The 461,373-nt window shown below is 60.7% G+C and carries 387 protein-coding genes, 20 pseudogenes and 1 riboswitch (1 of these 408 only partly in view); of the genes and pseudogenes, 170 read left to right on the top strand and 237 right to left on the bottom strand.

Going from position 1 to position 461,373, the window contains the following annotated elements; genetic code table 11:
* Together XH93_RS12765 and XH93_RS12760 are read left to right on the top strand one after the other, a co-directional pair.
* Positions 1 to 192: the 3' end of an alpha-D-ribose 1-methylphosphonate 5-triphosphate diphosphatase gene (locus tag XH93_RS12765; RefSeq protein ID WP_194473766.1), read on the top strand. The gene continues 981 nt to the left of window position 1, outside the view; only the last 192 of its 1,173 coding nucleotides appear in the window; its start codon lies off the left edge, out of view; it ends in the stop codon at positions 190 to 192.
* 14 nt (positions 193 to 206) lie between these two features.
* Positions 207 to 899, top strand: a complete 693-nt coding sequence (locus tag XH93_RS12760) for a DUF1045 domain-containing protein (protein ID WP_194473765.1) — start codon at positions 207 to 209, stop codon at positions 897 to 899.
* Here the strand turns inward: XH93_RS12760 and XH93_RS12755 are convergent.
* Positions 896 to 1,846: a LysR substrate-binding domain-containing protein gene (locus tag XH93_RS12755; RefSeq protein WP_246799606.1), complete on the bottom strand. Its 951-nt coding sequence runs from the start codon at positions 1,844 to 1,846 to the stop codon at positions 896 to 898. The two genes, XH93_RS12760 and XH93_RS12755, sit on opposite strands and share 4 nt — an antisense overlap.
* Before the next feature lie 159 nt (positions 1,847 to 2,005).
* On the opposite strand from XH93_RS12755, the gene XH93_RS12750 reads away from it, so the two are divergent.
* Entirely contained in the window at positions 2,006 to 3,124 is a 1,119-nt protein-coding gene (locus XH93_RS12750; protein ID WP_246799605.1) for an aromatic ring-hydroxylating dioxygenase subunit alpha, read from the top strand.
* Positions 3,125 to 3,153: 29 nt separating this feature from the next.
* The gene (locus XH93_RS12745; RefSeq protein ID WP_194473763.1) at positions 3,154 to 3,939 is read left to right on the top strand and encodes a crotonase/enoyl-CoA hydratase family protein; all 786 of its coding nucleotides are present in this window, start codon (positions 3,154 to 3,156) and stop codon (positions 3,937 to 3,939) included.
* Between the two features lie 134 nt (positions 3,940 to 4,073).
* Here the strand turns inward: XH93_RS12745 and hemC are convergent, their stop codons facing one another.
* The 12 genes from hemC to XH93_RS12685 form a co-directional block, all read right to left on the bottom strand.
* Positions 4,074 to 5,021 carry a hydroxymethylbilane synthase gene (gene hemC, locus XH93_RS12740; RefSeq protein WP_371814990.1) on the bottom strand — a complete coding sequence of 316 codons (948 nt, stop codon included), beginning with the start codon at positions 5,019 to 5,021 and terminating at the stop codon, positions 4,074 to 4,076.
* A gap of 128 nt (positions 5,022 to 5,149) precedes the next feature.
* Positions 5,150 to 5,770 (bottom strand): bifunctional nicotinamidase/pyrazinamidase, encoded by a 621-nt coding sequence (pncA, locus tag XH93_RS12735; RefSeq protein ID WP_194473761.1) that lies wholly within the window; start codon positions 5,768 to 5,770, stop codon positions 5,150 to 5,152.
* A gap of 5 nt (positions 5,771 to 5,775) precedes the next feature.
* Complete coding sequence (locus XH93_RS12730) at positions 5,776 to 6,594, bottom strand: aspartate dehydrogenase (RefSeq protein WP_194473760.1); 819 nt, start codon at positions 6,592 to 6,594, stop codon at positions 5,776 to 5,778.
* The gene (locus XH93_RS12725; protein WP_194473759.1) at positions 6,594 to 8,012 is read right to left on the bottom strand and encodes a M20/M25/M40 family metallo-hydrolase; all 1,419 of its coding nucleotides are present in this window, start codon (positions 8,010 to 8,012) and stop codon (positions 6,594 to 6,596) included. Before XH93_RS12725 ends, XH93_RS12730 begins: the two co-directional genes overlap by 1 nt.
* A 128-nt stretch (positions 8,013 to 8,140) precedes the next feature.
* Positions 8,141 to 8,629, bottom strand: a complete 489-nt coding sequence (locus XH93_RS12720) for a RidA family protein (protein WP_194473758.1) — start codon at positions 8,627 to 8,629, stop codon at positions 8,141 to 8,143.
* 175 nt (positions 8,630 to 8,804) lie between these two features.
* Positions 8,805 to 9,212, bottom strand: coding sequence for a cytochrome c (locus XH93_RS12715; RefSeq protein WP_194475128.1), 408 nt, complete (start codon positions 9,210 to 9,212; stop codon positions 8,805 to 8,807).
* Positions 9,212 to 10,804, bottom strand: coding sequence for an NAD(P)/FAD-dependent oxidoreductase (locus XH93_RS12710; protein WP_210340480.1), 1,593 nt, complete (start codon positions 10,802 to 10,804; stop codon positions 9,212 to 9,214). The genes XH93_RS12715 and XH93_RS12710 overlap by 1 nt, the downstream gene beginning before the upstream one ends.
* A 106-nt stretch (positions 10,805 to 10,910) precedes the next feature.
* Positions 10,911 to 11,660 (bottom strand): hypothetical protein, encoded by a 750-nt coding sequence (locus XH93_RS12705; protein ID WP_194473757.1) that lies wholly within the window; start codon positions 11,658 to 11,660, stop codon positions 10,911 to 10,913.
* Between the two features lie 278 nt (positions 11,661 to 11,938).
* Positions 11,939 to 12,178 carry a hypothetical protein gene (locus XH93_RS12700; protein WP_194473756.1) on the bottom strand — a complete coding sequence of 80 codons (240 nt, stop codon included), beginning with the start codon at positions 12,176 to 12,178 and terminating at the stop codon, positions 11,939 to 11,941.
* A 33-nt stretch (positions 12,179 to 12,211) separates the two neighbouring features.
* Positions 12,212 to 13,486, bottom strand: a complete 1,275-nt coding sequence (gene ltrA, locus XH93_RS12695) for a group II intron reverse transcriptase/maturase (protein WP_194473304.1) — start codon at positions 13,484 to 13,486, stop codon at positions 12,212 to 12,214.
* A gap of 519 nt (positions 13,487 to 14,005) precedes the next feature.
* Positions 14,006 to 15,001 carry an acyltransferase gene (locus XH93_RS12690; protein ID WP_194473755.1) on the bottom strand — a complete coding sequence of 332 codons (996 nt, stop codon included), beginning with the start codon at positions 14,999 to 15,001 and terminating at the stop codon, positions 14,006 to 14,008.
* A gap of 141 nt (positions 15,002 to 15,142) precedes the next feature.
* Entirely contained in the window at positions 15,143 to 16,192 is a 1,050-nt protein-coding gene (locus XH93_RS12685; RefSeq protein ID WP_194473754.1) for a lytic transglycosylase domain-containing protein, read from the bottom strand.
* On the opposite strand from XH93_RS12685, the gene XH93_RS12680 reads away from it, so the two are divergent.
* On the top strand, positions 16,191 to 16,334 hold the full coding sequence (locus XH93_RS12680; protein ID WP_194473753.1) for a hypothetical protein: 144 nt from the start codon (positions 16,191 to 16,193) through the stop codon (positions 16,332 to 16,334). The genes XH93_RS12685 and XH93_RS12680 overlap by 2 nt on opposite strands.
* An 81-nt stretch (positions 16,335 to 16,415) precedes the next feature.
* On the opposite strand, the gene XH93_RS12675 is transcribed toward XH93_RS12680, so the two are convergent.
* From XH93_RS12675 to XH93_RS12665, 3 genes are all read right to left on the bottom strand, one after another.
* Positions 16,416 to 17,399, bottom strand: a complete 984-nt coding sequence (locus XH93_RS12675; RefSeq protein ID WP_194473752.1) for a methyltransferase — start codon at positions 17,397 to 17,399, stop codon at positions 16,416 to 16,418.
* A gap of 222 nt (positions 17,400 to 17,621) precedes the next feature.
* Entirely contained in the window at positions 17,622 to 18,743 is a 1,122-nt protein-coding gene (locus XH93_RS12670; protein ID WP_139487365.1) for an amino acid ABC transporter permease, read from the bottom strand.
* Between the two features lies 1 nt (position 18,744).
* Positions 18,745 to 19,932: an amino acid ABC transporter permease gene (locus tag XH93_RS12665; protein WP_194473751.1), complete on the bottom strand. Its 1,188-nt coding sequence runs from the start codon at positions 19,930 to 19,932 to the stop codon at positions 18,745 to 18,747.
* 154 nt (positions 19,933 to 20,086) lie between these two features.
* On the opposite strand from XH93_RS12665, the gene XH93_RS12660 reads away from it, so the two are divergent.
* The 6 genes from XH93_RS12660 to XH93_RS12635 all read left to right on the top strand — a co-directional run bounded on the left by XH93_RS12660 (position 20,087) and on the right by XH93_RS12635 (position 26,711).
* Positions 20,087 to 20,962: a MurR/RpiR family transcriptional regulator gene (locus tag XH93_RS12660; protein WP_194473750.1), complete on the top strand. Its 876-nt coding sequence runs from the start codon at positions 20,087 to 20,089 to the stop codon at positions 20,960 to 20,962.
* Positions 20,963 to 20,967: 5 nt separating this feature from the next.
* Positions 20,968 to 22,323, top strand: a complete 1,356-nt coding sequence (locus XH93_RS12655; protein ID WP_194473749.1) for an aspartate aminotransferase family protein — start codon at positions 20,968 to 20,970, stop codon at positions 22,321 to 22,323.
* A gap of 86 nt (positions 22,324 to 22,409) precedes the next feature.
* A complete protein-coding gene (locus XH93_RS12650; protein WP_194473748.1) occupies positions 22,410 to 23,420 on the top strand; it encodes an amino acid ABC transporter substrate-binding protein in 1,011 nt (336 codons plus the stop codon).
* A gap of 195 nt (positions 23,421 to 23,615) precedes the next feature.
* Positions 23,616 to 24,251: an aspartate/glutamate racemase family protein gene (locus XH93_RS12645; RefSeq protein ID WP_194473747.1), complete on the top strand. Its 636-nt coding sequence runs from the start codon at positions 23,616 to 23,618 to the stop codon at positions 24,249 to 24,251.
* A 103-nt stretch (positions 24,252 to 24,354) separates the two neighbouring features.
* Complete coding sequence (locus tag XH93_RS12640; protein ID WP_194473746.1) at positions 24,355 to 25,305, top strand: YiiG family protein; 951 nt, start codon at positions 24,355 to 24,357, stop codon at positions 25,303 to 25,305.
* Positions 25,306 to 25,463: 158 nt separating this feature from the next.
* Positions 25,464 to 26,711 (top strand): multidrug effflux MFS transporter, encoded by a 1,248-nt coding sequence (locus XH93_RS12635; protein ID WP_194473745.1) that lies wholly within the window; start codon positions 25,464 to 25,466, stop codon positions 26,709 to 26,711.
* A gap of 110 nt (positions 26,712 to 26,821) precedes the next feature.
* Here the strand turns inward: XH93_RS12635 and XH93_RS12630 are convergent, their stop codons facing one another.
* Entirely contained in the window at positions 26,822 to 27,235 is a 414-nt protein-coding gene (locus tag XH93_RS12630; RefSeq protein ID WP_246799604.1) for a DUF983 domain-containing protein, read from the bottom strand.
* 81 nt (positions 27,236 to 27,316) lie between these two features.
* Here XH93_RS12630 and XH93_RS12625 point away from each other — a divergent pair, with 81 nt between their 5' ends.
* Positions 27,317 to 28,693, top strand: a complete 1,377-nt coding sequence (locus XH93_RS12625) for a PLP-dependent aminotransferase family protein (RefSeq protein WP_194473743.1) — start codon at positions 27,317 to 27,319, stop codon at positions 28,691 to 28,693.
* A 152-nt stretch (positions 28,694 to 28,845) separates the two neighbouring features.
* Positions 28,846 to 30,093: a serine hydrolase domain-containing protein gene (locus XH93_RS12620; RefSeq protein ID WP_371814988.1), complete on the top strand. Its 1,248-nt coding sequence runs from the start codon at positions 28,846 to 28,848 to the stop codon at positions 30,091 to 30,093.
* A gap of 149 nt (positions 30,094 to 30,242) precedes the next feature.
* Here XH93_RS12620 and XH93_RS12615 read toward each other — a convergent pair whose 3' ends face one another.
* Positions 30,243 to 31,475, bottom strand: coding sequence for a rhodanese-like domain-containing protein (locus tag XH93_RS12615; protein ID WP_194473741.1), 1,233 nt, complete (start codon positions 31,473 to 31,475; stop codon positions 30,243 to 30,245).
* A gap of 245 nt (positions 31,476 to 31,720) precedes the next feature.
* Between XH93_RS12615 and glgC the strand changes: the two genes are divergently transcribed.
* Entirely contained in the window at positions 31,721 to 32,983 is a 1,263-nt protein-coding gene (gene glgC / locus XH93_RS12610; protein ID WP_139860656.1) for a glucose-1-phosphate adenylyltransferase, read from the top strand.
* The gene (gene glgA, locus XH93_RS12605) at positions 32,980 to 34,434 is read left to right on the top strand and encodes a glycogen synthase GlgA (protein WP_194473740.1); all 1,455 of its coding nucleotides are present in this window, start codon (positions 32,980 to 32,982) and stop codon (positions 34,432 to 34,434) included. Before glgC ends, glgA begins: the two co-directional genes overlap by 4 nt.
* Positions 34,435 to 34,446: 12 nt before the next feature.
* Here glgA and XH93_RS12600 read toward each other — a convergent pair whose 3' ends face one another.
* The 3 genes from XH93_RS12600 to XH93_RS12590 all read right to left on the bottom strand — a co-directional run bounded on the left by XH93_RS12600 (position 34,447) and on the right by XH93_RS12590 (position 36,975).
* Positions 34,447 to 34,761: a hypothetical protein gene (locus XH93_RS12600; protein ID WP_194473739.1), complete on the bottom strand. Its 315-nt coding sequence runs from the start codon at positions 34,759 to 34,761 to the stop codon at positions 34,447 to 34,449.
* Between the two features lie 105 nt (positions 34,762 to 34,866).
* Positions 34,867 to 35,964 carry a serine hydrolase gene (locus tag XH93_RS12595; protein ID WP_246799603.1) on the bottom strand — a complete coding sequence of 366 codons (1,098 nt, stop codon included), beginning with the start codon at positions 35,962 to 35,964 and terminating at the stop codon, positions 34,867 to 34,869.
* Positions 35,965 to 36,486: 522 nt separating this feature from the next.
* Complete coding sequence (locus XH93_RS12590) at positions 36,487 to 36,975, bottom strand: DUF417 family protein (RefSeq protein ID WP_194473738.1); 489 nt, start codon at positions 36,973 to 36,975, stop codon at positions 36,487 to 36,489.
* Between the two features lie 348 nt (positions 36,976 to 37,323).
* Here XH93_RS12590 and XH93_RS12585 point away from each other — a divergent pair, with 348 nt between their 5' ends.
* From XH93_RS12585 to XH93_RS12575, 3 genes are all read left to right on the top strand, one after another.
* Positions 37,324 to 37,557, top strand: a complete 234-nt coding sequence (locus XH93_RS12585; protein ID WP_172627215.1) for a hypothetical protein — start codon at positions 37,324 to 37,326, stop codon at positions 37,555 to 37,557.
* Between the two features lie 225 nt (positions 37,558 to 37,782).
* Complete coding sequence (locus XH93_RS12580; protein ID WP_194475125.1) at positions 37,783 to 40,113, top strand: TonB-dependent siderophore receptor; 2,331 nt, start codon at positions 37,783 to 37,785, stop codon at positions 40,111 to 40,113.
* Between the two features lie 801 nt (positions 40,114 to 40,914).
* The gene (locus tag XH93_RS12575) at positions 40,915 to 42,108 is read left to right on the top strand and encodes a PepSY domain-containing protein (protein ID WP_194473737.1); all 1,194 of its coding nucleotides are present in this window, start codon (positions 40,915 to 40,917) and stop codon (positions 42,106 to 42,108) included.
* A 7-nt stretch (positions 42,109 to 42,115) separates the two neighbouring features.
* On the opposite strand, the gene XH93_RS12570 is transcribed toward XH93_RS12575, so the two are convergent.
* Positions 42,116 to 43,288, bottom strand: coding sequence for an MFS transporter (locus XH93_RS12570; protein WP_194473736.1), 1,173 nt, complete (start codon positions 43,286 to 43,288; stop codon positions 42,116 to 42,118).
* The gene (locus XH93_RS12565) at positions 43,285 to 44,031 is read right to left on the bottom strand and encodes an SDR family NAD(P)-dependent oxidoreductase (RefSeq protein ID WP_194473735.1); all 747 of its coding nucleotides are present in this window, start codon (positions 44,029 to 44,031) and stop codon (positions 43,285 to 43,287) included. The genes XH93_RS12570 and XH93_RS12565 overlap by 4 nt, the downstream gene beginning before the upstream one ends.
* Before the next feature lie 107 nt (positions 44,032 to 44,138).
* On the opposite strand from XH93_RS12565, the gene XH93_RS12560 reads away from it, so the two are divergent.
* Complete coding sequence (locus XH93_RS12560; protein ID WP_194473734.1) at positions 44,139 to 44,765, top strand: TetR/AcrR family transcriptional regulator; 627 nt, start codon at positions 44,139 to 44,141, stop codon at positions 44,763 to 44,765.
* 21 nt (positions 44,766 to 44,786) lie between these two features.
* Here the strand turns inward: XH93_RS12560 and XH93_RS12555 are convergent, their stop codons facing one another.
* The 17 genes and pseudogenes from XH93_RS12555 to XH93_RS12475 form a co-directional block, all read right to left on the bottom strand.
* Positions 44,787 to 45,275, bottom strand: a complete 489-nt coding sequence (locus XH93_RS12555) for a hypothetical protein (protein ID WP_194473733.1) — start codon at positions 45,273 to 45,275, stop codon at positions 44,787 to 44,789.
* A 388-nt stretch (positions 45,276 to 45,663) separates the two neighbouring features.
* On the bottom strand, positions 45,664 to 46,359 hold the full coding sequence (locus XH93_RS12550) for a peroxiredoxin-like family protein (protein WP_194473732.1): 696 nt from the start codon (positions 46,357 to 46,359) through the stop codon (positions 45,664 to 45,666).
* Positions 46,360 to 46,529: 170 nt separating this feature from the next.
* A pseudogene (locus tag XH93_RS43080) lies at positions 46,530 to 47,081 on the bottom strand (transposase); the annotation flags it as partial.
* Between the two features lie 114 nt (positions 47,082 to 47,195).
* Entirely contained in the window at positions 47,196 to 48,212 is a 1,017-nt protein-coding gene (locus tag XH93_RS12540) for a zinc-binding dehydrogenase (protein ID WP_194473730.1), read from the bottom strand.
* Positions 48,213 to 48,358: 146 nt separating this feature from the next.
* A complete protein-coding gene (locus XH93_RS12535; protein ID WP_139487539.1) occupies positions 48,359 to 49,264 on the bottom strand; it encodes a sugar-binding transcriptional regulator in 906 nt (301 codons plus the stop codon).
* A gap of 77 nt (positions 49,265 to 49,341) precedes the next feature.
* Complete coding sequence (locus tag XH93_RS12530) at positions 49,342 to 50,880, bottom strand: alkaline phosphatase (protein WP_194473729.1); 1,539 nt, start codon at positions 50,878 to 50,880, stop codon at positions 49,342 to 49,344.
* The gene (locus XH93_RS12525; protein WP_139487338.1) at positions 50,877 to 51,638 is read right to left on the bottom strand and encodes a glycerophosphodiester phosphodiesterase family protein; all 762 of its coding nucleotides are present in this window, start codon (positions 51,636 to 51,638) and stop codon (positions 50,877 to 50,879) included. Before XH93_RS12525 ends, XH93_RS12530 begins: the two co-directional genes overlap by 4 nt.
* Positions 51,639 to 51,648: 10 nt before the next feature.
* The gene (locus tag XH93_RS12520) at positions 51,649 to 52,569 is read right to left on the bottom strand and encodes an ABC transporter permease subunit (RefSeq protein WP_194473728.1); all 921 of its coding nucleotides are present in this window, start codon (positions 52,567 to 52,569) and stop codon (positions 51,649 to 51,651) included.
* A 1-nt stretch (position 52,570) separates the two neighbouring features.
* Positions 52,571 to 53,470 (bottom strand): ABC transporter permease subunit, encoded by a 900-nt coding sequence (locus tag XH93_RS12515; RefSeq protein ID WP_244622568.1) that lies wholly within the window; start codon positions 53,468 to 53,470, stop codon positions 52,571 to 52,573.
* Between the two features lie 155 nt (positions 53,471 to 53,625).
* Positions 53,626 to 54,954: an extracellular solute-binding protein gene (locus XH93_RS12510; protein ID WP_194473726.1), complete on the bottom strand. Its 1,329-nt coding sequence runs from the start codon at positions 54,952 to 54,954 to the stop codon at positions 53,626 to 53,628.
* A 370-nt stretch (positions 54,955 to 55,324) separates the two neighbouring features.
* Entirely contained in the window at positions 55,325 to 56,173 is an 849-nt protein-coding gene (locus XH93_RS12505) for an urease accessory protein UreD (RefSeq protein ID WP_194473725.1), read from the bottom strand.
* Positions 56,139 to 56,792 (bottom strand): urease accessory protein UreG, encoded by a 654-nt coding sequence (ureG, locus tag XH93_RS12500; RefSeq protein ID WP_194473724.1) that lies wholly within the window; start codon positions 56,790 to 56,792, stop codon positions 56,139 to 56,141. The genes XH93_RS12505 and ureG overlap by 35 nt, the downstream gene beginning before the upstream one ends.
* A gap of 4 nt (positions 56,793 to 56,796) precedes the next feature.
* Positions 56,797 to 58,506, bottom strand: coding sequence for an urease subunit alpha (gene ureC, locus XH93_RS12495; protein WP_139860706.1), 1,710 nt, complete (start codon positions 58,504 to 58,506; stop codon positions 56,797 to 56,799).
* Positions 58,507 to 58,538: 32 nt separating this feature from the next.
* Entirely contained in the window at positions 58,539 to 59,234 is a 696-nt protein-coding gene (locus XH93_RS12490) for an urease subunit gamma (protein WP_139860709.1), read from the bottom strand.
* Positions 59,235 to 59,245: 11 nt separating this feature from the next.
* A complete protein-coding gene (locus tag XH93_RS12485) occupies positions 59,246 to 59,917 on the bottom strand; it encodes an urease accessory protein UreF (RefSeq protein ID WP_139487330.1) in 672 nt (223 codons plus the stop codon).
* Between the two features lie 2 nt (positions 59,918 to 59,919).
* Positions 59,920 to 60,444, bottom strand: coding sequence for an urease accessory protein UreE (ureE, locus tag XH93_RS12480; protein ID WP_194475124.1), 525 nt, complete (start codon positions 60,442 to 60,444; stop codon positions 59,920 to 59,922).
* A gap of 348 nt (positions 60,445 to 60,792) precedes the next feature.
* A complete protein-coding gene (locus tag XH93_RS12475; protein ID WP_175607158.1) occupies positions 60,793 to 61,731 on the bottom strand; it encodes a GlxA family transcriptional regulator in 939 nt (312 codons plus the stop codon).
* Between the two features lie 106 nt (positions 61,732 to 61,837).
* On the opposite strand from XH93_RS12475, the gene XH93_RS12470 reads away from it, so the two are divergent.
* The 6 genes from XH93_RS12470 to folD are packed head-to-tail and all read left to right on the top strand — an operon-like array spanning position 61,838 to position 68,718.
* Positions 61,838 to 63,088: a sarcosine oxidase subunit beta family protein gene (locus XH93_RS12470; protein WP_194473723.1), complete on the top strand. Its 1,251-nt coding sequence runs from the start codon at positions 61,838 to 61,840 to the stop codon at positions 63,086 to 63,088.
* Positions 63,089 to 63,109: 21 nt separating this feature from the next.
* Positions 63,110 to 63,364 (top strand): sarcosine oxidase subunit delta, encoded by a 255-nt coding sequence (locus XH93_RS12465; RefSeq protein WP_194473722.1) that lies wholly within the window; start codon positions 63,110 to 63,112, stop codon positions 63,362 to 63,364.
* Positions 63,365 to 63,366: 2 nt separating this feature from the next.
* Positions 63,367 to 66,351, top strand: coding sequence for a sarcosine oxidase subunit alpha family protein (locus XH93_RS12460; RefSeq protein ID WP_194473721.1), 2,985 nt, complete (start codon positions 63,367 to 63,369; stop codon positions 66,349 to 66,351).
* Positions 66,344 to 66,952, top strand: a complete 609-nt coding sequence (locus tag XH93_RS12455; protein WP_194473720.1) for a sarcosine oxidase subunit gamma — start codon at positions 66,344 to 66,346, stop codon at positions 66,950 to 66,952. The genes XH93_RS12460 and XH93_RS12455 overlap by 8 nt, the downstream gene beginning before the upstream one ends.
* A gap of 27 nt (positions 66,953 to 66,979) precedes the next feature.
* Positions 66,980 to 67,840 (top strand): formyltetrahydrofolate deformylase, encoded by an 861-nt coding sequence (purU, locus tag XH93_RS12450; RefSeq protein ID WP_194473719.1) that lies wholly within the window; start codon positions 66,980 to 66,982, stop codon positions 67,838 to 67,840.
* Between the two features lie 2 nt (positions 67,841 to 67,842).
* Positions 67,843 to 68,718 (top strand): bifunctional methylenetetrahydrofolate dehydrogenase/methenyltetrahydrofolate cyclohydrolase FolD, encoded by an 876-nt coding sequence (folD, locus tag XH93_RS12445; RefSeq protein WP_194473718.1) that lies wholly within the window; start codon positions 67,843 to 67,845, stop codon positions 68,716 to 68,718.
* A gap of 21 nt (positions 68,719 to 68,739) precedes the next feature.
* On the opposite strand, the gene XH93_RS12440 is transcribed toward folD, so the two are convergent.
* The 10 genes from XH93_RS12440 to XH93_RS12395 all read right to left on the bottom strand — a co-directional run bounded on the left by XH93_RS12440 (position 68,740) and on the right by XH93_RS12395 (position 78,592).
* On the bottom strand, positions 68,740 to 69,384 hold the full coding sequence (locus XH93_RS12440; protein WP_194473717.1) for a tetratricopeptide repeat protein: 645 nt from the start codon (positions 69,382 to 69,384) through the stop codon (positions 68,740 to 68,742).
* 10 nt (positions 69,385 to 69,394) lie between these two features.
* Positions 69,395 to 69,700 carry a hypothetical protein gene (locus tag XH93_RS12435; RefSeq protein ID WP_139487321.1) on the bottom strand — a complete coding sequence of 102 codons (306 nt, stop codon included), beginning with the start codon at positions 69,698 to 69,700 and terminating at the stop codon, positions 69,395 to 69,397.
* 12 nt (positions 69,701 to 69,712) lie between these two features.
* The gene (locus tag XH93_RS12430) at positions 69,713 to 70,747 is read right to left on the bottom strand and encodes a hypothetical protein (RefSeq protein WP_194473716.1); all 1,035 of its coding nucleotides are present in this window, start codon (positions 70,745 to 70,747) and stop codon (positions 69,713 to 69,715) included.
* A 63-nt stretch (positions 70,748 to 70,810) separates the two neighbouring features.
* Positions 70,811 to 73,210, bottom strand: a complete 2,400-nt coding sequence (locus XH93_RS12425; protein WP_194473715.1) for a N,N-dimethylformamidase beta subunit family domain-containing protein — start codon at positions 73,208 to 73,210, stop codon at positions 70,811 to 70,813.
* A 40-nt stretch (positions 73,211 to 73,250) separates the two neighbouring features.
* Entirely contained in the window at positions 73,251 to 73,691 is a 441-nt protein-coding gene (locus XH93_RS12420; protein WP_139487318.1) for a N,N-dimethylformamidase, small subunit, read from the bottom strand.
* A gap of 17 nt (positions 73,692 to 73,708) precedes the next feature.
* Entirely contained in the window at positions 73,709 to 74,407 is a 699-nt protein-coding gene (urtE, locus tag XH93_RS12415) for an urea ABC transporter ATP-binding subunit UrtE (protein WP_139487317.1), read from the bottom strand.
* 2 nt (positions 74,408 to 74,409) lie between these two features.
* Complete coding sequence (urtD, locus tag XH93_RS12410; protein ID WP_194473714.1) at positions 74,410 to 75,153, bottom strand: urea ABC transporter ATP-binding protein UrtD; 744 nt, start codon at positions 75,151 to 75,153, stop codon at positions 74,410 to 74,412.
* Between the two features lie 10 nt (positions 75,154 to 75,163).
* Positions 75,164 to 76,279 carry an urea ABC transporter permease subunit UrtC gene (gene urtC / locus XH93_RS12405; protein ID WP_194473713.1) on the bottom strand — a complete coding sequence of 372 codons (1,116 nt, stop codon included), beginning with the start codon at positions 76,277 to 76,279 and terminating at the stop codon, positions 75,164 to 75,166.
* A gap of 37 nt (positions 76,280 to 76,316) precedes the next feature.
* A complete protein-coding gene (gene urtB, locus XH93_RS12400) occupies positions 76,317 to 77,219 on the bottom strand; it encodes an urea ABC transporter permease subunit UrtB (RefSeq protein WP_194475123.1) in 903 nt (300 codons plus the stop codon).
* A gap of 83 nt (positions 77,220 to 77,302) precedes the next feature.
* A complete protein-coding gene (locus XH93_RS12395; RefSeq protein ID WP_371814987.1) occupies positions 77,303 to 78,592 on the bottom strand; it encodes a transporter substrate-binding domain-containing protein in 1,290 nt (429 codons plus the stop codon).
* Between the two features lie 318 nt (positions 78,593 to 78,910).
* Here XH93_RS12395 and XH93_RS12390 point away from each other — a divergent pair, with 318 nt between their 5' ends.
* From XH93_RS12390 to glnT, 5 genes are all read left to right on the top strand, one after another.
* Positions 78,911 to 79,573, top strand: a complete 663-nt coding sequence (locus XH93_RS12390; protein ID WP_139487312.1) for a cupin domain-containing protein — start codon at positions 78,911 to 78,913, stop codon at positions 79,571 to 79,573.
* 105 nt (positions 79,574 to 79,678) lie between these two features.
* Complete coding sequence (locus XH93_RS12385; RefSeq protein ID WP_139487311.1) at positions 79,679 to 80,575, top strand: glutamine amidotransferase family protein; 897 nt, start codon at positions 79,679 to 79,681, stop codon at positions 80,573 to 80,575.
* The gene (locus tag XH93_RS12380) at positions 80,575 to 81,261 is read left to right on the top strand and encodes a protein glxC (protein WP_139487310.1); all 687 of its coding nucleotides are present in this window, start codon (positions 80,575 to 80,577) and stop codon (positions 81,259 to 81,261) included. The genes XH93_RS12385 and XH93_RS12380 overlap by 1 nt, the downstream gene beginning before the upstream one ends.
* A gap of 9 nt (positions 81,262 to 81,270) precedes the next feature.
* Positions 81,271 to 82,596: an FMN-binding glutamate synthase family protein gene (locus XH93_RS12375; protein ID WP_139487309.1), complete on the top strand. Its 1,326-nt coding sequence runs from the start codon at positions 81,271 to 81,273 to the stop codon at positions 82,594 to 82,596.
* Between the two features lie 31 nt (positions 82,597 to 82,627).
* A complete protein-coding gene (gene glnT, locus XH93_RS12370; RefSeq protein WP_139487308.1) occupies positions 82,628 to 83,926 on the top strand; it encodes a type III glutamate--ammonia ligase in 1,299 nt (432 codons plus the stop codon).
* A 46-nt stretch (positions 83,927 to 83,972) separates the two neighbouring features.
* Here glnT and XH93_RS12365 read toward each other — a convergent pair.
* The 3 genes and pseudogenes from XH93_RS12365 to XH93_RS12355 form a co-directional block, all read right to left on the bottom strand.
* Positions 83,973 to 84,262, bottom strand: a pseudogene (locus XH93_RS12365) (ATP-binding cassette domain-containing protein); the annotation flags it as partial.
* Positions 84,259 to 84,438, bottom strand: a pseudogene (locus tag XH93_RS12360) (ABC transporter ATP-binding protein); the annotation flags it as partial. The pseudogenes XH93_RS12360 and XH93_RS12365, both read right to left, overlap by 4 nt.
* Positions 84,439 to 84,517: 79 nt before the next feature.
* A complete protein-coding gene (locus XH93_RS12355) occupies positions 84,518 to 85,300 on the bottom strand; it encodes a MetQ/NlpA family ABC transporter substrate-binding protein (protein ID WP_194473712.1) in 783 nt (260 codons plus the stop codon).
* A gap of 626 nt (positions 85,301 to 85,926) precedes the next feature.
* Here XH93_RS12355 and XH93_RS12350 point away from each other — a divergent pair.
* The gene (locus XH93_RS12350; RefSeq protein WP_194473711.1) at positions 85,927 to 87,324 is read left to right on the top strand and encodes an FAD/NAD(P)-binding protein; all 1,398 of its coding nucleotides are present in this window, start codon (positions 85,927 to 85,929) and stop codon (positions 87,322 to 87,324) included.
* Here the strand turns inward: XH93_RS12350 and XH93_RS12345 are convergent.
* Positions 87,321 to 88,118: a MetQ/NlpA family ABC transporter substrate-binding protein gene (locus XH93_RS12345; RefSeq protein ID WP_194473710.1), complete on the bottom strand. Its 798-nt coding sequence runs from the start codon at positions 88,116 to 88,118 to the stop codon at positions 87,321 to 87,323. The genes XH93_RS12350 and XH93_RS12345 overlap by 4 nt on opposite strands.
* Before the next feature lie 26 nt (positions 88,119 to 88,144).
* Positions 88,145 to 89,470 carry an O-acetylhomoserine aminocarboxypropyltransferase/cysteine synthase family protein gene (locus XH93_RS12340; protein WP_194473709.1) on the bottom strand — a complete coding sequence of 442 codons (1,326 nt, stop codon included), beginning with the start codon at positions 89,468 to 89,470 and terminating at the stop codon, positions 88,145 to 88,147.
* A gap of 392 nt (positions 89,471 to 89,862) precedes the next feature.
* On the opposite strand from XH93_RS12340, the gene XH93_RS12335 reads away from it, so the two are divergent.
* Both XH93_RS12335 and XH93_RS12330 read left to right on the top strand, forming a co-directional pair.
* Complete coding sequence (locus XH93_RS12335; RefSeq protein WP_194473708.1) at positions 89,863 to 91,266, top strand: LLM class flavin-dependent oxidoreductase; 1,404 nt, start codon at positions 89,863 to 89,865, stop codon at positions 91,264 to 91,266.
* Between the two features lie 139 nt (positions 91,267 to 91,405).
* On the top strand, positions 91,406 to 92,401 hold the full coding sequence (locus XH93_RS12330; protein ID WP_194473707.1) for an aliphatic sulfonate ABC transporter substrate-binding protein: 996 nt from the start codon (positions 91,406 to 91,408) through the stop codon (positions 92,399 to 92,401).
* A gap of 197 nt (positions 92,402 to 92,598) precedes the next feature.
* Here the strand turns inward: XH93_RS12330 and XH93_RS12325 are convergent, their stop codons facing one another.
* The 4 genes from XH93_RS12325 to XH93_RS12310 are packed head-to-tail and all read right to left on the bottom strand — an operon-like array spanning position 92,599 to position 96,374.
* On the bottom strand, positions 92,599 to 93,264 hold the full coding sequence (locus XH93_RS12325) for a methionine ABC transporter permease (RefSeq protein WP_194473706.1): 666 nt from the start codon (positions 93,262 to 93,264) through the stop codon (positions 92,599 to 92,601).
* Positions 93,254 to 94,378: a methionine ABC transporter ATP-binding protein gene (locus XH93_RS12320; RefSeq protein WP_194473705.1), complete on the bottom strand. Its 1,125-nt coding sequence runs from the start codon at positions 94,376 to 94,378 to the stop codon at positions 93,254 to 93,256. Before XH93_RS12320 ends, XH93_RS12325 begins: the two co-directional genes overlap by 11 nt.
* A 50-nt stretch (positions 94,379 to 94,428) precedes the next feature.
* Positions 94,429 to 94,749, bottom strand: a complete 321-nt coding sequence (locus tag XH93_RS12315) for a ferredoxin family protein (protein WP_194473704.1) — start codon at positions 94,747 to 94,749, stop codon at positions 94,429 to 94,431.
* The gene (locus XH93_RS12310) at positions 94,746 to 96,374 is read right to left on the bottom strand and encodes an FAD-dependent oxidoreductase (protein ID WP_194473703.1); all 1,629 of its coding nucleotides are present in this window, start codon (positions 96,372 to 96,374) and stop codon (positions 94,746 to 94,748) included. The genes XH93_RS12315 and XH93_RS12310 overlap by 4 nt, the downstream gene beginning before the upstream one ends.
* A 319-nt stretch (positions 96,375 to 96,693) precedes the next feature.
* Between XH93_RS12310 and XH93_RS12305 the strand changes: the two genes are divergently transcribed.
* Positions 96,694 to 98,034, top strand: a complete 1,341-nt coding sequence (locus tag XH93_RS12305; protein WP_194473702.1) for an LLM class flavin-dependent oxidoreductase — start codon at positions 96,694 to 96,696, stop codon at positions 98,032 to 98,034.
* A 5-nt stretch (positions 98,035 to 98,039) separates the two neighbouring features.
* Here XH93_RS12305 and XH93_RS12300 read toward each other — a convergent pair whose 3' ends face one another.
* The gene (locus XH93_RS12300) at positions 98,040 to 99,125 is read right to left on the bottom strand and encodes an LLM class flavin-dependent oxidoreductase (protein ID WP_194473701.1); all 1,086 of its coding nucleotides are present in this window, start codon (positions 99,123 to 99,125) and stop codon (positions 98,040 to 98,042) included.
* A gap of 404 nt (positions 99,126 to 99,529) precedes the next feature.
* On the opposite strand from XH93_RS12300, the gene XH93_RS12295 reads away from it, so the two are divergent.
* From XH93_RS12295 to epsC, 6 genes and pseudogenes are all read left to right on the top strand, one after another.
* Positions 99,530 to 100,300 carry an ABC transporter permease subunit gene (locus XH93_RS12295; RefSeq protein ID WP_194475122.1) on the top strand — a complete coding sequence of 257 codons (771 nt, stop codon included), beginning with the start codon at positions 99,530 to 99,532 and terminating at the stop codon, positions 100,298 to 100,300.
* A complete protein-coding gene (locus tag XH93_RS12290) occupies positions 100,297 to 101,022 on the top strand; it encodes an ABC transporter ATP-binding protein (RefSeq protein ID WP_194473700.1) in 726 nt (241 codons plus the stop codon). The genes XH93_RS12295 and XH93_RS12290 overlap by 4 nt, the downstream gene beginning before the upstream one ends.
* Positions 101,023 to 101,042: 20 nt before the next feature.
* Positions 101,043 to 102,047 (top strand): NrtA/SsuA/CpmA family ABC transporter substrate-binding protein, encoded by a 1,005-nt coding sequence (locus XH93_RS12285; protein ID WP_194473699.1) that lies wholly within the window; start codon positions 101,043 to 101,045, stop codon positions 102,045 to 102,047.
* Between the two features lie 38 nt (positions 102,048 to 102,085).
* Positions 102,086 to 103,315, top strand: coding sequence for an acyl-CoA dehydrogenase family protein (locus XH93_RS12280; RefSeq protein ID WP_194473698.1), 1,230 nt, complete (start codon positions 102,086 to 102,088; stop codon positions 103,313 to 103,315).
* A 38-nt stretch (positions 103,316 to 103,353) separates the two neighbouring features.
* Positions 103,354 to 103,926: a flavin reductase family protein gene (locus XH93_RS12275; RefSeq protein ID WP_194473697.1), complete on the top strand. Its 573-nt coding sequence runs from the start codon at positions 103,354 to 103,356 to the stop codon at positions 103,924 to 103,926.
* A gap of 12 nt (positions 103,927 to 103,938) precedes the next feature.
* Positions 103,939 to 104,894: pseudogene (gene epsC, locus XH93_RS42315) on the top strand (serine O-acetyltransferase EpsC).
* Between the two features lie 20 nt (positions 104,895 to 104,914).
* Here epsC and XH93_RS12265 read toward each other — a convergent pair.
* The 6 genes from XH93_RS12265 to XH93_RS42305 all read right to left on the bottom strand — a co-directional run bounded on the left by XH93_RS12265 (position 104,915) and on the right by XH93_RS42305 (position 110,698).
* Entirely contained in the window at positions 104,915 to 105,778 is an 864-nt protein-coding gene (locus XH93_RS12265; RefSeq protein WP_194473696.1) for an ABC transporter permease, read from the bottom strand.
* A complete protein-coding gene (locus XH93_RS12260; protein ID WP_194473695.1) occupies positions 105,771 to 106,628 on the bottom strand; it encodes an ABC transporter ATP-binding protein in 858 nt (285 codons plus the stop codon). The genes XH93_RS12265 and XH93_RS12260 overlap by 8 nt, the downstream gene beginning before the upstream one ends.
* Positions 106,625 to 107,680: an ABC transporter substrate-binding protein gene (locus XH93_RS12255; RefSeq protein ID WP_194473694.1), complete on the bottom strand. Its 1,056-nt coding sequence runs from the start codon at positions 107,678 to 107,680 to the stop codon at positions 106,625 to 106,627. Before XH93_RS12255 ends, XH93_RS12260 begins: the two co-directional genes overlap by 4 nt.
* A 26-nt stretch (positions 107,681 to 107,706) precedes the next feature.
* Positions 107,707 to 108,636, bottom strand: a complete 930-nt coding sequence (locus XH93_RS12250; protein WP_194473693.1) for a TauD/TfdA family dioxygenase — start codon at positions 108,634 to 108,636, stop codon at positions 107,707 to 107,709.
* A 99-nt stretch (positions 108,637 to 108,735) separates the two neighbouring features.
* Complete coding sequence (locus tag XH93_RS12245) at positions 108,736 to 110,172, bottom strand: FAD-dependent oxidoreductase (RefSeq protein WP_194473692.1); 1,437 nt, start codon at positions 110,170 to 110,172, stop codon at positions 108,736 to 108,738.
* A 304-nt stretch (positions 110,173 to 110,476) separates the two neighbouring features.
* A complete protein-coding gene (locus XH93_RS42305; RefSeq protein WP_246799598.1) occupies positions 110,477 to 110,698 on the bottom strand; it encodes a hypothetical protein in 222 nt (73 codons plus the stop codon).
* Here XH93_RS42305 and XH93_RS12240 point away from each other — a divergent pair, their 5' ends adjacent.
* From XH93_RS12240 to XH93_RS12220, 5 genes and pseudogenes are all read left to right on the top strand, one after another.
* Positions 110,699 to 111,385: a class I SAM-dependent methyltransferase gene (locus tag XH93_RS12240; protein ID WP_246799597.1), complete on the top strand. Its 687-nt coding sequence runs from the start codon at positions 110,699 to 110,701 to the stop codon at positions 111,383 to 111,385.
* Positions 111,386 to 111,412: 27 nt separating this feature from the next.
* Positions 111,413 to 112,753 (top strand): LLM class flavin-dependent oxidoreductase, encoded by a 1,341-nt coding sequence (locus XH93_RS12235; RefSeq protein ID WP_194473691.1) that lies wholly within the window; start codon positions 111,413 to 111,415, stop codon positions 112,751 to 112,753.
* 58 nt (positions 112,754 to 112,811) lie between these two features.
* On the top strand, positions 112,812 to 113,630 hold the full coding sequence (locus XH93_RS12230; protein ID WP_194473690.1) for a MetQ/NlpA family ABC transporter substrate-binding protein: 819 nt from the start codon (positions 112,812 to 112,814) through the stop codon (positions 113,628 to 113,630).
* 226 nt (positions 113,631 to 113,856) lie between these two features.
* Positions 113,857 to 114,366, top strand: coding sequence for an Lrp/AsnC family transcriptional regulator (locus tag XH93_RS12225; protein ID WP_139860793.1), 510 nt, complete (start codon positions 113,857 to 113,859; stop codon positions 114,364 to 114,366).
* An 81-nt stretch (positions 114,367 to 114,447) separates the two neighbouring features.
* Positions 114,448 to 115,035 (top strand): annotated as a pseudogene (locus XH93_RS12220) (nitrilase-related carbon-nitrogen hydrolase); the annotation flags it as partial.
* A 483-nt stretch (positions 115,036 to 115,518) separates the two neighbouring features.
* Here the strand turns inward: XH93_RS12220 and XH93_RS12215 are convergent.
* Entirely contained in the window at positions 115,519 to 116,721 is a 1,203-nt protein-coding gene (locus XH93_RS12215) for an aspartate kinase (RefSeq protein ID WP_194473689.1), read from the bottom strand.
* Positions 116,722 to 117,897 carry an N-acetylglucosamine-6-phosphate deacetylase gene (gene nagA, locus XH93_RS12210; RefSeq protein ID WP_194475119.1) on the bottom strand — a complete coding sequence of 392 codons (1,176 nt, stop codon included), beginning with the start codon at positions 117,895 to 117,897 and terminating at the stop codon, positions 116,722 to 116,724.
* 121 nt (positions 117,898 to 118,018) lie between these two features.
* Here nagA and XH93_RS12205 point away from each other — a divergent pair, with 121 nt between their 5' ends.
* The 4 genes from XH93_RS12205 to XH93_RS12190 all read left to right on the top strand — a co-directional run bounded on the left by XH93_RS12205 (position 118,019) and on the right by XH93_RS12190 (position 121,351).
* Positions 118,019 to 118,957 carry a BadF/BadG/BcrA/BcrD ATPase family protein gene (locus XH93_RS12205; RefSeq protein ID WP_194473688.1) on the top strand — a complete coding sequence of 313 codons (939 nt, stop codon included), beginning with the start codon at positions 118,019 to 118,021 and terminating at the stop codon, positions 118,955 to 118,957.
* Positions 118,958 to 118,976: 19 nt separating this feature from the next.
* Positions 118,977 to 119,933, top strand: coding sequence for an N-acetylmuramic acid 6-phosphate etherase (locus tag XH93_RS12200; RefSeq protein WP_194475118.1), 957 nt, complete (start codon positions 118,977 to 118,979; stop codon positions 119,931 to 119,933).
* Between the two features lie 164 nt (positions 119,934 to 120,097).
* Entirely contained in the window at positions 120,098 to 120,943 is an 846-nt protein-coding gene (locus XH93_RS12195; RefSeq protein WP_246799595.1) for an SIS domain-containing protein, read from the top strand.
* 204 nt (positions 120,944 to 121,147) lie between these two features.
* Positions 121,148 to 121,351 carry a hypothetical protein gene (locus tag XH93_RS12190; protein WP_194473686.1) on the top strand — a complete coding sequence of 68 codons (204 nt, stop codon included), beginning with the start codon at positions 121,148 to 121,150 and terminating at the stop codon, positions 121,349 to 121,351.
* Positions 121,352 to 121,509: 158 nt separating this feature from the next.
* Here XH93_RS12190 and XH93_RS12185 read toward each other — a convergent pair whose 3' ends face one another.
* From XH93_RS12185 to XH93_RS12160, 6 genes are read right to left on the bottom strand one after another with little or no spacing between them, the layout of a single operon-like run.
* A complete protein-coding gene (locus tag XH93_RS12185; protein WP_194473685.1) occupies positions 121,510 to 122,736 on the bottom strand; it encodes a Zn-dependent hydrolase in 1,227 nt (408 codons plus the stop codon).
* Positions 122,733 to 123,563, bottom strand: coding sequence for a type 1 glutamine amidotransferase (locus tag XH93_RS12180; protein WP_194473684.1), 831 nt, complete (start codon positions 123,561 to 123,563; stop codon positions 122,733 to 122,735). The genes XH93_RS12185 and XH93_RS12180 overlap by 4 nt, the downstream gene beginning before the upstream one ends.
* Positions 123,564 to 123,566: 3 nt before the next feature.
* Entirely contained in the window at positions 123,567 to 124,739 is a 1,173-nt protein-coding gene (locus XH93_RS12175) for an iron-containing alcohol dehydrogenase (protein WP_194473683.1), read from the bottom strand.
* 9 nt (positions 124,740 to 124,748) lie between these two features.
* Positions 124,749 to 126,134 (bottom strand): aldehyde dehydrogenase family protein, encoded by a 1,386-nt coding sequence (locus XH93_RS12170; RefSeq protein ID WP_194473682.1) that lies wholly within the window; start codon positions 126,132 to 126,134, stop codon positions 124,749 to 124,751.
* A 33-nt stretch (positions 126,135 to 126,167) separates the two neighbouring features.
* Complete coding sequence (locus XH93_RS12165) at positions 126,168 to 127,535, bottom strand: glutamine synthetase family protein (RefSeq protein WP_194473681.1); 1,368 nt, start codon at positions 127,533 to 127,535, stop codon at positions 126,168 to 126,170.
* 50 nt (positions 127,536 to 127,585) lie between these two features.
* The gene (locus XH93_RS12160) at positions 127,586 to 128,929 is read right to left on the bottom strand and encodes an aspartate aminotransferase family protein (protein WP_194473680.1); all 1,344 of its coding nucleotides are present in this window, start codon (positions 128,927 to 128,929) and stop codon (positions 127,586 to 127,588) included.
* A 351-nt stretch (positions 128,930 to 129,280) separates the two neighbouring features.
* Between XH93_RS12160 and XH93_RS12155 the strand changes: the two genes are divergently transcribed.
* From XH93_RS12155 to XH93_RS12145, 3 genes are all read left to right on the top strand, one after another.
* Positions 129,281 to 130,102: a DeoR/GlpR family DNA-binding transcription regulator gene (locus XH93_RS12155; protein ID WP_139487271.1), complete on the top strand. Its 822-nt coding sequence runs from the start codon at positions 129,281 to 129,283 to the stop codon at positions 130,100 to 130,102.
* A 13-nt stretch (positions 130,103 to 130,115) separates the two neighbouring features.
* Entirely contained in the window at positions 130,116 to 131,147 is a 1,032-nt protein-coding gene (locus tag XH93_RS12150) for a helix-turn-helix domain-containing protein (protein WP_139487270.1), read from the top strand.
* 67 nt (positions 131,148 to 131,214) lie between these two features.
* Positions 131,215 to 132,006, top strand: a complete 792-nt coding sequence (locus XH93_RS12145; protein WP_194473679.1) for an inositol monophosphatase family protein — start codon at positions 131,215 to 131,217, stop codon at positions 132,004 to 132,006.
* Between the two features lie 26 nt (positions 132,007 to 132,032).
* Here XH93_RS12145 and XH93_RS12140 read toward each other — a convergent pair whose 3' ends face one another.
* Both XH93_RS12140 and XH93_RS12135 read right to left on the bottom strand, forming a co-directional pair.
* A complete protein-coding gene (locus XH93_RS12140; protein WP_139487268.1) occupies positions 132,033 to 132,989 on the bottom strand; it encodes a choline/ethanolamine kinase family protein in 957 nt (318 codons plus the stop codon).
* Positions 132,986 to 133,864, bottom strand: a complete 879-nt coding sequence (locus tag XH93_RS12135) for a phosphotransferase family protein (RefSeq protein ID WP_194473678.1) — start codon at positions 133,862 to 133,864, stop codon at positions 132,986 to 132,988. Before XH93_RS12135 ends, XH93_RS12140 begins: the two co-directional genes overlap by 4 nt.
* A 294-nt stretch (positions 133,865 to 134,158) precedes the next feature.
* On the opposite strand from XH93_RS12135, the gene XH93_RS12130 reads away from it, so the two are divergent.
* Positions 134,159 to 135,565 (top strand): amidase, encoded by a 1,407-nt coding sequence (locus XH93_RS12130; RefSeq protein ID WP_194473677.1) that lies wholly within the window; start codon positions 134,159 to 134,161, stop codon positions 135,563 to 135,565.
* 4 nt (positions 135,566 to 135,569) lie between these two features.
* Here the strand turns inward: XH93_RS12130 and XH93_RS12125 are convergent, their stop codons facing one another.
* The 4 genes from XH93_RS12125 to XH93_RS12110 form a co-directional block, all read right to left on the bottom strand.
* Positions 135,570 to 137,390 (bottom strand): ABC transporter ATP-binding protein, encoded by a 1,821-nt coding sequence (locus XH93_RS12125; RefSeq protein ID WP_194473676.1) that lies wholly within the window; start codon positions 137,388 to 137,390, stop codon positions 135,570 to 135,572.
* A gap of 1 nt (position 137,391) precedes the next feature.
* A complete protein-coding gene (locus XH93_RS12120) occupies positions 137,392 to 138,309 on the bottom strand; it encodes an ABC transporter permease (protein WP_194473675.1) in 918 nt (305 codons plus the stop codon).
* Between the two features lie 2 nt (positions 138,310 to 138,311).
* The gene (locus XH93_RS12115; protein ID WP_139860815.1) at positions 138,312 to 139,292 is read right to left on the bottom strand and encodes an ABC transporter permease; all 981 of its coding nucleotides are present in this window, start codon (positions 139,290 to 139,292) and stop codon (positions 138,312 to 138,314) included.
* A gap of 101 nt (positions 139,293 to 139,393) precedes the next feature.
* Entirely contained in the window at positions 139,394 to 140,956 is a 1,563-nt protein-coding gene (locus XH93_RS12110) for an ABC transporter substrate-binding protein (RefSeq protein WP_139860816.1), read from the bottom strand.
* Positions 140,957 to 141,298: 342 nt separating this feature from the next.
* Here XH93_RS12110 and XH93_RS12105 point away from each other — a divergent pair, with 342 nt between their 5' ends.
* The 5 genes from XH93_RS12105 (at position 141,299) to XH93_RS12085 (ending at position 146,748) form a co-directional block, all read left to right on the top strand.
* Positions 141,299 to 142,108 carry an HAD-IIA family hydrolase gene (locus tag XH93_RS12105; RefSeq protein WP_246799594.1) on the top strand — a complete coding sequence of 270 codons (810 nt, stop codon included), beginning with the start codon at positions 141,299 to 141,301 and terminating at the stop codon, positions 142,106 to 142,108.
* On the top strand, positions 142,105 to 143,088 hold the full coding sequence (locus XH93_RS12100) for a phosphotransferase enzyme family protein (RefSeq protein ID WP_246799705.1): 984 nt from the start codon (positions 142,105 to 142,107) through the stop codon (positions 143,086 to 143,088). Before XH93_RS12105 ends, XH93_RS12100 begins: the two co-directional genes overlap by 4 nt.
* 165 nt (positions 143,089 to 143,253) lie before the next feature.
* Entirely contained in the window at positions 143,254 to 144,009 is a 756-nt protein-coding gene (locus tag XH93_RS12095; protein ID WP_371814986.1) for a tyrosine-type recombinase/integrase, read from the top strand.
* Between the two features lie 892 nt (positions 144,010 to 144,901).
* A complete protein-coding gene (locus XH93_RS12090) occupies positions 144,902 to 145,582 on the top strand; it encodes an HAD family hydrolase (RefSeq protein ID WP_194473672.1) in 681 nt (226 codons plus the stop codon).
* Positions 145,583 to 145,839: 257 nt separating this feature from the next.
* On the top strand, positions 145,840 to 146,748 hold the full coding sequence (locus tag XH93_RS12085; protein WP_194456078.1) for a TauD/TfdA family dioxygenase: 909 nt from the start codon (positions 145,840 to 145,842) through the stop codon (positions 146,746 to 146,748).
* Between the two features lie 191 nt (positions 146,749 to 146,939).
* Here XH93_RS12085 and XH93_RS12080 read toward each other — a convergent pair whose 3' ends face one another.
* The 16 genes from XH93_RS12080 to XH93_RS12005 all read right to left on the bottom strand — a co-directional run bounded on the left by XH93_RS12080 (position 146,940) and on the right by XH93_RS12005 (position 162,612).
* Complete coding sequence (locus XH93_RS12080; protein WP_194473671.1) at positions 146,940 to 147,179, bottom strand: DUF2274 domain-containing protein; 240 nt, start codon at positions 147,177 to 147,179, stop codon at positions 146,940 to 146,942.
* A 4-nt stretch (positions 147,180 to 147,183) separates the two neighbouring features.
* Positions 147,184 to 148,392 (bottom strand): TrbI/VirB10 family protein, encoded by a 1,209-nt coding sequence (locus XH93_RS12075; RefSeq protein ID WP_194473670.1) that lies wholly within the window; start codon positions 148,390 to 148,392, stop codon positions 147,184 to 147,186.
* Positions 148,389 to 149,423, bottom strand: coding sequence for a P-type conjugative transfer protein TrbG (gene trbG / locus XH93_RS12070; RefSeq protein WP_194473669.1), 1,035 nt, complete (start codon positions 149,421 to 149,423; stop codon positions 148,389 to 148,391). The genes XH93_RS12075 and trbG overlap by 4 nt, the downstream gene beginning before the upstream one ends.
* Positions 149,420 to 150,103, bottom strand: coding sequence for a conjugal transfer protein TrbF (gene trbF, locus XH93_RS12065; RefSeq protein WP_139487256.1), 684 nt, complete (start codon positions 150,101 to 150,103; stop codon positions 149,420 to 149,422). Before trbF ends, trbG begins: the two co-directional genes overlap by 4 nt.
* A 91-nt stretch (positions 150,104 to 150,194) precedes the next feature.
* Positions 150,195 to 151,421, bottom strand: coding sequence for a P-type conjugative transfer protein TrbL (trbL, locus tag XH93_RS12060; protein WP_194473668.1), 1,227 nt, complete (start codon positions 151,419 to 151,421; stop codon positions 150,195 to 150,197).
* On the bottom strand, positions 151,418 to 151,789 hold the full coding sequence (gene trbK-alt, locus XH93_RS12055; protein WP_194473667.1) for a putative entry exclusion protein TrbK-alt: 372 nt from the start codon (positions 151,787 to 151,789) through the stop codon (positions 151,418 to 151,420). The genes trbL and trbK-alt overlap by 4 nt, the downstream gene beginning before the upstream one ends.
* Positions 151,789 to 152,517, bottom strand: coding sequence for a P-type conjugative transfer protein TrbJ (gene trbJ, locus XH93_RS12050; RefSeq protein ID WP_194473666.1), 729 nt, complete (start codon positions 152,515 to 152,517; stop codon positions 151,789 to 151,791). Before trbJ ends, trbK-alt begins: the two co-directional genes overlap by 1 nt.
* A complete protein-coding gene (gene trbE, locus XH93_RS12045; RefSeq protein ID WP_194473665.1) occupies positions 152,514 to 154,955 on the bottom strand; it encodes a conjugal transfer protein TrbE in 2,442 nt (813 codons plus the stop codon). Before trbE ends, trbJ begins: the two co-directional genes overlap by 4 nt.
* A gap of 10 nt (positions 154,956 to 154,965) precedes the next feature.
* Positions 154,966 to 155,229, bottom strand: a complete 264-nt coding sequence (locus tag XH93_RS12040; protein ID WP_139487251.1) for a VirB3 family type IV secretion system protein — start codon at positions 155,227 to 155,229, stop codon at positions 154,966 to 154,968.
* Positions 155,229 to 155,510 carry a TrbC/VirB2 family protein gene (locus XH93_RS12035; RefSeq protein WP_244626578.1) on the bottom strand — a complete coding sequence of 94 codons (282 nt, stop codon included), beginning with the start codon at positions 155,508 to 155,510 and terminating at the stop codon, positions 155,229 to 155,231. The genes XH93_RS12040 and XH93_RS12035 overlap by 1 nt, the downstream gene beginning before the upstream one ends.
* 46 nt (positions 155,511 to 155,556) lie before the next feature.
* Positions 155,557 to 156,471 carry a P-type conjugative transfer ATPase TrbB gene (gene trbB / locus XH93_RS12030; protein WP_172627226.1) on the bottom strand — a complete coding sequence of 305 codons (915 nt, stop codon included), beginning with the start codon at positions 156,469 to 156,471 and terminating at the stop codon, positions 155,557 to 155,559.
* 229 nt (positions 156,472 to 156,700) lie between these two features.
* Entirely contained in the window at positions 156,701 to 158,029 is a 1,329-nt protein-coding gene (locus XH93_RS12025) for a nitrate/nitrite transporter (RefSeq protein WP_194473664.1), read from the bottom strand.
* Between the two features lie 132 nt (positions 158,030 to 158,161).
* Positions 158,162 to 158,587 (bottom strand): CopG family transcriptional regulator, encoded by a 426-nt coding sequence (locus XH93_RS12020; RefSeq protein ID WP_194473663.1) that lies wholly within the window; start codon positions 158,585 to 158,587, stop codon positions 158,162 to 158,164.
* Between the two features lie 6 nt (positions 158,588 to 158,593).
* Entirely contained in the window at positions 158,594 to 160,582 is a 1,989-nt protein-coding gene (locus tag XH93_RS12015) for a conjugal transfer protein TraG (protein ID WP_194473662.1), read from the bottom strand.
* A gap of 36 nt (positions 160,583 to 160,618) precedes the next feature.
* Positions 160,619 to 162,382 carry a DUF3363 domain-containing protein gene (locus XH93_RS12010; protein WP_194473661.1) on the bottom strand — a complete coding sequence of 588 codons (1,764 nt, stop codon included), beginning with the start codon at positions 162,380 to 162,382 and terminating at the stop codon, positions 160,619 to 160,621.
* Positions 162,379 to 162,612: a hypothetical protein gene (locus XH93_RS12005; RefSeq protein ID WP_194473660.1), complete on the bottom strand. Its 234-nt coding sequence runs from the start codon at positions 162,610 to 162,612 to the stop codon at positions 162,379 to 162,381. The genes XH93_RS12010 and XH93_RS12005 overlap by 4 nt, the downstream gene beginning before the upstream one ends.
* Here XH93_RS12005 and XH93_RS42300 point away from each other — a divergent pair.
* From XH93_RS42300 to XH93_RS11990, 3 genes and pseudogenes are all read left to right on the top strand, one after another.
* Positions 162,506 to 163,330 (top strand): annotated as a pseudogene (locus tag XH93_RS42300) (transposase); the annotation flags it as partial. The gene XH93_RS12005 and the pseudogene XH93_RS42300 sit on opposite strands and share 107 nt — an antisense overlap.
* A 6-nt stretch (positions 163,331 to 163,336) precedes the next feature.
* Entirely contained in the window at positions 163,337 to 163,540 is a 204-nt protein-coding gene (locus XH93_RS11995; RefSeq protein ID WP_194473658.1) for a transposase domain-containing protein, read from the top strand.
* A 115-nt stretch (positions 163,541 to 163,655) separates the two neighbouring features.
* Positions 163,656 to 163,880, top strand: a complete 225-nt coding sequence (locus XH93_RS11990) for a hypothetical protein (protein ID WP_194473657.1) — start codon at positions 163,656 to 163,658, stop codon at positions 163,878 to 163,880.
* A 163-nt stretch (positions 163,881 to 164,043) separates the two neighbouring features.
* On the opposite strand, the gene XH93_RS11985 is transcribed toward XH93_RS11990, so the two are convergent.
* The 15 genes from XH93_RS11985 to XH93_RS11915 form a co-directional block, all read right to left on the bottom strand.
* The gene (locus XH93_RS11985) at positions 164,044 to 164,733 is read right to left on the bottom strand and encodes a lytic transglycosylase domain-containing protein (RefSeq protein WP_194473656.1); all 690 of its coding nucleotides are present in this window, start codon (positions 164,731 to 164,733) and stop codon (positions 164,044 to 164,046) included.
* Between the two features lie 203 nt (positions 164,734 to 164,936).
* Positions 164,937 to 165,449 carry a S26 family signal peptidase gene (locus XH93_RS11980; protein ID WP_194473655.1) on the bottom strand — a complete coding sequence of 171 codons (513 nt, stop codon included), beginning with the start codon at positions 165,447 to 165,449 and terminating at the stop codon, positions 164,937 to 164,939.
* Complete coding sequence (locus tag XH93_RS11975; protein ID WP_139487239.1) at positions 165,446 to 165,910, bottom strand: DUF2840 domain-containing protein; 465 nt, start codon at positions 165,908 to 165,910, stop codon at positions 165,446 to 165,448. Before XH93_RS11975 ends, XH93_RS11980 begins: the two co-directional genes overlap by 4 nt.
* Positions 165,907 to 166,098 (bottom strand): hypothetical protein, encoded by a 192-nt coding sequence (locus XH93_RS42295; RefSeq protein ID WP_246799593.1) that lies wholly within the window; start codon positions 166,096 to 166,098, stop codon positions 165,907 to 165,909. The genes XH93_RS11975 and XH93_RS42295 overlap by 4 nt, the downstream gene beginning before the upstream one ends.
* 3 nt (positions 166,099 to 166,101) lie before the next feature.
* Entirely contained in the window at positions 166,102 to 166,380 is a 279-nt protein-coding gene (locus XH93_RS11965; RefSeq protein ID WP_075968518.1) for an AlpA family transcriptional regulator, read from the bottom strand.
* Between the two features lie 977 nt (positions 166,381 to 167,357).
* A complete protein-coding gene (locus tag XH93_RS11960; RefSeq protein WP_018270286.1) occupies positions 167,358 to 167,678 on the bottom strand; it encodes a DUF736 domain-containing protein in 321 nt (106 codons plus the stop codon).
* A gap of 605 nt (positions 167,679 to 168,283) precedes the next feature.
* Entirely contained in the window at positions 168,284 to 168,715 is a 432-nt protein-coding gene (locus tag XH93_RS11955; protein WP_194475117.1) for a hypothetical protein, read from the bottom strand.
* Between the two features lie 141 nt (positions 168,716 to 168,856).
* Positions 168,857 to 169,780: a DUF2493 domain-containing protein gene (locus tag XH93_RS11950; protein WP_194473654.1), complete on the bottom strand. Its 924-nt coding sequence runs from the start codon at positions 169,778 to 169,780 to the stop codon at positions 168,857 to 168,859.
* A 337-nt stretch (positions 169,781 to 170,117) separates the two neighbouring features.
* Complete coding sequence (locus tag XH93_RS11945; RefSeq protein ID WP_194473653.1) at positions 170,118 to 171,218, bottom strand: toprim domain-containing protein; 1,101 nt, start codon at positions 171,216 to 171,218, stop codon at positions 170,118 to 170,120.
* A complete protein-coding gene (locus XH93_RS11940) occupies positions 171,218 to 175,546 on the bottom strand; it encodes a strawberry notch-like NTP hydrolase domain-containing protein (RefSeq protein WP_194473652.1) in 4,329 nt (1,442 codons plus the stop codon). Before XH93_RS11940 ends, XH93_RS11945 begins: the two co-directional genes overlap by 1 nt.
* A gap of 195 nt (positions 175,547 to 175,741) precedes the next feature.
* Entirely contained in the window at positions 175,742 to 175,972 is a 231-nt protein-coding gene (locus XH93_RS11935) for a hypothetical protein (RefSeq protein ID WP_194473651.1), read from the bottom strand.
* Positions 175,969 to 178,095: a ParB/RepB/Spo0J family partition protein gene (locus XH93_RS11930; protein ID WP_194473650.1), complete on the bottom strand. Its 2,127-nt coding sequence runs from the start codon at positions 178,093 to 178,095 to the stop codon at positions 175,969 to 175,971. Before XH93_RS11930 ends, XH93_RS11935 begins: the two co-directional genes overlap by 4 nt.
* Before the next feature lie 455 nt (positions 178,096 to 178,550).
* Positions 178,551 to 179,744: a DUF932 domain-containing protein gene (locus tag XH93_RS11925; RefSeq protein ID WP_194473649.1), complete on the bottom strand. Its 1,194-nt coding sequence runs from the start codon at positions 179,742 to 179,744 to the stop codon at positions 178,551 to 178,553.
* 272 nt (positions 179,745 to 180,016) lie between these two features.
* Complete coding sequence (locus XH93_RS11920; RefSeq protein ID WP_194473648.1) at positions 180,017 to 181,552, bottom strand: Fic family protein; 1,536 nt, start codon at positions 181,550 to 181,552, stop codon at positions 180,017 to 180,019.
* A 606-nt stretch (positions 181,553 to 182,158) separates the two neighbouring features.
* Positions 182,159 to 182,479, bottom strand: a complete 321-nt coding sequence (locus tag XH93_RS11915; RefSeq protein ID WP_194473647.1) for a DUF736 domain-containing protein — start codon at positions 182,477 to 182,479, stop codon at positions 182,159 to 182,161.
* 1,206 nt (positions 182,480 to 183,685) lie between these two features.
* On the opposite strand from XH93_RS11915, the gene XH93_RS11910 reads away from it, so the two are divergent.
* The 4 genes from XH93_RS11910 to XH93_RS11895 all read left to right on the top strand — a co-directional run bounded on the left by XH93_RS11910 (position 183,686) and on the right by XH93_RS11895 (position 187,655).
* Positions 183,686 to 183,940: a hypothetical protein gene (locus tag XH93_RS11910; protein WP_194473646.1), complete on the top strand. Its 255-nt coding sequence runs from the start codon at positions 183,686 to 183,688 to the stop codon at positions 183,938 to 183,940.
* 920 nt (positions 183,941 to 184,860) lie between these two features.
* Positions 184,861 to 185,034 (top strand): hypothetical protein, encoded by a 174-nt coding sequence (locus tag XH93_RS11905; RefSeq protein ID WP_194473645.1) that lies wholly within the window; start codon positions 184,861 to 184,863, stop codon positions 185,032 to 185,034.
* A 23-nt stretch (positions 185,035 to 185,057) separates the two neighbouring features.
* A complete protein-coding gene (locus XH93_RS11900) occupies positions 185,058 to 185,843 on the top strand; it encodes a class I SAM-dependent methyltransferase (RefSeq protein ID WP_194473644.1) in 786 nt (261 codons plus the stop codon).
* Between the two features lie 1,638 nt (positions 185,844 to 187,481).
* Positions 187,482 to 187,655, top strand: coding sequence for a hypothetical protein (locus tag XH93_RS11895; RefSeq protein ID WP_194473643.1), 174 nt, complete (start codon positions 187,482 to 187,484; stop codon positions 187,653 to 187,655).
* 407 nt (positions 187,656 to 188,062) lie between these two features.
* On the opposite strand, the gene XH93_RS11890 is transcribed toward XH93_RS11895, so the two are convergent.
* From XH93_RS11890 to XH93_RS11845, 9 genes are all read right to left on the bottom strand, one after another.
* Positions 188,063 to 189,397 carry a glutamine synthetase family protein gene (locus XH93_RS11890; protein WP_194473642.1) on the bottom strand — a complete coding sequence of 445 codons (1,335 nt, stop codon included), beginning with the start codon at positions 189,395 to 189,397 and terminating at the stop codon, positions 188,063 to 188,065.
* Positions 189,394 to 190,683, bottom strand: a complete 1,290-nt coding sequence (locus XH93_RS11885) for an ATP-grasp domain-containing protein (RefSeq protein WP_194473641.1) — start codon at positions 190,681 to 190,683, stop codon at positions 189,394 to 189,396. The genes XH93_RS11890 and XH93_RS11885 overlap by 4 nt, the downstream gene beginning before the upstream one ends.
* Positions 190,680 to 191,549 (bottom strand): DMT family transporter, encoded by an 870-nt coding sequence (locus tag XH93_RS11880; protein WP_246799592.1) that lies wholly within the window; start codon positions 191,547 to 191,549, stop codon positions 190,680 to 190,682. The genes XH93_RS11885 and XH93_RS11880 overlap by 4 nt, the downstream gene beginning before the upstream one ends.
* 162 nt (positions 191,550 to 191,711) lie before the next feature.
* Positions 191,712 to 192,530 carry a gamma-glutamyl-gamma-aminobutyrate hydrolase family protein gene (locus tag XH93_RS11875; protein ID WP_194473640.1) on the bottom strand — a complete coding sequence of 273 codons (819 nt, stop codon included), beginning with the start codon at positions 192,528 to 192,530 and terminating at the stop codon, positions 191,712 to 191,714.
* Positions 192,527 to 193,579 carry a dhydrorhizobitoxine desaturase gene (gene rtxC / locus XH93_RS11870; protein WP_194473639.1) on the bottom strand — a complete coding sequence of 351 codons (1,053 nt, stop codon included), beginning with the start codon at positions 193,577 to 193,579 and terminating at the stop codon, positions 192,527 to 192,529. The genes XH93_RS11875 and rtxC overlap by 4 nt, the downstream gene beginning before the upstream one ends.
* 31 nt (positions 193,580 to 193,610) lie before the next feature.
* Complete coding sequence (locus XH93_RS41880) at positions 193,611 to 196,022, bottom strand: 2-aminoethylphosphonate--pyruvate transaminase (RefSeq protein ID WP_246799591.1); 2,412 nt, start codon at positions 196,020 to 196,022, stop codon at positions 193,611 to 193,613.
* 1,792 nt (positions 196,023 to 197,814) lie between these two features.
* On the bottom strand, positions 197,815 to 199,698 hold the full coding sequence (gene cysN, locus XH93_RS11855; RefSeq protein WP_194473638.1) for a sulfate adenylyltransferase subunit CysN: 1,884 nt from the start codon (positions 199,696 to 199,698) through the stop codon (positions 197,815 to 197,817).
* The gene (cysD, locus tag XH93_RS11850; protein ID WP_194475115.1) at positions 199,698 to 200,597 is read right to left on the bottom strand and encodes a sulfate adenylyltransferase subunit CysD; all 900 of its coding nucleotides are present in this window, start codon (positions 200,595 to 200,597) and stop codon (positions 199,698 to 199,700) included. Before cysD ends, cysN begins: the two co-directional genes overlap by 1 nt.
* Positions 200,598 to 200,868: 271 nt before the next feature.
* Positions 200,869 to 202,137: a sulfotransferase gene (locus XH93_RS11845; RefSeq protein WP_194473637.1), complete on the bottom strand. Its 1,269-nt coding sequence runs from the start codon at positions 202,135 to 202,137 to the stop codon at positions 200,869 to 200,871.
* A gap of 1,156 nt (positions 202,138 to 203,293) precedes the next feature.
* Between XH93_RS11845 and XH93_RS11840 the strand changes: the two genes are divergently transcribed.
* Positions 203,294 to 203,680, top strand: a complete 387-nt coding sequence (locus tag XH93_RS11840; RefSeq protein ID WP_246799590.1) for a MarR family transcriptional regulator — start codon at positions 203,294 to 203,296, stop codon at positions 203,678 to 203,680.
* A gap of 2,508 nt (positions 203,681 to 206,188) precedes the next feature.
* Here the strand turns inward: XH93_RS11840 and ccoS are convergent.
* The 10 genes from ccoS to XH93_RS11790 form a co-directional block, all read right to left on the bottom strand.
* Positions 206,189 to 206,407 (bottom strand): cbb3-type cytochrome oxidase assembly protein CcoS, encoded by a 219-nt coding sequence (ccoS, locus tag XH93_RS11835; RefSeq protein WP_194473635.1) that lies wholly within the window; start codon positions 206,405 to 206,407, stop codon positions 206,189 to 206,191.
* Positions 206,407 to 208,593 carry a heavy metal translocating P-type ATPase gene (locus XH93_RS11830; RefSeq protein WP_194473634.1) on the bottom strand — a complete coding sequence of 729 codons (2,187 nt, stop codon included), beginning with the start codon at positions 208,591 to 208,593 and terminating at the stop codon, positions 206,407 to 206,409. Before XH93_RS11830 ends, ccoS begins: the two co-directional genes overlap by 1 nt.
* A 12-nt stretch (positions 208,594 to 208,605) precedes the next feature.
* The gene (locus XH93_RS11825) at positions 208,606 to 209,106 is read right to left on the bottom strand and encodes a FixH family protein (RefSeq protein WP_194475114.1); all 501 of its coding nucleotides are present in this window, start codon (positions 209,104 to 209,106) and stop codon (positions 208,606 to 208,608) included.
* A 22-nt stretch (positions 209,107 to 209,128) separates the two neighbouring features.
* Positions 209,129 to 210,592: a cytochrome c oxidase accessory protein CcoG gene (gene ccoG, locus XH93_RS11820; protein WP_194475113.1), complete on the bottom strand. Its 1,464-nt coding sequence runs from the start codon at positions 210,590 to 210,592 to the stop codon at positions 209,129 to 209,131.
* Positions 210,593 to 210,669: 77 nt separating this feature from the next.
* Positions 210,670 to 211,542, bottom strand: a complete 873-nt coding sequence (gene ccoP, locus XH93_RS11815) for a cytochrome-c oxidase, cbb3-type subunit III (protein WP_194473633.1) — start codon at positions 211,540 to 211,542, stop codon at positions 210,670 to 210,672.
* Positions 211,543 to 211,548: 6 nt separating this feature from the next.
* A complete protein-coding gene (locus XH93_RS11810) occupies positions 211,549 to 211,713 on the bottom strand; it encodes a cbb3-type cytochrome c oxidase subunit 3 (RefSeq protein WP_194473632.1) in 165 nt (54 codons plus the stop codon).
* An 11-nt stretch (positions 211,714 to 211,724) separates the two neighbouring features.
* On the bottom strand, positions 211,725 to 212,459 hold the full coding sequence (gene ccoO, locus XH93_RS11805) for a cytochrome-c oxidase, cbb3-type subunit II (protein WP_194473631.1): 735 nt from the start codon (positions 212,457 to 212,459) through the stop codon (positions 211,725 to 211,727).
* Positions 212,460 to 212,467: 8 nt separating this feature from the next.
* Positions 212,468 to 214,120 carry a cytochrome-c oxidase, cbb3-type subunit I gene (ccoN, locus tag XH93_RS11800; RefSeq protein ID WP_194473630.1) on the bottom strand — a complete coding sequence of 551 codons (1,653 nt, stop codon included), beginning with the start codon at positions 214,118 to 214,120 and terminating at the stop codon, positions 212,468 to 212,470.
* Positions 214,121 to 214,187: 67 nt separating this feature from the next.
* Positions 214,188 to 214,619: a hypothetical protein gene (locus XH93_RS11795; RefSeq protein WP_194473629.1), complete on the bottom strand. Its 432-nt coding sequence runs from the start codon at positions 214,617 to 214,619 to the stop codon at positions 214,188 to 214,190.
* 339 nt (positions 214,620 to 214,958) lie between these two features.
* Positions 214,959 to 215,186 carry a hypothetical protein gene (locus XH93_RS11790; protein ID WP_139481474.1) on the bottom strand — a complete coding sequence of 76 codons (228 nt, stop codon included), beginning with the start codon at positions 215,184 to 215,186 and terminating at the stop codon, positions 214,959 to 214,961.
* 1,261 nt (positions 215,187 to 216,447) lie between these two features.
* Between XH93_RS11790 and XH93_RS11785 the strand changes: the two genes are divergently transcribed.
* The 7 genes from XH93_RS11785 (at position 216,448) to hemN (ending at position 224,027) form a co-directional block, all read left to right on the top strand.
* Positions 216,448 to 216,681 (top strand): hypothetical protein, encoded by a 234-nt coding sequence (locus tag XH93_RS11785; RefSeq protein WP_246799589.1) that lies wholly within the window; start codon positions 216,448 to 216,450, stop codon positions 216,679 to 216,681.
* A 44-nt stretch (positions 216,682 to 216,725) separates the two neighbouring features.
* Positions 216,726 to 218,156: a PAS domain S-box protein gene (locus XH93_RS11780; protein ID WP_194473628.1), complete on the top strand. Its 1,431-nt coding sequence runs from the start codon at positions 216,726 to 216,728 to the stop codon at positions 218,154 to 218,156.
* Complete coding sequence (gene fixJ, locus XH93_RS11775; RefSeq protein ID WP_194473627.1) at positions 218,153 to 218,758, top strand: response regulator FixJ; 606 nt, start codon at positions 218,153 to 218,155, stop codon at positions 218,756 to 218,758. The genes XH93_RS11780 and fixJ overlap by 4 nt, the downstream gene beginning before the upstream one ends.
* Positions 218,759 to 219,408: 650 nt before the next feature.
* Entirely contained in the window at positions 219,409 to 220,242 is an 834-nt protein-coding gene (locus XH93_RS11770) for a universal stress protein (protein ID WP_194473626.1), read from the top strand.
* Positions 220,243 to 220,737: 495 nt separating this feature from the next.
* On the top strand, positions 220,738 to 221,421 hold the full coding sequence (locus XH93_RS11765; protein ID WP_246799588.1) for a helix-turn-helix domain-containing protein: 684 nt from the start codon (positions 220,738 to 220,740) through the stop codon (positions 221,419 to 221,421).
* Between the two features lie 149 nt (positions 221,422 to 221,570).
* Positions 221,571 to 222,200, top strand: a complete 630-nt coding sequence (locus tag XH93_RS11760) for a hemerythrin domain-containing protein (protein WP_194473625.1) — start codon at positions 221,571 to 221,573, stop codon at positions 222,198 to 222,200.
* A 474-nt stretch (positions 222,201 to 222,674) separates the two neighbouring features.
* A complete protein-coding gene (gene hemN / locus XH93_RS11755) occupies positions 222,675 to 224,027 on the top strand; it encodes an oxygen-independent coproporphyrinogen III oxidase (protein ID WP_194473624.1) in 1,353 nt (450 codons plus the stop codon).
* 717 nt (positions 224,028 to 224,744) lie between these two features.
* Here the strand turns inward: hemN and metE are convergent.
* On the bottom strand, positions 224,745 to 227,090 hold the full coding sequence (gene metE, locus XH93_RS11750) for a 5-methyltetrahydropteroyltriglutamate--homocysteine S-methyltransferase (protein WP_194473623.1): 2,346 nt from the start codon (positions 227,088 to 227,090) through the stop codon (positions 224,745 to 224,747).
* A gap of 101 nt (positions 227,091 to 227,191) precedes the next feature.
* A riboswitch (cobalamin riboswitch) is annotated at positions 227,192 to 227,395 on the bottom strand.
* A 357-nt stretch (positions 227,396 to 227,752) separates the two neighbouring features.
* Between metE and XH93_RS11745 the strand changes: the two genes are divergently transcribed.
* The gene (locus XH93_RS11745) at positions 227,753 to 227,986 is read left to right on the top strand and encodes a hypothetical protein (protein ID WP_194473622.1); all 234 of its coding nucleotides are present in this window, start codon (positions 227,753 to 227,755) and stop codon (positions 227,984 to 227,986) included.
* Between the two features lie 766 nt (positions 227,987 to 228,752).
* A complete protein-coding gene (locus XH93_RS11740) occupies positions 228,753 to 229,607 on the top strand; it encodes a nodulate formation efficiency C protein (RefSeq protein WP_194473621.1) in 855 nt (284 codons plus the stop codon).
* A gap of 528 nt (positions 229,608 to 230,135) precedes the next feature.
* On the opposite strand, the gene XH93_RS11735 is transcribed toward XH93_RS11740, so the two are convergent.
* The 5 genes from XH93_RS11735 to XH93_RS11715 form a co-directional block, all read right to left on the bottom strand.
* Positions 230,136 to 230,318: a hypothetical protein gene (locus tag XH93_RS11735; protein ID WP_194473620.1), complete on the bottom strand. Its 183-nt coding sequence runs from the start codon at positions 230,316 to 230,318 to the stop codon at positions 230,136 to 230,138.
* A gap of 635 nt (positions 230,319 to 230,953) precedes the next feature.
* Entirely contained in the window at positions 230,954 to 232,132 is a 1,179-nt protein-coding gene (locus XH93_RS11730; protein ID WP_194473619.1) for a Wadjet anti-phage system protein JetD domain-containing protein, read from the bottom strand.
* A gap of 2 nt (positions 232,133 to 232,134) precedes the next feature.
* The gene (locus tag XH93_RS11725; protein WP_194473618.1) at positions 232,135 to 235,572 is read right to left on the bottom strand and encodes an SbcC/MukB-like Walker B domain-containing protein; all 3,438 of its coding nucleotides are present in this window, start codon (positions 235,570 to 235,572) and stop codon (positions 232,135 to 232,137) included.
* A complete protein-coding gene (locus XH93_RS11720; RefSeq protein WP_194473617.1) occupies positions 235,569 to 236,207 on the bottom strand; it encodes a DUF4194 domain-containing protein in 639 nt (212 codons plus the stop codon). The genes XH93_RS11725 and XH93_RS11720 overlap by 4 nt, the downstream gene beginning before the upstream one ends.
* Positions 236,200 to 237,726, bottom strand: a complete 1,527-nt coding sequence (locus XH93_RS11715; RefSeq protein WP_194473616.1) for a Wadjet anti-phage system protein JetA family protein — start codon at positions 237,724 to 237,726, stop codon at positions 236,200 to 236,202. Before XH93_RS11715 ends, XH93_RS11720 begins: the two co-directional genes overlap by 8 nt.
* Before the next feature lie 470 nt (positions 237,727 to 238,196).
* On the opposite strand from XH93_RS11715, the gene XH93_RS11710 reads away from it, so the two are divergent.
* Positions 238,197 to 238,436 carry a type II toxin-antitoxin system VapB family antitoxin gene (locus XH93_RS11710; protein ID WP_194473615.1) on the top strand — a complete coding sequence of 80 codons (240 nt, stop codon included), beginning with the start codon at positions 238,197 to 238,199 and terminating at the stop codon, positions 238,434 to 238,436.
* Complete coding sequence (locus XH93_RS11705) at positions 238,436 to 238,840, top strand: type II toxin-antitoxin system VapC family toxin (RefSeq protein ID WP_194473614.1); 405 nt, start codon at positions 238,436 to 238,438, stop codon at positions 238,838 to 238,840. The genes XH93_RS11710 and XH93_RS11705 overlap by 1 nt, the downstream gene beginning before the upstream one ends.
* A gap of 166 nt (positions 238,841 to 239,006) precedes the next feature.
* On the opposite strand, the gene XH93_RS11700 is transcribed toward XH93_RS11705, so the two are convergent.
* Complete coding sequence (locus XH93_RS11700; protein ID WP_246799587.1) at positions 239,007 to 239,342, bottom strand: aminotransferase class III-fold pyridoxal phosphate-dependent enzyme; 336 nt, start codon at positions 239,340 to 239,342, stop codon at positions 239,007 to 239,009.
* An 816-nt stretch (positions 239,343 to 240,158) separates the two neighbouring features.
* Between XH93_RS11700 and XH93_RS11695 the strand changes: the two genes are divergently transcribed.
* Both XH93_RS11695 and XH93_RS11690 read left to right on the top strand, forming a co-directional pair.
* A complete protein-coding gene (locus XH93_RS11695; RefSeq protein WP_194473613.1) occupies positions 240,159 to 240,878 on the top strand; it encodes a thermonuclease family protein in 720 nt (239 codons plus the stop codon).
* Positions 240,879 to 240,888: 10 nt separating this feature from the next.
* Complete coding sequence (locus tag XH93_RS11690) at positions 240,889 to 241,638, top strand: carbonic anhydrase (RefSeq protein ID WP_246799586.1); 750 nt, start codon at positions 240,889 to 240,891, stop codon at positions 241,636 to 241,638.
* Between the two features lie 872 nt (positions 241,639 to 242,510).
* Here the strand turns inward: XH93_RS11690 and XH93_RS11685 are convergent.
* Entirely contained in the window at positions 242,511 to 243,653 is a 1,143-nt protein-coding gene (locus XH93_RS11685; protein WP_194473612.1) for an 8-amino-7-oxononanoate synthase, read from the bottom strand.
* A gap of 741 nt (positions 243,654 to 244,394) precedes the next feature.
* On the opposite strand from XH93_RS11685, the gene XH93_RS11680 reads away from it, so the two are divergent.
* Complete coding sequence (locus tag XH93_RS11680; RefSeq protein WP_194473611.1) at positions 244,395 to 244,754, top strand: Dabb family protein; 360 nt, start codon at positions 244,395 to 244,397, stop codon at positions 244,752 to 244,754.
* Between the two features lie 423 nt (positions 244,755 to 245,177).
* On the opposite strand, the gene XH93_RS11675 is transcribed toward XH93_RS11680, so the two are convergent.
* The 5 genes from XH93_RS11675 to XH93_RS11655 form a co-directional block, all read right to left on the bottom strand.
* Positions 245,178 to 245,432, bottom strand: a complete 255-nt coding sequence (locus XH93_RS11675; protein WP_194473610.1) for a hypothetical protein — start codon at positions 245,430 to 245,432, stop codon at positions 245,178 to 245,180.
* 1,013 nt (positions 245,433 to 246,445) lie between these two features.
* Positions 246,446 to 247,072 (bottom strand): hypothetical protein, encoded by a 627-nt coding sequence (locus XH93_RS11670; protein ID WP_194473609.1) that lies wholly within the window; start codon positions 247,070 to 247,072, stop codon positions 246,446 to 246,448.
* 3 nt (positions 247,073 to 247,075) lie between these two features.
* Positions 247,076 to 247,660 (bottom strand): NYN domain-containing protein, encoded by a 585-nt coding sequence (locus XH93_RS11665; protein WP_194473608.1) that lies wholly within the window; start codon positions 247,658 to 247,660, stop codon positions 247,076 to 247,078.
* Between the two features lie 748 nt (positions 247,661 to 248,408).
* On the bottom strand, positions 248,409 to 250,880 hold the full coding sequence (locus tag XH93_RS11660; RefSeq protein ID WP_194473607.1) for an EAL domain-containing protein: 2,472 nt from the start codon (positions 250,878 to 250,880) through the stop codon (positions 248,409 to 248,411).
* A gap of 651 nt (positions 250,881 to 251,531) precedes the next feature.
* The gene (locus XH93_RS11655) at positions 251,532 to 254,405 is read right to left on the bottom strand and encodes an EAL domain-containing protein (RefSeq protein WP_194473606.1); all 2,874 of its coding nucleotides are present in this window, start codon (positions 254,403 to 254,405) and stop codon (positions 251,532 to 251,534) included.
* 788 nt (positions 254,406 to 255,193) lie between these two features.
* On the opposite strand from XH93_RS11655, the gene XH93_RS11650 reads away from it, so the two are divergent.
* Positions 255,194 to 255,505 (top strand): hypothetical protein, encoded by a 312-nt coding sequence (locus XH93_RS11650; RefSeq protein WP_194473605.1) that lies wholly within the window; start codon positions 255,194 to 255,196, stop codon positions 255,503 to 255,505.
* Between the two features lie 302 nt (positions 255,506 to 255,807).
* The gene (locus XH93_RS11645; protein WP_194473604.1) at positions 255,808 to 256,023 is read left to right on the top strand and encodes a hypothetical protein; all 216 of its coding nucleotides are present in this window, start codon (positions 255,808 to 255,810) and stop codon (positions 256,021 to 256,023) included.
* A gap of 220 nt (positions 256,024 to 256,243) precedes the next feature.
* Here the strand turns inward: XH93_RS11645 and XH93_RS11640 are convergent, their stop codons facing one another.
* The 4 genes from XH93_RS11640 to XH93_RS42280 all read right to left on the bottom strand — a co-directional run bounded on the left by XH93_RS11640 (position 256,244) and on the right by XH93_RS42280 (position 258,586).
* Positions 256,244 to 256,825, bottom strand: a complete 582-nt coding sequence (locus XH93_RS11640; RefSeq protein WP_194473603.1) for an NYN domain-containing protein — start codon at positions 256,823 to 256,825, stop codon at positions 256,244 to 256,246.
* Between the two features lie 165 nt (positions 256,826 to 256,990).
* Positions 256,991 to 257,254 carry a Flp family type IVb pilin gene (locus tag XH93_RS43075; protein WP_194473602.1) on the bottom strand — a complete coding sequence of 88 codons (264 nt, stop codon included), beginning with the start codon at positions 257,252 to 257,254 and terminating at the stop codon, positions 256,991 to 256,993.
* Positions 257,255 to 257,677: 423 nt separating this feature from the next.
* A complete protein-coding gene (locus XH93_RS42285; protein ID WP_246799704.1) occupies positions 257,678 to 257,998 on the bottom strand; it encodes a hypothetical protein in 321 nt (106 codons plus the stop codon).
* Positions 257,999 to 258,379: 381 nt separating this feature from the next.
* Positions 258,380 to 258,586 carry a hypothetical protein gene (locus tag XH93_RS42280; RefSeq protein WP_246799585.1) on the bottom strand — a complete coding sequence of 69 codons (207 nt, stop codon included), beginning with the start codon at positions 258,584 to 258,586 and terminating at the stop codon, positions 258,380 to 258,382.
* Positions 258,587 to 259,597: 1,011 nt separating this feature from the next.
* Here XH93_RS42280 and XH93_RS11625 point away from each other — a divergent pair.
* From XH93_RS11625 to XH93_RS11615, 3 genes are all read left to right on the top strand, one after another.
* Positions 259,598 to 261,313 carry an MFS transporter gene (locus tag XH93_RS11625; RefSeq protein ID WP_194473601.1) on the top strand — a complete coding sequence of 572 codons (1,716 nt, stop codon included), beginning with the start codon at positions 259,598 to 259,600 and terminating at the stop codon, positions 261,311 to 261,313.
* Positions 261,314 to 262,146: 833 nt separating this feature from the next.
* Positions 262,147 to 263,265: a branched-chain amino acid ABC transporter substrate-binding protein gene (locus XH93_RS11620; RefSeq protein ID WP_194473600.1), complete on the top strand. Its 1,119-nt coding sequence runs from the start codon at positions 262,147 to 262,149 to the stop codon at positions 263,263 to 263,265.
* 110 nt (positions 263,266 to 263,375) lie between these two features.
* Positions 263,376 to 263,558 carry a hypothetical protein gene (locus XH93_RS11615; RefSeq protein WP_194473599.1) on the top strand — a complete coding sequence of 61 codons (183 nt, stop codon included), beginning with the start codon at positions 263,376 to 263,378 and terminating at the stop codon, positions 263,556 to 263,558.
* Positions 263,559 to 264,323: 765 nt separating this feature from the next.
* On the opposite strand, the gene XH93_RS11610 is transcribed toward XH93_RS11615, so the two are convergent.
* On the bottom strand, positions 264,324 to 264,551 hold the full coding sequence (locus XH93_RS11610; RefSeq protein ID WP_194473598.1) for a hypothetical protein: 228 nt from the start codon (positions 264,549 to 264,551) through the stop codon (positions 264,324 to 264,326).
* A 1,172-nt stretch (positions 264,552 to 265,723) separates the two neighbouring features.
* Here XH93_RS11610 and XH93_RS11605 point away from each other — a divergent pair.
* From XH93_RS11605 to XH93_RS42275, 5 genes are all read left to right on the top strand, one after another.
* Complete coding sequence (locus XH93_RS11605) at positions 265,724 to 267,238, top strand: FAD-dependent oxidoreductase (protein ID WP_194475110.1); 1,515 nt, start codon at positions 265,724 to 265,726, stop codon at positions 267,236 to 267,238.
* Positions 267,239 to 267,266: 28 nt separating this feature from the next.
* Positions 267,267 to 268,577, top strand: a complete 1,311-nt coding sequence (locus XH93_RS11600) for an aminotransferase class III-fold pyridoxal phosphate-dependent enzyme (protein WP_194473597.1) — start codon at positions 267,267 to 267,269, stop codon at positions 268,575 to 268,577.
* Between the two features lie 29 nt (positions 268,578 to 268,606).
* Positions 268,607 to 269,548: a sulfotransferase gene (locus tag XH93_RS11595; protein WP_194473596.1), complete on the top strand. Its 942-nt coding sequence runs from the start codon at positions 268,607 to 268,609 to the stop codon at positions 269,546 to 269,548.
* 20 nt (positions 269,549 to 269,568) lie between these two features.
* Positions 269,569 to 270,792 (top strand): MFS transporter, encoded by a 1,224-nt coding sequence (locus XH93_RS11590; RefSeq protein ID WP_194473595.1) that lies wholly within the window; start codon positions 269,569 to 269,571, stop codon positions 270,790 to 270,792.
* A gap of 148 nt (positions 270,793 to 270,940) precedes the next feature.
* Complete coding sequence (locus tag XH93_RS42275) at positions 270,941 to 271,801, top strand: condensation domain-containing protein (RefSeq protein ID WP_246799584.1); 861 nt, start codon at positions 270,941 to 270,943, stop codon at positions 271,799 to 271,801.
* Between the two features lie 1,370 nt (positions 271,802 to 273,171).
* On the opposite strand, the gene XH93_RS11580 is transcribed toward XH93_RS42275, so the two are convergent.
* Positions 273,172 to 273,819: an FkbM family methyltransferase gene (locus XH93_RS11580; RefSeq protein ID WP_194475109.1), complete on the bottom strand. Its 648-nt coding sequence runs from the start codon at positions 273,817 to 273,819 to the stop codon at positions 273,172 to 273,174.
* Between the two features lie 227 nt (positions 273,820 to 274,046).
* Here XH93_RS11580 and XH93_RS43070 point away from each other — a divergent pair, with 227 nt between their 5' ends.
* From XH93_RS43070 to XH93_RS11560, 4 genes are read left to right on the top strand one after another with little or no spacing between them, the layout of a single operon-like run.
* The gene (locus tag XH93_RS43070) at positions 274,047 to 274,520 is read left to right on the top strand and encodes a transposase (protein WP_194470832.1); all 474 of its coding nucleotides are present in this window, start codon (positions 274,047 to 274,049) and stop codon (positions 274,518 to 274,520) included.
* Positions 274,517 to 274,870: an IS66 family insertion sequence element accessory protein TnpB gene (gene tnpB / locus XH93_RS11570; RefSeq protein WP_194470833.1), complete on the top strand. Its 354-nt coding sequence runs from the start codon at positions 274,517 to 274,519 to the stop codon at positions 274,868 to 274,870. The genes XH93_RS43070 and tnpB overlap by 4 nt, the downstream gene beginning before the upstream one ends.
* A 50-nt stretch (positions 274,871 to 274,920) precedes the next feature.
* Positions 274,921 to 276,480, top strand: coding sequence for an IS66 family transposase (locus XH93_RS11565; protein ID WP_194475108.1), 1,560 nt, complete (start codon positions 274,921 to 274,923; stop codon positions 276,478 to 276,480).
* Between the two features lie 53 nt (positions 276,481 to 276,533).
* The gene (locus XH93_RS11560; RefSeq protein WP_246799375.1) at positions 276,534 to 277,109 is read left to right on the top strand and encodes a UPF0149 family protein; all 576 of its coding nucleotides are present in this window, start codon (positions 276,534 to 276,536) and stop codon (positions 277,107 to 277,109) included.
* 186 nt (positions 277,110 to 277,295) lie between these two features.
* On the opposite strand, the gene XH93_RS11555 is transcribed toward XH93_RS11560, so the two are convergent.
* Positions 277,296 to 277,463 (bottom strand): hypothetical protein, encoded by a 168-nt coding sequence (locus XH93_RS11555; protein WP_194473594.1) that lies wholly within the window; start codon positions 277,461 to 277,463, stop codon positions 277,296 to 277,298.
* 440 nt (positions 277,464 to 277,903) lie between these two features.
* On the opposite strand from XH93_RS11555, the gene XH93_RS11550 reads away from it, so the two are divergent.
* From XH93_RS11550 to groL, 4 genes are all read left to right on the top strand, one after another.
* Positions 277,904 to 278,788 carry a hypothetical protein gene (locus XH93_RS11550; RefSeq protein WP_194473593.1) on the top strand — a complete coding sequence of 295 codons (885 nt, stop codon included), beginning with the start codon at positions 277,904 to 277,906 and terminating at the stop codon, positions 278,786 to 278,788.
* A gap of 838 nt (positions 278,789 to 279,626) precedes the next feature.
* Positions 279,627 to 281,999 carry an LPS-assembly protein LptD gene (locus XH93_RS11545; RefSeq protein WP_194473592.1) on the top strand — a complete coding sequence of 791 codons (2,373 nt, stop codon included), beginning with the start codon at positions 279,627 to 279,629 and terminating at the stop codon, positions 281,997 to 281,999.
* Between the two features lie 604 nt (positions 282,000 to 282,603).
* On the top strand, positions 282,604 to 282,918 hold the full coding sequence (groES, locus tag XH93_RS11540) for a co-chaperone GroES (RefSeq protein WP_194473591.1): 315 nt from the start codon (positions 282,604 to 282,606) through the stop codon (positions 282,916 to 282,918).
* Between the two features lie 81 nt (positions 282,919 to 282,999).
* On the top strand, positions 283,000 to 284,640 hold the full coding sequence (gene groL, locus XH93_RS11535; protein ID WP_194473590.1) for a chaperonin GroEL: 1,641 nt from the start codon (positions 283,000 to 283,002) through the stop codon (positions 284,638 to 284,640).
* Positions 284,641 to 285,293: 653 nt separating this feature from the next.
* Here the strand turns inward: groL and XH93_RS11530 are convergent.
* From XH93_RS11530 to XH93_RS11485, 10 genes are all read right to left on the bottom strand, one after another.
* The gene (locus XH93_RS11530; RefSeq protein WP_194473589.1) at positions 285,294 to 285,506 is read right to left on the bottom strand and encodes a hypothetical protein; all 213 of its coding nucleotides are present in this window, start codon (positions 285,504 to 285,506) and stop codon (positions 285,294 to 285,296) included.
* A 364-nt stretch (positions 285,507 to 285,870) separates the two neighbouring features.
* Entirely contained in the window at positions 285,871 to 286,581 is a 711-nt protein-coding gene (locus XH93_RS11525) for a hypothetical protein (RefSeq protein WP_246799583.1), read from the bottom strand.
* Positions 286,578 to 287,672, bottom strand: coding sequence for an alanine racemase (gene alr / locus XH93_RS11520; protein ID WP_246799582.1), 1,095 nt, complete (start codon positions 287,670 to 287,672; stop codon positions 286,578 to 286,580). Before alr ends, XH93_RS11525 begins: the two co-directional genes overlap by 4 nt.
* Before the next feature lie 103 nt (positions 287,673 to 287,775).
* Complete coding sequence (locus tag XH93_RS11515) at positions 287,776 to 288,843, bottom strand: FAD-binding oxidoreductase (RefSeq protein WP_194473587.1); 1,068 nt, start codon at positions 288,841 to 288,843, stop codon at positions 287,776 to 287,778.
* Positions 288,840 to 289,181, bottom strand: coding sequence for a cupin domain-containing protein (locus tag XH93_RS11510; RefSeq protein WP_194473586.1), 342 nt, complete (start codon positions 289,179 to 289,181; stop codon positions 288,840 to 288,842). The genes XH93_RS11515 and XH93_RS11510 overlap by 4 nt, the downstream gene beginning before the upstream one ends.
* A 49-nt stretch (positions 289,182 to 289,230) precedes the next feature.
* Positions 289,231 to 290,541: a lysine N(6)-hydroxylase/L-ornithine N(5)-oxygenase family protein gene (locus XH93_RS11505; protein ID WP_194473585.1), complete on the bottom strand. Its 1,311-nt coding sequence runs from the start codon at positions 290,539 to 290,541 to the stop codon at positions 289,231 to 289,233.
* Positions 290,542 to 290,565: 24 nt separating this feature from the next.
* On the bottom strand, positions 290,566 to 291,780 hold the full coding sequence (locus tag XH93_RS11500; RefSeq protein ID WP_246799581.1) for an MFS transporter: 1,215 nt from the start codon (positions 291,778 to 291,780) through the stop codon (positions 290,566 to 290,568).
* Complete coding sequence (locus tag XH93_RS11495; protein ID WP_246799580.1) at positions 291,777 to 293,303, bottom strand: class I tRNA ligase family protein; 1,527 nt, start codon at positions 293,301 to 293,303, stop codon at positions 291,777 to 291,779. Before XH93_RS11495 ends, XH93_RS11500 begins: the two co-directional genes overlap by 4 nt.
* 1,700 nt (positions 293,304 to 295,003) lie before the next feature.
* A complete protein-coding gene (locus XH93_RS42265) occupies positions 295,004 to 295,543 on the bottom strand; it encodes a YopT-type cysteine protease domain-containing protein (protein ID WP_246799579.1) in 540 nt (179 codons plus the stop codon).
* Positions 295,544 to 298,777: 3,234 nt separating this feature from the next.
* A complete protein-coding gene (locus XH93_RS11485) occupies positions 298,778 to 298,996 on the bottom strand; it encodes a hypothetical protein (protein ID WP_194473581.1) in 219 nt (72 codons plus the stop codon).
* Between the two features lie 849 nt (positions 298,997 to 299,845).
* Here XH93_RS11485 and XH93_RS11480 point away from each other — a divergent pair.
* The 9 genes from XH93_RS11480 (at position 299,846) to XH93_RS11440 (ending at position 311,975) form a co-directional block, all read left to right on the top strand.
* Entirely contained in the window at positions 299,846 to 301,315 is a 1,470-nt protein-coding gene (locus XH93_RS11480; protein ID WP_194473580.1) for an acetyl/propionyl/methylcrotonyl-CoA carboxylase subunit alpha, read from the top strand.
* Between the two features lies 1 nt (position 301,316).
* Positions 301,317 to 301,820, top strand: coding sequence for a biotin/lipoyl-containing protein (locus XH93_RS11475; RefSeq protein ID WP_172626760.1), 504 nt, complete (start codon positions 301,317 to 301,319; stop codon positions 301,818 to 301,820).
* 1 nt (position 301,821) lies between these two features.
* Positions 301,822 to 303,432, top strand: a complete 1,611-nt coding sequence (locus XH93_RS11470) for an acyl-CoA carboxylase subunit beta (protein WP_194473579.1) — start codon at positions 301,822 to 301,824, stop codon at positions 303,430 to 303,432.
* Positions 303,433 to 303,950: 518 nt separating this feature from the next.
* Positions 303,951 to 304,958, top strand: coding sequence for an anthranilate phosphoribosyltransferase (trpD, locus tag XH93_RS11465; protein WP_194473578.1), 1,008 nt, complete (start codon positions 303,951 to 303,953; stop codon positions 304,956 to 304,958).
* A 258-nt stretch (positions 304,959 to 305,216) separates the two neighbouring features.
* Positions 305,217 to 305,399, top strand: coding sequence for a hypothetical protein (locus XH93_RS11460; RefSeq protein WP_139481518.1), 183 nt, complete (start codon positions 305,217 to 305,219; stop codon positions 305,397 to 305,399).
* Positions 305,400 to 305,676: 277 nt separating this feature from the next.
* The gene (locus XH93_RS11455; protein WP_246799578.1) at positions 305,677 to 306,201 is read left to right on the top strand and encodes a flavin reductase family protein; all 525 of its coding nucleotides are present in this window, start codon (positions 305,677 to 305,679) and stop codon (positions 306,199 to 306,201) included.
* Positions 306,202 to 306,413: 212 nt separating this feature from the next.
* Complete coding sequence (locus XH93_RS11450) at positions 306,414 to 307,568, top strand: M20 family metallopeptidase (protein WP_246799577.1); 1,155 nt, start codon at positions 306,414 to 306,416, stop codon at positions 307,566 to 307,568.
* 1,385 nt (positions 307,569 to 308,953) lie between these two features.
* On the top strand, positions 308,954 to 310,489 hold the full coding sequence (locus XH93_RS11445; protein WP_194475104.1) for a class I adenylate-forming enzyme family protein: 1,536 nt from the start codon (positions 308,954 to 308,956) through the stop codon (positions 310,487 to 310,489).
* Positions 310,490 to 310,673: 184 nt separating this feature from the next.
* A complete protein-coding gene (locus XH93_RS11440) occupies positions 310,674 to 311,975 on the top strand; it encodes a peptide ligase PGM1-related protein (RefSeq protein ID WP_246799576.1) in 1,302 nt (433 codons plus the stop codon).
* 234 nt (positions 311,976 to 312,209) lie between these two features.
* On the opposite strand, the gene XH93_RS11435 is transcribed toward XH93_RS11440, so the two are convergent.
* A complete protein-coding gene (locus tag XH93_RS11435) occupies positions 312,210 to 312,887 on the bottom strand; it encodes a 2OG-Fe(II) oxygenase (RefSeq protein ID WP_194473576.1) in 678 nt (225 codons plus the stop codon).
* Between the two features lie 23 nt (positions 312,888 to 312,910).
* Positions 312,911 to 314,038 (bottom strand): GFA family protein, encoded by a 1,128-nt coding sequence (locus XH93_RS11430; protein ID WP_246799575.1) that lies wholly within the window; start codon positions 314,036 to 314,038, stop codon positions 312,911 to 312,913.
* A gap of 938 nt (positions 314,039 to 314,976) precedes the next feature.
* On the opposite strand from XH93_RS11430, the gene XH93_RS11425 reads away from it, so the two are divergent.
* The 3 genes from XH93_RS11425 to XH93_RS11415 all read left to right on the top strand — a co-directional run bounded on the left by XH93_RS11425 (position 314,977) and on the right by XH93_RS11415 (position 320,654).
* A protein-coding gene (locus XH93_RS11425; protein ID WP_371814982.1) for an IS630 family transposase occupies positions 314,977 to 315,928 on the top strand; the annotation gives its coding sequence in 2 pieces (ribosomal slippage) (positions 314,977 to 315,323 and positions 315,322 to 315,928; 954 coding nt in all).
* Positions 315,929 to 316,233: 305 nt separating this feature from the next.
* Entirely contained in the window at positions 316,234 to 317,586 is a 1,353-nt protein-coding gene (locus tag XH93_RS11420; RefSeq protein WP_194473574.1) for an MFS transporter, read from the top strand.
* A gap of 1,760 nt (positions 317,587 to 319,346) precedes the next feature.
* On the top strand, positions 319,347 to 320,654 hold the full coding sequence (locus XH93_RS11415; RefSeq protein ID WP_246799574.1) for a DUF3422 domain-containing protein: 1,308 nt from the start codon (positions 319,347 to 319,349) through the stop codon (positions 320,652 to 320,654).
* A gap of 315 nt (positions 320,655 to 320,969) precedes the next feature.
* Here the strand turns inward: XH93_RS11415 and XH93_RS11410 are convergent, their stop codons facing one another.
* The 5 genes from XH93_RS11410 to XH93_RS11390 all read right to left on the bottom strand — a co-directional run bounded on the left by XH93_RS11410 (position 320,970) and on the right by XH93_RS11390 (position 325,626).
* The gene (locus tag XH93_RS11410) at positions 320,970 to 321,812 is read right to left on the bottom strand and encodes an electron transfer flavoprotein subunit beta/FixA family protein (RefSeq protein WP_194473572.1); all 843 of its coding nucleotides are present in this window, start codon (positions 321,810 to 321,812) and stop codon (positions 320,970 to 320,972) included.
* Between the two features lie 657 nt (positions 321,813 to 322,469).
* Positions 322,470 to 322,715: a hypothetical protein gene (locus XH93_RS11405; RefSeq protein WP_194473571.1), complete on the bottom strand. Its 246-nt coding sequence runs from the start codon at positions 322,713 to 322,715 to the stop codon at positions 322,470 to 322,472.
* Between the two features lie 11 nt (positions 322,716 to 322,726).
* Positions 322,727 to 323,599: a nucleotidyl transferase AbiEii/AbiGii toxin family protein gene (locus XH93_RS11400; protein WP_194473570.1), complete on the bottom strand. Its 873-nt coding sequence runs from the start codon at positions 323,597 to 323,599 to the stop codon at positions 322,727 to 322,729.
* On the bottom strand, positions 323,592 to 324,236 hold the full coding sequence (locus XH93_RS11395) for a type IV toxin-antitoxin system AbiEi family antitoxin domain-containing protein (RefSeq protein ID WP_194473569.1): 645 nt from the start codon (positions 324,234 to 324,236) through the stop codon (positions 323,592 to 323,594). The genes XH93_RS11400 and XH93_RS11395 overlap by 8 nt, the downstream gene beginning before the upstream one ends.
* Before the next feature lie 472 nt (positions 324,237 to 324,708).
* The gene (locus XH93_RS11390; RefSeq protein ID WP_194473568.1) at positions 324,709 to 325,626 is read right to left on the bottom strand and encodes a P-loop NTPase fold protein; all 918 of its coding nucleotides are present in this window, start codon (positions 325,624 to 325,626) and stop codon (positions 324,709 to 324,711) included.
* Positions 325,627 to 325,958: 332 nt separating this feature from the next.
* Here XH93_RS11390 and XH93_RS11385 point away from each other — a divergent pair, with 332 nt between their 5' ends.
* On the top strand, positions 325,959 to 326,813 hold the full coding sequence (locus XH93_RS11385) for a hypothetical protein (protein WP_246799573.1): 855 nt from the start codon (positions 325,959 to 325,961) through the stop codon (positions 326,811 to 326,813).
* A 37-nt stretch (positions 326,814 to 326,850) separates the two neighbouring features.
* Here XH93_RS11385 and XH93_RS11380 read toward each other — a convergent pair whose 3' ends face one another.
* The 7 genes and pseudogenes from XH93_RS11380 to XH93_RS11350 all read right to left on the bottom strand — a co-directional run bounded on the left by XH93_RS11380 (position 326,851) and on the right by XH93_RS11350 (position 332,663).
* On the bottom strand, positions 326,851 to 327,102 hold the full coding sequence (locus XH93_RS11380) for a hypothetical protein (protein ID WP_194473566.1): 252 nt from the start codon (positions 327,100 to 327,102) through the stop codon (positions 326,851 to 326,853).
* Positions 327,103 to 327,197: 95 nt separating this feature from the next.
* Positions 327,198 to 327,680, bottom strand: a complete 483-nt coding sequence (locus XH93_RS11375) for an antitoxin Xre/MbcA/ParS toxin-binding domain-containing protein (protein WP_194473565.1) — start codon at positions 327,678 to 327,680, stop codon at positions 327,198 to 327,200.
* A gap of 1,273 nt (positions 327,681 to 328,953) precedes the next feature.
* Positions 328,954 to 329,556: a VOC family protein gene (locus XH93_RS11370; protein WP_194473564.1), complete on the bottom strand. Its 603-nt coding sequence runs from the start codon at positions 329,554 to 329,556 to the stop codon at positions 328,954 to 328,956.
* 155 nt (positions 329,557 to 329,711) lie between these two features.
* The gene (locus XH93_RS11365; RefSeq protein ID WP_194473563.1) at positions 329,712 to 330,569 is read right to left on the bottom strand and encodes an ATP-binding cassette domain-containing protein; all 858 of its coding nucleotides are present in this window, start codon (positions 330,567 to 330,569) and stop codon (positions 329,712 to 329,714) included.
* Positions 330,566 to 331,441, bottom strand: a complete 876-nt coding sequence (locus XH93_RS11360; RefSeq protein ID WP_194473562.1) for an ABC transporter ATP-binding protein — start codon at positions 331,439 to 331,441, stop codon at positions 330,566 to 330,568. The genes XH93_RS11365 and XH93_RS11360 overlap by 4 nt, the downstream gene beginning before the upstream one ends.
* A pseudogene (locus tag XH93_RS11355) lies at positions 331,438 to 332,157 on the bottom strand (ABC transporter permease); the annotation flags it as partial. The gene XH93_RS11360 and the pseudogene XH93_RS11355, both read right to left, overlap by 4 nt.
* Before the next feature lie 314 nt (positions 332,158 to 332,471).
* Positions 332,472 to 332,663, bottom strand: coding sequence for a hypothetical protein (locus XH93_RS11350; RefSeq protein ID WP_194473561.1), 192 nt, complete (start codon positions 332,661 to 332,663; stop codon positions 332,472 to 332,474).
* Positions 332,664 to 333,197: 534 nt separating this feature from the next.
* Here XH93_RS11350 and XH93_RS11345 point away from each other — a divergent pair.
* The 3 genes from XH93_RS11345 to XH93_RS11335 all read left to right on the top strand — a co-directional run bounded on the left by XH93_RS11345 (position 333,198) and on the right by XH93_RS11335 (position 336,920).
* Positions 333,198 to 334,223, top strand: coding sequence for a hypothetical protein (locus XH93_RS11345; protein ID WP_194473560.1), 1,026 nt, complete (start codon positions 333,198 to 333,200; stop codon positions 334,221 to 334,223).
* 116 nt (positions 334,224 to 334,339) lie between these two features.
* Complete coding sequence (locus XH93_RS11340) at positions 334,340 to 335,557, top strand: MFS transporter (protein WP_246799572.1); 1,218 nt, start codon at positions 334,340 to 334,342, stop codon at positions 335,555 to 335,557.
* 874 nt (positions 335,558 to 336,431) lie between these two features.
* Complete coding sequence (locus tag XH93_RS11335) at positions 336,432 to 336,920, top strand: hypothetical protein (RefSeq protein ID WP_194473559.1); 489 nt, start codon at positions 336,432 to 336,434, stop codon at positions 336,918 to 336,920.
* On the opposite strand, the gene XH93_RS11330 is transcribed toward XH93_RS11335, so the two are convergent.
* From XH93_RS11330 to XH93_RS11315, 4 genes are all read right to left on the bottom strand, one after another.
* On the bottom strand, positions 336,921 to 340,310 hold the full coding sequence (locus tag XH93_RS11330) for a hypothetical protein (RefSeq protein ID WP_194473558.1): 3,390 nt from the start codon (positions 340,308 to 340,310) through the stop codon (positions 336,921 to 336,923).
* A gap of 15 nt (positions 340,311 to 340,325) precedes the next feature.
* A complete protein-coding gene (locus XH93_RS11325; RefSeq protein ID WP_194473557.1) occupies positions 340,326 to 342,044 on the bottom strand; it encodes a serine protease in 1,719 nt (572 codons plus the stop codon).
* A gap of 198 nt (positions 342,045 to 342,242) precedes the next feature.
* Positions 342,243 to 342,803 carry an HdeA/HdeB family chaperone gene (locus XH93_RS11320; RefSeq protein WP_194473556.1) on the bottom strand — a complete coding sequence of 187 codons (561 nt, stop codon included), beginning with the start codon at positions 342,801 to 342,803 and terminating at the stop codon, positions 342,243 to 342,245.
* Positions 342,803 to 344,911, bottom strand: a complete 2,109-nt coding sequence (locus tag XH93_RS11315; protein ID WP_194473555.1) for a hypothetical protein — start codon at positions 344,909 to 344,911, stop codon at positions 342,803 to 342,805. Before XH93_RS11315 ends, XH93_RS11320 begins: the two co-directional genes overlap by 1 nt.
* A gap of 319 nt (positions 344,912 to 345,230) precedes the next feature.
* Here XH93_RS11315 and XH93_RS11310 point away from each other — a divergent pair, with 319 nt between their 5' ends.
* The gene (locus XH93_RS11310) at positions 345,231 to 345,536 is read left to right on the top strand and encodes a hypothetical protein (RefSeq protein ID WP_194473554.1); all 306 of its coding nucleotides are present in this window, start codon (positions 345,231 to 345,233) and stop codon (positions 345,534 to 345,536) included.
* Positions 345,537 to 345,786: 250 nt separating this feature from the next.
* Here the strand turns inward: XH93_RS11310 and XH93_RS11305 are convergent, their stop codons facing one another.
* Together XH93_RS11305 and XH93_RS11300 are read right to left on the bottom strand one after the other, a co-directional pair.
* Positions 345,787 to 346,011, bottom strand: a complete 225-nt coding sequence (locus XH93_RS11305) for a hypothetical protein (protein WP_194473553.1) — start codon at positions 346,009 to 346,011, stop codon at positions 345,787 to 345,789.
* A 54-nt stretch (positions 346,012 to 346,065) separates the two neighbouring features.
* Complete coding sequence (locus XH93_RS11300) at positions 346,066 to 346,335, bottom strand: hypothetical protein (protein WP_194473552.1); 270 nt, start codon at positions 346,333 to 346,335, stop codon at positions 346,066 to 346,068.
* A 64-nt stretch (positions 346,336 to 346,399) separates the two neighbouring features.
* On the opposite strand from XH93_RS11300, the gene ligD reads away from it, so the two are divergent.
* The gene (gene ligD, locus XH93_RS11295; protein ID WP_194473551.1) at positions 346,400 to 347,329 is read left to right on the top strand and encodes a non-homologous end-joining DNA ligase; all 930 of its coding nucleotides are present in this window, start codon (positions 346,400 to 346,402) and stop codon (positions 347,327 to 347,329) included.
* 308 nt (positions 347,330 to 347,637) lie between these two features.
* Here ligD and XH93_RS11290 read toward each other — a convergent pair whose 3' ends face one another.
* From XH93_RS11290 to rpmD, 6 genes and pseudogenes are all read right to left on the bottom strand, one after another.
* Positions 347,638 to 348,531 carry an ArdC family protein gene (locus tag XH93_RS11290; RefSeq protein ID WP_194473550.1) on the bottom strand — a complete coding sequence of 298 codons (894 nt, stop codon included), beginning with the start codon at positions 348,529 to 348,531 and terminating at the stop codon, positions 347,638 to 347,640.
* Between the two features lie 410 nt (positions 348,532 to 348,941).
* Positions 348,942 to 349,418 carry a hypothetical protein gene (locus XH93_RS11285; RefSeq protein WP_194473549.1) on the bottom strand — a complete coding sequence of 159 codons (477 nt, stop codon included), beginning with the start codon at positions 349,416 to 349,418 and terminating at the stop codon, positions 348,942 to 348,944.
* 1,211 nt (positions 349,419 to 350,629) lie between these two features.
* The gene (locus XH93_RS41875; protein WP_210340478.1) at positions 350,630 to 351,247 is read right to left on the bottom strand and encodes a hypothetical protein; all 618 of its coding nucleotides are present in this window, start codon (positions 351,245 to 351,247) and stop codon (positions 350,630 to 350,632) included.
* Between the two features lie 26 nt (positions 351,248 to 351,273).
* A complete protein-coding gene (locus tag XH93_RS11280; RefSeq protein WP_210340477.1) occupies positions 351,274 to 352,665 on the bottom strand; it encodes a DUF262 domain-containing protein in 1,392 nt (463 codons plus the stop codon).
* A gap of 540 nt (positions 352,666 to 353,205) precedes the next feature.
* Entirely contained in the window at positions 353,206 to 353,523 is a 318-nt protein-coding gene (locus XH93_RS11275) for a hypothetical protein (RefSeq protein WP_194473548.1), read from the bottom strand.
* A gap of 497 nt (positions 353,524 to 354,020) precedes the next feature.
* A pseudogene (rpmD, locus tag XH93_RS42260) lies at positions 354,021 to 354,197 on the bottom strand (50S ribosomal protein L30); the annotation flags it as partial.
* A 303-nt stretch (positions 354,198 to 354,500) separates the two neighbouring features.
* On the opposite strand from rpmD, the gene XH93_RS11265 reads away from it, so the two are divergent.
* Entirely contained in the window at positions 354,501 to 354,860 is a 360-nt protein-coding gene (locus tag XH93_RS11265; protein ID WP_194473546.1) for a hypothetical protein, read from the top strand.
* A 66-nt stretch (positions 354,861 to 354,926) separates the two neighbouring features.
* The gene (locus tag XH93_RS11260) at positions 354,927 to 357,209 is read left to right on the top strand and encodes a hypothetical protein (protein ID WP_194473545.1); all 2,283 of its coding nucleotides are present in this window, start codon (positions 354,927 to 354,929) and stop codon (positions 357,207 to 357,209) included.
* Between the two features lie 6 nt (positions 357,210 to 357,215).
* Here XH93_RS11260 and XH93_RS11255 read toward each other — a convergent pair whose 3' ends face one another.
* Positions 357,216 to 357,962: a hypothetical protein gene (locus tag XH93_RS11255; protein WP_194473544.1), complete on the bottom strand. Its 747-nt coding sequence runs from the start codon at positions 357,960 to 357,962 to the stop codon at positions 357,216 to 357,218.
* Between the two features lie 363 nt (positions 357,963 to 358,325).
* Here XH93_RS11255 and XH93_RS11250 point away from each other — a divergent pair, with 363 nt between their 5' ends.
* Together XH93_RS11250 and tcmP are read left to right on the top strand one after the other, a co-directional pair.
* Positions 358,326 to 359,075, top strand: a complete 750-nt coding sequence (locus XH93_RS11250) for a DUF5131 family protein (RefSeq protein ID WP_194473543.1) — start codon at positions 358,326 to 358,328, stop codon at positions 359,073 to 359,075.
* A 2-nt stretch (positions 359,076 to 359,077) separates the two neighbouring features.
* Positions 359,078 to 360,226 carry a three-Cys-motif partner protein TcmP gene (gene tcmP, locus XH93_RS11245; RefSeq protein ID WP_194473542.1) on the top strand — a complete coding sequence of 383 codons (1,149 nt, stop codon included), beginning with the start codon at positions 359,078 to 359,080 and terminating at the stop codon, positions 360,224 to 360,226.
* A gap of 12 nt (positions 360,227 to 360,238) precedes the next feature.
* Here tcmP and XH93_RS11240 read toward each other — a convergent pair whose 3' ends face one another.
* The 3 genes and pseudogenes from XH93_RS11240 to XH93_RS11230 form a co-directional block, all read right to left on the bottom strand.
* Positions 360,239 to 361,219 (bottom strand): TnsA endonuclease N-terminal domain-containing protein, encoded by a 981-nt coding sequence (locus tag XH93_RS11240; RefSeq protein WP_194473541.1) that lies wholly within the window; start codon positions 361,217 to 361,219, stop codon positions 360,239 to 360,241.
* Positions 361,220 to 361,226: 7 nt separating this feature from the next.
* Positions 361,227 to 361,583 (bottom strand): annotated as a pseudogene (locus XH93_RS11235) (nucleotidyl transferase AbiEii/AbiGii toxin family protein); the annotation flags it as partial.
* Positions 361,570 to 362,424, bottom strand: coding sequence for a type IV toxin-antitoxin system AbiEi family antitoxin domain-containing protein (locus tag XH93_RS11230; RefSeq protein WP_194473539.1), 855 nt, complete (start codon positions 362,422 to 362,424; stop codon positions 361,570 to 361,572). The gene XH93_RS11230 and the pseudogene XH93_RS11235, both read right to left, overlap by 14 nt.
* A gap of 393 nt (positions 362,425 to 362,817) precedes the next feature.
* On the opposite strand from XH93_RS11230, the gene XH93_RS11225 reads away from it, so the two are divergent.
* Positions 362,818 to 365,181 carry an SIR2 family protein gene (locus XH93_RS11225; RefSeq protein WP_194473538.1) on the top strand — a complete coding sequence of 788 codons (2,364 nt, stop codon included), beginning with the start codon at positions 362,818 to 362,820 and terminating at the stop codon, positions 365,179 to 365,181.
* 25 nt (positions 365,182 to 365,206) lie between these two features.
* Here the strand turns inward: XH93_RS11225 and XH93_RS11220 are convergent, their stop codons facing one another.
* Complete coding sequence (locus XH93_RS11220) at positions 365,207 to 365,587, bottom strand: hypothetical protein (RefSeq protein ID WP_194473537.1); 381 nt, start codon at positions 365,585 to 365,587, stop codon at positions 365,207 to 365,209.
* 888 nt (positions 365,588 to 366,475) lie between these two features.
* Between XH93_RS11220 and XH93_RS11215 the strand changes: the two are divergent.
* From XH93_RS11215 to XH93_RS11185, 7 genes and pseudogenes are all read left to right on the top strand, one after another.
* A pseudogene (locus XH93_RS11215) lies at positions 366,476 to 367,216 on the top strand (ATP-binding protein).
* Between the two features lie 529 nt (positions 367,217 to 367,745).
* Positions 367,746 to 367,940: a hypothetical protein gene (locus XH93_RS11210; protein ID WP_194473536.1), complete on the top strand. Its 195-nt coding sequence runs from the start codon at positions 367,746 to 367,748 to the stop codon at positions 367,938 to 367,940.
* A gap of 1 nt (position 367,941) precedes the next feature.
* On the top strand, positions 367,942 to 368,784 hold the full coding sequence (locus tag XH93_RS11205; protein WP_194473535.1) for a metallophosphoesterase: 843 nt from the start codon (positions 367,942 to 367,944) through the stop codon (positions 368,782 to 368,784).
* A 355-nt stretch (positions 368,785 to 369,139) separates the two neighbouring features.
* A complete protein-coding gene (locus XH93_RS11200; protein ID WP_194473534.1) occupies positions 369,140 to 369,787 on the top strand; it encodes a hypothetical protein in 648 nt (215 codons plus the stop codon).
* 15 nt (positions 369,788 to 369,802) lie between these two features.
* Positions 369,803 to 370,051, top strand: a complete 249-nt coding sequence (locus XH93_RS11195; protein ID WP_194473533.1) for a hypothetical protein — start codon at positions 369,803 to 369,805, stop codon at positions 370,049 to 370,051.
* A 108-nt stretch (positions 370,052 to 370,159) separates the two neighbouring features.
* A complete protein-coding gene (locus tag XH93_RS42255) occupies positions 370,160 to 371,515 on the top strand; it encodes an AAA family ATPase (protein ID WP_246799571.1) in 1,356 nt (451 codons plus the stop codon).
* Positions 371,516 to 371,698: 183 nt separating this feature from the next.
* The gene (locus tag XH93_RS11185) at positions 371,699 to 372,034 is read left to right on the top strand and encodes a DUF6634 family protein (RefSeq protein ID WP_194473532.1); all 336 of its coding nucleotides are present in this window, start codon (positions 371,699 to 371,701) and stop codon (positions 372,032 to 372,034) included.
* 218 nt (positions 372,035 to 372,252) lie between these two features.
* On the opposite strand, the gene XH93_RS11180 is transcribed toward XH93_RS11185, so the two are convergent.
* Entirely contained in the window at positions 372,253 to 372,453 is a 201-nt protein-coding gene (locus tag XH93_RS11180) for a hypothetical protein (protein ID WP_194473531.1), read from the bottom strand.
* A 518-nt stretch (positions 372,454 to 372,971) separates the two neighbouring features.
* On the opposite strand from XH93_RS11180, the gene XH93_RS11175 reads away from it, so the two are divergent.
* From XH93_RS11175 to XH93_RS11120, 13 genes are all read left to right on the top strand, one after another.
* Positions 372,972 to 373,484 carry a hypothetical protein gene (locus XH93_RS11175; RefSeq protein WP_194473530.1) on the top strand — a complete coding sequence of 171 codons (513 nt, stop codon included), beginning with the start codon at positions 372,972 to 372,974 and terminating at the stop codon, positions 373,482 to 373,484.
* A gap of 92 nt (positions 373,485 to 373,576) precedes the next feature.
* Positions 373,577 to 374,149 carry a hypothetical protein gene (locus XH93_RS11170; protein WP_194473529.1) on the top strand — a complete coding sequence of 191 codons (573 nt, stop codon included), beginning with the start codon at positions 373,577 to 373,579 and terminating at the stop codon, positions 374,147 to 374,149.
* A gap of 1,176 nt (positions 374,150 to 375,325) precedes the next feature.
* Positions 375,326 to 375,703 carry a hypothetical protein gene (locus tag XH93_RS11165; RefSeq protein ID WP_194473528.1) on the top strand — a complete coding sequence of 126 codons (378 nt, stop codon included), beginning with the start codon at positions 375,326 to 375,328 and terminating at the stop codon, positions 375,701 to 375,703.
* 784 nt (positions 375,704 to 376,487) lie between these two features.
* Complete coding sequence (locus XH93_RS11160; protein WP_194473527.1) at positions 376,488 to 376,877, top strand: hypothetical protein; 390 nt, start codon at positions 376,488 to 376,490, stop codon at positions 376,875 to 376,877.
* Between the two features lie 455 nt (positions 376,878 to 377,332).
* Complete coding sequence (locus tag XH93_RS11155) at positions 377,333 to 378,052, top strand: hypothetical protein (RefSeq protein WP_194473526.1); 720 nt, start codon at positions 377,333 to 377,335, stop codon at positions 378,050 to 378,052.
* Between the two features lie 137 nt (positions 378,053 to 378,189).
* Positions 378,190 to 380,328 (top strand): hypothetical protein, encoded by a 2,139-nt coding sequence (locus XH93_RS11150; RefSeq protein WP_194473525.1) that lies wholly within the window; start codon positions 378,190 to 378,192, stop codon positions 380,326 to 380,328.
* A complete protein-coding gene (locus XH93_RS11145; protein ID WP_194473524.1) occupies positions 380,318 to 381,331 on the top strand; it encodes a TniB family NTP-binding protein in 1,014 nt (337 codons plus the stop codon). Before XH93_RS11150 ends, XH93_RS11145 begins: the two co-directional genes overlap by 11 nt.
* A gap of 4 nt (positions 381,332 to 381,335) precedes the next feature.
* Positions 381,336 to 383,636, top strand: coding sequence for a TniQ family protein (locus tag XH93_RS11140; RefSeq protein ID WP_194473523.1), 2,301 nt, complete (start codon positions 381,336 to 381,338; stop codon positions 383,634 to 383,636).
* Positions 383,637 to 383,941: 305 nt separating this feature from the next.
* The gene (locus XH93_RS11135) at positions 383,942 to 384,400 is read left to right on the top strand and encodes a hypothetical protein (protein ID WP_194473522.1); all 459 of its coding nucleotides are present in this window, start codon (positions 383,942 to 383,944) and stop codon (positions 384,398 to 384,400) included.
* A 698-nt stretch (positions 384,401 to 385,098) separates the two neighbouring features.
* Positions 385,099 to 386,577 (top strand): hypothetical protein, encoded by a 1,479-nt coding sequence (locus XH93_RS11130; protein ID WP_194473521.1) that lies wholly within the window; start codon positions 385,099 to 385,101, stop codon positions 386,575 to 386,577.
* 341 nt (positions 386,578 to 386,918) lie between these two features.
* On the top strand, positions 386,919 to 387,128 hold the full coding sequence (locus XH93_RS11125; protein ID WP_194473520.1) for a hypothetical protein: 210 nt from the start codon (positions 386,919 to 386,921) through the stop codon (positions 387,126 to 387,128).
* On the top strand, positions 387,128 to 387,433 hold the full coding sequence (locus tag XH93_RS41870) for a hypothetical protein (RefSeq protein ID WP_210340476.1): 306 nt from the start codon (positions 387,128 to 387,130) through the stop codon (positions 387,431 to 387,433). The genes XH93_RS11125 and XH93_RS41870 overlap by 1 nt, the downstream gene beginning before the upstream one ends.
* 241 nt (positions 387,434 to 387,674) lie before the next feature.
* Positions 387,675 to 387,953 carry a hypothetical protein gene (locus XH93_RS11120; RefSeq protein WP_194473519.1) on the top strand — a complete coding sequence of 93 codons (279 nt, stop codon included), beginning with the start codon at positions 387,675 to 387,677 and terminating at the stop codon, positions 387,951 to 387,953.
* A gap of 67 nt (positions 387,954 to 388,020) precedes the next feature.
* Here XH93_RS11120 and XH93_RS11115 read toward each other — a convergent pair whose 3' ends face one another.
* From XH93_RS11115 to XH93_RS11100, 3 genes and pseudogenes are all read right to left on the bottom strand, one after another.
* Positions 388,021 to 388,233, bottom strand: a complete 213-nt coding sequence (locus tag XH93_RS11115) for a hypothetical protein (RefSeq protein WP_194473518.1) — start codon at positions 388,231 to 388,233, stop codon at positions 388,021 to 388,023.
* A pseudogene (locus tag XH93_RS42250) lies at positions 388,233 to 389,711 on the bottom strand (terminase large subunit domain-containing protein). Before XH93_RS42250 ends, XH93_RS11115 begins: the two are co-directional and overlap by 1 nt.
* Positions 389,596 to 389,982 carry a DUF5681 domain-containing protein gene (locus XH93_RS11100; RefSeq protein ID WP_371814979.1) on the bottom strand — a complete coding sequence of 129 codons (387 nt, stop codon included), beginning with the start codon at positions 389,980 to 389,982 and terminating at the stop codon, positions 389,596 to 389,598. The pseudogene XH93_RS42250 and the gene XH93_RS11100 overlap by 116 nt, the downstream one beginning before the upstream one ends.
* A gap of 54 nt (positions 389,983 to 390,036) precedes the next feature.
* Here XH93_RS11100 and XH93_RS11095 point away from each other — a divergent pair, with 54 nt between their 5' ends.
* Both XH93_RS11095 and XH93_RS11090 read left to right on the top strand, forming a co-directional pair.
* Complete coding sequence (locus tag XH93_RS11095) at positions 390,037 to 390,330, top strand: type II toxin-antitoxin system RelE/ParE family toxin (RefSeq protein WP_194473517.1); 294 nt, start codon at positions 390,037 to 390,039, stop codon at positions 390,328 to 390,330.
* 5 nt (positions 390,331 to 390,335) lie between these two features.
* Positions 390,336 to 390,620 carry an addiction module antidote protein gene (locus tag XH93_RS11090; protein WP_194473516.1) on the top strand — a complete coding sequence of 95 codons (285 nt, stop codon included), beginning with the start codon at positions 390,336 to 390,338 and terminating at the stop codon, positions 390,618 to 390,620.
* Between the two features lie 45 nt (positions 390,621 to 390,665).
* Here XH93_RS11090 and XH93_RS11085 read toward each other — a convergent pair whose 3' ends face one another.
* A complete protein-coding gene (locus XH93_RS11085) occupies positions 390,666 to 390,950 on the bottom strand; it encodes a hypothetical protein (RefSeq protein WP_194473515.1) in 285 nt (94 codons plus the stop codon).
* Positions 390,947 to 391,195: a hypothetical protein gene (locus XH93_RS11080; protein ID WP_194473514.1), complete on the bottom strand. Its 249-nt coding sequence runs from the start codon at positions 391,193 to 391,195 to the stop codon at positions 390,947 to 390,949. Before XH93_RS11080 ends, XH93_RS11085 begins: the two co-directional genes overlap by 4 nt.
* 16 nt (positions 391,196 to 391,211) lie before the next feature.
* Here XH93_RS11080 and XH93_RS11075 point away from each other — a divergent pair, with 16 nt between their 5' ends.
* Positions 391,212 to 392,114: a hypothetical protein gene (locus XH93_RS11075; RefSeq protein WP_194473513.1), complete on the top strand. Its 903-nt coding sequence runs from the start codon at positions 391,212 to 391,214 to the stop codon at positions 392,112 to 392,114.
* On the opposite strand, the gene XH93_RS11070 is transcribed toward XH93_RS11075, so the two are convergent.
* Positions 392,111 to 392,599: a hypothetical protein gene (locus XH93_RS11070; protein ID WP_194473512.1), complete on the bottom strand. Its 489-nt coding sequence runs from the start codon at positions 392,597 to 392,599 to the stop codon at positions 392,111 to 392,113. The genes XH93_RS11075 and XH93_RS11070 overlap by 4 nt on opposite strands.
* A 528-nt stretch (positions 392,600 to 393,127) precedes the next feature.
* On the opposite strand from XH93_RS11070, the gene XH93_RS42245 reads away from it, so the two are divergent.
* Positions 393,128 to 393,907 carry a hypothetical protein gene (locus tag XH93_RS42245; protein ID WP_246799570.1) on the top strand — a complete coding sequence of 260 codons (780 nt, stop codon included), beginning with the start codon at positions 393,128 to 393,130 and terminating at the stop codon, positions 393,905 to 393,907.
* Entirely contained in the window at positions 393,891 to 394,556 is a 666-nt protein-coding gene (locus XH93_RS11060; RefSeq protein ID WP_194473511.1) for a nucleotidyl transferase AbiEii/AbiGii toxin family protein, read from the top strand. Before XH93_RS42245 ends, XH93_RS11060 begins: the two co-directional genes overlap by 17 nt.
* 260 nt (positions 394,557 to 394,816) lie before the next feature.
* Here XH93_RS11060 and XH93_RS11055 read toward each other — a convergent pair whose 3' ends face one another.
* From XH93_RS11055 to XH93_RS11040, 4 genes and pseudogenes are all read right to left on the bottom strand, one after another.
* A complete protein-coding gene (locus XH93_RS11055) occupies positions 394,817 to 395,104 on the bottom strand; it encodes a hypothetical protein (protein WP_194473510.1) in 288 nt (95 codons plus the stop codon).
* 108 nt (positions 395,105 to 395,212) lie between these two features.
* Positions 395,213 to 395,461: a hypothetical protein gene (locus XH93_RS11050; RefSeq protein ID WP_194473509.1), complete on the bottom strand. Its 249-nt coding sequence runs from the start codon at positions 395,459 to 395,461 to the stop codon at positions 395,213 to 395,215.
* Between the two features lie 180 nt (positions 395,462 to 395,641).
* Positions 395,642 to 396,553, bottom strand: a pseudogene (locus XH93_RS11045) (nucleotidyl transferase AbiEii/AbiGii toxin family protein).
* Positions 396,540 to 397,389: pseudogene (locus tag XH93_RS11040) on the bottom strand (type IV toxin-antitoxin system AbiEi family antitoxin domain-containing protein). The pseudogenes XH93_RS11045 and XH93_RS11040 overlap by 14 nt, the downstream one beginning before the upstream one ends.
* 139 nt (positions 397,390 to 397,528) lie before the next feature.
* Between XH93_RS11040 and XH93_RS11035 the strand changes: the two are divergent.
* A pseudogene (locus XH93_RS11035) lies at positions 397,529 to 397,840 on the top strand (IS256 family transposase); the annotation flags it as partial.
* 54 nt (positions 397,841 to 397,894) lie between these two features.
* Here the strand turns inward: XH93_RS11035 and XH93_RS11030 are convergent.
* The 5 genes from XH93_RS11030 to XH93_RS11010 all read right to left on the bottom strand — a co-directional run bounded on the left by XH93_RS11030 (position 397,895) and on the right by XH93_RS11010 (position 402,697).
* Entirely contained in the window at positions 397,895 to 398,275 is a 381-nt protein-coding gene (locus tag XH93_RS11030) for a response regulator transcription factor (protein ID WP_194473508.1), read from the bottom strand.
* 91 nt (positions 398,276 to 398,366) lie between these two features.
* Positions 398,367 to 399,050, bottom strand: a complete 684-nt coding sequence (locus XH93_RS11025) for a response regulator transcription factor (RefSeq protein WP_194473507.1) — start codon at positions 399,048 to 399,050, stop codon at positions 398,367 to 398,369.
* Positions 399,047 to 401,719: a PAS domain S-box protein gene (locus tag XH93_RS11020; RefSeq protein ID WP_194473506.1), complete on the bottom strand. Its 2,673-nt coding sequence runs from the start codon at positions 401,717 to 401,719 to the stop codon at positions 399,047 to 399,049. Before XH93_RS11020 ends, XH93_RS11025 begins: the two co-directional genes overlap by 4 nt.
* 120 nt (positions 401,720 to 401,839) lie before the next feature.
* Positions 401,840 to 402,286, bottom strand: a complete 447-nt coding sequence (locus XH93_RS11015; protein ID WP_194473505.1) for a hypothetical protein — start codon at positions 402,284 to 402,286, stop codon at positions 401,840 to 401,842.
* Between the two features lie 30 nt (positions 402,287 to 402,316).
* Entirely contained in the window at positions 402,317 to 402,697 is a 381-nt protein-coding gene (locus XH93_RS11010) for an antibiotic biosynthesis monooxygenase (RefSeq protein ID WP_194473504.1), read from the bottom strand.
* A gap of 85 nt (positions 402,698 to 402,782) precedes the next feature.
* Between XH93_RS11010 and XH93_RS11005 the strand changes: the two genes are divergently transcribed.
* The gene (locus tag XH93_RS11005) at positions 402,783 to 403,256 is read left to right on the top strand and encodes a MarR family winged helix-turn-helix transcriptional regulator (RefSeq protein WP_194473503.1); all 474 of its coding nucleotides are present in this window, start codon (positions 402,783 to 402,785) and stop codon (positions 403,254 to 403,256) included.
* A 66-nt stretch (positions 403,257 to 403,322) separates the two neighbouring features.
* Positions 403,323 to 403,515, top strand: a pseudogene (locus XH93_RS11000) (transposase); the annotation flags it as partial.
* A 1,075-nt stretch (positions 403,516 to 404,590) separates the two neighbouring features.
* Here XH93_RS11000 and XH93_RS10995 read toward each other — a convergent pair.
* Genes XH93_RS10995 through XH93_RS10970 form a run of 6 tightly spaced genes read right to left on the bottom strand, consistent with a single transcriptional unit; the run spans position 404,591 to position 411,815 of the window.
* Positions 404,591 to 406,090: a CoA-acylating methylmalonate-semialdehyde dehydrogenase gene (locus tag XH93_RS10995; RefSeq protein ID WP_194473502.1), complete on the bottom strand. Its 1,500-nt coding sequence runs from the start codon at positions 406,088 to 406,090 to the stop codon at positions 404,591 to 404,593.
* A 43-nt stretch (positions 406,091 to 406,133) separates the two neighbouring features.
* On the bottom strand, positions 406,134 to 407,648 hold the full coding sequence (locus XH93_RS10990; RefSeq protein WP_194473501.1) for an ABC transporter ATP-binding protein: 1,515 nt from the start codon (positions 407,646 to 407,648) through the stop codon (positions 406,134 to 406,136).
* A 39-nt stretch (positions 407,649 to 407,687) separates the two neighbouring features.
* Positions 407,688 to 408,614, bottom strand: a complete 927-nt coding sequence (locus XH93_RS10985) for an ABC transporter permease (RefSeq protein ID WP_194473500.1) — start codon at positions 408,612 to 408,614, stop codon at positions 407,688 to 407,690.
* A 4-nt stretch (positions 408,615 to 408,618) separates the two neighbouring features.
* Positions 408,619 to 409,695, bottom strand: a complete 1,077-nt coding sequence (locus XH93_RS10980; RefSeq protein ID WP_194473499.1) for an ABC transporter permease — start codon at positions 409,693 to 409,695, stop codon at positions 408,619 to 408,621.
* A gap of 9 nt (positions 409,696 to 409,704) precedes the next feature.
* Positions 409,705 to 410,817 carry a BMP family ABC transporter substrate-binding protein gene (locus tag XH93_RS10975; RefSeq protein ID WP_210340474.1) on the bottom strand — a complete coding sequence of 371 codons (1,113 nt, stop codon included), beginning with the start codon at positions 410,815 to 410,817 and terminating at the stop codon, positions 409,705 to 409,707.
* 32 nt (positions 410,818 to 410,849) lie between these two features.
* Positions 410,850 to 411,815 (bottom strand): dihydrodipicolinate synthase family protein, encoded by a 966-nt coding sequence (locus XH93_RS10970; protein ID WP_194473498.1) that lies wholly within the window; start codon positions 411,813 to 411,815, stop codon positions 410,850 to 410,852.
* A gap of 174 nt (positions 411,816 to 411,989) precedes the next feature.
* Between XH93_RS10970 and XH93_RS10965 the strand changes: the two genes are divergently transcribed.
* From XH93_RS10965 to XH93_RS10940, 6 genes are all read left to right on the top strand, one after another.
* Positions 411,990 to 412,805 (top strand): FadR/GntR family transcriptional regulator, encoded by an 816-nt coding sequence (locus XH93_RS10965; RefSeq protein ID WP_194473497.1) that lies wholly within the window; start codon positions 411,990 to 411,992, stop codon positions 412,803 to 412,805.
* A gap of 482 nt (positions 412,806 to 413,287) precedes the next feature.
* Positions 413,288 to 414,724 (top strand): sugar ABC transporter substrate-binding protein, encoded by a 1,437-nt coding sequence (locus XH93_RS10960; protein ID WP_194473496.1) that lies wholly within the window; start codon positions 413,288 to 413,290, stop codon positions 414,722 to 414,724.
* A gap of 60 nt (positions 414,725 to 414,784) precedes the next feature.
* On the top strand, positions 414,785 to 415,708 hold the full coding sequence (locus tag XH93_RS10955; RefSeq protein WP_194473495.1) for a carbohydrate ABC transporter permease: 924 nt from the start codon (positions 414,785 to 414,787) through the stop codon (positions 415,706 to 415,708).
* The gene (locus XH93_RS10950) at positions 415,705 to 416,544 is read left to right on the top strand and encodes a carbohydrate ABC transporter permease (protein ID WP_194473494.1); all 840 of its coding nucleotides are present in this window, start codon (positions 415,705 to 415,707) and stop codon (positions 416,542 to 416,544) included. Before XH93_RS10955 ends, XH93_RS10950 begins: the two co-directional genes overlap by 4 nt.
* A 10-nt stretch (positions 416,545 to 416,554) precedes the next feature.
* Positions 416,555 to 417,655: an ABC transporter ATP-binding protein gene (locus XH93_RS10945; RefSeq protein ID WP_194473493.1), complete on the top strand. Its 1,101-nt coding sequence runs from the start codon at positions 416,555 to 416,557 to the stop codon at positions 417,653 to 417,655.
* Between the two features lie 30 nt (positions 417,656 to 417,685).
* A complete protein-coding gene (locus XH93_RS10940; protein ID WP_194473492.1) occupies positions 417,686 to 418,576 on the top strand; it encodes an SMP-30/gluconolactonase/LRE family protein in 891 nt (296 codons plus the stop codon).
* Between the two features lie 45 nt (positions 418,577 to 418,621).
* Here XH93_RS10940 and XH93_RS10935 read toward each other — a convergent pair whose 3' ends face one another.
* The 5 genes from XH93_RS10935 to XH93_RS10915 all read right to left on the bottom strand — a co-directional run bounded on the left by XH93_RS10935 (position 418,622) and on the right by XH93_RS10915 (position 424,335).
* The gene (locus XH93_RS10935; protein WP_194473491.1) at positions 418,622 to 420,514 is read right to left on the bottom strand and encodes a TRAP transporter large permease subunit; all 1,893 of its coding nucleotides are present in this window, start codon (positions 420,512 to 420,514) and stop codon (positions 418,622 to 418,624) included.
* Positions 420,511 to 421,536, bottom strand: a complete 1,026-nt coding sequence (locus XH93_RS10930; protein ID WP_194473490.1) for a TRAP transporter substrate-binding protein — start codon at positions 421,534 to 421,536, stop codon at positions 420,511 to 420,513. Before XH93_RS10930 ends, XH93_RS10935 begins: the two co-directional genes overlap by 4 nt.
* 178 nt (positions 421,537 to 421,714) lie before the next feature.
* Entirely contained in the window at positions 421,715 to 422,725 is a 1,011-nt protein-coding gene (locus tag XH93_RS10925) for a transketolase family protein (RefSeq protein ID WP_194473489.1), read from the bottom strand.
* Positions 422,722 to 423,561 carry a transketolase gene (locus XH93_RS10920; RefSeq protein WP_139486082.1) on the bottom strand — a complete coding sequence of 280 codons (840 nt, stop codon included), beginning with the start codon at positions 423,559 to 423,561 and terminating at the stop codon, positions 422,722 to 422,724. The genes XH93_RS10925 and XH93_RS10920 overlap by 4 nt, the downstream gene beginning before the upstream one ends.
* A gap of 24 nt (positions 423,562 to 423,585) precedes the next feature.
* Complete coding sequence (locus tag XH93_RS10915) at positions 423,586 to 424,335, bottom strand: SDR family NAD(P)-dependent oxidoreductase (RefSeq protein ID WP_194473488.1); 750 nt, start codon at positions 424,333 to 424,335, stop codon at positions 423,586 to 423,588.
* Positions 424,336 to 424,445: 110 nt separating this feature from the next.
* On the opposite strand from XH93_RS10915, the gene XH93_RS10910 reads away from it, so the two are divergent.
* The gene (locus tag XH93_RS10910; RefSeq protein ID WP_194473487.1) at positions 424,446 to 425,342 is read left to right on the top strand and encodes a LysR substrate-binding domain-containing protein; all 897 of its coding nucleotides are present in this window, start codon (positions 424,446 to 424,448) and stop codon (positions 425,340 to 425,342) included.
* Positions 425,343 to 425,427: 85 nt separating this feature from the next.
* On the opposite strand, the gene XH93_RS10905 is transcribed toward XH93_RS10910, so the two are convergent.
* Complete coding sequence (locus XH93_RS10905) at positions 425,428 to 425,655, bottom strand: hypothetical protein (RefSeq protein ID WP_194473486.1); 228 nt, start codon at positions 425,653 to 425,655, stop codon at positions 425,428 to 425,430.
* A gap of 431 nt (positions 425,656 to 426,086) precedes the next feature.
* On the opposite strand from XH93_RS10905, the gene XH93_RS10900 reads away from it, so the two are divergent.
* Both XH93_RS10900 and XH93_RS10895 read left to right on the top strand, forming a co-directional pair.
* Positions 426,087 to 426,734, top strand: coding sequence for a hypothetical protein (locus XH93_RS10900; RefSeq protein ID WP_194473485.1), 648 nt, complete (start codon positions 426,087 to 426,089; stop codon positions 426,732 to 426,734).
* Positions 426,709 to 426,960: a hypothetical protein gene (locus XH93_RS10895; RefSeq protein WP_194473484.1), complete on the top strand. Its 252-nt coding sequence runs from the start codon at positions 426,709 to 426,711 to the stop codon at positions 426,958 to 426,960. Before XH93_RS10900 ends, XH93_RS10895 begins: the two co-directional genes overlap by 26 nt.
* Positions 426,961 to 427,301: 341 nt before the next feature.
* Here XH93_RS10895 and XH93_RS10890 read toward each other — a convergent pair whose 3' ends face one another.
* Positions 427,302 to 427,472 (bottom strand): hypothetical protein, encoded by a 171-nt coding sequence (locus XH93_RS10890; protein WP_246799568.1) that lies wholly within the window; start codon positions 427,470 to 427,472, stop codon positions 427,302 to 427,304.
* A 111-nt stretch (positions 427,473 to 427,583) separates the two neighbouring features.
* On the opposite strand from XH93_RS10890, the pseudogene XH93_RS42240 reads away from it, so the two are divergent.
* From XH93_RS42240 to XH93_RS10880, 3 genes and pseudogenes are all read left to right on the top strand, one after another.
* Positions 427,584 to 427,754, top strand: a pseudogene (locus XH93_RS42240) (IS110 family transposase); the annotation flags it as partial.
* Positions 427,755 to 427,904: 150 nt separating this feature from the next.
* On the top strand, positions 427,905 to 428,576 hold the full coding sequence (locus XH93_RS10885; protein WP_194473482.1) for a hypothetical protein: 672 nt from the start codon (positions 427,905 to 427,907) through the stop codon (positions 428,574 to 428,576).
* A gap of 348 nt (positions 428,577 to 428,924) precedes the next feature.
* The gene (locus tag XH93_RS10880) at positions 428,925 to 429,941 is read left to right on the top strand and encodes a hypothetical protein (RefSeq protein WP_194473481.1); all 1,017 of its coding nucleotides are present in this window, start codon (positions 428,925 to 428,927) and stop codon (positions 429,939 to 429,941) included.
* Between the two features lie 379 nt (positions 429,942 to 430,320).
* Here the strand turns inward: XH93_RS10880 and XH93_RS10875 are convergent.
* Positions 430,321 to 430,575 (bottom strand): annotated as a pseudogene (locus tag XH93_RS10875) (hypothetical protein); the annotation flags it as partial.
* Here XH93_RS10875 and XH93_RS10870 point away from each other — a divergent pair.
* Positions 430,551 to 430,928 carry a hypothetical protein gene (locus XH93_RS10870; protein WP_194473480.1) on the top strand — a complete coding sequence of 126 codons (378 nt, stop codon included), beginning with the start codon at positions 430,551 to 430,553 and terminating at the stop codon, positions 430,926 to 430,928. The pseudogene XH93_RS10875 and the gene XH93_RS10870 overlap by 25 nt on opposite strands.
* 142 nt (positions 430,929 to 431,070) lie before the next feature.
* Here XH93_RS10870 and XH93_RS10865 read toward each other — a convergent pair whose 3' ends face one another.
* The 8 genes from XH93_RS10865 to XH93_RS10830 form a co-directional block, all read right to left on the bottom strand.
* On the bottom strand, positions 431,071 to 433,539 hold the full coding sequence (locus XH93_RS10865; RefSeq protein WP_194473479.1) for a S8 family peptidase: 2,469 nt from the start codon (positions 433,537 to 433,539) through the stop codon (positions 431,071 to 431,073).
* 17 nt (positions 433,540 to 433,556) lie between these two features.
* Entirely contained in the window at positions 433,557 to 434,543 is a 987-nt protein-coding gene (locus XH93_RS10860; protein ID WP_194473478.1) for an AAA family ATPase, read from the bottom strand.
* Between the two features lie 455 nt (positions 434,544 to 434,998).
* Positions 434,999 to 436,357: a hypothetical protein gene (locus XH93_RS10855; protein WP_194473477.1), complete on the bottom strand. Its 1,359-nt coding sequence runs from the start codon at positions 436,355 to 436,357 to the stop codon at positions 434,999 to 435,001.
* Between the two features lie 30 nt (positions 436,358 to 436,387).
* Positions 436,388 to 437,587, bottom strand: a complete 1,200-nt coding sequence (locus tag XH93_RS10850; protein ID WP_194473476.1) for a hypothetical protein — start codon at positions 437,585 to 437,587, stop codon at positions 436,388 to 436,390.
* A 701-nt stretch (positions 437,588 to 438,288) separates the two neighbouring features.
* Positions 438,289 to 441,807, bottom strand: coding sequence for a DEAD/DEAH box helicase (locus XH93_RS10845; RefSeq protein ID WP_194473475.1), 3,519 nt, complete (start codon positions 441,805 to 441,807; stop codon positions 438,289 to 438,291).
* On the bottom strand, positions 441,791 to 442,570 hold the full coding sequence (locus tag XH93_RS10840; RefSeq protein ID WP_194473474.1) for a Hachiman antiphage defense system protein HamA: 780 nt from the start codon (positions 442,568 to 442,570) through the stop codon (positions 441,791 to 441,793). The genes XH93_RS10845 and XH93_RS10840 overlap by 17 nt, the downstream gene beginning before the upstream one ends.
* A gap of 19 nt (positions 442,571 to 442,589) precedes the next feature.
* A complete protein-coding gene (locus XH93_RS10835) occupies positions 442,590 to 443,675 on the bottom strand; it encodes a nucleotidyl transferase AbiEii/AbiGii toxin family protein (RefSeq protein WP_194473473.1) in 1,086 nt (361 codons plus the stop codon).
* Positions 443,672 to 444,508 (bottom strand): DUF6088 family protein, encoded by an 837-nt coding sequence (locus tag XH93_RS10830; protein WP_194473472.1) that lies wholly within the window; start codon positions 444,506 to 444,508, stop codon positions 443,672 to 443,674. Before XH93_RS10830 ends, XH93_RS10835 begins: the two co-directional genes overlap by 4 nt.
* A gap of 363 nt (positions 444,509 to 444,871) precedes the next feature.
* Between XH93_RS10830 and XH93_RS10825 the strand changes: the two genes are divergently transcribed.
* The 7 genes and pseudogenes from XH93_RS10825 to XH93_RS10795 form a co-directional block, all read left to right on the top strand.
* Positions 444,872 to 445,258, top strand: coding sequence for a hypothetical protein (locus tag XH93_RS10825; RefSeq protein WP_246799567.1), 387 nt, complete (start codon positions 444,872 to 444,874; stop codon positions 445,256 to 445,258).
* Positions 445,258 to 445,608 carry a hypothetical protein gene (locus XH93_RS10820; protein WP_194473471.1) on the top strand — a complete coding sequence of 117 codons (351 nt, stop codon included), beginning with the start codon at positions 445,258 to 445,260 and terminating at the stop codon, positions 445,606 to 445,608. Before XH93_RS10825 ends, XH93_RS10820 begins: the two co-directional genes overlap by 1 nt.
* The gene (locus tag XH93_RS10815) at positions 445,605 to 446,876 is read left to right on the top strand and encodes a hypothetical protein (RefSeq protein WP_246799566.1); all 1,272 of its coding nucleotides are present in this window, start codon (positions 445,605 to 445,607) and stop codon (positions 446,874 to 446,876) included. Before XH93_RS10820 ends, XH93_RS10815 begins: the two co-directional genes overlap by 4 nt.
* Positions 446,877 to 447,802: 926 nt before the next feature.
* Complete coding sequence (locus XH93_RS10810) at positions 447,803 to 449,563, top strand: SIR2 family protein (protein WP_194473470.1); 1,761 nt, start codon at positions 447,803 to 447,805, stop codon at positions 449,561 to 449,563.
* Entirely contained in the window at positions 449,560 to 450,990 is a 1,431-nt protein-coding gene (locus XH93_RS10805) for a hypothetical protein (protein ID WP_210340473.1), read from the top strand. Before XH93_RS10810 ends, XH93_RS10805 begins: the two co-directional genes overlap by 4 nt.
* A gap of 647 nt (positions 450,991 to 451,637) precedes the next feature.
* A pseudogene (locus XH93_RS42235) lies at positions 451,638 to 452,408 on the top strand (type IV toxin-antitoxin system AbiEi family antitoxin).
* Between the two features lie 57 nt (positions 452,409 to 452,465).
* Positions 452,466 to 452,795: pseudogene (locus XH93_RS10795) on the top strand (nucleotidyl transferase AbiEii/AbiGii toxin family protein); the annotation flags it as partial.
* 142 nt (positions 452,796 to 452,937) lie between these two features.
* On the opposite strand, the pseudogene XH93_RS10790 reads toward XH93_RS10795, so the two are convergent.
* A pseudogene (locus tag XH93_RS10790) lies at positions 452,938 to 453,116 on the bottom strand (DUF1007 family protein); the annotation flags it as partial.
* Between the two features lie 309 nt (positions 453,117 to 453,425).
* Positions 453,426 to 453,737 carry a hypothetical protein gene (locus tag XH93_RS10785; protein ID WP_194473469.1) on the bottom strand — a complete coding sequence of 104 codons (312 nt, stop codon included), beginning with the start codon at positions 453,735 to 453,737 and terminating at the stop codon, positions 453,426 to 453,428.
* Between the two features lie 164 nt (positions 453,738 to 453,901).
* Here XH93_RS10785 and XH93_RS10780 point away from each other — a divergent pair, with 164 nt between their 5' ends.
* The gene (locus XH93_RS10780; protein WP_246799701.1) at positions 453,902 to 454,804 is read left to right on the top strand and encodes an alpha/beta fold hydrolase; all 903 of its coding nucleotides are present in this window, start codon (positions 453,902 to 453,904) and stop codon (positions 454,802 to 454,804) included.
* Here XH93_RS10780 and XH93_RS42230 read toward each other — a convergent pair.
* From XH93_RS42230 to XH93_RS10755, 6 genes are all read right to left on the bottom strand, one after another.
* Complete coding sequence (locus tag XH93_RS42230; protein WP_246799565.1) at positions 454,743 to 454,934, bottom strand: hypothetical protein; 192 nt, start codon at positions 454,932 to 454,934, stop codon at positions 454,743 to 454,745. The two genes, XH93_RS10780 and XH93_RS42230, sit on opposite strands and share 62 nt — an antisense overlap.
* An 11-nt stretch (positions 454,935 to 454,945) precedes the next feature.
* Positions 454,946 to 455,917: a GTP-binding protein gene (locus XH93_RS10775; RefSeq protein ID WP_194473467.1), complete on the bottom strand. Its 972-nt coding sequence runs from the start codon at positions 455,915 to 455,917 to the stop codon at positions 454,946 to 454,948.
* Positions 455,918 to 456,502: 585 nt separating this feature from the next.
* Positions 456,503 to 458,326: a nif-specific transcriptional activator NifA gene (nifA, locus tag XH93_RS10770; protein WP_194473466.1), complete on the bottom strand. Its 1,824-nt coding sequence runs from the start codon at positions 458,324 to 458,326 to the stop codon at positions 456,503 to 456,505.
* 182 nt (positions 458,327 to 458,508) lie between these two features.
* Entirely contained in the window at positions 458,509 to 459,345 is an 837-nt protein-coding gene (locus XH93_RS10765; RefSeq protein ID WP_194473465.1) for an SDR family NAD(P)-dependent oxidoreductase, read from the bottom strand.
* A gap of 606 nt (positions 459,346 to 459,951) precedes the next feature.
* Positions 459,952 to 460,158, bottom strand: coding sequence for a hypothetical protein (locus XH93_RS10760; protein WP_194473464.1), 207 nt, complete (start codon positions 460,156 to 460,158; stop codon positions 459,952 to 459,954).
* Positions 460,155 to 461,267, bottom strand: coding sequence for a nodulation protein NodZ (locus tag XH93_RS10755; RefSeq protein WP_305825964.1), 1,113 nt, complete (start codon positions 461,265 to 461,267; stop codon positions 460,155 to 460,157). The genes XH93_RS10760 and XH93_RS10755 overlap by 4 nt, the downstream gene beginning before the upstream one ends.
* Between the last annotated feature and the right edge of the window lie 106 nt (positions 461,268 to 461,373).

Genomic DNA, 461,373 nt, shown 5'->3' with positions numbered 1-461,373 from the left:
CGCGCCGCCGGCCTCGAGGACCGCGGCGTGCTGGCCGCGGGCCGCCGCGCCGACATCATCATCGTCGACGACAAGCTGCCACTACGGCCGCGCATCGTCGCCGTGATCGCCGCCGGACGGCTGGTGCACCTGACGGATGCGAGCTGCCTGGTTCATTCGCTCGCGCCGCGCAAGACGGTTGCGGCGGCGTAGGTCACTCTGCGATCATGGCCAATTTTCCGCGTTACGCGATCTACTATGCGCCGGCACAAGACAGCATGCTGCACCGTTTCGGCTCGGCGATGCTCGGCTACGATGCCGTTGATGGTGCCGACCTGCCGTTTCCCGGCGGTGTCGCCGCCGACTGGCGCGAGCTGACAGAAGACCCGCGCAAATACGGCTTTCACGCCACGCTGAAGGCGCCGTTCTCGCTCGCCGACGGCAAGCACGAGGCCGAACTCTGCGAGGCCTGCGCCACCTTCGCCGGCCGCGTGCGGCGCATTCCGGTGATCGAGCCGGTCGTCGATGCGATCAGCGGCTTCATTGCGGTGATTCCGGCCAAGCGCTCGGAGGACCTGCAGCAGCTCGCCGCCGACTGCGTCACCGAGTTCGACGGCTTGCGCGCGCCGCTGACGGCGGAAGACCGCGCCCGGCGCAACCCGGCAAAACTCACCGCGCGGCAGTGCGAGCATCTCGATCGCTGGGGCTATCCCTATGTGATGGAGGAATTCCGCTTCCACATGACGCTGACCGGACGTTTCAGCGACGAGCGGCGCGGCCCGATCGTTACGTGGCTGCGCGAACGGTTTGCCGCGACCGGCCTCACTACGCTCGCGGTCGACCGCATCGCGCTGTTCAAGCAGGCCGACAGCACCGCGCGCTTCCGCATGATCGGCAGCTGGCCGCTGCGGGCGAGCTAACTTTCCTTCGCGACTTCGGCCAGCAGCCACCTCTTGAACGCCTGCAGCGCGCGGCTGCGCTGCGCGCCCGGCGGATGAACCAGCCAGTAGCTGCCGGTCATGTGGCTCACCGGCAGGAGCCGGCGAATGGTGCCGCGCCGTTCACTTTCTCCAATGAACGGTTCGAGCGCGAGCGCAACCCCGGCGCCGCGTTCGGCGGCCTGCAGCGCAGCCACAAAACTGTCGACCGCGATCGCCCGCGCCGATGGCGGCACGGTCTCGCCGGCATGTTTGAACCAGAGCGGCCACGCGGCGGGAAATGTCGTCACCTCGATCAGGACGGCGCGGCCGAGATCGGCGGCCGAACGCAACTTCAACCGCCGCGCCAGCGCCGGAGTCCCGACCGGAACAGTCCTGACGTCCATCAGGCGATGCGCGACGACGCCCTCGGCCTTGTCGGGTCCAAAGCTGATGCCGACATCGAACGTCTCGGTGTCGAAATCGACATTGCGGTTCGAGGTCTCGATCACAAGATCGATTTCCGAATGCTGGGTGAGGAACGAGGAGAGCCGCGGGATCAGCCAGGCCGACGCGAACTGCGGCAGTACTTTCAGGCGCAGCCGGCGTCGGCCCGCCGCCTCGACCGCCGAGCCGGCCCGCACCAGCACCGCGAACGCCCGGCCGGTCGCGGCGGCGAGTTTTTCGCCGGCATGGGTCGGCCTGACCGCTCGATGGCTGCGGTGAAACAGCGCGACGCCAAGATGAGCTTCGAGATTGCGGATGCGATGGCTCACCGCCGACGCGCTCAGATTCAACACGCTCGCGGCCTCCTTGAAGCTGCCGAGCCGGACGGCGACATCGAACGCCTGCAGCGCCAACAGATGCGTCGGCCGCAGGCTCGATGCAGCGAGTTCGTCCTGACGCGACGCCGCTGCCGCGCGCGCCGGCCTTGAGTGGTTCCTCCTCATGGACCGATCCTAGCGGCCTTCACCACCCAATGTCGATCTCGGGTGAATGTCATTCATCCGAAACGTCGCGCTTTCGCTTGTCGCGCGGGCGGTAATGCGGGATTCTGCGCCGGCATAATGAGCCGGTCGACAAGCCGGCCGAACCAGCGGAGGACAGCGATGAAGGCGCAGCTCGCGGACGGAGCTTCCGTCGTCGACCGGATCCTGCAGCATATCGACGCGAAATCGACCGATCTCAGCGCCGGCGTCTGGCACGAACCGGTCGCGCACTATCTTTCGCCGGACCGCTTCGCGGCCGAGATTGCGCAGGTGTTCCGTCGCACGCTGACGCCGTTCTGTCCGTCCGCCGCGCTTGCCGAGACCGGCGCCTATGTCGCGCGCGACGCGGCGCTGACGCCTGTTGTCGCGATCCGCAGCGCGGACGGCGTCGCGCGCGCCTTCCGCAACGCGTGCCGCCACCGCGGCGTGCAGCTGGTCGACGGCATCGGCTGCAAGAAGGCGCTGACCTGCCGCTATCACGGCTGGACCTACGGCCTCGACGGCCGGCTGCGCGGCATCCCCGACGAGCACGGTTTTCCGGGTCTCGACAAGACCACGCACGGCCTCGTGCCGGTCCGTTGCATCGAGCGCGATGGTTTGGTGTTGGTCTCGCAGGATGATCCCGCCGCAACGTCAGATGCGAGCGACATGCCGAAATTGTTCGGCGAAGGCTGGAAGCTTTACTCGACCGCCTCGCAGGAGGTCGAGGCCAACTGGAAGGTCGTCGCCGAGGGATTCCTCGAGGGCTATCACATCCGATCGACGCATCAGGATACGTTCTATCCACTGCAATACGACAATCTCAATGTGGTCGAATCCTTCGGCCGCAACAGCCGGATCAGCTTTCCCTATCGGCGCATCGAGAAGCTGCGCAATGTGCCGGCAAGCGAGCGCCGCACGGACGGCATGCTCACGCATGTCTATCACCTATTCCCGAACGTGATGCTGTCGACCTTCCCGACCAACCGGCTGATGACGGTGCTGGAGCCGCTGGCGGTCGATCGCACCCGCCTCGTCACCTACACGCTGTCGAACCGGATCGCGGCGGAGGACGGCCGCGTCGCAGTTGCGCAGGGTCGCGACTTCGTCACCGCGGGCGCCGCCGAGGACCGCGAGATGGCCTGCGCCGCGCAGCGCGGCCTCGCAACGCGCGCCAATGATCATTTCACCTTCGGCCTGTTCGAAGGTGCGATCAGGCACTTTCATCAGAACCTCGCCGCGACCATTGACGCGGCATGAACCCGCGCTGATCCATCGAGGACCCGAGCATGGAGCATCCAACCGTCCGATACCAAACCGAGCAGGCTGTCGCGATCGTGACGATCGACCGCTATGACGAGGCGCGGAATGCGGTGAATCCGGAGACCGCGCAGGGGCTGGCACAGGCCTTTCGTACCTTCGATCGCGACCCCGCGCTATCGGTCGCGATCCTGACCGGCGCAGGCGGCGCGTTCTGCGCCGGGTTCGATCTGAAGCGCACCGCGGCCGGCCATCGCGGCCACCGCGTCGAGAACGGCGACGGCCCGATGGGTCCGACCCGGATGAAGTTGTCGAAGCCGGTGATTGCCGCGGTCGAGGGACCGGCGGCGGCGGGCGGGCTCGAGCTTGCGATCTGGTGTGACCTGCGCGTCGCGGCGCGCGACGCCACCTTCGGCGTCTATTGCCGGCGCTTCGGCGTGCCCTTGATGGATCTTGGCACCGTGCGTCTGCCGCGGCTGATCGGCCACAGCCGGGCGATGGACATGATCCTCACTGGGCGCGGCGTCTCGGGCGAGGAGGCCGGCGCGATCGGACTGGCCAACCGCGTCGTCGCGCCCGGCACCGCGCTGGCCGAGGCGCGGCGGCTCGCCCATGAGCTGTGCCGCCTGCCGCAGGCGGCGCTGCGCAGCGACCGGCTCTCCGCCATCGAGCAGTGGGAGCTCGGCTGGGAGCAGGCCACGCTGAACGAGTTCCGCCTTGGACTGGCGACGGTCGCGACCGGCGAGACCGAGGCCGGCGCCCGCCGTTTTGCCGGTGGCAAGGGCCGGCACGGCGATTTCGCCGACATCGCCTGAGGATTGCTAGAGCATGATCCGGAAAAGGGTGAAGCGGTTTTCCCTCGCGACAAACGCGGAGCGCGTTTGCGCGGAGATCATGCTCAAACAAAGAGCTAAAGCGCGATGATGATTCAACCTGATCTCATCGCGCTTTAGTTCTCGTCCGGCCGGGTGCGGGCGATGATCTCCGCGGCGCCCTTGTCGAGCAGCTCCATGCCGACGGCGCGGCCGAGTTCGCGCGGGCGATCCGCCGGTCCCCGCCTGACCACCTCGATGAAGCCGGCTCCGGCCTCGTCGAGCACCGAGGCGCGCAGTGTCATCTCACCTCCGGCGAGCGTGGCATGGCCGGCGATCGGCGAATTGCAGTGGCCGTTGAGCACCCACAGCACCTCGCGTTCGGCCTCGGCGCTAAGCCGCGACGCCACGTTGTCGATCTGCGCGAGCCGCACCCGCGTCGGCCAGTCGCTCTCGACGCATTCGACCGCGACGATGCCCTGGCCGACCGCCGGCAGCATCTCGTCGACCGAGAAATCATGCGCGATGCGCGCGGTCAGCCCGATGCGCTCGAGCCCAGAGCGCGCCATCACCAGCGCATCCGCCGGCCCGACCTCGCCGCCACCGGGCAGCCGCTGCTTGTCGCCGCGATCGAGCTTTGCGACCCGCGTGTCGGCGGCGCCGCGAAAATGGATCACGGTCGCTTCGGGAAACAGCCGGCGCAGATACGCGGCGCGGCGCACCGCGTTGGTGCCGATCATAAACCCCTTGCCGCGCGCGACGCGGAACGTCTCCAGCGACAGGCCGGGCCGCAGCACCAGCGAATCATTGGCGGCATCGCGCGCCAGCATCGCCGCAATGACAAGGCCCGGCGTTTCTTCGTTGCCCGGCACGTCCTTTAGCGAATGCATCGCGGCCTGCAGCGTGCCCGCGCGCATCGCAGCGCGGATCTCGGCGACGAAGGCGCCGCCCTTGCCGCCGTGACGGAGCAGCTTGCTGGTCTGGTCCTGATCGCCGCGGGTTTCGAACTTGACGACATCGACGGCAAGCTCCGGCGCCGCCGCGCGCAGCAGGCGCGCGACCTCGTCGGTCTGCGCCAGCGCCATCGCGCTCTTGCGGGTACCGATCCGTAAAACCTGTCCCGACCCGGGATTTTTGCTGCGAATGCTCATTGACCGCGGGATTAGAGCAAAAGGTCAGTCAAAACAACGGTTTTTGCCGCCACGGACCGCCCTCAGGCGATGTCGTCGACGAGCGTCACGCCGGCCTGCCTCATCGCTGCCGTGGCGGCGGCGAGCGAGCCCGCGAGATCGATGGCGCGGCAGCCGGACAGCACGACCGTGGTCTCGAAGCCGAGCCGCCGCGCGTCCAGCGCCGAATATTGCACGCAATAATCCGTGGCGAGGCCCGCCATCACAACGCGCTTGAGCCCGCGTTCGCGCAGATAGCCGGCGAGCCCGGTCGGCGTGGTGCGGTCATTCTCGAAGAACGCCGAATAGGAATCGATCGCCGCGCGGAATCCCTTGCGGATCACGAGTTCAGCCTTGTCGGTCGCAAGCTGCGGATGGAACGCGGCGCCATCGGTGCCCTGGATGCAGTGATCCGGCCACAGCGTCTGCGGTCCGTAGGGCATGGTGATGGAGGAGAACGGCGCCGCCCCCGGATGCGAGGTCGCAAACGAGCTGTGGCCGGCCGGGTGCCAGTCCTGGGTCAGCGCGACATGGTCGAACCGTTGCGCGAGCCGATTGACGACAGGCACCACCGCATCGCCGTCGGCGACGGCAAGCGCGCCACCGGGGCAGAAGTCGTTCTGCACGTCGATGACCAGAAGCAGATCGTCGGGCTGGATCTTCATCGCCGTCAGGTCCCGACCCGCAAGGAAGCGCGCAGCTTGCGCAGGCAGGCGATCACCGACAGCGCGGTGATGCGGCCGGTCTTCGGGTTCTCCGAGGGAATGTTCTCGATCGTCATCGAGAACCGCGCGGAATCGGAATCGACCTCGATGCGGTGGGTGTTGCGCGTCACCGTCGGGTCGGCCCAGATCTCGACCCGGGTGCGGTCGGGCCCGATGCCGGCGAGCGACAGCGCCACCGCGACGTTGAGATTGGCCGGAAATCCCTTCGCCGCGTTGCGCGCGCTGCCTTCGAAGACGCGCAGCGGTTCGGTGATGCCCTCGATCTTGATATCATTCTCGACCAGATGCGGCGCGCCGACGAGGCCCGCGACCGGCTTCCGCGTCACGAGCTTTGCCGAATGAATGGTGCCGACCGCGGCCGCCGTCACGGCATCGAGCCCGATCAGCGCGCCGGTCGGCACGATGATCTGGCCGCCATGCGCTTTGGCGAGATCGACCAGGTCCTCGTTCTGCAGCAGCGCGCCGACGCTGAGCACGACGGCGGTCTTGCCGCGTTCGACCACCGGCGCCACGATCGCGCGCACCACCTTGCTCGGTGCGCACTCGACCACGATGTCGGCGACCTCGGCGAGCTGTTCGATCGGCACCATCTCCGGCGCGGTCTTCAGCTCGGCGAGCCAGCCGCGGTGCTTCTCCGGGCTGCTCGCCGACACCGCGACCAGCATCAAGCCGTCGATGCCGCGATCGAGCGCCTTGACGACGTCGGCTCCGATCGCACCGAGGCCGGCCACCGCGACGCGCGTCTTCGCCTTGCTGTCCGCCATCACTTGCCGCCGGCGAGCATCTTGACCAGGCGATAGAGATATTCCTGGCCCTCGTAGAACGATTTCACCAGCACGCGCTCGTCCTTGCCGTGAATCCTGTTGTCGTCGACATCGGAGGCAAGCCCGGAGTGCCCGTAGGTCGGAATCCCCGCATTGCGCAGGTAGCTGCCGTCGGTGGCGCCGGTGCTCATGACCGGGACGACCGCGGCGTCCGGCCAAAACTCCTTCGACAGCTTCTCGATCGATCCCATGATCTCCTCGTTCAGCGGCGACGGCGGGCTCAGCACGGCCTGGCCCCCCACCACCTCGATTTGCTTGTCGGCGAGCACGCGCTCGATCTGGGCCTGGACGCCCTCGACCGGCTCGCCGGGCAGGATCCGGCAGTTCACCCCTGCGGTCGCAAGCTGCGGCAGCGCATTAATGGCGTGGCCGCCCTGCAGCATGGTGGCGACGCAGGTGGTGCGGAGCTGGGCGTTATAGCCGGGATTTTCCGACAGCCGCGTCAGTGCCGCCGGATCCGGCTGCGGCGCCAGGATGGCGCGGATATCGTCGGCGTTCTGCTTGCTCTCGGTCTCGGCCGTCTTGGCGAAATAGATCCGGGTGGTCTCGTTGAGATTGAGCGGGAAATCGTACTTGGAAAGGCGAACCAGGCCTTCCGCAAGGCGATAGATCGCGTTGTCCTTGCGCGGCAGCGAGGAGTGCCCGCCACGGTCCTTCACCGTGAGCTTGTAGCTGGTCGAGACCTTCTCGCTGGTCTGCACGCTGTTGCGGATCGCCTTGCCGTTCTTCAGGCCGACGCCGCCGCCTTCGTTGAGCGCGAACTCGGCGTCGATCAGGTCGCGGTGGTTCTTGATCAGCCACTGCATGCCGAGGGCGTTGGCGTCGAGGATCTCCTCGTCGGTCTCCAGCGCGATGATGATGTCGCGGTCGGGCTTATAGCCCTCCTTCTTGTAGCGGATCAAATTGGTGACGAAGGACGCCGCCATGTATTTGTCGTCGCTACTGCCGCGGCCATAGAAATAGCCGTCCTGCTCGGTGAGCTTGAACGGGTCGAACGACCAGTCCTCGCGCTTGGCGGGGACGACGTCGATATGGGCGACCAGCAGGATCGGCTTGCGCGCGCCGGAGCCGCGCAGCCGCGCCACCAGATTGCCCTTGCGCGGCGCCGGCGAGAGCACGTGGACGTCCTGCTCGGGGAAGCCGGCCGCGCGCAGCCGCGCCCCAAGCGCCTCCGCGGCCTTCTGGGTATCGCCGGTCGCGGTGGTGGTGTCGATCTCGACCAGTTCCTGGTAGATGCCGCGGGCGAACTGCTGCTGCTCGGTCAGTCCCTGCGCCGCAGCGCCGGTTGCCAGCAGCGCAGTGCCGAAAGCGGCGGACAACAGGAGCGACTGGGACACTTTTCGGATCTTTTGCGACATCGTGCTCTCCCCGGAATTGCACTGCCTCACCAGCCTGAATTCAGACAGGCGGCAGGTACTTTGGCAAGACGGCGAGCCCCTCAATTTCTGCGCGCGACCTCCGCGATTTCACGCCCCATTTGCAGTCCTTATTTCGCGTCCTTGACAGCGACCACCTCGATCTCGACCAGGAAGCCCGGATTGGCGAGCGCAGCGACGCCGACCACGGAGCGCGCCGGCAGGTTCGGCTGGCTGCCGCCGAAGAACTGGGTGTAGCCCTCCATGAAGGCCTTGAAGTCCATCGGCGCGGCGGCGTTGTGCACCAGAAACACCTGCATTTTGACGACGTCGCCCATGCCGAGCCCTTGGCCCTCCAAAATGCCCTTGATGCGGTTGAGCACGCCGACCGTCTGGGCCTTGGTGTCGCCATAGGCCTGCGGGCTCGCCGGATCGGCATCCTTGTTGATCGCGGGCGGCACCTGGCCGCTGACATAGATCGTCGTCGCATTGCCGGTCACGGTGACGGCCTGCGCAATCGGGAAGGTCGAGTTTGGAATCGGATGCCTGATCACATCGGCGCAGGCCGCGGTCGCGACCGCGGAAAATGCGACGCCAAGGACGACAGTTGCTAGTCTCATGATTCCCCCCATGACCTGATCGCAGGTCGTGCTGTGACACCGATATTTTGCTCGTCATTCCGGGGCGCGCGCAGCGCGAACCCGGAATCTCGAGGTTGTCGGACTCCGCACCATCACCTCTGGATTCCGGGTTCGCGGATTTTGCCCACGCCCCGGAATGACGGCGACGCCGCGGCTAGCGGCGGGCCTCCTGGACGTCCTTCGCCGTCACCGCGTCCTCAAAGTTGTTGCCGAAGTGCGTCCGCAGATAATTCACAACGGCGGCGACCTGACCATCGGTCATCATGTCGCCGAACGCCGGCATGCCGCGGCGGCCGTTGATGACCATGAAGATCGGATAGCTGCCGGATTCGAGGTTCTTGTTGGCCGCCAGCGACGGATAATTGCCGGCGCCGGTTGCGCCGGACGCATCCGGCATGTGGCAACCTTGGCAGACATTGGCGAACAGCTCCTCGCCGGTCATCTCGACGAAGCGGTAGCCGGAGGAGAAGGTGCGCCGGCTCGCGGCGCTGTCCTGCCCGGTCGCCGCGGTGGCCGAGAGCAGCGTCAGCGCGGCGACCGCCGATGTCCTGACCCGTATCATCATGTCCTCACCACCCGCTCGTGCAGCCGCACGATGGCATCGAGCGCCGAGAGGATCGCGCCCTCCTGCCAGGCCGGCAGGTCGGAGGCGTGCTCGCCGGCCAGCACGATGCGGCCGTCGATCTGGCAAAGAGTGCGGTAATGTTGCGCCCGGCCGGCGTCGGTCCATTCGCCGCTGCAGCCGAGCGTGAACGGCACGCGGTGCCAGGCGACCGCGACGCCGGTCTCGAACTCGGCCTTGTATTGGGGATGGATCTTGGAGCCGAACTCGACCGCGCTGGCGACGCGCTCGGCCGGCGTCATCGCGGTGAACTCGTAGGAATTGGCGCCCTCGAACAGGTAGGCGCCGAGCAGGATGCCGCGGCCGGCACGATTGAAGCCGTAGTTCGGATAGGCGATCTGCCGGATCGGCAGGTCGGTGAAGCTGATGCCGCCATAGATCGCCTCGTCCTCTTCCCAGAACCGCCGCTTGAACTGCAGCCCGATCTTCACCGAGCCGGCATAGGGCAAGGCGTCGATCGCATTCTTCATGGGAACGCTGACGTCGACCGGCAGCTGGCTCAGGATCGACAGCGGAATGGTACAGATGCACCAGTCGGCAGTCGCCTGCTGCACCACCGATGGTTTCGCCGCATCGACATAGCTCACGGTGACGCCGGAGCTGTTCTGCTGGATCTGCGTCACCTTGGCGTTATGCCGGATCAGATCGCCGACCTCGCGCGCGAACGCCTTGCCGATCATGTCCATGCCGCCGACCGGCTGGAACATCGTGGTCTGGAAATTGTAGCGCGCAAAGGCCTGCAGATAGCGCCACAGCCGCGAGCGCAGGATCTCCGAGAGCGCGATCGGCTCGCTCGGCAGCGGATCGGCGGTCAGGCCGCCGCCGGGGTCGCGCGCATAGCCGCGGAACTCGGCGGATACGAGATTGGCGCTGTACTTGTAGTCGCGATCGAGCGCGCCCCAGGCGCGCAGCGACTGCAGCAGGATCTCCTGATCTTCCTTGGTGACGGTCTCGTCGAGCTTGCCCTGCTGGGTGACCTTGGCGAGCAGCTCCGACACCTGGCCCTGGAAATCCGCCTTGATGCTGCGGATGCGTTGCGGCGTGCCGTTGAAGGCGCGCGTCGCATGCAAGTAAGCGTTGTGGTTGAGCTGGATGAAGGGTTCCAGCGCCACGTTGAGCCGCCGGCAGTAATCGAGCAGCGCGCGGTGGTGGTAGGGAATCCGCCACGGGCCCGGATTGATGTAGAGCCCCTGCTCGAACTCGCAGGTCTGCTTGAAGCCACCGAGCTCGACAAAGCTGTCGCCGCCGCGGATCGTCCAGTTGCGGCCGCCGGCGCGGTTGTTGAATTCGAGGATCTGGACCTTGTATCCGGCCTTGCGCAGTTCCAGCGCCGCCGTCATGCCCGCAAGCCCCGCGCCGAGGATCAGCACCGAGGCGCCCTTCACATCGCCGGCGAGCTTCAGCGGCCCCTTGTAGGCGGATTCCGACGCGAAGCCGAGGCTCGTCATCGCGTGATACATCGCCGAACTGCCAGCGATGGTCCCGATCAGCGCGAGCAGATCTCGCCGCTTGATCACAGATCCGTTCTGCACCGCGTTCACCCAGCCGCGTTGATCGTCAAGAGAAGGAAACGGTTGACGCGACCGCTGTCAAGAAAGGGCCCCACTTCGGCCCGCAGCAACACGCGCTTTTGATGCATCACACGACCCGCTCGAGATGCACGCGGCGGCAATCCATCTCGTAGTCGAGCCCAACCACCGGCGGCCGGTCGAAATGCCAGGTCAGCCCGTTGCGCAGCACGCCGCGGCGGCCGAGCTCGCTTTCGAGGACGGCATAGGCGTCGTACACGGTATAGAGCTGCACGGCGGTGGTATCCCGCCACGAACCGCCGAACGCGCGCATCCGCCGTTCCATCTCGTCCAGCACGAATTTCGCCTTGGCCAGCATGCCGGCCGGGCTGGTGTCGCCGGGCGCAACCGTGTGATCGCGATAATTGGCCTTGCCTTCGACGGATTCGCCGCTGCCGGCGACGACGAAGCTGGCGGGCGCATCAGTTGGCGCCGGCACCGTGTAAGAGAAGGCGTGGAAGCACGGTTCGGCCGGCGGATCGATCTTCGGACAAACATTGCTGCGCGCCACCGGATTGACGCCGTCTCGCATCACGCCCCAGTCGACCAGCGTCCTGATGTAGATCGCATTGAACGCCCTAAAGCCGTCCTCGGTGAACGGCGCCGGCGAGCGCAATTCGCAGCCGGCGAACGCCGTCAGCGGACGTTCGGCGGATGTGAGGATTTGCGCGATCCGCTCGAAGCCTGCGGCCAGCGGCACCGGCTCGGCGAACCTGATACGCTCGATGGCAAAGCCGGGCAGCGCGCCGATGCCGCAGGAATACTGGCTGACACCCGGCATGAACCGATAGCCGCCGGGAGCCTCGATGGTGCTGGTCATGGTGCCTCGTGGTGAAGTGGATGCGGTCGGCGTTGGAGTATCTTGTGAGGGAGAATACTCGGCACTGGCGCAGTGTCACCATCCACATACGCGCCCCTCTTCCCCCCGCTCCGCACGCGCAGCCGCCAATACCGTCATCCTGAGGTGCGAGCCTCTTCGGCGAGCCTCGAAGGATCGACGGCCACCAGCCGGGCCGATTCATCCTTCGAGGCTCGCTCAGCAGCGCAATTGCGCTGCTGAGCGAGCACCTCAGGATGACGGTGCTAGCAGAGTACGGCCTAGATCGATGCCGCGCTGGGCTCGCTTGCGCGCAAGGCGGTCGCGGCCACTGCCCTGCCGCGCGATCCGGTCAAGCGGCGGCCGAGATCCATCGCGGGTCGCTCGATCCAATAGTAGGTCAAGGCGGCGAGCGGCACCACCAGGACGACCGAGAGGATCAACGCCAGCACCAGCGCCACGCCGGGCGAGCCGAGCCGCAGCAGCTTGTCGTCCTGGTGAGTCGGCCCCGGGAGTTGCACCCGGAGCCGCTCTCCGAACCGTACGTGACGCTCTCACGTCATACGGCTCTCAACAAGTAACGAAGCAGAACTCAACCTCGCCCAATGAGCGAACAGCTTCGGCCTACGGCAGCGGATCAACCTGAGCCAGGTGGAGGCTCTGACCTTTCCATTCTTCAGCCCTTTGTACTTGCGTCGCGCCCAGCGGTTAAGAGATTCGTCGACGTATCGATACAGGTCGTGCATTTCTGACCGCCCATATCTGCCGTAGTACTGCATCCATCCACGAAGGACGGGGTTCAGTTCCAAAGCGATTGCGTCGACTTCCGTCTGCGAGCGAAGCCTGAGCCGGAGTTGCCGGATCGTCGTACGCATAGACTTCATCGCTACCCTGCTGGCCGCTGGCGAGAACGTGCAGAAGTTCTTATTCTTCTGATGGTTTCTTGCCCTGCGCGGTCGAAAGGTAAAGCCCAGAAAGTCGAATGACTGACTGTCATGGCTCCCCCGGCGATTGCTGTCTTTGCAATAGACGATCTTGGTCTTGTCGGGATGCATTTCGAGTTCGCACTCCTCGAACCTTGCTTGCAGCGCCGCCTTGATAGCTTCCGCTTCACCCTTGGTTCGGCAATGTACGAGCCCGTCGTCCGCGTATCGACACCACGGTGACCGCGGGAAGTTCCGCGCCATCCATGTATCGAACGCATAATGCAAGAACAAATTGGCAAGGACGGGACTGATCACGCCGCCTTGGGGTGTGCCCCGGTCGCGAGCGGTGGTCGCTCCGTCTTTGCCTTGCATCGGCGCTGTTAGCCAGCGTTCGATGTAGAGCAGAGCCCATTCGTCTTGCACATGCTTCCTGACGGCCTTCATAAGCAGTTCATGGCTGATATTGTCGAACAAGCCTTTGATGTCGAACTCCAGCACCCAGTCCATCTTCCAGCACCGTTGCCGGGTGACGCCAACGGCGTCCAGCGCGGATTTTCCAGGCCGGTAGCCGTAGGAATCGGGAAGGAAGATTTCCTCGAGTGCTTGTTCAATCTTTAGCTTGACGACCGTCTGCGCCACGCGATCTGCTACTGTCGGCACGCCTAGAATGCGTTGTCCGCCGTTCTTCTTGGGAATGGGGACGGCCCGAACGGCATGTGGAAAGTAGCTGCCGGAAGACATTCGATTCCAGATCTTGTAAAGGTTGCCCTTCAAGTCCTTCTCAAATGCTTCGAGCGACACCTTATCCACTCCAGCCGAGCCCGCATTGGCTTTGACCAATCGGTAGGCCTTCATCACTGTCTGCTTGTCGATATCGTACTGCTTGCGTCCGGTTACACTCATATGTCCTCCTGCTCATCACAGTTGCATGCGGGCGCAACCCACTTGTTTCGACCCCTTCGCTCCAGCACCATTACAGCACCTTCATCACTACTACGAGCCGATCCGCCCCAGTGTTGTGCTTCGGTACTCTCGTCTCGCGGTGTGCGCCGCTTGAACTTCTCCCTTGGCATCACAACGACTGGTTCCTGCAGTTCTCTACAAGAGCCTGTATCCAGATCGCGTCCCCTAAACGCCGGTCGCCATCCGCGCAGTAATCCAAGCGCCTCGCGGATTGATCTCAGGGATGGCACGCGCCCCTGATTTTGGCGACGTCTGAATAATTTTCGACGCGTCATCGGAAGATTCGCTTTCGCTCGCCTTCTGGATACTCACCTGCCCCGTAAACCCGGGACTTTTGCAACACTTGCTGATGACCGCGCCTTTTAAGCGAAGCCACAGTGTCGTGGTTTTGCATCTGCGCCTGGAACGCCGATGCAGGAGGGCCGTCCTCCATCTCTCATAAAGCTGTACGCATTAAATTCAGTTATTCACCTCCTTCATGCTCTGCAGCACACCGTACCAGATCATCATGTCGAGATGCAGCTTGTGGCTCAGATAGGAGCCGACCATCCGCATCAGCTGGAACAGGAAGGTATGGATCATGTAGATCGAATACGACCACAGGCCGAGCTTTTGTAGCGGCGTCGAGCGCATCAGCGCCGACAAGAACCCCTGGTCGAACGAGAAGACGTAAATCACGATCGCCGCGAGCAGCGGAAACGCATATTGAAAACTGCCCTTCGGGGTGGTCAGCAGAAACAGCACCAGGAGCAGGACGCTAAACACCTCCAGCGGATGCGGCGTTTCGAGCTTGCCGTTCGATTGCGCCCGCAGGTCGTAGACCAGGCAGCCCGCGAAGAAGCTGAACATTGCGCGCAGGATGCCCCAGTCGCTCGACACGAACAACGTGGTCGGCGACAGCGCGTACAGCATCGCACCTGCGGCGAGGCAGAGCCCGAGAAAGATCGGCCGCCGCCGACGCGGAAACACGATGACGATGGCCGCAAACAGCAGCGAGACGTAGAACTCGAGCGCGGCGCTCCAGGCCGGGCCGTTCCAGGTCAGCCCGGGATGCAGATTGAACGACTGCAGGAACAGGATGTTGGTGAGCGCTTCCCATGGCGTGCGCCCCTCGCCGAACGGCACGGAATCCAGGGCAAACGAGCCGCCGCCACGCACGAACACCAGCTTGACGATTTCGATCCCGGCCAGCAGCACCAGCACGGCCACGTGCAGCGGCCACAGCCGCGCGAACCGGGTAATGGCGAAGCGAACGCCGTCGGCGCCCTGCGTGAGGCGTTCACCATAGGCATGGCAGAGCACGAAGCCGGACAGCGCAAAGAACATGTCGACGCAGAATTGCAGGTTTGCGAACGGCTGCGTCCCCTTGAGCGCATGGTAAATCGGAATGTGGAAGAGCACGACGAGCAGCGCGCAAACGCCCCGCAGTGCATCAAGCGCCTCAAATCGAGCCACTCCGTTAACCCTGAACTGCCCCCGCATGAAACACCTCGACTGCTGCCTTGACCCAAACGGGCTATCCGACAGCGAGGTCAGCAAGTTGCAGGCCAGCGAACGCGAGATTGAAAAGGTATTTTCGCCCGCGGCCGGCGCCGTCTAGTTGCGAAACACGAGGCAGCTGCCGCCGATTTTCTCGAGCCGCGCGCAGAGCTGGTTGGCGCGCTCGCGGGTCGTCTCGGCGACCCGGACCAGATACCAGGACGCCGAGCCGGGTCCGGCCCGGTTGGTTCGCAGCACAAGAGGGGCGCGATCGCCGAGCACCGACGCGAACCGTTTCTGAAGCTGCTGGTAATCGGCGAGCACCCTGGATTGCGACGGTCCACCCGCCAGTTGAAGACCCCAGGGTCCCCACGCCGCTTGCTGGATGGATGTCACGGTCTCTCTTGGTCCCGCGGGAAGCGCCCTGATGAGCATGCCGCGCACGATGTCGCTGCAGGCCAGGGCGGCGTCGCTATGGACGCGATCCTCCGGCGACCCCTGCGCCCATTCCTCGGCGGACTTGCCGGTGATGATCCTGACATAGGCGCGGGTTTCGCCCGGCAGGTTGCCACGTCCCGCCAGCCAATCCTGAACCCGCCGCGGGCCACCATTGTAGGCCGCCGCGGCAAGACCGAGGTTGCCGAACTGCTCGCGCAGTTCGCGGAGCCAGCGCGCCGATTCCTGGATCGCAGGCAATGGCTCGAACGGATCGGCCAGACCGCGCCATCGCGCCGTGCCGGGCATGAACTGAGCGACGCCCTGCGCACCGGCAGAGCTGACGGAATTGGGATCGAAATTGCTTTCCTGCCAGATCAGCCGGACGAAGAAATCCGGCGGCAGGCCGTTCTTGAGCGCAGTCTCCTCCAGCACCTTGCAGTATTGCTGCGGCCCGTCGAGCTTTGGTGCTGCTTGTGCCGCCGATGGAGCGGATGAGGATTGACGGTCCTGCGCGGGCCGATCGGCCTCATTGTTGTTTTCTCCGACGTTCGGATTCGGACGCGAAGGTGCCGCCTGCGCCGGCTCCGCGCGTTGCGCGGTTGGCCCCACCTCGACATTGTCGACAGGTTCGGCGCGCGCCACGCCGACGAACAGCAGCAGGCAGACCGAGCCGATCGCCGCTCGTGGAATAGATCGATGAACCCGCCGCGGTTCGACAATCGACTGCATGAAACGGATCGTCAAAATAGTGGACGTGCCGGTCAAGGATATCATCGACGCCGCCGGACGGGCGGAAAATCTGGAGAACGGCAAGGCGCGGCGACCCACCCGGCAGGGATCGGCGGGCCGTTCTACGAAGGTTCTGGCTTGATCAGGCCTTCGGCGGCGCTGCCGCCGCCGAAAGCCTCGCGCGCGCAGCGCTTGCGCAATCGACCGCTGCGCGCCCGGCGAGCTACTTGAACCCGATCACCATCGAATCCGGGCCGACCAGCGGTTCGACCCGCGTTTTCGCAAATCCGGCTTCGCGCATCCAGCCCTGACAATCCGCCCCGGTATAGTCGAACCCGCCCGAGGTTTCGATCAGCATGTTCAAGCTCATCAACAGACCGAAGGCGTTGTTGCGGCGATCGTCATCGATGATGGCGTCATAGGCGATGACCACGCCGCCTTTCGGAAGCGCATCGAAGACCCTGCTGAGCAGCGCCTTTTTCTCGGCAAGGTCCCAATCATGGAGGATGTGCCCCATCACGATGACGTCGACGTTCGGCAGCGGATCCTCGAAGAAGTTGCCAGCCTGAAAGCGGACCCGGTCCTGCACCCCGCGCTGCGCGATGAATTCCTCGAACACCGGCTTGACTGGCGGAAGGTCGAAGCCGATGCCGGTGAGGTGGGGATGGGCGGCGGCAAGCGTGGCGGGCACCATGCCTTGCGCCGAACCAAGATCCATGAAGGTCGTGTAGTCCTTCCACGGGAAGCCGGCGGCGATGGCCTGGGCCGCGCCCGCGCTGACGCCACTCATCGCGCGCAGAAATCCCCGCAGCCGTTCCGGATCGGCATACAGCGCCGCAAAGAGGTTTTCGCCGCCGCCCTTGCCCTCGTTCTGCAACTCGCCGGTACGCAGCGCTTCGGTGAGCGAACCCCAGAAACCGTAGAGACGGGCATTCGCCATCTCCAGCAGTCCGCCGATATAGGACGGATTGGCGCGATCGAGAAACAGATCGGTCTCCGCGGTATTGCGATAGACGCCGCCGTCGCGCTCCAGAAGCTTCAGGGCCACCAGCGTGTCGAGGAAGTCGCGGGCGGCTCGCGGATGCAGCCCGAGCTTTCCCTGCAGCGTCGGCAGGTCGGCGGGTGCATTGGCCAAGGTGCTGAACACGCCGAGTTCGACCGCGCTCAGCAGCGTCTTGGATGCCCAGAAGCCGAACCCGACTTGCATGATATGTTCAGGTGTTGCGTTCACGCGTTGACCCTCCAATTGGGTTTCACTTGGGACGCGGGATCATTGCGGAGTCGTGCTACAGCGTCATTTCAAAATAACGGCAACGCGTGACCGGTGTCACATTCGGCTCGGTACATGTTGCCGGATCGCCGGCTTCGCCTATCTCTTTCTGAGCATGATCTTTTCGGAAAACCGCTTCGCACCTTGCCGGATCATGCTCTAATTCTGCGTGCGCTGCGCCTCGAGGCTGCGGCTGTAGCGCGACATCGCGAAGCAGAAGGCAAAATAGATCACGCCGACGAAGACATAAACCTCGACGCTGAAGGACTGCCAGGCCGGATCGATGATCGCGGTCTTCGCCGTGGTCAGCAAATCGAAGATGCCGATGATCAGCACCAGACTGGTATCCTTGAAGAAGGCGATGAAGGTGTTGACCAGCGGCGGGATGACGTGGCGGATCGCCTGCGGCAGCACGATCAGGAGGTTCTTCTTCCAATAGGACAGGCCGAGCGCATCCGCGGCCTCGGACTGTCCGCGCGGCACCGCCTGCAGGCCGCCGCGCACCACTTCGGCGAGGTAGGCGCCGGCGTAGAGGATGAAGGCGATCTGCGCGCGCAGCAGCTTGTCGATGTTGACGCCGTCGGGCATGAACAGCGGGAACATCACGCTCGCCATGAACAGCAGGCTGATCAGCGGCACGCCGCGGATCAGTTCGACGTAGAGCACGCAGAGCGAGCGGATCGCCGGCAGCTTTGAGCGGCGGCCGAGCGCCACCAGAATGCCGAGCGGGAAGCCGAAGGCGAGGCCGAACGTCGCCAGGATCAGCGTCACCGGCAGGCCGCCCCAGCGGTCCTGCGAGACGTAGGACATGCCGAGGAAGCCGCCCCACATCAGGCAGCCGATCACGACCAGCGCCGCGGCCCAGAGCAGGAACAGCTCCTTGCGCCAGAAACTGCGTCGGCTCGAGACTACGAACAGCGCGATGAAGATCACGACCACCAGCGCCGGCCGCCACTGCTCGTTGAACGGATAGGTGCCGAACAGGATGAAGCGGTATTTTTCCGGGATCACCGCCCAGCAGGCGCCGAGCCCGCGCAGCGCGCGGCAGGCGCTGGTGTCGTTGCCGGAGACGATCCAGATCGCGTTGGCGATGCCCCATTGCCACAGCGCGATGCAGGCCTTGCCGAGCACGGCGACCAGCAGCAGCGTGACGATGGTCGAGGTGATGGACGGAAACAAATTGGTGCGCAGCCAGACGGCGATCTGGCCGCCGAGCGTGCGCTGCACGCGCGGCCGGCCAATCGGCAGCGGATCCTGTGGGACGTGGGCGAGCGAGCTCATCTCAGCGCTCCACCAGCGCGATGCGCGCATTGTACCAGTTCATGAACAGGCTGATGCCGAGGCTGACGGTGAGGAACACCATCATGATCAGCGCGATCGATTCGATCGCCTGCCCGGTCTGGTTCAGCGTGGTGTTGGCGATCGAGACGATGTCCTGGTAGCCGACCGCGACCGCCAGCGAGGAATTCTTGGTCAAATTGAGGTACTGGCTGGTCATCGGCGGGATGATGACGCGCAGCGCCTGCGGCAGCACGATGTGCTGCAGGGCAAAACTCTTCTTCAGCCCGAGCGCCTTGGCGGCATCCCACTGCCCGCGCGGCACCGCCTGGATGCCGCTGCGCACGATCTCGGCGATAAAGGCGGAGGTGTATGTGACGAGCGCGATCAGCAGCGCAAAATATTCCGGCGCGACCGTCAGCCCGCCGACGAAGTTGAAGCCGCGCAGCTCCGGCAGCGTGATGCCCCAGCTCGCGCCCAGCAGCACCGACACCAGCACCGGCAGTGCGACCACGAGGCCGAGCACGTAAGGCCAGGCCGGCCGCGCTCTGCCGTCCAGCATCTGCTGCGCGATCAGGCGGCGGCGGACAATGAAGAAGATGACCAGGCCAACGATCAGCGCGAGCAGCGTCCACAGATTGGCCTCGTGCAACGGCACCGACGGCAGGATCAGCCCGCGGTTGGACAGGAACACGCCTTCGACCGGCTTCCAGGCCTGCCGCGCGGCGGGCAGGCCCTGCATCAGCACGTACCAGAACAAGAGCTGCAGCAAGAGCGGCAGGTCGCGCAGCACCTCGACATAAACGGCGGCAAGCCGCGACAGCAGCCAGTTGGTCGACAGCCGCGCGATGCCGACCAGCGTGCCGATTACGGTCGCCAGCACGATGCCGATCACGGCGACGCGCAGCGTGTTGACGAGGCCGACGATGAAGGCGCGCAGATAGGTGTTCTTCGGCGTGTAGTCGATCCACGAGTCCGATATCGGCATGCCGGCTTCGCGGCCGAGAAAGGCAAAGCCGGTCGAGATCCGCCGCACCGAGAGATTATGCACCGCGTTCGACCACAGCCAGGCGACGATCGCGATCGCGATGCCGACCACCAGGATTTGCCAGAACAGGCCGGCGACGCGCGGATCGTCCAGCGAGAGCCGCCAGGATCGGGAGGGAGGGCGTTTCGGCGTCGATGTCGTCACAGCACAAGGATCCTTTGAACGAAGCGATCTTCTGCCATGCGCAAGAGCGTTTTCGAGCGAAGTGGGTACCGGTTCGCGTGAAGAAAACGCGTCAAACTCAAACCTGCGCACTTCATATGTTGCACCAAATTCAGATTCATGCAACATATGTTTCATGGCCCAGGCTCAGCCGAAACCATCGCCCCTCAGCGAATTGTGCAGCGCACTGCCGTCGCTGCCGCTGCGCTTGCAGGAAGTCGGCCGTTTTGTCGCAGCCAATGATTACGACGCCACCACGCGCTCGATGCGCGACCTTGCCGCGGTTGCCGGCGCCGATCCCGCCTCCTTCACCCGCCTCGCCAAGGCGCTCGGCTATTCCGGCTGGGATGAATTGCGCGCCGCGCTGACCGAGGCGCGCCGGCCGGCACAAACCTCGCCGTTCTCCGGCCGCGCCAAAAGCCGCCGCGCCGGGCCGAATGCCGACGTCAAACTGGTGCACGACAAGCTGGAGGCGGAAGCCGCAGGCCTGGCGCGGATCTCTGCGAGCGCGATCGCCGAGGCGGCGCGTGCACTGCACACGGCGAACCGGATCTGGATCGCGGGCTTTCGCAGCTGCCGTAGCGTCGCGGAACTGCTCACCTATCAGCTCCGCCTGTTCCGCCCGGACGCGGTGCAACTGGTCGGCGGCTCCGGCCCGTTCGATCTCGACCACGGCGCCTTCCGCGCTGACGACGCGGTCATCGTGATCGGCTTTGCGCCCTACACCACGGTCAGCGTCGAGACCGCGCGCGCCGCGCACGATGCGCGCGCCACGCTGATCGCGATCGCCGACACGATCGCAGCGCCGATGGCCGAAGGCTGTGATCACCTGCTGCTGTTCGAGGCCGCCGCCTCGCCCGGCTTCTTCCCGAGCCTCACCGGCGCGATCGCGGTCGCGCAGTCGCTGGCCGCCGTCAGCTTCACGCTGGGCGGCGCGGGCGCCAAGCGCAAGCTGGAGGAGACCGAAGGCCGGCTTGCCGAGATGTCGCAATATTTTGTCGAGAAAGGATGACTGTCATGGCCGCCACCAAGAGCCGCGTGATGCATCGCAGCCTGCGCGAGACCCCGCCAAAGGCAATTGGCGGCGACGGCGTCTGGCTGATTGCCGAGGACGGCCGCCGCGTGCTGGATTCCTCCGGCGGCGCTGCGGTGTCCTGCCTCGGCCATCAGCATCCGCGCGTGCTCGCCGCAATCGCCAAGCAGGCCTCGACTCTGGCCTATGCCCACACCGCCTTCTTCTCGTCCGAGCCGGCGGAAGAGCTCGCCGAGCGGCTGGTCGGCCATGAGCCCGGCGGCCTCGCGTCGGTCTATTTCGTCAGCGGCGGCTCGGAAGCGGTCGAGGCCTCGATCAAGCTGGCGCGGCAATACCACATCGAGCGCGGCGAGCCGCAGCGCGCGCGTTTCATCGCCCGCAAGCAGAGCTATCACGGCAATACGCTGGGCGCGCTGTCGGCCGGCGGCAACGCCTGGCGCCGCGAGCCCTATGCGCCGCTGCTGTCGCCGTCGTTCTCGCACGTCACGCCGGCCTTCGCCTATCACGAGAAGCGCGACGACGAATCGGAGTCGGCGTTCGTCGGCCGCCTCGCCGCGGAGCTCGAAGCCGAATTCCAGCGGCTCGGCCCCGACACCGTCGCCGCCTTCATCGCTGAGCCCGTGGTCGGCGCCACCGCCGGCTGCGTGCCGGCGCCGGAGGGCTACTTCAAGGCGGTGCGCGAGATCTGCAACAAGCACGGCGCCCTCCTCATCCTCGACGAGGTGATGTGCGGCATGGGCCGCACCGGCACGCTGCATGCGTGGGAGCAGGAAGGCATCGCGCCCGACATCCAGGCGATCGCCAAGGGGCTCGGCGGCGGCTACCAGCCGATCGGCGCGATGCTGGCGAGCGGCACCATCGTCGAGACCGTGCGGAGCGGCTCCGGCGCGTTCCAGCACGGCCATACGTATCTGGCGCATCCGCTCGCCTGCGCCGCCGCGCTCGAGGTGCAGAAGATCATCGCCGAGGAAAAGCTGCTCGACCAGGTCAAGGAGCGCGGCAAGCTGCTCGAGCAGCGGCTCACCGAGCGCTTCGGCAATCACCGCCATGTCGGCGACATCAGGGGCCGCGGCCTGTTCTGGGCGATCGAGCTGGTCGCCGACCGCGGCACGCGGCAGTCGTTCGATCCCAAGCTGAAGCTGCATCAGCGGATCAAGGCAGCCGCGTTCGCCGGCGGGCTCGGCTGCTATCCGGCGGGCGGCACCGCCGACGGCAAGCACGGCGACCACGTGCTGCTCGCCCCGCCCTACATCGCAACTTCCGGCGACATCGACATGATCGTCGAAAGACTAGGCGCTGCGGTAGACAGCGCGTTGAAGGATATCGGTCACGGAGCCTGATCCGGACCCGGAGGGCCGCGTTAGCGCAAAGCGGGTTCCGGTTTTCCGGCAGGATCATGCTCAAAATGAAATGGAGGAGGAGTACAATGTACAGGGGATTGATTACTGCAACCGTTCTCGCCGCAAGCATCACGGGCGCAAGCGCGGCGACACTCGACACCGTCAAACAGCGCGGCACGCTGGTGTGCGGCGTCTCGACCGGCTTTGCCGGCTTCTCGGCGCCGGACTCGCAGGGCAACTTTAAGGGCCTCGACGTCGACTATTGCCGCGCGCTCGCTGCCGGCGTGCTCGGCGATCCCACAAAGGTGCGCTACGTCGCGCTGACCGCGCAGAACCGTTTTACCGCGCTGCAGTCCGGCGAGATCGACGTGCTCTACCGCAACTCGACGCAGACTTTTTTGCGCGGCACCACGCTCGGGCTGCGGCAGGGTCCGGTCAATTTCTACGACGGCCAGGGTTTTGTGGTGAAGAAGGACCTCGGCGTGAAGGAGCTGAAGGACCTCAAGGGCGCCACCGTCTGCGTCGCCCAGGGCACCACGCATGAGGTGACGCTCGGCGATTACGGCCGCGCCAACGGCATCGACTGGAAGCCGCTGGTGTTCGACCGCGTCGACACCATGTACCAGACCTTCTTCGGCGGCCGCTGCGATGCCATGACCCAGGACGCCTCGGCGCTCGCCGGCGCGGTCGCCACCGCCGCACCGAAGGCCGAGGACTACGTCGTGCTGCCGCAGACCATCAGCAAGGAGCCGCTCGGCCCGTTCACCCGCAACGGCGACGAGGCCTGGAGCGACATCATCACCTGGCTGCATTACGGACTGGTCGAAGCTGAGGAGCTCGGCGTGACGCAGGCTAATGCGGACGAGATGGCAAAGTCGCAGGTGCCGGCGGTTCAGCGCCTGCTCGGCGCCTCCGGCGATCTCGGCTCGCGGCTCGGACTCGATAACAAATGGCTGGTCGCGGCGATCAAGGCCGGCGGCAATTACGGCGAGATCTTTGAGCGCAATGTCGGCAAGGCCAGCCCGCTGAAACTCGAACGCGGCCTCAACGCCACCTGGAGCAAGGGCGGCCTGATGTACGCCATCCCGTTCAAGTAGGAAGTCACCTCTCCCCGCCCCTGTCCGCCGAAGCCTTGGCGAAGGCGGATGCGGGGAGAGGTCGGATTGCATCGCGAGATGCAATCCGGGTGAGGGGGAGTCTCCGCGAATTCTCTCTCACCTGTTGTGCCGATAGAGCCCCTCACCCCCGCCCTCTCCCCGTGAAGAACGGGGAGAGGGAGAAGAAAACCGACCATGCGCATCACCCTCATCCATGCCCTGAAGCATTCGATCGTGCCGATCGAGGCGTCGTTTGCACGCCTATGGCCGGAGGCCCGGCTGATGAACCTGCTCGACGATTCGCTCTCCGCCGACCTCGCGCGCGACGGCAAGCTCACCGAGCGGATGACCAAGCGCTTTCTCACCATGGGCCGTTATGCAGCGGATACCGGCGCCGACGGCATTCTGTTCACCTGCTCGGCATTCGGTCCCTGCATCGAGGCGGTGGCGCGCGCGCACGCGCCGATGCCGGTGTTGAAGCCGAACGAGGCGATGATCGAGCAGGCGGTCGCGCAAGGAAAAACGATTGGCCTGCTCTCGACCTTCCCGCCGACGCTGGTCTCGATGCCGCCGGAATTTCCCGCGTCTGTGACGCTGATGCCAAAGCTCGCCGAGGGCGCGTTGGCCGCGCTCGACCGCGGCGACCGCGCCGAACACGACCGCCTAGTGGTTGAGGCATCGAAAGACCTCGCCGACTGCGACTTGATCGCGCTCGCGCAGTACAGCATGGCGCCCGCCGCCGACCGCGTCGCGGAGGTCACCGGCAGGCCGGTGCTGACGACACCCGACAGCGCGGTGATGAAATTGAAGGCAATGCTCGGGGCTGATTAGGCCGGACCTTGTCGGCGTCGACCGCTTTTGACTCATAGCCGTCATCCAAGCCGATCGATACTGTGCTAAGCGGGATCCCGGCTGACATGAGGGCAAACTCCCGATGCGACGTACGGCTTTCCTTGCGATTGCAACCTTCGTTCTCGCGCTCGGTCCGGCTGCCGCCCAGCAGGACCAGCCTGCGTCATCGGCGAACGCCGCTTCCGCGCAACTGACGCAAAAGCTCAATGCCTATGTCGGCTGCATCAACCGGCTTTCGGCACGCTCGTTCGAATCGCGCGAGCGCTACTTCTCCTGGGTCGGCAAGAACGGCCCCACCGGCAAGGAGCGGATCATCTACGGCACTTACACGATCTACGACACGGCCGACTGCAACAAGGACGTCGCAGCCGCCAACGCCATGGAGCCGCATGATGCCGAGCTCGAAGCGGCCGCGAATGCCTATGTCACGGCGGTCACCGCGCTCGAGCCGCTGTTGAAGGAGGCGGACGACTACTACAGCCAGGAGAACTACAAGGACGACAAAATGGCCAAGGGCAAGGCTCTGCATCCGCGTCTGGTCGCGGCATGGGATGCCTTTGCCAATGCCGACAAAGCGCTGCGCGGCGGGGTCGATGTCATCAACGACAAGCGCGCCGCCGAGCGGCTCGCCGCGATCGAGGCGAGCGAGGGCCGCAAGTCGCACTACTATGTCGAGGCTCTGATGATCCAGGCCAAGCGCCTGCTCCGCGCGCAGCAGGCCGATAAGCCCGACCTCGATGTGATCACCCGGGCGCTCAACGACTACGAGGCTACGGTGAAAGCGGCGGAGGAGGCGTCCGGCAAGGACGGCGACGCCAAGCTCGGCTCGATGTTCATCGGCAGCGCCAAATCGTTCCTCACCACCGCGAAACAGCTGATGCGCCGCGTTCGCGACAAGGTGCCTTACAGCTCGGGTGAGAAGATGATCATGAGCAACGCCGGCGCCGGGTGGATGGTGGAGGGATCGCCGGCCCGTCTGATGCGCGATTACAATCAGCTCGTCGACGGCTACAACCGCGGCGCCCGGATCTGACGACGCTGGCAGCGCGGTGCCCAAATTGAAGGCGATGCTGTGCGCGACCCGAAACGCCGCCTGCCCAGCCCATCCCTCACCGACCACCACCCATCCCGAAACGGGCGTTGTGCACCGCAGCGAAGCGGCTAGATTTGGCGGCTTCCAAGAGGTCATAAGTGTCCGAAATCAATGCCGATGCCTGGGTTTCCTCAGGCCACCGCCCGATGGGCTTTCCCGAATTCGTCGTCGTTATCGCATCCATCATGGCGCTGAACCCGCTGGCGATGGACATGATGCTGCCGGCGCTGCCGAACATCCGCTCGGCGTTTGCGATCGCTGAGGCCAACCGGCCGCAGATGGTGCTGTCGATCTTCCTGGTCGGGTTCGGCGTCGGCCAGTTCGTGATGGGCCCGCTCTCGGACCGCTTCGGCCGCCGCCCGGTGCTGCTCGGCGGCATGACCGTCTACACCATCGCCGGCCTGCTCGCGGTGATGGCGCCCTCGTTCGAGACGCTGCTGCTGGCGCGCGCGCTGCAGGGGCTCGGCACCGCGGCGACCCGGGTGATCGCGACCTCAATCGTGCGCGACTGCTACGCCGGACGGCGGATGGCGAGCGTGATGTCGCTCGCCATGATGGTGTTCATCGCGGTCCCGGTGATCGCGCCGTCATTCGGCCAGGCGGTAATGCTGGTGACGCATTGGCGCGGCATCTTCGTCGTGCTGATGCTCTATGGCGTGATTGCGCTGGCCTGGAGCGCGCTGCGGATGCCGGAGACGCTGCCGAAGGAACTGCGCAAGTCGCTGGCGATCCCCGAGGTGCTCTCCGCGTTCCGCCAGACCCTCACCAACCGCCAGACGCTCGGCTATGCGCTCGCCGCCGGCGGCGTGACCGGCTCGCTGTTCGCCTTCGTGTTCTCGTCGCAGCAGGTGTTCACCGAGATCTTCAAGCTCGGGCACTATTTCCCGGTGGCGTTTGCGGCCTGCGCGATCGGCGTCGCCATCGCCGGCTTCCTCAATTCCCGCATCGTCGGCCGCATCGGCATGCGCGTGATCTCGCACGCTGCGATATCAGGCTTTGCGGTGGTCGCAGGCGCACTGCTGCTCGCCGTCAAGCTCGATATGCTGTCACTGCCGCTGTTCATGACGCTGTCGCTGCTGATGATGTTCGCGTTCGGGCTGATGATGGCGAATTTCACCGCGCTCGCGATGGAGCCGCAGGGCAAGATCGCCGGCACCGCATCCTCGCTCTACGGCACCATCACCACGCTGCTCGGGATCGGCATCGGCACCACGATCGGCCAGGACTATGACGGCACGCTGCTACCATTCGCGACCGGCTTCTTCCTGTGCACCTTGGCCTCACTCGCGGTCGTGCTGGTCACGGAAAAAGGCCGCATGTTCCGGCCGCATCACCATCCGATTTGATTTTCCGTAGCCCGGATGCAGCGTAGCGAAATCCGGGGCCGCTTTCACAACGGATAGACCAGCCCCCGGATTGCGCTTCGCTGCATCCGGGCTACAGGTGTGAGCTCGCTTCAGGCTTGCCGCGTCCGCCCGACGCGCACCGGGGCCGCCTGCCGCCGCGTCGCCGCAAACCCCTCCATGCCGAGCTGCCACTGCAACCCGACGATCGCGCCCTTGGTCGGCTGCAATAGCCCGAGCGCGCCGAACAGCGTCACCGGCAGCCAGATTGCGAGCTGCAACCAGGCCGGCGGCGCGTAGTTCATCTCCAGCCAGAGCAGCGCCGGCACCACGATGTGGCCGACCACCACGATGACGAGATAGGCCGGAAAATCGTCGGCGCGCTGCGGGGTGTAGTCCTCGTGACAGACCTCGCAGTGATCGACCACCTTGAGGAATCGGCCGAACAGATGGCCGCGCCCGCAATTCGGGCACTTCATCGTAAAGCCGCGCCACATCGCCTTGGGGAGGGAAACCGCTTCATTCATGGCCGTCATCCTTGACCTGATCTGATGATCCATACAATATGCTTCGTGAGACCTACAATCAAAGACAAAGCGCCAGATTGCATGGACTGGATCCCTACAGTTTCGGAATGGCAGGGCCCGATGTTCCTGCGCATCGTCGATGCGCTGGCCGCCGATATCGCCAGCGGCCGGCTGGTGCGCGGCCAGCGGCTGCCGACCCATCGCGCGCTCGCCACCGCGCTCGACATCGATCTCACCACGGTGACGCGCGCTTACGGCGAGGCGCGGCGGCGCGGCCTGCTCGATGCCCGGGTCGGGCAAGGCACCTTCGTCTCGGAGACCACGGCGCGCGCCGCCTCCGACCTGCCTGCGCCCGTCAACATCGACCTGTCGATGAACCTGCCGCCGCAGCCGGTCGAGGCCAATCTCGATCTGCGCATCGCGCAGGGGCTCGCCACCATCCGCGCCGAGGCCGGCTTCTCCGCCTATCTCGGCTATGCGCGACCCGGCGGCACCACCGAGGAGCGCGAGGCCGCCGCCGCGTGGCTGCAGCCGCGGCTGCCGCAGGCGTCAGCCGACCGCATCGTGATCTATCCGGGCTCGCAGGCGATCATCTTCAATGCCCTGCTCGCGCTGACGTCGCCCGGCGACGTCGTGGTGACGGAAGCGCTGACCTTTCCCGGCACCAAGGCCGCGGCGGCGCGGCGCGACATCCGCCTGGTCGGCGTTGCGATGGACGCCGAGGGCGCGCTGCCCGACGCGCTCGACGACGCCTGCCGCAAGCACAAGCCGAAGGCGGTCTATCTGGTGCCGACCCAGCACAATCCGACCACGGCGACGATGAGCGAGGCACGGCGCAAGGCGGTCGCCGAGGTCATCAGGAAGCGCGGCTGCGTTCTGATCGAGGACGACGTCTACGGCCCGCTCGAACCGCAGCTGGCGCCGATCGCGTCCCTGATCCCGGAGCGCACCTATTACGCCGCCAGCATCGCAAAATGCATCGCCCCGGCGCTGCGCGTCGCCTATCTGGTGGCGCCCGATGCAAGCGCCGAGCAGCGCATGCGCGCCGGCATGCAGGCGACGCTGCAGATGCCGCCGTCGCTGATGGTCGCACTCGTCACGCAATGGCTGCGCTCCGGCGTCGCCGCCGAGATCATCCGCGCCATCCGCAACGAGGCCGCGGCCCGCCAGCAGCTCGCGGCGCGCTTCCTCAAGGGCGTCAGCTACGCGGCACGGCCGGCCAGCCATCACCTCTGGATGCCGCTGCCCAGCCATTTCGGCGGCACTGACCTGCTGTCGCATCTGATGCGCAACGGCCTCGCGGTGGTCGGCGAGGACGCATTTGCCGTGAGCGAGGCCGCGCCGCGCGGGCTGCGCATCTCGCTCGGCGCCGCGCGCAACCGCGCCGAATTGAGCCAGGCGCTGCAGGTGCTGTCGCACGCGGTGAAGGCCCCGGCCGGGACGCGACAGATTGTGTAGGTTCGCGGGAATAATGCCGCAGGAAATTGACTAGGTTGCACGCGATGCCCGCGCTAATAATCCGGCGTTGAGGACATCAGGCAGGGCGGCACTTTCAAATGTCACGCAGATACCATCGGGCAATCGACGTTGCCGCACGAACGCTCCGCGCAGTGCCGCGTCTTGCACTCGCCTGTCTTGCATCCGTCACAATCGGTGCCGCGCGCGCCGCCGACATCGCTGCCCCGTCGCCGGAGAAGCTCGAGCGCATCACCGCGCTGTTCAACGACGAGGTCAACAGCGGCCGGTTGCCCGGCGCCGTCATCCTGATCCAGCAGCACGGCAAGCCGGTCTACCTGAAAACCTTCGGCTATCGCGACGTAACGACCAGGACGCCGATGACGGTGGACACGATCTTTGCGCTGCATTCGATGACCAAGCCGATCACCAGCGTCGCGGCGATGATGCTGATCGACGAGGGCAAACTGTCGCCGCAGGATCTGCTGTCAAAGTACATTCCGGCCTTCGCCGATGTGAAGGTCGGCATCGAGCCGCCCAATGATAACCAGCTCAGCGACCTCAAGCTGGAGATGCCGGACCGCCCGATCACGATCCAGGACATCATGCGGCACACGTCGGGCATCACCTACGAATATATCGGCGCCGACTGGATCCAGCGGCTGTACCATTCCGGCCACCTGTTCGACGGCACCTTCGACAACAAGGAATTCGTCGCGCGGCTGGCCAAACTGCCGCTGTCGCGGCAGCCCGGCACGCTGTGGCGCTACGGCCATTCCACCGACGTGCTCGGCCGCGTGATCGAGGTCATCACCGGCAAGACGCTCTATGAGTTCGAGAAGGAGCGGATCTTCGATCCGATGAAGCTGAAGGATACCAAATTCGTGCTCGATTCCGCCGACGAACGCGCGCGGATGGCGGAGCCGCTGCCGTCGGACAAGATCTTGGTCGCCGCCGAGCGCGACCGGCGCGCGCATCCGGAATGGCAATCCGGCGGCGGCGGGCTGGTGTCGACCGTGACGGACTACGCGCGCTTTGCACAGATGCTGCTGAACGGCGGCGAGCTCGACGGTATCAGGTACATCAGCCCCGCCGCCTTCAAGGACATGACGACGGACCATATCGGCCCCGGCTCCGGTGTCGGCCGCGACTACTGGTACTTTCCCGGCGACGGTTTTGGCTATGGCTACGGCATCGCCATGCGCACCGATCCCGGCAACGCAAAGCCGCCGCCGCCAGGCTTGATCGGCGAGTTGAAATGGGACAGCGGCAGCGGCACCTATTTCGGCGTCGATCCAACGCTCGACATGGTCTACATCATGCTGGAGCAGACCCAGAACGAGCGCCAGCGCATCTTGCCGGTGTTCAAGAAGCTGGTCTACGACGCGTTCGCGCCGGACTGAACGGTACTTCGTAGCCGTTTTCCGTCATTGCGAGGAGCGCCAGCGACGAAGCAATCCATCGTTCCGCATATGCGGTGAAATGGATTGCTTCGCTCCGCTCGCAATGACGGGGATAGTCCACAGCCCAAAGCTCCTGTCCTTACTGCGTTTCAAATCACGTAAAACCCGTGCGTGCCGTCGCGGCGAAGCTGCTCGACGAGGCCGTATTCCCAATCGAGATAGGCCTGCATCGCCTGCTCCTGCACGTCGGTGCCTTCATAGGGACGGCGGTAGCGGTGCGCAGCATCGGGCTTCGGTAGCACGGCCGGCGGGCCGATATCGAGCACGCCCTCATAGCCGCCGTCGAGCACGGTGACCTCCCAGCCCATTTGCGCAAGCCAGGACGCCGTCATGTCGGCGCGGATTCCCTTGTCGTCGGTCAGCACGATGCGCGCGCCGCGCACCGGCGCGGCCATGTCGATCTCCTGCACCAGTTGCCCGCCGGCATAGTGGCGAAAGCCGGCGAGATGGCCCGCCGCATATTCGTCGGCATCCCGGACGTCGAAGCGATACAGCGTGCGCTGCGTCTCGCGCTCCAGCGCGGTGAGTTCGCTCGCACCGATGCGGCGGACGCCGGCGCGATAGGCGACGTCGCGCGCGTTGCCGGCGGCACCGTCGAACGGTCCGATGCCGCCGCGCCGGTCCGCCCCGTGCTCGAGATCGTGTTTGGCGAGCGTCCAGCCGATGGTGCCGTTGCGCAGCGCCCGCACCTTGTTGGGCAGGCCGGCATTGATCAGCGACTGCGTGCCGATGATCGAGCGGGTGCGGCCGGCGCAGTTGACGATGATGGTGGTGGCCGGATCGGGCGCAGCCTGGCCCGCCCGCAGCACCAGCTCCGCGCCCGGCACGCTGACCGAGCCCGGGATGTTCATGGTGGCGTATTCGTCGAAGCGGCGGACGTCGAGGATCGCGATGTCGGCCTTGTCGGCGATCAGTTTTGCGACCTCGTCGGCGCTCAGCGACGGCGTGTGCCGCCGCGCCTCGACCAGTTCGCCGAACGCCTTGGCGTAGGAATTGACGTCCTGGAAGATTTCGTAACCGGCCGCGCGCCAGGCCTGCAGGCCGCCGTCGAGCGCGGCGATATCGCTATAGCCGAGCGCGCGCAATTGATCGGCCGCGGCCCCTACCAGCCCCTCGCCGTCATCATAGAGCACGATCGGCACATTTTTGCGCGGCAGCCGGATCGCGGCCTCGAGCGCAATCCGGTCGAAGGCCATGTTGGCGGCAAACAGCGGGTGACCGGTGGCGAACTCGGCCTCATGCCTGACATCGAGCAGCGCGATCTCATGCCGGAGCAGCAGCGCCGAGCGGATGTCCTGGGGCGTTAGGAGCGGAAGCGTCATGGAAGGCGGGCCTGAAGCAGGGACGGACCGGCTTGCTGTAGGCGGAAATGACGCGTCGTCAATAGCTTTAACCAAGGCGCAACCCCGACCCTCGGCGGCCGAAATCCCGGGAACGAAAACCGCCGATGCCGCTTTGCTCAATCGGGGCCGCTTGCTACGCTCGCGGGCGGCCTCGTGACGCCCGATCAGGCCTTCCGGACAAGAGAAGGTAGCGGGGCCGTGCCGAAAGTCCCGGGAGGATCACCATGATAACCGTCGGAAATGAACCATTGTCGCGTCACGCTCTCGCTTTCGTGCTGGCCGGCGGACGCGGCAGCAGACTACAGGAGCTCACCGACAAGCGCGCCAAGCCGGCGGTATATTTCGGCGGAAAGTCGCGCATCATCGATTTCGCGCTGTCCAACGCAGTCAACTCCGGCATCCGCCGCATCGCGGTGGCGACGCAGTACAAGGCGCACAGCCTGATCCGGCATCTGCAGGGCGGCTGGAACTTCTTCCGCCCCGAACGAAACGAGAGCTTTGACATCCTGCCCGCGAGCCAGCGCGTCTCCGAGACAATGTGGTATGTCGGCACGGCGGATGCGGTCTACCAGAACATCGACATCATCGAGGCGCACGGCACCAAGTACATCCTGGTGCTGGCCGGCGACCATGTCTACAAGATGGACTACGAGATCATGCTGAAGCAGCATGTCGAGAGCGGCGCCGACGTCACGGTCGGCTGCCTCGAAATGCCGCGGGCGGAATCCTCAGGCTTCGGCATCATGCATATCGACGAGACCGGCCTGATCAAGTCGTTCCTGGAGAAGCCGGCCGATCCGCCGCCGATGCCCGGCAAGCCGGACAAGTCGCTCGCCAGCATGGGCATCTATGTCTTCAACTCGGACTTCCTGTTCGACGAGCTGCGCCGCGATGCCGCCGACCAGAACTCGGCGCACGATTTCGGCAAGGACATCATTCCCTACATCGTCAAGCACGGCCGGGCGATCGCGCACCAGTTCAACGATTCCTGCGTCCGCTCCGGCGACGATCCCCGCGCCTATTGGCGCGATGCCGGCACCGTCGACGCTTATTGGGGCGCCAATATCGATCTCACCGATGTGGTGCCGGAGCTCGATCTCTACGATCGGTCATGGCCGATCTGGACCTATGCCGAGATCACCCCGCCGGCCAAATTCGTCCATGACGAGGACGGGCGGCGCGGCCAGGCGGTGACCTCGCTGGTCTCCGGCGGCTGCATCATCTCCGGCGCGGCGCTGCGCCGCTCGCTGCTGTTCACCGGCGTGCACGTCAATTCCTACGCCAGCATCGAGAACGCCGTGATCATGCCGTATGTCAATGTCGGCCGCGGCGCGCGATTGCGGAACGTCGTGATCGACCGCGGGGTGCGGATTCCGGAAGGCCTCGTGGTCGGCGAGGATCCGGAGTTCGACGGCAAGCGCTTCCGCACCACCGAACAGGGCATCACGCTGATCACGCAGTCGATGCTCGACAGGCTCGCGACATGACGCTACTGCGCGTCCTCGCGGTCGCCTCCGAGGTCTACCCGATCGTCAAGACCGGCGGGCTTGCCGACGTGGTCGGCGCGCTGCCGGCGGCGTTGCAGCAGCACGGCGTCGCGACGCGGACGCTGGTGCCGGGATATCCCGACGTGCTCAAGGCGCTGCGCTCCGCCGAGACGGTGCTGAACTGGCCGGAATTTTACGGCGGGCCGATCCGTGTGCTGGCGGCCGCGCATGACGGCCTCGATCTGCTGGTGCTCGATGCGCCGCATCTGTATGCGCGTCCCGGCAACCCCTATGTCGGCCCCGACGGCCGCGACTGGCCCGACAACGGCATCCGCTTTGCGGCGCTGTCGCGGATGGCGGCCGAGATCGGCCAGGGCGCGATCGTCTCCTTCGTCGCCGACATCGTGCATGCGCATGACTGGCAGGCCGGCCTCGTTCCCGCCTACCTGCACTACGGCGGAAGCCCGCGACCCGGCACCGTGATGACGGTGCACAACCTCGCCTATCAGGGGCAATTCTCGCCCGACATGCTCGCGACCTTCGGCCTGCCGGGCGAGTCCTACGCGCTGCACGGCGTCGAATATTACGGCACCATCAGCCTGTTGAAGGCCGGCCTGCAATTCGCCGACCGCATCACTACGGTGTCGCCGACCTATGCGCGGGAGATCCAGACCGACGAAGGCGGCATGGGGTTCGGCGGCCTGTTGCGCGAGCGCTCCGATGTGCTGAGCGGCATCCTCAACGGCATCGACGTCGACGTGTGGGATCCGGCCACCGATCGAAATATTGCCGCGCATTTCAGCGCGGAGCTGCCGGGCGGGCGCGCGCAGAACAAGGCGGCGCTGCAACTGCGCTTCGGTCTCGATCAGGCGCCGGATGCGATGCTGCTCGGCGTGATCAGCCGGCTGTCGTGGCAGAAGGGCCTCGATCTGCTGCTCGAGACCATTCCGACATTGCTCGGCGAAGGCATCCAGCTCGCGCTGCTCGGCAGCGGCGACCGCGACCTGCAGGATCGCTTCGCCGCGCTGGCGCAGGCCAATCCGGGGCGGATCGGCGTCGTGATCGGTTACGACGAGGCGCTGGCGCACTTGATTCAAGCCGGCTCGGATGCGCTTGCGGTGCCGTCGCGGTTCGAGCCCTGCGGCCTCACCCAGCTCTGCGCGCTGCGCTATGGCGCGGTCCCCGTCGTCGCCAATGTCGGCGGACTTGCCGACACCGTGCTCGATTTCGACGAAGCCGTGGTCAGCGGCGCGGCCGCGACCGGCGTCAAGTTCGCGCCTGTTACCGCAGATGCGCTCGCCCACGCCTTGCGCAAGGCCAACCTGTTGTTCAACGACCAGGTGACCTGGCGCCGGCTGCAGCAGGCCGGCATGGCCACCGACGTGTCCTGGCACGATCGCGCCGCGCGCTACGCCGCGCTGTACCGCGAGCTCGTCGCTGCGCGGCACTAGGCCAACGCGCGATCAGTTCAGCAGATTGCAGCTCGCGACGCGGTTGATGTCGGCGAGGCGTCGATCGGGATTTCCGTTCAGATCCAGGCTTGCGACGAGGTCGAGCAGCCGGCCATAGGCGCGGTCGGCGACCGCAACCGGCAGCGGCTCTTCATCGAAAGCCTCGACATAGCTGCCGACGAGACCGCTCAACAGCCGGCAAACGCCGCGTTGCTCGGGGTCGTCCTCGCTCAAAATCTCGAGTTTTTGCTGGAAGGTCCTGAAGGTTCGCAGGCCGTGCGGCTGCTGCGCGAGCCAGGAATGCAAATCAGGATGCAGATCGGTCATATCAGCCTCTTCAAATAGGAGAAGAAGCTACCGGCTTATACAGCCGAACATGGTGCCGCGCTATTGCGATTTTTGCATTCCCCGCCTCCGGATTGCGCAGCAATGTCATCGGATTGGCATCGGCGGCGGGTAAAGTTGCGCGATTGCAGGCAGAATCCTGTAGCGCGCGATCTCGTGCGGATATTCGCCGCGATTGGCGAGCAGCACGATGCCGAACCGGCGCGCCGGCACCAGCCCGATATAGGCCGAGGCGTTGTTGAGGCCGCCGGGCTTGTCGACGATGGTGACGCCGTCGAGCCGCACATCCTCCCATGCCATCGCCTGCCCGAATTTTTCGTCGATGCGAAAGCTTTCGCGCTCGGTCATCGCTAGCGCGGCGCGCAGCTCGGGATCGATCACCGCGCCGTCGAGACAGGCGCGGATGAAAATGCCGAGATCGCGCGCCGAGGAAAACATCTGCCCGGTGCCGGCAAAGTCGTAATAGCTCTCCTGATTGCCGGGCGGGCCGATCGGCGTGCCCTGATCGGAATAGCCCTGCACAACGCGCTGCATGATCGCAGGCGCCAGCGCCGCGCGATTGTCCTCGGTCCGCTCAGGCATGAAGGTCGAGGTCATGCCGAGCGGCTGCAGGATGCGGCGCTCGATCAGCGCGCCGATCGGCATTTCGTAGCGCCGCTCCAGCACGAGCTGCAGCAACACGTAGCCGGCATGGCTGTAGATGCGCTGCTTGCCGGGCGCTACGCCCGGCGGCGGCGTCCATGCATTGAGCATCGCGAGGAACTGATCACGGCTGAAGCGTTCATTTGGCCATGGCGGGTGATCGGTCGGCAGCAGCAGTCCCGACGTGTGCGTGACGAGCTCGCCGATGCTGACGCGGCTGATATAGTCGCCATGCAGCTCCGGCAGGTATTTGCCGACGGGATCGTCGAGCCGCAGCTCGCCGCGCGCGCTGCCGAGCGCGACCAGCGTCGCCTCGAACACCTTGCGCAGCGAGGCAAGATTGAACAGCGTGTCCGGGGTGATCGGACGCTTGCTGGCCGTGTCGGCAAAGCCGTAGTTGAAGAATGTGACCCGGCCGCCGGCATAGACCGCAGCCGCGAGCCCGCCCGGATCAGCGGCGGTCGCGGTCGGCGCGAGCTCCGTCGTGACGATGTCCCTGATCTGCGCATCCATGTCGGAATCCGCGCGGACGCCTGCAAGCATGCCAACAAGCATCGCAAGCGCGACGGCCGCGGGCCGGACCAGGGGCGATGGTTGCATGAAGGCGAAGTTCAGAACGATATCCGCGACGGCGCGCCAGCGGGATTGGCGAGCGATTCGAGAGGCGACCACTTCTAGAGCTTACCGCCCCGGTCCATTCGCCAAAACTCACGATTGCGCGCGCGTCATCCCCACGTGGAAGGGGCGGCGCGATGCCGTTGCGGCGAGCAGAACCGCAACGGCGAACGCAACCGCCCTCCCCACTCACCAGCCACGGTGCGGGAACCACAATCAAACTTGATGGTTGAAAATTCCCCGGGGATGGGAGTTGCCGGCCAAGCCAGGCGACATTGGCGCCTGCGGGGCCGGCCATCGATATTCCAGGGCTAGTCACATTCAACTCCCAACCGGGGATGTTTCTTACTAGCAACAATTCGTCAATCGATGGTTGCACAACTCGCTTGGATTCGAGCAACACGCGGGCGGGCAGCCGATTAACGTCCGGTTAACCATCGGCGCGCGCCCTTATTTCGCGCGCAACGGAACCAGCGATCGCGGCAGCGACGCCAGCAGCAGCACGACGCAGACGCAGAGCAGCACGATATCCTTGAACAGGAACTCGCCGGCAAGATTCCAGGCCATCGGGTCCCACGACACACTCCATTTCACCACACCGGGCGTCGTGAAGAAGAACGACCACGTGACCACGAAGGTGACCACACCCATGAATGAACCGATCGCCGACAGCAGCGGGCTGAACGCGCCGGCGGCGAGCAGCACGGCGATGCCGAGCTCGACCACGCCGAGCACATAGGCCTCGCCGCGCAGGCCGAACACCTGCAGCCAAAACACGAGCGGACTGTTGCTGATGAACTGGGCGATGCCCTGCGCCGACTGCGGCGTGAACTTTTGCATGCCGAACGACACGAAGATCACGACCATGACCCAGCGCAGGATCGCGAGCAGACGGTAGGAGCCATCGCCGCGTTCGGCGATGTTGAAAGACAGGTTCATGCGGACGTTGCTTCCCTCATTGTGGCGGCGCCGCTGTCGGGTCTTGCAGCGCTCATGCAACGTATTCGCGCGGGCGCGCTCGCCCGTTACGGGCGGAGCGGATTGCCCATTTCACGATGGCGTGCGGACAAGGTGATAAGCGTGGACGCCGCCGCATGTAGCGCCACCTGTAGCCGCCTTGGGCGAGTCCGGACGGGCAGCCGGGTTCCATCCGGTGTTGAATCCCTGCAACACAACGCAACAAAATGTGCGCTGGCGTCGATTGCGGCATGGTGAATCACGACTGTGCCGCATCACGGTCCAATGCTGCCGGCGGGTGGGCATAACAGCACTTTGGGGAAAGCCTTCATGCCGCAGGTACCGTCGGGCGCAGTGCGCGCGCAGTCGTCTGGATTCGTGCTTCACTTTCAGCTCGCCAGCAATGGCACCAGACGCGCGTGTAGCCTGACGATCCAGGCGGCCAGCGCCGGCGAGGCTGCGCGAATCTTCCGCGAGAACTGGAGTGCGATCGAGTCGATGGCGCGCGATGGCGTCAGCACCGGCGTGGTCGGCTCGGCACCGGTGTGCCTCGCGATGTCGTAACGCGCGCATCGCACGTCGCCTAGCGGCGCCTGCACGCTTGTATCGAAGGTCCGCAATCGCAGGACGCGGCTGCGGAGGCATGCGCGTGCGCGGCGACTCCTTGGAATGATTCGACATCGGTCCCGTTAGAGGGATTTCAAATTCGCTCCGGTTCTTTTCGCGCGCGGCCGCTGCTAGAGGCGCGGCGTTGTTCCATCCGCGTGACCGAAAGAATTCAGAGTGCCTGTGAAATCTGATGGCCGGCTTGTCGACGATCGTCGTCGTGCCGCCGACAACGGCCGCAACCATCTGCTGATCGGCGCGGCAATCCTGCTTGCCGATGTCTCCGCCGCGCTGACGCCGGCCGGCGCGCAATCGAGCGTGCCGCTGCCGCCGGTCACGGTGGAAGCGGCGGCGCCGAAGCGCAAGCCCGCGATAGCAGTGACCGGCCAGCCACAGCGACCGCGCGCGGCGGCGACCGGCCAGCGCAACCGCAATGCCCAGCCGGCGCCGCCGACTGCGTCGGAGCGCGCCGCGGCGGCCGCGGCCGCACTCAACGAGGCCAAGCTCGGCTATCGCGCGATGCCTGATACGACCACCTTGCGCAGCGGCGCCTCGCCGCTCGACACTTCGCAATCGGTCAACGTCGTGCCCGAGCAGGTGCTGAAGGACCAGCTGCCGCGCAATCTCGACGACGCGCTAGCCAACGTCTCCGGCGTCACCCAGGCCAACACGCTGGCCGGCACCCAGGACGCGGTAATGCGCCGCGGCTTCGGCGACAATCGCGACGGCTCGATCATGCGCAACGGCATGCCGCTGGTGCAGGGCCGCAGCCTCAATGCCGCGGTCGAGAGCGTCGAGGTGCTGAAGGGCCCGGCCTCGCTGCTCTACGGCATCATGGATCCCGGCGGCATCGTCAACACCATCAGCAAGCGGCCCGAGCTCTATCAGCACGGCTCGGTCACCCTGCTCGGCTCGACCTTCGCCAATTCGAAGACCGGCGCCGACGGCACGCTCGACATCACCGGCCCGATCGGCACCGACGACCTCGCCTACCGCTTCATCGGCTATGGGGTGAGCGAGGACTATTGGCGCAATTTCGGCCGCCACCGCGAGATGCTGATCGCGCCGTCGCTGGCGTGGTATGGACCGAACACCACGGTGCAGCTCAATTACGAGCACCGCGAATTCGTCACCCCGTTCGACCGCGGCACCGCCTTCGTCAACAACGCGCCGCTGGCGATCCCCGCGACGCGTCGGCTCGACGAGCCCTTCAACAACATGTGGGGCACCTCCGACCTGGTCCAGGCCTCGGTCGAGCACCGGTTGAACGAGAACTGGAAGCTGTTCGCCGCCTACAGCTACAACACCGAGACGTTCAGCGCCAACCAGCTCCGCATCACCAGCGTCGACGCCAAGACCGGCATCGAGAAGCGCAGCAATGACGGCACCTGGGGCTCGCTCAGCAATGCCAGCTACGGCACCTCCTATCTGCAAGGCAATGTCTGGCTCGGCAACATGCGCAACGAGGTGCTGTTCGGCGGCGACGGCCAGTATCGCACGATCTATCGCGACAATCTGATCCGGCAGGCGACGCCGAACTTCAACTTCTACAATCCGGTCTACGGCCTGATCACGCCGGGCACGACGATTTCCGCCGCCGACAGCGCCCAGACCGACAAGCTCGGCCAATGGTCGCTGTTCTTCCAGGACACGCTGCATATCACCGAGCGGTTCGCGCTGGTCGGCGGCGTGCGCTACATGGATTACGACCAGATCGCCGGCAAGGGCCGGCCGTTCGTCACCAACACCAATGTCTCCGCGGACAAGGTGCTGCCGCTCGGCGGCATAATCCTCAAGCTCACCGACGAGGTCTCGCTCTATGCGAGCTACACCCAGTCGGCGAAGCCGAATTCGACCATCGCGCCGCTCGCCAATGGCGGCGGCGTGGTGCTCGATTCCAACATCGCGCCGGAGGAAGGCACGCAATACGAGACCGGCTTGAAGTTCGATTTCAACAAGCGGCTGTCCGGCACGGTCGCGGTCTACGACATCGAAAAGCGCAACGTGCTGGTGGGCCAGCTCGATGCCGCGACCGGCCTCAACGTCTACACGACGGCCGGCAAGGTGCGCTCGCACGGTGCCGAATTCGACATCACCGGCCGGCTGAGCGACAATTGGAGCGTGATCGGCAGCTATGGCTACACCGATGCGCGGGTGACCGAGGATCCGACATTGGCCGGCAAGAAGCTGCAGAACGTCGCCCTCAACACCGCCTCGCTCTATCTGGTCTACGATTTCGGCACCGCTTTGCCCGGCCGGCTCCGGCTCGGCGGCGGCGCGCGCTATGTCGGCGACCGGCCCGGCGACGCCACCAACAGCTTCGTGCTGCCGTCCTACACCGTGGCGGACGTGTTTGCGACCTACGAGACCAAGATCGACACGCTGCCGGTGATCTACCAGTTCAACGTCAAGAACCTGTTCGACACCGTCTACTATCCCTCCGCCAACAGCATCCTGACGGTGGCGCTGGGCGACGCGCGGCGCTTCTCGCTGTCGGCGACGGTGAAGTTCTAGGGGCCCATCCACAAAATGCCGAAAAACAACCCCATGCAAAGTAGCCGGCGGCTGCCGGCGTTCGACACTTGACACGTCGGGCAAGTCAGCGGTACTATTCCATTATTCCGAATACCGTCAGCGCCCCCTCGCCCAAAGCCCGGGCATGACGAGCTATGGGGCGTGGCTGATAGCCATCTGCGATAGCCTTGCCGCAGGCGGGGCGAGGTAAAGCGGCGTACGCTGCTCGGCCCGAAGTAAAGTCATCCTGTTCCGGGAACGCCGGTAACCGCGGACGCTCGCGCAGGTGGCAAAATCCGCCATGAAAATCGGCCGTTGACAAAATTCGAAGGATATTCGAGTTTGTCGGCGGCTGCTTGCTGACCTGCCTGATCATCCCCTTGGGAGCGACATCATGGGCAACGTGCTGTGCGATCCGCGCGCCGAGACTGTGGTTGCGCGGCTGCGAGAGCTGTCGCATCAGGGCGGCATGGAGATGTCGGTGAAGCTGAGCTGAGCGGCGCTCGGTAGGGCCGTTGCGATTCCGAACTTCAAAGGGTCGTGAACGGTTGTCTCCCCGTCATTGCGAGGAGCGGTAGCGACGACGCAATCCATCCCTCCGCGCATGCGGTGCGATGGATTGCTTCGCTTCGCTCGCAATGACGTGGATGGAGCGCCGGTCCTCCAACAGCAGGCTGGATCGATTCCAAACTAGCCTTGTGGCATCGCCGCGCACTGTTCGGTAGGGTCCGGCGCGCTGTTGAATAGGCGGCGATTGCAACAAGTCCCGCTGGTTCCGGTGCGCCTCCCCACCCTGTCGTCATGAGCAAATCCTCGATCAAGGCCGCGCTGCTGCAGGTCCATTCCGTCATTGGCCTTGTGCTCGCGCTGCTCTGGGCCGTGGTCGGTGTATCAGGCGCGACGATGGCGTTCGAGGATGAGATCCAGGCCGCGCTGAACCGCGACATCATGCGCGTCGATGCCAGCGCCGCGCGGCGGCTGACGCCGGACGAGCTGGTGGCGCGGCTGCAGACGGCCGGCGACTTCGGCAAGGTGTCGGCGGTGACGATGGCGAGCGATCCGACCGCCGCGGTGCGCATCCGCTTCGCCCGCAGCGAAGGCGGCACGCGGCCGTCCTCGGTCTATGTCGATCCCTATGACGGCCACCTGCTCGGCTCGCCGCGCACTGAGGATTTTTTCGCCACCGTGCGCAAGCTGCATCGCTGGCTGCTGTTGCCCGGCGACGGCAACGGCTATGGCCGCAAGATCACCGGCGCGGCGGCGATCTGCCTGATCGTGATGCTGCTCTCCGGCCTCGTGCTGCGCTGGCCGCACCGCGCCCGCAGCGTCAGGACTTGGCTGAAGCCGAACCTTGCGCTGCGCGGCCGCGGCCTGCACCGCTCGCTGCACGCCGTGATCGGCACCTGGGTGCTGCCGGTCTACCTCGTGACGGCGCTGACCGGCCTGACCTATTCCTACGAGTGGTACAAGGCCGGCGCCAGCTGGCTGCTCGCGCGTCCCTCGGCCACCGCCGCGACGATGCAGCCCAAAGCGCCCCGACGCGCGGCCGATGCCGTCAAGGCAGACGCAAGCGCCGAGGCAAAGCCGCTCGGCTTCGACCGGGTCTGGTCGACGTTCCTCGAACAGCAAGGCGACCGCTACGGCAGGGCGCTGCTGACGCTCCCCGCCGGCACCGGCACGGTGGTGCGCGTCCGCTCATGGCCGCGCGGCTCCTCGCTCGACACCGCACGCGACGAGTTCCGCATCGACGCCGTGACCGGCCGCCTCGTCTCGGCCGACATCTACGCCGACAAGACATTCGGCGAGCGCATCCTCGCCAGCGTGCTCGATATCCACCGCGGCGCCATCCTCGGATGGCCGGGCAAGCTCGTCTTCATGCTGGCCGCGGCGCTGATGCCGTTGTTCACTGTCACCGGCCTCCTGCTCTATCTGTCCCGCCGCCGGCACCGCCGCCTCGCCCGGCCGCCGGTCGCGACCCTCGTTCCCGGCGAGTAAGCCGCGGCTAGCAACGCCGCGGGCCGATCGTGCGGATCGCCAGCGCAAGGCCGAGCAGCAGCGGTAGCATCGCAAGGGGCGGCCAGCCGATCGCGCTGATGCCCCAGCGCTCCACCGCCCAGCCGCCGGCGACCGCGCCGAACGCAATGCCGAGATTGGCCGCCGAGATGTTCATCGCCATCGCGAATGCCGGCGCCTCGCGGCCGGCAAAACTGACCCGCACCTGGCACAGCGCGACGCAGGCGGTATGGAAGACGCCCCACGCCACGAACAGCACGAGGCGCAGCACTGGCGTCGCGGCCAGCGACAGGCCGAGCACCGCGAGCACCAGCGCCGTGACCGCAACTGCTGTGGCGCGCAGCGGTCCGCGATCGGCGATCCAAGCAGCGGCGGTGTTGCCGAGCACGCCCGCCGCGCCGAAGCCGACCAACGCCAGCGCGATGCCGCCGGTGTCGAGGCCGGCGACCTCGGCAAGCCAGAGCGAGATGTAGGTGTAGGCGGAAAACATCGCGACGAAAACCGCGACCGACAGCGCGAGCTGCAGCTGGAAGGCCGGCGCGCGCAGCAGCGTTGCGGCGGCGGAGGCGCGCGGCGCCTCCGGCCTGTGCTCCGGAAACACCGCCAGCAGCAGCACCGCTGCGGCGAGCGAGACCGCGGCGAGCGCGACAAAGGACGGCGTCCACTGGCCGCGCTCGGCAAGCGCCACGCCGGCCGGCAGCGCCGCCACGATGCCGACGGCAAAGCCGGTATTGGCGAGCGCGAGCACGCGGCCTCTGCGCGCGGGCGGCGCCAGCGCGGTGACCGCCGCCGCGCCGACGCTGACAAAGACCGGCAGCGCGGCGCCCTGCACGATCCGCATCGTCAGCATCACCGAATAATCCGGCCACAGCACCGCGGCGAGATCGGTCGCGGCGTAGAGGCCGAGCGTTGCGGTCAGGATGGTGCGCGGCGCGATCGCGGCGGCAGCAATGGTCAGTGGCGGCCCGAGCAGCGATGCCGACAGCGCGAACGCGCCGACCAGATGGCCGGCGACCGCCGGCGAGATGGCGAGGTCGCGCGCCAGCACCGGCAGCAGGCCGACCACGATGAACTCGGTGGCGACGATGACCGCGGTCGCGGCTGCCAGTGCGGCGAGCGCGCGCGACAGCGCGCTTGCGGCGGTGCTCGACTGCAACGTCAAGCGTTGGCACCGCCGTCGATGGTCAGCCCGGCGCCGTTGACCGAGCCGGCCTCGGGGCCGGCGACGAAGGCGACCAGCGCCGCGACGTCATCCGCCTTGCCGTAGCGCTTGATCGCCATGCGACCGCGCTGCGCCTCGGCGCCCGGGCCATCGACCGGGTTCATGTCGGTGTTGGTCGAGCCGGGATGCACGATATTGACGGTGATGCCGCGGTCGCCGAGATCGCGCGCCAGGCCCTGCGTCCATGCGATCAGCGCCGACTTGCTCATCGAATAGAGGCTCATGCCGGCATCCGGCACCCGGGTTGCGAGGTTGCTGCCGATATTGATGATGCGGCCGCCCTCGCCCATATGCGCAGCCGCCGCCTGCGAGGCGACCACCACCGCGCGCACGTTCACCGCCAGCGTAGCGTCGATGTCCTCCAGCGTCAGGTTCTCGATCGGCCCGCCGCCACGGAAGATGCCGGCATTGTTGACGAGGATGTCGAGACCGCCGAACGCCTTGGCTGCCGCGTTCACCGCGCCGCGCACGGCGGCGGCATCGCCGCTGTCGGCCTTGAGGGCCAGCGCACGGCGGCCCTGCTGCTTGATTTGATCCGCGACGGCCTCAGCGCGATCGGCGGAACGTTCATAGGTGATGGCGACGTCGGCGCCCTCGGCGGCGAGGCGCCTCGCGATCGCGGCGCCAATGCCGCGGCTGCCGCCGGTGACGAGGGCGCGCTTTCCTTGCAACGACTGGGTCATGGGGAACTCCCTGGCTATATCTGTAACGATCGACACAGAAATAAGAACGGTTGCGCCGGAAGGTCAAGTGAATTATTTAGTGAACGGCACAGAAATGGCAGGAACCAATGGCCGAGCGTGGCCGCCCGCGAAGCTTTGACAAGGACGCCGCGCTGGCGCGCGCGATGGAAGTGTTCTGGCAGAAGGGCTATGAGGGCGCCTCGATGGCCGACCTCACTTCGGCGATGGGCATCGCCTCGCCCAGCCTCTACGCCGCCTTCGGCAGCAAGGAGAACCTGTTCCGTCGGGCCATCGACTATTACGCAGCGAGCGAAGGCGGACTGATCTGGGGTGCGGTGAGGCAAGCGCAAACCGCTTACGAAGCGGTCGAAACCTTCTTGATGCAGACCGCGCGCGTGTTTACCCGCCGCTCGCGTCCGGCCGGCTGCCTCGTGGTGCTATCGGCGCTGCATCCGAACGAGCATTCCGAAACTGTGCGCCGCGAACTGGTGAAGCTGCGCGCGCAAACGGTGACGGAGCTGCGCGAACGGCTGCGCCAGGGCGTCGCGCGCGGCGAAATATCACCCGCAGCCGACCTCGAAGCGATCGCCAAATACTATGTGACGGTGCAGCAGGGCATGTCGATCCAGGCCCGCGACGGCGCCAGCCGGCAACAGCTCGAGCTGATTGCGACCGCCGCGCTCGCCGCCTGGCGCCCGCTGACCGCACCGGCCGGGACGGCGGCCGCGTCCTGAGCAAGCCGCGAGCCCGAAGCTTCAGCGCGTCTCCTTGTTCAGCTCGATCGCGACCTGCGAGAGCCATGAGCCGGGCGCGTCCATCACGAACGACTGGTGGTTGCCCCGGGTTCGGATCGTGACCAGCGCGGCAACGGTCTGGCCTTCAATTCGCGCCTCGATCAGCCCGTCGTCGGTGGCGGTCCCGGAGATCTTGCCGCCCTGCCGGTACTCGCTCTCGAACCAGTTGCCCGAGAGCTGCGCGCCGTTCTGCTCGATGTTCGCCGATAGCGCCATCTTGTAGGCATCGCTGGCGCATCTGAGATCCAGGCTGAACGCCCTGCCCGGCTTGGTGACGCCGTAGGCGACCTTGCAGCGGACCTTCTCCCAGGCACCGTCCTTGGGCTTCATCGAGCCGGCGCCGGACCACGCGCCCGCGAGGCCGTCCAGGTTCGGCGCCGCATGCAACGGGTTCGCACTGATCAGCGCCCAACACACCGCAATGCACCGCCGGGTGAATTTCCACGACATAAAGCCAATCTCTCCGATTCACAGATCGAATCGACTCTATCCAAGATCGGGCGTCGGGATGAGGCGGCGATATAAAGAGATGTTGCAAAATATGACGGAGCTCGGCAGCGGGCTGCGCGCAGGCGGCAGCGCGGCGTGCGACAAAGTAACCCGACGAGCAGCGCGCAGGCCGGCCGTGCTGCGGACGCGAAGCTGTATCCCATCCACAGCTGTCATCGCCCGCTACCGACAAAATCAATGAAGCTTGCTCACGATTGACCACCGTTATCTCTGTCTGTCCACGGGGTTTCGGTGGTCAATCGGTGGTTGGCGGTTTTGGGCCAGAAGTGGCCAACTTTATTCCGACCGCCTCACCCGATCGCTCTGTCCCACTTCGATGCGATACTGGCTAGCGCCGTAGTGACCGACATATCGTGACGATCTCCTGCGGTTCAGGCCGATTGCGATAGTCTGCATCGACGTGGGCATAGGCAATATGGCCAGAACGGTCGATCACGAATGTCCCAGGTACGGGAAGAGTCCACCTGCCGTCAGCATTTCGTTTGTCGATATCGAAGCCGGAACTTTTCAAAATGCTTTTCGCGGCGTCATTCATTTCAAAGGTAAGACCGAACTGCTCGGCAACTTTCCCGCCCTGATCGATCAGGACCGGAAAGGTCGACCCGACGCCGGCATTGTCAATGGATTCCGGGGCGGCCTCTGGCGACACGGCGATCAGGGCAGCGTTGGCGTCGGACAGCGGCGATAGAATTGCTAGTAGCCCACGGAGGTAGATGTTGCAGTAACCACACCAGGTACCACGATAGAAAACCACAACCAGAGAAGAGAATTTGCCCTGGGCAAGATGTTCGGCCAGATTCCATGTCCGCCTTTCCGCCGTTGGCAACGAAAAGTCAGGTGCTACATCGCCGACACCAATGGAGTTCGTCCTCGCGCTCAACGCCTCTGTAGCTGGACCGATTTGGCCTCCAAATAGGACGTTGGCTTGCTCCACGCCTCGTCGTGCGATCAGCTTTTCGGTGAACTCAGCAAGGGAAGCAGCAATGGGAGTAGCGTAAGCCCGATGAGCACCTTCTTCGCTCATGTCTCTTTCTCCGTGGCTATCTTCTAGGCAGCCAGCATACCCGAGTTGGCCCAAACGAACCATTTCTGAGTTGCGAGTCTATCCGGGTCCCAAGTCCGCTATGGGTCTTGGCCGTGTAAGAACGGGCCTTGGGGATGTCCGGCCTGGCAGCCAGAACCTGGCGAATCTCGGGCCACGATCGCGACGATAAGCGGCCTGATCTCGACGATGTTCATGACCCGTGTCAGATTATAGGCCAGAACCGAGAGAGCCATCTCGGTAGCTACTTTTGGAAGCGTTTTGGTCAGGAAGTGCGTCGCTCCGATGCGGGCCTTCATCGTGCCGAACGGATGCTCGACTGTCTCTCGACGCTGGCTCATCGCTTCTGGGTTTGCATCAAGGCGCTGCTGCACGGCCTCGAGTAGATGCTCAGCTCCCACCGTGCACGTGACTGAATTTCGCAATGAACTCCCGCATACCGGCAATCGGCACGAGTGCCCGCCTGAAGCTGTCCAAAGTCCTCGCCTGAAATTGCGCAGCGAACGTTGGAGGCAGTGTTCGACCGACCGTTTTCTCGATTTCGGTGATGATTTCGCCAAATCGTTGCCCAGATAGCAGCGGTAAGAGTCCGCGACTGTCGTCGGTACGCGCAATTCGGTCACTATTTCGGCAAGAACGGTATTGGCCAAGACCTCGCTGTCTGCGACCACGCCATCGAAATCGAAGATAAGCGCTTTAGCCATTCGTTAAACTCGCAAGCGAACCAAATTCAGGGGAGAGACGACGGATCAAGTTCGCAGCTTGTGGATCTCCTTGTCTGGTAATGGCTCGTTGCTCAGCCAACGGCATTTGCTCACCTAAGGGTAGATCACCGCTTTGATGATCCCGTCACGACGCGCGACCTGCTGCTCGAACGCCGCGGGTGTTTGTTCGAGTGAGAATCGGTGCGTTGCAAGCGGCGCGAGCTTGACGCGACCGCTTTCCGCCAACGCGATTGCCCGTGGATAGACCTCGGGCATGCGGCGGGAGAATTTGACCGAGAGACCCTTGCGGCGAGATTCCGCGCCGCTCAGCGCGTATTGATTGTTCTCCGGGATTCCAACGATGACGAGGCGGCCGCCAATGCGGGCGCTACGCGCGGCATGCTCGAAACCGTGTGACGAGTCGGTCGCCTCGACGACGAGATCAGCCCCGCGTCCGTCAGTGCAGGCGGCGACGTCTTCGTGGCTGCCGCAACCGACGTCGGCCCCGAGGTCGCAAGCCAGCTCCGCGCGCGCCCTGACCGGATCAATCGCGATGATCTTGCTGGCGCCGGCCAACCGCGCCAGCTGAATCAGCAGCAATCCCACCGGGCCGCAGCCGAGCACCGCGACGGTCTCCATTAGCCGCGGACGTGCGAGGTCCATGGCATGGATCGCAACGCCGAGCGTTTCCAGGATGGCGGCTGCCGCCGGGTCAATGTTGTCCGGCACGATATGCACGGCGGATGCCGGCACACAGATGAACTCGGCCATCGCGCCATTGTTCGGAGCGTAGCCGAGAAACTGCACATTCGGGCACAGATTGGTGTGGCCGCGATGACACCATTCGCAACGGCCGCAGGAAATGGCCGGGTCCACCGCCATCAGCACGTCTGTCGGCAATCCCGCGCGGCGCGCGCTCTCCGGGGTCAGAGTGCCGGAGAACTCGTGGCCAAGCACGAACGGATTGATGCGGGTCGGGCCGGTCGTGCCGCCTTCCAGATACGAATGCAGATCGCTGCCGCACACGCCCACGGCCTTGACACGCACGACGACCTCGTCCGCCGCCGGGGTCGGTGTCGGGATTTCAGTGACGCGAATATCGCGAACATCGTGGAGAACCGCTGCGCGCATGTTCAAAGTTCCGCTTCCTGCATGTTTTCGGCGTCACCCTGCAGCGACACGACCAATATACATATGTATCTTTTAATTTACAAATGTTCTGACGGCTCCGGCATCGACGACGATCGCGTTCACGCGGTCGCGCCCCGGAAACGGGCTCATTGCCGCTTGCCGATCAGCTTGAGCGCTCCGGCAGCAGCCTTCTCGTCCGTAACCAGCACCTTGCCGATCCGGCCCTGCAGCGCCGCTGCGATCACAGGCGCCTTGTTGGTGCCTCCGGCAATCAGCATCACCGTCGGTGTCTTCGCGAGCTTTTCGATCGGCAAGGCGATCGCGCGCGAATTGATGCCGTGATTGATCTGACGGCCTGATTGATCGAGATACTGCCCCAGCACGTCGCCGACCGCCCCGGCCGCACGCAGATCGTCGATGGCGACATCCGGCGGCAAACCGTGCCGCACCAACAGAGAGCGCGGCGAGAGATCGCCCAGGCTCAGTAGCGCGAGATCGAGCCGACCGACCCGCTCCAGAACCTCCGCGTAGACCTCCTGCGCCATGAACGTGTCGCGCGAGCGCCTGCTGCTGGCGTAGATCGGGGCGGCCAGATAGCTGCATTTGGCATGTAGCCTGCGCGCCAATTCGCCCGCGATCTCGAACGTGTTGAGCTCGAGGCCGCGCGAGAGGCCTCCCATCATCGAAACAACCCAGAGCTCCGGGTACTCCGCCGGCGTGACGTGACGGATCGTTTCACGCAGGGTCGCACCCCAGCCGATGCCGACCGTGCGTGGTCGCTTCTCTTCCAGAAATTTCGACAGGTAGGCTCCGGCCGCCATACCGATCAGGCTTGCGACCAGTTCAGGGTTTTCCGGGCTCGGGATCACCACCGCGTCGTCCAACCCGCACCGTTCGCGCAGTTGGTGCTCCAGCTCGGTGCAACTCGCAAATTCCGAATTTAGCCGGATACTGACGATGCCGCTGTTGCGGGCCTCCGACAGCATACGATTGACGCGCGCCCGCGTCAGCCCGAGCCGCTCGCCAATCTCGGCCTGGGTCAAATTTTCCATGTAATAAAGCCACGCAATCCGCAAGCTAACCTGGTCACTCAAAGCGCAATCTCCTGGAGCACAGTCAGAAGCTCATACTAGATCACCTTCGGTCCTCGTACCCCGTCCTCGACAACAAAAGTCGCCAACCGCCGCACACCGCTATCGATCTCCTTGACGTTGTCGACGGCCTCGAACCCGACGGTACAGGTCTTCGCATCGAGCTCGACAGTGGCGAAGCCACGCTTGTCGCCGCGGGCGAACGTCAGATGCGGATTGTCGGCAATCGCTTTGCGCGTCGCGGCCTCGCCCGGACCATCCGACGTAATCGACGTGCCCACGAATTCCGTCGCGATGGCGGGCTCGTCCGGCTTCGTGAAATCGCGCTTCAGGCTGCCGGCAAAGAAGGCGTGGCGGTCGCCGCCGATCACGACCGGATTGCGCGTCCGGTGCGCGGCGAAAGCATCGAGCAGCCGCCGGCGCGCGCTGGGATAGCCGTCCCAGCCGTCCATCCAGTAGTGGTCGTCGTCGTCGGCGCCGCGCCGATCCTGCGCCATCAGGGTCTGCTGCGCGATGATCGTCCAGGGCGCGTGGCAGTTGCCGAGGCGCTCGTCGAACCAGTTTTCCTGCGCGCGGCCCAGCATGGTCCGCGCCTCCTCGGTCCGCTCCGCGCATGGAACGATCCAGGTCGGCCGCCCGCCATTCACGCATGCCGAGGCCGAACGATACTGCCGGTCATCGAGCAGCAGAACGTCCATCACGTCACCGAACCTGTAATGCTCGTAGATCGTCGCGTCCGGCCCGCGCGGCCGCGCCGACAGCGGCAGCGGCATGTGTTCGTAGTAGGCCTGGTAGGCGGCGGCCCGAATCTTCAGGAACTGGCCGGGGTCCCGCACCGTGTAGGACCGGTCATTGGCGTAATCGTCGGTGACCTCGTGATCGTCCCAGATCGACAGCCATGGAAAGGCGGCGTGCGCGGCTTGCAGATCGGTATCGCCCTTATAGAGCGCGTAGCGGTTCCGGTACTCGGCGAGCGTCGTCGGAACCCCGACACCGTGCTGGCGCACATGGCGCGATCCCCAGGATCGCTCGTAGATATAGTCACCGAGATGCACGACCAGATCGAGATCGCGCGTGGCCATGTCGCGATAGGCGCTGAAAAAGCCTTGCTCATATTGCTGGCAGGAGGCGAAGGCGAAGCGGACGCGCGCCCTGTGCCCGGCCGGCGCGGTTCGCGTGCGCCCGACCGGGCTCACGGCGCTACCCGCGCGGAAGCGGTACCAGTAGATGCGATCGGGCTGCAGCCCCCTCGCCTCGGCATGCACGGAATGCGCTAGATCGGCCGTCACGTGCTCAGTACCGCGCGCCACGACACGTGCAAACTTCTCGTCCTCGGCAACCTGCCATTCCACCTCGACCGGCGCATCAGGCATGCCGCCGTCTTCGAGCGGCCGCGGCGCTAGGCGCGTCCATAAGATCACACTGTCCGCGCGCGGGCAGCCGGAGGCGATGCCGAGCGTGTAGGGATCGGCGCTGAAACGAACGGGCGCTCCGCGCACGACGCCGAAGGGCGCGGCGAGCGCGGCACTCGCTAGTGATCCCGTCAACAAACGCCGTCGCGAAATCCCTGCGGTCATGTCGCTACCGGGACTGCCGCGCGCTTGCGCCTGATGTCGACAGCGCGATCGGGCCGGTCGGTCGTGATCTGCCGCACCGGCTGGGCCAACCAATAGTTGATGTCTTCCGGCGTGTTGGTGACCCAGGCGCCGAGCCGCGCCGTACCGAGGATGCCTAGCGCCAGTGGCAGCGCCGGCGCCAGCAGCGACTTTTCGATCGCCACGATGCAGTCGCGAATCTTGGCGAGCCGCTCCAGCGCCGGCCTGAACCCGCCCATCATTTCCGCCGAGCGACGATCGAGCGACACCAGCACTCGTGCATGCGGCGACAGGCGCCGCACCGTTTCGATTACCTCGGGGACAAAACAGGTGATGATCGCGCGTCGCTCCAGGTCGCGCCGCCTGATCTCCTCGATCAGCTTCGCCTCGAGTCCCTGATAGGCGTTGCCCAGGGCATCGGTCTTGATCTCGATATGCAGCTCGAGCCCGGTCGAGTCGAACACGTCGAGCACCGACGATAGCGTCGGAATGCACTCATCACCGGCATCGCGCAGTCGCGTCGAGGTCAGCCGGTTCAGGCTGCGCTCGCCGACCGGCCCGGCATCATGAGTGGTGCGGTCAAGCAAGGGATCGTGGATCACGACGATCCCGCCGTCCGAGCTCTGGTGCACGTCAAACTCGACTGCGTCGGCGCCAAGGCCGCATAGGTTCCGGAAGCCCAGCAGGCTGTTCTCGGCCCAAAGGTCGCGAGCGCCGCGGTGTCCGGCAATGAAGACCATTTGCTTCTCCTTACTTGCTGCTGTCGACGAGCCCCTTCAGGAACCAGCGCTGCAACAGCAGAATCACCAAGGTCGGCGGCAACATGGTCAGCAGCGCGCCGCTCATGGCGACGTTCCAGGCTGGTTCACTGTCCGAGCGGGGAATCAGGCTCTTCAGGGCAATGATCGCAGTCGCCATGTCCTTGTCGGTCGTGAACAGCAACGGCCAAAGATATTGATTCCAGCCGAACAGGAACAGGATGATCGCCAGCGCCACCATGTTCGGCACCGACAGCGGCAGCAGGATGCTCCAGAAGAAGCGCAGCGGCGAGGCGCCGTCGAGCCGCGCCGCCTCGCAGAGCTCGTCTGGCACGGTCAGGAAGAATTGGCGAAACAGGAAAGTCGCTGTCGCCGAGGCCATCAGCGGCAGGATCAAGCCGGGATAGGTGTTGACCATATTCCATTCGAGCGCGATCGTGATCTCGTGGCCGCTGATCCAGCTCCAGAGATCGGCAACATGCAGCGCATCAACAACCCATTGCAACGGCAGCGCTGCGTTGGCGACCGCCTCGAAGGTCGGCACGATCCGGACCTCGATCGGCAGCATCAGCGAGACGAAGATCAGCCAGAATGCCAGCATCCGGTAGCGAAAGCGGAAATAAGTGATGGCGAAGGCCGAGAGCAAGGATACCACGATCTTGCCGGCGGTGATGCCGAGCGCCACGACGACCGAATTGACAAAGGTGCGGCTGAAATTCGCTTTCGCCCAGGCCGCCTGCAAATTGGCGAAGAACTGATCGCCCGGAAGCCATGACAACGGCACCTTCTGCACGTCGCCGATCGTGAGCGAACCGGCGACAAAGGCGAAATAGAGCGGCACGCACACGATCAGCGCGCCCGCGATCAGAATGGCATGGCAGAAGAAGTTGAGAACAGGTGCGCGCTCGACCATCTCAAACTCCGTAATTGACCTTGCGGTCGAAATAGCGGAACTGCAGCAGCGTGCAGAGCAGCGCGAAGCTCATCAACAGCACCGACTGTGCGGCGGAGGAGCCGAGGTCGAGATTGACGAAACCGTCGACATAGACCTTGTAGACAAGAATGTTGGTGGCGCCGGCGGGTCCTCCCCTGGTGACGGCGTCGATGATCGCAAACGTCTCGAAGAAGCCGTAGATGAAATTCATCACGGCGAGGAAGAACACGGTCGGCCCCAGCATCGGCAGGCCGATCGAGACGAAGCGCCGGATCGGGCCGGCACCGTCGACCGCCGCCGCCTCCATCAGCGAGACCGGCACGGCGAGCAAGCCCACCACCAGGAAAATGTAATCGTAGCAGATATGCTTCCACGAGGCGGTCAGCACCACTAGAATCAGCGCGTGGTTCGGATTGAGGTTCGGATCCCAGCCAATTCCGAGCGCGTGCAGCATCTGGGCAAGCGGCCCGACCGCCGGGTTGAACAGAAAGGCCCAGAGAATGCCGGCGATCGCGGGCGCAATCGCATAGGGCAGGAGAATGATGGTGCGGTAGACCGAACGGCCGCGGACGATGTGGTCGGTGGCGAAGGCGAGCACCAGGGCGACCAGCAATGTCAGCACGTTCTGTCCGACCGTGAACTGCAACGTCACCCACATCGACTGGCGGTACTCGCCATTGGCGAACAACGCCTTGAAATTGTCGAGCCAGACGAACTGGACCGTCGTGCCAAAGGGATCGGACAGCAGCACCGACTGCGTCAGCGCCCGCAGCGAGGGGATGAAGAAGAAGAACAGCAGAATCAGAAATTGCGGCAGCAGCAGCAAGGTCGGCAGGCCCGGCCCCTCGCCGAAATTCGCCCGCTTCAGGCCCGCCTCCAGTGCCGGCCGCGCCCTCTTCCGCGACGACGCAACGGCCCGGCCGCCATCGGCCGCCGCGCCGCGCGAGACCTGCCCGGCAGGCAATGCAGCGGAACGCGATTGCGCGGACCCAGCCACGTCACGCCACGTCGCTGACGAACGCGCGGTCATGGCCGTTAGCGATCGCCGTCGAGGTTTTTCCCGGCATTGAGCTTCTCGAACTGCCGGAGGATCTCGTTGCCACGCTTGACCGCGTCATCCATAGCTTGCTGCGGCTGTTTCTGGCCCGCAAAGACCGCCTCCACCTCCTGGCGCTGCGCCAGCATGGTTTGCACGAAATTTCCGAAGCGGAAGCCGCGCGAATTTTCGTTCGGAGTCCCGCGCGACAATTGTAGCACGGCGATCTCCCGGGTCGGGTGATCCTTGTAATAGCCTCGCTCGCGCGCAAGCTCGTAAGCGCGATTGGTCGCCGGAACGTAGCCGGTGGCGCCGTGCCACCACACCTGGGTTTCCGGTTGGGCGATGAAGTTGAGGAAGGCCGCCACAGCCTCGTAGCGCTCCGGCGTGTGGCCTTTCATCACCCAGATCGCGCCGCCGCCGATCGTGCTGTTGAGCGGCGGATCGATGTCGCTTTCATGCGGCAGGAACGTGGCGCTCCAGTTGATGGTGGCGTTGCGCTCGATATTGCCGTGCGAGGCAGTCGAGTTGACGAAGGTCGAGCAGCGGCCCGAGGTGAACAACTGCTCCGGACTGAATCCCTGACCGGCAATCTGCATGATGCCGTCATCGAGCCATTTCTTCAGCCGCGCCACCTGCGAGACCACCTTGGTCTTGTTGTAGACGAACTCGGTGCCGAGACCGTCAAACCCGTTGGCCAGCGTGCCATAGGGTTGATTGTTGATGGCGCTGTAGTTCTCCAGCAGGCTCCAGTAAAAGTCGCCGGGCAGCACGGTGCCGCATTCGCTGATTCCCTTGGCCTTGATGGCGTAGAGCTGCTTTTCCAGTTCCTGCCAGGTGTCGGCCGGCTTGTCGAAGCCCGCTTTCTGGAAGTGATCCTTGTTGTACCAGAGGATCGGCGTCGATGAGTTGAACGGCAGCGCCGACATCCGCCCCTTGTAGCTCCAGAAGCTCGCAACAGGCTTGATGAAATCGGCGAAGTCGATCTTGTAGCCCTGCTTTTCCAGGAGATCCTGCACCGGCACCACGGCATCCGACAGCAGCATGGTCATGTAGCCGCGCTCGGCGATCTGCACCATCTCCGGCGGCCGTTTGGCGCGGTAGGCGGCGATGACCCCGTTGGTCACCTCGTCGTAATTGCCCTTGGCCACGGCAACGACGGTGTACTTGTCCTGGGACTTGTTGAATTTCTCGACGACCTCATTGAGCCGATCGCCCAGCACGCCGCTCATCGCGTGCCACCATTGCACCTCGATTCGCGCGGCCTTCGCCGGGGACACCAGCGCCAAAACCGTGAACAAAGCCGCCAAGAATGCTGCTCTCTTCATGGAAGGTCCTCCCTGTCAAAGCCCGGTTAGCTGGCCTGCTGGCCAGTTCGAGCATTTGTATTCTTACAATGACATATGTGTCGGCGTGATGAAAGGGGGCAGATTTGTTCCAGCGCGAGGGGCTAGCCAGAACCGGCCGTGTTCCGGGATGAGTCCGGTGTCACCCTTCAGGCAGTTCTGCCGCTCCAACGATCCGCCCGGCGCGCCAAGACGATCCGGAGCGGTCTCTTGCAAGGCGTCACGACGGCAAACGAACGAACAGGGGGAGGCGCTGTTTTCTCATCGGCGGGCATCCTAACTCGGAACGTTGTTCTCGACAGCAAACACCAGGCTTGACCTCGATCTATTTTTGGGGCCACCGCGATCCTTGTCACTTCCTCCGTCGCGCGGCTTCTATGCCCAGCGCCGCGCGGGCGGCGACTTGAAACACAGCTTCGATTCCGCGCGTCAGGACTCCGCCGTCGGGCGCAAGCATGCGCACCACAAGCCCGGCCTGGTTCGGTGCCTCCGATGCGCCCGCAAGACAGCCGCATTCGTCCGCAGCCTGGGTCAACGACAAGATGCCGGGCAGCTTGTCTCGTGGTGCCACGAGCAAGGCGCTTGCGGCTGCCGCCATGGTCCCCAACGCGCCGTTTCGCAGTTGCCCGCCCGCGAGACGCCCGCGATCCAGCAGCAGGAGTCTGCCGTCCGGCCGCATCACGCGCTGTTGGGTGACATATTCGGCAAAGCCATGTCCCGAGCATCGCGGATCGTGCACCGCGAGGCCATCGACCAGCACCAGCACGGCATCCTCCCCAACCACGGCGGTGGCGTCGAGCGCAAGGTTTGCGCCGGGAAACAGCACATAGGGGTCGCTTGATATGGCGCAGAACGCCCGCGGGCCCACACGGATGCGCAACTGCTGCATCGAGCGGCCCCCTCGTCCGTGATGTACGACGGTAGCGGCCTGTGTCGTGAGATGGAGCGCCGCTTCCGTGCCGACGTCGACATCCAGCGTCAAACGGTCGCCTGCATAGAGCCCGCCGGATGCCGATTGGATGTAGAGCGTCAGGACATCGGGCCGCGCAGCGTCGAGGTAGAAGCCCCGCGTCACATGCAGCGGATAACCGACATGCTGGCGGCGCAGGATAGTCCGGCCGCCGGCCCGCTCCGCCACAACATGAGCCTCCGCAGCGCGGCCGGTATCAAACGCGGAAGAGGACAGAGGCAGAGATTGCATCCGCGACCTCCTCGATTCCAAACCCGCCACGCACATTAGTCGGAATCACGGCGCGACCGCTGCGTACCGCTCTTGCCTCTTCCAGCATACGATCAATATTGACGCCGACATACGGCGCCAGATCGACCTTGTTGACGACGAGAAGGTCGCAGCGCAACAGGCCAGGCCCCTTCTTCCGCGGGATGTCGTCTCCTCCGGCCACGTCGATGACGAAGATCCACCAGTCGACCAGATCGAGCGAGAAGGTCGAGGCAAGATTATCGCCGCCCGATTCGAACAAGATCAGCTCAATACCGGGGAAGCGGGCTTCAAGATCATCGCCGGCAGCGATATTCAGGGTCGGGTCTTCACGAATCACGGTGTGCGGGCAAGCACCGGCCTCGACCGCGGTCACGCGCGCGGGATCGATCAATCCGGAGCGCCGCAGCCGCTCGGCATCCTCCTTGGTGACGAGATCGTTGGTGACGACGGCGAAATCGATGCCGCGCTGTTGCAGCACGGGGATCAACGCCTCGATCAGCGCGGTCTTGCCGGAGCCGACCGGGCCACCGATGCCGACGCGCGCAGCACCCGGGCCGGAACGGCCTGCCTGTAAATTGAAGGCGGCCTGAACACGCATCACCTCACCTCAACATGTAGCGTCGCGCCAAGGGCAACTCGCGCGCCGGTTCACAGGTCGCTAGCACGCCATCGACGAAGACCTCGAAGGTTTCAGGATCGACAGACACGTTGGGACAGGCGTCATTCCAGAGCATGTCGCGCTTGCTGAGCTTGCGCGTGTTGCCGACCGGCAGCAGCTGCTTCGAAAGTCCAAGTGCTCCTCCGAGATCGCGCTCAAGCGCCAGCGGGTGCACGAAGCAGGCGGACAGGGCGGCGGGCGCACGACCGAATGCGCCCCATTGCGGCCGCATCAGCATGGGCTCGCAGGTCATCAGCGACGCCGCGCTGTCGCCCATGGCGCCCCATGCGATGAACCCGCCCTTGATGACAAGCTCCGGCTTGATGCCGAAGAATGCAGGACGCCACACCACAATGTCGGCGAGCTTGCCGGCCTCCAGCGAGCCCACGTGGTCGGAAATGCCGAAGGTCCTTGCAGCATTGATGGTGTATTTGGCGATATAGCGGCGGATCCGGGCATTGTCGCCAAAACCCAGCCGTTCCTCGGGCAACGGGCCCCGCTGATCCTTCATCTTGGAAGCAAGCTGCCACGTCCGGCAGATCACCTCGTGGATACGGCCCATGCCCTGGCTGTCAGAACCCAGCATCGAGATCGCACCGATGTCATGCAACACGTCTTCGGCAGCAATGGTCTGCGCCCTGATCCTGCTCTCGGCGAAGGCGACATCCTCGGGAATGGACGGATTGAGGTGATGACAGACCATGGTCATGTCGAGATGTTCGTCGAACGTGTTGACCGTGTAGGGGTTGGTCGGATTGGTGGATGACGGCAGACAGTGCATCTCCCCGGCGACGCGAATAATATCGGGTGCGTGGCCACCGCCCGCACCTTCCGTGTGATACATGTGAATGGTGCGGCCGCCGATCGCTTCGAGCGTGTTCTCGACAAAGCCGGATTCATTAAGCGTATCGGTGTGGATCTGCACCTGAAAGTCGTAATCGTCGGCGACGCGCAGGCACGTATCGATCGCCGCCGGCATCGAACCCCAGTCCTCATGCAGCTTGAGACCCATGACGCCGGTCTCGAGCTGCTCCACCATCGGCGGCGCACGATGCGAATTGCCGCGGCCGAGAAAGCCGAAATTCATCGGCCAGGCTTCGGCTGCCTGCAGCATCTTCCCGGTGTTGAATGGACCCGAGGAGTCGATGCCGACGGTAATGGGGCCAAGTGATCCCCCGATCATCGTCGTGATGCCGCTGGCAAGCGCGTGCTCGACGAGGCCGGCGCTGTCGAAATGGACGTGAACGTCGATTGCACCGGGAGTCGCGATCAGCCCCTCGCAATCGCGGACGGTCGTGCCGGTCGAGACGATCAGATACGGATCGACGCCGTCCATGATGGCCGGATTGCCAGCCTTGCCGATACCCACGATTCGTCCGTTGCGGATACCGAGGTCTCCCTTCACGATGCCGATGACGGGATCGATGACGGTGACGTTGCACAGCAGGAAATCGAGCGCCCCCTCGGCGCTGGTGATGCCGGCCATGCCGATCCCGTCGCGCAGCGTCTTGCCGCCGCCATGCAGGCATTCGTCGCCATAGACGGCATGATCCTTCTCGACCACGGCGAAAAGTGAGGTGTCGCCGAGACGCACGGAATCGCCGGTAGTCGGTCCATAGAGGGCGGCGTAGTCCCGCCGGTCGATCCTGGTCACGTGAGTCCCCTCAATTTATTGGTGTTTGCCAACTACGCCCCGCGAAAATCGCGCGACCTGGCGCGCGCCAAAGCTGCATCGCGCACAGCCGGATCTCCGCCCTGGCCGTTGGTCAAGTTGTTAAGACCGGTGAGTTCCTTCTGCCCACCAAATTCCACCAGCGAGATTTCCTTGGATCCGCCGGGCTCGAACCGCACCGCCGTCCCGGCCGGAATGTCGAGGCGCATGTTGAACGCGGCGGAGCGGTCGAATTCGAGCGCCTTGTTGACCTCGAAGAAATGGAAATGCGAGCCGATCTGGATCGGCCGATCGCCGGTATTGACCGCGGTCAACGTGACCTTGCGCCGGCCGGCATTGAGCTCGATCGAGCCGTCCAGTGCCTGCACCTTGCCGGGATGCTCGGGATCGGCTTCAGCACCCGGCGCAGGACGAATCGGCTCGTGGACGGTCACAAGCTTGGTTCCGTCCGGAAAGACGCACTCGACCTGAATGATGTCCATCATCGAGGCGATGCCAGGCAGCACGTCTGCCGTGGTCAGAATCGTCGAGCCGAACCCGATCAAATCGGCCACCGAGCGGCCATCCCGCGCGCCTTCGAGTATCTCGTCGGTGATGATAGCTACCGCCTCCGGATAGTTGAGCTTCAGGCCACGCTCGCGGCGGCGCCGCGCCAGCCCGGCGGCGCTGAAGATCGTCAGTCGTTCAAGCTCGGTTGGGGTCAATAACATGCCGCATCACCTCAATTGGCAAACAGTCTGAGATCGGCCTGCTCGTGCCGCGCGGACGCGACGTCGAGGAACGGGAGAAAGCTTTCCATCTCGGCATCGATCGCCACCGGCTGCACCACGAACTGCTGGATCAGCGGCAGGCAATCTCGCAGGATCGTCTGCCCTTGCAGCACGCCGATTGCGCCGAGACGTATGGCGGCGGTGATGAGGCCGGAGACCGCCGCGTAGCCGCTGGTCAGCTGGACGAGTTCCTCGTCGAGCCCGACCGTAGACCAGACCGCTCCCTGCATGACGGCGATGTGACCGAGACATTCGCCGCGACGCACGGCGTCTCGCAGACTAACCGCAGACTCATTGCCGAGCCGCGCGTGCGTGGCGAGAAACGAGGCGCCGTTGCGCCGCGACCCCCGACGCAAGGCACTGAACAGCGTCGACGCCTCGACCTCGCGATCTATGCCGGCGATTGTCGCAAGGTCCGCGCCGGCCCGAAACGCGCGCACGAGCGCGATACGGTCAAACGTCGCCCAACGATGCCGGATGATTGCGTGCATCAGCTGCGCAAACTCTGCCTGCTGCATTCCCTCCCGCAGCGCGATCGCGCCCTCCAGTCCGTAGGAGAATGCGAACGATCCGCTGGGAAAGGCTCCGTCAGCCTGCCACATTGCGCGAAGCGTCGACAGCATGGCTAGTGGCCGTGACCAGGAGGGCGGGAGTGGGGGTGCCCGTGCTCCGCGAAAGGCGCAGCTTCATGATCGACGGCTTGCTCAATCACGCCGGCCCCGACGCGGCCGGACTCGATGAGGCCCTCGAGCCTGGCAAGGTAGTCTTCCGGACGTCCTTCGAGGGCCACCAGCAGAACCTCTCCCTCGAAGCGAACGCGCCAGTGGAGATTGCCCGCCTGGTAGCCGAGCTCAATCGCGTCGCTCAACGAGCGCGGCTCCAGCCGCAGCCAGCGCTCCGTGGCCGCCCGCACCACGATCGCCCGCTCTTTCTCCAGCAGAAGAACCGCGCCATCGAACAGTTTTTGATGCCGGGGCAGCGCGATAGCGAGTTCTTCGCCGCCGCTCGTGGTGATCAGCAGCCGACGTCGTGCCAAATCGACTACCGGGATGGTCACGATGTCGACCGCCCCCCGATGCTCGAGCCTGTGCAGTTGCTCGGAGAGTTCGGGCTCCACCCGGCTTCCCAATACGCACTCGATACGCAGCATCAACGTTGTTCTCCGAAGATTGCCCACTTCGCCATGATGGAGAGCGGTGAGTCTGATCGGATGCAGGGAAAGAGCATCGAACGCCTCTCCTTGTGCCAAGATCGTGCCAACGCACGCATCGCCGTTCAAGCCAACGCGCCAGCTACCCGAATTGTCATCCGAGACAGCCGTATTCAAGGCGCCGCGCTCGGTCCTTCAGCAGCAACGTTCAAAAGTCCAATCGATACGGATGGTCGTTGCGGCTCCGCGATTGCACAATGGAGCGGCAGCTCTGCCAGATATTTCGGCGGCAACATGGGCGCGAACCGTAGCAAATGCGATCTCGGGCTCAGAATGAACTCCACGCCATCATTCGACGAGACGCTCCTGGCGCGGAGAAAGTCCAAATTGCCCCCGGTACGCCCGTGAAAAATTTGCCGGCGTTCCGTAGCCGGTAGCCGCCGCGATTTCACCGATCGGCATCGACGTCTGTCTCAGCAGCAGCCGGGCGCGCTCAAGTCGCATTTGCGCATAGCGCCGCGTGATCGTCGTGCGCAGATATTTGGCGAACAGCCGCTCGAGCTGCCGCACCGAAACTCCGGCGTGCCGCGCCAGCCGACGAGGGGTCAGCGGGGCCTCGACGTTTCCCTCCATCCGGGACAGCGCGACGACCAGCTTTGGATGATGGACGCCGAAGCGCTCGGTGGGGGAAAGACGTTGCGCCACTTCGCCGCGGCGGACTTCGGTCTGCAGGAACCAGTCGCTGACAGCGGCCGCCACTCGCGCGCCGTGATCGATACGGATCAGCGCGTGCATCATGTCCAATGCCGCGATACCGCCCGCGCAGGTAAACCGGTCGCGATCGATCTCGAACAACGCCTGGCTGAGATGCAGGAAGGGGAATGTTTCGGTGAATGCCGGGATGTGCTCCCAGTGAAGCGTACATCGGTAGCCGTCCAGCACGCCTGCTCGGGCAAGCAGGAAGGGACCAGCCGACACTCCCCCCAACCGCACACCATGCCGGACAACCTTGCGCAGGAACGCCATCGTGCCCGGATGACGGAAACTTTGCGGATTTCCGCCGGCGCATACGATGATCGTATCCATCCGCCCGATGTCGGCGATACTCGCGTCCGCCTGAATCCGCACGCCATTGGAAGCGACGATCTCTTGTCCCTCAATCGAAATGTGGCGCCAACGATACAGGACCCGTCCGGTCAGAACGTTGGCCGCACGAAGCGGTTCGATCGCGGACGCGTAGGACATCAGCGGAAAGCCCGGGATGAGCAGGAAGCCGACCCGGCTCATCCGAGGTGTGTCGCTTTGAGATAAGTTTACGTCGTTTTTTGCCATGCTGCTACGTACTTATCAGTACATGCTCCCGCTCACAAGCTGGTCTCCGGTTTTGCGGCTCATGCGATACTCTTTCCTCACCCTTGCCCGCGCGGCGCTGCGCGGCCATCGCGACTGGCAGCCTGCATGGCGCGATGCCGAGCCGCGGCCGAGCTATGACATCGTCGTCGTCGGCGGCGGCGGCCACGGTCTCGCAACAGCCTATTATCTTGCAAAGAAGCACGGCCTGCGGAACGTCGCGGTGCTGGAAAGGGGCTGGATCGGCTCCGGCAACGCCGGACGCAACACCACCATCATCCGCTCCAACTACCTGCTTCCCGGAAACGAGCCGTTCTACGAATGGTCGATGAAGCTATGGGAGGGGCTTGAGCAGGAGCTCAACTACAACGCCATGGTGAGTCAGCGCGGCGTGCTCAACGTGTTTCATTCCGATGCACAACGCGATGCCTTCGCGCGCCGCGGCAACGCCATGCGGCTGGCCGGAGCGGACGCCGAGCTGATCGACACGGACGCCGTTCGCCGCATTCTGCCATTCGCCGATTTCGACAATGCCCGCTTTCCGATCAAGGGCGGCTTGCTGCAGCGTCGCGGCGGCACTGCCCGTCACGACGCCGTGGTGTGGGGTTACGCACGCGGTGCGAGCGATCTCGGTGTCGACATCGTGCAGAATTGCGAGGTTACCGGCTTCCTGCGTGAAGGCGATCGTGTGATCGCCGTCGAGACCACGCGTGGCACCATTCATGCCGGAAAGGTCGGACTGGCGGTCGCCGGCAGCAGCTCCAGGGTCGCGAAGTTGCTTGGTCTCAGGCTGCCGATCGAGAGCCATCTGATACAGGCCTTCGTGTCCGAGGCCGTCAAGCCGCTGATCCCCTGTGTCGTCACCTTCGGCGCCGGCCACTTCTACATCAGCCAGTCCGACAAGGGCGGCCTGGTGTTCGGCGGAGACATCGACGGCTACAACTCCTATGCGCAGCGCGGCAACCTGCCCGTCGTCGAGGACGTCTGCGAAGGCGGCATGGCATTGATGCCGATCATCGGACGCGTCCGCATCCTTCGTAATTGGGCCGGCCTGCTCGACATGTCGATGGACGGCTCGCCGATCATCGACCGCACGCCGCTCGACGGGCTCTATCTGAATTCGGGCTGGTGCTATGGCGGCTTCAAGGCGACGCCGGCTTCGGGCTGGTGCTTCGCGCACCTGCTCGCGCGCGACGAACATCATGAGGTCGCGTCCGACTACCGGTTGGACCGTTTCGAAACTGGCCATCTCATCGACGAAAAGGGCCAGGGCGCCCAACCCAACCTCCATTGAGATTGCGACGAGTGTCCCGAAATGCGTATCCGATGTCCTTATTGCGGTGAGCGCGACCTCAGCGAGTATATCTATCACGGCGACACTGCAGCGCGCCCCGATCCCGCGGCGCCCGACGCGCAGCGGCGATTCTATGAGGTGGTGTATCTCCGAGACAATCCCGCCGGCCCGCATGAGGAACTCTGGTACCACGCCAATGGCTGCCGGGGCTGGCTGCGCGTGCGGCGCGACACGCGGACGCACGAGATTCTCGATACCGCATTCGCGGGCTCCTGATCATGGTCAATCCCGCTGGACCACACAGGCTTGCAACCGGCGGACAGATCGATCGCACAACGCGCCTGCGATTCTTCTTTGATGGGGTGTCGTATTCAGGCTTCCCCGGCGACACCCTTGCCGCGGCGCTGCTCGCGAACGGAGTCAGGCTGGTCGGCCGCTCGTTCAAATATCACCGGCCGCGCGGCATCCTGACCGCCGGCTCGGAAGAGCCCAACGCACTCGTCGAACTGCGGCGCAATGCGCGACGCGAGCCGAACACGCGCGCCACCACGATCGAACTGTTCGATGGGCTCGAGGCGCGCAGCCAAAACCGCTGGCCGTCGCTGAAGGTTGATGTCGGCGCACTCAGCTCGGTGCTCTCACCCCTGTTTGTCGCAGGCTTCTACTACAAGACCTTCATGTGGCCGGCTTCCTTCTGGGAGAAGGTCTATGAGCCAGCGATCCGCCGTGCGGCGGGTCTCGGACGCGCCAGCGGCGAAGCCGACCCCGACGGCTACGAGAAGACACACGCCTTCTGCGACCTTCTCGTCGTCGGAAGTGGAGCCGCGGGTCTCGCGGCAGCCCTGGCAGCCGGCCGGGCCGGCGCGCGCGTCATTCTCTGCGAGGAAGACTTCGTGTTTGGCGGACGGCTCAATGCCGATACATGCGAGGTCGATTCCCTTGCCGGGGCGACCTGGGCCGAGCAGGCCGTCGCCGAGCTGCAGGCCTTGTCAAACGTCCGCATGCTGCTCCGGACCACCGTGTTTGGTGTCTACGATGGCGGCACCTACGGCGCAGTCGAGCGGGTGTCCGATCATCTGCTGGTGCCCGCACCGCACCAGCCGCGTCAGCGGCTTTGGAAGATCGTCGCCAGGCGCAGCGTGCTAGCCGCCGGCGCGATCGAGCGGCCGATCGTGTTCGGCGGCAACGACCGTCCCGGTGTCATGTTGGCGTCCGCCGTGCGGACCTATCTGAACCGGTTCGCGGTTGCGCCCGGCCGTCGTGCAGCCGTGTTCGCGAGTTGCGACGATGCGTGGTCCACCGCATTCGACCTGGCGCGACACCGGATTGAGGTCGCGGCCATTCTCGACGCACGGCCGCAGGTCGATCGGGCTCTCGCGGACCGTGCGAAAGAGTTGGGAATCGCGGTGATCGCAGGCGCGCAGGTCATCGATACGCGCGGCGGCCACGAGCTGAAGACCATCGTATTCCGGAACGGCAGCAATCGCACCGGCGAGCTGGAGGTGGACTTGCTGGCCGTCTCCGGTGGGTGGAATGCGAATCTGGCGCTGGCGACCCATCTGGGGAACCGTCCGGAATGGTCCGACAAGGTCGCAAGTTTCATTCCCGGCAAGGCGCCGCCTGGTATGGCGGTGGTCGGCGCCGCCGCCGGCCACTTCACACTGTCGAGCGCCCTGCGTGATGGCATCATGGCCGGAACGCAAGCGGCAGAAACCATGGGCTTCGCCGCAAAGGCGATGGCTGTTCCACAAGCCCGTGAGGAGTTCGACGGTGTCACGCCGCTCTGGCATGTCGCCGCCTCGCGTTCGAAGTCGTTCGTCGATTTTCAGAACGACGTCACCAGCGACGACGTCGCGCTCGCCGCGCGCGAAGGCTTCAGGTCCGTCGAGCTGCTCAAGCGTTACACCACGCTCGGCATGGCGACCGACCAGGGCAAGACCTCGAACCTGAACGGCCACGCCATGATGGCCGAGCTGACCGGCAAAGCCATCAGCGATGTCGGCACCACCATGTTGCGTCCGCCCTATACGCCGGTCGCAATCGCGGCGTTTGCCGGCCACCATCGCGGCAAAGAGTTTCGGCCGACCCGCCTGACGGCCGGACACGGCTGGGCCAACGAAAGCGGCGCCACCTTCGTCGAGGCCGGACAATGGCTGCGCGCGCAATGGTTCGCGCAACCCGGCGAGACGGACTGGCTGGCGACGGTGAGCCGTGAGGTGCGCGAGACACGCGAGCGGGTCGGTGTCTGCGACGTCTCGACGCTCGGCAAGATCGACGTCCAGGGCAGCGACGCCGGGGTATTTCTCGACCGCGTCTATGCCAACACGTTCTCGACGCTGCCGGTCGGCAAGGTGCGCTACGGCCTGATGTTGCGCGAAGACGGCATCGTGATGGATGACGGCACCAGCGCGCGATTTGCGCCCGATCACTACATGATGTCGACCACGACGGCGAACGCCAGCAAGGTCATGCAGCATCTCGAGCACTCCCGCCAGGTGCTGTGGCCGGAGCTCGACGTTCAGCTCGCGTCGGTCACGGAGCAGTGGTCGCAATATTCGATCGCCGGCCCACGCTCACGCAATCTCCTGGCACGCCTGCTCTGCGGCGCCTACGACGTGTCGGACGCGACGCTGCCCTATCTGGGTTGCGCCGAGTTCACCTGGCGCGGCGTATCGGCACGCATTTATCGCGTCTCGTTTTCCGGAGAGCTCGCCTACGAGCTCGCCGTGCCGGCGACGTTCGGCGACGCGGCGATCCGGGCAATCATGGATGCCGGAGCCGGATACGGCGCGGTCCCCTACGGCACCGAAGCGCTCGGCGTCATGCGCATCGAGAAGGGACATGTCGCCGGCAACGAGCTCAACGGCACAACCACCGCAGCGGATCTCGGCCTCGGCCGCATGATGTCGCCGAAGAAGGACTTCATTGGACGGGTTCTGGCACAGCGCCCCGGCTTGACCGCCGCCGACCGGCCGGCCCTGGTCGGCATCAGACCCGTCGATCGCGGCGAACGGCTCCGCGCCGGCGCGCACTTCCTCGCGCCGGGTGCCGCGGCGACCATGAAGCACGACGAAGGATACGTCACCTCCGTCGCCTTCTCTCCGATGCTCGGGCACTGGATCGGGCTCGGCTTGCTCAAGCATGGCCCCTCCCGCTACGGCCAGCATGTGCGCGCCTATGATCCGGTCCGGAACGGCGACACCCTGGTCGAGGTGGTGCCGCCGGTCTTCCTCGACCCCGAAGGAAAAAATCTCCATGGCTGAGCTGTCGCCGACATCCGCTTTGTCTTCAGTCCCGCGCGGCGCGCCAGGCGGCGGGGTGACGATCATGGAGCGTCGCGGTCTCGCGCTCATGACCATGCAGGCCCGCCGGGGACAGGAGCACGCCCTGCGCTCGCGCATTGCGCAGTCCTGCCAGGCGGATCTGCCCGAGCGCCCCGCCTTCGTGACAGGTCGCGACATCGCATTCGTCGGCCTCGGCCCGCAAACCTGGTTCGTCATGAGCGAGGCCGACACGCCGGCTTTCCATGCCTCTTTCAGGTCGCTGGTAGGCGGGACAGCGTCGATATCGGATCAGAGCGGCGGTTACGCGGTGTTTCGGGTCGGCGGCAGGGCGATCAGGGAGGCCCTCGCCAAGGGATTCCCGATCGATCTCGACGGACGCGCATTCAACAGCGGCGACGCCGCCACCACGATCGTGTCCCATATCGGCGCCACGATCTGGCGACGCGAGGACGCGCCTGACGGGAGTGCCTGCTTCGAGATCAGCCTGTTCCGCAGCCTCGCGCACAGCTTTTGGCACTGGTTCTCCGAAAGCGCCGCCGAATACGGTTTGACCTGGCAGGATCCGCCAGCCGATCTGTGAAATCCTTCAACACCGTCGATCCGCACCATGACCGCCAGCAGCTATATTTTGACGTTCTCCTGTCCGAACCGGCCCGGCATTGTCGCCGCGGTGGCACGAACGCTGTTCGACGTGGGCGGTAATATTCAGGAAGCCCATCAGTATGATGACGTCGAGACCAATCTCTTCTTCGCGCGCATCCGCTTCAACTTCGTCGCGGACGACAACTTGACTGCTTGCCGGGTCGCGCTGTCGGAACTGGCCGAGGGCCTGACCATGCAATGGAAGCTGCGCGCAACGTCGGACAAGGCGCGGGTCCTGATCCTGGTGTCACGTTTCGACCACTGCCTCGCCGACCTGCTCTACCGCTGGCGCATCGGCGAACTCGCGATCGACATCTCCGGCATTGTCTCCAATCATCCCCGCGAAACCTACGTCCACCACGATCTGAGCGGTATCGCCTTCGATCATCTCCCGGTTACACCGCAGACAAAGGAGCAGCAGGAAGCGAGGATCTGGCAAATCGTCGACGACCGGCAGATCGACCTCGTCGTGCTCGCGCGCTACATGCAGATCCTGTCCGACGACCTCTCGACCCGGCTCGCCGGGCGATGCATCAATATCCACCATTCATTCCTGCCGGGCTTCAAGGGTGCCAAGCCCTATCATCAGGCGCATGGTCGCGGGGTCAAGCTGATCGGCGCCACGGCGCACTATGTCACGGCCGACCTCGACGAGGGCCCGATCATCGAGCAGGACGTCGAGCGCATCTCCCATCAGGACCGGCCGGACGATCTCGTGCGCAAGGGCCGCGATATCGAGCGGCGCGTGCTGTCACGCGCCGTGTTCTGGCACATCGACGGCCGCGTGCTTCTCAACGGACGAAAGACGGTGGTTTTCAGGGATTGAAAATGCAGGCAAGCACCATCGACGGCAAGGCGATCGCGGACAAAGTGCGGGCGGAGCTCGCCATCGACGTCGCGCAGTGGGCTGCGCATGCCGGCCGCAGGCCGGGCCTCGCCGTCGTGCTGGTCGGCAACGATCCGGCTAGCGAGGTCTATGTCGGATCCAAAGCGCGCCAGACCGTCGCAGTCGGCATGCGATCCTTTGAGCACCGGCTGCCGGCCGAGACATCGCAGACGGATCTGCTTGCGCTGATCGCGCGACTGAATGCCGACGATACCGTCGACGGGATCTTGGTGCAGCTACCGCTCCCCGTCCATATCCGGTCCGACTTGGTGATCAGCACCATCGATCCCGCCAAGGACGTCGACGGCTTCCATCCCGAGAATGCCGGGCGGCTGACAAGCGGATTGACCGGCCTGGTTCCCTGCACGCCGCTCGGCTGCATGCTGCTGCTGCGATCGGTGGAGCCCACGCCCGTCGGATTGCACGCCGTGGTTATCGGCCGCTCGAATATCGTCGGCAGGCCGATCGCACAACTCCTTCTCCAGGCCGACTGCACGGTAACGACCGCGCATTCCCGAAGCCGCGAACTGCCGGAGCTATGCCGGATGGCCGACATCCTCATCGCGGCGGTCGGTCGCCCCGAACTGGTGCGCGGCGACTGGATCAAGCCCGGCGCGATCGTCATCGACGTCGGCATCAACCGGTTGCCCGCAGCGGGCGCGGCAAAGGGACGGCTGGTTGGAGATGTCGCGTTCGCCGAAGCCGTGACTGTCGCGCGGGCCATTACGCCCGTGCCGGGCGGGGTCGGCCCGATGACGATCGCCTGCCTGTTGCACAATACGCTTCAGGCAGCACGGGCCCGTCTACGGATTAGCTGAACCGCAGGCTCGCCATACCGGTCAGACCGTCAGCGCGGCCGTCTGCGGGCTGCTGCGCTCGCCAAGACGGCGGCGGCCTTCCCGCTTCTCGTCCTCGCTCATACTCCGCACGAGTTCTTCAAGCTCCGCCATGGCGAGGCCGACACCGTGCCTGGCAGCTGCGCTGAGCCAGACAAAAGCCTCGATACGGTCGACCGTGGTGCCTCGTCCCCTGGCACAGCAATAACCAAGCCGAGCCTGCGATGGATAATGCCCGGCCATCGCTGCGCGCCGATACCACTCGACAGCCCGCGGCATGTCGATCGCAACACCCTGTCCCTTGGTCAGCAACGCGGCGTAGTTGAACTGCCCGAGGACATCGCCCTGCTCGGCCGCCTGGCGAAACCAGGAGGCGGCCAGCGCCAGGTCCGCGACGATCCCCTGTCCCTTCGCATACATCGCTCCGACATTGTTGGCGGCGAGCGGATTGCCCTTCTCGGCGGCACGCAGGTACAGCCCAAAGGCATGCGAAGCGTCACGCTCGACACCCAACCCGTTGGCATAGAGAGACCCAAGCCATGCCTCGGCCTGGGCGTCTCCCGCTTGCGCCAACGGTTCCCAGATTTGTCGGGCCTTCCCGTAGTCGCGTTCCAGAAAAGCGGCTTCACCATCGCTCGCGGTCGGCATGGGACTCTCCTTACTGGCGGGTGTGGGGGGCCATCTTGAACAGATAGACGCAGTCAAACTCATTCGTCTCGCCTTCGGGCGGGACACCGGCCGTCTTCAGATGTTGGACGAAGTAGTCGTAGACCGTCCGCGCGGCCCTGTGCGTGAGCAATTGCTTGTATAGCCAGGGATCCTCGCCGGTGCGGACACCGTGCTTGTCGAACAGCGTCTCCTTGGGGGTGTCGGAAATGCCGACACACCAATGCGGGAACGACTGGTCGAACTCCTTGATGTAGGCGAGAAACTCGTACTTGACCTGTTGGACGCTGAAGACCATGTGTGGGCTCCGTCACGCATGCATCAATGGGGCATTCCAGTAGGAGACGTGACGCTCGGCGATACGCTGCATTAGCAACTGATTGAACTGCCAGCCGGCGCGGCTGCGCTCCGTCGTCTCCCCCGACAAACACAATTCGATATCGCCCTGTCGCGACGTCGCCTCCGCGGCAGCTTTCTCAAGCAGCCGCAGGAGCACGCCGCAGGCAGCGTCATGTTCGGCGTACGACAGATCGGGGCGACTGAAGAAGGAAAGCCGCCACAACGTCTGGTCCATCGCCGTGGGCTGAAGCACGATCGCGAGCGTGGCGTGCCGCGTCCTGATCAACACCAGATTCGGAAAGCACCACTCCGCCGCAACGTGGTTGACGGCTCCGCCTCCCGCCTCGTAGGAGCGCGCAACATCCACCAGGGCTGCGCCCGCCAGCTTCCAGTTGGACCGGTGCTCCTGCCAATGCCCGCTGAGCCTCACCAGATTCTGCGGCCAGACAGGCTGGTCGAATTGACGCTCGACGTCGGGAGTCGGATCGATATTGGCAAATATGAGCGGACCGGAGGTTTTCACCTTCGCCGGAATCAGCCGCTCCGGCACTGCGCCGAGATACTGCCCCATCTGCGGCGTCAGCTCCGTCAGGACGCCACCTTGAATGACGTCGCGGTCACGGCTGTAGCCGCAGGACGTGTACGAGCATTTGGTCTTCTTCCCGGTCCGGCACTGCGCTGGAATGGCGCGGCACCCGCCGTGCTGCGCCTTGTTGAAGCGTCCGATCAGCGAGCCATCCTCCTGCCTCTGCACGTGAATGGCATGCTGCCCGATCGTGTACGGCAGGAGATCGTGGGGCTCACCGATCTCCGGCGCGGAACCGACACAGACCCAGTCGCGGGTCCAGACTTTCTCATTCTCGAGCCGCTGAAACACCTCCGAAGTATAGGCCCGTCGCGGCAGCATGATCGCAAGGCCAAACGGTGCACGACAGGCGGAATAAAGCCGGGCGTCGAGAAAATCGACGCCCTCGTCGATATAGATGGTTTCGGGATGAGTAAGCATGCGGCGCCCCGTTGAGCGGGGGCGGCGCCGCAACGGCCCGCCCCGTTCTGCTGGCGATGAGTGCTATTTGCGCGCCTTGTTCATCGGCGGATCGTAGTCCGCGCGACCGCGATGAGCGATGGCGGCCGGATCCGGCATCGGCAGCGGACCATCCGCCATGAAGCGGTTGAGGACGTTGCCGACCAGCGTCGAGATATTGTTGTCGCCGTTGTTCCAGGGCAGTGCGCCGCAGAACGCGATCGACGAGAAAGCGAACGACGCGCCGCCATTCGGCGTCTCATGATAAGCAATGTCCGAGCGCACGCGCGGATGCTGGGTGCCGTCAAGCCCCTGCTGATTGAAGCCGTAGTCCTCCATGACCAGCAGGTATCCTTCGGTATGCCGACCGGCCGACGTCGCGACAACCAGTGTATGCGGCGGGCTGCCGAGCATGGTGTCGACGATGTCCAGCTCGGTGCCGGCGGCACCGCCGCCGACCAGACCGAAATTGCCGAGTTTCTCGTCGTAGTTGATGCCCTCGAATGCCCAAGCGACCCGCGCATCGTTGCTCTCCGGCGTTCGTGAATAGTACGAGGAGATGTCGAACCCTTCCGACGACATGCCGGTGCCGGCCACGGTGTGCAGGTAGCGGCCGCGGAAGCGCCACATGCCTCCGAGCTCGCCGGTGCCCTGATGGTAGTATTCGCCGGGATCGGCGCGCCAGGTGCGGATACCGCTCTCGCAACGTCGCATCTCCGTCATGACGCCGCGGCCGAGGCCATCATAGGCCGGATGGTAGGAATGGACCCAATACCAGCCGTCGGCGCCCATATACATGAAGCGTCCACCGCGCTGCATGTAGTTGTGCAGCGCGTCGAGCTGCGGGCCGCTGTTGTGCTCGGGATGCGAGCCCGTGATGATCACATTGTAGTTCTCGAGCCGCGCAAGGCCGTCATAGGTTACGTCCTCGTCGGTGATCACGTCGTACTCGTAACCCTTCTTCTCCAGCCAGTAGATCATGTGGAGATCGGCCGGATACTGCCATGGCGCCTGCGCGAGGAAATGATCGTATTTCGGCCGGATGCTCAGGATCGGGCGCAGCCGCGATGACAGGCAAAGCCCGCTGCCGTCAGTATGAGTATCGTAGATCGATCCGCCATATTCGCGGTGTTCCGAGAGGAACATGTTCTGCTGCTGCATGATCGGCACGCGATAGACCAGCAGTTCGGCGCCGCCGGCATTGTTCGCAAGGTGCTCGTTCGCGTAGGCCATGTAGCTGATGCTGGGCACCATGAAGGCGATCTTGGCGGTCTCCTCGCCGACACGCGGCACGACCCAGAACGGGATGTAGTCCTCAGCTCCGTCCTGCGAGGTCAGCTTCGCCGCATAGAACTTGCTGCTGGTACCCTTTGGCACCGACCATTCGAAGCTGACCTGCCATCGGGCGTTGTCGATGTCGTCGTCGTGGAAATGGATGGCGCCGTACTGTTCCGGCGCGGTCTTCCAGTCGAACACCTGGCCTTCCCAATTGTAGCCGGTCATCGCACGTGTCGGGCAATTCACGATGGTCGCATCGAACAGATACGGCCCCTTGTCCTTGCCGACCAGCGTGTTGATGCCGTCGGAGAAATCCCAGGATGCGACGATCGCCTCGGAGAGCTTGCCGGTCGGACCCGAGTTCCTCCGTTCCGTGAGGCCCGGCTGCGCACCGAGCTTCATGGTCTCGATCTCGAGCCGGCTGAGAGCGCGGTTGCAGACCCGCGGGCTGTCGATCTTGCCGTTGTAGTGCCCCTTGATGAGAATGCCGGACGGAACCGACGCCCTGGCCTGCGGCGCGTCGCTGAGTGCACCACAATAGCCGGCGATCACGGTCGGCGTGCCCGGCGTGTAGGCGAGCTTGGTCGACAGCTTCTTGCTGACGGGCGGGATCTCCGGATCGAGCGCGTACACGACCTGCGGCTCGTGGTAGAGCGCCACTTCGCCGGGCTTGCCGTCGAACGTCGCCGCGATGAAGTGCCAGGCGTGATCGCGCAGCGGAGCACCGGTCGTGATGACCTGGTCGTTGATGCGGAATTCGACGCAGCCCTCCTCGTTGATGAAGAGACCGTAGCCCTTGCCGTCAAGCCATTTCGTGACGAGGCCCTGGGCACCGTGCTTCCAGTACTTCGGATGGGTCTTCGGCGTGGTCGGCCAGATCCAGCATTGCAGCGTCACGCTCTCCAGGCAGAACTGCGGCTTGTCCACGACGAAGCCGTAGGAGCCGCTGTAGATCTCCTGTTTCAGGCCCTTGTAGGTGCCGTTGCAGGCGGCTTCGATCTTCTCCTCGATGAATCCGGGCCCGCGTGGATTGGTGTCCGCATGGATCATCTTGACGATCTCGGCCTTGTATTCGGCCGGACCGTCGCAGTTCACATAGAACTTGATCGTGTCTCCCGGGTGCACGCTGAATTTGTCCGCGTACCCCGTGATCTTCATCCAACTCATCTTCGTGCCCTCAATCGTAGACGTTTCGCTTCGATACCAATCAGGTCACAGTCCACATGTCGTCGCGGCGCTTCCATCCTTCGCGGAAGTGTTCCGGAAATCCGTCCTGTTCCGGATATTCTTCGAGCCGCATCAGGAAGATGTCGTGTTGCGGGTCCTGTTCGTTGTCGTAGACCTTGTCATTCACGAACTCGGGCGGAACGCCGCGGATTCCCGACAGCCGCGCGATACGCCATTCCTTCTCGACCTTGGTGCAGACGACGACGAGCTTGCCCTTGGCCGGAGCGGCGCGCATCCGCAGCAAGACGCGATTGAGCTGGAAGTCTTCGTGGATTCCACCGGTGACCGTCGTGGTGTCGCCGGGCGTCGCACATTTGAGCACGCTGTTGCCAGCCACGCCCTTCATCGAGTCGATGCACTCCTTGTGCTCCTTGATCATGCGCTGCGCATCGGGCGTTGACGGTCGCGGTATCGGAATCATCGGTCTGCTCCGGTTGGCTAAATGGTGAGGTAATGATGAATGACATCGTCGGTCAGTTGGGCCATCGGCCCGCTTGCGACCACGCGGCCGTTGTCGACCATCAGGAACGCGTCTCCCAGCCGCCGGGCGACCCGAATATGCTGTTCGGTAAGGAGAAGCGTGATTCCGAGTTTGCGATTGAGAGTCATGAGGGTCTCGCCGATCTCGTGAACGATGTTCGGCTGAATGCCTTCGGTCGGCTCGTCGAGCAGCAGGATCTTCGGGTCGACGGCCAACGCGCGCGCAATCGCGAGCTGCTGTTTTTGACCGCCGGACAGCAGCCCTGCCCGGCGGTCCAGGTTCGCCTTTAGATAGGGGAACATCTGAAGGCAAACCTCGGGGATATCCGGACGACCGTCATGGCGTGCGAAGGTGCCCAGCAGGATATTTTCCCGGACGGTGAACTCCGAGAGAATTCCACGCCCCTGGGGGACGTAGCCGATACCGAGCTTGGCCCGGACATGAGTCGGCGACGAGCCGATCTCGGTACCCTTGATCGTGATGTCGCCGATTGATCGGTCGGTCAGCCCCATGATGGTGCGCATCAGTGTCGTCTTGCCCACGCCGTTGCGGCCGAGCACGCACAGACACTTGCCTTCCTCGATGCCGAACGAGAAGTCCTTCAGGATCGCCGTCTTGCCGTAGTAGGAAGTGACCCGGTCCATCGCGAGCAGCATGGCTACGCTTCCCCCGTTTCGCCGAGATAGACCTCACGAACGCGCTCGTTGGCTTCGATTTCGCTGATCGGCCCTTGCGCGAGCAGGCTTCCCATGTGCATCACGGTGACCACGTCGGCGATCTGGCGAACGAAGGCCATGTCGTGCTCGACCACCACAAGGGAGTTGGTGCGCTTGAGATTGTTGAAGATCTCCGCGGTCTTATCGATCTCCGACTCGGTCATGCCGGCAACCGGCTCGTCGAGCAGAAGCAGACGCGGGTTCTGCATCAGCACCATGCCGATCTCTAGCCACTGGGTCTCGCCATGCGAGAGAATGCCGGCCTCGATGTTCAGCCGGCCGCCGAGCCCGGTGACCGACAGCACCTCGTGCAGCTTGTCCGCGAAGCCCGGTGCCCGGAAGCGGAACAGGTTCTTCAGCGGATGCGTACTGCGGCTATAGGCGACCTCGAGGTTCTGCCGCACCGTCAGGTCGCGGAACACGGCCGGCACCTGGAATTTGCGACCGATGCCGCGACGGGCGATTTCGTGCTCGTCAAGACCTGTGATGTCGTCGTCGCAGAAGATGATCTGACCTGAGGTCGGCTTCTGCCGCCCGGTGACGAGGTCCATCGTCGTGGTCTTGCCCGCCCCGTTCGGTCCGACCAGGCAACACAAAGTCTGCTCGACCAGCTCAATGCTGAAATCATTGATGACCGAGACGGTGTCGAAGCTTTTGCAGAGATTGCGGATCTCGAGAAAACTCATGGCCGTCTCCTCACTCGCCCGGCTGCTGCAAAAGGCGGCTGCGGATGGAGGACACGCCATTGCCGTCCGTCTTGCCGCCCGTCGACGAGGACAGTCTTCCCAGCGCGCTTTCGACCAGGCCGATCAGCCCCTTGGGCAGGAAGCGCACGACGAGGATGAAGAAGCCGCCGAGGATCAGCAGCCAGGTGTTGAGGAAGGCGTCTCCGAGATAGCTCTGCGCGCCCTGGATCAGGAACGCGCCGAGGATCGCCCCCATCAGAGACATGCGGCCGCCGATGCCGGCCCAGATCACCATCGACAGGCTGAAGGTGGTGTCGAACTGGGCGGGCGAGACGTACTGCGTCAGCATCACCCAGCAGCAGCCCGCCACCGCGGCAAAGAAGCCCGAGATGGTGTAGATCGCGGTCTCGTAGCCCGCGACATTGTAGCCGAGGAAGCGAACGCGCTCGGCGTCGTTGCGTACGGACTGCACGACCAGGCCGAACCGGCTCAGCGTCATGAGCTTCGCGACGACAGTCGCCAGCACAAGCAGCGCAAGCACCGTCCAGTAGGCAGCCGGGCTGTAGGGATCGACGACGATCTCCCCAAGTTTCAACGGAGCTGGCGGAGTGATGCCGTTGACCCCGTTGGTGTAGGGCTGAATGTCAAGGATCAGCGTGCCCCAGGCGCTGAGCATGGCAAGCGTCATGATCGCGAAGAACGGTCCCGAGACGCGGGCGCGAAACATCAGCCAGCCGAAGATGGCGCAAAACAGCGTCGGCACGACCAAGGCCAGGGTGATCCCAACACTGGTGTTCCAGAACGGCACCCAGAACAGCGGCAGACGATCAAGGCTGTTGTTCAGCATGAAGGGCGGCATCGGGTTGGACGCGTCCTGCGACTGCATCTGCATGGTCATTGCCATACCATAGGCGCCGAGACCGAAAGGAATGCCCTGGCCGAGGTTCAAAATGCCGCCGAAACCCCAGCAGAGGCTGATCGACAGCGCGAGCATGGCAAACACGCCATAGGTTGATAACTGATTCAGCAGGAAGTTGTCGCTGACCACGAACGGCACGGCCGCAAGCACGACGTAGAAGACGAGATAAGCCAGCCATTGCGCGCCCGGCCTGTGATAGAGATTCATTTCCGCATTCCTCTTCCCGAGCGCACCGCCAACCTCCTCAGCGTCGCTTCGCAGAGGGGGCGAACAGCCCTTGCGGACGAATCCGCAGGAACACCACGATCAGCACGAACAACAGGAAGCGGGCGAACGTGTCGTTGGTGAAATAGGCGAAAATCGACTGCAACTCGCCGGTGGCACCGCCCGCGGCGACGCTGCCGGCCAGTGTGCCGCCCCCGACCACCACCACCAGGAACGCCTGCACCACATAGGACGCGCCCATGGTGGGAAGAACGATGTTGAGAACACCGAATAGCGAGCCCGCGACGCCGGCCAGCCCGGCTCCGAGCGCGAAAGTCAGCATGTAGACTCGGTCGGCGTTGACGCCGAAGGAGGCGGCCATCTCCTTGTCCTGCATCACCGCGCGAACCTGGACGCCAAACCGCGTCCGGTAGAACAGCGCCCAGAGCCCGGCGACGATCCCCAGCGTCACCAGCAACACGACGACACGGAATACGGAGATGTTGATGAAGGAAAACTGGATGTTGCTCGAAAAGATCGGTGGCACCGCGAGGTACTTTGGATCACTACCGAAGATCAGCCGGACACCCTGCATCAGCACCAGCGATACACCGAAGGTGGCGAGCAGCGTATCGAGAGGACGTTTGTAGAGGTAGCGGATCAATCCCCGCTCCAGCACCAGCCCGACCAGGGCGACGATCAGGAATGAGGCGGGCACGCACAGGACGAACGGGAATCCCAGAAAGCTCTGCAGCATGTAGGAGCTGTAGGCGCCGAGCATGATGAACTCGCCATGCGCCATGTTGATCACGCCCGCCGCACCATAGATGATCGTCAATCCGAGTGCGGCGATCAGCCAGATGCTGGCGATGCTGATACCCAGGATCAGCGCGTTGATGAACGCACTCAGATCGAACGACGTAAAAAAGGATCCGACCGCCATGCCTAACTCCGCCGTGAGTTCGATGGCTGGCCCGTGGCGCCATTCGCTTGGCGCCATGGGACGGCCCGTCGTGCGAGGATGCGTCAGATCACGCCCTTGCGGACCTTGCCGTCAGCGGCCTTGAGGCCATCAGCGGTGCATTTGCCGAGATCCGGATAGATCGAGTAGGGATCGGGCGCGACGTGTTCTGCGGATGACTTCACGATCTTGAAGCTGCCGTCGGCCTGGCACTGTCCGATCTTCGGCTTGAGCCATGTGTTGAAGTTCTGGTCGTCGATCCAGATCAGCCCTTCGGGCGACACCGCGTCTTCGACCTTGATGCCGCCGGTGTTGTCGCGGATCGCGCGCGGCGTCACTTCCTCGACACCAACTTTGGCAATCGCCTTCTCCAGCCCGTATTTGAACACATAGGCGGAGAGATAGGTCTCCTCCATGTTGTAGTGCGTGACGCCGTTCTTGCCGTACTTGCTCTTGAGGAAGCTTTCGACAAACTTGTGGTTGGTCGGATTGTCCAGGCCCTGGAAGTACGGGGCCGACAGGAAGTGACCGGCGCCGTACTCGTTGCCCATGGCGCGGGTCTCGATTTCGCCCGTCGTGAGCGAGGCGATCGGCATCGAATCCACCTTGAAGCCCTCCTGTTTGAACTGCTTGTGGAAGGCGATATCGGATGCGCCGACCACGGTCGAGAAGATGAAGTTCGGCTTGGCTTCGCGGATCTTGTTGAGCACCGGACCGAACTCGGAGCTGCCGAGCGGAATATACTCCTCGCCGAGCAGTTCGCCGCCGGCCTGCTGCAGCCAGACCTTGGCGTTCTTGTTGGACTCCTTCGGCCACACATAATTCGATCCGACGAAAAAGACCTTCTTGCCGAATTGCTGGACCATGAACGGGATCAGGTCCTTGGAATGCTGGTTCGCGAGCGGACCGGTGCAGATCGTATTCTGTGTGCACTCCGCGCCCTCATAGCAGGTCGGGTAATACAGCAGGTGGTTCTGCGCCATGACCGTGGGCAGAATGGCCTTGCGGCTCGCCGAGGTGTAGCAGCCGAAGATCGCAACGACGCGATTGCGAAGGATCAGTTCCTTGGTCTTCTCGGAGTAGACATTGAAGTCCGACTTCGCGTCGACGATCACCGGCTCGATTGGCTGGCCGGCGATACCGCCGCTTTTGTTGATCTCGTCGATCGCATACTGCATCACGAGCGTGGAATCTTCTTCCGGCACCGCGAGGCCGCCGGTGAGTGAGAACAGCAGACCGACCTTGATCGGCTCGCCTTTCTTGATCCAGGACTGCGCGCCCCAGGCTTGATTGATGCTTTTTACAAATCCGTAGGGCGCAGCAGCCGCGGCGGCGGCGCCCAGGGTGGCCTTCATGAAATTCCGACGATCCGTCCGCATAACGACCTCTCCGCTGGCTTTCTTGCTGCGAAATGTATTTTCTAGACGATACAAATGGTCGGAACTTTCTCAAGAATAAATTTTGTGCACTGTGAGTTATAATCGCTTCGATGGCTGATTTACCGAAATTTGCACGAGCGCCACCACGGGGAAGGCACCATCTGGAAAATAGACAGGCTTCACGCCGAAAAGTTTGCGCGGGACAAGCGACAATCGACCCGCTCCGGTTGCAGAAATCATTATCGGCCCGCCCCGCCGACATGTTACGAGGGGCGACGCGAGAGGGACCAACACATGAGACGAAAGACTGCAGTGCGATCGACGGACGCGACCGACGCGAACTCCACCTACCATACCGGGTCGAGCGCTCCGGTCGCCAGTGACCGGAGTCTCGAGCGCGCGCTCGGCGCCAAGATCAGGGATACGCGCCGCGAGCAGGATCTCTCTGTCAACGATCTTGCAAATGCCGCCAACATCTCCGGCGGCATGCTATCGAAGATCGAAAACGGCCAGATTTCCCCGTCGCTTTCTACGCTGCAGTCGATCGCGCAGGCGCTGACGGTACCGCTCAGCCGGTTGTTTGCGGCGTCCGAGGAGCGTCGCGACTGCTCGTTCGTTCGCGCCAAGCAGGGCGTCGTGATCGAACGCCGCGGCACCAAGGTCGGACACGTCTATCAGCTGCTCGGGCACGTCAACGACGACGACGTCGTCGTCGAGCCGTATCTCATCACGCTGAAGGAAGGAGCCGAGGCCTACACCGAATTCCAGCATGCCGGAACCGAGTTCATCTACATGCTGAGTGGCGAGGTGCTCTATCGGCACGGCAGCAAGAGCTATCGGTTGCGCCCGGGCGATTCCCTTATGTTCGATTCCGGCGCGCTGCACGGCCCCGAGGTCCTGGTCAAGCGGCCCATGACCTACCTGTCGATCATCGTGTATCCGCGGCGCCCCGCCTAATCTGGTTGCAGAGCCTTGCTCAATTTCTTATCAGGAAATTTTTATTCCTGACAGTTGACCGACAGGTTCGGGCTGCTACATTGTTCCCCAGCGAAGGAGCAGTGCATGTGCGGCATCGTCGGATTGTTTCTCAAGAACGAGCGGCTTCAACCGGAGCTTGGGGGGCACCTGTCGCGCATGCTCGCGACCATGTCGGCGCGCGGTCCCGACAGCGCCGGCATCGCCGTCTATGGATCGGGCGCCGACGATCTGATCAAGCTGACGCTCCGCGCAGCTGATCCGGCGGCGGATGGCGATCTCGCGGGAAAGCTTGCCGCCGCGATCGAGGCAGGCGTCGATCTCATCCGGCGCTCCAACCATGTCGTCTTGACAATTCCGAAGCACCGGCGCGCGCAGGCGTTGACCTGGCTGGCTCAACATGCGCCCGACATCGATGTCGTGAGCGCGGGGTCGCGCATGGAGATATACAAGGAAGTCGGGCTTCCCGAACGCGTGGCGAACCGTTTCTCCATATCCGCGATGCGCGGGACGCACGGCATCGGCCACACCCGCATGGCGACGGAGTCGGCGGTGACCACGGAAGGCGCTCACCCGTTCTCGACCGGAGACGACCAGTGCCTGGTCCACAACGGCTCGCTCTCGAACCACAACGCCGTACGGCGCAATCTTCGACGCGAGGGACTCGTGTTCGAGACCGAGAACGACTCGGAGGTTGCCGCGGGGTATTTGACCTGGCGGATGCGCGAAGGCGACAGCCTCAAGGAGGCACTGACGTCCAGCCTTGATGCGCTCGACGGCTTTTTTACCTTTGTGGTCGGCACCCGCGACGGCTTTGCCGTGCTGCGCGATCCCGTTGCGTGCAAACCGGCGGTGCTGGCCGAGTCCGACGACTATGTCGCCTTCGGCTCGGAATTTCGCGCGCTCGCCGTGCTGCCCGGAATAGATAAGGCGCGCGTCTTCGAGCCCGAGCCCGCCACCGTTTATGCCTGGGAACGTCGGTGATGCACGTGGTCGATCTTGAACAGCAATCCGTCCGGGATTTGAACGCTGCGCTCCATCGCCTGACGCCAGACACCAACGAGACCCTTTGGCAGGTGACCAATTCGGGCGGCAAGCACGCCATTGGCGCCGGCGTGGATGCCCCCATCGACATCGTGATCAAAGGCAATGTCGGCTATTACTGCGCGGGCATGAACAAGCAGGCCTCGATCACGATTCACGGCAACGCCGGACAGGGCGTCGCCGAGAACATGATGTCGGGCCGGGTTCACGTCATGGGAGACGCGAGCCAATCCGCCGGTGCCACCGGCCGGGGCGGGCTTCTGATCGTCGAAGGCGATGCCGCCGCACGCTGCGGGATCTCGATGAAAGGCATCGACATCATCGTCAAAGGTTCGATCGGCGCCATGAGCGCGTTCATGGCGCAGGCCGGCAATCTCGTCGTGCTCGGCGACGCCGGCGAGGCGCTCGGAGATTCAATCTACGAGGCTACCGTCTTCGTCCGCGGCAGGGTCAAGAGCCTCGGTGCCGACTGCATCGAAAAGCCCATGTCGGCAGACGACAAGACCCGGCTTTCCGGCATTCTCGCCGGCGCCGGCGTGGAAACCGTCAGTCCGGAGGATTTCCGCATGTATGCGTCGGCCCGTCGTCTCTACAACTTCCACATCGACAATCTTTCTTCCTACTGAAGGCCGACGATGTCATCTGCAAAGCCAATCCGCACCGAACCGCGTTTCTCGGCGACCTTCGACCGATACACCATCTCGGAAATCCAACGCGCAGCGGCGACGGGCATCTACGATATCCGCGGCGGTGGCGCGAAGCGGCGCGTGCCGCATTTCGACGACTTGCTGTTTCTCGGCGCCTCCGTGTCGCGCTACCCTCTGGAGGGCTATCGCGAGAAATGCGGGACGGACGTCGTGCTCGGTTCGCGATTTGCCAAGAGGCCGATTCATCTCAAGACTCCCGTGACGATCGCCGGGATGAGTTTCGGCGCCCTATCGGCTCCTGCCAAGGAGGCGCTGGGCCGCGGCGCGACGGCCGTCGGCACCAGCACGACGACCGGCGACGGCGGCATGACGAACGAGGAGCGCGAGCACTCCTCGATTCTGGTCTACCAACTGCTTCCCTCTCGCTACGGCATGAACCCGGACGATCTGCGTCGTGCCGATGCGATCGAGATCGTGGTCGGACAGGGCGCCAAGCCGGGCGGCGGCGGCATGTTGCTGGGCCAGAAAATCTCCGAACGCGTCGCCGAAATGCGGACCTTGCCGGCAGGCATCGACCAGCGCTCGGCCTCGCGGCATCCGGACTGGACAGGCCCGGATGATCTAGAAATCAAGATCGAGGAGATCCGCGAGATCACGGACTGGCAGAAGCCGATCTATGTGAAGGTCGGCGCGAGCCGCCCCTACTACGACACGGCGCTGGCGGTGAAATCCGGCGCCGACGTCGTCGTTATCGACGGCATGCAGGGTGGCACGGCCGCGACGCAAGAGGTCTTCATCGAGAATGTCGGCATTCCGACGCTCGCGGCGATCCGTCCTGCCGTTGAAGCGCTTCAGGAGCTCGGCATGCATCGCAAGGTGCAGCTCATCGTCTCCGGCGGAATTCGAAATGGCGCCGACGTCGCCAAGGCACTTGCGCTCGGGGCCGATGCGGTCGCGATCGGGACTGCCGCCCTGATCGCCATGGGTGATAATAGCCCGGCGCTCGAGAGCGAATATCAGAAACTGGGTAGCACGGCCGGCGCCTATGATGATTGGCACGAAGGTCTCGATCCTGCAGGCATCACGACCCAGGATCCCGAACTGGCCAAGCGGCTCGACCCGGCCGTGGCGGGCCGACGCCTGGCCAACTACCTCTCAGTTCTCACCCTCGAGGCGCAGACCATCGCGCGCGCCTGCGGCAAGAGCCACATACACAATCTCGAACCCGAAGATCTCGTCGCACTCACCGTCGAGGCGGCCGCCATCACGCGCGTGCCGCTTGTGGGCACAAGCTGGATTCCTGGCCGGGACTGATTCTGACACTCATCTTGAGTAAAGAGGCACCATGTCAATCGACCTTGCTGAAGTCGCCAAAGAACGGAAGATCAAGTACTTCCTGATTTCCTATACGGATCTGGTGGGAACACAGCGCGCCAAGCTGGTCCCTGCCGAAGCGATCGGCGGAATGGCCAAGAACGGGGCGGGCTTCGCCGGCTTTGCGACGTGGCTCGACATGACGCCGGCGGATCCCGACATGCTCGCGATCCCCGATCCGGCCAGCCTCATCCAGTTGCCGTGGAAACCGGAAGTGGGCTGGCTGGCAGCCGATCTCTGGATGAGCGGCAAGCCGGTCGAACAGGGACCGCGGAATGTGTTGAAGCGCCTGATCGGCAAAGCGGCTGAGCGCGGTTTCCAGCTCAAGAGTGGCGTCGAGTGCGAATTCTTCCTGATCTCACCGGACGGCGAGAGCATTGGCGACGGATCCGATCGTCAAGCCAAGCCGTGCTACGATCAATCCGCCTTGATGCGGCGCTATGACGTCATCAGCGAGATCTGCGACAGTATGCTCGCGCTGGGCTGGAAGCCCTATCAGAACGATCATGAGGATGCGAACGGCCAGTTCGAGATGAACTGGGACTACAGCGACGCCCTGACCACCGCCGACCGGCACGCTTTCTTCAAGTATATGGTGAAGTCGATCGCCGAAAGGCACCAGTTGCGCGCGACGTTCATGCCAAAGCCGTTTTCGGGTCTGACGGGCAATGGTTGCCACGTCCACGTCTCGCTATGGAACGGCAACCGGAACGTCTTCGAGGACGACAAGGGAGAGCTTGGAATCTCCGCCACCGGCTACGCCTTCATCGGCGGGATTATTCATTCCGCCGACGCTCTCGCAGCCATCCTGAACCCCACGGTCAATTCCTACAAGCGCATCAACGCGCCGCGCACCATCTCCGGCGCGACCTGGAGCCCAAACACGGTGACGTTCTCGGGCAACAACCGTACCCACATGATTCGCATTCCCGAGGCGGGACGGTTCGAACTGCGGCTGGCCGATGGCGCCGCCAACCCCTACGCCATGCAGGCGGCGATCTTGGCCGCAGGCCTCGACGGCATCCAGAGCAATCGCGACCCCGGCAAGCGTCTCGATATCAACATGTATACCGACGGTCACCTCGTGAAGGACGTGAAGAAGCTGCCGCTCAATCTACTCGACGCATTGCGCGCACTGGAAGGCTCCAAGCTGCTCTGCGAGAGCCTCGGCGCCTACGTTCCCGCCTTTCTAAAGCTGAAGCATCAAGAGTGGAGCGATTTTTCACGTCATCTGACCCGGTGGGAGCGAGAGACGACCCTGGACTGCTAAGCGCGCCGCAAAGTCGATCCGCTTGTCGGCCAGCCTCTCATAGTCATTCCTTCACGGTCAGATCGGCGAAGATGCCCATATGTTCGGGCACGTAAGCGACTCCCATTGCGGAGATCGACGGCGTCGGCAGCGCCCCAATCTCCTTTCCATCAAATCGGATGTTGCCGCGCGAGGCGCGCCATAGTCCCATGATGGTCCGCAGCGTCGTGGTCTTGCCCGCGCTATTGCGTCCAGCAACATAGTCACTTTTCCCTTCGGGACGACCGGATGCACGCCGTGCAGGATGTGATAGGCCCCGATATGCGCGTGCACGCCTTCCAGCGAAAGCGCGTTCATTGTAAGCCCTCCGGGCCAGGGAGGCCCAGATTGGCCTCCTGGACAATCGGCATCGCGATCACGTCAGCCGGCTTGCCGTCGGCCACAAGTGTCCCGTTGTGCAGCACGATGATCCTGTCGGCCAGCTCGCGCACGACATCCATCTTGTGCTCAACCAGAAGAATGATCTTGGATCGCTCCGCATAGGTTTGCGCCAAGTAATCAATCCAGACGAAAAGTTGACCTCCAGTGGCGCGCGCCGACCGACGGCACTGATCACCAGCTCGGCAGCACTGCACCCTTGAACTTGGTCAGGACGAACTCCTTGACCTCGGGCGTGTGATAGCTGTCGACCAGGATCTTGACCCACGGCTTGTCCTTGTCGGCCGCGCGAACCGCGATCAGATTGACGTACGGTCCCTTCGGGTCTTCGCGCAGGATCGGATCCTTGACCGGATCGAGCCCAGCTTGCGTCGCGTAGTTAGTGTTGATCGCCGCAGCGTCGACATCGTCGAGCGCGCGTGGAGCTTGCGCTGCGTCGACCTCGACGAATTTCAGCTTTTTGGGATTCTCCACGATGTCCAGCACCGTCGGCTTGAAGCCCGTGCCGTCCTTCAGCTTGATCACGCCCTTGTCGCGCAGCAGAAGCAGCACGCGTCCGCCATTCGTCGGGTCGTTCGGAATCGAGAGCTTCCCGCCGTCAAGGATATCGGCCCAATTCTTGTGCTTCTTGGAATAGACGCCGATCGGGAAGTTGACGGTCAGGCCCACCACTTCGATCTTGTAGCCGCGATCGGCCTTCTGGTTGTCGAGATAGGGCTGGTTCTGAAACGAGTTGGCCTGGATGTCGCCGGCATCCAGCGCGGCATTCGGCACGACATAGTCGGAGAACTCGATCAGCTGAATGTCGAGCCCGCCCTTCGCCGCGATCGGCTTCACCGCTTCGAGAATCTGGGCATGCGGTCCCGGCGTGACGCCGACCTTGATCGTCTCGGCCGTGGCGTCAGCCGACCAGGCGGCGAGCATGGTGGCGAGGATCAGGACGGGACGAAACGACATTCTACTCTCCGTGGAATTTGCGTTGCAGGTCATCGCCTGCTCGGACGTCGAAATCAATGAAATGGAAATCCAAAATTGTCGATACGGCGGAACATCGGTTCTGCGGCGGAGGCTGCACGAGAAATGGAACCGACTGAATGGCCCCGGCGAGTCATCGCGGTCAACACGTCAGGGGAATGACTTTTCTTTGCTACGCTTGAGGACGAAATGACTTGTCTGCACGCGGCGTCACGACATGCTGTCGATTTCAAAGTTATCATTGCTATCAACATTCGCATTCGACCAGAGAAAAGCCATGCTATCGTGAGGATCTCGAACGCTCAGGAGGTTTGATGCAAACGGCCTCTTCTTGGCTTTCCACGCTCGGCCGGATCACGCGGCGAGTGCGACGCTGGCAACGACGATTGGCGCGGGCCACGTCTGTCGATGGACGAGACAACTTTCACGAGATATTCCTGTTCGGGCCGCACGGCTGATTGCTGGCTCCTCTGGCGCTGCGCCGACCCGATTGCGGTGTGACACGTGTGAACATGCGACCTCCTCGTCGAGGCCGCGCGTGAGTTTGCGTGCGAAACCTTATCCCTGGCGCCGCTCGTTGTGCGGCCAGCCGATCGGTGGGCAACAGCATGACAGGTTTCAACGGACGTCGCATCATCATCATCGGCGGAGGCGCCAGCGGCGTGCTGCTCGCCTATCAATTGCTGCAGCAGCCGACGCGCAATCTTCGCGTCACGCTGATCGAGCAGCGGCCGGACATCGGCCGCGGCATCGCCTATCATACCGGAAACCCCGATCATCTCCTGAACGTACGCGTCGCCAATATGAGCGCGCTGCCCGACCAGCCGGATCATTTCTGGCGCTGGTTGACCTCGCATGACCGCGAAGCGCCTCTCTGCCCGGATCCCTATTGCTTCGTACCGCGACGCATCTATGGCGACTACATCGCGAGCCTGCTCGAGCAGCGCACATCCGAACCGGCGGATGTCGAGCGACTGTCGATCGTGCGCGGCACCTGCGTCGATATCCATGCGAGCGAGACCGGCGTGACGGCGGTGCTGGACGACGGCCAGTCGCTGGTAGGCGATACCGTCGTTCTCGCAACCGGGCATGACATGAGAGCCAGTCGCGCGGGTTATGCCGATCCATGGGCGCCTCCCTCGGCCGCCCCGATCGATGCCGATGCAGCCGTCCTGCTCCTCGGTACGGGATTGACGATGGTCGACTATGTCCTGTCGCTGCTGCGCGATGGGCACCGCGGGCCGATCATCGCGATGTCACGGCGCGGCCTGCTCGCGAAAGCGCACCGTCGCGTCGATGCTCAGCGCATTGACGAGGCCGATGTTCCGTTCGGCGCTGGCATCGCCGCGCTGCTCCGCTGGCTTCGCGGTCACATTGAACGAAACGCAGCCGACGGCGGTGACTGGCGCAGCGTGATCGACGGCCTGCGGCCCTATACCCAACGGCTGTGGCACGAGCTTCCGCAGGCATCCAAACGCCGCTTCCTCGAGCACGCCCGTGCCTGGTGGGACGTACACCGGCATCGGATGGCGCCGGAGGTCGAAGCTCGCGTCACGCAGGCGATGTATGCAGGGCAACTCACCTTAATGGCCGCCAAGGTGGTCAGCATCGCCTCGAACGACAGTGGATCACTGATCAACTATCGCCGGCGCGGCGATACACGGATCCGCAACATGCAGGTCGGCGCCGTCGTCGACTGCACCGGCATCGTCAAGGATCCACACGCGACGCCCAATCCGGCGGTGCGCAGATTGTTCGAACGCGGCCTTGCCCGCGTCGACCCGCTCTGCATCGGCATCGAGACCGCCTCCGACTGCGCGCTCATCGAGCGCGACGGCACGATCTCGCGCCGCCTGTTCGCAGTCGGTCCGCTCACGCGTGCCACGTTCTGGGAAATCATCGCCATTCCCGACATCCGCAACCAATGTGCTGCCCTCGCCACCCGGCTCGCCAGCACAGGCAACGAGGGACAGCTGGAGCCGCCTCGGCAACTCGTCCGCGTCTAGCTGTTGAAGCCGGCCGGAATGAACGCCGGAATCTTCTCCTCGATGAACTGCTTGACCTCGGGCGAGTTGAACACCTGGATGAAGGCCTTGAGGCGCGGATCGTCCTGCTTGTCCGGCCGCGCCGTGAACCGAAGCACCAGGCCATCATCCACCGTGCGGTCAATGATCAGCGCCGATTTCGGATCGCCGCCGGCCGGAATCAGATAGGTGATGTTGACCAGCGCGAGAGTGACGTCATCGAGCGAGCGATAGGTCTGTGCAGGATCGAGCTCCACGATCTTCAAGTTCTTGGGGTTGTCGATGATATCGAACCGGCTCACCGAAAAGCCCTTGCCCGGCGCCAGCTTGATCAGCCCGGCGCGCTCGAGCAGGATCAATCCGCGTGCGCCGTTGAGCGGCTCGTTCGGGATTGCGACGCTGTCGCCCGACTTGATCTCCTCGAGCGACTTGATCTTCTTCGAGAACAGCCCGACCGGCGCGATCACGCCGACCTTGTCGACCTGGACGAGATTGAAGCCGCGCTGCTTGTTCTGGAGCGCCAGATAGGTCGCGTGCTGGAACAGGTTGGCGTCGACGTCGCCGCTGTTGACCACCTCATTCAACGCGACCCAGTCGGACAGCTCGACGATCTTGACGTCCTGCCCCTTGTTCTTCGCGAGCTTCGCCGCGAACGCCGCCAGCTGGCCGACCGGGCCCGCGCTGGTCGCGATCTTCAATGGTTCGCCGGCCCATGCAGAACCGATCAAAGCCAGCGACAAGCCAGCGGCCTGCGCCAAACGCAAGAGAGTCTTCATTGTCGTGAATCCGTTTCTCGTTTTGATCACGCCGCCTTGCGGGCACTACCGCCGACCTCGGCCTGCGCGAGCGCCTGGGTGAGATCGGCGAGGATATCATCGGGATGCTCGATCCCGACCGAGAGCCTGACATAGCCGGGCGTAACGCCGGCCGCGAGCTGTTCGGCGCTAGAGAGCTGCTGATGGGTGGTCGATGCCGGATGGATCGCGAGCGACCGCGCATCGCCGATATTGGCGACGTGATAGAACAGCTTCAGCGCGTCGATGAAGCGGCGACCGGCCTCGACACCGCCTTTCAGCTCGAAGCCGACCAGGGCGCCATAGCCGCCCTTCAGGTAGGCGTCCGCACGCCGGCGGCTCTCGCCGCTCTGCAATCCCGGGAAGATCACATGCGAGACCGCTGGATGCTTGGCCAGGAAGTCCGCAACCTTGATCGCGTTCTCATTGTGCTGGCGCAGCCGCAGCGGCAGCGTCTCGAGCCCCTGGATGAACTGGAATGCGTTCTGCGGTGCGATCGCCGCGCCGAGATCGCGCAGCAGCTTCACCCGGGCGCGCAAGATGTAGGCAATCGGGCCGAGCGGCTTGGCCGCCTCGGTCCAGATCGCGCCGTGATAGGCGTCGTCCGGCTGCGTCAGCAGCGGAAACCGCTCCGCATGCGCCGCCCAGTCGAAATTGCCGCCGTCGATGATCGCGCCGCCGATCGAGGTGCCGTGGCCGCCGATATATTTCGTCGTCGAGTAGACCACGATCGCGGCGCCGTGCTCGAACGGGCGCGCGATGATCGGCGTCGCGGTATTGTCGAGGATCAGCGGGACGCCGAGCGAACGGCCGATATCCGCGACCTCCCGGATCGGAAACACGTTGAGCTTGGGGTTCGGCAAGGTCTCGGCGAAATAGGCGCGAGTCCTGGCGTCGGTGGCGCGACGGAAATTCTCCGGGTCGGCCGGATCGACGAAACGGACCTCGATGCCGAACTGCTTCAGCGTCTGCGACAGCAGCGTCCAGGTGCCGCCATAGAGATCGGTCGAGGAAACGATGTTGTCGCCGGCCTGCGCGATATTGAAGATGGCGAACGCCGAGGCGGTCTGGCCGGACGCGACGGCAAGCGCCGCGACGCCACCCTCCAGCGCCGCCAGCCGCTCCTCGAAGGCGTCGGCCGTCGGGTTCTTGATCCGGGTGTAGATCTGCCCGAGCGCCTCCAGCGCGAACAGACGCGATGCGTGATCCGTGCTCTCGAACTGAAATGACGTCGTCTGATAGGTCGGAACGGCGACGGCCCCCGTTGCCGGATCCGACCGGTAGGAGCCGCCATGCAAGGCGAGCGTCTCGACGTTCTTGGTTTCGACCGGCATCTCGATATCTCCTGGAGTCCGCGAGTTCAGTGTTACGGATCGACAAATGATGCGCAGCTTTTTTGCGCTGTCGAGACATCCGGAAAAATAGCGATGCGCGTACTGTCGTAGTGAGATGGAACACCGCGAATGTTTCAGCAGACGCGGCCAACACAAATGGTTTGTTTTGCCCGGGCCACGCACATGGTGAGCCGACGCACGATGGACATCGATCGGATTTGCGTGCGGCTTCGACATGACGCTTCTGTGCGATGCGGAAGCGTCGATCAAAAACGTTCCTGCATTCGATTGCCGCGCAGCAGGATTTTCACTCCCGACATCCGAATAGAAAACAATGCATCGTCGATCAGATGATAAGTTGCGCCAAAACTACTCATTGTCGGGACAGATCGATGGCGCGACCGCGAGAACTTCGGTTCAATGCTTTCAACATGATGGCGCCGAGCCACAACTGGGCCGGCCTGTGGTCGCATCCGCGCGACAATTCGCTCAACTACAATTCGTTGGATTACTGGGTCGACTATGCGCGGACCGCCGAGCGCGGCCTGCTCGACGGCATCTTCCTGGCCGACGTCTTCGGTGTCTACGACGTCTATGGCAGCAATCCGGATACAGCCCTGAGCCAAGCCGTCCAATTGCCCAATGCGGAACCGACCCTGCTCGTCTCCGCCATGGCGCTTGTGACGAAGCATCTCGGCTTCGGCATCACCTCCAACCTCACCTACGAGCATCCGTACCAGTTCGCCCGCCGCTTCTCGACGCTCGATCATCTGACCGGCGGGCGGATCGGCTGGAACATCGTCACCGGCTATCTCGACAGCGGTGCCCGCGGGATGGGCCTCGATGCAAATCGCGCACACGATGACCGCTATGAAGCGGCCGAGGAGTTTCTCGCTGCAACCTACAAATTATGGGAAGGCAGTTGGGAGGACGGTGCGGTCCGTCGCGACCGCGCATCTCGCATCTTCACGGATCCCGCGAAGATCCATCGCATCCGGCACGAGGGGCGCCATTACAAGGTGGACGGCATCCATCTTGCGGAACCTTCTCCCCAACGTACGCCGCTGCTGTACCAGGCCGGGACTTCGAAGCGTGGCCGCGCCTTTGCCGCAAGGCATGCGGAGGCGATCTTCCTCAACGGCCAGACCAAGCCGATCCTCGCTCGCGCCGTTCGCGACATCCGCGATGCCGCCAAGGAATTCGGGCGCGATCCCTATGATATCCGCCTGTTTGCGGGTGCGACGGTGATCGTTGCCCCAACACGTGCGGAAGCCAACGATCTGCTCGCGGAATATGCCGAGCATGTCGACCAGGCCGGCCAGCTCACCCTGCTCTCCGGCTGGACCGGCATCGATTTCTCCACCTATCGCCCCGACCAGGCGGTGCAATATGTCGAGAGCAACGCGATCCAATCGATGGTCGAGAATTTCACGCTGCGCAGCGATCGCCCCGTCCGTATCGGCGATCTCGCAACGCTCAGCCGCGCCGGCGCGCGCTCACCTTTCGTCGTCGGCTCGCCGCAGGATGTCGCGGACGAGCTCATCGCCTGGGCGGAGGAGACCGACGTCGACGGCTTCAACCTGTTCCGCCTGGTCGCGCCGGAATCGCTGAACGCCTTTGTCGACCTCATCGTGCCGGAATTGCAGTCGCGCGGCATCTACAAGACCGCCTATCGGGACGGCACGCTGCGCGAAAAGCTGTTTCCTGGACGCGGGCCGCGCCTGCATGTCACGCATCCCGGCGCCAGCCACCGCCACGCACCCTCCGCGACGCCGCATCCCGACGCCGCCGAATAGAATGGCGCGCAAAACGTCCTTCTCTAGCAGCAGCCGAATGGAGAAAAATGCACCAGCTTCGGTGAATTCTCCGCAATTGCCAGCAGCCCGCGATTGAATCCAAATGGCGGGAACTCAGACCGCTTCAGGACGTCTTGCCATGCCGATCTTCGCCCACCTTCCCTCGCCAACGCCCACCGCATCGATCACGCGACGCCTTGCCGTCGGCGCGCTTGGATTGCTGATGATGACCGCGGCGGTTCGGCCCGCCGCGGCTGAGGAGATCCGGATCGGCTACCAGAAATCATCGACGCTGACCGCGGTCCTTAAGACCAACGGCGCGCTGGAGAAGGCGGTGGCGCCGCTGGGCATCACCGTCTCCTGGCACGAATTCACCAGCGGGCTTCCTCTGCTCGAAGCCATCAACGTCGGCAGCGTCGATTTCGGCGCCGATGTCGCCGACACCGTGCCGATCTTTGCGCAGGCCGCCGGCGCCAAGCTCGCCTATGTCGCCGAGGAAGCAGCATCGCCCTCGGCGCAAGCGATCCTCGTGCCGAAAGACTCTACGATCAAAACGGCTGCCGATCTCAAGGGCCGGAAGATCGCGGTGACCAAGGGCGCCGGCAGCCACTTCCTGTTGCTTGCGGTGCTGGCCAAGGCCGGCTTGACCTTCAAGGACATCACGCCGGCCTATCTGACGCCGGCCGACGGCCGCGCCGCCTTTGTCAGCGGCAATGTCGATGCCTGGGTCGCCTGGGACCCCTTCCTCACCAGCGCGCAGCGCCAGTCCGGCGCTCGCATCCTGACCGACGGCAGCAATGGGCTTGCCAGCTACAAGCGCTACTATCTTTCATCCGCGGCGTTCGCGGAGAAGCGTAGCGATGCGCTGAACGTGATCTTCGCCAAGCTTGTCGAGACCGGAACCTGGGTCAAAGCCAATCCTAAGGAGGCCGCGACGCTGCTCGCCGGGCTCTGGGGCATCGACGCTGCCACCGTCGAGGAAGCCAACAGCCACCGCTCCTGCAAGGTCGGCGCCGTCACGTCCGCCGGCCTGTCAGAACAGCAGCGCATTGCCGACACGTTTACGGCCGAGGGCCTGCTGCCGCGAAAGGTCGACACCACGGACGTCAAGATCTGGGCGCTGAAGGGATCGTAGGGGAGTTCCGTGGGAGGCGGACTGCCAAAACCCGAAAAACAACCCCATGCAAAGTAGCCGGCGGCCGCCGACGTTCGACACCGCCAGCGTTCGACGCTTGACACGTCGGGCAACTCAGGGGTATTATTCCATTATCCAGAAATTGTGCAGCGCCGCCCTCTGCCTCTGGGCTTATCGCATGATGCGATTGTCCCGCGTCAGCGGTGGCGCAGGCGGCGATTGACGCGGCGGGCGAGATAATCGCCCGCGGTCTGCACCGTCTGCACCAGCGCGATCAACACCACGACGACGGCCAGCATCATCTCCGGCATGAATCGCTGGTAGCCGTAACGGATGCCGAGATCGCCGAGGCCGCCGCCGCCGACGGCGCCGACCATCGCGGAATAACCGAGCAGGCTGACGACGGCGAGCGTCAAGGCGAGCACCAGCCCCGGCAGCGCCTCCGGGATCAGCACCTTGAACACGATCTGCAACGGGCTGGCGCCGAATGATGACGCGGTCTCGATCAACCCGCCGTCGACTTCCCGGATCGCCGCCTCGACCAGGCGGGCAATGAATGGGGTTGCCGCGATGGTCAGCGGCACGATCGCCGCGCCCGAGCCGATCGACGTGCCGGAAATCAGCCGCGTGAAGGGTATAATGGCCACGACCAGGATGATGAAGGGCGTCGAGCGGGCAGCATTGACGATCACACCCAGCACGCCATTGACGGCCGGTGCCGCGAACAACTCTCCCTTCCGGCTGGTCGCGAGGAAGACGCCGAGCGGAAGCCCGAACGAGGTCGCAACGAGGGCTGCGACCGACACCATGAACAGGCTCTCGCCGGTGGCCTGAATGATCAGGTTGATGAGTTCACGCGACATAGCCGAGGCGCTCCACCAGGAATTGGTTCTGCGACAGATAGCCGACGGCCTGCTTGGTCGCAGCGTCGCCGCCGGGAATACCGATGGTCAGCGAGCCCACATGCTGGCCGCCGATCTCGTCGATGCGCGCCGACAGCAGCGCCACGTCGATCGCGAGCTCGCGGGCGAGCCGCGCCACGATCGTGTCGCCGGCGTCGGTGCCGCGCACCTGCACGCGGACGACGGCCTGCCCGCCTGCAATCGGCTGCGGCAGCAGGCGGCTCGTCAGCGACACCGGAAGGCTGTCGCCGACCGCCTCGGACAGGAAGGCCTGCGTCACCGGATGCCGGGGATGGGTGAAGATATCGGCGACATGGTCGCGTTCGACGATCCGGCCGCCGTCAATCACGACGACCTCCTTGGCGAGCTGGCGGACCACCGACATCTCGTGGGTGATCAGCACGATCGTGACGCCAAGCTCGCAATTGATGTTGGCGAGCAAATCCAGGATCGCCCGCGTGGTCTGCGGATCGAGCGCGGAGGTCGCCTCGTCGGACAGCAGGACATTCGGCCGTGTGGCGAGCGCGCGGGCAATGCCGATGCGCTGCTTCTGACCGCCGGACAGTTCGGACGGATAGCGATCGAATTTGTCGGCAATGCCGACGAGCTCGAGCAGTTCCTCCACCCGGACCGCGATGTCGGCCCGCGACCAGCCTGCGATCTCAAGCGGCAGCGCGATATTGTCCGCAGCAGTGCGCGACGACAGCAGGTTGAAGTGCTGGAAGATCATGCCGATCGATCGCTGCGCCAGGCGCAATTCCCGGCCCGCCAGCGCGGAGATATCGCGGCCGTCGACGACGACACGCCCCGTCGACGGCTTCTCCAGGCCATTGATCAACCGCACCAGGCTCGACTTGCCGGCACCGGAACGGCCGATCACGCCGGTGATGGAGCCGCGCGGAATCGCAAAATCGATCTCCTGCAGCGCCTGCACGCTCGGCTTGTCACGGTAGGCGGGGTAGGCCTTCGAGACCGTCTCGAACCGGACCATGGCTTCGCTTGCAGCCGACGCCGGCACGAGCGATGGAAAGGGTTCGGCCGGCCGCGCCGTCGTCAGGGATTGATGTACGTTCATTCAGTCAGTCCAATAAGTGTCGCTCCGGTCGCCCCAGGGTCGCCCCGAGCTCAATGACCAAAGAGCAGGTAGCTGCGGTCGACGGCGCGGCGGTCCCGCGTTCCGTTGGTCCAGCCCACGGCGCGGCGATAGCTGCCCATCGCTTCGGTTTGCTTGAGGGCGATCACGTCGACCGGCTGCGCCTCGTCAGCGAAGGGAGACACATAGAGCGCATCCTCGGGACAGTAAAGCTCGCAAAGGAAGCAGGTCTGGCAGTCGTTTTGGCGGGCGATGACCGGAATTCCGTCCGTTTTATCAAACACGTTGGTCGGGCACACGTTCACGCAGATGTCGCAGGACGTGCAGCGCTCGGCATCGATGACCTCGATCATTCCGCAGCCTCCGCATAGGCGGTCTCGGCATGCGGCCGCACCGAGGTCCAGACCTCATCAAGGCCGCCGGCCGTCACGTAATGGCGCTGCCGTTCGTCCTGATCGGGGAAGTCGTCGCGGCGATGCATGCCGCGGCTCTCCTGCCGTACCAGCGCGCTGCGGTACATCCACCGCGCGGTCGCCAGCATCGCTGCGCTTTCACGGGCGCGCAGAATATCGGTCGCGCCGGCGGCGTCGGCATCGGACACGTCAAGCCAGGCCGTGTCGAGGCGCGCCAGCGCGCCATGCAGCCTAGTCGCGTCACGGAAATAGTTCAGCTCATAGGGGAAGACCTCGGCCTGCACGGCCTTCGCCAGGACTGACGGGGCGAACGCACGCTGCGGGCGGCTCCGAAACGCGACGGTGCCCGCAGATGAGAACTTTCTGCTGGCCGCCGCGCCAAATTGCTTTGCGTACTCCGCGGCGCCCTGCCCCGCCCATGTTCCCGACGAGATCGCCCAGGCCGCATTATGGCTGCCGCCGCCGGTGAAGCCGCCGCAAATCAACTCGCGCGTTGCGGCATCGCCGGCGGCATACAGGCCGGCAACGCTGGTCGCACAATGATCGTCGACGATGCGCAGGCCGCCGGTGCCGCGGACCGTGCCTTCGAGCCGCAAGGTGACGGGAAAGCGATCGTTGAACGGATCGATTCCGGTGCGATCGAACGGCAGGAAGAAGTTGGGCTGCGAGACGCGCATCTGCGCCTGCACATCCTCATCGGCTTTGTCGAGCCGGGCATAGACCGCCCCCTGCAGCAGTGCGCGCGCAATCGCCGATCGCCCGCCCTTGGAGGCCGCGCCGGGCACCACGCTGCCGTCCTCATAGGTGAAGGTCGCCCAACCGTAGAACAGCGTCTTGGTCACCGAGCCGAAGGCCGGCGAGATCGCGTAGGGGTTGGAGAACTCCATGCTGCTGAAATCGGCGCCGACCTCGGCCGCCATCAGATAGCCGTCACCGGTCAGCACGTTCGAGCCCAACGTCTTGCTCAGGAATGCGCAGCCGCCGGTCGCGATCACCACGGCCTTGGCGCGCACTGTCCAGCGATCATGCTTCTGCCGGCGCACGCCGCTGGCACCGGCGACTGCACCGCCGTCATCCACCAGCAATTCGAGCGCCGGGCTGTGATCGAGGATGGTGACGCCGGCCTGCTTGGTGCGCTTGCGCATCAGGCGCATGTATTCCGGCCCCTGCAGTGAATTGCGCTGCGACCTGCCGCGGTCATCGACGGGATAGGGATAGCCCCAATCGGCCAGCCGATTGCTCTGTTGGTAGGTCCGATCAAGGACGCGTGCCATCCAGCGACGATCCTGCAGATGGCCACCCAGCTTCTCGCGATTGGCCATCGCGGCCTCGCGCTGCGCCGGCTCGGGATCGACATACCAGACGCCGGTACCGGCCGCGGCCGTCGCCCCCGACGTGCCGCAAAATCCCTTGTCGGCGAGCACCACGCGCGCGCCGCGTTCCGCTGCGCTGACGGCAGCCCAGGTGCCCGCCGGTCCGCCGCCGAGCACCAGCACGTCGGCGTCGAACTCAACGGATCCCGTCGGCGCGGACACGCGCTCGGCGCGATGGGCTTGACTTGTCATGGGGTCGCGTCTCCGGACGGAATCGACTGCGGCCGCAAATTGCGTCGCAACGATATCGTCGCGCGGCGGAGGATCGGAGGCAATTTCAGATATTTGCGGAGAGTTGGATGAAGCTTTCTCCGTCGCGACCGAGCGAAGAAGATTCCTGTTGTCGCATATCGGATGTTCCGTTGTCCGAGGACGCCGCGATATGGATCATACGCAAGGAGCGTGAGCGGAGACGGATATTTCTTTTTTGCCTCGAGCGCCCGCGCCTCGTTTTCTTGCAGGCATCACGGCGATATCTCGTAAGAGCACGCATTCAGCACACGTGGCCGTCATGTCTCATCGTCAGTTTCATCTCAACGTCAACCTGCTGCACTCCGGCGTCTATGCATCGGCCTGGCGGTTGCCGGAGAGCGATCCGCGCGCCTGCTTTGACGTCGGCCATTACGTGCGCGTGGCGCAGATTGCCGAGCGCGGCAAGCTCGACGCGATCTTTCTCGCCGACACGCCGGCGATTACCGACCGCATCGACTATCGATCGTTCATGTCGATGGAGCCGACCATCGTACTGGCAAGCGTCGCAGCCGCGACCAGCCACATCGGACTGATCGCGACCGCGTCGACGACCTACAACGAGCCCTACAATATCGCCCGTCGCTTCGCGACGCTGGATCTGGCGAGCGGCGGCCGCGCCGGCTGGAATGCCGTCACCACGGCCGATGCGGCCGCGAGCCGCAATTTCGGTCTCTCCAATGTGCTCGAGCACAAGGCGCGCTACGACCGCGCCAAGGAGTTCGCCGAGGTCGTGCACGCGCTGTGGGACAGTTGGGAAGACGATGCCTTTGTCGGCGACAAGGCGACCGCACGCTTTGTGGATACGTCGAAGGTGCATCCGATCGCGCATCGGGGCACTCACTACACCGTGGCCGGACCGCTCAATGTTCCGCGTTCGCCGCAAGGCCGACCAGTCACTGTACAAGCCGGCGGATCGAGTGACGGCCGCGATCTTGCGGCAGCCCAGGCCGAAGCGGTGTTCACGCTCGCGCAAACGATCGATGAAGGCGTCGCCTACGCCCGCGATCTGCGCACCCGCGCCGCGGCCTATGGCCGTTCCGGCGACTCCATCGTCATTCTGCCGGGGCTTGCCACTGTGATCGGCAGTACCGAAGCCGAGGCGAAGCGGCGGCAGGACGATCTCTGGGAGCTGGTTCCGATCCAGTACAGCCTCGCCCGCCTCGCCAGCACGCTTCAGGTCGATCCTGACATCCTCGACCTCGACAAGCCCCTGCCCGATCCGTTGCCGCTGCCGGCCAACGCCAACCACACCATGTTCCAGGGAACGGTGAACCTCGCCCGCCGCGGCAATCTCACGGTAAGGCAGCTGCTGCGCGCGCTTGGCGGCGGCGTCGGACACCGGATCATCGTCGGCACGCCCGAGCAGATCGCCGACGATATCGAAGCCTGGTTCAGCGCGGGCGCCGCTGACGGCTTCAACCTGATGCCGGACGTACTGCCGACCGGGCTCGAGGTCTTCGTCGATACGGTGGTGCCGATCCTGCAGCGGCGCGGTCTGTTCCGAAAGGATTATGCCGGGACCACCTTGCGCGATCATCTCGGCCTGCCGCGGCCGACCAGCCGCTTTGCGCGACAACCGACGGCGGCAGCAAGCGCCTGATTTGGTCAGCGCGCGCCGGCCAGCAGCGGCTGCTCGTTAGCCACCGATGCCGCGCGCACGCGAGGGATGATCTCCTTCGCAAAGCGCTCCATCTCCGCCTCGAATGGCTGAAACTGCAGCATGAACAGCTCGATGCCCGCTTCATGGAATGCCTGAATCCGGGCCGCCACCTGGTCGTAGCTGCCGACGAGGCCCGCCGCCGTGCCCCCGTTGCTGCCGACCCGCGCCGATTTCTGCATCGTCTGCATCATCACGACCTTCGGATCGGTGTTCTGCTTCTGGATCGCCTTGATCGGCGCATCCTTCTTGGACAATTCCAACAGCCGTTCGTAGGCAGCCTCGGCTTCAGCCTGCGTCTCGCGCGCAATCACGAACGCCGACAGCCCGAAGCGGAGCGGCGTCGCTGTCCGTGGGCGGACCGCGACGTCGGCGATCAGGCCTGAGACATCCTCCAGCGGCTGCCCGTTGATGAACCAGACGTCGCCATGATCGGCAACCAATGCACGCGCCGGCTCGGACTCACCGCCGACATAGATCAACGGACGGTCCCGGTAGAGGCTGGTCGGCCGCAGCAAATAGTCGCGGACATCGAAATGCTCGCCCTTGTAGGTCAACCGCTCGCCCTGCATCAGCCGCGACACCACGGTGATCCATTCACGACCATAGGCATAACGGGCGTCATGCTCGGCAAAACCGATGCCTGCCTTGTCGAGCTCCGGCCGGTTCCACGCATTCACTAGATTGATGGCAAACCGACCGCGGCTGATGTTCTCGATTCCGAGCGCCAGCTTGGCGAGCACGACCGGATGATAGAGATAGGGCTTGATCGCGGCGATGATCTCGATCCGGCTGGTCAGGGCAGCGATCGCGGCCGCTGCGCTCCAGGCTTCGAGCTGATCGAGGTCCTCCTGATGCGGATTGATCGTGTGCTGCGCGATCAGCGTGGAGTCATAGCCGAGCGCTTCTGCCTTGAGCACGAGATCGCGATTGCGCTCCCACGACGCATCGTAGGGCTCTTCCGGGTCCTGGTAGGCGGCGCGCGAGCCGTGCACCAGCGCCCAGATGCCGAAGCGGAGCGGTCGTGTCGTCATGGCTGTCTCCGATTTCCTTGCGTCACATGCGAGACGTTTCACGCGAAGTGCGGCGCAAGATCAAGCAACGGCGCATCAAAAGATTTTCCTTGCCGTGCCACGCGCGCGGAGAAATCAGAACACTCCGGAACCAGCGACAATTGGAAAACCGCTCTATTTCTGTCGGTTGAAAATCGTGGGACAGTTTGCGGCGTGTGAACGACACCGTCTCGCGCGATCGCAACACAATGCCGATCGCGTGATCGACGACCTGTACCACGCGTGATCAACGACGCTCATCACGCCGACAAGCGAGGACGGACTTTCTCTTGAGCAACCTCGAACAGACTGCCGCATCTGATGCCTTCGACGTCACGGAGCGCAGCGACCAGGCGGCCTCACCGTCCCGAAGCAAGCCGTTCGAGATCGGCCGGCGCGGCCTGCAACTGCTGTCGTGGCTCGCGCCGGTCGTGCTTGTCATCGTCTGGGAGTTGTTGGCACAGGCCGGCTGGCTGTCGCCGCAGGTGTTGCCGGCTCCGAGCAAGGTCGTCAGGACAGCATTCAAGCTGATAGCCTCCGGAAGCCTGCTGAACGACCTCGGCGTCAGCCTGCTGCGCGCGGCCGTCGGCTTCGCGATCGGCGGCAGCATCGGCTTCCTGCTCGGCATTCTCGTTGGCTTTTCGCGGATCGCCGAGGCGATGATTGATCGCAGCATCCAGATGATCCGCGCGATCCCGTTCCTCGCGGGCGTGCCGCTGGTGATCGTCTGGCTCGGCGTCGGCGAGGCTGAGAAGATCTTCCTCGTCGCGCTCGGCGTAACCTTTCCGATCTACATCAACACCACGCTCGGGATCCGGCAGGTCGACCCAAAGCTCCTCGAGCTCGGCCGCGTTCAGGGCCTCGGCACGTTCGAACTGATCCGGCGCATCATCCTGCCGGGCGCGCTGCCTTCGATCCTGACCGGCGTCCGCTATGCGCTGGCGACCGCGTGGCTGGCGCTGGTGGTCGCCGAGACGATCGGCGCGCAATCCGGCATCGGCTTCCTCGCCATGGACGCGCGCGAGTTCCTGCGTACCGACGTGATCGTGCTGACCATCGTGATCTACGCCCTGATCGGCGTCGCTGCCGACGGCATCGCGCGCTTCCTGGAGCGACGGCTGCTGGCCTGGCATCCGAACTATGGAATTGCCCGATGACCCTGCACGTCGTGCCCTCCTCGACCGTGGCCACGCCGGCCGTCGTGGTGACGAACCTGCGCCGCGCCTATGGCGACCGTGTCGTGATCGAGAACCTCAACCTGCGCATCCAGCGCGGCGAGTTCGTGGCGCTGCTCGGCGAGAGCGGCTGCGGCAAGACCACGCTGCTTCGCGCGCTCGCCGGCCTCGACCCGATCGACGGCGGACGCATCGCGGCGCCGCGGCGGCCTGCCGTCGTGTTCCAGGAACACCGGCTGCTGCCGTGGGACAGCCTGTGGCGCAACGTCTCGCTCGGCTTGCAAGCAACTGACGCCCGAGCGCGCGCCGCCGCCGCGCTGGCCGAAGTCGGGCTCGGCGACCGGCTCGATGATTGGCCGCGGAATCTATCCGGCGGACAGGCGCAGCGTGTGGCCCTGGCGCGTGCACTGGTGCAGGAGCCCGAGCTGTTGCTGCTCGATGAGCCCTTTGCCGCGCTCGATGCCCTGACCCGCATCCGTATGCATGAGCTCGTGCGCGAACTGGTGACCACACACCGGCCCGGCGTGCTGCTCGTCACCCACGACGTCGACGAGGCGATCGCGCTCGCCGACCGCATCCTGGTGATGCGCGACGGCCGGATCGCCTTCGAGCATCGCACCAAGGGCGGCGGCAGAACCTCGATCGCACGCACCGAGCTGCTGGCCGAGCTCGGCGTGGTCGCCTCTCATCCCATCTCCGCGTGAATTTCCGAAAGGACCGCCCCATGCCCAAATTCCCGTTTGCAAATCCCTCCCGCCGCGGCTTCCTGGGCGGCGCCGCTTTCGGGATCGGCGCCCTGGCCGGCTTCGACTTCTCACAGCCCGCGCATGCGGCGACCGGACGCGTCACCGACACCGTTCGCCTGACCTGGGGCCTCAGCGGGCTCAACCTGATCGCCAAGGAGCGCGGCGAGTTCGAGAAGCTGCTGGCCAAGGACGGCATCAAGGTCGAATGGCTGGGCCCGTTTCCAAACCACGCCCCGACGCTGCAGGCCGTGACCGGCGGCAGCGCCGATTTCAGCTTCGGCGGCAGCACGACGCCAGCGCTGGCCGCGATCATCGCGGGATCGCCGTTGGTCTTCACCCAGTTCGTGGTCTACGAGCCCCGCACCACCGCAATCATCGCGCGGGATGATTCCGGCATCAACAAGGTCGAGGATCTCGTCGGCAAGTCGGTCGCGGTGAACCGCTCCGGCCTCGGCGAGTTCCTGCTGGTGGCCGCGCTCGAGAAGCACAAGGTCGATCGCTCTGCGGTCAAGTTCGTCTACCTCAATCCACCGGACGCAGCACCCGCGCTCGCCTCGGGCAAGGTCGACGCCTGGTCGATGTGGAGCCCCGGCGTCGATATCGCCCGACTCGACTACAAGGCGCACGACATCTTCCTCGAAGGCCGCGATCTGGATTTCCAGATCGACTACACGTCCTACCTCACCACCAGGAAGTTCGCGACCGAGAACCCGGCGCTGGTCCGCGCCGTCAACGACGCCTTCCGCGCCGAGGGCAAGTGGATCTCGGAGAACAGCAGGGACGCCGAATACATCGCGCAGAAGGCCAGGAAATACAGCGATCAGGTCCGCGACCAGTTCATCGCGCTGAACCGGAAATATCGCTACTTCCCCGTCAACGACGAGAAGTTTCTCTCCGAGCTGCAGAAAGCCGCAGATTGGCTGGTCGCGCGCAAGGTGCTGCCCGAGCCGGTCAAGATCACCGATCACCTCGCGCAACTCTGAACAAGCCACCTCCTCAACGGCCATACCGGGTTACACCAATGAACAAGCCTGTGTCCGCTACCTCGCTGCAACCGTCCGACCGCCTGCACAGCCATTCACCCGATATCGATGCACTGCTGAGCCGCATTGCCGAGGGCGCGAGCGATCGTGAGCGCGAGCGCGTGCTGCCATTCCCCGAGATCGATCTCATTCGCAACGCCCGCCTCGGCGCGCTGCGGCTTCCGGCCGACGCCGGCGGCGCAGATACATCGATCCGTACTCTCTTCGAGTTCGTAATCCGGCTCGGAGAGGCCGACGCCAATGTCGCGCACATCCTGCGCAACCATTTCAGCGTGGTCGAGCGCCTGGTGCGACGGCCGACGAATGACCAGCACCGGCAGTGGCAGAAGGCGGTTGCCGACGGCGCGATCATCGGGCTTGCCGCGACCGAGTTGGATACGCCGAAGGTCGGCAACGTCACGCCGAACACGATCTTGACGGCCGATGGCGACGACTATCTGCTCAACGGCACCAAGTACTACAGCACGGGCACGCTGTATTCCGACTACGTCCTGGTCCGGACCGCCGATGCGTCCGGCGCCAATGCGGCGGTCCTCATCCCGGTCAAGCGCGAAGGCATCGAGCTGATCGACGATTGGGACGGACTCGGGCAGCGTCTGACCGCGACGGGTACCACGCATTTCCGCAATGTGCGGGTCAAGCGCGACGAGGCCGTGTTCGATGCGCCCGATACCGGCTACGGCATCCCCTATTCCAACACGTTTGCGCAGCTGTTCCTGACCGCGATCAATGCCGGCATCGCGCGGGCGATCCTCAACGACGCCAGCGCGCTGGTGCGGTCCCGCAAGCGGACATTCTATTATGCGCCGAGCGAGATCCCCTCGGATGATCCGCTGCTGCAACAGACCGTCGGCCAGATCGCGAGCGGCGCGTTCGCCGCCGAGACCGTGGTACTGGCGGCTGCCGAGGCGCTGGACGCCGCCACCGACGCGTTCGATGCCGGTGATGCCGATGCGGTCGAGGCCGCGCACAAGGCAGCGCTGCTGTCCGCGAAGGCAAAAATCGTCGCGGATGAATTCGCGATCCGCAGCGGCAGCCTGCTGTTCGACGTCGGCGGTGCGTCCGCCACCAAGAAGGCGACCAATTTCGACCGTCACTGGCGCAACGCGCGGACGCTGGCGTCACATAATCCCAACACCTTCAAGGCGCGCTCGATCGGGCAATACGAGATCAGCGGCACGCCGCTCCCCGCCAAGGGCTTCTTCTAGACAAGGTCCGGTCCGGCGAGGCAAGACAAGGAGACCCGATGAGCAAGCCGGATATCCATCTCGTCGACGCCGAGCATGAGATCGAGCAGCAGTTTCGTCTTGTGATGCGCCGCCTCGCCGGCGGCGTCTGCGTCATCACCGCGGGACAGGGCGAGGATATTACCGGCATGACGGTAACCTCGCTGACCGCGCTCAGCGCCACGCCGCCGCGGCTCCTCGTCAGCATCAACCGCAAGGCCTCGTCGTTTGCCCCGATCGCCCGGCACCGGGTGTTCGGCGTCAACATCCTGGGCTCCGACCAGCAGGCGCTGGCCGAACGCTTCAGCAATGGCCGCCTGAGGGGCAAGCAGCGCTTCGAGGGGACCGCGTGGACACATGGTGCGTCCGGCGTGCCGCTGCTCGCGCATTCGCTGGCGATGGTCGAATGCCAGGTCGAGGAGATCATCGAGCGGCATTCGCACGGCATCATCGTCGGCCGCCTCTCCAGCATGGAATTGTCGCATCGCCTGTCCGGCCTCACCTACTGGAACGGACAGTACATCCAGATCGATCACGAAGCCGATCTCGACCTGCTGGCCGAAGTCAGCATTCCCCTCGCTCACGTCAGATAGGATGAGGTCGCCATGAAGCGCGAAACCCTTCCGCGGTCAGCGCCATCAGCCTCGGGCGTGGCCGGCAGCCCGCCCGGCCGCTGGCAGCTCGATCGCATCGTCGCCGAGCTGCGCGTCTCCCGGGAGGAGACCCACAGCATCCGGCGCGACGGCGAAGCGCGACGCGCCCCCTCGCGCGATGCGCTGGAGGCGATCCTCAACGGCCTCACCGAGGCGCTGTTTCCGCGTCACTACGGCCAGTCGGACCTCGATGGCGAGAACATCGACTATTTCGTCGGCAACACGCTGAGCATCGCGCTGGATTCACTCAGTGCGCAAATCCATCATGGGGCGCTGTTCGTTGGCGACGAGCTCGAACCGGGCTTTCGGCGCGAGGAGGCCGTCGAGCTGACGCGGGCATTTGCCGCGCAGCTGCCGGATGTGCGCGGTCTCCTGATCAACGACCTGCGCGCGGCTTTCGTCGGCGATCCCGCGGCGCGCAACTTTCCGGAGATATTGATCGGCTATCCCGGCATGACCGCGATCATCCACCATCGCCTCGCCCATCTGCTGTACCGGCTTGGCGTACGGCTGGTGGCGCGCCTGATGGCCGAGATCGCCCATGCCCGGACCGGAATCGACATTCATCCCGGCGCCAGCATCGGCTCCGGCTTCTTCATCGACCACGGCACCGGCGTCGTGATCGGTGAGACCGCGATCATCGGCACAGCGTGCGCATCTACCAGGCCGTCACGCTCGGCGCGCGGCACTTTCCGACCGACGACGAGGGCAGCGTGATCAAGGGCGACGCGCGTCATCCGATCGTGGAGGACGACGTCGTGATCTACGCCGGCGCGACTATCCTCGGCCGGATCACGATCGGCCGCGGCTCGACCATCGGCGGCAATGTCTGGCTGACCCGCGACGTCGCGCCGAACAGTGTCGTCACCCAGGCGACCGCCAGGAACAGTCCCGGCGGCGGCGCCTGATCTCGAAGCGACTTACGCCGTCACACCGGCGCCTTCCAGCGCATGAACCGCCGCTCGAGCGCCTCAAGGACAGCGTTGAACGTCAGTCCGATGACGGTGATGCCGAGGATGCCGAAATACATCTGCGGGATCAGGAAGCTGTACTGGCTGTTGATGACGAGGTAGCCGAGGCCCGCCTTGGCACCGACCATCTCGGACGCGACCAGCACCAGCATGGCCGAAGCGCTGGCCAATCGAATGCCGACAAAGATGGTCGGCAGCGCGGCCGGCAGGATCACCTTGCGGAACAGCTGCTGCGGGCTCGCCCCCATGGTCCGCGCCGACTTGATCAGCAGCGGATCGACCTGCTTCACTCCGGCGATCGTGTTGAGCAGCAGCGGCCAGGCGCAGCTATAGACCACCATCGTGATCTTCGAGAGCTCGCCGATCCCGAGCAGCAGGATGAACACCGGCAGCAGCGCCAGCGGGGCGGTATTGCGGCAGATCTCGATGAACTGATTCAGGAGATCGCCGAGCCGGGCGTACCAGCCGACCGCAAGGCCGAGCGGCACGATCAGCGCAACCGAGATCAGGAAGCCGCTCAGCGCCCGCAGCAGGCTGGCGGAGACGTCATCATAGAGCTCACCAGTTTGCGCCAGCTGCCAGCCGGCGGCAATCACCTCGGAGAATGGCGGCAGGAACACGGCGTCGATCAACCCGAGCCGCGGCGCCGCCTCCCACGCCGCGAGCAAGGCAATCAGCAACAGCGAGCGGCGTCCCACATTGGCAAGCCCGCGGATCACAGCGCGAACCCGGGCCGCCGCCACGAATGCCCGGGCATCCGCCCCCGTCTCGCGACGCCCATGCGCGAGCTCAAGCAGCGTCAGCATTTCCAGACTAGACATGGGCAACTTCCTCCACTTCGCGACGCGCGGCGCCGCCGCCCGCGAGCTGTCCCTGCTGCGCCTTCTGCACTTCCTCGCGCAGCAGGCTCCAGACCTCGTGCCTGACGTGACCGAACTCCGGCAATGAGCGTACGTCCTCCGCCTCGCTGCGCAGCGCGTCGGGAATCTCGATGACCTGCTTGATCCGGCCCGGGCGTGACGTCATCACCGCGACGCGCTGGCCGAGCACGACGGCCTCGTCGATGCCGTGGGTGATGAAAACGATGGTTTTGCCGGTGGCGCGCCAGATCCGTAGCAGTTCGCCCTGCAACGTCTCGCGGGTCTGGGCGTCGAGGGCTGCGAACGGCTCGTCCATCAGCAGCACCTCGGGATCGTAGGCGAGGCTGCGCGCGATCGCGACCCGCTGCTTCATGCCGCCCGAAAGTTCGTGCGGATAGCGATCGGCAAAGCCGGACAGCCCGACGAGGTCGAGGAAGTGCCGCGCGACCTCCTGTCGCTGCTTCGGCTTGAGGCCGGCGATATCGAGCCCGAACTCGATGTTCTGAGCCGCGGTGCGCCAGGGAAACAGCGCGTATTGCTGGAACACGATGCCCCGGTCGCGGCCGGGGCCGGCAATTGGCCGGCCGTCGAGCAGGATGCGACCGCTGCTCGGCGTCGTCAGGCCGCCGAGCAGATCGAGCAAAGTGGACTTGCCGCAACCGCTCGGCCCGACCAAAGCGAGGAATTCGCCGGCGTGAACGTCGAGCGTGATGTCCTCCAGCGCGGTGAAACGGCCTGCCGGGCGGCCGCCTTCACCTCGCGTGACGAATTCCTTGCGGACCTGCTCGAAGCGGATCTTCACCGAGGTCATCGCGCCTCCGCCGTCTTGCCGGGACGGAAATAGTTGAACTCGTTAGTGTAGGTGTCGGAGGCCTTGAGCTGGCCCGGCTTGAACAGGCCGTCCTTCTCCAGCCAGTCGATCCAGACCTGGATTTCAGCGTCCGAGATCACGCCGCCCTTGCTCGCGACACCGGTGCTCTTCCAGTACTTGATCGAGGATGCGTCCTCGTTGCGCTTGCGCTCGGCGATGATCCGGCCGAACCGGGCCTTGACTTCGTCCGGAGGCGTCGTCTGCGCCCATTGGATCGCGCGCGAGATACCCTCGACCAGCTTGCGCGAGGCATTGGGATTATCCTTGATGAATTTGTCGCGCAGCACATAGGCGCCGCCGGTAAACTGGCCGAACAGATCGATGTCGTTGAACAGCGAACGGATGCCGCCCCGCTCCAACGCCTTGTCGCGCAGCACGCCGTTGAGCGCGCTGACCTCGACCTGCCCCTGGCGCAGCGCCTGCTCACCGCTGACCGGCGGGATCGCCACCAGCGTCACCTGCTTGGCTTCACCAGCGCTCAGCCCGTTCCGCGCCAGATATTCCCGCAGCACGAACTCCAGATGGGCGCCCAGCGTGTTGACCGCGACCTTCTTGCCGATCAGGTCGCGCGCCGACTTGATCGGGCTGTCGTCCTTGACGAAGTAGCCGTAATAAGTGTTGGCATCGGAGCCGTAATAGCCGACCACTGCCTTGATCGGCGCCTTCGCCGCAATCAGCTTGAGGATTGCGCCATAAAAGGCGCCGCCGATGTCGATGTCGCCGGTGACGACGGTCTGGATGTCCTGCGGGCCGCTGATGGTGTTGCCGACCCATTTGAGCTTGAGTGGCGCGAGATAGCCGAGATCTTCGGCGAGTTCGGTGAACGTCACCTGCCCGGCCCAGCCCTGGTAGCGGATCTCGGTCTTCTCGAGCGGCGGCTCGGCGAAGGCCGGCGCCACAAAGCCCAGCACCACCGCGCCGGCCAGCAGGATCCGCGCGGCCTTGCGGGCGGCAAGACGCCGCGCGCGAAGAATTCGAAGCAAAGCATTCATGTTCATAATGTCCTTGTTGGGCTCGATCAGGCCGCTTTCGCGGTCTGCGGCTTCGGCGTCTTGATGCGCGTCACGCTGTGGCGGCCGTCGATCGAAACCGGAACTTCGCCATCGATCGTGGCGCGGCGCACCACGCGATGCTGATCGCCGTAATCGTTCACCGCGTAATGCTGGGTCGCGCGATTGTCCCAGATCGCGACGTCGCCGGTCTTCCAGCTCCACCGCACCGTGTTCTCGGGCGCCGTGATATGGGACTGGAACAGGTCGAACAGCTTCTGGCCGTCATATTTGGGCAAGCCGACGAAACGCTGCACGAAATTGCCGAGCACCAGCGTTCGCTCGCCGGTCTCTGGATGGACCCGCACCACCGGATGCTCGGTCTCGTAGACCGTGCCGGTGAACACTTCGTCGAAGTGCTTGCGGTCCGCCTCGGTGGCGCGCGCCTTGACAGCGTAGTCGTAGGCGTTGCTGTGAACCGCCCAGAGCTCGTCGGCGAGCCGCCGCAGCGGCGCCGGCAGATCGAGATAAGCGGCCGCCGTGTTGGACCAGACGGTGTCGCCGCCGTAAGGCGGGATCACCACGCCACGCAGCACCGAAATCTTCGGGTAGGCGTCGACGAATGTCACATCGGTGTGCCACTGGTCGGCGCGGCCGCCGCCGCGGCCCGAATCCAGCTCCAGGATCGACGAGGTGCCCTTGATCGCGCCCACCGTCGGATGCGGCACGAGCTTGCCGAGCCGCACCGCAAAGCGCTCCTGCTCGGCATCGTCGAGATGATCCTGGTCGCGGAAGAAGATCACCTTGTGCTCGAGCAGCACCTGATTGATGGCGCGAACGACGTCGTCGGACAGATCACCCGACAGCTTGACGTTCCTGATCTCGGCGCCCAGGCGGGCGGCGCGCTTGACGATGTCGGCGCGCGGAATGACGTTATCGATGCTGATCGTGTTGCTCATATGCGTGGTCTCATCACCGCGATCTCAAGGACAAGGCTCCGCCATGCGCCGGTCGCGGGAGCGACGGCGGAGACAAATGAAGTGGTTTTGGGCTTGGCTCTATTCGGCTGCGGCGTGTTCCGGTGGACGCCAGATCGCCGGCGCGTAAAGCTCAGGCGCAAAATCCTCTGCGATTTCCCCGTTGATCCGTGCCTCATGCGACGAGAGATCGGCCAGAAACAGATCGCGGCTGATGCGCGCAACAATCGCGGGAATGTCGCGCTTGAAACTCGGGACATCGCCGACCGGCAAGCCGAAGCTGACGAAGGCCGCGGGATTAAAGACGTGAATATCCTTCAGATGCGGCGCACGGCCCGGCACCTTCTCCAGGTACTCATGTCCCGCGCCGAGATAGGGATAGGCGGCCAGCGTCTCGTCCCTCTCGCCTTCGGGCGGCGTGAAGCGATCGCGCCACAGCCGGATTTCATCCGCGAAGTCGCGCAGCTCGGCCTGCGCACCGAGATCCACCGAATAGCCGGTGGCGACGATCGCAAAGTCGAACGCGAACTCGCCCTGGGGCGTGACCGCGACGGCCCGCGTTCCTCTCACCCGCGCCGCGCTCCATGGCGCTCCGAGATGCAGATGAAAATTGGGATAGACCACCGCGCGCGAGATCGCGTCCGGTGGCGGGGTCGAGCCGGCGCGGCGGAACCGGATGGCCTGCTGCCACCGCACAGCATCCGGAAGCGCCCCGTAATTGTCATAGGCGCCGGGATAGCCGCGAATCCGAATCACCGGCAGCGACGCCAGGGTTTCGCGCCGCGCGAACAGGTGCACGTCGTGCGCGCCGGCCTCCAGCGCCACGGCGGCGGCATCGAAGGCCGACGCGGCACTGCCGATCACGGCGACCGACCGGCCGCGCAGGGTCTTGAAGTCGATCGCCTCCGACGTATGCGCGTAGAACCGCTTCGGCAGGTTCTGCAGCGCCTCCGGAACGTGAGCGCCGCCACTCCCCGCAAATCCGGTCGCGAGCACCAGCTTTCGCGCGGTCTCGACGGTGGCATGACCGTCACGCTCCAGATGCAATCGCAGATGATCCACGGCCGGTTCGATGCGGGTCAGCCGCGTGCCGTAGCGGACCGCAACGCCTGTCACCTTGCGATACCAGTTCAGATAGGCCGCCCAGTCGAAACGCAGAATGCGGTCGAGCGCATCATAGGTCGCCGCGCCATAACGCGCTTCATACCACGCCTGGAAGCCGAGCCCGGGCAGGCCGAGTTCCGGCCCCAGCAACGTCTTTGGCGTGCGCAGCTTGTGCATGCGAGCGCTCGTCAGCCACACGCCGGCTTGCGTATGGTCGGCCGCCGCATCGATTACCGAGACTTTCCCGATTCCCGCCCGGCGCAGCGCAAAAGCAAAGGCCGAGCCGGACTGCCCGCCACCGACCACGACGACGTTGTGATCGATGCCGTCGCGATCCGGAACCCAGTTCTGCGGGTCGGGTCCGATCAGGCGAAGGGCTTCGCGGGCGACGCTGTCGGGATCGAATTGCGGCATGGAGAACGACCTCGCTTTGACGTTGCAAATCGTAAAAGCGAACGAGGCTCAGTCAATGAAACGAAACCAGCTTTGTTTTCGACGGCGCGCAATGATCGCTTCGTCGGCGGTGCATGCGCTGAAAAATTTACGGCGACTGCTCGTTGAGCAATCGCCTCCCGGCCGGTGCAACGGGCAAAACTGCTGCAATCGACGCGGAAAGCATCCGCAGTTGCTGCCTGACTTCGTCAGCGCAAGCGCGCTCGTCTCCGATCGGCGACCAACTCATAAGGTTCATGCTCGCGCGCCCGACAACAACGCAAATTCATTTCAGCGGCATCGACATAGAGTTCGGCATGACGAACGCGCTGCGTCCAAGGCGCCGGCGCAGGACAATGGACCCTGAAAAACGTCGCAAACTGGCAGTGTCATCAGCCTCGAGCACGATACGCCGGAGCTCGCCCGCTCCTACGACGAAGCGGGTCTTGTTCAATTCCGTCACGGCAAGTTCCTGATCGGGCCGCTGGCGATCAAGTCCGGCGAACATGTGCTCGACATCGGAACCGGCACCGGGCGGCTTGCGGAATTCGTCACCGGGCTGGTCGGCCCGAACGGCCGGGTGACCGGCATCGATCCGCTCGCCGGCCGCATCGAGATCGCGCGGCTCCGGCAGTCGGACAATTTGCAGTTCGATACCGGCAGGGCCGAAGACCTTTCCCGCTTCGCGGACGGTCAGTTCGACGCGGTCTACCTCAACAGCGTCTTCCACTGGATCGCCGACAAGGATCGCGCCTTGCGGGAAATCCGCCGCGTGCTGAAGCCGGGCGGCCGTCTCGGGTTGAACGTGCAGGACCCATCGCGGCCACATCAATCTCGTGTGTTGCTCCGCCAGGCCATCGCCGAGGCTGGTCTCGCGGATCGCCGACAGGATTCCAATCCGGTCCTCGGATCGACCGACGAGGAGCTGAAGGCGCTCTTCGCCGCCAACGGCTTCACCGGTTATCGCAGCGAGCTCCGCGCACTTGTCGACATCCATGACGACGCCGCTTCGCTGCTGCGCTGGTCGGAAGCGAGCGCCTTCGGCAACTTCCTCGAAGCCTTCTCGCCGACCGAGCGTAATCTGGTGCACCAGGCGTTCGCCAAGCTTGTCGAGGACAGGCGCACGCCCGAGGGCCTGTCGCTCGAGCGCTATCTTCGCTTCGCGTTCGCGCGCAAGGCGCCAGCCTCCAACTGACACGATCTTCCTTCGCGGGTTCCAACCATGAGCAAACGACAGCTTTCCCTCAACTTCTTCATCTATCCGGACGGCCACCATGAGGCGGCCTGGCGTTACAAGGACTCGGCGCCCGACCGCCTCCTCGACGCCACCTACTATCAGGAACTGGCGCAGCGCGCCGAAGCCCACAAGTTCGACGCCGTGTTCTTCGCCGACGGCCCGGCGCTGGCGGACAATGTACGCCACGCGGCACGGTTCCGCCTCGAGCCGATCACACTGCTCACCGCAATTGCATCCGCCACTCAACGCATCGGCCTGATCGCGACGGCATCGACGACCTACACCGAACCCTACAACCTCGCCCGCCTGTTCGCCTCGCTCGACCATTTGAGCCGAGGCCGCGCCGGCTGGAACATCGTGACGACGAGTTCAGCTCAGGCCGCACAGAATTTTGGGCTGCCCGAGCATCCTCCGCATCATGAACGCTATGAGCGGGCGCGGGAATATCTCGATGTCATCACCGCCCTGTGGGACAGCTGGGAAGACGACGCGCTGGTCAATGATCCCGTCTCCGGCGTTTTCGCCGACACCGACAAGATTCACGCCATCAATCACGTCGGAAAGCACTTTCGCGTTCGCGGCCCCCTCAATATCTCGCGAACGCCGCAGGGTCGGCCGGTCTATGTGCAGGCCGGCTCGTCCGACGACGGTCGCGCCTTTGCCGCACGCTTTGCCGAGGCCATCTTCACCGCGCATCAAACGCTGGCGAGCGCGCAGGAGTTCTATGCCGACATCAAACGGCAGGCACGCGCCTTCGATCGCAGTCCCGATCAGATCAAGGTCCTGCCCGGCATCAGCCCCTTCATCGCCAGCACGCAAGTCGAGGCTGATCGGCTGCAGGACGAGTTCAACGAGCTGATCCAGCCGGAATATTCGCTGATCCAGCTGCGCCAGATGATTGGCCTCGACCTCTCCGGCTTCGATCTCGACGGCCCCTTCCCCCGGCATCTGATCGACACCGATGGCGCGCGGGGTGTCGCCAGCCGCTTCAAGCTGGTGGTCGACATCGTCGACCGCGAGAAGCCGACCATCCGGCAACTGGTGCAACGGCTGGCTGGCGCACGCGGCCATTGGGTGGTCGCCGGCCCACCGGAAAAGATCGCCGACAACATCCAGACCTGGTTCGAGAACGGCGCGGCCGACGGGTTCAACGTCATGCCGCCCTGGCTGCCCGGCGGGTTCGAGATCTTCGCCGAGCAGGTCGTGCCGATCCTGCGCAAGCGCGGACTATTCCGGCACGATTACGAGGGCACGACGCTGCGCGATCACTATGGCTTGAACCGGCCGGCAAGCGTGTTTTCCAACGCGATCCAGGCGATCGCGTGATCGTCCGGCCCGCCCCTCAGTCCTGTCCGTCCTCATCATCCGGGATTCAAAGATTGTCATGCTGACTGCGCGTTCCTCGTTGCTTTCGACCCTTCTCATCCTGGGCGCTCTCTGCGGCGCCACCGTGCGTGCCGAAACACCCGCCAAACCCGAGCTGAAGGTCGGCTTCGTCCCGGGCCCCTACATCGACGAGTTCAAGGTGGGCGTCGCGCCTGAACTGCAGAACAGGGGCTATCGGATCCGCTATGTCGAGTTCTCGACCGGGCTGGAAGCCAACAATGCCGTGTTCAAGGGCGAGATCGATGCCAATGTGATGCAGCATACGATCTTCCTGCACTCGTACAACGAGCGCCAGAAGACCGATCTCGTCGGGATCGTCCACGTCCCGACCCCGCCGATGGGGCTCTATTCCAAGAAGCATGCCCTGGGCACGCCGATCAAACCTGGCTCAACTGTCGCAGTACCAAACGATCCCGTGAATCTACAGCGCGCACTGTGGATCCTGCGCGACCTCGGCCTCGTCGAAATCCGCGACTCCAAGCCGGTCGACGTCAGTGAGCTCGACGTCATCAAGAATCCCGGCGGCATCAAGATCGTGCCTTTGGAAGCCGCGCAGGCACCACGCGCGCTCGACGACGTCGACTTCGCGGCCATCCAGGGCAATTTCGCAATCTACAGCGGGCTGAAGCTGACCAACGCTTTCGCGCTGGAAAAGATGACGACGCCCTATATCAACGTCGTCGCGGTCAAGCAGGCCAACGCCGGGGCGATCTGGGCGCAGGATATCGTCGACGGATACAAGTCGCAGACGTTCAAGACGGCAATTCTGTCCGACAGGTTCTATGACGGGTTCACCCTGCCGGACTATCTCAAGTGAGAGACAAACGACTGAGGTCCGCGCGTGCGAATGCAAGCTCTTCTGCCTGGCGCCGGACGGCTCGCGCATCGCAGGCTGCGGCAACCGGATGGATGCGCTACGGAAAACCACAGCCGTGGAATGCGCTTCTCCGGCCAATGCATTTTTAGAAATGCCCGCGCCTTGCGCAGAATATTCTTTCAATTAGCATCGGACATGACCAGCCATTTGAAAGAAAATTCTCAGCATGTCCGAAATTCACGCGCTTCCGTCTGCGACGGCTCGCCGTCTGGATGCGATCGATCGCAAGATCCTGAGGGTGCTCCAGGAAGACGCGTCGCTATCGGTCGCCGAGATCGGTGAACGTGTCGGCCTGTCCTCGACGCCCTGCTGGAAGCGCGTCCAGCGCCTCGAGAACGAAGGGATCATCACCGGCAAGGTCGCCCTCGTCGACCAGAACAAGATCGGTCTGGGTCTGTCGGTCTTCGTGTCTGTCGAGAGCGACGATCACTCCGACACGTGGCTGCGGAAATTTGCATCCACCGTCAGCGCGATGCCCGAAGTGATCGAATTCTATCGCATGGCGGGCGACGTCGACTATGTGCTGCGCGTGGTCGTCGCCGACATGCACAGCTACGACCTGTTCTACAAAAAGCTGATCGGCGCGATCGCACTGAAGAACGTGACGTCACGTTTTGCGATGGAGAAGATCAAGTCGGTGACGGCCCTGCCGGTCCCGGCGCTCGAGCCGTCGTAGTCGATCGAGCGGATCATCGCCTGACGAAGTCGGCGATCCCCAGCAGCGCCTCGGTCGCTTCGGGAAACAATCCGAGGAACGCGTGCCGGTGACGCGCTCTACAACAGTGCTGCAATCGCTGGGCCCGACGGCTACGTCGGCACCTATCGCAAGGTACACCTGTGGGGCTCGGAAAACCTGTTCTTCGAACCCGGCGATCTCGGCGTTCCCGTCTGGAAGACCAAATTCGGCCGCATGGCCGTGGCGATCTGCTACGATGGTTGGTTTCCGGAAACCTACCGTCTCGCCGCGCTGCAGGGCGCCGACATCCTTTGCGTGCCGACCAACTGGGTGCCGATGCCGGACCAGCCCGCGAACACGATGGTCATGGCGAATATCCTCGCCATGAGCGGCGCCCATTCCAACAGCATGTATGTCGCCGCCGCCGACCGTGTCGGCGTCGAGCGCAACCAGCCGTTTCTGGGATCGAGCCTGATCGTAAGCCACACCGGCTTCCCCTTAGCCGGCCCCGCCAGCAAGTCCGACGAAGACATCATCTATGCGGAGCTGAACTTGTCGGACGCCCGCAGCAAGCGCGTGCTGAACAGCTTCAATCAGCCCCTGCGCGATCGCCGCATCGATCTCTACGACGAGATGCTCGGCACCGACATCAAGCGTGGCTGGTATTGATCATGATCTTCCGCCTTAGCAAAGCTAAGGGACCGGGGCTCCCTCGCACATGTCGTCCCTTGTGGATGAGCCGGTGCTGACAGTACTTCAGAACAGGCTCGGACGGCATGTCGCAGCCATTGTGGTGATAATGCCATGGCCGTCGTCGTAAGCAAAATTGCTCTATCCGATGTTTCATGCCGTCCGTGGCTTTCGCGAGACGAAGCCCGATGCTCGCCCAGTGTGAAGCCGGTTGCGGCGAGCATCTCCGCTTTGGGTTTATGGTGCGCTCGGAGGGCGTTCACATTTGCTGCGATTGCAACAGCTTACTTGGAAGGATGAAGGGACAAGGTGCATTTCCCCGGTCAGAGGTGCCTTTCGCAGTGCTCAGAAATAAGTTCGGTCGGATCACATCTTGCTAAGAGCCCTTCGCTGTGTAGCGGACTCGGCGCCTAACGGAATCAAGTCTCCCAGATAGCGAAAGCGGTCCTTGACTTCTCGAAGCTATGTTTGCTGAACAAGCGAATGCAACGCCTCGACCGCGGCCTCCCGCTTCTCCACAGGGACAAACAAACTGACCGAATGCGGCGACAACACGTAGTTGTCGGGGACAATCCCGTGATGTCCGAGAACCTGCAACGCCCTGAACGGCAATTCCGACGAGACACCACCGAAGCAGGTGAGACTCACCGAGCTTGAAGCCTCGCGCTGCTTGCGCAGATCCTTAGCGTGGTCCAGCGTGCGCAACAGGGCGTCGAGCCACTCCGTATCGCACGCCACGGTCATGCTGGTTTTTCCTGCGGCGAAGTGCGATGCAAGGAGCTGCGGCCAGACCAGACTGTTTTGCTTGAGATGCTGCGCGAATTTCTCGAAACCTTGATTGAGATCCCCGGAATCGATTTCCACATGCTCAATGCGACCTATCGAGTTGACGGCCAAGACTTTCCCGTTTTCCATGCCTGAAACCTCTTTCATCACTTGCGTGCTGTGCTCGACGCCACCCCACTGCTTGAGGACCAGAGGCACATCCTGACTTTGCGCCAGCTCTACGCTGCGAAAATGCAGGATTCTTGCACCCCAGAAGCACATCTCCGACAGGGATGCGAAGTCTACGTGCCGCAGAGACCTCGCAGTCGGCACGATGCGCGGATCGGCCGAACAAATTCCGTCGACGTCCTTGATGATTTCACAGCGTTCGGCTTTCAGCGCAGCGGCCATCGCGACGGCAGTGGTGTCGCTGCCGCCACGGCCGAGCGTGGTGATTTCCCTGGTCGCCGGGTTCACGCCCTGAAATCCTGCCAACACGACAACGCGTCCGCGATCAAGTTCCTCAAGCACGCGAATGGGCCGCACATCCAGAATGCGTGCGGAGGAATGGGAGTCGTCGGTCATCACGCCAGCCTGGCTGCCAGTGAAGCTGATCGCTGGCACGCCGAGATCGGAAAGCGCCATGCTCATCAGGGACATGCTGATGCGTTCACCAGTCGTCAGCAGCATATCGAGCTCGCGGCGGTTGGGAGTCGAGCTGACCTGATGAGCCATCTGGATCAACTGGTCGGTGGTCTTGCCCATGGCGGAGACGATCGCCACGACACGATGACCGCGGCCGTACAGGTCGGCGAGACTGCGCGCAACCGCGCGAATCTTCGCCGGCGTTTCAAGGCAGACGCCACCATATTTCTGCACGACGATGGGCTGGTTGCGCATCTAACCTCGCTCGGAAGCCTTGTTCGCCTCGCCCATCGAACCGACACCGCCTATCCATGTGCCGACGACCTCAAAGTTCGGATTAAAGGCGACAAGATCCGCGCGGTATCCGGGCGCGATCCGTCCAAGCTCGGACCCAAGGCCCAGAAATGCCGCGGGCGTCCGGGAAGCCATGATAAGAGCATCGGCAAGGGAGATTCCGATGAGCGCAACAGCGTTGCGCACCGCCTCGATCATGGTGAGGTGAGCGCCCGCGAGCGTGCCATCCCGGTCAGTCAGGCGATTGTCGTGCAACGTGATCTCCCTTCCCTGGAGCAGGAATTGCCGGTCGTTCGTGCCCGCCAATGGCATGGCATCGGTAACCAGCATCAATCGATCGCGTCCCTTGCAGCGCAAGGCAACACGCAAGCCGGCGCGGTCAACGTGGATGCCGTCGCAGATGATCCCTGCAAACAACCGGTCATCTCCCAGCGCGGCGCCCACCAAGCCCGGCTCTCGGGCGTTCAACTGCGACATGGCATTGAACAGATGGGTCACTCCCGAGACACCGCGATCGACCGCCTGCCCGATTTCGGCTGCGGTGGCGTCGCTGTGGCCGGCCGCGATACGCAATCCGGCGCCGATCAATTCATCGATCATGGACGCGGGCACGCATTCCGGGGCTAAGGTCACCATGGAGCGACCGCGGTCCCCGAAGCTTTTGATGGCGGCGAGATCGCGCCGATCGGGCACGCGTATCTCGGCTTCCGGATGAATGCCCTTGCGAGACCTGTTGAGGGCCGGACCTTCCAGATGAAAGCCGAGCACGCCAGGAATTTCGAGGCACGCCTGAGCTGCTACAGCCAATCGCTCGATGATCTCGCTTCGATCGGTGATGAGGGTTGGCAAACAGCCCGTGGTGCCGGCCTTGCGGTGCGCCTCGACGATGCGGCGAACGCCGGCCTCCGTTGGCTGGTCGTTGAGAAGAACGCCGCCGCCTCCGTTCACCTGAACATCGACGAATCCGGGCGCAAGGATCGCGTCTCGGGGAAGGTGGATCGAGGCGCGCGCCTCCTCGGTGATGCCTTCGATCCGGCCCCGCGAGATCCTGACCAACCCCGGCCCGCGCATGTCGGCACCATCAAAGATGTGCTGCGCAGCAATCGAGAGAACCACGGAAGACCCAGCTTGGCCCATAAGTGCTGATCCGAGAATGGCAATCACGGACTCGTGAGGCGAGTCCCGCGCTGTAGAGGTCCTTATATATGTAGACAACGGGCTTCGAGGACCCGGAGCTAAATCCTCGCGTTAACTTCTCATGGAAACAAAAGGTACCACCTATCTCGGCATCGATGGGGGCGGAACCCGCTGCCGCGCCCGGATCGAGGACGAAAACGGCAGGGTACTCGGTGAAGCGAGCTCGGGGCCTGCCACGACCCGGATTGGCTTCGACAAGGCCTGGCGGTCCATCATGGAGGCCACCGAAGCGGCGGCCGCACAGTCCGAACTTACGCACGAGGATTTCGCGCGGATGCGCGCCGGAATTGGCCTCGCCGGTATTGGTCGCCGGGGCGCGGAAGCGGCGCTCAAACAGATCCCGCATCCCTTTGCGTCCGTTATCTTCATCAGCGATGGCCTAGCTGCCTGTCTCGGCGCCCATAGCGGCGCGGACGGGGCCATCGTGGTGGCCGGCACGGGCTCGGTGGGTGTCGGCCTGATTGGAGGCCGCGAGATCCGTATTGCCGGTTACGGCTTCCCAGTTTCGGACGAAGGCAGCGGCGCCGACATTGGCCTGCAGGTCGTTCGACTGGCGCTGCGGGCCGCGGATCGCCGCGGCGAGCTGACACCATTGCTTGCAGAGGTGCTGGGCGCATTCGATCAAGATCCTTATCAGGCCGTGGCGTGGTCTGAAGAAGCCAGAGCCACTGACTACGCCGCGTTCGCGCCGATCGTGATGCGGCACGCCAATCAGGGCGATCCGGTCGGCCGTCGCATTGTCGAACGCGCGGCCGATGCCATTGGCGATCTGCTTGATCTGTTCCTGGCTAAAGGAATTGACCGGCTCGCGCTGGTGGGCGGGCTCGCGGATGCGATTACGCCCTGGCTAACGCCGGATCTGCGCGCCCGCCTGAGGCGTCCTGACGCCGACGCAGCGGCCGGCGCGCTGCTTGTGGCGCGAAGGCGGCTCGACCTGCCCAAGCTGGATCCGCCCAAGAGAGAAACTGACCATGAACAGGCTTCGAAGTTCCGCGTTTGATGGTGCTTGGATCACCAATATGGCCACCGAAGAAGTCGATCCCAGATTTGCCGACCTTGATGCATGGTCGCTGACGTCAGCGATGGAAGCGATGTGGGAGGGCCAGCTTGCGGCGGTCGCCGCGATTGGCCATGCCCTTCCCGCGATCACTGCGGCAGCCGAAGCGGCCAAGACGGTGCTGGGCGACCGCGGTCGCATTGTATATGTCGGCGCCGGCACGTCAGGCCGCGTGGCGGTCCAGGACGGCGCCGAGCTGACGCCGACCTTCGCTTGGCCCCGCGAGCGCGTCCGCTTCGTCGTTGCCGGCGGTGACAGCGCGTTCGTCACCAGCATCGAGGGCGCGGAGGACGATGTCGATGATGCAGTCACGCAGATCAGCGCCGCACGGCTCACGCCGCACGACGTGGTGATTGCGGTAGCCGCCAGCGGCACAACACCGTTCACGGTCGCGGCGCTGCAGCAGGCAGGGTCTTTCGATGCAGTAACGATTGGTGTCGCCAACAATCCCGGCACCGCATTGCTGGTATCGGCAAAGTTTCCGATCCTGATCGAGACCGGCCGAGAGCTGATCGCCGGGTCCACGAGGATGAAGGCCGGCACCGCGCAGAAGGTCGTGCTTAACCTGATCTCCTCAGGGATCATGCTGCGCCTTGGCCGGGTATATCGCGGCATGATGGTGAACATGCCGCCGACCAATGCCAAGCTGAAGCGGCGCGCCGAAGCCATGGTGGCGCAAATTGCGCGCTGCGATCCGTCGCACGCGGCACGCTCGCTCGAGCAGGCCGAGGGAGACATCAAGATTGCAGTCCTTCTGGCGCTCGGTGTCGACAGGGTTGATGCGGAGACCGTCCTGAAGAACTGTGACGGCAACCTTCGGCAAGTGTTTGTCGAGCTCGCCAAGAATCGTGACTCGCATCGTGACCGACTCCCAAAGGGAGCGGCGGGACGCGGCCGAGGCGGAGTGGTTGAGCCGTGACGACATCCGCGATGGCGAGCGAAATCGGGGAAAGCGCGGATGTTGTCGCTAACATTGTTCGCAGCCGACCCGCCACGCGCGACATCGCACAACGGATTGGGATTGACTCCGCCCCTTTGTGCGTCGTGTGTGGTCGGGGAAGCTCCGGGCATGCCGGGGTTTTCTTGAGATATCTTGTCGAGACGCGGCTTCGCCTTCCCGTTTCAGCAAGTGCTCCCTCGGTGATCACGGCATTTCGCACACCCTTGATGCTGCGCGATGCGCTATTCATCGTGATCTCGCAATCCGGGCGCAGCCCGGATCTCGTCGCAGCGACCAGGTCGGCACGAGTCTCGGGCGCACGCACGATTGCCATCGTCAATGCGACGTCGTCGCCGGTGGCTGACGAAGCCGAATTCGTCGTTCCCATCGAAGCCGGCCAAGAACACTCCGTAGCGGCGACGAAGACCGTGATCGGCTCGATGGCCGCCAGTGCCGGGCTGGTTGCCGAACTGGCGCAAGATCGTGCGCTGCGGTCGGCCCTCGACCGGCTGCCCGAGCGCCTGCACCGCGCGCTGGCGCTCGACTGGTCGGAGATTGCCGATGATCTCGTCAAGGCATCAGCTGTGTTTGTAGCGGCTCGGGGCCTAGCCCTGGGCTCGGCGCGGGAGATCGCGCTCAAGCTTTCGGAAATCATGCGCCTGCCCTCCATCGGACTGAGCGCCGCCGAGTTGCAGCATGGGCCACGTGCCGCGTTATCGTCGCGCACGCCAGTTGTCATGATGCGTGTCATGGATGAAACGGCGGCCACGGTGGACGCACTGGCAGAGGAATTGCTTGAGCAAAAGATCGCGCTGCATGTCTGCGGCGGACCGCATGGCTCGCTGCCTTGGTTGGTCGAGGATGACCCCGCCACCGACCCGATCACCATGCTCGTTCCGGCCTACCGGATGATCGAGCAGGCGGCATGCGCGCGCGGACTTGACCCGGATCGTCCCCCTCGCCTGAGCAAGGTTACCGAGACGTTTTGACTGATCGCTGGCTGGCGACCAAAGCGGGAGCGACATCGTCAATACGTAACAAGCGCGAGCAGAAGCGACCGAATGCGAGGCAAAAGGCGACGAAGCTGATCGCTACTCTGCCGCTCATAACGGTCTGGTTGCAGTTCGAGTCCTGCCGGGCCCGCTAAGAGTGCCGCTAAGACAATAGAGCAGATTTTTGCGATTGAAGTCCTGTTGAACTGGTCGCTCAGCGCGGGCGCCATTCGCGATCCGCTTTTGGGCATTTTTTTGAAAGTTGCTGCAAAGGATTTTCCAACTGAGGTCGATTTCAACTTTAAATATGTCATTCGCGCAAGGACGCGGAGGCTTGAAGAAGTCACGCGCGACAATCTCCTTGCGCCAATCTTTAGCAACTCGAGTTGGGACTCTATCGCTTAAATCGTTGGGGCTACCTTACGCGAAAGGCCTCAAGAGCCAAACTCGCGAGATCTTGTCCGACGAGCGATTGCACGCTTTGGTGCCAGGCATCTCTTCGATTTGGCCCGTCGAGGATGGTGTTTCTTGCTCGCCCACGGGATCATCGCACCCGAAACGCCTTACGCCGTCGCGGTGACCATTCTCCACAGCACCTCGGTCAGCACGGCGTAGCCCTTGTCGAGGGCCGCTGGCGCCGTGAACTCGCGCGGATTGTGGCTGAGCCCGCCCTGGCTCGGGACGAAGATCAACGAGGACGGAACAGATTTCTGAATCGCCAGCGCGTCGTGGCCGGTGATGGTCTTGAACGTCATGGCCTTGAAACCGAGATCCGCGGCGGCAGAAAGAACCAGTGCCACGCCGCCGGGATCGAGCACAGTCCCCGCTCGCCTCTCGTCGGCAGCGATCGAGAGACCAATGCCAATCTCGCCCGACTCACACTCGATTCGCTTCAGAAAGCGGTCGCTGATCGCCGAGACCACGGCTTCGGCCTCATGCCGGATCTCGAACCAGACCCGAACACGGCCCGCCACGACATTCGGCGAGTTGGGGTAAACGCTAATGCGCGCCGCGGAGGCATGGGCGCCCGCGTTCTCGCTCGCGACCTCCTGGTAGAGCGCCTCGATCGCCCGGGCCGCTGCGCGCAGGGCGTCGCGGCGGAGCGCCATCGGCATCGGTCCCGTGTGCGAGTAGTCGCCTTCGAACATCACCGATATCTTGCGCGTCATCCATGCGCCGGACACTGCGGCAATGTCGGCAGCCGCCTGCTCCAGGCGATCGCCCTGCTCCACATGCAGCTCGACATAACGCACCGGATCGTGTTCGAGCGGCGTCGTCCCGCAATAGCCGATCGCGGACAGCGCCTCGCCCAGGGTGACGCCCTCTGCGTCGCTGCATGCGTATGCATCCTGCAAGCTCAGGGCGCCGGCGAAAACCGAGCTGCCCGTTAGGCTGGGCTGGAAACGGGCGCCCTCCTCATTGGTCCAATTTACGACGGCGAGGTTGCGCCGCGCCGCCCCGGGATTGGCACGGCAACGCTCCCTGACTGCAGCGACCGCGAGGATCCCGGCGAGCACGCCGAAGGCCCCGTCATACCGTCCTCCCGTCGGCTGGGAATCGAGATGCGAGCCGGTCATGACAATTTCGGTGGACCCCGGCGCCAGCATCGCCACGCCGAACAGATTGCCGATCGCATCGATCCTCGGAACAAGGCCGCGATCGACGATCTCGCGCAGGAAGAGGTCCCTCGCCTCCTTGTCGAGCGCCGTTCCGGCCAACCGGCATACGCCGCCGTCGTCGGTCGCACCGATCCTGGCAAAGCGCGCGATGAAGTCATGCAATGCGGTCACGTCTGCTCCAGCGATGCGATCCAGTTCCTCAGCTCGGTCTGCCGGCAATCATGGCTCAGAATGTCGCGGTGAAGTGCGAATTTCCAAGCGAGATCGCCTCGCCGCTCGTCCGCGTCGAGCGCCGAGAGATCGGCCGCATATTTCGCGAGCGCGTCCAGATCGGCAAAGAACCCCTCGTCAACCAGGAGCTGCCCATAGCGCCGGATGACGGCCGCGACATCGTGCAGGCGATATTCGGGATGATATTGCACGCCCCAAAATAGCCCGCGACCAAAACGGATCTCCGCCGCCTGAACCTCGCTCATGGCATTCCAGGCGGTGACAGTTGCGGACTGCGGAAGGCGGGTGACGATATCGCTGTGGATGGCCGGCGCATCGAACACCGCCGCACGACCAACATGCATGGCGTGCGCGCGGCCTTCAGGCGTCAGCGTGATCCTGCGCGCGAATCCGACCTCGCGTCCGGCCGGGTTGAGACCGACCTCGCCACCGGCCGCGACCGTCGCGAGCTGCAGGCCCCAGCACGAGCCGAACATCGGCACGCCACGAACGAAGATCTCGCGCACGAGGTCGATCTGCCGCAGCGTCTCGACCTCCCGCTGGTAGATATTGAGGGCCGATCCCGTGATCGCGATGCCGTGGTAAGATTCGAGCGGCTGCGGCAGCGCGAAGTTCGCATCCGCCGGCGCCGCGATGTCGACGACGACGCGAGGTGCGAGCGACCGCAGGACCGCCGCATAGCTCTCCGCAGGCATTGCGCCCGCGGCCTCGGCGATCCGTCGCCGGCCGGCCAGCGTGTTGCCCTCGAGAACGAGCAGCCTCAGCACGGCTCAGCTTCCAAGATCGCCTCGAATGGCGGCCAGCGTGAGCTGCTTGAACTCGGGCTCGGTCAACGGCCGCGGATTGGCACCCGCCGTCGGATCCTTGACGGCATCGGCCGCGATCGTTCCGGCATCGGCCTCCTTGACGCCGAGCTCGGCAAGCGTATGCGGCACGCCGAGCCTCTTGCGGAAGGCCAGCAGCCAGGACAGCACGGCATCGAAGTCTTGGCCCGGCAGGTTGAGCGCGCGGGCAATGTGCGGAATCTTGTCGGCGATCGCAGCCTTGTTGCAGACCAGGACGTAAGGGAAGACTACAGCATTGGTCAGCCCGTGATGCGTATCGTACCGGGCTCCGACCGGATGGGATACCGAGTGGATCGCCCCCAACCCCTTCTGGAATGCGGTGGCTCCCATTGAGGCCGCGGCGAACATGTAGGCGCGGGCTTCGAGGTCGCGACCGTTCTTGACCGCGCGCGGCAGATAGCTATCGACGATCTTCATCCCCTCCAGCGCGACGCCATCGGCGAGCGGGTGAAACGCCTTGACGCAGTAGGCCTCGAAGCAGTGCGACAGCGCATCCATGCCGGTTGCCATGGTGAGAAACGGCGAGAGACCGACCGCGAGCTCGGGATCCTCGATTGCGATCCTGGGCATCATCATGGGGTGGAAGATGATCTTCTTCTCATGGGTATCCTCACGGGTGATCACGCCGGCGCGGCCGACCTCGGACCCCGTGCCAGCCGTGGTCGGCACCGCAATGATCGGCGCGATGCCGGTCGTGTTGGCGCGCGTCCACCAGTCGCCGATGTCCTCAAAATCCCAGACCGGCCGCGACTGCGCCACCATGAACGCCACGCATTTGCCGACGTCCAGCGCTGAACCTCCGCCCACCGCAATCACGCCGTCATGGCCGCCGGCTTTGAAGGCTTCGACGCCAGCGGTCAGGTTCGCTTCGGTCGGATTGGTCTTCACGTCGGAAAACACGGCGAGCGGAATGCCCGCCTCGCGCACGCGGTTGACGATGCCGGCGATAAGGTCGGTCTTGGCAAGCCCCTGATCGGTCACCAGCAATGGCCTGCTGAGGCCGTTGGTCCGGCACGCCTCGGGAAGCTCGGCAATGCGGCCCGCGCCGGTGACGACGCGCGTCGGAAAATTCCAGGCGCCGGTGATCTGAACGTCCATGTGCTGCTCTCAGTGCTCGATGCGAAGGTGGAATGATTTGGGGCGGGTGAGCGCCTCGAAGCCGAGGCGCGACATGCCGACACCACGTCCGGTGTCCTTGACGCCGGTCCACGCCAAAGCGGGATCGACATAATCGCAGCGGTTCATGAACACGGTACCTGTCGCGATGCCGTCGCCGATGCGTTCGGCTGCGGCAGCGTCCTCGGTCCAGACCGATGCGGTCAGGCCATACGGACTGTCGTTCATCAAGGCAACCGCCTCCTGATCCGAGGCGACCTTCATGAGGCCGACCGCGGGCCCGAAGCTCTCCTCCATCATCAGCTGCATGGAGTGATCGACGCCGACCAGGACCTGAGGCATCAGATAGGCTGTACCGATCTTGTCCGCCGGGAAGCGGGCCGGATCGATCAGAGGCCGCGCGCCCTTTGCCACGGCCTCGCCGATATGGGCGCGGACGGTATCGGCAAAGCGCGTCGCCGCCATCGGCCCGAGCGTCGTGTCCTGCGACAGCGGGTTGCCGAGCCGGTAGCGCGCGGTCAGGCCGGCAAAGGCCTCCACAAAGGAGTCATAGATCCGCTCATGCACGTAAACCCGCTCGATGCCGCAGCAACACTGGCCGGAATTGTAGAACGCGCCGTCCACGAGCTGCTCGACCGCGAAATCGAAATCGGCATCCGGCCGCACATAGGCCGGATCCTTGCCGCCGAGCTCCAGCCCAAGGCTGATGAATGTCCCGGCGGCCGCTCGCTCGACCGCCCGGCCGCCGGCGACCGAGCCGGTGAAGGTCACATGGTCGACCGAGCGCGATGCGATCAGCTCCCTGGTCACGACATGGTCGAGCGTGAGCGTCCTGAACAACCCCTCGGGCAGGCCGACCCGGTCCAGTGCCGCCTGGAAGCGCTCGCCGACCAGCAGTGTCTGCGCGGCGTGCTTCAGAATCACGGCGTTACCGGCCAGCAGCGCCGGCACGATGGTGTTGGCCGCCGTGAGATAGGGATAGTTCCAGGGCGCGATCACCAGCACGATGCCCGCAGGGACACGCTTGATCATGCGGCGGAAGCCGGGGCGCTCGGTCGGCACGACCGGCGCCAGCGCCTCATCGCTGAGCTCGACCAGCGCGCGGACCCGCTCCTCCAGGCTGCGCAGTTCGCCGCCATAGCGCACCGGCCGGCCCATCTGCATCGCGAGCTCCGGAACGATCTCGTCGTTCTGCGCCCGCATCTCGTGCAGGAACGCGAGCATCATGGCCTTGCGCTCGGCGAGCGGCACCCTCGACCATTCCTGCTGCGCCTTCCGCGCCTGCGCGAGAGCCGCTGCGACCTCGGCACCCGTTGCGACCGGCCGCCGGGCAACCTCGCTGCCGTCGACCGGCGAAATGCAGACGATATCGTTCACGTGATGTCACTCGTTTTCGAAGGAGGGTCGGTCTCAGATGATCTCGAAGTAGCGTGCGAGCTCCCAGTCGGTGATGGCCTTGCGGAACTCGCGCTCCTCCCACTGCCGCGTCATCGCGTAGTGATCGACGAAGACGTCGCCGAACAGGTTGCGCGCCGCCTGGGAGGCGACCAGCCGATCGGCCGCTTCCGACAGCGTGCGCGGAAACGCGCGCTCCGGCGGATGCTTGCGCTCATAGGCATTGCCGGTGATCGGTTCGTCCGGTTCGATCCGGTGCTCGATTCCCCAGAGGCCCGACCCGAGCGCAGCCGCGATCGCCAGATACGGATTGATGTCGGCGGCAGCGACGCGGTACTCGACGCGCTGGCTCGACGGCTTGCCGGGAATCACGCGCAGCGCGCAGGTGCGGTTTTCGATTCCCCAGGTCGCGTCGGTCGGCGCCCAGAAGCCGGGGATCAGGCGCGAGTAGCTGTTCACGGTCGAGGCGACCATCGCGAGCAGCTCCGGAAGCAGCGCCTGCTGGCCGCCGACGAACCAGCGCATGATGTCGGACATGTCGCCGGGCCTGCCGCCCTGGTAAAACACCGGCTTGCCGTCCCGGTCGCGCAGCGACAGATGCAGATGCCCGGATTGTCCGGGATAGGCGTTCGACCATTTGGCCATGAAGGTGAGCATCTTGCCCTGACGCTCGGCCCAGACCTTGGAGAAGGTCTTGAACAGGACTGCGCGGTCGGCGGCGGCAAGCGCATCGGTGTATTGGATTGCGGCCTCCAGCACGCCGGGTCCGGTCTCGGTGTGCAGGCCTTCGACCGGCATGTCCATCTCGTTGCAGAGCTTGAGCAGCGAGCGATGAAATTCGGACTCGACGGAGGCGCGTAGCATGGAATAGCCGAACCAGCCCGGCGTGAGATTCCTCAGGCCGCGAAAGCCCTTCTCGCGCACGCTGTGCGGCGTCTCGTCGAATACGAAGAACTCGAACTCTGCGGCCACGGACGGCGAAAACCCCATTCCCTCGGCGCGATCGATGACGCGGCGCAGCAGCCGGCGCGGACACAGCGCAGCCGCGGTGCCCTCGAACTCGCCGAGGAAGAACAGCATGTTCCCTTCGGTCGACACATTGCGGCAGGTCGAAGGATCGATGCGCGCGGTCGCGTCGGGAAAGGCCGTATGCCAGCCGGTGAACGCACCATTGTCGTACATCTGGTCGTTGGAGTCCCAGCCGAACACGATGTCGCAGAAGCTGAAGCCGGCCTCCAGCGCACCGACGAACTTGTCGCGCGCGAGATATTTTCCGCGAATGACGCCGTCGAGATCGACGATGCCGAGCTTGACGTGGGACAGGTCCCGCTGCTCGACAAGAGCCTTGGCCTCGGCGGCGGTTCTTACGCTTCTTGCATCCATGATCTTCAAATCTTCGGCTTCCGTGGCATCGCGAGCTATCGGCGATCGCGTCACGACGCGGCGATCGCGCGCAACTCCTCGTCGCAAGCGGTGATGAACATGTCGGCGTGGTCCTTGCCGAAGCACAGCGGCGGACGAATCTTGAGCGTACTGCCGAACGGACCCGCTGCACCGACCAGGATGCCGCGCTGGCGCAGGCGGTTGATCAGCAGGCTCGCGAGCTCGGCAGCGGGCTCCTTGCTGTCGCGGTCGCGCACCAGCTCGAGCCCGATGAACAGGCCGGCGCCGCGAACGTCTCCGATCGTCACGTGGCGATTGCCGATCTCGCGCAATCCATCCAACAGATGACGTCCGGCCTCGCGCGCATTCTGCAGCAGGCTCTCTTCCGCGATGACCTCGAGCACGGCAAGGCCTGCGGCCGCGGCCACCGGGTTGCCACCGAACGTATTGAAGTATTTCACCTCCGCGGCAAAGCGATCGAGCAGCGCGGCGCGCATGGCAACGCCACCCATCGGAAAGCCGTTGCCCATGGGCTTGCCCATCGTGACGATGTCGGGGACGACGCGATGACGCGCGAAGCCCCACATCGCCGCCCCGGTTCGTCCGAAGCCTGGCTGCACCTCGTCGGCGATGAACAGTCCCTGACGTTCGTGGACGAGCTTCACGGTGGGCGCCAGGAAGCCGGCAGGGTCGGCATAGATGCCGTCGCTCGAAAAGATCGTGTCCACCAGCAGCGCGGCAAAGCCGAAGCCGCTTCGCTCGAGATCGGTGATCGCTGCGGCAACGCTGTCGGCGAAGCGCTGGCCAGGATCGCCGACGGGATTGCGGTACATCTCTGGTGCCGGAACGGCCCGCACGTGGGGCGGCAGCAGCTGACCGGGACGCGAGGACGGCGAGACATCGGTCACGGCGGCGCTGTTGCCGTGATAGGCGGTCTCCGTGACGATGAAGCCCGTCCGCCCGGTTGCCACTTTCGCAACCCGCAGCGCAAGGTCATTCGCCTCGCTGCCGGTGCACGTCAGCACCAGATGATCGATCCCGCGCGGAAACGTCGCCAGCAGACGCTCGGCGTAGCCATCGACGACATCGTTGAGATAGCGTGTGTGCGTGCTGAGCAGGCCGGCCTGACGGCTGATCGCTTCGACGACGCGCGGATGCGAATGTCCGACCGACGGGACGTTGTTGTAGAGGTCAAGATAGCGCCGGCCATCGACGTCGAACATATAGACGCCTTCGGCGCGCGCCATCCGGATCGGCTCCTGATAGAACAGCACCGAGGCCTTTCCGAACGAACGCAGGCGCCGTTGCACCGCCTCACCGAGATCTGGGTCGATTGACGACACCCGGCTCTGATCGAAGGCGTTCAACGCCAGAATCTCTTTTTCCTGCTGCATCGCCCGCCTTCCCTTTGGCCCGCGGCCTGCGCGGACCAAAGCCGTCCTCTGCAGCGATCATGCCCCAGCCGTTCCGCTACGACCTTGGATCCATGTGCGAATTCCCACAATTGAAAAGCGGCTTGCAGGCACAAGACATCAGAACGTCAGGCATGCGCCCCGATTCCAAAAATATATTCCATATGTTTCAGTATCTTATGCGATCGACGCGATCCCTTTGCGAAAAGCATAGGCAGCGCGGCGCCCAAAAAATGGGGAATATGCCACATGATTGGTGTGGACTCACAACATCGCTTGGGGAACGATCATGACGCGGACGCTGGAGAGGTTTGCAGCCGGAGAGACAGCGGAATGACGAGTGACGCCCCTGCTGCGGCCGACAAGCGGCCACGAAAGGCCGACGGCGACCGCCTCTCGAAGCTCGCGCGCCACAAGCACATCATCTCGCAACTCACCGCCGCGCCGACGCTGCGGGCTTCCGAGCTCGCCGCCGTGCTCGGCGTGTCCGGCGAGACCATCCGGCGCGATCTGATGGAGCTTCAGGAGCAGAAGCTCATCAACCGCACCTATGGCGGGGCGTCCCGTCCCTTCGCGCTCGAGCCGGCGCTGACCGATCGCAAGGCGATCATGATCGCCGAGCGCGAGGCGATGGCCGCGGTGATCGCCGACCTCATCCTGCCGAACGAGGTGCTGATGCTCGGCGCCGGCGCGACCACGTTTCACATTGCAAGACGGCTGGCTTCGCGCGCGCACGATATCACCGTGATCACCCATGATTACGCGATCGCGGCGGCGCTGGCCGTCAATCCGTCGATCCGCGTGCTCTGCTGTCCCGGCCGCTATCACCCCAACGAAGGCTATGTGTTCGGCACGCAGACGATCGCGAACATCAACAGCTATGAGGCCAACCGCGCCATCGTGAGCGCAACCGGCATCAGCGCGCGCGGTGCGAACGATGCCGACGACGAGGCCGGCGCCATCTATGGCGCGATGGCCAAGCGCGCCGCGGAGGCCATTCTGGTGGCCGATCACAGCAAGTTCGACCAGCGTGCGCTTACCGTCTTCGCACATTGGACTGATATCGATCGTCTGGTTACCGATCGGCAACCAGAGGGAGCACTGGCAACCGCTCTCCGTGCGGCCGGAACGGAGATCATCGTTGCGCAACTCTGAGAAAGGCCCAGCCATGGCACGCCTGACATCTGTTGCTTCCCGCGAGGACCACACCGGCCTTCACGCCGGCAATGAGAAGGGCCCTGGTCCCACGCAGGATTGGCGGACCCGGATCGGACGCCTCGATCTCGAGCTGATCGGGCCGGATCACGCCTTTGCCCGTAACTGGGAGCGCGTCGCCTGCATCCACGATGCCGCCTATGTGCTGGTGTTTCCCCTGACCGGATGCGTCGCATTCAGCCAGGACAGCCGCATCGGGATCGCCCGTCCCGGCGAATATGTCCTGCTCAGCGAGCTCGCCTTCTACGAGTTGTCGTCCGACAAGACCGCGCGCTTCCTGATGCTGCGCATTCCGGCCGCCGAGCTGCGCGGCCGGCTGGTCTCGGTTGAAGATCACATCAGCCGGCGCTTCAAGCCGAACGAACAGATGACGCACCTGCTCGCGGGCATGATCCGCAGCGTGGCCGAGCTGTTCGTCGCCTCGCCGCCGCCGAACCCCCAGGCGCTCGCGACCGAAATGATCAGCTTCGTCGCGCTGACGATCGGATCGGAGGATCGCGGCGCGGCAACCGATGTACGCAACGCGCGCTATCACCTGCGCCGCCGCATCGTCGACTTCATCGAGAGCCATCTCGGCGACCAGTCGCTCTCGCCAAAGAAGATCGCGGCTTCGAGCCGCATCTCGCTCAGCTATCTCTACAGCCTGTTCAACGACAACGAGACCACCGTCAGCCAGTTCGTCCAGACCAAGCGGCTGCAGCGGGCGTATGAAATCCTGGTCGCCGACCCGAAGGGCCGGCGGACCGTCTCGGAGGTCGCCTACGAGGTCGGCTTCAAGAACGTGTCGCATTTCTCGCGCTGCTTCAGCCGGCACTTCAAGGTGGCGCCGCGCGACGTTCGCCAGGCGCCGGTGGCGGCGCCGCAGCCGGCCGCGAGCGCGCGCTCGCCGCAGCCGAAGAGCCCTGCTGCCCGGGTGGCGCCGCGCAACGGATACGGCTCCCGTTATTGGGAGATCGACAAGCAGCCGGTCCACGAGACGGCGTAGCGCCCCATCCCTACGCAAGGCGTCGAGCGTCTCGCGACGTAGGCGCGCCTCCCGCCCGGAGCGATCATTGGACGACATTCAAGACAGGTTATCCGCAAGCGAGCTCGCTTCGTTCTTCAACGAACTTGCCAACGTCGCCGGCAGGATCGCCGTGACGCACTTCCGCTCCAGCGTCGATTTCGAACGCAAGCAGGACCTGACGCCGGTCACCATCGCCGATCGTGCGATCGAGATGGAGCTGCGGCGACTGATCGGCGCGCGCTTCCCCGATCACGGCATCCTCGGCGAGGAGATGGGATCGACTGCCGGGGACCGCTACACCTGGTATCTCGATCCGATCGACGGAACCAAGAGCTTCATCTCCGGCATGCCGCTGTTCGGCACGCTCGTCGCGCTCGCCGACGAGAAAGACGGCTCGGTCGCCGCCGGCATGATCGATATGCCCGCGCTGGCGGAGCGGTGGTACGGCACCCGGCAAGGCACCACCTTCAACGGCAAGCAGGCAAAAGTAAGCCGCACGACGCGACTGGAAGACGCGCAGATCTACACGTCATCGCCGGACTTCTTCACGCCGGGCGACTGGGCCCGCTACGACGCGCTGAGCCAGAAAGCCATGTTCCGGCGATTTGGCGGCGACTGCTACCAATATGGTCTGCTTGCATCCGGCCACTGCGATCTCGTGGTCGAAACCTCCCTCAAGGCGTTCGACTTCATGGCGCTGATTCCGGTGGTCGAGGGCGCCGGCGGCGTCGTTCGCGACTGGCAGGGGCGACCGCTGTCGCCGGACTCCGATGGCCGGGTCATCGCGGCCGCGAACAACAGCCTGCTCGAGCAGGCGCTCACGATCCTCAATCAATAACTGCGGAAGCCGTCCTGCAGCGCGGCTCAGACGAGCCGCAACCAGCCATCCCAGCGGGGATCGTACATCACGTCACGGGCGCGCATGTATTTCCAGACCCCGTACTTCTGATAGTCGAAGTCCCAGTCCTTGAGCTTCCGATTCACGACCGCCCATGACGCCCATTTCATGTCGGCGAGCGCCCGGTTGAGGATGACGCGCGCGACCATCTGCGGCCGCACCTCGCCCAGATATTGCTCGATCAGGGCCTCCGTCAGATGCTCGTCGAAGAACATCTCGGCGAACAGGACGCCCAGCTCATAGCTGCGTTCGTTGTTGGATGCGAACTCGTAGTCGATCAGCTTCATCGGCTTTGGGGCGCCTGATTCCGCAGAGATCAGGAAATTGCCTGGCATCGGATCGTTGAAGCACGGCACGAGATCGAGACCCGACGCCAGGAACGCCGACTTTGCCTGATTGTAGCGATGCATCAGCCATGACATGTCCTGCGGGAAATGCGCGCCGAGCTCCCTGGCCTGCTCGATATGTTCCTCGATCATGTCGAAGATGGTCTTGGTCTGGCCGAGCTTCGGGCCGGCATGCAGGCGGCGGTAAAGATCGAGAACGTCGGCCTGGATGGCGGCATCGCCGAAATCGGCATTGGTGCAGGCGCGATAGCCCTCGAGGAACTCGCTGATCTCGAGCCCGTCCGCGGCGTCGAAAAAGATCACCTCGGGCGCAACGCCCATGGCGTGGGCATTGCGCGCAGCCTCGTTGGCGGTCACGCGATCGATAAACATCTCCGAGCCCTCGCCGGGCACCTTGATGAAGTAGCGCCGTCCATCGCCGGATATCTCGACCAGCCAGTTCTGATTCATGAGGCCGCCGACCAGCGGGGTATAGGCCGCCCCCTTGCCGTGCCATTGTGGCACGCGGGCGATCGCCGCCTCGACATTGCGCTCATGGACTGTCGCTCCCTCGCCGAGCTTCCTGCGGACAGTCATGCGATCCTCCGAAGCATCTCGCCAAAGCGCGCCTCCCGGACCGTCATGCGGCAACGCACGAAGCGCCAGCAGGCGAACTTGTAGAACTCAAAGGTGTTACGCGCCGACCGCGCGGCGAGTACGGCGCCGATCAGGCCCCAGCGCAGATCATCCGCCACGCCGTAGATGCGGGCGCGGCTGAATGCGCGCTCGTCGAATCCGCCGACGTTGCGGCTGAAGGCGTCGCGCGCCTCCGGCTCCTGCGCGAAGGCTTCGACGAGGAAGCTGCCGAGATCCTCCAGCGGGTCGGCCGTTGTGGCGCGGTCCCAATCGATCAGGCGAACCTCGCCGGTGTCGCTGATCAGGATGTTCGAGACATTGCCGTCGCCATGGATCGGCACCGGCTTGATGTCGAGGTTCCGGAAGGCATCGGCCGCAAAGCGCAGCTCCTTGACCAGCCATTCCGCATCCGAGGGCAATTGCGCCTTCGCCGCCTTCGCCGCCTCGTAGAAGTGCTCGATCTCGTCGAACACTCCCACGCGCCGCGGCAGTGGAGTCCCTGTCTGGAACAAACGCCGCGCCGCGATGACCGCGTCGACGATCTTCGGCTCCAGCATCCGCTCCAAGGTGCCGACCCGCCAGCCCCGGTTGAGGTCCTCCATGACCAGAAGTCCCGCGTCCGGGTCCGCCGCAAGCACCTTGGGACCGATGCCGAGATCGGATGCGCGCCGGGCCGCCTCGAAGGCGCAGGCAACGTCGATATAGAGCTTGGCATCCACATCCATGCTCTTGATGAAGATGCTTTCGCCGCTTCCGGTCCTGGTGGCACGCCAGGGCGAGCCATCGACCCCGCGCCAGCTTGGCGAGGCGAGGACCGGAATGGCTGGCTCAATCACGATATCGCCCGTCCCCCATCCCGGGAGCCCGGCGATGTAGCTCCGGACCGTGGCGGCTTGCGTTCCAGATTGGCTCATGACGACGCCTGATCTCTCGCGGGTGTCGTTCGGCCCGCTGGTCGCGGGCCTCCCGGTTTGATGACAAATTCGATCAAGACAAATTCGATCAAGACAGATGCAAAGGGGATGCCTCGCACTCCACCAAATCGTGCCCTTGCGGCAGCGGCACTACCCCAACGGGGGTTACTTTCGCTATCCGGACACTGATCCAGAACGCGATTTGTCGAGGCCAAGATGTCTGCTGCGGAACTGATCGGGATGAGCCTTGCGGGGCTGACGGAGGCCTACGCATCGCGCGCATTGTCGCCGGTGGAGGTGCTGCGAACCGTGCTCGGCCATGCCGAGGCGATCAATCCCGCGATCAATGCCCTGTTCTGCTTCCGTCCGGAGCAAGCCATGGCAAGCGCGCAAGGCTCGGAAGCCCGATGGAAGGCGGGAGCCGCGCTGGGTCCGCTCGACGGCGTCCCCATGACGGTCAAGGACAGCGTCGCCATGATCGGCTGGCCCTATTTTCACGGCATCGGCGCCAACCGCGCGCTGCCGCCCACAAACTATGATTCGCCACCGGCGATTGCGCTTCGCGAGGCCGGCGCGGTGATCTTTGCCAAGACCACGATGCCGGATTGCGGCCTGATGGCGTCGGGCATCAGCTCTCTGCACGGCGTTACCCGCAACCCCTGGGGGCTCGCATGGAACACCGGCGGCTCGTCGGCCGGCGCGGGCGCCTCCGTCGCCGCCGGCGCCGGCTATGTTTCCGTCGGCACCGATATCGCGGGCTCGGTCCGCCTTCCGGCCGCCCATTGCGGACTGGCCGGACTGAAGCCCACCCATGGCCGTGTGCCGCATTTGCCGGCCGACACTATGCGCATGGCAGGCCCGATGGGCCGCAGCGTGGATGATATCGCGCGCCTCCTGACCGTGCTGACGCGGCAGGACGAGCGCGACACCTGGAGCCTGCCCGCCGATGGCGTGCGCTATCAGGAGCATCTGAAGCGCGACGTGAAGGGACTGAAGATCGGCCTCCTCACCGACATGGGCTTCGGCATGAAGGCAGAGCCTGCGGTTCGCAGCGCAGTCGAAGCCGCCGGAAAGCTGCTTGCCAGCGCCGGCGCGACCGTCGAGCCGTTCACCTCTCCGCTCATCGACGACGCCTACGCGCCGATCGACCTGTTCCTCCAGGTGCGCGGCTATCTCGAATATGCATCGCTGCCGCCGCATGGCGACACCGCACGCGACATCAATCCCTACGTTCGCGCATGGTGCCTCGGCGGGGCGAAACATTCGGGCGCCGACCTCTACCGGTCGCTGGGCCAGATCGCCAAGATGAAGGCGGCGCTGCTCGCGGCCTTCGTGGGCTGGGACTATGTCATCGCCCCGACGCTGCCGGTGGTGAATTTCCCGGCCGAGGAGCCCGGCGTGTCGCGTGAGATGCCGCTCGCGCACACCTTGTTCACCGCCATGTTCAACCAGACCTGCCAGCCCGCCTCCACCGTCTGCATGGCATTCGATTCCCGCCATCTGCCGATCGGCGTCCAGGTGATCGGGCACCGCTTCGACGATCTCGGCGTGCTGCAGGTGACCAAGGCGCTGGAAGACATGCGCTCGTTCGCGATGGATTGGCCGTTCAAGCCACGGCCCTGAGCGCTCAGGCCGCAGCCTGCGCCTCTTCGCCGTCGAGCAGGTGGCAGGCGGCGAAGCGCCCCGGCGTGTGTTCGACCAGCTTTGGCGTCTCCAGCCGGCAGCGGCCGAACGCCTTCGGGCAGCGCGAGGCAAAGCTGCATCCCGCCGGGATATCGATCGGGCTCGGCGGCTCGCCCTCCAGCAGGAAGTCTGCCGGGTTGAACGGCTTCTCCTCCAGCGTCGGGGCGGCCGAGAGCAATGCCTTGGTGTAGGGATGCTGGGGATCGAAGAACAGCTCGCGGTTGTCGGCGATCTCGACCATCTCACCGAGATACATCACGGCAATGCGCGTGCAGACCCTGCGTACCATTGCGAGATCATGGGAGATGAAGACATAGGTGAGGTCGTTCTTCTCCTGCAGCCTCGAGAACAGGTCGATCAGCCTTGACTGCTCGCGTTGATCCAGCGCGGACAAGGTTTCGTCGAGGATCAGCAGCTTGGGATCAAGGATCAGCGCCCGTGCGATCGAGATGCGCTGGCGCTCGCCGGTGGAGAGTGCGTTCGGGAGCTGGTCATAGAGCTCAGCGGCAAGACCGACCTCGGCCATCGCCGCCATGACCCGGCTGCGCAGGTCCGCGCGGGCGACATTGCCGCGGATCAGCAGGCTCTCCTCGATCATGCGGCCGACGGTGGTGCGCGGCGGCAGCGCGTTGTACGGATCCTGCAGCAGCAGCTGGAATTCGCTGCGGGTGCGGATCAGCTCGCGCGGCGACAACGTCCCGAGCGACGTGCCGTTGAGGACGATGCTGCCGTTGTCGGGAACCTCCAGCCAGGCCAGCAGGCGCGTGAGGGTCGACTTGCCGCAGCCGGATTCCCCGACGATGCCGAAATTCTCGCACGGCATGATGTCGAGCGTTACGCCGCGCACCGCCTGCACGTTGCTGTAGGTATTGAACGTCCCCCGCTTGCGCGCGCGATAAGTCCGGACAACGTCCTCGACCTTCATCAGGGGCACTTCATCTTGCGCCTTGCGGCGGGCCGGCGGCCCCTCCGTGGTCGCCCACATGCGCGGCACGCTGGCAATGGCCTTGCGCGTGTAGTCGGTCTGCGGCGAGGCGAGCAGATCGGCAAACGCCTGCTGCTCGACGAACCGGCCCTGATGGAGCACCGCCGTGCGGTCGCCGAACTGGCCGAGCGTGGGCAAGGAAGACGACAGGTAGATCGTCGCCATCCTGTGGCGCAGGCACAGATCGTGCAGCAGCGCCACGATCTGTGCCGCGATGGTGACATCGAGCGGCTGGGTAACGTTGTCGGCAATCAAAACGGCGGGCTCGGCGCAGATCGCGTCCACGATCATCGCGCGCTGCATCATGCCGCCGGAGAATTTTGCGGGGTAATCCCAATAGCGCTCTTTCGGCGATGGAATTCGGACCTCGCCGAGCAGCTGCACCACCCGCTCGCGGCATTCGCGCGGATTCCATTCGGGCCTGACGCTGTGCAGCTTTTCCGCGATCTGGGTCCCGACCGGTACCGTCGGATCGAGCGAGCTTTGCGGCTTGGAGCCGATATAGGCGATGTCGCGGCCGATCCGCACCTCGTGCGCCCCGGCGCCGAGAATGTCGTGGCCGGCGAACGTGACCCGTCCGGAGCGATACGCCAGACTTTCCGGCAGCCAGTTCGCCAATGCGCGGCTGAGCACGGTCTTTCCGGCGCCGCTTTCGCCATAGATGCCGAAGATCTCCGACGTGTTGAGGCGGAAGGAGACGCGATCGAGTATCGGCGCGGCGCCCGGCGCCGCAGCACCGACCGTGAGGTCGTCGACCTCCAGAATGAGCGAGAGATCCATCTCAGAGACCTCCATAGATCCGGTTGCGCGCCTTCTCGAGCGCCGACCCCATCAGGTTGATCGAGGTGAGGGCGATGGCCAGGAACACGCCCGGCGTGGTCGCGATCCACCAGGCATTGATCAGATATTTGCGGGAGTCGGCGATGATGCTGCCGAAGCTCGGCGTCGGCGGCTGGATGCCGAGCCCCAGGAAGCCGAGGATCGCCTCGAAGATCATCATGCGGGCGACGTCGAGCACGGCGACGAATGCGATCGGCGGCAGGATGTTCGGCGCAGCGAACAGAAACAGGATCCGCCAGTCCCCGGCGCCGAGCACGCGCAGGCCGCGGACATATTCCTTACCGCGCTCGGTGACGGCTGCACTGCGCGCCACGCGCGCATAGAGCGGCCAGCCGGACAGCGCCAGCACGATGATGATGGTCGGCACCGTCGGCCGCGACACGCCGAGAATGGTGATCGCCAGGATGATCATCGGGATCGACAACTGTGCATCTGTGATCCGCATGATGACGGTGTCCCACCATTTGCCCTTGAAGCCTGCGAACAGGCCCAGACCGCAGCCGATGACGAAGATGAGCAGGACGGTGACGACGCCGACCAGCAGCGAATAGCGCAGGCCGATCAGGCTGCGCATCAGCATGTCGCGGCCGAGCTGGTCGGTGCCCAGCAGATGATCCCAGGTCCATTTGTCGCCCAGAAAGACCGGCGACATGAACTTGTCCTTCACCACCATCTTGGTCGCACTGACCGAGGACACCTCGGGATAGATGGCCGAGGCCAGCAGCAGCGCCATGAAGATGAAGAAGCCGATCCTGAAGCTCGGCATGCGCCAGGCCGCGGCCATGATGCGGCGGTTGACCGAACGGATCCGGGCCGCCGGCAAGGCGGGCTCCTCGGCGATGATCGTGGTGGCCGTCATGATCAGATCTCCACGCGGGGATCGATCAGATAGGCGACCAAATCCACAATGATATTGATGAAGACAAAGACGGCGCTGGTCGTGATGGCGATGCCCTGGATGACCGGAAAGTCGCGCCCGACGACGGAGACGACGGTCAGATTGCCGAGGCCCGGATAATCGAAAATGTACTCGATGACGAGCACGCCGCCGATCAGCGTCGAAAGCTGGATCCCGAGCAGGTTGACCAGCGGCACCGCCGCGTTGCGCAGGGCGTGCGAATAGACGATGCGGCGGCGCGACAGGCCGCGCACCCGCGCCTCATCGATGAACGGCGCTTGCATGACCTCGCCGAGCGAGGTCGTCAGCGTGCGGATGATGAAGGGGGCGATCTCCACCGCCAGCACGAAGGCCGGCAGGATGACATAGGAAAACCCCTGATAGCCGAGTGCCGGCAGCAGCTTCAGCTTCACCGACAGGAACAGGATCAGAACGATCGCGAGCCAGAAATTCGGAATCGAGACGAACAGCGACTGCACCCCGAACGCCAGCGCGTTCTGCCAGCGATGCTGGTGCAGTCCGCCTGCGATGCCGATCGGGAACGACAGCAGCAGCGCGAACACGAGCGCCATGCCGCCCAGTTGCAGCGTGAACGGCAGGCGTTCGAGGATGAGATCGATCACCGGCGCCATGTCCGACTTGGTCGGGTCGATATACTGCCCGCCGGTCGCGATCATGCCGCTGCGCGGCCGCAAATAGGATTGCCCGAGATCGCCCTGTACCAGCCCGCGCATGTAGCGACCATACTGCACGATGATGGGGTCGCGCAGCCCCATCTTGGTCGCGACCTTCTCGACCACGTCGGCCGGCGCCATGCCGCCGACGATCAGGCGCACGGGATCGCCCGGCACCACGCGCAGCAGCGTGAAGATGATCAACGACGTGATGAAGACGATCAGGATGCCCTGCGCGATCCGCTTGACCAGAAATTCCAGGATCAACATCGAGAAGAGCTACCCCTTCGATTCATGAGACAAGGCCCGACCAGCCCGGCCTGCGTTCGCGAACCGGCAGGCTGGGGCGTACCCGGCCTGCCGAGCAATCGTCATGCCAGTGTTGCCTTGGTCATGTCCTGCATGCCGTTCGGATAGATGTACAGACCATCCAACTTCTTGCTGTAGGCATGGATGAAAACCGAGGTGAACAACGCGAGCGCCGGGGCCTTCTTGGCGATGGTCGGCAGCGTCTCAGTCTGCAGGATCTTCTTGCGCTCCTCGATTGTCGTGGCGTTGCGCTCTTTGTCCAGCACCGCGTCGATGTCCTTGTCGACGATGCCAGTGATGCGCTTGGAGGAGGAGTGGAAGTGGGTGCGCAGGACGAGATCCGGCTCGGGCGAACCGGTGCACCAGCCGCAGTCGATCATATTGCCCTCACCGCCGCCGGGCTTGTCGTAAAGCAAATTACCCCACGCCGCGACTTCGAGCGTCTGCAGATTGACCTTGAACCCTTGCTCCTGGAGCATGCCGGTAATCAACTCGGCATATTCCTTCGTCTTCGGATAGAAGCCGACCGACGTGTAATAGGTGAGCTCGGGCAGGCCCTGGCCTTTGGGGAAGCCGGCCTCCGCGAGCAGCTTCTGCGCCTTGTCCGGATCGAATTCAGGATAGTCGGCCACCTCGGCGTAGCCGAACTTGACCGGCGAGATGTGCGCCTTTGAGTAGGTGCCGGAGACGCCGAGCACGTCGAGCACCTGCTTGCGGTCGATCGAATAGCATGCGGCGAGGCGAATGCGCGGATCGTCGAACGGCTTCTTCGAGCAGCGGAAGAACAGGTATTTGTTCTCGACCGAAACCGCCTTGTGGATGCTGAAGCGGGCATCCTTCGAGATGGTCTCGACCTGCTCCTGTTCGAGCCGCTCGATGATGTCGGCCTCGCCGTTCAACAGCGACAGCGTGCGCGTCGTGGTGTCACCGACGAAGTGATACTCGACGCCCGGGATCTTCGCTGCGCCGAGGAAGAAGTCGGGATTGGCGGCGAGAACGGTGGTGTCGCCTTTCTGCTCAACATATTTGTAGGGGCCCGTACCGTTCATGCGCGCCGACAGCTGCGCCTTGTTGGCAACGTCCTTGGCCGACATGATCGGCAAGAAGGACGACAGGTAGTAGTAGAGCGTCGCCGGATAGCCCTGCGCCTTTGTGTTGATGTGGCAGGTATAGTCGTCGACGACGTCGACGGTGACGAGACCGGGGTACCACTGCGCCGGACGATCGGGCTGGCAGCCATATTCATAGGTCGCCTTGACGTCGGCGGCCGTGAACGGGGTGCCGTCATGAAATTTGACGCCCTTCCTGAGCTTCACTTCCATCGTGTAGCTGTCGATGGGTTTCATCGATTCAGCCAGCTCGAAGATCAGTTCATCCGGCTTGTCCGGTCGCATCGGCGCCCGCGTCAGATAGCCGAACACGAAGCCCTCGACGATGAGCTGGCCGAGATTGGTATGGGTGGTCGGGTCCCAGTTGCCGGTCAGCGCTTCCGCGCCCAGAAAGCGCAGTGTCTTGCCTTCGGCGGCAAAGGCGGAATTCACAAGAAAGTCGGGATTGACCCGCCCGAAACCGAATGCCGCGGTTCCGGCCAGTCCCCCTAACATCAAGTCTCTGCGGTTGATCATATGGTAATCCCTCGATGATTTCGGCAACGCTGAAACTGCTCTCGAGGCCGCAAGGCACTCAGCCGTTTCGATCGTCTTGCACAAATCGTGGCTTTCCACGCCTGCAAAGCCTAGACCAAAGGCCGCAATCGCCCGATTCCTGCTGCTCCACGATTCCGTTGCTGACACTCCCGGGGCGCCGCAGTCGCGCATGGAGATTTTCCGCTCCCGGAAGCATGGCGCACAACGGCAAGGCAAGGACGCCTCTCCAGTGCGCAGCACACAAATCATGGACGCACAGAGCAGCAAGGCCATGCCGGCAACCATATGATCACGCTCGCGGAACTGAACGGAATCCCAGCATTGGAACAGCGTGTTGCTCCGGCCGACCATCCCATTCGCGGCATCATCTCGGATCTCGACGGCGTCGCCTATCGCGGCGACACCCCGATCGAAGACTCCGTCAAGGCATTTCGCGGATGGAGCGAGCGGGGCCTGCCCTATGCGTTCGTCACCAACAATTCGACGAAATCCGCCGCGCAATTTGCGGCCAAGCTGAGCCGCATCGGCATTCCGGCCGAGCCGTCACAGGTCTTCACGACGATTTCGGCGGTCACGTCCCTGCTCGAACGGCGCTGGCCGCGCGCCACGCCCGTGTTTGCGATCGGCGAGCGACCGCTGCTCGAGGCGATCGAGGACGGCGGCTATCATCTGACCGCCGTCAAGCCCACGATTGTAGTGCTCGGATTTGATGCCGCGCTCGACTATGCCAAGCTGCGCACCGCGGTCAGGGCCGCACTCGCCGGCGCAACCGTCATCGCCACCAATCCCGATGTCCTGACGCCGGTTCATGACGGCTACGATCCCTGCGTCGGCGTGATCACGGCCGCGGTTGCGGCGGCCGTGCCCAATACCAGGCCGATCGTGCTAGGCAAGCCGCAACCGTTCCTGATCGAACAGGCGCTGGCGCATCTCGGTACCGCCCGGCATGAGACCGTCATGGTCGGCGACCAGGTCGGCACCGATATCGCAGCAGGAAAGGCCGCCGGCATGCGGTCGATCCTGCTCGCCAGCGATGTCCCTTTCAATGCGGTTGCGGACGTCGTTCCCGATCGCGTCATCGCGAGCCTTCTTGACCTCGCGCGCCCCGAGACGGTCGGTTGGCGGCGATGATGACTCCCGGCCTCATCGAGAGCATGCAGGCCTCTCTTGCCGCGAACCTGCCGCGCTGGGGACTATCATCGCAATCGACGCTCGCCTTTCTCAGCCATTCCGAGAACACCACCTTTCTCGCGCAGGATCCGGTCGCTCGGCAAAAACTCGTGTTGCGCGTGCAGCGGCCCGGCTATCACTCGCCGGACGAGATTGCGTCCGAGCTCGCCTGGATCGACGCCGTAATCGCAGACGACGTGGTGGTGACGCCGCGCCCGGTCGCCGATCGGGAGGGACACCTGTTGTGCCCCATTCCCCTGAGTGGCGCGACACGACACGTCGTTGCATTCGAATTCCTCAGCGGCAAGGAGCCTGACGCCTCGGACGATCTGGCCACCTGGTTCGGCAAGCTCGGCGCGACCAGCGCACGGCTTCACGCGCACAGCCGCCGATGGACAATGCCATCGACGTTCCAGCGCAAGGTGTGGGATTTCGATGCCATGCTGGGCCGCCAGCCATTATGGGGTGACTGGCGCGCCGGTCTTGGCCCGCGCGACGATGGCCGCGGGCTGCTTCAGAGGGTCGCCGACGAACTTGAACGGCGCGTCGAGGCTTACGGACGGAGCGAGGAGCGGTTTGGCCTCATTCACGCCGATCTCCGCCTCGCCAACCTGCTCGTCGAAGGCGACCGGCTCGGCGTCATCGACTTCGACGATTGCGGCTTCTCGTGGTTCTTCTATGACTTCGCCGCAGCGGTCAGCTTCATCGAGCACGAGCCGGTGATGGACCTGCTCCAGGAGGCGTGGCTTGCGGGATACCGGACCGTCGCACCGGTCTCGCGCGACGACGAGGCCATGCTGCCTGCGTTCGTGATGCTCAGGCGCATGCTGCTGACGGCCTGGCTGGCTTCGCATTCGGACACCGAAGCCGCACGACGCCTGGGTACGGGCTACACCGACGGAACGGTCGCGCTCGGCGACCGGTTCCTACGCGGATTGTGACGCGGACTTTCGGGACCAGCCGCGGCGCGCCTGCCCTCTTCTGTTGTTGCTCCCGGAGTCCAGAATGCCGCACAGATGTTTCCCGCCGGCTTTGATCTGCGAATGATGGGCGCACCGTGGCACGGTTCGCGTATCCCTCCCGCCGAAAGGCGAGGCACGCGACCGGTGGCTGACACGTCCGGAAGCGGCAGCCTTGATTTGGCAATGTTGGCGCTATCGCGAAAGCAGACGATCGACACTGGCAGCTCAATAGGCGACCCGGTACGAACGGACCGTCGACCGTTGCGGCACGTGGCCAGATTTATCCTGATCGGCCTCTACCCCGGCACGAGAGCCGGCGCGATCGCGGCGGCATCGCCATACCGCGAGCTTGGGCACTCGTACGTTGACCTCGAGCGTGGTATCTTCTACCGCAGGCCGATCGGGAAGCGAGCCACCAAGAAGCGTCAGACGCCAGCCCCGCTTCCACCCCGGCTACTGGCTCATATGCGTCGTTGGAAAGACCGGAAGCTGATCAGCACCTGCTTCGTCGAATTCAATGGCAAGCCGGTCGCTTCCGTCAAAAAAGGCTTCAAATCTGCCGTGGATCTGGCCAAGCTGTCCGGGAAAGTCATTCCGCACACGTTGCGCCACACGGCGGCGACCTGGCTGATGCAGCACGGCGTGCCGATTTGGGAGGCGGCCGGGTTCCTCGGCATGTCGCCGGAGGTCCTGCAGGATACCTATGGCCATCACCATCCCGATCATTGCACGGGGCGGCAGCAGCCATTGGCCACAAAGCGCGATATGTTTCGGTGGTCAAATCGGTGGTTGACTCGGGAACAGCCACCGATGAGAACAAAAAACGTAAGGAAATCTGGTCGGAGTGGCAGGATTCGAACCTGCGACCCCTGCGTCCCGAACGCAGTGAGCATCTTCTAACCCATTGATCTTTCTTAGTGTGGTGGCCACTCCCGTCCCGTTTTGTTCACGGTCGTTTCACCCAATTCATTGCGATTTCGTTGCGGCATTTCCCGACGAGAACGGCGCTCGCTGAGATGTCGAGCCGGCGAGCTGCAATGTGACCTGACCAAGTTCAAAATCAGCACCACCAGATCTGGTCGGAAGGAGACGCATTCGTAGCGATTTCCGAGCGCTCCTCTGCTGCATGAACACTGGTTTTTACGTAACAAGCTCAGTTCTTTCAGAAGATCGACCCTGATGACGTCTCGGGAAAAAGTGGTCTAACGGCGACCATGATCGGCACCGATTGCAGCCCGGCCACCGACCGGACCTGCCGCTCCCCAACTTCCTTGACTGCGTCGGTGACGAGTCACTCCACGACTGCTGCCAAAGCGCCACCCTCGGACTTTGTCCGGGTAGTCAGCTAAAACAGAAACGCCCAGTCTCTTCACTGCTCATGCATTTTATTGCTGGGGCGGGAGGGATCCAACCGCCGAATGACGAAAATCAAGATCCGCCGGCGCTCGCCAGCTCTATGCTGCGGCTGGTAAAAATCTTGGTCCGTTTTCTGACAGCGATGTAAGGTCATGTCAGGATCGGCACACCGCGCGTCGGGTTCAGATTTTCCAAAGCACAGTTTGCTGCTTACTGCGCGCTTGCGGCGTTGGCACGACCATTGCTCCAGCAAAGATCAGCTTCAAAGATACAGAGGAAAACCGGGTCATGCTCTTCTTGCCTAGTCCGCGCGTCCTACACAGAACAGCGATCCGCGCGTTTACCTGACCGGGCGCAATACTAGACATACGGATCCGCAATTGTCCGATCGCAAACGCATTTACCGCCGCAGTACTTGCCTTAGGTTCGTTCGCCCATGAAATCCGCGATTGCGTTCGACTGGAATGGCACGCTGCTCGATGATGCCAATGCGGTGCTTCAAACCATCAATGCAATTTTGAGCCGCTTCGGTCGCGCAGCCGTAGATATGCACAGGCTTCGAGAGGAATTCGAACTCCCTCTTTCGGTTCTCTTCCGCAACCTAGACATGTCGAAAGATGAAATCGACGTCGTGGAGAGAAATGACAGCGCCATTTTTCACGACACCTACGAATTCTTGGCGCGCAATGCTGCCTTACGCAAAGGGGCACGAAATGTTTTGCTCGCCGCTGATCACAGAGCCGTTCACACCGTTATTGTCAGCAATCACATTGTTGAACCAATTCGCGCGCAAGTGCGAAGACTTGGAATCAAGACTCACGTCACGGACATTTTGGCATTTGAGAGCCGCGCAACCCAGTTTAAGAGCACGAACAAGGAAGAACGTCTGCGCTTGTATATGCAGGCCAATGATATATCCCCACAAAGAACCGTCATCGTGGGTGACATGCCAGTTGAGACGGAGATTGCCCGCAATCTCGGTCTTATCAACGTATCAATCATGGGGGGATTTGTTTCCGAAGCGCGCTTGCGCGCCGCAGGGCCCGACTACATGATTCATGACCATCACGAATTATTACCTATCTTGCAGAAGCATTGCATTCTTCCGAGCGGTTGAGTCATCACAAGAGTTGGCTCGCTCCTGCTGTCCGGCTTGGTCTTCACCATTCGACGAGAGTGATCGGCGATCAAGTTCCATCGTCACTCGGGCGAACTATCGGTTCAGTCCGATAGCTTGCGCCAAATATCGCGATCCGTTTAGCGCCCATGTGAGTCTACATGTTCGGTCTGGGTCCGTCGCATGGCACGATGCTTGCTGGAATCATTCGCTACCGAGAGGCGAGGAATACACTCCGAGGGGCTTGGAAAAACAACATGAGCACAACGGCTTTGATCGGTGACGTCATTTCAGGCACCGATGTTGTGAAGCGCGCAGCGCGCATCGGTGCCGAAGTCAAAAATATCAAGCTATCGGGCGATCTACCGGACCACACGATCGCCGCGATTAACAGCTTGTTGCTCGAGCACAAGGTGATCTTCTTCCGCAATCAAGGACATCTCAATGACGCCGAGCAGGAGCGCTTTGCCGCTCGCCTTGGAAAGCTAGTTCCCCATCCGATGCTCGGTCCTACCAAGGGGATGGCGTCGCTCCTCGAACTGGACTCCAGTCGCGGCGGCGGTCGCGCCGATGTTTGGCATGCGGATGGGACCTTCGCCGACGCCTATCCTAAAACTTTGGTCCTACGAGCCGTTGTAATGCCAACGTTCGGAGGCGACACCGTGTGGTCGAACACAGCGGCCGCTTATCTTGATCTACCGGCACCGCTACAGCGGCTTGCAGAGGAACTATGGGCCGTTCACAGCAACGTTTTCGATTACGCCGGGATCGCGCGCGTCCGCGAGGTCGACAAGAGACACTTTGACGAGGTGTTCACCAGAACGGTTTTTGAGACCGAGCATCCCGTCGTGCGCGTCCACCCCGAAACAGGCGAGCGGGCGCTGGTGCTCGGCGCCTTGGTGAAGCACTTTATTGGGGTACCCAAGTACGACGGACAAAAGCTGTTCGATCTGTTCCAGTCTCACGTCACCGCGCCCGAAAACACTGTGCGCTGGAACTGGCTAGAGGGAGATATCGCGATATGGGACAATCGCGCAACACAGCATTACGCGGTCAACGATTACGGCGACCAGCATCGTGTCGTACGTCGGGCCACGATCGATGGTGACGTACCCATCAGCGTAGATGGCCGGAGTAGTGTAACGCGCTTGAAGGTGACCGAATAGCTGCGCATCAACGCCCAGCGCTCTCGTACTTGAGAACGGAGAAACCTGGTTTCGCCGGAGTTCTTTCGGGCAGACGTGGGAACACACTTTCCGACACGATATGTCTGCTGTTGGGGCCAAACTCGGCGGCGCCTAGGTTTATGCACCGCAACTATTCAGCTTCGAGCGACAGCTTCGAGAAACCTTGGGCATCACCGTCCTTCGCCAGCGACCGGTACGTCGCCTCGACGTTTCAGTTTAGAAAACTCTCGATCCGTGGCCATAAAGCGCGCTAACATGGGGGCGATAAGCTTAGTCGGTTCGACGACTTGACCACCTTGAAGCGAAAGGACCTCTGCATATGCAATGAGATCACGATGCACGGCCGCCGGCAGCTCCGTACTCACTTTGACCGGCTTGTCGTCTGGAAGTGCTATTTTGAGTTTTGGCATGTTGTCACCCTCTATACGGCGTAACTATAAGGTCACGATTGACAAGAACACGAACCGGGAAACCAGGCCGCACGGTCAAAGTGGGCTGGATATTGAGACTGCGTCGAACCACCTGCTGTCCGGTTTGGTTTAGTGAGTCGGAGGCGCCATGTCGCAACGCCTGGATGATGCCGCTGTCGTTGCTATTGGTGTCCGAGCCAGCCCCTAGTTCGGTCCCGACCGCCAGAAACGTCGATAGTGCCGCAGCCTTGAATAGCTCTGCCCAGTGATTGTCGACTTGGTCTTCCAGACCCGCATACCCAGCGCTATCAGCGCCAGGCTGCCGCTCGAGAACGATAGAATGTCCATTCGGCATAATCAGCCGCGTCCAGACCAGTAGGACACGGGACTGGCCAAAAGTAACCTGACTATCGTACGTGCCGATCAGACGTGCTCCCTGAGGCACAAGCAGAAAGCGGCCGGTCGGCGTGTCAAAAACATTCTCGGTGACCTGCGCGGTAATTTGGCCTGGCAGGTCCGATCGGATCCCGGTAATCAGGGCTGCCGGAATGACCGTCCCAGCCTGCACGATATATGGTGAAGCCGGCTTGGTGATGCGGTCAGGGCTGACCGTGCGACGGTCTACAGAAGCGTTCACGAAGGCAAGCTTTCGGTCTTGACGGTTCTGCGCAAATCCGTCGTCGCCAGCGCTCGTTAAGTTCGGCGACGCGACGCGGTCACCTCCAACAGCCGCAGCGGCAGGCGGACGTCCTTCTCCCTTGGTCGCAGCGAATAAATGGCTAATGCGGGCTTCCTCGGTCTCCTGGTCCCGGCGCTGCTGTTCCGCATCAGCCCCGATCGCCGGCGACTGGCCTTGGGCAGCAAGGATTGGCCGACCGAGGTCGCCAGGGAGTGGCGGACCAAGCTGCGGGATTGGCTGGCGTGGAACACCAGCATAGTCCTTCGGCAACGTCGTAAGGCCGTCGGCAACATTGTGATGGTCAGTGCTGTAGAGTTCATCGGCCGCCTGGTTTCGTGGACGATTGTTCTGCAGCGACCACAACACTGCTCCGCCGATGACAAGCAGGGCAACCGCGCTCCCTCCAGCCAAAACCTTCCTCGACAACCGTGTCACGCGCGGATGCTCCGCTCTCAGTCGGAAGCTTTTGGACTGCTCCTCTTGTGTCTCCGGGGGATCTGCTTGCTCGTGATCGTTTCCACTCCGGCTGTTCATGACGACGGCCTCCCGTCGGTCCTGACAATCCTGACCTTTTGCTGGCGCTCGCCGCCGAGCCGCAGCTCAGCTGCTGCAAACAGCCGATCGACGATCAACACGTTACCGTAGGCGCGATAGTTGACGAGCTCGGTCTTCCCGTCAGGGCCGATGACAAAGAGCGGTGGCATCTCTCCCTGGACGATACCTTTAGGGAATTCGACGTAGACCTTGCGGCCATCGTCGTATGCGGCGAGCGGCCGCCAGGATGGACTGTCCCCTTCAATGGCATAGCGGGAGATACGCTGCGCTGGATCCGGAAGAACGGGTCTCAGAGCGACTGAACGTGATCGTTCGCGCGCTGTTTCGGGATAGTACCAGGCAATAGACGGCATATATGGCCGCTCGCGGGAGCGGAGCTCAATCAGGTAGGTGCGCCGGTCGGTATTGACAATGAGGTTGGTCTCGATCGATGCGCGGGTCGGCTTGACCAGAATATGGACGCGTCGCGTATCGCCGCTCCCGCTCTCAGTATCGCCTACGACCCAGCGTACAGTATCTCCGGCCGCGATGGGCCCTGATCCCGTCAGTTGCTCTCCCTCCTCGAGCGCGATGTCCGTGATCTGCCCCGGCGCGGCATAGATCTGATAGAGCGCCCCGGGACTGTAGGCGTAGATCTGCGCTGCATTGAAATATCCCCGCTTGCGCGGTTCGACCCGGGCTGCGCTGTTTGCCGTCTCAACCCGGCTCACAGGTTCGGGCTCTTCCTTCCCTCCTGACTTGCCGCCGAGAGCCGGCTTCCAGAGCGGCGGAACGTGAAGCGGTCGCGACTTGTCGTCCAGAGGCGCTGGCGGCGCCGGCATCGGAAGGATTTCCGCGTCATAGCTGATCTGTGGCGGTATGTAGGTCGCGCACCCACCGAGCGCCGACGAACAAAGCAGAAGAGCAGATAGAAATGCTCGCTTCGATGTCACGAACTTGTACCAAGTCGCATTGAACTTACTGTGTACGATAGGACGCTTCGAATAAGCGTCAGACGGGGTCTTGGTCACTGACTCAACTCCTTTGACCAGTTGATGGCACGGACATAGACGCCAAGGGGATTCTTGCGCAGGCGTTCGGCATCGCGCGGCATCTCGATCACGATGGTGAGAATTGCAGTCCAGCGCTCGGTCGAACTCAGCGAGCCGTTATCGTAGGTGCGTTGGATCCATGCGATCCGAAAGCTTTCTGAAGACGCGCGAATGACGCTCGACACGTCGACGGAGATTTGCGCCTTACCCAGTTTGGCAAAAGGGTCATTGTTACGCGCGTAGTCGTTGAGCGCAGCGGCGCCGCGATCAGTTGTAAAATCGTATGCCCGGAGCCAGTTTTGGCGCAGAACAATGCCGTCGGCCGGAAGGCCCCTGACATCCTCGATAAAGCGCGCCAGATGGTAGGCAATCTGCGCATCAGTGGGTTGATAGTCAATGTTGGCCGGCGCGACCCTTTGGGCCTGGCCAAGATGGTCGACTTCGACCACCCAGGGTGTGATCGAGCCTTGATTCGACTGCCAGACAAGCTCACCAGCGAGACCGGCTGACAGCATCAAGCAGCCAAATGCCATCAGGCGCCAGTTCTTGGCTTGCACGCGCGCTGATCCAATGCGTTCGTCCCAAACCTGAGCTGCTTTCTGATACGGTGTGACCGCTGCGGGCATGCGCCCGTAATGAACGGAAGTTCGTTTGAACATCGATGTGCCCCTGGTATCGAGTGATCGGTTTCAAGTCGTGCGATGGAAGGGTTTGAGGCGCTGCTGTGCGGCGTAGGTGCAGTGGTGCGCCTCAGCGCTCTCCTTCGGACAAATCGACGGAGGAGCCGCTGCCACCGTGATCGCCCGAGCGGACGGCGTGGCCGGCAGCCGAAGCACCATGCCGAATGGTCTGAGCACGCTTCATCCGGCGCGCCCAATCAGGCTGCCCTTCGGCCGAGGTGGTCGCGGCCTGTTCGCCCGCTTGCTCACCTCGGAAGGCAACTGCTGCGCGACGCAAAGGACTCATGGCGGCCGAAGCGCCAGCTTCTGCGACGCCAACAAGGCCGCCGCTTCGATAGGCGGCTGATGCTCCGCTTAGGACAGCGCCGCCACCGCGCGCGGCGCCTGCAATCGCGCCACTAGTGAGACCAGCACCACCGGCCGCGACACCAGCACCTGCCGCAACAAGCCCGCCAGCAGCCAGCCCCGTTCCAATCGCCGCACCGGCGCCGAGCTGCGGTCCGCCGGATACCAGGCCGTTTGCAATACCCGGACCGAAGATACCGAGGCCCAGCAGGGAGAGCGCCGCGAGCACTAGCGTCATTGCGTCTTCAATGGTCGGCTGAGCGCCTCGGAAACCGGAGGTGAACTGCGAGAACAGGGTCGAACCGATGCCGACGATGACAGCTAGGACCAGAACCTTTATCCCCGAAGATATTACGTTGCCCAGGACCCGCTCAGCGGCAAAAGCGGTCTTGCCAAACAGACCAAATGGAATGAGCACGAAGCCGGCCAGCGTCGTAAGCTTGAACTCGATCAGGGTTACGAAAAGTTGGATCGCCAAAATGAAGAAGGCGAGCAGCACCACGACCCATGCGAATAAGAGAACGATGATCTGAACGAAATTCTCGAAAAAGCTGATGTAACCCATCAGGTTCGAGATCGAATCGAGCAGCGGTCGGCCGGCATCGAGTCCGACTTGTGCGACCTTTCCCGGCCTCAGGAGATCGGATGCGGACAGGCTTGCACCCGACGCTTTCAGCCCAAGGCCGGCAAAGCTCTCGAAAACGATGCGCGCCAGGCTGTTCCAGTTGCCGATGAGGTAGGCAAAGACGCCCACGAAGAGGGTCTTCTTGACGAGCCGCGCGATGATGTCCTCGTCAGTTCCCCAACTCCAGAACAACGCAGCGAGAGTGATGTCGATCGCGGCGAGTGTCGTCGCGAGATATCCAACGTCACTGCCCAGCAACCCGAATCCGTTATCGATATAACGCGTGAACGTTTCCAAGAACTGGTCGATGATCCCGGTACCCGTCATGGCTTGCTCGCCTCGGGTGTTGCCGGTTGCGGATATGCTTGCGGGATCCGGCTCTGATCTTTTGGGGCGGGCGCCAGCCTTCTGGCGGAATCATTCTGGCCAGGGTCTGCTGGGCCGGTTCTTTTGCCAAAGAAGCGACGCCGGTTTTCGTCCCAAATCTGCTTGCAATGCCGAAAACCCGCTGTTTCCTCTAGCGTGACGCCGCGGCAGCGTGCGAGGTCGAAGCTCGCTGCATCGGTCCCCTGCTCCGCCTTCGGTGCCGACCGAGACTCGTCTAGTCCGCGTAGCTGAATCGTGCAGGCAGCGACGGCCACTAGGCCGATTGTCGTAAGCAGCGATAGCGCCTTGAATGCCTTTACGTCGGTCATCAGTGAAACATCTGTACATTGGAGGATTGATAGCCCTGTCCTGGTGTCAGGAAGCGCTTGAGCTGCTCTCGACCCTGATCCTGGGCCGCAGCGCGCTGCGCCGCTTCGAGGCTCTGCGCCCTGCCCTGCGCCGCCACGGCCGCCGTGAGATCGGCAAGTTGATGCGCTTGAAGCGCGAGAATCTGATTGCCAGCCTGCGTTGCCTGCAGGGCGCCAGTGGCACCCTGGCTTGACGTCACGAGCGCGGATGTCTGGATGCGATTGGTGTCGAGGTTACCAACGATGCCGGCTTGGACGCGAAGCGCGTCTTGCGTTGCGGCATAGGAATTTTGCCATCGCGCTTGAGCGTTGGCGACCAGCAACTGGTTCGACTGGTTGCTGGTGGCTGGCGCGTAGCTGGTCGAGAAGGCGCGATCGATTTCCTGGACGTCGTAGGCGATGCGCTGGGCCTGCGCCAGCAACTGTTGGGTCCGCTGAATCGAGGATATCAATTGCTGCAGCGACGAATAGGGAAGGTTCGCCAGATTCTTCGCCTGATTGATCAGCATCTGCGCCTCGTTCTGCAACGAGCTGATCTGGTTGTTGATCTGCTGGAGCTCCCTCGCAGCGGTCAGGACATTCTGAACGTAGTTGTTGGGATCGAAAACGATCAGCGCCCGTGCGGGGATCGCAACGCCAACCGCCAGCGCAGTGGCGCCGGCTGCGGCCAATAGGGCAAGACGCCTCATGGCGATTTCTCCAGATTGACGAGATTGGGAATCAGATCTGTGGCCCAGGCGACGCCACAGTGCTGGAGCCAGGCCGGCACGAAGCCGTCAGGTCCATGTTCGGCGAGGAGCTGCGCAATGGCAGCTTGGTCTGTCTTGGAAGAGGCCGTGGTGAATGCGAGCGCAACCTCACCAAGCCCGAGTTCGAACATCCGGTTGCCGCGGCGGGACTGGCAGTAATAGTCGCGTTTTGGCGTTGCCCGACTCAATAACTCGATCTGGCGGTCATTGAGGCCGAAGCGGCGGTAGATGGCGGTGATTTGCGGTTCGATCGCCCGTTCGTTCGGCAGCAACAAGCGAGTTGGGCAGCTTTCGATGATCGCCGGCGCGATCGCGGAGCCGTCGATATCCGAGAGCGACTGGGTGGCGAAGATGACGGATGCGTTCTTCTTCCGAAGCGTCTTCAGCCATTCCCGGAGTTGGCCGGCAAAATCCTCATCATCGAGCGCAAGCCAACCTTCATCAACAATCAGAAGTGTCGGACGGCCGTCGAGACGGTCCCCGATGCGATGGAACAGGTAGGCCAGCACGGCCGGGGCTGCGCTCGTTCCGATCAACCCTTCGGTTTCAAATGCCTGGACCGACGCTTCGCCAAGGCGCTCGAATTCGGCATCGAGCAGGCGCCCTGAGGGACCACCCAGGCAATAGGGTTGCAGGGCACGTTTCAGGGAGTTGGATTGGATGAGGACTGACAGGCCCGTCAGGGTGCGTTCCTGCATCGGCGCCGAGGCGAGAGACGTCAGCGCCGACCACAGATGATCCTTGACCTCCGGGGTGATCTCGATCTTTTCCCGTGCCAGGATCGCGCAGATCCATTCGGTGGCCCATCCGCGCTCTGAAGGATCATCGATCCAAGCCAGCGGCTGCAGCGCGACGGGCCGATCACTTCCGTCAGACAAAGCGCCGCCCAAATCATGCCAGTCGCCGCCCATGCCGAGCGCGGCCGCCCGGATCGAACCACCGAAATCGAACGCAAAGACCTGAGAGTTCGGGTAACGGCGGAATTGCAGTGCCATCAGAGCGAGCAGTACCGACTTGCCGGCCCCCGTCGGTCCGACCACAAGGGTATGGCCGACGTCACCGACGTGGAGGGAGAATCGGAACGGGGTCGATCCCTCGGTCTTGCCGAACAGGAGAGGCGGACCCTTGAAGTGCAGATCCCTCGCCTCGCCGGCCCATATGGCGGAAATCGGAATCATATGGGCGAGGTTGAGGGTCGAAACCGGCGGCTGACGCACGTTGGCGTAGACGTGCCCGGGCAGACTTCCGAGCCAGGCTTCGACAGCGTTCACCGTTTCGATCATGCAGGTGAAATCGCGGCCCTGGACGACCTTCTCGACCAGCCGCAGCTTTTCATCGGCAGCACTAGGATCGCCGTCCCAGACCGTGATAGTCGCCGTGACAAAGGCTTGTCCGATCTGATCGGACCCCAATTCCTGCAACGCAGCATCGGCATCAAGCGCCTTGTTGTGGGCGTCGGTATCGAGCAACGCCGACGCCTCGTTCGTCATGACCTCCTTGAGAATGGCGCCAATCGACTTTCGCTTGGCGAACCACTGCCGCCGAATCTTGGTCAGCAGCTTGGTGGCGTCGGTCTTGTCGAGCATGATCGCTCGGGTCGACCACCGATAAGAGAATGGCAGACGATTCAGATCGTCTAGGATTCCCGGAGTCGTGGCACCCGGAAAGCCGACAATCGTTAGGACCCGAAGATTGGCTGAGCCCAACATCGGCTCCAGCCCGCCGGTCAACGGCTGGTCGGCCAAGAGCGCATCGATGTACATGGGAATTTCGGGCACCCGAACCCGATGACGCTTGGTCGAGATCGTCGAGTGCAGGTAGGTCAGCGTGTATTGATCATCGAGCCAGGCGCATTCGGGCATGAATCCTTCAACGAGTTGAAGCACGCGGTTGGTTTGATCGATAAAACCACGGAGTACCTCGCGAGCAGCGGCCCCAACCGCGCGGTCGCGACCCTCGTAAAGCAGTCGCTCTGCCTTGGCGGCTCCTTCCTCGGGGGGCAGATAGAGAAAGGTGAGGAAATAACTGGACTCATAGTGGGCGCCCGCCTCTTCAAACTGAGCTCTGCGCTCGGCGTCGACCAGTGCGGATACGACATCCGGAAATGTGCTCGGAGGATAGGCCCCGGCAAAATGGCGCTGCGCCTCGACGAATACGGCCCAGCCTGTTCCGAGGCGGCGCAGGGCGTTGTTCAGACGGCCGGCGACGGCGACAAGTTCAGCCGGCACCGCACTGTCGAGGTCAGGCCCCCGGAACTTTGCTGTCCGTTGAAACGAGCCGTCCTTGTTCAGGATGATTCCCTCGTCGACTAGGGCGGCCCACGGCAAGAAGTCCGCAAGACGCGCGTTGGAATGGCGGTATTCGGCAAGGTTCATCATGGTAGAGAGCTCAGGCGTTGAGATGGCCGGGAATGCGAAGGTGTCGGCGCACGACGTCGACAAAGGCAGGATCGCGCTTGGCTGCCCAGACGGCGGCCATATGGCCGATGAACAAGAGGACAAGGCCCGCGATCCAGAGCCGAAGTCCGAGCCCCAGGGCTGCGGCAAGCGTGCCGTTGACGATCGCGACCGACCGTGGCGCGCCGCCCATTAGGATTGGCTCAGTGAGCGCGCGATGAACGAGCACGACAAAGCCTGTGACCGGTTCATCCATCAGATCACCACGCCGCCGCCGAAGGAGAAGAACGAAAGGAAGAAACTCGAGGCGGCAAACGCGATCGACAGACCGAACACGATCTGGATCAGCCTGCGGAACCCACCCGACGAGTCTCCGAACGCGAGCGTGAGCCCAGTTACGACGATGATGATGACGGCAATAATCTTGGCGACAGGCCCCTCGACCGACTGCAGGATCTGATTGAGTGGCTGTTCCCACGGCATGTTCGATCCGGCAGCCCATGCCGGTGCTGACGCCAAAAGAAGCGTCCCGGACATGGCCAGTGAAGCGGCATCTCGACGAAAACGAAATTGCGGACGCATGTCAGTCTCCTGCTGATGAAAGGTCGTAGTCGCCGGCGGCCCCTAGCCCGGTAACGCGGGCAAGCTCAGCGAGGCGACGGTCAGCGCCGCGCCCCGCAAGCACAGCAACGAGGTTGATGGTCTCAGCGATCAGGGCGCGCGGAACCGTGATGACGGCTTCCTGGATGAGTTGCTCGAGCCGCCGCAGGGCACCGAGCGCGGTGCCCGCATGAATAGTGCCGATGCCGCCGGGGTGGCCGGTGCCCCAGGCCTTGAGCAGATCGAGTGCTTCGGCACCGCGAACTTCGCCGACTGGAATCCGGTCAGGACGCAGTCGCAGCGACGAGCGAACGAGGTCCGATAGCGTGGCCACGCCATCTTTGGTACGCAAAGCGACGAGATTGGGCGCTTTGCACTGAAGTTCGCGGGTATCTTCGATCAGCACGACCCGATCAGACGTCTTTGCCACCTCGGCCAAGAGCGCATTCGTCAATGTTGTCTTGCCGGTCGATGTCCCGCCGGTGACGAGGATGTTCTGGCGTGAGGCGACTGCGCTTTTCAGGATGTTGGCCTGTTCCGGGGTCATGATCTCTTTGGCGACGTAGTCATCCAGCGTAAACACGGCGACGGCGGGCTTGCGGATAGCAAAGGCCGGTGCCGCAACGACCGGGGGCAAGAGCCCCTCGAAGCGTTCGCCGGTCCCAGGCAATTCGGCCGAGACCCGTGGCGCGCCGGCATGCACCTCGGCGCCTACGTGGTGCGCAACCAGACGAACAATGCGCTCGCCATCCGCTGCGGACAGAGTTTCGCCTGTATCGGTCAGGCCATGCGACAACCGGTCGATCCACAGCCGTCCATCTGGGTTGAGCATTACCTCGATGATCGATTCATCCTCGAGGTATCCGGCGATCGCTGGGCCAAGCGCACTACGCAGCATTCGCGCACCGCGCGAATTCGCCTCCGATTGAAAGGAATGGATTGCCACCGTTGCCCTCACCGAATGAGGGCGTCCACAGAGGGCCCCTCAGATGGGGACGATTAGAAAAGGCACCAATGGACTTGGCGCAACAAGCGCTTTCGGCGATCGAAGACTGGCGTAGAAAAAGAAAGATTGAGAGGCGATATTTGACGCCCACTCAATCGTATCGTTCCCTGCGAGTTGCTGCTCACCACTCCGCATCGTCATCCGGAGGCAGGAGGATGGCCGAATTCTCGTACAAGCCAACTGACTCGACAGGTTCGAAGGCGCTAGCCGACATCGCGAGAGAGATTGAACCCACCCATGACGCAAAGGACCGGAACCAAGGCAGCGCGAACCAGAGCAACGTCGCGATCTGCAGCGCTACGTTGAGACCGAACGCTACTTGATAGGCTTGGACGGGCCTATGGCCATCATTCGCAGACCATTGCTCCAGGATAAGACCTGTCGCGTATTGTGCCAGAAACGCCCAACCAAAGTGCAAGACGTTCAAGGCACCGTTGGCACGACCGGCAAGCTCCGGCGGAAAGTAATCTGCTATCACCGCGAAGCTGACTACAGTTGCCGTTCCGACAATTGCGACAACAGACCATGGCAAGATAGATGGCAGAGACGCTCGCAGAATCAAGGCAAACTCGGCTGCGATAAATAGTACCGCAACCATCGCCAATATTGTCTCCGCCCCGATTCCCCTTCGTTTGACGCAATGGACTGTCATACCGAACAACCAGGCACCAGCGCTAAGTACGATCGACATAATGAAAAGCTGTCTCACGAGACTTGCGCGATCAAACCCCTCTACGTCAGTCAGCCATGGCGATGCCCACAATCCCTGCAGAGACCAAGCCGATCCAATGCAAGTCGCCGACAACGGGGCCATTCGCCAAAAGCGCCGATCACTGAAAACGGAGCTCAGGGTGGCGGAAGCCATTGATGGGGCTACGCTTCGTTCAGGCACCACGAGATAGATGAGAATGGCCGTCGTACCGGTCGCGATTGCCAGAATCTCGAAGAGCTGCCGCCAGCCCATCAAAGTCAGCAGGTATTCGACGGGAGCCGTCGCAGTTACCGCTCCTAGCGACCCCAGCATGATCATATAGCCGTTCAGCAAGGCAACTCGTTCCCTAGGGAACCAAAGGATGATCGACTTCAGTCCTGCGGTCAGTGCCGCCGCTACGCCAAGCCCGATCATTGCGCGCGCGATCAAAAGCGACAGGAAGCCAGTCGATACCGCAAACAGTCCGCCGCCCACTGCTGCGAGCAAGAGCAGAACGCTCTGGACGCGCCGCGGACCAAAGTGGTCCAACAATAAGCCGACGGGGATCTGGGCCGCCGCGAGAACAAGAAAATAGACTGACGTAAGCAACCCGAGGTCGGCAGTTCCAAGCCCGGTGTCCGAGCTGAGATGGCTGGCGATCAGAGCGTTGATCGTTCGAAACAGATATGAGAGATAGTACCCAGCTGCAAAAGGAAGAAAAACGCGCGCGATTCGACGCCATGCCGTTGAGATTTGCATGCTGGCCCCTTTGCTCTCAGCTCACCCGAGCCGATAGCGCGTCCAGCTTTTGTCAGTTCGGTTAACTCGCGGTGGTAGTAGGCTGGCGTAGAAAAAGAAAGAGCGGCGAAATGGTCCATCGACATGGTTCAATCAGCCTTCTTCGGCCGATTTCTGACGGCGGATATCTTCTGGAATCTCGCGCAGAAAGCTTTGCCCCTTTTGCAAGCGACGCCCGAGCGCCTCGACAAATCCCTCAAAGCGCTCCCTTCCCTTTGCTTGGGCGGCCGATTGCGCATCGTTGGGCAACGGTGGCGTGATCGTTAGCCAAAAACGAATGAAGAGGGCCAAGGTCTCGGCCGTCAAACCAACGTCACGTTCCAGCCTCTGCATCTGACGGGAAAGCCGATCCAGACGACGGGTAAATGCTGCCTCCCGCCTGTCCTCTCCATCCGGTGACAGAAACGAAGCGACGGCCGCTTCCACGATCGCAGACCGCGAAAGCTTTTTGCGATCGGCGAGATCAGAAATCTGCCTCAGAAGCTCGGGCGGGAAATAGACGTTCATCCGGTCGCGCATATTGCCTCAGAGCTCCATACCGTCATTCGGGTCCAGGGCGACTTGACGGGCGACACCGCGCATCTGTTGGCGTATGAGCCGGGACTGACGGACCGCATCCTCGTCATCGTCAAGAACGGCGGCAAATTCTTCTGCCGGTGTCGGTTCGGTCGTCTCCTTGGCGATCGCGATGTGATCGGGGAGTTCCGGCTCACGACGGAGCCCGCTGTTCGCCGTGTCTTCGTCGGCCTCCGCGGCCTTGTCGGTTGGACCTCCCGTCGGCTTCGGCGCTCCGAGCGCTGACCATCCGTCCGTTCGCGATGATCGGCCGGCCCTTGCCGGATCGGGCGGCGGCAGAACCCGCTCGGTGAAGCGCTGATCCTCGTAGTAGCGGACCTTCTTCGCCCGGATCGGCGGCGTGCCCGCCACCATGACGATCTCGTCCATCGGCGGAAGCTGCATGACCTCGCCCGGGGTCAAGAGCGGCCTTGCCGTCTCCTGGCGCGAGACCATGAGGTGACCGAGCCAAGGGTTCAACCTGTGACCAGCATAGTTCTTCATGGCCCGCATCTCGGTCGCTGTGCCCAAGGCGTCGGACACCCGCTTGGCAGTCCGCTCGTCGTTAGTCGCGAAGCTGACGCGGACGTGGCAGTTGTCGAGGATGGCGTTGTTGGGCCCATAGGCCTTCTCGATCTGATTGAGCGACTGCGCGATCAAGAAACTCTTGATGCCGTACCCCGCCATGAAGGCGAGCGCGGATTCGAAGAAATCAAGCCGCCCCAGCGCCGGGAACTCGTCAAGCATCATCAGGACTCGATGCCGGCGATCGCGAGTGTGCAAATCCTCGGTCAGGCGCCGCCCAATCTGATTCAGCACCAAGCGGATCAATGGTTTGGTTCGTGAGATATCCGAGGGCGGCACCACCAGGTACAGCGTTGTGGGGCGGCCATCTGCGATCAGGTCGGCGATCCTCCAGTCGCAGCGGCAGGTCACCTGCGCCACCACGGGATCGCGGTAGAGCCCGAGAAACGACATTGCGGTAGACAGAACGCCGGAACGTTCATTCTCCGATTTGTTGAGAAGTTCGCGCGCGGTCGAGGCGACCACGGGATGAGCGCCCTGCTCGCCGAGGTGCCGAGCGGTCATCATCGCCTTTAGAGTGGCTTCGATCGGCCGCTTCGGGTCGGAAAGAAAAGCTGCGACGCCGGCCAAGGTCTTGTCTGCCTCGCTATAGAGGACATGGAGTATGGCGCCGACCAGAAGCGAATGACTGGTTTTCTCCCAATGGTTCCGCTTGTCGAGCGAGCCTTCGGGGTCGACCAGGACGTCGGCGACGTTCTGGACGTCGCGAACCTCCCATTCCCCGCGCCGGACTTCGAGGAGCGGGTTGTAGGTCGAGGACCTTGGATTGGTGGGGTCGAACAACAGGACGCGGCCATGCCGCGAGCGAAAGCCCGCGGTCAGTTGCCAGTTCTCGCCTTTGATGTCGTGGACGATAGCCGAGCCCGACCATGCCAGCAATGAGGGGACGACGAGGCCGACACCTTTGCCCGACCGGGTAGGTGCAAAACACAGTATGTGCTCCGGTCCGTCATGGCGGAGGTAGTCGCGGTCGAGTTTGCCAAGCACAACGCCATCCGGACCGAGAAGTCCGGCCGCTCGAACCTCTTCGGCATCAGCCCAGCGCGCCGAACCATAGGTTTCGACGTTCTTGGCTTCACGCGCGCGCCACACCGACATGCCGATCGCCACCGCGATCGAAACGAAGGTCCCTGACGCCGCGATGAAGGCCCCCTCGACAAAGATTTGAGGCGCGTAGGCGTCGTAGACGAACCACCACCAGAAGAAGACTGGCGGGTAATAGATCTTGAAGCCCAATAGTTCGAACCAGGGCCGCCCAAGCTCCGGTTGCCAAGCGAGCCGCCAGGCTGTCCACTCGGTGGCTCCCCAGATGGCCAGCAAGACGATCAGGCCGACAACGATTACCTGTCCCCAGAGGATTTTGGTTCCGGACATCCCGAACGCCCTTCCGCAACTGAATTGGAGAGATTGCTAGAGACCGAGGTCGCGCTTGCGGCCAAGGCCCCATTCGATGCCGCCGCCGTCCTTCACGACGCCGGTGACGTGCTGGCCGAGCCTCTTTTCGAGTTCACGCGACCAGGGCACGAGCTGGAAGCCGAGCCCATTATCGATCATGACGAATCGTCCCGAGGTCAGCGTCAGCCGCTGGCGATACGTGCCCGCCACCTGCGCCCCGGACGCGGCCTTCATGTGAGGTAGACCGGTGTCGGCCGAGATTTTTGTTGCCACCTCCTCGAGTTCGCGTCGGCGTAATGTGTTCAGGAGGTCTCGCTGCAAGATGACGCGTTGGCCTTGCCGCCGAGCCAGGCCCTCCTGAACCAGATGTTCGGTCCGGGCTTCCATGGCATCGCTGGTCTCACGGCCGAATCCGCCCATGGCGAGCGGCATCGGATCGCGTTCGACGAGCCGGTGGTCGAGCCAGGTCGCGCCCTTGGCGGTGACCTGCGCCCCAAGATCGATATCGGAACGGGGCGCGAGCACCAGGGTGGGACGCGGATCGCCGGCTTGACCGAAGCGTCGGACTTCGACGATGCCGCCGACCGGTGGCGCATGTTCGAAGGCCTCAAGCCCTCGAAAGCGCACGTGGTGAGCGCGTCCGTCTGTTCCATCGATCGTGGCATAAGCCTCGCCGGTCAATTCGTCGTGCAATCCACGATCGACCAGTCGTCCGATAATCTGGGATGTCGGCTGTCCGCCGTCGATGACGAAGTCGGCAACGCCGCGCGCTTCCCCGCGCTCGGTAAAGGCACGGTGCATGGTCTTGATGATATCGCCGCGCATGCCGAGGTCGCGCAAGCTACGCTCGGCCTCGAGCCCTACCATCCATTCCCCTGGTGCGGCGGATGCGGCCAGGCCCATCTTCTCCAGTTGTTGAAGGCGACCGACCATCAGGCGCCGGATCCCGGGATCGGAGCTGCCGGGATTCTCTGGGCGAAGATCGATAGTGCCGGTCTCGTCTGCCGTCAGCCGGATCTCTCGATCGAGCCGCGTCCATCGTTCCGCCGTGACTTCCCTCTCCAGCGAATTGCGGATCTCATGCTCCGGTTTTGGCCCCAGTTCGATGGCGACCAGTTCCTCGGCGCGTGAGCGCAGTCCCCTGCTGATGTAGTCGCGGGAGATCACGAGATCCGCCCCTTCCTCATCTACTCCGCGAACGAGAAGATGGACGTGAGGGTTATCGGTGTTCCAATGGTCGACAGCCACCCAATAGAGCCGCGTGCCGAGATCGACCTCCATCTGCGTGGCAAGATCGCGGGTGAAGGCCTTAAGGTCCGTCATGGCGCCCGCATCCTCGGGTGAGACGATGAACCTGAAATGATGCCGGTCGTCCTTGCACCGCTCTGCAAAAGCCGCGCTATCGGCGCGGTCGCCACCCGCATCAAACATCTCGGCCCGCTCACCACCCCGAGTCACGCCGTCGCGCTTCAGATATGAGAGGTGGGCGGTCAGTGGTGCTGAACGGAAGGCTCGCCCCTTATGCTGAACCACGCGCGCCTTCACCACAACGCGCCGCGTCGGGCTGAACAATCTGGCGCGGCTGAAGGCGAGGCGCCCGCGGCCAAACGTCGAGCGCCCATAGGCCGCCGAACGCCTGCCGGCCACAGCCTGCCCAGAGGTGTGCCCTGCTTTCTTCGCCGCCCGCAGCACCTGGTTGATGAAGCTCTTCGGCTTCGGCGCGCGCGTGCTGCGAATGCGCCCAGGCCGAATACGCAGGTCGCTATCGGCTGCGGTCACAGGCGGCCCTCCAGGCGGGCGAAAGCACCTGTAGTGCCGAAATTGTCCTTGATTGCATTGTTAAAAATGCAAGGCGCGGCACGCGCCGCGACCGACCGGCACGCCAGAACCCAAGCCAAGTCAATGGCTTGCGGTTCGACCGGCGAGCCCCTTTTATCTCGCCCTCTCAATCGGGCGTTCAAAGTCAACTCATTCCTACGCTTTTCTTTGACTCTTCGCACTTCAGCCATGACAGCGCTCCCTGCATCGACAACGGACAGACGTCACCAGACCGCGCTTGTGATCGCATTCACTGGCCGAGGTCCATGCGTTCCTTCGCGTTCAGCACTTGGACCGTCGCATGCTCTCAGGTTGGTAACCAGGGCTGTCCAAGGAGTCCGGCGCTCTCGTCCTCGAGCCTGGGGTGCACCAAGCCCGAACGGCTGGGTGTATGCCCGCGATCAACGGAGCTGGGCTGGGCCTGAGCCGCCGCCTGCAGTTTATGTGTTCGCGCCCGACCCAAAGGCGGAGCGCCCGACGGCGCATCTGACGCACGTCAACGGCGTTCTGCACATCGACGGATACGCGGGATTCGATCGGCTGATTGACACCGGAAACATCACCCTCGCCGCGTGTTGGGTGCACACCGGGCGCAAGTTCTACGAGGTTGCGCAGTCCGAGGACACGCAAGTCGCGCACGAGGCCCTGCGGCGTATCGCTAGCCTCTATGCCGTCGAAGTGCAGCTGCGTGGTCAATCGCCGGCGCGTCGGCTGGCGCCGCGGCGCGCATTCGCCAAGCCGGTCGTTGACAGCCTTCGCTTCTGGCTGGAGGTGCAGCTTCCTCAACTGCCCGGCCGCGGCAATCTCGGCGAAGCGATCGGTTATGCACTGTCGCGCTGGGATGGATAGACCCGCTTCCTCCACGAGTGCTGCATCGAACTTGACACGAATCCCGTCGACCGGGCGATCCGACCCGTGGTGTTCGGACGCAAAAACAATCTCTTCGGCGGGAGCGATGGCGGTGGGGAACGATGGGCGATCCTCTGCTTGCTCATTGAAACGTGCAAGCTCAACGACGTCGAGCCTTACGCATACCTGCGCGACATGCTGCAGCGCATGGTCGACGGGCTTCTGCCGTGGAAGGGGAGCCCCGCGGGACTCGCCGCAGGCACCGCCTGAGCAAAGCCAGACTATCGCTAAATGACGAACAAGAGACCGCGGGTGATTGCAATCGTCGTGCGTGGTAACGATATTATAGGACGTTCCAAAATTGCGGTGTGATGGGGTTAGAGAGATGACGCAGTCGTCCCGAAACGGGGCAGATACCAAGCTGCTCTCCGAGGCCATTGCGGCTCTTCGTGAGTTGGTTTCACGCACGCAACACGCCATAGACGAGTCGTTCGACGACGACCATTCGGTTGATGTTTGGAAGAGCGAGGAACTCCGTGCCACGATAGATCGGGCCGAAGCAGTGATCGCGAAGGCGGAAGCTGCCATGGCTGCGTCCCGCACAGAGTAGGAGTTATGTGACTCGGAGTATTGCCACGTAAGGCCGTTAGGTACGTCAAGACCCGACGTCATGTGCGGCCCCCCGGACGCATACCGTCGTGTTGCAACCAGTCCCGCTCTCAGACCGTTTTCCTGGCTGAACCACGCGATCGCTTCCCAAGCTGCACAGCTGATCATCGCCCCGCTCCCGAGTTCGACCGGGCGACAAACACGTCAGTGGCCTTGGGGACCATCTGCAAAACATCTCGCGACGAGATTGCAGTTGTTGCGCCGCTCCAGGACAGGAACGCCGGCTTCCGGTCGCCCGCCTTGACCAGGTCAGTCCGCCCGACGAACAGCGTCGCAGTTGCTGATGGCTGCTGGATCGCGGCCCGGGTCGCCGGCAGTTCGATGCCAAGCAGATTTGCAAGCTTTGCCACATATACTCGCGTCTCGTCTGACAAAGGACCGCCCGCGAGATGCCTGTCGTAGCAAGTTGGCCCCGCGTTGTACGCGGCAAAGGCCCCGGGCGAACCATAGCGGTCCAGCAGTTCGCGGAGATATGCCGTGCCGGCCAGAATGTTGTTGCGCGGATCGTAGGGATCGCTGCCGAGCTGATAGCGTTCGCGAAGTTCCGCCCAGGTCGCCGGCATGATCTGCATCAGGCCGATTGCGCCCTTTCGCGACTTCGCGTGTACGTCACCAGCACTTTCGATGCTAATGACCGAACTGATCAAGTTCACCGGAACTGCAAAGCGCTTTGACGCTTCGTAGACGAAAGCTGCAAACGGGTTGCTCGTCTGAGAGACCGCTCGAACCGCAGTCGATCCATTCACGCTCTGACCAACACTATGCGAAGCAGTCAACATGAGCAGCAGTGGCACGACAGCCCAAACACGCATGCCTGGTCGAACCAAAGATGCCGTGCTCACGCCCGTCCAGCGTAAAGCTGCTTCACGTCGGCCATTCGGCCGCCTTGGACCGCCGCCGCACGCCTCGGCTTTGCAGACAATGATCGGAACGGAGGAATGGTCCCCCAATCGATCGCACAGAGGAATGGCGTGGCGCCCACATGAAACCCGCACGGTCAGTCCTCCCATGTCCACAGCGGGATGGCACGGCCGATCACGGCCGAGGCCGGAAGAAGTCCAAAATATCGGCCGTCAAGGGAATCGTCCGACTGCCAATTCATGATAAACAGCTCGCCGTCTCCGACGATGCGGCAACCCTGCCATTTCGGCAGCGGCCGGCCGTGTCCGTCGCGATCCCGCGCCTCGCCCATTGCAATGTCGTCGACCGAAATCGCGAGTCCGCTTCTGCAGACCGTCTGCCCGGGCAGCGCCAAGATTCGCTTGAGCATGGGGACGCCAAGCGGCAGATAGCCGTTGAAGTCGAGAAAGGTCGCAAGGGGTTCCGGCGGCTGAACGACGACCAGCTCCGTAACAAAGAAGCGCTTCGCTGGTCGTAAGCCATAGAGACCGATCGGCACGCTTGCCGATGCATTCCAAATGTAGAGCGGCAGCGGCTCCAGAGCGATCGTCGCGACGAGAGCGGCAGCAACGGCAAACGTCATGGTCAGCGTCAACAGGCGGCTCGTCATCGCATCACCCTTTGACGATGGAGCCAAGCCTGATGGCGGCCCTTCGTGTAGGGACGCGGGTTTTCGTTGACGGACAGGCGATTGTGAACGTGATGCCAATGATCGGGCGCTACATCAGCCGGATCGATGCCCAGCGCATCGATCGCGTCGATCATCTGCAGCACCCGTTCGACCTTTGGCCAGCCGGAGAGCCGCAGCAAAATCTCTCCGCCCGGCGTCACATAGGGCACGGTCGAGCAGCGCTGTCCCGCTGCGACTGCGCGCAAGATGTCGATCCGCGAAATGACCGTACCAAAGTCATTGGAGGTCCAACGGACAAAGGCAAAGATGCCGCCAGCTGCAAATGACAAGATACGCCGGTGGCGATCGAGCTTCCGTTCCTTGACAATGCGACCGAAACGAACGCGGTTTTCAATACGCTTTTCGAGCCACAGCACTTCCACTTCGGTGAGATCGCTCATGCCGCCGCTCCCTGAAGCTCGAACTGGGAACTTTGTACTTTGGGCTTGGTGAAGCGGATGTGCCGCGTCTGAAGGTCAGCAGGACTGGCGATCCGGCGCGGCGCGAGATCGCCAGGAAGCGCACGAAACAAGTCAAGCTGCTCACGCTCGGAGCGGCGGTGGTGTGCTGGGAATTTGCTGACGGACATGGCTTAGCGCCGCTCTTTACCCGCATAGGGGATTGGCGCATGCCGCTTTGCGGGCAGTACGGTGCCGGCACCGGGATCGGAGGTCGATTTCTTCCTGCCCAGTTTGGCCCAGGCTGTCAGGTCGGCTACTGAGTAGACTACACGCCCGCCGATCTTGTGGTATTCCGGACCGGTTCCGTACGTTCGATGTTTTTCCAACGTGCGGCCGGACAAACTCAAAAAGCGGGCGGCTTCGGACGTGCGAAGGTACCGCGGCGGCTTATCTGTGTTCAGATCGGACATCTGAAAAGCTCCGTGATCGTCTGGAGCGCGAGCGAGGTTCGCCGCGCGTCGACGGCCACAATCGAGGAGCAGTAGTGCTTAGGGGGATGCCGAAGATGACAGGGTCATTTTCGATACCCCTACCCTACGGAAGACCTGTTCGTTCTCGCGCGCCGACCGCGGAAGCTTGCGATAGCGCGCCGCGCATCAGCGCGATGCCCGCTCTGCAACCATCGGATCGTTCGATTGAGCGGATCATGCCTCTTGCATGCGCGATTGGGGATGCGCTGCTTGCCGAACAGCACTTCGGCGATGATGCAACAGCTGCTACCGGCAGTGCGCCTCGAGCGCGCGGACAGTGCCTGTCAGACGCTCGCGCCTGCTATTTGGACAATTGATGGAAGGTTGACCCCGGCGCGCGTCAGTTCATCGTGCGCCAGAGTAGCTGGGCTATATATGCCCGTGCGTCGCCATCAAGGGCTGCATATGGCCAGCCGACCACTGGCAGGTTTTGGACCGGATGCGATGCTCGACCGAACCGATGCACAGCACCGCATGCCGGCCGTCAGGCGTGGGATGCAGCTGGCCGGCTGGGACGCTGACCGGCGAGTAACAGCCTATGCGGTTGCCGCGACCAGGGTCGGCCGCGCTCAAAGCGTTGCGACAGATGATAACGTGTTTGGACACGATCGGGAACGATCGTTCCAATTCCATAGCTCCATGGATCTCAAAGAGATCGTGACTGTAAACCCGGGTCCGAAACGCCACGATCTACAAATGACAGGAGGAGATGACCGAGCGAGCGGGTTTATGCGCCCGTTACGACGGAGCCATCGAACCGCGGCGCTGTCTCAGCAAGCGTCGCCGTGCTCGGACAATTTGATGAAGCACGGGCATCGAACCGGGATCCGCTCGAGAGGCGGCGCGGCTTCGTACGCCGCCTCTGGCTAACCGCGACGCGCCCCGCCAGATGAGCGGGGCGCAGCACTCGGCTCAACTCACTCCCCGTTCTTGCGCGGGCGCGACCACAGCAGCGTATAGCCCTCGCCGCCTTCGTCGTCGAACAGGTTCGCGTAGATCGGGGCGTTGAACGAGGGGTCGTCGAGCTTGAGCGAGAGGTAATCGCGCCCCTCTTCGGAGCGCTTCGACCAGGCTGCGCCGATCTCGGCCCGGCCCACATAGATGCGGTGGCTCGGAGCGTTGTCGTTGGAGCGGTTGGTCTCGGCGACGATACGGACGCCCTTGGCTTGCAGGCTCAGGGTGACGATCTCGCCCTGGAAATCGTTACCCAGCTTCTTGAAAGAACCGATGTTAGCCATGTCACTTCTCCTGTTGTGTTTCGAGCCCGCGACCACCGCGGCCTCGATGGCGATCTAAAGGCCGAGGACGATCGGCGACGCACCCGCGTTCCAAGGGCCGGAGCGCAGCGGAGGACGGCGTTGATGCGACTTTCTTGTCTCGCGAGGAATGGGCGCAGCCCAGGGGAAGAAAGTCGCAGCAACGGCGTTGCGGCTCAGACGATCGAGGCAAAGCCGGTCTTCGGCCAGATCAAGCCATCAAAGAGGCCACGTGCGTCCGCGTGCTGAAGCGCAATCTCAAGGAGGAGACTGGCCACTCTCGGTTCAGTTGCACAAGACGTTGGAACGATTCAGCGAAGAAAGAGAAACAATCTGCCGCAAAGGGCGGTATCGTCCGTGACCGAACGATCGAGAGCGCGCAATGAGCCACCGCGACGAGTGGGCCGGGCCGAGATCGGCGCAGCATGCTCGAAGCGCTCCGAAGAGGGGCCGCGCGATTTCTCGCTCTCGTCACGACCCCCGCAGTCAATCTCGCGATCCATGCGAACCTGTTCGCTGAGGAAGGTGACGAAGGATCATCCCTCGTGCACCGCGGCCGTGAGAACGGTTGAGGCGGTTGCGCCAGTCTAGCCTGCTCGAACAGGCGGCTCTCCGCGAGCAAGCACAGTCAAGCGCGTCCACGTCGTGCCGCCAACGCAAAAAGCGCCGAGGCAGGCGAAGGCCTCACGCCAAGCCAACGACGGTACCCCGAGCTGCGATAGCGCGAGCACCACATTGTAGCCGGCGATGGCAGCTGGAACGGCAAATATGGTCGCGATCATGACGCGCAGGGCTACGGATCGGCTGGCAGCGAAGGTGGTCTCACCGACGGCAAATGTCAGCACGCCCGCGGCAATTGCGACGAGCAGCGCGCCGATGACGCCGGCGCCGCCATGGAACGCTATCATCCCGCAATTGAGTGCGACGAAGAACGGCAAGGCATACACTGCCAGCGCGAAAACCGCCCAGCAGAACAAACCGATGCCGAGTGCGTTGAGAACAAGCCCAAGGGCGGGCATGGTGGCGGCTCCAATTGCATGGATTTGCAAGTCGCGCCTTCCACCACCACCACGGCGCGACTTCGGATATAAGGTCTGAACGAGGCGGAGTTGCGGCGCGTACAACTCCGCTTTGATGGTTTGGAGGCGAGAAGACGGCGCTCACGCGCCGCCGAATCTCCAAACGGGGATGCCGAAACGCCTCGCCTTGTCGGCGAGGTTGTCCTGGATCCCTGTACCCGGAAAGTGCATGACACCGATCGGCAGGAGTTCGAGCATGGCGTCATTGCGCTTGAAGGGGGCCGCCTTGGCATGCTTTGTCCAGTCGGGCTTGAAGGCGATCTGGGGCACCTTGCGGGTGGTCGCCCATTTGGAGGCGATCAATTCGGCGCCTTTGGGCGAGCCGCCATGGAGCAGGACCATGTCGGGATGCTTGGCGTGAACCTTGTCGAGGCGATCCCAGATGAGGCGGTGGTCGTTGAAGTCTAGCCCGCCGGTGAGTGCGATCTTCACTCCCGGCGGCAACATGACCTCGGTCTCGGTACGACGCTTGGCGGCGATGAAGTCGCGGGAGTCGATCATCGCTGCGGTGAGCGTGCGGTGGTTGACCAGCGAGCCCGATCGAGGACGCCAGGACGAGCCGGTGTGGACCTCAAATCGTTCGATCGCCTGATCGCGAAAGATTTCCAAGCAATTTCGGCGCTCGATCAGCGTGATGCCTTGGGCCGTCAGGCGCTCAAGCTCGACCGATCGCACCTCCGACCCGTTCTGCTCGCGTTGGCTCTTGTGCTGGCCTTGTTCATTGTCGTCGAGCTGGCGTTCGATGCGGTCGACGGCGCGATGGAACAGGTTCACAGTCGACCAAAGGAGTTCGTCGAGGTCCGGCTCAAGCCGCGTATCGCGCAGCGTGGCAACCAAGGCGTCGAACATATCGACGATGGCGCCGGCGATCATCCTCCCCTCGGGAAGCGGTCTTGGATCTGGCTGGTCGTCGAAGGGACGATAGCCAAAGAGCTGCAATTCGCTCAGGACGTGGTCGGTCGAAGACGTGGCCTGCGCCGGTTCGATGTCGTCGTGGTCGGTCATGGGAAGCGGTCCTTTGCCGGATTGGCCGCGCCCATCGCGGCCTTCGTGGCGATCACTCAGACGGCGGGCGGAACGGGCCAGAACCCGGAGCGGCTTGTCCGCCGAAGCCCGGTAGGGCGTAGGCGGAAGCGGAGGGCCGAAGCGGTAGCGGAGGATGGCGGAGGCCGGCTATTTTGCTTCGCGATGCAAAGCGCGCTGGTCGGATCGCCAGCGTTTCTTCTCATTGCCTGCGCGCGGCGGAAAATAGCCGGACGCAGCCATTGCCGGCCCGAACCGCTTGCCGTCCGATCGCCCTCTAGAAGGCCGTGGTCGCGTGCTCTTCCGGCATTGGACCAATCTACGACCGATCCAGCGCGGTCGATCGAACGATAGCGGCTTTTTCCTCGGCCAGCGGGGGCGAATGCAGGAAGCGAGCGACGTCTTCTGGTACGAGCTGAAGCAGCAACGCTGCTCGGAGCGCTTCAGGGCCGAAGATATGCAGATCTTCATTGAAGTCGCCCAGCCGAGGCGATAGCGCGATCGCTTCAACACCGGCATCTTCCGCGCGCTGGGTAAGGTTAGCCTGTACGGCATCTCCGGCGGCATCAGCGTCGCGGGCGATGTAGAGCCGACGTAGCCCAGACGGCAGCAACATGGCTGAGAGGTGATTGGCCGACAGCGCCGCTGTCATCGGCAAGGTCGGCAGAACGTAACGCAGCGACAGCATGGTCTCGATGCCCTCGCCGGCAGCGAGCACGTCGTCCACCAGGCCGAAACGAACGGCATTGCCGAGCAGGTCGCCCATGGCCCGTCTTGGCGTGTCGACAGGAGCCTTGCCGAGCCGGACACGATCAAAGCCGTCTGGATCGAGCCAGGTGCGATGCACACCGGAGATCCGCCCATCGAGGTCCGTGACGCAGGCGATCATCGCTGGCCATGTTTCGGTCGGCAAATGCTCGTCCGGTCGATAGTAGCAACGCGGGTGAAAGCGCAGGCTGCCGCCATGGTGGATGCGGGCGATTCCGCGACGCTGCAAATACGTTTCGACCGCCGTACCGTCGATTGGGCTGGACATGGCAAAAAGGCGACGGGCGGCTTGCTGCGATCCGGCCAGCACGGCTGGACCCACCAGTTCCGGGGCGGGTTGCCGCTCGTAACGAGGCAGCTTCAGAAAGCGTCTCGCCTCCTCGGCCACCTCGCGAAAGTCTCGCAAGGCCAGACTTTCGCGGATGACGTCGAGGAGGTCACCATGTTGTCCGGTCGCGGCATCGGTCCACTTGCCGGCGGGACCCTTCGGCGATTCCTGCAGCCGTACGAACAACGAACGGCCCGGCGTGTTGTGGACGTCGCCGACCACCCAGTACCGTCCGGCCCGCTTACCATTGGAGAGATATTGCCGGCATACCGCCTCGGCCTCGCGCGCGAGGCGGCGTGCCAATTCGGAGGCGTCGCGGGGCATCACGCGGCCTCCCTTCCACCAACGTGCGCGACCGGGTAGCTGTCGAGCACCTTCGCCAGGACCTCCACGCCGCTTGCGTCCGTGGGCACGAACATGCGGAGCTTCCAGGAGATGATCTCCCCGAACAGACCATAAGCCCGCAGGCGATCACGCATGGTGTCGTTGAATCCCGACAGTTCGATGCGGGTTGCGCCCATCAATCGGACACGGCGGAGCTGGAGGTCTTCGGCAAGATCGAGGACGATCCTTCCCTCCATCAGCGCGGCAAAGGCAGCGTCCGGCGTCAACGTGGGAGCATCAGCGGCAAGGACGTTCGCGACCCAGGCGGCGGAGACCTTGCGGCCGATGATGCGTTCGCCCGCGTCGGTCTGGAGCCGATAAACTCGACTTGATTCATTGGGCAGCCGCTTCCAGATGGGTAACAGCAAGCCGGCCACGACGTGGATCGTACTCTGCGTGAACTCGGGTAGCTCGGCGAGCTCCGCCAGCCAGGCCGCGGTAAAGCGTTCGCGATCCGATTCGGCCCAATGGCTTTCCGACATCGTGTTGAGGGAGACGCTGTGCTGCTCCATCGGCCGTATCAGGCGGATGCGCCGCTCGATCTCGCCGTCGTCGAGCATGAAACTTGGGGCTGGGAGCTGCACGGCCGCACGGCTCGAGCGTTCATTGAGCAACGGAATAGCGCGATGATCGGAAAGCCGAGCCAGAGCCTCATCGAGACTTAAGGGATGATTGCGCTGGCGCTGGGTCAGCGTAAGCAGGCGAGTCTGCGCCCCGGTGCCGGGATGGCTGTAGATCGTCCGCCGGTCGCAGACGACAAAGCTATCGGCACGGAGCGTTTCCAGCCCAATGTCATACGCGCCGGAGGCAATCGCGCCCTCGATCCGAGCGCTCAAGAGCTGTTCGAAGACGGTGAACAGAACGTTCTGTAAGTCGATGGTGAGCGCCAGCAAACGATTGAGGAAGGTCGTGATCGGCGGCAGGTCGTCCCTCAGCCCATTAGCATCGGTCAGTTGCAGGCCGGTCGCATCCTCGAACCTCTCGAGCGAGCAGCCGTCGACCTTGCCGCGAACGAGCAGGGTGTAGAGTTGGCGCAAGGCATCACGCCCGTGCCGGCTTTCGAGATTGTCCTCCGGCCGGAACAGGCCCTGCCCTCCGGTCTGGCGCTGACCGCGTGTGATCGCGCCCAGCGTGTCGAGCCGCCGCGCAATGGTGCTGAGAAAGCGTTTTTCGGCCTTCACATCTGTCGCGATGGGACGAAACAGCGGCGGCTGCGCCTGATTGGTCCGATTGGTCCGGCCAAGCCCCTGAATCGCCGTGTCGGCCTTCCAGCCGGGCTCGAGCAGGTAATGGACCCGCAACCGGCGATTTTGGGCCGACAGTTCAGCATGGTAGCTCCTTCCCGTGCCGCCCGCGTCGGAGAACACGAGGATGCGCTTGACGTCATCCATGAAGGCCGAGGTTTCCGCGAGGTTCGCCGAGCCCGCTCGGCTCTCGACCACCAATCGGTCATGCTTGCGAACGATGCGGCGCGAACGGCCGGTCACTTCGGCGACCATGTCGGTGCCGAAACGCTGGATGACCTGATCCAACGCCCCAGGAACAGGCGGCAGCGAGGCAAGCTTTTCGATCAAGCGATCGCGGCGCAAGACAGCCTCCCGGCTCTCGACCGGTTGGCCGTCGCGATAGACAGGCCGCGAGCCAAGGTTGCGCTCCGAATCAGTGAAGGGCTCATAGAGCTGCACCGGGAAGGAATGGGCGAGATAGTCGAGGACATACTCGCGAGGCGTAATGTCGACCTGGACATCGCCCCAGTCCTCGGTTGGAATCTCGGCCAGCCGACGCTCCATCAGCGCTTCGCCCGTTGAGACGATCTGAATCACCGCGGCATGGCCGGCGTCGAGATCACGCTCGATCGATCGGATCAGCGAAGGCGTCTTCATCGAGGTTAGCAGATGCCCGAAGAAGCGCTGCTTGGCGCTTTCGAAGGCGGATCGCGCCGCCGATTTGGCCTGCCCGTTCAGCGTTCCGGTTTCGCCGGTGATGTTGGCGGCCCGCATCGCGGCGTCGAGGTTGTTATGGATGATGCTGAACGCATTTGCATAGGCGTCGTAGATGCGAACCTGCTCGGACGTAAGCTGGTGCTCGACGAGCTCGTACTCGACGCCCTCATAGGACAGCGAGCGGGCGGCGTAGAGACCGAGCGCCTTTAGATCACGAGCCAGCACCTCCATCGCCGCGACCCCACCCTGCTCGATTGCCTCGACGAACTCGGCACGCGTGGTGAATGGGAAGTCGGCACCGCCCCAAAGGCCGAGGCGTTGGGCATAAGCGAGGTTGTGGACCGTGGTGGCGCCCGTCGCCGACACATAAACCACGCGAGCATTGGGCAAGGCGTGCTGGAGCCTCAGGCCCGCGCGCCCCTGCTGAGAGGCCGCCTGGTCGCCGCGCTCGCCCTTGCCCCCGACCGCATTCTGCATGGCGTGGCTCTCGTCGAAGACGATCACTCCGTCGAAGTCGGAGCCCAACCATTCAACGATCTGCCTGACACGCGAAAGCTTCTCGCCACGCTCGTCGGTGCGTAGCGTGGCATAGGTTGTAAATAGGATGCCTTCCGAAAGCCGAATCGGTGTGCCCTGGCGAAACCGGGACAGCGGCGTCACCAGCAGGCGCTCCATGCCCAGCGCCGACCAGTCGCGCTGGGCATCTTCGATCAGCTTGTCGGATTTGCTGATCCAGACCGCACGGCGGCGGCCCTTGAGCCAATTGTCGAGCAGGATTCCGCCGACCTGCCGACCCTTGCCCGCGCCGGTGCCATCGCCCAAGAACCAGCCACGGCGAAAGCGGATGGCGTTCAGTGCGTCCTCGCACGCGGCGGCCACAACATCAAAGGTCGGATCGACCGTCCAGGAGCCTGCCAGGAACTCGGAATGTGCTCCGCCGGCATAAATGACGCTCTCAAGCTGAGCGTCCGACAGAAGTCCATCTGTCACCACCCACGACGGCAGATGCGGACGGTAGGACGGCTTCGGTGGCGCAACGGACGCCATCGCCGCGGACTGCACGAGCTTGGTCGGATGTCGGCACGATCCGGGAATACGGATCGACTGTAATTCGTACTCCTCATAAAGCGCATCGGTCAGTCGGGCTCCTTCCGGCGGCGACCATTCGACTGTCTGGTAGTTGAGCTCTACGCCGCTTGGCGCCGCGCTTTCCGACGTGGACGATGGACACGGAGCAGCGGCGGCGGTCGATCTCGCCTTCGCTGGACGACAACGCATAAGGTCGACCGCAACCGGCGTAGTGACGAGGGGTAGCCTCGAAGGCACATGCTGGGCCACCCAGTCAAATAAGGTCGCGACATCGCTCGCGATGCCCGCTGAAGAGGGAAAGACTTTCGGATCAGCCGCAGGCAGCTTGTCGATCACAAGCAGCCTTGTGTCCGTTTGTGTCCCGTGCCTGGCGTAGACGGCGCCGTCAATGGCGGCAGAAAACGCAACCTGCCCGCGTTCCTGGAGACGAACAAAGGCTTCCGTCCATGCCGGATTATCCGGCGCAAGGCTCTTGCCAACGATGGCGACAAGACGCCCGCCGTGGCAAAGGCGCGCCAAGGCTGAGGTGATGTGCCGAAGAGCTGCGTCCGGCATCGGTCGTTCGACATTCGCCACCGCCGAGAACGGCGGGTTCATCAAGACGACGCTCGGGGCGACACTCGCTTCAAGGTGATCATCGATCTGGGCGGCGTCGAAGCGGGTGACGTTCACGTCGGTGAACAGCTGATCGAGCAATGTCGCGCGGGCCTCGGCCAACTCGTTCAACACCAGGGCTCCGTCCGAAAGCTCAGCAAAGATAGCAAGCAAGCCTGTCCCTGCAGAGGGCTCGAGAACACGATCGGCAGGCGTAACGCCCGCCGCCGCAGATGCAACAAGGCCGAGCGGAAGCGGCGTCGAGAATTGTTGAAGTGATTGGCTATCCTCGGAACGCCGCGTATGGGTCGGCAGACGGCTCGCGATCCTTGCGAGCATCGGCAGCATGGCGGCCGTCGAACCCGCCTTGGCGCGCATGGCCGGGCCGAACTTGCGAAGGAAGAGAACGGTCGCCGCCTCGCAGGCGTCATAGGCGGTCTTCCAATTCCAGGCGCCGGCCGCGTCCGAGGCGGCGAAGGCAGCCTCCATGGCGCTGCGCAGGACAGCGGCATCGATGCGACGACCGCGTTCGAGTTCGGTCAAGAGCTGCTGTGCGGCGCGGAGGGCGGCAGAGGTGAGACTTGCGGCGGCACGCATCGAGAGCGGCGCGGCGGCGGCGCCGCCGGTGAGAGATTCGGTCATGGCAGGATGTCTTTCGGAGAGCGGGAACGGGTCGAGCCGGCTGGCGCTCTCTCTGGACCGTGCCGGCTCAAACCCGTCCCGGCCGCTCTTTGCCTCTCAGGAGGCGGCCGCGCGCCCTCACGCCGCGCCAGCACATTCGGCCGGCGACAAGACGAAATGCACCTGCCGGGCACGGCTTGGAGGGCCCCGCCGGTCTCACCGCGTGAGCTGAGCGATGAACGCCTCGAGGAGATCGTTCGTGGACTTGCCGAGGATCTGATCGGCCGAGATTACAACGACCGCGCCGCCAAACCGTCGGCAAGCATCGGCGAACAAGCAAAGGAGGAAACGGCCGCTGAAGGCCGAAAGCCCGGCATGAAGCCGGGCGCGGAACGTGCGATGGAAGGCGTGCGGGACGGCCGGAGCCGTCCCGCGATAAGGCATCATTCGGCGGCATCGAGCTGTGGTTCAGCCTTCTCGCCACCGTCCTCCTGCCCTTTGTTGGCGAGGAATTCGGGGAGCGAGCCAGCCTCCCCTTCCTGTTCGACTGGCGAGGCGGTGGCGTCGACGAGGCGCAGCAGCTCCGGCAACCAGCCCGAACCCTCGAGAAGACGCTCGGCCTCCCTGGCCATCTCGGTCTTCTTCAGGTGATCGATCAATTGCGCCGACGATTCACCTCGCGCTTCCCGCACCGCCTGAAGGATACGCGGCTTGGTGATGCGGCCGAGATAATTGTCGACGGTCGGTCTCCAGCCAGACTGAACCATGTCGAGGCCGACGGCGCGCGCCAGCACATCGGCCTGATCGAGCCGAGAGCAGACACCATGAGCGTAGACACGGCCCTGATTGGAACGGTTGGCCGGTTCATGGACGGCGTTGACCGCAAATGACGCACAGTGAGCGAACAGGGATGCCTGTGCGGCACCGTCAAGGGCCGTGAGCGCATCCCAGAGATCGTTCTCGCTCTTGGGCAGCCGTACCTTCCAGGACTCGTGCCGGGCCTCCACTGCCTTGGCAGATGCGCTTTCCGTCAGCCCGGGGGCTTGAGCGGGAAAGGTCGGCGTGCGAAGTCCGATCTCAAGGCAGGTGCCTGTCGATCCGCACCGGTAAAAGGCCGTCAGCACGAAGTTGTGCAGCACCGCCTGGAACGCGATTGCCGGATGTTCTGCCAGCGCGTCCCGTAATGCCAGCGTACGATGCGCCGTCAGTTCGGTGATGAGCCGATCCGGCAACGGCCTTGCCGCATCCTCATCATGCTCCTCCGGCTCGGCCGATGTACCGGCAAGCGAAATCGTCGTGCGCTGGACGGAAGCACAGGGCTCCTGCCCTTCAGTCAACGGTGCATCGGTGCCTCGCTCGCCTTCGATGTCGGCCGCAGGCTCCTCGTCCTCCGGTCGGACATAGCCCCGATTGACAGAAAGCCGTCCCTCGCAATCGATGCTGACGAAGACGCCGGCCCTAGCCATCTGGTCCGGCTCAAAGATGTCCGGCCGGTTGTTGAACGCTTCGAGCACCTGCTCGAGTTCGCCGAGGCGCGCGTCCACCTCACCGGGCAGTTCGTCAGCGTCTTCAAATCCTGTCTGAAGCGCGTCGTATTCCGCCTGGAGGGCATCGAAGCGCGCCTGCTCCTCGGCGCTGAGAGCCGCCGGATCGCCGTCGAGCCGACGAAGCCCGTGGTCATGGCCGTATGGAAGGCTGGCGGCGGTGATCTCGATCCACTTCCAGCCTTCGGCGGCGATCGATTCAGCTTCTGCCCGCAGCTTCTCAGCCACGAGACGCTCCAGCAACGCAACATCCTCGAGCCAGCCGCCGCCATCTTCTTCGAAGAGATCGCGCAGCACGTCGCCGCCGGCCGCCTCATAGGCGGCGAGGCCGACAAATCGCGCGCGCCTGTCGGACGCCCGCACCGCACGCTCGGTCAGGAGGCGCCTGATCTGATACGGTTCGTCGTAGCCCGACTTGCTGACGGTCTCCCAGGCCTGTTCCTGCCGGGCGTGTTCGGCGGTAACCGAGAACGCCATCAACTGTTCGAGCGACATGCCGTCGTCGGCGTAAACCTCGAGCAACTTCGGGGACACTGCCGCAAGCCGAAGCCGCTGCTTCACCACGTTGACGGATACAAAGAAGATAGCCGCGACATCTTCCTCGGACCGCCCTTGCTCGCGCAGGGTCTGGAATGCGCGAAACTGGTCCAGAGGATGAAGCGCGACGCGGTGCACGTTCTCGGCGAGCGAGTCCTCTTCCGCGGTGATCTCGTCACCCATGTCACTGACGATGCATGGGACCGGCGCGGTCTTCGCCAGGCGCTTCTGCTTGACCAGGAGCTCAATCGCACGATAGCGGCGACCTCCGGCCGGCACCTCGAACGTGCCGGTTTCCTGGCCTTCGTCGTCGAGGACAGGCCGGACGTTGAGACTTTGCAGCAGGGAGCGCCGGGCGATGTCCTCGGCGAGATCCTCGATCGAGATGCCGGCTTTGAGGCGCCGTACGTTGCTCTGGCTCAAGACGAGCTTGTTGAAGGGAATGTCGCGCGAGGACGACAGCTTGATCTTCTGAACGGCCTTTGCCATGTCAGTTTCTCCGAAACGGGCGGCCGGGAGCCTCTCTCTCGGCCTCCAACCCGTTCACGACCAGGCCCGCCCCTCTCTTGCTCTCGCTTTTGCGGGCGCAATGGCGGTGGTTGGCGGCTGCCGCGCTATCGGAAAACTGGGTCGCGTCCTCGCACCTTGGTAGGTCTCGATCTCGGATGCGATCCAGATCACCCTCGGTTTCGCAACCGAGGTCACGCGGGCCGAAGCTGAACGCGGCCGCGCAAAGATCGTAAGCGAGCGGCACTTGGCGTATTCTTCGGTGCTGAACGGGACCCGCCAGTCTGCCGACGGCGCTACCGCCCCCGAGCCGCCGCGGAACTATCAGCCCGCGACGGACATCGATGTCTCCCCGAGAGGACAGTGCAAGCGAACCGGTGAACCGGAACAGCGCAGACGAGCCAAGCCGGAGAACGGAATCCCCGGCTTGGCCGCAACTACGCAACGCGGTCGAGCAACTTCTTGGCCTTGGCCTCCATGTCAAGGCGGACATCCTGATGCGGCCTGTCGCGCGCGACGGCGGTGATGCCCTGCACGAAATCGAAGATGCTTTCAGGTGGACGGCCTTCCTCCGCCAGCACCGCCTCAATCACCTTGCCTGTCTCGGCCTTGGAGAAGCCGCGGCGGCGCAGAAACTCGGTGCGATCCTCGTCGCTGCGTGCCACGATCCGCTCGCGGGCGGCCTTGATGCCGTTGACGAAGGGCATGGGTGAGGAGTTGGCGAAGTTCAACAGTGCCGGGGCTGCCTCGTGAGCAAAGCGGGAGGCTGCGTATTTGGAATGGCGGATGGTCATCTCCTCGAAATCTTCCACGCCCCACAGATTGCGATTTTGACAAACCGCACGAAGATAGAAGCTCGCCATGCCGAGCGTCTTCGCGCCAACTTCCGAGTTCCAGCAATAGAAGCCTCGGAAATAGAGGTCGGGCGAGCCGTCCCGGAGACGACCGGCTTCGATCGGGTTCAGGTCATCGACCAGAAACAGGAAAACGTCCCTGTCCGATGCGTAGAGGGTCGTCGTGTCCTTGGAAATGTCGACGCGGGGATTGTAGATGCCACTTGACCAGTCGAGCGCACCAGGCACCTTCCACCGTGTATCGCCTGTGCCGTTGCCAGCGATGCGCTGTACGGCCTCAACCAGCTCGTGGTCGTAGATCCGGCCATAGTCGGGTCCGGTGACAGCGCGAAGCTCGATACGGCTATCCTCGGTCTCGAGCGTTTTGATCTGCTCGGCGCGATTGGCGGTCAGGCCATATTGCAGGTTGATGCCTGCGAGTCCCGCGGGGAGCTGCCGCAGGTAGGCGGCCGGAGCGCCAACCTGGCTTGCAAGCTGGCCGAAGCTCCAGTGGGTCGGGGCGACCGGCGTGTCCGAGCCGGGCAGCATCAAGGCCAGGCGCTCAGGATCGGCGCGGCTCGCCTCGACATGGATGAGCGCGCTGTCGACCACGCGCGTCCGGCTGCGATCCGCGCGATCGCGCACCGTGCAGGCCAGTTCGTTGAGCGACAGATAACGCTCATCCGCCGGACGACAGAACCACTCCGAGGACACCCGACCAACGCGCTCGCCGCGGCTCACATCCACTCTGTAACCGAAACTGGCGTTACGGCTGGCATCAACAATCTGCGTATTCATGGGAGCAATCTCCATGACGGGCGCCGGAAGACTCTCCTCCGACCCTCAACCCGTCATGGCCAAGGCCGCTCCCCTCTGCCTCTCCTGTATCGTCGCTCGCCAATGCCAAGGACCTGCGACGGCGACTCACGACATCCCGCCACGCCGCAGCTTCCGTCAGGGATGGAAGCCCGAAGGGTGAAAACCCGGCGCAAGCCGGGGTTTCAGCGCCAGCCGACAGCCCGGTCCCGCAGGGAGACGGCAATAAACTCAGCCAACGCTTGAAAAGACATTTAACCGGAATCGTGGAAGGCGGCTTGATAAAGCTTCTCGATCTTCGTGACTTCGTCTGGCGTCAACTGGGAGAATTCGTTGTCACGGGCGCGCTTTGACAGTCGCCCTTCATTCTGTTGCAAGAATCCAAGGAGGCTGTTGAGGGTCCGCTCCGGCATGTCGATCATGTTTTCGACGCCCGAGCGGAATCTATCGAAGCTCCGCAAGAACCGGGCTTCCCTCGGAAGATCCTGTTCGATGGTCCTCTGCACGCATGCGTAGACAAATTCCGCGTGCGGCGTAGCGTCGAAGAAGCGATAGAAGTCGGCTGTATCGTTCAAGACCTTGACGTTGCCCTGTGGGGTGGTTTCCCATTCGATGCATGGAAGCAATCTACGCGAATAGCTTTCCAGCACGTCCTTGTATTCGCCGATCTTGTCGAGAATGGCTGCTGAAACAGGAAAATGGATCCCGGCAGGATTGAATCCGCGCCGTGCCAGAACATGGTGCATCAGGTATCGGTGAATGCGGCCATTACCATCCTCGAACGGATGGATGTAGACGAATCCGAAAGCCAGCACGGCGGCGGCAACGACGGGATCAAGCTCAATTTCCGCCGCCTGATCGAACGCGATCAATCCGCGCACGAGGCAGGCGATATCTTCGTGACGCGCGCTGATATGGTCCGGAATAGGTCCTTGGGTCTCGCGGTCATGCTCGCCGACGAAGCCGCCTTCGCTACGGAAACCGAGTTTTACGAAGCGCTCATCGCCAATGACGATCCGCTGCAGGCGCAGCAACTCCGCCTCATCGAGCGGCGCCCGTCCTGCTTCGCCGATGACCTTGCCCCAGCGCTGGATGCGATCCTGCGGCGGTCTCTCGCCTTCGATGACGTAGCTCGACTTGGAGTCCTTGAGGAGAAGGAAGGCGGCGGTTCGCGCGAGCAGATCCTTCGGGACCTGGCTGACCACGACACGGGCGCGCTCCTTGAGGTCCTGTGCCGCAAATTCCGTCAGCGCTCTCGTCTTGAACACGAGCGGGCAGAAGTCCGACGTCCCTGGCAGATTGTTGCGGACGCGATGCCGTATCGAATTCTGCCCGGAGTTCGCGAACTGGAGTTCGGTATCGACGGCATCGACATAGGAGACCTTGTCCGCCGTGGGCAGATTGAGTTCGCGTCCCAACAGCCATTCATAGAGAAACCAGATGCGACGCGTGTAGAGCCCGGTCGGCGTCTGCTTCACAAGCTCCGCAATCTCCTCCTCCCGCACGGCAAGGAAAAGCCGCTTCAGGATGGCGAGGTCTATTCCTTCGTTCTTGAGCGCGAAAGTTAGATGTCCCTCAAGGGTCGCGGTAGGCGCATGACGCGGCGTGTAGATGCGCCATCCTGCTTGCTCAAGGATGCGGTGCTTCGTTCCGACGGCGGAAAGCACGCGTGGGACCGGGACGGCAAGCTGGTAGGCGTCAATCAGCGCTGCGTAGCCGGCGGGAGTCGCGGCCTCTGGCAGCCTCCGATCACGAAAAACGCTCACGGGACCTGAAAACCTTACTTGCATTGGCTCAATCCGTGAAAAATGCCCTTGGTCGTGAATTCACTCGCCAGCTCGCCTTCGGGCCAAAATCAACCCCTCCTGCGAAAAAGCTTCTCGTATTATACAATATGTGAAAAACATTCACAACCCGATCTTCCCTATCGACACCCGATCTTCCCTATCGGTTCCAGCCGTCCTTGCTGAACGGAAACCCGAACGGCACCATCGTCGGCCCGGGAGAGAAATCCCACTGAGAGATGGAGGCCAACACGCGCCCCATTTCGCCTGGGCTGCGTCCGATCGGATAACGGCGGAAACAATTCCTCGCGCAGGCCCGGACCAGGCAACTTTCCGGGAACAGAGCGAGAAGCTCGCAACGGCATTCAATGAAGGTCGCTTATTAGACTCGCTCCGCCTCCCAGAAGGCCGCGCTTATGCGCGCACAGGAGGCGACGAACGCACCCCTGTTTGAGGCCGCAATACGCGCGCAAAATCTGCGCTGGGCCGGCGCCGGAGTCGCCGGCCCAGATCGATCCGTGCAACCCGTCCGACAGCGAGAGATTCTCGCTGGCTCGCGCAGAAAAAAGAACCCCGCCCGACAGATTGGGCGGGGCTTTGAAGGATCGAGGCTCACTCGCCGTTCTTGCGCGGGCGCGACCACAGCAGCGTATAGCCCTCGCCGCCTTCGTCGTCGAACAGGTTCGCGTAGATCGGGGCGTTGAATGAGGGATCGTCGAGCTTGAGCGAGAGGTAGTCGCGGCCCTCTTCGGAGCGCTTCGACCAGGCTGCGCCGATCTCGGCCCGGCCCACATAGATGCGGTGGCTCGGAGCGTTGTCGTTGGAGCGGTTGGTCTCGGCGACGATACGGACGCCCTTGGCTTGCAGGCTCAGGGTGACGATCTCGCCCAGGAAATCGTTACCCAGCTTCTTGAAGGAACCGATGTTAGCCATGTCACTTCTCCTGTTGTGTTTCGAGCCCGCGACCACCGCGGCCTCGATGGCGATCTAAGGGCCGAGGACGATCGGCGACGCACCCGCGTTCCAAGGGCCGGAGCGCAGCGGAGGACGGCGTTGATGCGACTTTCTTGTCTCGCGAGGAATGGGCGCAGCCCAGGGGAAGAAAGTCGCAGCAACGGCGTTGCGGCTCAGACGATCGAGGCGAAGCCGGTCTTCGGCCAGATCAAGCCATCAAAGAGGCCACGTGCGTCCGCGTGCTGAAGCGCAATCTCAAGGAGAAGATTGGCCTGTCTCGGTTCAACTGCACAAGATGCTGGAACGATTCAGCGAAGAAAGAGAAACAATCTGCCGCAAAGGGCGGTATCGTCCGTGACCGAACGATCGAGAGCGCGCAATGAGCCACCGCGACGAGTGGGCCGGGCCGAGATCGGCGCAGCATGCTCGAAGCGCTCCGAAGAGGGGCCGCGCGATTTCTCGCTCTCGTCACGACCCCCGCAGTCAATCTCGCGATCCATGCGAACCTGTTCGCTGAGGAAGGTGACGAAGGATCATCCCTCGTGCACCGCGGCCGTGAGAACGGTTGAGGCGGTTGCGCCAGTCTAGCCTGCTCGAACAGGCGGCTCTCCGCGAGCAAGCACAGTCAAGCGCGTCCACGTCGTGCCGCCAACGCAAAAAGCGCCGAGGCAGGCGAAGGCCTCACGCCAAGCCAGCGACGACACTGCGATCTGCGAAAGCGCGAGCTCGAGCTTCTCGATGGCCTTCCGTCGGACGGTTCCGAATTCCGAGCATGAGCGGCTCGCCATTGCCCATACCAATATCCGCGTTGCCGGGGAACAATTGGGCCTATTTAGCCGGCGAGCGGAAGACGGCCTCCTTGAGCCGCTTGAGCGACAGACCCAGACCTGCACGATCCCGGAAGATCAGCCTGATACCACATAAACGGCCCCGAGAACGGCGGACTGATAATCAAACTGTAGAAATCGCTTGAACCTCACGCCACGTCAGGACGTAGCCTGGAAACCGTCAGCAAATTCTGAAGACGCGAAGCATCGGACCGGGACATAGCACAAACCAAATGGCAGAGCTGGTGTGGGCGTCGTGAATGTTGCGACCGTTCGTACCCTCAACGCGATTGCGAACGGCGCAGCGGCATTAAGCCAACATCGCTCCCTCGCAAGCAATTCGATCCAGGAGACATCGATGAAATTAGCGAAGACCTCTGTAATCGCATGCGGCCTTTCGGCTTTCCTCGCATACTCCGTCATTGCGCAAAGTCTCGCCACCGACGCCAAGGCTCGCAAAGGCATGCAAGACCGGAGCGTACAGAGTGGCATGAGCGACGATGACGATTCCTCGCCCAAGCTCAGGACCGCGGGCGCCAAAGTTGGCAGGAAGTCGACCAAGGGCGTGAAGAGGGCAGCCGGCGGCAACGCACCCGACAAGGACACTGACTAATCCGCAGCCAACAGCACACCGGTAGGTGGCAAGCAACACTGACGCGAGGCCGTGTCCGGGTAACCCTCCGCTCGCACCCTCCGGCCGGAGGTTCAGCCGTACCAAGATGAACTGTGACGGCCGCCGATCTTCAAGGAATACGACGACCAAGAGTTCAGCCATTTAGCTCGCGCGTTTGCAGTAGACGACGGAAAGCGTGAGCTGGCTCTGATCAATTGTGAAGCAACGGCCGCACTGCTCAACTGCCCGATCGAAGAGGAGCCGTTGCAAAGGCTGATCGTTGAACCCGATGCGTCGATCGTTGTGCACGATAGAATTGATCCAATCACCTCGCGACCTCGACTATTGGGTACTGTCCCTCCGATCTCGTACGACCGCGTCAGGTTTCCGACATTCATGTTCGTAAGCCGCCCGAGTGGTTGCCTGGCGCGGCGTGAAAAAGCACAACGTTTTGGTCTCTGGTCGTTTCTTCACAGTCTGGCACGCCGGTTGCTGAGTGATGCGCGGCTTGGTTGCCCAATCACGACCTCCTGAGGCCCAAGCCGCTTCGTAGCGCAACTCGTGCGGGCGGATCTCGCCGCCGCCCGCACGTTTTTCATGGTTTCGACCCAGTCCCCGCGCTTCATGAGCTTATGCTTGCCCCGTGAGGAGGCTGCGCGCCTGTCTGGCACGCGAGTTGCTCGGAGCAATACGGCTTGGCTTTCATGTATCGCGCCCCCCAGGATGGCCAAGCATCCTCCCAGACTAGCGCGGGTGGTCCCCCAAGCCGCCCGCGCTACTTTTCGTTGGCCGCGGGTCTCCCGAGATTGGCTCGGCGACACGCTGCGGAGATTATCGACAGGATCCGTGGAGAGCTTTGGATTCCCACAAGCGGCGCTCAGAGGCCAGCCACTCACGGTTGCTTGGGGAAACGTGCTGTGATGGAGAACGGAGCGGACGTCCGAAGCATCTTAAGAATTCTATACGTTGTCGCAGCAGCAAAAATAGCGATCGGCGCGCGCGATGCTCTCGATGTTGCGCCGAACGTCGGCATCATGCTTGGTGCATTATTGATTGCCGCCTTTCCGGCATTGCGTGACCACTACACTTTTTAAGTGCCATCGAAAGGAGCGACGCGATGACAGAACCGGCTGATGATCGCCTATTGGCAGCAATCGATCGGCTGGCACAATCTTCCAGCCAGGTCGCCGAAGCTTTGTCGACAATGCTCGGCAAGCAGGACATTGCAAATGAACACCTGCGCAAACTTGTAACCGCTGCGGAAATGTACGGGCTACCCAGAACGAACCATAGCTTGTTTCATAGTTTGTCTGTGATTGCGCAAGAACAAGCCATTGAGATAATCCGCACAGAAATGGCTGATGCCGTGTTTTTTGCCGATCATGACGAGTTCAGGTTCGATGCCTTGTCAAAAGCGGGTGCGGGTGTTGCCCTCGAGTTCGGCGTCTATGGCGGTTACACCATCAGCACCATGGCCGAGCGATTTCCAGAGCGGACGTTTTATGGCTTCGATAGCTTTAATGGCCTTCCGGAGCGCTGGAACGGATATCTTCCGGTGAACTTCGATCGTGGCGGCAAGGCGCCCGACGTTCCGAAGAACGTAGAGCTTATTGTTGGTCTGTTTGATGAGACAATTCCGGTGTTTGCTCAGCGCGAGCTGCCCGTCGCGTTCATCCACGTCGATTGCGACATATATTCAAGCACAAGAAGCATCTTTACGGGACTCAAGTCTCAGATTCGTCCGGGATGCGTTATCGTGTTTGACGAATACTTCAACTACGTAGGGTTCGAGAAGCATGAAAGATTAGCTTTCGACGAATTCATCCGTGAGACCAACTATGGTGTCAATTGGATATCTTATTCGGGGCAACAGGCCGCTTGTGTACTGACGAGGGGTGCGTAGTAACCAAGTCAGGTTTCCGTCAGATCCGACGTGTATACCCCTCAGCGAGAGCGTGATCACTTCCGCGACCGCTCGCCTGGCGGAAGCATCTTCCTGGATCGCAAGGTCTATGAGGTTTCGATCTTTGTCGGACAAATGAGGATAGGCCGTTGGAAGAGTCGGCGGCTCGTGGATGGGAGCTGCGCCTTCTCCTAGACCCGCCTCTTCCAGGCGCTGTTCAAAGTCCTCCTACCCGGCCTGACCCGCTTGCTGTTCTTGCAGTATGGCGTGATGCACCTGCGGCCAAGCGATCACATCAAATGGATCAAAATCCGGAGGGTCCACGCTAGCTCCGCTTCCACAGATCACCTACAGAGGCTCCCTACTCGGGTAAGCTTTCGAAAAGCTGACGAGCCCCGATGCACAACAATGCCGTTCTGCCCCGGGCCTTCGCTGACGAAGTCGCGCCAACTTTTGATAGGGTCGGCTGTAACGGTCCGCACGAATGGGTGTGAGGCTATATTGTGGGTGCTGATGAAGCTGCCGATCGTTTGAGGAAGTGTATCTCGCCGGCGAAGGCCGCTTGGTGAAGACGAAGACTGGCTTAGCGACATTGCCATCGAAATGCAGATCGAGGACGGCTTGATCTGGGTCTGTGGCGTCGTCGAAGATGGCGTTCAGGCGTTCACCGACTTTGGCATCGAAAGCCTGATCGAGCTCGTCAGGTTACAAGAAAAACCCCAAGCTGCTCACGCGCTGGCAACGGAAATGATCCAACGAGCTTGCGGCCTACGCCGGATGCCTACCCAGCAAGGGGATTACCCCCCGAGGCCGAATCGACGTCTAGCCAAGGGATCGGCCTATTCGATGAGAAGAAGGCCGACGAGGGGGAACGACGAACGACATTGCAGCGAAGCTGAGAAGCCCCGCTCCACCTGGTCGATATGGTCGAGCCTGAACGTGTTCGCAACAATGAGCCAGCTCTCTGTGAGCGCATGCTAATTCGCGCACAAGAGACGGCCCCAGCGAGGGAACCGAGCTTTGCCACTTTTCCCGTATTCTTACGGACACGTTAAGCATTCTTAGGTATCCGCGCGCTTTGCATTTTGTGCCAAACTGTACGTATCAGGATTTTGCCAATAACCTTCCTGGGGCTAGAGCAAGCGCCGCTCGCGTGTATTTTAAGCGGGCGGCGTTGCGTTGAGTCCTTACAAAAATTGGCCCCGGCACTTGGGGCTAATCCGCGCGCTTCGCGACGCGCTTCCTAATAAGGAACAGCCGCCCGCTCACCGCTGCCTCAGCCCACCCGGCTTCTGCGCGATCTCGCGCTGCGTGAGGCCTGTTTTCTCGAACCAATGCGCTGTTCGTCCTCCGCGGAGCACGCCGGCATTGAAACTCCCAAAAACTGTTCTGTCCTGAAATGTCAGCGAGGATCGCAGATATTGACTTTCCACCGGGCCCTAATCTGTCGCAGCGAGTGTCCTTACCATGGCAGCACGGGTAGAGCGCTCTTGGAGAGCCCTAATTCGGCTTAAACGAAGAAGGCGAGATTTGGTTGATGTTCTCAGCCCATTTCCCATTGGTCGCCATCTGTTCTCATAGCTTGTTCCCGTCAGATTCCGCATGAGATGATCCCCGCCTTTTGCGGGGAGGCCTTCCATGAAGGACATGCAGGCGCACTTGGAAAAACTTCGGATCGAGGCGGAAGAGTGTGAGCTAATCAGCAAGCTGGCGACCAGCCCGACGAAGAAAGAGCTATTCGCCGAGCTGGCAGTTCATCACCGGACACTGGCCGATGAGGTCGAGCGGACCATAAGCGCAACAAAGCCTTAGTTCCCGTAACAACATAGGATGCATCGGCGCATTGTAATGCCATCACCGACCAAGCTCTGCCGGCAGGCGCCGGTGGCTGAGAGACCGAGCGCGCGCCCGCCTGCCGAAGCAATGAGCGCGGCCATGGCCGACACCGACCACGCTTCGCGCGTGCACCATGAGGCTTTCCGAGATTACGTAACAGGGCGCGTTTGTGAGCTGATCTCGCGGGCTGCGGAGTTACTTAAAGTGCCAGCGCCGAACACCTTCATCGGCCGCAAGACCCAGGAGCCCTTCCCCCAAGGAGCAGGAGCAACCACCAATTGGAGCGCTCCTCCGCCTGCTGCTTAATGAGAGCATGAATGACTTATTGAAACGGGCCGATCAGTTGATGCGTGGAAGGTGCCGGTCTGTGGAGCTCAAGCTGGCTAAATGATCTCGAAATACCGCCGGCGTTCAAAGTCGGTGACCCGATGTTGAACGGCTTCCCATTCCCAACGGCGGGAGCAAGAAAACACTTCAACAAACCTTTCACCGAAGACATCATTGGCTGCCGGGGACTGTGCAAACCGATATGTTGCCTCTGCCAGGCTTTGAGGCAGCCTCCCGGATGGAAGGCAGGTCTCCGCGCTTGCATCCCCGACGATCGGAGCCGGGAGCGCCGCATTTGTCTCGACACCCAATATGCCGGAACCGATGGCACATGCGAGGGCTAGATATGGGTTCAGGTCTGCGCCGGGCAGCCTGTATTCGAGGCGATGTGCAGACGGGTCTCCCCGAATGACGCGTACCGCGCAGGAGCGGTTGTCGACTCCCCAGCTTGGACAGATTGGCGCCCAACAACCAGGTACCAATCTCTTGTAGCTATTGAAATTCGGCACAGCGAGCACACAGAACTCGTTCATGTATTTCAATTGTCCGCCGATGAAGTGCCTCATGAGCTTCGAGACGTTGCGAGAAGCCTCACTATCGTAAAATACATTCTGACCATCTGAGGACATCGAGACGTGAATATGGCCGGACTGTCCCGGCCATTTTTCGGAAACCTTGGCCATGAATGTAGCCGTCATGCCTCGCGTCTGCGCCCAGGCCTTTATCATCGACTTGAATATGATTGCGCGATCGGCGGCTTCCAGGGCATCACAATGACGAAGTGACGCTTCAATCACGCCTGGTCCCGTTTCAAGGTGCAGCCCGCTGAGAGGTATTCTGGACTTCTCACAAAGCGCCAGGATCTCACCGAACAGTTCCCGGTGCGCAACAGACCGCGCAATCGAGTAGCCGAATGGGCCCCGCGTCAAAGGAGCCCATTGGCCGAACGGCTTGTCTTCAATTGTGTCGGCGTTCTCCTTGAACAACATGAACTCAAACTCGAACCCGACAGTGCAGCTGTAGCCGCGGTCGGCAACCCTTCGTAGGACTTTACGCAGAATACCCCGCGGACAGACGCTCTCATGTGCGCCCGTAAACTCGGCGAGATAGAGATATTGATCGCCAGCATAAGACACCGAACGGCCGGTGCCTGACAGAATGCGCAGATCGGCGTCCCCGAATACTGATCGCGACTCTTGCGTGAAGCTCGCCGGAATGACCCGGTCCGAACAATCCCACGCAAGCACTGCTTCGGAGAACTTGATGACTTTATCCCCCACGGAAAGATCTTCACCCAGGACGTGTTTGCCTCGAAGGATGCCGTCGAAGTCGCTCACACCGATCATCGCCGCGGCGGCCGAATTCGTGCAACTGTCGCGCGTGTCGGTCATTGGTTCGCTTCCTGCGCCACCAAATCGAACACCTGGTCCATCCGCATCGCACGCAGTTGGCGATAGTCATCCTCAAGCTGTATCAGGTCGTTGTTCACGAGATACACAATGCCTGGCGTCGAGGCCAGGTCGATCGTCGGAACCAGGTTTTGCCCTATCGGAACGAATGCAATGGCATCCGCGAAGCTCGGCAGCTTGCGTATCGTATCAAGTCCGGGATAGCCGGCAACAACACCGCCGATGTCGGAAATCAGCGAGACGCACAGTGCATGAGCCTGCCGCTTGTAGACCCCGCGTCGCCTCATGTACTCGGCAAAGCCTTTGGGATCGGCGTAGCGCCACGCCGTAAGCGTCAAATGGTTATGGCCCAAAGCCATCGTCCGAGCTTTTGCCGACATGGTTCCTTGCAGCCTTGCTCCCAAGTCGACCAAAACCGGTCCCCGATCATCGACGATGATCTCGGCATGAGCAGGTCCGTCCACGATTCGGAGCGCCCGCAACGCACGCACAAGGTAGTCGGACAGTTCAAGGACGATTGGCTCCTTACCACCCAGCAACCGCTCGAGTGAGCAGACCGACGACGCGCCCTCAATAGGAACAGTGTCATAGGTCCAGGCCTCCGTGACGAAGGTCTCACCAGAGATCGAGACGGCATTTACGGTATATTGCTGGCCCTTTATTTTCTCCTGTCCAAGCGCCAATTGATTGAGCGTTCCGACACGGTTCGTCTTCCCGACGATCGCGGTTACAGCGCGCTGAATATCCGCATCTGTCGAGCAAAAGAACACGTCTTCGGTGCCTGTGCTGTTCAGCGGCTTGATCACGATCTCATCGAAGCACTCTTGACGCTTCCAGCGTGCGATCTCTCCAGAATTGTCGGACACGACTTGTCTGATCGATCGCACGCCTGCTGAGGCCAATGCCTCGGACAGGCGCGATTTGTCGCGCCGGGCGGCTGAGAGGGCGGTGCCATTTGAAGGCAAGCCCAGCCGCTCCGAGATCGAATCGGCCAGCTCAACTCCGGTCTCGCACCCCGCTATGACGAACTCCAGCTCCCTGCCTTGGAGAGCCTGAAGGTGATATTCAACGACCTCCTCGTACCCCATGCGCTCGGGCGGTCGAATGACTTCATCATACAGATCCGCGTTGAAATGCGATTGGAAGATGGACGGAATCTGTGCAGCCGACATCACATGCACTGTTGAAATTCCATACCGCTTGAACTCTTCCGGCAAGAATCGGCCGGTCGAATATGCGTCGACAATTACACAATTTCGTCCGTTCATGTGGATCTCCGGTATTGCAAATAGACGTTGCCGACGGCGACAGCCGTAATGAGAACATTTCCAACGAACGTATGTGGCGAAGGCACGATACGAGAATCGAAGTACTGGAACAGAAACGTGATGACAGGAGCAGTGGACAGGACCATGTTGACCGTGAAGGGCTCGACGCGCCGAATGCCCTCCTGGAACAAGAGCAATGGAACGATGATCGTGGATAGCCCAATCGTTGCGATCGCAAGCCAATGCTGTGAGATCTCGAGCACGATGGAGGAATGGTCCACCAGTGCCAGCAGCAAGAGGATCGTCCCGTAAAAGCGATGCGCCAACACCTGTCGACCTGAAAATCCGCGGTCGAATAGCAGCTTGACGAGTATATTTGTAAGGGCGAGCGATAGGCCGGCCACGATTGCCAGGACGATGCCGAAGGCCGATCGAGCTCCCCACTCCACGCCAGCGTTGCCGGTTGCCGAGATCCAAATCATGTAACTTCCAATTATCGCGATCGTAACGCTCACGACGATATCGGATGCTGGAGGGACGCCCTGCCGCCTGATTAGCGCGTTTAACCACACCGTCGCAGCGGGTCCTAACGCCACCATGAACGCGACCACGATCGCAGGTTCGGCGTATTTCAGGCCGATAAACAACCCGATCCAACTGATTGCGGTCACGACATTGAGCGACACAAAAACCAACAGCGCCGACTTCGCAACTGGTGCCGTTCTTCTCTCGTGACCTGCCAGCAGATTGAATGTCAGACACACCGCGGCAAATGACACGAGGAGAGCGACGAACGCATCTGCCTGCTGAAAATACGATGCCGCATAAACTTCGCCCGCCGCGCTCAGGACGACATAGAGCGCCACAAAGAGAACTCCCAGAGCGAAGCGTCTGGTCAATCGTCCGCCCGTCCCCCGCCGGCGGCGCGGCGCGGCCCCCTCCCCGAAGCAGGCTTGTGCATCAGTTCCGAGAGAATCGTCCTTCGACCTGGGCGGACCGCGCTTGGTTTGAAACGTCACAATCCGCCTCTAGTGTTTCTTTGTTTGGCAGTACGCAACACACGCCTCTCCAAAAGCCGTGAACAGTCGCTGGCTCAGGAGATCGGTTGAGGCATGCCATTCGGGGTGCCATTGCACACCGATTTGCAGCGTCGGCGCGCCAATGACCGAAGCCGCTTCGACCAGTCCGTCAGGCGCCCATGCCTCGCGCCTCAGCGCGGCGGCGAGCAGCTCTATGCCTTGATTATGCAGGGAGTTCACTTGCGCTTCGTTGGCGCGCGCGATCGGAAAGAGCGCACCCTCAGGAGATATCCTCACGCTGTGCGCGGCATCGTACTGACGGTCTCTTGGACGATCTGGTTTCTCGGCATGCATCTGGCCACTTCCCAGCCTCCACTCGGTGAGCGAAGAATGAAGAGTGCCGCCGAAATAGACGTTAAGCTCCTGAAGCCCCCGGCAGATACCCAGGATCGGCATTCCGAGCGCAATGGCGCTCCCGATGGCTACTGCAGAGAGCCTGTCCCGCGGGCGGTCACGGATTCCGCCATCAACGTCTTGCTGATCAGGTGGTGGAAGGGATGCAGGCGCTTTCAAGACGAAAGGGTCAATATTCGATTCATCTCCTGTCAACACCAGGCCGTCGAGCGCACCCATGATCGCCAGGCCGACCTCTAGCCTCGTATCCTCCGCATCGATCGTCGGCAATATGACGCACGCCACGCCCGCATGATCAAGCAGAGCCTTGAGGTATTTGCGCCGCAGCCAGTCGCGATGCACACCATCGACCAAAAGACGGTTCGAGGTGACGCCGACCACTGCACGGGCTTTGTCTGACCGTTGCAATGTCACGCCACTTGCCCCTTCGCATGGGCAAGCGACTGCTCATACAAGCGTCGATTTCGCTCCTTCAACTGAGTTATGACACTGGGTTGACCTTGCGGCCCCTTGACGAAGAGCCCTCCCCAGCTCGCGGCAACCTTTGCGTAACCCGGATCCTGCATCCGGATCTTCTGGGCCTTGTGCAAAAGCCAGAATGGAATACCCGGCGACAGGTGATGCTCGAGGTGATACTCGTCCAGGTTTTGTCCAAGGATGGCCCGCTCAAGGAAATTCCCTTTCCGATTCCTGGTCAGATAGACGTTCTTCGTTTCGGTCTCGCACATCGGCGAGTGCTCGGCGAGCTCGACAAACCACCCAAGAACCTGAAACGTTGTGAGATAGGGGACGATCCAAAACAGGATCACGATGTGGAGCAGCCCAAGAGCATATGATCCGGCCAAGATGCCGATCCAGAAGAGGTAAAAGCCATACTTGTCGACAAGTATGCTTGACCGGCTCTGGTCCTCGGCATCTGTGATCGAAAACCGATTGGTCCAGAGATACTTCAGATAGGCCAATGTCGCGCCACCAAATATCGGCTTCCAGATGATATTGAAGGCGTACCGCTCAGGAGGCTGGACGTCGTAGACACCATTGGCCATGAAGAACTTCAGGTCGGGATCCTTCTCCGGGTCGCCGAGATACGGATGATGCAGATAGACATGTGAGATCCGGTAGGCCCAGTGGCGCTGGAACAGGGGATAGGCCGCGAACAGAATGCCGAGGACGTAGTTCCAGGTCGTGTTCTTCGCGAGCGTACGGTGAGCCGCATCATGAGCGATCGTCGTCAGGCCGCGCTGGTAGGCGCCGATCAGAAGAACGGCGAGCGGGTACAGCCACCAAGAGACGCAGACCGTCGCGAGCGTGCAAGCGGCGATTACAGCGTAATCCTTGGCGATATAGGCAGCTCCCGTTACATTGTCCGGCCTCAGTTCGGACAGTTGCTTATTGATCTCCCGGCTGAACTGAACAGCCTCATAACGTGACGACCTCAGTTTCCAAGCGTCTGCCTGATTCATGAGAACCTCTTCCTGATCGCCTTACAAGTTGTCAGATTGCGGAAAGCGCCCTGTCCAGATCGCGCACGATGTCGTCGACATCTTCGATGCCGACGCAAAGTCGGATCGAGCCGCCAAATATGCCGGCGGCTTCGCGCTTCTCCCGTGGAACAGTGGTGTGGGTGGTCGAAACAGGATGCGTCACGAGCGTACGGGCATCCCCTACGTTCGAAACGTGATACATCAGGTCGACATTCTGGATGAACTTGCGCCCGGCCTGTTCGTCCTCTACCTCGAACATGATCATCGCGCCGTGTCCGTATGCGGGATTGAGTGTCTGGTCGACGGTTTCCTGATCGGCTCCTTCGAACAGCCCCGGGTAGAAAACACGGCGCACTTTTGGATGCGCCTTCAGAACGTCGGCCACGATCCTGGCGTTTGCGCTGTGCTGCTTCATGCGAAGGGGCAGCGTTTCAAGGCCTTGGATCAGCTGAAAGCTCGCAAAGGGGGCAATGGCCGCGCCGGTATCGCGCAACCAGGTCATGCGAGCCTTCAGGAGAACCTCGCTTTTTCCGAGGTCGTCGACATCTTGCAGCGCGTTGCGCCAGATGATCCCGCCATGGGCCTCGTCAGGGCTGTTGAACAAGGGAAAGCGCGAGGCTCCCCGGTAGCTGAACTTGCCGTTGTCAACGATCAGACCGCCCAGCGTCGTGCCATGGCCGCATATGTATTTCGTAGCAGAGTAGGTCGTGATCGCAGCACCGAGATCTGACGGCCGACATACCAGCGGGGTCGTCGTATTATCCACGACCAACGGAACGCCGTACTTTCGGCCGATCTCAGCAAGCTGTTTGACCGGAAGCGGAATCAGACAAGGGTTTGAAATCACCTCTCCGAACAGGCAGATCGTGCGATCATCGATGGCACGTTCGAAGGTCTCGGGCCTTCGCGGGTCTGCCGTCCTGACGCTGATACCAAGACGCTTTAGCGTGTTGTGGAGCAGATTCCACGTATTGCCATAGAGATACGGTGAGGCGACGATATTGTCCCCCACCTCGCCGCTTGACAGGTTGACGATGGCAAGGAAGGTTGCCGCTTGACCTGACGCGACGGCGAGCGAGTCGCTCCCCCGGTCGACCGCGGCATACCTTCTTTCCAATGCGCGGGTCGTCGGGTTGATGATCCTCGTGTAGGTGAATCCATCGGCCTTGACGTTGTAGACGTCCGCAATGTGATTCAGATCGCCATCGAGTTCATAAGCCGTGTTCTGATAGATCGGCACCGCGACGGCTTTCGTCACCGGATCGCGTCGATAGCCCGCGTGCAGAACAGCAGTTTCGGCAGAGAATGGGGGCTGCGAGGTCCTTGTGAAGGGCAAAGACATCTCGACGCCGCGCTCGCAGGCCTGCCGGGCTGACACCGTCCCCGTGGATGGAGCCGGACCGGACCGAAAATATGTACGAAAGGCGCACCCCAACTGCTCGATCCAACTGGGCTGGATGTCGCCAATGCAGCCGACCCGAAAACTCCGCGTTGCAAGATGCAGCTTCGAGTAGACGTAAAGGTTGTGGGCCGCCAAGTGACGGTACAGCCCATCGAATCCTGCTTGATCCACGATTCCGGATGGCGCGTTGAACGCGACGCAGACCGGCGACTGCAAGTCGGCGGACAGCAGCGGAGACACTACCCCTTCGAGTTCTTGGACGAGAGCGTCTCTGACCTTCTCATACCTGCGGCGCCTGGCATCAATGCCTTCCCCCTCCAGAATCTCCAAGGCCTTCGTTGTTGCCTGAACGATGTGGGTGGGCGGGGTCGACCGCCACTCACCGGTACGCTCGAGCGAGAGCCATTGATCTCTCACGTCGAGCACAAATGACCTTGGTTCTTGAACCGCTCTTTCCAGCAGCTCGGCAGATGCGATGACAAAAGCTACTCCCGGCGGCCCTTCGATGCACTTATTGCTCGACGTCACCAGGACGTCCGGTCCGCCACGGCTTAGGTCGATGTCAATCGCGCCAAAGGAGCTCATGCCGTCGACGATCGTCTTGACGCCACGCCGCCTCGCCTCGTCTATGATCGCGTCCAGCGGATTGACGATTCCGGTCGTCGTCTCGCAATGCACAAGACATAGGTGAGTAACGCCGGGATTTCGGCTCAGCTGCTCGGCAACTTCCTGGGGGTCCAGGGGCTCGGTAGCTCGCTTGACAAGTTTCAGCGCCTCGATGTCCCACAGCCGCAGCATCTTGAAAATGCGCTCGCCATAGATGCCGTTTATGCAAACGAGTGGCTTGTCGTCCTTGGACACGAATGAGGACAGAGCGGCTTCCATTGCAAAGGAGCCGCCCCCCTGAATGGGGACCACCGAATAGTCCTCGGCACCTCCCAGCAGATTGAGCATCAGCCGCCTCATGCGGGCGGTCACTTCCTTGAACTCACAATCCCGCGATGCGAGATCGAGCTGCATCTGGCTCCTGACCGCCAGCGACAGCGACAATGGACCAGGCGTCAGCAAAGATCGTTGTCTAGTCACACTATTCCCCTTAAAACCGTGTTCGTCGTGGATCCGAAGCGCGATGACGCGACCTCGCCCCCTTGGGCGCAGGCTTCCTCGATTCATCTGCTGCTGCGGAGAAACACCATAGGCGCAGGCAAGCTTCGCCTAGCGGCCCATCACATCACGCACGCAAGGATTTGAGCGCCGCCGCATTGTTAGCTAGGCGCCGATCCGCTTACGCCCACCCCCTGCACTCAGGCGAAGGTTGAGGTTCGGAACGAACGTGCGCGTCGGGCCATAGCGTGCGGATATCAATCCGCGCGTGACGGACATGATGCGCGCCGTTGTTGATGAGCCTGATCCTGCGTGAGCCTGAGACTTGAGACATTCGCATACCGTCACTCGTTGGAGAATTCGGGACGTTGACGACCTTTGCCGTCCATTTTCAGATCGTACAACTTGACGTTAGGTGCGTTTCAACCCTCTTCCGAAATCTTCTCGTGTGAATTTTTTCTGACGTGCACCTTCACTGGGAGCGATAAGCCAGCTCGAGTGGCTGAGCGAAGTGATCGGCAGCAAGCTAGCTCAGCGTTTTCATGGTCTAACGTTAGGATCGTCCCGGCAGTCGATGATCACCGCGGTCCGCCCACCGTAGTTGACGGCTGATCCAGAACGCAGCCGACGTGAGCCGCAGTGGAGCTCGAATGCTCAACCGCTCGGTCGCGGAGCAGCTCACGGCTTACGCCTCGACGAGCCTGCCCTCAGTCATGAGGCATTCGAGCTCGACGGATAGCTCCGTTCGAGCCGTTCTGCTCGCCTTCGCTCTTCTGTTAGACCTGCCAAATGTCGAGCACACTCTCGATCCGGCCTGCCACATCCTCAAGGTCCGGCTCGAGGCCAGCGTCGCTTAAGCACGAAACAGAGTTTTGAATTGCCGGAAACCGCACCGGCGATAGCCTTGCTCTTTTGCTCTTTAGGATGCGCCTTGGGGCGGGTCTTCCCGCAAGAACCGAACCCATCGAGCTGCAGGCTCATTGAGGAGGTGAGCGGTCCGGAATGAACATGGGGGACCACGACTGGCGCCGCGAGCCTCTCCCTGCGGCCTTCTCATTGTCCCCTGCCGGCCCGCCTCGTGCAGACATGTTAACAGCCAGCCCCGCAGACAGCCCTTTGAAGCCCGTCCAAAACTCAAGACCGCGCCCCGAGGGCAGGCATAGCGCCGGGAGCCGGGACAGACTGCTTCTGCTTCCAGGTCAATGCACTGGGAAACAATTGGGGCTCGGCGGATGCGGCTAGACCCGGAGGAACGAGTTGCCCCCTTCATCGCGCGCGAGAGATCGAAGCTGGATGGTCGAGACGCCGGCAGCTCGGTTACGAGAGGCTCGATGGGGACCTAGCTGGACGCGAGGAAAACGGCGTCAAGCGAAAAACTCAAGCTACTGGAAGTCGGACTTCCTCTCTGGCCTTTGTCCTGGCGTCGTAGATTCTGACCTGGAGCATGGGACGGCGCTTCTTGAGCTCCTGGGCTCCTGCGAAGGCCCCCTCCCTGGTCGCGAATTCGGTTTTCAATTGACCGTCAATTTCGAGCACATAACCAGAAGCGGGCAATCGACGTGTGGACGCGACCATTTTGTTCCTTTAGAGAATGAGTTCGTTTGATGCCTGTGCTTAACCCGAGTCGCGGTGGCCGGGACACCAGGTTAGTGAGGGGTCATCTCCTGCCATCGATGGTGCGATGCGAGGGTGACGGGTTCGATGAACACTAACCGCCAAGAATTGCGCGGGCCATCAAGACATCGATCACGGTTTGGGCCATTTGCTCAGGTGTCTGCTCCATGGTCCTGAGATGAATTTCGGGTCTTATCGGTGCTTCGTAGGACGCATCGATGCCGGTGAAGTTCCTGATTCTACCGGACCTCGCCTTTGAATAGAGACCTTTGGGATCGCGCCGCGCGCATTCTTCGATCGGCGTATCGACAAAGACCTCGACAAACTCCTCCTTGCTGACCAAGCTGCGCACCATGTCTCGTTGGGCCCTGTGGGGCGAGATGAACGAACAAATTACGATCAGGCCGCTGTCCGCCATCAACTTGGCAACTTCCCCGGCACGCCGGATGTTTTCCGTGCGGTCGACCTCGGAAAAGCCGAGGTCCGCGTTTAATCCGTGCCGCAGGTTGTCCCCATCCAGCAGCATGGCATGCCGGGACATTGCAAACAGCTTTTGATCGACGATGTTGGCAATCGTCGATTTTCCCGCGCCGGACAGGCCGGTGAACCAAATGATGCAAGGCTTCTGGTTCTTGAGATCGGCCCGCTCCTTCCGTCCCACTGCAACGGGTTGCCATGCGACGTTGGTAGCCCGCCGCAGTGGACGTGCGATCATCCCGGCCGCGACCGTACGGTTGGTATAACGGTCGATGACGATAAATGATCCTGTCCTGCGGTTGACCTCGTAAGGATCGAACGCCGCAGGCCGGGCGGTTGAAATGTTGCAAAAACCGATCTCGTTAAGGCCAAGCGTCCCGGTTGCCAGATGCTCCCGTGTATTGACGTCGATCCGATGATTGATCGCAGTGATGCTCGCGGCTGTGGTCTGCGATCCAATGCGCAGAATGTAATTGCGCCCGACCACGAGCTGGTCCTCATCCATCCAGATCAGATGAGCGGCGAATTGGTCGGCGAGCTCCGGCCGTTCGGTCGGACGTGCCAAAAGATCGCCACGGCCGATATCGATTTCGTCTTCAACGGTAATCGTGATTGCATCGCCAGCCTCGGCGCAGGACAGATCGCCGCCCTGCGTCACAATCCGCCTGACGCGCGTGGTCCGTCCAGACGCTGCGACGACGATGTCGTCCCCCACCGAGATGCTTCCCGAAACCACGGACCCGGCGTAACCGCGGAAATCCAGGTCCGGCCGGTTCACCCACTGCACCGGAAAGCGGAAGGCCTGCCCGGAGCTGTCGGACTGGATATCAATACTTTCCAACTGGGCGATCAGGCAGGGACCATCGTACCAGTGAGTGTTGCCGGAGCGATTGACGACATTGTCGCCGTGCCTGGCAGAGATCGGGATCGAAACGATCGATTCGAAGCCAAGATCGCTGGCAAAGGCCACATAGTCGGCGACGATCCGATCAAAGGTCTCTTTGCTGTAGTGGACGAGGTCGATCTTGTTCACCGCCAGGACGAGATGGCGGATACCAAGGAGCGAACAGATGAACGAGTGGCGCTTGGTTTGGACCAGCACACCCTTGCGGGCATCGATCAGGATGATAGCGAGCTGGGCATTCGAGGCGCCCGTTGCCATGTTGCGAGTGTACTGCTCGTGGCCGGGCGTGTCGGCCACCATGAACGAGCGCCGTTCCGTCGCGAAGAAACGATAGGCCACATCGATGGTGATGCCTTGCTCTCGCTCCGCTTCAAGCCCGTCGACGAGCAGCGCGAAATCGATGTCACGGCCGGTAGTGCCGTGCTTGGTGCTGTCCCGTTTCAACGCCGTCATCTGATCATTGTAGATCATCTTGCTGTCGTGCAGCAGGCGGCCGATCAGCGTCGACTTCCCGTCATCCACCGAACCGCACGTGATGAATCGCAGCTGATCCTTTGGCTTGGCCTGGACAGACTGCGTTATCGCTTTGGCAAGCATCAAAAGTAGCCTTCCCGCTTCTTCTTCTCCATCGAAGCGGCTTCATCGGCATCAATCAGGCGACCCTGGCGCTCCGACACCGTCGCGGTCTGCATCTCTGAGACGATGTCTTCGATCGTCGTCGCGTCGGATTCAATAGCCCCGCTCAACGGATAGCAGCCCAGCGTGCGGAAACGGATCATCCGCATTTGCGGCGTCTCGCCAGACAGAAGCGGCAATCGCTTGTCGTCGATCATGATCGTCGCGCCATTTCGACGCACGATCGGTCTTTGCTTTGCGAAGTAGAGCGGGACGACCGGAATCTTCTCCCACATGATGTATTCCCACACGTCGAGCTCAGTCCAGTTTGACATCGCAAAAACGCGCATGGTTTCGCCCAGGCGAATCCGAGTGTTGAACAGGTTCCAGAGCTCCGGCCGCTGATTGCGGGGGTCCCACACGTGCCCGGCCGAACGGAAGGAGAGTATCCGTTCTTTTGCACGGCTCTTTTCCTCATCACGCCGGGCGCCGCCAAAGGCGGCATCGAATTCGTGGAGGTCGAGCGCCTGCTTCAGGGCGTCGGTCTTCATCACCTGGGTATGAAGCGCGGAGCCGGAGTCGATCGGATTGATCCCGCGCTTGATGCCCTCCTCGTTCACATGGACGATCAGGTCGAGGCCGAGGCGCTTGGCTGTCGCATCCCGAAAGCTGATCATCTCGCGGAACTTCCAGGTCGTGTCGACGTGAAGCAGGGGAAAGGGCAGCTTTGCTGGATAGAAGGCCTTGATCGCAATGTGCAGCATCACGCTCGAGTCTTTTCCGATCGAGTAAAGCATGACCGGCTTTTTGAACTCGGCGACCACGTCACGCATGATTTCGATCGATTCAGCTTCGAGACGGCGCAGATGTTTCGGCAGCATGTGTCTTCTACGATGCGGGATCTCTAGTTCGTTCAGTACCGCCTTGCCTTGCGCTAGCGGCCCGATAGGCGTTGCAGCGATCGGCGCCTGCCATAGCGCATCGGCGACCACCGGGTCAAACAGCGGATAGCGCTGTCCATCCTTCGTTGGCGTCCGCCAGCATCCAATCGAAGCGCGGCTGGACAGGCGAGTCGGTGGACTTACTTCCGCTTGCTAGCTAGACGACGAGCTCGATAAGGCAGGCAGCACATTTTGACCATAATCCTGAGGGTCATCGCTCGTGATTGCTGCGCCCCTCCTCGAGCCGTACAATCTCGCCCCGCAGCGCCTCGATAATGGCGTCGCGATCCCGAATGGCCTCTTGCTGGGCGCCTCGATCCTTTTCCGAGGCCAAGAGCGCCATCCGCAACTGAGCCGCCATCGAACTCGTCAGCTCCTGATTTTGGTCGAGGTCGGTTCCGGATAGATGCTGCGCATCGTGCGCTGCATTTGGTGTGGAGCAAGAGTTCGCGATTGGCTGCCGAATGCCAGGGGTCAGCTTACCGGGGTTGGCTGGAATGTTCGACCATGCCCGCTCCCTATTGACGCGCAGATCCCACCACATTCGAAATATCTGACGATATAGCTCGGTGACCTCGCGCCCTTTATCAACCACTCCGGCTTGTCGTGCGTGCCGCAACTCCTCTCCATATCCGAGCTGTATCATCAGCTCGACGCCGATCAGATCGGTTATCGTTTGCATCTCTTCGATGCCCAATTGGACTTGCCACGCGTCGACAGACCTCGCATCGACGGTCCTTCTTTGGAGGATTTTCCGATCTCCAAAGCTGCTGGAGCGGAGATAATCGGCCTGAGCCGTCGACGCAGCTGCAGTGTATTTTGGATCACAGCCAAGGCCAGCGATGAGACGCTGAATTTCCTCCTCTGGACACGCCGCCAGGCGTTCGTACTGCACCACCATCGTCTGCCGGCGATCGCGGTGCGCAGCGAGCTTGGGCAAGCCGAGAACCAGGTCAGCAAGCGGAGAGGCAATGCTGTCAGGCAGACGGAGCATGAGATCAGCAAGCGAGGACACGCTGACCGAACGGGAGCTTTCCGCCTGAAGAGGGATTCCCCAGGTCGACTTCAGGGATGCGGCAATGGCGTAGGGATTGCGCATCAGTAGAATATGCGGCGCTTCAGGATAAAGAGACTCCAAATAGTCGAGCACCATCCAGTAGCGTGGTGTCTTGTCTACGATGATGCGCTTGCCCGCCGAGGACAGATACGCACCGTACGCCGCATCCGCAAAGGCACGGCTGACCGCAGCGCGATCGATCCGGCCCAAGAACTCGGAGGTTGCCGTTTCGATCAGAGATGTTCCGGCCGGGTGACGATGGTCCACCCTGCCAAACGCCTCAAGAGCCAGCATGAGCCAGGGCTCTGGTGGAGCTGTAATTTCCGGATGCTGTTGGAGCAAATGCGCCAACATCGTCGTTCCGGACCGTGGAAGGCCGAGCAGAAAGCAGACCGTGGGCCCGCGGTTTGCATTCTGGCTCAAGATTCCGCTCCCGATATGCTCGAGGAAAGCGAGCCCCGGACCACACACTTGTTCGCTCGAGAACGACGGTCGCCGCCCAATTTCCCATCGGCCGATCGCTCGCGACACTTTGCCATACGAGGAGGGAGGCGCCTGCAATTCATGGTCCCGAATCCGTCGAATTGATGAATCGCACAAGCTTTTTTGGCAATTGCAATCGGCAGCATGCGACTACGCGCAAGTCTAGGTTTAACCAAAGGCCAGCTCAACTATACGAAGGCAAACCGCCAGTATGGAATCGGATGACAGGATTATACTGCGGTTTATCGGGTAACCCCCACGCCACGATTGGTGAAATGCGTGAACCGGCGGCCGGGCCGGCAACCGAGCGTCAAGGCGTAGCGTCTTGGCTTCCGATGCATTGCATTGGCTGCGACGATAGCCTGCCGCCGGACCTCGTTGTTGAACTTGCCTTGTCGCTTATCGATTGCTTTCGGCACAATCGGGCCGGTTTTATCGAGGCTGATGGGCTGCGCCCCAACAGTTCGCGCGGTGCTGGACATTGCAGTCCGACCGCGTGGGAAGAGCAAGTCTTATCCTTTGATCAGACTGCGGCAACGATCCAAAACATCACAACGTAAAACGACGCGTCGAGATCTCGCGACACGCTGCTGCGCAGATGTTCTAACGTTCTTCGCTCGAGACTTTGACTGCTCGATGATGCGACAAAGGAGCAAACAAGCCGGCGAGTATCCAACGAAGCAGACCATGGACGTCCTGCTGGCAGGGGCATCAATCTTACCGGCGTGCGGTATCGATCCCGACAAAAGCCGCCCCTGAATATCAAGACAATGAGCGCGGTGTGGCCGCAACTGCTCCTGCCAGTTCAAGATCGGCACGCTCCCCATTCGTCCGTATCGTACCAAGTATTTGATTTGCCTGCTCTTACGGCGTTGTCGTCACTTCTCATTCGCGCTAAGGGAAGCTGGTAAAGGGGGAAACCTGAGCTACGATGGCGTCGGATTTACCTGGTCCAGCAAGCGCGCTTGGCAACATTTCTAGCGACGGGCAGGAGCCAGTCCGGCCGTTCGTGTGGGAGATCAGATCGATCAGCGCGTGTCTCGAAGAGCTTGCGAGATTCCAAGCCAATGCACTTGGCATCACTGGAGCACAGTGGATGATCCTGATGGCGGTGGCCTATTTGGGGAAAGAAGATGGTGTCCCCGTTAACGTGGTGTCAAAGCTGATGCACGTCGATCCTTCCTTCGTGACGACCCACTCAAAGCTGCTCGAGAAAAATGGATTCCTGCGGCGTAAGCACTGCGCAAGCGATGCTCGGGTCGTGCAGATGACGCTGACCGCCAAAACTCGCAAACGTCTGGCATCTATGGCACGGCAGGAAGCACTGGATGAGTTCGATTCTGGTGAGTTCGGGGTTGATGGATCAAGCGAGTTCATTGCCAAGCTGGCCGCAGTCAGGCATCGTCTGGAGAGGATCCGCCGCGAGAACCGTTCCGGCCTTCCGAAGACCAAACGCACGGCCGTGAGAAATGATACCACGTAGCCATGTCAACGCTTCCAGTCTTCGAGTTGTCCTTGAAGCAGCGCGGACGAAGGTGGTTGTGGTCCGTGCATACCGACGAGGGCAAACAGGTGATGACGGGCTCAGGGCGCAGCCGCTCGGCCGCCAGATATCAAGCCAACCGAGCGCTGTTTCTATTGTTGCTGAGCGCGCCGTATCGTTCCGAAGCTCGAACTCACCAGCAGGCTGGGCGGGGCACTCTTGCGCCCAAATGATCTTCGAGGAACGCCCCACTCGCAAGGTTGTATCCATCGGCTAACCCATGGGCCAATAGCATAACTGCGCCGCGTCCTTGATTTTGCAGAATCTACTCTCAGGCCGGAACGACGACCTTCTCAACCTGGTCAGCCAAGGGGCCCATCGCAGTAACAACCAGGCAGCTGCGAGCTGAACCCTGACGAAAGCTGAACATTCTCGCGCGGTTTCGGGGCGCGTCCTCCGTACAGACCTCGATGTGGCGGGAGCTGAATCTTGCGCTTAAGCAAATCGCGCAGAGCTGGCGTAGATCTGCAGGCTCATGTGACTTAGCGAGTCACCAGCTTTTTTGCCGAGATATAGCCAGGAAGCGCTTTCCAGAAATCTCATCGAAGATACCGGATGCGCGAGGCCGCTCCGCCATCCCCAAGCTCCAAGCAGCACGTGGCCCATCTTTATCCGCAAATCGATCGTCGCTCGAACCTTCAAAGATCTTTGACGCGCCGACGATCGCGGACACACACGCTCTGCCCTGGTGTTGGAGAAGCTCCTTGTCGAGGTCACCGACCGTGACGTCGTGGCGACAAGCTCTGCTCTGATCAGCCAGCTGAGGAGTCCGGGACCTCATCAAAGCTGATCGGCCGCAGAACCAAGCGGCCAGTCCTCTGGCAGGTACACGCCGAGAAGCAAACCAGACGTTCGTCGTACCAGGAATGTAGGCTGTACTCACTGAGTACGCTGGATTCGATCACCTCACCTTATAAAGGTCCGACAATGCTACGTTCTCGGGCAGCAGCAACAATTGCAGCGCTGAAATCGATAGGAAATGAGCCTGGCTCGAAGTTGGTTGCTTAACAGTTGGGCCGAACCATTGAACCAGAAATCACCGCGCTCATACGGCCGCCGATGCAGGGCCAGGCAGAGTTCGAGTCCTGTTGCGACACAATCCAACAGCCAATAAGGGCGGCCCGGGAGCCGCCCTACTGGACCAATCAACAGCGCAGCCCAAATAAGCTACCGCTGATGTCCCAGTCCGATTCCGAGATGTAAGGCCTTCTGGCGCAGCGCACCGACAGAGCGTTTGGTCATTTTTGATATTTTTGTGACTGGGGTCCGAGCCTTTGAATGGACCTTGAGTTCTTTGATGTCTGCCTTAGTCCATTCGCGCCGCTTAACGCGTTTCTTGGTTGCTTTTTTCACTATGAATGCTCCTTCTGAGAGGAGCGGCTTCTAACATAGTTTTTTCACAGCGACGACCGTAAAAAGGAGGCAATCATAGAACTCGCGCAAAGCTGCAAGCTCTGTCATGTGTTCCCAAGACAATAGCGGTTGTTCGTTTCGTGGAGGTTTTCGTATCGAAAGACTTGGCCACGAATTGGCGAATCCAGTGTCCTAATTGACACATCGTTGTTGAAACTAAGCAGGTTGTTACAAGTCTTTGAAACACCATGAAAAAGCGAATGCGCCTAGCCAGAGAACTCCAGGCAGGTTCGAGATTTGTATCCAGCTCAGAGGGATCAGGCATTGAATTCGGCAGACACCGTCGCGCTCTCATACTATGGTTGCCCCTACCACGCTTGGTGCATTGCGACGTCGTCTAGCCGTCAGAGCCTCGTTTGGAATGAGCCAGGCGACCAGGTCGCATCTCGGCTTGATGTCCGTCGCCCGGACTCGGCTCAACGTATCGGAAGGGCAGAATCTTTTCGTATGAGCAGCATTCACCCTTTTGCCGAAGGAGCGGCAAACCACCGTTGCTTCGGCCTTCGCGATGTTCTCCTGGAAAGTGGCGCTTCGGCCGACGTCAAGATCAACGGCCGACGCTTTTGGCCTTCAATCGCCGCTTTTCGTCCAAATCGTCTTCTATGTCATGCACGCATATTCGCCCCGAGAGACGAAGCTGAAGCTTGATCGTTTCGACCGGAGCCGTTGCCTCATTGAGCCAGGTCACTCCCGTCATATCGGCGGTGAGGTACAGCGACCGGCGCTATCCATCGCGCAACCCCTCGCTGCCCGGCCGGTTCGACCGTGCCGGATCACGCGACATCGCCAGCCCGGTTGATAGCGATCGAAACTGTCATGATCGATGAGGCTGCAGCTGATGGGTGTCATGCTCGAAGGCTGAAGCCCTGATTATGCAGCTATCGTGGGTCAGACACGCTGGCATCATCGATGGCGAGCGGGCTCTACTGAGCAGCCGTTGCTGATCACGGCGCGTTGCCGCCATCAACAGGCTGCGAACTGTCCGACTTTCGCCTGTCCCCGCAGTTGCGGCGGTGGACCGCCTGGACGGGCGAGCTAGCACTCGCGTCGACGCCCGCTTCCACAAATGCGCTGGTCCATTGGTACTATTCGGACCGGCACCGTGGGCTCATCGGGCCCCTCATCGGCGACGGCGCGCCAGGCCGCGCCGTCGAGATCGTCATACTGGCCGCTCTTCAGCGACCACAGAAAGCCAAGCAGGCCGAGGAAGCCGAGTGAAAGGGCGAGCGGAACCAGATAGATCAGGACTTCCATCAGAGGGCCTCGCTTCTTCGCGCCCGCAGCGCGTTAAGCATGACCAGTACCGACGAGCATGACATCGCCGCGGCGGCAATCAGCGGCGTCACCAGGCCGGCGATCGCAACAGGCACGGCCAGGACGTTGTAGACGACGGCAAGACAGAGATTCTGCCGCATCAGCCGCAGCGCCTCGCGCGAGGCAATGATTGCCATCAACACGGGCCCGAGATGCTCACCGAGGAAGACCGCATCAGCGACCGCCTGGCTCATATGGGTGGCGGTGACAGGCGACATCGAGGCATGGGCTGCTGCGAGCGCGGGCGCGTCGTTCAAGCCGTCGCCGACCATCAGCACCTTGTATCCCCTGCTCCTCAGATCTTCGACCCGGGCGACCTTGTCCGTCGGCGAGACGTTAGCCCGCCACGTGTGAATGCCAAGCGTCTCGGCCGCCCGCCGAACAGCTGGCTCGCGATCCCCGGAAACGATCTCCACCATGATGCCAAGGCGCGCGAGGCTTGTGACGACCTCGACCGCGTCTGGCCGCATCCTTTGCCTGATGGCAAAGACATGCCTCGCCTCGCCGTGGCTGAACGCGACGACGGAGGCCTCGGGATCATGGCACAGGATCTCGTTCGCGAGGCTGTCAGCGCCGCAGAACGAGGGGTGGCCTAGCCGGATCGGCGCGCCCTCATAGTAACCGCGGACGCCCCGCCCCGGCTCCTCTTCGATATCGGCCAGCGGCTCGCTTGCGCCGGCAGCACGCGCCAGGGCGGCGGCGACCGGATGGCGGCTCGACAGCGCCAGCCGGCCCGCCAATTTGACGACATCTTCAGGAATGCCGGCGAGATTGGCGACATCGAGTTCAGGCAGCGTCAGCGTCCCGGTTTTGTCGAAGATCACCCGATCCACCTCGGCGATACGCTCGATTGCATCCCCGGCATTGAGCAGCACGCCGGAACGGAACAGTGCGCCGGCGGCCACCGTCTGCACTGCGGGGATAGCCAGACCGAGCGCGCAGGGGCAGGTGATGATCAAGACTGCGATCGCCGTGACCATCGAATCATGAAAGGTGGCGCCAGAGGCAAGCCAACCCAGCATGGTCAGGAAGGCCGTTATGTGAACGATCGGCGCATAGAGCCGCGAGGCGCGCTCGGCGAGGCGCAGATAGCGTGAGCGCGCTTGCAGGGCATGATCGAGCAGCCTGGAAATCTCGGCAAGCAGTGTGCCGTCGGAGGCCGCCGCCGCACGGACGCGCAGGGTGCCGGATCGTACCAATGTGCCGGCGAACACCGCGCTGCCGGGCGTCGCGATCGCCGGCAAGGTCTCGCCGGTAATAAGGCTTTGATCGACCTCGGAGCGTCCCTCGATCACGTTGCCGTCGACGGCACAGCATTCGCCGGGGCGCACCAGCACGATGTCCCCCGGCTTGATCGCCGCCACCGGAACGGTTCTGATCTCGGTCGGGCTAATGAACTTCGCCGCAGTCTCCGCCTTGAGTGCTGCAAGGTTGCCGGCGTAGGCGCGGGTGCGCCGCCTCATGTTCTGGTCAAGATAGCGACCTGCGAGCAGAAAGGCGATCAACATGATTGCCGCATCGAAATAGGCGTGCTCGGCATGAACGATGGTCTCGATTACCGACGTCGCCAGGGCGAGCAGGATGCCGATGCTGATCGGAACGTCCATATTGGTTCCGCGCGCCCGCAGCGCGGCAACGGCGGAAGAGAAGAATGGTTGTGCACAATAAGCCGCGGCCGGCAGGACGATCAGCGCGGAGAGCCAATGAAAGAAGTCGCGCTGTTCCGGCAGCATGTCCGAGACATTTCCGGACCATACCGGGATCGACAGCATCATCACGTTCATCGCGGCAAAGGCGGCGACGCCCAGCCGCCGCAGCAAGCTCTGCGCCCTCTCCGCCTCCAGCGTCTCCGCATTGTCCCGCTGGAACGGATATGCCCTATAGCCTAACTCGGCGAGCCGCTCGACAAATAATGCTGGATCGAGCGCTCCTGCCTTCCATTCGAGCGCCAGCCGATTGTCGGTGAGGTTCACGCGTGCCGAGGTCACATCCGGAATGCTCGACAGATTGCGCTCGATCTTGCCCATGCAGCCCGCGCAACTGATCCCCTCCACGGCAAGGTCGAGCTGGAGGCGGCCCGTGCCTGTCCTCTTCAGAAAGTGAGAAAAATCGACGTCGGACTGCATGTGCGTACGCTCTCAGTTCAAAACGATGCGGTTCTTCGACAGAAACATGCGGCGGCCGCCATCGTCGCCCTCGATCACAAGATCCCACTGCCCGACGGCGACGCGCGAGGCGCTGCCGCGGTAGATTCCAACATTGGCCTGGGAGACATCAATCGCCCGATCGGCCCGGCGGTCGACCGGGCGCTCGAGGCGGGCCACGAAATTCATTCCGGCGAGAGGCGCACCTAGGCGGTCACGCGCCTCGATCGCAAGCACAGCTTCACCATCCGACTGACGGTGGATATATACCTGCACCTGCCAGTTTCGTTCGTTCTGCTGCCGTGCCGCGATGATCTCTCGCTGATAGGCGAGGCTCGCACGATAGGCGCTGTCAACCTCCGTTCCCGGCAGCGTCATGATGGCAAAGCGCATCATGACCAGATTGGCGCCAATCACGACCGAAAAGAACGCGAGAATGGCGATCAGGACGAAGCGTCCGGTGATGGGCCGCGTGACTCGATTTGATGCGGTCATGGTCACATCCCGTCAGTGATCGTCAGGGGAGAACGAAATGATCCGTTGCCGAGGCGACCTCACCGAGGCCAACGTCGGTGACCCGAAACCTCACCGGCATCGAGTGTTCTAACATGCCGCCAACCGGCGCTGTCAGCAGCACGCGCAGTTCAGTCGTCGTATCGCGAGCCAGGACGATCATCGGTCGATCTACAGTCACCGGATCGGTGCCGACGACGTGGACGGACGTCTTGGGCGGGCCATCGATGTCGATCGCGATCACCCGATCGAAGTCGCGCTTGTTGAGCAAACGCACGGTATAGCCGTTGCGAATCGATCCATCGCTGAGCCTGACAGCCATGGGATTACGATCATGCAGAACGCTGAGATCGAGCAGCGTTCTCGACAACAACCCATAAACCATCACCGCGCAGATGACCGTGATCAAGGCGGCATAAACGAGCGTGCGCGGGCGTACCGGCTTGAACAGCTCCGGCTTGCCGTGCATCCGCCGGCGGATATTGATATCGTTGTCGTAACCGATCAGGCCGCTTTTGCGCCCGATCTTCTTCATGACGGCATCGCAGGCGTCGATGCACAGCCCGCACTGGATGCAGCCCAGCTGGGCGCCGTTGCGTATATCGATCCCGGTCGGGCAGACCGCCGCGCATTGATAACAGTCGATGCACTCTCCGACCCTATCGCCGCGCGCGCGCAGATCGAATGATTTCTTCAATGAGCAGCGCTGCTCGCCGCGGTCGTGCTTGTAAGTGACATTAAGGGCCCATTCGTCGGTGAGCGCGGCCTGGATGCGCGGCCACGGGCACATATAAACGCAAACCTGCTCGCGCATGTAGCCAGCCAGCAGATACGTCGAAGCCGTCAGGATCCCAATCCAGATATAGGCGATTGCGGGCGCTTGGAACGTTGCCAGATCGTGCACCAAGGTCGGCGCGTCGGCGAAGTAGAGCACCCAGGCGCCACCGGTCCACCAAGCAATCATCAACCAGATTGCGTGCTTCAACACGCGCCTTGCCGCGCGCCCTGCTGTCATTGGGCGCGCGGCGGCCTTCAGCCGCTCGCGGCGGTCGCCCTCGACCCGGCGCTCGACCGCATAGAACAGGTCGCTCCAGACCGTCTGCGGGCAGAGATAACCGCACCAAATCCGCCCGCCCAGCGCGTTCATCAGGAACAGTGCCATGGCAGCAAGCACGAGCAAACCGGTGAAGTAATAGAGCTCTTGCGGCCACAATTCGATGAAGAAGAAGTAGAACCGCCGGTTTGGAAAGTCGAGCAACACCGCCTGGTCGGGAGCGCCGAGGCCTCGATGCCAACGCACGAAGGGCAGCAGATAGTAGATGCCCAGACACAGCACCATCAGCCACCATTTGATCGTGCGGAAAGTACCGCGGACGCTCTGCGGATAAACCTTCCTATGGGCTGCATAGAGGGGTCCATCCTCGTCGATCACCGGCTCATCGAGCGACTTGTTTACGGCGGGCTTCATGACCGACCTTACATTGGGCGCGGATGGCTCGCGTTGTTCCTGGGTCGACGGCGCGCAGGTTTTGCGGCGCATCTCGCCTATTGTCCGCCGCCGAGCGAATGCACATAGACGGCAAGTGCCCTGACTGTGATGGGATCGAGCCGCCCGCTCCAAGCCGGCATGATGCCGGCGCGGCCATTGCTGATGGTCTCGACCAGCGTCTCCTCGTCCGAGCCGTACAGCCAAATCGGGTCCGTCAGATTCGGTGCGCCGAGTGCCTGATTGCCCTTGGCGTTCTCGCCATGACAGACCGCGCAATTCTCGGCAAAGATCCTCGTGCCGGCCGCGGGGTCGAAATTGGCTGCCGTGGTCAGGCCTGACAGCGATCGCACGTAGTTCGCTACGGTGACAATCTCGGTCTTCGTGAGGATGCCGTCGCGGCCAAAGGCCAGCATTTGTCCCTCATGCGCCTGGGCATGCCCGGAACGTGCGCCGAATTGGATGGTCTGCAGGATCTGGTCAAGCGATCCGCCCCACAACCAGTCATCGTCATTAAGATTCGGATACCCCTTGGCGCCCGCGCCGCCGCTCCCATGGCAAGGCGCGCAATTGTCCGCGAACACCGTCTTGCCGCGCGCGCGGGCCAATCCCAGTAGGGCCGGATCCTTCTCGATCTCGGTAAGCGACGCTTTGCCCAGCACGGCCATCTTGTCGCCGCGCAGCTTCTCAAGCCCTGCAAGGTCGTTGACGACGTTGGCTCGGGTCGAATAGTCAAACACGCCGGTCGTGTAGCTTGAGAGGAGCGGCCAGGCCGGATAAACCATCCAGTACCCCACCGCCCAAAGGATCGTGGCGTAGAAGCACAGAATCCACCAGCGCGGCAGCGGCGTGTTGAGTTCCTTTATTCCATCCCATTCGTGGCCCGTCGTGGAGTGGCCCGAGATGTAATCGATGTCGTTGTGCTCGGTCATGATCTGTCAGTCCCGGCGCAGCGGCATGCGTGCCGCAGCATCAAAAAGCCTCCTGTTGCGGGGCCACAGCGCGTAAACGACGATGGCTATGAAGATGCCGATGAACAGCGGCGTCCAGAGCGTCACGACGAAGCTCGATGCCAGGTTCTCGATGGAAATGACGGCTTTCATCAGAGGATCCTTCAGCGCAGATTGGCTTTTTCGTCGTAGAGCTTGAAATCGATCAACGTGCCCAGCATTTGCAGGTAGGCGACGAGCGCATCGAGTTCGGTCGGATTGCCGACCGCGCCGTCGAAATTGCGCACAGCCGCCTTCGGATAGCGCTTCTGGAAAGACGCGACGTCCGCGCTGTCAGGATCGAGCTGCGTCTTCAGATCGGCGACAGCGTTCTTGATCTGGTCCTCGGTATAGGGGACGCCGATCGCCCGATTGGTGCGCAGATGCGCGACCATGTCGGTCGGGTCGACCTCGGTGTTCGCCAGCGACGGATAGCCCGGCATTACCGATTGCGGCACGATGGCGCGCGGATTGATCAAATGCCTAACGTGCCATTCATCGGAATATTTCCCGCCAACACGTGCGAGGTCCGGGCCGGTCCGCTTCGAGCCCCATTGAAACGGATGGTCATACATGCTCTCGGCGGCCAGCGAGTAATGCCCGTAGCGCTCGACCTCGTCGCGTAACGGCCGGATCATCTGCGAGTGACAGAGATAGCACCCCTCACGTACGTAGATGTTGCGGCCGGCGAGCTCGAGCGGCGTATACGGCCGCACACCGTCCACCGCCTCGATCGTGCTCTTGAGGTAAAACAATGGCGTGATCTCGACCAAGCCACCGAACGCTATCACGGCAAGGATGCCAGCGATCAAGATGATCGAGTTCTTCTCAAAGATCTTGTGTCGGTTCCAGAGCGACATGCGATGACCTATTCCGCGACCTGGAGCGCTCTAGCGTCCTGGATTTGATCGGCTTCCTGCGCATTCACCGTCATCCAGAGATTGGCGGCCATGATCAGCGCCCCGATCAGGAACAGTGCCCCACCCGCGGCACGGATGATGTAGAAGGGATGCATGGCCTCGACCGATTCGATGAACGAGTACTCGAGGAAACCGAGCGAAGTATAGGCGCGCCACATCAGCCCCTGCAGGATGCCGGACACCCACATCGCGGAGATGTAGAGCACGATGCCGATCGTGGCGATCCAGAAGTGCCAGTTGACGAGCTTGAGGCTATACAGCTGGCGATTCCAAAGCCAGGGTATCAGACAATACAGCGCGCCGAATGATACGAAGCCAACCCAGCCCAGCGCGCCCGAATGCACATGGCCGACCGTCCAATCCGTGTAATGGCTGAGCGAGTTGACGACCTTGATTGCCATGGTCGGACCTTCAAATGTCGCCATGCCGTAAAAGGCAACCGAGACCACGAGCATACGAAGTACCGGGTCGGTGCGGAGCTTGTCCCAGGCGCCCGAGAGCGTCATCAGGCCGTTGATCATGCCGCCCCATGACGGCATCCACAGCATGATCGAGAACGTCATGCCGAGCGTCTGCGTCCAGTCCGGCAGCGCCGTGTAGTGTAGATGGTGCGGTCCGGCCCAGATGTAGAGGAAGATCAGCGCCCAGAAGTGGATGATCGAGAGACGGTAGGAGTAGACCGGGCGTTCGGCTCTTTTCGGAATGAAGTAGTACATGATCGCCAGGAAGCCAGCGGTCAGGAAGAAGCCAACCGCGTTATGGCCGTACCACCACTGAAACATGGCATCCTGCACGCCACCCCAGGCAATATAGGATTTCGAGCCGAACACCGATACCGGTAATGCGGGATTGTTGCCAAGGTGGAGCACTGCAATGGTGACGATAAAGGCGAGATAGAACCAGTTGGCGACGAAGATATGCGGCTCCTTCCGTTTCAACAGCGTCGCCACGAACACAATGAGATAAGTGATCCAGACGATGGTGAGCCAGAGATCGGCGTACCACTCCGGCTCGGCATATTCCTTCGACTGGGTGACACCGAACAGATAGCCAGTGCCTGCGATCAGAATGAAGAAATTGTAGCCAACGACCACAAACCATGGCGCAAGATCGCCAGCCAGGCGGGTGCGGCAGGTCTTCTGCACAACGTAGAACGAGGTCGCGAGGAGCACGTTTCCACCGAACGCAAAGATCACGGCCGATGTATGCAACGGCCGGAGCCGACCGAAGCTCGCCCAGGGCAAATCAAAATTCAGTGCCGGCCAGGCAAGTTGAGAGGCGATCAGCAGACCGATGGAAAAGCCCGCAATGCCCCAGACCATCGCCAGCACCGAGGCGAATTTGATCGGACCGAGATTGTAGTTCGGTCGACCATTGATCTGCGCCGGCGGTAATTGCGCCGGCCGTTCATAGTAGCGATTGAGGATGACGCCTGCAGCGGTCAGACTGGCGGCGGAAGCCAGCAGTGCGTGGAACGTAAACGCAGAATCGTGCCCCATCGCTCCGGCGAAAAAGAAGGCGTAGGCAGAAACTGCAAATACCGACATCAGGCCTGCTTCACCCATCGTCATGGATTTCGAGGCAGGGGATGGGCTTGTCATGGCTTGGCCTTCTTTGAAAGCGGGATGCTTGGGGAATTATTTTCGGCGAGCTAAGCGATTGAGTTCATCAATCGCAAAAGCGCTGCGGGAGGCCGTCATCGACCTCACGACCGAGCGCGCGCAGGGTTTGTTCGTTGGGGCAGTCTTTCAGCGGATTTCGATACTTCCGTGTTTGGAGGTTGGCTGCGCAACGGACCTTGGCCGGACATAGGCCGCATACTCGCTGCAGATCGCGCAATACGTCGCCATGGCGGGCGGCAAGCGCGTGCTCGGAGAAGCCGGCAAGCGCGAGGCGCTTGCTCAAGAGTTCGGGAGAGCCCGGACTTTGCGCCAGGGTTCGAAAAGCGAATGTAGGCAGATTAAGCTCGCGCGCAATCGCATCGATGTCCTGTGGGCTCAAGTAAGCCAGCTCGGACGTCCGAGACAGGCTCGCTCGTAATCGGCTGAGCAAATTCCTAAACCGCCAAGGACGACCGATATTTGCGGGTTGGCTGACCATGTGTCATGTCCCTCGAAGCAGCCATAGCTGCTGGAGGCAGGTTTGTTTTTGACCTGCATCAAATAAGACCAATGTAAGAGCAAATCGTTCGATCCGGATCGTCCTGCCCGGGGCAACGTTCGGCGAAAAGCCGCAGCGAGCCGGCTGAACGACTAGCCGGCGAGACCGCGGCGAGGCCCATTTCGTGTTGCGGGCAACAGCACGCCTGCCGCATTGACGAGACCATCGCGAGCACTTTCGAATCGATGCTCGGAGCGATGCTTTGCGAGATCGCGCTTGACCTCGCGGATTGACCATTGCCATGAAACTTTGCAAGGACCTGTGCTAGCCGAACTCAGCCTAGCCGCCCCATGCCGGGGGCAACGCAGGCGGGGTTCGAAGCTCCATCGCATCGGCGAAAATGGTCCAATCGCGGACGCCCTTTTGCCTGCAGAAATCGGTCTCCGCCTGCTGTGCAGCAGCACTCAGCGATGCGGCATCGACCTCGAACGCTGCCTGACAGGCACGATGCTCGTGGCCGGTATCGTCACAAACGGTCTTAATGAAGCGAACGTTAAATGAAGGCATGACTAGCCTCTTGCGGTGGGTTTGCTCATCCGTGCCTATTCTGCCATTCGCGCCAGGAGAGTATTTGATTTGCCTCAAGCAGCATCCAAAGTAATCGGCCAATCACCGTGACAGAGACTGGCCTGACGCGTGCCGGCGGCCCGGCGCTATCGTCGGCCAGACCTGCGCCCTCGTGATCGTGAGCAAATGGGCCGAACCGCCCCTATTTCGCGCCTGACGGCCCACCCTGCCGCCGCAATGACAAAGCCGATGATCAGACTCGCAGCAGACAAGGTTTCGATAAGGCCAAGGTTCAGAGCTTCCGCGCCAAAGCCTATGGCTGCGATCAGCGCCGGCAAGGCCACCGACAATGCGAGGCGAGTAATCACTCAGCGATCTCCTTTGCGCCTCTCGCATCATTGATGACACTTGTTGTCATGGTCCGATGCGCGTCCGGTGCGCCTCAACATTCGCATGATTGCCCGGCCTGTATTTTGATTTCCATCAACCCGGCCGCATCCAGGGTTTGTCGGGACCAAGGCGCGACGCGCGCGAATCACCTGATCTGGAACCCCGTCCCGCTCGCGGCGGCCGTACGCCGCCGGGCGTTCTAGACGCGCATCGCTTTTTTGACCTGGATCAATACTTCAGCGGCGGCCTACCGATAAAAACGATCTCCAGTCAAGGTCAGACACATGGCTCACAGAAAGACTTGGCGCCCCATCATCTTTTCGTGCCCAAATGCGGGCGACCGGCTTCAAGGACTGCTGCCGAACGACGCAGTCGAGCCGGGCGCCAACGACCTGCACCCTGTAAGCCGCGTCGCTTGCGATGGTGTCCACTTCACCGATCCGCGGACTGGTCCGATGCTCGGGGCCGAGCGCAGCTAGCCCATCCGCCCCACGACTGACGACGTAACAAGGAGACGTCCCACCAACAAAGGATGTTCGACATGACAGGCCCCGGCGCAACTTGCTCGGCCGCGGGACCAATTGTGGGCCGCGGTCCAGTTCAATTTCTGCAAAAACCCGATCAGGACCAACCGGAGAAGGCTTGAGCAGGTCGGGATCAGTTCGACCGAAGGCGGCTAGGTAGCATCAATCCCGATTATTTGGGTTGGCGAGAGGGCCGTGACCCAGCACGATGGGTTCGACGATGCCTCCGCCGACAGATCCGAGGCGGCGACTGCCGCAATCGAGACCGCGCGCCGCCCGCGCAGTATTAGGCTGGACCAGGTCGCGGGGCGGACAAGCGATGTGGTTCGTACTGTCTGAAAGGTTGCTTGAATTTGTCAGTTGGCGCCGATGAATACCGTCCAGGATCTAATGGCAACGTGACGTGGGAGCGGATCGAGACGGCGCCCTTCGATCGGGACCTTGAGATTGGCGTGATCGAGGGTAATACCATTCATCGGCTGGTCTTCCCTTGCCGCCGCATCTTCGGCGGCTGGATCAAGGCGAAGACCGGGGAACACGTCGCTGTGCAGCCCACGCACTGGCGCATATGGTTCAAATAGCGATGGCTATAGGATCGATCGAATGAGAGGGTCTGCCGGCAAATATGTCCGACCACATCTGGTATCGCTATGGCACTGCCGCGGCAGCTGCCGCGCTCGCCCTCGTGCTCCGCGCGGCGCTCAATCCGTATCTCGAGGACCGCTCATTTACGATCATCTACCTTCCGGCGGTCGTTTTTGCCGCTTTCGCCGGTGGCCGCGGACCGGCGAGCTTGGCTACCCTGCTCTGCCTCGTCATCAGCGCGGCATTTCTTGGGAAAAGCGTCATCACCGTTTCCGCAAACATGATCGATATTGCCGCATTTGCGGTACTTGGCCCCATGCTTGGCTTCATGGGCGACCGGCTGCGGCAGGAATCGGAGCAGGCGCGGTATCGGCAAGCCCATCTGCAGTCGATCCTGGACACCGTGCCGGAAGCCATGATCGAAATTGACGAGAAGGGTCTCATTCGCTCGTTCAGCGCCGCGGCAGTGCGTTTATTTGGCTGGTTGCCGGACGAAGTGGTTGGAAAGAATGTATCCAAGTTGATGCCGCAGCCCTACCGGGCCGAGCATGACCGCTACATTGAACGTTATCTGACCACCGGCGAGCGGCGCATCATTGGCATCGGTCGCATCGTGGTCGGCGAGCGGAGCGACGGCTCGACCTTTCCGATGGAGCTTGCCGTCGGCGAGGCCAAAGTGCGCGGCGAACGCTTCTTCACCGGCTTCATCCGAGACCTAACCGAACGGCGGGCACAGGAACGGCGGCTGCAGGAGCTGCAATCTGAACTCGTCCATGTGTCGCGGCTCACCGCCATGGGTGAGATGGCATCGTCTATTGCCCATGAAATCAACCAGCCGCTCTCCGCCATCACAAACTACATGCGCGGCGCAAGGGCTCTGCTCGCGTCAGCCAAGCCGAACGCTAATCGCATTGGTGATGCACTCGAGCACGCTGTCCAACAGGCTCTGCGTGCCGGCGATATCATCAAGCGCCTGCGGGAATTCGTTGCCAAAGGCGAGACGCAGCATTCTGTGGAAAATCCGCTCACGCTACTTGAAGAGGCTGTGGCGCTGGCCCTGCTCGGCGCCAAGGAGCAAGGCGTGCGGGTGACGATGCGCAGCGACCGCGATCTGCCGCCAATGATCGTAGACAAGATCCAGATCCAGCAAGTCGCGTTGAACCTGATACGCAACGCGATCGAGGCGATGGCTTCCTGTCCGCGCCGCGAATTGACCGTCGGAGTCAGCAAGGTCGATGGTCTCGCCAGGTTTACCGTTGCCGACACGGGTTCCGGCATCAGCCCTGACGTCGCCGACCGCCTGTTCCAACCCTTTGTCACGACGAAGGAGCACGGCATGGGTGTTGGACTATCGATCTGCCGGACAATCGTGGAATCCCATGGCGGCCACATCGTGGCGGAAGCGAATCCGGGTGGCGGGACGATCTTTCAGTTCACGTTGCCATTTGCGGACGGCGGTGAAGAAGCATGACCGGGCGGCGCATTCTTGTGATCGACGATGACCCCGCGATGCGGGATTCGCTGGCGTTTCTGCTTGATATTAGTGGTTTCTGGGTAGCAACCTACGAGACCGCGACCGAGTTTCTCAATGACATTGCAAGCGGTCCGGTCGACTGCGTTGTATCAGACATCCGCATGCCAGGCATGAGCGGCCTCGAACTGGTCCGCAAGCTGAAGGCCGATCGCCTCGACTGTCCGGTCGTCCTGATCACCGGTCATGGTGATGTATCACTCGCAGTTGAAGCGATGAAAACGGGTGCGGTCGATTTTATCGAGAAGCCGTTCGAGGATGAGGTGCTGTTGCGTGCCATCAACGGTGCTTTGGAAGCGCGGCCAACGAAGCCAGCCGATGACGCAGCGAAACTGCAGGCAGAAGCGCGACTTGCGGATCTCTCGTCGCGCGAGCGTGACGTCCTGCAGGGACTATTGGCCGGCAAGATCAACAAGGTAATCGCCCATGATCTTGGTATCAGCCCCCGGACGGTCGAGGTTTATCGCGCCAACCTCATGGCCAAGACCAATGTACGCAGCATGTCCGAGTTGATGCGGATCGCGATCACCGCGGGATTCTAGCAGGGTCGCAAGCGGCGGTCCAGGCGACGAACACTGGTTCGAAAGATCCTAGAGGAATTCGTCCAGGAATGATCCTCGATCGCGAGAGCGTGGAGCGCCCTAAAAAGCGCATTGCCCAGTGGAGCCTTGAGCACAGGCCAGGACCACAGACCGGCGATGACGAAAATCAAAACGAGCCCAGCGAACGATGCACGCGCACGTCGCGCTGGCGCCCGCCCCCCGCCTGCGACAATGTCCGCGCATGCCGGTGCCAGCAGCCGTTGGAGACGTTTGAGTATTGGCATATCCGGCTTAACCGCGGCGAACCAGCCATGATCATCTTGCGTACCTCAGTTCACCTGTTTTCGACGACGTGAATGTCGAGCAGGCAACGGTGAGGAATCGACGGCGTCCGCGATCTGCGGCCGGCCCCAATCCCCCTGATTTGTGCAGCAAAAATCGCTGTGCACGAATCTTGCAGGATTCGCGGTTGACATGACCGATGCAACACATGCCATGCTGGTTTCTCGCGTGGCATCGGATTCTGCGCGAACTGTCCGTGGCCGGTTTGATGCTACCTAACCAAATCGGCGCTGTATGAAGCAGATCAATTGTCCGGCCCAGATTTGTGCTCCGATGGACAGCAATCCTTTCATGCCCGGAGAATGGCAATGTTCGGGAACATATTGGTCCATCTTCCCACGGAGCTCCCGGTGCGGGCCACGGTGAACGGTTCGATTTCCTTCGCACTGAGCACGGGCGCGCATCTTGACGTTGTGGCAATCGGTTATGAAAGAATCATTATTCTGCTCGCCGCACTCAGCGGGGTGGCCGTCACTCCGGTCTTTGAAATCGAGCAAGCGCGTGCGTTGGAGAAAGCCGAAGCGGCACTTCGTGTGTTTGATCTGCGGGCAAGGAGCGCCGGCATTTCTTATGCGAGCCGCGCGCTCAGTGCAGTTCCAGCGGAGGCGCGTCGAATCATCTGCGCCAGCGCGCGAGTGCACGACATGACTATCGTCACGCAGCCGCAGAGCGGCTATGAGAGCTATGACAACGTTATTCCCAAGGAGATCCTGCTTCGGGCCGGCAAGCCTGTTCTGTATCTGCCAAGCGTCATCCGCGGCGCTTTTTTGGCCAGACGAATCGGGATTTGCTGGGACGGCAGCCGCCTTGCGGCCCGCGCGTTGCACGACGCGATGCCGCTGCTGCGCGAAGCGGACGCGCTGACCATCATCGCGACGACTGCTGCGCACAAGGTCCCGGCGGAAAGCTCCGCCGAACATTTGGGACAGTATCTTGCAAGGTCGGGCCTTCCTGCAAAGATCGTGTCGCTTTCAGCATCCCAGTCGGTGCACCGCGCCCTCCTGTCGCTTGTGGCGGACGAAAGCCTCGACCTGCTGGTGATGGGCGGATACGGCCACTCTCGGCTGCAGGAAAGGCTGCTCGGTGGCATTTCGGGAGGATTGCTTCGTGCAAACGTCATTCCGGTTTTGATGTCGCACTGAAGGCTAAGAATTGTAGATGCGATATGCTGCCAGATGCGCCTCGAACCAGTCGATCGGCGCAGGGCGAGGCACCAGCCGCCCGCCGATCTGGAGAACAGGCGCGCCGTCCGTCCTGGCTTTCGCGCCCCCGCCGTCGCTTCATCGACGAGGCGAGGCGAAACCGCTGAACATGCGCCGCGGTTTTCGAACATTGCACGTACGCTGCCGGTCTAGAGGAGCGGGACGATCAGGTCACCGCTCATCCGACGATGCCCGAGCTCAGCTTCAGGCCGAAGGAGCGGCAAGCCGGCAGGCGGCGTCTGATCCAAACGCGGCTGGTCAGGCTTTGAGCCGCATTCGGGCTACCGAAAGGTTGCGCCGCCCCCATCGAGAATCCTTCTCTCGGCTTACGTATAAATACTTAGTGGGTTCTACTTAGGGGAAACATCCAAATTTTCCAGTTCATCAGAAGCGGCCAGTCTGCGCTCCATCGACATTTCGAAGATCGAGTCCGCCATGTACGCTCAGGCCGCGAGTATTCACGAGATCAGCCATCATCCGAGCAGCGTCTTATGCAGGCAATCTCGCACCTATGGACCGTTTGGTATGGTTGCGACCCCGATGCGGTTCGCTCGCAATAGCGAGATCTACGGCGAAGACGAAGCAGCCGAATACCTATATCAGGTGGTATCGGGTGCTGTACGAACCTACAAGATTATGGAAGATGGACGTCGTCAGATTGGTGCGTTTTATCTGCCCGGTGACATCTTCGGCTTTGAGGCCGGAGACAGCCATATCGCTTCGGCGGAGGCGGTCTGTGAGACGCACCTTTTAATGGTGAAGCGCAGCACCCTCATTGTTCGTGCCAGCCACGAGAGCGAGCTCACAAGACAGCTCTGGGACGCGATGGCGCTTGAGCTCCGCCGCTTTCAGGAGCATCTGATGCTCCTGATCAGCAGCGCTGAACAGCGGGTCGTGGCATTCCTACTCGATATGTCTCGCCGCGCTACGAAGAACGCTGCGATCGAACTGCCCATGTCACGGCAGGATGTTGCCGACTACCTTGGCTTGACGATCGAAACGGTCTCGCGCACCCTCACTCAACTCGAGCAGAATGGCGTGATCGCCCTGCCGACCTCGCGCCGAATCGAGCTACGTAACGACAAATTGCCGAGCGGCGTTGCGCGGAACTTGGGCTAAGCTCAAGAAGCGCTGTGAAATGCGCGGCGTCCGTGCACCGAACAGCGCCGACAAATCGCAGCGCGTGAAGGACACCCGAACATCGGCTTGGGCGACCGCGCACAGATGGCAGGATCGCTCGCTTACATGTTCCCCCCCTGGAGCACGCAATGATCATCGATCTTTTGCTTCGAGAGCATCGCAATATTGACCTGCTTCTGGTCGCCCTCCAACGTGAATTGGAGATTTTTGAGCAAGGGGCCCGTCCTGACTATGAGGTCATTCGCGCGATTATCAGTTACTTCGAAGTATACCCGCAGGTGTACCATCATCCTCAGGAAGACCTGATTTTCTCCAAGCTCAGAACTCGCGATCCGGATGCGGCTGCAATCATCGGCGATCTCGCGCATGAACACCGGGAAGTCATCGACCGTCTGCACCATTTCGCTCAAGCTATCGATGGTATCCTCGCGGATCGTGAAATCCTTCGGCAAGACGTCGGCAACATCGTACGCGACTTTATACTGCGGGAGCGGCACCACATGATGTGGGAAGAGCGAGATTTCTTCCCCGCCGCCGTCAAGGCTCTATCGGCTGAGGATTGGACGGAAATCGCTTCCGCCCGCACTGATCATGGGGATCTGCTGTTCAGCGAGATAGCAGAAGCGACTTCCGATGCACTAAGAGCGCATATTCTGGAACTAGAGCAAGAAGCTGAAGCCGAACGGAGTTCGGTTGCGTTTTCGTCTGCAATGGCTGGCCGGCCGCCAGCGGCGCCAAAGCCGATGGACCGTAATTGATCTCTGGTGTTTCACGACGGGACGTGGAGGTCATGCTCATCTTGTTGAAATGAGGATGACAATCCTTCTGGCGCGTACGCTGCGCGCGGCCAGGACCGCGCCCGATGGTCGCTTTCAGCTCGTCCCTTCGCAAACAGCTGGCCGGGGTCCGGCAGGTCCCGTAACGTGAGCGTCGCGGGGCAATTGGCAGTACGGCTCGACCAGCACCCCACTCATATTGCGTGATATGAGTGCCCCTTACGTTCGCCGACCGACTGCGATCGATCATTGCGGCACTGCTGGACTTCTTCATGCCTGGAACAGGGCAGGACCTTCATCGCGATGCAAAGTCCGATACGTACGTTGCGGGCATGCCCTACCAATTTCGGCTTGAGGGCCGCTATGGCCATCAACAACGCGGATATTTTGAGCTAGCGCAAAGCCCATCCGCCGCGTGTCAGGTAATCGGTTGGAGAAGGAAGAAAGGCATTCCAAATGCGACCGGACCTGGCACAATCCTACGGGCAGCACCGCCTGCCGCGCTACACCAGCTATCCGACGGCCCCCCATTTCTCAGCTTCGATTTGCGAATCCGACTATCAAACGTGGCTCAAGTCGTTGGGCGCCCAGCAATCCGCCTCGATCTACGTGCACGTGCCGTTTTGTCGACGCATGTGCTGGTATTGTGCGTGCCACACATCTGTCACGAAACGCCAGGAGCCGATCTCGATCTATGCAGCCGGACTGCGGACCGAAATTTACCTCGTTGCAGAAACCGTTGGCCGACGGCAACCGATCTCTCATATCCACTTCGGGGGCGGGACCCCAACGATCATGACACCTGAAACGTTCGCTGATCTGGTCGGTTCGTTGCGCCATTCATTTGCCGTCCTGCCCGATGCCGAGATTGCCGTAGAGATCGATCCACGCATGTTGAGCGAGCCGATGGCCGAGGCGCTAGGCTATTGCGGGGTCAACCGGGCGAGCCTTGGTGTCCAGAGCTTCGATCCAGTTGTTCAGCGCGGCATCAACCGCCGGCAGAGCTTCGGACAGACTGCGACCTCGGTCGATCGGTTGCGCCGCGCCGGCGTCGACCGTATCAATTTCGACCTGCTCTACGGCCTGCCCCGGCAGACGGTCGCTTCGTGCCTGGATACCGTCGCCAAATGCCTCGAGCTTCATCCGGACCGATTCTCGGCCTTTGGCTACGCGCACATTCCTTCCTTCAAGAAGCATCAACGTAAGATCGATGGGTCCACCCTGCCCGACAGCGTCACGCGCCACGTCCAATTTGAAACGATCGCGGAAGCTTTGGTTGATGCGGGATATGTGCGCGTCGGAATCGATCACTTCGCCCTGCCGGACGACAATCTCGCCCTGGCGAGGCAGGAAGGCAGGTTGAGGCGCAATTTCCAGGGCTATACTGACGATAGCGCGGACACCCTGATTGGTCTGGGCGCCAGCGCCATCGGCCGTATGCAACAGGGTTTTGTCGCGAACGCCGTCTCGATAAAGGACTACCTCGCTCGCATCAGCGAGGATCGGCTCGCCGTCGCAAGGGGCCATCTACTGACCGACGACGATCGCTTCCACGCCGAGATCATCGAACGAATCATGTGCGATTTGACAGTCGATCTTTCCGAGACATCCCGTCGCTATGGCCGGGATCCGAGCTTGGCCGTCGTCGATCGTTCTCGTCTCGACGGCCTTATCGCCGATGGCGTCGTGGTGATGGATGATGGCCGGCTTACTGTGGCCGGTGGCGCAGAGTTCCTGGCCCGGAGCGTCGCATCGATCTTCGACGCGCACCTTACTCGGACCGGGACTACACATAGTCTGGCGGTCTAAGCCGACTAAGCCGAACCGAGCCGCTTCAGATCCGAACGCGACATCACCCAACTGGCTTATGCTTTGGATCGCGACCAGTCGCCGCGCTGAAGAGCACGCTGATTGGCGTTCCCGCTCGCCGGCCCCTCTGCATTGAGCCGCACAAGATTTCCAACAGAGGTTGGAACCAAAACTTGACCAGACCAATGACGACCTGAAGCCAGATCAATGGCAAACCGCGCATTGCATTGGTCACGACGATAACATTCTTGCAGTCCGCGGTTTCGTATGGTCCCGTTGATCGAGCCCATCGTTTCCGGCAGAAGAGCGTACCAACGTGCGCTTGGCGCCCGTCCATGATCGCCCGGTACTACCGCCCCACATGGCTTAGCCCTGCAACGCGTTGCGAAAGTACTCATCAGCGACAAACCTTGGTGTAGATTTCTAATCCCAGGCTATATGGGCCACATACCAGGGCATGATTGAGCTACGCTGAGCTTGCGTCTTAACTGGGGTCAGATTTCGGCGGATGTCCTCGCCGTAATCGAACCATCGGCTGTCCTCCTTTCGCCGGTGGAAGTCGGCACGTTGCCTAGCAGCGTCGCTCCTCCCGGACACACTTCCGCCCGGCCGCTAAAAGCGGCCGGGCTTTTTTCGCTCACCAAGGCCTCTCACGATTATCGAGCCCGCAAATCGTTGACCGCCGATCGGTCTTCTCGACGATAGACCAGACCCAGATCAACGGTCGGCTGGAGCGGATGCAGCGCGTAGTTCGCGGGCGGCGGAGACCATGTTGACCAGCGCGGGGCGAACCTCCTCCCATTTGCGCGTCTTCAGGCCGCAGTCCGGATTGACCCAGAGTTGCGAATCTTCCAGCCGCTTTCGAGCCAACGCCACGAGCTCTTTCATCTCGCCCGTCCCGGGCACGCGCGGAGAATGGATATCGTACACACCCGGCCCGATTTGATTCGGATATTTGTAGTTCCTGAACGCGTCGAGCAGCTCCATTTTCGAGCGCGACGTCTCGATTGAGATGACATCCGCGTCCATTGCAGCAATCGCATCGATGATGTCGTTGAATTCCGAGTAGCACATGTGGGTATGGATCTGGGTTTGATCGGCGACGCCCGATGAGCAGATGCGGAAGCAATCCCCGGCCCACTCGAGATAAGCCGTCCACTCCGACCGACGCGGTGGCAATCCTTCGCGCAGTGCAGCCTCGTCGATCTGGATCATGGCCGCACCAGCATGTTCGAGATCGCCGACTTCGTCCCGGATCGCGAGCGCAATTTGACGACAGACCTCACCTCGAGGAATATCATCGCGAACAAACGACCAGTTCAAGATCGTCACTGGTCCGGTCAACATCGCCTTCATCGGCTTCTTGGTTAGTGATTGCGCGTACCGCCACCAACCCACGGTGATCGGCTTCGGCCGTGAGACATCGCCAAACAAGATCGGCGGCCGGACACAGCGCGAGCCATAGGATTGTACCCAGCCGTTTTTGGTAAATGCGAAGCCGGCGAGTTGTTCGCCGAAGTACTGCACCATGTCATTGCGCTCGAACTCACCGTGCACGAGCACGTCCAGGCCAATGTCCTCCTGCCAACGTACGGCGCGCGCCGTCTCTTCCTTGAGGAACCTGTCGTATTGGCCGTCGCTCATCGCGCCTCGCGCGTGTGCTGCGCGAGCATTACGGACCTCTGCAGTCTGCGGAAACGATCCGATCGTGGTGGTAGGAAACGCCGGTAGTTTGAAGCGCTTGCGTTGGATCTCGGCACGGCTGGCAAATGCACTGGCGCGCCGACGCGTGGTCTGGTTGATCGCTCTCATCCGGACGGCGACACTGGCATCTCGGATCTTTGGCGAGGTCCCACGGTTTGTGGTGACGCGCTCCGATTCCGCAAGAACGTCCGAAACCTTCTGATCACCTGCGAGAGCCCGCGCCAAGGTCGCAAGCTCGCGAATCTTCTGAACCGAGAATGCAAGCCAACTCTTGACGTCTGACGCGAGCTCCGTCTCGAGTTCAACGTCGACCGGCACGTGAAGCAGCGAACAGGATGGGGCGATTTGTATGCAATCCTTGCCGAGCTTCGCGATAGCGGGATCGAGCCGCTGGCGCAGTGCCGACAAATTCGTCCGCCACACATTGCGGCCGTCTATCGCGCCGAGTGACACGACCTGGTCACTTCGCCCGGCGGTAATGATCTGGTCCAATAACGCTGGCGCCCGAACCAGATCGATGTGGAGCCCGGCGACAGGTAGGCGCAAGGCGGTGGGAAGATTGTCGCCGAGGTCGCCGAAATAGCTGGCGACCATGATCTTGATGGCCGGCCCTTCCTTGACGAGCCGGTCATAGGCATGTAGCAGGGATTTTTTTTCCCCCTCATCCAGATCGAGAACCAGGCATGGCTCGTCGAACTGAACCCAATTTGCCCCGCGTTTGGTCAATTCCTGCAGAACCTCGATATAGACCGGTATCAGGTCATCCAATAGTGACAGGGGCTGGAACGCAGGATCAGCACTCTTGCCCAGCTTTAGGAATGTGACCGGGCCGATCAGGACAGGGCGAGTCTGAAAGCCGAGGGACTTGGCTTCCTCATACTCCTCGATAGGCTTGCGAGAGGACAGCCTGAAAGTCTGTCCGCGGTGAAATTCCGGGACCATGTAGTGGTAGTTGGTGTCGAACCACTTGGTCATCTCCTGCGCGGGCGCGCCATCGCCGCGAGATCCGTATCCGCAACTCGCGCTCCGGCTGTCGTATTGTGAACCGCGTGCCATGGCGAAATACGTCTTGAGGGAAACGGGCTCGGCTTTCGAGGCGTAGACTTCCGGAATGGCGCCGACCATGACACTGGTGTCGAGCACCTGGTCGTACAGCGAGAAGTCGTTCGACGGAATGACGGTTACGCCGAGGGACTTCTGGCGCGCCCAGTTGGCGGCACGTAGGCCGGCTGCGTCCTCGAGCAACTGCTGTTCGCTGATTCTTCCGGCCCAATAGCTTTCGAGCGCGAGTTTGAGCTCGCGTCTTGGACCGATGCGCGGCATTCCGAGCGTGGCAACCGGAAGTGAGAGAAGAGACATAGCGCTAACCCCATGTTGGGGGCAAAGGCCATGGCGGACGCAGGCAGGAGAAGTCGCCCGAGCGACGGCTGCTTGGCGCACCACCGGGACACCCCGCCCGTGGATGAACATATTGTCGGGGCAGGTCTCCTGGCTCGCGGGTCATTGCCGCTGTCCGGCCTTCCCGAAGCCGCGCCGGCTTCAGTGACTCTGTTGGACAGTGGCTCGCCGCTCACAGTTGCGGGGGCAGCGCCGGCATTGGCACCGGCTTCCCTCTTGGCTCCGGATCAAACGGAAACCGGAGAACCTCGACGACTTGGATTATCGGCAAGAGAACTCGGCCGTCAACCTCTCAAATTGGTGCTGCGACCTCTCTTACGCGAATGACGCTCCACAGCCACGCTTGATCGCGACGTGGAAGCCACTCTCCAGTCATAGCATATCGGAATGACCATCTCGGAGGCGCCTTGGCGTCGGGCGGCGTGTCAGATCTGTGGAAGAGACGAATGCGGCCTGCACGATGAAGATCACGCCGCCGGGCAGGACGCTTTTCATGCGGCCCGGCTTTCGAACGGTTCATAGAGCACGCTTCGATGCATCCTTGCTTCTCCACCAATAACCATGGATCAGTGTCGGATAGGCGCAAAAGATATGCGCTAAATCCAGCAGCATGCTCAGCGAACATGTTGATTTGCGACCAGCCAATCCTGGTAGGCGTCACGCCGACGTTTTTGGTGATACTGGCCAAAGCAAGCATATTCAATCACCACAACGGAAAAGAGAGCCTCGCAATGAAAATGGCTGTTTGGAGTGTCCCCGACGTCTTTGCTGCTGCCGTCTTTACGATCGGTCTGTTCGACTGGGTCGCAAGACCATTTATGGGTCGCCCCGTCAGACAGATGCTCTCGAAAGTTTGAGTAGTTCAAGCCGAAGCTAGCAAGACCTGAGGCTTTGCTCTCGCCGGTCGACCCGACTGCGTGGAAGCGCAGGCCCTCTAATGTTGACTGCAGTGACGAGCAGGCAGACGACAGGCCGATAACGTTGCGCGGGCGCGGAATGCCACCGTCTCGTCCGCCTGCTCGATTCGTGAAGTTCCTTGCACGTCGATTCCAAATCGCTCGCCGCTGAAGGGCGGCTTCGCGTCGTTGTGGGCCGCAAAGTGCCAAGCACAACAGGCTGGGGCGCCCTCGGCGTTCGTAGCAGCGGCAACGACTCCGGACCACACGGATCGATGGCGGCATACCTGCTCCCATTGGTCGTCAAGACTCCGGCAGCAAGGCATTCGCCCCGCGCCATCGAAGATTCTGTGCGTGACAAGAATCATTCACGGAAGTCGCGGCAAATAGGCTGAATGGCAACATTTAAAACGTACCTGGGTCGGGAAGTCGACAAAGACGGCACAAATCCGGTGCGAACTTCCGGCTATTGCCTGGCACGAACAATGCAAGTCCTCAGCATGTCCAGGCTTCTCCTCCTGGGCAGGTCCAGCATTGCAAATTGAGGCTTTGGCTGACCACTGAAGTTAGCGGCGCGTGACAACGAGGGTCGGCGCCTGCTCGCGCGGGACATCGGCAGGCGCCCGCGTCACGTTGCCGCTAACTTCTTGCAATCGCGCATAGCACGTTCAGGAGGACGTCCCGCTTTGGAATTGACGTGTGGAGATAACCAGATGAGCCGGCAGCGATGAAGAAAATGTCTGGAAGGCGCATGCTTTGGCTCTGTATCGGTCGGTCGCTGATCTGCCTGGCCGGGCTGGCGGCGACGAGCAACAATGTTCGCGCCAACGACCACGCGCTTGTCGAAAGGGTCAAGTCAACGTGGCGCGCGCAAGATGGTGAAACTATAGAACAAATCATTTCCAAGGTCTCGAAGGTGGCTCACTTTGTGCCTCGATGGTGGGGAGTCGCTGAAGGAACTGACCGAACAGAATATGTTTATCTTTCATGGACCAGGCGCGCGGACAATAGATCAGACGAACAGTATGCTATCACCTGGAAGATCGCGACCGACGGGACGATTAAACTTGCGTCGACATATGCAAAGCCGATTGAATTGGGCTGGTGCGCCTTGGCGCTCTCGCTGATCGCCAGTGAAGTCACAGATGGAGAAACGGACGCAAATCTTCACTTTCTGCATGATCCGGCCAACTTCAACTTCGTGACGACTGCGCAAGGCAAGCTCGGCAATCTTCTGCGGCACGGCCGCTGCCATATCATTGAACCCGTTGCAGTGGATTACGTGTCGAAACCGAATGACAAGCCGAACGAGAAGGATGACCGGTGGCGCGTTCTGCTTTTGGTGAACTGCAAGATCCCAGGGCCCCATTATTTTACCCACAACGGCGTCATCACTTTCGAGAAGAGCGAGGGACAAGATTGGGAGCCGCAATCTTTCTTTGCCAAGCGTATCGCGGCCTTTCCTCCAGGCTCCTGGTTCGATCGGATAGAGCCAAGTGAACGGGAAGCAATAGAGGGGGCGCGAAAGGCCTCGGCCAATGGTCGCACCGAGCAAGATCGCAGCGCAGCTCCTGGACGCTGAGCGCCTCCGAATAGCAGCAAAGTACACGCGCTCGGAAGCGCTGACTTGTCCTGTTACGTCTTTGCGACAGACCGCGAGCCCCTCGCAGCTCGTCATAGGGCAGCAACGTTGCTCTCGGCCCATTGCGAAGCATCGATGCGATGACCAGGCAACGGCGTGCCAGCTTACGAGAGCCGGTTTAGCCCTGCCCGCTCACATGCAGCGAGCGGACGCCGATCTGCGACGCGGCCAGCTCTGGATCCATTCTTCAGGGGCAATTGGCGTAGCGATGCTTGCGGTCCACACTCTGACCAGGCGCGCGCGCAGCGCATCGCTTCAACGGACAATGGCACCCGCAGGAGAGTGACGCCGCAGGCGGCACGCGGAACCGAGTGCAACGACGAGACCGGATAAAAGGGTACCCGGGAACGGGGCAGTGATAGCGACGCCGGCAGACTTCATGGCGGCGGGCCCCTTTCCCGAGTACCCCCGGCGAGGAGCTCTGCAGCCGTGCTGCGATGGATCGACCGCAGAATTGAGACGGAGGATCTAGATTTCCTCACGCGCATTCGTTTGCGCGTCGTAGATCCTGATCTGAAGCATGGGAAAGCGCTTCTTTAGCTCTTCCCCACCCGCCCGGGCGCCGTCTCTCGTTACAAATTCGGCTTTCAGCCGGCCGTCCACTTCAAGCCCGTAACAAGAGATCGGCAGTTCACGGCTGACTGCAACCATTTCATTCCCATTGTGTAGTGACGTGCTTGAGAACGATGTGTAGCGTGAGTCGCCCAAACCGCACCAGAGCAAGCTGCCTGAGTGCGATAATGCATGTTGTGGATTGATGCCTCGCACGGAGTCCGGAATGGGAATTCGTCCAAACAGGGCGGCACATGCACGATCAAGCCATCGGCTCGACATAGCTGCCGTTCCAACTGCCCTGGGCCACGCGCACCTCGAGCTGAGCTTCGGGTATGCGCCCTTCATGTTCGGACCGATTCAAGCAAGGCCGTTGCGCAAGCAATTCGGCAAGATCCCGCCCGCGACCGACAAGTTGTGACCGTGCCCGCCTACCGGAGGTTGAGCGAGACATAGTCGATGGGCGCCAGGCGTTGCAAGTTTGTTGACAGATCATAGCGACATGGTCGCGGACGACCGTCGACGAAACATTTCGCGGCACCAAGGCGACCGGGGTGGTTCTCTCTTACTTCTTGTTCGACGGCCGCCATGCAGTCTGTGAGCGTCGCCGCGTGGTTATGCTCTCGAAGACCGCCGACGTCGTTCCCGATCACGGAAGAGAATCCACCTTCGAACGCCTTGCCGGAGGAACTGATAGTGCTCAATGATGCCGATCGTTTTCGCTTGACCGATGCTCACGGCGGTCCGGTAGGATCCGGTAAGACGGGATTGAGCTCTTCTTGCTCAAGCGTCTTTGCTCCGTCTCCTGCTAAATAGGCCGCGAGCACCGCAATACCGGAGTCTGCTGGACACCGCGCCGGAGCGGCCTTCCTCAGTGGCACTTGCCCCGATCTTTCGGCGATTTCGACACTCATGAGGTGGGGCCGAATCGGACGTCCGACTGCGCGCTCGATGGTGTGAAATATCCACGTCCCATCCGGATCAATGTCTGACCAGTGGAAGATCGGCGTGTTTCCAGACACCATTTCTGCAATCGTGCGCAGCGCCTGCTGGGTGGCGAGAGAGGGGTATCCACCCACGTACATCGTCGCTCCCAGTCGATCGGGATCGGCTTCGGCGACATGTCTGTTGAAGCTCGCGAAATTTTCGATCGAAAGAAGGTAGGCTGGTGGCCGTCGGAAGCGGATGCGATCCGCCTCGTTGGGCGGGATGCCTAGATAGCGTGGTGAAATCTGGGACAAATCGGCGCCATCAAGATCGATCCTTCCGGCGATGAGAAGCGGTGGCGCGAAGCGCTCCAATCCGATCGTCCGCAGCGCCTCGCGGGGCCGCGCTCCGGGCGGGAGCTCGAGGATTCCGCCAAGAAGTCGGACGACCGCGCCTTCGACGCGTTCGAGGGCTTTGCTATCGCCGACCACTCTTCGCGAAAAGGTCCGATAATCGACGTCCAAATGCCTATTCTCCAGAATCGCTTGGGCGAGGCTGAAGGCGTCGCGGAGCTTGTCCACATCGGATGAGGCGAACCCGTGCCAGCTCTTGGCTCGCTTCCAATTTTCCGCTATCGCGGAAGCCGCTTCCGCCAAGCGCCAATCCAGCGCGATGTCCGCGCAGAGGCGCTTCCCAGCGTCTTGGGCGATCTGAGCGGCTGGAACGCGTCCGAGATAATGGTAGAGCGGGTCCGCGGCTTGAAGTCTGACGTGCACGATCTGGTCCCGCCTGGTTCCGCGTCCCCGTGCGAGACTAACGGCGCCGACCGCCTCGGCCCGCGCGATCTGCCTCAGGAAGAGGTCCGCAGTCACCACATTGGGAAACGCGTCATAGTCGGGATGTGCGATGGGGTTCGCAGTCCCACCTTCGTAGCGATCCAGCAGATCGTTCAGTAGTTCATTCGCCTCAGTGAAACGGCGCACCATGGCTACTCGGCGGCGAGACGTACGGCAAGATCGTCGGCGGACATCAGGTCCGGATCGATCGCACGTAGTTCGCGCTTGGCCTTTTCTTTCAACGAGACGACCGTTGCCCTCGACTGCTCGCCGATGCGATCGACCTCCACGATGGTGTCCATATGCTCTAGCACCGCGACCCGCTTCTCGAAAGGCGCGGCGATCACGAACTGCAGGCCGAGATTCTTGTAGAAGCTCATCATCTGGCGTTGATTCTTGCCATCCATCTTCGAGAAGACTTCGTCGAACATCGCAAGCGCGAAGCCTGCCGGCTTGCCGGCGCGACGCTCGGCACTGCCGTAGACGGCCGCAAGCGAGGCGCCGATGGCGACGTAAATTGGAACCTGCTGTTCAGCACCTGATCCAGTGCCGCGGCGCTGCTCCCAACGAGTCGAGCGGCCGGTACCGACGTCTTCCATGTGGATCTCGAACGTGTAGAAATTTCTGTAATCCTCGAACTGGGTGAAGTCTTTGTCGGGATCCTCGAGCAGCGCTTCGAGTGCCAGGATCGTGTCCTTGTGGGGAAAGTCATCCGACACGTCTCCGCGGAAGAGCATGTCGAGCGCCTCGGGAGACGTCTTGCCGATCTCGATGATCTTCAGGATCGGCTGGAATTCCACCACCTGAGTACGGTGAAAGGAGTATCGTTCGTTGTGGAAGGGGTGCGCGTAGAGGCTGCGGTTCAGCGACTGGAGCTCGCGCTCCATCTTGCCGATCCGAGCCGAGAGCGCATTAATGAACTCACCGCGCAGTAGCATGGACGCTTTCTCGGCCGCATCACGCGCCTGACGTTCGTACTGCCGCAGTTCGTTGGACTCTATCTCCTCGATTAACTGCGCCATCCAGGGCTTCACCTCCTGAAGAGGCTCACTCTCGATGCCGATCTGGGAGCTGACGCCGAAATCGGCGAAATAGCCGTCGAGGAACTCGCGCACCTGCCGTTCGATCCGACCGCGCTCGTCGTTCGCCGCGTCGGCGTCCTTGACGGCCTTCTCAGCCAAGCTGCGATGCCGGTCGGCCTCGTTCTTGTGAGCGCGCGCATCAAGGCGGGCCCGATACACCGGCCGGCCTTTTGATGCAGAGTAGAGGGGCAGATTCTTGACAAAAAGCGACCAAGCGATCTTCAGATTGAGTTCGGAGCCGGGTACGTTTTCGCCGTCGCCGAGCCTACTCTTTGCCGCCCGGGCGTCGCCGTCGTGTTTGTTGAAGGCGGCCTGCTGCGTCTCGCGCTCGGCGATCCTTTGGTCCTTCAGTTGCCGCTGGGCACGCTTTTTTTGGCGAAGACCGCCGTCACCGGCGTGGTCCAGAGCTGCGAGCCTGGCTTGAGCATCTGCCATCTCGGCTTGCACTGCGACGAAGGCCGCCGCGCACGTCTTCAGATTGGCCGCGGACACCGCGCATAGGGCTTTCAGCGCCATGAACGCGCCGTCAGCGATCTCGGCTTCCTTTGCGGCCTGACGTAGCGATACTTCAAGCTCGTCCGCCTGCTCGTGCAGCGCGCGCAGCGCATTCGCCTGAGCAGCCTTGCCGATCTTGTGCTCCGAAGGCTCGATTGATCGATGAGTGCGGACCAAGCCATCGTCGTAGAGGCCGTCCTTCATGATGGCGCGGCCAGGCCTGTTGAACTGGTCCAGGGTGTCCGCAAGGCGCACCGAGCCGTACCGGCGCATGATAAACGACAGCGCGTCCGGATCCTCCGTGCGGAAGATCGAAGGAAACGTTCCTCGCTCCGGCTTGGCCCTGAATTGCTCGAGCTTGTTGAGGCTCACCAGGGACGTGCGCCGGAACTCGCGGCGCCCTTCCTTGAAGATTGCGGTCGCATCGCCGATATGCGGTCTGTCGACGAACACCGCATCACGATCGCGGCCAAGAAGCGCTTCAGCGGCTCCCGTCCATTGCGGGTCGGCGACCTCGATCAACTCGCACAAGACGCGTGGCGCCATGCCTTTTTGGCGAAGCCGCAGACATAAGCGCTCGGTGTCCGGCTCGATGTGCGCGCGCGCCCCTCCCGAGGCGTGCTGCCGGACCCGCTCCAGCAAGTCATCGCGCTGGGTACGTAACTGTGAGGCTTTTGCGATGATCTCCTGACGAGCTTCGTCGATCTTTGCGAGTCGTTGCCTTCCCAAGATTGTCAGCGCATCTTCGGCCGCAACCAGTTCGTCGGAAACGGCCGCAACCGAGGCGGTCCCGACGGCGGCAAGCAGCCTGTCCACGACAGGAATGAAATCGTCGAAGCCGCGCCCGCCCATGGCACACAACGGTTGCAGGCGGCGGATGGTGTCGATGCGCGCCTTGAACTCAGCAGCAGCACGTTGCGCGGACTGCTCCGCCACCGCGGCGGCCTGCTGCAGCGACTTCCTGCCAGTCTTGGCGTCGTGTTCGGCGATGGCCTCGGTAAGGCGTTGCAGCTCGTCGTCGATGGCTCTGATGTCTTCATTCAAGAATTTCAGTTCGCCGGCCGCGGCATCGCGCTGCGCACTCGCGAGCCGGAGCCTCATCCTGAAGTCACGGTTGATAGCGCGCGCGGCGAGCCACTCCGCGCGCTTGCCGATCCACTGCTCTCGGAACTTGGTCTCAAGTGCGTCTTCCAGCGCCGTCAGAATCGTCCTCAGCTCCTTCAGCGCCTCCAGCTTGAGACGCATCTTCCGGATCGTGTCACTAATGTTGCGGTAGGTTTGGATCGACTCGCGCAGCTCCTTGATTCCGATCGGGCTGTCCTCAAGGATGTAGTTCCGCACGAACTGCGTGGCGGTCTGGTTGTGGTCGAGCGTCATGGCGTTGACGATCGATTTCTGCAGCGCGTTGGCGTTCTGTTCGCCATACGGTGAGTGCGGCAGGAGATGGCGCATATACTCGCGGACGTAATCGCTCGCCCGATCGCGGTGATTGACGAAATTACCTTCGCCGACCGTGGAGATGATCCGGGCGCGCGCGTCCTCCCATTGCGCTGGAAACAGTGCCTTTCCACGCTGTTCGATGAAGTCCTTGGACGTGAGCACCGCGCCGACCGCGATGAACAACGCGAGCACAGTCTCTCTACTGTCGGACTTCCGGGCTTCGAGCGCCATGCCGATGGTGACGGAAGGCCGCGCTCCGTCCGTGTCTTCAAAACCGAGCGCGATGTAGGTGCGCGCCTCGTCGCGCCGGCGCTGATCCTCGCCGAGCGTGCCGAGGCAGTAGTCGACGACGCTGCGCTTCGAGCTGCCGCGCGATCTTCCGCCGTCGCCGGCGACCGCGTTCAGGCGCAGGAAACGTCGGCTGCCGCCGGTGAGCACGACCTGCGCCATGTCGAGGATCGTCGATTTGCCGGACCGGTTCTCACCCAGCACGCCCACGTGACCGGTCACTTCGATGTCGGCAACATCGAACAGATGCCAGTTCACCATAGTCAGGTGGCGCAGTTCCATCATGCGTCATCTCCCGCGGCCCGCGGAAAGCGGGCTTCCTCGCTTTTGACGTAGCGCTCGAGCCTTTGGAGTGCGTCACCGCCGCTGATCAGCTTGATCATCGGCCGGATCCTGACTTCCCAGTCCTGCTGTTCGTCGTCGAAGTCGCCGATCTCAACAAGGCTACGCTGGGCGGCCTCGCGTAGAATGTCTCGGAAGCGGCTTGCGGAAATGGCGCCGCCCCCACTATGCTGCGCCATCTCCCGGTACCGATCGAAGAGGTCATTCAGCGTCGCGACGACCACGGCTCGATCCTCAACAGCCCCTAGGTTCACTTCCTGCTGCCAGTACGCGGCCAGCACGAGCGCAACTATGGTTTCGTCGAGCTTCATCCGGGGCAGCGGCACGTCTTCGTCCATCGCGACGATCCCTGCCCACTGCGCCTCCGGATCGCGATGGACGCGATAACCGCAACTGTCGAAGAAGCCGTCGACCACGTCGCGGAAGCGGCCATCCATCATCGTGTTGTAGACCGTCCCGGTGCGAGGGTCGCCGGCGAAGACGAATTGTCGTCGCAGCAAGAAATGCAACGCCTTCCGAAGGTCGGCCGCCTTCTCCGCGCCGACGGAGCGCTCGATGTTGTCAAATTCGCTAAGCATGGACCGCTCTGCCTTTCGCCGGCGTAGGAGATCGTCTGACCACGAAGTTCGCGCACCTGAGCCACTCGCTATCGTGCGGAGGCGTGTCAGGGCTTGGCTCCAGATCGAAGCCAGCCGCGATCTGCGCCGGCACGTCGCCGGTTAGCGCATAACGTCGGGCGCAATCGAAGGCGAGAAAATCGTCGACGGTGCCGATCTCCATGAAGCGCGCTTCCTTGGTGGCGAACGGAGGCACCTGCCGCTCGAGGAATCTTTTGACGTCCTCGGGCCGCGGCGCGATGCGGGCGATGTACTCGAGGCGAAGCCGCTTCCGCAGTTCATAGAGCGGATCCGACGGCGGCCCGGCGAGTTCTCTTGCCTCGACGGGACGGCGCGGCTGTCTAGCCGGCGCCTGATGGTGTTCAGACCAAGGCGACCGCAGTGGCTCAATGGTCCATTCGACGGTTGCCTCTTCGTGCCTGCCATCGCGGAGCAGGGCGTCAAGCCGCCGCACCAGGTCGCCGGCGCGACCGACGAGTCCCAGTGCTCCGCGCTCCGCGTACTTGATGGTGTTTCGAACACGTGCCTCGAGCTGTCTGCGGAAGGTCTCGATCCGATCGAACATCTCGCCGATCTGCTCAAAGATGCTTTCGATGGCCAACAAGTCGTCAGCCGCAGCCATCCGGCCCTCTTCGAGATCGGACGCCATGCTTGCTGCGGCGTATTCCTCGGCGAGCACCTGCATCGTCTCGGACGTGTAGGAAATTCTGCGAGCAAGATCCACGATCGCGTCGCGGAAACGGTAAGGATGATTGACGGTGAGGATGGACTCGAAATCCTTCAGCAGCAGCTGGTCGACGAACTCCTCGAAAAAGGCCTCCAGCCTGGTGCCCACGGTCTTCGATTCCATGACCGTCCGTCGGATACGCTTAAGGTCGGCCAAAATGGCCCGCAGACTTTTGGTGAATTGATCGGCCTGATTGCGAGCCTCGCGGACGGCGAGTGCGGCCTCGCGTTGCTTGCGGTCGGTAATCTCGGGTGTGAGCTTTTCAACGGCTTCCAGATTAAGGCGGATTTGCACGATCAAGCCGCCGAACCGCTGGGAGAGGTCCTTATTGAGGCTCGCCAGACGCTGGATTACCAGCAGGGGTCCCATGGCCATGTCCACGGTCACCCGAAGTCCGTACTCCTCCTCCTCGAGCCATCCCCATGCGACGAGCCGCGTGTAAAGTTGGCGCGCCAGGCCGAGCGCCTTGTCTCCCTTTTCGGATATGAGTGCGACGTTTACCTTGCGGATGCGTCGGCGTCCCGCTGAGATCATTTCAGGCAGCGCGCCGAAATCGTCGCCTTCGTTCCACAAAGCAGGGTTGGCCCGCATGACGTCGTAGATGGCGTGAACGACCTGCGGGGGCGTAGGGAAAGCGGGCGCACCCGAGAAGAAGCGCTCATGAAGATCCAGCAGACACGCCGCGTAAAGATGTTTGTGGTCCCGCGAAAAGGCCAGGAACGCATCATCGTGCAAATGGCGAAATAGTGCCAATCAGAAGCTCCATTAATCGGACAAGCCCGAGCAAGACCGAAACAAGCCTAATGTATTGAAAATACTAGAACAATTTTGATATGAAAGACGGGAGGGCACAACTGACGGCAGGGGGTCGTTCTTCTTATGTTCGAATACATAGCGTCCTGAGAGCATGTTGTCGAGGCTCCAGGCGGAGCTTCAACGGGTTCTACGTGTCCGCCTCATTCCAATGCATCAGGACTTTGAAGACCGGACTGAACGCGTAGATCCGCCCGAACACCGCCTGTAGCCCTTCGGGTGTCGGATACGATGTTGGCCCAGCCGTAGGGCTCGTCATTTGCTGCACGAAACGGACCTGCAATTGGGCGGCTCGTCTCTCTCGCGACCCATTTTGCGATAAATATGATTGTAATATCAACTAGTTATAGCCTGGAAACATCGCTGGGGTACCTAAGTATGGATACCTATATACCCGAACAGAGGTACCCATGGCCTACAACATTAAAGACCCCGACACTGACCGGATCAGTCGTGAACTTGCCGCCCTCAAAGGCAAGCCGATCCTCGATTGCATTCGCGAGGCTTGCGAACATGAAATTCAGCGTGAACGCCTAAAGACGCCGCTCTGGGAGCGGGTGCAACCGCTGCTCGACCGCATCGCCTGCGCTCCCAAAACCGGTCTGACCGCCGATAAGGCTTTTTTCGACGATCTGTCCGGAGATGCCTGATGATGATCGATGCCTCGGCCCTGGTCGCAATCTTGCTACGCGAGCCCGACGCGGCTGAGCTTGTCATGGCAATTGCGGACGCCAAGGCGCGGTTCACCTCACCCATCGCGGTATACGAAACGATCTGTGCTCTCATGCGCGTCAACGCTTGGGGTGCGCCGGAAGCGGAGGCGGCAGTGCGAGAATTTCTCGACGCCGCATCCATCCGCGTGTGCGCGATTGCTGACGGCGTGATATCGACCGCCGCCATGGCATTCGATCGGTTCGGAAAGGGGCGACATCCGGCTCAGCTCAATCTTGGCGACTGTTTCGCCTATGCCTGCGCCAAGACCCATCGCGCGCCACTGCTGCACAAGGGTGACGACTTTCCGCCAACCGATCTCGAGCTGGTCCGTAAAGGATAGACTGCTGGCAACGTCGTACGATTACCCCGAATTCCCTGCCCTGGCCCGAATTCGCGGCGCTGATGCCAGCGGCCGACGAGCGGCCCTCGGAAAACTCCGATCCGCGACGGGTGGATCGCACGCAGACACTAGATGAAGCTCAAGATGAAACTCACGCGTCTTGAGTTTATCCAAAGTATACAGTTTTGGCTGCTATCGAACCTAAGGTCGTCACGCCTTGCCGATCCACGGTGGTTGAGCGGCTATCGGAGAAGAAGGGATAGTCGAGACCAACCGGTGCCAGCTTCAGAAGTTGCTCAGCAACCTCGTCCGCCGCATCGTGCGTGTAACTGGCAAAGATGATCTGGTTGAGCTTGCTCATTCCTGAATCGCGCCCCCAATGTGGATGGCAAAAGCCATGGGTCACGATCCACCAAGATGAGATTGCTTCGATGATACGGTGACCATCCGCGGTGTGGAGATAAGCACCATTGCCAAGCGCGTTCATCATCTTGAAGCGCATGTTGCGTGAACAGATACCGGATGAACGGCCTCTCGCTTGGCATCATGGCTTCAAATCCTCGGCGATGAGTGAGACTTCAGACCTGGACCGCAACGTGCTCGTCGTGAGCGGAGAAAGCCAAGGCTAACGTCCTAGCCAACGCACCCGCCCGATGTCACAAATTGCACTCTCAGTTGCAGGCTTTCAGTCGCCGCTGAATGCAACCCCAATGCCGTTCTGGTGCTTTCACAGCGCCTCTATCAAGAGCAGCGAGTGCTTGATGGCACCCGGTAGCATGCTCACGCAGAGCACGATGCAAAGCCGCCACCGCTCGACGATGCCAACGTAAGTGCACCGCAATTCAGCGGCACCATGAGCCCACCCGCCCCCTCGATCACTAACGGTCGCGCCCCGATGTCTGCCACATCGAAGAATCTACATCGAAAGATCGTGCGCTGTACGATGGCGCTCGCGAATGCGCTGTAAGCCATGTTCATTTACTTTGATTGCTTTCTCTTTCCGGGAGCACTCGGCTGCTTTTTGAGTGCACCGAGTTCAACACTGTGCCCGATGATCTTAAGCACGGTGCGGTGCGCGCCTACTGCGAGAGACGGTCGAGGCCGGAAGCAGCATACCCCAACTCACACAAGAAATCGCTTGAACCTCACGTTACGTCAGGCCGTAGGTTGCCAATCACAATCGAGCTTCCACTGACCAAACACCGAATGATGCAGCACAGACCAAATAACCGACATGGTGCGATCAAGCAGTCAAATGCGGCGACACCGGATTGCACGTGTTTCTGAGCGCATGGACCAAGAGCGAAAGGCTGTCGGGATGAAACGTCGTGCGATGATAACCGCATTGCTCGCTATCATCACATCTCCGGCTTGCGCAGCGAAACTCAGCGGCCCTCCGCGCATCGTCGACGGCAATACGATTGAGATCGCACAAACCAAAATTCGGCTCTCGGGTATCGAGGCGCCAGAGACGGATCAGATCTGCCTCAACGCCCGAGGCCAGAAATGGGCTTGCGGCATAGCTGCTCGCGATGAGCTTATCAAGCATTCGAATGGACGAACGTGGGATTGTCATACCACGGGGGTCGATCAGTACGGACGGTCACTCGGCAGCTGCTTCATCGCAGGCGAGGACGTGAACGCATGGATGATCAGCTCGGGCTGGGCATTATCATCCTATCCTCACACCTACACTATCCATGAGGTTATAGCGAGCAATGCCTATGCGGGCCTATGGTCGGGGGCGTTCATCGCTCCTTGGGACTGGCGTCGCCGCAACAAGGGGACGATCGTCATCGGCGCGAGCTCGATACCGATCCACGCTCAGCAGATCCTGCTCGGATCCGCTTTGCTGTCCGATCCACCGTCACCCGAATGTCAGATAAAGGGCACCCTGGGCCATGGGAGCGAGCGCATTTATCACATGCCCGGGCAACTCAGTTACGGACAGATCGATATGACAAAAAAGCCGGGTGATCGATGGTTCTGCAGCGAAGCGGAGGCTGAAGCCACTGGATGGCGTAAAGCTTCGCAATGAGGCGATACACATGCATGCAGACCGTTCTTCGAATATATCTCGCTCGCTCATGATCAAGCCCTCGCGCCGGTCGCTGTTGCTGTCGCTGTTCGCGTTTTCGACGGTTGGCATGCGGCTTGGTGCCAACATCGTTAACGCGAATGAAGCAAAACGGCTGCCCAAGCCGGATAATCTGCTCTCGCCGGATGCTGCGCTCAGGCGGCTGGTCGAAGGTAATGACCGTTTTGTCCAGGGCGCATCACGAGGCGGCGATTTCGAGCGCGAGCGTCAGATTTTGGTCGATGGACAAAATCCATATGCGGCAGTTCTGACCTGCGCTGATTCTCGCATAGCGCCGGAACTTGCTTTCGACAGCGGACTTGGTGACCTGTTTGTCTGCCGCCTCGCCGGCAATTTTGCCAACGATGTTACCGTCGCCAGCATGGAATACGCGGTCGCCGTGCTAAACACGCCGTTGATTTTGGTACTCGGTCACGATCATTGCGGCGCGATAGACGCCACGATCAAGTCGCTCAACGACGACAAGCCGGCGCCGGGACATATTCCATCCCTCGTCGCTGCGCTTGCGCCTGCCGTTCAGAAATCTCGCCAGCCAACCGGTGATCCGTCCGCCAATGCCATCCGGCAAAACGTAATCGATAACGTCGACACACTCAAATCGGCGGGCCCGATTCTGAACGCTGCAGTTGAGCAGAACAGACTAAAAGTCGTCGGGGGTCTGTACCGGCTCGATACCGGAAGGGTCGATCTACTGAACTGACCTGCACTTTCATAGTCGATTGTATTGCCTAGCACAGCTTCGGTTGAGTTCCGCAAAACTCGCCAGTCCATCGGCAAATGCACCGGATGTGATCCGCTCCACAATTGACATACAGCTTCAGGACACCTCTTTGTATGCGCGGGCTCTTTATCCTCCTCTTGGTTTACGTACTTATGTTGGCAACGCGCGGCCAGCACCAACACAATTCCTGCCGCGACCGAACAGGATCCATGCCTTCCGTCAATGCACTGGCCAACACAGTTGGCTGACGCCGCAGAAATCGCTGCGATGGATGTCGGGATCTCAGCGCGCGCGCCGACACGGGACAAATTTCAGCAAAATATCCTCGCCGGATCATCCATTATGGAACCGATAGAGATCGCCCCCTTAAGCCCCCCCGACTCAGATCGGGCTGAAGATCACATACAGCAGAATTACGATCGCGACGGCGGTCCAGCCTGCTGATCTGAGGAACACTGTTGCTCGCGACGGCATCGGACGATCTCTCCTGCGTCAGCCAACGAAGCGACCGCCAGTCTCGGAAAAGCAGCATCGCTGAATCTGTCTGAAGACCATACTTTGGATCCGCAATAAACCGGCACTTTGCGCGCGTGCGACAGTTGCAATCACCGGCTGGAACGCAGAACACTCTTCTGCGCGTCGCCTACACCCGTCGAGCCTGGCACGCATGGATCGATGGACGTCTTGCCAATGCACTTCAAAGAGCGCTGGTCGCTCTGGGTGGGCGAGCCTTGTCAATTTGACTTCCGAAGTGCTCCATTCGAAAACGAGCATCTGGGTGCGTCGGCAAGCACCTTTGAAGACCGTTTTTGCCGATCCCGACATCACCCTCATGATCATCTCGCGCGGCCTCATTGCACGTCGCCCCAGGTCTCTTCGACCAACGCATCGATCATGTCGGATACATCATCTTGTCCGACGTTAAGTGTCAGCGAGATCCGCAACCGTGCCGTTCCCACAGGCACCGTTGGCGGCCGTATCCCACGAATATCAAAGCCGCGCGCCTGTAGTGCAGAGGCAAGCCGCATCGCGCGGGCGTTGTCGCCCACAACATAAGGAATGATCTGTGATTTCGAGGAGCTCGCGCGACCGCACACAACGAGCTGCCGATGTGCAAAGTCGATCAGATCGATCAGACGTCGTTGCCGTTCAGGCTCCTCCTGCAGGATTAAGATTGCCTCTCGCACCGCGACGGCCATTAAGGGTGATGGCGCGGTGGAAAAAATGAATGGGCGGCACCGATTGACCAAGAAGTCGCGCAATATGCCGGAAGCCGTGACAAGCGCCCCCGCCGCGCCAAGCGCCTTGCCGCAGGTGTGGACCACCAAGAGATTTTCGCGCCCGTCATAGGGCGCGGTGAGCCCCCGTCCCTGCTCGCCGTAAACACCTGTGGCATGAGCCTCATCCACGACCAGGAACGCCTCGTAGCGCTCGGCGATCGCGACCAGATCTTTAAGCGGGGCGAAGTCACCGTCCATACTGTAGAGGCTCTCCACCACGATCCAGACACGTCCCTTTCCGCCCTTGGCGCGCCAGTCGCCAATCGTGTCTTCGATCGACTGGGGGTCATTATGGGTGCTTATCCGGAACTCGGCTCGGCCCGCTCGTGCGCCTTCATGAATGCTAGCATGCACGAGCGAATCGAGAACAAGCAGATCGCCCTGCTGCGGCAGCGTTGTCAGAACAGCAAAATTTGCGATGTAACCGCCGCCGAAGAACAGTGCTGTCTCCGCTCGGAAGAACCGCGCCGCGTCCGCTTCGAGAGCTTCGTGCTCCTCACAATTTCCGCGCAGGAGCCGTGACCCACCGGCTCCGATCGGCGTTCCGGCATCGAGCGCGGTGAACAGAGCCTTCTTCATGCGGGGCGCACTCGCCAGCGCCAGATAATCGTTTGAAGCAAAATCGGTCCCTGTGCGCGGCTTCAGGCCGCGCAGCCGATCGTCTTCTTTCAAGGCTTCTAGGGCCGCGACATAACCATTAAGCGGCATGTTCATTGATCAAATACCCTACCGCCCGCACCAGGACGCGATCGATCGAGTCTTCGTGGCACAGATCTCGGCTTGTGTCACCGACTCGCGACGGATTTGCAAACAGGTCGAACCGCGCTGGCCGAAGAAGCACGGCGCCTTCAGTCGATCGGTCACCGACTGCCCGTCCAGCCGAACAAGCCTCATGCTCGGCTGATTCTCGATTCTGACCGTCGCGACCTAGCGCGCCAGGATCGCTCAGTGGCGCCACTAATCGCACGTCCTTCACTTCGTTCCGTAACGTGAATTAGCAAGCGCGACGAGCACGCCGACTCGATCCTCGCACCTCGCCCATGCCGGTGATGTCAACGCTACTCACCTTGATGCCAGCGTCAGCCGGAGACATCTGCGTCCGCCAATGAACTGTCCGTACCTAAAACGGCGCTCCCCGAGCTCCCGCCGAGAGCGTGAACCAGTTGCGGCGCACACTATTCCGCCCTTGCGTAGCTATGTTGGCAAATTGCGCTTCTTCTTGCGCGCCCAAACTTCGTACGAGGCGGACAAACGGGAGTTCTTTCAGCGAGCGTGATCCAATCGTATCATAAGCGTACGCTCCGTACTCCAGCGCTCGCGACAACACACCCAAAGTTCGGCGAGTCAAATCACCGACCTCCTTCTCGCGCGTCGCCGCAGCCGCGCCGGCGTTGCGGCGCGGCCAATCACACGATAATTTCTTGACTGATTTGCAACACAAGCGCCGGGCCTTCCATGATTCGTCACGTCGTCCTGTTCACCGCCATGGATGAGGCTCACATCGATGAGATCATCGAAGGCCTTGCGGTTCTCACCACAATCCCACATGCGCGCCGGCTCGAGATCGCTCACAATCGCAAGAGCGACCGATTCGACAACGATATCGATGTCGTGGTCTATGCTGAGTTCGACAACGAGACGGAGCTCGCAGCTTATAAAGCGCATGGCCTATACCAGGAGGCGGTCAGGCTGGTACGGCCACTCCGGGAGCTGCGGTTTGCGGTCGACTACGATGCATCTACAGATACGCGCTTCGCCGCGATAGGAGGAATGATCCAGCTTAACCGGCGCGCCGCGCCTACGTGCGGGCGTTAACCTGACAAGCGATGCCTGTGGGATCCAACGGGGCGGCGCTCTCGCTGGAACGGGGATCATGATCGGAGCGTAGAAGGCCGCTGCAGCCGTTCGGTGACTCATCATTCAATGCACGTCCGAAAAATTGCAATCGGTCGAGCATGTCACTGCAATGCGTTGTCTGGCGCATCCACCGCAACAGCCTACTCCCACGCCGCAACTTGAAGGGCGGCTTGGGAGGAGCGCGCTGATTGGATTCATTAGGATGTTGGGCATTCGTCTCCTCAACTGGCACCGGTCCTGAGCGCCGCCGTGTCGTTGCTACCAGACAAGCGCCCGATACTGTTTTTTCGCGCCGATGCCTATCAGAGCCACCACCCGACGAAATCATAGTTCCGGGTGCCCCGATGTCCGATCATGGAATGGCCACAACTCATCGCGTAGCTATGGCTTGCACGGCGTCGACGTGCCACTGGCCTCCACATAGAAGGACCCCGATGACCTCGCCGCCGCCAGCGTCCGCCGACAGTCGTCATATCCCTTGAGCTTGTCCGCGACCGCCTTTCTGTTCTCGGTCCCCCACTTCATGCAGTCATAATACCAATACCGGCACGACGTGACGCGGTCCGCCGCATAAGCCGAACCGGCGGCAGCGGAGACGATGCCGAACGCAATGCACGCGATTGCGATCTTCCTCATTTTCATCATCGATTGCATACCGACTTTATGCAAATTGCACATACCAACACGTCGGCATGCGGATACGACCGGAGCGTGGGGTTGTGGGGTTGACGTGCCGTCCGCAACGCACGAGCGCATGCTGAGGATCTTGCCGCTGTCGGCTCTGACAGAGCTCATACTTTGGTGTGGCCGAAGCAATCGAGGTGACGCCCGCGTGACATCCAAGAAACACGCGACCACCGTTGTCCGTTGCTTCATTCGAGATGCATCCTGCAAGGATATGATGTCCGAAACAGTTCGGTGCGACACCAACGGCCGGCTCTGGCTCCGCCTGTCCCAGATTTGCCGCGCATGGCTATGTTGACAGATCGTGTCTGTTATCGGCGCACAATCTTTGTACGAAGCGGACCGACGCACTCCGTCCCGATTATGTCATTGCAATACTCGATCGCGGCGGCGGCTTACGAGGAGGTGTTCGATCCCGTCAGATGCCCGATTTTTTTGGGCCAGACAGTCGAGGAACTTTCGATTCTTCTCTTTGGAGGGCGCTAAGACTGAGCCGCCCGCACCTACCGATCATGGAAAGTGCGGCAATGCGTGTCCCAGCAAACCGAGGCCGAGGATAAGAAGCCCCGCAAAGGTCTGCACAAATTCGGCGCGCGACGTATGCACGTTACCCTCAAGGCAAGCGCTGCACCTGCTACGATACATACAGCACCTGGCGCTATTACCGAAAGCGGACTGTAGAAGAATAGATCGAATTTAGAATCGAGATCGAATATTTGTTTGCTCAAATCGCCACTTATATGAAAAGTTAGAAGGTGTCAGAATTCCTCTGAATACACAAGATCGAGCGGCGACGATGAGCGGAAGCCATACCCGCTGGCGGCGACTGCTATATCGCGGACAACTGGACGGACTTCTGAGGTAGGCGACCTGGCCATCGCGGTTCAAGCCGCTTCCGGTCGCGACGTTCGCGGGTCCACTGGCGCCGTCACCCGCGAAATGTTCTGCAATCCTCGACATTCGGGTCAGTGAAAGAAGACGCGCGTGCCGGGAGGCCATCTCCGCTGTTTTCCGATCGGACTTGCTCCAATTTCCCAACCCGCGCCTGCCCATAGGACGTCAACCACACCGGGGGCGCCCATAGCATCACGGACAAAGAGTATGTTGGGAGCAGAATTGCTCTGCAGCGCACCGCTTTCACCGTTGGGCTGCCGCCTTAACAGGCGCCAGATATCTGCCAGTTTGGTCTCATCGGGAATGCTCAGTTCTCCGATGATCTCATTGTCCTTTGAGGGCTTCTTCAGGGTGTAGGTCCGCAGGCATCTATTGCCTGCGGTTTCGACCGTGACCGCGAACCTGCGCACAAAGGTCGCACCAAGCCAGGAAATCCTGACTTGAGCCGTTGGCGTGATATCTTCCTTAAAGTGTTCCCGCGCGACGAATGTTTCAGCCTCGACCTCGCCAGTCTTCCGTTTCAGCGAGCATCCGATCCCTACATTTGGAACAACCGGCGACGATCTATCATCATCAGTTTTGTTCTCCTCCGCAGTCGCGCTGACCGCCCATATTAGCAGAACAGGGACGAGATACGAGTTGAGCCCTAAGCGGCGCATTGTTGGTGTCGCCGTCGACCTGCACGAAATCACCGCCATTCGTTATTCCGCGTCGGCTGGATCTCGGCGCTTGCCGACACTTGATATGGAGCACGACCGTTCGAACGGATCGCGTTCCACCTTCAGCTTCAACCGCGTTAGGTCAATAGATTCGTCCGCCTGCCGCCGAAGTTCATCGGCGATCATCGGCGACTGGCCGGCGATGGTGGAGATCGCGGTGACGTGGACGCCACGGCGCCGCACCGCTTCGACCATGCGACAGAAGTCGCTGTCGCCCGAGAACGGGATGATCCGGTCGGCACACTCAACCAGTTCCATTGCATCGACCGCGAACTCGACGTCCATATTGCCCTTTACCTTGCGGCGGCCGCAGTCATCCACAAATTCCTCAATCAGCGTGGTGACAAGCGCGTAGCCGTAATAGTCGAGCCAGTCGAGGAGCGGCCGGACCGCCGAATATTCCTGATCCTGGGTCATCGGCGTGTAACAGAACGGCCGCAGTAGCGGGTTGTGGCACTTAAACTCTCGCAGCAGGCGCTTGTAGTCAATCTCGAAGCCGAGTGCCCTGGCAGTTGCGTGGGGTTTGGGGCTATCGATAAGGAGCGCGATTTTTTCGAACGGTGACATGCCTCAATTCGCGCTCTTCATCTGTCGCCTCCCGCTTCCTCAGGACGACTTCAATAGGGGTCTGCAATGATTTATTGCTGCCCGTGATGATTGGGCGTCTATAACCAAGTCCCGTTCGCTCCGCTCCGACAAACACAGTACGCAACGCACGAAAATCTCGTTTCTCGCCTGAATCGTCTCGGTTTTTCCCAAGGGTTGACCAATCCGGATGTCGGTTTTGCCAAAATGACTGGACCGCTATCGGCCAGTGCGGGGTTCCGCTCTAGCGATCTGAAGACGCAATCATCGATAGACACGACGCTCACGATCTCCCCAGCAGGGGTCCGGATCATCCGCGGCATGGCCAACTCCATGTCGATGCGCGCGGCAACGCCGTCAGCTCTAAGCTTGATCGCCTCCGACATGCGGACGATGCCGTGGCCCCGGCGACCACAAAAACCAGGCATCTCAATTGTCGTACCAATCGCGAACGAAGCCTCGAGACGACGCCGTTGCCGACGGACGCCTGCATTCGCACCCATCTCCAAAGGCCACGGTCGCAAAGCGCCGCGGCAGGGCTGATCACGAAAACATTCAGCCGAATTGACCATCGCAAAAGGCTTTAGCTACGCGCTTCACGCAATCGACGCTCCCACGTGCGACGCGTACCTTCGCCAGCAGCACGATCAACCCAGCCCGGCGCGCCGTGTCATAGCCTTGATGGACGGCCAGATTCCAGCCCACCTGAAGCGCACGGACACGCAATGAGTCACGCCGCCTTCGATGGCCTAACCCCAAAACGACGCAACAGCTGCTCCACTTCGGCGGCCGGCTTAGCGCCGCTGAATAAGAAGCCTTGCACCTCGTTGCAGCCCTCGGCGCGGAGCCAATCGAGCTGCTCGGTGGTCTCCACCCCTTCCGCAATTGTCGTGATGTTGAGCCTGCGGCCGAGCTCTGCGATCGCGCCCACAATGGCGACGCAGTCGGCACGTTCGGCGATATCTTTCACAAAAGAGCGGTCGATCTTGATTTTGTCGAACGGAAAGCTGCGCAAATAGCTCAAGCTTGAGCAGCCGGTGCCGAAATCGTCCATGGAGATGGCAACCCCGAGCTTGCGCATTTGATGCAGGATCGCGAGGTTCGCCTCGGTCTCCGCCAGAAACACGGATTCGGTGATTTCGAGCTCGAGCCGCATCGGCGACAGTCCAGAATTCGCCAGTGCCGAGATCACCACCTGGACAAGGTTGCGGTTGCGGAACTGCATCGGCGACAGGTTGACCGCGACCTTCACTTGGCTCGGCCATTTCACCGCCTCGTTGCAGGCTTCGCGCAACACCCACTCGCCGAGGGAGGCGATCAGCCCCATCTCTTCTGCCACCGGAATGAACTCCGCAGGCGAGATCATACCCTTCTCTGGATGGCACCATCGCAGCAACGCCTCAAAGCCGGAAATCTGGTCGGTCGCAAGATCGACCAGCGGCTGGTAGTGCAACTCGAATTCGCCGTGAACAAGGGCGCTGCGCAGGTCGAGCTCCATCTTCCTGCGATTCTGCGCTTGGAGGTCCATCTCGCGCTCGAAGAAACGGTATATGCAGCGGCCGTCCTGCTTGGCCCTGTAAAGCGCCATATCGGCATTGCGCATCAGCTCCTCGCTACTGATCCCGTCGCCTGGCGACAACGCAATCCCGATCGAGGCACCGATCACTACCTCATGGCCATCGATCTCGTACGGCGTGCTGAGGAGCTTGATCAACCGGGCTGCAAAGTCCCTTGCCTCGCTCGGTGAGGTGTCCTGGGCAAGAATCACCGCAAATTCGTCCCCACCGAGCCGCGCGGCAAGGTTGTTGCCGGTTACGCTCGCGCGGAGGCGGTCGGACACCAGCCCCAGTAGGCGGTCGCCCGCGGGATGGCCGAAGGAGTCATTGACGTTTTTGAACAGGTCGAGATCAATACACAACACTGCCACGCGTTTGCCCGCTGCATTGCCGGCTTCGAGCGCCTCCTGTAGCCGCTCCTGGTAGAGCGCACGGTTCGCCAGATTGGTCAATCCATCGTGGTGCGCCATATATGCGATGCGGGCCTCGGCCTTGCATCGTTCAGTGATGTCGACCACTGCAACCAGGTACCCATCGCGTCCCTCAAGCATAAGGCGTCGTCCGAAGGTCAGCACACAAATCTCGCTGCCATCGGCTCTCACATGGCGCCAGTGCCGTTCTGACTTGTAGCCATCACCGATATCTTGCAGCGCCCGAGTATGGCTGTCCCACTCATCCTTTGGCCAGATCTCGTGGACTTTCATCTGCAGGAAGGTCTCGCGAGCATAGCCGTAGTTTTGTACCGCCGCGTCGTTGACCTTCAGAAAGGCCATCGTCTCAGGGTCGAACACCCACATCGGCATCGGATTGCTGTCGAACAGCAACCGAAACGAGGCATCTCGCCTCTTCACGGGCGTCACATCGGAAATAACCAACGAAAGAATGTCGCCGAGGGTAATAACACTCAGGCGCAGGCATCGATCGTCGCTGTCGATCTCGAACTGATCGCGTCCCCCTGTTGCGACCACCCCGCGCAGCTGTGCTATTACGGCGCCCGTGCAGAGCACATGCCTGCCTTCATTTAAGCGGCTCCATTGCAGACTTCCCGCGGGCACCTTGAGCAGGTTTGCTGCGCCCGGATTGTGGTACACGATCTGGAAATCGGTCGGTTGGCCCCTCGCATCGCGAATGGGCGACAGTGAGATCACGCCGTCATCGGTCGTGGAAAAGATCGTATCGAGCAAATTGCATTGCGCGCTACGCTCGTTGACGTAGGCGCCGACCAGCATGCCGCCCCAGCGTGACAACGTCGGCAGCACCAGCACGTCATAGGTCCGCACCATGCCGTCTCGCACGCAATGGACGGTCCTGAGATAGGGACGGTTGTTTGCAATCGCGTTCGAGGCCGCCTCGGTAAGGACGGTCGCGCAATCAGGCAGCAGCGCTTTCATCGGAATGTCCCAGCGCTCATCGCCCAGCCACTTCTGCGCGTAGCGGCCGGTGCGCGAGACGGTGAACGCATCGTTCTCCCACTTCAGCAGCACGATGTGATCGGCAAGCCGCCCGAGGCTGCCGAGCATCACGTCTTCATACCGAGGAAGATTTTCACCGGGCCTGAGCGCAACCTGCCACTTGCGCCGCAGGACGGGCACGTCCTCGAACATCTCCGGATTTATTTTCGCGGTTTGCTGCTTGGCAGCATCCATGACACTTCCTCGAAAGCTCACACTTTCTGCGAGACACAAGCGTTCTGCCCATCGGTATCATGCAGGTCGGCTTAATTCGATGTAAAGAATGAACGTGCGCTGGAGCGAAACGGCGATCTCGGCCGTGTTAAGTGAGCCGATGGTTAGCGCGCGTAACTCAACGTACGAAACGTACGTTGTCGGCCGCCAAAGAGCGCGCATTCGTCCGTTCTGCGCAAAGTTTGCAAGCTGATAACATACGCTACGACAGGCTGACGCTTGCATCGCCCTCGCCGGAGCGTCCTAACGCCTGACTGACAATATTATGATTATCGACCTTCTCCGTAACGACCTGTCACGTGTCTGCGCTCCGCCTTCGGCGGAGGTTCAGGTTGGCTTAAGGCGATGACCGTCGATTGCCGCGCTTCTTCACACACAGATGCGGTCTTGCCCTGGCTTGTCCAGGTTCTGGTCTCGGGGTCGTTCATGCCCTCGACAGGCTAGGCGGGCTATGTGGCAAACGGTGCGTGACTGTCCGAGCAAAGCTTCGGGCACCAAGCATCGTCATCGCGGTTTTATCACGCTCGGGCCTTTCTACCCTGACTCTCGCAGCGAGGAACAAAGCGCACGATTCTGCCCCGCCGCCGTCGTCGAGAGGAGAAGACGTATCAGCTATCGTGGCTTGGCCGTTCTTACCACTGGTTCGGCCGCACACAATCCATAGTTGCCGCCGTGTGTCGAATGCCGAGCTCCTGCGATCGTATTCACATAGTCGGTGATTGGACGCGGCCGGCCAATGAGATAGCCTTGAACCTGATCGCACGCCTCGCGCGACAGAAAGTCAAGCTGCTCGTTTGTTTCAACACCTTCGGCGACTACAGGCAAATTGAGAGCCCTGCCCAACCCGATCACAGCGCGAACGATCGCCGCGGATTGGCCATTACGCTCGACATTCGAAATGAAGGATCGGTCGATCTTGATCTTGTCGAATGGAAACGATTGCAGATACGATAGAGATGAATAGCCGGTTCCGAAATCGTCCATCGCGATATGGACGCCGAGAGCTTTGAGGCGCCGCAGGATAGCAATCGCGCGATCGAAGTCACCGATCAGGACACCTTCGGTAATTTCGAGTTCCAACCGGTCCGCCGCGAGGCCGGTCTCCAACAGCGTGGTGTGCACCAAAGCCGGAAGGTCTCCCTGCACGAATTGTGCAGGCGAAAGATTGACGGCGATGCGCAGTGGTTGCGTCCAGGACGCCGCTTCACGGCAGGCCTCCCGCAGCACCCATGTCCCAATCGTAACGATCGCGCCACTCTCTTCGGCAAGGGGGATGAAAACGGCCGGCGGGACAAGTCCCCGACTCGGATGCTGCCAGCGCAGCAGAACCTCGAAGCCGATGATCTCCCCTCCAACCTTGGCTTGGGGTTGGTAGTGCAGCACGAGCTGCCGCTCGGAGACGGCTACGTTCAGGTCCTGGTGCAGCGCGCGCTTCTCGCGCAATCGCATGTCCAGGTCCGGGTCGAAAAATCGAACCATGCCGCGGCCGTCAGCCTTGGCGCGGCACAGCGCGGCATCCGCATTGGCGACGAGCATTCCGGGATCTGTTCCATCCGCCGGATAGAAGGCAACACCAATGTTGAGCCCTATGTATGTGCGATGTCCGTCGATCTCGAATTCGTCGCTGCTCGCCGCAAGGAGGCGATCGGCGAGGGCCATCGCGCCTGATGGCGTTGGACAATCCGTGAGAATGATGACGAAATCGTCGCTGCCCAAGCGCGCCAGGAACGCTCCCGCAGCAGCCACAGAAAATCGTTCCGCCGCTCGACACAGAAGGGTATCGCCTATGCGGTAGCCGAAAATGTCATTGATCTCCTTGAATCGATCGAGATCCAGGCAGAGGATGGCAAGTCCCTTGCCAGATGATTTTGCCGCCTCGAATGCCGACGCCAAATGCCCGTTGAAGGCCGACTGATTGGGCAAATCCGTCAACAGGTCGTGGAGCGCCATGTGGTGGATACGCGCCTGCGCCTCGTTACGCTCGGTCACGTCCTCGATAACCGTCAATAGATATTGTGGTTCACCGGCGCCATTGAGCACCGGAAAACTGGATGGTTTGACGTGCCGTCTGCCGTTCCCCGGAGTATCGAGCCAATGCTCATCGAAGCACAGTTGGCGCCGCGACTTCACGATCGCCCGGTCGTACCCAAAGATCGTTTCGGCTTCCTCCTTGGGATAGACCTCGAATGCGGTTTTATCAATGTAGCGGGTACGCGGGACGCCCAGCAACCGCTCGGCGGCGCGGTTGAGCAGGACATATTTGAAACTCTGCGCATCCTTCACAATGATGGGTGTCGGCACATTCTCGATGACCATGCCGAGAAATTCGCGCGTGTCGTCGGCCGCATCCCTCGCTCGGCTTAGCTGCTCGTTGGCATCGGCGAGTTCGCGTGCTCTGGCGCGGCCGATCGAAAGTGACCACACCGCAACAGACAACAGCAGGCAGACGAGCAGACCGGCTGACAGAATGAACCGAGGCTTCTGCACGTCGATAGTGATGTCGAATGTCGGCAACGAACTGAAACGTATCGTCCAGGAGCGTCCGTCGATCTCCAGTGGCTCGGCCACGCTAAATGCAGACGTCCGTGGCCCGGCCCCACCGGCGCTATCGTAGAGTTCGTCGTCCTCTCGGAGCGACACTCCGTCGTAGATTTCCAGCCTGACGCCGGAGAGCTGCTCGGTTCCCAGAGTGCCTCGCATCAGGTCACGCATACGAAATGGCACATAGACATATCCGACGGGCCCGGCTCTGCGCTCCTCGACGGTTGCCGGCGGTACGGCCGTTTGATAGACCGGCAGATACATCAGAAAGCCATTTTGAACACCCTGGTTCGTCTCCTGGACCAAGGTGACTTTGCCGGAGATCGACGGCGCGCCTGAGTCGTGCGCCATGATCATGGCCTCCCGCCGCACCGGTTCGGTGAACATGTCAAAGCCGAAAGCGCGCCGATTACGCCAATCAAACGGTTCGAGATAGATGATCGAGGTATATTCATCGCGATCGCCGCCCGGCTTGATCTGGTAGTCGGGGACTCCTTCGGAGCGAACCGCCAGAACGTGTGCATGGCGCCGCTGCGCGGCAATTTGCTTCGCAAATCCGACGCCTTGAATCCCGGGATAGTCTTTATCGATGGCAAGCGTTCCGACGTAGGTCCGCCACTCTTCGCGCGTCACGCGATTACCGGTCGCGGCAAAGAGCCCAACACCTCCGCGCAGAAGCTGCCGATAGGCCAGGAGCCGCTGACGTATCGCGAACTGCGCCTCGCTGACATTGAACTTGAATCGTTCGTTGGCAATTCGAGTCGGCTTGGTCGAGGTATGGGCCGCCATCGAGATCGACGCAATCGCGATGCCGATGAACGCAGCAGCAGCCAGCAGGTTGGCTGGACACCTTTTCAGCGAAGCCAACAAACTGCCGAGCTGTCCGCGGCCGTCTCCGGTGACGGATCGTGTCCGCCGATTTCGCCGTCCAACAAGCCCATGCATGTTGCGCTCCTTTGCGGGACCTGCGCCTGCGATTTTACCGGCAGATCCAATGCACGTCTGAGCCCGTTCGGCCGCCGCATAGCAGGTTCCTCTGCGCGCATACGGCGATCTCAGTTGTGACAATCGCCTGCATCGGCTGCCCTGCCTGTCTCAGCAGGCCATGATCGAACAGAGTGCTTCGCACACACGATGATCGCGCAGATTGTATTATCGTTTCGTAAATGTGGTCGGCGTCTCAGAGCGACGCGGGATGGCTTTCACGGCGGTGATCATGCTGAGATTATTGAAATGTACCCATAGCGCGGCTTAGCCACAGTGATGCACGGGTAGCCAAATTCATCGCGGACCAAACCTCACACCAACTTGGTACCGGAAACCCGCCCGCGACGTCCGACTCGACCCAGCATCAAGGGCCCGAGAGATAGGCGCTCCCTGCAACTATGTGCCTGTCGAGTTATCACCGGATACGCACGCGCAGACGATCTAACAAGGGCGCCCTAAACAAGGGAACCGCCGCCGGATGGGCACCGTCTGCAAAACAGGCGCGAGCTTTGTACGAAACGGACAAAGCGCGTGCCATCGCCGTCGATGTGCTCAAAGTGGACCACAGGAGTGCGTTCTGAACCTTACGCGCATGATTATCGAACGCGAATGCTCGATCATTCCGCAATGGCGGGCTCAAGCAGCAACAATTGCTCCTACTCGATGCCATTGGGCGGTACAATGGGCTATTGCCTAGGGACCGTCCCGGACATAGGGGACCGGCGACATGTATGGGTACGTCGCGCATGCCAGCATCGATTTTATCTCTCAGTGTGCTCGACAGCGCTGATCTCACCAGCTATGTGCGACAGACGGTCACGAAGTTGTTGCTCGGCGAGTTAGACAAGCTCCGTCATGATCCCGAGCAGCTGGAGTTTGCCGAAAAGCGAGCCGTGAACGCCCACGAAAGGGTGAACCACGCCAGGCGCCTACGCGACTCTTATGCGCTCGGCACAACCGAACGCGACGAAGCGGATCGGTTGCTAGTAGACGTTAAAAGTCTTCAAAGCCTGCTGGATGCTGTTATCGTGGCCTGCACGAGTTCTCGCGGCATCTAAGACGGCGACTTGATCGTAGAATGACGCTGGGTGCGGCACGAGATCGACTTCATCTTCGTTACAACCCTACGTCGACCATCCGCTTATGGCTCAAGTATGGATCACCATGGCGGAGATCTAATTTGCTCGCTGCGGCTTTATGTCGTGAACCACGATCCGCGGGATGAAAATCCATCGAAAAAGGCGCTGCAAGGCCGGTTTTAAGCGTCACCTGGGACCAAATTGCATTCAACCTTCGCGCTCAGTGAACACAATGATGCGATGAAAAGCGTCTCGTTGGCGAAATGGACCAGGAGCAGGACATGGCCAGGCGTTTCTACCGACTGCTTTACCGATTCCGCATGCGCGCATATGCCGAAACACTGTTTCGGCGTAGCAGGCACGAGAAGCTGGAAAAATTCTGGCTGCAGTGCAGCTTGATGCGTCTTGGGAGCGAACTACGGCAATCCGACCACTGGTCCAGCGCAGTGGGTCAGCCGGTCCAAGACGCGGCCGAAGCCATCGCCAGCCCCATCTGAGGACGCGGGAAGTCGTGCTGGTGGGAGCAGCGCGTTACAGGCAGCGACAAGCGCTGCTGGTGCCGGCCGTGCGAGAGGATGGCATCAGCGTGCACAACACATGAACGGGCGCTAGAAGCGCCGAGAGGAGGAAGTACTCATGAGACGCTCGTGCTGTCGGATGGTGCCGGCGCGCCGCCGGGCATCACGGCGACTTCCCGTCACCGCATCACCGTATTCACTATTCCGCGCTGGCTGACTCTCGCTTGCCGGCACTTGTCGGGGACCCGAGCCGTTCGGTCGGATCGCGCCCCAGTTTCGGCTTCAGCTGCGCTAGTTCAATAAAGTCGTCCGCCTGCCGCCGAAGCTCGTCTGCGATCATCGGCGGCTGGATCGCAGTGGTGGAGATGACGGTGACACGAACGCCGCGGCGCTGCACGGCTTCAACCATCGAACGGAAGTCGCCGTCACCAGAGAATAGGATCATCTGGTCGATATGCTCCGCGAGTTCCATGGCATCGACCGCAAGCTCGATGTTCATGTTACCCTTCACCTTACGCCGACCGCTGGCGTCAACGAATTCCTTGGTTGCCTTGGTGACGACGGTATAGCCGTTATAGCCCAGCCAGTCGACGAGCGGCCGGATCGACGAATACTCCTGATCCTCGGCAATCGTCGTGTAATAGAATACCCGCAGCAACGGGCCCCGCCTCCGATACTCCTCAAGCAGGCGCTCGTAGTCGATCTCGAAGCCAAGCGCCCTGGAGGTAGCGTGGAGGTTGGGACCGTCGATAAAGAGGGCGAGCTTTTCGAATCGGGACATGACTGCTCCACTTCCAAAATGGATGCGCGGGGCCGCGCAGGTTATCCACTAGCTGTCTGCGAAGAAAAGCTGGAGGGTTGGTAGCCAAGGGCCCCTGCCAATGACCCGGGACGAAATCTATGTCGAGCTCATGCACCGCGGCGCTCCTGTTCCGTCGACTTCATATCATCGATCGGAGGATCCAGCGGAGGCCTTGTCGAAGTTCTGTTGCTTACCTGTGGTGGGTTCGCGTGCAGGATCCCGCTTGCCAAACTGACCAGTCGAAACGCTAAGCGCAGGCGCAGAACTGCAATCAGCGTTGTGGTTTGTACGAAGACTGTTGAGCGCAAAGATAAGCGGAACGGAAATCGCCACCGCGATCAGACCGTACTCGATGGAGGTCGCCCCAGTGTTGTCCGGCCAAAACCGCAAAAAAGCAAATGATCTCATGACAGTGTCATTTCTGGCGACTCCCGTCCCCCACCTGAAATGCTGGTGCAGCAATTCCGTTCACTCTCAGCCCTTGTCGCTATGTCACGTGAGGTTGCCTCAGATAGCTTGCGCTTTGAGGCGCACAATCTCCTGCCTGCAGCACCACTATTCGCACTGTTCACCTGTCGTCCCCTGATGATCTGCAGCGGCCTGCTATTTTCGTCTGCGATGCCGGCAATGAATACCTTGATTCCCTTCGGCTGCGCTCCGACGAACTCAGTACGCAAAGGACGAACAACCTCGTTTCCCACCCGAGCGCCTCATTCGCGCCTTCACCCGAGGATTGACCACCCCGATTAGGTTTTTCCATCATGACCACGCCTAGGATCCCGCGCCCAGCTCCAAATGCCGCCGTCGCAAATCAGCGCAGCAACCCGGGCATCAGACGTCGCGAAATCGGGCGCAACTGCCCCTACAATAAACTGAGCACTTTGCGCCCAAATCATCCCAGCGGGCCTCTCTTGGCGGCTGCCCGAAAGAACCACTCGTCCCAAGACAATGCACTGAAGAGGCATAAGCGCTTGAGATAAGCTTATAGCAACAGCATGTCTTTTGCTCGAGGGACTTGCGATCATCAATCTGCAAAGCGCCGCGCATCTTGCGAATCAGCCCGTGTTCTTCGAATCGCACGAGCGTCTCCGCGCCCCCGGCACGGCGCAATCCGAAGGCATCGGAAAGATACTCATAGGTGACCGGCAGCATACGGCCGCCAACAGCATCACTCGCCAAACAGAGCCAGGAGGCGAGCCGCTGTTCGCGATCGTGCCGAACTCCGCACAATCCTGTCTGAACGCACTGAAACGTCAGCGCTTGGATGTACCCAAAGACACTCTCTCGGATCTCAGGGCGTTGCTTTATCACTCGACGCAAATCCTCGACACGAATCCGCTGCGCGCTTCCGGCAAAGAGCACGACCGATTGATCGTCGAAAGGTCCCTCCCCACAAGAACGAAGGGCCGCCCCCCCCCCGATATCCTACGAGTGCCGTTTCCAGCATGCTTCCCGCCGTGACGCTTCTCAGCGAAGCGAGACCCGATTCTATGAAGTAAATGTGCTCGATATGCTTATTCGGCTGATTCAGAATCATGCGTTTTTCAGGGTGATCGGGTCCCCTATTACCGCAAGGTCTTGCAAAGGCAGCCGCGCCAGAATCGCATTTTTGACCAAGGGCCGCTCCTTGGGGCGCACCAAAAGAGGCCTAAGCATCGGCCGCGTGTTGAACGCTCGCTTGTGAGCTACACTTTTGGAGCAGTCCAGCGCGTCGACGACGGCAGGCACGTGGTCGGCCATGGCCCCTCTCCTGGCATGCGTTTTTTGCGTCCCGCGCAGCAAGTGGCCCCGCCCCCGCTCCCTACGGAGACGAGGGCGGAGCCTGCCCCCCTTGCCCTGAAGCGGTAAGCCACGCTGTGCCATAGACTCACGGGAGTTCAGGTGTTCCGCGCGTTTTACGACGTCGCGTAAGATAATCTCAGATAGCCACACAACCAGCTCTTTGAGGCGCGCATTCTCTTGCTTGCAACGTTCCAGCGCGCAGTGCTCGTCTGTCATTGCCAATGCTTCATAGAGAACTTGTTGTCACGGTCCAGTCATGCTTCCTTTAGAACCTACGCAGTATAAGGATGCTCCGACAAAGAGCGTACGAAAAGTACAAACAATCCAGCTTCTCGACAGCGCGTGTCGTCTCGGTCTCAGATTTGATCGTTTCGTACGATGCAGAGGCCTCCGGAGAGTTTCCATGCGTGTGGCCGGAGTAGAATCTCGCCACATTCCAAAATCCGTATGGGGTGTGCTTACGAGAAGGAAACACCATACCGCTCGAGGTCTGTACCCAGGATGTTGGGATGTAGGGTGAGCGTCGGCAGAGTGCTCTACGATCACCGCGAGCAGCTTCGATCATTGCGGTGCCCACATGTTCTGTGCCGCCGCAAGTGAGACGGGTAATTCCACGAAATGGCCCGAAAATAACAAATAACTAAACGATGACCACACGAAACAGATTGTTATGACAACCGCGCCGTTCGCATTGGAATGCTCCCGAAGAGACCGCGAGGTCGGCGTCAACGACTTCCGGGTGAGCACGGAACAGCAGCGCTCCCACCTCTGATGGTGCTGTTTTTGTTTTTCTGCGCGGCAGCCTTTGTTATGGGGCGCAAGGCGACGGAAGCAGTACATCACTGTCAATCAAACACGATCGAAGCATCTCATTTTACGACCGTGCCAGGATCTGAACGCGATATCGCGCCAGGAACATCCTTGTGATCCCTACCAAGATCAAATCATGGTAGATCATCACGAATCGATATGACCGATTCACCCAAAGCCAAGACGCGTAGTGCCGACGGCATCACGGCGCCGCTGCGGCACGCAACCTTCAGGCGCATCTGGCTTGCGAGCCTCCTGTCCAATGTCGGTATCTTGATTCAAGGCGTTGGTGCAGCCTGGGCTATGACCCAGATGACGTCGTCGGCTGACGAAGTCGCGTTGGTCCAGACCGCACTCTTACTGCCGGTCATGCTGATTTCGATGCCAGCCGGGGCGATCGCGGATATGTACGACCGCCGCATCGTGGCGCTGGTCTCCCTTGGATTGGCGCTCGCCGGAGCCACCGGGTTGACGGTGGTCGCCTGGCTTGGCTTGGCCACACCAAACCTCCTGCTCATGCTATGCCTCGTTGTCGGCAGTGGCATGGCGTTGATGGGACCGGCCTGGCAATCGTCGGTTAGTGAACAAGTTCCGCTGGAAGCACAGCTGCCTGCAGCGATCGCGCTGAACGGCATCAGCTACAATATTGCGCGAAGCGTAGGTCCGGCAATCGGTGGAGTCGTGGTGGCAACCGCGGGTGCAGTAGCCGCATTCGCGCTCAACACGTTGCTGTATGTGCCGCTGATTATCGCTTTGTTGCTTTGGAAACGCATCAGCGCGCCCTCACGCCTGCCGCCTGAAAGATTGAGCCGCGCGATGGTGTCTGGCGTACGCTATATTAGCAATTCGCCGTCGATCAAGATTGTGCTGGCCCGCAGCCTGGTGACCGGCATCTTTGGCGGTGCAATCACCGCTCTGATGCCGCTGGTGGCGCGCGATCTCTTGCATGGCGACGCGCAGACCTACGGCATCATGCTTGGCGCTTTTGGCCTGGGTGCGGTGGTCGGCGCACTGAATATCACCGAACTGCGCAAGCGGTTGAGCGGGGAGGCCGCGATCCGCGCCTGTGCGCTGTCCATGGGCGCGGCGATGGCCGCGGTTGCGCTCAGCCGCGAGCCGGTATTGACCGCGGCGGCACTCGTCCTGGCGGGAGCCGTGTGGATGATGGTGTGGGCGGTATTCAACATTGGGGTGCAGCTATCGGCGCCGCGCTGGGTGGCCGGACGCTCGCTTGCAGCCTATCAGGCGGCGAGCTCAGGCGGGATTGCCGTTGGCAGCTGGGGTTGGGGCCGTCTGACCGACGCGGCCGGCGTCGAAACCGCGCTGCTGGTGTCGGCCGGCCTGATGGTTGCCTCACCACTCATCGGCCGTTGGCTGCCCATGCCCCGCATCGGCGCGCGGGGTGAGGAACCTGAGCCGCTCGCCGATCCCGAGGTACGGCTCGCCTTGACCGGACGCAGCGGCCCGCTCGTCGTGGAGATCGAATATCGAGTTGCACAGGAGAATGCCAGAGCGTTTCATAGTGTTATGCAAGATGTGCAATTGTCTCGCCAGCGCAACGGCGCCTACGGCTGGTCGATCGCGCGGGACATTGCCGATCCGGAATTGTGGACCGAGCGCTTTCACTGCCCGACCTGGCTCGACTACTTGCGTTGGCGGAACCGCTCGACGCGGTCGGAACGTACACTCGAGCAGCGGGCAATTCATTTCCACGTCGGCCCTGCGCCCATACGGGTCCGTCGCATGCTGGAAAGGCCGTTCGGCTCGGTATACTCGAACGACGACACGACCGAGTACGCAGCTGGCGAAATGCGAGGCGAGATCGCAAGCCCGGCAAAAGCATTACGTAGCCGGCCACTCCGCCCAATCAAGTGACCTGTCGCCGCATAAGAGCTGTTTATTTCAGACGTTTAGAGACTCGATCCGCTCCACTTCTTACGCAGAACTTCAACAGAATACTGCCGAATAATGCTGCAAAAATGCAGAATCACCCGGACGACGCAGGAATAGCGCAATCAGAATCGCATAATTTGCTTACGAAGCTCATAGAGACGAGCTGCGGCTGCGCGTCTCTCCTTAGCTGCAATCGAGGGCGCTTCATGGGCAATTATGACCTTGTCTCCGGTAGCCTCCTTGTCCTGACCGCGACCAGCTTCGCACTACTCTGCTCGAGCCTGCTCGCCTTTGCCTTCATTTGAAACCGCGCTGGTTGCCTTGCGCGGGTTATCAAGGCGATCACGCGCCGTCGAGCATCAAGTGTTTCTGCGTCTCGAAAGACGATGATCGCGCACGACCTGAACGATCGTCTCTACTTTCGGCTCGACCGACCGTCTGGTCTCAAGTGGCGGCGCTTCGGACGCGACGGGCTCCGTACGTTGCGGACCGATCTATTTCTTTCACAAACGCCCGATTCAGCTAGTGTCCAACGAAGATAGCCCCGTGCGTTGAGCCAGCGGGCGGTATGAGATTGGACGCGCAGCGATGGGTTGTCTGCCGATAATTCCCGAACCGTTGTATGTTCCTGCATTACGAACCGTTGTCTCATCAAGTCAAGGTAGGCTCCTGCGCTCACGTAGCAGTGCAATCGAACAGTTTGATGCGCGACCATGACTTTATCTCGGACCGCTACCTGGCACTGACCGCCGCCGGGGGGCGCCGCCCCTACTTCAGCTTACTCGCCGCCGCGTTCACCCTGTGAGGACTCCTCCATGAAATCACTCAACCTAATCGGCTTTGCACTTGGAGCATCGATTGTGCTGTCCACCGCGGCCTTGGCTGAGGAAATCACCATCGCCGTCGCTGGACCGATAACCGGGGCCGAGTCCGCCTTCGGCCGGCAAATGAAGAACGGCGCCGAGATGGCGGTGGAGCAGATCAACGCTTCCGGTGGCGTACTCGGCAAGAAGCTAGCCCTCGACATCGAGGACGATGCTTGCGATCCCAAGCAGGCGCGATCGGTAGCGGAAAAGGTCGCTGCCGCCAAGATCCCGTTCGTTGCTGGGCACTTTTGCTCTTCGTCATCGATCCCGGCCTCGGAAGCCTACGCGGATGGCGGTGTGCTGCAGATCACGCCGGCTTCGACCAACCCGCTATTCACCGAACGCAAGCTGTGGAACGTGGCGCGCGTCTGCGGCCGTGACGACCAGCAGGGCCAGGTTGCCGCCCAGTACATCGCGAAGCAATTCAACGGCAAGAACATCGCGATTCTGAATGACAAGACGACTTATGGAAAGGGACTTGCCGACGAGACGAAGAAGGCACTCAACAAGGCCGGTATCATTGAGAAGATGTACGAGTCCTATAATAAGGGCGACAAGGATTTCAATGCGATTGTCTCGCGACTGAAGCGCGACAATATCGACCTCGTCTATGTCGGCGGCTATCACCAAGAAGCGGGCCTTATCTTGCGCCAGATGCGCGATCAGGGCCTGAAGACCGTCCTGATGTCGGGTGACGCGCTGGCTGACAAGGAATATGCTTCGATCACCGGCGCAGCTGGAGCAGGTACGCTCTTCACCTTCGGACCCGACCCGCGAAAGAAGACGACGGCGGCTGTGATCGTCGATAAGTTCAAAGCCAAGAATATCGACCCCGAGGGCTATACGCTCTACACCTACGCTGCAGTGCAGGTCTGGACGCAAGCCGCAACCAAAGTTGGCACCATAGATCCGAAGAAGGTGATGGACACGATCAAAGCGGGCTCTTGGAACACTGTGATCGGCACACTGCAATACGACGCCAAGGGTGACATCAAGCAGCTCGACTACGTCGTTTATAGGTGGGACGACAAAGGCGGCTATAGCGAGACTAGCCCGACCGCGTTCTGACTCATCTTGGTCAAGACATCAAAGTTAGCGTCCCCAGGGAGCGAGGACGGGGATCAATGTCGATCGATCGATTGCTCCAAGGCAGCAAGCTACGGCCGGAACAAATTTAAATGTCCGAACTCAGCCTATGCACGGACAATGCGCCTGCTCTGCTTGGTGATCGTGACGATCCTATCGCCGAAATCGTCGCAAGGAAGGTCATCGAGATTGGCGCAAGCGGGGTTGGCGATCCAGCGGAGATATCAAAGTGCGTCATCGAGCAGCTTGGTGTCCGCACACCACCATTGGTCTAAAGCGAGCACCGTGCACACGCGCAGTTTGGATCCACTTTCCGGTCGATGCACAGCCTGCCACGGGTTCCACGCCTTACGGGCTGGACTTAATTGGAGCTGACAAGTTGGGCCCAAGACATTTAGCGGCGGGCTCGATGAGGTGTCCTTTCACCAGACTGCAGTCATCGGTTTCGGCTTATGGAGAGTTTCGACTATCGGACCGCGCGACGCGCATTAGCTCGGACCCTTCGTTCCACGAAAAGTTCGGCCGAAAATTGCGCGGCCCCGCCTCGGGGAAACAAGGCGGGGCCGCTCTCCTCCCCCTGGCTCCACATGGGGAGGCCGCGCTGCGGATCACAACGGAAATCGTCTAGCTGCCGTCCTCTGTCATTTATGATCACACGTCCAAGCGACTCACCTGCATTGCGGCTTCCGGTCCTCGGTATTTTCCGCGACGTGCCGCAGGACGAGCTGAGAAAGCTGCACAACCAAATTCTTGAGGCGCGCTATTTCCTGCCTGCACCGCGCCAACTCGCGTTCTTCTTCCGTCACTATCGACACTTCAAAGTGGTCCCCAGCCGCACGACTCATGTTGGATCTCAATTCGAGCAGGTAATCACGGAAGACGGCTCAAGCACATCCCTTAGCTTTGATCGTACTGGAGTCCCGTATTTTTACGCCAACAAACATGGTACGCTACGGTCGAACGATCTCGCTACCTCGGCTAGTGTGCCATCGCGGCCACAGATCTGAGCGCCTCGTACAGAGGCTTGGCTGGCATGGCGCTCAACGCGATAAAGTTTTGTCTTTCTTCGAGTCCGCGCCCTGCGCGAGTGGATCTCGATTGCGATTGAATTGCGTTAGTTGGCTGCCGGCCGCGGCGATACGGAAGGTGCCAACCGAGCCGAAGTCGGCCAAGCGTTCCGGAGAAATGACGTCTGGCCACAAAGTCACCGCAGCTGTGTCTTGAGGAAGCTCATTGAATGGAACGATCATGCCATTGATCTTCTTCAACGAGATCAGCTCGAATTGCTTCTGGAATTCCGCCCCTCATGTTTCCTGCGCTGAATTTCATCGGCCGCCGCTCCGTACTCTTCGTACCAAGAAAATCAACGAGCCGACGCCAATTTCGATCCGTATTGACGCTATTCGACCTGTAGTCGCGTTCGCTCGGCTATTTTCTTGAACTATTTGAGCGTAGTTACAGCGTGCGCGACCCGGTGCACATAAGCAGAATACGACATGCACCGTTGCGACTCGCGAATTAAGAAATCGGGAGCTTGAATTTTCATGGCACGCGCCGCAGCTCAAACGACTTGATTCGTACCTAGCGTCACGTTGTAGCATCTCAAAGCAGGACGCGAGGGCCCCGGGCAAAGCCGGCGGGGCCACTCCGCCAGAGGCGCGACAACGACACCTAAGCGGTCGACTTTGCTTTACAAGCATCGTCAAGATCATACCGATTAGATGAGTTGCGTCGATGACAGATGATCTCGGGCTGTCCGTGCATTGGTGAATATCGCCTTGGTAAGAAGGAAAACAACGCCAGACCGACATCGATCCTTTTTGTGATTGGAATTTGCGGTGAATGCATCACCGCAAATGACCGTCGGCAGCCCTCCCTCTGTCGACGAGAGCTGGCGCGACGCTTAGCAGCCTCGTTCGCCCAGACTGACTTCCGCCCGGCCCTCGAAATGAGGCCGGGCTTTTTTTCCGATAAGATGCGCGGCTTTGCTGTTCCAGCTAACCCGCGTCTGATGATTGCGAAAAGTTCAGGAGACAACAGTCCTGGTGGCCTTCAAAATGCTGCTCGCATGGCCTTTGCGACGCTTAGCCCAAGGAGCTCGCGAGCGCCCGCTCATCGTGCAGACACGTTTGCTCACCCACGCCAGCTACACAGGTCAGGTGGATCGGACAACCGCCTGACCCAACCATCTGTCATATTCACGCGGTAGTGGCTTGAATGGCCTTGAATCGTACGTAGCGTCACATTGTACGATCTCGCGGTAGTTCGGATGATACTTGGCAGATGATACCTGGCAGATGATCATTGGTAACCGAGCCAAGCCGCACTGGATAGTCTGGGGCAATCGTATAACTGCCGCGCGTTCATCGTTGGCTATGGCGTCACTGATCAATGGGGATTTGATTGCGCATCGTCGATATTTGTTGCCAGAGGTGGGATAATGACGGCCGATATCGTTGATGTATGCGTTGTCGGGAGTGGTGCCAGCGGCTCGACCGTGGCCTACGAGATCGCCCAACACGGTTTGCGGGTGCTCCTTCTCGAGGAAGGTCGGGCGCTTCCTCCCGACGCCTCGCTGGCGAGCGTCCAAGATGGTATGGATACCGCCCTAGTGAGATCTGCGGCAGGTACGTTGACGTCGTTTGGACGTCCCTGGACTGTGTGCGCGCTCGGCGGCGGAATGACTTTGTATGCCGGAATAGCCTTCCGCTATCGGACCATCGACTTTGATGCGCAAGCGCATGTAGCCGGAGACGCGCTTGACCCTACCTGGCCGATCAACTACGCCGAGCTACGCCCGTTTTACGAGGAGCTAGAACGGCGCATGGGCGTGGCCCGCCTAGCCGGGGTGGACCCATTCGAGCCACCGAGCGATCCTCCCGTTCTGCCCCCGCATGATTACAGCGCGAAGGGGCGGTTGATCGCCGATGCCGGCGGACGCCTAGGCCAGCAGCCTTTTCCCACCCCATTGGCAATCAACTCCGTACCCTATCGCGGTCGGCCAGCCTGTGATTGCGACGGACCTTGCAACGAACACCGGTGCGCTACCGGCGCGAGGGCGGACGCACGCTCGCCGTTCACAGACGTCGCCCTGCCGCCCGGCGCGCTGACGGTTGCACTCGGCAGCAAGGCTGTACGCATCGATCTGGCCAACGTCAGCCGCGCGGGTTCGGTGGAATGGCTGGACACGCTCAGCCGACAACGCGCGCGGGTCCGCACCCGCTGCGTGGTACTCGCTGGCAACGCAGTGCAGTCTGCCGCCCTCTTGCTAAGATCGGCTCAGCGGGCAGCGCCCAACGGCATCGGCAACGCCTCCGGCATGGTCGGCAGTGGCATCTCATTCAAAATCAGCGGCTACGTGTCCGGTAGCATCGCAATAGATCCGATGTCCGCGCGCCCGGCCGGTGGCCCATTCTCCACCGTTGCGATCTCCGATCACTACCTGGACGAAGAGGCTCCTTCGGGGCTCGGCGGAATGATCTACGAAGCAAGTCGGGTTGAGCGCACGGACCACGACGGAAAGATAACACTACGGCTGCATTTCCTGGCGGCCGACCAACCCATGCGCAACAATGCGGTCCGACTGGCCACCAGCCTGGATCGGCTGGGTTTGCCGAAGATCATTCTCGATTATTGGACCCATCCGCTGGACAAACGCCGATTAGGCTATTTGTGCCGACGCGCGTCGAACTTGCTGGCGGAGGCCGGCGTGAAACAAGTCGATTTTCAGGATTCCAATTATCAGTTCGGCAGCGGACATCTGCATGGCGGCTGCCGTGCCGGCGTCGACCCGACGCAATCCGTTGTCGACCGCTGGGGCCGGGTGCATGACATCGACAACCTCTATGTCGCGGATGGCGGCTTCTTTCCCTATTCCGGAGGCGTCAATCCGACATTCACCATTCAGGCGAACGCCCTGCGGATCGCTCGAAGAATAGTCACGCAGCTCACCTAAGGGCGTGATTATCAAACGGAGACAGCTCATGTCCACCGCCCTCCCGACTGCAACCGCGGCCGCGACCGACGCGCACAGATCAGCATTACGCCGCGCGTTGCGCGTCACCGCGTCGGAAAAATGGGATCTCAACAGGCGTTTTCCGGTCGTCATGACGCGTGCTTCGGGTGCGCACGCATGGGATATCAATGGACGGCAATATGTCGATTTCACTTCTTGTAGCGGTGCTGCGCCGCTCGGTGCCGGATACGAGCCGGTCGTGGCGCACGCAGCCGCCGAGATGCGCCGTACCGGCGGCATATTGCCTGGACCGCTGTCCGTGCACCGGGTCGAACTGGCCGAACGGTTGGCGGAGATCTTCCCCGTCGCGGAACGCTCAATGTTCTTCCGCACCGGATCATGTGCGACCACCGCCGCCGTCCGCCTTGCCCGCGCATTCACAGGGCTGAACCATGTGCTTACCAGTGGATATCATGGCTGGCACGACTGGCAGTTGCAGGACCGACCACAGATGGGGCTGCCCAATCGGGACCGAGACAGCGTGGATTTCCGCTACAACCTGGACTTGCTCGACGAGTTGGCAAGTGTCCAGCGCGTCGCCGCGGTGATCATCACCCCCGAGGTCAACTTCTTCCCGCCCGAATACCATCAGGAATTACAGAGGCTGGTGTATCGGCACGGCGCCTTGCTCATCCTTGACGAGGTGATGACCGGATTCCGCTACGGCATTGGCGGGTACCACATGGCAGTCGGCCTCACGCCCGATCTGATCACGCTAAGCAAAGGACTGGCCAATGGAATGGCGCTGTCCGCAGTCGCGGGTCGCGCGGACGTACTCGCCGCCGCCGAGAAGACATACATGGGCAACACCTACCAGCGCGAGGTTACCCCGTTCGCGGCCGCACTGAGCACCCTGCACGCGCTGCGCGACGGGACGTTGCAGGCTCGGATGCGCGAGGTTGGCGAGCAGCTGATCAAGGGGCTCAACGAGGTCTTCACCAGACAGCAGGTCGCGGCATGGGCATTCGCCTGGCCGACTATGTTCGATGTCGTATTTGCCAACGCCGAACTTGGCCACGCCTTTTTCCAGGAGATGTGGGCACGGGGTTTTCTCATGCAGTACGGTGGCCGCTTCATGCCATCGGCGGCGGTATCCGACGCCGATGTGCAGGCGGCCGTCGAAGCTGCTGGAGAGGCCCTGCCGGTGGCGCTGTCCCGCATGGATAGCACCGGCGGCGACCCGGACCCAGTCGCAGCCGCTGTACGGTTCGCCAGGGATCATTTCGTGGCCACCCCGGGGGCGGTTCGGCGCTGGTTCACCGGACCCGTCCGCGGATGAGTAGGCATTTTCCAACAGAGGACACGGCCATGCCGCTGCCCAATCCATTTTCCACATCGCCGGTGCTGCTCGGCGGCGAGAACCGCTCGGGCACCACATTGCTGAGTGTCGTGCTGGATTCGCATATGGATCTGGTAGCCGGGCCGGAGATCGACTTCCTCGAACCGCCCAATCTCGGTCCGCACATCTTGCGTGCGATCGACCTGCTGGCGGCCGGCGATTCGCGTGTCGCGGGCATGACCAAAAGCACGGTCGATCCCGTCTGGTATGACGGGGTGCATTTTGTGGTCCAGTGCCGCCGGTTCGGCCTCGACTTCGATGATGTGCGTGGGTTGGTCAGCAAGGTCATGGTCGAGATGGGCGACGACATTGTTTCGTTCGCCGACCGATGCCGCCTTATCAACGAGATGGGCGAGTTGCGCCGAGCACGTAGCGGGGCCCGGCGTTGGGGCTTGAAACTGCAGCGCAAGATCGCCCAGACCGACGCCTTCGCTCGGCTGTGGCCCCGCGCACATTTCGTGCATATCGTGCGGGACGGCCGCGACGTTGCCGCCTCTCATCTGAAAACCGTTCCCGATTGGGGATACCGAACTGTTGCCGATGCCGCGCGCGGTTGGCTGGAAGTGGTATCCCAACCACATCGAGTCGCGCCGCCTGGCCGCTATCTTGAGGTGCGTTACGAGGATCTTGTAAGCAGTCCCCGTCCCACCCTGGCCCGAATCCTGGATCACCTCGGCTTGCCTTGGGATGAGGCCGTGCTGCGTCACGCTGAATACGAGCACGTATTGTTCGAACAACCGCACGGCCATCCGGCGGCCGAGGCAGCGGGGAAGCCGCTGCACCGAGGCAGGATCGGTCGTTACGTCCAAGATCTGACGCGAGCCCAGATCGAGGAGTTCGAGCAGATCGCCGAAAATGAGCTGAGCCGACTGGGGTATCTGTCGGCTCCCGGCCTGTCTGGCGACGCGTGAGCCGCCCGCGCTGTTCCGCCGTGCTTCGCGGACTGCCGCGAAGCTATCTTGCGCTGCTCGTTGGCCAGACCATTTCGCTGCTGGGCTCTAATGTGACCATGCTGGCGCTGCCGCTAACCGCAATCACGTTGCTGGACGCGGGACCGGCGCAAACGGGGCTGCTGCTGGCCTGCGGTCGAGCGCCGTACCTGGTGGTGAGTCTGTTCGCCGGGGTCGTCGTGGACCGCCTCCCGCATCGGCGGATCCTTTTGACCGCCAATCTGGTGATGGCGGCGACGCTGGCCACAATTCCCTTGTTCGCCGGCCTTGGACGTCTTGGACTGGTTCACTTGTACACGACGAGCATGCTTGTTGGGGTCGCCGCAGTGATCGCTGACGTGGCTTATCTGGCGTGCATACCCACCGTGCTAGATCGCTCACAGCTGGTTCGGGCACAGAGTTCATTGGAGCTCAGCCAAGCGGGCGCGATGGCGGCAGGTCCGTTCCTGGCCGGTTGGCTCGTCAACGAATTCTCTGCCCCGACCGCAATACTGGCGGACTCGGTTTCATTTCTGCTTGCCGCGGCGCTGCTGTCTCTGGTGCCCCTGCGTAACGCTAGCTGCTCGGGGGCCGCGCCGAGCGCGCTACTCGGCCAAGTGGCCGAGGGGCTGGCAAGCCTGTTCGGCAATCCGATTTTGCGGGCAGTCACGTTGGCCAGCGGCACATTCATCTTTTGGCACAACGCGTACTCTGCGGCGTTTCTGCTGCATTTGACCAAGGATCTCGGGTTTGACAGCCGGGTCGTCGGCATGGTGCTCGGCATCGGTGCGCTTGGCGGTGTGGTCGGCGCAGTTAGCTCACCGCGGGTGGGCCGGGCGATCGGCCTCGGCGCAACTTTAATGATCGGTTTGGCGGTGAGCGCCGGCGGAATGAGCTTGGCGGCCCTGCTCACCCAGCCCTGGTGGGCCGCAGTGGCATGTGTGACGCTCTCCCAATTCATGCTGTGGATCGGCCAAGGGATCTACAACGTGCAGCAGGTTCCCATTCGATATGCGTTGGTCCAGCCGCACTTACAGGGCCGGATCAATGCGAGTATCCGCAGCGTGGTGTGGGGACTGGCCTCATTGGGTGCGCTGGCCGGCGGCGCGGCCGCTGCTGCGACGAGCCTGCGTACCACGTTGCTCGCGAGCAGCGTGCTTGGCCTGGCCTCGATAGTGTGGATTTGGCGGTCGCCGCTGCGCCAGGCGCGCAGCTTGCGTCTATGACCGCGACGGACTCGCTCATGGACATCAAAGAATTTGGCGATCTTGATCGGCAGCCTGGGCGGCTGATGGTTTGGCGGATCAACGTCCCCGAGCCGATCAGCTGGCGGGCTGACCCGCGCCGCCCGTCCTATGTGCAAGAGGAACATCTTTGCTCTGCTACGATGGCCGACCGGGCTGGCTCGGCGCAGCATTCGAGCTGCCAGGCGAGCTCAACGCCGCTGCGCTGACCAAAGCGATCCTCGGCTGGGTCGATCGGCACGAGGTATTACGCAGCCGATTGGCCAAGGATGGATCGGCAATGCATCGCGCCACGATTGATCCAGGCGCTGCAGCGCTTGAGCAAACCGTGGTGAGTGACTGCGCCGATAGCGACGAAATTGCTCAGCTCCTCGAAACACTGTTTGACGCGGAGACCGACCCGCTGCGCTGGCCGGCGTATGTCTTCGTGACGATCAGCCGGCCGATATCCACGAGCCTCGTGCTCGCCGCCGACCACTCTGTTAGCGATGCCTACTCGATGGCCTTGGTACCGTATGAGATCCACGAGCTGTACACAGCCGCGATCCGTCGAGTGGAACCCCGGCTGGCAGCGGTGCACAGCTATCTGGATCACGCCGAGGCCGAACGAGCGCGACTGACCGATCTAGCCGATGACCATCCTGCTATCGGCCATTGGCGCGAGCTGATCGCGGCGAACGGCGGTCAATTGCCGGACTTTCCGCTACCATTCGATGTGCCGGAAAGATCCTTGCAGCGGAGCGGAAAAATGTGGCTGCTCGATGCGGCTGGCGCATCCGAGTTCGATCGCAGCTGCAGGTCGCGGGGCGGAAACGCGGTGACGGGAATTTTCGCCTGTCTGGCGCTGGCAGGAAAGACACTGGCGAACCAACGACAGTTCCACGCCGTTGCGCCCTTTCACACCAGATACGATCTGCAGTCGATGCGTTCGGTTGGATGGTATGTCGGGATGAGTCCGGTGAGCTTCCGCGTGGCAGATACGTTGTCGTAACTCCTGCACGCCGCCCGGCTCGAACTCAAACGCGGCAAGAAAACGGCTCAGGTGCCATTTACAAAGGCCATGGAGTTGCTCGGCGCCACCCTGCGCGACCGCTTTATGGTATCCTATATGGACAATCGGACGGTGCCCGGATCGGACTGCTGGCCCCACTGGCGGACGAGATTTCTGATCAGCCGTAGCTCCGATGCTCGCGAGACATACCTATGGGTCAGTCGCTGGCAGGATGGAATTTCCGTGAACTTCCGCCACCCTGGTACAGCCACCGCGCGAAGTGCGATGGATGACTATCTTGCTGAAGTGGCTGCGCAGGCCCATCTAATCAGCGGCGCTCGTCCGCTGCCGCGGCTCTCAATCGACTGAAAGGGTGGCTGAGAGTTAACCTTCTTGACCAGGAAAAGCTCGGATCCAGGAGCATGCCGAGAGCGCCACCTGCTCCGAGGCGGACGCAAGCATGGCCCCCATCTACTCTATCTCTTTCTCGCAGGTGGCTTGCGAGCGATCAGATGATCCTCGCCAGGCCAAGCCGACACAATTCCTGCTCCGGACAGTAACATGCACAGTGCCGACCAGCATGCCGGGTTTACAACCGGCCAGATATTGCGATCAATTGCGAGCTAGCCATCCTCATATCTATGTTTTTCTTGCATTGAGCTAGTGATGGCACGGTCATTGCAGGTCTTCGTTCAATGAATGGATTCGCCTCCCGCACCGAGCCACTGATTCTTGGGGATCACGCGCTGATGGAGGCATATTCACACATGATGGCGCAGAAGCTCACCGACGATGCATTGTACCAGCGACGTATCGCAGATTACAGGCTGCAGCCGACGAGGGGCGACAAACTCGCTATACACCACCCCACGGGCTAAGGGCTGAACGCGAATGTTTCAGCATGCCTTCTCATCGACGCACAATAGCGACGCTAAGCGCGTAATCGAAGTGGCGCATCTTAAGGATCTACGAGAACTGATGCAGTTGCTTTGGCATTTGTTTGAAGCAGTGGATCGGCTTCCTAGAGGACCAGAGCATACAGCGGCAGTTCAGACGATTAAACGCTTTGAGCGACAGCTGGTAGTGTTGGTCCGGGCATCTGAGAAAGCTCGAGCTGCTCGCCTCAGAGTCGCGGGCCGTGCCAGCCCGCCAAACAAATGATCTCCAAACAACCACAGAAATTATCGAGGGTTCCACCTATGTGCGCTATCGCCAAGGCCTGTATGGCCACCGCGACGAGAACGGAACGTTGGAACGCGTCTGTCCGGACCGCAGTATTCGCTTGGTGATCGGCCGTCCTGCAGCGCCACGCTGCAGAGAACCGGGGCAGGTCTTCCAGCGGTGAATGAGGGCCGGATATGTGGCAGGTGTTAGAAGCGCGTATTCTTGAGCAATACATCACCTTCTACAGCACGGGGATAATGAGCCGCTACTTCGAATGACGGCAATAGATCAAGAATGGCTTGTAACGACAGTTGCCCTTCGTAGAGCTCCCGGTCGCTATATTCCGTGTAGATGAATCGCGTGTTGCTCAAGGTCTGCATGCCGCCGGCAATCACGTCGGCTTCGGCTCCCTGGACATCCATCCAGATGAAATCGACCGTGTTCAGCCCAGCTTCGTTGCACCAATCATCAAGCCGCCGCGTTTGAACTGGGACGGGGCCATCGAAACGAACCCAATCATACTCGGTAAGATGATTTTTCGGGCGGCGTATCGAACCGGAAAGGTCCCACTCCTTCGCATCACCATCTGCATTGCTTGGATGGAAATCGATCGTTCCGTTTCGATCGCTGATCGCGATTTCAAGCAGCTTCACCTTATCGAGGGACGGGCCCAGCTTCTTCTTGAAACGCGCGATCGCTCTGGGGTCCGGCTCAAAGCTGTAGATTTGAGCTTGCGGACACAGGTTGAGGAAATGTTGCGTATCGGTTCCGTCATTGCAGCCGATATCCAGGATAACAGGATTCGGTTTCTGAAGAAGTGAGACGATGTGCTGGTGTACTTCTACAGACGACACTGTTTGTCTTTCCATTGGCGCAAGGATCGGGTGAGTTTCATTCTCGATACCGCAATCCCACGCCAGACGCCCCTGCACAACGTATATCAACGTATATATTAAATGTGCTCGCCCGGCCCCTCCATCCATGGCAGCGATCAATGGTAACCGGCATGAGCCCGCCACCTGGGCATCGCGCGACGGAGCTGCGATAGATCCTGGCATGAACTGTTTTTTGGAGGTGGGCTATGGCAGATGCCATGCATGAAGCCATGCTTGATGCCAGGCAGGAAGGCGGCTCCTATCGTCGGATCGAGGTGATCACGGGGCAGCGTCGGCGGCGGCAGTGGACGGCGGAGGAGAAGGCTCGGATCGTGGCGGAGAGCTTCGAGGAAGGGGTCAATATTTCCGAGGTCGCCCGGCGCCATGGCGTTGTCCGTGGGCTGCTGACGGTGTGGCGGCGCAAGTTCGCGACGGCAGCGAGCTTTCAGGCGCCAGGCTTCGTACCGGTACGGATCACTTCCGAGAGCGGTCCGGCGACGGCAGACGAGCCGGACCGGCTGGCGTCTGCGCATGAAGTGACGCCGCAGATGACGCTGCCCCCAGGCAAGCCTGGCGGGATGATCGAGATCGAGGTGAGAGGGGCACGTATCCGGGTTGAACCCGGAGTTGAGTTGGCGACGCTTTCGACGGTGTTATCGGCGCTTTGGAGCGTTCGTTGATTGCTTTGCGGCCCGGCCTCAAGGTGGTGCTGGCAGCACAGCCGGTCGACTTTCGCAAGTCGGTGCACACGCTGTCGGCGCTGGTGAGCGAAGCATTGCGCGCAAACCCATATTGCGGCGACGTCTTCGTGTTCCGCAGCAAACGCGCGGACAGGGTGAAGCTTTTGGCGTGGGACGGCAGCGGCATGGTGCTGGTGACGAAGTGGTTGCACCAGGGACACTTCACCTGGCCGCCGGTCCGCCACGGCGTCGTGTATCTGAGTGCCACACAACTCGCGATGCTGCTCGACGGCCTTCAGTGGACGCGTGTTTCACCTGAACCTGTGAAGCGGCCGACCGTTGTCGGCTGAGAAGCGAAGATTTTGCTGGAGCCTATGATGCGTGGATGTATCGTTCGATCATGGCGATTCGCCCCGAAGCTCTTCCGACCGACGCAGCAGCTCTGACCGAGATGGTGCTCGCGCTTGATGCCGAGAACGAGAAGCTGCGTGTGGCGATGCAGACGCTGAAGGAGATGATCTTCGGCAAGCGCTCGGAGCGGCTGGCGGCGATCGTGGACGAACAGCTCGCGCTCGAACTGGATGACCTCGCGACCGGCGTCACACCGCCTGCGCCGGCCAACGACCATGTGCCTGCGACGAAGCAGGCTGGGAAGCCACGCAAGAAGGCAAGGCGCAACATCGGCGCGCTGCCTAGGCATTTGCCGCGCTGCGAGCAGGTGCTCGAGCCGGACGCGACGGCGTGCCCGTGCTGCCGGGGCGTTCTGCACCGGATCGGCGAAGACGTCAGCGAAGTGCTGGACGTCATCCCGGCGATCCTGCGGGTACTGCGCACGATCCGCCCCAAATACGCCTGCCGCGGTTGCACCGACGGCGTGGTCCAGGCCAAGGCGCTGCCACGCCTGATCGAGGGCGGCATGGCATCGACGGCACTCGTTGCTCATGTGGTGGTCTCAAAGTTCGCCTGGTATCTGCCGCTGTATCGCCAGGCGCAGATCCTGACCGGCCAGGGCATTCATCTCGACCGCGCGACGCTTGCTGGCTGGGTGAAGCGTGCAGCATGGTGGCTCAAAAGCCTTTATGAGGTCCAACTGCGGACGATCCAGGCTTCGCCGCGGCTGTTCTGCGATGAGACGCCGATGCCGGTGCTCGATCCCGGACGACATCGCACCCGTATCTGCCAGTTCTGGGCGCATGCGATGGATGATCGCCCATGGGGCGGCCCATCCCCGCCGGCGGTTGCCTACGTATTTGCCGATGGCCGCGGCACCAAGGAGATCGCCGGGCAGCTGACCGGCTTCTCGGGCATCCTGCAGGTGGATGGCTATGCCGCCTACAAGGCGCTTGCCCGCGGTCATGGCGGCGTGATCCAGCTGGCTTTTTGTCTCGCCCATGCCCGACGCAAATTCGTCGAGGTGTACAAGACAATGCAGTCGCCGTTCGCCCGCGAGGTGATCGAGCGCCTGCAGGTGGTCTACGCCATCGAGGCCGAGATCCGCGGCTCGAGTGCCGAACAGCGGCTTGCCGTCCGCCGCACCAGGACCGCTCCGTTGATGGAGGAGCTGAAGGTGCGGCTGGCCTCGATGCTCGACCAGCTGTTCTCCCAGTCGAAGCTGACGGAGGCCATCAATTATACGCTCAACCATTGGGACGGACTGACGCTGTTTCTTCGCGACGGCCGCGTCGAGGTCGACAGCAACACCGTCGAGCGTTCGATGCGCCCGATTGCAATGGGAAGGCGGAACTCATTGTTCAGCGGCAGCGAGGGCGGCGCCGAGAGCTGGGCAATTCTTTCATCCCTGGTCAATACGGCAAAGCTCCACGAACTCGATCCGCAGACCTATCTGGTCGATGTGCTGGAGCGCATCGTCTCCGGTCAGACCAGGAGCCACCAGTTACACGAACTTCTCGCCTGGAACTGGAAGGCGGCCCGCGAGCTCAGCGCACAGGCCGCTGCATGAGCCGGCGGCGCCGTTCGTCTTCGTCCTCTTCACCATCGATGGCGGCAGCCGCGATGCCGCTCGACGAACTCGAGCATTGGCTGCAGGCTCGCGCCGAGCAGAATCCCGTCGCTACGAGTCTTGCCGTGCTCGACGGCTACGTCGCCGCGATCGTGGCCGGACCGGTGTCGATCGGCCCGCCGGACTGGATCTGCCCGCTACTCGCCATCGACGCCGACGCATTCAACCACGGCGGCACGCCGGAGTTCGCCGCGATTTCGGCCGTCGCGCTCCGCCACAACAACATCAGCAACGTTCTTTCCACCGCACCACATCGGTTCGCTCCGACCCACGCCCGCAAGCCGAATGGCGACGTTGATGCGCGGCCGTGGTGCCAGGGATTCCATGCCGCCATGCGGCTGAGACTATCGGCCTGGGCCCCGCTGCTCGACACCCGCAACATAAACCACGGCTTGCTCCTGCCCATCCTGCTGCATTGCGTCGACGATCAAGGCCGTCCACTGCTTGGACCGCCAAGGAAAGGCAGCGAGACCGAGGAGTTCCTGCGCAACGCCCACGACGACATCCCAGCCGTCGTCGAGGCCATGCGCCAGTATTGGATGCCGACGCGCTACGCTCGCGCACGCTGATCACCGCCGACGTGGATGCTCATACCGGTTACGATCAATGTGACACGAACGGGAGCCTGTCACGGGAACGCCGCAGCAATTGCCCTGCAACGACAGCTTTATCAGGGGGCAATCGGGACCTGCACGAGGAGCGAATAGCAGATTCCGATGTGCCTCCAGCGGCCAACGGATCGCCTTCGTCGCACTTTAGAGCGGCCGCTTTTGATGGGGCGGGGTTTCGGGCGGGGTGATCGCTTCCTGAATGACAATGGCAATCACCTCGAGCGCAGTTAGCGACCGGCCAAATGTCACGCTGCCAGCTAACGGCTGTCTTTCCAAATTCGCGCAGTCGCGACTTTTCGAGATCGCAGTCATGGATTGCTCGGCCTGAAGCGGGACGCGATCACGCCGAACGTTCCTGGGGATGACTCCGGGTCGGCCGGTCGCGGCTTAAAGATGACCACCGGACTCCTCGCACGGATAAGCGTACCGCTCCAATACGCACATCAACCGGCGTCGGCATATTGTCAGTCGTTGGCGCACGCATTCCGACGCACTGCTGCACCGAGTTTGTCCGGATCCAGACAATCACCGATGTCTCGAAGGCACGCACATACCACGAAGCCTTGGCAAAACTGCACTGTGCGCGAGGCACGAAGATTGCTTTTTGTGCACGGCATCGGCACCCGCGCTTCGCAGCATCGATGATGTGGTGACGAGTCACGAGACGGCGTCGCTTTCGCCTTTGAGAGACACAAAGAACCTTGGCAGGGAGCAGTGACATCTGAGCCACAGCACAGAGGAACGATTGGTCGTTGGCGATCGCCTCGGCGCAGTCGGCGGCGGACTTCATAGCCATGCCAGTCGTTAGGCCGATTCGACAATCACGATATTTTTTGCACCTATGTTTCGTGGGCCTCGTATTGCTTGCCGGCATATCCATGCTGGTGGCGAGCATGTCTGTGGCGCCGGTCACCTGCTCCAATGACTGCGGTTCGGGGAATTCTCGAGCGAAGTTCCTTTCGCTATCAATCTTGGATTTCGAGCAATTGCAACGACGTCCCGTGCCGACCAGAGCTGTCGTCGACCTCTTCTGCCTCGATCAGAGCAATGCGCAGGCTAGCGCCAGCTTTCCAGCGCTCTCGTGCCCCCGCCGCTGGACGAAGTCGCTGAGCAGCGATGACCAACAACCGAACTGCATTCGTCGCATTCCAGAACAATGTGCGGAGGATCAGGTTGCGGATTTTGCCGGAATAAAGGTTACCGGGCAGCAGCGTCCGAAGCTCTATGGGGATTGGCTTGCCATTTTTGATCCGATATCCACTGTCGCCTCGCGGGGAAGCCATACATTTACATCCTCGAACGGCACCAGCATCACCTACACCCTGATCATGGCCTTTAATGCCAGCCGTGACGCCTTTGGGCCTCAGGTGTACATGGACGCAGGCAATAAAGCTGCGGTTTGCGCGATCTCGCCGTCCGACACGGAAACAATCTCAGGATTGCGGAATTCGTTGGCTGACGCTTTTGTCCAAGAGGCTGGCGATCCCGGCAGAGGATTTCCTCGCGTAAACGTGGAACGATCCATTGCGGACAATTGGGCTACCGAGGCGACGAATGGCATTCTGAGCCGTTGTCTGCTGGCCAAGAATGGTGGAGCCGCTCCAATAATGATGGCCGCTCATGGATCAGGGCATTGACCTTGATTGAGTTCAGTCTGTCCCGGACCACCATTTTCAGGGACGATTCTGCAAATCAAAGACACGGGTGATACTTGCTGCCAGGTGCTACCAACGTTCTGGCGTCAAACGTGAAGCAGCACTGATCGCGGCAAGCGCAGCACCGGCAATTGAAAGCCACTGATTGCTTTGTTGGCCGCCCGGAACGCGGCGATCTAAGCGGCCTTCATAGAAGTAAACCCGGCCAGAAGACGGCGGCAATTCAGCAAGGTTCGCTGAGGGCGAACACATACTCGACGAGCACAAGATCGTCAGATCGAACATCGTGGCGTACTGAAGAGGCTTCCGGTAGGGCAGAGCCGGCGGACTGGCTTGGCGGTTGCGCCTTCATGAGGTTGGTAACTCGCACGGCAACGAGCGTTCTAGTTCATCGCGCTTACGAGCGTGAACACCGGCCGAGAGCGCGCTGTGGCAGCTGTGATTGCACGGACCAAAGCTTCGAGCATCGTCACCATTGACAATCCGCGTCGTGGCTGCGCCGATCCGCGTCAAATCCGAGACATCAATGTCGCAGAATCTACAGTCATGCTCGCCAACGTCAGCAAAGATGCAATGGCACGTCGATTGCTTCAGACGCGAGACATTCCGTTCTGTCGAAGACGGCTCGCAATCCCGTAAAGGCTCAGATGGACTCGTCCGATTGATTGGAATCAATGCTATGTTGGAGCCGTCGCGAGGATCGTGCTGCTCGAGCGTTAGGCGGGATTGTCGCCGTTCTTCTTCCGCTCGGCAGGTACGCCTTACTGAGCCAGCGACACCTCTGGAGTGGACAGTTGCGATCGCTGGCCGCCGTGGCTTAATGCTTATGGTCGCGGGTGTTGTTGCGACTGCCTGTGCCGTCATTGCGCCCGCGACCGCATCGGCGCAGGGTTTCATCTACAATCAGCACCAACCGCGAGCTAACAGGGCAAAGCTGATCGACGACAATCACATGCTCGTTCAGGCGACCGAGATCGATTATGACTATAACAACTCGCGCATCTCGGCGGTCGGCAACGTGCAGATGTTCTACAACGGCACCAGCGTCGAGGCCGACAAGGTCATCTACGACCAGAAGACCAAGCGTCTTCATGCCGAAGGCAACATCCGCATGACCGATGCGGAAGGCAAGATCACCTACGCCAACATCATGGATCTCAGCGACGATTACCGTGACGGGTTCGTCGATTCGCTGCGCGTCGACACCGAAGACCAGACCCGCATGGCGGCGACCCGCGCCGACCGTTCGAGCGGCAATTACACCGTGTTCGACAACGGCGTTTATACCGCCTGCGCACCCTGTAAGGACGATCCGAAGAAGCCGCCGCTCTGGCAGGTCAAGGGCGCGCGCATCATCCACAACCAGCAGGAGAAGATGCTCTATTTCGAGAACGCCCAGATCGAGTTCTTCGGCGTTCCGATGGCGTATCTGCCCTACTTCTCGACGCCCGACCCGACCGTGAAGCGCAAGAGCGGCTTCCTGATGCCGGGCTTCACCTCGTACACAGCGTTCGGGTACGGCGTCGAAGTCCCCTATTATTTCGCGCTCGCGCCCGACTTCGACGCGACCTTCAACCCGCGCTTCACCACGAAGCAGGGCGTGCTGCTGCAGGGCGAATTCCGCCAGCGCCTGTCGAACGGCTCCTATCAGATCCGGCTTTACGGCATCGACCAGCTCGATCAAGACGTCTTCAAAGGCCAGCCGGGTCACCGCAGCTTTCGCTGGGGCATTGAGACCAAGGGGCAGTTCGCGCTGAACGACAAATGGGTCTGGGGCTGGGACGGCGTGCTGCTGTCCGATTACTTCTTCATGTCCGACTACCGGCTCGCCCAGTACAAGGATCCGTTCGGATCGTTCATGTCGCTGCCGACGGAGGCGATCTCGCAGCTTTATCTGACCGGCGTCGGCAACCGCAGCTTCTTCGATGCGCGCGCGATCCATTATCGCAGCTACTCCGGCAACCAGAACCAGGTCCCGGTGGTCGCTCCGGTCATCGACCACAACAACGTGATCAACAGCTCGATCCTGGGTGGCGAGTTCAGCTACAAGGTGAACTTCACCAACCTGACCCGCGAAACCGCGGTGTTCGACCCGATCACGGCGCTCGCCAGCAGCAGCGGATTGTGCAGCCTCACGTCCGCCGATCCGCTGGCGCGGACGCCCTCGCGGTGCCTGCTGCGCGGCATGCCCGGCACCTACACCCGTCTGACGGCGGAGGCGCAGTGGCGCAAGTCCTACACCGACCCGCTCGGCCAGACCTGGACGCCGTTCGCCAGCGTCCGTGCCGATGCCATCAACGCCGACATCTCGAACCAGCCGGGCGTGTCCAACTTCCTGCCGGTCGGCGACACCCAGACAGTCCGCCTGATGCCGACCGTCGGCCTCGAATACCGCTATCCTTTCATCAATGTGCAGCCGTGGGGTACGACGACCGTCGAGCCGATCGCGCAGGTCATCATCCGGCCGGACGAACCAAAGGCCGGCAAGCTTCCTAACGAGGACGCACAAAGTTTTGTATTCGACACCAGCAACCTGTTTGCGGTCGACAAGTTCTCCGGCTACGACCGCGTCGAGGGCGGCAGCCGCGCCAATGTCGGCGTGCAGGCGACGACGCAGTTCGATCACGGCGGCAGCATCAAGGCGATGTTCGGCCAGTCCTACCAGTTGTTCGGGCTGAACTCGTTCGCGGTCGCCGGCGTCACCAAGACCGCCATCAGTTCAGGCTTACAGAACCCCCACTCCGACTATGTAGCGAGCCTCGCCTATTCGCCCAACCGCACCTATACGTTCAGCGTCCGCACGCGGATCGACGAGGCGACCAGGAACATCAACCGGTTCGAGGCTCAGGCCAGCGCGAACCTCGACCGCTGGTCTGCAAGCGTGACGTATGGCGACTATGCGGCGCAGCCGGAGCTCGGCTATCAGGCGCGCCGCGAGGGGATTATGACCACCGGTTCGCTTAAAGTCGCCGCGAATTGGGTGGTGACGGGTTCGGCGCGTTGGGATCTCCAGTCCAACAAGATCAATCAGTATGTTTTCGGCGCTGGCTATGTCGACGATTGCTTCGTTCTGGCGGCGAACTACGTAAGTTCCTACAACTACTCCGTTGGTTCGGCACCGCCAGTACTGAACAAGACCTACCTTCTCACTCTCGGTTTACGAACGATCGGGATCAACTCGGTCAATTTTTGAGCGACGGTGTATCACTTCCGGAGGAGGACAATTCACAGTGCGACTTCTGGAAAAGCACACTGCCTGTTTAAGGAAGCCGGTCTGAATCGAGATAGTTGCCACATCTGTTATTCCGCCCCTACATCATATTCATCGAGCGGGGCTTCTTGACGAACTCTTCGGCATCGCACGCATCGCCGTACCAAGCTGCCTGGAGACAATGTCTGGCAAACTAATCATGTGCAGCCCTGGCAGCATGGTCTGAACTCCAGCTGGCGGCAAGACATTTCTGCAATGCTCATCGGATGCATTTTTTTGCCAATCGCGGCTGCACGCGATTGCCGTTCTGGCACGCGGCTTTGATCAAAGTAATCTCCGCCACTGCAATCGAGAACCGTGGAGCTCAATATGGCCGGATTTGACGATACGCAATGTCATGTTCGCAACAGCTTGGCTGGTTGTGTACATGACGGCGTCTGTTTCCGACTGACACACACAGGCCATGCGAGCGATTCAGCTGAACCGCAGGCAGAGTCGCTCCGCTCACCTTTGGCCTGGCTCTTGCTATCATGAGTGCTGTTACAATGTGGCGTTCGCCACTCGTTCAAACGCTCAGGAGACCTCTATGAATTTCCGTCCGCTTCACGACCGCGTCGTGGTCAAACGCATCGACGCCGAAGAGAAGACCGCTGGCGGCATCATCATTCCGGACACTGCCAAGGAAAAGCCCTCCCAGGGCGAAGTCGTCGCGGTTGGCCCAGGCGGCCGTGACGAGACCGGTAAGCTGATTCCGATCGACGTGCAGGTCGGCGATCGCGTGCTGTTCGGAAAGTGGTCAGGCACCGAGGTCAAGGTCGACGGTCAGGAACTGTTGATCATGAAGGAGAGCGACATCATGGGCGTTCTCACCGATGTGTTTTCCAAGAAGAAAGCCGCCTAGTCCAGCGCTCACCACTCACCCCTGACGAGCGCCTTGCCGGGCGTGTCGAAGGATGAGAAATTAAACTGAGGAAATTCGATTATGTCAGCCAAGGAAGTCAAGTTCGGCGTGGAAGCGCGAGACCGCATGTTGCGCGGTGTCGACATTCTCGCCAACGCCGTGCAGGTCACCCTCGGTCCGAAGGGCCGCAACGTGGTGCTCGAGAAGTCGTTCGGCGCTCCCCGTATCACCAAGGACGGCGTCGCCGTCGCCAAGGAGGTGGAGCTCGAGGAGAAGTTCGAGAACATGGGCGCCCAGATGGTACGCGAGGTCGCGGCCAAGGCGGCGGACGCCGCCGGCGACGGCACCACCACCGCGACCGTGCTTGCGGCCGCCATCGTGCGCGAAGGCGCCAAGTCGGTCGCCGCCGGCATGAACCCGATGGATCTGAAGCGCGGTATCGACCTCGCGGTCGAAGCCGTGGTTGCGGACCTGCAGAAGAACTCGAAGAAGGTCACCTCGAACGAGGAGATCGCCCAGGTCGGCACCATTTCGGCCAACGGCGACGCCGAGATCGGCAAGTTCCTCGCCGACGCCATGAAGAAGGTCGGCAACGAGGGCGTGATCACGGTCGAGGAAGCCAAGTCGCTCGAGACCGAGCTCGACGTCGTCGAGGGCATGCAGTTCGATCGCGGCTACATCTCGCCCTACTTCGTCACCAACGCCGACAAGATGCGCGTTGAGATGGACGACGCCTACATCCTCATCAACGAGAAGAAGCTCTCCTCGCTGAACGAGCTGCTGCCGCTGCTGGAGGCCGTGGTGCAGACCGGCAAGCCGCTGGTCATCGTCGCCGAAGACGTCGAAGGCGAGGCGCTGGCCACCCTGGTCGTCAACCGTCTGCGCGGCGGCCTGAAGGTCGCGGCCGTCAAGGCTCCGGGCTTCGGCGACCGCCGCAAGGCCATGCTGCAGGACATCGCGATCCTGACCGGCGGCCAGGCGATCTCGGAAGACCTCGGCATCAAGCTCGAGAACGTCACGCTGCAGATGCTCGGCCGTGCCAAGAAGGTGATGATCGACAAGGAGAACACCACGATCGTCAACGGCGCCGGCAAGAAGGCCGACATCGACGCCCGCGTTGCCCAGATCAAGGCGCAAATCGAGGAGACCACCTCGGACTACGATCGTGAGAAGCTGCAGGAGCGTCTCGCCAAGCTCGCAGGCGGCGTCGCGGTGATCCGCGTCGGCGGCGCGACCGAGGTCGAGGTGAAGGAGCGCAAGGATCGCGTTGATGACGCGATGCACGCGACCCGCGCGGCGGTCGAGGAAGGCATCCTGCCGGGCGGCGGCGTCGCCCTGCTCCGGGCCTCCGAGGCGCTGAAGGGCCTGCGCACCACGAACGACGACCAGAAGACTGGCGTCGAGATCGTGCGCAAGGCGCTGTCTTGGCCGGCTCGGCAGATCGCGATCAACGCCGGTGAAGATGGCTCGGTCGTGGTCGGTAAAGTCCTAGAGAAGGATCAGTACTCTTACGGCTACGACGCGCAGACTGGCGAGTACAGCAACCTTGTCTCCAAGGGCATCATTGACCCGACCAAGGTCGTGCGCATCGCGGTCCAGAACGCCTCCTCGGTGGCGGCGCTGCTGATCACGACGGAAGCGATGGTTGCCGAGCTTCCGAAGAAGATCGCGCCCGGTCCCGCAATGCCTCCGGGCGGCGGCATGGGCGGCATGGACTTTTGATCCCTCCCTTTCAGTAGGATCGACAGGCAGAACCCTGGCAGCAATGCCAGGGTTTTCGACTTCGGGCACGCTCGCATCGTTAGAAACGAATCGAATTTCGAAAAATAGCGCGTGTGGATGTCAGCAAAGAAATCGCCACGGGTCCCGGCCGTCCAGGTATCGTAATCCTGAGCCCCTCAGTTGCTGACCGGTCGTTTTAGAGAATCCGAACTGGATTTTCGGCCTAACCATCGGCGCTAACCATCGTATGTTGGTTTGCGAGACCGGAAAGAAGCCAAATAGCCGGCGAAGCTGCCCGTCATTGGCGCCGTCGAGCCGTAGGGCAGGTGCGATCGCTTAAGTTCGCCTTAATGAACCGGATCCGATTTGTGGAACTAGTTCGGCTGGATTTTAACGGAGGCTGCTGAACCGGAATCCGCATCCGCTGTTCCCAAATTGGCTCCCATCGCGGCATGGTTTCAAACACGGATATGCGAACCACTGCGGCGCAGAAGTCGCTCGGATTGAAGTCAAGTCCCGCGTGTGGTAGGCGGTCGCTTGCCGGCCCAGAAAAAGAGGCTCGGTGCTCTCGGCGCGCCAATCGGTTCGGAAATGGAACGCCTAGAATTCACGACCGTTCGCAATTTATTTGCCGATCGCTCGTTGTTTGTAGATCAAGCGAGCTTGTCAGCTAAGGCGTTCATCGAACGACTTAGCGGCAACTTTCGCCGATGGTAGCCGTAGATCCGGACATCTTCGCGGATTTGCTCGCTGACCGAGCGCACGATACGTTTCTTCCGCCACTTCCTGTTGAGATCGATCGGAATGGAATTGCCTCGAGGAATGACGAGAAGGTCGTTCCGTTCGTTCAAGTAGACATCGTACATGGAAATCCTCGCTCCAGGTCAACATAGGCCGAAGCCCCAGCCCTTTGGTGACTTGGACGACACAGTTTCAAGAAAGCCGAACAGGAGGCTTTGCTCTCGGAACGCCAAGGCTGGGAGGGACGATTTCTGCTTCATCTAGGCAGCAGTGACGAAGCCGAAAGAAACTCCTGGATTGGGGCACCTTCCCGATCGGCGCGTGTCGCAGGTCTCGGCTTGGCCTGTTGTAAGCTCTTCGTTGCCTAATGGTGCCGGCCTATGCAACTAGCCGTGGCTTTTCGTGCTGCTTGCGTTCCAGTAATCCGGCTGGCGTCGATGTCCGAATATCTGTTTGTGGGCTCGCTTGGCATCATCCCGCCCCCTCGTTTCAGGAGGCCCCCTTTTTGAAATGGAGGAAGTTACAGACATCGTGATGTTCTATCTCGTTCAAGCGGAAGCCATACGAGGATATGCGGTTCACCAGAAAGACCGGATCGAAGGCGAACGCCTGAAAACCGTTGGAGCAATCTAATCGAACATAGTCATCCGTGCGCACCACCCCCTGAACGGTAATTCCACAAAGGTCATAGTATTCGTGGCGAGCCACCGTTGCCGTCTCGCTCGTCGAAAAGAGCGACAAAGCTAGATCAAAAGGCGCTTTACAGACCAGCGTCAGAAATTCTATTGGCGCATCCATCGTGCCAATAAAATTAAATGGCAGTATGCAAAGCACCTTTCCATCATATCGGTGCATTATCTCATCGATTAACCGCGTTCTTTTGAAGAATTTTCCGGCCTCGCAGCGGATTACCGCTCCTCTCCTACTCTTCAACCGGCGCATACGAGGTGGATTTATTTCAATGCCAAGATAATCATTGTCATCGTTTTTGATGCCAATAAGGCGGTAGCCACTACAACCCACTTCTATGATCAACCCATACTGGGTCGCACACAGGAGATCGAGGTAAAATAGTCTCTCACGGAGATGAAATTGACGCACCTCGGCCGTGAAACAGCTCGGACGCATGAGGCGTATGCCTTCATCGCCTAGATAGATCGCTCGATTGACTTGCTGGGATCGGAGCGTGGAGGAGCTCACCGGTGCCTCACATCATCTCGTTCGGATGAGACGTAAAGCCTGCGGCATCGCCGTCCTATCGCCGTGGTCAATTCGTCGCTCAGCATTTTCGCGGCTGACGCCATATCCGCGACGGTCTGCTCGGGGCAGATGAGGTCCACCACCGTACCGGGCGGGGTCCAACTCTCGGGCAGGTCAGTTACGTCAATGGTAACAAGGTCCATCGAAACGAAGCCGACGATAGGCGCACGACGACCATATATGAAGACATGCCCTCGATTGCCCAGAGTACGCGGAAATCCATCTGCATAACCGATCGCGGCGGTCGCGACCCGCATCCGCTTCTTTACCGTGTAGGACCTGAAGTATCCAATCGCTTCGCCATGCTCGACTTTACGGCATTGAATAATTTGCGTTCGCAGATGAACGACTTGCATTGGTTTGAAATCGGGGTCATCGGACGTCGAGAAGCCGAAAATTCCTCCACCCGTTCTTATGAGGTCAAAATGAAACTCACGTCCGGCAAACAGTCCGGCCGAATTCGATAGAGAACGAATCGCATTCGGGAACAAATGGGCAAGTCTGCGAAACCGATTTAGTTGTTGGAGGCAGATCTCGTTTCGCCACTCTGCACAGGCGAGCTGACTCATGAACAGCACGACAGGCAATTCAGATAACCCGTTTCTATTTTCGGCGATTGTGTGCAACTCATCAATGGGAAAACCCAATCGAGACAGGCCAGTGTCGACATGAATTCCTGCTGGCAGTGCGCGATTGCGAAGTCGGCAATGCCGAAGCCAGGCCTCCAATTGTTCCCTGCTATTGAGGATCGGCAACAAATTGTGCTGCTCGGCCGCCAGCTCCGTGCCCGGCAGAGCGCCGTGGAGCATATAGATCTTTGCGGAAGATGGCAGCACATCGCGCAGGGCAACGCCCTCCTCCACATCGGCGACGAAAAAATGCGCGCAACCGAGGGAAGCCAGGAAGGACGCTATACGTGTCGCGCCAAGACCGTAGGCATCAGCCTTGACAACGGCGCCGCAAGCGCTGCGAGGCGCAAGCGCCTGGCACTTTCGATAGTTGGCTTCAATGGCGCTGAGATCGACAATCATGGTCGATCTCGACGTCTCGCGAACGGGATCTGCAACTTTATGATAGGAATCGGCTTCGAGACCAATCGGCAGATGTGTTCTCATCACGGCACGCCGACGACTATCAATGGTGAGAATACAACGATCGAATTGCCTCTTCCGCGCACGCGGGCCCAAAACGAAACCCGTTACCTGCACCGCCGCCAATGACATACAGTCCGGCGACATCTTGAGCTGGACGAGAGAACGGAACCCCATCGTCAGAATAGCAGTCGCAGAACACACGCGCCGATACCACGGCGGGGCTGTCAGGGGAAAACCATTTTGCCAGGATTGCGGTGGCGCGCGCGAGATCATCCGAACTGATGTGCAGCCCGCCGGGGTCAGGTCTCACATCCCATTCTTGCGAGGTGAAACTGAACAACCAATACCCCTCCTCGATCATAGGAATCAGGAACGCATAATCATCGAACAAGCCGACCATTGGACAGTTCGTTGTAGGGCGCGCCGCCAGGTGAAGCGCGACGACCTTTTTAACTCGCACTCGCGGCTCCTCCGCGAAATGCGCGCGCAACGGTGACTCTGGCAGCCATGGACCGATTGCCAGAACGGCCCGCCTTGCCGAGAGTTCGCTATCATCAGAGGTCTGAAGACTAATATGGCTGTGTCTCTGCCGTATCCGTGAAATCGATGTGCGCTCCCGTATCGAAGTCCCGACAGCCTTGAGCCTTTGGGCCAAATCCTGAACAATGGAATTGACTGGACAGTAAGACCCCCGATCCAGCGCCACGACCATATCGCCGGGAATCAAAAATTGCGGCAGCGATAAAAGCCTCTCCCTGAGCGCGAAAGACGTCGATGGGGCGGTACCGACCCCACAGCTCGTTCGCGTGAGTTCTTCCGGATCCCGCGTCAACCAAAATACATCGCAATTTCGACCGCTGGGCCATTGCCCATGGGGATAAATCTCTTGCCAAATCTTTGAACCACGACTGAGGAGGCTTCTTTCCTTTTCATTACGACCGATGTTGATTTGGATTCCGGGGGCAAACCCACTGGCACCTGCCCCAACGGTCTCTCGATCGAAGACGACGATTCTATCCCGCGGCCAGCTGCTCGCTGCAATGAAGGCGGCACTCAGGCCCATGACGCCGGCGCCAATGACCGCCAGGTCGCAAATGCTGTCGGTCATCGAGCTCCCTCCCAGGCGATAGACAAAGCGCTCAGAACTTCGCTGCCGCGATTTTCCAAGTAATGGGTTCGATGTGGCTGCAGAAACACCAGATCGCCTGCCTTGATAGCCAATTCTCCGTCGTCAGTTATCACTCGACCTTGGCCGCTCGTGATGCGCCAGATCTCGCAGGAAGAATGGGAATGAGGCGTCGACACAGCGAACGGATCCAGCCGGAATTCGATGAGCTCGACGGGACAAGGGGTCCCGGAATGGCCGATTTTTTCAACGTGCTGCAAGACTACACCGGGGCTATGGACCGTCATGTCGCCCAGGGCCATCAACTGTGCATTCTTCATGGTATACTCCGAAAGACAATCCGGTGGTCGTGGCAGACTTGTTCGCCGGTCAGCAGGAGCCCTCGAAGCCAACGCTACTCCACTCGATGACGCCAGTTCCCGGCCCGCAATCGTAGGCTACGCGGCCGATGATCGAATTGAGGATTAGCGAAGCGCGCCAAGGAACCAGGCTCAGATTTGTATCAGCGATGCCATGTTGAAGGCGGGCGCCATTCTGGACGTACAAACGGCACTTCCCGGGACCGTCAAAACGAGCCGAGAACTCCTTGTCGACCACGATCTCTTGAGAGCCACCCGGGGCATTCAAGACCTTGAGCCGGCCTGCGATCGGCTCCAGGAACGATGGGATTTCGGTGCGGTAGCCTGTGGCTAAGACGACAATGTCTGCGACATGCTGTGAACAGGTGCCCGTCTTCCGCTGACGCAACTCCAAGCGAAAGGGAGACATGCCGCGCAAGTCCTCGGCCGTGGCGTCCACGTATATCTTTACGTGCGCCGGGTAGGACCGTCTATGAACCTCGCGGTCGTACAGCGCATTGTAGATAGCGCGCAGCGTTGAGCAGTTCACGCCATCGCTCGCCAACGATTGTCGCTCAAGAATTTGCTTCCGGGCGGCTTCACTCTGGTTAAAAAACCAATCACCATGTTGCGGAAAGAACCATTCATTGACGAAAGGACTATCTTCGAGCGCGAATATGCTTGCGCGGCGCGTCACCCAGGTCAGGGTTGCCAAGGGACCGCATGCACCACTGAGGAGATGAAGGAATATTTCAGCCCCGCTTTGGCCGCCACCTACGACCACGACACGCTTGCCGGAAAGCTCACGCCGCCGCAGAAGAAGGGTACTTCCGTGAAACACCTCGTTTGGCGGCGCATTCCTGCCCCACTCAGGAACAGACGGTACCCTGCCCACACCAAGCACAATCGTACCGGTTTGGTAATTGCGGCAATTCGTTATGATATTAAAGGCCTCGCCGTGCAGTTCGACTGCGCTCACGTGCTCACCGAATTGAATGTTCCCCAGCTTCGCCGCTGCCCAGCGCAAATAGTCCTCAAATTCACTACGAGTCACAGACACCAGTCCCCGAACAATAGCTTGATAAAGTCGCTTCTTATCATGCAAGTAGGCGAGGAAACTGTATGCACTCGTCGGATCAGCCGGTGTGACCAAGTCCTTTAGCGGGCTGGTTTGCATGACGGCACCTTGCAAAAGCAGACCGGGATGCCACTGCACCTCCTTTGAGCTCTCAAGGACGTTCAACGAAATGTCCAGAATCGGAGCCGCGAGCGCTGCCAGACTGAGATTAGCCGGCCCCGCACCGATCGCGATGACGTTATAACGGTCGCCGTGCTTCAGCATCCCATGAACCCTACAAGGAGCCAGTCAACGTGCTCGGCTGGCCGAGAAAACTTGAGTTGCCAGAAGAACTGCATTAGCGACGATAAGCACCATCATGCCTATCAGCAGATTGTCGAAGCTGCCGGCCTTCACGATTTGCCCAGCGATGTATGGAAACCCGAATAGGCCAATGAAATAGGAGAGCGTGAAGACTTGAGAAGCAATGGCCAACGATGTCCCATCCGTGTCAGCAATGTAGACGACCATACTGTTCAGGGTCGAATAGCTGAGACCGTATCCCAGCGCGAACATCATTGTTCCGAAGATGTAGTTCACCGTACTGCCTACATTCACGAAAAGGATGAATAGCCCTGCGATAGTGCATATGACGAGAACCGCGGCTACGCGTTCAAGGCGAACTTTTCCTATTATCGGCGCCACAGCAAACCGCATGAAGACGGCCGTCAGCGTGAAAACCAGAAAGAATGTGTCGGCTGACTGCGATCGCGATGCAGCGTAGAGCGTCTGGAACGTGGAAAGACCGGCGAAAACGCATGCCCCAAGGCCAATCATGATGATCGGATATCGCGTGTTCGACTTGAGGGCTTTTAGCACGCCTTCCAGCGTGAGACGTATAGTTGGCAATTTGGTCTGAGGAGCTTGCGCCAGTCCCCTACCGGCGAGCTCCAAAAGCATCGCAGCAACGAGACATGCAGCCGCAAATAGGGCGTACACTGCAATGTAGGATCCCGTAGTCTCCGCGACGGTGCGCGCGAGAGGAGCAGCAAGTCCGATACCCAGCATCTGAGACCCGGAAAGCAAGGTAAGATACTTGATACGGGCTTCAGCCCGCACGTGACCCAGGACTTGAAGCGGCGCCAGCATATAAAACCCGGACCAACCAATACCGAGAAAAAGCCCTCCGGCATAAGCGAAGAGCGTTAAAGTTGACGCTGATGCGAAACATATCATCGCGACCGCCATCATCACTGCGGCTATGGTGATAGCTCGCATCAAGCCAAGCGACTCCGCGATCCGGCCCGCCACTAGCGAACACAATATTGTTGCGATCGTACCGGTCGAGATAACGGCTCCGGCGGTCGCGGCGCTTTGTCGAATGGACTGCAGAGCGTCCACGAGAAAGAAGCTCGAGCCATAGGATGCGGCCAAGCTGATACTACCAAGCATGAAAGGAATGGAAACTTCTGGCGGGATTGCACTGGGCAGTTTCTCGGCAGGAACGATGTTCGCGACTGTCATGCTGCAATCTTTCCCGGAAGGCATCGTTCAATATCCGCAACCGCCAACCTGCGCTCATTTATCTTCGGTGCCGTTCCACATCGGTGGGAAGAGGGCGTCGCAGCGCTTGCGGCAATTGGATGGCCGCCATGACCGAGCCAATGCCATAGGGCTTCTGTTATCTTGGGCATCAGCGGCCAAGCCAATATGCTGAACCCCATAAGCCAGGTGTAAGCGGTCTGATGGTTCGGCGTGCCGTTAAGATGATCAACCCATTCGATAAGCGGCCGCGACGATTGCGATACCCGCAGATGGTCGAGCGACAGCGCAGCGCATTGTTTTTCGTAGAGTCGATCCAACGTAACCATCATCGTACCATCAACGTGGCATCCAGCGAGAGCCGGCATCGCGGTTATGGACTCCGTGCAGCGGTCGATGGCCGCAGATATCTTGTCGAGGACCGCGTTGTAACGATCGACCAACTGCTCTGACACCAAATCGGTCTCGGTTTCTTCCGGGCAGATTTCCGACAGGTACACTCTGAGGACGTCGACCGATATATTTGGAATTCGAGCGATTTCGCCTGCCCAGATCACGTGGCCGCGACTCGTAGAGAACTTCGAACCGTTCAGCCGAAGGAAATGATTGAAGAAAATTCGATCAAATGGGCGGAACGAGTTCTGGCCCAATGCGCATCCAGTAACTCCGACGAGCATCGGGATGGTGTTATCGATACCGGTACCGCCAATGAGGAACGCATCGGACTCGCGCGCAAAGGGACTGGGCTTGCCGATGCCCTCGACGTCCTTATGCCCGCAATAGAGAGAATGAGCGTAGAGCAACGAGGAGTAGCTAAACAATATCTGCCGGCTGTTGAAATGCCGTGAATTCCACGCCAGCCCGTGTAGTCCCGGTACGGTCAGCCGCATTTGCTGCCCTTTACGAGCGACGTACCGTGTCCCTATCTCCAGAAAGCCGGATTCGATGGCCGTATCGTCCCACGTCCGTAGAAGTCGGTCCTTTCCCGAAATTGAAAGGAACGCGGAACTGTTTTCCAGCCATTCGACAATTCGCCCGCGCCTCGATACCGGATTCAGCGCTTCCTCGGGTTCAAAATGATGTCCACACTGTTCGCAGAAGAAACTTCCCGCAGATGCCAGGCAAACCGGACAGGTTGCACCAAACCAGCCTCCAATGCAGAAACGCTCTTCTGGTGTGGCAGCAGAACCCGCATCGTCCACTGGTAGGCGCTCCGCGAGGAAACGAAGCGAGCCTGCTGCAGATAAGGCACCCATCAGCGCGTTGCCGACCTTCGAAAAGCGCTGCAAATTGCCGCCATACGCCGGATCATCGAAATGATCGAAAACGACACCGACGGAGGCGAGATCTTCAACAATCCTGATATGGAAGCCATGTGCCAAGGCGGACGGGTCAATGTTCTCAAGAGCTGCTCGGACCAGGACATGGTTCTCGAAACCGTCAGTCGTCAGTCCAGAACGGACATGATGCCCCGCCCTCTTCAGGTGCTTCTGGACAACATCCATTCTGAGATATGGCCCAGCGGCATGCCCCAGATGCGCTCTGCCATTGGCTGTCAAGTTGACGGGAGATATATACACATCAACGGGATGCGTATTCGCTACATTTATCCGCGAGATCGTTGGACTTCTTTTCATAGCTGAACAATGACTTCTATGAACGTATATCTGGAAGCATCCAAACAGGTGCCAGACATCGCCGCTTTGACACGAAGGCGCATGCGGCTTACGGTTATGGACGCAGTCCGGCTGGGTATTTCAAACTGGGCTCCATATGTCGAAGGCCTGCAGCGTTCTGTTTGAGATTCTAGAGCAGCGACGCTCTTTCGCGGGATACTCGACGTATCGCTCTACCTCGGCTCGCAACATAGGTCATCTCCTCGCCAACCGCCCCTTGGAAGCGATCAGTGCTGACGCCGTGAACGAAGCAAACGGCGCGCCAACTGAAATTGCTTGCTTCTGCGGCTTATCACAGCCTGCGTTTTGTCAACTTTCCGACATTGGTCACGAAACTCACAAGCTGCCCCGCAAAGCCGGATGAGAGCGATCGTAGGGAGAGTGGTTTCTATTTTTTCGCGACCGTCACCCCAGCTGCAGCCAGCTGGTGATGCCGACAACTTGGGGCGTCGACCAGTCCGGAGCGCAGACTTTTGTTTGAAGTCACAGGAGCTCTACGATCCGCCCGGACAACCGCAGATCGGTCGCACGCCGGCGATAGCGGCTATTGATACGCCACGACGCTCCCGCACCGAGGACGCGGGCCGAGTCCTTCCGGACACCCGGAACCCCAGCGTTTTCCAACCTGGCTACCATGGCTGGCGGCTCCCTAATTTCACAGCGGCAGTCTAAGCCTCACTTCGCCTGTATGGAGCGGAGACACGCATGGCCAAGCACACAAGCACTCGTTGCAATAGAAAGAGCGGCACTGCCCCAAAACGACTACTCAAGGGTTGCGGGTCTTCGTTGCATCATTCAAATGGACGCAAACTTTTTATGAGGTACAACGCATGCGTTTTTAAGCGGAATTGGCTTTCGTACCTTTGTGAGGCTGCAATCATATTTTCATCGACGCAGCCCGGGTTCGCTGCCGACGCAGAAGTCGTAATGCAAAGGAGGGGCCTCGCCACGCTGAGCATCAAAGAAATGGTTACCTGACAGTTCCTGCCGAAGACGTCGGCACTTGTGGGTCGTAACACTATCCGAACGCTTCACGGCCTGCCGGAGCAAGGACTCGATGATGACGCTCGCCAGACGCTTAGGATGGCCGTGTTGAAGACGCAGATGATTTAGGATGATTTAGGACGGGTTCGTCCGCAAGCTGGTGTTCGACACGCTGATCGGCAAGATGCTGGCATGCGCGTGAAGCGGCGATCATGGACGATCCAGCCCGCGGGACAGCCGCGCCCGCGCCAGCCTACGACTTTGTCTCGACAGCTCCGTACATTTCGGCCGAATTCGCAGCATCAGCGCCCGGAAACAAAGAATGCACGAGTACTCACTTTACGAGATCGGCCTTCGATCACGCGAACTTCTAAGATCCCGACCGCGACGAGCTCCATTTCAGCTCGTTGCCGCGTGCTGAAGCGGCAGAGCCGGAGTCCGCGGTTGGTTGCCCTTTAAGGCGACGTGGCTGTTCTCGGCCTCCGTCGTCTCCGCGCCGCGAAAGACCGGCGACCTCGGTGAGGTTGGTTAAAAGCTCAGAACGCTCAGGCCATCCTTTGTGTGACGACCATCGATATATCATGTCGGTTCGGGGGCGTCCTGTAACGCTCGGCTAGACTTTTGAGCACCTCATCCATCTGATCTGACCGAACAGTAAACTCCCCGTAATTAGGGTCGAAGAGGGTCGTCATTTCATTCGATGTCGATGTTGCGATTGTGTGTGCGCCACCTGCGGCGAAACGCAAGCCGATCAAATAGACCGACGGATCGGCGGTAACTTCGTTCACTATCTTGGCAATGCGCGAAGTTGAGCCAAACCTATATCGCGTCTGTTCGTCGGATGGTTGCAAACCCGCTTCATGCAGCATTGTGCTTCTTGCCTGAAGGTTGTGAGAACCTGCCGCCCCATTGTTTCGCAACAGGGTCTTGATTTCTTCATATCGCTGCTGCCGCGCTGCCGCCGAGGCATGGTTTTGGGTGCCCGGGCGCAGGGCGCTCATTCGGGATGAGGGGCTGCTGTGGCGATTGAGTAGCCACTCCGCTGCCAAACCAACGCAGATACCGTTGACATTGGCCCCAGGCAATTCAGCGGTCCTGTATTCGAACAGAGCGCGGATCGGCCGAGCCGGAGAGGATGGACTGGATTCGGAGGACAGGGAGGATGTGCTGGAGTCGGAGGGGCCTGGACTGTAAACATTTGCGTCCGAGGTATGTGGCCTGCTGCAGCAGCTCCCCATTTGGTCGGGCAACTCGCCATCTGACAGGCTCTCCTGTTGCTCGCATTCCGTAAGTGCTTGCGCAAAGCTGCCACTGTCCACCGACTGACCCGGTTCATCAGCCCGATTGGAGCCTATGGATTGTCCGCTCACTCGATTATACATGATGGCTCGCCTGCCTCTTCAGCGCACGTTTCCTCAGAGCGACTGCAGGATGCTCATGCTCCGCCTGTGAAGGATATTGCCGCAAGCTGACGACGAGCTGTCGACCCGACAAGTTGGAAACGTTATCGTTCATGTCCCCTATTGGTGGCACGCCATTTTGATCGCCAGCTCTGTTCCAGGCGGATGGCTGGGGCTGACGAGCCTGCGGTTCCGCTTGAAGCGGATGCGGTGATGCATATGAGACAAATCTTGCAGATTTAGTGAACTTTAACGGCCACCTGCGCGGCAGCAGGATTTCCGGCTGAGAAATCCCGCACGTTGCAACTGGCATAAAAAGCCCGATATGTCCGCCGATTGCGCTGCCTTCCGGCGGCGCAGAACCGACGTTTCTGCGCTGGCCCAGCGCTCTCTTCCAAGCGGATGTTGTTGATGCAACCCGTCATGCTGTCGCACTCATCCGTGCAAATAACATTGCCGCTTCGGATGGTCCTAACCCAACTATGCCTACAAAGCTCGGCGGCGGCATTGGGATGTCCCGATGAGTAGGTTTCCACAGGTGCAGGCAATACCGGCTGTTATTCACATATTGCGAATGAGGCGGATGCAGTTGCATCACGCACTCCTCTTCATCCCAGAACAGGTCTTTTACGAAGCTCATCTCTTCCCAGTTGGGACAACGCCGCGGCGTCGAGACAGCGACGTGCTCCCAGCTAGGACGGACTAATCCACTGATCTTGAGTTCACACCCGCAAGGCCCCTGCACAAGAAACAGGCCGCAAGGGCCTGACCCAGGAACGCTGGCGAACTGGCCGTATCTTACCCGGCCGGCCTCAAGCTTTTCTATGATCTGCGCTCGCACGTCCCCTCCTTTGCCTCGCGAATCGCTTTGAAGTCGACGTAGATGACATTGTCTGGCGACTGATTAACCGGCGCCACCTCGGTCCTCAGCCCAGCGTTCCAAAACCACTCTTCAGCGAACCATCTGCTGAGAAAGACGCAGATGTCCATCATCACTTGCTCTCCTAACTATTGGCTTTCGAACGCTCACATCGTGTTTGAGGACGCGACGAACGCTCTCATTGGCCCCTTCACTGCGTGGCCGCGCACGATCCGCTCGATACGAACCGGCCACAGTTATACACCCATGGTTGACCCGACGGCTGGACCCGGTGGACGACTCCGTCACCACGTCGAGCCCTCACGTGGGCCATCTTGCTCATCTATGCTGGCAGGCCTGGTCTCTCATCGCCGAACAGCGCCGGCCTTCAGGCAGGTCAGCCCGTGAGCCTTTGCAGATCAGCTGGGTGCCTGAGCATATGAAATGGGCCGAGGCCGATCATGGCCCATCAACTCATCGCCGATGGACCGATCGTCATCCCGGCGGCTCCATTTGATCGCATGTGATACCTGCTTGCAGATTCCAATATGGCTCGAAAACCGCGCGCTGCCGCCACTATGATTCGAAAGGCACGGCGCCTCGGTCCGTGCGGCCAGGTGGGGCACTCCATAGGTCGCAGCACTCGCTTCTCGTGGTTTGAAACAGTGCCAATGCGTCATCTATGTGACCATGATCAGGCTGTAAGAGCGCAAACTCGAACCAGTTCGCATCGGAGCTGCAGACGGCTGAGCCGAACATGTCATTGAGTGAGCTGCCAACATCTTGCCCTTCTTCTTCCATCTCAGCGGCTCTTCGTCAGCTAGCGGTCAGGGAAGCAGACTAGCCTGGCTTATTGCCTCAGACTCAACTGCGATCAACAGCGATCTTTCAGAGCGCATTGTCGCCGTATGTCGCTGGCGACGCACCTACTGGCGTTGGCTTTCAGACATCGGTGTCGCGAATTCGACCACGGGCAGCTAGTCGATGGCGCTGAACGCGACAAATACCACTTTTCTTTTGTCAAAGCGGCGCCGGTTATCTCTCCGTTCGTGGCATGCTGATTGCTGTGGTGAAGAAAACGAGGCGAACAATACGCGCCATATGCGGTCGTCAATTCACGACGTGGCTATTTGTGCGGTCCGGAGCGCTGCAACGCTAAGCAGGGCCGCGATTCGCAGGGTGTTCCGTCTGAGCGACGATACGAACAGAATTCTGACACTCGAGCCTTGAAGGAAGCCTGGGAAACTCATGAGTGATACGAGACATCCAAACACGAGCCTATTTCCGTGGGCCAGCGCGTCGTGTGATGAGTGATGCACTGGCGTACACCAAAGCACCCCATGATCACGCATTATGGCGCTGATTGCGGATCTTGGCGGGCGCAAACCAAATGGAACCTGTGGCTACTGGCCGCGTTGCTCCTAAACGCGCTGCTCTGGGCCGGTATTTGGTGGATCATCGCAGCGCTCTTGTGAGCGAAATAGGCTCGACGGCGATGCCCTCGACAATGGTGCGGCACACGAGCGCTTCTCGACCACTCGTATGCCGCGACTGTTCCAATCCAATCGTGCGGAGGATGGATCAGGCGCATCGCCAGTTTAGCAATGGAGAGCTTTTTCGTTGACCTGGTTCAAGTCCACACTTGGCTCAACTACCTCGACACGACATGCGGCCTCCTCGCGACGCAAACGAAATAGGCGAGATAAGAGGACGACGCCTCGATCGACGGACTGATATGACCCGCCAGCATGCCGGCTGACGTCGGCAATTACCCGCGCCCAGATGCGCAACTAGAGCCGGAACGGTACTTTGCGAAACCCGCGCAAGAATGGCGACAGGGGATCGCGTCGCCGGCCTCGCCCGCGTCGCGATCCCATCGCGACAGGAGCAAGCTGTCAGATCAACATATTGCACGCGCCCCCCCCGTGATCCGACGCCCCGCCATACGGCTCGGCTCACCCCGCGTACAGAATGCAACAGACTTGGCCGCGCCAAGCGCTGAGCGACCTTTGCTCCACCTATTAAATTGCGAGCCAATATAAGCGCACGGCAGCGAGCCCTTACAACTCATAGTCGGACAACGTATCGTTCTCGTTTCTGCCGGCCTGCCAGTCTTGGGCACGCCGCGCTAGCTTGTCGTATTCCATGGCAATCTTCAGAAGCCGATCTCTGGATTTGCCGTAAGCGAGTGCTTCCGCCTTCTTTCGTGTTGCTTCCGCACGGCTTCGCCAGTGATCTGGCTCGTAGAGTTTACTTTTCGGATTCATGGTGGTGAGCATGCAATTCTCAGATCAAAGAAATGCGACAACGGCGCTACGTATAATTACGTAACAGCGCCCTTATCTCGTTGGTGACGCTGCCGCACGCACGCATAGCCGCTGTGTAGCAATACTATGTAAGCTCTTCCACCAGAGGCGGCTAGCGCACGCGTTCGTGTAAGAGAGAATATGCACATTCCAAACATCTTCGGACGATTGAGCTCACGAAGGGGCTTGAATCGCTCGTTGCGTCAGATTGTACGATCCTAGACAAGTGGGGACCACCTTCGACAATCTAGACGCCTCCTGACAAATAACGAGAACTGCGCACCCGGGCCCATTTTCCGGTCGTCAGATCATCTTGCGTTTGGCAGGAAGCAACAACCGCTGTCCCACCGGCTTGAAAGGATATCATGACCCAAAACCCACGGCTCCGTTCGGCTTCGCTTCTCAATGCCAACTACCGCGCGATGGCTCTTGCTATCGCAATGACAGCCGTAATCCCCGAACAGGTGAATGCGCGCGACCAAGCGCCGACCGCGGAAGAGAAAGAGGCTTGCATGGAGGACGTGTTCCGACTGTGCAGCAGCCACATACCCGATCGTGTCGCCATTACCTCTTGTCTCCGATCAAAGCAAGCGAGCCTAAGCCAGCAATGTCGCTACGTGATCTCCGTTCGAGATTCTGGCAAGAAGAACGGCGACTCAAAGTGAGGGACCGCCAGCCGTGAGCGTGCCGATCAGCTCGCACTCAAAAATGGATCCAGCCTGATCTTCCACCGAGGCAAGTGATCAAGCGCGGGCCGTCGAGAGTGGCACCAATTGCACAACTGACAGAAGCTCTGGCCACAGCGCTTGTCCGGATAGGCGAATGCACACATTACCCTTCGATACGGTTCTAATCGCCAATAGGGGCGAGATAGCTGCACGAATCATCAAAACGTTACGGAAGCTTGGACTTCGTTCTGCAATTGCCTACCATGAGGTAGACGCCCTGACCCCGGCCGTCTCCATGGCCGACTTGGCGATTCCGATCAGCGGCCGCACGCCGGTGGCGAGCTATCTAGACATTGCACAGATCATCGCTGCCGCTCGCGAGGCGAACGCTGGGGCGCTGCATCCGGGTTATGGATTGCTTTCCGAGAGTGCGGAGTTCGCCAAGGCTGTGATCAAGGCAGGCATTACCTTCATCGGGCCTGCTCCGGAAGCCATCGAACTCATGGGGGACAAAATCCGGGCCCGCAACTTCGTTCAGCGCAACGGCTTTCCAGTCCTTCCCTGCGCCATCGAAGAAGATGATCCGACTACATTCGTTGCGAGAGCTCATGCTGTTGGATTTCCTTTGCTCGTGAAGCCGACACTGGGCGGTGGGGGCAAGGGTATGCGGATTGTCCGCGGCCCAAATTCATTGGAAGAAGCCATCGAGCAGGCGCGCAGTGAAGTGCGTCGCTACTTTGGAGATGGCCGACTTTATGTCGAACGATATCTCGAAATCCCGCGGCACATCGAAGTACAGGTGTTGGGCGACGCCTTCGGCAACCTGGTCCATCTCTTCGAGCGCGAGTGTTCGGTGCAGCGCCGTTTCCAGAAGATCATAGAGGAGACACCCTCGCCCGCGTTATCACCAGAATTGCGGACACGCATTTGCGAAGCCGCGGTCGGCATCGCCCGTGCAGCGCAATATCAAAATGCTGGAACGGTTGAGTTCATTCTCGGCGAAGGCACGTTCTACTTTCTCGAAATGAATACCCGCCTTCAAGTCGAGCATCCGGTGACCGAAATGGTCACTGGCGTCGACCTGATCGCCGAACAGGTTTATGCCGCAGCGGGCCGCAAACTTGCTTTTTCCCAGTCCGATATTGCGTCGAACGGGCATGCGATCGAGCTCAGGCTGTACGCAGAGGCTCCTGAACGCGGATACGTCCCAACCACTGGCAAAGTACTTCTTCTCGAGTATCCGGACGGCGTACGGATCGACAGCGGCATCATGCGAGGCCAGGACATCACGCCGGCGTTCGATCCGATGCTTGCAAAGATTGTCGTGCATGCACCAAGCCGCATAGAGGCTGCTCTGCGGGCCCATCGCGCGGTTCGAGAACTTGTTCTACTTGGGTGTGAGACCAATGCAAGCTTACTCGCCCGGATCCTAGCTGACGAGGCATTTCTCAGCGGTCAGTTCCACACGGGATACCTTGAAGAGAACCCGCATCTCGCAGCGGACAATTTTGCTACCGGATTGTCTGCGTTCCTGGCGTCCGCCGCTCTGCTGACGAGACCGGTGCGTGCTTCCGCTGACGCCGTGCCTGAGCTTCACGCAGCACTCGGCAGCTGGAGGAATTGACGTGTATCACTCATTCGAGGTCGACCGCGTAGAGCATAGGCTATGGCTTTCGACCAGCCAGCAGGGCTACCGGCTCCATTTGCGCGACCAAGTGATCGCCCCCGTCGCGTTCACGCATCACAGTGAGAGCAGCGGCATCCTGACCATTGCGGGGGAGAGCGAACCGGTCAGGTTCGCCATCGATGGCGACCTGATTCACCTGCATATACGCGGCAGAACCCGCATTGTGCGCTATAATGACCCGTTGCGAGCGCTCACTTCCTCGAATGACGAAACACGCCCTCTAATCGCCCGTGCGCCGATGCCTGGCACAGTTGTTGCGACTACCGTTTCGCCTGGCCAATCAGTCTCGGCGGGAATGGCGCTGATGATGATTGAGAGCATGAAGCTGGAGACGATCATCCGCTCACCACAGGACGGCATCGTCGATCGGATTCACGTCAAGGAAGGCGAAAGCTTCGAGCGTGACGCTGTGCTGGTCACGCTCTCCGAAGAAGGGCGCTGAAATGCAGCGGATCGGTTCCGTAGCGGACGTTAACTCGCAAGCGTTTCGCCGCAACGATTTCCACAACAGACAGCTAGCGGCCGAATTGAAGGAACGGCAACGCGCTGCCCGCTTCCACCGGCCTGAACGGGACTTCGAGCGACTGCGTCGACAGAACAAACTGTTTGTTCGCGAGCGACTCGCAGCCTTGCTCGATCCGGAAACTCCGTTCCTAGAGCTTTCCACGCTGGCCGCCAACAAGGCATATGATGGCGAGGTGCCCGGCGCCGCGCAGGTCGTCGGCATCGGCATTGTGGCGGGCCGGGAGGTGATTGTTCATGCCGACGATGCCAGCGTGAAAAGCGGCGCATGGTATCCGCTCTCGGTCAAGAAGATTGTGCGGGCCCTGGATATCGCCATGGAAAACCGTCTGCCGGTGGTTCATCTGTGCGACTGCGCCGGCGGGTTCCTGCCTTTGCAGGCGGAATTCTTTGCGGATCGCTACCACGCCGGTCGAATACTCCGCAATCAATCCATTCTCTCGAAGATGGGAGTGCCGCAGGTCGCCATCGTCATGGGCCACTGCACCGCGGCAGGGGCCTACGTCCCCGCGCTTAGTGAATACAACATTATGGTCGAAGGTACGGGAGCGATTTTTCTGGGTGGCCCCCCGGTCGTCAAGGCTGCCACCGGGGAACACGTGTCCGCCGAAGATTTGGGCGGCGCCCTCATGCATACCAACGTGTCGGGCACCAGTGATTACGTCGCAAGCTCCGAGATGCATGCAATTGCGATTGCCCGCGACGTCGTCGCTCGGCTCCGCCAACCGGCGAACAACACCTGGATCGATCGAGTGGCTCCTGAGCCCCCCGCTTACGATGCTTCCGAACTCTACGGTATCATTCCAAAGGACACGCGAGCGCAGTTCGACATGCGAGAGATCATCGCTCGTCTGGTCGATGGCAGCCGATTTCATGAATACCAGCCGCGTTATGGGACATCCCTCGTATGTGGCTTTGCGCGGCTTCATGGATATCAGATCGGGATCCTTGCCAATAATGGCGTTCTGTTCAGCGAAAGCTCGCTGAAGGGCGCTCATTTCATCCAATTATGCGACAAGAATCGGACGCCCCTGCTCTTCCTCCAGAATGTCACGGGCTTCATGGTTGGTCGCGAATACGAGCGGCGTGGGATCACCAAGGACGGCGCTAAGCTGATCATGGCTGTGTCCGGTGCGTCCGTGCCAAAGTTTACGATCATTTGCAATAGCTCGCACGGCGCGGGCACTTACGCCATGTCGGGACGCGCGTTCGATCCTCGATTTGTGTTCAGCTGGCCCAACTCTCAGCTATCTGCGATGGGCGCCGCGCAGGCCGCAGGCGTCCTCACCCACGTCAAGGCGCGACAGTTGGCTCGCGCGGGCGGACGCCTCTCCGAGCAGGAACTGGCAGCCATTCGAGAGCCAATTCTTGAAGAATATCAAGAACGATCGAGCGCCTATTATGCAACCTCCGAAATTTGGGACGACGGCATCCTGGATCCTGTCGACACCAGAACTGCCCTCGCAATTGCATTGAGCGCCTCGCTCAATGCGCCGATCGAGGCGCCGCAGTACGGCGTGTTCCGGCTGTAAAGCAGGACCGAACGCGAGATGCAGCTTGAGCATAGTGTTCGTGACGTTCTATGCACCTTCACCTGCAATCTGGCCGGCTACTTTTTGGTAGCCATGAGGCCGGGCCTCGACCCGAAGCAGGTAATGGAAGCTCCCTTCAACGCTCGACGACGCGGCGCCCGCAGGCCGCAGGCTTCCGGGGACCGGATCGGAATAGCACGATCAAGAGGCAGCCGCAGCAACGGCCGGCGCGAGACGTTTGCGTTGGCGCTGGCGTCCACCCGCCTGCACTGTTCTCGTCGGCCGATGAGCTGTCCTGACAGCACCATAAAATGGAGAGCTTGACCCTCACGTAGCGTCAGGTTGTAGCCTCAACCTAGGGCCCCGCGCCCCCACCAACCGATACGCAAGGTCAATGAAAGTATCAGCCGCCCGGGATGAGAGCTGGCCGCTGCTTCGATGCACCAATTCCACGTCTCTTCAACGATCCCTGTTGAATAGACGAGCCTCAGCTTACGACAGGGATCGTGGGAAGTTCGATGGAAGCGCTTAAATCAATCATTGGCAAAGTTGCCAGCGGCGCCACTCTGACGCGCGAGGAAAGCGCGTTAGCCTTCGACAACATGATGTCGGGACACGCGACCCCTTCGCAGATCGGCGGCTTGTTGATGGGAATGCGGGTCCGCGGCGAAACGGTCGAAGAAGTTACCGGTGCGGCCTCCGCGATTCGGGATAGAATGCCGCGGGTCAAGGCGGCATGCGATCCCATTGATATCACGGGCACGAGCGACGGCCCCATGTGGTCGGTCAACGTGTCGACATGCGCCTCCTTTATCGTCGCCGGGGCCGGCGTTCCTGTTGCTAAGCATGCCAACCGCACTGCGTCCTCAGGTTCGGGCGCCGCAGACGTGTTGGCGCGCCTCGGCGTGAAGATCGACCTTGAGCCTGAGGCAGTTGCGCGTTGCGTGCACGAAGCTGGCATCGGCTTCATGTTTGCGGCGCCCCATTATCCGGCAATGCAGCGCGTTGGCCAGATTCGGAGCGCACTTGGAACCCACACGATTTTCAATCTAATCGGACCTTTGTCCAACCCGACCAGGGTCAAGCGGCAGATCGTCGGGGTATTTTCTCGCGAATGGGTCCAGCCTCTGGCGTATGTGCTGAAGAACCTTGGTGCGGAATCGGCATGGGTGGTTCATGGCTCGGACGGACTCGACCAAATAACCCTTACCGGCCAGACGTTTGTCGCAGCGCTTGAGGCGGGTACAGTCCGCACGTTCGAAGTGACGCCGGAAGAAGCCGGGCTCCGCCGCTGCCGCAAGGAGGCGCTGGAAGGCGGCGATGCCGACGCCGCCGCGCTCCAAAGCATGCTCGATGGTGCGCCAAGTCGATTTCGCGACGCCGCGCTTTTGAATGCAGCGGCGGCTTTGATTATAGCCGGTCGGGCCTCGACGCTGCAGGAGGGCGTTGCACTTGGGAAAGATTCACTTGATCGCGGCGCCGCGGCCGCGCGACTGAAGCGCCTGATCACGGTTTCCAACGCGTGACAGCCGAGTTGGCCAACGTTCTGACCACGACCACCGCTCATAAGCGCGAAAGGATTGCAGCCTGCGAATACGCGCTGCTTCTGCGAGCTTTCGAACACGATGATGCCGCCCGTCCGCGTTTTGATCAAACAATTCGCCTTAAGCAGGCGGCACGAGAGCCCCCCTTCTTTAGCGACAAGAGCCTATTGCGGCACACCGTTGAAGTCAGAGCCCGCGACGAAGTGGTCGTGCGCCGCGCTCCAAGGGAGATAACCTGGAATGTCCTCACAGGATATGGAAACACTCGGATCCATTGCAACGATAGAACACATCATTCGAAAGTTTCGGGAATTGATCGACACGGACGGCTCGATCCCGCCGGAGCTACGAGGTGCGTTGCACGCGACGCTCGATGAGCACCTTCTCGATGCGAAAAAGCGTGTTCTCTTGAGAGTAAACTAGCGTGCCTATGCATTCTACATGCGGAAAAAATCCGGCCGGACTGTTCATGGATTCGGCGTCGCGATCGACGCAGCGGGCAGAATTGCCTGTCGCCCCTGCCACGTGCATCAACAGGGCACTCCCAAGCGGGAAACCTCCTCGCGCTGAACTGCCCGGCGAGATGAGCCACCATTGGTTGCGCGATGCGACCGTGCAACCAACAGCAGGCGCAAAGGGATCAAGGTCATCCGCGCGTAACGGTGACACCGGAATTGGAGTAAAACTGCAGAGGCAGGTCATGAGCCACCAGTCCCCTCCTAGAATTCGGGATATTCCATCTGTCCAAGCGACCGAGTTCCGTCAGGCCATGCGAAATCTGGCGAGCGGTGTCGCCATCGTGGCGACCGGAAAGGCCGCCGAACGACGTGGACTGACGGTTAGTTCGGTGACCTCAATTTGCATGGAGCCACCGTGCCTGCTCGTTGGCATAAAAGGCGGCTCCGAGACGCATGACGGGATACTCGCCAGTCGCAGTTTTGGAGTCAGTCTTCTGAGCAGTGACCAGGAGGACCTTGCGCTACGTTTTGGCGGTCAGGAGGGGGCGAAAGGTGTTCACCGCTTCGATACCGCGCCCTGGAAACAGGGCGTCCTCGATGTGCCGCTATTGCCGAACGCATTTTGCGCGCTCGAATGCGTCTTGTACGATCACAAGGTGATTGGCACTCATACGATCTTTATCGGACGAATTATCGCGACCCGGGTGGGCCGCGGCAATCCATTGATCAACTTCCAGGGCGCGCTTCGGACCTTGTTGCTTGATTGAGTTCACGAGAACAGCCAACGGCTCTCGAGCTTGCATAATTGGATCCTACCAAGTTTGGTAGCTCCGTTTATTTCAACCGGTGTAGCATCATTGCCTGCGGCAAGACCTAGACTGCAGAGGCCCAGCTGCCCCACAACAGTTGGCGACTCTGGAGGTCTTCGCGCTAGATCATGATGCGATCAGATGGATTTTATCACGATCTTCTGCGAACGATGAAAGTCGAATTCAAAGGCGTCAGATCTATGTCCAGCAACCCTTTCGAAGCCGCGGTGATTCTCGACGGCATCCGCCGCTGGGTCGAGATCGAAACTCCAACGGAACGGCCGGATCAGATCAACAAACTGGCTGATCTCGTCGCGTCGGGCTATCGTGACTTGTCGGCCAGCGTCGAGCGCGTTGCAGGACGTGACGGTCGCGGTGATCATTTGGTCACACGCTCGTCCTGGGGGCAAGGCGTACCGGGTATTCTCGTGCTGAGCCATCTCGACACAGTTCATCCGATGGGGTTCATCGAGCGCCTGCCGTTCAAAGTCGAGGGCAACAGGGCATTCGGCCCTGGCATTTATGACATGAAGGGCGGTGCCTATCTCGCGTATCACGCGTTCCGGCAGGTTTGCGCCGATGATGCGCGTCCTCCGCTCGGCATCACCCAGCTTTACGTATCGGACGAAGAGATCGGTAGCCCGACCTCGCGGGCGTTGATCGAGGCCGAGGGCCGCAAGGCCAAGTATGTGCTGGTGACCGAACCCGCGCGCGAGGGCGGCAAGATCGTTACCGGACGCAAAGGCGTTGCGCGCTTCGAGGTCTTCGTTAAGGGCACGCCGGCCCACGCCGGTGCGCGCCCCGAAGATGGCTGCAGCGCGATCCGGGAACTTGGCAATGTGATCCAGACACTGGAGGCGATGAACGATCTCAAGCGTGGCGTCACCGTCAATGTCGGCGTCGTCCGCGGCGGCACCAAGCCCAACGTGATCGCCGAAGACGCCTATGCGGAAGTCGACATGCGGGTGCCGACCAGGGTTGACGCCGACGAGTTGGTTCCGAAGATCCTCGGCATCGCCTCGCGCACGCATGGTGTCAGCGTGAAGGTTATCGGCGGATTGAACCGTCCACCGTATGAAAAGAGCAATGCCGGCGCCGCACTTTACGAACACGCCAGGAGCCTTGCCGCCCAGCTCGGCTTTAAGCTGCTCGATGTATTCAGCGGTGGCGGCTCGGACGGCAATTTCACCGCGCCGCATACCGCAACCCTTGACGGTCTCGGCGTCGACGGCAAGGGCGCCCATACGCATTACGAGCAACTCTACATTTCATCGATAGAGCCGCGCGCCCGGCTCCTCTATCGCCTCTATCAGACGCTGCAATGATCTTCGCTCCGAAGGAGCCCGCGAGCGCGACGTGCACCGGATGACGGTACGCTTGCACATTCGCGCGGCTCGTTCGAACGGCGCAAAGTGATCAGCTGCCATTAGGCCGACTCGTCGAACACAATCGTCGATTGGCCCTGGCTTGCCGCGTCAGCGCCCGACAGATGCGCAGTGAAGCATTCAATAGCGGCGCAGCGGACGTGACATCCGCAATGTCTGCGAAGACGGCGGATGCCCCGATCGCGGAACGGTGGGCTTTTCGACGCCGGCCTCATCGCTTGAGAACCTCGTCTCAAGCGACTTTCTGACGCAGACCGTGGCGCAGAATTGCTGTCGACACGACACTGCCTGGCAGCGTCGCCTTACCGGCAAACCTCAGAGCTTTGGCATGTTCCCGCGCTTGCCCAAAAGGGCTTGAATCGGACGTAACGTTAAGTTGTACGATCGCCAAAACGACGCGAGTCTTCGTCTGCCGTCGGAATCGTGAAGGATTACGAATGTCTCACCTCGTCAGAACATACGCTGAGTCTTGGTCATGATCCTCAGCAAATCGATCGAGATGCTCGTGCAGCGAGTCTTGATCGCAGCACCGCGACTGGCAGGTAGTCGTGAACGCCCCGGCATTCCAGAACCGATACTATGCGGCTGTCCCAAAGCGAGGCGCCAGCGAGGCGGTGATGCCGGAAGGGGTCAGCGTACACATCGATCCCGTGCCCTCGCAGCGCGCCGCCGCTTCCCGAATTTGCAACCGAACGGCAAGACCACCGCACCGAGCTCAGATCGGAGAACCAGCGCTTGGTTCGATGCACGCCACTTTCCCAACGCTGGCAGGGGCTTCTCCTCGCGCACGCTTGCAACGGCCCATGCGACTGCGGAGCTTTTCAAGAAACTTGAGCTGCAAGTGTCCCTCGGCGCGACTGGCGCGGCATCGGAAGAAACGGCGCGGCATCCTGGAGCAGCAAGTTGAAAGAGCCCGACGGCGTCAAGAAGGTCCTGCTGATCGACCACATTGAAGGCCAATGCCGGGCCATTGTCGGCTTCAAAGATGGAGATCCAAGATCGGCATATATGTGCGGCGAGCCCGTATGCCAAAGACCAGGCAAGAAACAGTCGTCATGGTGTACGTATCACTACGGGCAGATGCACACGACTGCTTCCGAGCAAAACAGAGCAAGCGGATCAAGTGCCTGAGATACCTCGAACAGTGTCAATCGTTTGCTCCCCATGACAACCATCAAGAACCGCCTCGTCCTGCTCGGGCCGCGCGATCATAGCCTGTGCAATGGGCGCCCGAAGCACACAATCGAGGCCTGGCGAAGTAATTCCGAACTCCGGTTGAACCGAATCGGAACCGACGTCTCTTGCGAAGCTCACGGAGAATGAGTTTGGATCTCTGCACATTGATCGAGCGCAACGCTGCGTATGCCCCCGACAAAGCCGCGATCCGTTTCGAGGGACACACTCTGAGCTACTCGGACTTCAATCGACGGATCGGCCGTGTCTCTCACGCCCTCAAGCACCACCTCGGCATCAAGAGGGGTGACCGGATCGCGATCCTCAGCCTCAACCGACCTGACTATCTGACCTTGCTCTATGCTTGCGCACGGCTGGGCGCAATCCTCGTTCCATTGAATTGGCGCCTTGCGGCCGCCGAGCAGCTTTTCATTCTTTCCGACTCCGGGGCAAAAGTGCTCGTGCTTGAGCAGGCATTTAACGCCGTCTTGCCGACTCTGACGCGGCACCTTCCTGATATCTGCCTCGTCGGCCTGGATTTCGCGCCGCCCGGCGGAAGCAAGTTGGACGACTTGCTGGACGAAGGCTATGGTGACGAACGCAATCCAGGTGCGGACCTGTCCTGCCCGCTTCTGATCGTCTATACTTCGGGCACCACAGGGCGACCTAAAGGCGCTGTACTGCGTCAGGACGCGTTGTTGTGGAACGGGGTTATGAGTCAGCACATGCATGACCTAACCTCGACTGATCACGCCCTGACTGTTTTGCCGCTCTTCCACGTCGGCGGCCTCAATATCCAAACGACTCCCAGTTTGCATCACGGCGCGACGGTAAGTATCCAAAGCCGCTTTTCGCCAGAGGCAACGTTTGATGCATTCGAGCATGACCGGCCCACGCTCGCAGCCCTGGTGCCTGCCATGATGCAAGCGCTAACGGACCATCCGCGATGGGCAAGCACAGATCTATCCGCGCTCAAAGCAATTTCTACCGGATCGACGATGGTACCTCAGCGCCTTGTCGAGCGCTTTGTGAGGCGCGGGGTGCCGGTCTTACAGGTTTATGGCGCGACCGAGACCTCTCCCATCGCTGTGTATACCAAGCTCGGCGCAGATCTCGCACCTGACGGCGCAAGCGGCCTGCCTGGCCTTTGCTGCGAAGCAGCTATCATCGATGATGTCGGCACCAAGTTGCCGCCCGGGACCCCGGGCGAGATCGCAATACGCGGGCCCAACGTCTTCTGCGGATATTGGGGCGATCAACAGGCAACGCGCGAGGCCTTTAGTGATGGTTGGTATCGCACTGGTGACATCGGCCGCTGCGATGCCGACGGGCATTTTTGGGTCCGTGACCGCAAGAAGAACCTGATTATCTCCGGAGGAGAGAATATCTATCCGGCGGAAGTGGAACGTGTGCTCATGGGCCATCCGGATGTCGCCGAATGCGCCGTCGTCGGTCGACCGGACCCGCGCTGGGAAGAAGTCCCGATCGCCTATGTGGTCCGCCGACCTGGGTCCCGGATCGCAGCTGAAGCGCTGCTGGCGCATGTTCAATCGCAGCTCGCCCGTTTTAAGGTACCGCGCGAAATCATATTCACGCACGAACTGCCGAAAACGGCGTTGGGCAAGGTCCAGCATTTCATGCTGAAGCAGCTCGACACGCAGTCAAGCCCGCAAGGAGACAGCAATTGAGATCGGCGGATTGGTTGGCCGGAGTTCCCGACTACACCACAGCAGATATCGAGACGTCGCAATACCGCCTTTCGGTCGGTAGCTCCATACGATGCGCCGCAGCGAGCTCATCGTTGCTGGCATCGCGGTCTGTGCTTAATTGCGCCAGGCACTTGGGAGACTGTCGTTGCCTCGGATCTTAGTCATGAATGCCGGGACGGCTCAAATGTCGGGTGCCGACCTAACAGCAACTCAACTGTCCCTTTCCGCCAACTCCGCATGCCGGTCTGCCTGGTTTGCACACGAGGGTGACCTAATAGTCTCTCCGGTAGCAATGCCGACAGACCTGTTATCTTTCATCGGCGCAACGCTCAATTTCGATGCCTCGAGTCTCTCGACGCTTGTGCCTGACGGCGCTCGTGAATCGCTTATTCTTAATGATTGCACCCTGCTGTCCAATGCTTTCGTCGAGCGACTCAACAGCCATATTCGCCAGAAGCCAAATTGGAGAATATCCGCCTGCTACTCTAGTGAAGGCGTAGCGCGCTTGGCTGCGCTGCTGGGCATCCCGCAGCGCGGCAACGAATTCGCTTTGCAGCGAGGTCCGGATCTCTTGAACCGCAAGAGCCACTTCCGTCAATTGGCGACAAGTGTCGCGCTCCCACTGCCCAATGGATGCGCGACCACGAACGCAAACGAACTATTCCGAGCGGTCACTTCCTTGAGGTCAGAGACCGGCAACGTGATCGTCAAGTTGGATAATGGAGCGGGCGGAGTCGGCAATATCATCCTGACCGGTAACGAAAGTGGAGCACTTCCTGGGGCGAGAGATACTCGAACGGTTGCTTGGTCATCGTTGGATCCTCAAGCACTTTGGTCTGAGATGACCACGGCATCCTGCAAGACATTGGTCATTGAATCGTACCACTTGGCTCGCGCTCTGTTCTATCTCGAATATGAGATAGAGGAGGATGGCTCCATCGTTTTCAGCAATAGTGGAAGCATACGTCTACGTCGCAGCGAAGACCGATCAGAACGGGCGCTCATCTGGACAGGGCTCGAGCTCCCGAGCGACCTGACAAATGAGCAATGGTTGGCTGCCCACGCACACGCCTACCGATTTGTCGAGCTGGCGCGAACCTTGGGATATCGTGGAATGATCAACATTGACGGCATTTTCGCGCGCGACGGCCAGCTTTTCTTTAACGAAGCGAACGGCCGGTGGGGTGGAGGGTCAGTCTTACATAGTATTGCCGTCCGGCTGCTTGGCATCGACTATTCCAGTCGCCACGTCATTTCTTCCGTGAGAAACGTCCCATCATGTTCTCTCCAGGCCGCGCTTGATCGTTTCGTCAGGTATGGATTTCTATTCGATGGCACACGCAAGGAGGGCGTGATCCCGCTTGCCGTCGATCAAGAGGCAGGCACCGTGGAGTGCCTGGTGATCGCGCGCGATAGGCCAACGGCCCGCGATCTGCAGCACCGGCTATTGGCAATGGCCAACTGAGATCACAGTTCTCTTAAACTCCTCCATTCATTGTAAGCCATTCCCGTATCCGAATGTGTACTTTCGCCGTTGGGAACGTCAGGTGAGCGTCTGCTTCTTTCGCTCGAAGTAGACCACCCGCGAACCTAGGATGCACCACACGACCCAAGGCACGCTCTTCCGAAGTAGGCGGCGTCTGCCAGAAGTTGGCCGCGCATCCTCAACCCGTTCGAAAGCCGCTTCCGCTAACGGTCCTCATAGGCCGTCGGCAGTGCTTTCGATAATCCGGCGATTCGCGCCGTTGCGTTTTGAACAGAAGTACACCAGCGATCGGCGCTCCCCAGCGTGCACAGGCTTCACCTCATGTCGGATCCTACATGTTGTGACCACCACGGCCCCAAACGGCGGTCGAAATACCTGCTGTTCGTACGCGTTTGGATAGACCACAAACTCGCCCCCCTCAAAGTCCCTCGCGAGTTGCACAATCACGGAGTACTCGAAGTCAGGGTCGCTGTCAGCGTCTAAATGGATGCCAACGAACGAACCGGGAGGTAGTCGATGCATCTGGCATCGGCGAATCACGTAATCTGACGATGCTCCCAAGATCTTTTTCAGCGCAACGCTGCGGTCTTTCCTCTCAAGTAGTTCGATGATCTGTCCTGGAGCTCTGCCATGCACATTGCTAGGAGGGCGGCCCGGCGGATCTACCCTCACCCGCTTCACGAAGACATTGTGCGAGTCGCCGGCATCTCCCACCCGCACCTCTTCTTCGGGAATTTCCATCTGGAGCTGATCGATCCTCGCCAAATCATCTTGGGTGAACAACGTCTGGGGGGCGATCACGACCGTCCCCTTCACCAATAGCTCTATACGGTATTTGGTGAGAGCCTCTTCTGAAAGCAGACGAGATCTATCGTTCATTGCGCGCGCCATGCGGCTTCACTCCAAGTTTGATCTTAACGGGTGGCTTCCCAATCCTCGTGCGTAGGGCGGAACGCTTGCTCCCAATGCTCACCATCGAAATCTTCTATTTTTATGTTTTCGATCGTTCGCTTATCTAAGCATCCAATGTTTACGCTGAAACCCGTGGGGTTCGATCGCGGCCGATAGAACGGCTTTACGCCGCAAATCCGGCAAAACGTGTGACGAGCGATATTCTTGTTAAATTGATATGTACTGAGAAACCCTTCGCCACACTCAATTCTGACCTTATCGCCGGGCACAAGCAGGTGCAGAAACCCGGACATTCGGCAGATGGAGCAGTTGCATCGAACTGCGGAAAGCTCTCGCGGCGCTTGGACGTAGAACTTGACGGCACCACAATGACAACTGCCGTGATGTTCGATCTCCGCAAGGCCCTCTTCCTCAATTGAGACAGTTTGCAGCAGATCGCGGCACCATTGTAAGCTGAGCCGATAGGCTCGATCGAATTCATCCAAAAACCGACGATTGCCGTCAGCCGGCACAAGTTCGCGAATGAGCCGGGTCGTCATTTCTCCATGATACTTCTCGGCGGGATCCTCGCCGCCGACATGACTGCGGAAGTACTCAAGATCGTCAGACCGCGCATCGAAGGTTTTGGCCAGGGTGGTCCACAGGGACTGGATCATTTCTGCAGCATGCAGCTCAAAGGCGACCATGTGGGCGCAGCGCACGACCGCGTCTTTCGATGACAATCCAGCATAGAGTGAATGTAGGTACCGCTTCGTTGTAGCGCTATAATTTGGCTGTATTGTTCTACCGAGTAGTCGCGATGCATCCTTTCTAAGTAGGTTTGAGTGGAAGTTTTCAGTCGCCAGAATTCCGGGTAGCGCCGCCTTGCCGCCTTGGAGAACTCGGCCATAACCGCCCGTCTCATCCCAACAGATGAAATTTGCGACCACGCTGGTTAGTTCAACGTCCCTCGGAAGGTCTCGGTTGCGACGCATCGCATCAAATATGAGATCCCTTTGCGAGCCTGCCTGCAGGTAAGGGAACGCCTGTGACATCGCCAAATATTCAGGCAGCAAGCTCGCAACTTGGCGTTTGGACAATTCCGCAGCGAACGGATGCAGGCCAAACAGATTTCGCGCTTGCTCAGTCAAGTACTCGCAGAATATCTGCGAAGGTCGATCCAGTTGAACTTGCGACGCTTGAGAAGACCTCATTTGAACCCTAACGTGAGGAGAGAATGATGTTTGAGGAACACTTTCGAACGCCGCCAACTTGGTCTGACGGGTTTGCGGTCGCGTTCGCCATACAGGGGCACTTCCCCACGACCAACTTCGCAGTACCAGACAGGGCCATCAGGGGATCAGTCCTGTTCATGAGCGCGTCGATAGGAACATGCCCATAGATTGAAGCGACGACCTTCTCGCGTTCGATTTCGATCCACGAGCAATCCGATCTCGCGAATGGCCAAACGCGCCGTCCATCATTTGCTGAATCATGCTGAATATCTGGCGTCCGCGCAGGCCAAGGGAGGCTCGCCTGACATGCGCAGGCGGCACATGCGGCCACCTCGACGCTTTCATCTGCGACCTGTCGTGGACGGATCAAGCCTCCTCGGTTGCTCTTCACTGCCTGCCCATCGCATCCCCTGCGGACTTGATTCGGCATAGCCGAGACGAACCACAACCAGCGGGCTCTTCAAGGCCGGCAGCCGCGATCTACGCGACATTGCGGCTGCTGGCCGAGCGCGATTGTCTCAAGGCAAAGGAATCGCCGCCGCCATTTGCGCGTTCTGCGTGTACTCGTCCGATATCCTGTATTCCTGCACGCTTGTAGCAATTGCTGTGCCAACCTTGGACTACGCGGGCAAATGTCTGAGTACGAACCGGCTATTCAATGCCGGTGTTTTGAATCTGGCGGGAGTTTACGCGCAATTAGAAGCCGAACAGTGAAGACGCGTTATCGAATCAGCCGACACTATCCGCGGTGGACACAGAGCTAGAGCATTTTCCGACCTGGCGGAATCGAAAGGGATTCCCTTCCGGGGCAAATCGTGATTCACCCTGAGGGCTGGTGATGGAGGCCAGCCCTCATGGCTAAACCCCTCTCGCCGGACCTTCGCCTTCGCATTGTTCGGGCCGTGGAAGATGAAGGCATGAGCTGTCGGGGCGCCGCCGGCCGGTTCGGCGTGGCGCCGTCGACAGCGATCGAACTGGTCAGCGAGTGGCGAAGCACCGGCGCCTGTGAGGCGGGAGCGCAGGGTGGCGACCGGCGTTCGGCTCGGATCGAGGGGCATGCTGCAGAGATCCTCTCCCTGGTCGAGGCTACGCCTGACATGACGCTGGCCGAGATCGCCGATCATCTCTTCAAAGTCCACGGCGAGCGTTTCGCGCCGAGCGTGGTCTGGCGGTTCTTCGATCGCCGCAACATCACGTTCAAAAAAAACATCGCACGCCAGCGAGCAGGATCGGCCGGACGTCGCCGCTGAACGCGCGGCGTGGAAGGCATCCCAGCCTGAGATCGACGTCCACCGGTTGGTATTCATCGACGAGACCGGAGCCTCGACCAAGATGGCGCGGCTCTATGGCCGTTCGCCGTACGGCCAGCGCTGTGTTGCAGCGCTCCCGCATGGTCATTGGAAGACGACGACCTTCGTCGGCGCGCTCAGGGCGACTGGCATGACGGCGCCGATGGTCCTCGATGGCCCCATGGATGGTTCGGCGTTCGAGGCTTACGTGACGCAAGTCCTCGTGCCGACACTCAGGCCCGGCGACATCGTGGTGATGGACAATCTCGCAGCACACAAGCGGGCCGAGGTCGGCATCGCAATCGATGCAGCGGGCGCTCGGCTCCTCTATCTGCCGCCTTATTCGCCCGACCTCAATCCGATCGAAATGGCCTTCGCCAAGCTCAAAGCCGCCCTTCGAAAGGCTGCCGCCAGATCTATCGAGGCTTTGGTCAACGCTATCGCCCTCGCCTTGGCCGCCTTCACCGCCCAAGAGTGTCTGAACTTCTTCGCCGCTGCCGGCTATGATCGCGTCTGATCAGAATCTGCTCTAGTGAACGCCAAAGATTGCTCGAAAAGCTACCTCGTGGGTGACCGAGCGGAACCTCATCTCTTGATCGTCTCAAGTAAGCGAGCTTCTGGCGATTGATGTTGGGAGCGCTAGCGCCTCCGGGAGCAAATTCAAATTTGTGCACCAATGGAGCTGTCGTCGAAAATAAGCCGAAAAGATCAGGCGCCTTCCGGTTGGTCGGTAATGTCTCTAAGAGAAAATCACGGCCTGATTGCAATGGGCTGGCGCGAGGTTCTCCGCAACCGGCCATTTCAGAGGGAAGGAAACTCGCTGTGTCACAAGCGCTCGTTCAGCATGCGACAGTCAAATCGCGCATCAACGCCATTCTTCGTGCGACCAGCGGCAATTTCCTCGAGCAGTTCGACTTTTTCCTATTTGGCTTTTACGCCGGCGCCATTGGGAAAGCTTTCTTCCCCTCGGACAACGAAACCGCCTCGTTGCTCAATACCTTTGGCGTGTTCTGGCTGGGTGCCCTAATGCGTCCCGTGGGGGCGATCGTACTGGGAGCCTATATCGACAGGATCGGCCGTCGCCAAGGCCTGATCATCACGCTATCGATCATGGCGGTCGGCACCGTGATTATCGCCTTCTGTCCCAGTTATGCGACAATCGGCATTGCCGCCCCCATCATTGTTCTAGCCGGACGGCTGTTGCAGGGTTTTTCCGCCGGCGTCGAGGTTGGCGGCGTTTCGGTCTATTTGGCGGAGATCGCGACCCCAGGCAATCGCGGTTTCTATACCTCGTTTCAATCGTCCAGCCAGCAGGTCGCGATTTTTGTCGCAGCGATCGTGGGCTACCTACTGAATGAATCGATGCCGCTCGAAGCCGTCGCCTCCTGGGGTTGGCGTATTCCTTTTTTTCTCGGCTGCCTTATCATTCCTCTTATCTTCTTCCTTCGTCGGACGCTGGAGGAAACCCCGGAATTTTTGGCGATGAAGAAGCATCCCACGGCGCGCGAGGTCTTTGCCTCGGCGCTCGTCCATTGGCGCACGGTTGTTCTCGGGATGATGATGGCGATCCTGACCACGACGACCTTCTATTTCGTCACCGTCTACACGCCGACGTTCGGCAAGACCGTCTTGAAGCTGTCTACCCAGGATGCGCTCTTGGTGACCCTCCTGGTCGCCGCGACCAACTTCATCTGGAATCCAATTGGCGGCGCCGTTTCCGACCGTATCGGCCGCAAGCCGGTTCTGCTGGCCATTGCTGGCCTTGCGTTGATGACCGCCTATCCGGCTTTGAGTTGGTTGGTAAGCGCCCCCAGTTTCGGCAAGCTGCTTGCGGTGGCGATGATGTTCTCGTTCTACTTTGGCACCTACAGCGGGACTATGCTGGGTGCTCTCGTCGAAATCGTGCCTGCGCATGTGCGCACAACCTGCTTCTCCCTGGCCTTCGCGTTCGCGGCTGCCCTGTTTGGTACGTTTACGCCGCTCGCCTCCACTTGGCTCATTGAGCGAACTCATGACAAGGCTTCACCCGGATTCTGGCTGATGTTTGCAGCTGCTCTCGGTATCATCGCGACACTCACCATCTATAGGGGAACCCCGAAGCCATCGAGGGCAGCGAAACCTTCGCTTCCGAAATCGCCCGAGAGCGCTTTGGGCGTGCAAGGAGCATCGCGCTAGCACGCTGATCCTAACCGCTGACGTATCGTGCGGCCTCGATCGATGCGCGGAGCCAGAGTTCGTTCAGCGCATCGACAAGGGCTGGGAGCCGCATTACATGTCCGACATTGTCGGAAACCAGACACGGCGCGACCGCATATCTGAAACTTTACAAGTAAGCCGTTAGAGCCCCACGTCCTCGGTGATCAACGTACGCGGCAAATCGCCATCCAATATTGACATCAGGCCTCGGCGGCCGCTGGATGTCGGCTGTGAGCGTTAGAAAGTCCTGGTTTGGAGACCGCCTTGTGGCGCTCCGAACAGCGGACGGTTCCATCGTCGCGAATGTGCAGCAGGTTGGGTCACAGCAGGCGGTGATGGACGTTGTCGGCGTCCGGAATCCGTGCCCGCGCCGCCAGTCCGAGCTGTATCGCGGTATAGAACCTTGGCACCGTGTGCGCGGATCGATATCGCCTCAATTTCGCGTTGGTGCGTCGGCCCGGACCGACCCGGCGCACTCTCGAGGGTGTTACTGATGTCGGCGGCGCAGCGCGAGGGCTGGTATCGCCGCATGGCGTCGGGATGCCGATTGACGCGAGCCTGACGCCATCGCTTGATGGTCCTCAAGCGGCATCACCGCTGACGTCATCGAGATGCAGCCTTATGACGCCGTGCCCATATGCGGCAAACTGTGCGGTCCGATGGTGCACCATCGTGCACTTTTCAGGCGGGCAGCTCGTGCCGCCGCAGCCTCGTGGTTTGCTCGGACACGATGCGCTCTGGCACATCGGTCGGTTCGGATCGCAGGCCGCCTCTTGGATTTGCCATTTCAGGAGCGACGTCTGACCGCTCAGTTCTCGGCCGCTTTCGCTGCCGCTGAACAAGGCAATGTGTTTTGTAATCGACGCATGGAACGCTCGACGTTCTCCGCCATCGATTCTCAAGGTTGGAGTTGACTGGCCTGCAGGGCGCGCCTTGTGTCGGATCCCGATCCTGCTCCGCCGTATGCGATAAGCGTCACCGCAGGAGAATGTTTCTGCACCGAAGGCGGATCAGCAACCGCTAATCGGCAGTCTTCGATGACGCTGCACAATCAAGTACGACAGCCATGTCAGCATTCCGAAATCAGCAAGGCCCTCTGATGTCGCGATTGTTACACAGGCCGGGCTCCAACGAGCGCAAGCTACCCGGTCGCAATGAGACTTGGATTCCATCTGATGGCGCTACAGTTCGAAAATCCCTTGTGAGGATGGCACTGTCCGAATGTAAGCGACTTCCTTGCGGGAGTTCCTTCGCTGGCAGTTTCAACGATCACATTACGCGAAAAACACAACCTTTCCGCTACTTCCGTGCTGGCCCATATCCTGCATCGCGTGCAAATGTGAGACAAGAGAGCAGCCAAGATGAAAGTCACGTTTGCGCTTTTGCCGTCAATCGACGATGCAGCAGCCGGTGTAGAGCCGGCGACGGCGATTAGCAACCTCGTGGAGACGGAAGCGTGGAAATTTTGCGTGCGTTGGTCACGCCGCTCTGGATTCGTTCGGGGGATACGGGCCTGCGCACCACGCGGTATGTGCGCCAACACATCGATATCGAGCGATGTTCGTGCGCGTCCGGTAGCGACCAACCGCGTTTGGCGCTGGTTTCGCAACTTTGAGCGGCTTCCGATCAACCCGCGCCATCACTCTACCCGCGCGAACAGACCCTTAGAGTCGACACCAATGTCGCTCGCGCGCTGACACAGATGAATGCGCGCCCATTTTGACACGAGGTGCTTGCACGTGCCCGATAAATTGGATCTTCGGAGTTTCAAGCTACATGCGCAACGCGATGCCGTGCTCAATGAAGTGCATGCGCGCCCGTTTATGCAGCTTGTTCCTCCATTTAAGGTGACCCACTTCGCATTTCTTGCGCAGGGCGATGCGGCCGCAAGCGATCGCCGCGCCTTCGTCACGTTTTGTCGAGAGCGTGACCTTCCCTCTCCGCAGCTCTCGGCGAAACATCACCAAATCGACATCGGACCCGTTGTGCTTCGCTGGGAGCAGCATGCCGAATTCGCAACCTTCACCTGGATAGCGAATGGCCCGCAGAGCGGCGACTCCCAAAGAGCGGTTCACTCCTTGATGCGCGACTTGCGGCAGGAAGGGCAATTATTGGTCGCAATCAAGCTGGATGTCGAGCAGCACGCCTCCCCATTGAGACGCGCCGAACAACTTTTCGACAAGAGCAGCCTCGCCATGGTCCGCATAAAGGGCGGAGCAAGTGTTATGGCCTCGGATTTTCGCGTCGACGAAAACGGTTTCACCAACATTCTTGTCTGCGACCTCGGGCTGACGCCGCACAATCTTGGTGCACTGGTGCAGCGGCTGCTTGAAGTTGAGACCTATCGTCCGTTGGCGTTGCTTGGTCTGTCGGCCGCGCTTGAGCTTGGTCCATTTGTCGATCGCATTGATAGACGTCTTGGTGAGGTGCTCGAAGAAATGCAAGCCGCGGAGGGATTGAAGCTCAACAACCATCTGCTTGCCGAACTGACCGCGTTGGCCGCCTCTTTCGAGCGAGGCGCGACCGGAAGCCTGTTTCGCTTCGGCGCCAGCAGAGCTTATTACGAGCTAGTCCAATCCCGACTGTCCATCATCGAAGGCAGTGAGATCACGGACTATCCGACATGGTCGTCGTTCCTGGCGCGCCGAATGGCGCCTGCTATGCGCACTTGTGAGACGACCAAGGATCGTGAGGTAACTCTGTCGGTCAAGTTGGCGCGTGCCGCCGATCTGTTGCGAACCCGTGTCGACGTTGAAATCGAACAGCAGAACCGCGACCTATTGCACGCTATCAATGAACGCACCGGGCAACAGCTTCGGCTGCAGTGCACGGTGGAGGGATTGTCGGTCGCGGCGATAGGATATTATGTGGTCAGTCTGTTTGGCTACCTTGCCAAAGGAGCGCACGATGTTGGACTCCATGTAGAACCCTCTTATCTAACTGCGGCGTGCGTGCCGGTCGCAGTCGGCGTGATCTGGCTGGTCAGTTACAATACACGGAAGCGACACCTCAAGCATCGCGACGAGCCGTCCGTGACGGGCGAGTAAGCACCCATTGCAGTTGATTGGACGAGAGCTTAAGAACGTTGGATCCGCAAGCCCGGTCGCCGGACACGCTCGTTCGCATCGCGACGGCGCGCAAATCCGGCTTCACCAATTGCCGATATGCGCTGGCGTTCGACTGCGTCGATCAGCGGTCACGGAGCTTCGTGCTGGACGCCGCAAGGCGCTGGCTGCGCAGCTTGTCGACGCAATCCGCGCCGGCGCCCGGCTCTGCATGCCTCCGTGCATGTCGGTGTGACCGGTTGCGAGCCAAACTTGACTTCGGGATCGTAACGCTCATAGTCGCCAGAACTCTCCAGATCAAGCATCGCGGGCTAGTGCCGCAAGATCGCTTTCGAGCTTCGGTTGATATTTAAAGATAGCATCAATCAACGCCTGCGCTGGTTGCTCGGCGGCCTCAACCAGCGCCGCTTTCTCAGCCCGCGCAGAGGGAGCGAAGACTCGCTTGACGACGGTCGGCGAGCCCTTAAGGCCGCATTTGGAGACGTCCTCGACGCCGGCATCGTGCGCGCTCCATTTCACTATTGGTGCACGCGCAGCACGCAAGGCATCCGCCATCGCGCCGCGCCGAATCTGGCTGGTCCCCTCCAGCATAGTAATGAGACAGGGCAGCCTCGTGTGCAGCACCTGGACGCCACCTTCGGAGCGTCGCTCGGCTTCAATTGTACGTGCGGCGAGATCGAGGGTTCTGACCTTGGCAACGTAGGTCAGCTGAAGCACACCCAGCCGCTTTGCGATGCCGGGCCCAACCTGCGCGGTATCGCCGTCGATGGTCTGCTTGCCGGTAAAGATGAGGTCTGGCGGGCCATATTCCTTACCGATTTTTCGGATGGCGGTTGCCAGTGCATACGTTGTGGCCAGGGTGTCGGAGCCCGCAAAGCAGCGATCGGTGAGCAGTACGGCGCGATCGGCGCCAAATGTCAGCGCTTTCCGCAAGGAGTCTTCCGCCGATTGCGGCCCCATTGTCAGCACGGTTATTTCGCCGCCGAACCGATCGCGCAGTTCGAGCGTGGCCTCAAGCGCGAAGAGATCATATGGGTTAATGATGGTCGGCACACCCTGACGCATGATCGTATTGGTCACTGGGTGCACGCGGATCTGCGCAGAGTCCGGAACCTGTTTAATGCAGACGACAATGTGCACTGATTGCTCCAAAAATTGCGGTCGCTGCGAAGAGAACAGCAAGTGTTGTACCACAGCGCTCGATTTTGAAATCGGTCAGCTACCACAGAGGCTTAGGCAGGTAGATGCGCCCCTCCAGCCCGGTGTTCTGGACGAACGAATATCGACACCCGTCGGAACTGCGACAGCGCCATTCCGTTCCGTCCGACCGCGGCGCGAAGCCGCAAGCTTGCAAGGCCCACACCGCAACCTCGCGCGGAACTCAAGCTGCAGGTCCGGGGCGGCGCTCCGGAACGGCGCGAGTGTGGACGAGATCAGGGCGGCCAGCTTCACGCGACCTGCAGGTCTTGAGGCATTCAAGGCAGCACATGAGACCCTGCTGAAGGACGGAGTGCTGCCAAACGAGCGATGAGGCTGCCTATGTAGATCCCGATGGCGCCAACGGGAGCTGCTTGCCTAGCTGCTCCCTATGGAGCGCCCGTACTGCCGGTTTTCGGAATTTAACGACATCGCCGACAAGATCTTCATCTAAGCCTTTGGGACCTGGCCATTACTCCTCGACATTCCTGTACAAGGACCGTCGGCTCAAAGACGGTCGATACGAAAGACGGCCATCGCGTCCGCATGGCCAACGACGGTACATTGACACGAACGGACGTCGTCTATGACGTCCGCGAGCTACCGGAAATCGAAGGCCACCGCGTCACCTTCGCGTTGTCGGCTGAGAGTGTCCAGTGAAACCCCGCCTTCAAGGTCTGTCCGAAGTTTTTTAACCGGCCATGCCGTGACGCCGATGATCGGCGTCACGATGATCATCCAGCAGGTACTGCTGCTGGCGATCACGATGATCACCGGCACCGCGATGATCATCTTGGTGCTGGTGCTGCTGGTGCCGATGATGATCGGCGCCATCGTCAGCGGCATGGTCGACCCAGCTAGGTCTCCGCGGCCCCGTGCTTCACGGCGCGAGTTTCCTTTGCGCGCGGCATCAGGAACTCCGCGAGCGTCTTGGCGACTTCCGTCAACGAGCCGGGGTCGACTGCGACCTGCCTGGTGAACGCCGCCCACTGGTCCTTCTTGCCGGCGTCCTCGGTGAAGGCGTCCGGCAGTGCGGTCGGAATGTCGGTCTTGCGGCGCGCGAACGTCGCCTTGATGGCGCGGGCCAGCGCGTCGCCCTCGCACTTGTAGGATCGGATTAGCACCCAGACGTCGTAGAAGTCCTTCAGGCGGCTATTCGCGAGGCCAAGCGCGACCATCGCCTGGAATTTCTCGGCGACGACGGTTTCGCGGGGGTAAGAGCGCAGCTTGGGCGCCGGAAAATCCAGCAACGCCGGCAGGTCGGTCTCCTGCACGCCGGGCTCGATGGCGTCGCCGAATGCGATATCGATCACGACGCGAACGCGAGCGTTTTCGAGCGTGGCATTGCCCTTGATCCGGACGCCGCCGTATTCGTTTTCGTCGCGGATGCGGTCGACGGTGAAGCTGGCCGGGTCGAAGGTGACGCCGTCGGCGGCGTCCACGGCGGCGATCTCCTTGAAGATCGCCAACAGCGCGTCGGGGTCGGGATCGCCCGAGCCGAGAAGGTCGAGGTCGCGCGTCGGCCGGAACTGGTTGTCGACCCAGGTCGCGACCAGCGTCGCGCCCTTGAGAACGAAGCGATTGCGATAGTCCGTCGAGCCGAGACGATAAAGCAGCCGTTCCAGCACGTAGCGGGTGAGGAGAAGGTCGAAGGGCTCGTTGCGCTCCTTGGAGAGCGTGAGCAGCCGCGCGCGAACCGAGGCCGCGACATTCTTGGGTAGGTTACCCATTGGCCGTCATCGCTTCCATATAAGGCTGCATGGCCTTCCAAACCCCGGCCTTGCGCGCAAAATCCGCGATCTCCGAGGGCTTGGCCTTGCGGGTTCGCAGGGCCTCGCGCAGGCCTTCGAGCGCGAGGTTGAGGCCGGTGCTGTGACGATAACGTGTCCCGGCGCTCCGCCGGTAGCGAAAAAGATCGACGACGGTCTTGGCGGGGCTGAAGATCTTCACCGGGCAACCTTCGATCGTATGAATCTCCACGCCTTCCTGAAGCCGCTCCGGGCTGAAGCGAACGAACTGCATGGGCGGATTGGTCGGAAGGGGCTGGCGGTCTTTGGGACCAATGGCGAGCCAGACCATCGAAGGAATGGTATCGGTCAGGTCATGGAACGCGAGCGCCGAGGTGAGCGCGACGACCGCTTTGGGCACGCGCTTGGCGGCTTCGGCGAGGGAATGGTGCGTATCGATGGGAGCATCCGGCAGTTGATAGAGGCCGCGTCCGAGTTGCACGACGAGGCCTTTTTCCTTCATGCGGGCGATGGTCGCCGCCGTGACACCCGCCGTGGCAAGCTCGGAAGGGCGCGCGATGCCGCGCTCCTTGAGGAGTTCGATGGCGCGATCTTGTTGGGTCGACGACGGCTTGGCCATGGCCTACGATCCGGTATGTCGGATATACCTTATTTATATCCTTCATTTCATATCATAAGGAACTACCGCTAACAACACGTAAACTTTCCACAACCCATTGAAAGATATAGACATCCTGCGGAACAAAATCCGATCCGATACGGCTCGCTTGCCGGGCGGCGGTTGGCGTGGTCGGCCTGGGGTAGTGAGTCAGTTTGAATACTGACCCCGAACGAAATCTCTTGGTTAACTTCGGAGGTCCGAGATGCGGACTCGCCTTCAAATAGGTATGGCGGTTATTTTCGCCTCATGGGGTGGTTTAAACGTCACTGGCGCTTTTGGATCGGGCTGCTCGTATCGCTTCAGCCGCTTTGGCGAGGGCTTTGCGAAAGTCGATCCGATCGACAGAGTGCGGCATTGGGCGTCGGCCGGCTGGTTTGGTGGCTTGGGTGAGTGAGCCGTGATGGCCCGTGATGTCGGGAAGCCTCGTGGGTTAGGCGACGTGGGGTGCCATCCGAGCCCATCGCTGGAGATTGATCGCGGTCGCGGCGAGCTGGAAGGCTGCAGCATTGCGCATCAGACCCCGATAGCGGGCACGCGCGAGGCCATAGACGCGCTTGAGCAATGCGAACAGACGAAGCGAGGGGTTCCTGAAATGCGTGGCGACGGCGTGACGGACCATGTCCTCGTCTGCCGCGATAACGAACGCGGTGCGTGGCAAGAAAAGGAAGAGACGTATGGCCTCTAGCGTGTGAATGGTATTCGGAGGCGTGCAACGATCGATATTATCGATCAGGACGACTAGGGTCTTGCCGAGACCCGACAGGACCTCGCCGAACTCCTGCCTAAAGGCTACGATCTCTTCCGGCGGACTCTTCTTAGTCTCTGGAGCGATCAAGCCATCTGACTTGGTCTTTGCGTCTTTAACACTTTCTTCGATTGCTTTGACGTCCTCTTCGTTGGCATCACCGGATAGAATCTCCCCAAGTCCTTCGACTCCCTTTCGGATCAAACCGAACGTCGGGACACCCCAAAAAGCGGCTGCACCTTCAGCAGCGTACCCGAGAACTCGGAGTTTGTTGGTGCGCTTGAATAGGCTCAACGCCTTTTCGCGCAAGCCCTCGGGAGCTTCGTCGAGCAACGCTTTTGCGATCACCGACATGAGCGCAGCCCGAGCGTCGTCGTAATCTTGGTGCAACCAGGCATCAAACTCGACGAAGAGGAATTTATCCTTTTGCTGGGACAGCTCCTCCCTCATGAGGTTGAGCACAGTGGATTTTCCCGTGCCCCAAGTGCCGAAAACTCCGAGGGAGAGAGGAAGCAAGCGCGCTGTCCCCACCATCTCGGCGGCGAGTTCAGCGACCTCGGAAAAATTCAAGTAGTCAACCTTGGCGTCTGCGTCAGCCCACATAGTCCCCTCAATGGGGACGATGTTCTTGATCGGACCTAATTCATTGGTCCGCCGCCTGGTGCCCCCTTGTCACGAAATTAGAAGCCTAAGGGAGGCCCGGCAATCGTCGGTTGTGTCGACTAAACCAAAGTCTTGTTCAAAGCGGGATCTGTTCACGCGAGGGGCCAGAGGAACGACTAAAGATCGCGCCACCCGTTGACATTACTCTTTTAACGTAATAAATGAACTAATCATATTACATTTTTGGAGTTATTATGATCACCCCTTCCCAATGCCGGGCTGCCCGAGCTCTCCTTGGTTGGTCCCAGGAAGAACTAGAGACAGCTGCGAGAGTGTCGAAGAAGACGATTGCCGACTTTGAGCGCGATCAACGCAATCAGCAGGCGCGAACCATTGATGCAATCGAAGCAGCTTTGAACTCGGCCGGCATCATTTTCATACCGCAGAATGGCGGCGGCGAAGGTGTACGAAAGAGAGGAGCAATGCCTCGTCTTTTTCGACGCGATGACGTTGAGCATCGCGAATGGGTCGCCTTTGCGTTCGACTACAAACAGCAACGCTTTACCGGATTTGTAAGCTATCAGGCGTTGGCAGGCATTGCGCTGTCCAACATCGCGCCGATCGCAGCCTTTGACCGGGACGTGGCGCGAATCCTGATAACGGCAGCCGACAAAGTGGATAAATCTGACTTCGATCCCGAGGGTCGTGTGCTGTTAACTCGCAACGATCTGCCGCCGATAGAGTTCGACCCGAATGTCGTTGGAACGACAATCGGCAGAATGAGGCTTCATCTTATTGGACGTCGGAGGTTCACGGCGATTACCGGCGCGGTAGTGGAACCTATCGACTATAACGGCTTTCGCGTTCGGCTCGATAACGGTAGCACTAGGACATACCTTAAGCTCCGCGCCGGCGATGGGGATCATGACGCATTAGATGTTAGCGCCGAGATCGCTGCGGGCTTTTTCATTGTCAGCGAGCGCAACGACTGCCCCTTCTCAGTTGGAGACCAAGTCCGACTGATCCGCGGACAACAGAGGCCGGAGATTAGTGCAGGCGACATCGGTACGGTCTGTGAGATCGAGGATTATCCCATCATGATGGGGCCAGCACCGCGCATCCGCGTCAAATTCGGAAGTCACATCACAGCATGGGAAACCCCGACGCAATTTGAGATGGCGACTTAGTCGCAAGGGTCGCAAACTCATAGTTGGATCGAGTTACCTAGCCGCTACTGCGCAGGGGAAGAGCATCGAATGTCGCTTGCCGCTGATTTGCGATCAGTCCTCGCGCAGACAACGAAGCCGTGGCGCCGGCGTACCCGACCATCAAGAGCAGATCGATCTCTTCCGGCGCGACGCATTTAAGTATCTCCAGGCGCGGGGTATCGGTGTCAGCATATTGACAGGCAATGTCTGCGACTTCGACTTCCTGAACCAACTTGCTCCGGGCGTTCCAATCATTCTGTACCGGCATGCGTGAGCCAATCATCAGCCCAGGTCGACGCAGAGCGCGCCTGATCGAGGCGCCAAGCAATGAGCTTCCCGCCTCCCAATGGCTCTAAGAAGGCGTCATGCATAGACGCCGTATGCGAGGCGCGTGAGGTACTGTTCAACGAGCTCGATGCCCGCCGGAGTGGCAAGCAGGTCGATCGGGCGACGCTGGTCAAGACCGATGGCCGGACGCCCGAGCCACTGCTCTGCTTCTTCCTGCGAACCGAACACGTCCGTGGCCTTGGCCAGGATTTCGGCAAACTTCCAGGTCCGCCCACTTTGCTCCTGGCTCAGCGGCTTGTCCGGAGCGCCCTTGCGTCGCTGAAAGGTGCGAAGGCTCATTCCGAAGGCTTTTTCCAGCGAGTCCGTTTGAATGCAGATGAGGTGACTGACGAAGTAGGTCAACGCAGAGCCTGGCAGTCCGTCCAGCAGCAGTTCGTGGGCGTCGAGGGCGCTTGTAATCCGGCGCGACAGGATGCGCGGCCCGCCGAGCAAATCGGCAACCTTCTGCAGATCATTGCCTGACCCCTTTGGAGCCAGTTTCTCGGCTGCGGCAGTCATGGCAGCCCTCGCGTCACGTGTCGCCTAGCATGTGCCTCATATCGCAATTAATCAAGTGTAGCCCTCTATGGACCTCGGGCAAACCTTGGTTGCAAAGGGCGGCGGGGCAGTTGGAATCTCGTTCGCTAGATTGGCCCCTTTAAACTCTGATCGAGCCCAAAAGACTCAGATCGGACGAAAAACGACAGAAGAGACTGCGCCAGGTGGACACTTCGTCGGAGATGCCTCCTTATGCGAAGGCCAGGCGGTTTCGTTACTGTGTCGGGCAAAGTACGCCCCCTATAAGTTTGTCCCCTAATCGGGGTAAAGTAGGTCCCCTAGCCCAAAGAGCCACGCTGGGGACGGCGGAGCTCTTTGTTGTTGCCCAATAGACCCTCGCTCTGGACGTCGGCTTCGCCGATAGAAACGATCTCCCTGAAACGCCTCTGGTTGCAGCGAACTGTGCCGGGTTCTCAGGAAGGTTCGCGCCTGGCTTCGGCTTCGCCGCGAACAGTAACGGCGTTGGGAAGCCTCCATTTCCGCCGCCGCGATCCTGGTCACACTGAAGCGGTAACCATCACCGGCATGCAATTGTTGAGGCCGGCCGGAAAAGCCCCATATGTGAATCGGCGTGGGGTCGAGCAGCCGTAAGTATCGGCAATAATGCTCTGAAGCCAATTAAGAAAGGCCAATCGGAGTGGGGTTACAATCGGCACCGATTGGGACCCCACCCGATGCAGAATCCGGTATTTGCTACAAGGAATTGCTACCGTTAGTTCAAGGGGCTTAGTTCGGCGCCGATTCACAGGCATCGATGATCACCGGCCAAACCATCGCAGTCGACGGCGGACTATCGGCGGGTATTCCTGCTGCCGGTCGCGCAGTGACGCAATTGTCACATCGGCGTTGAACGTACAGTTCGATGATAGGCCAAAGCTGTTATCATCGAACGAGGCGTCCGCCTTGTAGCGGCAGCCGCACCGCGCGATTAACAGGCTTGCATGTTGGTCTTGGCTCGGGCCGGACGGTGCTCAGCCAGATTGTCGCCGCCCTCAGGAGCCTGAAATCACTCGGGAAATCGGAGCGACACTGGAGATGTTCAGCAGCTTGGTGCCGCACCTCGCAGGCCATCAGGACACACGCACTTGGCAGACCAGGTCACCAACGGCCGGCGCAGCAGCGGCGCCCTGCTCCCTTTTGAGTGTGCGACTGGGTCGCATTCATACATGCAGTCGTCGTCGCTTCCGACGCTCGAGGAAACGACCGTGAAGGCATTCTGTACGGAGCGAAGCACTCATTTCATCGGCTCGATCGTCGACCACAGCACGGTCTTGGCGCTCTTCTCATAGGCCATGCCCTTGGGGTAGCTGATCAGTTCCATCTGCATTCCCCATGGCGTCAGGAAGTAGAGAATGGACTGGCCGGATGCCGGTCCTTCATTGACGGGGATCGGCCCCTGCATGGTCTTGACGTTCTTCGATCGCAGATACTCGGCAGCCTTGGCGATGTCGTCAACATAGAGCGCGATGTGGTGGCCGCCGATATCGGAGTTCTTCGGCAGCGTCTTGGCCTGGTCGGGCGATTCGTACTGGAACAGCTCGATGTTAGAGCCGTAGCCGCAGCGGACCATACTGATCTCGTCGATGACCGCACGCGGATTTACGTTCACGACATCCTGCATGAACGTGCCCTTGTCGTCCGAGAATGGCCCGAACGACATCCCGTGCGAGCAGCCGAGCACGCCGGTGAAGAAGGCGGTCGCCGCCTTCACGTCGGGCACCGTGATGCCGGTGTGGTCGTGGCCGCGCAGGCCCGGAATCGAATCGGCCGCAACTGGAAGGGCGGAGGCACTCAGCGCAAGCGTGGTGAGAACAAGCATAGCTCTCAACTTTGTCATGATGGCTTCCTCTGGTTTGCAAACACCTAATGATTCCTGCCGCGAGCAATCGGCCCGCCGATGCCTGTTTGCACGCCTTGAGCTCGGCGACGAGCACTTGCGCAACGGCACCGGTGGCGCCCGCGATGACAACGACGGGATCTTTGATGGTCTCCTCATGCGGCTGATCCTTGCTGCTGGGGAGTGACAACCGGCAGGGACTCGTCGAGCCAACCCGGCTCGACGTCGGGCAACGGAATCGCGGTGAGCAATCGCTGCGTATAGGCGTGCTGCGGTGCACCAAACACGTCCGCGACGGGGCCGTACTCGACAACCTCGCCGTGGTGCAGGATCGCGACGTCGTCGCAGAGCACGCGCACGACCGAGAGATCATGGCTGATGAACACTATGGTGAGGCCCAATCGCGCGCGCAGCTTTTTCAACAGCAGCAGGATGTGCGCCTGGGTCGAGACATCCAGCCCCGACACGATCTCATCGGCGACGATGAAATCCGGCTCGAGCGCGAGCGCCCGGGCAATGCCCGCACGCTGGCGCTGACCGCCCGACAATTCATGCGGATATCGATCGGCAAATCCGGTCGGCAGGCCGACCAGCTCAAGTAGCGCCGCAGCACGCTCACGCCGATCCTGACGCCCTCGCAGCCGCCCATGCACCTCGAGGGGACGCGTCAAGGTGGTGCCAAGCCGTAGCCGCGGATTGAGCGAGGATTGCGGATCCTGGAAGATCATCTGGATCCGCGCGCGCAGCGGGCGGAGCGCCGCCTCGTCGAGCCCGCCGATCTCGACGCCGTCGAACTGAATGCCGCCGGAGGTCGGCGTCAGGAGCCGCACCAGCAGGCGCCCGAGCGTGGTCTTGCCCGAGCCGGACTCGCCCACCAGGCCGAGCACCGAGCCGCGCGGCACGGCAATATCGATGCCTCTGATCACCTGGCGTAGACGCGGCTTGCAAAGCAAGCCGGTGCGCTCCGGATAGCCGAAGCTCAAATTGCCGGTGCGGAGCAGGATGTCATTCATGCCGACCCCGCAACCGTCAGCTGATCGAGCCGGCGCGCCTCCGACCACAATTGCTCGATCAGTGCCGGCGGCACCGGCCGCAATGTCTCGGCCGGTCGGTCCGCGCGCGGCGTCGCCGCGAGCAGCGCGCGCGTGTAGGCGTGGCGCGGCCTGGCCAGCACATCCGACGTCTCGCCCTCCTCCAGCACTCGACCGCCATGCAGCACGGTCATGCTGCGACAGATCTTCGCCACCACGCCGAGATCGTGAGTGACGAACAGAACCGCACTCCCGTGGCGCTGTCGCAATCGCTCGACGAGCTGCAGCACCTGACGCTGCACCGTGACATCGAGTGCTGTGGTCGGCTCGTCGGCGATCACCAGCGCGGGATCGCAGGCAAACGCCATCGCAATCAGCACGCGCTGGCGCATGCCGCCGGAAATCTCATGGGGATAAAGCGAGAGCACTCGCGCAGGCTCGCGGATCGCGACCTCGGCGAGAAGCTCGGTCGCGCGCGCCAGCGCCGCCCGCTTCGAGAGCCCAAGATGACGGCGCAGCAGGCCGCCGATCTGCGCGCCCACCCGCTTGACTGGATTGAGCGAGGTCATCGGATCCTGCGGGATCAGTGCGATGCGGCGGCCGAGGAGATGTCGCCGCTCCGCCTCGCGCATCGCCAGGAGATCCCGGCCCTCGAAGTTGATGCAGCCGGACATGATTGTCGCATTCGCCGGCAGCAGGCCGAGCACGGCGCGGCCCAGCATCGATTTGCCGGCGCCGGACTCACCGACGAGGCCGCGGACTTCGCCTGGCTGCAAAGCGAGGCTCACCCGCCGCAGCACGTTGACCGCGCCGATCGCGACCCTCAGCTCCTCGATTTCGAGCGTGGCGGTCATGAGCGCTGCACCGGGTCGAGGGCGAGGCGAAGGCCGTCGCCGAGCAGGTTGAAGCCGATCACGCTCGTGATGATGCAGCCGATCGGCAGCGCCATGATCCAGGGCGCCTGGTAGACGATCTGGCGGCCCTCGGCGATCATGCTGCCCCAGGTCGGCGTGTCGCCGGAGACCGAGATGCCGACGAAAGACAGGATGACCTCGACGAGGATGGCGATCCCCATCTCGACGGCGAGCAGCGTGACCAGGAGCGGAACGAGATTGGGCAGGATCTCCAGCCGCAGCAGTTTGGCGCGGCTGAGGCCGATGACGCATGCGGCCGCCGCGTAGTCGCGCGTCAACTGCACCATGGTCTCGGCGCGCACGACGCGCGCGAACCGCGTCCAGTCGACCACGACGATGGCCGCGATCACGGAGGTCAGGCCGGCCCCAATCACGGCCGCCAGCACGATCGAGAGCAGCACCGGCGGAAATGCCATCCAGACATCGATCAGCCGCGAGATCGCCTGATCGACCCAGCCGCCGAAACTGCCGGCGAACAGCCCGAGCGCGACGCCGATCAACGCCGCCAACGTCGCCGCGATCAGCGCCACCGTCACTGCGGTGCGCGCCGAATAGATCAACCGCGGCAGCACGCAGCGGCCAAGGCTGTCGGTGCCGAGGACATAGGTGTGATCGCCGCCCACCATCCAGGACGGCGGCAATTGTGCCGACATCAAGCCCACAGTAGTCGACCTTGTTGCCGGGAATTCCTCTGTTCGAATTGAGCCGTTCCGATTGGTTTGTCGGCAAGGCCAATTCACGAGGAAGTCCTTTCAATATCCGGAACGGTTGAAAGGGTACTGGGCGCATGAGGAAAAGAAGCGGCCCATTGTGGCCATGCAGTCAGCGCAACGTCCGGCGCCGCTGCCGGCCATTCGCAAGGAATGACTAAGGGAGGCGGTTCGCAAGCGCCTCCCCGTAAGCCTTAGCTGTCGATATCTCGACAATGCATCCCGTTTTGTTAGCAGCGTCGATGTAGTGCGGTGATCGCTCAGCGCGAGCGCTCCTGCATCTTGAGCCATGTTAGATAGTCGAAATGGTAGGGCTCGCCGACACCTCCATTGATGTAGGCGGCCCAAGCAGCTCCTCGCTCCATGTCGAGAATTTCGTCGCGCGACCAATCTCCAAGAATGATGCGTTCACAGAATGGATTCCAGACTTCGTGCTGAGGGTCGTGTGGCATTTTTGGCTCCTGGCTCCGCACACGATCCTAGCCAAAGACACCGATAAATGGCCCGTAATGTCTTGTAACGCCGGTCAATCTTCCGGAGGCGCTCGGAGCGCCAAGGTATGAAAGAGAGCCGCACGAGCGCGGCTCTCCCTCGGGATCAAGTGCCAGCTCTTTGATCGGCTAAACCGTTGATGCCGCAGCCCAAAGGCTAGGCACCACGAAACAGGATATGTGCAAGGCTAACCAGCAACAAAAATTGCAGCTGACGGTTGCAACCGGGTTTAGCACATGGGACACTACCGAAGGGAGCTGATTGTTCTGAAGTCTTTGTCTGGGCGAGCCTTGATTACAAACTGGTCGGCACGGGCGCGCGTTTGCGGCGTCTCAAGCATGGCAAGGCACGACACAGGTCTCCACCGAGGACGGATCTTCATCGACCCGACTTGATAAGACGGTCGGCCACGATTTCATCCGGAAGACGTGCGCAGTACGGCTCAACCGGGTGCTCAATAGCTAATTCGCAGATCGTATTTAGAGGCATTTCAAATGGGACGCAGTACAACAAAGATTACGAAGGCAAAGATCGATGGCGATGTCGTGTGGAAGTTGGTTGACGCCAGATGCAAAGCACTATCGGATGTCATTGCTGCGACACGCGTGCCCTTTCTCCTTGCCTTAAGCTGGGCTCTTCTTTGGTTTTGGGCCCTATACGCGACGGACAAGGGATATGTCCAAACCTATCGCGCACGGTACGCTGCCATTTCTTCGCTTATCGACTCTCAGAATGATGCTCAAACGCTCAAGAAAATATGCAATGACTACGTCTTAGAGCAGACTTCTCTACCTTCGTTAGTACAGGGAGAACGAATAAAAATATCGGACGACTTTCGACTGAATTACTGCAAAGCTCTTATTGTCTCCCGCAGAGATCTTGCAGAAAAGACCTACTTCGAGCAATGGCTGATTTCCTTTCCAGGCGGGTTCGGAAAAATACACGTCACTGATCTCGGGATAGTTGGCAACTTAGCATTCGTCTTGATCCTGTCGTGGACGTTTTATGCAATTCGAAGGGAAAATCTGGCCGTAGAGTCGTTTGTTAAATCTGACGCGGACAGAGCAAATGGCTACCGGATTCCAAAAAAGTTCAATCTCATTCCCCAAGGAGATATTTTTTCGGGTGCACATTTCGCTTATGCCTATCAGGTCGTTGCACAACGCTTTCTCTTCATAATAGGGACAAACTCGCGCCCACTGCTGGCAACAACCGTTGTCCTTTGCGTGTTTCCATCTGTGGTATCGCTCCTGGATCTCTTGACGGACATTAGGGATCTGTTGACCCACACGTACGAGACGGAGGTGTGGATCCGAGTGATGATTGGAATGGTTCTTTTTGGAATTGTCTGCTTGCTTACAGAAAAAATCGCAGGTTACATCGTTGACACCAGCGTACTGCTTAATGGATGGAATCTTGCTGTCCGCGATGTCTGGATGAAGGATTGGAATGACCCAAAGGATGAGACTGCTCCAATGGTGATCATTGATAGGGTGGAGCAGAAGGCCTTCAAAGCCTGACCAGAGACCACGTGCTCCTCAGAACTTCATCAGGAAAACTACAATTGTCACCCCTCCCGTCCGCAAAGGAATCATCGAGCGTGAGGCGGGCTGCATTTTCTGCCACAATTGGCAACATGCTGGAGTTCTATGATTTCATTACCTACAGCTTCTTCGCAATACAGATTGGACATACGTTCTTCCCCACACAAAGTGAGTACAGCAGCCTGATGCTGTCGCTTGTGACCTTCGGCGCGGGTTTCATCACGCGCCCCATCGGCGGCGTCGTGCTCGGCATTTATTCCGACCGCATAGGCCGGCGCCCGGCGATGCTTTTGAGTTTTTCGTTGATGGGGAGCGCGATACTAATGATATCGCTCACACCATCTTACGAGGCAATCGGCCTTGCAGCACCGATCATCGTGATCGCAGCGCGTATGGTTCAGGGATTTGCCCTCGGCGGCGAAGTTGGACCGACTACGGCCTATCTTCTGGAAATCGCGCCACCCGAGCGACGGGCCTTGGTCGTCGCGTGGCAACCGACGAGCCAGCAAATTGCCGCAACCGCCGGCGCGCTGGTCGGTTTCATCCTGAGTAAGACGATGTCGCCTGAAGCGCTTGACGCTTACGGCTGGCGGATCGCGTTCCTGCTAGGGGTGGTCTGCTTGCCATTCGGATTTTGGATGCGCCGGACGCTACCAGAGACGGTCCCGCGAGCCGAAAGCGGCGCCGCCAACTTCGAGAAGTCGAGCCACTTTGCATTGGCGCGCCGATATAGCCGCGTGATCATGCTTGCCCTGATGATTTTAGCGAGCGGCACGATTTCAACCTACGTGACGCAATACATGACGACCTACGCCCAGAATACGCTCCACGTGGCCCCGCCTGTCGCATTTGCCACCTCGCTTGTTAGCAATGGCATTCAAATCATCGGGGCGTTGCTGGGAGGCTGGCTCGCCGATCGCTTTGGGCGCAAGCCTGTGATGATAGTCCCGCAGGTGATTGCGCTCATTATGACTTATCCGACCTTTTCATGGATGGTCGAGGTACCTGGCACCTCATCGCTTTTGTTCGGCTTCAGCTTGCTTTCGCTGATCGGATCGCTGCCATATACCGCGTTCTATGCGACGTTCATCGAGGCACTGCCGCGACAGATCCGCGGCGGAGTATTTGCCACCGCTTACGCGGTTGCGATCGCAGCCTTCGGAGGCACGGCACAGCTGGTAGTCACTTGGCTCCTGCATGTGACCGGACATCCGCTGGCACCGGCCTGGTATCTTTTGTTGGCGGGTGTAGTCGGGCTTGTTGCCATGAGCCTTATGCCGGAGACCGCGCCCGGGAAAACCAGTCGATAACAGGGACGCGAGGATTTCCCAGCTGCTCTTCGCAATTCCGGGCTGCCAAGCTCATCGGCATTAACGACTCACGTCTATCGGGCATAGCCCGGACGGCCGTTCGACCCGTACAGCGTGCGCGCACGCGCATCGCCCCATGAAATGGCACCCGGGGAGCTGAGCATAGCGACGGCAAAGCCGGCACGCGAGACGAGTGCAGCGACGAGACCGGTTTAACAGCGGTACTCTCTGACGCGGCAGTGATAGCGACGGCGGCTTGCCGCCGGGCCGCTTCAGCGAGTGCCCCCGGCGAGGAGCACCTTGGAGTCCGCGCGACGGGATCGTTTCCCGAAAGGGCCGAGACCTTTGTGGGCTCGGCGAGCTTGCTCGTAGAGCCCGGCCCGCAAAGCGGGCGCGCCCTTCAGAAGGTTCTGTTCGCTAGCTATGCAAATCACTCCAGCAAGCGAGGTGACGAGTCCCAGGGCCGCCTGCTTCACCTCGCCTTGCATCGAGCCGTAGGCACCCTGCGCGCTCTCTGCCTCGCTTCGGAGTACATAGCCGCGCGGTCAATTCACGATGACAACCTCTATGTGGTCGACGCCGGATGACGTGAGCTAGCCCACACTGAACTCCCCATAGCGGGCGAGCAGCGATACGGCATTACGCGGACTGCCATCGACAATTCCCCACATGGGAAGCAGCTGCCTTCCCCGAACGGGGTTGACCTCACTACCCGGGGCCGGGATAGTAACCCTCGGTTGCAGACAATTTCCCGAACCGCCCCATATGACGCTCAGCCGCACGTCTGCATCTAGATCCGACAGGGATGGACGGGGCAAGCGTCGACGTCCCGGCTTGGTGTGCTTAACCGGAACGTGATTTCGGAGGAGATGCAATGACCGATCTGCATTTGAACAAGAAAGAATCCGGGTCCCATCGCGCTGATGGCCGGGCCGGACTGTCTGGGGCCGCACTTGTAGCCGCCCTGGTTGTACTCTCGGCGTGGCTGTTGCTGCTCGCCTGGCTTGCATTCAATACCGCCGTTGAGGAAGTAGCCTGGTCAAGGTTGCTCGTGGTCCTCGGCTCGCTAGAGGCAGTCACCTTTGGTGCAGCAGGGGCCTTGTTCGGTACACACATCCAGCGGCAACGCGTCGAAGACGCAAGGCAACGCGCCGCGCACGCCGAGGCAAACGCTAGCAAGGCAGAAGAAAAAGCAGCCTCCAATAGCGACGCAGCCATCAAAGGAAAAACCCTTGCGACTGTCATCAAGGCAAAAGCGCGCGCGCGAAGCGGCCCAGTGGGAAGCGAGCGTCTCAGTGCGTCAGGAGGCGGAGACGACCGCGATGAAGTTCTGGATTTGGCTCACGAGCTTTTTCCGGATTGATTAGGGCCAGCGATCGCGCGCCCCGACTGAAAAAGCGTCCATCAACTCAGAGGCAGTGGAGGGACCGAAACGCGCAATCAGAATGGGTGCGAATCCCTCCGTCAGACTCAATACATCCTGGCGCCTTTTGCTGGCGCAGCGTTGCAATGTCTTCGTCCACATATCGACAACATCGTCATCAGAGAACGCTTCGAATTCCGGTGCATTGTTCTTGAGAATCCTCACCCTGCTGCTGACGTTAGCATCAGGCAGATGCTCGATCACTTCCCTGAAAAGGGATAGTCGTTCACCAGCCGGCGCGATTCCCAGTAGTGACGCCAACAAGGAGGCTCGCTCGCTTGGCCAGATCTGCCGTGAACGCTCGAGCAAGACTGAATACGACGAAGGCGAAGCCCGGCAATACACCTCCTCAACGGGCCGGTCAGAGGTTGACGAGGTATTCCCTTTGATATCGAGAAAGGTAAGTGCAAGATCGTCGCGACCTAGTTCGACCGCACGGAAGGCAAGTTCCACCAGCGTCCCACTCGCCAGCCTCTTCACAACGCCGTCGTCCGATGCCGAAAACGCGATCATTTCGAGGGCCTTGACGGGCAGCAAGTCGACGACGTCATTGATGACGCTGGACCTGGTGTATCGGTTGTCGATCCTGTTAAGCCCATCGAACGCAAGTGGTCCGTTCTCGAGCTGGGCCGATCGGCTGACAAGTTCGGCGATGATTGGCGTCAGGTCTTTGCCCTCAATCATGTCGAGAGTTTCGTACGCCGACCTGACCTGCTCGGCTGTCAGCCACGGCATCATGCGATGAATTGCAACGATCCGATCGTCGGGCTCAAGCGACGTTATCGCCGCGAAGGCAGGATCAAAATATTCGCGATAGCCAGCAGTGACATCAGCAAGCCAGCAGGCCGTGTCGACCTTCTCTCTCACCGGCATCGCCTGGAACAGCTGCCGCGCGCGCGCGATTTCGGGTCCTACGATATCCTCCAGAATTGGCGACGCGAGCATGGTCATGAGCCAGACGAATAGCTGGTCGTCTGCAAGCCATTCCGGCTTGCCTCGTTCTTTTACGGCGACGAAGCGACGCTCGTCCTCGTTGAGATACCTCCACAACGAGCGGAGGGCCTGAAGACGCGCCCACGGCTCCGCAATTGCAGCAACCCGCTCCAATGCCCGGCGTCGTGTCGGAGCGTCCAGCTTGTAGCTTGATAAAGCGAGGAACGGCGCCAGCGCCTCCGGATCGTCGATCGCCTCCAGAATTTCGCTCAGGGAGGTCGGATGTGCGGCGGCGATGCGCATACCTATGTTCAGATAGGCCGTAGCATCAGCATTCGCTTTGGCAAGCGCTACTGCTTCGTGGAGAGCAACGCGAACGCAAGCCGCATCGTCACACGCTTCGGCCAGCCCGAGCAGGAGATCAAGCTTCAAGGCAGGCTCGAAGTCCTTGGAAGCCAATTCAACGACGGCCTGCTGGAAGACCGTTTCTCGCGGGAGTCGCTTCAAGCCACGGGAAAGGAGCGCGACCGTTCGGGACAGCTCGCGCTCTATGCCGCCCATGTCCGTCATGTTCCTGCGCATCTCCTCAAGGATGAGCGGATAGACATGAACGAGTCGCGCCGGCGGCGTTTGGTCGACGAGTGCGGCGAGCACAGAAAACCCATGATGCAGTTCGCCGAACGTTTGGCGCGCATCCGCATCGGGAAGCGCTGGAAGCAATGCAATCTTGGCAAGGTCAAGTCGCTCGCTAATATCGTCAGGGCGAATGGAGGTCGCGATTACCCCGATTGCGTCTTCGGAAACGTGGGGTGCCAGGGCTTCGAATAACTCCTTCTGATCGTAGGATGAAGTGGCACCTCCGGCCCGGTCAATTGCTTCCTGCTGATGACCCAAATCGGCCAGACGTACCAACAGGGCGATATATCCATCCCGAGAAGCGGCAGCATTTGCTGCATCCAGACCAAACCGTACCAGCTCAATCGGGAGGTGCGGCGCGAGGTCGGCAAATGCGCGTGAAGACCAACGCTTGTCGCTGACCAGCGCGTGCACGAGCGCCTCACGTTCCTCTGGCGAAAGGAACTGCGCCATGACTGCCCGCACCTCATTTCCGTTGCGCTCGGTCAGGTCTGCTACTCGTCGCACTAATTTCTCGGGAACGGAGGGGACGCGCGCCAGTTCGCGCAGACAGGCGATCCGCTCTTCGGGCCTTACGTCCTTCAAGAGACCGATGGCTTTGTTTTGCAGTTGCAGCGGGCACAGAGGCAGAAAGCGCCCGATCGCTCGTGCCTTCTTCTCGAGGACGCTTTTGGGGATCGACTTCAGGCAAAAAAGCGCATCCTCGAATCTTTTTGCCACCGCCAGCGCTTCCGCGAGGCGCTCGAACAAATCATCCGGTATGTAAGAGCCGACCTCCTTAAGACGAGCAAATGCGTCAAGAGGATCCGACTTCATCTTGCGTTCGACATATTCGAGGGTCAACGCATCCCGGGCGTGCTCGAACCGCGGATCGGCAATGAGGTCGGAAATCATCGACAAGGGCAGCCAGCGAATCAATCGAGGCGACCTCCATCGGTCTCGCCACCCCGGTTCTTGCAAGCCCTGGTGAAACAAACCGATCGCAGACTGGAAAGCGCGGGTCTGCTCGGGCTCTTTCAGGACACTCCCGACGGCAGCCAACGCTTCACTGCGAAGATCGTCCTGCTCGAAATTTCGGGCAACTTCCAGCACCTCCTCGAGAATGCGAGGCGAGATGCCGGGCTTGCCTATGAAGGCCGCAAGCCCACCTACCCGGCTTCCTTCGTTCTTCTCGGCCTTGATCAATTCGAGTGCCCGCATCTGGAGATAGGGAGGCAAGTCGCCTGCGAAGGCCGCGATCCCCAGAACCTTGTTATCGGCGTCGCCAATCGAACCGCCGAGCTCCAGGGCTTCTGCCCATAGTTCCGGCTTGGCATCGGCGGTGGACATACGCAGCATGGCCACAGCTGTCTCAACAGCCTGCTGCGGATTCCCGTTCAGGCGGGCCCATGTCAGCGCTTGTTCGCCGGTCCAGACTTTTGCCCGCAGATAGCGGGCCACAAGATCAGGACTGTGGTTGTAAGCAAGTTCACGCAAGGTCGTCGAGATCAGAGCGTAGCGGACCTGCAGGCCGATCGCCTTTGCCCTGTCACCTAGGTTACGCAATGCCGCAGCATCCGCAAGGCCGGATGCGATCGCCATATCGGAGACATAACCTGCTACCTCATGCCGCCTTTGGCGAATATCAAACCATTTGTTGCAATCGTCCTTGCCGAAAAAGCCAAACAGCCGGTGAATCTTTGCCGGCTCGCCGCTTTCGGCCTGCACGGCAACCCAGAACTGAAAGTCATAATCGCGGAAGCGGTCGAAAATGGGTCTCACTCCCAATCAATTTTATCACCCATGGCAGCTGCGATCATCGCGCCGTAACGATTGAGCGGAACCTTTTTTTCCAGGAATTCCAAAAAAGTGCTTGGCGACCCGTTCAAACTGGCGGCTATCGTTCATCCACTCGGAAATGACCTCCGCAGGAACGGCTTTCTTCGCTAGCGCCAGGAAGCAAATGACGGGTTCTTGCAATCCGCGGCGCTTGGCACGATCCGGACTGTGCATCAGCTGCCAGTGCCTTTCGTAGTAGCCCGTCAATCCGGAGGGCAAGATATCCGGATTAGCAACATCAGAGAGAGCGATCTGCTTTTTGAGAACGGCGTCGAGAACGACATGAAGGTACATGAAATTACCTTCGCTCTTTGCCCAGAGGGTGTCCGCAAAGGCCGTCTGATCAAGTTTGTCGTACCCCGGCAATTTCGATATGTCGGCGTGGTTTCGATCCAGAAACGCTGCAATATATGTCCGGATATCGGCCTCGTTTTGCGCAGAGTTTTCTGAAATCTCGATTGGGGCCAGACGCTGATCAAGGAGGAGATGCTCCTTGACGTTCGACCTGATTGTCGCAACGACGAAACAGCGATCGGGAAGACGTCGCGGAAGATACAGGCGATTGACGCCCTGCTCCGGTTCGTTGGCCTCATCCAGAGCATCGACGAGGAGTACGATTTTCGATTGCAGATTTTCAAGTTGCTGTGACGCCTCCTCCAGGAGCGTGAACAGCATGTTCGAGTTCTTGGTAGCACTCGCCGGCACGGTCCCGTAGGGTAGTTCATACTTTGAAATGACCTGTGCACATGCGTTGGCCAAGAACGCATCCGGCGACCGAATATTGTCACTGAACACGTTGAAGTGGTGAAGGTAGCCCCGCCGGTCCGCAAGCGAAGCCATAATGGCGGATTTTCCAATGCCCGGCTCGCCTTTGATTATGACGTATCCCGCCGCAGCATTTTCAAGTTCTTTATCGATCGCGTCGAACACAAACTGACGACCGACAAAATCACGGGTCCGATCGTCAATCAAACTGCGCGCGCTGGTGATGATTTCAGCCCGCAGCGAACGAGGCGCCGTATCTACCCATGCAAGCGGCGACTGATCGAGAATGTTTCGAACGACGGAGTTGGATCGTGATATGACATTCATGGGCACGGCATAACTGGCGCGTCCATTCGCCGTATTCCGCGTCACGACGACGCCGACAGCCCCTTCCAACTCTTCCACGAATACCGGTGCGCCGCTGAACCCCGGCTGCAGCAAGGCCTCGGACGCCGCCTCGATCCGCAACCACTCAAGGCCAACCATAAGGCTGATCTGGCCGTGTGCGGCGTCCCCTTCCGGGTACTGCTTGGTGAAGCCATAGCTGGAAAATGCCAGGCCCGCGTAAGACTTGCGAAGCCTCAGAGGAAGCGGCGTGAGATCAGGCAAACCATCGTCGATCTTGAGCAGTGCGAGATCGCCGGCCGACTGCGGGTCATCTTTGGCCGGCGTTGGACACCATCCGTCGGCAAGGGCCGTACACCAAATTCCCGTCTTGTTTGCGAGTGGAAAATCAAGATAAACCCTGCCGCCCGGAGCCGTAGCGCCTGCTTCATGGACAACGTGGTGGCAGGTGAGCAGGTGGCGCTTATCGATCGCGAAGGCGGTGCCGATCAAGCTCGCGCGCTTTTCGTTGCTCCATATCCTGGCAAGCCACGCCCGTTGTTCAAAGATATTCGCCACGCCAGCCATCAACGCGTTTCCTGGAGCAACCCGGCTATACAATAAAGGCGTTTCCTAGATTGTAAATTCAAAACAATACACGTCACGTGCACCCCTGATAGGTCCGCTCGCTTTATCAGGCATGTAGATTCCGTCGGCGTGCGCGAAGCGCATCACCCAACTGAAATGGCACCCCGGGGAGCGTGAGCAGCGTCCGTTCACGGGGTTTCAATGATTGAAGGTCGATGAGATAGCGCCACCCTGCTTGCACCAACCCTGCGCGGTCGGAATGCACGCGTTGTATGACGCCGGTACTGGCCGGTTTATGCAGACGCAATAAAGGTCGGCATTGAGTTTCACGTCACTGACAAGACCACGTTGACTACCAGCGAGTGCAAAACGTTTAGCGAATGTCGCCGCTGCATTCGAAAAAATTGCAAATTGGCAAGTATCTGCGGTGTTTGCGTCGCACCCGAAATGAGCAAAGCCGCGAAGGGTGCGATAAGCTTGGGCCACCGTCAGATCAGGATGAGCAGCGCAGAAAGTGGCGAGCCTCGCCATCGTGTCCACTATGCGGGAATAGTCTATTTCCATTTTCTGGCTGGCGCCGGCAAGATAACCTTCCAGCCAGGCGACGGCAAACGAACGTCCTTCTTGCTTCGTCAAGGACCAGGCCTGGCACGTCATCGTTTCCAGAACAGCATTCTGCTGTGCCTTAGCCACAGCCATCTCGAAGCAAAGCAGCAGTCCAAAAGTGCCCAGCTTCACAAGTAATGAAATACGGGTCATCAGCAGAGCCCCAAACAAAAAATCAGCCGTGCGCCTCTTTGGATTTTATCGCCCTCTGGATTGTCCAAGATTTGGTGATAGAACTTCACGACCTCATTGCTGTTGCTTGGCCCGTGCTCAAGGTCATTGAGAATATTTTGAACGGTTATCCTCACTGTATTGTTTGGTCCAAAGCAGCCGTCGGCACCCCCAATCCCATTGGCAAGGCACTTGTTGAACTCGCGCTGCGTAAGCGCCCCGGCCGCGCACCCCAATGCGACGAAGGCCTGCCCATTCGAGCTTTCGGCGCATTTCGCTACAATGGCTATCTCCTTGTTGACCTTCACACCAAGGAGACACAGGCCAAGCTCGAAGTAGCTCCGTTCTGATCCAGCGGCGCACGTAACGATCTTCTGCGTCTCGTCGTCCAAAACAGGGGCAGCGGCACAGGTGAGAAGGGCCTTGACGTCCGTTTGCACAAGGACGCACGCAAGGACTTTCCGCGCATATTCAGGAACGCTGTCCGCAAGGCAGACGGCCACCGCATCGGACAAGGATCTGGACCGTGCGATACAGATCAACTGCTGCAACTGCGGGACTTCCTTGCTGTAACAGGCTACAAACGCGTCCGGCCTATCTGGGAAGCCTTTGAGACATTTGATAGCGGGCTGGTTGCTCGTGGGAAGACAATTGACGGCCGTTTCGACCGCTTGGCTCTGAATGCAGGACAGCGAATCTGCAAGGTCCGGCAGGTTTGGCGCGCACTTCTTGATGAGATCGTCAGTGGCATTGATGAGGCAGGTCGCAAGTGCCACCCGCGGTACGAGATCGGAAATGCCACTGCTATTGGCGCATGCCAGCACCCGTTGCGCCGTCATGTTGCCGCCGTAGATGCACCCTGCCAACGTCGCATACTTATTGGGTATTAGCCCAATGAAGCATACGACCGTGTCGGGGGTGATCGTTTCACCTGGAGACTTCGCAATGCAAGTCTGGGCTTGTTGGATCTGCGTAGGCATCGCGATCCCTGCACACTGCAACGGATTGCTCGTACTCAGCTCAAACGCGCAGAGCGCAATCTTTCTTGTCTCCGGGGGCAGTGCGCTTATGAGACAGCGACCGAACGCGTCGGGGTCGGCCGTGAGCCCCTGACAATTGTTCACCTCCGGGACCGGTGGAAGTATCCTGCTTTCGATGCACCTTTGCCGCGCGGCGGCATCAGCCATGGGGCATTCCGCAAGGTAATCGGGCGGAGGCTGAAACTTTAGGGGCGAATTCCACTTCGCGCCTTGCTGCGCGAGCAGCGGCTCCAGCGCGACCGGCTTCAGCCCAAGATCGCAAACGCCTCCTTTGAGGCAGCTATCGATTGTGGCAGGCGTAACGAGGGCGCCGGAGCAGCTCATCATCGTCTGGATAGTCTGCGCCCCGCTTCGGTAGCAGTAGGCCACGACATTCGCCGTGGGGCCATATTGTGCGGGCGTGGTGAGTGATACGACGCTAAAACCGTCGGAAACACCCGATCGTCGCGCAAAATCAAGCGCGCGTTCAGCGTCCCCCTGAGACCGAAAGGACGCCAGAACTATCTGCCAATACGGATAATCCGGCTTTGGCTCGAGGACAGCGAAGTCAAGGTAAGGATGTTTGAGTTGAAGCTGACCCAGCTTGTGCTGGGCCAAAGCAGCTGTCGCATAAGCCTGATCCAGGAGAACGAAAGAGCTGTCTTGCGGTCCAGCTTGCGACGAGTTGTGCAAGAAGCCGCCCCGATCGGGCAGCTTTTCGCGAAAGGCGTTCAGCCTTCTCAAATACCTGTTCAGATCATCGACCAGGCATTGCCGCGCCGCAAAGGCTGCTCCGTAGTCATCGCGCCACATCACGCTGCAAACAACGCGCTCATCGCGCCAATGATCGTGATCGGCTGTAAACGCGTTCCATTGGCTCGACGGAATATCACCCAGCAAGCGATAATAGCTTCGCACCATTTCGCTGTTGAGCCTGCGCAGCTCGGCGTCGGCGCAGATCATTTGGCCGACGGCATCCGTCACACCTGCACAGGCAAAACCGGGAAATTGAGGATTGACATTCGCAGCCGCTGGCAGTGGCGCAAATGCCAGCAAGAATAGGAAAAGCATGAGACGCATTATCCGCCCCAACGTAATGAAATTTGAACTCAACGACCGCCCGCGTCAAAAATGGCGAGAATGTTGATAAGCGAAAGAAGGCAGGTCTTTGAAACTGACGATGCTGTTCACGTCGCCCCCTCTCGAACCTCACGTTGATTATGAGCCCCGCTGCAATTTCAACCTCATCCTGGGCGAAAATCAATGGCGTCGCTGACTATCACCGCCTTCCGCTTTTCAGGAGAGCCTGTGGTAGCTCTCCTGGCCTGGGGACCCCTTGACTCTATGTTCTCTATTTGTTCTTATCGCCTATCTTGCGAAGGGCATCCCCATGGACAACCGCATCAACGAAATTCGCCGTCAGATCAGGGCGCTCAGGGTCAGCATGATCGAGGCCGAGGGCATCATGCGTCAACAGATCAACAGGGACGAGGATTGTTCCCTCGTCGCCGGCGACATCCTCAAAATGCGCGGGGTCATGGCCAAACTCGTGCAGGAGCGGGCGAGCCTCGGCGATACCGATCCCATCCTAGTCAGCAACGGCTTCGTCCCACGACGTCCTCCGACGATCCGCGCGCCGGTCCCGCGCCCGGTAAAGCGTCACCTTGTGCCGCCTGGGTTGGCGGAAGCCCCGTAATCGCTGTGGATGGACAACCTTCGGCGTTTTCCTGCGGGACGCAAACGGATTCACGATTTGCTGCGTCCTCCATCGGCAAGATCTGCATGCCTGGGGCTACCAGTATGCTGACAGCTATCTCACACGCGATGAGGCGCGAAGAATTGCCAAGGCCATCTCGCGGCTTCCGGAGTTGCTGAGGCGGCCGCAATATTGAGGGGAGAGCCGGACTTGGCCACCCACCAGCCTCGACGCGAATAAAGCGTCATCATCAATGCGGCAACTGCCGATGAATCCGATGGCGAGCGATTTCGTGGCCGTCCGCGTCTACGACCGATAATTCGGTGTCGTCGTAATTCCGGTCGTCAGTGCCGATCTCGAAGGCGACCTGCGCACCATAGATATCCGCCTCGCGCGGCGTCGCGAACTCCATTCCTTCGTCGTCCACCGATACGTAGCTGCCATCCCTGATATGAAAAAAGTAGCGCTCCGGCATCGTTGTCCCTTTGCTCTGGAATCAGGGAGCCATCGGTGCCGCGTCCATGTGGTCTTAAAATGACGAGTGATGGTGCTCCCCGCATGGACTACCGGTGCTCCAGCGGTCGCGGTATTGGGAAGCTAGCCTGTCTCGCCGTCCTGCGGCGCAGAGGGCCCGGGCCAACTCAGCGACACCGGCGGTATCGGCCTGAGTCTTCGCCGGTCGCTTTTCGTAGCGGAAGACGAGGTCGAGCAGCCTCCGCTTGATAAAGGGGTCATCGGCTTTGTCGGCCAGGTCGCGGATCAAAATCGACCGCTGCTCGTTAAATTCGTCGTCCAGCATGGGATTACCAAATAATCCCAATTATACTGGCATGCATTGTCCTGTGTTAGTTTTTGGGTTGCGTATGGTTAAGCGTGCCAAGTCCCTTGTGCGTGCCGCGTCTGCTGAAATGCCGGGATTCATCAAACCGCAGCTGGCCACGCTCCGCATGAAGGCGCCGACAACGGGCGGTTATTTCCACGAGATCAAATACGACGGCTACCGCGTCCAGTTGCAACTCTGCAGGGGAAGGGCCAAGGCCTACACGCGAAACGGACTCGATTGGACCAAGCGTTTCTCGCGTATTGCCGGGGCGTTCGCCATTCCAGGGCAAGCGATCATTGATGGCGAAGTGGTCGTGGTCCATGAGGGACGCACGAACTTCTCCGAACTGCAAGCCGAGCTCGCCCGTGGTGATCAGGATCGTTTGCTGTACTACGCCTTTGATCTTCTTTGGCTGGAAGGCGAAGACCTGCGCAAACGGCCGCAGATTGAGCGCAAAGAGCTATTGAAGGAGCTGTTCGTCGCGTGCGAACTCGAAGCGCCCGTGCTCTACAGTGAGCACCTGACCGGTGACGGCCAAAAATTGTTCGAGCACGCAGGCAAGCTCAACTATGAGGGCATTATCTCGAAGAAGGTCGATGCGCCGTACCGCTCCGCTCGCAACGAGGCCTGGTTGAAAATCAAGACTGTACAGCGGAACACATTTCCCGTGGTCGGTTTTATCAAGGACCCGAGCGGCGTTGCCGCGCTGTATCTAGGCAAGCAGGAAGGCAAGAACCTCGTCTACATGGGAAAGGTAGGCACGGGCTGGTCACGAACAGTCTCCAGCCAGATCCGGAAACAGCTTGCGACGGCGGTCAGCCCGAAATCAAAACTGACGAAGCCCGTGAGAAAGCCCAAGGCGACGTGGGTTGAACCCAGGTTCTTCGCGGACGTTGAGTACCGAGACATCACGTCAGAGGGCTTGCTTCGCGCGAGCTCATTCAAAGGACTGTCGCGTGACAAACCCTAACTGCCCGATCTGTTTTGGTCTCGGCTGGGTGTGCGAGAACCATCCGCACCTGCCCTGGACTCGCGAGGCCCGAGGTTGTCAATGCGGCGCAGGGATGCCTTGCGAATGTAACCAAGCCGGCGTCGACGAACCGGACGTAAGTCAGGTGATTGAAAAGCCCGACCCTCTTGGCTAACCGCAAAAGCGGAAGCATCTAGAAGCCAGCATAGCGGTAGTCGGAAATCAGTTGCACACAGCCAGCGCGGTCCAATACGGAGCGCCAGCATTCACCGCCCAAGCAGGAGTGCGCCTGACAGTACCGCCGCGGCTCAAGCCGCGGCGCAGTTTTTGGTCTGAAACCCGTGCAGGAGGTCCGCCGCGCGCTGCGCATGGGATGCGGCGGTGAAGATCGCGCGCTTGTCGTTTTTCAGGACTTTGATCCAGGACCCGATGTAGGATGCATGATCCTCTCGCACTTCTGGCGTGAGGCCAAGGTCTGCCGAGAGGAACGCAGCGCCAAGCTCCGCTACCAATTCTTCCATCGCATAGCCCTCATCGCCAAAGCGCTTGCGGCCAAAGTTGCGATTGAGACGGCTTTCATGGCGTGTCCAGTGGATGCATTCATGAGCAAGCGTTGCGTAATAGCTGATGGCATCGCGAAAGAAGTCGATGCAGGGCATATGAATATTGTCGGTCGATGGCACGTAACAGGCTCGGCTACCGCCGTCGACGATTTTGGCGCCGATTGCCGCAAAGAATGCATCGGCATGAGCTATGCGCTGAACGGGATCGGTCGGCTGCTCCGGCTGGCCATAATAGTGTGAGGGCAACCCTTCGATCTGGTCGACATTGAACACCGTGTAACCCTTGATGAAAGGTATGACGCGTTCGGCTTCGTCGCCTGTCTTCGTGTCGGTTTCCTTGCGAATGATCTTGTCGGCATAGACGACGAGAGTTCCGGTCTCGCCCTTGCGGACATGGGCGCCGAGTTCGTTAGCCTGTTTAAAGGTCATCCAGATGGGCGCGCTGTAACCGTGTTCGATGGCAGCTGACCACAGCATCAGCACATTGATGCCGTTGTACGGAAGTCCGTTGCCACGCAGGGGCCGCGAGATGCGGCCTGCGGAATGTTCCGCTTTCCATGGCTGGTGCCAAGGCTTTACGCCTTGCTCAAGTTTCTGAACAATCTGATCCGTGATCTCCTGGTAGATGTCGGCTTTCACCTGCTTCTCCTAGTTTGCCGGTTGCGCATGCAACCGGAACTAGGCCAGCGCCAATGAGCGGGGGTTGGCGGTCACAGGCTGGAAAGCGAGCGGGAGCTGGTGCGGGCCGGAGGTGAGCGAAGCGAGCCGACTACACGGTCCGCCGCTTTCCGCCCCCACGCTCTTAGTGGGGGCTTGGCCTTGACGGCCTGGGGGCCGCAGGCCCCGAGAACTTCATCGAAAGCTTTCGCAGCAAGTGTTCAGGAGCCACTTCGGCAACTAAAATCCCATCTGCCCGGCTCATCTCCGCAAAAATGGACTTCTTGCGCAAAGGATCGTCACCGGCATGGCTGAGGCCGATAGGGCTGGGTGACGTGTGCCAAGAGCGGTTGGCATAGAGCCTGGTCCGCACAAGCGGACGCGCCAAAAAGTCAGTCGTCTGGGTACTCCTCCAGATTGACCTTCGTCTCAAAGCGATAATGGCGGATGCGGGCTTTACGGTAGCGCATCGCCTCCCCGTCGAGAATGAGATACTTGAAGCGCGCGGCAAGCAGCATACGCATCACTAGATCCAGCGCATCGATGGCCATCGTGAAGCCGCCGGTCACCCTCCCGTCGCGCACATCAACATACCCAACGCTCAGAGGACGGCGCTCCTCTTTCTGGTCGGAATAAGAAGGTCCGGTATCGGGCATGAACGTCAGTTCAACCGCCTCAGCCTTCCGCTTGAGCTTGGTCGGAAGCAGCACCTTTCCCAACACGACCATGTGCCGATAGTCACTATAGGGCCGCTTGTCGTACCGGTCCTCATTCACGCCGAAGCTATAGCTCCAGTCCCAATCGTCGATTTGGACGATGTAGCAGGCGCTGGCTATTGCCGGTTTACTTCCGCTCCTCTTCTTGGACATTGGCCCTGTCCGTCCTCGGTTCAAGTACGTGCCATGGCACACTCGGCAGAGGCCGAAAGCTGAAACTGTTATCGCTAGTGACTGCGCACCATCGATTAACTGGTTATCCGGCCACTTTTCCGGAAACTTTTCCAATTCAAGGGGATGCGCATCTAATGAGGTGAGATGTAGATCGCTTAGCTGCACCAAAAACGGTCTACCGATGTACTGTTGATCAAATCGGTGGTCTTGAAGACGAGGCAAAGTAATAGCACGCAAGGTATTCCTCACCCCTCGGAGAAACGAAGGGAGAGCAATCATCACGGGACGGACCACCAGACACCAAAACGCGTAGCAAGCCGAACCAATTAATCCTATTGTCGCTACGACAAAGAAAATTAGCGAGGGTATTCCAGCCCCTGCGGCAACTATTCCGCTGGTGAAGATTAGCTTCAATCTTCGAACAGAATAGAACGCCTCTTGGTCCCGTGGGATCGCACGTTCACAACATTCGAGATAGGGCGGCTCATTCGCTGGACCGGTTAATTCTATTTCTTGCCCTTTCGACGAAGCGCACTTGGCCCTTTTTCCAACAGGAACTCGGACACGGCTGCCCGCACAAACGAACGGCATCTCGAAGTACTTCGTATCGCTGAATCGCCTCTCCGTATGCTGGAGTCCGTTGTCCTGCAACTCGGACCATTCTGTAACGAGCGTGGATGAGATATCTGGCAATGGCCCCAAGCTTCCGACTAGGAATGTGAGGATCATCGCGCAGCCAACTGCTATCAGGAGTGACACGCCAAGCTGTGCAGCCCCTGCCGACCGCGCATATGCGTACCATGGTTCCCGGATTACCAAGATCCTGGCAACGTTGAGCGTCCACCAAATTTCCTTCACCGCGCGGCCCCACCTAGAACGAACGACAAGTCGGCTCCACTGTTAATATGCTGACGACGTGCAGCTAGTGGGTGGCGTTAGCCTGCGGTTTGGCTGCAAGTTTAGTAATGAGATCCCCGCCGATCTCAAGGGCACCGTGAAGTGACCAAGGCGCCCCCTTAGGCTTAAATGAGGGCCATAGATATTGCAATTTTTTCAATGCGATAGGTAGTGTAGCTCCCGTGACGCGTGGCTTCCGCCGTTGCGCGCGCTGCTAGTCTTACCTTCGAGGTGCGCCACGATGATTCGGTCGTGCATTCCAAGTCCACAAACGCCCAGCTCCGCTAAGCTATTCAGAGGCGGCTCAAATCTTGCGTCGGATCTGCTGGCGCCTCGTCCGCGCTTTCGACGGCCTCCGCAAAAAGCGCATTCAAGGTCCGGCCGTCCGCCACCTTCCAAACCTGCCAGCCATTTTCCGAAGGCCGGACCGTGCCGGCCTGCTCGTAGCAGCGGACGGCCGCTGCACTCGGCGCGGCGACAAACCCGTCAGGCAATTCTATGCCCGCGCGCTTAGCTTTGCCGTTAAATGTCTTCCCCTTGTAGGTCAGGTATAGCGGCGCGTCCTCCAGGAGCATCCCTGTGTCGATAAGATAAGCCAAAGCCTTTTGAACCCGGCTGCCATCAATTTGCGGGGGCCGGTTCGATACTTCCGGGACGAGCAGCCACTGGAATTTGGCGGCGATCAGTTTGCTGCGTTCGGCGATGAAGTCCTCAAATCGCTCGAGTTTCCACAGCGCCCGGTCATGCGGTATCAGATGCATGTCGAGATAGGCCGCTTCGGCGCGCGGCCCAACGAACCATTCTTCAGGCGTCTGGTCGGATTTTCCTCCCGCGCCGTTCTCCTGCATCGTAAGGAGCATGCAGTTCGCGAGCTGATTTCGCTCCGCCTCGCGGTGTTTCATCATGTTCATACGTCCCGTCGTCGGATTGATCGTCTTCACCTTACGAAGGACATCTGCGGAAAGATATGATCGACCTGCGGAAGGTTATTTTCGTAGGCCGGCGTGTAGTTGAAGTCGCGATACCAAAGATTGAAGAGCAGGTGGACCGTGTCCGAGCCATAACCCATCTTCCACAAGCGGTCTTCCGTCAGCTCAAGGCTACGGTTCTGCGAGCGGATAACGCCAAAACTTTCCTTCAAGTCGAAATCCCTGGCGTTATTGATCTCTCTTACGAGGTCATCAATGAGCTGGTCGGGCGTACCACTGAAGGCGCCCGTCAAGGATGAGCGTAGGAGGTATTGATCGATGTCCTTGGCGCGCCGCCATGCCTCGGCGAAGTGATAGCGGAAATGGATGAGCGGGATCAGAACGAGATATGACGGCAGCGCCTTGTCGCAGCGTATAAAGGTCTTGCCACGCACATAGTCGAGGACATCGCTGATGGCGTCGGCGATTTTGTCCCACCTGCCCTCAATTTCTTCGCGAACGCCCTCCTTGCGAAACTTCTCGACCTCATACCGCGCACCGTGACCGAGCAAGGTCAGGCAAGTTTTAAGAACGAAGTCACGCGTGAAAGCGAAGCCATGGCGGTTCAGTTTTTCGAGCAACTCCTCCATCTGATCATTTGCGTCATCCCAGGTCGAGGTCAGGAGAGCGAACAGCAAATCGGATTTGCCAAGGCGGGTGCCGCCGGAATTTGCACGGATGAAGACCTCAACGACATCATCCTCAGTGTAGAGCTGAGGATTCTCGGTGCTGTCGAGTTCCTGATAGCTAATGCCGTCGTCGCTATGGAAGGCCTTGAAGACGATCGCGATATGCCTGCCGATCTTGTCCTTATCCTGATCAGTCAGGTCGCCATTCGCCTGATCGATAATGCGCTGGGTGGCCGAAAACGAGTTTGCATCGCCAAAGACGAGATCCTTAAACTTGATCCAGGGAAAGCTCGTTTCTGCGGGATTGCGGAAGGCAACTTTGTACTTGATGTCGTCGGGTGCCGCGACTTCGCCGCTAAGAATGTCGAGAAACAGTTCCCTCCCCTCATAGCTGCCCTTGAGGCCGATGAAGAGGCTTTGCAGCCGCTGCTGGCCGTCGAGAACCAGGCACTTCTTTTTGTCATTCTGCGGGATAAAGAAATCCGCCAAATGGTTGCGCTGCTCCGGCCAGAAGTTGTCGATGAACTTGCGGCAGCGGATATTGCTTCGGGTTTTCCAGACCAGCAGCGTGCTGATTGGATATTCGCGAAGGATCGAATCGAATAGGCGGCACGTCTGTTCCTCGCTCCAGACGAACGGTCGCTGGATGTTGGGAAGCCAGAACCCGCCTTCTTCGTCGGGATTGTTGAGATAGCTGACAATCTTTCGCAGTGAATGCTTCGGTGTCTTCATAATGCCACACGCAATCGATTGAGGCTCAAAGGGCCAATCACCCTACAACGCTGGTAGCCCGCGTACAACCAGACCGCGACATGTTCTCTAGTATGACCGGCGCTAATCCCGAGCCTTCTCCGGCCTCTTAACACCTCCGTCGCCTGATCGATGCAAGTGCCGTCCACTTCAGCAAACGGGACGGCACTCCTCCACTGCGTTCCGGTCGCAAGCGATGCATCCGGCTCCTCCGGCGCAACGGCCTCCCTCGAAGGCCGCGATTGGCGCGGCCAAGCGGTGGAGGAAACAATGTCACCTTGGACGATAAGCGACCTGATGCATCTGACGCGAGATGAACTTTGCCGGCTCGCATGCGAAATCGAGCAGCGGCTGCCTGGAAGCGGACCCGGCACGGTCGATCGATTGAATGCTCCGACGAGCCTTGAGAATATCCGCCGCGTTATGACCATACGCGGCTTTCATTTCTGATGGCCACCACAGCGAAACGCCCCTGCCGATCTCTCGGCAGGGGCGCCTGGCGTGTCTTGGTATCATTGGTTCTTAGCTGCTAAACCCTTCCATCCTCCGCGAGCCGCTTCGTCCGCGTGAGGGCTTCTTGGAAGGACGCTTCGGTGTCTTCACCAGTTCCGCCTTAGCTTCGAGCAGCTCAGTGATGACGGTCTCGGGCACAGTGAGAAGGAGCTTGCTCTGTTCCCCGCCGGCGAGGTCCTTCCACTTGAGCCGCGTCTTGTACGGCTTCGTCGGATTGAAGTTCTCGGTCCGTTCGAAGATCTCGACCCGGAATGGGATCGCCCGGTTGACGGCGACGCTGTCCTCGGCGAACAGGTGCAAGTGATGCTCGGTCGAAAATTCCTGCACTGTTGTTCCGTGAGAATGATGTCGCGATTGAGGAGAACAAGCCGGGCCTTGAACTGCTTTTCTGGCTGGAAGTCTGGCTTGGCCTCAGGGTCGAAGGGCTCGACGAATGCGACCTGTTCGAGGGGGACGAGTCTTTTTCCGATCGCGAGGACTTTCATGGAACTCTCCTTTGCTGGTTGAGGAGATTCTGGTGTAGCGAAACTCGATGCATTACACTGATAGAAAGGGTTGGGAATCGGTCTGAAATGTATTGGAATCCTTCGTAGTCATTCCGCGACCAGCGGCTTATCTGCCGAATTCAGGGCCACGAATGGGAAAGGTAAGCCCGGTCAGCCGTGCCTGTTCAAAGGGACGCTGGCGTGATAGATCTCGACGGCGCTTTCGAATTGGCTCCAGAGAACGGTGCCGCGGACAATCCTGCTGCTGGCCCCAACGAGGATGGCCTTGTATTCTGTGGTCGCCTCTTCAACGAATGCGTCGAGATCACATGTCGCATAGAGCACGCGTATGAGATGCTTGACCTTGACGAGCTGTCCCCGCGTTGCCGGCGAGTCAGGAAGTTCGACGATCCGGCCTATCCGATTGAGGCTGAGGCTCTTGAGGATTCGGCGCTGATAGGCTGGACGGCGAATGGGACTTCCCGTCTGCTCCACGGTAATCGTAGCCGGCGGCATGGCGGTCTCCTTACCAAGCAGGAAATCTTAGAATGAAGGCGAAGCGCTCGCATACGCGCGTGTGTGCATATCGTAAAGGTTGTAAACCTTTTGCGATGCAGCATTTTACGTTTGACTTTGGCCCTACCAAAAAAAGACAATGAGCATGTTCCCTCGGCTCACTTATCGAAGCTCTAGGTGGGCCAGGCTAGTGGGATTACCTGTTTTTGGCAGGCCGAACAAATAGGCCAAACCCGCCCATCTGTCCCCCGGGAATGTCCTTTGCATCCGCCGAGGACCAATCAACAGCAATTGGGAGGACACATGGAGCCGAAGGCCGCCAGCTTAGACGTACGTGCTGACGACATCCTGGAAGGTGCTGCCGCAATCGCAGAATTCCTGTTTGGATCACGGGAGCTTCGGCGCAAAGTTTACTATTTAGCCGAGACGTCGAAACTGCCTGTCTTCCGGTTGGGCTCCGTTCTCTGTGCGCGCAAGTCAGTGCTGGCGGCGTTCATCAAGGGGCAAGAGAAGCAACCGATCCGATTGCTTCACCTTCGGGCGCAGATCGCAGCACTAACCGGGACCATACGGCAGCTTGAGCAGGCTGGATTCGATACCTCAGAGACGCGACACCTCGTCGCCAAGCGTCGGGCCGAGCTGAAAGGTATGTCGCGCCGGTAACGCCTCGTCCGAGCAAACCATCTTCGTCCAGAGCCGGACCAGGCCAGAAGCAATGCGGCTCCGCACTTGACCGTTGCCATCGCTTGGCTTTCTCTTGTTTCCGGAGGTGCAATGGCGGACCTAGAACAAAGCTTGCCGGGCTATGAGCGACTGGAATTGCCGCCAGATCCCGAACTCGCTGATACGCAGGATTGGGACGCTGGCCAGTGGCAATCCGATTTTGACGCCAGCCTCGAAGCACTGACCTTATTTTTAAGGATCCGTGATCCCCTTGCGATTCTCGCCCGTACCGCATCGCGCTTTATACTCACCAATCCACGCGTCGAACGTCCAGAAATGCCTAAGCAGGTCGAAGTTGAGCTCACGCAGATATTGATGCTGCTCGGCCGCCAACGACCATCGACCAATCCGGTCTCGCCCAACAATCTGGGAAGATACTGGCGCCTTGTTCGGCGACATCTGCGCGGATTTATGAACAAGCAGCCCAATACAGGCAATGAGACCGACATCGAAAGGTTCGTGAGCCGCCGTGCTCGTCTTTTCACTCTGTATTATCGAAACATATTTTCACGAGAAGACTGTGAGAACGCGCTGAACGGAATATTGAAGCAAATTGATAGCCCCTCCGAGTCCGCACTCGGCTACAAGCTCTCCGATTTGTTTCGCGCCGCCATTCGCATGATGGACTTGGTCCAGGAACGGTTTAAGTTCTTCACAGAGCGTTTGCACAACCTTCTGAATACGAAACGACGATCCGAGCTGGTCGAATGTATCGATTTCTTCTGTTCCTCGTATCCGCTTGCAAAGCGCGTATGGGGCAACTGCACGAACCGCTGGGTCGATCTGGAGGATCTCCGGATGGCTGCATTTCAGATGTCGGAATTCGCCCACCCCTGGATCTACACACTTTCTCGAGCCGATCTCGACGCCGCCTTTCCCGGGCCACTCGTCGAAGTGCTTTACAGCCTGGCAATCAGACCGAACAGCCTTTCGGAGATCAATCCCGAGCACATATACCTGAACAATCCTATCTGGCGGCGTCCTTACGTCCTGCTTGATGACGGAAGCCTCTTCGCGCCGCTACCTCACCTCATAGTCTCCTTCCCGTTTGTAATCCTTGAATCTCTGATGGAGGGGCACCGAACGCTCGAAGTTGCTTATGAAAGTGCGCGCGCACACTATCTTGAAGAAGCGATCACAGATCTTGTCACGACTGCAATGCCAAGCGCATCCGTTTATCGCGGCGTTGCCTGGAATGATCCGGACACCGGCCAGGTTTGGGAGAACGATGTTGTCGCGGTGGTCGGCAATTTCATTTTTGTCTTTGAAGCAAAGTCAGGCCGCATCAAAGATGCCGCTCGGCGCGGTGGCTCGCTGAGCCTACGAAAGAATTTCAATGAACTCTTCGTGCAGCCCGGCGTCCAATCGGGCCGCCTGCAGAATTACCTTGATACGCGCCAGAAGAGCGCACGTTTGTGGCTCAGGACTACAGGACAGCCGATCAACCTCGATTTAGACAAGCCAAAGATGGTGTTCACTTTCAGCATCTGCATTGAGCACTTCGCCTCGCTTACCAGCGCTCGTCATTATTTGAAAGAGCTTGGCTTGGTCTCCGAGCAGACGCCCTGGGCTCCCGTCCTGTCGCTCGGTGACCTGCAGATGATCGTTCGGTTTCTGGACAGCGAGGTATCGCTCATCCATTACCTTACGCGTCGGGCTACGCTGGAGCAGGTTCTCGACTTTGAGGGCGATGAACAGGACATACTCTCGGCCTATCTGACAAACGGACTATGGGTGAACCGAGAGGCACTGGATGGCAAACGCATCGTTTTTTTCGCGTCGGACTCGCTGGTGCGTAGACCCAAAAAGGCGCGGGTGGACAGGACCGTGGTCGAACTTCACGGCGTCTCATTGCCGCCGTTATGGGAGGCGATTATCCGCGAACTCTATCGCGATGATACGCAGCGTCACCGGTTCGACATCATCAATGTCATTCTCAATCAAATGCCGCCACAGCTCGCGGAGCTCGAACGCAGAATACGACGGTTTAGGCGCGGGGTTCCTTCGCCCGAGGGCGACATCTCCTACGTCACGTTCTCGATTGGCAGCAAAGTATTCGCACTGGCTATCCATTTGCTAAAGAAATTGCCCGATCGGCAGGAGTGGCATGAGATGGGACGCGATGTTGCCGCCGATCTCATGCCGGACGCCGGCAGCGTCGAATGCGCGATATTCCTATTCTTACGCCGCTCACGGCACACTACCTTCGACGGGGCAAGCTTCTACCGGTATATCCGGCAACCGCAATCTGATCCAACGCAACACCTTCAGCCACGTGACCACAACTAAATGGATTCACTTGTATTTCTTTTCCGTTTCGCGCTGAATTGCACCTGAGAGCAACTTAGCGTTTTCAATAACGTCTGTGAAATATGGCTCGTCCACGATCAATTCCTCTCCGACTGTCCCCCGTCCCTTCCTTCCGGCTTTTTCGACATAGATTTTGTTGATCGCACCCCGGTTGTGGACAATAACATCCCGCGACGCCTTCATTTCGATGAAGCTCTCAAGGATCTCGCTCCTGATGTCGATCGACAGGACCTTTGCGAATTTCTCCAAATAATCCTTTGGTTTCGCGAATAGCAGTTCCTGGCAGCGTGACTCGATCACGGCTTCGAGAAGGACATCGCGGTCCTCTAATTCCAGAAAGAGATTGAGGGGAATGCTTTTGTCGCCGATCAGGACAAGCTTCTCAGGCTTATCGAGGATCGCAATTCTAAGGCAATCTTGAATGAATGCCTCGACGCGAGACACTATCGCGACGATATTTGTCTCGAAAATTCCCCGATCGCACTGCGCTTTAAAAACGTCACCGACATCCCTATCGCGCCGCTTGCTCACGACCTCTTGGTTTCGTTTTGGAACCGAGTATTCCTTCTTGGCATTCGACTTGCTGCTGCGCAGCTCCTCCGCCTTTTTGTCCAATTCAGGCCGAAGCAGATGCGTAAATATCCAAGCATCGTTGAGATAGCGGAAAAGTTGAATGTGCTTGTCGTAGATCTTTTTGGAAACAGGATGCTTGCGTGTCACTTTGATTGTCATCACCTAGTCTCGGTAGCTGAAAGGAAGAGACAAAAAATCAGGCCAGCATAGCATGCTCCCGCAACAGTTGTAGCCTCTCCCAGCACCTTACAAACATCTTGCTGCAATGCCGGATCGAGATCCCGGATGCTCGCCCCTTGGGATGAACCGAAACAACTACAGCGGCCACTGCCCGACCCCACGTGGAGTGGCCTCGAGGTCGCCGCACAGCTCAGGTATGGCGCGCCACTTTGGCCCTACTTCGGCGCGCTGTACCTTCAATCAAAAGCAAGGAATTCTCGATACCCTTTCGTGTTCGGCGACAAACGGTGGTCATTCTACCACCAGATGTGCTAGGTTGAGCATTCTCTCGGCGGTTTGGGCATGGCGAATACAACGACAATCGAGTGGACGGATGCGACTTGGAATCCCGTGACCGGGTGCACCAAGATCAGCAGCGGCTGCGACAATTGCTACGCCGAGCGCTTCTCCGAGCGCTTTCGAGGCACACCAGGCCACCCCTTCGAGACAGGGTTCGATCTGACCTTGAGGCCGGAGCGGCTCGAGCAGCCTCTGCGTTGGCGCGAACCGCGCATGATCTTTGTTAATTCCATGAGCGACCTCTTCCATAAGGAGATTCCGACATCCTTCATTTCGAAGGTGTGCGACACCATGGAGAAAGCGCACTGGCACACGTTCCAGGTTTTGACGAAGCGCTCATCGCTCATGCGTAACTTTCTGCGACGCCGCTACGGCAACGAACGTGGACCGGGCCACATTTGGTTTGGCGTTTCAGTTGAGGACGGAGGCAAGAAGAGCCGGATCAAGCACTTGCAAGAGACGCCCGCGGGAATTCGGTTCCTGTCCATCGAACCGCTTATCGGTCCGATTGGAAAGGTGGATCTTACAGGGATCGATTGGGTGATCGTCGGCGGCGAGAGCGGCCCTCGCGCCCGCCCGATGAGACCGGAATGGGTGCGTGAAGTACGTGATCAATGCATTTCCGAAAATGTTGCATTCTTTTTCAAACAATGGGGAGGGCTGCGTCCCAAGTCGGGCGGGCGTGATCTCGACGGTGAAGACTGGAGTCAATTTCCAACGATAAAGTCGAACTACGCCGATGCAGCCGAATAGGCATGGTCGATATAGAAGATTATAAAGGCCGCGAGCAGTCCTATGTGAAGCATGTGCTTCTTGAACAATATCTCGAAGCTCTCGTACACAAGACGGCCAGCGTTTATCCGCATATCGTCTACGTCGATGGCTTCGCGGGGCCATGGCAAAGCTCGAACGAACAGTTCGAGGATACATCATTTGGCATAGCGCTCAGGGCGCTGCGGCGGGCGAAGGCTTCATGGAAGGCCGCAGGACGCGACGTGACGATGTCGGCAATTCTGGTCGAGAAAACTCCAGCCGCATTCCAACAGTTGCTAACGCTTCAGCCGAAGTTTCCGGACATCAATGTCATTCCCGAAAAGGGAGACTTTATCAGCCTCATTCCTACGATCCTGGCAACGATTCCGGCAAGGGCTTTCGCGTTCTTCCTGCTTGATCCCAAAGGCTGGCGAATTCCGCTGAAAGCACTTCAACCGATCCTCGCGCGCGACAACTCTGAAGTCCTCTTCAACTTCATGTTTGAGTTCATAAACCGCGCGGCAAGCATCGATGACCCTGCCGTGGTCGCCGGCTTGAACGAGCTGCTGCCTTTCGGCGATTGGCGTACCCGGTTATCAACAGCGCAGACATCGGACGAGCGCAAAGCAATCTTGATCGATGCCTTCACCCAATGCTTATCGACCGGCAACTATAAGCACATCTGCGAAACGACCATATTGCGGCCGGATAAAGATCGAGCGCTCTACTCCCTCTTCTACGGGACACGCCATGACGTCGGACTTGAGGTCTTTCGCGACTGCCAGGTGAGGGCGCTTGAGGCCCAGGCGGCAACGCGAGCCACGGCGAAGGTTGACAGTGCGGAGCGAAAAACAGGACAGACGGAATTGTTTGGTTCCTTGCACGAGATGTCTGCAAACGAAGCAACGGCCTTTCTGGACGCCGAACGCAAAAAAGCCCGCGATGCTTTGGTGGCGTTAGCCCCGGCCAGCTCGTCCCCGATCTTGTACAAGGACTTATGGCCACAGGTTCTGGTACGCCATGTCGTCAGACGCCCGGATGTCAACAAGCTGGCTGCGGAGCTAAGAAAAGAGGACGTGCTTAAGTTTCCAGATTGGGAACCGAAGAAGCGCGTTCCGCAGCCCGAATATAAAGTGTACCGCTCGGACTGATCGCTCCGCCTATCATCGCGCGAATTTTGCCATCAGCCCGTCGAGTGTGGCGGCCCCCATAATCTGATCATCGGGCACAAGAGCGTATTGCCACGGTTTCATCTTCGCTGCTTCGGCGTGAACGTTAGCCGTCTTGCACCATTTCGCGGCGGCCGCGGCTTTCGCTTGGACAACCGGATCTTCGAGCTCGTTGCGGGCCTTGACCTCGAGGATGAGCGAGCGGTCCTTCGTTTCGACGACGAAGTCCGGCTCATACCCCTCCCCCGACCTATACTCGATCTGGAATTGCGCCCGCCCTGGCTTCATCCATTTCTCAACCGACGGCTCAGCCTCAACGAGAACCGCAAGACGGCGTTCGGGGTCGGAGTCAAACTTCTGAAGCGGGTAGCAGCACTTCTTGAATCCGCCGAACACCTGACGCCGAGTTTCTGATGCCGGGACTACGGCCTGCCGGAAGTCGCGCACTTTTTGTCCGGGCGCGATGTTCAATGGCTGCGACTTAAGTAGCGTAAATCCGCGTGTAACCCGAACCTCATAATCTTCTTCCGCGAGCGGTGTTTCCTTGTAGTGCTGCATCATCTGCGAAAAGATGAACTCGGCCAATTGCCGGCCATGGCGAAGCAATGCGCTTTCAATCTCAGCATCCGTCGTCAGGTACGATCGGAGCCGGGCAATCATCTGACCGGCAAGTTTGTAAAGCAAGTCGGCGTGAGCGTCGTAGTCGATTTCATTGCGCTCGATCAGATAACGAACGAGATAATCTTCCATCCGACTCTCGCGAGGATCGTCCACGGCTTTGGCTAGATACGTCCTCGCTTCGGTGCGCAAGTTCTGAACGATAAGCCCATCCTCAACAGGCTGGACATTGATCGCTTCCAGATTCTTCAAATCAAAGTTTTCGAACCGGAACGTAGTTTGGCGCTTTGGAATGACGACGATCTGCGGAATAGAAATCGTACGTTCGCCAAACGCAATCGTGTCAGCACGCTGCAAGTACGCCGACGCATCCGCGCAGCACCGGCGTGACTTCAATCTTGATCTGGACGTTCTGCGAACGAACGACGAGCTTAACGATGGCGCCCTCTTTTTGGGTCTCGTGGACCTGCGCGCCGGGGATTTTCTCTTCGATTTTGCCGACGATGCGCTTCATCGCCGCGTCAATGTCCGCAAGAGATTCAGCGCGTGGGGCGACTGGAACATATGTCAGATCGATGTCGACGGAGAGGCGCGGCATATCGCGAACGAACAGATTGATCGCGGTGCCGCCTTTCAAGGCGAAGCACTCTTCGTCTGTAACAAACGGAAGAACGCGCAGCAGCAGCGCGACCTGCTTTTTGTAGACGTCAGCGAACGCCATCGAGGTCTCCCGGGACGGTTATCTGATAGGTCGGATCGAGAACACCACCTCTGACGAGCATGCGTTTGCCTTGTCCCAGATCGACGTTCTCCTTGTTAAGGCGTTTGAGCCAGGCATGCTTGTGGCGGTCGGCAAAGTAGAAGAAGAGGCGCTTAACCTTCACGCTCGTACAATCCTTCAGGAGCTTTTGCAGGCGATCGGGTCGAAGGTTTGGAAGCCCGCCAAGTAGTGCATCGACCTGTTCGAAACTTTCGTTATTGGGCAATTCGTCGAGCAGTTCAAAGACGGCGCGCTCAGGTGTCGATAGAGTCAAGGGCCAATCCCATTGTCCCCAGTTCAGTTGGGCTACGTCGCCTCCTCGAAAGGCCGTGACGTCGAGCATCTTTCCCGTTTCAACGTTCCAACGAACGCTGCTTATGCCTTTTGCGACGGGATCGTTTTTGAAGAGCGGGCGGTCGTTGTGGTAGACGAATTTGACGGACAGCGGCAGCTTTTGAACCCAATGCGGTGGGGCCTTTGGTCCGTAGAGATCAACGCGCGTTGTCGATTGCGGAAGGTAGTGTGCATAGCCTTGCAGTTCGAGCGCCGTCCGGCCGCCAACCACAAGCGGCGAATATTCGAGGATGGTCTGTAGGGATATGACCACTTGTTGCCAGCTTAAGGCGCCCCGTGGCCGCCGGAAGACGCCGCGCGCCGGCTGTTCAAGCCAGCCCGATTTTACGTATAGATTTTGGAGCTGGGCGGAGTAGCCGTGGCGTTTGAGCCAGGCTGAATCCACGAGCAGCCCCTCTGGGAGGAGCTTATCGAGTTGGTTTAGAAGTTGTCCTTTTGATCTAGTCATAATTGATAATATAGCATGCATTCAAACCGATAGCCAGTTTGAAAATTTTCATATAAATCAACTGGGGCTTGATAATTTTTAGGAACGACAAACCGTCGCCCCAACCACTATTTAGCTTTTTCAGTACCTTAACTCAGCTGCGGGGCCACAATTGTGGGGGCTCGGAAGGCCGCCGGAAAGCTGTGGACAGCCAGAATACCCCATTCACGCGAAAGAACAAATCACGCACGCTTCCTTGGCGGGCAGCTTCTGAGGCGCGTTCCAGTCGCTAGGCATTGCGAAGCCACAGGCGCCCTGCCCTAAGCCCAATCAAGCTCCCAAACTATAAGGTGTATCTATAACACATATCTATCATTAGTTGCTCGTCCCAGAGAGCGAAGCTAGCCTGAACCAATGGAGCAAGCAGAGTTCATCCGCATCGTAACGGAAGCGCCAGGCATGTTCGCCTGGATGCTAGGTGCTGGGGCGTCCCAAAGCGCTGGTTTGCCTACGGCCTGGGATATCATTTGGGATCTGAAGCGCCGCTACTACTGTTCCGAGGAGCATCGGGACGTTTCGTCGAACGACCTTCAGAACGCGGCGGTCCGCGAAAAGATTGAATCCTATTTGATGTCGCGCGGCTTTCCCGCGACGAGCGATCCCACGGCCTACAGCCGAACTTTCGAGTTGATCTTTGGCGCCGACCTCGAACGGCAAAGCCGCTATCTGCAAGCAAAGCTTTCTGAGAAGGCGTCATCCCTCACGCTCGGCCATCGGGTGTTTGGCGGCCTGTTCAGTATGGGCGCAATCAAAGTGGTCTTCACGACCAATTTCGACACTGTCGTCGAACGCGCTGTCGCCGAGGTCACCGGCAAGAGTCTTGCCGCGTTTCATCTGGAAGGTAGTTATGCCGCAAAGCAGGCGCTGAACAACGACGCCTTTCCTATCTATTGCAAGCTCCACGGTGACTTTCGCTACACGAGCATCAAAAATCTCGCCGAAGACTTGAAATCCCAGAATGCCGAAATGGGCGATTGCTTTGTCAGCGCCGGCAATCGGTTCGGCATGATCGTGGCAGGCTACAGCGGCCGCGACGAGAGTGTGATGCAGCTCTTTCACCGCGTGCTCGAAGGACCGAATCCTTTCCCACATGGCCTCTACTGGACTACGCTTAAGGGACGAACGCCGCTTCCACCCGTGACATCGCTGTTGGAAGCCGCGCTCGCCAAGGGCGTGCGCGCCGAGCTTATCGAGATCGAGACTTTCGATTCCTTGATGTCGCGGATTTGGAAGCAATTCCCAGATCGGCCAAAAGAACTAAGCGAGAAGATCGACCGAGAGGGCGCTCAAGCCGTTTCTATTCCACGCAAGGGAGCAGGCGACGGCGAGCCTATTCTCCGCCTGAACGCGCTTCCGTTGGTAGAACTGCCCGACACTTGCCTCGATCTCAGCTTTGCGGCTCCCAAGGACTGGGATGATATCCACGCAGCTGAAAAGCTGGCACGCGATCGGATCATCGCGACAAAAGGCAGCTCGATCCTGGCGTGGGGCGACGAACTAGCCTTGCGGCAAGCGTTCGGAAAGGATCTCACGTCCTTGTCGCCTTGCTCTATCAAGGACCGTCTCCAGGATTATCCGGGCTTCGAACCGCTGTTTCGCACCCCGCTAGTTGCTGAGACAGCACGCCGGTTCGAAATGCCGGAGGATCTCAACCAGCTCGCCCTTCAGGGCAATCGCAACGAACTCGCCCGGCAAATCTTTGATGCAATCGGGAAGCTCACCCTCCATCGGGCTGAGTTCGACGTTTTGCTGATGTATTTGCCGAATTCGTGGGAAACATGTTTCGAGTCGCCGGGTTTCGATCTGCATGATTTTCTAAAGGCATACTGCGCGCCAAGCCGGATTCCGATCCAGATCGTCCTAGAGAAGACGCTCGTGCAGCGGAGCTGCCGCGCGAATGTGATGTGGGGTCTTAGCGTGGCACTCTACGCAAAAGCTGGAGGCATCCCTTGGAAGCTTGCTGGTCTCAACCCGGATGAGGCCTATATCGGCATCAGCTACGCAATGAAACAAGGCAGCGACGGGACTGACTATACGACCTGCTGTAGCCAGGTGTTCGACCCCGATGGCACCGGTTTTCAGTTCGTTGCCTATGACACCAAGAGTTTCACGCAGGATAGGCGCGGCAACCCGTACCTCGATTACAATGAAATGCTGGCCGTGATGTCCCGCAGCCTTGAAATCTACCAGAGCGGCCATTCAGGCCGCCCTCCCAAGAAGGTCACAGTACACAAGAACACTCCCTTCAAGGGGGAGGAAATCCTGGGCACGCTCGATGCGTTCAGCGATCGGACGAATGTTGAGCTTGTCCAGATTGTAAAATCATCGAACTGGATGGCGCTCGCCTATGGCCAGAACAAACGTGCCTCCGGCTACCCCCTTCTCCGCGGGACGCACTTGCCCCTGACCTCCGATACGGCATTTTTCTGGTCGCAAGGCAGCGTGAACGGAGTTCATATGACCGGGCCCAAGCCGGTTTACAAAGAGGGCAATCTCAAACCAATTCCGTCCCCGCTCCGGCTCAAGCGATTTACGGGAGCGGGAGGATGGCACGATACCTGCGCCGGAATTCTCGGGCTTACGAAAATGGATTGGAATAACAATACGCTCTATAAAAAATTGCCGGTGACACTCGAATATTCCCAGCGCTTCGCGCAAATTATTCAAAAGAATCCCAATATGGTCGATGACGTGTTCGACTTCCGGAATTTTATGTAGGATCGCCGTACCGATATAGGTGAAACTATTTCCCGCGTGCGCGATCAATCGCTGCGTCGATTTCGCGTTCGCACGCCTCGGCCGCTTCCGATATCCACTCCCGTAGCCGCTCGGTTTCCACGATAGATGCCTTGTAATGTCGCAGTGCCGTGTGTGGATTCTTTTCCGCGCGCAGCTTCGCCGCTCGCTGTGTCCAACGATGGATCGGGTCGCGCTTTGCTTTAAGGGGATAGTTTTTACCGAGCCATTCGACGAATTGAAGTCGATTTCCGGAAAAACCGCGTTCCTGTGCGAAGGCAAGCCCCTCTTGCGAGAAGGCAAGCGGCCAGGTTTGGCAATCGACCACCGCCTGATCCCTTGTCGTCCGCTGATTTTCGTAGACCCCTGGGCTACGATCCCAATGCACGCGTCCTGTTCCTCGATGATCTCGTCGAGATGATCGGAAAGGGTGGCAACCGTAGTGACGCTGTTGTGCGCGCATGCGGCAGACAATGTGCCACAGCCCGTTGCAAAATCCTCGATCCTGCCGGGAAAGATAGCATGCCCCTTGAAGTATTTCTTCGAGCGGTCGGGGAGACGCTGACCCGATGACCACCCGAAGAACAATGGCCGGTAGTCCTTGAGGAACGCGCACACAACATCGAAGTAGAAGATAGCAAGGCCTGGCAGTATCGCCTCGTGCTGCAAGCCTGCATGATACACTTCATTGCGCACGCCATGCATGATAAGCACGGTCTGCGCGACCTCCTCGGTCATCTTATCCATCAATCTGGCAAAAGCGATTTTTTCTGGAAAGGTCCGACCCAAAGCTTTGTCGAGGGCCGCTTGGTGCTCATAGACCTCGCCCCGGAAGGAGAATGATTTGAGCTCCGATACCTTGTCCTTGGCGATTTGATGCAACACCAGTTCAAGGGCGTTGTCGGTCAACATCACTCCGAAGCGGGCATTGTTCACATCGCCCTTCGATATGTGTTCGAGGGCCAAATCCAATTGCTCTAAGACGTTCGCAAGGAATAATAGCATTGTCACAGCATGCACAATTACGGCTGGCTGGAAAAGGCAAACGGTAGGCGGCTGGAAGAGAAAGGAGGTTGCAGCCAGGCGGTATTGAATGGGAAAGCTTGTCAATCAGAGACATTTCCCAGGGATTACGAAGGACTTTTGTGGCTCCCGGTGGTCCGATTGCCGTGCACAAACGAGCACGCCGCAATGCAAGGAGCCACACCATCACAGCTAACGATGATCGAGCGCATCGAGCGCGCTCTGGTGTTACTTGCCTATTTCATCGAGTTGGATGGCGACGTACAAGCGCCAGCACGAACCTCAGCGCATTGTCGGCGACCTGCTCAACTCCGAGATCAACGAGAAGCAGGCCCACTCGATCAAGTACCAGTTCACCATCGCCAAGCTGCCGTTGGTCAAAGATCTCGGGGAATTCCAGTTCGACTGGCACGCCGATCAACCGGGCGCTGGTCAATGACCTCGCCGGCAGCGGCTTCATCGCCCAGCAACGCAACCTCGGGCGGGTCGGCGCCACCGGGCACCGGCAAGACCTGCTTGGCAATGGCAATCGCCAGGAGCCGCGTCGGACTCGGTGCCAGTAGCGACTTCTAAAACGTGGTCCATCTCGTCGACCGCCCCGAGATCGAGACCCGCAACGGACGGCAGGGCCGGCTTGCCGAGCATCTGACCCGGATGGGCTTCATCGTCCAGGACGAGCTCAAATATCTGCCCTTCCGCCCAATCCGGCGGCCAGCTTCTGCTCCATCTCGTCAGCCGGCTCTACGAGCGCGCCTCCGTCACCGTCACCACCGATCTCGCCTTCGGCGAATGGCCCAGTGCGTTCGGCTACGCCAAGATGACCACTGCGCTGCTCGACCGGCTGACCCATCACTGCGACATACTCGAGACAGGCAACGAAAGCACGAGACAACGATCACGCACCCGCGCTCAACTCGTCGCCGCAATCCCGGCCAGCTCCGACGAGCTGAGCGCTACCGTCAAACGGCGCCGCGCGAACGGAGAGCAAATTTGAACGTCGATCGACAATTGGATGCCGGTTAGGGGTCAAAGCCACCCGGCCACACTCGGCGCTCCACGGACGGCGGGTGTCCTCGCGGTGTCGAAACACATAGATAGCTAGCTATCTTGCTATTGACACCGCCCATTGTTCCTGCTTTGTTCTTCCGCGTTGACGTTGTCTTGAGGTCGGGTAATGCCAGGCGTCGTGCGAAATTGGCGGGTTGAACTGGTCGAGACTCACCCGGATCTCTTCCACCCGGTCTGCGATCGCCATCAGCACAAGGCGGGTCCGAAGTTAGCGATGGCCGCCGGCGCGACCTGCTTGCGCGCGCCTGCGATAGACTCATCAAGGTTCGCTGCGAGCGCACGCAGAAGGCCGCCCGCTCGTGGAGGCCCGCACCAACGGACGCCTCCACCCTGTACGCGTGATGGAGCCGTCCAAGCCGCGTGTGGTCACAGTGCGCCGCTAAGACCGGGATGCCGACGCCTTCGTCGGCCGCCGGAGGACATCGCGGCGGCCCCGAACCGGAGGAGGATTAGCGATGGCCAGATTTCGCTGCGCCGCCTGCAGCCGCGACGGCGAGTGCGAGTACGACGGAAAGGATCATCGGTGCCCGCTGTGCGGTTCGCCGGACGTCGTGTTCGCGCTCGCGATCGAAGAGCTGCCGGACGAAGTCTTGGATTCGATCAATTCGGTCGAACCGCTCGACGATCACCGCGACGAAGAGGATCGCTGAGATGCGCCTCTGGGCCGTGTCCGACCTCCACCTAGAGCTCACCCGAGGCTGGAACCTGCCGGCGCCGGAGGAGCGTCCGGATTTCGACGTCATGATCGTCGCCGGCGACCTGATCCCGCGCGCTGAACGCGGCGTGAAGTGGCTGCTCGAGCGCGTGCCGGATCGACCTGTCATCTACGTCGTCGGCAACCACGAGGCTTACGGCTGCGACATCGACCGCACGGTCGAGAAGGCCAAGGCCGCAGCAGTCGGCACGAACATCCACGTGCTGCAGCACAACTCCATCCGAATCGGTGACGTCACCTTCGCCGGTGCGACGCTATGGACGGACTTCGATCTGTTCGGTGACCAGCATCGCGCAATGGTGGTCGCCACCGAACGGATGAACGACTTCCGCAAGATCAGGATCAACCGCTATCTTGATCGCTTCCGGCCGAGACACGCCCTGGCTCGGCACCTCCAAGCCCGAGCTTTCCTCGAAGCCGAAATGCGCAAGCCGCGCGGCGGGCCCCTGGTGGTCGTCACGCATCATGCACCGATCCCGAGCCGAGCGCGCCGCCTAGGCCCGTACGATCCCGGTGCGCGGCTGTCCGACGAAGAGGTCCTGACCGCAGCATATCGCAGCGCCCTGGGCTCGCTGATGTGGCCGGAGCCGGTCGCAAATGGCCGGCCTGAGCTGCGGCCCGCGGACCTCTGGATCTACGGCCATACCCACGAGTCCGAGGACACCGTGATCGGTGCAACGCGCGTGGTGTCGAACGCCAAGGGCTACGGGCCTTGGCCGCCCCAGCAGCGTGTCTGGGACAACCCGCGCTTCGATCCGAATTTGGTAATTGAAATCTAAGCGACGCTAGCCATGACGGACGGACGAGCGCTCAAAGATGGACACGATTTGCCCTACCCGGTTCGGTTCGTGCCATCCACCACTAATTCGGGCTAGGCCTCAGAGTCTGCCGGTACTGCCGGTGGCGACAGGAGTCCAGATGAGTACAGATGCGTTAGAAGGCGACGATTGCGCCCCAATGGGACTGGTGACTGACCACGCGGAGTGGAAGCCAGTCCTTGACGCTTTGGAGTCCGAGGGCATTCCCGCATCCGCGGCGAGGATCCAGCAGGAGCACAGGTGGGATCAGCAAGCGGTCCGTTATTTTATGGGGCCTCACGTCAAAATCGAGGTACGGGATGCGTGCACTTGGGCCATGAACGAGTCCGAGCGTATCGGGCTGGAGGCGAAGCTTCGCACGGCCGCGCCGCCAGAGTGGAACGGGCCTGACCTCGTCATACACGGGTGCCGGCCGGTGGCCGGCGAGTGGGCAACGGACTGGCTCGGTGCGATCGATAAGCTCTGGCGGGACTGGCGTCGCCGTCGCATCGCGGATGACGCGTTTGAGGGTGCTCGAGAGGCTCTATCCAGCCTTCATCGCCGAGTGTGGGACGAGGCGGAGGATCACGGCCCCCTCCTGCCGCAGCTCGGTGGGATCCTGGCCGAGGCGCGCCGTCATCCGCCAGCGGTGAGGCAGATTCCGCCATTGCCGGTGGGTCAAGTCGACGTCGCAGAGGTGATGGACCTCATACGCCGCATCGTGAGCGGGTCCGCGCGCCCGGAGGTCATCGTCCCAGCGACCGGTTGGAAGCATCTGAGTCACGGCCTGGGTGAGTTCATCGTGGACGGTTGGTCGATTCAGGCGTTTAAGCGCAATTTTGGGATGAAGTATGTGCAGGAGGCTCGCTCGCCTGATGGGCGGACAGGCGACTACGAAGCGTTTGCAGCCCACGAAGGCAACCCGTTCAGCCTCCTTGAAGACGATGAGCAGGACGGCATCTGCGAAATCCTCGAAAACCCTTAGGTATGGAGGCATGAAATGTCCGAGGTCACCTACTATGTCGTTCTGCCTTTTGTGATTACGGACGATGGCATCGCGCCTGGCGAAGCTGTCCAGTGCTTCAATCCGAACTCAGCCGTGGTGCGCGCCGAGGCGTTCTCACACAAGCCCGGCTACGTCGGCGCAGTTGCGTTCAGCCGGACGGGTGATCCCGCGAGGGGGCACTTCCGGGACGCCAAGATCATACGCAGCTTCGGCAGTGTTCCGAACGATCTGACCGCGTTCTGATGCGGTTCGAGGCGGTTGCGTTACTTCGCTCTCGGTTGCGGTACCTATCTCCTCAATCGGCCTGCGCCAAACGAGGAACTGAGCATGTCTCAGACAAGAAGCGTGCGGATGCCCTTGCCAGTCGAACTCCTGTGGCAGAATGGCTGGCCCCCGGCCGCCCTGCTCTTCTGGTCGCGTATTAGCGAAATTAAAGTTCTACCGCGCGATCTGGTTGCCGCCGATTTCTGGTCGGGAGAGAAAGAGCGGTGCAAGGTCGCCTGCCAGACGCTCGCCGACCTTTTGTTCGCGGCAGGTCGCGGCGAAGAGGCCCTCGCCGCGCTGATGCTCGCTACCGACCCAGTCAAACCCCAAACGTTTGAGATCGTGCTGCCGCAGCTTGGCTACGCTGTCGAGCATCTTTGGGATTGGCCAGTTGCCAGCATCACCAGAAATCACGCCTTGCAGCGCCTCGCCATTTGGTGGAGCGCAGCAAGAGGCGATTTTCGAGACGATGAGCATAGCATCTTCTTCATTACTCGGCTCGAGATGCTGGATCAGGAGACGGCCTCCAGCGACCTAGCCGTCACAGGCCAGCAGAATCGACCCAAGCATCGATACGAGCACAAAGATTTCAGTCTTGTCGTCATACAGAAGGACAAGGCAACCTCTCTTAGTAAGGATCAGTCCGGGTTCAAGGACCTCCTCGATGTGAGATTGCCGCTGGTCGTCGCGCGCGATCTCGATACCGTGCGGACGACGCTGATGATGGAATATCCGCACGCAACCACTGCCATCGATCTCGTGCTGCGCGACCTGCGGGAAGGCGAGCCAGTGCGGCTAAAGGCAGTCCTGCTAACTGGGCCTGCTGGGGTCGGCAAGTCCCGTCTGGTGCGCCGGCTCGGTGATCTGCTTGGCATTGGCGTCTACCGCTATGACGGCTCCGGCGCTTCCGACAACATGTTCGGCGGTTGCCCCAAGGCGTGGAGCAGTAGTATTCCGTCAGCACCAGCGCGCGCCATCAACCAGATGCGCATTGCTAATCCTATTGTGATGATCGATGAAGCGGATAAATCGGGGACCTCAACGCACAACGGCCGACTCTGGGACGCTCTGTTGCCATTTCTCGAGCGCGAGACTGCGGCGAGGCACCGGGACGTCTCGCTCGACGCCGAGCTCAACTTGTCCTTCATCTCGTACATCGCTACCGCGAACTCGATCGAGCCCCTCCCCGCTCCCTTGAAGGACCGGTTCCGTATCATCAAGGTGCCAGCGCCCCGAATCCTTGATCTGCCGGTCCTTGCAGCAAACGTGCTTCAGGAACTCGCCGTCGAGAATGGGGAGCACGGATTCGTGTGGCCCCTAGCTCATGACGAACTCGAAGTGATAGCCCGCGCCTGGGAAAGGACTGAATTGAGCATCCGCAAGCTGCAGAAGATCTTGGAAGCTACGATCGAGGCGCGAAATGCCAGCGCGGTCAGGCACTGAATGTCGCTCTGCAGGAGGCGCCCGGACCGGAACAGGGATCAAAAGCTGGCGAAGACGACAGATCAGCGTGGCTGGATGGCAATGGAGAATGCGCAAGAACCTGCACGTCGTTGTCAATCCGCTGACGTTCCAAGCTCGCCCGTAAGCATAAGCAATGCCTAGATGGAATTTGGAATCCCGCAAATGTCAGCCGACGATATCGACGCAACCGGACAGCTTAAGCTCGACTTCGAGTCATATCTGAAGGGTGAGGAGCCGCCGCCGTCCGAACTCGTCTGCGCCCCACTGCTTGAGAGTTGGCGCGCGACCCTTGTGAAGCCCAAACTCGAACGCAGTACGTTGCCGATCATCTTCGTATTGGTTGGATATGCGACCGGACATCCGCTGTACACTAACGCCCGGGCGATTCATACGTCACAATTGATCTGGCTCGACCGTAATCGCAAGTGGGCTCGCACATGGAATCGACTTTACCGGCTCGGGGACCCAGCAGAGGACGCGCCAGTCGTGGGGACTTAGCGGGGCATAACGATCAAAGTAAAATTCAACGCGTAGATGGCCGCTCAGATATAGCTAGGAGGACTATTGAACTAGTAGCTAGATTTGGTACCACGTCGACCAACCCTTCAAATCCGCAAAATTCAGGCCAATTGGGCCTGGCGGAGTTACCTAGATGTGGCCCGAATCTTCCTAGATTTCATGCGCAGTCAACCAACTCGTGTTAACACGATTGGCCCTTACTTTTCGCTACGCTTCCGCTTCTCCCTCGACAGCCACTCTTTGATCGCTTCTTCGGCCAACTCGTATGCCGGCTGCTCTCGCTCAAGCGCCGCTCGCTTGAGCGACATGATCAATTTAGGCGATAAATAGATCAACAGCTGCCGGCGACCGTCCTCTCTCTTACGAGAGCTAGATGCCTTCTTAATCGGCTTTTGCACTCCTACCCTCTCCCGCAGATAGCCGGCTATTGGCCCCGGAGATTTCCACTAACACTTTGGCGCAAAAGGGAAAAGCCCAAATCGGCAGTATGCCCGCAGAGGTCCACAGGCTCGTTTTCTCCCTTTCAGAACCCAAACTCAGGCCCCATCGACACTAGTTACGGCGCGGTCTGCATCAAAAACACTTCAGCTATCTAGCTATCTAGCTATCTGTTGACTCGTTGCTTGCTGGCGTGGTTATCTCCGATCGAACACTGCTAGATCTCACACTTACATGACGGTTGCGAAGAGGAGCGGCAATCGTGGTTCAGAAGACGGGGCTATCGTCAGCTGCCGACCGGCCTCTTGCTCACCGTAGAGGGCGTCAGGCCGCCGATACCGTAAGCAAAGTTCGACGTACACGCTCTAATCAGAAGCGCCCTCGAGACACTCCCGAACTCGTCCAAAGCTGCCCCTCTAAGTTTGCCGATCTGGCAATTCAGCTCCTGCTTGATCCGGCAGTTCACAGACTCCGATTCATGAAATCGCTCTCATATCGGCGCCATCAAGTGTCGATCGAAATGCTGGTCGCTGAACTCGGAAGTGGCCGCGTTGCACTCGATATTGTCGATGAGCGCCCCTCAAGGGACATCGATGATGAAGGACTTCTCCTCCTCGCCCTCAGGCACCATAAGATTCGGCTTGTGGAAATTGATCACGCCGGGATCGACGAGGAACCGCGTGCGGAAAACTGTCGACGGATCTGGGGCCACAGAAACTATGAAGTACCGCCCTCACTGAAAACTGGCGTAATTCGCGCCCTATCGAAAGCGCCTCGTCGACACCTTACAATCCGCTCCCTGAGCAATTCGATTGGCGTCCGAGATCCAATGAACTTGGCCTGCGCGTTAATCAGCCAAGGCGTTCTCGCCATCGACTTGACCGCGGCTCTTACGCTTGATTCAGTCGTGGGCCTCCGATCGGATCGCCGGCACCCGCTTCCTCTTTCTGCCGCTGAGCTGGGCCGCTTCGGGATGAACGCCGACGACTAATGCTGCGCAAGTTGAGTACGCTGAAATGCGTGCTTAGTCGATCGTTCTTTGATCACCGGCTCGTAACGGAGACGCCAGGCGGAGCAGCAACAATGTGCAATCAAAACCTTCAGTACGGCCGTCGCATTTCAATTGTAGCGGAAGACTGGCGATGGCAAGTTATCGCGCTCTATCCGAAACTGTTCGTACGAAGCTATCGCGGGATTCCTTATTCGCCTGGCTTTCCTTCCTGTGCGGACGGTTGGCGCGACATAGTGATCAAGTTGGCCCAGCGGGTCTCATCTGCCGCCGATGATTATCCAGTTCATTTCAGACAGATTGTGGAACGACATGGTCGCCTAGACATCTCCTGGACAGCCAAGGCTGAGCTTCCGAGCCAAGTCGAACAGGCAATTGAGGAAGCGATCGAATTGGCTGTCGCCCGCTCCGCCTGCACTTGTGCGATTTGTGGCAACGAGGGATACCTCGTCAGCGGCGGGGGCCCCCTCTTTACGGCATGTTCTGAGCACGCCAAAGGCGTCCTCGCGCCCGCGCCGCGCGGGCCCGAGAACCTCCACATCGTCCGAACGAATTTCGGTAAGGACCTTGCGTGCCGCCGCTACAATCGGCTCAGCGACAGCTTCGTGACAATCGAGCTCGATGCTTTGAACGGTAACAATACTTAGCCCAAGACCGCAAATCCACAGACGCATCCAGAAAGTGAAGTCGTCGCTAAAGCAACGGCGCATGCGCCGAATCCTTCATTCCTGTGCATTCGCATTTTCCTTGTGCACTGCGACCGCAAGGATTGACGGTCAGAGAAATCCGCTGCCCGAGCCTCCTCCCACTTGTCAAGAGTGAAGAATCCTGGAACGCCGCGCCGCACACCCTCAGCGTGCACCTCGTCTGGGATTGAGCCTTGCAGGGATCCGTAACCGAGTCCTTGGGAGAGATTCGTTACCACTCACTTTGACGCAACACCAACCACGAAGGCACCCAAAAGCCCGCAAAAAGAAATACTCTCGGTAGTTGAATCCTTGAAAGTCTCCTTCGGACCAGCAAACCACGCCAGACCTTGCAATTGAAGGACTCGCCTACGCGCCACCCTCGGAGAGGTCACAGAAATTTCTTTATATACTACCCCTAGTTGCTCGTTCTGGTTGTTTCTTGTTTTGACCTTTTTGGCTGAAATCGTATTCTGGCTTTTCCGCAACAACCGAATGGAGGCAGACCAAAGCGCCCTCGAAACGTTATATCAAAATGAAAGGCGGCCCTGTTTTCGCCAGGACCGCCCGTTCGCAGGGAGACATAGAGGAAGAACCTCTAATTGGCCCAACGACACGCCCATAGCGTACAAGGATGCTCTGGGAACACAAGGCCATTCGGCTGAGGTTGTCCTCCTAGTTCCCCACTTTCCACCCCTGCCGACGCCGGAATCGTTCTGGCGAACGGCGGAGCGTTCCTAGTGAGAAGGACTTCAGTCATGGAGCAACTGTACGGAGATATTCACTCCGGTTATTCGCGAACACCGCGTACCGGCCTGGCCCCTGCCCGTAACCGGATGAACGCACGCAACCGATCCAAGCCGCACGAAATCACCACTGTAAAATCTCTAAGTCTCCGCAGGCACGGAACGACATCACGGTGCAAACTCGCATCACAATTAGCAGCAGTTATGAACGCAGACCGCGATAACTGCGTGCTCGGCATTTCGCGAGCAGTCGTTGCGGCTATCGGTGATGGTGTCCGCTTCCTGTTTGTTGTTGACGGCTTGCCACCCGGGAAGATCGTAGGCGGGCGCACTGTGACTCCGAGCTGCGCTATCCCGTCTGAGGCAGCCTCGAAAGCAGGGAGATGACTCGATGATTGATCATCCTGCCATGGGCCGGATCATCACGAATCTAGAGCAAGCGTTGGCCGACCTAGAGTTGCTCGAAAGCGATCACGACGTGATTGGTGAACTTCTTCGGGGAAGCGCGCTGGATCTAGACGAGGCCGCAGACGCTTGGCAACGCAGCGACGAAACCGTGAGAAAGGAATGCGAGAAAGCTGCGGCAAAGAAGCGGTGGATCGGCTTCAAGTTTAAGGGCCGTTGGATTATCGGTGAGAAACGGCTCCTCAACTGGATCGAGCAAGTTGATGGGCTGCCCGCGCGCCTTGCTGCTGAGAGCCGATTAAGAAAACGGGCGATGCAGAAGGCGCATCGTAACCAGGCACGGTGCTCTCCCCTTCAAGAATAGTCGCGAATATTGGCGTGCGCCAAGAAACCCACCTCAGAACCTGGCGCGCGCCAACGGCCGCCCCTCTAAGTTTTACTGCATACATCCTAGACTTCTTACCGTCTTCGCTTGACGGTCTCTACTTACTGTAGCCGTTCCTTTGGCCCTCAAGCGAAACGTCCGTCGGGAACGACATCGAAGTTCGGACACCATCAGCAGTGGAGACCAGTATGCGATTTAATGTTCATCCTCGGCGGTTGAAACTGACCGCGAAGCGCTTGAAGAAAGCTCTTTGGTCTCGTGGCGTCGCGGCTACGCACTGCTTCTGTTTAGATCTCGCCGCGCGGCTTTATGGATACACCGACTATCGCGAGCTGTGTCAGCCTCAAGATAGGTTCGAAGAGAGCCCATGGGATGACCTAGTCACCCCTGCTGCCGTGGCCTCTCGACGTGCTTTTCAGAAGGCCATCTTGGTCGAAGCTGGCTATCGAGAGGTCGCCGAAGCTCTGCTTGATGAGGTTCGACCGACCCAATCGTACGCGCAAAGCAGGGCGCATGCTACGTCGGACGCTCAAACCAATGCGCATCAAGCGCTAGACGTCCACGGCTTCGATCAAGATGACCTTCACTGGCGTCGAGATTGTCAACAAGACCCAATCGACCGCGCGCCACGCTTCGATTGACACATACTCGGCCCAGAAAACCGATGAGGACATTGATCTTTCTCGTACCGCGGTTGGGAGGCGCCCAGCTAAATGGAGGTGCGGCTTATCGTGCCATTGAATACCAAGCAAACGAGATGACCATGAACGATAGCAAACGGCGTACGACAGCCATCGACCTACGCGATGCCGCGCTGCGCATTTTAGACAGAGTCGGACGCGAGGATGTTTTCGCACGCGCGGAAGCGAACTACCGCTTTCGGCATACGAAGTACGCAATCTTCAGCGGGTTGGTGATCGCGTGGCGTCGTCATCGGCATACTCAGTTTATTGACATATGGGAGCAGGAAGAGACAGTCTTTAGCATCGCGTGGGACGGGATCCACATTCCGCGCCTGGCAGCATTTCAGGCTGGCGGTTGGCAGAAACTGGTAGCTAAAACTGATATCGAGCTCATACTCGATTCCGTGAAGTGTTCGGCTGAACTGAAGCGTTGGCTCACAGGCACCTGTCGGGATAATGGGAGCGACTGACAATTGCTTTCGCAATCGCATCGCAAATGAGATTACAAACCGGCTGATAACACTTGCACTACGCCTGGGCTGCCGCTCTACGGGCCCGGTGGCCCCATCCCCCTCGCCCGCGGACGACTAGAGCGATGGTCGCGCGACACGATTGCATAGACATCGACATAGACCGTCGCATTACGCGATCGCCCCGCCTGGCATTCCGAGTCCTATCGAAAATAACTACGCACGATCGGCGGCGCCGCGATCTGCGCACTAGCCGACGCGGACAGGCGCGCCGCGTAGTTTGGCTGACCTACACACTCGTTGCCAATTAATGAAGGATATTGGCGCGCGCCAATAAACGAACGCTCAAACTTGGCCGGCGCCAACCCCGCCCTCTTTATAACCGGATTACATCGGTTTACTGCATGAGATCGCACTAGCGATCCTGGTTGGTTCCTGCTGAGGGAGGCGTTTGTATGAGAAAGATTTCGACTACGACTCCCGCGGACTTGGGACTGTTTGCTGGCTCGGGCCCGGTCCGCAAAGTCAAGCGCAGAAACTATCATCGTGCAGTAGACGGCGACGGTGGTGACCACAAGGCGATCGGCCTTTCGCCGTTTCGCTCCTTGCTCGAGCGAGACGTAAGAACCCTACTGTCCGCCAATCCCGACATCGCTAGCTATGCGATCGAACCACACACGCTCGAGTACTTCATTCCCACTCAGGCCGACAGTTATGAAAAGCACACGTATGTCCCCGACGTCGTATTGCGCTATCGCAACCATCGTATCGCCGTCATTGACGCCAAGGCGCTGTTCTTCACCACCACCAACGCCTGGCTGAAATGTGAGCCGCACATCACGGCTGCCTACAATATCGATCACAACGTTCCCTTCGTCGTTCTCACCGAGGGTACTATTCGATTGGAGCCACGGTTATCGAACTGCGAAATCATGAAGCGACACCGGTACATCGTGGAAGATTCTGCGGCGCTCATCAGAACGCGAGAGGTCATCGCGAGCATTAACCTCCCAACAACGATCGAGAGTGTCATAGGTACCGCAAGAGTCAATTCGCCCGAGGGAAGCAATCGAGTCTACACTGCAATTATGAATCTCGCGCTCGCAGGCGAGATCGATCTGGATTTAGCAAAGCCGTTTTCAATCAGAACCCTACTTTGGAGGCGCAATTCATGAACGCGCCGCCTCTTCTTTCACAAGCGGGCCAATCGGCATCCATTGCGCATTTACAACGGGCTATGGCGCCGCGGTTCGACTTGCGATCCGGAGACCTCGTTTGTCTTCATGGCCGGAATTGCGTCACGGATAGACGTTTGGACGATCTAGTCTATTTTACAGATCTAAAGAACAAAGACTTCCACTTCTACACCGATACGCAACTGGCATTTCTCTCTTCTACCGGACACTTTCAGTTTGTCGCGGGACGCTTTGTGTATGGCAAGCCCCGCGGGCCAATACCAAATCGGATAACCTTGACGGATGCGCAGATTGCAGAAGCTGACAGAAAGCTTGCCTATATAGAAGCCTGTCTAGACGGCCACTTGCCCGACGAGGACGAGAATCCCTTTTATGAATTCAAGAAATCACGCCCCGTCTTGGAGCCTATAATCCAGCGGGTTGCCAGTAGTCGTGCGGAAAAGGGATGTCACTTCAACACCGTGCTTGATTGGATAGATCGTTGGATTCGGCTCGGCGAAATTTACGGCAAATCCGCTCTCGTGAACCGCCACTATCTCAAGGGCAATCGCACCCCCGCCTTCGACCCGATCGGAGAGATCGCAATCGAACGCGGTTTGTGGAGGTGGCTCACGCCGAAAATGACGACAGAGATGGCCTACGCGAAGGTCGTTTCAACTGTAAATGCATACAAACGGAAGTGCCGCCGACACCTTTCGGAGACTGAACTTCAACTGATCGAAACTCCAAGTCTTCGCACCTTTCAGCGTCGCTGCTCGCAGATCGACAAATATACGCGAGACTACTACCGTAAGGACCCTCACTATGCGAACAGGGTTCACAGAATCTATCGCAAACAGGCGCTCCCCGAGCGCCCCTATCAGTTCGTCGAGACGGATCACTGCACTCTCGATATTGTTCTACTCGATAAGACCGGTGGCCTACGACTGGGCCGACCCGATCTCATTATACTTAGATGTCGGGCGACAGGAATGGTCGTCGGCTACAGCATCGGCTGGGAAGCTCCATCTTACGCGTCCCTTGTAGCCGGTCTTCGCCATGCGATGTACCCAAAGGACATGTCAAAGTTCCCTGCAGTAACTGAACCATGGCCGTGTTGGGGGCGCATCGAAAACCTTGGTGTAGACAATGCTCTTCACTTCATTGGCGACGACATTCGAGAGGCAGCCCGCGAGCTTAAGATGGACAAGCCGCGCTTCCGCCCTCGCTGCCCCTGGTTAAAGGGAGCCCTCGAGCGATTCTTCGGATCTCTAAACACCGGGCTGGTTCATCACATAGTCGGAACGACGCTTTCGAATCCGGCGGAGCGCAAGGACCACGATGACCTTGGCGAACCAACACTGACACTAGACGAGTTCGAAGCTCTGCTCGTCTACTGGATTGTGATGATCCACAATAGACACGGGTCGAAGGGCTTGGGAGTTATCCGCGGGGTTGGCGACATCCCGATCCGTGTCTGGAACGAAAAGGCCGCTGTATACCCTGCAGGTCCCCTTCCACCACCTGAGTTGTTCGTCGCCCTCGCCGGCGAATGGGAAATGCGGACAATTCAAAACGATGGAATCGTTTGGGATTATCTAACTTATGAATCGCCAGCGCTTCTCACACTCACGACGCATCCGCATCACCGGTCGTCACGAGAGCACCACGAGCCCACCCGATACAAATGCTGTCGCGATCCCGAAGATATCGGGCAGCTCTACGTGATAGACCCGTACAATCCAGGCACGATCCTCATCGTCCCGGCGACCGCCTCGCAATTGGCGTATGCCAAAGGCAGACATCGTCACGCTCATGACGTCGTAGTGGCGGAAGCCAAGCGTAAGACGAAAGACGCCATCGATTTCGACGAACTCATGAAGGCTTTCGGCCGTCTGGGGGACGCGCTGGCTAGCATTCGAGCCAAGCGAGAGCAAAAGCAAATTCACCGACGACTCGCACGCTATATTGGCAACCAGCACCGCGAGCGCCTCGCGAGCGCGGTTGTACCCTGCCTCGCTCCGACCGATGGCTCGGGATCACAGCATCTTGATCCGATAGCTGCTGGCAAGAGCATGTCCCTGAATGCTGCTCAAACGGGCGCAGCCGCAAATGCCACTGCGGGACGTGCGACATCGGCGGAGCGTACGTCAGCATCACCCGAGCCAATGGTGGTAGACGCCGACTTTTCACATGCCTTGTCGGGCGCGGACACAACGGATGATCTTGCCGCGCTAAAGGCTAAAAAGAACTGGAGCACGAGTGATGGCGAGTGACAACAGTAGCTTATTGGATCGGAAGAAACGCGCAGCGCTATCACCCGTGGAACGACAGTTGATAGTTAAGAACCTATTTGTCGAGCATGATAGGTTCAAGGAAGCTATCACTGCGGTTGGCCGCTTTCACATGCCGGTAAACGGAGGCGCTCCAGATTTCAGTGTACTCACAGTACTATACGGCGAATCTAGAACAGGAAAGTCATACGTCCTGGAACGCTATGCAAATCGCTTTCCGCCCTCGAAATCGGCGAAGGGGTTCATTCGACGCGTCGTTTATGTCGACATGCCAACCGAGTGCAACCTTCGAGCCGTGGCAGAGCAAATCGCAGACGCTCTGAACATTCCCTACACGCGACGGATGAACACGCGCGGACTAATTGGTCTCATTCTATGCGAGCTTCGCGATGCGGCAGTCGAATTTCTTTTGCTGGACGAATTCCAGGAAGCTTTTGATGCAAATCGCAAGAAGACATTGAAGGACGTGCGCAGCCTTCTGCGAAAAATACTCAATCTGCGCTCACTTAACGTGTGCGTGGCGGGACTCGTCGAGACGTACGATCTGCTCGCCGCAGACAAGCAGCTTAAGGGACGTGGATTGCTGCCCCACCATCCACTTCCCGCCTACCATTGGGATAATGCAGCTGACCAAAAGCTTTTTCGCCTGCTTTGCGATTACATCGACGACCTCCTGCCGTTTCGAACAAAAAGCAATTTGGGATCGGTTGCTCTGGCTCAACGTCTGTACTGGGTTTCTGATGGAGTAATTGGACTGCTGAAGGAGTTTATATTCGCTGCCGCGTGCCTAGCGATAAACGCCGGTGCCGATCGCATCGAAATGCATTTCTTCGCCGAAGCATGGGATATTCGTAAGCCACGGGGACAAGCCTTCAATCCCTTTGCGGACGATCTCAGGAATGCTCCCGACAAGAGCCCACCGCCTCCGTCTGAACCACTTCCAACCCGCAAAAAGCCCAGCGACGAGATATTCAGCAAGAAATAGATCCATGATCTATACTGACCTCAATGGACGCGGTGAACCGCCACTTCCGAAGTGGGATCACCCTCGACGGGACGAGCCTGCGCATGGCTTTTTCGTTCGACTTGCCGGTCTAAATGGGCAAATCAGTGCGAGCGCCCTCGCGAGTTCATTTGGGCTCAACGGAAGAGTGCTTCAACCGAGCGAGTGCCTTGACTTTGCGTTATCATTCCCGATCGACGGCAAAGAACGGTTGCGCTCAGCGACGCCAATAATAAGCAATACAACTGTAAAAATGTTCGGAGAGACACTGCGCCGCCGCGATTGGTCAATTGGGAAGCGACATTTTTGTCCTGCCTGTTTGGCAGAAGACGCCTATCATCGTTCATTTTGGGATCTTGTCGCATTTCGTCGGTGCCCCTTTCACGACCAACCGCTTTGTTGTATCGACCGATCCGGGCATCCGGTTCCCTGGTGGTCCCCATCATTCGAGCGTTCACCCTTCGGCAGTCGCATCGCCGAGCGACAAGAGCGGGCGAGCGCTTTAGCGCCGTCGGTTGAGCTCTACCTGTTGGGACGGCTCGGTCTAACCGAGAAGTTGCCAATATCATTGCTCGATGACTTCAAGACGTTGGCGAGCCTTTTTGCAGCCATTGAGTTCGCCGGGACGCTTGCGCTTGGCGGGTTTCGAAAAACACGCCCATCCCTAAAACTGCTAGGACACGGCCGCGTACTCAATGCTGGGTTCGATATCCTTCGGGCAGGAAATGAAAGAATTAGTTGTACACTCAGAGACCTTGCGGCGAACGCCGAAGACGATGTAAGCCGAAAGGGTCGAAGCCTACAGTTAATGTTTGGTTGGGCGTATCGTGCCGCAAAAGATTCTTCGCAGGGCTTTGGAACGACCTTTACAGACCGAATGATTGAGGTTGCGGCGACCGGAAACGGATTGGCCAGATGCGACCGTTATCTAGAGCGCGCAAAGGCGCGCATCCAGCTAGCTGACGCAGCCCACCTTTCAGAAGAACTTGGCATGTCTGAATCGCAAGTTCGAACAATTGCATGTGGACTTGGACTGCGTCGCGCCTCGTCACGCTATTACTTTGCGTTCTCCGACGAGGAGGCGCGCCTGATCCGAAGTACCGCTTCAAGCCTTGTTGGCCGGGACGAAGCGGCCAAAATGCTGGATGTCTCACGGCGTTTTTTTGATAGCCTTGTAGAGTTGGGGATCCTGCGACGGTTCGTTCGCTTCCAAGGCAAAGGTGGTGATCACTTTCGTCGGGAAGATATCGAATCATTTGGGCAATCTTTAGCTAGATCGGCGAACAAAATTGATGTGGTTCCCCCGACGGGACGGCTATTGCGCGACGTCAAACGCTCAGCCAAGACAAATCCGGCTCACCTTGTGCGCCAACTGATTGCCGGAAAGCTGCAAATTTTGGGGCGCGTGGGCGAGACGATTGGAACGATCATTATCCCTAGATCCAAGCCTCGTTCGAGCAACCACGGTAGGAGTGACCCCGTTGGTATTACAATCATTGACGCTGCTATGGCGTTAGGCATCGATCGACCTGCGGTCGTCGCGCTAAGAAGACTTGGCTACCTAAAAAGCTCAAAGTACTTGCCCAAATTACTTGACACCCGCGGAGTAGAAACTTTTCACAAAAAGTATTGCGCCGCCCGGTACTATGCGCCAATTCTGAAGTGCCACACTCGGCTAGCGGGTCGTCTATTGGCAGATCTTGGCGTAAAAGCGATTCAACTGGATCGAGTTGACGGTGCTACACGCCTTATCGATCGAGCCAGCGCACGGCGAGCGCTCGGTCTTAGATCAGATCCCGACGAATTTTGCGCCGGATCGCCGCAGGCCTTCATCTCCGGACTTGCCGCTGAGATCCGAGCGGCAACAACATTTAGCTTGGTGAGCCAAAGCGATTACCTCGTATTTCGAACAGGGAGAGGCAGCCTTAGACTCTGTGTGACAATAGACTGGAAGCGACACACTCTAGAGGTTGGCCCGAGATACAGCTTGCGTGGAATCCAAATAGCCGAATTGAGGCGGCGCAAATCCACTATAGATGCGGCATTCAACGGCGCATTGATTTGGGCAGAAGTCGGGAAATCGCTGCATATCTATCAACTGTTAAAGAAGTTGCCTTTTGGATCGCCGGCTCGATGGGGTACCATTTACGCCCGAATGGTTGAGTTGTTCTCGGTTCTCAAAAGGCATTTTGAGCCACCACAGTGGCGGCAGGAGGCATCCTTGCGAGTTGCGACTCCCTGCCAATTGATGGAGATGGCGACGCGCTCGATACCCCCGAGCCACTAGTCTACCCTGTGGCGCGTTTCTGATGCCATCGAGGTTTCTCGGCTTAAACGCCCGCATGAATTCGCTCGCGAGTCCAAGCTTACTTGGCCTCTCTCCCCTTCCAGTCCGCCCTTAGTTGGCGCGCAGTCCAACTTTGTTGTTGGCAGCCGAACGAAAATCGTAGCAATTACAACATGGCGAATCCGAGCTATCTTGGCGCCCGACAGAGATCAAGAGAGTTTACAGGCGTCCTGCTGATCTTCAGGACGCCACCGCCACAGTTATCGCCACAGATTGCGTACTCATTTCGTTTCACAGGAGCGACGATGACGGAATTCGATGACGAGCGTTGGTACTGGGCGGCTGGAGGAACAAAGCCATCGCGCAACGGCGAGACGGAGATCACCGACGCGGCCGACCGATTTGTGATCGCCCGCGGCCAGCGTGAGCTGTGGGCCCGCGTGCGCGCCGAGGTGTCGGCAACCGAGCACTGCGCATGGAACGGTTTTGGCCCCAAAGACGGCAACGCAAGTCTGGCGGACTTCCTGTTCGTCATGGTGGAAGGCCGCGAGATGTATGGCGCCAACTTCAACAAGGTCGTTACCGCGCTCGCCCATGCCCCCGCATTCGCAAAAGCCATCGTCGCTTCCGGCGTCGATCTGTGCAATTGGGTTTCAAACCCCACACTTTACACACCGCTGCCGCGGCCGAAGTACGATCCTAGGGCAGAGGAGCGACTTCGTTCCGTGCTCGAGGCGACATTGGACCAGACTGTAGAACAATGACCGGTCGGCTTCATCGCCGCGGCCGCTTCACAGCCATATGCATGGGCCTCTGCCTGATTATTGTGGTGGCAATCGCGCTGTTCCGGTAAGATTGGCAGCAGCGATAGGAGAGAACGATGCGCAGGCAACTGATGATCATAACCATGCGGGTTGCGCCCGCACACGGAGATGATCATGCGAACGAGAGACTTTCGGCGCCACCAAACTGAGCGCCACATGCGACGCCGACTAAAGGAAGATCGCAATCAGCACTATGATGATCTGAGCTGCCCTTGTTGGACGGATCCCAAGGCTATGGCTCGCTTCAAAGAGCAGCCCAAGCGCCAGTGCCGCTGCTGCCGCAATCCCCGTCACTATCCTGGCTTGGAAAGTCGGCTCACGATTCAAGAATGGCGGGCTTTCTGCGAACCCATTGCCGTGAGCTAACGCTAGCTTTCCCTGCAGCCGCTTCAATTCCGCTGCCGTCCTGACTCGATCAGGACACCTCGCCGACTCGATTCAGGATTCGGCTCCGCGTGCGCAATTCCTGCGCTAGGAGCAATCATATGACGAGCCCAGAAACTGCTGCAGCGACGAGGCACTGCCGTAGATGCGAGCTTGATCTTCGAGCAGACGATTTTCCTCGCGGCAATCAAAGGACCCAAGCGAGAATCTGCAAAGCGTGCATGTCGGCCATATGCAATGGTCAAGTATTTACAATGAGTGCGACCGAGGCCGAGGCGTTTATGGCACGCCTCGAAGCGGGCGAGGCCATCCGAACGATCATTGGCGGTGCAGGCGGACGGCCGCTGTGCTCCCGCAAGGCGTTCTTCAAGCACTGCGAACTACATCCGGAGTGGGGCAAAACTGCCCTCGCATTCGCGAATACCAACGGCGCCTTGAAGACGATAGAGGGCAACAAGAAGCGGTACGCAGCCCGCACCCATTGCCAAAGGGGACATGAGCAGACCGGCGATAACGTCGGCTTCCAGCCGTCGCGTGGTCGCCATTATTGCAAGGTCTGCCATCGAGAAAACGAACGCAAAGACCCGAGCGTGAAGCTGGCTGAGCGGGCCGCTCTTGAGTCAGAGAAGCGTGCGCGCAACCCCGAACGGACCGTGATGCGAGAGGCGCCCGAGGCGTGGAAACGCTGCTATAAGTTAGTCGCCGAGCAAACGGGGAAATGGACCTCGTTTTGCCGCTGCTGTGAAAAAGAACTCTTGCTATCGAGCTTTTATCCGGCTGCGCACGACAAGCAGCGCGTCTCCCGAACCTGCATTTCTTGCGCTGACGCCATCAACGCCGGTAGCATCACCTTCACGATGAACGCGACCGAGGCCGATCGGTTTATTGAGCGGCTTGAGGCGGGAGACACGCTCCGCTTGATCCTTAATCGCAAAGACGCCATTTGCCAAAAGAAAGCCTTCCTGAAACATTGCGAGTTGCATCCGGCTTGGGCCGAACGCGCGCATCAACTGGCGCAGCGCAACGCGGCCGAGGCGCAGAACCGGAAGCGCCTGAGTAAGAAAGCGTTCGCCACCAGGACGCACTGTTCGAAGGGGCATCCCCTCACGCCCGAAAACGTCGGCATCAAGCCGGTCAACGGCACGCGCTATTGCAAGGCATGCAACTACGCGAACGTTGCCCGTGGAAAGCCGATCACGCCCGACGTCGAGCGCGCGGTGAGGAATGCAATCCTGACGAACATGAAGATCACAGATATCTACAACGGCGGCCCCGGCCGAAAGCCGATCTGCACCTATGGCACGTTGAGAACTGCGCGGCGCCTTAACGCCGACCTTGGCCGTTTTTTTGATGAGCAACTGTCAGAGCGCAGGGCCTATCGCCGAAGCAACGGCGGCGTGCTCGTGCCCGATTGCAGCCCGAACGATATCCCGGTCTACATCTTCCAGCCAGGCGATTACGAATGGCTCTACGGCCTCACGCCGCGCCATCTGCCGAAAAACGACCGCGACGTGATCGTCAGCGATCTCTGGATTGAACTAACAGAACGCCGCCTGCGACGAGAGGACGTTCCCACTCGAGCGAAGGACCTCATCAAGAAGCACAACAGAGAAAACCCAAGCCGCGCTTATGGCGACATTCGGAGTCCCTTGTCCCTCGACGCGCCGGCATATCTAGACGGCACAATGCTACGAGGCGAGACCGTTTCGGAAAGCTTGTGGGAGCGACTCTAATCAAGGGACCGCCCAGCGCTGGGCGGAGAGTGACCCCAGCGCTGGATGCGGGCAAATGTCGAGGCAAGCTATGAGAGTTCGCCCTGAGGGAGCCCGGAAGACCCTATTTTGCGATGCAGAAGCACTGCAGTAGTTGTGGGATTAACCCTCTCACCCGCCAAAATAGCGAGCCTGTAAAGGCAAATATTGCGCCAAAACAGCGCGCCGAGGCCTTGAAATTGGCAGATTCTGCCGAGATATTAAGGGTTCCTTAAGCCGAACCGGGATGATGGTTCGTAAGACCAATGTCCTGACGTTGCCGAAAGCATCCGCGTCGCTCATTTTACATTCGGAGCCAGACCGTGGCAGATGCAATTTTTGAATCATTTGGATATATCACTTTGACCGGTATGGTTGCATTGGCCCTTGCAAACATAGTTCTAGGTGTGCTTGCTATCACCCATCACGAGAAGATGGTGAAGACGTTCTTAAAGCACTCATCTTTCTATGTTTCATTTCTGCGATTTGGGGGCGGTGCGCGCGAGGGAGCTGGGCATCGCTATAGAGGCTGATGCCGCTTGAAACCTATACCGCCTACAGCTTTGGTGTACTCGGAAGCGCGGCTATCGAGATAGCTGCCGCTTTGCGAATGTCGGTGGCGAACGGCGGAGGATGTCCTCCGATCTACAAGAAGCCGTTCTTCCTGTGCGCCAGAATTCTATTCGCCGTAGCGGCGGCTGGGCCTCTGCCGGTTTTGATGGACTCCCCCAATTTGTGGTCAGCATTCTATTACGGGATTAGTGCGCCCGTTATATTTGATCGACTAGCGCGCGGACTTCAGCAAGACGATCAAATATCCGACGACAGCGACCGCTAGCCGCGCTTCTGTTATCCTGCCCCAGATGCCCGACCGCAAAATCACCCTAGGCGAAATGCGCGAATCCGGCGGTCCGAGGGCTGCTGGTCTACTGCTCCGACCACAGGTGCATGGTAGAAGGCGCCAGCCGGGCAATCTTTCACTTGTCTGGTTGTGTTAAGACCACGATTCGCCCTTAAGTGTCCCAACGGGCTGCGGTCGCAGTCGCGGTATTTTGGACAGCGGCGCGAAAGTTTGTTCTATGGTCTCATTTCCTCTTGAACTGCGGATCCCAAGCCAGGGAGTTTCTCTGGACATTCCTGATGCTTCCGGGCTTAAAGAATTTTTCAGGGTTGAGTCGAGCTTTTATGCCGGATTTAGCGGCCTTCTTTCGTCGGCTATTGTGATTGGTAACACGAATTATGGAGAGGTGTCCTTACCGAGCCGCTCAAGCCAAGCGTTCGATCGAATCCTTCGCGACATCGAAACAGATGCTTTCGGTTCATTCGAAGAGTACGTAGCTTCCGCGCAACAACTATGAATTCTTGTCGGGCACTCGCCCTCACCTATATGGGATTGCTTCAGGATGAAAAACATCCTGCATCGGATCAAGATCGGGCTATTATTTTGAACGCACTCTTCCGACCAATTCCGCCACAGACCGTTGATGAGGGACCTTGGTCCTCAAGCCGGCCGCGGCGGAACTTCAAATCCTCATAGGCATCGTTGATGTTGTGACGCTCGCGCTCGTAGTCGCGCTCGTACTCTTCGAGCGCCTGACGATGCACCTCGTCCCAATCGGACTTCTTGTCGTCAGCCATCAGGCGCCCATCCACCCGCCCGCGACACGGCCCTTGCGCTCGCGCATGTTCGGCGCCGTCTCGGCAAAACGCTTCATCATGAGCGCGTACCGCGTCGCCGACAGAAGGTCGTCACGCTCTTTCACGATCTTGCCATCCTTGCGGTGGTAAAGCCTGAATTCATCGAACCATTCTTTGAGATGCGAGAAAACCTTGAACCGGCCTGTCTGCATCATGTCCAACATCTCGATCACGCCGGCCTCAACGCCGTTGCCGCCGTCCTCGAACGTAGCGCGCTCAGGCAGTGTGTTCAGGCCCTGGTCGCTGTAGAGGCTGGCGAGCTGGTCGCCGCTGCCCTAGTCATGCTGCAGGCCGTCGTGAGGCCACGCGCAGGGTATCCAATCGCCCCACGGCTTGATTGATGCCGTGTGAATGACCGGCGTCAATTTGGCCTCTCGATAGCTGGCCGTCACGTACCAGACGTCAGCGTCGCGATCCCCCCACGCACAAGAGACCGCGGCAAACGGATGATCCCAACCAAAGTCGAGCCCGTTGATGCGTGCCCAATGCCGGGGAATCTCGACCGGCTCGGTCTTGATCTTCTCCTCGGCGATCGGAAACACTCGCCCGCTGCCGAGCGTCGGGATGCCCTTTACGCGCGCTTCCCGCTCATGTTCCGAATAGCTCGCGATGATCGCTGCGCGCTGCGCCGGGGTGTAATGCTCCGCATCGTCGATCGTCATGCGGACGATGGACCGGCTCATTCCAGCCCGCATTCCTGAATGAACATGTGCACCACGTCCGACGTGCCGAGCAGCGGCGTGAACGTCAACATGGCGAACTGTCCGCGCTGCCCGTTGTTCGTTCGCGTCAGGCCCTCGGTGTAGATGTCCAGCGGCGGCTCTTCATCGAACCACACGCCGTCTACAGTCGGGCCCTGCCACTTCTCGCGGCCCTTCTCGTAAGCCTTGAAGGCCACCACCGCGACGCCGGCCTGAACGTCGCCATCGCCGCCCCAACGGACCTGTACGTTAATCCAGCAGATTAGGCACGCCCTTAGCGCGATCCCAATCAACCAACGCATCACCAGGCAGAAAGCCTGTCCCCCACTCCTCCTCTTTCGGGGGAGGCCCGACAAGAATACGCTGCGGATTGTCGCGCGTGCTCTCACCTGTCACAGATCCCGCCCAGAGCAGCGGCGGCTTGTCGAACACGGCGCCCTGCCACCAGTCCGGATAACGTCCGGTCGGATGGATCGCCCACTCCGCCCCGCCCGCGACCGTCTTGCCGAGCTGGTTGCCGGCCATGAACAGGCGCTCGGTATGCTTGGCGCCGTTCGCGTGAAAGACCTTCTGCTTGGTGTATGGCTTGTCGCGCTTGAGCCTAGTGCGTGATAGCCGGCGGCTGATCTCGGCCGCCAGCGCCGCCCTCTCCCTCAGCGCCGAGGAAAGGTCGAATGACGGCGTCGAGCTGCCGGATACGCTCGATAAGCTGCTCATCGGTCAAATCGGACTCATTGGTGATCTTCAGTTCCTTCGGCAGGATGCCGGCGATGACCTTGAGGTAAGCGTCGGGCTTCTCCTCGCGAACCTTCACGATCGCGGCCTCGCCGTGCTCCTGGAAGTCGGCATGGAGCTTCTGGATGAACTCCTCGCCGAGCTTGTTGCGGGAGCCCTTGGCGCGACCTGCCGGATTGCCAGATTGCCCCGGCTTGAACAGGTGCGCAGGCCTTTGCTGATCGTCTGCAGATTCAGTCATTTTCCTAGCCAATATATTTTGTAAACTGCAGTTGACAAACCTCAATCTGCATACTACAGTTTACACATGATCGAAATCCGGCGCACAGAAGCTTTCACGAACTGGTTTGACGGTCTCCGCGATGATCGTGCCCGTGACCGGATTGCCGCCCGGATCGCCCGCGTTGCTTCAGGCCTTTTGGGTGACGTGAAGCCGGTTGGCGAAGGCGTCTCGGAACTCAGGATCGACTACGGCCCCGGATATCGGGTTTACTTCACCCAGCGCGGGCGGACGATCATCATCCTGCTCTGCGGTGGCGACAAGCAGACCCAAAGCAAGGACATCAAGACCGCCAAGAAAATGGCCTCTGAACTGGAGTAACAGACATGCCTATCAAAACCACCAAGTGGAATCTTGAAGAGCACTTCACCACCCCGGAAAGTCAACGTGCCCTGCTAGATGACGCGCTCGAGACTGGCGACGCCGGCCATATTGCGAATGCCATCGGCATCATCGCTCGCGCGAGAGGCATAACGGAAGTCGCCGAACAGGCTGGCGTAACCAGGATGGCCCTATACAAGGGGCTCACGAAGGATGGGGACCCAAAGCTCTCTACAGTTCTGGGAGTGCTGGAAGCGCTGGGATATAAATTGACCGCGAAGGCGGCCTAGACACGAAACCCGCCCCGGATTTCTCCGGGCGGGCAAGCGTGGATGCTATCTGCTAGCAGGTGATTTGCTGTGCCGGCAAACCGTTTTGCGGCTACCCGCGTCTTCGTCGTACAGATACAGGACAACCGGCTCAGGAAATGAGTTTGCCCAGCGAACTGCCTCTTCCAATGAACTATGCTCGCGCTCGGCGTAGTCTGGGCCACCCGATTCCGGGTGCACTTGGTCGGCATCCGTGCGCGAGTTGTGATGCCATGCCGCTTCAATGATGGCGTTGACAATCAAGAACCGCTGCCCCCGCTTTCGTCGATCGACAATGTTGACGATGGTCATCGTCTCGCTCCCGTCAGTCGTCCCTCGTAACGTGTTGTCTTCTCCTGCCCATTGAACCATCGCTTCCCGTCCTTCATCCAGCCGACGCCGCCGATCCAGACCTTGCCGTGCGGGCTAACGACCGGGTTAACCCCGGCCATGCCGCTCTCGGTCATGAAGTTCGGCGTGTGCGCCGGCTGCGGCTTTTCATCCACCACTGGGATATCGAGCTCGACGTCACCAAACCGCTCCAGGATCAGCGCCACCGACCGATCAACCCTGTTGTGGATTGTTCGCTCGCTGCAACTCTCCCGCTCGGCCAAGGGATCGGTCTTTAGAAGCTTCTCTTCTTTCTTCTTCTCGATCGCTATCGTGTTGGCGGTATATCAGATACCGCAAAAGGCCGCGGAGCCGGCGGCTGCCGCGTCGGCCGAAGCGCTGTGTTGGATTTGCAGTGAGAACAAGGCCGACTCCGGCGAACACAAGACCAAGCGCAGCGACCTCCTGGCCGTTTTGGGCAAGCCCTCGCAGCAGGCGCCGTTCTTCTATCACTATCTCCACAAGGCGAATCGCCCTGTCGGAAGCCTCGACGCCAAGATTCTGAAGTCGCCTGTCCGGATCTGCTCACAATGCAACAGCACTCGGACGCAGCCGCACGACCGCGCCTGGGAGACGATGTCGGACCGCTTGCGATCGCGGCGATTGACGGTTGGCCAGATGATCCGTTGCGACAGCATCTTCCCGCACTGCACGAAACGCGAGATGCTCAACGTTCACCTGTTCTTCCTCAAGCTGACCGGCTGCATGCTCGCCGAAGCCAAGGCGAATGGTCATGAGGTGCCGATCGCCCTTGATCCGTTCTCGACCGCGATCATGTCCGGGCGGCCGCACGTGGAGGTTCACCTGCAATTCGGCCGGAACGACGGTATCGTGGGACGATCGAATCTGCATGTCTGGAAGACCGACCCAGGTGGGAGCATTCTTGGAGCCTGGCTCTATGATCTGGGTACCATCGCCGTGAGCGTCCTGTACATGCAGGCCGGTAGGTTCGAGCACCGGCGTGACATCTGGCATCCGCATTCCTGGACGAGGAGGAAGCGCTTCCAGATCGCCGACGTCATGTACAGCAAGCGCGATGAAGCGGAGCTGGCCGCCGCCGAGGTAGCGGCGGCGGCGCCGGCCTAGCCTAAGTCATCCTCGTTGAGCTTCGAGTTCAGGCTGTAGCTGACCAGACGGGCGCTGCGGTAGCGGAATTTCGAGCCCCGCATGACGACGAACTTCAGCCGGCCGGCGTTCAGCATCTGAATGATCGGCGCCAAGGCATCCGACGGGATTCCCTTGCTCGCGGAGAACCTCTCCGTATAGGCCTCGATCGATCCGACGGCGATGGGCTTGAGATCCTTTCGGCGCTCCTCCTGCAGACCGAGCGAGGGAAACAGCGAGACCTCCACTCGCTCAGTCTTCAGGCCCGTCGGACGCAGCAGCCGCCCCTTGAGATGCAGGTGGCGGTGGTCGTGGTAGGGGTCGAGCGGATCGCGCAGCGTATTGAGTGCCAGCCAGTAGCCGAAATCCCACTGTTCGATCTCGACGACGTAGTCGACGATTTCCTCCGGGGGCTTGCGCAGGCGTGCCTTCTTTCTGATCGTTTTCGGCTTCGGTTCGGCAGTCATCGCGAGGATCGTCCGGCATCCCGCAGAGACACAGGGAGGATAGCCGAGTCGAAGCCGGGCGATAATCCAGCGATGATCGCCCGGAGATTGTAGCTGCTGCGGCAGCAGGATGGATTTCGACGACCTGATCGTGATGCGCGCGGCGACGGCCGACCGGCCGGACCGGCACTTCTACGAGGGAGCGGTCATGCTGGCCTACGCGATGCGCTTGTTCAGGACGGAGCCCGTCCGCGAGGTGAAGATCCATCCCGACGGCCAGCACGCGCAACAGATCGATTTCCTGGCGGCTGGAGAAGCGCGGCTTCCGAAGGGTCGCGTCCGGCCCGCAGCGCGCTCGCCCGTTCGAGCATGCCGAGGGACGGCGGATCATCATCCACCCCCGCTCCGGAGTGAGCGATGTCGTCGACGCGACCTATGGGGGTCCTTACCGGGCTCATTTTGGCCCGAAATCCTCCGTCGCGGACATTGATTTCACATATTGCAGTTAGGAGCATCGAGCCTTACATTGGTCCTGGAAAGGAACCGCCCGTGACCACCCATGTGCTGCAATTCGTCGAACTCTCGGACCAAGACCGTAAGGCGGCGAAGGCCTTCGACAAGCTCGGCAAGGGCGATCAGGTCGAGGTCCGGGTCCGCCGAAAGTCGGGCGGAGATCAGATTGTCAGGCTGCCGCCGAAGGCCGCGGTGTTGCTTGAGACTGCACTCGGCCATCTCCTCCAGGGAGAGCGCGTCGCTGTCCTCGCCGAGGATCAGGAACTCAGTCCGAACGACGCGGCAGATATCCTGGGCATCTCTCGACCGCTGGTCGTACATCGGATGGACGTCGGGGACCTGCTATTCCGATATGTCGGCAAGCACCGGCGCACGAAGCTCAAGGACGTATTGACGCTGAAGGCGCGGATCGACGGCCAGCGGGCGGCACCGGAGGCGCTCGCCGAGGATGCCGAGGCTCTCAGGCGGCGCTATGGCGTGAGCCCGACGAAGAAATCGAAGAGCGTCGGACGCTCTTCCAACCGTACCTCCTCGCCAAAGAATGTCGATCAGCTCGTTCTCGGTACAATCAACGCTCCGTACCGCCGGACGATCAATTCGACTGATCTCGTGGCTCGCCTCAAGTCGAGAGATTGGCAAGATTGGATCGCACATGTCGTCACATTCTTCACCGAAGTTCGGCCTGAACTTGTATTACAGTTCGCCCGGCTTCACGCCATTCCCATTCAAGATTTGGCTGCCGCGTATCGGTCGATGAAGTCGACTACTGGCGAAACCAACTCAGCATTGGAGCGCGCACTTGAGCGGCTGGCGTAAGCTGCTTGGTCGAATGCTCGATGGGCTTTCGGACCTGGAGCGACAGGGCCAGTCGGTGCCCGACTGGGTACTTGGTGGTGGCACGGCCCTTATGCTCTACGCCAACCATCGATTCAGCCGGGACATCGACGCATTCATCGACGATCCGCAATATCTTGCCTTGTTGTCGCCAGAGACCACGGACGTGTGGAACTGCAACGATTGGGATAAGGCCGCCCATTATCTCAAACTCAGATATCAAGAAGGCGAGATCGATTTCATCGTCAGCGGCGCGATCTCGGATCTTGATCCCGCTGAGAAGGAAATCGAGCTGACGTCAATTCGAGCGGGGTGGAAGCCGACGATCATGGTCGAGCCGCCAGCAGAGATCGCTCTCAAGAAGATGTACCATCGGGCGACAATGCTAAAGCCTCGCGACATTTTCGACATCGCGGTCATCAATAAGATCGACGGCGGTCCCCTCATCGCAAATTTAGGCGAAATCGCTTCCAAGAAGGACGACCTCGTTCGCCGTCTCGCCAGCATTCGCGTCGACTACCTGAAGGCCGACCTTGCCGAATTGGACATCCAACCTGGATGGGAGCACGAGAAGGAAACATGTCTCGAAACCGTTCGCTCGCTCGTGGCGCAGATTCCAGAAGCCGGCTAGGTGCGGACAGGCCGGCAAGTAATACTAAGCAGTGCTCCAAGGATATTCCGCGGAGTTTCGCGGCCCAACGCGTAGGAGGCGATTATGCCGACGGAAGCCCGTTTCGTGGGCGGTGTGGTTACGCAGGACGGTCGTCGGAAGTCGCGGCGCCCCAGCGACAACGAACGCCAGGCTTGCGACGCGGTCGTGCGGGCCCTTGAATCACTTGCGGGTCGTCGGCGTAGCAACGCGCATTCGCCCGACGACCTCGGAGCGGAAGCTCAGGTCGAATACACGTTCGATCTTCTGGTGTACGGCATGCCGTCGAGCATACGATCGTCGAGGCCTTCGCCGGGCAGCTCCGAACGAACGTAGATTTCCAAGCTTTCGTCGACCCGATCATCGCCGCGCTGGACCGCAACATGCCGCCGCCCGGCAGGTTCGATCTGGTTTTTGAGATCGATCCGAGCAGAGGACTCAAGCCTCGCCTTATTCACCGCGAGGCGCAGGAATTTCAGCGCATGATGCATCAGCATCATGATAGCGCGCGCGAGGCGCATGATCGCCATACGCGTGATCACGGCGCATTCGACGCGACCAATCTTCCGCGTCCCACCATGGGCTGGCGTCGCAGGCGTAACTTCCTGGATTCTCTGCTTACTTTGGAGCTTGATTAGCTACGATCGCAAGCGTGGTTCAAGTCTTGGGGGATCGAGTTTGGCAACCTCGGCATCGAGGGCCTTGGTGCAGCGGATCAAATCGGCCAGGAGTTGCGCGTCGATCTCCATGCGCCCCTGGTATTCCGCAAGGTTGCGCTCGTTGTGGGCTTTGAGGAAGATCTGGATATCGGCCTTGTCCGTCCCGGTATGAACAAGCGTCTGAAACACCGTGATGCGATTTTCCGAGCGATATCCCTTGAGCCGCAAGGCGGCGAGCGCGAGCCGGTGGGCGCCAGATCGAAGCGATGAAGAAGTGGCGCGATAACCTCAGTCCTACATGATCGTACAGGGGAACGAAACTCAGGACGGAGAAGCACCGCCCAGTAAACCGGAGGGACGAGCCGGCTAGGATGCAAGCTGGGAAACGCTAATTTTTTGAAATTCGTATTATTGCTTCACGCCCAAAACAGCGCTTAGCTGCGCCGTCAGTCTTGCGCGGACGTCAGCCGATAATTTATCTAGATTAATCTGCTTCCATTTTACGGCAGGCAATTCTTCCGCGCGCGGCACCCCCAGTAGCGACCAGTCAGGCTTGCCGCGCTTAAACCCAATTAGGCCGGTGAGCTTCGGGCATCTCGCCCGCTATCTCGGCAATCAGGGCGTCACGAGCTTTAAGCAGGTCGCCCAGGGCAACCGGCTCGGCGGTCATTCCATCGAAGCCCTGCTCGAACTCCTTCTTGATGTCTTTGAGCCGAGGAGAGCCGACTTCTGAAACTGGACGGTCATGGCTGATGAGATAAACGACAAAGGCGCGTCGCAAATCGTCGCTGATGCCTTCGTTGGCCAGCAAGTCGCGCACATCGAAGAGGTCGCGCGGATGCTGCCGGTCTAGTGCCGCCACGATCTTCCCGGCGTAGAGGTCTGAAAATGAGACGACTTGGGTCTCGGCAAAGCCGAATGCCTCTTCGACCCTTGGCGACACCGTCTGGAGCGCTGGCTCAAATACGCAGCCACGCAACACGGGAGTGACTTCAACCTTGATCTGCGCATCGCCCCTCTGAACCGTCAGCTTGGTCACAATGCCTTCGGCCCTGTTAACATTGACGCGCGCGTCGCGGAGTCCATCTCTCGTTGCCTGAGCCATTCTTTTCATGGCGGCGTCGATTGCGGACCAGGACTCCGGCCGAGGAGCACGGGTAGATACGTCAGATCGATATCGACCGAAAGACGCGGCATACCCCGGACGAAGAGATTGATGGCCGTTCCCCCTTTCAAAGCAAAGTCGGTTTCCGCCGCGACGAATGGCAGTACTTCGATCTGCAGTGCAACTTGACTCTGGAAGCGGTCAGACGGGGGCACCGATATCCTCCGGAACGGTTATCATGTATTTCGGATCGAGTTTACCGCCCTTTACAAGCATCCGCTTTCCACTGCCGAGGCTTATGACACTCCGGTCTATCTGCTTGAGCCAACTGTGGTTGTGGCGCTCGGCAAACCAGAAGAACAGGCGCTTGGCCTTCACGCTCTTACAGTCGACCAACAGCTTCTGCATGCGGCGCGGGCTGAGATTCCGTAGTCCTTCCACCACCACGTCGGCTTGATGGAAGCTCTCGTTCTTGGGCAATTCATCGAGCAATTCCAGCAAGGCCCGTTCCGGTGTGGAAACTGTGAGAGGCCATTCGCCTTGATCCCACATCTGACGAAATCCGCCTGCTTGCAAAGCATCGGCAGACGCCCCGGAATTGTCGCCGAGATTCGACGCAAAATTGGTCGGCTCCTTGGTGAGAGGGTCGGACTTGAAGAGAACTTGACTTTTCCGGAAACGAAAACGCTCGTTTAGCTGCAGCTTGGTAAGCCAACCGGGGGGCCGCTCAGGGCCGTAAAGATAGATTGACATTGGCCCGCTCGCGCGCACGTAGTGCGCGAAACCCTGCAATTCGAGAGCCGTCCGTCCGCCTACAAACAACGGGCGCTTAAGCAGCGTCTGCAGCGATATGACCGCTTTCTGCCATGTTAGCGTTCCTAACGGACGCTTGAAGGCCTCGGGTGGGTTGAACCAGCCAGCCGGCAGCCACGTACTGACTGCGCAAACTGGTTGAGTAGCCATGACGGCTCATCCAGTCCGAATCGACCAAAAGGCCCTCAGGAAGGGTCTTTTCCAGTTGGTTTAGCTTGCCCGTAGAATGCTCAGCCATACTTAGCAAAATAGCACATCTACAAACCACCAAGTTTGAAAATAGGCGCTTTTTACTAAGCATTACTAAGTAATTCCACGCTTTCTCAAACAGAAGGCCGTTTTTCGCGGTTTTCCAATGAGAATTCGGGAACCAGGTTCGCGCGGTCGAATGTCTGAAGGATCGCGACGCGCTGCCGGCCTTCTACCACTTTCCTGCCGAGCATTGGGATCACCTGCGCACCAGCAATCCCATCGAGAGCGTGTTCGCCACCGTGCGGCACCGGACGGTGCGCACCAAGGGTTCGTTGTCGCCGACCACCGCCAAGCTGATGGTGTTCAAGCTCGTCATCGCCGCATCGAAGACCTGGCGGCGGCTCAAAGGCACAAATCAGTTGCCGAAGGTCATCGCGGGTATCAGATTCAACGACGGCATCGAGGTCATCCAAGTGCCGGCAAACCACGCCGCCTGATCACCTCGTCACCCAAAATCCCGCATAGCTCATTCAAGCCGCAGGTTGATTGCATCAGATGCTGTCTCGGCCGTCATACGCGTTCAGTGCGGTCTCGAGGCGCTCGATTAACGCTTGTCCGGCAAAGGGTTTGGCGAGGAAGCCAATCGCTCCGGCGCCCAGCGCTGACGCGCGCACGCGGTCGTCGGGGAAAGCCGTAATGAAAACGAATGGTGCGTCGTAACCACGTGTCCGCATCTCTGCCAACAGTTCCAGACCGCTCATAGCCGACATCTGCACATCGGTAATGACACAGGATGTCTCGTCCAATTGCGGAGACCTCAGGAGTTCCTCGGCCGACGCAAATATTTGGGCGATGTAGCCACGCGATTTCAAAAGATTCTCTGTCGCCGCACGGACTGAGGCGTCGTTGTCAACAACGGAAATCACAGGCATGGATAGGACGAGCCCTCCTGAAGGGGGAATAGCGGCTGCAAGCATTAGCCGCCTTCGGCGAAAAGTGGGCTCGACTGATGAAATTGTAAAATCATACTTGGGTTTGTTCAGGACGATTGGCGCGAATTCCCAACGTCTCAGTCATTCTGATCAAATCGGCCAGCGACCGTGCACGCATCTTCCTCATTACGTGTCCCCGGTAGATCTTGACCGTAATCTCGGCAAGCCCAAGCTCGGCGGCTACCTGCTTGTTCATCATGCCGGCAGCGACCAGTTTCATCACCCCCTGCTCGCGCGGGCTTAAGCTCTCAAATCGAGACTGGAGGTTCGCGACGATCTGCTGAGCCTTGCGGCTTTTGCGATCGCGTTCGGTCGCTGCAACCACGGCATCAAGCAGTTCCTGATCGCGAAACGGTTTGCTGAGAAAATCGACCGCTCCTTTATTCATGGCCCTGACGGTCATGGGAATGTCGCCATGGCCGGTAATGAAAATGATCGGAATATGTATGTTCAACCTCGCTAGCTCGGTCTGGTAGTCAAGGCCGCTCAAGCCTGGAAGCCGGACATCAAGAACTAGACAGCTAATAACGTCCGGAATTGTGCTCTGCAGCATTTCGCGCGCCGATCCGAATGCAATGACGTCTAACCCTACCGATTGAAAAAGGTTCGTAAGCGAGCGACGCATGGAGATGTCATCCTCGACGATGAAGACAACCGCCCTTGTCGAGGACTCGGCATTGCTAACTTCACCTGGCGAGTCAAATCGTCCTGTCACGAGACGGCCTCATGCGGCGGTAGGGCAAACTGGAAGGTCGCGCCCGGTCCATTTTTGTGGACCATTGACAGCCGTCCTCCGTGAGCTTCCACGATCGACCGGCAGATCGAAAGACCCATTCCAAGGCCACTCGATTTAGTGGTGAAGAAAGGATCCAAGACGCGGTCCGCGTCGATCTCGGCGATGCCGACGCCGCAATCGGTCACGGCAAGCTGGATGTGCCCCACATCGTCCTTTGATGATTGAATCAGCAGTTCGCGCGTCCGGTCGGTAACTGCGTCCATGGCTTCGATTCCGTTCATCACCAGGTTGATGATCACCTGTTGTAGCTGAATCCGGTCGCCGAGGATCGTAGGCAGCCCTGCCGTCAACTCGGTTCGTAACGTCACTCGGTGGCTCGCCAGCTCTCGTGTTACCAGCGCAATGACCTCCTTAACGACCTCATTGATGTTGAGCGGCACCATCTCAATGTCGCCTTTCTTCGCGAGCGCGCGAATACGACGGATCACCTCGCTTGCCCGGATTGCGTCTTCGATGATCCACTCCACCGAAGAGCGCGCAGCGGAAAGATTAGGAGCTTCCCGCCCCATCCAACCGAGGCACGCATCGGCGTTGCTGATAATAGCGGCAAGTGGCTGGTTTAATTCATGGGCGATGGAAGTTGTCAGCTCTCCCAAGGTCGTTACACGCGTTACATGCGCAAGCTCCGCTTGTGCCTTTCGTAGTTCTTGTTCGGCTTGATCGGCGCGAATGGTCGCGGTGATGTCAGTGCTGACGCCACGGTAGCCGAGAAAGTTCCCCTTTCCATCGAAAAAAGGCTTGCCACTCGTGCGGACGTAGATCGGAGAACCTGTCCGATTCACGGTGCGGTAGACGAGATCCCGAAACGGAAGATGGGCCTCCAACGTCGACCGATGCTGCAGCCGCTTCTCGGGCTCCTCTTCGAGGTCGCACGCATTGTCACAGCGAAGCAGGCCGATCAATCCTGTCGCCAAAAGTCCCGCAGTGCTGGTGTGCTCGGATAAGCGAGTGACCTGATGATCGGGCCCAGTTTCCCAGAGCCAGTCGGAAGCTGTTTCGGCGTAGTCGCGAAAGCGCTGTTCGCTTTCGCGCAGCGCGGCAAGTGTGTTTTCCAGGCGTTCCCTAGCTGCGTGTTGCTCGGTGACATCCATATGTGTTCCGATCAGCTCGCTGACTTTACCATCGCTGCCGACCACCACGTGCGCAACGGAGTGTATGCGTCGTATCCCGCCGTCTGGTAGAAGGATACGAAAATCATATTCGAACCGCCCCTCCTTGTGCTCAATCGCCTGGCGCTGCACCTCCTCCAGCCGTGGCAAGTCGTCCGGATGGATGCGCGATCGAATGGTCTCGATCGATACCGGCTCTTGTGGGCGAAAGCCAAACAGACGATCGACCTCGGCGGAGCGATACACGAAATCTAGACCGTAGACGTCCCAGGACCAGCTGCCCGTGTGACTGAGATGCTGGGCTTCGGCCAGATAAGCCTCGCTGCGGCGCAGCTGTTGTTCTGCTCGCCTAGCCGCCGTAACATCCGTAGCTGCCCCAACAAACTCGATCTCACCAGAGGCTGTTCTCGTCGCTCGCGCCTGCGCATGGATGTGCTTTACCGAGCCGTCCGGTAGCAGAAGCCGGTATTCGTGCTCGAAATCGCTCGGGTCTCGCATCGCGCGATCGATAATTTCTTGAACCGAAGCCCTATCATCTGGATGAGTGCGCTCGACGACGAGTTGCGGCCCCAGCGGCACTGTCTGGGGATCTAATTGGAAAATCCGAAATGTCTCCTTTGACCAGAAGGCCTCGCCCGTAGTGGGGTTCCAGCTGAAGCTGCCTGTGTGACTCAACTCCTGCGCCTGGGCCAAATGTGCTTCGCTCCGCTGCAGGGCAAGTTCGGTCCGCCTTCGCTCCGTGATATCTTCGCAGGCGATAAGAACAATGGGCTGCTCATCCGCCCAGAGCATGGCTTTGGCGCTTTCACGTACCCACAAGACCGAGCCGTCCTTCCTGACCTTCTGGACGTCCCACGTGCGCGTTTGTCCGACATCCTCCAGGCACGTCCGAACGCATTCCCGAACGAACGCGCGATCCTCCTTGCGAAATACCTCCAGCACGGATTGACCGATCAGTTCAGCACGAGCATAGCCGAGTTGTGTCGCGCCGAATGTATTGACGTCGAGGACAGTGCCGGCTTCATCGACCATGAAGTACATGGCCGGATTGTGCTCGAAGATGGCGCGCCACCGCTTTTCGCGATCCTCCAAATCGGCCGCACTCCGCTGAAGCTTGGCCGCAATCACACGCGCAGCCTCTCTTTCCTGACGGAGCGTACCGATCAGGTGCGCTCCCACAATCGAGGCAATAAAGAATGCAACAACCACCGGCAGATCTTGGGGGTCATCGATTCGTAAGCTGAATGCCGGCGGCGCAAAGTAGTAAGCGAGAGCAGCGAAGGTTAAGATGCAAAGCGCGGACGACGCGATGAAGCTGCCCATCAGCGAAAACAGCAAGACCACTAACAAATAGGCGAACGCCGTCGCGGCGAAATGCGCGTGAAGGTACAAGCAGGCCAGTGTTACCACGGCCAGCGTTATGCTGCCGAAGGTAAACTGAAGGGCTGAACGTCCTAAACTGCTGATTTGGCTACGCATTTTGATACCGTCCGGCCTGTTCTCCGGCGGGAGAGCTATAACATTTGAGCGCGCGTACTCATAAAGTCAGGACAATACCGGGCGTCAGGTCGGTTGTCCGCGCAGTTCCGGTTCAGGTGATTAAGCGGGTTTGCGGCGCAACCATCCCTTCATTTTGAGACCGTCCCGCATGTTGAGAACAAGAAGTGTAATGTTTGTTGCGCCCGCGACGAGCTCGATCGCCTGCACAGCATCGAACGTGGCATCGAATTCTGCCGCCTGAGCCTTCGACGCAAGGAAGAGCGCAGACGGAATAAGAATCAGGATGCCGTTTCCTGCAATGAATGGCATACGCTTGAATTTGGCCCCGATCAGTCCGGCCCGGCGCGTCTTTGCCAAGATGACACCTGTACCACCGGTGGCAGCGAGCGGCGGAATCAGCAACAAGAAACCCCACGGTATGGTGCTCTTAACCGCTGCAACTGTGGCATGGGACGCGAACAGCTCGCTGAGTACCGTCGATAGCCAAAATGTGCCGATCGTTGCGATAGCCAAGGCGCCAGCGACAGCATGGATCAACTTGGTCATGAGTATCTTCCCTTCCTAAAAACAGCAGGGCTAGGCAACGCAGATGCCGGGCACGGCAACTTTCTGGAACAGATGAGGGGAAGCTATCGCGGAGGCCGGATAGCTGGCGATTTTTGCTAGAAAGTCAGGATGGGTGAAGGCCGCGCGGAAGTGTGCGGTGGATTCCCAGACGGCGTAGTTCAGATAGGTCGAGCTGTCGCCGAGAGCTCTGTGCAGCTGAGTGGAAATGAAGCCCGGCTGTCGCTTCATGAACGCTGCGTCGTCCTGCCAGGTCTTGAGAAAAGCCGCCTCATCGGCTTTGTCGAGAGTGAATGGGTTCACCAGGACGACCGAATTTGCCTCAATAGCGATCTGGCGGTCGATCGGGAAGGAAGGGTCGAGTGGGCATAGCAGCGACATGAGTGGCTCCATTGCTATTTAATATACGATGCCTAATTGGTATTATGATTACATAATAGATTGACATCATGATGTCAAGATAAAACAATGGTGACAAATGAAAAGTGCCAAGCGAACCCCCGAGGGTGACGCCCTGACCGACCTGGTTCTCGATCTATTTAGGCTCGACAGCCTACTTCTGACGGCCGGCGACCGTCTGGTCGCCCCGCTTGGCCTAACAAGCGCACGCTGGCAGGTGCTTGGCGCCATTGTGTCCGCCGAACGTCCCCAACCGGTCGCTTGGCTCGCACGCGACCTCGGCGGCAATCGTCAAAACGTGCAGCGGATCATCAATGATCTGCACAGGGAGGGCCTCGTATCTTTTGAGGTCAACCCGCATCACCGACGGGCGCAGCTCGTCGTGCTCACTGCGAATGGACAGCGCGCCTTCGAAGCCGCAATGGAATTGCAGGCTCCCTGGATCAACGATCTTTCAGAAGGGCTGTCGGTCAAGGATATACGGATTGTCCATCGCGTGATCACGGCCTTGCGAGATAAGCTTGAGGGCAGCCATGAGGACAAGTCGGCCTGACATGGCAAAAGCATTGTGCTCGGCCCGGCGCCCGTGATTCAAGCTCCCAAACTGGGGCTTCGAATCATGCGCCATGAACTAAGGGACTACGAATGGGCAGCTATCAAGTCTGCTACCAAACAAGACGCGTGGAGTTCCTCGCGTAAGCGACTGACGCGTCCTCATCTTGCGGGTCGTGCGATCTGGGGCACCTTGGCGCGATTTGCCGGATCATTTTGGCCCTTACACTACCTGCTATAACCGCTTTGTTCGCTGGCGTGGGCCGGTCTCTGGAGTTGAATCATAGATGCACTCGCCGCTGCGCGGCAGCAGGCGCTCGCCTACGAGTCGTCGGCGCCTGGCGAGAACAAGTTTAATGAGCGCCGCCGTCCCAGATACCTTTTCGCCGGCCTCGTTAGGTGCGGATGCTGCGGCGGCGGGTACACGATGATTTCGAAGCGGAGGAGATTTGCCGCACGTTGGTCGATCGGGTGACGCTCGTCCCCGATGGCGAACAGCTAGCGATCATATTGCGCGGGGCCCTAGCCGCGATCTTGCGCTTTGCGGCGGGCAAGAAAAACCCCGACTTCCTTTCGGAGGCCGGGGCTCTGGATGGCTTGCTATCGCAAGCATCGGTGGTTTCGGGGAGGCGCAATCACCGATACCGACATTCAGTTCAGGTCGCGATTTGACAGCGCACGCGCCCTGCCTCCCGGAAACCAATCTTCTAAGCCATTGACATTTCTCGATTTTGCTGCGTCGTTCTTGAACGGGAACGGGGCTCAGTGAGCCCGGGTATCTTTGGATGCGCGGCAGAATCTCCGGCGGAGGTTAACTGACCGGACGGGCCCCTCGCGTGGGAAGTGTGTTCGGGGCTGTGCGTCGCTATGGCTTACGTGCCGGGCGTTCGAGTCATTGGAGCGCTACCGCCTGTCCCCACGCCAACCAAATCTACGATACCTCATCCAATCCCTCGCATGTGGCAGTTCTTGAGCCTGGGGCAAGCGAAGTTCTACGGTCTAACGAAGTAGTATTGAAGGAGCTCTTGGCGCCGGTAGCGTCGAAGCGACCTTTTTCGCGAAAGATCGAAGGCGCGCTATTTCGGTCCCGCTATCGCCTGCGACCAGGAAGCTACAGCGGACGCGGCCACACCGAATAGCGTGACGAAGAGCGATCTGGGCAGCGGGATCAGCTTTGCGAGCTTGCGGAGGTTTCGCGCTGTTGCGACGAGGAAGGGCTCGTCGCGAGCGCCGAAGGGGGTCAATAGCGGATCAACTCGCCTGAAAAGAAGCGAGGGCCCGAGAGGCCCTCACAGTCGGAAGGAAGCGATATTCAGAAGACTCGATGCCACTTTGCTACGACATCGTCGGCATGACGAATTCGGCACCCGCGCGTATTCCGGTTGGCCAGCGGCTGGTGACCGTCTTCATTCGGGTGTTGAAGCGAACGCCTTCCGGGCCGTGCATGTGATGGTCGCCGAAGATCGATGCCTTCCATCCGCCGAAGGAGTGAAAGGCCATCGGCACCGGAATTGGAACGTTGATGCCGACCATTCCGACCTTGATCTGATGGGCGAATTCGCGCGCAGCATCGCCATCACGTGTGAAGATGGACGTCCCATTGCCGAATTCGTGTTCATTGATCATGCGCGCGGCTGTCGCGTAGTCCGGCGCCCGAACGACTGATAGCACAGGTCCGAAGATCTCTTCCTTGTAGATTCTCATGTCCGGCTTGACATGATCGAACAGGGTTCCGCCCACGAAGAAACCATTCTCATAACCCTGCATCCTGAACTTGCGTCCGTCGACCAGCAACTTTGCGCCCTCGGCGACGCCGGCATCGATATAGCTCCTGACCTTCTCAAGGTGCTGCTTTGTGACAAGAGGCCCCATTTCCGCGTCGCGGTCGGTACCCGGCCCGACCCGCAGGCCTCGGACCTTGGGTTCGAGCGCGGAGATCAGTTTATCTGCGGTCCCCTCGCCGACCGGCACGGCAACCGAGATTGCCATGCAGCGTTCGCCGGCGGAGCCGTAGGCGGCCCCCATCAACGCATCGACCGCCTGATCCATGTCAGCATCGGGCATCACGATCATGTGGTTCTTGGCCCCACCGAGCGCCTGGCAGCGTTTCCCGGTGTTCGCGGCCGTCGAATAGATGTACTGCGCGATCGGTGTGGAGCCCACGAAGCTGATCGCCGAAATATCCGGGTGATGCATCAGCGCATCGACAGCTTCCTTGTCGCCTTGCACCACGTTGAACACACCGTCCGGCAAACCGGCTTCTTTCAGCCACTCCGCCATGATGAGCGACGCTGACGGGTCCCGCTCGGATGGTTTCAAAATGAATGCGTTTCCGCAGGCGAGAGCGACCGGGAACATCCACATCGGCACCATGACCGGGAAATTGAAGGGCGTGATTCCGGCGACAACACCGAGCGGTTGGCGCGTAGAATAGCTGTCGACGCGGGTACCGACATTCTCGGTGAGTTCGCCCTTGAGGAGCTGCGGAGCGGCCGTGGCAAACTCGACCACCTCCATTCCGCGCTGAACTTCCCCGAGAGCGTCGGAGTGAACCTTGCCGTGCTCGGACACGATCACGTCGGCAAGCTGACCTGCGCGATCCTCGAGGATCCGCAGAAATCGATTGAGCACGCGTGCACGCCGTAGAGGCGTCGTGTCGGCCCACCCCTGCGCCGCCCTGCTGGCGGCGGACACCGCGTTCGCCACTACCGCCCCGTTCGCGGCCACAACACGGCCCGTCTGCTCGCCCGTTGCCGGGTTGAAGACCGGCAAACTGCGTTCGGTGCCCCTCGAGACCTGCTTGCCATTGATGAAATGATTGATCTGCGTGACCACGAACCTCTCCTTCTTGTTTCTGAACCAGACTCGCGCCCTCAAGTCAGGCCGCTTTCATTCCCGCCATGTATTTGCCGATCACGCGCTTGTCGGCGCACTCGGCTAACACTTCATGGACGATACGACCCGCGCTCATGACGAGGACCCTGTCGACCAAGCCAAGCAACTCGTCGAGATCCTCCGAGATGAGCAGCACTGCAGCTCCTCCGTTCCGTGCCTCGAGGATCCGGCGGTACGTTTCTTCGCACGCAACGAAATCAAGACCGAACGTCGGATTCGACGCGACCAGCAATCGAACGTCCTGCGTGAGCTCTCGCGCCAATACAGCGCGTTGAACATTGCCACCGGACAGCGCGCTCATGCTTGCGTTCAGGCCAGGAGCCTTGACACGAAATTGAGCGACCAGCCTCTCGGCTTGCTTGGCGAGCGCGCCGTAGTTCATCGCGATACCGCGGCAGAGCGGCGCCCGATCGAAGTTGCGCAGGGCGAGGTTCTCGGCCAGCGACATGCGATCGATGCAGGCGTTCTTCAGCGGCTCTTGGGGCAAGCCATAGACGCCAAGGCGGGCGATTTCCTTTCGCGTCCCGTTGAACGGCGAGCCGGAGACGGTCATCGCACCGCTGCGATCCCGCTGCCCCATCAAGGCCTCGACCAATTCCAATTGGCCATTTCCGGATACCCCGGCAACCCCGACAATCTCCCCTGCCCGCACCTCGAGCGAGAGATCTTTCACGGACGGAAGACCATTGTCGCCGTTCACGCAGAGGTCCCTAACGGAGAGGATAATGTCGGACCTCGGCGGTGATTTCAGCGCGTTCTGCCCCATCTTGCTGACGGGCTCTCCGATCATAGCTTCTGCCAGAGCGTCGTCCGTCAAATCGGCAACGGCCCCCGTTCGCACCGACGCACCTCGACGCAGCACCGTAACGTCGTCAGCGAATCGGCGCACTTCGTGAAACTTGTGGCTGATCAGGATAGCGCTGAGCTCGCCCGTCCGCGTCAGGCTGCGAACATGGCCGAGCACTTCATCGGCCTCGGCAGGCGTCAGCACCGACGTCGGCTCGTCCAGGATGAGCAGCTCGCGCCCGAGATAGAGCTGCTTGACGATCTCGGCCTTCTGCTTCTCGCCCGCAGAGAGCTGCGAGACACGCACGTCGAGCGGCACGTGAAAGGGAAGCTTTCTGGTGACTCCGGCCAGCCGTTTCAGCTCGCTTTGCCAGTTGACATAGGCCGGCAATCTCGCACCGCTGACGATCAGATTCTGCGCCACCGTCATCGAGGGCACGAGCGTGAAATGCTGATACACCATGCCGATGCCGAGCGCATCGGCATCCTTCGGCGAGTTCAACCGGCGCTCGCGCCCATCCACCCGGATGTGGCCCTCGTCCGGATGGTAAAAGCCGACGAGGCATTTGACCAACGTGCTCTTCCCGGCGCCGTTCTCCCCTAGCAGCGCATGGACAGTGCCCGAGCGGATCAGCAGCGACACGTTGTTCAGAGCGAGATTTGCCCCGAAACGCTTCGTCATGTTCTTGAGTTCGACTTGCGGAGCGGTCATCGGACTATCCTGCGAGGATGAATTCCCGTCACGACATTCTCACCGGTGCAGCTTGAGCTCGCCCGGCGCATCGGCGAAGGGAGCCGCCCGCGACGTCGAGGCCACCATGATTGCAAGGGTCAGAATGTAGGGAGCCGCATTGAACAGGTAGTAGTAGCCGGTCACACCAATGCCCTGGAGCGCAGGGCCAAGAGCTCCCGCGCCGCCGAACAGCAGCGATGCGCCGAGGGCGTTGATCGAACGCCAGCGGGCGAAGATGACGAGCGCGACGGCCATGATGCCTTGACCGCTCGACAGGCCTTCGCTCCAGCTACCCGGATACGAAAGCGACAGGAAGCTGCCGCCGATGCCGGCGAGAAAGCCGCCTGCCATGGTCGCGATGATGCGCACCCCCAGAACGGGAAAACCAAGCGCGCGCGCCGCATCCTCGCTATCTCCCACCGTGCGCAGCATCAGCCCCCAGCCGGTCCTGTTCAGGAAGACAAAGACCGCAAAGGCCAATGCAATTCCGACGAAGAACAGGGCGTTGACGTCCAGCGCAGCTCGTACCTGCGGTACGCTCGACCAAAAACCGAGCGCGATCGAGGGAAGCGGCGGCGCCTTGGGCTCGATCAGCGGTTTGCCCAGGAAGAACGCGAGGCCCGTGCCCAGCACGATGAGGCTGATGCCGATCGCGGTGTCATTGACGCGCTTTACACTGCACAGCAGGCCATGCAGCAGGCCGAAGGCCGTTCCGGCGAGTCCGGCGGAAAGTACGCCGAGCCAGGGCGAGCCGGAGAGGTAGGAGATCGCGTATCCCGCCATGGCACCGAGCATCAGCGTGCCTTCGAGGCCTAGATTGATACGGCCCGATTTCTCGGTGATCAGCTCACCGATGCTGACGAAAATGAATGGTGTCGACACACGGATCGCCCCACCCAGGATCGCGAGCGGCAGCGCAAGCCAGCCGATTGAAGTACCGTCCATGCCTTTACCTCCGGGTCGTTTCTCGGAGTTGTTGCGCAATTGCATCCGCGACCAGGACGCAGACGAAGATCAGTCCCTGAAACACCAGCATTGTCGCATCGGGAAGTCCGAGACGCCGTTGCAGCAGGCTGGCGCTTGCCTGCATGCCGCCGATCAACAGCGCGACAGCGACAATCGCAAGCGGCTGGTGCCGTGCCAGGAACGCGACGAGGATTCCGCTATAGCCATAGCCGACGATGAGCGAGGAGTTGGCCGTCCCCTGCACGGCCGCCACCTCGATTGCGCCGGCAACGCCAGCCATGCCGCCGGCCACGACCGACACACCGATGATCCAGCGATTCACCGCAAGACCGATCATCCTCGCGACCCGGGCACTTCCGCCGACCACCCGCAGCGCAAAGCCCCACCGGGTGTAGCGGAGCACGACATGCGCGGCGATTGCCAGCAAGAGGCTGACGGCAAGGCCGGCGTGAACGCCCACACCTGGCAGCGTCGGCAGCATGTAGGAGGGATCGATAGGGTGGGTCGACGGCTTGTCGAGACTTGCCGGATCGCGCAACATGCCTTCGGTTAGGTGGTGGAAGACGGCGATTCCGATATAGGAGAGCAGCAGACTCGAGATCGTTTCGTTGACGCCGCGGTACTGGCGGAGCACGCCCGCCAGACCGAACCACAGTCCTCCGACCAAGGCGCCGGCCAGCAACATGAGGAGTTGCATGGGAGGCGCGTGCGCGCCCGCAAACGGCAACGTCACAACGGCACCCGCGAGCCCGCCCAGCACCAAGGCCCCCTCGCCGCCGATAATCACCAGCCCCGCTTGCGCGGGGATTGCAACGGCGAGGCCCACGAGGACCAAGGGAGCGGCGCGCGACAAGGTATCCTGCCAGGCGAAGCTGCTGCCGAAGCCGCCCTGGACGATCAGACCGAACACCGTCGCGGGGTTCTGTCCGTACAAGGCGACAAACGCCGCGAAGATGGCCGACGCGAGCAGCACCGCCAGGACAGGCAAGGCCACACTGAGCTGGGCTGCGGTTCCCGGTGGATTCGAAGGCACGGGTTCGATTCCGGAGATCGAAGACAAAGGCGCCTCCTAGACTTGGCCAATGATGCCTTCGACGAGATAATTGATGCCGTCGAGCGCACGGTCGTTGCTGCTCTGCATGGTTCCGGCAGGGATGACGACGTTGCCCTTGTTGTCCTTGAGCGGGCCGCTGTAGATCACGCGCGTGCCGCCGATGAGGTCGGCCCTCGCCGTCTCGGCCGCCGCGCGCGCCTCAGGCGTCACGAGTTTTCCGAACGGGCTGTTCTTGACGAAATGATCGCCAAGTCCGGCACGGAGATAATGCTCCGGCTTCTTGCCGCCACGCGCGCTGCCGGCATAGACGAGGTAGGGCGTGATCCAGTTCCACTCGGCCCCCGTGAGATAGCCGTTGGGAGCCACATCCGCCTGGCTCGAATGGTAGCCGCATGACATGACACCGCGCTTCTCCGCCGTCTCGATCACGACTTTCGGGCTGTCGACCTGGGCGGCGATAACGTCGGCCCCCTGGTCGACCAGCGTGTTCGTCGCTTCCGCTTCGCGGACTGGAAGCACCCAGTCACCTGTGAAGATGACCTGCACCTGAAGCGCCGGATCGACCGAACGCGCGCCGATCGCGAACGCGTTTATGCTGCGCAGGAGATTGGGCGTCGGCTTCGCGGCGACGAGGCCGAGCTTCTTGCTCTTCGTCATGTGGCCGGCGACGATTCCCGAAATGTACTGCGCTTCGAAGATGTAGGCGTAGAATGTGCCGATATTATCGGGCATGCCTGCCGTCCACACGCCGCCGGTATGAGCGAAGGTGACATCCGGATACTTGGCCGCCATCTCCAGGACGTGCGGCTTGAAGTAGCCAAACGACGTCGCAATGATGAGTTGAGCGCCGTCCTGACGGATCATGCCTTCCATGCTGCGCTGGGCCGCGATCGTTTCCGGAACGCGCTCTTCCTCCACGACCTTGATGTCGGGCAGTTTCTTGAGCATCGCGGCGGCCTGCGCGTGGGACTGGTTGAAGCCGTAATCCTGCTTGGAGCCGGAGTAGAGAATTCCGACCGTGAGCGTGGTCTCGGCATGGGCGACGGTGCTCTTGAGAATGAATGGTGCGGAGCTGGCAGCGGCCAACATCTGGAGCACCGAGCGACGGTCGACAGGCTTCAAATTCATGTTCCTCTCCGTTGAAGATTGCAATCAGCACGTCACGACGAGATACGTTCGGCGACAGACCGAAGACCCGGCGCATCACACTTGATGAGGTCGGCTTCCAGCTCCCGCTTTTCAGCTGATGACAAGGGAGCGACAGGCGCTCGCACCGCACCGCCCGCCATGCCGATCAGATCGCACCAATGCTTGACCGCGGCGTTCGGCATGTGACCCCGCTTGAGCGGGTCCATGATCCACTTGTTGAAGATGATCCGTTGCGGCGCGAGTGAAGCGCAGATGCGCGTTGCTTCGTCAGTCCGTCCGGCCGCAAGCAGTGCCACGTAGTCTGCGATCGGGCGAAAGTCGCCGCGTTGATAGAGGTAGGGCTCTGGGTCGGCATAGAGGATCGACTGACCCTCGACCTGCATGTTGGCGAAGAAGTTCTCTTCCAGTGGGTCCGACACCAGCACGTCGTTTCGCGCAGCCTGGCGAAGCGCCGCGTTCTCGGCTGCGTTGCCTGTCGTCTTCAGGAGCTTGAGATTTGGTAGCGAGCAGAGCTGCGTGAAAACGCCGGGATCCAATGGGCTGCCCGCGGCGGTTCGCGCGTTGAAGATGACGATCGGCATCTCCAAACGGACGCAGACGTGGTGCAGATACGCGAACTGCTGCGCGGGGGATCGCGGCCCGGAGGTCGGGACCATCAGCACGGCGTGGCTGACGCCAAGCCGCCGCGCGTGCTCGCCAAGCTCGATGGTTTCTTCCACCGAGGGACCCGATATCACCACGGAAATCCCAAGGCGCCCCCCTGCCTCGTCTGCAATGACCTCGATGACACGCTTTCTCTCCTGCAGCGTGAGCGACCAGACTTCGCCGATCAGCCCATTGCAGAACACGCCCGCCAATCCGGTTGCGATGTAGTGACGGACGTTCCTCCGAACCCCGGCCTCGTCGATGGCACCGGAGGCGTCGAAAGGCGTGTGAATCGCCGCCCAGATTTCCGGGACATCCTCCCCAATCGCCATGCTCGTTCCTCACGTGAGACCGGTTCATTCTATTTATCATGATAAACTGGATTTGCATGAATATGCCGCGTGTGGGAAAAGTGTCAATCGACGAGTCGGTCTTTTTCGCAGGACCGCGGGTGCTTAGCCGCAGAACGGGTCTTGGAACCCGTTGGTGGTTCTGGAGAATTCGGGATGAAGGCAGAGTTGGAAAAAAAATTAGCCCGGCCGCGGGGGCGGCTGAAAATTCAGAAGCGGGCCGACCTAGTTACCGAAGAGATCAAGCAGCTGATCACCCAGAAGAACCTCCGCCCGGGCGACAAGCTTCCGATGGAGAAGGAACTTCAGCGGCTGTTTTCGGTCAGCAAGAGCACGATCCGCGAAGCGCTTAAGTCCCTCGAGGTGCAGGGACTGATCACCATCAGCACCGGCCCGACCGGCGGGGCGACGATCATGGAGGTGCCGCTCGAGCGCACCTTTCAGTTGTTGCAGAACTACCTGTTCTTCAAAGAAGTCAGCATGGAGGACATCTATGCGGCGCGACGGTTGCTGGAGCCGGAACTGGCTGCCGGCTCGGTGCCATTTCTGTCGGACGAGCAGCTCGACGCGCTGGAGCAGAACATTCAGACGTGCCAGCCGGCCTCGCAGGAGCCCTCTCTTCTGGTACGTCAACGCCAGGCCGATCTCGACTTTCACGACATCCTGGCTGCTGCAAACCCCAATCCCTTCCTGCGCTTCGCATGCGAGCTGATCAACGAGATGCTGCGTCGGCTGGTGGTCTTCAGCACCCAGACGCCTCCGGAAGAGCACACGAGATTCGGGTGCGCCAATGTTAGGATTCACACGGAGATCGCCAAAGCTGCCCGCGCCCGGGACAGCGAGCGCGTGCGCGCGCTCATGAAGGCGCACATGGAGGAAGCTTCAGAATACGTGAAGCGGTTGGATGGTCGACTCGATGGTCGACTGATTCTCGATTCGGAAATGGCGCCGCGCCCGCGACCCCTGTCCTGAAGCCCGGCCTGTTCCGCCACGATTGCACCGGGGCGACGTTGCGCGAGCATTACGTCTGGACAGTCCTGTGGAGCCTGTTCTCCAGCCCGATCCGAGCAACCGCATGATCGACTCGTTTTGCTTCTCACAGACCTCAGCAAATAGGTGACTGCGGTTCACCGATGCTTGCAAAGTTCTCATTTGTCGGCCAGTTCCGCCTCGACGCAGACTAGTCCCAAAGTCAACGCTCTCAAGCGTTTTGGGGAGGATGCGTGCTTCTACAACGCCAACCGGCGTCCATTCAGGTTGCGGGCGGCAAGCCCGGGCCCGCGATGCGCCTGCGCTGCAAATCCTCGACATAGATGAATCTGTTCTCTTTCGGCGAGGTCGCCGCCGACAAGGTCCGTTTACGCCTACGGCTGGCTAACCAGGCAGGGATCACGTGAGAAGCGCTCCGAAGCCGGCTCTTGCGGACTTCGGACGCCCAAGAGGAGGAGGAAGGGATGAAGTTCAGGACGTTTCTCGGCGCGTTCGCTGTCCTAGTGCTCACTGCCGGCTCAGTGCAGGCTGCCGACAAGGATGCGGCCGACACAGCGGTGGAAGCCGCGAAGAAGTACGCGGGTACAACGATCAGCATCGTCTGGGAGGCCGGTCTTCAGTCGCTCGATCCGCTGAACTATTCCGGCCCGCAATGGGAGAAGCTCACCGGCATCAAGGTGAAGGTGGTCGAAGTGCCGACCGACCAGATGTTCACCAAGATCATGCAGGATTTCAAATCAGGCGCAGGGGCTTATGACGCGCTGAACGTCATTCCGTCCTGGATGCCCGATCTTGCGCGTGCAGGAGCGCTCGAGCCGCTCGACAAATATGTCGACAAGTTCGGCTACCGCGAGGAGTTGCAGGACATCGCGGCTGCGTACCACGACAACCAGATGCAGTATGACGGGAAGATCTACGGCTTCCCGGACGATGGCGACGTGATGTTGCTTTACTACCGGAAGGACATCTTCGAGGATCCGAAGATGAAGGACGCGTTCAAGGCCCAGTTCGGCTACGAGCTCGCGCCGCCAAAGGACTGGAAACAATTCGACGACATCGGCCAGTTCATCACCGAGAAGATGGCGCCGAAGGTCTACGGCGCTGGATTCTTCCGCACTGCGCCCTATCCGCAATACATGTTCCAGGAACGCTTCCGCATGGAGGGCGGCAAGTTCTTCAATGCCGACACTATGAAGACGACGGTGAATGGCGAGGTCGGCCTCAAGGTGTTCAAGCAGATGCTGGCGGAAAACAAGTTCATGCCGCCCGGCGTCGAGCAGTGGAATTTCGTGGACAATCTCGCCGCGTTTCTTCAGGGCACGACCGCGATGACGATCTCCTGGCCGCCCTACGGTCGCTGGGCAGCGGGTTACGGCTCGGGCGAGGAGGCGCTGAAGTGGGTGCCCAAATCGCAGGTCGCCGGCAAGGTCGGTTACGCGCTCACGCCTCTCGGCCGCCCTGAGCTCGGCGTCGGCTTCGACTTGTCGGTGTCCGCCACCAGCAAAAACAAGGAGGCCGCCTATCTCTTCATCCAGTGGCTGAACAGCAAGAAGACCAGCCTCGAACGCGTCCAGCTTCCCTATACGCTACGCGATCCGTTCCGCCTCTCGCACTACGCGAGCGAGAAATATCGTGCGCTCTGGCCTGACGCTGCCGCGTATCTCGAGACCATCAAGACATCGGGCGAGAAGGGCCTGCTCGATCTCTCGCTACTGCAACAGGACAAGTACGACGAGGCAATGACCAAGGCAATCTCGAGCCTGTGGGCCGGCGAAGATCCCAAGGCCATTCTCGACCGCATGGCGCAACAGTTCGATGCGATCACCGAGAAGGTCGGCATCGAGAACCAGAAATCCGTCTACAAGGTCTGGGCCGCAAAGCCCGGCGCCTACCCGCAATAGCTGCTTTGGACGCCGCACGGGAGGCGTCGCCCTCCCGCCCGGCCGTTTCTTGGACTGATGATGACGCTTTCCGCAAGTCTCAACGCTGCCGAGCAGCGCCGCCCCAGCCGCTTCGGGCGCATGCTCGAGGATCGCCTGCCTTATCTCATCGTCGCCCCGGCCATTCTGATCCTGCTCCTGGTCGGCTTGTTTCCCCTGATCTACTCGCTGATCGTGAGCTTCCAGCGCATCACGATGACCGAGAACGACACCTCCTTCGTTGGCCTCTTGAACTATGCGGAACTGTTCAGGGATACCCGCCTCTGGGCCTCGCTCGGCCACACCGCCATCATCACCGCGATCGCCCTCCCCCTCGAGTTGCTGATCGGTTTCCTAATGGCGCAGCTTTTCATCGATCGCATGCCTGGTCGACAGATTTTCGTCGCGCTGCTGGTGCTTCCGACGGTGATCTCTCCGATCGTCGCGGGCGCGACGTGGCGCCTGATGTTCGACGTCCGCTTCGGTCCGATTGGTCAGATTCTGAGCTTCATCGCCGGTGAACCGGTCCGGATTCTGTGGACGGTCAATCCGGCCTACGTCTATCCGGCGGTCATCATCTGCGAGGTCTGGCAGTGGTCGCCGTTCATGTTCCTGCTGCTGCTCGCCGCGCTGTCGAATGTGGACCAGTCGCAGCTTGAGGCTGCGGAGATCGATGGGGCGTCGTACCTGCGCATGCTTCGCGCGATCGTTCTGCCGGCGATCGCGCCCGTGATCGCCGTCGCCTGCCTGATCCGCGGCCTCGATCTCGTTCGCATCTTCGACATCATCTGGGCTCTCACCGAGGGCGGGCCGGGGTCGATGACCGAGACCATCTCGCTCTACACCTATGTGCAGGGTTTCTCGCAATTCGAGACCAGCTACACCGCCGCGATCTCCTTCCTGGTGATTGCGCTGCTGACACTGATCACGACGCTGGTCCTCAAGCGCATGGAGCTTGTGCGATGAGGACCGGCAGGCTTCCGGCCAGAAAAGCCCGCATTCTGGCTGTCCGCTACCTCGGCGCCGGCATCGTAACCCTGCTGTTCCTGTTTCCGGTCTACTGGCTGTTCATGATTTCGTTAAAGACGCCGGACGAGATCTATCACGTCCCGCCCTTGTGGATTCCGGGCCAGATCCAGTTCTCGAACTATTACGTCCTGTTCAAGGATGGCGACGTCGTTGCGATCCTGAACAGCGTGATCGTTGCCGGAGTCAGCTCCGGCATCGCAATCGTTCTCGGAACGCTCTGCGCCTACAGCCTCGCCAGGTTCGGCACCGGCGGCGAGAACCTTGCGATGTGGATCATCTCCCAGCGCATGATCCCGCCGATCGCGGTCGTCTTCCCGATCTTCCTGATCTACGTGTATTTCGGCCTCGTCGACGGCTATTTCGGGCTGATCCTGCTCTACACCGCATTCAGTCTTCCCTACGTGATCTGGATGATGCGCGGCTACATCGTCGACGTTCCGCTGGAGCTCGAGGAAAGCGCGCTGGTCGATGGCCTCAATCGATGGGAGGTGATCTGGAAGGTCGCTTTCCCGATGGTTCGCCCCGGCCTCATGGCGACGTCGGTGTTCACCTTCGTGTTCGCCTGGAACGACTTTCTGTTCGCACTCGTGCTCACGCGCACCGAGGTCATCACCTTTCCGGTCATGTTGACGCACTATTTCGGCGGACAATCGAATTTCTGGGCAAAGATCGCGGCGATGTCGGTCCTGGGGACGTTGCCGATCTTCGTCGCGGTCTCGGTGATGCAGCGCTATCTCGTGCGCGGTATCTCGCTCGGCGCAGTCAAGGGTTAGGGAGAGTGGAGTGGCTGACGTCAAGCTGTCCGGAGTAAACAAATATTACGGCAACGTGCATGCGGTCCGAGGAGTTGATCTCACCATCGCCGATGGCGAATTCGCGGTGCTGGTGGGGCCGTCCGGCTGCGGCAAGAGCACGCTGTTGCGAACCATCGCCGGTCTCGAGGATCCGGATGGTGGAACGATCACCATCGGTGGCGCGGTTGTCAACGATCTGCGCCCGCGCGAGCGCAATATCGCGATGGTGTTTCAGAACTATGCGCTCTACCCCTATCTGACCGTCAGCGAGAACATCGCCTTCGGCCTGCGCGCCCGCAAGACTCCCGAGATCGAGACCAGGAAGCGGGTCAGCGAGGCCGCCGAGATGCTCGGCATCGGCAATTTCCTGCAGCGCTATCCGCGGCAGCTCTCCGGTGGACAGCGTCAGCGCGTCGCCATCGGCCGCGCCATCGTCCGCAAGGCCGACCTGTTCCTGTTCGACGAGCCGCTTTCGAACCTGGACGCTCAGTTGCGTGACGAGATGCGCACCGAGATCAAGCGTCTGCACCACGAGATCACGACGACCATGATCTACGTCACGCACGATCAGGTCGAGGCGATGACGCTGGCCGACCGCATCGTGCTGCTGCGCGATGGACAGATCGAGCAACAAGGGGCTCCGCTCGAGCTGTTCGAGCAGCCGCGTACGGGGTTCGTCGCCGGCTTTCTCGGCTCTCCGTCGATCAATCTCATCCCGGCGACCCTCAAGACAAACGGTTCCGACGCAGCAGTGGTGTTTCAGTCCGGCGGTGAACTGACGCTTCCGAGCGCGAAGGCGAGGCCGCTGGCCAGCATGGATCGGCGAGAGATTCTCCTGGGCATTCGGCCCCAGCACTTCAGTCGGGCCGGCGGGCCGTTGCGCGAAGGCGTGGTCTCCTATTCGGCCACTGCCGATCTCATTCAGCCGACGGGGACACGCACCTTCACCACCATCAGGATCGGCGGCGTCGATGCGGTTGCCGAGCTGCAGGCGCACGACGTCAGCAGCCATGGCGAGCGAATCGACCTCGCCATCGACCTCAATCGCGTGGTGCTGATCGATCCGGCCAGCGGTCTGGTTATCGCTTGACGAAAGCAACATTCGAGAACGGAGGGACGAATGGCATCGACACTGTTCGCAACCGGAATTGGCGCGCCGGAGGGTCCGGTATGCCTGCCCGACGGCTCGATGTATGTCACGGAGATGTCCGCGTCGACCCTTTGCGTCACGCGGCTCGATCCTCGCGGCAATCGCCGCGTCATCCGAACGACGGGTGGCCGTCCGAATGGACTAACGACCGATGGCCACGGCCGGATCTGGATCGCGGAGGCCGGCCTCCGGGCGCTGATCTGCATCGACGAACGCGGAAACGAGATTCGGCGCATGCAGGGCGAAGGCGCGGAGCGCTTTCTGTTTCCGAACGACCTCTGCTTTGGTCCGAACGGACTGCTGTACATGACCGACTCCGGAATGGCCGCCGAGGATTTCATCAACGGCCAGGCTTTCGTGGACGGGTATATGGACCTCGACTGGGACGGCCGTGTGTATGAAATCGATCCGGCAGCCATGAAGGTGCTCCGCGTGCTCGATCGCAAGATCCGTTTCACCAACGGCATTGCCTTCGGTCCCGACAACCACCTCTATGCCAACGCGTCCTTCACCGGCGAAATCTATCGATATGACGTGCTCGGCGAGGCAGCGCCGAAACGCGTCGTCTTCGGCAACGTGCTGCAACCGGATTCCAATCCGGATTTCAAAGGGCCGGACGGGATGGCCTTTGGCATGGACGGCCGGCTCTATTGCACGGTCTACAACCAGAAGAACGTCACGGTGCTGGACCGGCGGGGCGAAGTGGTCGATCGGCTGATCCTAGATGGGCTTCAGCCGACGAATTGTGCCTTCACGCTCGGAGGCAAGAAGCTTCGGGTGACGGAGGTCGGCAAGGGCCAGGTCGAGGAGATCGACATGGCCTGCGATGGCCTGCCGCTGTATCTGCCGAAATTCGCCTGACGAGATGCCCTCGGGATGTTTCCGGCGAGGGCGCCTCGCCCGTTATCAAAGGAAGCCGATCGATAGCCAGGGCACGGCGGCAACGATCAGCGTGCCGATCAGGAGCGCGGTCATGTAGCCCACGATCGGCTTCATGCCCTCGTCCGGATTGATGCGGCTGATGGCGCAGGCCGCGTAATAGCCGACGCCGAACGGCGGCGCGAACAGGCCGATGCCCATGGCGAGGACGACCACCATCGCGTAGTGGACATCGTGCACCCCGACCTGCCGCGCGATCGGGAACAGCAGCGGACCGAACAGGACGATGGCCGGGATTCCCTCCAGCACGCTGCCGAGGACCACGAAAGTCACGATCGTCACGGCCAGGAAGACGGGGACCCCGCCGGGAAGGCTGGTCATGAATTTGGCCAGAGAGGCGGAAAATCCCGATTGGGTCAGCGCCCAGGCCATGCCTGTCGCCGCGCCGATGATGAGCAGAATCGCCCCTGACAGCGAGGCTGTCTCGACCAGCATCGGATAGATGCGGCGCCAGTCGAACTGACGATAGACGAAGAGACCCGCACAGGCCGAATAAAGAATGCCGATGGTCGAGACCTCCGTTGCCGTCGCAACCCCTTCGACGACGGCGGTCCGGATCACGAATGGCAGCGCGATGGCCGGTATCGCGATGAGGAAGGCGCGGCCAATCTCCCGGGCCCTCGCCCTCTTGATGTGGGACAGGTCCTCGCGGCGATATCGCCACCACACCACGGCCGCGAGCATGACCGCGAGCACCACGCCCGGAAGCAAGCCGCCGGTGAACAATGCCGAGATCGACACGCCCGTCACCGAGCCGATCGTGATCAGGACCAGCGAGGGCGGGATCGTCTCGGTCTGGGCGCCGGTCGCCGCGAGAAGCGCAACGAGGTCTCCCGGTTTGGCCCCGCGCTGCCGCATCTCGGGAAACAGGACAGGAGCCACCGCGGCCATGTCCGCTGCCTTGGAACCGGAAATGCCCGAGACCAGATACATCGCTCCGACCAGCACGTAGTGCAATCCGCCGCGCACGTGGCCCAAGAGGCTCGCCAGGAAGCTGACCATCGCGCGCGCCATGCCCGTCATTTCGATGAGAAGGCCGAGAAAGACGAAGAGAGGCACGGCGAGCAGTATCAGGTGGCTCATACCCTCGTCCATTCGCCCGATCATCACCACGTCGGGCGTGCTGGTTGTCAGAGCGAGATAGCCGACGGTGGCGAGGCCGAATGCGAACGCGATCGGCACGGCCGCAAAGACCATCGCCCCCACAACGACAACGAAGAAGATCAGGAGGTTCAAATTGCCGAGCGGCTTCAGGGCGGGAGCGAGCAGAACGAAGGTCGCAATGATGCCTGCAACGAGCGCCAGGGAAGCCAGCAAGCTGCGCAGGCTCGCGATGCGGATGAGGCGGAGGACCGCTGCGACCAGCATCAATCCAAACCCGATCGGCAACGCCGCCGCGCGCCAGCTGTTGACGATCTCGAGCGCCGGCGTTGTCACGAATGCCTCGTCGGCCGCGAACTCATAGGCTGGCCAGACGACCAGCGCGAGGAAGGCCAGCGATGCTGCGGCCGCGACCGTGTCCAGGAACGCGCGAACTTCCGCACGCAGCACGCCGACAATGGCCGTCATGCGCATGTGCTCGCCGCGTTGGAACGCAATCACGGATCCCAGCATGGCAAGCCAGAGGAAGAGAATGCTGGCGAGTTCGTCAGACCAGATAAGCGGCGAGCGGAACACGTATCGGCCCACGATGCCCGCGGACAGCACCGCGATCTCCGCCAGCACGAGCAGTCCTGCCGGGACAGCGACGAGATGACCGAGGACGGTGTTCGCTGTCAGCACCCAACTGCGCCGGCCAGCCTGCGTCGCGCTGGCCGCCACACCGGCATCGACGTGGGGCCTATGGCTCACGCTGGTCATGATAGCTGGCCTGCGGCTTTTTCGAGCTGCGACCATGCTTCCTCGCCGAACTTGCCCTTCCAGTCCGCGTAGAAGCTGGTCTTGGACAGGGCCTGGCGGAAGGCGGCGCGATCGACGTCGATGAATTTGAGACCCTTGGCCGAGAGATCGTTGCGCAGCGACTGGCTGAGCTTTGCGATGTCGGCACGCTGATCGACCGCGGCGCGATCGAGCTCGCGCGTCACGATCTCCTGCACGTCCTTGGGCAGGCGCTCGAAGGCGCGCTTGTTGCCGAGGATCCAGTAGCCGTCCCAGACATGCCCCGTCAGGCTGCACGTGGTCTGCACTTCGTAAAGGCGCGCGGTCGCGATGATGGGCAACGGATTCTCCTGGCCGTCGACGACCTTGGTCTGCAACGCGGAATAGACCTCGTTGAAGTTGATCGGCGTCGGCCCGGCGCCGAGCGCCTTGAAGAGCGAGGTCAGCAGCGGCGCGGGCGGAACCCGGATCTGGAAATTCTTCAGATCATCCGGGGTGCGGATCTCGCGGCCAGACGAGGTCACCTGGCGGAAGCCGTTGTCCCAGGCCTTCGACACCGCCATGATCGGCGTCTTGGCGATCTGCGCCCGGATGTAGCTGCCGAGGTCGCCGTCCATCGCCTTCCACACGCTGTCGTAGTCGGTGAATGCGAAGCCGGTGTTCACGATGCCGGCGCTTGGCACCAGGGTGGCAAGGATCGAGGACGATTGGTTGAAGAACTCGACGCCGCCGCTGCGCACCTGGGTCAAGAGCTCGGTGTCGGAGCCGAGCTGATTGGCGGGGAACAGCCTGATCTCCAGCCGGCCGCTGGTTGCTTCGCGGATCCGGTCGATCGCCTCTTGCGCGCGGATGTTCACCGGATGGGTCGGGTCCTGTCCGGTGGCGAACTTGTAGACGAACTCGGCGGCAGACGCTGGACGGGTTAGAATCCCGCAGAGAGGTACGGCGCTCGCCGCGATTAATAGCGAACGGCGGCTGATGCATCCGGGCTTCGAGACAGTCATGTTTTCCTCCTGATCCTGTATTGACGTTTTGCCGGCTGCATGAGCCGGCGCTGTTTTCAGCTGTCCGGGCTCTTCGACCGCCCGCATTCGGGCAATAGCCATCGCTAGCCCGCCGCAACATGCAGCGGGCGGAACACTTCACTCGTATTTGGCCTGGCTGGCGCTTAGCGCCGGTGCGCTAAAGCCACTGCTTGATCTGCCTTGCGACCTCGGCGGTGGAAATACCGTAGCGGTCGTGCAGCGTCGGAAGTGCGCCGGCGTCAAGAAATTCGTCCGGCAATGCGATCTGGCGGAAAGGCGGATGGACGCCTGAACGCATCAGGAGTGCGGCGACGGCCTCGCCGAGACCGCCCATCGTCGTGTGGTTTTCGGCAACGACGACCAGGCGGCCTGACTTGCCGGCTTCACGCAGGATCGTCTCGGCGTCGAGCGGCTTGATGGTCGGAACGTGGAGCACCGCCGCCTCGATGTGGTCGTCTTTGAGGGCCTGCACAGCCTCGAGCGCGCGCATGGTCATGATGCCGGATGAGATGATCAGGACGTCCTTTCCGTCACGGATCAGCTTGGCCTTGCCGAGCTCGAACTTGTAGTCGTATTCGTCCAGCACGACCGGCACCTGGCCCCGCAGCAGGCGCATGTAGACCGGTCCGTGATGCGCCGCAATGGCGGGCACCAGCTGCTCGATTTCATGGGCATCGCAGGGGTCGATGACCGTCATGTTCGGCATGGCGCGAAACAGGGCGATATCCTCTGCGGCCTGATGGCTCGGGCCATAGCCCGAGGTCAAGCCGGGCAATGCGCAAACGATCTTCACGTTGCGGTCTTCCTCCGCGATGGTCTGGTGGATGAAGTCGTAGGCACGGCGCGAAGCGAACACCGCGTAGGTGGTTGCGAATGGCATGAAGCCTTCAGCGGCAAGACCGGAGGCCGCGCCGAACAAAAGCTGCTCGGCCATGCCCATCTGGTAATAGCGGTCCGCAAATTCCTTCGCAAAGATGTGCAGGTCGGTGTATTTGCCGAGATCGGCCGTCATGCCGACGACATCAGGGCGTTGGCGCGCGAGCTCGACGAGCGCGTGTCCAAACGGCGCCGGTTTCGTTTTCTGTCCCTCAGACGCGATCGAGGCGATCATGGCCGAGGTGGTCAGGCGCGGCTTGCCCGGCTGGGGTGCTGATCTGACGGTCTTCATGCCTGCCTCCCGGCTTCCAGCGCCGCCAGCGCGAGCTGCCACTCGTGCTGCTCGACGCGGATGAAATGGTTCTTCTCGCGCTGCTCAAGGAAAGGAACCCCCTTGCCCATCAGCGTGTCGGCGACGATCATCCGCGGTTTTGGCTCGGAATGGGACTTGGCGACATCGAACGCGGCAACCACGGCATCGAGATCATTGCCATCGATCCGCTGCACGAACCAGCCGAAAGCCTGAAGCTTCTCGACCAGCGGCTCGAACGCCATCACCTGCGTCGACGGACCGTCGGCCTGCTGATTATTGACATCGACGATGCCGATCAGATTGTCGAGGTTGTAGTGGCCCGCCGACTGGATGGCTTCCCAGACCGAGCCTTCATCGAGCTCGCCGTCGGAGAACAACGTGTACACCCGCGCGTCGGATTTCTTGCGCTTGAGCCCGAGGCCCATGCCGACGGCGATGCTGAGCCCAAGCCCAAGCGAGCCGCCCGACATTTCCATTCCCGGCGTGTAGGAGGCCATGCCCGACATCGGCAGGCGGCTCTCGTCGCTGCCATAGGTTTCGAGTTCTTCTTCGGGAACGATCCCCGCCTCGATCAAAGCCGCATAGAGCGCGATGGCATAGTGGCCGTTGGAGAGCAGGAAGCGGTCGCGTGCGTCCCAGGACGGATCTTCCGGCCGGTAGCGCATCGCGTGAAAATAGGCCACGGCAAGGACGTCGGAGATGTCCAGCGCCTGTGCGATATAGCCCTGGCCCTGAACCTCGCCCATGCGCAGCGCATTGCGGCGAATGTTGTAGGCGCGGTCCGCCAGCTTGGGCGTGTTGGTCAGCGTTTCCATCGATCTGGACCTTGTCTTGCTGGCTCAGTGGATGAGCATGCCGCCGTTGACGTCGATCACGGCACCGGTCACGTAGGCGGAGAGATCCGAGGCCAGGAAGGTGTAGATGCTGGCGACGTCGTCTGCCGTGCCAAGACGATTGAGCGGAATGCCTTCCAGGATCTTCGCCCTCATCTCGTCCGTCAGCTTGCCCGAGGTGATATCGGTGCCGATCAGGCCGGGCGTCACGCAATTGACGCGAATGCCGTCCGGACCGAACTCGCGAGCCATCGCCTTGGCGAGACCGAGCACGCCAGCCTTCGCGGCCGAATAGTGCGGACCGCCAAAAATTCCGCCGCCGCGCTGGGCCGAAACCGAGGACATGCAGGCGATCGATCCGGACTTGCGCGCGCGCATGTGCGGGATCACCGCCTGGGAGAGGAACAGAATGCCCTTCAGATTGACGTCCTGGATGCGATCCCAATCAGCCGGCGAGATATCCAGGAACTTGACCGGCTGGGTGATGCCGGCGTTGTTGATGAGAATATCGATGCTTCCGAAGGATTCGATCGCGCGAGCGACGGCCTGCTCGCAGGATGATTTGTCGGCGACGTCGCATCGCAGCCCAATGTGGGACGTGCCAAGCGAAGCCGCGGCGTCCGCCGACGCGCTCGCGTCAATGTCGAGAATGGCGACCCGAGCGCCCTCGGCGGCGAACCGCCGTGCCGTAGCCAGCCCGATGCCGCGCGGCGATGCCGCGCCCGAAATGATGGCCGTCTTACCGCTGAGCAGCATCAGTTCCTCCCGCAAATTGTTTTTCCTTGGCAAGCCTAGGAATGCCCCGCGGACGCGCAACGGACAAACGCACAGTTGTCACGGATCGATGAATCTGGTTCACTTATGGAATGCTGTCGAATGTCCCCATATCGGCAATTCGCGCCTTTGAAGCCGCGGCTCGCACGGGATCATTCCGCGATGCGGCGAATGAGCTTCACCTGACGCCGAGTGCCGTCAGTCATGCGATCCGCAAGCTGGAGGACACGCTTCGCACCGTTCTGTTCGAGCGTAGCGCGCGATCGGTGCGGCTCACGCCGGCCGGCGAAAATCTGATGCGACACACGGGAGCGGCATTCGATCAGCTTCGCCGTGGCCTCGAGGAAGTCGCCGCGCGCGGACCTCAATTGGTGCGCGTCCATTCGGCACCCAGCTTTGCTGCGCAGTGGCTTGCACCGCGGCTTGCACAGTTTCTCGCCGCTTTTCCGAAGCTCGAAGTCCGCCTGGCTGCGAGCACGGACTATGCTCGCTTCAGCAACGATGATTTTGATATCGACATCGTCTACGGTCCGCCGCGCGCAGAGGGCGTGGAGGTTGTTCCTCTCCCAGAGGAAACGGTCACCCCGCTCTGCTCGCCTGCCCTCGCGAAATCGATCAGGAGGCCTGCCGATCTCCTCGATCAGACGCTGATCCGCTCCGACGTGAAGCAGGTTCAGTGGCACCAATGGTTCACGGCGAACGGATTGGAGGCCCCTGCACTCCATGGCATGAGATTCGATCGCAGCTTTCTCGCGATCGCGACAGCCGCGGAGGGATTGGGAGTAGCACTGGAATCAACGCTTCTGGCCGAACGCGAACTGGCGAGCGGGCGATTGGTTGCGCCGCTGTCAGGACGCGCCAACGATATCCGCTACGTCGGCCATCGCCTGATCTACCCGCGCGCCAGCCGACAGAGATCGGCGGTACGGGCCTTTGCAGATTGGCTCGTAGCGCAACTCGCTGGCGAGACCGCAGGTTCCCCGCACTAAGATCCAAGTCTGGCCGAGCATCGACTGCCAGGTCCAGCGTACCGGCGCGCGAGAGCACCAACGCCGACCTGCGGAAACTTGCTGATCACCTTCTCGATTTCGAACTGAATGGCCGGAGCGTGGGCCGGCGCCGTGCTCGGCATGCGCGCTTCACCTCCATGACGATGTTGTTCTCATCGAGCGTCGGCGTGAACTCCTGCCCAAGGCGCGAGAACACGACGAGCGAGGCTGCGAAGAGGGCGGCGGCAGACAGCCCGAAATCGCTGGAACGCGAACCCTGCTGATGGGGTTGGACCAGCAGCAGCCCAAGCAATTTGGAATCCCTGCTTGTCCTGAGCGGTCGGAACGAGCGTATTGGCTTAGGTTATTTTGCCTTCCCTCACCCCCTGATTAGCACCTCGGCTTCAATTCGCGCCCGACGTCGGCTAGGTGCCGGAAGGGCATACCCCCGACCTGTCAACTTGTCTTTATTGAGTGCTGAGAGGCGGGCCCACGGGCCCGCCTCGGCGTAATTGGTTTGTTCGTTGGTGATATCAAAAGCCGCCCGTAATCACTGCCGCTGCACTGAGGCTTTCTCAAGCCTGCACGCTCCCCCGGGGCGCCGTGCTGAGAACAGCTCTCGCTGGGCATACATAACAATCTAATGCCCTTTGACAATTCAGCGGCTTAGCTCGCATCTTCAATGTTGGGTTGAGGAAATAAGAAAAACGCACTCAGTAGGATGCGAGTGTGGGGGCTTTAGAAGTGCAAACAATCGAAAAGGTACGCGGCTTTGCTTCGCAAACGCTGGGGCGGCTCAATCGAGCGGCACAAATCGCAATTATTCTGCTCGCCTGCCTAGTTTTCGGCGGGATGATTTTCTGGCTGTGCAACGAGCTTGTCTACTACCAGTTGGCGCGCAGCTATACGGAAGAACTCGCTGACACCTACGATCTAAATCGCGGGATTACGCGAGCCATCCTGTGGGCCAGCTTTGCTGCCATCGTCATCTTGGCGGGCTATTCCTTTTCGTTGTCAAAGCAGAAGAGGATGGTCGGTTACGCGGGGCTTCTTACTCTTGTAATCGGTCATTCGTTGCTGCTCGGGCGCATTGACGCGAACTTCCGAAAGGGAGGGGACGCAGAGAAATGCTATGTGATGACACGCACGAGCATTAGAACGTTAAACCGCGTTGGCACTGACCCGGAGACGGGGCGCGAATGCCGTCCGCTTACACCGCAGATCGTCGAGAAGATCGACGCATACAGAAGGGGTAATCGGGCGACGCAGATTACGTCGAATGCTCCATCCTTCTTCGATCCGACGACGGGCGAGCCAGTGGTTTGGTATTCCAAAAACAATCGGGGTCAGATCGAGCTATTCGATAATGGGCTTTCATCCACAAACGGATGAGGAACTCATCCCTGTCACACGAGAGGTTGTCGATGCATGGAAGCAACAAACTGCAAAGCTTGTGCGCCGAGTACCCCTCCGTCTTGATGATCCTGAAAAATTCGGCTTCTTCGACCCCACAACGGTACGGCCAAAGTTTGGTACTGGCGGAATGGAAGCGGTGAGTATGAGTTTTACGACGGTCCCGGATTTCATCCGCGATCCGGTGACCAATTTCAGATCGTAACGCGCGAGGTTAACCAAGGAAGTCACGCTCGCGCAGCTGGCACCGGTCTCGGCCGCTATTCAGAAGCAGGTCGCGCGCGATTTCGGTCCCTTGTGGAATGTGGAAGCCACGATCGACCCCTTCGACAGATTGGAGGACGTTCCGGTTGGCTTGCCGCGAAGATAAAGCCATATGCGACGTACGCTCGATCGGGCAGCCCCACGATGCAAAGACCGCGCTGAAGGGCGCAGCCAAGGCATGCGAACGCCTGCACTTCATCGGCGTTGTGTACTAACACGCGGGAGGACGGCTCCTTTGTGATCCAGTTTATCGCCAATCCAAACCTCCGCCGCGACTGCAATCTATTCGCGCGCGGCGAGTTCAACGATCGTCGCCGTATCGAGGACCCTGCCAGCAAGATCCTTGATCAGCACCTCGTTCCCAGATTCGGCGAGTTCATTGGCTTTGGCGAGAGCTTGTTTTGCGGAGGAAACGACAACCCCGATGGCACCGTCGCCGTTTTTCGAATACACTTGATATCCTACGGCGCTCATCGCTCCTCGCTGACGACGATTTCGTAACGTCCTTCCAGATCGACGGCTAGTGCAAACGAGCCACAGCTCGCATCGCTGGAGCAAACCGGGCAGTTGATCCGGATGGGATGGTTCCGGCCGGCCCACGCAAAGTCGGTCGGTGCGCAAGAGATCCGCGCACTTTTGATCGCCCGCAAACAGCTTCTCGGACGACTTATCGATGTCGAATTAGGTATCTGCGAGATTTTGCGTGGCTTTGGGCTGAAGGTTGGTCTTGTTACTCCGTTTCGCCGGGCTTTCCACTCCGCTATTTCCGAGACGAATTCCGCTATCTGCGAGCCACATGGCAAGAGGCCCACATCTGGCAATCCTTAGTTGAATGTGCAATCGTACACGCCATTGCACCAACTCCACCGCTGCAGGAGGATCGAAATGAGATCAGACCGCCGCCGTGTGCTTTTCATCATGGTCCCCCTAATCTTCTTGACTATGTCGATGCGCGCGCCCCGAGCTGAAGCGCAAAATCTTACGGTCCAAGAATGGGTCGACCAGTTTGTGGCCTCTTGCGTCGGATCGGGTTCAAGCGACGTGGCGTCCGGTCTGGTAGATGCGAACGGGGACATATCTCTGAAACGACTCGCTCTGAGCGGCACGGTCAAGGGGCAGGTGCACATTGAGCATAAAGATGCGCGACTTCTGAGCGACGGGATCAACAATGCGATATCGAACGCCGCTGCCGGCGTAGCAGAACAAGTGCGCCAGTGCATGGCACCATTGAGAGCTGTGTTGATCCAGATAATGCAATCGCAATTTCAAGGAGTAACGGGGCCTGCAAATAAGGTCTATATTCTCACTGCACCCGAGGATCAGCTTATGAAACAGCTTGCGAATACGAAAGGGTATTTCGGGAAGATCGGCGAGGCCGTTCTAGTCAGTCAAATACAATCTGCCGCGGGTATGAGCGATGTGCGCTACCGTTCTGCGATGAAATTGTTGACCGACAAGGCTTACGCATACGAGCGGCTAGATCTCGGTCAAGGGAAAACTGCCTCTCTTTTGCCACCCGGAGACGAATATGCCTTGAGAGTCGGATTTGCAAAGTAATCCGTCCCTCCGTTCTTGCCCAGAAAATCAACCCGAGCGTGCACGTTGCAACATCGGAAGCAGACTTCCCGAGAGTAACCTGAGCTAAGCTTTTCCACGGACGGCCCCTCTGTTTGAGATCTTGAACGACGTCAATCTGGTACATTGGGTGCCGTCGGGGGCTGTCCACGCGAACACGAGAGTCCGGTCCGCGGACGCGCCGCGCTTGGGGAGCAGTGGAAGGATATGGTTGCGAAACGCTCGGCTTGTGTCATCCTGCTTGTATTATCGCCAAAGTTTTAAGAGGAGCTCCTGCCAACCCGGTCCTGGGTAGGATGGCTACGGCCATACAAGGATTCTTGGTCGAAGATGTTGGAAAAGCTGATTGATTATCTGGCGGGCCTGCTTGCGTCATGGCCGAAAGCCAGGGGCGTCGTCGCGCGCTATCGCCTGGCCAGAATCCGGGCAAAACACTTCCTCAAAACGCATCCGGCAGTCACCCTTGTTGCGCTGCTTGGGGTTTTAAGCCTGTTTGTGATCGATCCGGACAAACTGCCGGACTTTGTGCGCCCCGAACACAAATGCCATGTGATCGAAACGGAGCACAAGGAGCTCTACCAGCCGGACGGCAATACTTTGCGGTTTGGCGAGGAAAGACCCTGCGAGCATCAACAGCCGGTCGGGCTCGAGTTTTTCAATCTCAGCGGCGTCTACTTTCATGAGGACAGGCCACCGGTACCGCTGGTTTCTGCCGGCATCTTTCTCAAGGAAACGGCGCGCAACGTTGCCGCGCCTGGCCAATGGCATGAATACTCCGTCTATAAGGACGTGAACAATTTCCTTTGGAACAACGCAACCACGACGGCTTTGCCTCAACAGCGTTTCGTGAAGGGATCATGCGACGCCACGCTCGATGCAGCGCGATTTGATACGGAGAATAGGCAGGGTTTTCTGCTCAGAAGTGACGCGATGCGCTCGAATCCCAAGCTCGATCGCGCAACATCGCTAAAATGCAACTATGGGACCACGCCTGACCAGCCAGAGTTCAAGGTCTGTGACTATGTGTATATTGAGTTTTTTATCCCGACCATATCGCCCGCGCGCTTGTGCCCCGACAAGGTCGGTCTTCGGGAAAGGTGGTTCGCACCGGGTACAAAGAAGATCGTCCTGACGGATGCGGCGTCTTACGAGGATCTAAGCGCCCTCGCGCGCAAGCGTTGGGATGAAAGGACGGCCACGCCGGTGCCAACGCAACGTTGGGAGACACTTTCGAAGGACTTGCCGAAGATTTGCATGCGCTGGATGGGGCCAAAAGGTGAGTGGCTCGGTGATCTGTCGAAGTGGACGGAATTCGCTTCGCTCGGCGCCGCGTGGTGCGACTATTGATGGCGCGGATCGGTCCTTCAGGCTTTCTCAACGGCCTTTAAGCAGTCGTCCGTTCTTTAGTCGTCCCTTTCGATAATCTGCTGGAGCCGATCCTACCGACCCTCGCGTCCTCAAGAAGACGTCAGCCGCGATTACGCCATGTGGAGAATGCGGATCGGCCTGATAGATAAGCAGAAGTTGTCTCAATAAAGTATTCGATTTTGCAGGAAAGCCGGGTGTTGGGCCGCGGTTTCTTGCGTTTTGGGATTTTGCTTTCGAGCGATTCGTGATTCTCTGACGGCGGGTCTCCGGCTGGTCCAAATCGAAGGCTGCGCTTGACGCGCGCATTCTTTTGGCTCGGAAGGCGGTGGATGACCCCACTATTAGTTCTTCGCGTAAGCAGCTTGCAGCTCGCAACCACCATCTCGTTGGTCAGCGGCGCGCCGCTGGTGAAGTTCTTCCACTGGATGTCGTAAGTGGCGTCCTCGTACTTACCGTTCCGTGGCAGGAATTCCAAAAGCTTCAATTCACGAATAAGAAGTCCGCCTGTTGCGCAATTGATCGTGGTGTCTTGCGTTCCGACCGCAACGCGGATTGTTTCCGCACGCGATATGCCCATCAGGCCAAGCGTTGCAACCGCATGAAGCCCCTTCATGTGCGCATCTGGCGGCCTTTCCGGGGCTGCACGGTTTTGCTAGATCAACTGCAAGACGTGCTTCGAGTCCCGACCGGGGTCTCACTCTCGCAGCAATAATAGAGATTCACCTGCGACCGGCGCGGGCGGCTACCGTAGAATGGCAAGGCAAGGCCGTTACCGTCCATCTGTCGCGCGAGGCGCTCGACGATCTTGGCCGCTTTCGCGAAGCGCGGCCCAATGCCGACTATCTCAAGGTGTTCGAAAAATACCGCGGCGGCATCCTAGACGATGTGGCCAGGGCGCTCGCGGCAGGCAAGGCCACCGAAAAGGGGCTGCGGCTGACCGGCGCCGACATCTTGGCGCTTCAGTAAGGGGCGCCTAGATTACCCGCGCCGGCAAGACTCCGCAGGTGCGTTGCTGGGTCAGCTAAGTTGGAGAGATTGGCAGGCCTGCTCTTGGGGCCACGGCCAAATAGGCGCCGCTGTGCGAGCGCGAGTTGCGGACAAATTCCAATCAAACTTCGATCGCGCCAGCAATGGCGATCGCATTTTCGACTGGAGTGAAGATGTCCACGTTCGACCCCGGCGCTCTAATCGTCACGATCAGCGCATAGCGCGCAGTGCCGTCGAACCGCTCCAAGTAGGGCTTTTCCTTCCACCAGCCACCGACCGGAAAGACGCCAATGGCATCACGTCCAGCGAGGTCAGCTGCGCTTCCAGACCAAAAATCGGAATGCACCGATCCATTGTCGCGAAACGTGCCGAGGAGCCAATCCTCGCCACCGCCGGGAGGCGCTCCCTCCTCCTCGTCCCGTGCCGCCTGATTGATGCGGGCTCTGAACTCGTCGACAGTCTCGGTCGCGGACTTCACACGGAAGCGAAGACCGTGCGAAGCGTACCGATGTCGCCTCGTCCACCCGCGCTCTCCAGGATTGGGCTCGATGAAGTAGGACAGAGTCGCTCGTAGCTCAACCTGCGCAGCACCAAGCGCGGCCAGTTGCTCCTTCGGCCAAGGCAGCCGATGCAGTTTCATGTCACGGGTCTTGGCCGCGGCGCTCCCTTCCCGCTGAAACGGTTGGAGTTGATCTTCGACGATGAGCGTCAGATCATTCACCGTCGAGAGGAGCGCCCGCCCAATATCCGGGACTCCGTAGCCATAGCGTCGTACGAGTGCCTGTATTCGCCCCTTCGCGCCGTTGCATGCGTCGATACGGGCGCGCATCTGCGGGGTCCACTCGGCGGAGTGCACGATCAAGGCGCGGACCGTTTCCGGCCATAGGCCCGGACGCGCTACCAAGATTTGCCCCGCCATCCGCGCGGCGTGCGCAGTGGCCGCGCTCGTGTCGCCGAGAGTTGTGAAGTGACGCAGTTCCGGGCGGAAATACGTCGTGAGGATCTGCAGGTCGTCGATCGGTTCGCCAGGAAGCGCTCCGTCATGCGCGAGGTTGCCACCTTCAAACACGACATCGGGTTTCACAGGCCACTGCCGGTCCCAGACGACAGAAGTCCTGCTGCGCGGCGATAGCTCGCCGACCGGGGCGATCGGCGCGTAGCCGGCAAACTCAGGATCGATGATATCCACTTTCTCAGTGTAGGCACCCACCGTCAGCGCGTTCCACGCCTGTGCCGGATCGTCGACCGCCTCGAGATCATTGCGTGTTAGGTGATCAGCAGGCGTCAGATCCTCGGCAATGTTTCCCGCGGACAGGATGATCAGGCGCCGCTGATCCTCCTCAAAGCAGAGTTGGTCGACCGCCGCTGACCACGATGTCGGTCGGCCGCGCGCCGGGTTTGCGCTGGTGACCGCCATGGCTATGGCCCGGCGCCGCGCCGGCGCCTGGATCTCGGCGCGAGCAATCGCCTCTCCGATGATCGCTCCATAGAGCTCGGGATCGTTCGCCTCGTCCTCGGGCGGCAGAATACGAACGCTCTCGAGTCGATAAGGCAAGGTAATCGTATCGCTTCCAACCAGCAGAGGGACAAGGTCGCCATAGAGCCCGACACCGGCCATCCGCGTCCCGTGACCTTGCCACGCTGGGGTGTCGTCGCTCCCCCAAGCGGGCTTAATTGTGTGGCAGTCTTCCGCAGCAAGTGCGGGTTCGATCAAAGGATGAGTTCGACGCACACCACTGTCAAGAACACAAACTGCGACATCGTCGTCCGGTGGCGCCACACGTTCGAGCAGTTCATCACTCCAATCACGCTGCTCGGCACCCCCAAGGCCCATGAAGAAGGATGGTGTATCCTTCGCACGCCGCAACTCGGCCACGACATCACTATGAGCGACAAGCCGATCCAGCGTTGCTACGCTAGCGAGCGCAAGCATGACCTCTCGCTCGGGAAACTTGACGGCATGCGTGCGCAGGGTGAGATCCAGCGCTTGGGCGATGCGCTCGAAATTCTCCCGCCGCCCCTTGCGCGTCCAAATCTCCCACCAGACCTGTTCGTTTGGTTGCTGCGGGAAAAGCGCATCATCGTCGGTATATAGCGATCGCGCCGTCGCCAGGCGCATGGTCTCAATCCGCGACACAAGCGGCTCGTTTCGCGGCCTTCCCTTCTTGGTGTCAGAGTCGCGATAGGCCTCCACCTTCCGCAGATAATAGTTCTCCGCTTGTTGCGGAACGAAAACCGAAGCGCGCAGCGGCCCCGCTTCTCCTACCGGTTCATGAACCGCGACAACTTCCATCTTTTGCCGTCGATCGGCCAGCTGATCCAGAGCGACGCGCTCGCGCACCGGCAATTCGATATCGAGATAAAACCCTGGTAGGCCTACGGCCAAGTTGAGGTCGCGAGCTGCGATCTGCACGCGAGCCGCCTGAATGGCTTGTCCAACAGCCTGGATCAGTGCCGCTGCATGGCCTGCACGATCGCGCTCAGGTACTGCAGGTGGTTCGATTTTCTGCTTAGGCCGCCGATACGGCTCTCGAACACCATTGTTGCGAAGATGGAAATGGGGTCGGTCCCGAGAAAAATCGTCTACCATTGCAACCTGCGCCGTCGCTAATCAGACAGCGAGGCCCGCCGGCGTTCCATCAGCGCTTGAACAAGCGCCTCCGATGTTATCCGCTTCCCGCCCCGCAAGAGTATCGTTTTGGCCGCGTCGTCCGCAGCTCTTACAATTTCTGCCTGAGATAAATTGTGTGCCTGCTCGACAGCCTGGCTCCAGTCGACACCGCGCGTGTCAAAACGGTCGAGGCGCGCCTGCAGCAAGGCGTGAGCCAGGACCGGATCAGGCAACGCGTATTCAATGACATCGTCGAAACGACGGAAGAGCGCCTTGTCCAACAGCTCAGGATGGTTGGTCGCAGCGACGACGAGGCCGTGGCTTTCATCTTGCTCAAGGAATTGCAGGAAGGAGTTCAAGACGCGGCGAATTTCACCAACGTCCTGGCGCTCGCCGCGCCGGGCGCCGATCGCGTCGAACTCGTCGAAGAAGTAGACCCCGCGTGTTGCCTGCATGGCATCGAAGATGAGCCGTAGCTTTCCAGCCGTCTCGCCCATGAACTTGGTGATTAGGCCATCCAGGACGATGGTAAACAACGGGAGGTGGAGTTCGCCGGTCAAGGCGGCCGCCGTCATCGTCTTGCCGGAGCCAGGTGGTCCCACCAGCAGTAATTTGCGACGCGGCTTCAGACCGTGCTCACGTAGGTTCTGCTGCTGCCTCTGCTCAATCAACACACGTTCGAGCCGAAGCCGTAATTCGTCCGGGAGAACCATGTCGGTCAGACGCAGGTCCGGATAACCGGCGTGCAGCAGCCCGGCCAATTCGCCTTTCGGCTGGACCAAGGGAACTGGACGCGCCGTTTTGGTCATTACAGCGCCGGATATCTTGGCCTGATCAATCAGCTCTTTCAGTTCCTGCGCCAGCTTGCCATGACCCTGCCGGGCCTCATGCGCGGCAAGCTGCATTGCGGTGGCAAGGAAACGCTCCCCGTCACCGGCAATGTGGCTCTTCAGCAAACTGACAATGTGACGAGCGCTCGACATAGGTCTTCAGTCTAATTGATCAATGCCGGCCTGGTTGCATTTGCCAGCGTTGTCCACGTTAACGTTTTGGCAACCGATTGTATCGGGAATTCGTGTCTATTCCCTTGCGATTCCTCACGAATCCCCGCCAGCAGCCAAAAAGCTGTAGCATTTTTGGCTGCGCGCCGCCAGTTGTGACCTTCTCAGCGCACTGTTGACGTTCACTCAGAACATAGTCGGTCGTGGCCAATTTCGGTCGTGACCAAATTGAAGCATCGGCCACCGTCCCAGCCGTGGCCCCAACACGGCGCCGGTTCTGCCGGTTGTTCGGCATGGACGACTGCGACGGCGACTTGCGCGAGGTCACATTCGGCAGCGACGGGAAACAGGTCGGGAGCGGTGCGCGCCAGTTTGCGGCGGGCAAGAACGGTCCCGACTTCCTGCCGAAGACCGCCACTCTGAATGGAAAACAGGCATTAAGCGCGCACAACGGAGGCCCGCGGGCTGCTCCATCCCTCGGGTTCGATTCTGATCCTGCGCGCTTGCAAGTGGTTATACACGGCGTCGATGAAGTGGACATTCATAGCTTCGTCGAGATCACGTCTGACGCATATTTGGATTCCCGCCCCAGCCGACTCCTCAGCGGCTCGGCGCAGCATCCTTTCAGCGTCAACCGCGAGGATCAAAGCTGCTGCGGCGGCAAGGTCAGGAAGCGTTGAATAGTCAACCCGCTTGCGGCTCCGATAGAATTCTAAATGTTCGAACCAAGCGTGCAGGATCCAATTCTCGGAGCCCTGTTCAACTTTGCGTCGGAGTACGATGCTGGTGCCCTTCAAGGGCGTGGCATTGACCAGCGCGACCGCTTCCCGACCATCGAATCCTCCGGCTTTCAGACGTTTGGGGAGCCACGGATAGCTAGCAAGATCGCGATTGTCCCCCACAATGCGTAATCCCTCAGGGTAGCGAGGAAACAACTTGTGTGCATCGTCTGTCCAACCGCGAAAGATGTCGTACGGAGAAACACCACCCCATTTGGAGAACCCCGCCACCCACCGACCATCCATCGGGCGCAGACCATTCGGAGTAAAATCCGGCATCTCAGCAGGCGGGGCCAAGTCGTTCTGTCGCCCATTGGACTGGGGATGGCGAGACAATATCGGATCGTTGACCCGCCCGCCTCTCGCTCGGTCATAGATGAGGCGGCAGGGAGCCCCTAGGTCGACAAGATCGCTGACATCGGATTGGACCCCGGCGAGGAGTGGATGCCGCCGTGGCCCATAAAGAGCCCGTTCCGTTATCCACGTTTCTGCCGACCAGACCAGGCCCCGGCTGGTCGGAACGTCGTCGCGGCGCGACAGAAGCTCCTTGAGATGCCGCTTCATCAAAGCGTAATCCGCGAGATATTCTGGGCGCCGACTAGTTTCGAGCGCTAGATCGATGTCTCCTACAGCCTCCTCACCTCGCATCAAGCTGCCAAAAGCCCAGACCCGTTCAACGTATCGGACCGCATCTCGATCCTGGTTGAGCATTTCGACATGGCGCAGGAAATCGTCCAGTACCATCTGCGCCTGAGCCAAAGGTGTCCGGCGCACGACCCTTCCGCGGGCAACGGTCTCACCTTTTTCCGAGACCGCAAATCCATCCTTGAGTTCGATCAGCCCGCGATCGAGGCACTCTTCAAACACGATAGCGCCGTCACCGCGGAGCGGGAAAACCGACTTGAGGTCAATCAAATTTCCGGGTGACCCCGTTCTCATGAATCCACGAAGCGCGTTCTTGAAAACGGCGGGCTTGTAACCCGCAATCAGTATATCTTGACCAAAACTGACGCCCATCGTGCGATCGGAGAACGGAAACTGCAAAAACTATCGACCGTCATCTCCACGGAGAGGTACGACGTTGTTTGGCGATAACGGCGCCGCTGGCGGCGCCAAGGAGGCGGGCCGCAACTCCTCCGGAAGAATCTCTGGACTGTAACGCTCAATGAGCTGCCGGATGCGACGCACATCCCCAGCATCGACCTTGAACCCGGCATCGCGCAAATTTTTGGCTGCGTTTCGGTTAACATGCTCGCCAGATGGGGCAGGCCCAGTAGGTTTCCTTGAAGATGCGCGATGGACCGCCGTGACGAGCACTTCGAGTGAAAAGCCGTGGCTGACGGGAATGTTTGCAAGCTCCGCGCGATCGCGCTTATCCCGTTCAGACGCTGCATCCCTTTCGCGGCGAGCGCGCAGTTCGGCGGCATCCTCGAGGCTCCAAGCGATCACTCGGCGGATCGAAGACCGGTATGGGCGAGCGTCGGCCTCATCGACTTCCTCTTGAGTCACAAAATCGAATGCATCAACGACATCAACCTCGAAGCTATATTCAAGCTGCCTGATCAAACCTTCGTAGGCCGAACGAACGGCGCAAATCAGAATAGAATCCACGACATCCGCATTGTAAGTAGCATAGGGGCCATAACTTTCGCGCGGTTCTGGCCGCAAGTTTCCTACCCCACGAATGTACATGAGTTCATTGGAAGGGCGGCTATCAAAGGTCGGATCTTCATCGCCGACGAACCAGTGGAAGTCGGGCGGCTCACGCCACTTTCGGTGCGTAATCAGATTGGAATAATGGTGATCCGCTCGATGCCAGTCAAAATCTGTCAGCTTCCAGCCACCTGGATGCCAGCGCACGGACAGATTGTTCATCTTGGTGATATGCGCAGATACCTCGATACGTGGCCTGGCTAAACGGTCCTTTTCCAAGCGCGATCGAACTTGAGCAAAATCGAGCGTCTGCCAGTTAAAGAGTTTTGCAAAGGCTTCTCCAGGACGACCGCTCAGCCAGCCGATCAGATCGGACAGAACCGTCTTCGTATTTGGCGGCCGGTCATGTCGCTCGATATCGCGGACTTGAAGGCCGAGACGACCAAGTTCTCTCAGAATATGAGAAACATATTCGCCAACAGGCTCGATCATGGCACCGCCGTACCAGTTGACAGGACGGAACAGTTTTAATTTGGGGGGCATCGATAGGTGAACGATGCGTCGCGAACCCTTGCGACCCGCTTCTTTGGCCATCTCGTTCTCCGATTTCACGTCTGTGAAAATATTGATTTGGGCCTTTAAGGCCAATTTGGGAAGATCTGCCTCCTACGAGGAGGAATGTGGTACTACTTTAAAAAAGGAGCGGAGAAGAAGGAAGGCTTGGCGAGGCATTCGAAGGCCATCGTCGACTTGTAACTTGAACTAGAACCACGGGATTTTAAGCGATGTCAAGTTTCGCGCAGTCTGCCGGACGAAAAGCAAGGCGGCGGTTCTGCAGCAAGCAGTTTCCTGTGGCGACGGGCAGAACAGATTGTCCGTTTTGCTCGCTCTAGACTAGTACCCTATTCTACGACGAGCACGTGCACGGCCTGTACCGTTGCATCTGCGCGCTGTATCGAATGGGGGTGAACAACAGAAGTAAGGAAAAGTCGTACAGCAAACTGGCCGCGCAACGTTAACCAAAAACGTCGCACGAGACCCGTTTTGTTCTGGGCGACTTCCCCGCGAAGGTCTTGGAAAATAAGGATTTTCCTTTGGTGGGCGCACCAGGGCTCGAACCTGGGACCCGCTGATTAAGAGTCAGGTACGAGTTGAGAACAATCAATGACTTACCGGTCGCACCCCTGGGCTTATCCGGCCGTAGATGGGCACTCGTCGCACGATCATAGTGCGTGGTTGCACTGCGCTTATCGAGGGGACGGTGCAGGCGCGCTCGACAGGCCCTTGGTCGCGCTTCAGCCGCCGGACAGGTCTGCAGGCCCCAAATAGGTGATGTTGATCCGGCCGACGTCCTGGGCCACCTGCGCGCGCAACAGCCCGGCTCTCCCTGGGTTGAGTGCGGCCTGGACGGTGCCAAGCGGCGAGCCATCGGTCGAGAGGACACGCGGTTGACCGGCCCAGTGATGAATCTGGACGGATGTGCCCGGCGGCGGCGACGCACCAAGCCATGCCACGTTCGCCCAGTAGCGGCGATCCGCCCAGGTGCGGTTTTCACGCGGTGTGAAGCTCTGCACGAAGTCCGTCCACATCGCCCTAGTTTCCGCTGTCGGCCAATCCGGCCGCGAGCTCCACGCCGCGACCGCTTCAGAGTTGAGCCATTGCCGAAGCTCCTGACCCGTCTCGAAGGTGGCGCCGGTGTCGGTGACGGCCTTGATGGCAGCGAGCCTCGAGTTGAAGCTGGCTTGGATAAGGATGGACGCGGAGCGATTCAACGTGCCGGTTTCGACTGCGGGAACGGCGAGGCCAAGCTGGTGGTCTTCGAGGAGAAGATCAAAGACGCCGACCGTATCCCCGGTTGCGGTCGCACGGACGCGGATCGCCTCCATGGCCCAAGGAAGGCGATAGACCAGACCGCCCTCGATGAACTGCAGTGTCTCCGATTCCTGACCGGCAGCGATACCCGCAAGAGGGTGGCCAAGAAGCCAAGCACACAGGATATCTCGCCAATTTGCGGGCATGGGATCCGGCGTGAAGGGATAGAAGGTGAAGACGCGCTCGGCCAGCGCAGTGATGGCCGCGATCGCCGCGTCGGGGTCGCCTTGAAGAATTGCGCCATTGGCCTGGATCAGGAGAAGATTGGCGTCCGCCGCGATCGCATCGAGCGCATGTCCGGTCGTCAGTCCGACCCCAGCCAGGAAGTAGCCTCGGCGGCGCGCTGCTGTCGATTGGCTCCAGATAAGCCGGCTGCGGGAGACAAGGCCCGCCTTGAGAGCTTGCTGTACCTGCTCGTTCTGACGCAGTAAACGCCGGTGCCAGAGGGAGGACTGAAGGATGTCGTCCAGCGCGGCCTCGATTCCCTCGTCAGGGGTGTCATTTTCGCCGATCAGGCTGAGGACGGCCGTGTCGAGCGTCGCAACATGCCGCTCCCAGTCGGCAAGAGCGCGCTCGCGATCCTCGGGCGCCTCATTCGCGATCTCCGGGAAAGTCCAGGCCGCGGCGTTGTTGACGACATAGTCGACGAGCTGATTGAGGTTACCGCCGATCCGCGCATGCATACGAGACAAGAGCGTCCAAACCAGTAGCGCCAGCCCGCTTTCCATGTTTCGCGCGCCGAGATCGTTGATGAGCGCTTCCCAGTTACGCCGCTTCTTCGCGATATCGTCGAACATCGGGAAGAGCACGATGCCTTCGACATCGACATAGGCACGGCCGGCTCGCCCGATCACGTTCTTGAACTCGGAGATTTCTATTCTTTCGCCATTGCGGTGGAGAGAGTGCATGACGACGGCCGTGGCCGATAGGTTGAGGCCCTGCGCCAAGGTCGGCGACGAGATTGTCACCTTGAGCACATTTTCGCGGAGCAGTCGTTCCACCTCCTTGCGGTACGCGGTTGGCAGGGCGCCATGGTGGAGCGCAACACCTAGGCGAAGGCATTTGAGGATTGCGCTATTCGATCCCAGCCACTCCTCTCCCAATGCGATCGCGGTACTTAGAACCGCAGGATCGGCTTCAAGCAGAGAACACAGCGCCCCGCGCTCATGAAGATCCACGATCACGTCGGCGAAGGGTTCGACGCTTCGTCGCTCCGGGCAGAAGACCAGGACGGTCTGTCCATCCTCAACCAACCGCCAAGCTGTCGCCAGGCAGAGTTCACGCTGGTCGTCGGGAAAGATGCGCTTTCGTTGGCGCTTTGGCGGAATCCAGTTCGGCGGCGCGGCCCCGGTGAGAAAACGCTGTACCCACGGACGTTCGTCGCCCACCCGGAGGTTCAATCGCGCGGAGGGCGACGTCCACACCACCTCGCCGAACCGCAGCCGGGTCGGTCGCCAGTCATTTTTAATCAGCCCGCCAGGATGATCACGCCTCAGCCACGCGGCAAAGTCGTCGAGCTGATCGCCGTCGGGCAAGATCGCCGAAAGGCACACAATTCGCCGCTGGAGCGCGTCCGGACGGCGAAGAAGCCGCTGGATCTGCACCTCGTAGCGAACCTCGCGCTCGTTGAGCCCGATCATGTGCCCCTCGTCGAAGACCAGAAGACCGACGTCGTTAAGAAGAGATGGATCGTTGCGGAGCGCGAAGTCGAGCTTCTCCGGCGTCGCCACCACGATGTCCCGTTCCCGGATCGCGTCCTCGTCGAAGCCACTCACACCGATGCTGCCGTAGAGCGCCGAGATCGTCTTGCCGAGGGGGCCGAAGGTCCTCTGCAGGGTCGTTTCTGTCTGAGCCGAGAGGGCACGTAGCGGTGTGACAAAAACCACCCGCTTGCCGCCGGCGAGGCACCGTAGGATGCATAGCTCGGCAACGCGTGTCTTACCGGCGCTTGTCGGCAGCGAAACCACCAGATCATCAGACTGATCGGCGGCGCGGGTTGCGGCCTCGATCTGCGATGGCCAGAGGTCGACCTCCGCTTTGAGACGCCGTTGAAGCAGTGCGATAAACAGCTCGCGCAGCCGCGGCCAATCGGCTGCTTCGCCGCCTGCCGGTTGCAGCGGAACTCTCTCGTGGAAGGTGTTCGACCAGAGGTCGGACAGGAGATGAATCGCAATGCGATGCGCCCACCACTGCGGAAGCATGTTCAACTCGCTGCAAATGGCGAGGCTCCCCCGAAGCCGCCCAAGTGCCTGATCGAGCAGCGGCCGCTCACCACGTTCCAGAGCCAGGAGAAACAGCGACATGGCCGCCAGGAAGCTGTCGGTCAGCGCAGTATCGAGCCCGTCGAACAGGAAGTCGCTGCCGCCATCGATGGGATTGGCCACGGCCTCGGTCTGATCGAGGTTGGTCTGGATAGCAGTGGCGATTCGAGCATCGCTACCTTCGCCGGAAGCCCGGTAGTCGAGCACGTTGGCGCGAAGAGCCCCGAAGTTCCGCCGCATCAACTGGGCCAGGACACGTTCGATTGGTGAGAAATTCTCATCGGCTTCGACGATCGAAAGCAAGGAATAGGCACGCGCGGAGAGATGCGCGAGATGATAGCTCGCGGCCGCAATCACGAAGTGGAAGTCGCGATCGATCTCCTGGCGGTTGCCCTTGGCGATGACCGCCTCAAGGGCAGTGGCAGCCTGCTCGAAGGCGGTGCGCGCCTGGGCGGCGTCACCGACAAGTTCGCGGAGGCGAAGGCCAAGCCCGAGAAGCGCATAACCATAGGAGTGCAGATCGTGACTGAGCTGAGGTGCAAACGCTGGAGCTCCCGGCGGCAATACGCCGTCGCGCCAGATGATCGCTCGCGCCTGGCCGCGAGCAATCAGGCGTCCGCGAAAGCCTACGGTTGCGGCTTCATTGATGTCTGCGATTATCGCCTCAGGTGTTGTTGGCATTGGCGATTACCTGATCATAGACAGCGCCGATAAAGGCGGCATGGCCGTCGATGCGGAGGCCAATCCCCCACTGGTGGAAAGCACCCGGATAAGCCTGAAGTGAGGCCGTCAGCATCGCCTCCGGTGAATTGCCGGAAAATGTGAATAGCAAGTGTCGTACACTCGCAGGCGGAATTCCATGCTTGAGCAGGGCATCGTCAATCGCGTCCGCCAATGGCAAATTGCCGAGCTCGAGCAGACGCGCAGAAATATATGTAAGGGCATGCCCCGAAGGTAGCCCCCCGTCCTTGTCGAGGTTAGCTCGTGCCTCGGCTACAACCTGTGCCGTGAGTGCAGCGCGACTCTTCGCCTCTGTCTTCAGGAAGCGCAGTAGCTGGGTTTGCGGATCTTGAAGAATGCCGATCACGTCTTCACCGCGCATCGCCATGTTGCGATGATCCTTCCAGCGCAGACGCTTAATCGGCGCGTGATAACCACCACTATGGGCGTCGATCCATTCCGTCGCATAAATTTCGCCAAGGTCGCCCGAGCGAATGGCCTTCGTCATCGGGAGCTTACCCTCGATCAAGGCCGCGGCTGCGGGCTTTCCAAGCCGGCGGAGTGCTCGGGCGACGTGCTCCTCGGAAGCGTAGTGCCCTGGAATGACCGCCGCGGTCGCCTGAACGCCCGTCGCGAGGTTCGCAGCCTCGCCCGTCAATACTCTGCGGAAGTGATGTCCAACCTGCCCATCAGCAGAAACGCACCAGTCGTTGAACTGTACCACCTTCGCACCCCTCCTGCGGTCAATAGTTCCGACGGGCTGGGCTATGACCGAGTGGTGTCTGATTGAGCTTCTGTTCAATCGCTGCCACGCTCGCGAGAACATCGTCGAATGCCGGTGGCTCGCCAAAGATCATCCCGCGCATCGCACGGTAGTCGGTCCGCAGTTGATCGACCATGCCATCATGCGGCGTGAGTGCGAAGCTGCCCGGCGCCGCGCTCGCAAGGTCGAAGTCGGGCCGGTTGAAGAACATTCGTGCATGCGCGACGCAGTCAGCGCCCAGGTCTACATCTGCCGCTGCCTCCATACCGACCAGCACCTGCGCGAGAAGATGAAGATCATAGTAGTGTCTCGACACGCGCTGTCCGCCACCGCGGAGCTCACCGCGCTTGTCAAACCACCGGCGTAACTCGTGGAGGATGACGACCTTGTCCCAGAAGGTGCGCTTGGGTTTGACGGTGCGCACTGACGGGACCGTCAAATCGAGCGCCGGCAGGTCATCATCGACGTAGGGTTTGATCGGCACCTCGCGGTTCGGGTCGAGAGCCGACTTTGCGCCCGCCTCGATCTTGATCGCGGCCCGCACATAGTCCGAATGGGGGGTCGTTGCTGGATACCAGACCAGCAGCGTCTGGCCGTCGGGATCGGTGTCGTCGAGCTCGATTCGCGCACCATTCGGATTGAGCCCGGAGGAGGTCAGGCGGTTCGAGAGGGTCTGGCTCAGCACCTCGCGCATGGGGCCGGCGATGTAGGCCTGGCATGCGTCCCTGATTGCATCGAGCCGCGCTTTGCGCTTTTTGCCGCTGAGCGCCTCGAGTTCGGCGACCGTCGCAGGAGCGTCGATGTCGTCGCGAAACACGGTGATGTCGACGTCTTCGGAGAAGCGGTTGATCAAGCCGAACCCCTTGGACAAGGATGTTCCGCCCTTGAAGAGAAGGCGCGGACTGGCTTCCGGAAGGCCGTGAAACAGCGCGTCCAGTGTCCAACAGACCCAGAAATCCTTTTCGATATTCTGGGACGTCGTACCGAGCCGCGCCGCGGTGGTATCGAAGGCACTGAGCATCGCCTCGGTGCCTGCGGAGAGAACCTCGTCAAAAGCCGGATTCATGTGGTTGGCGTCCGTCGGGTTGTGCGCGATCCGGACGATGGCCTGGACGAGGTGGCGGCCTTCGAGCGGGGTTGATCGGCAGCGCGACCGTGCTCGCGATTGTCCGCCGAACGTCGGCTGCGGCGATGATGATCATGATCGTCATCGCGATCGCCGTCGGCCGCGGCGGCGAGGTTTGCCGGCACGTGCTGATCATCCTGGAGCACGGTTTTCAGAAAGACCTGCATCCAGGTGGGCACCGTTGTCAGCCCATCGATCAGATCTGCCTTAAGGGGCGGCCCTGCCACAGGGTCGTCCAGGAGCTTGCGAAGCTTGCGGCGCACGCGGTTGGCTTCGCCCTCGCGCGAAAGCAAATCCCGCATCCAGTGGAGCGCCTGAACGACGCGCATGCCGGGCCGTCCAGCCCAGAAGAGCTTGCTTGCCGCCGTCGGGCGAAAGCTGATGGTGACATTGCCCAGTCGAAGCGCGCGGCGTCGCGCGTCGGAATGAACGACAATCTTGGCTGGCACGGCATCCGTCAGACCGAGGTCATTCGCCGCGGTCATGCCATCGACCAGCATGCGGACTTGATCGCGGCGGCCGAGCGCCTCGATCACGGAGCGCGGATCCGGCGGATTAGATTTCTGCGTCAGCTTGTTGAAGCCGGGCCGGTCATAGAGCCCACGGTCGATCCGGCGCAATTGCTCCGCCGTGGTCATTCGCTGGAGCGCTTTGTCGATGGCATCGCGCGAGCCGAGGTCGAGGAAGTCTGATGGCGTCCATACCTTGCGGGGCGCATCGCGTTGGATGCGCTGCAGGACGGCTGCTTTGAGGTCAGACGGTTGGTCGCTCATGTCCGAAACTTGTAGACATTTTTCGGACAATGGCCAAGTCAGACGTCCGAAATACGTATACAGATTTCGGACCGCACCCAAATTCCCCGCCTGGAAAACTGGGGAAAAGCCAGTCGTGCCCCCGGATACCCTTGACGGCCCCCACTTCAATCACCATCTTCACTTACGATAAGTGAGGATAATGAATTGCGGCACCGACTATTCGACATAACGGGCGGCCAAACGGTCCTTTCGGGCGCTATACCCGGACGCAAGCTGCTGAGTGCCCTGATCGCGGCGACACCTTCATCGGAAGCTCCGACGCCAGCGTTCCTCGACTTCACTCAAATCGAGGTCGCTACCGCCTCGTTCCTGCGCGAAGCCGTGATCGGTTTCCGCGACTACGCCCGGCAGTCACTGCGCAATGTCTACCCCGTTGCCGCCAATCTCCAGCCGGTCGTCTCCGAGGAGCTCGATTTCTTCGTCCGCGCCCGCGGCGACGTGCTTTGGAGCTGCGAACTTGACGCGGACGACATCGTCACCAGCGCCCGGCTGATCGGCGAGCTCGATCCCGCCCAGCGTTCGACCTTTGATATGGCTCGCGAACTCGGCACCATCACGGCCCCCGAACTTGCCGCGCGCTTCACCGACCAGCGGATAGGCCCCACCGCCTGGAACAATCGGCTGTCCGCACTCGCATCCAAGGGTCTGCTCGTTGAACGCAAGCAGGGCAAATCCAAGTCGTTCAGTCCCCTCCTGGAGATTGCCTGATGGGCCTTGATTACATCCGTGCGCAGACAGGCAAACCCTGGCGCAAGCGCTGGAATGGTGGTCTCGACCGCCTGAAATTGCCGACATTGTTCGAACTCACCATGTCTGAGACGGCGCGCACGGTGACTGCCCAGCTCGACGCCAGTTGCCGTCTCAAAGCGGGCGACACTTTGATCGTCCAGACCGTGCCCGATGGCCTCACCGTCAGCGACGGCCTGCGCGCGGTCGGACACGTCGCCAATCCCTCGTCCGAAATGATAGCCGCCATCGCGGATAGCGGCGGTTATGCCGAAGGCGTGATCCAGCGCGTCGGACTGTTTGGCGATACAGCGGAGATCAGCGTGAAATGAACGACCGGCCGCCCCACGAACCGTCGCGCCGCTTCCCGCAACCGCAGCGGCTTTGGGATGATGCGACGCTGCATGCGCAGTCGCTAGGCTGCCCGACCTGCCTCGAGCGTGACCGTTGTGGCGGTGTTCATACCGACGCCGGCATCGTCGATTGCCGCGACCTCTGCTCCTGCAAGGACAAGAGCAAGTGCGACATGGTCTGCCGCTTCAATCCAAGCCTTTTCGTCGCCCGCATGCGCGAAGTGCGTGGCCTGGGCTTCGAGAACGCACCGCGCGTTCCGGCGAACGGCGTTCCCGACTTGTCGATGATCGTGACCTTCGTTGACCACGGTTACCGGCGCGTGGCGGCCCTTGACGAGCCGGTGGTCGCGCTGTCGCTATATGAGCTTGTCAATCTCTCAACCGGCAAGCCGCATGTTACCTCCCGTGCCGAACTCGCCGATCGCTTCCGCTTCACCGAAGGCGCGACGATCGTCGTGTCGGGTGTCGACAAGGATAACCCGATCGAACGCTGGTGGGAGCTGAAGGAACGCGGAGCGATTCTCGCCGCGCTGAAGGCACTCGGTGTCGCGCTCATCAGTACGCCGAATTACAGCGTGCTGACCGACGTGCCGCGCACCGACAATCTCCACGGCATGAAGCGGATCCTGCTGGCCTGGACGGAGATTGCCGCCGCAGGCCTGCCGGCTGCGCTGCACATCAACGCCCGCACGCAGCATGATTACGTCCGCTGGGGCAACCTCATCGCCGAACGTCCCGAGATCGAGATTCTCGCCTTCGAGTTCGCGACGGGCTGCGGTCGCGGCGAGCGGTTCGACTGGCATGTCGCCCAGCTCTGTGCGCTCGCCGATCGCGTCAATCGTCCGCTCGCTCTCGTCATCCGTGGCGGCGGTCGCAGACTTGGTGTGCTGCGGCACCATTTCGACAAGGTTTCGCTGATCGAGACCGAAGCGTTTTCCCGCACCATGCGGCGGCGACGCGCCTATTTGACCGAGTCCGGGCGCCTCAAATGGACGAAATTCCCGACTCCGAAGGGGGCGCCGATTGACGACCTTTTCGCACACAATATCGCACTCGTGCGCGCTTCTTATGAAGCATCGGAAAGACCCCCGGTACGCCTACGCCCGCCGTCGCGTCCGGTCCGGCGCGCAGCGCACCGAAATGGAGAGCCCCTCCAGCCAAGCCTTTTGCGACAACTCCACCTGCCCGGTGAGGCTCGGGGCGTCGCCCCAGAGCCTCAAGGCGTGATCGCCACTGCGAAACCTTAGCTCGGCGGCGTCATGAGCAAGGGCACGAAACAACTGACCGATGCCGTAGCCGTGGCCCGTGCTGCGCGCGTACCGCGAGGCGCCGTCGGACGCCGCGACCCGCAACGCGGCGCCGGAATCTTTAAGGCCGGCAAACTCCGGATTTTCCCGCAGGCTTGCGAGCACCCCCCGGCCGGCGTCGGCGACCACAAATTCGAATGCGCCATCGCCGGCGGCATAGGCGACGACGCCGGTGTCAGGGCGACCGCTATGTTCGAACACATTGTCCTGAAGCTCGCCGAGGGCGCCCATCAGGCCGGCAACAAGACCCTTTGCCCGGCCCGCGGCAACCGCCGCATTCTCCGCGTGCATGACCCACTGCTCCCAAGCGACCTCGTCCGGACCGTCCCTCTCGTGCCTGAGGCGCGACAGGGGAAACACACCGGCGCGATCGCGCGCGGCGGCACCGCTGATCGCGCCGTCGCGAAGCGCGCGCGTCACTTGGTGAAATACCGGAGGCTCGACCGTGATGGCCCGATAGGCCTCGGGCGCTGCGTCGGTCGCCATCGCAAGCTCGACGAGCGGCCCGATTCGCCCCGATCGGGCGAGCACGATCGATCCGAGCTCCGGCAGTCGACCCGCAACTGCCTGCCACAGAAGATCGTCGACCACGTCGAACTGCGCGCTGACGCGCCGTGGCTCGTCCAAAACGCCCCCCACCCTTCTCCCTCACGGTCACTTGACCGAGCGCTCGGTACCGGACATCTCAGCGCGAGCGAGACAGACTCACGTCCTGGTTGCAGTTTCACCGAGATTGTCTTCAGACACCACAAGATTTCATTGCCGTCTTACCTGAGGTCATCGCCATAAACTCCATTCCCCCCACAAAGCCGTCAGGTCTTGTGCGCCCCCTTCCCTCTGGCGACACAACCGCCGCTGCAACCGCAATGGACGATCAAGCCATCTCGCCGCTCGACATTCCGGCATTCCTCCGCCTCTTCCAGCTCCGCGGGGCGCAGATCATGTGGTTTCTCGGCGCCGGGGCGTCGCGGGCTGCCGGGATCAAGACTGCCGGCGACATGATCTGGGACTTCAAACAACGGCTCTATCGCTCGCAACGGAAGCTGCCGCCCTCGGCGATCACAGATATCGGGGAGCCCGCTGTCCAGCGCAAGCTGCAGGCTCATTTCGATACTATGGGCAGCTTTCCGGCTGCGGGGTCGGAGACGGAGTACTCCGCCTATTTCGAGGCGACCTATCACTCGCCAAAAGACCGGCGCGCCTATCTCGATGAGCTGATCGCGCGCGGAAAACCGTCCTTCGGCCACCATGCGCTGGCGCTGCTGATGGCGCAGGATCTCTGCCGGATCGTCTGGACCACCAATTTCGACCGCGCCGTAGAGGATGCCGCTGCAGAGCACCTGGGCGGGACGGGACGGCTGGTCGTCGCCGACTTGAAGGAGCCCGAGAAGATTCGACGTGCCGTCGATGAGAACCGCTGGCCGGTCTACGGCAAGCTACATGGCGACTACCATTCCGACTCCCTCAAGAACACTGACGCTGAGCTTCGCCAACAGGATGCCGAGATGCGGCGCAGTCTCGTCGATGCATGCCGCCGGCAGGGACTCGCCGTCATCGGCTATAGCGGCCGCGATGCATCGATCATGGAGGCGTTGAACGAGGCTCTCGACGAGGGGCGCGGGTTCCCTGGTGGCCTCTTCTGGTTCAAGCGCGGCCAGGATACGCCCTACCCTGCGGTCACCGAACTGATCGTCCGCGCACGCGCGCTGGGCATTGATGCCCATCTTGTGGAGACGGAGTCTTTCGACGAACTGTTCTCTGATCTCCTCCGATTTCTGCCGCAGACCGCTGACAAGCTCGCCAGCCTTACCGGCACCGTTCGGCCGCGGCTCGCGACGGCCAAACTGCGGCCGAGCACGGCAGCGGTGCCGGCCATCCGCATGAACGCGCTCGCGGTTACCTCGGGACCAGCACTTTGCCGTATCGTCGACTGCGCGATCGGCGGCGATAAGGAGATCGAAGAAGCCATTTCCAAGGCAGGTGTCGACATCATCGCGCACCGCACCCGTGACGGCGTTCTGGCCTTCGGCCGGGACAACGATATTCGCAAAGCGCTCGAGCCTTTTGGCATCAAGGCCTTCGACCACCATCCTCTCTCGTCGAAGAGGCTGGTCAAGGAGGGAGGCGAACGCGCGCTCGTCCGCGATGCACTATTCCGCGCAATTGCAGGCCGGCCCGGCTTAACCCTCGAACGTCGGGGCAACCGCGTGCGGCTTCGACCCGTGCCGGGCGAGGTAAAGCCGTCGATTTTTAACAGCGACGTCGCCAAGCCCGTCGACGCCATATCAGGCACCGTACCCAAGACTGACGTCGTCTGGAGCGAGGCCTGTGGCTTGCGCGTCGATTACCGTCTTGAACAGCTCTGGCTTCTGGTCGAGCCTATCGTCATCACTGAGCTTGCCGCTGACGCACCTGACGACACCGTCGAGCTGACGCGTGAATTTATACGCGAGCGGCGCGCACGCCGCCACAATCGCCTCGCCAATGCCCTCCTCGATGGCTGGATCAGCCTCATTGTCGGTCGGGAGCCGGGCCTGCGTCTGAAGACATTCGGTATCGCGGACGGCATCGATGCAGAATTCGAACTTTTGCGCATTTCTGCGTTCAGCGGGATCGGAAAGACATGAGCACTGCAACCAAGCCTTTCCGCCTGCCCGGTCACATCGTACTGCCAGAGCCAAAGCTTCGCTTTGGTTCCAACAATCCGCACGACATCGATATCCATCCGATGGAAGGGCTGATCCGTTTCGGGCCCTATAGTCTCGGCAAGTTGTCGCCGGTCCCTAACCCAATCCGGATCGGAGTAATCGTGCCGGCCGAACTCGAGGAATCGCTGGTTCGGCAAATGCGCGAACTCGAGCAGGTGCATCAGCCGCGGGAACGAAAGCAATATCTGCCGCCCTTCCCCGGCTTCGAGAAGGTCTTCGGAGTGCGAATTGCTCGCGGGGCCGCGGCGAGCCGTATCCTCCTGTCGCAAGACCTCGACCGAGAGATTGAAGCCTCCGAGAAACCCCATGTGGTCCTGGCTGAAGCACTGACCCGTGCGCTCTTTGCTCTTCGTAACGCGCGTGACAGTTTCGACATCGTTGTCATTCTGCTCAAGGAGAGCTGGTCGCGAGCGTTTCGAGGACCGCCAGGCGACGACTTCGACCTCCACGACTACGTGAAGGCTTATGCTGCCTCCGAGGGCATTTGCGTGCAATTCCTGCGCGAAGACAGCGCGCTAAACTATTATTGCCGCTGTAGCGTCGCCTGGCGGTTGGGCATCGCGCTCTACACCAAAGCCGGTGGTACACCCTGGGTCCTTGCCGACGTCGAGCCTGGCACGGCCTTCATAGGCATCGACTATGCTCTGCGCGCCGGCGGCGAGTCTGCGCAACGTTTTGCGATCTGCTGTAGTCAGGTCTTCGACGCCGAGGGATCAGGTCTTGAGTTCGTGGCCTATGAGGCCGACGGCGTCCACATGTTTGGCAAGAACCCCTATCTTCGCCGCGATCAAATGCTGAAGGTGATGGCCCGCAGCCTCGCCATCTATCAGCGCAAGCACTCGGGCGATCCGCCACGACGCATCGTCGTTCACAAGAACACCGAGTTTCGGTCCGACGAGGTCGAGGGCGTTTTCGACGCCCTCCCGAACGCGGATTCCATCGAACTGGTTCATGTCCAACAGAGTTGCGGTTGGCGCGGCGTACTCATCGCCGGACCGCAGCGCCCACATGGCTATCCTTGCCAGCGGGGAACGACGTTCCAGCTCGGTCCACATGAGGCTTTGCTTTGGACGCAAGGTAACCTTCCGGCCGTAGCCAAGGGAAAGGACTACTACAAGGAAGGCAAAGGCACGCCGGAGCCGCTGCTTCTTGTTCGCCACGCTGGTCTGGGCGCTATCGACGACCTCTGCCGCGAGACACTCGCGTTGACCAAAATGGACTGGAATAACGATGGGCCTTACGACCGCTTGCCCGTGACACTTAATTTTGCCGGAACGCTCGCCACGATCGTCAAGCGGATGCCAAAGCTTCAACCGCACTCGTACCCCGTGCGTTTGTTCATGTAGCCAAGTGCATCTACCCCGCTGTGTCAGGTGGCCCTGAACTTCAACCTTCAACCTACCTTTCGCGCCTGAATTTCGTACATCAGCCCCACGCCGGAGGGAACTGCGTCCAGCATCCGGTCATCATCCGCCGAATACTCGATCCGCTGGTAAGCGATGACCCCCACTTCGCCGCGGAAAGCGTCGAAATCGCGCGTTGGTTTCTGGCAATATTCGCGTCCGAGAGGAACACCGGCTAGTCCAGGCGTACGGGAACAGATCTTGAGAGCAGTTGGTGCGGCACGCGCCTGTGAACGTCGGCGCAGCTCTCGTGGAATAGGTTCAAATCCTGGATAGGATTTGAACCTATGACCTTCAGGTTATGAGCCTGACGACCTACCGGGCTGTTCCACCCCGCGCCAATGAGAAACGCTTGTATAATCTGACATTAGCTGAGTGCAACGGATTTAATTCCTAGACGACGGAAGCGGCATGTCAGAGCGTTGCGGAGCGCTTCGTAAGGCGTGCGAGCCGATATCTAGAAACGTAGGCCGCGAGCCCTTCGCTCGGTTCCGTTCACATTCTCATGGACGAAAATCCCTGTTTTCTTGGGATATCGCGACATAGTATTGTGGTGAAAAATACCCATTTTTCGGGCATATTCATACACGATGCTCGACGGACGCCGCACTCTCAGTTCGTATCTCACCGACCTGCTGGCCAGCGGAAGGGTGTCCTTTACGCGTGACGAGGCGATCGCCGCGTTGAGCACGACGCCTCGTGGATTTCTCGCCGCGGCAAAACGGCTGCAAGACAAAAAGGCACTCATCAATCCGCGGCAGGGCTTCTACGTGATCGTCCCGCCGCAATACCTGGCTCGTGGCGCGCCTCCGCCTCAGTGGTACATCGACGACCTAATGAAGCATGAGGGCCACCCTTACTACGTTGGATTGCTGAAGGCCGCCGAGATACACGGAGCTTCTCACCAAGCCGTGATGCAATTTCAGACCGTAACAGATAAGCGGATACCCAAAACCCGCGCTGGCCGTTCGATCCTTACGTTTTTCTAGCGCAAGGACATAAGCACTCTTACGGAAGCGATCACCGATCAATAGACGGATACGGGCCACTTTAAACTGTCCTCGCCAGAACTCACCGGTCTCGACTTGTTGCGCTACGTGCATGTGGCTGGAACAATCGATAGTATCGCTACCGTGCTTTCCGATCTCGGCGCCAGGATGAGGGCAAGAGAGCTACAGAAACTAGCGCCCGCCTTTGAGCGCTCTGTCATCCAGCGGCTCGGGTACCTGCTCGATTTCGTCAAACACCTCCCAAGCGGCCGAAGGACTTCACGCTTACCTACAAAACGAAAAGCTGTTGCCCTGGGTCGAACTCGATCCATCCAAACGCGCCGGCAAGACCCGCGAACCAACCGAACGTGATACGCGCTGGAACGTTCTGGTTCACCGTCGTCCGGAGCTCGATCAATCATCCCCGCGATGAACATCGTTGCATGGAGCCAAACGGCTCCGTGGCCGGAAGACCGTCAGATCGAGCAGGACCTTATTATATCCCGGGCGCTCGTCGAAATCTTCAAGGATGACTATTTGAAGAAAGAACTGCGATTCCGAGGTGGCACGGCCCTCAACAAGCTGCACTTCCCGACCGCGTATCGATACTCCGAAGATATTGACCTCACGCGCACGACCGAGGGCCCTGTCGGTCCAATCCTCGACCATCTCCGAGTCGTGCTGGAGCCATGGATGGGCCGTGGCCATTACGATCTCGGAGAGATAGGACCAAGGCTCACTTTCACGATCAAAGCCGAGGATGAAAACGCCTCGCAGCCTATTCGAGTCAAAGTCGAAATTGCCACTCGCGAACGCACCGCCTACGACGGAGGAAAGACCTTCCCATTCGAGGTTAAGAACCCCTGGTTCAACGGGAGAGCGGATATTGCGTCGTTTATTGGCCTTTCTTGGCGTGTGCGATGCCCTGAAGCGCATAGGCGCAAAACATGTCATCGAAGGTCCAGGCGTGGCGAATGCCCGTCATTGTGCCATCCCCCGCGTAAAGCAGCTCGCTGTGGAGGTGACCCAGACGTGAGGATGCGCCTGCGCGCGGTGGACGGACAGCGCGAGCAGGAGCATCGCGCAGAAGGAGGGATGGAGCCGTCTTGTCATGGCTGTGTTGCCCGGTGGGAAAGCCAGTGTGAACGCCCGCAAGCGGCGGGCGCGGCGATCTCAGATGGGCTCGCATGAAGCAGACGTCGCCGCGGAGCAGACGGCAGCGACCTGCGACCTAAGAGGAGTCGACGGCTTCAGTTGTTGCGAGTATTAGGCCCTGTCACGCAGGACAGCGACTCGAACGGTCAGCAGGCAGGCGGCGCGCGCGGCAAAAAGGCCGCGCGGCGCGGCTGAATTGCGATATCCGAAACGGCGTTGGGCGAGCGATCAAGGCTACTCCATTCGAGCAAATGGCAACTTTGCCGGCGCATACGGTATCGACGAATTCGCCAGCAGGAAGCTCGAGAAGCAGATCGTGCAATTTTCATCGTCATCGGCCAAGCGCGACGGATGCCACTCGGCGGCCTGCCGTTGCGGCCGGACTTGCCCGATGCTCGCGACATTGAGGCGAGCGCGCCCGGAGAACGTGACATCATGCTTGTGGACGTGGGCGAAAGACATCACGAGTTGGAGCGCGAGCGCCACGAGCGCAAGACAGGCCCCGCAGCGCTGCACGAAAACCTGTGCCGGCATGAATTTCGTCAACGCGTTATTTCCCCGTCTGACGTGACTATGGACCAAAGGAATATGGCGATCCATAGGCTATAATCGTCCTTGCCATTGACGAAGCAGCGTCGTGGCGTTTCCGCCAGGCGCAGGAGCGCCATCGAAGCAAAGCGACGCGGTACGTACGACAAGGGCAGTTGAGCATGATTATCGAGCGCACAGTCGAGTATCCGTGGGGAGGCCGGGCGCTCTCGATCGGAATGGCCAGTGCGGGAAACGGTCCGGACGTGACCCTGCTGCCTGCGCTCAGCTCGATTTCGACGCGCGCCGAGATGTATCCGCTGCTCGAGCGACTGGCATCCGACTGTCGTGCGACGACCGTCGACTGGCCCGGATTCGGCGATCTGCCGCGCCCGCGCGCCGACTGGTCGCCACAGATGCTTTCGGCATTCCTGGACTGGTTCTTGAGCCAGATGTCGCCGCCGTCGCGCATGATTGTTGCCGCCGGACATGCGGCGACCTATGCGCTTCATTATGCGGCGCGCCGCCGCGAAGCCGTCGACCGCCTCGTGCTGCTCGCGCCGACCTGGCGGGGACCCCTTGCCACGATGATGGGCTATCGCCCCTGGTTCGCCCGCGTGCGAGCGGCGATCGATTGGCCGCTGATCGGCCAGTTGCTCTACCGGATCAATGTCAGCCGTTTTGTGGTGACGAGAATGGCGCGCGAGCACGTCTATAGCGAGGCGGACTGGCTCTCCGGCGACCGGCTCGCCGCCAAGCTTGCGGTAACGCAGGCAAAGGGAGCGCGCCACGGTTCCGTGCGGTTTGTGACCGGATACCTCGATCGGGTCGCAAGTCGCGAGGACTTCTGTGGCCTGGTGCGAAAGGTGGATAAACCGACACTGGTGGTTTATGGGCACGAGACCCCTGCACGCTCGCGCAGCGAAATCGAAGCGCTGGCGGCCTTGCCGCATGTTCGGCTGGTGGGGCTGGAGAAGGGCAAGCTGTCTCTCCATGAGGAATTCCCGGATGCGGTCATGTCCGTCATCCGCCCGTTTCTTTTCGATGGAGCGGGCCCGTTCCGCCCGTTTGCCTCCCTTCCGTAGCGCGATCGTCCTGCCGCTCGCCGGCCGCATCGACCGGCGGGAATATGCTGTCGTAGATCGCGCGGGCCTCCCGGATCAGACGCGCCCGCTCGAGTTCGGATTTCGAAACAAATCCTACGATCTCTCCCATCTGCCCTCCCCTTAGGCGCAGCAAGCCTCAAAATCGTGCTTGAGCACATCCCTGGGCAGATCGCGTCCGATGATGACGAGCCGGGTCTGGCGGGCCTCGTCATTCTTCCACGCACGCTGGCTGCCACCCTCGATCAGCATGTGCACGCCCTGAACGACAAATCGCCGGTCGTCGTTCGCCAACGCAATGATCCCCTTCATGCGCAGGATGTCGGTACCGTAGCGTTGGGCGACATCATTGATCCACGGGATGAATGTCTCTGGATTCATCGGGCGGTCGGCGACCAGCGACAGGCTGGCAATACTGTCGTCATGCTCATGATCGTGCTCCTCGGTGAGGAAGCCCGGCTCGACCTCAAGAATACGGTCAAGATTGAAGGCGTCCCGCCCCAGCACCTGGTCGAGAGCGAGGCTGCAGCGTTCGGTTCGATGGATCACCGCGTAAGGATTGATCTTGCGGATGCGACGCTCGATCGTCACGAGACCCTCCTTATCGACGAGATCGACTTTGTTGAGGAGAACGACGTCGGCGAACGCCAATTGCTCCTGCGCTTCAGGAGTCCGGTCGATCTGGTCAAGCAGGTGCTTGGCGTCCGCGACTGTGACGATGGCGTCAAGCTTGGTCTTGCGGCGGACGTCTTCGTCGACAAAGAAGGTCTGGGCAACTGGCGCGGGATCCGCGAGCCCCGTGGTCTCGACCACAATACCGTCGAAGCCGCGGCTGCGGCGCATCAGCCCCGCGATAATGCGAATGAGGTCGCCGCGGACCGTGCAGCAGATGCAGCCATTGTTCATCTCGAAAATCTCCTCGTCTGCGTTGACGATGAGATCGTTATCGATGCCGACCTCTCCGAATTCGTTGACGATCACCGCAAACCGCTTGCCGTGGGTCTCGGATAGAATGCGGTTCAGCAACGTGGTCTTCCCGGAGCCGAGGTAGCCGGTCAGGACCGTGACGGGAATCTGGGGTGCAGCATCGGCCATGGCGTCGTGTCCTCCTCGCGTTTCGTGGGCGGCAGCGCTTCGTCATATCGTCGGGATCGCTCATCTGCGGATGGTGGGCATCGGGCCCGGATCGCGCAGAAAGATGCCTCAGGAACTTGATGCGGAATGCCTCCAGCTCCTTGCGATCCACAACGTAATGTTATAACGTTACATTCAATCGGGAGAAGACGCAAGGGACCGATCAATCAAGCAATTCGGAGAGGCCCTCTTGGTCCGGCTGTGTCGCGACACCCCTGTACATGCCGACGCTCGACGGCAGTTTGATTTCTATTTGGCACGGCGTTCGCCACACAACATCCCCGCATCGTGATCGTGGCAGAAGGGCTGTTTTCAAGGCTTTCGGCTGCTGATTTTGATCGGCCTTGCGGTGGCCTCGGCGACGGGTTCATCACCGCGCCGATCAGCCCAGTTCTCGCTACGCTCGAAGCGAACTCGCCTTGCCACGCCGACAGGCGGGCGGCTCCTCGCACGCGTGGTCAATCTGCCGCCGGGGCGGGCCGCCTTTTTCAGATTTTGGTGGAATTGGATGCGCCCCGAAACCCATCGTCCTCATGATCCGCGCCTTCAGAACCGCTTGATCTCGATTCCGTACTTCCTCAGCGCGTAGCCAATCTGGCGCGGCGTTAGTCCGAGCAAGCGCGCCGCTTTTGCCTGTACCCAACCAGATTTGTCCATGGCCGCAATGACCCGCTCGCGATCGGCCATCTTCGCGCCACTTACGAGGACTGTGCCGGGAGGTCCCAGTGAGGTCAGCTCGCTGCCGACGGACGGGACCGGTGCGATCGCTTCAGACAGCGAAGTGTTCGGCTTGGCGGGCGCTGGGACGGGCGGCGCCGATTTGACTGTCGCCTCCTCCGACGTACTTTTCCACAGCATCGCGGAAAGGCACTGGCCGTGGCAACATGCAAAATCATTTCTCACGATCGATGGCCCGGCCGACAGCGTCGCTGTGCGCTCGATGCAGTTTTCGAGCTCGCGGACATTACCCGGAAAGCCGCAGTTCATCAGCACATCGATCGCGCTCGCCTCCAAGGTCAGCGTACGGCCGTTCACGTTGTTGAAATTCCTCAGGAACTCGGCAGCAAGCAGCGGAATATCGCTGCGTCTTTCGCGCAGCGGCGGCAGCAGCAAAGGAACAACGCTGATGCGATAGTAAAGGTCTGCGCGAAACTCGCTTCTTGCCACAGCCTCTTCAAGGTTCCTGTTGGTTGCGGCTATGACTCGAACGTCGACCTTTATGGTCTGGTTGCTACCGACCCGCTCGAACTCCTGCTCCTGCAGGACTCGCAGCAACTTCGCCTGGAACGGGGCCGAAATCTCGCCGATCTCGTCAAGGAACAGCGTGCCTTTGTCAGCAAGCTCGAAGCGCCCCTTGCGCGAGCTGAAGGCGCCGGTAAAGGCACCTTTCTCATGACCGAACAATTCGGACTCCAGCACTGTCTCAGGCAGAGCCGCGCAATTCAGCTTAATGAAGGGCCGCTTGGCGCGAGACGATGATTCGTGAATAGCCTTGGCTACAAGTTCCTTTCCGGTACCGGATTCGCCGCGCAGCAGAACCGTGCTGCTCGATTTAGCCACGACCGCGATCTTTTCGAGCAACCCGCGCAGCGCCGGGCTGTCGCCAATGATCCCATGAACAGGTAGCTTCTTACGCTCTCGTACAGGCTGCCTAAACTCGAATAGTTGCTTTTGCAGACGGTCTTTCTCCGCCATCAGCCGCTCGCGATCGCAGGCGAACAAGCGATGCAGCCTCACTGTCTGTCCCACCAGGTTGGCAATCATGGTGAGAAGGCGCGCATCATAATCGAGCCGGAGACTCGACCTTTCGTCACGGACACGGTCGAGCGTCAGCGTACCCACGACTTTTGGATCGATGCGGATCGGCACTCCGATGAACGACACCGGCATATTATCCGAGGCACCGAGCACTTCAAGGTCAGCTGCGCTGAACGCCGGCTCCGCTGCCACGTCCTCGACGACAAGAGGCCTGTCGGTCGCAACGATCTGGTCGATTGCCTTCCGTGGCAGGCGCATCCGGAAGCGGTCGTCGCTGCCTTCGCTCCAGCCAGCGCCCACGGTAATGTCCGGCATCCCGTCATCGTCGAACAGTGAGACGATACCGTGTCGCATCTGCACAAATGATTGCAGAAGGCCCACGACGTTGGCCAGTGTGACCTCGAGTCGGCAGGGAGCGGTGAGTATTTTCGATATTTCGAAGATGCCGGTCAGCGCGCTCTCGCGCAGCGGCTCGCCCGAGAGCTCGCGCTCCGTCTCTGGATGAGAGGCAGGTATCTCGCGTGCGGAAGCGATATGCAGCATAAGGCGGTCTCCGTTATTTTGATCATCCTCCCTAACATCTTGTTCGGGTTTGCGAGCTTCGTTTTGCATGTCATGCTCGATCTAGCGTCACGAGTTAACGAGATGACATAGAAGCGTAACACCTTTTCATGGCACGACGGTAACCTTGTGGCTTGATTTGATCTTTTTTCGGAATAGGTGCGCGACGTCAGCGTAGAACACGAGCTCGAGCACAGAAGCTCAGGTCAGCGACGTTTCCAGGCTTGCTCTAGTCACAGATGTTGCCCACCATTGATTGGCACCTCGGCCCCCGTAACGTAGCTTGCGGCATCCGAACATAGGAAGAAGATGACCTTGGCCACTTCGTCGGGTGTTCCGACTCTGCGCAACGGGATGCTTGGCACGAGACGCGCTTCCGTGTCGGGCGACAACATGTCCGTCCTGATCTCACCGGGCGCGATCGCGTTCACGCGAACGCCATGCGGCGCATAATCGTGGGCCATTTCGCGTGTGAGACTCGCAAGCGCAGCCTTCGACGTCGCATAGGCGCTGCCGGCAAACGGGTGCACCCGCGAGCCAGCGATCGACGTCACGTTGACAATCGATCCTGACGCGGCCCTTAGCTCGTCGAATAAGCCCTTCGCCAGCAGGATCGGGGCCACGAGATTCAGATGGAACACTCTCATCCAGATTTCGGTTGACGTCGTCAACGACGTCAGCCGGTCACCATCGGACGTCTTCGGCGAGATGCCGGCATTGTTCACTAGTGCGTGCAAGGGTGCGCCCGCCAAGCGTTCCTTGACCTGAGCGATCAAGCGCGGCAGCATTTGATGATCGCTAAGGTCGACCTGGACATGATCCTCGCGCCCGGAGTCCCACGGGCACCGCTCGCCATCGAACGGCTGGCGCGCGCAAGAAATGATGCGCCAACCTGCCTCCGAAAACAGCTTAGCAGTGGCATGCCCAATTCCGCGCGATGCCCCAGTCAGCAACATCGTCTTCTGCTCTCCCTGGTGGACGCGGGCTTTATCGGCGCGAAAGGGACAGCCCAAATGTGTCTCGGGCAGCGGACTTGCGACCAGATCGTCGTTTGGCAGATCGAGACCCACGCCCGCCTCCTCTCCTGTAGCGTCGCTGGCGAACGCGTAGCAGGATTTGGGCCACTACGATGCACGCAAAGATGCTCCGGTTTTGCGTCCTAATGTCGCGCACGCCAAAAGCTTGGCGGATTCGAGACATGGTGCGTGTGCTTTGCGACATCGACGTTGCATGATCCACACAATGCCTGGAGCACACTCGGTCACTGCTAGGCCAGACACCAAGCTGCGCTTTCGTGATCGCGAAATCCGAAGGAACGAGCGGATAAAGAACGCTCCTCGTCGAGGCAATGATTGGTCAGGATGGTGGAGACACTCAGTAGCCGTGTCGATACGACACGAAACCTAACGTGCCAGCTCCATACGTTAGCTTTTTCTCGCAGCTGATACCGAGCTCATCGCAGCACATCGCTGCGCCGATGGGTTGCACGATCACGAGTGGGCGCACTAAATGTCCAGCTCGATCCCAATGGTCAGCCCGCGCGAGCGAATGGCCGGCCGCCGCACGGAACTCGCTGGCTCAACGTGACCTCCTTCAGAGACTTAATCCGCGATGAGCCATCGAGAAGCTTCACTTGCGGGTCCTGGCGAGGCAAGCCGAGGACGGTATCCACCTCCTTAGCGCGGTGGCAGTCCGTTAACGCCGCTCTTGTCAAGATTGCGCTTCAGCGGACGGCATTCGGCCGCAGCATCTTGCTGTTCTCCAGGGCAAGGGCACGTTGGAGCGTCGGTTTGGGCAATCAATTGCCGCCCCGAAACATGGTGGCAGAACTGCTTGATGCAAAAAGCGACCATCAGATCGATGAGGCGGGGCACCACCTTCATGAAGCCACCAGCTCTTGTGAGGCTTCTTCAATCAAGATCAATCGGCTCGGATCGTTCAAGTCGAATTCTATAACGCGTGGCGCAAAGAGGCGCGCATAGCGCGTGAAAGCGCTGGTCGGGGGGAAACGGATCACAGTGTCGCATCGCGCAAGGAGATACATCTCGATGAGAGCGGAAAAGCCGCCCTCGGCTCCGAGCGCCGCGCTGTGCAAAGGTCCGGCCTGAGGCGCATGGAAGCGCTTTGGAATCGTGAAAACGTCGGGAAACATAGCTGACACCTTTTCAACGACTAGCGCGCTGTCCGTGCACAGGAAAGCCCTGACAGGCTTTTCATGCGATAACGCCTTGGCCTTGTCGATCGCATTACAGACCTGTCGCAGGGCGCGCTCGGGATCAGCCCAGTAGGGCGCGTGCCCCATAATATCCTCGCCGTTGCCGTGCCGAACATGAATGCCGATCACGCTGTACGGCTCAAAGTGCTCACGGAAGATGGCATCAATCCGCCCCTGAACTTCGGATCGCGGCTTGATGCTCCGAAAGATCTCTCGTTCAGCCTCTTCATCGCAGCGCCACATCAGGCAGGCGTCACACACAACCGTATTTGCATCGCAATCTTGCTCACTTTGGAACAGCTGATCGAGCTCATCGCGTTCCCGGAATATCTGCTCGTCCGGCCGATAGGCGCAATCAATGGTTGGCCTATTCCACCATCCCGGGAAGAACGGTCCCGGAAATGAGCGCTGATTGATCTGGTCGTCGCAGATCACCCGTACGCCAGCAATGTCTTGGACTGGCTCGAAGAAGACCGGAAAGGCGTTAGTGAATGGTTGATCGAGATAACAGGACCCCCGCCAATCGATGACCAGGTTCCGTCCGGTCCGCTGGGCAAAACGCCAAGCCGCCGCCAGCGACCACAGGCAGTCGCCCAAGCCCGTACGTCGCCGGGAAACAACGAACCGATCATTTTTCGAACCGCCAAGCATCTGCATTGCCTCCTTCCGGACTCCTGGTTGAACAAGAGACGTCATTGGAGACACCTCACATATGGTCGTGGCCGATGTTATGGTCGGCGCTTGTGCTGCTCGTGCGTTGCGTCGGTAAAACTTCATAGCAGCGCTATCCTCGTAGTGGGTTCTCTCAAAGCTTGTCCATTCAGAGCTTTTGCGCCGATATACCCGATTTCAACCGGATGCCTATTCTGCCCAACTCCACCTC

The organism is Bradyrhizobium sp. CCBAU 51753, from assembly GCF_015291565.1.
GTDB classification, from domain to species: Bacteria; Pseudomonadota; Alphaproteobacteria; order Rhizobiales; family Xanthobacteraceae; genus Bradyrhizobium; species Bradyrhizobium ivorense.
The sequence above is the reverse complement of the archived record's forward strand: the minus strand, read 5'-3'. Positions and strand labels throughout refer to the sequence as shown.

Coding starts and splice junctions, on each gene's coding strand:
- XH93_RS12760 (WP_194473765.1), top strand. CDS start 207: ATGGCCAATTTTCCGCGTTACGCGATCTACTATGCGCCGGCACAAGAC.
- XH93_RS12755 (WP_246799606.1), bottom strand. CDS start 1,846: ATGAGGAGGAACCACTCAAGGCCGGCGCGCGCGGCAGCGGCGTCGCGT.
- XH93_RS12750 (WP_246799605.1), top strand. CDS start 2,006: ATGAAGGCGCAGCTCGCGGACGGAGCTTCCGTCGTCGACCGGATCCTG.
- XH93_RS12745 (WP_194473763.1), top strand. CDS start 3,154: ATGGAGCATCCAACCGTCCGATACCAAACCGAGCAGGCTGTCGCGATC.
- hemC (WP_371814990.1), bottom strand. CDS start 5,021: ATGGCGCTGGCGCAGACCGACGAGGTCGCGCGCCTGCTGCGCGCGGCG.
- pncA (WP_194473761.1), bottom strand. CDS start 5,770: ATGAAGATCCAGCCCGACGATCTGCTTCTGGTCATCGACGTGCAGAAC.
- XH93_RS12730 (WP_194473760.1), bottom strand. CDS start 6,594: ATGGCGGACAGCAAGGCGAAGACGCGCGTCGCGGTGGCCGGCCTCGGT.
- XH93_RS12725 (WP_194473759.1), bottom strand. CDS start 8,012: ATGTCGCAAAAGATCCGAAAAGTGTCCCAGTCGCTCCTGTTGTCCGCC.
- XH93_RS12720 (WP_194473758.1), bottom strand. CDS start 8,629: ATGAGACTAGCAACTGTCGTCCTTGGCGTCGCATTTTCCGCGGTCGCG.
- XH93_RS12715 (WP_194475128.1), bottom strand. CDS start 9,212: ATGATACGGGTCAGGACATCGGCGGTCGCCGCGCTGACGCTGCTCTCG.
- XH93_RS12705 (WP_194473757.1), bottom strand. CDS start 11,660: ATGACCAGCACCATCGAGGCTCCCGGCGGCTATCGGTTCATGCCGGGT.
- ltrA (WP_194473304.1), bottom strand. CDS start 13,486: ATGAGTGTAACCGGACGCAAGCAGTACGATATCGACAAGCAGACAGTG.
- XH93_RS12680 (WP_194473753.1), top strand. CDS start 16,191: ATGAAACGGATCGTCAAAATAGTGGACGTGCCGGTCAAGGATATCATC.
- XH93_RS12685 (WP_194473754.1), bottom strand. CDS start 16,192: ATGCAGTCGATTGTCGAACCGCGGCGGGTTCATCGATCTATTCCACGA.
- XH93_RS12675 (WP_194473752.1), bottom strand. CDS start 17,399: ATGCAAGTCGGGTTCGGCTTCTGGGCATCCAAGACGCTGCTGAGCGCG.
- XH93_RS12670 (WP_139487365.1), bottom strand. CDS start 18,743: ATGAGCTCGCTCGCCCACGTCCCACAGGATCCGCTGCCGATTGGCCGG.
- XH93_RS12660 (WP_194473750.1), top strand. CDS start 20,087: ATGGCCCAGGCTCAGCCGAAACCATCGCCCCTCAGCGAATTGTGCAGC.
- XH93_RS12655 (WP_194473749.1), top strand. CDS start 20,968: ATGGCCGCCACCAAGAGCCGCGTGATGCATCGCAGCCTGCGCGAGACC.
- XH93_RS12650 (WP_194473748.1), top strand. CDS start 22,410: ATGTACAGGGGATTGATTACTGCAACCGTTCTCGCCGCAAGCATCACG.
- XH93_RS12645 (WP_194473747.1), top strand. CDS start 23,616: ATGCGCATCACCCTCATCCATGCCCTGAAGCATTCGATCGTGCCGATC.
- XH93_RS12640 (WP_194473746.1), top strand. CDS start 24,355: ATGCGACGTACGGCTTTCCTTGCGATTGCAACCTTCGTTCTCGCGCTC.
- XH93_RS12630 (WP_246799604.1), bottom strand. CDS start 27,235: ATGAATGAAGCGGTTTCCCTCCCCAAGGCGATGTGGCGCGGCTTTACG.
- XH93_RS12625 (WP_194473743.1), top strand. CDS start 27,317: ATGGACTGGATCCCTACAGTTTCGGAATGGCAGGGCCCGATGTTCCTG.
- XH93_RS12615 (WP_194473741.1), bottom strand. CDS start 31,475: ATGACGCTTCCGCTCCTAACGCCCCAGGACATCCGCTCGGCGCTGCTG.
- glgC (WP_139860656.1), top strand. CDS start 31,721: ATGATAACCGTCGGAAATGAACCATTGTCGCGTCACGCTCTCGCTTTC.
- glgA (WP_194473740.1), top strand. CDS start 32,980: ATGACGCTACTGCGCGTCCTCGCGGTCGCCTCCGAGGTCTACCCGATC.
- XH93_RS12600 (WP_194473739.1), bottom strand. CDS start 34,761: ATGACCGATCTGCATCCTGATTTGCATTCCTGGCTCGCGCAGCAGCCG.
- XH93_RS12595 (WP_246799603.1), bottom strand. CDS start 35,964: ATGCTTGCAGGCGTCCGCGCGGATTCCGACATGGATGCGCAGATCAGG.
- XH93_RS12590 (WP_194473738.1), bottom strand. CDS start 36,975: ATGAACCTGTCTTTCAACATCGCCGAACGCGGCGATGGCTCCTACCGT.
- XH93_RS12585 (WP_172627215.1), top strand. CDS start 37,324: ATGCCGCAGGTACCGTCGGGCGCAGTGCGCGCGCAGTCGTCTGGATTC.
- XH93_RS12575 (WP_194473737.1), top strand. CDS start 40,915: ATGAGCAAATCCTCGATCAAGGCCGCGCTGCTGCAGGTCCATTCCGTC.
- XH93_RS12565 (WP_194473735.1), bottom strand. CDS start 44,031: ATGACCCAGTCGTTGCAAGGAAAGCGCGCCCTCGTCACCGGCGGCAGC.
- XH93_RS12560 (WP_194473734.1), top strand. CDS start 44,139: ATGGCCGAGCGTGGCCGCCCGCGAAGCTTTGACAAGGACGCCGCGCTG.
- XH93_RS12555 (WP_194473733.1), bottom strand. CDS start 45,275: ATGTCGTGGAAATTCACCCGGCGGTGCATTGCGGTGTGTTGGGCGCTG.
- XH93_RS12550 (WP_194473732.1), bottom strand. CDS start 46,359: ATGAGCGAAGAAGGTGCTCATCGGGCTTACGCTACTCCCATTGCTGCT.
- XH93_RS12540 (WP_194473730.1), bottom strand. CDS start 48,212: ATGCGCGCAGCGGTTCTCCACGATGTTCGCGATATTCGCGTCACTGAA.
- XH93_RS12535 (WP_139487539.1), bottom strand. CDS start 49,264: ATGGAAAATTTGACCCAGGCCGAGATTGGCGAGCGGCTCGGGCTGACG.
- XH93_RS12530 (WP_194473729.1), bottom strand. CDS start 50,880: ATGACCGCAGGGATTTCGCGACGGCGTTTGTTGACGGGATCACTAGCG.
- XH93_RS12525 (WP_139487338.1), bottom strand. CDS start 51,638: ATGGTCTTCATTGCCGGACACCGCGGCGCTCGCGACCTTTGGGCCGAG.
- XH93_RS12520 (WP_194473728.1), bottom strand. CDS start 52,569: ATGGTCGAGCGCGCACCTGTTCTCAACTTCTTCTGCCATGCCATTCTG.
- XH93_RS12510 (WP_194473726.1), bottom strand. CDS start 54,954: ATGAAGAGAGCAGCATTCTTGGCGGCTTTGTTCACGGTTTTGGCGCTG.
- XH93_RS12505 (WP_194473725.1), bottom strand. CDS start 56,173: ATGCAATCTCTGCCTCTGTCCTCTTCCGCGTTTGATACCGGCCGCGCT.
- ureG (WP_194473724.1), bottom strand. CDS start 56,792: ATGCGTGTTCAGGCCGCCTTCAATTTACAGGCAGGCCGTTCCGGCCCG.
- XH93_RS12490 (WP_139860709.1), bottom strand. CDS start 59,234: ATGTTATTGACCCCAACCGAGCTTGAACGACTGACGATCTTCAGCGCC.
- XH93_RS12485 (WP_139487330.1), bottom strand. CDS start 59,917: ATGCTGTCGACGCTTCGCGCAATGTGGCAGGCTGACGGAGCCTTTCCC.
- ureE (WP_194475124.1), bottom strand. CDS start 60,444: ATGCTGCGTATCGAGTGCGTATTGGGAAGCCGGGTGGAGCCCGAACTC.
- XH93_RS12475 (WP_175607158.1), bottom strand. CDS start 61,731: ATGAGCCGGGTCGGCTTCCTGCTCATCCCGGGCTTTCCGCTGATGTCC.
- XH93_RS12470 (WP_194473723.1), top strand. CDS start 61,838: ATGCGATACTCTTTCCTCACCCTTGCCCGCGCGGCGCTGCGCGGCCAT.
- XH93_RS12465 (WP_194473722.1), top strand. CDS start 63,110: ATGCGTATCCGATGTCCTTATTGCGGTGAGCGCGACCTCAGCGAGTAT.
- XH93_RS12460 (WP_194473721.1), top strand. CDS start 63,367: ATGGTCAATCCCGCTGGACCACACAGGCTTGCAACCGGCGGACAGATC.
- XH93_RS12455 (WP_194473720.1), top strand. CDS start 66,344: ATGGCTGAGCTGTCGCCGACATCCGCTTTGTCTTCAGTCCCGCGCGGC.
- purU (WP_194473719.1), top strand. CDS start 66,980: ATGACCGCCAGCAGCTATATTTTGACGTTCTCCTGTCCGAACCGGCCC.
- folD (WP_194473718.1), top strand. CDS start 67,843: ATGCAGGCAAGCACCATCGACGGCAAGGCGATCGCGGACAAAGTGCGG.
- XH93_RS12440 (WP_194473717.1), bottom strand. CDS start 69,384: ATGCCGACCGCGAGCGATGGTGAAGCCGCTTTTCTGGAACGCGACTAC.
- XH93_RS12435 (WP_139487321.1), bottom strand. CDS start 69,700: ATGGTCTTCAGCGTCCAACAGGTCAAGTACGAGTTTCTCGCCTACATC.
- XH93_RS12430 (WP_194473716.1), bottom strand. CDS start 70,747: ATGCTTACTCATCCCGAAACCATCTATATCGACGAGGGCGTCGATTTT.
- XH93_RS12425 (WP_194473715.1), bottom strand. CDS start 73,210: ATGAGTTGGATGAAGATCACGGGGTACGCGGACAAATTCAGCGTGCAC.
- XH93_RS12420 (WP_139487318.1), bottom strand. CDS start 73,691: ATGATTCCGATACCGCGACCGTCAACGCCCGATGCGCAGCGCATGATC.
- urtE (WP_139487317.1), bottom strand. CDS start 74,407: ATGCTGCTCGCGATGGACCGGGTCACTTCCTACTACGGCAAGACGGCG.
- urtD (WP_194473714.1), bottom strand. CDS start 75,153: ATGAGTTTTCTCGAGATCCGCAATCTCTGCAAAAGCTTCGACACCGTC.
- urtC (WP_194473713.1), bottom strand. CDS start 76,279: ATGAATCTCTATCACAGGCCGGGCGCGCAATGGCTGGCTTATCTCGTC.
- urtB (WP_194475123.1), bottom strand. CDS start 77,219: ATGGCGGTCGGATCCTTTTTTACGTCGTTCGATCTGAGTGCGTTCATC.
- XH93_RS12395 (WP_371814987.1), bottom strand. CDS start 78,592: ATGAAGGCCACCCTGGGCGCCGCCGCCGCGGCTGCTGCGCCCTACGGA.
- XH93_RS12390 (WP_139487312.1), top strand. CDS start 78,911: ATGAGACGAAAGACTGCAGTGCGATCGACGGACGCGACCGACGCGAAC.
- XH93_RS12385 (WP_139487311.1), top strand. CDS start 79,679: ATGTGCGGCATCGTCGGATTGTTTCTCAAGAACGAGCGGCTTCAACCG.
- XH93_RS12380 (WP_139487310.1), top strand. CDS start 80,575: ATGCACGTGGTCGATCTTGAACAGCAATCCGTCCGGGATTTGAACGCT.
- XH93_RS12375 (WP_139487309.1), top strand. CDS start 81,271: ATGTCATCTGCAAAGCCAATCCGCACCGAACCGCGTTTCTCGGCGACC.
- glnT (WP_139487308.1), top strand. CDS start 82,628: ATGTCAATCGACCTTGCTGAAGTCGCCAAAGAACGGAAGATCAAGTAC.
- XH93_RS12355 (WP_194473712.1), bottom strand. CDS start 85,300: ATGTCGTTTCGTCCCGTCCTGATCCTCGCCACCATGCTCGCCGCCTGG.
- XH93_RS12350 (WP_194473711.1), top strand. CDS start 85,927: ATGACAGGTTTCAACGGACGTCGCATCATCATCATCGGCGGAGGCGCC.
- XH93_RS12345 (WP_194473710.1), bottom strand. CDS start 88,118: ATGAAGACTCTCTTGCGTTTGGCGCAGGCCGCTGGCTTGTCGCTGGCT.
- XH93_RS12340 (WP_194473709.1), bottom strand. CDS start 89,470: ATGCCGGTCGAAACCAAGAACGTCGAGACGCTCGCCTTGCATGGCGGC.
- XH93_RS12335 (WP_194473708.1), top strand. CDS start 89,863: ATGGCGCGACCGCGAGAACTTCGGTTCAATGCTTTCAACATGATGGCG.
- XH93_RS12330 (WP_194473707.1), top strand. CDS start 91,406: ATGCCGATCTTCGCCCACCTTCCCTCGCCAACGCCCACCGCATCGATC.
- XH93_RS12325 (WP_194473706.1), bottom strand. CDS start 93,264: ATGTCGCGTGAACTCATCAACCTGATCATTCAGGCCACCGGCGAGAGC.
- XH93_RS12320 (WP_194473705.1), bottom strand. CDS start 94,378: ATGAACGTACATCAATCCCTGACGACGGCGCGGCCGGCCGAACCCTTT.
- XH93_RS12315 (WP_194473704.1), bottom strand. CDS start 94,749: ATGATCGAGGTCATCGATGCCGAGCGCTGCACGTCCTGCGACATCTGC.
- XH93_RS12310 (WP_194473703.1), bottom strand. CDS start 96,374: ATGACAAGTCAAGCCCATCGCGCCGAGCGCGTGTCCGCGCCGACGGGA.
- XH93_RS12305 (WP_194473702.1), top strand. CDS start 96,694: ATGTCTCATCGTCAGTTTCATCTCAACGTCAACCTGCTGCACTCCGGC.
- XH93_RS12300 (WP_194473701.1), bottom strand. CDS start 99,125: ATGACGACACGACCGCTCCGCTTCGGCATCTGGGCGCTGGTGCACGGC.
- XH93_RS12290 (WP_194473700.1), top strand. CDS start 100,297: ATGACCCTGCACGTCGTGCCCTCCTCGACCGTGGCCACGCCGGCCGTC.
- XH93_RS12285 (WP_194473699.1), top strand. CDS start 101,043: ATGCCCAAATTCCCGTTTGCAAATCCCTCCCGCCGCGGCTTCCTGGGC.
- XH93_RS12280 (WP_194473698.1), top strand. CDS start 102,086: ATGAACAAGCCTGTGTCCGCTACCTCGCTGCAACCGTCCGACCGCCTG.
- XH93_RS12275 (WP_194473697.1), top strand. CDS start 103,354: ATGAGCAAGCCGGATATCCATCTCGTCGACGCCGAGCATGAGATCGAG.
- XH93_RS12265 (WP_194473696.1), bottom strand. CDS start 105,778: ATGTCTAGTCTGGAAATGCTGACGCTGCTTGAGCTCGCGCATGGGCGT.
- XH93_RS12260 (WP_194473695.1), bottom strand. CDS start 106,628: ATGACCTCGGTGAAGATCCGCTTCGAGCAGGTCCGCAAGGAATTCGTC.
- XH93_RS12255 (WP_194473694.1), bottom strand. CDS start 107,680: ATGAATGCTTTGCTTCGAATTCTTCGCGCGCGGCGTCTTGCCGCCCGC.
- XH93_RS12250 (WP_194473693.1), bottom strand. CDS start 108,636: ATGAGCAACACGATCAGCATCGATAACGTCATTCCGCGCGCCGACATC.
- XH93_RS12245 (WP_194473692.1), bottom strand. CDS start 110,172: ATGCCGCAATTCGATCCCGACAGCGTCGCCCGCGAAGCCCTTCGCCTG.
- XH93_RS42305 (WP_246799598.1), bottom strand. CDS start 110,698: ATGTTCGCCGGACTTGATCGCCAGCGGCCCGATCAGGAACTTGCCGTG.
- XH93_RS12235 (WP_194473691.1), top strand. CDS start 111,413: ATGAGCAAACGACAGCTTTCCCTCAACTTCTTCATCTATCCGGACGGC.
- XH93_RS12230 (WP_194473690.1), top strand. CDS start 112,812: ATGCTGACTGCGCGTTCCTCGTTGCTTTCGACCCTTCTCATCCTGGGC.
- XH93_RS12225 (WP_139860793.1), top strand. CDS start 113,857: ATGTCCGAAATTCACGCGCTTCCGTCTGCGACGGCTCGCCGTCTGGAT.
- XH93_RS12215 (WP_194473689.1), bottom strand. CDS start 116,721: ATGCGCAACCAGCCCATCGTCGTGCAGAAATATGGTGGCGTCTGCCTT.
- nagA (WP_194475119.1), bottom strand. CDS start 117,897: ATGGGCCAAGCTGGGTCTTCCGTGGTTCTCTCGATTGCTGCGCAGCAC.
- XH93_RS12205 (WP_194473688.1), top strand. CDS start 118,019: ATGGAAACAAAAGGTACCACCTATCTCGGCATCGATGGGGGCGGAACC.
- XH93_RS12200 (WP_194475118.1), top strand. CDS start 118,977: ATGGCCACCGAAGAAGTCGATCCCAGATTTGCCGACCTTGATGCATGG.
- XH93_RS12175 (WP_194473683.1), bottom strand. CDS start 124,739: ATGGACGTTCAGATCACCGGCGCCTGGAATTTTCCGACGCGCGTCGTC.
- XH93_RS12165 (WP_194473681.1), bottom strand. CDS start 127,535: ATGGATGCAAGAAGCGTAAGAACCGCCGCCGAGGCCAAGGCTCTTGTC.
- XH93_RS12160 (WP_194473680.1), bottom strand. CDS start 128,929: ATGCAGCAGGAAAAAGAGATTCTGGCGTTGAACGCCTTCGATCAGAGC.
- XH93_RS12155 (WP_139487271.1), top strand. CDS start 129,281: ATGACGAGTGACGCCCCTGCTGCGGCCGACAAGCGGCCACGAAAGGCC.
- XH93_RS12150 (WP_139487270.1), top strand. CDS start 130,116: ATGGCACGCCTGACATCTGTTGCTTCCCGCGAGGACCACACCGGCCTT.
- XH93_RS12140 (WP_139487268.1), bottom strand. CDS start 132,989: ATGACTGTCCGCAGGAAGCTCGGCGAGGGAGCGACAGTCCATGAGCGC.
- XH93_RS12130 (WP_194473677.1), top strand. CDS start 134,159: ATGTCTGCTGCGGAACTGATCGGGATGAGCCTTGCGGGGCTGACGGAG.
- XH93_RS12125 (WP_194473676.1), bottom strand. CDS start 137,390: ATGGATCTCTCGCTCATTCTGGAGGTCGACGACCTCACGGTCGGTGCT.
- XH93_RS12120 (WP_194473675.1), bottom strand. CDS start 138,309: ATGACGGCCACCACGATCATCGCCGAGGAGCCCGCCTTGCCGGCGGCC.
- XH93_RS12115 (WP_139860815.1), bottom strand. CDS start 139,292: ATGTTGATCCTGGAATTTCTGGTCAAGCGGATCGCGCAGGGCATCCTG.
- XH93_RS12110 (WP_139860816.1), bottom strand. CDS start 140,956: ATGATCAACCGCAGAGACTTGATGTTAGGGGGACTGGCCGGAACCGCG.
- XH93_RS12100 (WP_246799705.1), top strand. CDS start 142,105: ATGATGACTCCCGGCCTCATCGAGAGCATGCAGGCCTCTCTTGCCGCG.
- XH93_RS12090 (WP_194473672.1), top strand. CDS start 144,902: ATGAAATCCGCGATTGCGTTCGACTGGAATGGCACGCTGCTCGATGAT.
- XH93_RS12085 (WP_194456078.1), top strand. CDS start 145,840: ATGAGCACAACGGCTTTGATCGGTGACGTCATTTCAGGCACCGATGTT.
- XH93_RS12080 (WP_194473671.1), bottom strand. CDS start 147,179: ATGCCAAAACTCAAAATAGCACTTCCAGACGACAAGCCGGTCAAAGTG.
- XH93_RS12075 (WP_194473670.1), bottom strand. CDS start 148,392: ATGAACAGCCGGAGTGGAAACGATCACGAGCAAGCAGATCCCCCGGAG.
- trbF (WP_139487256.1), bottom strand. CDS start 150,103: ATGTTCAAACGAACTTCCGTTCATTACGGGCGCATGCCCGCAGCGGTC.
- trbL (WP_194473668.1), bottom strand. CDS start 151,421: ATGACGGGTACCGGGATCATCGACCAGTTCTTGGAAACGTTCACGCGT.
- trbK-alt (WP_194473667.1), bottom strand. CDS start 151,789: ATGACCGACGTAAAGGCATTCAAGGCGCTATCGCTGCTTACGACAATC.
- trbJ (WP_194473666.1), bottom strand. CDS start 152,517: ATGAGGCGTCTTGCCCTATTGGCCGCAGCCGGCGCCACTGCGCTGGCG.
- trbE (WP_194473665.1), bottom strand. CDS start 154,955: ATGATGAACCTTGCCGAATACCGCCATTCCAACGCGCGTCTTGCGGAC.
- XH93_RS12040 (WP_139487251.1), bottom strand. CDS start 155,229: ATGGATGAACCGGTCACAGGCTTTGTCGTGCTCGTTCATCGCGCGCTC.
- XH93_RS12035 (WP_244626578.1), bottom strand. CDS start 155,510: ATGTCCGGGACGCTTCTTTTGGCGTCAGCACCGGCATGGGCTGCCGGA.
- trbB (WP_172627226.1), bottom strand. CDS start 156,471: ATGCTGCGTAGTGCGCTTGGCCCAGCGATCGCCGGATACCTCGAGGAT.
- XH93_RS12025 (WP_194473664.1), bottom strand. CDS start 158,029: ATGCAAATCTCAACGGCATGGCGTCGAATCGCGCGCGTTTTTCTTCCT.
- XH93_RS12020 (WP_194473663.1), bottom strand. CDS start 158,587: ATGCGCGACCGGATGAACGTCTATTTCCCGCCCGAGCTTCTGAGGCAG.
- XH93_RS12015 (WP_194473662.1), bottom strand. CDS start 160,582: ATGTCCGGAACCAAAATCCTCTGGGGACAGGTAATCGTTGTCGGCCTG.
- XH93_RS12005 (WP_194473660.1), bottom strand. CDS start 162,612: ATGGCTGAAGTGCGAAGAGTCAAAGAAAAGCGTAGGAATGAGTTGACT.
- XH93_RS11990 (WP_194473657.1), top strand. CDS start 163,656: ATGACGCAGTCGTCCCGAAACGGGGCAGATACCAAGCTGCTCTCCGAG.
- XH93_RS11980 (WP_194473655.1), bottom strand. CDS start 165,449: ATGACGAGCCGCCTGTTGACGCTGACCATGACGTTTGCCGTTGCTGCC.
- XH93_RS11975 (WP_139487239.1), bottom strand. CDS start 165,910: ATGAGCGATCTCACCGAAGTGGAAGTGCTGTGGCTCGAAAAGCGTATT.
- XH93_RS42295 (WP_246799593.1), bottom strand. CDS start 166,098: ATGTCCGTCAGCAAATTCCCAGCACACCACCGCCGCTCCGAGCGTGAG.
- XH93_RS11965 (WP_075968518.1), bottom strand. CDS start 166,380: ATGTCCGATCTGAACACAGATAAGCCGCCGCGGTACCTTCGCACGTCC.
- XH93_RS11960 (WP_018270286.1), bottom strand. CDS start 167,678: ATGGCTAACATCGGTTCTTTCAAGAAGCTGGGTAACGATTTCCAGGGC.
- XH93_RS11955 (WP_194475117.1), bottom strand. CDS start 168,715: ATGCCCGCCCTTGGGCTTGTTCTCAACGCACTCGGCATCGGTTTGTTC.
- XH93_RS11950 (WP_194473654.1), bottom strand. CDS start 169,780: ATGACCGACCACGACGACATCGAACCGGCGCAGGCCACGTCTTCGACC.
- XH93_RS11945 (WP_194473653.1), bottom strand. CDS start 171,218: ATGCCCCGCGACGCCTCCGAATTGGCACGCCGCCTCGCGCGCGAGGCC.
- XH93_RS11940 (WP_194473652.1), bottom strand. CDS start 175,546: ATGACCGAATCTCTCACCGGCGGCGCCGCCGCCGCGCCGCTCTCGATG.
- XH93_RS11935 (WP_194473651.1), bottom strand. CDS start 175,972: ATGATGCCTTATCGCGGGACGGCTCCGGCCGTCCCGCACGCCTTCCAT.
- XH93_RS11930 (WP_194473650.1), bottom strand. CDS start 178,095: ATGGCAAAGGCCGTTCAGAAGATCAAGCTGTCGTCCTCGCGCGACATT.
- XH93_RS11925 (WP_194473649.1), bottom strand. CDS start 179,744: ATGAATACGCAGATTGTTGATGCCAGCCGTAACGCCAGTTTCGGTTAC.
- XH93_RS11920 (WP_194473648.1), bottom strand. CDS start 181,552: ATGCAAGTAAGGTTTTCAGGTCCCGTGAGCGTTTTTCGTGATCGGAGG.
- XH93_RS11915 (WP_194473647.1), bottom strand. CDS start 182,479: ATGGCTAACATCGGTTCCTTCAAGAAGCTGGGTAACGATTTCCTGGGC.
- XH93_RS11910 (WP_194473646.1), top strand. CDS start 183,686: ATGAAATTAGCGAAGACCTCTGTAATCGCATGCGGCCTTTCGGCTTTC.
- XH93_RS11905 (WP_194473645.1), top strand. CDS start 184,861: ATGGAGAACGGAGCGGACGTCCGAAGCATCTTAAGAATTCTATACGTT.
- XH93_RS11900 (WP_194473644.1), top strand. CDS start 185,058: ATGACAGAACCGGCTGATGATCGCCTATTGGCAGCAATCGATCGGCTG.
- XH93_RS11895 (WP_194473643.1), top strand. CDS start 187,482: ATGAAGGACATGCAGGCGCACTTGGAAAAACTTCGGATCGAGGCGGAA.
- XH93_RS11890 (WP_194473642.1), bottom strand. CDS start 189,397: ATGACCGACACGCGCGACAGTTGCACGAATTCGGCCGCCGCGGCGATG.
- XH93_RS11885 (WP_194473641.1), bottom strand. CDS start 190,683: ATGAACGGACGAAATTGTGTAATTGTCGACGCATATTCGACCGGCCGA.
- rtxC (WP_194473639.1), bottom strand. CDS start 193,579: ATGAATCAGGCAGACGCTTGGAAACTGAGGTCGTCACGTTATGAGGCT.
- XH93_RS41880 (WP_246799591.1), bottom strand. CDS start 196,022: ATGCAGCTCGATCTCGCATCGCGGGATTGTGAGTTCAAGGAAGTGACC.
- cysN (WP_194473638.1), bottom strand. CDS start 199,698: ATGCTTGCCAAAGCGATAACGCAGTCTGTCCAGGCCAAGCCAAAGGAT.
- cysD (WP_194475115.1), bottom strand. CDS start 200,597: ATGCTGCCGAAACATCTGCGCCGTCTCGAAGCTGAATCGATCGAAATC.
- XH93_RS11840 (WP_246799590.1), top strand. CDS start 203,294: ATGATCCTGATGGCGGTGGCCTATTTGGGGAAAGAAGATGGTGTCCCC.
- ccoS (WP_194473635.1), bottom strand. CDS start 206,407: ATGGAAGTCCTGATCTATCTGGTTCCGCTCGCCCTTTCACTCGGCTTC.
- XH93_RS11830 (WP_194473634.1), bottom strand. CDS start 208,593: ATGCAGTCCGACGTCGATTTTTCTCACTTTCTGAAGAGGACAGGCACG.
- XH93_RS11825 (WP_194475114.1), bottom strand. CDS start 209,106: ATGACCGCATCAAATCGAGTCACGCGGCCCATCACCGGACGCTTCGTC.
- ccoG (WP_194475113.1), bottom strand. CDS start 210,592: ATGAAGCCCGCCGTAAACAAGTCGCTCGATGAGCCGGTGATCGACGAG.
- ccoP (WP_194473633.1), bottom strand. CDS start 211,542: ATGACCGAGCACAACGACATCGATTACATCTCGGGCCACTCCACGACG.
- XH93_RS11810 (WP_194473632.1), bottom strand. CDS start 211,713: ATGAAAGCCGTCATTTCCATCGAGAACCTGGCATCGAGCTTCGTCGTG.
- ccoO (WP_194473631.1), bottom strand. CDS start 212,459: ATGTCGCTCTGGAACCGACACAAGATCTTTGAGAAGAACTCGATCATC.
- ccoN (WP_194473630.1), bottom strand. CDS start 214,120: ATGACAAGCCCATCCCCTGCCTCGAAATCCATGACGATGGGTGAAGCA.
- XH93_RS11795 (WP_194473629.1), bottom strand. CDS start 214,619: ATGGTCAGCCAACCCGCAAATATCGGTCGTCCTTGGCGGTTTAGGAAT.
- XH93_RS11790 (WP_139481474.1), bottom strand. CDS start 215,186: ATGCCTTCATTTAACGTTCGCTTCATTAAGACCGTTTGTGACGATACC.
- XH93_RS11780 (WP_194473628.1), top strand. CDS start 216,726: ATGTCCGACCACATCTGGTATCGCTATGGCACTGCCGCGGCAGCTGCC.
- fixJ (WP_194473627.1), top strand. CDS start 218,153: ATGACCGGGCGGCGCATTCTTGTGATCGACGATGACCCCGCGATGCGG.
- XH93_RS11770 (WP_194473626.1), top strand. CDS start 219,409: ATGTTCGGGAACATATTGGTCCATCTTCCCACGGAGCTCCCGGTGCGG.
- XH93_RS11765 (WP_246799588.1), top strand. CDS start 220,738: ATGTACGCTCAGGCCGCGAGTATTCACGAGATCAGCCATCATCCGAGC.
- XH93_RS11760 (WP_194473625.1), top strand. CDS start 221,571: ATGATCATCGATCTTTTGCTTCGAGAGCATCGCAATATTGACCTGCTT.
- hemN (WP_194473624.1), top strand. CDS start 222,675: ATGCGACCGGACCTGGCACAATCCTACGGGCAGCACCGCCTGCCGCGC.
- metE (WP_194473623.1), bottom strand. CDS start 227,090: ATGTCTCTTCTCTCACTTCCGGTTGCCACGCTCGGAATGCCGCGCATC.
- XH93_RS11745 (WP_194473622.1), top strand. CDS start 227,753: ATGTTGATTTGCGACCAGCCAATCCTGGTAGGCGTCACGCCGACGTTT.
- XH93_RS11740 (WP_194473621.1), top strand. CDS start 228,753: ATGAAGAAAATGTCTGGAAGGCGCATGCTTTGGCTCTGTATCGGTCGG.
- XH93_RS11735 (WP_194473620.1), bottom strand. CDS start 230,318: ATGGTTGCAGTCAGCCGTGAACTGCCGATCTCTTGTTACGGGCTTGAA.
- XH93_RS11730 (WP_194473619.1), bottom strand. CDS start 232,132: ATGGTGCGCCGTTTCACTGAGGCGAATGAACTACTGAACGATCTGCTG.
- XH93_RS11725 (WP_194473618.1), bottom strand. CDS start 235,572: ATGATGGAACTGCGCCACCTGACTATGGTGAACTGGCATCTGTTCGAT.
- XH93_RS11720 (WP_194473617.1), bottom strand. CDS start 236,207: ATGCTTAGCGAATTTGACAACATCGAGCGCTCCGTCGGCGCGGAGAAG.
- XH93_RS11710 (WP_194473615.1), top strand. CDS start 238,197: ATGGCCTACAACATTAAAGACCCCGACACTGACCGGATCAGTCGTGAA.
- XH93_RS11705 (WP_194473614.1), top strand. CDS start 238,436: ATGATGATCGATGCCTCGGCCCTGGTCGCAATCTTGCTACGCGAGCCC.
- XH93_RS11700 (WP_246799587.1), bottom strand. CDS start 239,342: ATGCGCTTCAAGATGATGAACGCGCTTGGCAATGGTGCTTATCTCCAC.
- XH93_RS11695 (WP_194473613.1), top strand. CDS start 240,159: ATGAAACGTCGTGCGATGATAACCGCATTGCTCGCTATCATCACATCT.
- XH93_RS11690 (WP_246799586.1), top strand. CDS start 240,889: ATGCATGCAGACCGTTCTTCGAATATATCTCGCTCGCTCATGATCAAG.
- XH93_RS11685 (WP_194473612.1), bottom strand. CDS start 243,653: ATGAACATGCCGCTTAATGGTTATGTCGCGGCCCTAGAAGCCTTGAAA.
- XH93_RS11680 (WP_194473611.1), top strand. CDS start 244,395: ATGATTCGTCACGTCGTCCTGTTCACCGCCATGGATGAGGCTCACATC.
- XH93_RS11675 (WP_194473610.1), bottom strand. CDS start 245,432: ATGAGGAAGATCGCAATCGCGTGCATTGCGTTCGGCATCGTCTCCGCT.
- XH93_RS11670 (WP_194473609.1), bottom strand. CDS start 247,072: ATGGCGGTGATTTCGTGCAGGTCGACGGCGACACCAACAATGCGCCGC.
- XH93_RS11665 (WP_194473608.1), bottom strand. CDS start 247,660: ATGTCACCGTTCGAAAAAATCGCGCTCCTTATCGATAGCCCCAAACCC.
- XH93_RS11660 (WP_194473607.1), bottom strand. CDS start 250,880: ATGGATGCTGCCAAGCAGCAAACCGCGAAAATAAATCCGGAGATGTTC.
- XH93_RS11655 (WP_194473606.1), bottom strand. CDS start 254,405: ATGCATGGGCTTGTTGGACGGCGAAATCGGCGGACACGATCCGTCACC.
- XH93_RS11650 (WP_194473605.1), top strand. CDS start 255,194: ATGCCAGCATCGATTTTATCTCTCAGTGTGCTCGACAGCGCTGATCTC.
- XH93_RS11645 (WP_194473604.1), top strand. CDS start 255,808: ATGGCCAGGCGTTTCTACCGACTGCTTTACCGATTCCGCATGCGCGCA.
- XH93_RS11640 (WP_194473603.1), bottom strand. CDS start 256,825: ATGTCCCGATTCGAAAAGCTCGCCCTCTTTATCGACGGTCCCAACCTC.
- XH93_RS43075 (WP_194473602.1), bottom strand. CDS start 257,254: ATGAGATCATTTGCTTTTTTGCGGTTTTGGCCGGACAACACTGGGGCG.
- XH93_RS42285 (WP_246799704.1), bottom strand. CDS start 257,998: ATGCTGCCGGTCACCTATGAGTATCTTTCCGATGCCTTCGGATTGCGC.
- XH93_RS42280 (WP_246799585.1), bottom strand. CDS start 258,586: ATGGCCGACCACGTGCCTGCCGTCGTCGACGCGCTGGACTGCTCCAAA.
- XH93_RS11625 (WP_194473601.1), top strand. CDS start 259,598: ATGACCGATTCACCCAAAGCCAAGACGCGTAGTGCCGACGGCATCACG.
- XH93_RS11620 (WP_194473600.1), top strand. CDS start 262,147: ATGAAATCACTCAACCTAATCGGCTTTGCACTTGGAGCATCGATTGTG.
- XH93_RS11615 (WP_194473599.1), top strand. CDS start 263,376: ATGTCCGAACTCAGCCTATGCACGGACAATGCGCCTGCTCTGCTTGGT.
- XH93_RS11605 (WP_194475110.1), top strand. CDS start 265,724: ATGACGGCCGATATCGTTGATGTATGCGTTGTCGGGAGTGGTGCCAGC.
- XH93_RS11600 (WP_194473597.1), top strand. CDS start 267,267: ATGTCCACCGCCCTCCCGACTGCAACCGCGGCCGCGACCGACGCGCAC.
- XH93_RS11595 (WP_194473596.1), top strand. CDS start 268,607: ATGCCGCTGCCCAATCCATTTTCCACATCGCCGGTGCTGCTCGGCGGC.
- XH93_RS43070 (WP_194470832.1), top strand. CDS start 274,047: ATGGCAGATGCCATGCATGAAGCCATGCTTGATGCCAGGCAGGAAGGC.
- XH93_RS11565 (WP_194475108.1), top strand. CDS start 274,921: ATGGCGATTCGCCCCGAAGCTCTTCCGACCGACGCAGCAGCTCTGACC.
- XH93_RS11560 (WP_246799375.1), top strand. CDS start 276,534: ATGCCGCTCGACGAACTCGAGCATTGGCTGCAGGCTCGCGCCGAGCAG.
- XH93_RS11555 (WP_194473594.1), bottom strand. CDS start 277,463: ATGACTGCGATCTCGAAAAGTCGCGACTGCGCGAATTTGGAAAGACAG.
- XH93_RS11545 (WP_194473592.1), top strand. CDS start 279,627: ATGCTTATGGTCGCGGGTGTTGTTGCGACTGCCTGTGCCGTCATTGCG.
- groES (WP_194473591.1), top strand. CDS start 282,604: ATGAATTTCCGTCCGCTTCACGACCGCGTCGTGGTCAAACGCATCGAC.
- groL (WP_194473590.1), top strand. CDS start 283,000: ATGTCAGCCAAGGAAGTCAAGTTCGGCGTGGAAGCGCGAGACCGCATG.
- XH93_RS11530 (WP_194473589.1), bottom strand. CDS start 285,506: ATGTACGATGTCTACTTGAACGAACGGAACGACCTTCTCGTCATTCCT.
- alr (WP_246799582.1), bottom strand. CDS start 287,672: ATGATTGTCGATCTCAGCGCCATTGAAGCCAACTATCGAAAGTGCCAG.
- XH93_RS11515 (WP_194473587.1), bottom strand. CDS start 288,843: ATGACCGACAGCATTTGCGACCTGGCGGTCATTGGCGCCGGCGTCATG.
- XH93_RS11510 (WP_194473586.1), bottom strand. CDS start 289,181: ATGAAGAATGCACAGTTGATGGCCCTGGGCGACATGACGGTCCATAGC.
- XH93_RS11505 (WP_194473585.1), bottom strand. CDS start 290,541: ATGCTGAAGCACGGCGACCGTTATAACGTCATCGCGATCGGTGCGGGG.
- XH93_RS11500 (WP_246799581.1), bottom strand. CDS start 291,780: ATGACAGTCGCGAACATCGTTCCTGCCGAGAAACTGCCCAGTGCAATC.
- XH93_RS11495 (WP_246799580.1), bottom strand. CDS start 293,303: ATGGATGTTGTCCAGAAGCACCTGAAGAGGGCGGGGCATCATGTCCGT.
- XH93_RS11485 (WP_194473581.1), bottom strand. CDS start 298,996: ATGCTCACCACCATGAATCCGAAAAGTAAACTCTACGAGCCAGATCAC.
- XH93_RS11480 (WP_194473580.1), top strand. CDS start 299,846: ATGCACACATTACCCTTCGATACGGTTCTAATCGCCAATAGGGGCGAG.
- XH93_RS11470 (WP_194473579.1), top strand. CDS start 301,822: ATGCAGCGGATCGGTTCCGTAGCGGACGTTAACTCGCAAGCGTTTCGC.
- trpD (WP_194473578.1), top strand. CDS start 303,951: ATGGAAGCGCTTAAATCAATCATTGGCAAAGTTGCCAGCGGCGCCACT.
- XH93_RS11460 (WP_139481518.1), top strand. CDS start 305,217: ATGTCCTCACAGGATATGGAAACACTCGGATCCATTGCAACGATAGAA.
- XH93_RS11455 (WP_246799578.1), top strand. CDS start 305,677: ATGAGCCACCAGTCCCCTCCTAGAATTCGGGATATTCCATCTGTCCAA.
- XH93_RS11450 (WP_246799577.1), top strand. CDS start 306,414: ATGAAAGTCGAATTCAAAGGCGTCAGATCTATGTCCAGCAACCCTTTC.
- XH93_RS11440 (WP_246799576.1), top strand. CDS start 310,674: ATGAATGCCGGGACGGCTCAAATGTCGGGTGCCGACCTAACAGCAACT.
- XH93_RS11435 (WP_194473576.1), bottom strand. CDS start 312,887: ATGGCGCGCGCAATGAACGATAGATCTCGTCTGCTTTCAGAAGAGGCT.
- XH93_RS11405 (WP_194473571.1), bottom strand. CDS start 322,715: ATGCCGCTGACGATGGCGCCGATCATCATCGGCACCAGCAGCACCAGC.
- XH93_RS11400 (WP_194473570.1), bottom strand. CDS start 323,599: ATGGGTAACCTACCCAAGAATGTCGCGGCCTCGGTTCGCGCGCGGCTG.
- XH93_RS11395 (WP_194473569.1), bottom strand. CDS start 324,236: ATGGCCAAGCCGTCGTCGACCCAACAAGATCGCGCCATCGAACTCCTC.
- XH93_RS11390 (WP_194473568.1), bottom strand. CDS start 325,626: ATGTGGGCTGACGCAGACGCCAAGGTTGACTACTTGAATTTTTCCGAG.
- XH93_RS11380 (WP_194473566.1), bottom strand. CDS start 327,102: ATGCCGGTACAGAATGATTGGAACGCCCGGAGCAAGTTGGTTCAGGAA.
- XH93_RS11375 (WP_194473565.1), bottom strand. CDS start 327,680: ATGACTGCCGCAGCCGAGAAACTGGCTCCAAAGGGGTCAGGCAATGAT.
- XH93_RS11370 (WP_194473564.1), bottom strand. CDS start 329,556: ATGACAAAGTTGAGAGCTATGCTTGTTCTCACCACGCTTGCGCTGAGT.
- XH93_RS11365 (WP_194473563.1), bottom strand. CDS start 330,569: ATGAATGACATCCTGCTCCGCACCGGCAATTTGAGCTTCGGCTATCCG.
- XH93_RS11360 (WP_194473562.1), bottom strand. CDS start 331,441: ATGACCGCCACGCTCGAAATCGAGGAGCTGAGGGTCGCGATCGGCGCG.
- XH93_RS11350 (WP_194473561.1), bottom strand. CDS start 332,663: ATGCCACACGACCCTCAGCACGAAGTCTGGAATCCATTCTGTGAACGC.
- XH93_RS11345 (WP_194473560.1), top strand. CDS start 333,198: ATGGGACGCAGTACAACAAAGATTACGAAGGCAAAGATCGATGGCGAT.
- XH93_RS11340 (WP_246799572.1), top strand. CDS start 334,340: ATGCTGGAGTTCTATGATTTCATTACCTACAGCTTCTTCGCAATACAG.
- XH93_RS11335 (WP_194473559.1), top strand. CDS start 336,432: ATGACCGATCTGCATTTGAACAAGAAAGAATCCGGGTCCCATCGCGCT.
- XH93_RS11325 (WP_194473557.1), bottom strand. CDS start 342,044: ATGGCTGGCGTGGCGAATATCTTTGAACAACGGGCGTGGCTTGCCAGG.
- XH93_RS11320 (WP_194473556.1), bottom strand. CDS start 342,803: ATGACCCGTATTTCATTACTTGTGAAGCTGGGCACTTTTGGACTGCTG.
- XH93_RS11315 (WP_194473555.1), bottom strand. CDS start 344,911: ATGCTTTTCCTATTCTTGCTGGCATTTGCGCCACTGCCAGCGGCTGCG.
- XH93_RS11310 (WP_194473554.1), top strand. CDS start 345,231: ATGGACAACCGCATCAACGAAATTCGCCGTCAGATCAGGGCGCTCAGG.
- XH93_RS11305 (WP_194473553.1), bottom strand. CDS start 346,011: ATGCCGGAGCGCTACTTTTTTCATATCAGGGATGGCAGCTACGTATCG.
- XH93_RS11300 (WP_194473552.1), bottom strand. CDS start 346,335: ATGCTGGACGACGAATTTAACGAGCAGCGGTCGATTTTGATCCGCGAC.
- ligD (WP_194473551.1), top strand. CDS start 346,400: ATGGTTAAGCGTGCCAAGTCCCTTGTGCGTGCCGCGTCTGCTGAAATG.
- XH93_RS11285 (WP_194473549.1), bottom strand. CDS start 349,418: ATGTCCAAGAAGAGGAGCGGAAGTAAACCGGCAATAGCCAGCGCCTGC.
- XH93_RS41875 (WP_210340478.1), bottom strand. CDS start 351,247: ATGAACATGATGAAACACCGCGAGGCGGAGCGAAATCAGCTCGCGAAC.
- XH93_RS11280 (WP_210340477.1), bottom strand. CDS start 352,665: ATGAAGACACCGAAGCATTCACTGCGAAAGATTGTCAGCTATCTCAAC.
- XH93_RS11265 (WP_194473546.1), top strand. CDS start 354,501: ATGGAGCCGAAGGCCGCCAGCTTAGACGTACGTGCTGACGACATCCTG.
- XH93_RS11255 (WP_194473544.1), bottom strand. CDS start 357,962: ATGACAATCAAAGTGACACGCAAGCATCCTGTTTCCAAAAAGATCTAC.
- XH93_RS11250 (WP_194473543.1), top strand. CDS start 358,326: ATGGCGAATACAACGACAATCGAGTGGACGGATGCGACTTGGAATCCC.
- tcmP (WP_194473542.1), top strand. CDS start 359,078: ATGGTCGATATAGAAGATTATAAAGGCCGCGAGCAGTCCTATGTGAAG.
- XH93_RS11230 (WP_194473539.1), bottom strand. CDS start 362,424: ATGACTAGATCAAAAGGACAACTTCTAAACCAACTCGATAAGCTCCTC.
- XH93_RS11225 (WP_194473538.1), top strand. CDS start 362,818: ATGGAGCAAGCAGAGTTCATCCGCATCGTAACGGAAGCGCCAGGCATG.
- XH93_RS11210 (WP_194473536.1), top strand. CDS start 367,746: ATGGCCAGATTTCGCTGCGCCGCCTGCAGCCGCGACGGCGAGTGCGAG.
- XH93_RS11205 (WP_194473535.1), top strand. CDS start 367,942: ATGCGCCTCTGGGCCGTGTCCGACCTCCACCTAGAGCTCACCCGAGGC.
- XH93_RS11200 (WP_194473534.1), top strand. CDS start 369,140: ATGAACGAGTCCGAGCGTATCGGGCTGGAGGCGAAGCTTCGCACGGCC.
- XH93_RS11195 (WP_194473533.1), top strand. CDS start 369,803: ATGTCCGAGGTCACCTACTATGTCGTTCTGCCTTTTGTGATTACGGAC.
- XH93_RS42255 (WP_246799571.1), top strand. CDS start 370,160: ATGCCCTTGCCAGTCGAACTCCTGTGGCAGAATGGCTGGCCCCCGGCC.
- XH93_RS11185 (WP_194473532.1), top strand. CDS start 371,699: ATGTCAGCCGACGATATCGACGCAACCGGACAGCTTAAGCTCGACTTC.
- XH93_RS11175 (WP_194473530.1), top strand. CDS start 372,972: ATGAAATCGCTCTCATATCGGCGCCATCAAGTGTCGATCGAAATGCTG.
- XH93_RS11170 (WP_194473529.1), top strand. CDS start 373,577: ATGTGCAATCAAAACCTTCAGTACGGCCGTCGCATTTCAATTGTAGCG.
- XH93_RS11165 (WP_194473528.1), top strand. CDS start 375,326: ATGATTGATCATCCTGCCATGGGCCGGATCATCACGAATCTAGAGCAA.
- XH93_RS11160 (WP_194473527.1), top strand. CDS start 376,488: ATGAACGATAGCAAACGGCGTACGACAGCCATCGACCTACGCGATGCC.
- XH93_RS11155 (WP_194473526.1), top strand. CDS start 377,333: ATGAGAAAGATTTCGACTACGACTCCCGCGGACTTGGGACTGTTTGCT.
- XH93_RS11145 (WP_194473524.1), top strand. CDS start 380,318: ATGGCGAGTGACAACAGTAGCTTATTGGATCGGAAGAAACGCGCAGCG.
- XH93_RS11140 (WP_194473523.1), top strand. CDS start 381,336: ATGATCTATACTGACCTCAATGGACGCGGTGAACCGCCACTTCCGAAG.
- XH93_RS11135 (WP_194473522.1), top strand. CDS start 383,942: ATGACGGAATTCGATGACGAGCGTTGGTACTGGGCGGCTGGAGGAACA.
- XH93_RS11130 (WP_194473521.1), top strand. CDS start 385,099: ATGAGTGCGACCGAGGCCGAGGCGTTTATGGCACGCCTCGAAGCGGGC.
- XH93_RS41870 (WP_210340476.1), top strand. CDS start 387,128: ATGCCGCTTGAAACCTATACCGCCTACAGCTTTGGTGTACTCGGAAGC.
- XH93_RS11120 (WP_194473519.1), top strand. CDS start 387,675: ATGGTCTCATTTCCTCTTGAACTGCGGATCCCAAGCCAGGGAGTTTCT.
- XH93_RS11115 (WP_194473518.1), bottom strand. CDS start 388,233: ATGGCTGACGACAAGAAGTCCGATTGGGACGAGGTGCATCGTCAGGCG.
- XH93_RS11095 (WP_194473517.1), top strand. CDS start 390,037: ATGATCGAAATCCGGCGCACAGAAGCTTTCACGAACTGGTTTGACGGT.
- XH93_RS11090 (WP_194473516.1), top strand. CDS start 390,336: ATGCCTATCAAAACCACCAAGTGGAATCTTGAAGAGCACTTCACCACC.
- XH93_RS11085 (WP_194473515.1), bottom strand. CDS start 390,950: ATGACCATCGTCAACATTGTCGATCGACGAAAGCGGGGGCAGCGGTTC.
- XH93_RS11070 (WP_194473512.1), bottom strand. CDS start 392,599: ATGACTGCCGAACCGAAGCCGAAAACGATCAGAAAGAAGGCACGCCTG.
- XH93_RS11055 (WP_194473510.1), bottom strand. CDS start 395,104: ATGGCGATCATGCGCCTCGCGCGCGCTATCATGATGCTGATGCATCAT.
- XH93_RS11030 (WP_194473508.1), bottom strand. CDS start 398,275: ATGCCTGTGATTTCCGTTGTTGACAACGACGCCTCAGTCCGTGCGGCG.
- XH93_RS11020 (WP_194473506.1), bottom strand. CDS start 401,719: ATGCGTAGCCAAATCAGCAGTTTAGGACGTTCAGCCCTTCAGTTTACC.
- XH93_RS11015 (WP_194473505.1), bottom strand. CDS start 402,286: ATGACCAAGTTGATCCATGCTGTCGCTGGCGCCTTGGCTATCGCAACG.
- XH93_RS11010 (WP_194473504.1), bottom strand. CDS start 402,697: ATGGAGCCACTCATGTCGCTGCTATGCCCACTCGACCCTTCCTTCCCG.
- XH93_RS11005 (WP_194473503.1), top strand. CDS start 402,783: ATGAAAAGTGCCAAGCGAACCCCCGAGGGTGACGCCCTGACCGACCTG.
- XH93_RS10990 (WP_194473501.1), bottom strand. CDS start 407,648: ATGACCGCTCCGCAAGTCGAACTCAAGAACATGACGAAGCGTTTCGGG.
- XH93_RS10985 (WP_194473500.1), bottom strand. CDS start 408,614: ATGGACGGTACTTCAATCGGCTGGCTTGCGCTGCCGCTCGCGATCCTG.
- XH93_RS10975 (WP_210340474.1), bottom strand. CDS start 410,817: ATGAATTTGAAGCCTGTCGACCGTCGCTCGGTGCTCCAGATGTTGGCC.
- XH93_RS10970 (WP_194473498.1), bottom strand. CDS start 411,815: ATGGCGATTGGGGAGGATGTCCCGGAAATCTGGGCGGCGATTCACACG.
- XH93_RS10965 (WP_194473497.1), top strand. CDS start 411,990: ATGAAGGCAGAGTTGGAAAAAAAATTAGCCCGGCCGCGGGGGCGGCTG.
- XH93_RS10960 (WP_194473496.1), top strand. CDS start 413,288: ATGAAGTTCAGGACGTTTCTCGGCGCGTTCGCTGTCCTAGTGCTCACT.
- XH93_RS10955 (WP_194473495.1), top strand. CDS start 414,785: ATGACGCTTTCCGCAAGTCTCAACGCTGCCGAGCAGCGCCGCCCCAGC.
- XH93_RS10950 (WP_194473494.1), top strand. CDS start 415,705: ATGAGGACCGGCAGGCTTCCGGCCAGAAAAGCCCGCATTCTGGCTGTC.
- XH93_RS10940 (WP_194473492.1), top strand. CDS start 417,686: ATGGCATCGACACTGTTCGCAACCGGAATTGGCGCGCCGGAGGGTCCG.
- XH93_RS10935 (WP_194473491.1), bottom strand. CDS start 420,514: ATGACCAGCGTGAGCCATAGGCCCCACGTCGATGCCGGTGTGGCGGCC.
- XH93_RS10930 (WP_194473490.1), bottom strand. CDS start 421,536: ATGACTGTCTCGAAGCCCGGATGCATCAGCCGCCGTTCGCTATTAATC.
- XH93_RS10925 (WP_194473489.1), bottom strand. CDS start 422,725: ATGAAGACCGTCAGATCAGCACCCCAGCCGGGCAAGCCGCGCCTGACC.
- XH93_RS10920 (WP_139486082.1), bottom strand. CDS start 423,561: ATGGAAACGCTGACCAACACGCCCAAGCTGGCGGACCGCGCCTACAAC.
- XH93_RS10915 (WP_194473488.1), bottom strand. CDS start 424,335: ATGCTGCTCAGCGGTAAGACGGCCATCATTTCGGGCGCGGCATCGCCG.
- XH93_RS10910 (WP_194473487.1), top strand. CDS start 424,446: ATGCTGTCGAATGTCCCCATATCGGCAATTCGCGCCTTTGAAGCCGCG.
- XH93_RS10895 (WP_194473484.1), top strand. CDS start 426,709: ATGGGCTTTCATCCACAAACGGATGAGGAACTCATCCCTGTCACACGA.
- XH93_RS10885 (WP_194473482.1), top strand. CDS start 427,905: ATGAGATCAGACCGCCGCCGTGTGCTTTTCATCATGGTCCCCCTAATC.
- XH93_RS10880 (WP_194473481.1), top strand. CDS start 428,925: ATGTTGGAAAAGCTGATTGATTATCTGGCGGGCCTGCTTGCGTCATGG.
- XH93_RS10865 (WP_194473479.1), bottom strand. CDS start 433,539: ATGGTAGACGATTTTTCTCGGGACCGACCCCATTTCCATCTTCGCAAC.
- XH93_RS10860 (WP_194473478.1), bottom strand. CDS start 434,543: ATGTCGAGCGCTCGTCACATTGTCAGTTTGCTGAAGAGCCACATTGCC.
- XH93_RS10855 (WP_194473477.1), bottom strand. CDS start 436,357: ATGGGCGTCAGTTTTGGTCAAGATATACTGATTGCGGGTTACAAGCCC.
- XH93_RS10850 (WP_194473476.1), bottom strand. CDS start 437,587: ATGGCCAAAGAAGCGGGTCGCAAGGGTTCGCGACGCATCGTTCACCTA.
- XH93_RS10845 (WP_194473475.1), bottom strand. CDS start 441,807: ATGCCAACAACACCTGAGGCGATAATCGCAGACATCAATGAAGCCGCA.
- XH93_RS10835 (WP_194473473.1), bottom strand. CDS start 443,675: ATGAATCCGGCTTTTGACGAGGTTCTCTCCGCAGGCACCGAGGCGATG.
- XH93_RS10830 (WP_194473472.1), bottom strand. CDS start 444,508: ATGAGCGACCAACCGTCTGACCTCAAAGCAGCCGTCCTGCAGCGCATC.
- XH93_RS10820 (WP_194473471.1), top strand. CDS start 445,258: ATGGGCCTTGATTACATCCGTGCGCAGACAGGCAAACCCTGGCGCAAG.
- XH93_RS10815 (WP_246799566.1), top strand. CDS start 445,605: ATGAACGACCGGCCGCCCCACGAACCGTCGCGCCGCTTCCCGCAACCG.
- XH93_RS10810 (WP_194473470.1), top strand. CDS start 447,803: ATGGACGATCAAGCCATCTCGCCGCTCGACATTCCGGCATTCCTCCGC.
- XH93_RS10805 (WP_210340473.1), top strand. CDS start 449,560: ATGAGCACTGCAACCAAGCCTTTCCGCCTGCCCGGTCACATCGTACTG.
- XH93_RS10780 (WP_246799701.1), top strand. CDS start 453,902: ATGATTATCGAGCGCACAGTCGAGTATCCGTGGGGAGGCCGGGCGCTC.
- XH93_RS42230 (WP_246799565.1), bottom strand. CDS start 454,934: ATGGGAGAGATCGTAGGATTTGTTTCGAAATCCGAACTCGAGCGGGCG.
- XH93_RS10775 (WP_194473467.1), bottom strand. CDS start 455,917: ATGGCCGATGCTGCACCCCAGATTCCCGTCACGGTCCTGACCGGCTAC.
- nifA (WP_194473466.1), bottom strand. CDS start 458,326: ATGCAAAACGAAGCTCGCAAACCCGAACAAGATGTTAGGGAGGATGAT.
- XH93_RS10760 (WP_194473464.1), bottom strand. CDS start 460,158: ATGAAGGTGGTGCCCCGCCTCATCGATCTGATGGTCGCTTTTTGCATC.
- XH93_RS10755 (WP_305825964.1), bottom strand. CDS start 461,267: ATGAAGTTTTACCGACGCAACGCACGAGCAGCACAAGCGCCGACCATA.